Genomic DNA, 454044 nt, shown 5'->3' on the forward strand with positions numbered 1-454044 from the left:
CCGCTGTCCGACTCGCTCGGCGACCGGATCTGGTGGGGTGCCGGCACCCGTGCCACCGCCGAGTGGACCGCCGAGCAGGGCATGAACCTGATGTCCTCGACCCTGCTGACCGAGGACACCGGCGTGCCCTTCGACCAGCTGCAGGCCGAGCAGATCGAGCGCTTCCGCCGGGTCTGGTCGGAGTCCGGCTGGGACCGCGAACCGCGCGTCTCGGTGTCGCGCAGCATCATCCCGATCATCGACGACGAGTCGCGCCACTACTTCGGCGTCCGCGCGCAGGTCGAGGGGCAGGACCAGGTCGGGCACCTCGACGGCGGGCTGGCCCGGTTCGGCCGGTCCTACATCGGTGAGCCCGAACAGCTCGTCGCGGAGCTCGCGGCCGACCAGGCCGTCCGGGCTGCCGACACCGTGCTCGTCACCGTGCCGAACCAGCTCGGTGTGGACTTCAACGCCCGGCTGCTCGCCGCCGTGAAGGACGTGTTCACCGAGGTCGACGCGGAGCCGGTCCCCGCCTGACCCCGGATCGGTCTCGGGCTCGGGCTCAGGCGTTCGGCCAGAGCAGCCGGAACCGCTCGCACACGACCGGCATGTCCGGCGCGAACCCCCGCGGGTTCTCCGAGTGTGCGCGCCAGAACGCCTCGTGCACGGTCCGCCAGTGTTCGAGCGTCCGGTCGCCTTCCCCCTCGGCCCAGGCGTGGTCCGCGTCGACCTGGTCGAACGGAACCACCCGGACCGCCGTCGTCTCGATGACGGCACGGGGCGCACCCGAGCCGTCGGTCACGATGCTCACCTCGTCGGTCGCGGGCAGCGGATCGCCGGTCGCCTCGTAGTCCCAGAGCGACGACGCCGTGCCGACCTTGACCCCGTCGAGCACGAGCTGCAGGAGCGCATCCGCCTGCTCCGGGGTCGCGCCGAAGGACCACGCCTCCGGCACGGCCTCCGGAAGGCTCGGACGCTCGCTGCGTCGCGCGGTCCAGAAGTCGTCGAGCGTCGAGGGCACGCCCCGACCGTAGTGCACCGGTCCGGTCCCCCCTTGTGCTGACACCCGGCTGGGGACTGGGGCGAGGCCGACCGCGCTCCTAGGCTCGGGAGCGTCGATCCACCCCGCACCTCGAGGAGCAACCGTGACGCTGCCGGCCGCAGGCTGGTTCCCGGACCCGCAGGACGCCCGTCGTCTGCGCTGGTGGGACGGTCGCACCTGGGGCGCAGCCACGCGGGTCCCCGCGGCTGCTGCTGACCCGGTCACGCCGATCGTCGTCGCGCCGGTGGGGCCGTCGTTCTCGGTGCAGACCGCGGCGATCCGGACGGACGCGTGGGCATCGGGCACCGCCGGCGACCGTCGGCTCTGCGTGTTCACGGTGCTCGCGGTGCTGCTCGCCGTGGTCTCGGTCGTCGCGAACCCCTGGGGCCTGGCGGGGCTGCTCGCCGTCGCGTGCGGGGTCATCGGCATCGTCCGTCCCGGGGCCGTCGGTGCCTGGGCCGTCGTGGCGCGGAGTGCTTCGGCGAGCGCCCTCGTCGTGGCGGTGACGACGACGGTCATCGCCGCGTCGGCCCAGTTCCACCTGTTCTGAGGGCGGGCTTGCCTACCGGCGCGCCCGCGGGTGTGCCGTCTGGTAGACGTCGCGCAGCATGTCTGCCGTGACCATCGTGTAGATCTGCGTCGTGGCGACACTCGCGTGTCCGAGCAGCTCCTGCACCACGCGCACATCAGCACCGCCCTCGAGCAGGTGCGTCGCGAACGAGTGCCGGAACGTGTGCGGTGACACGTGCGCCTCCAGGTCGGCGGCAGCAGCGGCGGCCTGGATCACGAGCCAGGCGCTCTGCCGCGACAACCGCGCTCCACGGGCACCGAGGAACAGCGCCGGCGTCGACGGCCCGCGCGCCGCGAACACCGGCCGCGCCCGCACCAGGTACGCGTCGATCGCTGCACGGGCGAAGCTGCCGAGCGGCACGATCCGCTGCTTGTTGCCCTTACCGGTGACCTTCACGACCGAGAGCTCACCGTCGGCGTCCGACAGCGTCGTCACGTCGTCCACCGACAGCCCCACCGCCTCGGAGATCCGCGCACCGGTGGCGTAGAGCAGCTCGAGCAGGGCCTTGTCCCGCAGCTGGACGGGGTCGTCGGCGTCGACGGACACCGCCCCGAGCAGCCGTTCCATGTCCTCGACGGGGATCGCCTTCGGCAGCCGCATCGGAGCCTTCGGCGGCCGGACGGCGGTGCCGGGGTCGAGCGGCAGCCAGCCCTCCCCCGCGGCGAAGGCGGTGAACGAGCGCACCGAACTGAGCATCCGCGCGATCGACCGCGGTGCCAGCGGACCTTCCGGTCGGGTGGCCAGGTGTGTCACGAACCCCGAGACGTCCGCCCGTGCCAACCGGGCCACGTCCACCAGCGCCGAGGACCCCCCGGCCCGGTCCGCACCGTCCGACTCGACGACCGGAGCGGCCGCCAACCACGACGTGAACACGGAGAGGTCCCGCCGGTACGCGGACAACGTGTGCTGCGAGAGTCCCCGCTCGATCGCGACGTGCCGCAGGTACGTCTCCGCGGCACGGTCGAGGGGCATCACCTCAGCAGGCTAACGGGCGCGGGGCGAGCCCGGTCAGTGCAACGCCTCGTCCGGCGTGCCCACGCGGAACCCGGTGAACGTCACGGTCAGCCCGGCCCGCGTCGGCCCGGCGCACAGCAGCCCCGCGGACACGACGGCGTCCGGGTCGAGGTACGCGACCCGGACGAGGCGGGGTTCCTCACCCTCGGCCCACGCCCGGATCGTCACGGCGTCGCCATCGCGGCTCGCGCGGACGGTCACCACCCGGTCCGCCCACTCCGGCACGGGCGACACCGACCAGTCCGAGAACCCACGCGTCACCACGGCGCCGAGCTGCGGCGCTCCGTCCGAGAACTCCACGCCGGCCTTGATCCAGGTCTGTTCGTCGACGCGCAGGAACACCCCGGCCTGGTCGAACTGCTCGGTGTAGTCGAGCACGAACGACGCCTCGACCGAGAACGGCCCGTCCGTCGGCTGCAGCAGCGCGTGCTCGGAGTCGTGCACGAACCCGTACGAGGTGGTCCGCCAGGCGTCACTGCCCTCGACCGCGGTGACGCGGAACACGTCGCCGTCGAACTCGGCGACCTCCGGCTCGTGCGTCCAGGTGCCGGAGGTGACCAGGTCGCGCAGACCGTCGGCCGCGGACCCGCTCACTTGCCGCGCTGTTCGATGGCCTCGACGGCGAGCGTCGCGACGACGAGGGCCGAGTTGTTGAGCCGACCGCCCAGGATCCCCTCGAGCAGCTCCGCCCGCGGGACCCAGCGCGTCACGATGTCGGCCTCTTCCGCCTCGCGCTCGAACGCAGACTCGGTCGACCGGACACCGCGCGCCCGGTAGATCTGGATGAACTCGTCGCTGCCGCCCGAGGACGTGTTGTACCGGACCAGGGGCTCCCACGTGTCGGCCTCGAGGTCGGCCTCCTCGCCCAGCTCGCGCTTCGCGGCCGTCAGGTGGTCCTCGCCCTCCATGTCGAGCAGACCGGCGGGCAGCTCCCAGTCGCGCAGCCGCACCGGGTGCCGGTACTGCTGGATGACCAGGACGCGGCCCTCGTCGTCCTCCGCGTACACGGCGACGGCACCGGTGTGGTCGATGTACTCGCGGACCATCGAGTCGCCGTTGTACGCGACGGTGTCGCGGCGCACGTCCCAGACGGCGCCCTCGTACACGACGGTGGATTCGGTGACCTCGAAGGAGGCGGACTCGTCAGCGATCGGTGCGTCTGTCACGTCCCCATCCAAGCACGCGCCCCCCTGACGCCCCCATCGGAATCAGGTTCCGGACACAGCACCGCGTCGTTCCGCGGTTCCGTGTCCGGAACCAGGTGCCGTGAACGCGACCCCGGACGGACTGGAGGCGCGGTGCCAGCTGGCACCGCGCCTCCCGTCCGATCGTGGAGACCGGCGCTTACGCGACCTGCTCCTCGGTCTGCGGGTCGAACAGGCTGGACGCCTCGTGGCGCTCGATCGCGGCCGCGACGAGCCCCGCGAACAGCGGGTGCGCATCGGTCGGACGCGAGCGGAGCTCCGGGTGCGCCTGCGTGGCGATGTAGAACGGGTGCACGTCGCGCGGGAGCTCGACGTACTCCACCAGCGTGCCGTCGGGCGACGTGCCCGAGAAGACGAGGCCGGCGTCCGCGATCTGCTCGCGGTACTTGTTGTTCACCTCGTAGCGGTGACGGTGCCGCTCGGAGGCCTCGGGCGCTCCGTACAGCTCCGCCGCCAGCGAGCGCTCGGTGAACGACGCCGGGTACAGGCCCAGGCGCATCGTGCCACCCAGGTCGCCGCCGGCGATGATGTCGACTTGCTCCGCCATCGTCGCGATGACCGGGGTGGAGGTCTCCGGGTCGAACTCGGTGCTCGACGCGTCGGTCAGACCGACCTCGTGGCGGGCGTACTCGATGACCATGCACTGCAGGCCGAGGCACAGGCCGAGCGTCGGGATGCCCTGCTCACGCGCGAACTTCAGCGCGCCGAGCTTGCCCTCGATGCCGCGTACGCCGAACCCACCGGGGATGCAGATGCCGTCGACGTCGCCGAGCTGCTTCGCCGCGCCCTCGGGCGTGGTGCAGTCGTCGGACACGACCCACTTCAGCGTCACCTTGGCGTCGTGCGCGAAGCCGCCGGCACGGAGCGCCTCCGTGACGGACAGGTAGGCGTCCGGCAGGTCGATGTACTTGCCGACCAGGGCGATCGTGACGGCCTTCTTCGGCTCGTGCACGGCCTTCAGCACCGGGGTCCACGCGGTCCAGTCGACCGGACCGGCGTCGAGCTTGAGCGCCTCGACGATGACCTGGTCGAGGCCCTGGTTGTTCAGCAGCGTCGGCAGGTCGTAGATCGAGGGGACGTCCACGGCGTTCACCACGGCGTCCTCGTCGACGTCGCACATCAGCGCGATCTTGCGCTTGTTCGACTCCGACACCGGACGGTCGCTGCGCAGCACGAGCGCGTCGGGCTGGATGCCGATCGAGCGGAGCGCGGCGACGGAGTGCTGCGTCGGCTTGGTCTTCTGCTCGCCCGAGGCGTTCATGAACGGCACCAGGGAGACGTGCACGAAGAACACGTTGTTGCGGCCGAGCTCGTGCCGCACCTGACGGGCGGACTCGATGAACGGCTGCGACTCGATGTCGCCGACGGTGCCACCGACCTCGGTGATGATGACGTCGGGCTGGGGGTCGTTCTGCGCCTGCTCGCGCATCCGGCGCTTGATCTCGTCGGTGATGTGCGGGATGACCTGCACCGTGTCGCCGAGGTACTCGCCGCGACGCTCCTTGGCGATCACCGTCGAGTACACCTGACCGGTCGTGACGTTCGCGGCCTGCGACAGGTTGATGTCGAGGAAGCGCTCGTAGTGCCCGATGTCGAGGTCCGTCTCCGCACCGTCGTCGGTCACGAAGACCTCGCCGTGCTGGAACGGGTTCATGGTGCCCGGGTCCACGTTGAGGTACGGGTCGAGCTTCTGCATGACGACCTTGAGGCCGCGAGCCGTGAGCAGGTTGCCGAGGCTGGCCGCCGTCAGGCCCTTGCCGAGAGACGAGACGACCCCGCCGGTCACGAAGATCTGCTTCGTCACCTTCGGGGTCGAGTTCGAAGAATTGGTACCGCCGCTGAGAGTGTCCGCCACGGGATTCCATCGTACGTCAGAACTGCCGGGAGGCGCGACCTCGGTTCGCCGTGGGCGTTGCGCGGGTGGGTGGCCGGGTCCTCGGGCCGTGGCCGGGTCGGCGGGCGGCACCCGCCTGCTTGGTCGTCAGGCTCGCTGGCCGGCCACGTCGAGCAGCTCGCGGGCGTGCTCGATGCCGCTGGCGCTGTCACCGAGTCCGGAGAGCAGCCGTGCCATCTCCTGCAGCCGGTCCTCGCCCTCGAGCCGGCGCACGCTCGACGACGTGACGGCCCCGCTGGCGTCCTTCACGACGTTGAGGTGGTTGTTCGCGAAGGCCGCGACCTGGGCCAGGTGCGTGACGACGATGACCTGCGTGCGCTCGGCGAGCTTCGCCAGCCGTCGGCCGATCTCGATCGCCGCCGCCCCGCCGACACCGGCGTCGACCTCGTCGAAGACGAACGTCGGCACCGTGGTACTGCCGGCCATGACGACCTCGATCGCGAGCATCACGCGGGACAGCTCACCGCCGGACGCCCCCTTGCCGATCGGCCGGGGGTCGGTGCCGGAGTGCGGCTGGAGCAGGATGGTGACCTGGTCACGGCCGTGTCGGCGGTACTCGCCGGCGTCGGTGACCTCGACCACCAGGGTCGCACCGCCCATCGCGAGGGTCTTCAGCTCAGCGGTCACGCGCTTCGCCAGGTCGGTCGCCGCCTTGGTGCGCGCCGTCGTGAGCGCGGCGGCGGCGGACTCGAGCGCCTGCTCGTCCTGCTCGACCGACTGCTGCAACGCCGCGATCCGGTCGTCGTCGCCGTCGAGTTCGAGCAGCCGATCGCTCGCGCGCTGTCCGTAGGCGATGACGTCGTCCACCGTCTCGCCGTACTTGCGGGTGAGGCCGGCCAGCAGGGCTCGGCGTTCGTTGATGAGTTCGAGGTCGTGCCCGGCCTCGGGTTCCAGGGAACCGAGGTAGCTCGAGATGCTCGCCGAGGCCTCGGCCGCCTGGATCCCGAGCTCCGTGAGCTGCTCGAGTACCGGCTGCAGGGCACTGTCCGACGACGCGACGCGCTCCACGGCACGGCGTGCGGACTCGACCAGGCCGACGACGTCGGAGACGCCGTCGAGGGACTCGCTGGACAACGCCTCGTGCGCCAGGGCAGCGGACAACCGGAGCTCCTCGAGGTTGCCCAACCGTTCGGCGCGTTCGGCCAGCTCGACGTCCTCGCCGGGCTGCGGGTCGGCGGCCTCGATCTCGTCGGAGGCCGCGCGGATCCGCTCGGCCTCGGCCACCCGGTCGTCCCGGTCGCGGACCAGGACCTCGAGTTCACCGGCGTGCTGCTGCCAGGCGTCGTACGCGGCGACGTACCGGGCGAGGGCCTTCTCGAGCGAGGCTCCCCCGAACCCGTCGAGGGCAGCCCGCTGCGCCGCTGCCGAGGTCAGGCGGATCTGGTCCGACTGCCCGTGCACGGTGACGAGCTGGTCGGCGAGCTCGCCGAGCACCGCCACGGGCGCACTCCGACCGCCCACCGTGGCACGGCTGCGCCCCTCGGCGGAGACCGTGCGGGTGAGGATGAGTTCGCCGTCCTCGACGGTGCCGCCGGCGTCCTCGACGCGTTCGGCGACGGCGTCCTGCTCGGGGACGTGCCAGCGACCTTCGACGACGGCGCTCGACGCACCGCGGCGCACCGAGCCGGCATCGGCCCGCGCACCGAGCAGCAGCCCGAGCGCCGTGACGATCATGGTCTTGCCCGCACCGGTCTCCCCGGTGACGACGGTGAAGCCCGGCCCGAGTTCGAGCGTGGTCTCACCGATGACACCGAGGTCGCGGATCGCGATCTCCTCGATCATCGGTCGTCCTCCGCGCTCATCGGTCGTCCTCGTCGCTCTGGGGGCCGCGCCACCCGGCGACGGGCAGCTGGAACTTCGCGACCAGGCGGTCCGTGAACGGAGCGTCCTTGAGGCGGGCGACCCGCACCGGGTCGGGCGAACGCCGGACCTCGACTCGGGCGCCCGGCGGCAGGTCGTGGGTCCGTCGGCCGTCGCACCACAGGACGCCGACGCCGCTCGTGCGCCGCAGGACCTCGATCGCGAGCGTGCAGTCCGGCCCGACGACGATCGGACGGGCAAACAGGGCGTGGGCGCTCAGCGGCACCATGAGGAGCGCGTCGACATCCGGCCACACGATGGGGCCACCGCCGGAGAACGAGTACGCCGTGGAGCCGGTCGGGGTCGACACGACCACGCCGTCGCAGCCGAAGGACGACAGCGGGCGGCCGTCGACCTCGGTCACGACCTCGAGCATCCGTTCCCGGGAGGCCTTCTCGATCGTGGCCTCGTTCAGCGCCCAGCTCGAGTAGACGATCTGGTTGCCGACGACCACGTCGACCTGCAGGGTGACGCGTTCCTCGACGTTGTACTCGCCGGACAGCGCACGCTCGACCGTCTCGGACAGGCCGTCACGTTCGCTCTCGGCCAGGAACCCGACGTGCCCGAGGTTCACCCCGATCAGCGGAGCGCCGGTGTTCCGCACGAGTTCGGCCGCGCGGAGGATCGTGCCGTCGCCACCGAGCACGATGACGATCTCGAGCTGGTTCGGCTGGACGTCGACGCCGAGGATGTCGACCTTGCCGACCGACGCTTCGGCACGACGGATGTCGGCGTACTCGTCGAAGGGCATGACGGGCGTGAGGCCGGCTGCGTGCAGGAGGTCGCAGACCTCGACCGCAGCGTCGATCGAGTCACGGCGACCCGTGTGGGACACGAGCAGGATGTGCCGTTCGTCACTCATGAAGACCCTTCCGTGAGTTCGGTCGCCCGGACTCTCCATTCTGTCGGATTGCCCCCGACACCGCGCTGGAAGCGGGCCAGGTACTCGTGGTTGCCGTGTGTCCCGACGATCGGGGACGCGGCGAGCCCACTGGTGCCGAGGCCCAGGTCCCACGCCGCCCACAGCACGTTCATGAGCGCGTCGTTCCGGAGCCCGGCGTCGTGCACGATGCCCTCGCGCACGCCGCCACGGCCCACTTCGAACTGGGGCTTCACCAGGAGCACGAACTCGTCCGCGGGGACGGCTTCTGCCAGCGCCGGCAGCACGAGTCGGAGCGAGATGAAGGACAGGTCCCCCACCACCAGGCTCGTCTCGGCGGCGGCACCGTCGAGCGCCAGGTAGTCGTCGCGCGTGAGGTTCCGCGCGTTCGTCCCCTCGACCACGGCGACGCGTTCGTCGAGCGCGATGGTGGGGTGCAGCTGCCCGTGGCCCACGTCGAGCGCGATGACACGGCGCGCGCCGCGTGCGAGCAGCACCTGGGTGAACCCACCGGTGCTCGCGCCCACGTCGAGCACGACCCGACCGGAAGGGCCGACGTCGAACGCGTCGAGTGCACCGACGAGCTTCCGGGCCGCGCGCGAGACCCACTCGTCCGCGGCGTCGACCTCGATGTCCGCGTCGGACGCGATCGGCGTCGACGGCTTCAGGACAGCACGGCCACCCACGAGCACCCGGCCGTCCTGGATCAGCTTGCTGGCGACGGTGCGCGACCGTGCGAGCCCGCGTGCAGCGAGGAGGGCGTCGAGGCGGACCGGGGTCGCGTCGTGCACGGCTCCGTCCGGCTCAGGCACTCGCGGAGCCGCCGCTCTCGAGCCGCGTCCGCAGCTCGTCGTGCAGGGCGGAGAAGGCGTCGGCGCGGTCGGCGAGCGGCAGGGCCTCAGCCTCGGCGGTGCGCGCGGCGAAGGCGTCCTGCTGCTCGGGTTCGGCGGACGGCTGCTCGGGGTTCGGCACGTCCGACACGCTACTCGCCGCCGTACAGCTGCGGGTCCACGTCGAGGCCGTAGATGGCCAACCCGGACTCCCAGATGAGCGCCGAGCCGGCACGGAGCCGATCGATGTCCGTCCCGGCGTCGAGCACCCGGACGACGTGCCCGCGCATCGCCACCGTCGCAGTACCGACGGTCACGTACCGGGTGCCGTCCTCGTCCTCGCGCCGCACCGTCTCCGGGTACGGCTGGGACAGCCCTCGGAGGTCTTCGAGCACGTAGGTGGGACGCGAGCGCTGGTCGGCCGCGAGCACCTGCTTCGCCTGGTCGATGCCGGTGAGCACGAGCACGCTCGGGATCCCGACGTCGTTCGCGCCCTTGATGTCGGTGTCCAACCGGTCCCCGATGAACAGGGTCCGACCACCGCCGAAGCGCTCGACCGCCGTGTCGAAGATCGGCCGCTCGGGCTTGCCGGCGACGACGGGCATCCGGCCGACCGCCTGGTGCACGGCGGACACGAGCGTGCCGTTGCCGGGCGCGATGCCCCGCTCGACCGGGATCGACCAGTCCATGTTCGTGGCCACCCACGGCACGTCCGGGTCGGCCAGGGCGAAGGAGGCCTCGGCCAGTTCCTTCCAACCGAGGTCCGGTGAGAAGCCCTGGATGACCGCGGCCGGGGAGTCCTCGGCACTCGAGGTGACGGTGAACCCGGCTTCCTCGACGATGCTGGACAGCCCGAGCCCGCCGGTGACCAGGACGGTCGCTCCGGCCGGCACCAGGGTCGCGAGCAGCTGGACGCCGGCCTGTGACGAGGTGACGACGTCGCCCTCGGACACCTCGAGCCCGTAGCGCTCGAGGTGCTCGGCGACGTCGATCGGCCGGCGCGATGCGTTGTTCGTGATGTAGCCGACCCGCGCCGTGAGCGATGCCCGGGTCAGGGCTTCGACCGCGTGCGGGATGGCGTTGCGGCCCCGGTAGACGACGCCGTCGAGGTCGGTGAGGACCACGTCGACGCCGTCGGTCAAGGCCGCCGAGTGCTCAGCCGGCTGCGGAGCCGTCGACGTCGCGGGGGTTGTCGTCGTCGATCTCGCCCGGCTCGTCGGCTGCGGAGGTGTCGTCGTCGAGGTCGTCGAGGGCGGGTTCGTCATCGGGGTCGTCGTCGATGTCGTCGGCGGATTCGTCGTCGCCGTCGAGTTCGTCGGTCGCGACGTCGTCGGCTCCGAGGTCATCGGCGTCGTCGTCTCCGGCGTCTCCGTGTTCTTCGACTTCGAGCGTTTCCTCGACCACATCAACTGTCTCCCAAGCGTTGTCGTCCGCGATTTCGGCGAGGGCCGCTGCCGCGCGGTCCACACGGGCCCACCACTCGTCGGCCTCGTCCTGTCGACCGAGCTCCTCGAGCGTGGCCGCGTAAGCACTGTAGAGCGCCGGGGACCACGTGTAGGCGGTGGATGGGTCGAGCTGTGGAATCTCCAGCTCGCCGAGGGCGGCTGTGGGATTCCCGAGGTCGAGACGAGCGCCGGACATGGCGATCGCGAGCTCGACCTGCACCGGGGTCTCGAGGGCCGAGCGCTCGACCGAACGACCGAGCTCGAGTGCCCGCTCCGGACGGCCCAGGCCACGCTCGCAGTCCACCATCATCGGCAGCTGGTCGTTGCGACCCGAGATCCGACGGTAGGTGCGGAGCTCCCGGAGCGCGGTGGCGAAGTCGCCGAGGCGGTACGCGGTGATCGCGGCCGTCTCGCGGACGACACCGACACGACCGGCACGACGAGCAGCACTCAGGGCGTGCTGGTTGGCCGTCTCGGGGTCGTCGTCAACGAAGAGCGCGGCGGCCACGAGGTGACGCGCAACCCAGTCGGCGTTGTCCTTGCTGAGGGTCTTCAACTCCATCCGGGCCGCGGGGTCGAGGTCGCGCGCCTGGATCTCCTCGGGGATCTCCGGGTCGTCGTGGCGCGGACGGATCGACTTGGTGCCGTAGGGGTCGCGGTCCTCCCAGTCGTCGCGCGCGGCCTCACCGAAACGGGCGCCGGCGTGACGGCTGCCGTCACCGAAACGACGACGGTCCTCACCGCCGTCGCGAGCCGGGCGGTCCGACGAACCACCACGGAACGGACGGTCGGACGAACCACCACGGGCCGGACGGTCGGACGAACCACCGCGGTACGGGCGGTCGCCGTCTCGAGCAGGGCGGTCGGAGCCCCCGCGGTACGGGCGGTCCCCGTCACGAGCAGGGCGGTCGGAGCCCCCGCGGTACGGGCGGTCCCCGTCACGAGCGGGACGGTCGGAGCCCCCGCGGTACGGGCGGTCGCCATCGCGACGCGGACGGTCAGAACCGCCCTGGAAGGGTCGGTCCCCGTCACGGCGGGGCCGGTCTGAGGACCCGCCACGGTACGGACGATCACCATCACGCGCCGGGCGGTCGGACGATCCACCGCGGTACGGACGATCGCCATCACGCGCCGGGCGGTCGGACGATCCACCGCGGTACGGACGATCGCCATCACGACGCGGACGGTCTGAACCACCCTGGAACGGGCGGTCACCGTCACGGCGCGGACGGTCAGAACTCCCGGCACGGAACGGACGATCACCGTCACGAGCCGGGCGGTCCGAGCCACCACGGAACGGACGATCGCCATCGCGTCGCGGACGATCGGCACCGCGCGGACCATCGCCACGCGGCGGCCGGCCGGAGTCACCACGGTCGCCCTGCCACGACGGACGGTCGTTCCGGTCGCCGGACCGGAACGGACGATCCCCATCGCGACGCGGAGCGCTGTCCCGGCGGGGTGCACCGTCACGGAACGGACGGTCTCCACCCTGCGGACGATCACGACGGTCGCCTTCGCGGCGCTCGAACTCACGAGGACCGGACGACCAACGACCATCGCTCTGGCCGTCCCGACGCGGAGCGCCGTCGCGACGCGGGAACCGGTCGCCGTCCCGCCGGGGTCGATCTCCGCGGTCCCCGTCGTTCCGCCGCTGATCGTCGTCGTTCGCCACCGTTGCTCCTCATCGCGTGCCCGGTGCAGTGCCTCGGGCGTTCGTCCGCTGTGTCGTTGTGTTGGGTGCCGCGTCGGTCACCCGACGTCGGCCTCCAGTCCATCACGAACCAGAGCCGGCGTCGAGCGAACGGCGGCAGAAACAGAAATGGCCACCGGCCCCGACCGAGAACGAGGGTTTCCCCTGCTAATTCTCGATGGAGGGCCGATGGCCACATCTTTCATACGTTAAGTCCGGCGGCGTCCTACTCTCCCACAAGGTCCCCCTTGCAGTACCATCGGCGCTGAGAGGCTTAGCTTCCGGGTTCGGAATGTGACCGGGCGTTTCCCTCTCGCTATGACCACCGGAACACCTTCGACCATGATCTGGTCTCAAAGCTGTTCCGACTGCTGCCCCCCGTGAAGAGGGCAGAGCGGTGTATTCAGTTTCGATTCCCGATCGTCTGTCGGGAACCACAAAGTGGACGCGAGCCCGTGCAACAAGTGCACGGAAATCAGTGTGTTATCAAGTCTTCGGCTTATTAGTACCGGTCAGCTCCACGGGTCGTTAGTCCCCGCTTCCACATCCGGCCTATCAACCCAGTAGTCTGCTGGGAGCCTCTCACACTCAAGGTGCATGGAAATCTCATCTCGAAGACGGCTTCCCGCTTAGATGCTTTCAGCGGTTATCCGGTCCGAACGTAGCTAATCAGCGGTGCCCTTGGCAGAACAACTGACACACCAGAGGTTCGTCCATCCCGGTCCTCTCGTACTAGGGATAGATCTTCTCAAATTTCCAACGCGCGCAGCGGATAGGGACCGAACTGTCTCACGACGTTCTAAACCCAGCTCGCGTACCGCTTTAATGGGCGAACAGCCCAACCCTTGGGACCTACTCCAGCCCCAGGATGCGACGAGCCGACATCGAGGTGCCAAACCATGCCGTCGATATGGACTCTTGGGCAAGATCAGCCTGTTATCCCCGAGGTACCTTTTATCCGTTGAGCGACAGCGCTTCCACAAGCCACTGCCGGATCACTAGTCCCGACTTTCGTCCCTGCTCGACCTGTCAGTCTCACAGTCAAGCTCCCTTGTGCACTTACACTCGCCACCTGATTGCCAACCAGGTTGAGGGAACCTTTGGGCGCCTCCGTTACTCTTTGGGAGGCAACCGCCCCAGTTAAACTACCCATCAGGCACTGTCCATGAACCCGATCAGGGTCCTACGTTAGACATCCAAAGTGACCAGAGTGGTATTTCAACAATGACTCCACGAACACTAGCGTGCCCGCTTCACAGTCTCCCACCTATCCTACACAAGCCACTCCGAACACCAATACCAAACTGTAGTAAAGGTCACGGGGTCTTTCCGTCCTGCTGCGCGTAACGAGCATCTTTACTCGTAGTGCAATTTCGCCGAGTTCGCGGTTGAGACAGCTGGGAAGTCGTTACGCCATTCGTGCAGGTCGGAACTTACCCGACAAGGAATTTCGCTACCTTAGGATGGTTATAGTTACCACCGCCGTTTACTGGGGCTTAAATTCAGAGCTTCGCCCAAAGGCTAACCCTTCCTCTTAACCTTCCAGCACCGGGCAGGCGTCAGTCCGTATACATCGTCTTGCGACTTCGCACGGACCTGTGTTTTTAGTAAACAGTCGCTTCCCACTGGTCTCTGCGGCCTTCAACGCTCACGGAGTAAATCCGGTCACGTGTCCGGCCCCCCTTCTCCCGAAGTTACGGGGGCATTTTGCCGAGTTCCTTAACCACGATTCTCTCGATCTCCTTGGTATTCTCTACCTGACCACCTGAGTCGGTTTCGGGTACGGGCGGCTGCAACCTCGCGTCGATGCTTTTCTCGGCAGCATAGGATCACTGATTTCCCCTTACGGGTACGCGTCGGATCTCAGGCGTACAGACGACGGATTTGCCTATCGTCAGCCCTACATCCTTACACCAGGTTCACCTTACGGATACCATCGCCTGGCTCAGCTACCTTCCTGCGTCACACCTGTTCATACGCTAACCGCACCAGCATGGGGTCGAGCGTTAGACCGGCCACCATCACCCCGAAGGGATCCGGTTGTACCGGGTTAGGACTCTTAGCACCACTGGATTAGCTTGGGCGGTTGTTCGCCGGTACGGGAATATCAACCCGTTGTCCATCGACTACGCCTGTCGGCCTCGCCTTAGGTCCCGACTTACCCAGGGCGGATTAACCTGGCCCTGGAACCCTTGGTCTTTCGGAGGACGGGTTTCTCACCCGTCTTTCGCTACTCATGCCTGCATTCTCACTCGTGTAGCGTCCACGGCTGGATCACTCCGCCGCTTCACTCGCCACACGACGCTCTCCTACCACTCCGCACGACTGAACCACGAAGGCTTGTCTATAGTGCGAAATCTACAACTTCGGTGGTGTGCTTGAGCCCCGTTACATTGTCGGCGCGGAATCACTTGACCAGTGAGCTATTACGCACTCTTTCAAGGGTGGCTGCTTCTAAGCCAACCTCCTGGTTGTCTGTGCAACTCCACATCCTTTCCCACTTAGCACACGCTTAGGGACCTTAGTTGGTAGTCTGGGTTGTTTCCCTCTCGACGATGAAGCTTATCCCCCACCGTCTCACTGCTGCGCTCTCACTCACCGGCATTCGGAGTTTGGCTGACGTCAGTAACCTGTTGAGGCCCATCGGCCATCCAGTAGCTCTACCTCCGGCGAGAAACACGCAACGCTGCACCTAAATGCATTTCGGAGAGAACCAGCTATCACGAAGTTTGATTGGCCTTTCACCCCTATCCACAGCTCATCCCCTCCATTTTCAACTGAAGTGGGTTCGGTCCTCCACGACGTCTTACCGTCGCTTCAACCTGGCCATGGATAGATCACTTCGCTTCGGGTCTAGAACATGCGACTCAAACGCCCTATTCAGACTCGCTTTCGCTACGGCTGCCCCTCACGGGTTAACCTCGCCACATATCACTAACTCGCAGGCTCATTCTTCAAAAGGCACGCCGTCACCCCTACTAAGGAGGCTCCGACGGTTTGTAAGCAAACGGTTTCAGGTACTATTTCACTCCCCTCCCGGGGTACTTTTCACCTTTCCCTCACGGTACTTGTCCGCTATCGGTCATCTGGGAGTATTTAGGCTTATCAGGTGGTCCTGACAGATTCACACGGGATTTCTCGGGCCCCGTGCTACTTGGGATACACATCCGGCCATAACACCATTTCGTCTACGGGGCTGGCACCCACTACGGCCCGGCTTTCAAACCGGTTCGACTATGATGCGCTGTAACCGTCCCAGTCCGGCAGAACTGAGTGACGTGTCCCACAACCCCGACCATGCAACGCCCGCCGGCTATCACACATGATCGGTTTAGCCTCATCCGCTTTCGCTCGCCACTACTCACGGAATCACATGTTGTTTTCTCTTCCTGTGGGTACTGAGATGTTTCACTTCCCCACGTTCCCTCTACCCGCCCTATATATTCAGGCGGGAGTCACCAGGTCGCAAAACGCCTGGCGGGGTTTCCCCATTCGGAAATCCTCGGATCGAGGCTCGATTATCAGCTCCCCGAGGCTTATCGCAGATTTCTACGTCCTTCATCGGCTCCAGATGCCAAGGCATCCACCGTTTGCTCTTAGAAACTTGACCACAAAGATTAAAATTGCGATCCAACGTCACCAATCAGCAGCCCGAAGGCTGGTCATGGATGACGCGAATCAAAGATGCTCGCGTCCACTGTGTAGTTCTCAACATACGATCGGCACCAGCACTCCCCCACCACAACGGTAGGTTCACCCTGGCCCGACGAAGGACCCGTAGGCCCAACCCCCACCACCACTCACGTGACAGTAGGAAGCCTGGTCCCTCAGGACCCAACAACGTGCACCAGTCAGCAGCTCCACCCCGACCCGTCCCAACCCTGCAAGCAGAGCGTACTGAGGTCGGAAGCATCACTCCCAACTGCACTGTCAATGTTCCACCCATGAGCTACCCGTCGGACACGTTCGGTCCGAAACAGGCGCCTGGACCAGCAACCAACCACCCCTAATGGGCGACCAGCACTGACCAGATGCTCCTTAGAAAGGAGGTGATCCAGCCGCACCTTCCGGTACGGCTACCTTGTTACGACTTAGTCCTAATCACCGATCCCACCTTCGACGGCTCCTTCCACAAGGGTTAGGCCACCGGCTTCGGGTGTTACCGACTTTCATGACTTGACGGGCGGTGTGTACAAGGCCCGGGAACGTATTCACCGCAGCGTTGCTGATCTGCGATTACTAGCGACTCCGACTTCATGAGGTCGAGTTGCAGACCTCAATCCGAACTGAGACCGGCTTTTTGGGATTCGCTCCACCTTACGGTATCGCAGCCCTTTGTACCGGCCATTGTAGCATGCGTGAAGCCCAAGACATAAGGGGCATGATGATTTGACGTCATCCCCACCTTCCTCCGAGTTGACCCCGGCAGTCTCCTATGAGTCCCCGGCATAACCCGCTGGCAACATAGAACGAGGGTTGCGCTCGTTGCGGGACTTAACCCAACATCTCACGACACGAGCTGACGACAACCATGCACCACCTGTACACCGACCACAAGGGGGCGACCATCTCTGGCCGTTTCCGGTGTATGTCAAGCCTTGGTAAGGTTCTTCGCGTTGCATCGAATTAATCCGCATGCTCCGCCGCTTGTGCGGGCCCCCGTCAATTCCTTTGAGTTTTAGCCTTGCGGCCGTACTCCCCAGGCGGGGCGCTTAATGCGTTAGCTACGACACAGAAACCGTGGAAAGGTCCCTACATCTAGCGCCCAACGTTTACGGCATGGACTACCAGGGTATCTAATCCTGTTCGCTCCCCATGCTTTCGCTCCTCAGCGTCAGTTACGGCCCAGAGATCTGCCTTCGCCATCGGTGTTCCTCCTGATATCTGCGCATTCCACCGCTACACCAGGAATTCCAATCTCCCCTACCGCACTCTAGTCTGCCCGTACCCACTGCAAGCCCGAGGTTGAGCCTCGGGATTTCACAGCAGACGCGACAAACCGCCTACGAGCTCTTTACGCCCAATAATTCCGGACAACGCTTGCACCCTACGTATTACCGCGGCTGCTGGCACGTAGTTAGCCGGTGCTTTTTCTGCAGGTACCGTCACTTTCGCTTCTTCCCTACTAAAAGAGGTTTACAACCCGAAGGCCGTCATCCCTCACGCGGCGTTGCTGCATCAGGCTTTCGCCCATTGTGCAATATTCCCCACTGCTGCCTCCCGTAGGAGTCTGGGCCGTGTCTCAGTCCCAGTGTGGCCGGTCACCCTCTCAGGCCGGCTACCCGTCGTCGCCTTGGTGAGCCATTACCTCACCAACAAGCTGATAGGCCGCGAGTCCATCCCCAACCAAAAAATCTTTCCACCACCAGACCATGCGGCCAGTGATCATATCCAGTATTAGACGTCGTTTCCAACGCTTATCCCAGAGTCAGGGGCAGGTTACTCACGTGTTACTCACCCGTTCGCCACTAATCCACCCAGCAAGCTGGGCATCATCGTTCGACTTGCATGTGTTAAGCACGCCGCCAGCGTTCGTCCTGAGCCAGGATCAAACTCTCCGTAAAAAATACAGACCCAACACCCGAAGGCATCAGACCGAGTTGATTCTGACTGTTGACTGTCTACTGACAATCTTCAATCCAAAAGGAATTGCTTCATGACCCAGTCAGCAAGCCGACCAGGCACGAGGTCAATCAATAAATTGGCATTGACAATGTGCACGCTGTTGAGTTCTCAAGGACCAGACGCGCTTGCTCCTCGGCTCGAGTTCGAGCTTCAGCCACAAGGCTTGTGTTCTTGGCTTGCCACCGGTTGTTCGTCGGACCCGGAGGTCCAGTGGCTCATCCCGAGGGGAGAGAACCGGTGGGCTTGTCATCCTAGGCGTCGAAGCGATCCGGCGCAAGGCCCGATCTGAACTTCAGTGGAGGATGGTCCCGCTTGAGGGCCGACGTGCTCTGGGCTTTCGCTCCAGCCGCTCCGCCGCACCTTTGGGGTGACGAGTAAGAACTATACGCAGCCCTGAGCGAGTGCGCCAAGCCAGCCCCCATCCCGGGCGTGTCGCGTTGTGCAACACACGTCGCCCGGACGCAGCGATGCCCGGTTCCACAGGGGAACCGGGCATCGCAGGGGGTCGAGCAACCGGGATCAGGCGAGCGTCACTCCGGCGAGGGTCTTCTTGCCACGACGGAGGACGAGCACTCCCCCGGGCAGGGCGAGTCCGGACAGCGGGGCGGCCGGGTCTTCGGCCCGGACGTTGTTCACGGAGACGCCGCCCTGGTCGATCGCGCGGCGGGCTTCACCGAGGGACTTCACGAGTCCGGTCTCCACGAGTGCCCGTGCGACGTCCGCTCCGGAGTCGAGCGTGACCGACCCCGGCAGCGCGGCGATCGCCGACCGCAGGGTCTCCGGGTCGAGCGCACCGAGGTCACCGTTGCCGAACAGCGCGGCCGCGGCATCGATCGCCGCCTGGGTCGCCGCGACCCCGTGCACGATCGAGGTGACCTCGAAGGCCAGGGTCCGCTGGGCCTCTCGTCGGAAGGGCTCGTCGGCGACGGCCTGCTCGAGTCGTTCGATCTCGGCACGCTTCAGGAACGTGAACTGCCGCAGCCGGGCGATCACGTCGGCGTCCGTCGTGTTGAGCCAGAACTGGTACATGGCGTAGGGCGAGGTCATCTCGGCGTCGAGCCAGATCGCGTTGCCCTCGCTCTTGCCGAACTTCGTGCCGTCGGAGTTCGTGATGAGCGGGGTCCCGAGGGCGTGCACCGTGGCACCTTCGGCACGACGGACGAGCTCCGTGCCCGAGGTCAGGTTGCCCCACTGGTCCGAGCCACCGGTCTGCAGCGTGCACCCGTACTGCCGGAAGAGTTCGCGGTAGTCGAGCCCCTGCAGGATCTGGTAGCTGAACTCGGTGTAGCTGATCCCCGCATCGGAGTTCAGGCGCGCGGCCACCGCGTCCTTCTTGAGCATCGAGTTGACGCGGAAGTACTTGCCGACGTCGCGCAGGAAGTCGATCGCGGACAACGGGGCGGTCCAGTCGAGGTTGTTCACCAGCCGGACGCCGTTGTCGCCGTCCGGACTGAGGAACCGGGACACCTGGGTCTGCAGCCGGGACACCCACTCCGCCACGGTCTCCGGCGTGTTCAGCGTGCGCTCGGCCGTGGGACGCGGATCGCCGATGAGACCGGTCGAACCACCCACCAACGCGAGCGGCTTGTGCCCCGCGAGCTGCAGCCGACGCATGGTCAGGAGCTGCAGCAGGTTGCCGCAGTGCAGCGACGGCGCCGTCGGGTCGAAGCCGCAGTAGTACGTGATCGGCTCACCGTCGAGGGCCTCTTGCAGCGCGGTCTCGTCGGTCGAGACCTGCACCAGACCGCGCCACTGCAGTTCGTCCCACACCGAGTCGAAGGCGGGGTCGTTCTGCTGGCGCGTCAGGACGTCTTGAGCGGTATCACTGGACACCCCGCCATCGTAGCGGCGACGGACGTCCGGCAGGCGCGGCGGCCGGGAGGCCCGTGGCCGGGTTCACGAGTCGAGGGCGCCCTTGTGCCGCCGGTACGTCGAGACCGTGGGGTCACCCGTCAGCCAGAAGCGCCAGGGGTACCGCGCCCCGCCGGCGATGCCGCCGACGCCGGTGCGCGGCCCGCGGGAGATCCGCGGGACCGCAGCGCCCGCGGGCGGACCGGCCAGGGTCTCGGACAGGAGCTCGTCGATCACGTGGGCCGGTCCGGCGGAGGCGAGCCGGGCCTCCAGGCCGGGTGCCAGAGTGAGCACGAACGGGCCGGACCCGTCGAGGAGCGAGGTGCCGTCGTCCTGCCCGAGGACCGCTCCGAGCGCACCACCGAGATTGCCGGGCCCGCGTGCCAGGGCGACGTCCGCGACCTTCGACCCGCGACGCGCTCGCGCGACGTCGAGTCCCTCGACGACCTGCGCACCGCGCAGCAGGGAGCCCGACGAGGTGCCGGCAGGCCCGCTCACGACGTTGACGCAGGTGTGGATGCCGTACGAGCGGTAGGCGTACAGCGTGCCGGGCGGCCCGAAGAGGTGGCGGTTGCGCTCCGTCATCCCCCGGTGACCGTGTGATCCGGGATCGGTGGGGCCGGAGTAGGCCTCGACCTCGGTGATGCGGAGCGCCACGCCGCGCCCAGCGATCGTCGCACCGAGCAGGGCCGGCGCGGCGATCGGGGCGGGCTCGGCGAGCAGCGCGGCGATCCCCTCGGTCATCGCGAGAAGGGCGCGCCCTCGGCCAGGTCGCGGACACGGCGGGTGACGGACGCGAGCTGCTCGGCGACCCGGTCGGGTGCAGTGCCCCCGACGCCGGAGCGCGATGCGACGCTGCCCTCGATGGTCAGGACGGCACGGACGTCGGGCGTGAGGTGCTCGGACACGGACCGGTACTCGTCGTCGGTCGGCTCGTCGAGCTCGATGCCGCGCTCCTCGCAGTACCGGACGAGCGCGCCGGAGACCTCGTGCGCGTCGCGGAACGGGACGCCCTGCCGGACCAGCCACTCGGCGACGTCCGTCGCGAGCGAGAAGCCCTGCGGCGCGAGCTCGGCCATCCGGTCGGTGTCGAAGGTCAGGGTCGCGATCATGCCGGTGAACGCGGGCAACAGGACCTCGAGCGTGGCGACGGAGTCGAAGACCGGCTCCTTGTCCTCCTGCAGGTCGCGGTTGTACGCCAGCGGCAGTCCCTTGAGGGTCGCGAGGAGCCCGGTCAGGTTGCCGATCAGACGCCCCGACTTGCCCCGGGCGAGCTCGGCGATGTCCGGGTTCTTCTTCTGCGGCATGATGCTCGAGCCGGTCGAGAAGGCGTCGTGGAGCCGGACGAAGCCGAACTCCTTCGTGTTCCAGAGGATGACCTCTTCCGACAGGCGCGAGACGTCGATGCCGATCTGCGCGAGGACGAACGCGAACTCGGCGACGACGTCACGGGCGGCAGTGGCGTCGATCGAGTTGTCCGCCGGGCGGTCGAAGCCGAGCTCCGCGGCGATCGCGGCGGGGTCGAGGCCGAGCGAACTCCCTGCCAGCGCACCGGCACCGTACGGGCTGACGCTCGTGCGGCCGGCCCAGTCGCGGAGGCGCTCGAGGTCGCGGACGAGCGGCCAGGCGTGCGCGAGCAGGTGGTGGGCCAGGAGCACGGGCTGCGCGTGCTGCAGGTGCGTGCGCCCCGGCATGATCGCGGCCGGGTGCTCGGTCGCCTGCTGGGTGATCGCGTCGACGAGGTCGATCACGAGCCGGCCGATGCGCCGCCCGTGGTCGAGCATGTGCATGCGGCCGAGGGTTGCGATCTGGTCGTTGCGGCTGCGACCAGCGCGGAGCTTGCCGCCGAGTTCGGGACCGAGGTCGGCGATGAGCAGGCGTTCGAGGGCGCCGTGGACGTCCTCGTCGGAGTCGTCGGGCTGCAGCGTGCCGTCGGCGTGCGCCGCTTCGAGCCGGTCGAGGCCGGCGAGCATCCGTTCGAGCTCGTCGGCGGTCAGGTAGCCCGCGGTGTGCAGCGCTCGGGCGTGGGCACGGGACCCCGCGATGTCGTAGGGCGCGAGCTGCCAGTCGAAGTGCGTCGACTTCGAGAGCGCAGCGAGGGCCGCACTCGGGCCGTCGGCGAAGCGGCCGCCCCAGAGGGCACCGGTGTTGGTGGCGTCGGTCTTCTCGTCGGTCATGTCGTCCTGCGTCGTTTCGTCGGTGCTGGGTCGGGCCGGGGGCTGTTGGTCGGTGCGGGGTTGCTGTCGGTCAGTTCGCCGCGTCGCGGCGGGCGGAGATCTTGCTGGGCAGTGACCAGAGCTCGATGAACCCCCTGGACACGGACTGGTCGAACGCGTCGCCGGTGTCCGACGTCGCCAGGTCGAAGTCGTAGAGGCTCTGCTCCGACCGACGGCCCGTCACGGTGGCACGCCCGCCCTGCAGCCGCAACCGGACGTCGCCGGAGACGTGCTGCTGGGTGTGCTCCACGAACGCGTCGAGACTGCGCTTGAGTCCGCCGAACCACAGGCCGTCGTAGACCAGGTCGGCCCACTCGGACTCGACGCCGCGTTTGAACCGGGCGACGTCGCGCTCGAGGGTGAGGCTCTCGAGCTCCTCGTGCGCGGCGATGAGCGCGATCGCGGCCGGCGCCTCGTAGACCTCGCGCGACTTGATGCCGACCACCCGGTCCTCGACGACGTCGATCCGCCCGACGCCGTGCTTGCCGGCGACCGCGTTGAGCTCCTGCACCATGCGCAGCACGCTGAACCGCTGCCCGTCGAGGGCGACCGGGACACCGCGGTCGAAGGTGATCGTGACCTCGTCGGCCTGCTGCGGGAGCGCCGGGTCCTGCGTGGTCGCGTAGAGGTCGTCTGCGGGGGCGGTCCACGGGTCCTCGAGGAGCCCGGTCTCGACCGCTCGGCCCCACACGTTCTGGTCGACCGACCACGGCTCCCGCTCCGAATGCTGGATCGGCAGCCGGTGCTCCTCCGCGTAGGCGATGGCGCGGTCGCGGGTGAGGGCGAGGTCCCGCACCGGTGCGACGGTCCGCAGGTCCGGTGCGATCGCCGCGACGGCTGCCTCGAAGCGGACCTGGTCGTTGCCCTTGCCGGTGGAGCCGTGCGCGACGCTGTCGGCACCGAGTTGCTTCGCCGTCAGTGCGAGGTGCTTCGCGATGAGCGGGCGGCTCAGTGCCGAGACGAGCGGGTACCGCTTCTGGTAGAGCGCGTTGGCCCGGAGCGCCGGCACGATGTACTCGTCGGCGAACTCGTCCTTGGCGTCGACGACGAGCGACTCGACGGCGCCGCAGTCGAGCGCACGCTGCCGGACCGCCTCGAGGTCCTCGCCGCCCTGGCCGACGTCGACCACGAGCGCGACGACGTCCTTGCCGGTGGCGTCGCGCAGCCAACCGATCCCGACGGAGGTGTCGAGACCGCCGGAGTACGCGAGGACGACGCGGTCAGCCACTGGTGTTCGGTCCGTCGGCTAGTCGTTGGCGAGCAGCCAGGCCAGCAGCGCCTTCTGGGCGTGCAGACGGTTCTCCGCCTCGTCCCAGATGATGCTGCGCGGGCCGTCGATGACGTCGGCGGTCACTTCGAACCCCCGGTCGGCCGGCAGGCAGTGCATGAAGACGGCGTCGTCGGCGGCGTGCGCCATGAGCGCGTCGTCGACGCGGTACCCCGCGAAGGTGTCGAGGCGCGACTGCTTCTCGGACTCCTTGCCCATCGACACCCAGGTGTCGGTGACGACCACGTCGGCACCCGCGACCGCGGCCACCGGGTCGGTCACCACGAGGACGGAGCCGCCCGTCACGGCGGCGCGTTCCTCGGCGTCGGTGACGACCTGCGCCGACGGGGAGAACTCGGCGGGAGCGGCGACGCGGACGTGCATGCCCGCTGTCGCCCCGGCGAGCAGGTACGACTGCGCCATGTTGCTCGCACCGTCGCCGATGAACGCCACGGTCTGCCCGGCGAGGGCGCCGCGGTGCTCACGGATGGTGAGCAGGTCGGCGAGGAGCTGGCAGGGGTGGAAGTCGTCGGAGAGCGCGTTGACGACGGGGACCGTCGTGCCGGCGGCCATCTCCTCGAGCCCGGCCTGACCGTAGGTGCGCCACACGATCGCCGACACCATGCGCTCGAGCACGCGGGCGGTGTCCGACGGGGTCTCCTTGCCGCCGAGCTGGCTGTTCGCCGTCGAGATGATCAGCGGGCTGCCGCCGAGGTCGGAGATGCCGACGTGGAAGGACACCCGGGTGCGGGTCGACGACTTGTCGAAGATCACCGCGACGCTCTGCGGACCGGCCAGCGGCTTCTCCGCCCAGCGGTCGGCCTTCATGCGGTCGGCGATGTCGAGGATCGCGGACTGCTCGGCCTGGCTCAGGTCGTCGTCACGGAGGAAGTGGCGGGTCATGCGGTGGGCTCCTGCGCTGCGGCGACGGCCGCGAGGCTCTGGGCGAGGATCGACAGGAACTCGTCGATCTCGGCGTCGGACACGATGAGCGGCGGCGCGATGCGCAGGCTCGACTCGTTGGGGGCGTTGATGATGAGGCCACGCTCGAGGGCGGCAGCGTTGACGGCCGGACCGATCGGACCGGTCAGACCGACGCCGATGAGCAGGCCGGTGCCACGGACCTCTTCCACCAGCGGGGAACCGATGGCGCGGATGCCGTCACGGATCCGCTCGCCCTTGACCACTGCGCCGGCGACGAGTTCCGCACGCTCGATCTCCTCGAGCACCGCGTTGGCGACGCGGGTGCCGAGCGGGTTGCCGCCGAAGGTCGACCCGTGCTGGCCGGCCGAGAACAGGTCGGACGCCCAGCCGAACGTGACGAGGGCGCCGATGGGGAAGCCACCGGCGATGCCCTTCGCGACGGTGATGGCGTCCGGCGTCACACCGTGGCCCTGGAACGCGAACCAGTTGCCGGTCCGGCCGACACCCGTCTGGATCTCGTCGAGGATCAGCAGTGCGCCGTGCTCCGCGGTCAGTCGGCGTGCCGCCAGCAGGAAGCCCTCGGGCAGGTCGACCACGCCGGCCTCGCCCTTGATGGGTTCGAGGATCAGGGCGGCGACGGAGTCGTCGATCGACGCTTCGAGCGCCTCGATCGAGGTGTCGATGTGCTCGACGCCCGGGATCATCGGCAGGAAGTCCTGCTGCAGCGCGGGCTTGCCGGTGAGCGCGAGCGCGCCCATCGTGCGGCCGTGGAAGCCCTGCTTGAGCGCGAGGATCCGGGTCTTGGTGCCGTCCGCACCCTTGTTGAGGCGAGCGAGCTTGAACGCGGCCTCGTTCGCCTCGGCGCCGGAGTTGCCGAAGTAGACACGGCCCGCGTCGCCCGCGCCGGTGATGCGCTTCAGGCGCTCGGCGAGTTCGAGCTGCGGCGGGGTGGCGAAGTAGTTCGACACGTGCACGAGCTTCGCGGCCTGGTCGGCGATCGCCTCCACCAGGGCGGGGTGCGCGTGGCCGAGCGAGTTCACCGCGATGCCGGCGAGGAAGTCGAGGTACTCGTTGCCGTCGACGTCCCAGACGCGGCAGCCCTGGCCACGCTCGAGCATGATCTTGGGCGGGGTCAGGGATCGCATGAGCGACGCCCCGAACCGGTCGTTCCAGGTCTCGGTCTGCGTCTCGGTGCTCACTGCTGGTGTCCCTTCTCGTCCGTACCCGCCACGTGCTGGCCGGTACTGCTGTCGATCGACGGCGACGCCACGCGACGGCCGATCTCGGCGTGGGTCATCTGGTTCTCGGTTCGTCGGCTCGGGTCCGGGATCACCTCGGTGCCCGCACCCCGCAGGGTGAAGACCTCGAGCAGGATCGAGTGCGGGATCCGGCCGTCGATGATCGTCGCACCGCCGACCCCGCCGACCACGGCGTCGAGGCACGCGGTCATCTTCGGGATCATCCCCGACTCGAGGCTCGGCAGGAGTTCGCGGAGCTCGTCGACGGCGATGAGGTCGACGATCGAGTCACGGTCGGGCCAGTTGCGGTACAGGCCGGGGACGTCGGTGAGCATCATGAGCTTCGAGGCCCGCAGCGCGATCGCCAGGGCACCCGCCGCAGCGTCCGCGTTCACGTTGAGTGCCTGGTCGGGGTGCGCGTCGTCGATCGCGATGCTCGAGACGACCGGGATCCGGCCGGCCTCGATCGCGGCGAGCACACCGGACGGGTCGACGTGGGTGATGTCCCCGACGTGGCCGAGGTCGTACTCCTGCCCGTCGACGACGACGCCCTTCTTCTCGCCGGTGAACAGCGAGCCGCCGTCGCCGAACACGCCGACGGCCAGTCCCTCGCCGTGTTCGTTCACCAAGTCGACGATCTCGCGGTTGACCTCGCCGGCCAGGACGTCGCGGACGACGGTGATCGCCTCGGTCGTCGTGACGCGGTAGCCGCCGCGGAACTCGGACTCGATGCCCTGTTCCTTGAGGGCCGCGGAGATCTGCGGGCCGCCGCCGTGCACGACGACGGGGTGCAGACCGGCGTAGCGCAGGTAGACCATGTCCTCGGCGAAGGCGCGCTTCAGGTCCTCGTTCACCATGGCGTTGCCGCCGAACTTGACCACGACGACCTTGCCCGAGAAGCGCTTCAGCCAGGGCAGCGACTCGATGAGCGTCGCGGCCTTGACCGCGGCGAACTCGTGTTCTTCTTCCTTCGTGAGGGGCGTGCCGGCCCCGTTCGTGTCCGCCGCCATCAGCTGGAGTACGCGCTGTTCTCGTGCACGTAGTCGTGCGTGAGGTCGTTGGTCAGGATCGTGGCCGAGTGCGTGCCGACACCGAGGTCGATGCGCACGTGGGTGTCACGAGGGGTCAGGTCGACGGAGTCGCTCGGCTCGTCGGGTGCGCCCGCGTGGCAGACCCGGACGCCGTTCATGCTGACGTCCACCGCGTACGGGTCGAACTCGGCGTCGGTGGTGCCGATCGCTGCGAGCACCCGGCCCCAGTTCGGGTCGTTGCCGAAGACGGCCGCCTTGAACAGGTTGTTCCGGGCGACGCTCCGACCGACGGTCACGGCGTCGTCCTCCGTCGCGGCGTGCACGACCTCGATCGCGATGTCGTGGCTCGCACCCTCGGCGTCCTGCTGCAGCTGGCGGGCCAGATCGGCGCAGACCGCGGTCAGGGCTTCCTGGAAGTCACCGACCTCTGGCGTCACGCCGCTCGCACCCGACGACAGCAGCACGACGGTGTCGTTCGTGGACATGCAGCCGTCGGAGTCGACCCGGTCGAACGTGATGCGGGTGGCGGCACGGAGCGCCTGGTCGAGCTGGTCCGGCGTCTGCACGGCGTCGGTCGTGATGACGACGAGCATCGTCGCGAGGCCCGGGGCGAGCATCCCGGCGCCCTTGGCCATGCCGCCGACGGTCCAGCCGTCCTCGGTCACGACGGACTGCTTGGCCTTCGTGTCCGTCGTCATGATCGCGGTCGCCGCGTCCGGGCCGCCGTCGCTGCTGAGTGCAGTGCTCGCCAGGTCGACGCCACGGAGCACGTTGTCGCGGAAGGTCTGGTCGCCGACACCGATGAGCCCGGTGGAGCAGACGACGACGTCACCGGCTCCGATCCCGAGGGCGTCGCCCACGGCCTCGGCCGTCAGGTGCGTGGTCTGGAAGCCGAACGGGCCGGTGAAGCAGTTCGCGCCACCGGAGTTCAGGACGACGGCACGGGCGACGCCGTCCCCGACGACCTGGCGGGACCAGATCACGGGGTGCGCCTGGGCTCGGTTGCTGGTGAAGACGGCGGCCACGGCCGCGTCGGGGCCGTCGTTGACGACGAGGGCCACGTCCGGCTTGCCGCTCGTCTTGAGGCCTGCGGTGACACCGGCGGCGCGGAAGCCCGCTGCCGCGGTGACGCCCTGGAGGCCCGGCTCGGTCTGGGTGGTCGTGCCTGCGTCGGTCACGGTGCGACTCCGTCCACGCTGAGGCCCGTGGTCTCGGGGAGACCGAGGGCGATGTTCGCCGACTGGACGGCGGCGCCGGCCGTGCCCTTGGCGAGGTTGTCGAGCGCGGTCACCGCGACGACGCGGCCGGCGGCCTCGTCGACGGCGATGCCGACGAGCGCGGTGTTCGCACCGATCGTGTCCGCGACCCGGGGGAACTCGCCCTCGGGCAGCAGGTGGACGAAGGGCTCGTCGGCGTACGCCTGCTCCCAGGCGAGTCGGACGTCGCGTGCGCTGACGCCGGGCGAGAGCTTCGCGGTGGTGGTCGCCAGGATGCCCCGCGACATCGGGACCAGGACCGGCGTGAACGAGATCGTCACGTCGGCGGCCCCCGCGACCTGCAGGTTCTGCTGGATCTCGGGGACGTGCCGGTGCGAGCCACCGACGGCGTAGGCGCTGGCGGACCCCATGATCTCGGAGGCCAGGTAGGTGGTGGCCAGCTTCTTGCCGGCGCCGCTCGGGCCGACGCTGAGCACCGCGACGAGGTCGTCGGACTCGACGAGGCCGGCCTGGATGCCCGGCTGGATGCCGAGCGTCACCGCGGTGACGTTGCAGCCGGGGACCGCGATGCGCTTCGTGCCGACCAGGGCGGAACGCTGCTTGCCCTGCGACGCGATGTCGTCGACCTCGCGCCATTCGTCGGCCGAACCCGGGGTGGGCGCCGCGAGCAGGAGCTCGGGCAGCCCGTACGTCCATGCACCGAAGTAGTCGCCGCCGTAGAACCGCTCCCACGCCGCCGGGTCCGTCAGCCGGTGGTCCGCGCCGCAGTCGATGACGAGCGCGTCGTCGCCGAGTTCCGCGGTGATCGCTCCCGACTGCCCGTGCGGCAGCGCCAGGAACACCACGTCGTGCCCGCGCAGCGTCTCGGCCGTCGTCTCCGCCAGCGTCAGGTGCGACAGGGAACGGAGGTGCGGCTGCGTCGCGATCAGGGGCTGTCCGGCGTTCGAGAACGCCGTCACCGTCCTGACCTCGAACTCGGGGTGGGCGGAGAGCACGCGCAGGAGCTCACCACCCGCGTAGCCGGAGGCTCCCGCCACGGCGACTGATACGGACATGGGATTCCACCTTTGGTCGGACTGGTCGTCGAGAGAGTCGGAGGCGGCGACCCCGGGCGGTGCTGATCCCGTGTGGGTCAGTCGCGCAGGGTCGCCCCGAATCGCTCGCCGGCACGTCGGACAGCGCCGTCACGGGCCTCGGTGGCCTCGGCAGCGGTCAGCGTGCGGTCCGTGGCACGGAAGCGCAGGGCGAACGTCAGGGACTTCTGTCCCTCGTCCACGCCGGAGCCCCGGTAGTCATCCACGAGCCGAGCATACTCCAACAGGTCTCCGGCGCCAGAGCGCACCGCATCCAGCACGTCACCGGCCGGCACGCCGGCGTCGACGACGAGCGAGAGGTCCTGCGTGGCCGCCGGGTAGGAGACGATCGGCGCGACCGCGACGAGTTCCGGGGCAGCGGCGACGAGCGCGTCGAGGTCGAGCTCGACGACCGCCACCACCCGGGGCAGGACGGCGGCCTCGGCCAGTTCGGGCAGGAGCTCACCGGCGACGCCCACGACCGTGCCGTCGACGAGCAGCGACGCGGCCCGGCCCGGGTGCAGGGACGGATGGGTCGTCTGTGCGACGGTGAGTTCCACACCGACGGCCCAGGCGACCTGGCGGGCAGCGTCGATCGCGTCGGCGATGCCGAACGGTTCCGCCATGGTGCCGGGCTGCTTGACGACCCGGTGGCCGGTGAGCAGCGCGGCGACGTGGAAGGGCTGGGCGGGCAGCGAGGCGTCCAGCGCCTCGAGCGTTGCACGGTCGGGCCGGGCGGCGCCCGCCGGGACCTCGTCGGTGCCGAGCGTCACGCCCGTCACCGGCAGGAACACCCGGGACGTCTCGTAGAGCGCGACGTCGACGAGCCCGCGCGACACGTTGCGACGGGCAGCGTCGACCAGGGCCGGAACGCCGCTCCGGCGCAGGAGGTTCTGCTCGCTGTCCAGGGCGTTCGCGAGCACGACGCTCGGTCCGCCCTGCGGGTCGATCCCCGGGTAGGCGTCCTGCGTGGCCGCCGACACGAACGGTGCCGTGACGACCTCGGTCAGGCCCGCCGCGGCCAGCGCCGAGGCGACCCGACGACGAGCCTGCTGGTGCCGGGTCAGGCCCCGGCCGGGCGGAGCGACCGGCAGCACGCTGGGGATCCGGTCGTAGCCGACGATGCGCGCGACCTCTTCGACGAGGGTGGTGTCGTCGGTCAGGTCGGGACGCCAGGTGGGCGGGGTGACCGCGAGCTGCTCGCCGTCGGCCTCGACCGTGGCGCCGATCGCGCGGAGCGTGTCGATGACCTCGGCGTCGGTGTACTCGACACCGACGAGCTCGGCCGGACGCGAGAGCCGCATCGTCACGGTCGCCCGCGGCTCGGTGTCGACGAGCGTCGACCCGAGGGCGTCAGCGGTGCCGCCGGCGAGCTCGACGAGGAGCTCGACGGCACGGGTCGCCGCGGCCTCGGCCACCTGCGGGTCGACCCCGCGCTCGAAGCGACGGGATGCCTCACTGGGGAGCTTGTGGCGACGAGCGGTGCGGGCGATGGAGACCTGGTCGAACCCGGCTGCCTCGATCAGGACGTCGGTGGTGCTCGCCGAGATCTCGGTGCGGGCTCCGCCCATGACGCCGGCGAGGCCGACGGGACCGTCGTCGTCGGTGATGACGAGGTCTTCGGGGTCGAGCTTCCGAACCGTGCCGTCGAGGGTCTCGAGCGTCTCGCCAGCGGTCGCCCGACGCACGCCGAGGCCGCCCGCGATGGTCTGCAGGTCGTAACCGTGCAGCGGCTGGCCGAGCTCGAACATGACGTAGTTCGTGATGTCGACGGGCAGGGAGATCGAGCGCACCCCGGCCAGCGACAGGCGCGACACCATCCAGGACGGTGTCTTGGCGGCCGGGTCGATCCCGCGCACGACGCGCGTGACGAACGTCGACGCTCCGACTCGACCCCGGATCGGGGCCTGGTCGTCGATCGTGACCCGGAAGCCCTCGGCCGCACGCGGCGCGACGCGGTCGACGGGGTCGTGGAAGCTGGCTCCGGTGGCGTGCGCGTACTCACGGGCGACACCGCGCATGCTGAGCACGTAGCCGCGGTCCGGCGTGACGTTGATCTCGACCGCGGCGTCGTCGAGGCCGAGGAGCGCGATGGCGTCGGCACCGACGGTGGGGTCCATGCCGAGGTCGGCGAAGCGCAGGATGCCGTCGTGCTCGTCGCCCAGCCCGAGCTCGCGGGCCGAGGCGATCATGCCGTCGGACACGTGCCCGTAGGTCTTGCGGGCGGCGATCGGGAACGGCCCCGGCAGGACCGCACCGGGCAGCGTGACGACGACCAGGTCGCCGACGTCGAAGTTGTGCGCGCCGCAGACGATGCCGCGGGGCTCGGCTTCGCCGACGTCCACCTGGCACCAGTTGATGGTCTTGCCGTTCTTCTGCGGCTCGGGGACGCGCTCGAGGACCCGACCGACCACGATGGGACCGGTCAGGTCGAAGGTGTGGACGTCCTCTTCCTCGAAGCCGACCGACACGAGCGCCGCGTGGACGTGCTCGAGGGTGACGTCCTCGGGGAGGTCGACGGACTCACCGAGCCAACGGAGTGGGACGCGCATCAGACCACCGTTCCGAACTGCTGCGAGAAGCGGATGTCGCCCTCGAGGAAGTCACGCATGTCGTTCAGGCCGTTGCGGAACTGCAGAGTCCGCTCGATGCCCATGCCGAACGCGAAGCCCTGGTACTCGTCCGGGTCGATGCCGGCGGCACGCAGGACGTTGGGGTTCACCATGCCGCAGCCACCCCACTCGACCCACCGCGCGCCACCCTTGGCGTTCGGCTGCCAGACGTCCATCTCGGCGCTGGGCTCGGTGAACGGGAAGTAGTTCGGGCGGAGCCGGATCTGCGCCTCGGCGCCGAACATCTGCCGGGCGAAGTGCTCGAGCGTGCCGCGCAGGTGCGCCATCGTCAGGCCCTTGTCGATCGCGATGCCCTCGACCTGGGTGAAGACCGGCAGGTGCGTGGCGTCGAGCTCGTCGGCACGGTAGACGCGACCCGGCGCGATGACGTACAGCGGGAGGTCACGCGACAGGAGCGACCGCACCTGCACCGGCGAGGTGTGGGTGCGCATGACCAGGTGCCGGTCGACGGGCTCGACGAAGATCGTGTCCGCCATGGCCCGGGCCGGGTGGTCCTGGTCGAAGTTCAGGGCGTCGAAGTTGAACCACTCGTGCTCGAGCTCGGGGCCTTCTGCCACTTCCCACCCCATGCCGACGAAGATGTCGGCGACGGCTTCGTTCAGCAGCGAGAGCGGGTGGCGGGAGCCGGTGGCGCGGTGGACCGGCAACGCGGTGACGTCGACGCGCTCGGCTTCGAGCCGTGCGTGTTCCTCGGCCACCGCGAGGACGGATTCCTGCTCGGCGATCGCCGCGTTCACCCGCCCACGGGCCTGCCCGACGAGCTTGCCCGCCGCGGCCTTCTGCTCCGGCGGCACACTGCGCATCGATGCGTTCATCCGCGCCAACGGTGACTGCTCACCGGTGTGCTCGGCCCTGGCCTGCTTCAGTTCGGCGACCGTCGTCGTGGCACGGACGGCGGCGAGGGCCGCGTCCACCGCGTCGGCGACGGCCGATTCGCTGATCTCGAGAGGTTCTGACACGAGACCCAAGCCTACCGGCCGTCGGGATACCACCCACCTGCACCGAGCGGACGGTGGATGACCGACGCCGACGACCGGCCTGGGGAGGGAGGAGCGTCAGCTCCGGAGCGCGAAGGCCGACTCGTACAGGCACACCGACGCAGCGGTGGCGAGGTTCATCGACTCCGCCTGCCCGTAGATCGGCACCTTGACGGCCCGGTCGACGAGCGCCAGGTCGTCGGCGGTGAGTCCGCGGGCCTCGTTGCCGAAGACCCACGCGGTCGGTCCGTCGAGCATCCCCTCGGCGCGGACCACCGGCAGGTCGTCGCCGGAGACGTCCGCTGCGAGCACCGTGTAGCCGAGGGCCTTCGCCCGCTCGATCGTGTCGGCCAGGGTCACGCCGACGGACACCGGGACGTGGAACAGGGACCCGGTCGTCGACCGGACGACCTTCGGGTTGTACGGGTCGACCGAACGTCCGGTCAGCACCACCGCGTCGGCGCCGGCCGCGTCGGCGGCCCGGATGATCGTGCCGGCGTTCCCCGGGTCCCGCACCTCTTCGAGGATCGCGACCAGTCCGGGCAACGCGGCCTGCTCGTCGGACGCATCACGGGCCTCCCGGTCGGCGGCGGCCGCAGCGCGGTCCGGGAAGACGTCCTTCACCGACGTCGGGAACTGCTGGCACACCGCCACCACGCCCTGCGGGGTGACCGTGTCGGCCATCGCGTCGAGCACCTGCTCGGTCACGAACCAGGTGTCCACCGGCGCGTCGTCCAGCCCGTAGCGGGCTGCGGCGGTCGGCGTCACGTAGAGCTCGCGCAGGAGCTCCGGGGCGTACTCCAGGGCTTCGCGGACGGCTTGGGGTCCTTCCAGCAGGAACAGGCCGGTCTCGGCCCGGACGTCCTTCTTGGCCAGGGCCGCAACGGCCTTCACGCGTCCGGCACGGGGGTTCTCGAGGAGATCGCTCACGACCCAAGTCTAGGAACGACGAAACCCCCGCCGTGCGGCGGGGGTTTCGCGAGCAGAAGAACTGACTACGCAGCCTTCGGGGCCGAGGTGTCGGCCGGGAGGGCCTTCTTCGCGGTCTCGACGAGCGCGGTGAAGGTCTCGGGGTTGTTCACCGCGAGGTCGGCGAGGATGCGACGGTCGACCTCGACGCCGGCCAGGTTGAGACCCTGGATGAGGCGGTTGTAGGTCAGGCCGTTCGCACGGGACGCAGCGTTGATGCGCTGGATCCACAGGCGACGGAACTCGCCCTTCTTCGCGTGACGGTCGCGGTACGCGTAGACGAGGGAGTGGGTGACCTGCTCCTTGGCCTTGCGGTACAGGCGCGAACGCTGGCCGCGGTAGCCCTCGGCGCGTTCGAGGATGACGCGGCGCTTCTTGGCGGCGTTGACCGCTCTCTTTACTCGTGCCATTGCACTATTCCTTTACGATCCGGGGGCTCAGTGGCCGAGGAGCTTCTTGACGTTCTTCGCGTCACCCTTGGAGAGGACCTGGTCCTCGTTCAGGCGGGCCTTGCGCTTGGAGCTCTTGACCTCGAGGTTGTGACGCATACCGGCCTGCTGCTTCATGATCTTGCCGGTACCGGTGACCTTGAAGCGCTTCTTCGACCCGGAGTGGGTCTTCTGCTTGGGCATGGTGGTGCCTTTCCGTGGGATGGATGGGGGGCCGCGTCGTTGCGGGTTCGGTCCGGGGACCTATTCGGCCGCGGCGTCCGTGGATTCCGCAGCTGCCTCGGACGTGGAACCGGCCTCGGCCTCGTCCTTGCCCTTCGCGGCGTGCTCGGTGGCACGACGCTCGGCCTTCTGTGCAGCACGCTTGGCGTTCTGCTCGCCCTTGACGTCGGACTTGTTCTTGAGCGGGGCGATGATCATCGTCATGTTGCGACCGTCCTGGGTCGGACGCGACTCGACGACACCGAACTCGGCGATCTCTTCCGCGAACTTCTGGAGGAGACGGACACCCTGCTCCGGACGCGACTGCTCGCGGCCACGGAAGAGGATCATCGCCTTCACCTTGTCGCCGCCGAGGAGGAACCCCTCGGCGCGCTTGCGCTTCGTCTCGTAGTCGTGCACGTCGATCTTCAGGCGGAAACGGACCTCTTTCAGGTCCGTGTTCACCTGGTTGCGACGGGCTTCCTTGGCCTTCTGAGCGGCCTCGTACTTGAACTTGCCGTAGTCCATGATCTTGGCCACGGGCGGCTTCGAGTTCGGCGCGACCTCGACCAGATCCAGTTCGGCTTCCTGCGCGAGACGCAGTGCCATGGCGATCGGGACAACGCCGACCTGCTCACCCTGCGGACCGACGAGTCGGACTTCGGGAACGCGGATTCGGTCGTTGGTACGGGGATCGGTGATGCGGAGCTCCTTCAATCAGGTGGTGGCCGTCCGGGGCGTTTGCCCTGGACGACAGCACGAGAGAGGAGATCTGACGCACGGGATGTCGACCCGTTCGGCAGCCGCCCTGCATCGGATCCGTGGGATCCGACCGACGGGTGCAACACGTGCACTCGCGGAGCGGTGGTGACCCGGTAGCCTGGTGGAACGCGGCCGCGGGTGGGAGAGACTCCTCTTTCGTGACACCGTCCGGGTGTTGTCGAGGATCTTGATCTCAGGAGAACTGATGTCAAGGGAACTGACGGCACACGGACAGCATCTGCCGCGAGCAAGCCTAGCAGAGGAGCACCGTGAGCGACACCCCGATCGACGACACCGGCATCGACGCCGCCAGGGACATCGCGGAGGTGCCGGCGGTCGAACTCATCAACACCGTTGCGGTGCACCTGCTCAGTGCCGCGGCCGTCAAGGTCGGCCTGGCAGACGACCCGCAGGAACAGACCGACCTGGACGAGGCGCGGAAGCTCATCACCGCGCTGGCCGGCCTGGTCACCGCCGCTGCGACCGAGATCGGCGACCACCACGCCCGTCCGCTCCGCGACGGGCTGCGTTCGCTGCAGCTCGCCTTCCGCGAGGCGTCGGCCATCCCGGACCCGATCGGTGCCGGACCGGGCGAGAAGTACACGGGTCCCGTCAACTAGACGACGTCACCCGGAGACGGACGGGAGGCCCGTGGCGGTGTCGCCACGGGCCTCCCGTCCGTTCGTGGGGCGCGCTCAGGACCCGCTGTCGCCGACCAGGCGCGCGACGGCCGCGAGCGGGATCCCGACCCAGTCGGGTCGGTTGCGGGTCTCGTAGACGACCTCGTAGACCGCCTTGTCGAGCTCGAAGGCGTCGAGCAGTGCGCTGTGGGCGGCGAGGTCCGCGCCGGTGCCCCGCTGGTAGCCCTCGAGGAAACGTGCCCGCGCCTCGGCCGCCCAGGCGGCCGCGTCGACCGGTTCGGCGTCGTGCGCCAGCGCACCCGCGACGTAGTCGAACGAGCGGAGCATGCCCGCGACGTCGCGCAGGGTGACGTCCGGCAGCGAGCGTTCGTCGAGGGGGCGGAGGGGTTCACCCTCGAAGTCCAGGAAGACCCAGCCGCGGGGGTCCGGTGCCGACAGGACCTGTCCGAGGTGCAGGTCACCGTGGATGCGCTGCAGGTCCGGCCACGTCGCGTCGGCGGCACGGGCGTAGACCGCGCGGATGGCGTCGGCGTGGTCGGCGACGGCCGGGGCCTCGCGGGCGGCGGTGTCGAGTCGGGCGTGCATCGTGGCGACGGCGGCGTCCCGTCGGGGCGCGTCGGCCGGTTCCGTCGGCAGCGCTCCGGCGAGGGTGCGGTGCACGTCGGCGAGCGCGGTGCCGAGCTGCTCGGCGCGGTCACCGAACGGCGTGCCGGCCTGCGCCTCCTGCAGGGCGACGCGCCAGGCGTCGTCGAGCCCGGGGAGGAACTCCTGGGCGAAGGCGAGGTGCCCCGTCGCCGTGCCGTCCGGGCGTCCGACGTCCGGCCAGTCGGCGCGGAGGGCGCCGTAGACCCGCGGCACGCGCGTGCTGCCCGCCGCTGTGAGGGCGAGCTGCGTGGTCACGTCGGGGTTGTCGCCGTGGTGCAGCACGCGGAAGACCTTGATGATGACGCGGTCGCCGGACTCGGTGTCGCAGATGACCGACGTGTTGGACTGCTCACCCGTCAGGACGCGGGCGGCGGTGACCCGGCCGATCGGGCTGAGGCTGTCCGGTGCCGCGTCGATGCGTGCGGCGAGCGCCGACACCCACGCGAGGTCGGTGGTGGCGTCGACGACCGTGCCGTCGGGGCCGCTGGTGATCGGCGACTGGTAGAGGACGGGGACCGTGGGTGCCTCGTCGAGCACCAGCCGGGTCCCGTCGTCGGTCGAGATCGTCCGGAGGTGTGGCACGGACCCCTTGGAGGCGTACCAGCGGCGGTCGGCGATCCAGGACTCGAGGTCGCGGTCGCTCGGCGTGCTGGTGTCGGGGGCGCTGGTGTCTGCGCTCGTGTCTGCGCGGGTGTCGGGGGCGCTGGGTGCTCCGTCGCTCATGCAGCGGAACCTACGCGCCGGGGCCTGGCGAGGTGCCGAGTCCCCCACAGGACGGGCCGGGGAGCGCTCCGTCCACAGAACCCCGCTGCCCCCGGTCTGACACGGGTGCGCCGGACGACACTTGCGGCATGCCCCGATCCGCTGCTGCTCCTCCCCCCGCCGCTGACGCTGCACCTGCGCTCCCCGACCCCCGCCGGACCTGGCGGATCCTCGACGACCGCAGGCTCCCCGCACTCGAGCCGTTCGCCTCCGACGTCCGCCGTCACGGAGCGGTGACGGTGCGCGAGACGGTGTGGGACTCCGACGACCGGGTGCTCGCCGCCGAGGGTGTCGTGCTCACACGCTTGCCGGACGGCGACTGGACGATCGACCGGGGCGGGCACGGGACCGGCCCGGAACCGCTCGACGGTGCGTCCGACGGTGCGTCCGACGGTCCCCCACGGGACGCCGTCGAGGTGTTCCTGCGTGGTCGTCCACTGCGGACCGTCCTGGTCCGTGACACCACCACGACGCTCGTGACCCTCCGTGGCAGGGACGGCCGGGTGCGGGCCGAGGTCGCCGACGTGCGCGTGGACGACGGCGACCCGGACACCACCGTGCTGCGGTCGTCGCGGTGGTGGGCGCTGACGGACGACGGACGCGACGGTGCCACGGCACGAGCGGCCGAACGAGCGCTGCACGACGCGGCGACCGATCCGGTCGACGTCGCGTCGGTGCCGCTCCCCCGGGGCCCGGAGCCGGTGCCGGAGCGCCGACGCGGCCGAGCGAAGCGCCCCCGGTCGGACACCGCCGCCGGGTTCGTCCTGCGGGTGCTCGATGTCCTGCGGCGTGACCTCGTCGCGGTGGATCCCCGGGTACGGGCCGACGAGCCCGAGGCCGTGCACGACCTGCGGAAGGTGCTGCGCCGCCTGCGGAGTGTGCTCGCGGCGTTCCGCGGCGCGCTCGACCGCCAGGCGACCGAGGACCTCCGTGCCACCCTGGCCGAGACCGGACGGGTCGCCGGGACCGCTCGCGACGCCGAGGTGCTGCACGCCGGCCTGTCCCGGTCGGCGGCAGACGCCCCCGACGGGTACGTGGACACCGAGACCCTGGACCGCATCGGTGCCGAGACCGCGGAACGTCGCAGCGTCACCGCTGCTGAACTCCGGCGAGCGCTGCGCTCCGACGCCTGGTTCCGGACACTCGATACCCTCGACGACCTGCTGCTGCGGGCACCGGCCGGCCCGCACGCGGACGACGACGCGGCCACGTTCGCCACCAGGCGCATCCGGCACGAGCGGGCACGCGTCGGTCGGCTGCTGGGTGATCCGAGCGATGACCTCGACACCCTGCACGAGGTCCGGAAGGCCGCGCGCCGGTTGCGCTACGCCCTGCAGGCGGCCGGTGACGTGCCCGACGTCGGGAAGCGCCGGCTCGGTCGACTGCGACGGGTGCAGGAGACCCTCGGCGAGACGCTCGACGCCGCACACGCCGCCGATGCGTACCGACGGCTGGCAGCCGTGGCAACGCAGCACGGCGAGGACACGTTCGGGTACGGCGTCCTCGCGACGACCGAGCAGGCGGCCAGCACGCAGGGCCTGCACCGATCGCGGAAGCTGCTCGCGCGGCTCTGACCGGGTGCGAGAATCGGGCCGTGCCGCACTACTTCGAGGACCTCGCTGCCGGACAGACCTTCACCACGCCGGGGCGCACCATCACCGAGGCGGACGTGGTGTCGTTCGCCTCGTGGACGAACGACAACAACCAGGTGCACACGGACGTCGAGTTCGCGGGGAAGACCCGGTACGGCCAGCGGATCGTGCACGGGTTGCTCGGCACCTCGCTGTGCCTCGGGCTCATCGCGCGCACGGGCGTCTTCGAGGGATCCGCCGTGGCACTGCTCGGGATCGACCAGTGGCAGTTCACCGAGCCCGTGTTCATCGGCGACACCGTGACCTGCACCGTCGAGGTCCTCGGCACCCGGCTGACGAGTTCGGGGACGACCGGGATCGTCGAACGAGCGGTGGCCCTGCGGAACCAGCACGGCGTGGTCGTCCAGCAGGGACGTATGGACGTCATGGTGCTCACGCGCGACGCCGCGATCGACTGAGCGACCGCTCGACGAGAGGCCCGCGGAACCTCTTCCGCGCAATCCCGACTCGCTCTTTACAACGATGTACCAGCACGGGAGCATGGACGCATGAGCACGCTCGACGGCATCGTGGCCGCACCTGACTCCGCTTCCGCCCCCGGCCTCCCCCTCGCTTCGCGGCAGGACGGCACGTACCCCCGGCCGCAGATGCTCCGCACCGCCTGGGCCGACCTCGACGGCACGTGGTCGTTCCGGAACGACGGCGACGACGACGCCTGGCGCACCGGCTTCACCGACGCCCGGGACATCGTCGTCCCGTTCCCGCCCGAGTCCCCGGCCTCGGGCGTCGACGAGCCCGGGTTCCACCCCGTGGTCTGGTACTCCCGCGCGATCACCCGCTCGGAGCTCGACGCCGCCGGGTTCGGCACCGGCGCGCCCCGGCTCGTGCTGCACTTCGGTGCCGTCGACCACCGCGCCCGCGTCTGGATCGACGGGCAGTTCATCGGCGGGCACGAGGGCGGCCACACCCCGTTCTCCTTCGACGTCACCGAGGCGCTGACCACGGATCCCGACGCCGTGCACACCCTGGTGGTCCGCGCCGAGGACGACCCGCACGACCTGACCCAGCCGCGCGGCAAGCAGGACTGGCACGAGGACCCGCACGCGATCTGGTACCGCCGGACCACGGGGATCTGGCAGACGGTCTGGCTCGAGGCCGTGCCGACCGCCTCGATCGCGTCCCTGCGCTGGACGAACGTCGACCACGCGACCATGCGGCTGACCGTCCGGCTCGACGGTCACCGCACCGGCGGCGAGCGCCTGCGCGTCGAGGCCCGCTGGGACGACCGCGACGAGCACCTCGCCACGGTCGAGACCACCGTCGGCGAGACCGGGGACGAGTTCGACCTGGTCCTGCCGATCGCGCGGCAGACGAACGGGCAGGCCGAGGACGAGCTGCACTGGACGCCGGACACGCCCCGGCTGATCGACGCCACGGTCACGCTGCTGCCGCGCTCCGGCAACGGCAACGGCAACGGCAACGGCACGACGGTGGGTACGGGCGCGCTCGACGCCGTCGCCAGCTACTTCGGGATCCGGACGGTCGGGGTCGATGGGGGCGCGTTCCTGCTCAACGGCCGACGCCATGACGTCCGCAGTGTCCTGAACCAGGGCTACTGGCCCGAGTCGCACATCGCCGCCCCGTCCCGCCAGGCACTCCGCCGCGAGGTCGAACTCATCAAGGAGCTCGGCTTCAACGCGGCCCGCAACCACCAGAAGATCGAGGACCCCCGGTTCCTGTACTGGGCCGACCGGCTCGGACTCCTGGTGTGGGGCGAGGCCCCCGGCGCCTACGCGTTCTCCCCCCGCGCCGTGCAACGTCTGATGCGCGAGTGGATGGACGCCGTCGAGCGTGACGCCTCGCACCCGTCCATCGTCACGTGGGTGCCCGCCAACGAGAGCTGGGGTGTGCAGCACATCGCCACCGACCCGGCCCAGCAGGCCTACGCGCGGGCCCTCGCCGACGTCACGCGGGCGTTGGACCCGACGCGTCCGGTGATCTCCAACGACGGGTGGGAGCACACGAACTCCGACATCGTCACGATCCACGACTACGAGGGCGACGGACCCCGGCTCGCGGCCACCTACGCGGACCAGACCGCACGGACCCGACTCCTCGGTGGCATCGGGCCCGCGGACCGCCGCATCCTCGTCGGCGGCGCCGAGGACCTCGGCCAGCCGGTCATGCTCACCGAGTTCGGCGGCGTGAACTACCAGCCGGGCGTCCAGCGCGAGGACGGCTGGGGCTACACGTCGGCCACTGACGGCGACGACTGGGTCGCCCGCATCACCGCGCTGTACGACGCGATCCGCGCGAGCTCGTTCCTCGCCGGGTCCTGCTACACGCAGCTCACCGACACCATGCAGGAGACGAACGGCCTGCTCAACGCAGACCGCTCCCCGAAGGTCCCGATCGAGCAGATCCGTCGTGCGGTCACGGGGCGCTAGCCGGGAGGCCCGCACTTCGTGAGCAGGAATGGTCGGGTCCGGCAGACGGACTCGACCAGTACTGCTCACGATGCACACGGGTTGCCTCGCGCCGGGCAGGTGGCGGCCCGCGATGCGGGGCGCGGCCTGCGATCTGGGAGGATCGGGCGGGTGACGAGCGTGGCGGAAGCGAGCCGGGCCTCCAGGCGGGGGTTCCGCAGCCTGCTGACCGGACGGCGCAGCGCCTGGACTGCACCGCTGCTGATCTGGGCGGGCTCGCGGGTGGTCAGCACGGTGCTGCTGGCGACCGTGTACCTGCTGGCGACCGCGAACGGCTGGCCGTTCGCCTCGTACCGGCAGGACCCCTCGTTCTTCACGTTCTCGGGCTCGTGGGACGCCTCGTTCTACCGGACCATCGCCGAGCACGGCTACCCCGCGACGCTGCCGGTCGACGACTCCGGGCACGTCCTGCCGAACGCGTGGGCGTTCCTGCCGGTGTTCCCCGCGGTGGTGCGGATCGTGATGACGCTGACCGGCGCCTCGTTCTGGGTGGCCGGGGTCGTGGTGGCGTCGATCGCCGGAGCGGGCGCCTGCGTGCTGCTGTACCGGCTGGTGCTCGCCGTCGGCTGCTCGCGCCGGGCCCGCTGGGCGACGGCCCTGTTCGCGTTCGCGCCGACTGGGTTCCTGCTGCAGGTCGCCTACGCGGAGAGCCTGCTGCTCGTGCTGCTGTTCGGCGCGCTGCTGGCGCTGGTGCGGCGTCGGTACTGGCTGATCGCGCCGCTCGGTGTCGTGGCGGCGTTCACGAAGCCCGGGGTCCTCGCGCTGGCGCTGGCACTGGCCGTGCACCTGGTCGTGCGGTGGGTCGGAGCGCACCGCTCGGGGCGGGCTGCCGAAGTGTTCCCGTGGCGCGACCGGATCGCGATCGTGGTGACCGGCCTGGTCGTCGCGGCTGCCGGACTTGCGTGGCCCGTCATCGCGACGGCCGTGACCGGGCGACCGAACGCGTACCTGGACACCGAGCTGTCGTGGTGGGTGGGGTTCGTCGGGCGGCAGCACTTCGCGCCGCTGACACCATGGTTCACGATGGCGGGGACGTGGCTCGGGCCGCTCGGCATCGTGCTCGTCGTCGTGGTGCTCGCCGGCGCGGTGTGGTTCTTCTCACGCAGGAGCACCAGGGCACTGGGCCCCGACGTGCTCGCGTTCACGGCGTCCTACGGGCTGTACCTGGTGGCGGTGTTCCTGCCGCAGCAGTCGTTGCCGCGGTTGCTCATGCCGATGGCGCCGTTGCTCGGATCGGACGTGTTCGTGGGGACACGGCGGCGGACGGTGGCGTGGCTGGTCGTCGGGGTGTGCCTGCAGCCGGTCGCGATCGTGCTGCTGTGGTTCCTCGGGTACCCGTGAGCGACGCTGTCCGTCGGCGCTGCAAGACACCGGTGTTCGCCGGTTGAACACGCGCAGACCGCGGCGCGACGCGCGAACACCGGTGTCTTGCGGCCGCGACAGCGCTACGCGTCGAACGTGTGGAACCAGGCCGATCCGCCGGGGTGCTGCACCGTGATCATCTCGTCGAGGTCGCGGTAGGGGCCGTCCTGGTTGTGGCTCGCCGACTTGATGCGGATGGTGCCGTCGGGCTCGGTGAAGACCTCGGACACGATGGTGGTGTGGTCCGGTGACCCGTTGGCGTTCCAGTCGAAGAACACGATGTCGCCGACCTGCACCTTGTCGCGCTCGTCCGACGAACGCCGGGTGAGTCCGAACTCGGCCGCGTTGGTCTCGAGCCACGGGTCCATCGTCGGGCAGTAGGTCCACGTCGCACTGTGCTCGGCACCGGCTGACCGGTTGTACCAGTCGGACCGCTGCTCCCACCCGCGGGCGATGAGCGTCTGGCTGACGTAGTTCGCGCAGTCGCCGCCGATCGGGTTCATCGTGCCGTACTCGGCGAGGTTGTAGTCCTTCCAGTACCGCATCGCGTAGGCGAGCTGCCGGTCGACGTCGGTCAGTGCGGCGTAGGCCAGGGTGGTCGAAGCGACCGCGCTGCCTGCAGCGGGCGTCGCGGCGGCGGTCGGGGCGGGTGTGGCCGTCGCGGTGTCCTGGGTGGCGCCGCTCTGCCCGTCGTTCGCGGCGCTGCCGTTGCCGTCAGAGGACTGGTTCGCCGACGCGGTGGGCTCGATCACCGCGGTGAAGAGCGCGACGTCGGCGTCACCGGCCGTGTACATCGCCTGGTGCGGGGCCGTGAAGGTCACCTTCGACGCGGTCGCCGTGACATCGCGTGCCGCGACACCGCCGACGGTGACGCCCTTGACGGCGGCAAGTCCGGTCCCCGTCACGGTGATCGTGACGCCACCGGCGAGCGGGACCTGCGCCGGAGTGACGGCCTTCGCGACGGGCTTCGCCGTCAGGGTGGACGTCGCGTCCGCACCCCCGGAGCTCCCACGCCCGCCGCCCGAGCCCTTGCCCGAGTCGCCGCCTTTGTCGCTGCCGGAGGAGCACGCCGCGACGGCGAGCCCGATCCCGGCGACGCCGGCGAGGGACAGGAGTGCGCGGCGGTTCATCGAGGCAGTCATGACACGACCAGCGTAAGCGACACCTCCGTCGTTCCGACACGGCATGATCGTCTTCGGGGGCGAGCGTCCTCCGTGTCCCAGCGGACTCGTTCGGAAGGAACACACATGCCCGAGAGCCACGACTTCTTCGTCGCCACCGACCCCGAGACCGCCCGTGCCCAGGTGCGTGAGGCGCTGTCACGCGAGGGCTACACCGTCGACGACGCCGAGCAGGGGGCACTCCGTGCGACCCGCGGCAGCCTCGGCCTGACGCTCCTCATCGGCGGCATGGCGAACGACCGCACGTTCCACACCCGCCTGGACGTGCAGATCATGATCGCCCCGGACGGCCGCACGGTCGCCCGACTGCTGCGCGGCTCGGGCAAGTCCGCGATCAAGGGTGGAGCGCTCGGCATCTCGCGCGGCAACCGTGCCTTCGAGCAGGCCGCGAACGCGATCCACACCACCTTCGCGCAGTCCGGCGTGCTGACGGAGAGCATCGCCGGCTGACACCTCGACGGCGGGGACGGGTCCGACGCGACCCACAGACGGACGGGAGGCCCGGTGCCAGCTGGCACCGGGCCTCCCGTCTATCACGACGTCACGACTTCACGGCAGTGCGATCACGTGCAGGAGACGTTGCGGTCGATGCTGCCGGACCCGTAGGGCACCACGACCTGGACCATCGCGATGGTGCCACCGGGCAGCGGGGTGCCGGAGCAGGCCTTCCGCGCCTTGGTGACCGTGCTCTTGCCGAGCGCGATCCAGTTCGACCGGCCGTAGAGCGGGCTGTTCGACTTGACCGTGCCGGCGATGGTCTTCCACTGCGAAGTGGTCGAGTAGAGGCCGATCCGCTTCACGCCGGCCGTCTTGAGCCCGACGATCATGCCCTGCATCGCCGCGCGGTTCTGGGCGGTGTCGCGCTGGTAGGACAGACCCGTCTCGACGTCGATCCACCAGCGGTAGGCGGACGGGTTCGGGACGCCACGGCTCTGGACGTCGTCGTACCCACGGGCGTAGCCGTACATGAACGAGCACGCCAGGGTGACCTGCTTCTTGCCGCCCTTGGTCACGCACTTGCCGAACGGGTTGGTGGGCACCGTGCCCTGGTAGCGGTTCGACGTGGGCCAGACCGACGCCTTGAGGCCCGGGTTGGCGAACAGCGCGTACAGCTGCGTCTTCGGCTGGGCCGAACCCCCGACGGACTTCGCCGACCAGGCGAGCTGTTCGGCGAGACACGGGTTCGTCTGGTTGCCGAGCGAGCCGTTCACGCCGACGATGCCGAACGCCTGGTCGGTCGGCACCTGGCTGCCGCACTGCGGCCAGGAGATGTCGACACCCAGCGGCGTGACCGCTGCGGATGCACCCGACGACGGGCCGGCGACGGCGATGCCGGCGGCCACCACCACCGTGGTCGCGATGGTCGCGACGAGACGACTGATACGGAACATGCTCTCCCCCTGATCGGGCCGAACAGGTCGGCCGCGCCCCACCGGCGCACGGGGAGTCTAGGGCGGTGCGTTGGACAACACACCACCCCTGTCCGTGAACTGTGTCGAACGATCCACCTGACTCTGCCTGTGGAGGACGATCCCCTCGACACGTCCGCCAACGACAGAACGGCCCGGAACCTGTGGGTTGCGGGCCGTTCTCGTGGTTGCTACCTGGTGGAGCTAAGGGGATTCGAACCCCTGACCTTCTCATTGCGAACGAGACGCGCTACCAACTGCGCCATAGCCCCAAGTGCTCGACCACACTAGCACCCTCGTTCGGCCCAGCCGAAATCGCAGGTGGGCCTTCGGGCGTGCCGCGGGTCAGACTGCGCGGCGCCGTCGCATGATCGCGTCGAGGTCGGCCTGCTGGTAGGCGTCGTCGTCGAGGACACCCATGCCGGCCCACTTGCTCGGCGGCCCGGCGGGCTCATCAGCGGGAGCAGGAGCGGCAGGAGCAGCAGGAGCAACGCCGGCCGACGCGGCAGGGGCGGCGGGGGCCCGGAGCCCGAGCCGTTCGGCCAGACGCCCCTGGTCGTGCGCGGACAGCGACGCCGCAGCCTCTTCGAGTTCGGGTCGCATCCGCGACACCCGCGCCAGCGACGGGTCGGACTCCCCGGCGCGGATCGCGGCCGCTTCGGCCTCGGCTTCCGCCTTGGCTGCGGCGACGCGCTCCTTCAGGCGGGCAGCGAGTTCCGCCGACGACTCGGGCGAGACGGCCGGAGCAGCCGGCCGCTCCACGTAGAGGGGCTTCGGAACGTGGTTCGGGGTCCAGGAGCGGTCTGCTGCGGGCTCAGCAGGCTGCTCGGTCGACAGGGGCGGCGCCGGGTCCGTCCAGGCGGTGGACGGCCGGGAGGCGCGGGTCGCGCCCGTCTCGGCGGCCGCGAGACGCTGCTTCCGTGCCGTCGCCACCTGGTGCAGCTGGGCCAGGACCGCTGCGGACCCACCGGCGGCGACGAGTCCGGCGACACCGACGAGCCAGAGCGAGGGTGCCGCGACGAAGACCACGAGGGCGATGACGACGCCGAGCGTGCCGAACAGGGTCGCCCCGAGCCGGGAACGACGCATGCGCATCGCGGTCAGGGCCGGCACGGCGGACGCCCGCTCGAGCACCGGGGCCTGCTCGGCCAGGCGGCGGGTGATCTCACGCTGCCGCGCGGCCTCGTGGGCTCGGACGATGGCGGTGCGCTTGGCCTCTTCGGACCGTGCGACGCGCTGCGCCTGGGCGAGGGACTTCGCGTTCATCTCGATGCGGACCTCGTCCGGCAGCTCGGCGGTCTGCGCGAGGATCCGGAGGGTCTGCTGCAGCCGGATGGCGTTCCGCTCGGTGGCCAGGTACTGGCGGCGGGCGGCCCACGACGGCATCAGGTAGACGAGCCAGAGGACGGCCGCGACGAGCAGGACGATGCCGCCACCCCACGAGCCGATTCCTGCCATGCGAACACGGTAGGGGCGGCGGTTCCCGCGCCGCGTCATTGCCGGACGCGTGTTGCGCGTGTCGGGACGGAATCCGTGGGAGGCGAGCCGCGCCTCCAGGCCCGTCAGACGTGGGACGTCAGATGCGGGGCGTCGTGTCCAGCGGCATCGCCGCCTCGTCGCGTGCGGCGAGCGGCACGGCCCCCACGCCGGGCGGCACCTGCCCCTGCACCCAGCGCTCGAGGACGCCCCCGCGGACCTCTTCGGCCACCAGCGCGAAGCAGAAGTGGTCGCGCCAGTCCCCGTTGATGTGGATGTAGCGGCGACGGAGACCCTCGTACCGGAAGCCGAGCTTCTCGACGACGCGCAGGCTCGGGGCGTTCTCCGGCCGGATGCAGATCTCGATCCGGTGCACGCCGAGCGAGCGGAAGCAGTGGTCGACGGCGAGGGCGACGGAGATCGGCGTCACGTTGTGGCCTGCGGCGTCCTCGACGACCCAGTAGCCGATGGAGGCACTCGCGAGCGAGCCGTAGGAGATGCCGGAGACGTTGAGCTGCCCGACGAAGCGGCCGTCGAGCTCCATCGCGAACGGGAGTCCGAGTCCCGCGCGGGCGTTGGCCTGGAGCGCGCGGATGCTGCCCCGGACGTCGGTGGAGACGTGTCCGGAGGGGTTCGTGGCCTCCCAGGTGCGGAGCCACGAACGGTTCGTCGCGAGTGCCGCGTCGAGGTCGCGGGTGTCGCGGAGCCGGAGGGGCCGGATGGTGACCCGCCCGTGGGACAGGGTCGGGATCGTCGTCATCGCTGGGTTCCTCCGGGGTCCCGCCCCGGTGCGGGACGGGGTGTCCCGCCCGGGTCCGTGATCACCGGACCCGAGCGGGATGGCCGACTATTCGCCCGCGTTGAACTCCTTCAGCCACGACTTGAGGTCGGGGCCGAGGTCATCGCGGTCCGAGGCGAGCTGCACGATCGCCTTGATGTAGTCGAGTTTGTCACCCGTGTCGTACCGGCGTCCACGGAACACGACGCCGTACACGCCGCCGGTCCACTCTTCGGCGCTCGCCATCTTCATGAGCGCGTCGGTCAGCTGGATCTCGCCGCCCTTGCCCGGCTCCTGCTTCTCGAGGACGTCGAAGACCTCGGGACGGATGACGTAGCGGCCGATGATGGCCAGGTTCGAGGGCGCTTCGCCCTGCGGGGGCTTCTCGACGAGGCCGGTGATCTTCACCACGTCGTCGGTGTCGGTCGGCTCGACCGTGGCGATGCCGTACAGGTGCGTCTGCGACTCGGGGACCTCGAGCAGGGCCACGATCGTGGCGTTCTTCTCGCCCTGGACCTCGATCATGCGCTGGAGCAGCGGGTCACGAGCGTCGATGATGTCGTCACCGAGGAGCACGGCGAACGGCTCGCGGCCGACGTGCATCTTCGCGCGGAGCACCGCGTGGCCGAGGCCGAGCGGGTCACCCTGTCGCACGTAGTGCATGTCGGCGAGGTCCGTCGACTGGTTCACCTTCTGCAGCTTCTCGTGGTCGCCCTTCTTGCGGAGGGTCTCCTCGAGCTCCGACACGTGGTCGAAGTGGTTCTCGAGCGCGTTCTTGTTGCGCCCGGTGATCATCAGCACGTCGGTCAGCCCGGCACCGACAGCCTCTTCCACCACGTACTGGATGGCCGGCTTGTCGACGACGGGGAGCATCTCCTTCGGCATCGCCTTGGTCGCGGGGAGGAAGCGGGTACCCAGCCCTGCGGCCGGGATCACCGCCTTCGAAATCTGGAAGCCCATGCTCAGACCGTATCCGATCCCCCTTTCGAGGGCATGTCGTCGCTCCGGGGGACACGGGACCCCGCGTGTTCCCGGCGGGAAGCCGCAACCGCACCCCTCGGTAGACTCCTGCGCATGATCGCCGATCTCGGGAACGAGAAGCGCGCCCTGCGAGCCGAACTCCGGCAGCGGCGGCGCACCCGGACCACGACCGAACGCGACGCGGACACCGAGACCCTGACCGCGACCCTGCAGCGCTTCGTCGAGGAGCGCCAGGTGACGTCCCTCGCCCTGTACCTGTCCGCACCGGACGAGCCGAACGTGCGGCCCTTCCTGAACTGGGCGTTCGGGCAGGGCATCCGCGTGCTGCTGCCGATCACCCGCGAGGACGGGCTGCTCGACTGGGCCGTCGGCGACGGCGAGAGCGAGACCGAGAGCCTGCTCGGCCTGCCCGAGGTCGTCGGCGAGGTCCTGTCCCCGCTCGCGATCAACGACGTCGACGCGATCCTCGCCCCGGCGGCGGCGGTCGGGCACGACGGCGTCCGCATGGGCTGGGGGCGCGGCTACTACGACAAGACCCTCGGGTCAATGGCGAACCGTCCGCCCGTCTATGCTGTGATCTTCGACGCGGAGTACCTCGACGAGGTCCCGCGCGAACCCCACGACGAACCCGTTGACGGCATCATCACGCCGTCGCGCATCATCACGTTCCGGAGCTGACGTGCCCACCTACTCGTACCGTTGCACCGAGTGCGACAACGCGTTCGACATCAAGCAGTCCTTCTCCGACGCCACCCTGACGGAGTGCCCGGTCTGCGGCGGCGTCCTGCGCAAGGTGTTCTCCCCGGTCGGCGTGACCTTCAACGGCGGCGGCTTCTACCGCACCGACTCGCGCCCGGCCCCGAAGTCCGAGGGCTCGTCGAGCGCCCCGGCGAAGTCCGAGCCGAAGAAGTCCGAGCCGGCGAAGAAGGCCGAGTCGAAGCCCAGCGGCTCGAAGCCCGCCGCGTCCTGACGCGGTCTGCGCTCTCCGGATAGGTTGGGGCGCGTCGCCACTCGGCGGCCGTCCTCGACCCGGAAGGAGACCCTCGCATGAAGGGCTTCAAGGAGTTCCTGCTCCGCGGCAACGTCATCGACCTGGCCGTCGCAGTCGTCATCGGTGCGGCGTTCACCGCGATCGTCAGCACGATCGTCACCAGCCTCATCAACCCGCTCATCGGTGCGGTGTTCAACGCGTCGAGCCTCGACCAAGCCTTGAAGGTCAAGATCCCGACGGTCTCCGGTGAAGGCGCAACGCTCTACTTCGGCGCGATCATCGGCGCGGTCATCAACTTCGTCATCGTCGCCGCGGTCGTGTACTTCGCGCTCGTCGTGCCCGTCAACCACCTGAAGAAGGTGGCGTTCGAGCGCGTCAAGAACGACGAGGAGCAGACCCCGCAGGACGTGCCCCCGACCGACGTCGAGGTGCTGCTCGAGATCCGTGACCTGCTCCGCCCGCAGAACGGCGGCGCGACCAGCACGGGCGCGCACATCGCCCCGTCGAACGCTCCCGAGGGTCCCGGCATCGGCGGCTCGACGAAGCTCTAGCCCCGGCGCCGTCGCAAGACACCGGTGTTCCCGCTCTGCACACCCGCAAACCGCGGTGCGCAGCGTGAACACCGGTGTTTTGCGAAGAGGGGCCCGTCAGGCGGCGGGGACCGCGCGGCGCTTCGCGAACATCGCGACGGCGTACTGCGCGCCGGCGAGCACGTGGCCCGCGGTACCGAGGTAGACGAACACCAGGGCCACAACCCGGACCCACGGCGCGTTCTCGTCGACGGTGTGCACCGCGGAGAACAGCAGCACCGGCAGCCCGACGAACAGCAGGGCCGAGCGGATCTTGCCCGTCCACGTGACGTCCAGGTCCGGGTTGCCGTGGAACAGCACGCTCGACAGGACCACGAGCACCAGGTCGACGAGCACGACGACGGCCACCACCCACCAGGGCAGCAGGCCGACGAGCACCAGGGACAGCACGATCGCGATGATCGCCAGGCGGTCGGCGACGGGGTCGATGGCCTTGCCGAGCTTGGATCCCTGGTCGAACTTGCGGGCGATGAAGCCGTCCGCCCAGTCGCTCACGCCGATCACGACGAGGGCGACGAGCGCCCACCCCGGGTGGCCGACGACGACGAGGCCGATGAACACCGGGATCAGCACGAGGCGGAACAGCGTGATCAGGTTCGGCCAGGTCTGCCAGTCGGGGCGCTGCCGCGCGGTGTCAGTCATCACGGGCCAGGCTACCGGTTACCAGTGCGGGGGGACGTCGCGCCGGAGCTGGTCGTCGTTCTCACCGTCGCGGTGCCGCGCCGGTTCCGGTGGCGGCGTCGGGTCGTAGCCCGCCACCGGCTGGGTGGTGACGCGTCTGCGGCGCCGCACCGGGCCTCCCGGCTGGTCCGCCGTCTCGCCTCCGTCAGCGGCGGGACGGACGGGAGGCACGGCTGACGACACGTCGTCGACTCGCGTCCACGTGCCCACCAGCTGGTCCGTCTCCGGCGTCACCGGACCGGCGGGCCGCGAGGCCCGGCGGCTCATCGGCGGGCGGGGATCGGTGGGATCGAGATCTCCTGCGTGGCACCGCGGTCGACCCCGAGCACGGACGCGACGGTGTCGGCGACGCGGTCCGGGTCGGAGAACAGCTGGAACGCGTGCACGCGCACGTAGTGCCAGCCGAGTCGGCGGAGGACCTCGGGGCGCAGGCGCAGGGACTCGCGCAGCGATCCCTTGACGAGCGACGCGTCGGTCTCGATCGTGACGCAGACCCCGCCGTGCGCGGCGACGAGGCCGAGCTTGCCGCGGTGTCCGAGCGCGACCGGGATGCCACGCATCTCGAGGCGCCGGGCCAGGTCGACGAGCAGCGGGTCGGAGTCGTCCGGCACGTACTCGGCGGTGGTGCGGGCACGCACCTCGGCCAGGATCTCGGCGAGGGCGACGGTGCCGTGGCCCATTCGCTCGGCCTCGATGTCCGACGGCTGGAAGCAGGTGACGATGACCATCGAGCGACGCGCGCGGGTCATGGCGACCGCCAGCAGCCGCTCGCCGCCGGGCTTGCCGAGCGGACCGAAGTCGCGCAGCACACGGCCGTGCGGGGTCCGGCCGTAGCCGATGGAGAACACGACGCGGTCGCGGCTCTGCGCCACCGACTGCTCGAGCGTCGCCACGATGAACGGCTCGGCACGGTCGCCGATGACGAACTCGGTCAGGTCCTTGTGGCCCTGGGCGGCGGTCAGCACGGCCTGCTCGACGCGCACGGCGTGCTTCGCCGAGGCGGTGATGACCATGAGCGACTCGGTGGGTCGGGTGCGGGCGTGGTCGATGACGAGGCGGACCACGCGGTCCACCTCGGCGTCGACGCTCTCGACGGCGCCGGACTCGGGGTCGGGCACGGCCTTGCCGTCGCTGACGTAGTCGAGCGCGATCGAGCCGTGGCCGAGGAACGAGCCGGCCCACGGCAGGGACTCGATCTTGCCGCCGTAGAAGCGACGGTTCACGAGCTCGGCCAGGTCCTCGCCGCCGGCGCGGTACGACCGCGACAGGGACAAGGTCGGCAGCAGGGTGGACAGCTTCGCCAGGGCGGAGTCGGCGTGGAACGCGTCGAGCGTGCCCTCGTCGACCTGCAGCGCCCGGTGCTCGGGGTCCACGGCGATGCGGAACGGCGACGGCGTCTGGGTGACCGGGTCGCCGAACACGACGGTCTGGCGGGCACGGCGGACGGCACCGACGGTCTCGGCGATCGTCACGGCACCGGCGTCGACCAGGATCACGGTGTCGAACGGCATCGTGTCGGCGATCTGCGGCACCTCGTACGGGCTGGCGAGCCAGACGGGTGCGATCGACCGGGACAGGTGCGGTGCGGAGTCCTGCAGCAGGCGCGAGGTGATCGCGCCGTCGCGGAGCTGGGTCTTGAGCGCAGTCGCTTCTTCGGGCCAGTCGACGAGACCGACCTTCCAGTTCTCGGCGAGCTGCCACGCCAGGCCCTGGGAGACCCCGGCCGCGTGGGCGTCGTCCACCAGGCGGAAGTCGGCCTCGACCCGGTCGAGCATGTCGGTGTTGGCACCGAGCAGGGCACGGTCGGACTCGAGCATGGTCTCGAGGGCGGACTGCCACCAGGCGAGCTCGAGCTCGGCCGGCACCTGCACGTCCGGCACGTGCCGGTTCGCCAGGTCGGTGATGAGCGGCTCGAGCTGCAGGTCGCGCAGGGTCTGCATGAGCTCGGTGCGCTCCTGCAGGTTGTGCAGGACGTCGGACTCGGCGGCGAGCTCGGCGATGGTCGGGACGAGCTGGTCGACCGGGGTGTTCGCGAGCTGGCGGTCACGCTCGGTGCGGCCCAGCGGCTCGTCGAGGCGCGCGAGGTCCTCGGCGACGTTCGAGAACAGCACCTGGACGTCGGCGATGCCGGTGGGTACCTCGGGGTTCACGCCGGCGGCGACGTAGCGCTGCCAGAGCACCCGCTGCTGCTGGACGCGGGTCAGGGCCTCGTGCAGGTCGGACACGTGCACGCCCGGACGGACGTACTCGCGGGCGAGCTTCTTGAGCCGGCGACGGTTCGTCGACGACATCGGAGCGCCCTCGCCGCGGGGGGCGGTGGCGGCCACGAGCTCGGACACCGAGCGGTCGAAGACCACCGGCAGGAAGCGGTCGAGCGTGTCACGGATCTCGGTGAGCAGGCGCAGGTAGATGCCGAGCTCGTTGATCGTCGTGAACTGGCGCATGTGCGTCGAGCTCACCAGGTCGTGGGCGCGGCGGAGCAGGGTCGGCAGGCCGTCGGCGTCGAGGTCCTTCGCGATGCGGTGCGCACGCTGGGCACCGTCGCTCGAACCGAACTTCGCGCCGTACCAGGGCGAGTCGTCGGGGCCGTAGCGGAACTCACCGAGGTTCGCGGCGCTGACCATCGTCTCGGCGACGCGCGAGCGGCCCTCGACCATCGAGGCGACGGACTGCTTCGACAGGCGCGCGGTGGTCGACGGGGCGACGGGCAGCAGCGACAGGCGCGACAGCTCCACCAGGCAGTCGAGCACCGAGACGCCGAAGTCGGGGTCCTTGCGGGTGAGCGAGCCCCGGTAGTCCTTGAGCACCTTGCGCAGGCGGACCAGGGCGTCGTCGACCTCGCGGAGGTTCGGACGCGCGGCCTTCTCGTTCCGGGCGATGGCACGGACGACGTCACGGCGCAGGGTCGACGGCGTGACCGCGACCCCGGGCAGCTGGACCTCGCCGAAGCGGGCGGCGATGCCCCGCAGGGTGGCGCGGCGCGGGCTCACGACGAGCACGCGCTTGTTCGCGGCGACCAGGCCACCCAGGGCGTTCACGATGGTCTGCGTGCCACCGGTGCCGGGCAGGGTCTTCACGACGATGGAGTTGCCGGCCGTGATCTGCGCGATCACGTTCTCCTGCTCGTCGTCGGCGTCGAGCAGGAGCGTGTCGGTCTCCGGGCTGCGCTCGTCCGACGGGGTCTGCTCGACCGGGTGGTAGGACTGCTCGACCTGCCACTTCGCGCTCGGGTTGCCGGCGAGGGCGTCGAGCACGGGGTGCGACAGGTCGCCGGTGTCCTCGACCATGCCGGTCGCGACCTCGGCGAAGGTGGACACCACGAGGCGTGCGTGCACCGAGAAGCCGGGGATGTGCGCGGTCAGGCCACGCAGGCGGTCGATGACGGGGTTCGGCGTGAACGAGCCGTCCTGCTGCGCGAGGGCCACGAAGGACTGCGCGTCGAGGATGACCCCGAACTGCTCGTGCAGCGCGTCGGCGAGGCCCGGGTTGAGCACCGGTTCGCCGAGCAGGCGCACCTCGAAGTCGCGTCCGTGCCGGCGGATCGCCAGGGGACGCAGGAGCACCGGGCCGCGGAACTGCTCGTCGCCGTGCTTCCAGTCGGCCATGCCGATGCCGAGCTTCACGGCGTCGATGCCGCGCACGGTGGCCAGCTCGGTGCCCTTCGCCTCGACGTGTCCGGCGGCCACGCGGGCGGCACGGAGCGCCACCTCGTCGCGGATCAGGCTGGACAGCAGGGTCGTCTTGCCGGTGATGAACTGCGCGAGACCGCCCGGGTGGGTGGTCGAGAGCTCGATGCGGGCGCGCGGGTGGTCGCTGAAGTGCGTGAGCGGGCTCGTGCCGCCGACACCGGTCAGCTGGGTGCGCCAGCCGTCCCACGTCGGTTCGGCCGCGTTGCCGGCCTGCAACCGCGGGTCGCCGAGGCTGATCGCCTGCGGGCTCGTCATCTGCAGCTCCGGGCGGAGCGTGCGGTCCGGCTCGTCGTCGGTCCGTTCCTGGTCCACGTCCTGCTGCTCGTCTCGATCGTCGTCGGGGCGCGCGCGGGCACCCTCGACGGGGACGTCGTCGTTCACGTCGTCCTCACCGTCGGTCACCCTGTCCGCTCGCCACACATCCGACACTGTAGGCGGAACCGGACGGCCTCTCTGGCAATGAACCGAGGTTTCGGGGTTTCCGCACGGACGTGACCGCCGTCCGGCCCGACGTGCGCCACCGTCCGACCCGACGTGCGGCGCGCCCGATCCGACGGCAGCCCCGTTCGGTGTGGTACCAACGGGGCATGGCCATCGACGACCGCACCGCTCCGTCCGCCCCCACGCCGAACCGGCGTCGATCGGTCCCCGCCGAGATCTCACGGTCGTGGCTGCTGGTCTCCGGCACCGCCACCGACCGGTTCGACAAGTCCCAGCGCTCCCGCGCCGACCAGATCATCCTGGACATCGAGGACGCCGTCGACCCCGCCGCGAAGCCCTCGGCCCGGCAGGGCGTCGCCGCCTGGCTGGCCGGCGGTGGCGAGGCCTGGGTGCGCATCAACGACGTCACGACGGACTTCTGGGCGGACGACGTCGAGGAGCTCCGCGGCCTGCCCGGGCTGCAGGGCGTCATGCTCGCCAAGACCGAGTCCCCCGCCCAGGTCACCGACACCTGGCACCGGCTCGGCGGCCAGACGCCGGTGATCGCCCTGGTCGAGTCGGCCCTGGGCATCGAGGAGTCCGTGTCGATCGCCAAGGCGCAGGGCGCGTTCCGCCTGGCCTTCGGTTCCGGCGACTACCGCCGCGACACCGGGACCAGCGCCGACACGCTCGCGATGGCGTACCCGCGGTCGAAGCTGGTCGTCGCCTCGCGCGTCGGCGACCTGCCGGGCCCGATCGACGGCCCCACGGTCGGCTCGTCGCACCCGATCCTCCGCGAGCAGTCGCAGGTGGCCGTGTCGCTCGGCCTCACCGGCAAGCTCTGCCTGGACACCGAGCAGCTCCCCGTCATCAACGAGGTCATCTCCCCCACGCCGACCGACGTCGCCTGGGCGCAGGACTTCCTCGACGACTTCGAGGCCCGCGGCCGGGTCATCCGCGACGGTTCCGACCTGCCGCGGCTCGGTCGGGCGCAGAAGATCCAGCGGCTCGCACAGGCGTTCGGGGTCGAGGCGCGGTAGGACTGCACGCATGACCTGGTCCAACGTCCCCGGCCCTCCGCCGCAGTCCTCCTCCGGTCCCACGGACGCGCAGCGCGCGGCGTGGGAGCGCGGTGGCACCACGCTGTTCCCGCCGGCGAAGCTCGCCGACCGGATCTCGACGGTGCTGCTCCTGGTGTTCGGTGCCGTCATGACCGCGATCACGGCGGTCGTCGGCATCGTCGCGATCGCCTCGGCCACGGCGGAGTGCGACGCTTCGTCGGGCTGCACGCCCGGCGGGTACTTCGGTGGCGCGGCCATCGCAGTCGGTGGCGCCTTCGTCATCGGGGTCGCCACGATCGTGCTGTCGATCGGCGCGTGGATCCGGCGGAAGCCGTCGTGGTGGATCGCGGCGATCGGCTTCGTGCTCGCGATCGTCGTCATCGTGTGGGGCGGGGTCGTCTTCGCGAACGCCGTCGACAGCGGTTCCGCCTCGTCGTCGGTGTCCGCCAGCGCCTGACCGACACCACGCTTCCGACAGGACACGCGTCGATCGACGCGTGTCCTGTCCGAGAACGCGTGTGCGTTCCGGCCTGGAGGCGCGAAGGCGGGGCCGCCACGCGCCTCCAGTCCGCCTGTCGGTCACGGCCACGGCGTGACCACCTGGGCGTGCGAGCGCACCCCCGGCGCATGCTGGGCCGATGAAGCAACGAGTCATCGGAGACGTGTCCGTCAGTGCCATCGGTCTGGGCGGGATGCCCATGTCGATCGAGGGCCGACCGGACGAACGTCAGTCCATCGCCACGATCCACGCAGCGCTCGAGAACGGTGTCACGCTCATCGACACCGCCGACGCCTACCACCTGGGCGGCCACGACGAGGTGGGGCACAACGAGGAGCTCATCGCGCGGGCCGTCCGGGAGTTCCACGACGACACCTCGGACGTCCTCATCGCGACGAAGGGCGGACACCTGCGCCCCGAGGCCGGCAACTGGGCGCAGAACGGGCACCCGGAGTACCTGAAGGAGGCGGCGAAGGCCTCGGCGAAGCGGCTCGGCGTCGAGCAGATCGGCCTGTACCAGTTCCACCGCCCCGACCCGGCAGTGCCGTACGCCGACTCGATCGGGGCGCTCGCCGAGCTGCTCGACGAGGGCGTCATCCGGATGGCGGGCATCTCGAACGCCGACCCGGACCAGATCCGCACCGCGAACGAGGTGCTCGGCGGACGCCTGGCGTCGGTGCAGAACCAGTACTCGCCGAAGTTCCGGTCGAGCGAGCCGGAACTCGAGCTGTGCGACGAGCTCGGCATCGCGTTCCTGCCGTGGAGCCCCCTCGGTGGCATCGGGAGCGCGGCGGACCTCGGCACGGCGTTCGAGGACTTCGCGTACATCGCCCGCGACCGTGGGGTCACCCCGCAGGTCATCGCCCTGGCGTGGGAGCTGCAGAAGAGCGACGTCGTCGTGCCGATCCCCGGTGCGTCGCGGCCGCAGTCGATCCTGAACTCGATCACGGCGCCGACCGTGCGGCTGCGGCCGGAGGACGTCGCACGCCTCGACGCCTCGCAGCCCGCGGCCGTCTGACGCCCGTTCCCCCGACGGGGGAAGCACGACGCCCCGCCGCTCCTGGTCCAGGAGCGGCGGGGCGTCGTCATGCGTGGCCGGGCGTGTGCCCGCTCAGCTCTTGGCGGGGCAGACCGCCGAGACCTGGTCGAGCGTGGTCTGCACCTCGGACTGGGCCTTCGTGACCTCGGTGGAGTCCTCGGCCGCGCCGGAGCGGATGGCCGAGCTGTAGCCCTTGGCCGCGCCGGAGAAGTCCTCGAACGTGTCGTGCACCTGGTCGTTCGAGACCTTCGTCAACGCCGAGTCGATGCGCTGGACGAACTCGTCGACGAGCGCCGCACGGGCCTTCGGCTCGGCCGGGGCGGAGCTCGAACCCTGCTCCTTGAGGAACGACGCGAGTTCGTTCTCGAGCAGCGAGCAGGCTTCCTGCTTGGTCTGGGCGGGTGCTGCTGCGGCGGTCTTCGAGGCCGACGGGGCGCTGGACGAACCCGAGTCGCCGCTGGAGGAGCCGCCGTCGGACGAACCGCCGTCGCCGCCCGAGCAGCCGGCGAGCAGCGTGAGTGCGAGGCCGGCGGTGGCGAGCGCGGTGAGGGTACGGCGCATCAGGAGTTGCACTCCTTCTGGAACGCGTTGCCGGCGTCCTGCACCTTGGTGCTGGACTTCGTCAGGGCCGAGACGTCGGCCGACTGCGGGTCGTCGGCGATGTCCTCGATGTCGTCGACCAGGTCGCCGTACGCCTCTTCGAAGGCGTCGCCCTTGGCCTTCAGGTCGTCGTCCGACAGGTCGTCGACGCCGTCGGAGATCTTCTCGTCGAGCTCCTTGAGCTTCGTGACGGCGGCATCCGGGTCGGACTGCAGGTTCGCGGCCTCGGACTGGACGCCCTGGGCGGCGGACTTGACGGTCTTCTCGAACTGCGTGCACTGCTCGGCCTTCGACGGCCCGGTCGAGCAACCGGCGAGCAGCGTGAGTGCGAGGCCGGCGGTGGCCAGCGCGATGAGCTTCTTGGGCATGGTGGAGAGTCCCCCTCGATCTGTCCGCACTCCCCCGGATGAGGTGCAGATCCGTCATCGAGCGTACAGGGAACATCCACAGGGAGACCGGCCGGGTTGTGGGCGACCGGCACCCGGCCGGAGGCACGTGGCGCGTACCGTCGAGGGCATGCGAGCCATCACGTTCGACGACGCTTCCATGTCCGTCACCGACCTGCCCGACCCGGAACCCGGCACGGACGAGGTCCTGATCGAGGTCGCCGCGGCCGGCGTCAACAACGCCGACCTGCAGCAGCGCGCGGGGAACTACCCGCCGCCGCCCGGGGCCTCGGAGATCCTCGGGCTCGAGGTCTCCGGCACGGTGCGGGCCGTCGGTGCGGGCGTCGCGACCGTGGCGGTGGGCGACCGGGTGTGCGCACTGCTCTCCGGCGGCGGGTACGCGTCGCTCGTGGTCGCGCCGGTCACCCAGGTGCTGCCGGTCCCCGAGAGCGTCGACCTGGTCGAGGCGGCCGGGCTGCCCGAGGCCGCCTGCACCGTCTATTCCAACATCGGCATGCTCGCCGGGCTCCGGCCGGGGCAGACGCTCCTGGTGCACGGCGGTACGGGCGGCATGGGGTCACACGCGGTGCTGTGGGCGAAGGCCCTCGGTGCGACGGTGATCGCGACGAGCGGCGGCGACCGCAAGGTCGCCGCGTCCCGTGACCTCGGTGCCGACCTGGTGATCGACCACCGCACCGAGGACTTCGTGGAACGCGTCATGGCGTTCACCGACGGTGTCGGCGTCGACGTGGTGCTCGACGTCGTCGGACCGTCCTACCTGGAGCGGAACCTGCAGGCCCTCGCACCGAACGGGCACATCGCGGTCATCGCCTCGGGCAGCGGCCGCACCGCCGAGCTCGACTTCGGGGTGCTGATGCGGAAGCGCGCGACGATCAGCGGCACGACCCTGCGCGCACGGCCACTCGCCGAGAAGGCCGCCATCGTCGAGGCGGTCCGCTACAACGTCTGGCCGCTGGTCGCCGACGGCCGGGTGCGCCCGGTCATCGACTCGGTGCTGCCCCTGGCCGAGGTCGAGGAAGCCCACCGCCGCGTGCGCGACGGCGAGGTGATCGGCAAGGTGCTGCTGACGCCCTAGGCGTGCACGCGGGCGAGGAACTCGACGAGCGCCGGGTGCTGCGGGTGGTCGAGGACGTCGGCGGGGGATCCCTGCTCGACGACCTCGCCGCGGTGCAGGAACACGATCCGGTCGGCGACGTTCCGCGCGAAGTGCATCTCGTGCGTCGTCATCAGGATCGTCGAACCCTGCCGCTTCAGCTCGGTGACCAGGTCGAGCACCTCGCCGACGAGCTGCGGGTCGAGGGCACTCGTGACCTCGTCGAGCAGCAGGAGTTCCGGGTCCGACGCGATCGCCCGGACGATGGCGACGCGCTGCTGCTGACCACCGGACAGGCGGTCGGGGTACGCATCGGCGAACGAAGCGAGACCGATCCGGTCGAGCAGCCGGCGCGCGGTGTCCTCGGCCTGGGCCCGTCCGATGCCGTGCACCTGGCGGGAGGCGAGCGTGACGTTGTCGAGCACGCTCATGTGCGGGAACAGGTTGAACTGCTGGAACACCACACCGATGCGCGCCCGAACGGCGTCGACGGCGACGCGCGGGTCGGCGATGTCCGTGCCCTGCAGCAGGATCTCGCCGTCGTCGATGCCCTCGAGCAGGTTGACCGTCTTGAGCAGCGTCGACTTGCCGGAGCCGGAGGCCCCGATGACGCAGATGACCTGGTGCCGATGGACCGTCAGGTCGATCCCGCGCAGGACCTCGTGCTCGCCGAAGGCCTTGCGCAACCCGCGCAGTTCGAGGACCGCGGCGTCCGTACCGGACGCACCACGGGCCTCCTGGCCGGCCTCGCTCATACGGTCCCTCCGATCTGCTCGCGCCGCTGCTGGCGACGCGCGATCGCGTCCGTGACGCGGATCAGCGGCAGGCTGATCACCACGAACAGCAGCCCGGCGACGAAGTACGGCGTGAAGTTGTAGGTCTCGGCCTGCGCGATCTGGGCGGAGCGGACCGCGTCGACGGCCCCGAGGATCGACACCAGACCGACGTCCTTCTGCATCGACACGAAGTCGTTCATCAGCGCCGGGGTGACCTTGCGGATCGCCTGCGGCAGCACCACGAGCCGCAGGGTCTTGACGTGCGAGAGCCCGAGCGACCGGGCGGCCAGGCGCTGCGAGGGGTGCACGGCCTCCATGCCGGCGCGGAGCACCTCGGCGATGTACGACGAGTAGGTCAGGGTGATCGCGATCGTGCCCCAGACCTCGGCGGGGAGCCGCGGGAACACCCCGAGCCCGGGGATGCCGTAGCCGACCAGGTAGAGCACGATGATGAGCGGCAGGCCACGGAACAGGTCCGTGTAGCCGGTCGCGAGCATCCGCAGCGGGAAGAACACCGGGTTGCGCAGGCCGCGGACGACCGCGAGCAGCGTGCCGAACACGGCGACGCCGATGGCGCTGAAGAACAGGATCCGGACGTTCAGCCAGAGGCCCAGCAGGATGTCCGGGAACGTGTCGACCGCGGTCTCCGGGTCGAAGAACGACTGCTGCACCGCTGCCCAGCCGGGGGTGTTCACGACGCCGAAGTACACGACGGCGAGCACGACCAGGGTGGAGACGACCGACACCACGACCGAGCGACGGCCACGCTGGCGGCGGTAGAGCCGACGCTCGAGCTCGACCTGGCTCGGCGCGGGTGCGGCGACCGGGGTGCCGGCCCCTGCTGGCAGGGTCATCCGGTTACTTCAGGACCGGCGTGCCGGTCTCCGACGACAGCCACTTGGTCTGCAGGTCCCGCAGGGTGCCGTCGTCGTCGAGGGTCTTCAGGGCCTTGTCGACCTTGCTCGTCAGCTCCGAGTCCTTCGGCAGGACGAAGCCGAACTGGTCGCCCTTGCCGTCGTCGGGGAACTGCGCGGACACGGTGCCGTCGTCGACCTGGGCCGAGGCCATGTAGAACGCCGTCGGCAGGTCGGTGACGATCGCGTCGATCTGCCCGGACTTGAGCGCGAGCACGGCGTCGTCGTTGGAGTTGAACACCTGCGGCGTGACACCGAGGACGTCCTTGACGCTCGCGATGCTCGTCGAACCGGTCGCGACGCCGATCGCGTCCTGCTTGAGGGCAGCGATCGTGGTGTCGCCGGCGGCCTTCGACCCGGAGGTCGTCACGACCGCCTGGGTCGTCGTGTAGTAGGCGCTCGACATGTCGACGGCCTTCTTGCGCTTCGCGTCGATCGAGAACTGCTGGACGTTGAGGTCCCAGTCCTTCGGGCCCGGCGCGATGGCACTGTCGAAGGTGCTGCGCTTCCAGACGACGTCGGACTTGCTGTAGCCCATCTCCTTCGCGACCGCGTAGGCCACGGCGGACTCGAAGCCCTTGCCGGACTGCGGCTTGTTGTCCTCGACCCAGGGCGAGTACGCCGGGTCACCGGTGGCGATCGTGAGCTTGCCGTCGGTCACGGTGCCGTCGGCGTTGCTGCTGCCCCCGGCGGAGCAGGCCGACAGGGCGAGGGCGGCGACCGCGGCGGTGGCGACGGCGAGGGTGAAGCGGAGGGGACGGGTCACGGTCGGGCCTTCGTGCGGGGGGTGGGGGCAGGTCGAAGTGTACTTCGCAGTGGGATACCAACGCGAAACGGTGTCGCGGTGCTACTCGGCGGCAGGGTCCCCGTCGTTGGCCATCGTGAAGTCGTCGAACGAGAAGCCCGGCGACACCAGGCAGCTCAGCAGCACCTCGCCGTCGCCCGGGATCGTCCGCTGCCACACCCCGCCGCGCACGAACGCCTGCGCGTCGTTCACCCGGTCGCGTCCGGCGTCCGGGCCGAGCGTGATCGTCGCACCGGGCTCGGGGACGTCACCGTCGCCGCCGAGCTGCAGGTCGACGGTGTCCGGCCCGTGCCACATCCAGATCTCGTCGCTCGTGACCCGGTGCCAGGCGGAGGCCTCGCCCGGGGGGAGCAGGAAGTGGATCAGGGTGGCGGCCGGACGGTCCCCCGCGGGGGTGGTGACCGTCGCCGGCGAGGTCCAGGTGCGGACGTACCAGCCGCCCTCGGGGTGCGGTTCCATGCCGAGGGCGATCGCGCGCTTCGGCACGTCGAGCCACTCGATCAGCTCACCGGTGACGGTTCGGCGTGCGGCCATTCCGGGGTGGGGTGCGGACTCGGTCATCGTTCCTCCTGGTGCGGTGCGGGGATGTCCATGTGCGGGGAAGCCGGCTCGGTGACGACGCCCGCTGCGGCGCGGACGACCCCGCGGATCACGGTGGCGGCCGCCCGCCCGGCGCCGTCCTCGACGAGCTCGGCGAGCGCGTCCGGCACGGTCCGGGCGTCGACGTCGAAGACCGCCAGGTCGGCGCGCGCCCCGACGGCGAGGTGCCCGATGCGGTCCGGTCCGACGGCCAGCCCCATCGCGTGCGCACCACCGAGGGTCGCCGCCGCGAGCAGCCGCTCGTGCAGGTCACGGTGCCCGTAGCCCTGGGCACGAGCGATGCGGTGGAGCGCGGTGACGTCGGCCATCAGGTCGAGGGACGGCGACGACGACAGGGAGTCGGTACCGATCGCGATCGGGCTGCCCTCGCGCAGGTAGTCGGCGACGGGCGGCGGGTCGAGGCCGATGACGGCGTTCGACCGCGGGCACAGTGCGACGGCGGTGCCCCGGGCACGCAGGAGGGCCCGGTCGGCGGCGGTCATGTACACCCCGTGGGCGATGTGGCAGTCCGGCCCGAGCACGCCGAGGCGGTCGACGAACGCGGTCGCGCTGGCACCGAAGCCCAGGGCTCGCAGCGCCCGGAACGACGGCACGTTCGCCAGGTGCCAGTCGTTCCCGTGGCCGACGCCGTCGACCCCGTCGAGCCCGGGGACCGGACCGAGGGCGGTGCGCTCCCCCTCGAATGCCGCTTCACCGAGGTGCAGGTGCAGTCGCAGACCGCGCTGCCGCACGATGTCGGGGAGCTCGAGCAGCGGGGCGACCTCGAGCGAGTACGGCGCGTGCGGGGACAGGCCGGCACCGGGCGTCGTGGGGATCCGGTCGAGTTCGTCGAGCACCTGGTCGCGACCGTGCGACTGCCAAGCGTCGTTCTCCCAGTCCATCACCTCCCAGTACGCGATGCCGCCGAGCCCGGCGTCCTGCAGCGCGGTCGAGGCCTCGATGTCGGTGACGATGTCCGCGATGCTCGTGACGCCGGCCAGGATCGACGCCCGTGCACCGTCCGCGGCTTCGGCCCGCCAGTCGTGCGGTTCGGCGTAGTCGACGTTGAACGCTGCGGCCCAGTCCTCGAATCCGCTGTACTGCCGTTGGCCGACACTGGCCATGCCGGTGTACTGGAGGTGCGAGTGCGCGTTCACGAGTCCGGGCAGGAGCGCGCCACGCCACTGCCGCTCGGTGAAGGTCGCGTCGGACCCGGTGAGCTGGTCGATGACCCACGACCGGTCGCCGACGTGCAGGATCCGGCCGTCCTGCACGGCGACCGCGCCGTCCGCGATCGGTGGCGCCGTCATCGGGACGACGACGCGCGCCGAGTGCACCGTGACCGGGTGCTGTCGGGCGCTCACGCCGGGTCTCCGAAACGGTGCGTCCGGACGTCCGGCTCGCGGTCCGCCGGGTGTTCAGGGGGAAGGCCGGGAGGCCCGACGTACGTTCCGAAGGCGGCGAGCGCCGTGCGGGCGGTCACGTCGTCGACCGCGGGGTCGATCGGCACGACGGCACGCTCCAGTTCGTCGCCGCGTTCCAGGAGCATCCGGACGGCGCCGAGCTGCACGGCGAACGACAGGTCCATGATCTCGACCGGGTTGCCCTCGGCCGCGGTGATGTTGATGCAGCCACCGTCGTCGAGCACGATCGGCCCACCGTCGGACCCGGGGAACACGAACCGCTCGGCCTTCGGGCCCACGTCCTGGCGCCGGGCCCCGGCGGCGAGCGCGCCGTCGACGGCGATCTCCTGGTCGACCCCTCCGGCGACGGCGAGGACCGCACCGTCCGCGCAGGCACGGAGCACCTCGAGGTCGATGGTGTGCGACACCCCGGTGGCGCTCATCACGAGGTCGGCGTCACACACCGCCTCGACGAGCGGGGCCACGGCGTACCCGGCGAACCGCGCCTGCAGGGCGCGGACCGGGTCGGTCTCGGCGACCGTCACCCGGAACCCGAGGGCTGTGAGCACCAGGGCGACCCCTTCGCCGACGTGCCCGAACCCGGCGACGACCGCCGCGCCTCCCGGGATCACCCGGTGTGTGCCGGACGCGAGCCCGTCGACCAGGTCGAGCACCGCGAACACCGTCGACTGCCCGGTGCCGTACCGGTTGTCGAAGAACGTCTTGGTGCGGGCGTCGTTCACCGCGATCACCGGGATGCCGAGCTCGCCACGCGCCGCAAGTACACGCAGGGGTCGCAGGCCGCTCGTGGTCTCCTCGGCGGCTCCGAGCATCGTCGGCAGCAGGTCGGGGCGTTCCTGGTGGGCGAGCCGGATGACGTGCGAGCCGTCGTCGAGCAGGATGTGCGGCGCGGTGTCGAGCATCGCGAGGGCCAGCTGCTTCTGCTCGGGGAGCGTCGCCGTGCTGCTCGCGAAGACCGCCAGGCCGGCGGACCGCAGTGCCTCGGCGACGGCGTCGTCGGTCTCGTCGGCGTGGGCGTAGACGACGACCTCGGCGCCGGCGTCACGGAGGAGCAGGCTCAGCACCGCCGTCTTGGGCTCGAGGAACATCGCGACGCCGATGCGGGTGCCGCGCAGGAGTCCGCCGTCGCGGAGCTCCGCGGCGACCGAGCGGGCGACCGGCATGGAACGTCGTGCCCAGCGCAAGCGGGCGTCCGCTGCGGGGTCGTCTTCGAGGTCGCGGCCGGTGGACACCAGGAAGACGTCGTCGGAGAGCATCGGGACGGCGAGCACGCCGGGGCGGGCCGATGTGACGGGACCGAAGGCGTCCTCTTCGACGGCAGGCAGGTACCGACCGGCGTCGATGACGACCAAGGTGGTGCCGCGTGGGCGGTCGGCGGCCTGCTCGACCGCGGGGGTCGACTCCTCGGGCGTGCCGAGGCACCAGAGCTGGTCGACGAGGTCGGACGGGTGCTGCCGGTGCTGGTGTTGGTGGTTCGGCTGCTCGGCCTCGCGCGCCCCGAGTGCGGTCAGCAGGTGCCGCAGTGCCGCGGCGTCACGGGGGTCACCGCCGACGATGCGGAACCGTCGGGCGGCGACGAGCAGGTTGGTCGCGGCGGCGAAGCGCCGGACGGCCGCCGAGGCCCAGGCCAGCGTCGCGGGATCGGGTGCTGGCGGCATGTGCCAATCGTAGGGCGAGCGGGGCGCGGGTCCGGCGGCGCTCCGGGAATGCCCGGGGGCGCTCCGACGTACTCTCTGCACATGAGCGATGTGACGACTGCCCCCGACCGCGTGACCATGTTCGGTGCCGACTGGTGCCGCGACTGCCGTCGGTCCAAGGCGCTGCTCGACACCCTCGGCGTGGACTACGAGTACGTCGACGTGGAGCAGGACTTGTCCGCGGCCGACCGTGCCGAGGCGATCAGCGGCCGGAAGAACATCCCCGTCGTGGTGCTGCCCAACGGCAAGCACTTCGTCGAGCCGTCGGACGCCGAGCTGCGGGCCGAGCTCGAGGCCTCCGGCGTCGTCTGATCGGCGTTGGCGGTTGCGACTCCACGCGCCCAACGCCACCTCACGGGCACTGTGGCGCGTGAGGTGTCGCTGAGCGCGAGCGGTCGCCGCACCGGCACCTCCGGGCGGACATCGGATGAATCGGGCATCATGAGCGCGTGATCATCGACGCTCACCACCACCTCTGGGATCCCGCCGACCGGCCGTACCCCTGGATGGACGACTCGGTCGCTCCGATCCGCCGCCGGTTCGACGTGGACGACCTCCGCGCCGCCGCCCGGAGCACCGACGTCACCCGGACGATCGTCGTGCAGGCCGTGCACGACCCCGGCGAGACCGCCTGGCTCCTCGAGCAGCCCGAGCCGGTCGCCGGGGTCGTCGGCTGGGTGGACCTGACCGCCCCGGACGTCGTCGACCGGATCGCCGCACTGATCGCGGGGTCCGGCGGGGACCGGCCGGCCAGCACCCGCCTGGTCGGCATCCGCCACCAGGCGCACGACGAACCGGACCCGGACTGGCTCGCCCGGCCCGAGGTCGTCCGCGGAGTCCGTGCGGTGGCCGCCGCCGGCCTGGTGTTCGACGTGCTCGTCCGAGCGCGTGAGCACCGCGCTGCCCTCGCGCTGCTCGACGCCGTGCCCGAGGGATCGTTCGTCCTCGACCACGCCGGCAAACCCGACATCGCGGGCGGGGATCCCGGGTGGGTGAGCCGGATCGACGACTTCGCCGCGCGTCCGAACGTGGCCTGCAAGGTGTCCGGACTGTTCACCGAGGCCGGACCGGAGTGGCGACGGCAGCCCGTCGACCGGTACGTCCGTGCGGTGGTCGAGCGGTTCGGCCCGGAGCGGTCGCTGTTCGGGTCGGACTGGCCCGTCTCGACGCTCGCCACGACCTACGACGACGTGGTGCGGCGGACCACCGACGCGCTGGCCGACCTGACCCCGGACGAACGGCAGTCGGTGCTGAGCGGGACGGCGGAGCGCACGTACCTGCATGGGAGGACCCTCAGCACCCGCGACCTTGTCGGCAACCCGGAGCAGACATAGGATGTCTCTGGTTGCGCCGGTGCAGCCGGAGAGCGAGGAACGATGCAGTTCGCACGACTCGGCCCCGCGGGCGGCGAGATCCCCGTCGCGGTCGACACCGACGGCGAGGTCCTCGACCTCCGCCCGATCACGACCGACATCGGCGGGGCCTTCCTGGCGTCCGACCCGGTCGCCCGCGTCCGGCACGCGCGGAGCGCCGGGGACCTCCGAGCGCTGCCCGACGCCGAGGGTCTCCGCCGCGGAGCACCGGTGGCCCGTCCCGGCAAGGTCGTCTGCATCGGCCTGAACTACCGCGACCACGCCGCCGAGACCGGCGCCGAGATCCCGACCGAGCCGATCGTGTTCATGAAGGACCCGATGACGGTGATCGGCCCGGACGACGAGGTCCTGATCCCCCGCGGCAGCGAGAAGACCGACTGGGAGATCGAACTCGCCGTCGTCATCGGGCAGACCGCCCGCTACTGCGACTCCGACGAGGCCTCGAGCGCCTGCATCGCCGGCTACGCCATCGCCAACGACGTCTCCGAACGGGCATTCCAGCTCGAGCGCGGCGGGCAGTGGGACAAGGGGAAGTCCTGCGAGACGTTCAACCCGCTCGGCCCGTGGCTGGTCACCCCCGACCAGGTCGACCCGGCGGCGCTCGCACTCCGGCTCGCCGTCAACGGCGAGGTGCGGCAGGACGGCACCACCGCCGACATGATCTTCCGACCCGTCGAGATCGTCCGGTACCTGTCGCAGTTCATGGTGCTGTACCCGGGCGACGTCATCAGCACGGGCACACCGGCCGGGGTCGCCCTGGCTGGGCACGCGCCGTACCTGCAGCCCGGCGACGTGGTCGAGCTCACCGCCGACGGGCTCGGCTCGCAGCGCCAGACAGTGGGAGCAGCCTGATGACCGACACCACCGCGACCGGGATGCCCAGCACCCACGCGGGTCTCCGCGCGATCGTCACCGGCGGCGCCTCCGGCATCGGCGCGGCCATCGCGGCCGCACTGCAGGAGCGCGGCGCAGCGGTCGCCGTGCTCGACCTGCAGCCGTCCATCGCCGAGGGACTCGTCTCCGTCACCTGCGACGTGTCGTCCGACGAGTCCGTCCGTGCCGCCGTCGCGTCGGCCGTCGACCAGCTCGGCGGTCTCGACGTGCTCGTGAACAACGCCGGCATCGGCGCCCAGGGGACGGTCGAGGACAACACCGACGACGAGTGGCGCCGCGTGTACGAGGTCAACGTCCTCGGCGCCGTGCGCCTGTCCCGCGCCGCACTCCCCCACCTCCGAGCGTCGGACAGCGCGAGCATCGTCAACACGTGCTCCGTCGCGGCCACCGCCGGGCTGCCCCAGCGGGCGCTCTACTCCGCCACGAAGGGGGCGATCTCCGCACTCACCCGCGCGATGGCCGCCGACCACGTCCGCGAGGGCATCCGCGTCAACGCCGTCAACCCCGGCACCGCGGACACCCCGTGGATCGCGCGACTCCTGTCGTCCGCGGATGACCCGGCCGCCGAACGCGCCGCGCTCGAGGCACGCCAGCCGCACGGACGTCTGGTGCAGGCGGCAGAGGTCGCCGAGGCGGTCGCCTACCTGACGAGCCCGCTCGCCCGGTCGACGACGGGCGTCGAGCTGGCGGTCGACGGCGGGATGCAGGCACTCCGGCTGCGGCCGGCCTGATGGTCGTCCCGCGGCTCAGCCACACCGGCCTGGAGGCCCGTCCCGGGTATCGTCGGGACGTCCCGTCGCGCACGCGGCCGGGTCCACAGGAGGTGGTGACGTGGCGTCGTTGACCGACGATGCGATCGCACGCATCCAGCAGATGATCGTGAGCGGCGAGCTCCAACCCGGCCAGCGCCTCCCGCCCGAGAAGGAACTGAGCGAGTCGCTCGGGCTGTCCCGCAACAGCCTCCGTGAAGCGGTGAAGGCGCTCGAGCTGATCCGCGTGCTCGACGTCCGACGCGGCGACGGCACCTACGTGACGTCGCTCGAACCGGGCGTCCTGCTCGAGGCGGTGTCGTTCGTCGTCGACATGCACCACGACCGGTCGCTCGTCGACCTGCTCGAGGTGCGCCGCATCCTGGAACCGGCGTCCGCCGTCCTGGCGACGGCCCGTGCCACGGAGCAGCAGATCGACGAACTCGCGACCCTGATGCAGTCCGTCGGCGAGGACACCGGCGTCGAGGACCTCGTCGCCCACGACCTGCTGTTCCACTCGACCATCGCGGGCATCGGCGGCAACCAGTACCTGTCCGGGCTGCTCGACGCCCTGTCAAGCAAGACGGTACGGGTGCGGGTGTGGCGCGGGCTGACGCAGAACGGGTCGGTGCAGCGCACGCTCGACGAGCACGCGGCCATCGTCGACGCCATCCGGCGCCGGGATCCGCAGCTCGTGCAGGCCCTCGTCGTGTCGCACGTCGAAGGTGTCGAGCGCTGGTTGCGGCGCTCCCTCGACTGAACCCGACAATCCTCCCAGGAACCTCGGAGTTGTGTCGGTCCTCGGCCCTGACTCCGGCAACCATGCCGCGGCAACCGCACCCACGAGGAGGACACCGTGCTCGGTCTCATCATCAGCTTGATCATCATCGGACTCATCGCCGGCGCTCTCGCCCGGCTCATCATCCCCGGCAAGCAGAACATCGGCATCCTCATGACGATCGTCCTGGGCATCGTCGGCTCGTTCGTCGGCGGGTTCCTCGGCTACCTGATCTTCAACCACGACGGGAACGACGGCTTCTTCCAGCCGGCCGGCATCATCGGCTCGATCATCGGCGCCATCATCGTGCTGTTCATCTACACGCGCGTCGCCGGCCGCGGTTCGCGCCGCTAGGCACCACGCTGCCGGTCCGACCGGCGCACCACCGAAGTCACCCCGAACCACGCAATCGCGTGGTTCGGGGTGACTTTCGTCGTACGTGGCGTCACATCGCGAGCAGGCCCGCTGCACGCAGGTCGTCCCAGAGCGCCTCGGGCACGACGGCGGCGGCCCGGGCGACGTTCGAGCGCACCTGGTCGGCGGACTGCACCCCGAGCGCGATCGCCGCGACCGCCGGGGCCCGACGCGGGAACGCCAGCGCGGCCTCGGGCAGCGTGACCCCGTGGCGCTCGCAGACGTCGGCGATGGAATTCGCCCGCGCGAGCAGCTGCGCGGAGGCCTCGGCGTAGTCGTAGGTCGCACCCGCCGAAGGGCGCTCCTGCCCGAGCAGCCCCGAGTTGTAGACCCCGACCGCCACGACCGCGACGCCCAGTGACGCACACCGGTCGACGAGCGCCGCCGCCGGTTGCTCGAGCAGGGTGTACCGCCCGGCGAGCATGACGACGTCGCAGAGCCCGGTGTCGACGGCCGCCGACAGCGCCTCGACGGAGTTCGACCCGACGCCGACCGCCCGCACGACGCCCTCGTCGCGGAGCTCGGCGAGCGTCGGCAGCGCCTGGGTCAGACCGTCGGTGAGTGAGTACACGTCCGGGTCGTGCAGGTAGGCGACGTCGACGTGGTCGAGCCCGAGGCGGCCGAGCGACTCGTCGAGCGAGCGCCGCACGCCCGACGGCGACGGGTCCCACTGCCGCACGGTGTCGTCCGGCACCGCGAAGCCCCCGGACGCCAGGTCGTCACCGCCACCGCGCCCGCGCCCGGGCACGAGCACCCGCCCGACCTTCGTCGACACGAGGAACTCCGTCCGGGGGCGTCCGGCGAGCGCCGCACCGAGCCGCCGTTCGGACAGGCCCAGGCCGTAGTGCGGGGCGGTGTCGAACCCGCGGACGCCGGCGTCCCACGCGGCGTCGACCGTGGCGCGGGCGTCGGCGTCGGACACCGGACGGAGCAGGTTGCCGATGCCGGCCCCGCCGAACCAGAACGGGCCACGGTCCAGGTCGAGATCGGTCACGGGTCCACCTGGTCCACGTGGTGCACCTGGTCCGCCAGCGACCAGACCCGTGGGACCCCGTCGTCGTCGCCCGAGTAGTCGTCGTCCGCCTCGAGCAGCGGGTTGATCGTTTCCTGCCACTCGGCGTTGACCGGGTCGTCGGCGAGCGCCCGGCGCATCGCCCGGTGGTCCTCGACCTCGATCAGGTGGACCAGGTCGAGCCCGTCCCGCCAGATCGTCCAGTCGTGCACGCCGGCCTCGCGCAGTCGCGCCGCGAGCGCGGGCGGGACCGAGGCGTGCACGGTGTCGTACGCCGCCTCGTTCCCGGCCCGCAGTCGCGTCCGCGTCAGGATCCGCTGCATCAGTCGCGCAGGAACAGCTCGACGACGGGCACGGCGACGTCGGGCCGCACGATCGGCAGCGTCAGGGTGAGCGTGCCGGCGGGCTGACCGCCGAGCCCGGTGTTCTGTGCCCGGGTGCCCGGCGGGATCTCGCGGAAGTGGATCTCCGATGCGTCGTTGAGCAGCTGCGCGTACGCGACCCGGCCGGCGAGGTCGGGCAGGTGCACGTGCTCGAAGGGCCAGGCGAACAGGTGCAGGTACAGGCGGTTGCCGTTCTGCGTGTAGACGGTGTTCCGCGGGGCGACGAACCGCGACGGCCCCGCCCCGTACACCGAGCGGGCGTGCTGGTGCATCCACGTCCCGATGCCGTCGAGTGTCTGCCGCGAGACCCCGTCGAACTCACCGCGACCGGTCGGGCCGATGTTGAGCAGCATGTTCCCGTTGTTCGAGACGCCGTCGACGAGCATGCGGACGAGCAGGTCGACCGGCTTCAGGTTCAGGTTGTCGCGGTCGTAGCCCCACGAGCCGTTCAGCGTCTGGCAGGCCTCCCACGGCACCGGGACGCCGTCGACCTCCATCGGCTTGTCGGGCTGGTACTGCTCGGGGGTGACCAGGTCACCGGGGATGTCGAGCCGGTCGTTCACGATGATGCCGGGCTGCAGTCGCTTGGTCAGCGCCATGAGCTCCTCGGACCCCCACTCGTCCCGGCCCTTGCCGCCCCAGATGTCCTCGTGGTCGTTGTCCCGGTACGAGAAGTCGTAGAACAGGTAGTCGATCTGCCCGTAGTCGGTGAGCAGCTCCTCGACCTGACCGTGGAGGTACTCGCGGTAGCGCGACATGTCGCGGCCCTCGTTGAACGCCTCGATCTCCTCCGGCGAGTCGTCGCGCCGGGGGTGCACGCCGTCGACGGTGAAGTCCGGGTGGTGCCAGTCGATGAGCGAGTGGTAGAAGCCGACCCGCAGCCCCTCGGCACGGACGGCGTCGACGAACTCGCGCACGATGTCACGGCCGAACGGGGTGTTCGTGGACTTGTAGTCGGTCAGGGCGGTGTCCCACAGGCAGAAGCCCTCGTGGTGCTTCGTGGTGAGGACGACGTACTTCATCCCCGCCTGCCGTGCCCGACGTGCCCAGTCCGCGGCGTCGAACAGGTCCGGGTCGAAGTGGTCGAAGTACTTCTGGTAGTCCTCGTCGGTGATCCGTTCGCGGTTCTTCACCCACTCGTGCCGTGCCGGCAGGGCGTACAGCCCCCAGTGGATGAACATGCCGAACCGGTCGTGGGAGAACCACGCGGGGAACCCCGCGGAGTCGGTCGCGGTCTGCGGCTCGGCAGGTGCGGTGATGGTCATGAGGCCAGTGTTCCTTTCAGTGGAGGACGAGAGGGTGACGGTCGGCGGTGTCACCGGCCGCCGAGACCGCTGGTGACGATCCCCTTGACGAGGTGCTTCTGGAGCAGGATCAGCAGGACCACCGTGGGCAGCATCGAGATCACCGACGCCGCCATCACGAGGTTCCACTCGGAGCCCTGCTGCCCGAAGAACTGCTGCAGGCCGAGCGGGATGGTGCCACGGGCCTCGACGTCGTTGACGATGACGAGCGGCCAGAGGAACGAGTTCCAGTACGCGATGAACGAGAACACGGCGAGGACCGCCATCGTCGGCCGGGCCAGCGGGAGCATCACCGAGAAGAACGTCCGGATCGCTCCGGCACCGTCCACCCGGGCGGCGTCGTCGAGCTCCTGCGGCACGGTGAGGAAGAACTGCCGCACCAGGAACGCGCCGAGTGCCGTGAACGCCCACGGGATGATGAGCGCCTGGAACGTGTCGACCCACCCGAAGCCCTGCATCATCACGTACATCGGGATGACGAGGACGTCCTGCGGGATCATCAGCGTCGCCAGGAACAGGACGAACACCGTGTTCCGGCCGCGCCACCGCAGTCGCGAGAACGCGTAGCCGGACAGCACCGCGACGGCGACGTTGATCGCCGTGCCGGCCGCGGCGACGAAGACACCGTTCAGGATGAACCGGGCGAACGGCAGGTACGTGAACGCCTGTGCGTAGTTGCCCCACTCGATGGACGAGCCCCAGAGCGTCGGCGGGGTCGTGAACACGTCGGCCGACGGCTTCAGGCTCGTCGCCACCATGTAGATGAGCGGCGAGACGAACAGCAGGGCCACCAGGCAGAGCAGCACGTAGCCCACCGTGTGGCGCACCCGGCCGGTCTGCCGGTGCGTGCGGGGCAGCGCCCGCGGGTTGATCGTCCGGTTGGACGAGGTCAGCTCACTCATAGTGCACCCACCGCTTCTGTCCGAGGAACTGGATGGCCGTGATGCCGAGGATGATGACGAACAGCACCCACGCCCCGGCCGATGCGAGTCCGAGCTGCTGGGTCTGGAACCCCGTGTTGTAGATGTACTGCACCAGGGTCTCGGTGGCGGTGCCGGGTCCGCCCTTCGTCAGGACGAACGGCTGCACGAACACCTGGAACGAGGTGATCAGGGTCATCATCGTCGCGAAGAAGATCGACGGCGAGATGAGCGGGAACTTGATCCGCCAGAACATCTGCCAGGCGTTCGCCCCGTCGAGCTGCGCAGCCTCGATCTGGTTCTCCGGCACCGAGTCGAGCGCCGCCGAGAAGATCAGCATGTTGTAGCCGAACCCCTGCCAGACGCTCATCGCGACGACGGCGAGCATGGCCCAGTTGTCGTCGGCCAGGAAGTTCGGGGCGTGCACGCCGACGGTCGACTGCAGCGTCGCGTCGATGGCACCGCCCGGCTGGTACAGCATCCGCCAGACGACGACGTTCGCGACGATCGGCGTGATGGTCGGGATGAAGAACAGCACGCGGAAGACGTGCCGGTGGCGGATCTTCGGCGTGAGCCAGGCCGCGAGTCCGAGGGACACGACCAGGTTGAGCGGCACGTAGAGCACGACGAACAGCACGGTGTTCAGCGTCACGGTGCGGAAGATCGGGTCGGAGAACAGCTGCGCGTAGTTCGACAGGCCGGCCCACGAGCGTTCGCCGAGCATCGGCCAGTTCATGAAGCTCACGACGAGCGACGCGAGGATCGGGAACGCCGTGAACACGACGAGGCCGATCGAGTGCGGAGCGGCGAAGGCGGCGCCCCACCAGGAGCGGCGGCCGAGCTCGGCGTCGGCGCCGCTGTCCTTCCGGCGCGGAGCTGCGCCGGTCGCGACCGCGACCGCTGGGGCGGGCAGCGCCGCCTCGGCGGGTGGGTCCTGGATGGTGGTCATGCGACGACCTCCTCGTCGTTCGCGCGGTCCTGGTCAGGGTGGGGATCGGACGGGAGGCCCGTGGCGGGGCCGACCTCCGACTCCGCAGGCTCCGTCGGCGCGGCCCGCGCAACGCTTCGCGTCGCTCGAAGCGGGCCGCGCCCGTCCGTCAGGGGGTGACGCCCGTCACTGCGAGCCGAGCTGGCTCGCGATGGACGACATCGTCTCCTTGCCGGAGGTCTGTCCGTTCACCGCCTGCAGGGCGTACTGCGCGAAGAGCTGGTTGAGCTGGTCGCTCTGCTTGTTGCCGGGCAACGGGGTGGCGTTCTCGAGGCCGGTCTTCAGGGCGTCCTCGACCCCGTCGATGCCGGCGTTGTCGTACCAGGCCTGCTGCGCCGCGGTGCGTGCCGGGAAGGCGCGACCCTGCTCGGCGAGCGAGGTGAGCGTGGCCTCGTTCGTCATCGTGGTGATGGCCTTGAACGCCTGCTCGGGGTACTTGCACTGCTTCGAGATGCCGAAGCCCGACCCGGCGGCGAACGAGCTGGGGCCGTCCGTTCCCGAGGGGATCGTCGTGATGCCGAGGTCGAACTTGACCTTGGCCTTCTGGCTGATGATCGACCAGGGGCCGTCGCTGTACATCGCGACGTCACCGGACACGAACGCGTTGTCGTCGGTGGAACCGTCGGTGCTCGCCTGTGTGGCGTAGCCGTCCTTGACGAGGCCGCCGATCCAGTCGAGCCCCTCGGCGAACTCCGCGTTCGAGGCGTCGAGCGTGCCGTCCTCGTCGATGACCCGACCGCCGTTGTAGCCGAGGATCATCGACTCGAGGGGGATGTCCTCCACGCTCGTGCCCCAGATCGGCGTGCCCGCGGCCTTGAGCTCCTTCGCGGCGTCCTCGAACTCGTCGACCGTCCAGCCCGGCTTCGGCTCGTCGACGCCCGCCTTCTCGAAGATGTCCTTGTTGTAGAACATGACCATGGGGCCGGTGTCGTACGGCAGCCCGTAGAGCTTGCCGTCGACCTTCATGCCGTCGAGCCCGGTCTGGTCGTACTCACCCAGGTCGAGGTCGGCCTGCTTCGCCATGTCGTCGATCGGCACGAGCACGTCCGTGTAGTTCGCGGCGCGGAGCGACTGGATGCTCACGATGCAGGGTGCGGTGCCGGTGGACAGCTGGGTGCGGAGCTTGGTCCAGTAGTCGTTGAAGGGTGAGCCCTGGATCGAGACGTCCACGTCGTCGTCGGTCTTGACCGTGTCGGCGACCTTCTGCCACGCGGCCTTGTCCTCCTTCCCGGCGATCCACATGGCCCAGGTGAGGGAGTCCTTCGACTGGCCGTCGCTGGCGTTGCTGCCAGCGGAACAGCCGGTGAGCACGAGCACGGCAGCTGCTGCTGCCGCCAGCCCGGCGGTGCGTCGTCGTTGCATCGGTGTCTCCACTTCGTCGTGGTGATGGGGTGTGCGGTGGGGTGTTCAGGCGACCCGGACGGCGTCCGGGACCCGATCGGGATCGGACTCGGCCCAGACCGGGCCGTCCGGGAACGCGTGGGTGGTCAGGGTCTCGGCGAGCATCTCGGTGCCGGCGCCGGGCGTGGTCGGCGGCCAGTAGCGGCCGTCGTGGACGTCGACCGGTGTCACGAAGTGCTCGTGCAGGTGGTCGACGAACTCGATGCACCGGGTGTCGAGGTCGCCGGTCAGGGCGACCGCGTCGAACATCGACAGGTGCTGCACCGCCTCGCACAGGCCGACGCCGCCGGCGTGTGGGCACACACGGACGCCGTGCTTGGCGGCGAGGAGCAGGATCGCCAGGTTCTCGTTCACCCCGGCGACCCGGGTGGCGTCGATCTGCAGCACCGACACCGACCCGGCCTGGATCAGCTGCTTCGCGATCACCCGGTTCGCCATGTGCTCCCCCGTCGCGACCGGGATCGGGGCGATGCGCCGGGCGATCTCGGCGTGGGCGAGGATGTCGTCCGGGCTCGTCGGCTCCTCGACCCACGCGACGTCGAAGGGGCGGAGCCGGTCGATCCACGTCACGGCCTCGTCGACGTCCCAGCGCTGGTTCGCGTCGATCGCGATCCGGACGTCCGGGCCGACGGTGGCGCGGGCGATGCCCATCCGTCGGACGTCCTCGTCGACGTCGCCGCCGACCTTCAGCTTGATCTGGGTGAACCCGTCGTCCACGGCTTCCCGGCACAGCCGCGCGAGCTTCTCGTCGTCGTAGCCGAGCCAGCCCGGGGTCGTCGTGTAGGCGCGGTAGCCCTCGCGCTCCAGGCGGGCCCGGCGTTCGGCACGCATCGGTTCGGCGGTGCGGAACAGTTCGAGCGCCTCGGCCGGGGTGATCGCGTCGGTCAGGTACCGGAAGTCCACCAGGTCGACGAGCTCCTCGGGTCGCAGGTCGGCGAGCAGGGCCCACAGCGGCTGCCCCGCACGCTTCGCACGCAGGTCCCACAGGGCGTTCACCACGGCGCCGATCGCCATGTGCATGACGCCCTTCTCCGGGCCGAGCCACCGCAGCTGCGAGTCGTGCACCATCGCGCGCCAGGTACCGCCCATGTCGGCCAGGACCGTCTCGGCATCGGCGCCGACGACGTGCCCACGGAGGGCTGCGATCGCCGACTCCTGCACCTCGTTGCCGCGGCCGATGGTGAAGACGAAGCCGGTGCCGACCAGGCCGTCGAGCGCGTCGGTGGTGAGCTCGACGTAGGCGGCGGAGTAGTCGGGTGCGGGGTTCATGGCGTCGGACCCGTCGTGCTCTCGCGAGGTCGGGAACCGGATGTCGTGCACGTGCAGACCGGTGATGCGGCTCATCTGTGTCTCCTGCCGTCCGGTCTCCGTCGACCGAACGGTGCAATCAAAACATCCGATGTCTCGCGCGTCAAGAGCCTTGTTCTTGCGGTTCTGGCGAAGGTGGTCGCTCAACCGTCCGATGACTGCGCGACCGACGGCGTGGACGCGACCACGGCCTGGAGCGGGTCCGACCCGCACCGCGCCTCCAGGCCGTGGTCGCCCCGCGCCGGGGGCGACGCGGTGGTCACGCTGGTCAGGCGGTGGCGAGCCGCCCCATCTCGGCGACGACCGCGCGCAGCCGCGCCGCGAGCTCGTCGCGGGAGCCGTCCGCCGACCGGTGGGCGGACTCGATCACGGCGGCCATCACGAGGGTGGTCGCGGTCCGCGCGGTGTCCTCGTCGACGCGCTCGGCGGCGACCGCCAGCACGGTCTGCCGCGCGTGCGCCATCCACTGCATCATCGCCGGGACCATCTCGGGGCGGGCTCGGACGAGCTCCTTCATGCGCCGGCGGTCCTGCGGCAGGGTGACCGTGTGCGCGACGAGGTCGCAGAGGTCGGCCACGAGCGCACCCGTGGCACCGAGGAACGCTGCGCGCGCCGTTTCCGGGACCGTCGTCGCCGGCAGTCCGAGGGCCGCCTCGGCCTTCGACGGGAAGTAGTTGAAGAACGTCCGCGGGGAGACCCCGGCGTCCGCGCAGATCTGCTCGACGGTCACCCCGGCGAGCCCGTGGTCGGTGACCAGGGCGAGTGCCGACCGGTGGATGGCGGACCGGGTCTGCTGCTTCTTGCGCTCCCGTAGGCCGCAGTCGCTCGCGACGAGGTCCTCGGTGGTGGTGGGCTGGTGCACGTGCTGCGCTCCGTCCTGTTCTCGGGTCCGTGCGACGCCGGGCCTCCGCGTCGTGTGACGGGGAGGCCCGGCGTGGTTCAGACCTGCGACCGACCGCCCTGGACGGGGATCGAACCGGTGACCGGAGCGGTGGGCGAGCCCATCGTGTCCGCGGCCCGCACGGCCTGCGCCTCGAGGTCGTCGGCGGTGCCGGCGTCGTCCGCCTGCTCCTGCAGGGCCGAGCTCTTGCGGAGCGGCGGCGCCTTGAAGAAGAAGCTCAGGACGAACGCGAGCAGGATCACCGCGAAGCCGACCCAGTAGACGGTCACGGCCGAGGCGTTGAACCCGGACATGAACGGCCGGGTCAGGGCCGAGTCCGCACCGTTGAGGTACGACGTGTCGCTCGTCTCGGCGTTCGAGTCGCTCGAGTCGCTCGCGCCCTTGTCGATCTGCTTCGACAGCTCCGGTGCGAGCTGGTCCACCCAGTAGGTGCGCTGCCCCGAGTCCGACCAGTCGACGACGAGCCGGCCGTCCTGCACGCTGGCGTGCGCCTTGTCGGCGGCGGCGGTGAGCGCCTGCTGCTGCACGGCGTCGGGAGCCCCGGCGGTGGCCTGGACCACCTGGTCGGTGGCGGTGTCGAGGCCGGACTGCACCTGCTGCTGGAGCGGGGTGACGATCGGGTTCCAGATCTGGTCCATGACGCCCTGGTTCGCCTTCGCGCTGGCGATCTCCGGGTCGAGCGCCGCGCTGAGGGCGGGCTTCAGGTTCGACTCGTCCGCTGTGGCGTGCAGGATGTTCGTCGGCATGAGCGAGAACAGGACGGACAGCAGGACGGCGGTACCGAGCGTGCCACCGATCTGGCGGAAGAACGTGGCGGACGAGGTCGCCACACCCATGTCGCGTGGCTCCACCGAGTTCTGCGATGCCAGGGTGATGCTCTGCATGAGCTGGCCGAGTCCGAGACCGATCAGGAACATGCCGATCATCAGGAACCACAGCGGCTTGTCGATCGTCATGAAGGTCAGGACGACGTAGCCGAGCGACACCAGGGCGGTGCCGATGACCGGGAAGATCCGGTAGCGGCCGGTGCGCGCCACGATCTGCCCCGAGGCGATCGAGGCGATCATCAGGCCACCGATCATCGGCAGCGTCGCGAAGCCGGACTCGGTCGGCGTCAGGCCGGTGACGATCTGCAGGTAGAGCGGGATCGTGAGCATCGCGCCGAACATCGCGAAACCGACCAGGAAGCCCAGGATGGTCGCCATCGAGAACGTGCTCGAGCGGAAGAGCTTGAGCGGGATGATCGCGTCGTCCTGCATGCGGGTCTCGATCACCAGGAAGGCGACGAGGCCGAGCGCACCGATGACGTAGCAGGCGATCGCGCTGGCCGAACCCCAGCCCCACGTGCGGCCCTGCTCCGCGACGAGGAGCAGCGGCGCGAGCGTGACGATGACCGAGGTCGCGCCCCACCAGTCGATGCGCGGCTTGGCCTTGGCCTCGCCGAACTTCGGCAGGTGCAGGAACGCGATCACCATGAGGAGCGCGGCGACGCCGATCGGCACGTTGATCAGGAAGACCCAGCGCCACCCGGTGATGCCGACGATCGAGCTCGCACCGGCGAACAGGCCGCCGATGAGCGGGCCGATCACGGACGAGATGCCGAACACGGCGAGGAAGTAGCCCTGGTACTTCGCGCGCTCACGGGGCGCGAGGATGTCGCCCATGATCGCCAGCGGCAGCGACATCAGCGCACCCGCACCGATGCCCTGGAACGCGCGGAAGGCGGCCAGCATGGTCATCGACGTCGACAGGGTCGAGAGCAGCGACCCGAGGATGAAGACGGCGATGCCGAAGATGTAGAGCGGGCGACGGCCGAAGACATCGGAGAGCTTGCCGTAGATCGGCGTGGTGATGGTCGACGCGATCAGGTAGGCCGTCGTGACCCAGGCCTGCTGGTCGAGGCCGTGCAGGTCGTCACCGATCGTGCGGATCGCCGTGCCGACGATGGTCTGGTCGAGCGACGACAGGAACATGCCCGCCATCAGGCCGTAGATGACGAGCAGGATCTGGCGGTGCGACATGATCGGCTTGCCCGGCGTGCTGGCCGGGGAGTCCTGTCGTCCGCGCGACACCTCGACGGGTGCGGTGGCAGTGGACATGCGGAGTTCCTCACAGGGGATGTGGCGTGGTGGTCGTCGGCCTGGTCGGGACCCCGAACGGGTGTCAACCTTGCAGGCTCTGCAACTTTACACCGCAAGCACCTTTGCTGCCAACGCAAAGTTGCCGAGCGCGCACGTTCGTGTACGGGTTCTCAGGTAACGTCGGCGCATGGGGCGAACCACCTGGACCGATGTACCGACGACGCTGCGACAGCAGGTGGAGGGGGTGCTGGGCGGTCCGGTCGTGACCGCCGAGTCCCAGGCGAGCGGGTGGTCTCCCGGCAGCGCCGACCGGGTGACGACCGCGGCCGGACGACGGGCGTTCGTGAAGACCGTGTCGCGCTCGCGCAACGAGGCAGCCCTCGAGCTGCACCGCCGCGAGGCCGCGGTCATGGCCCAGCTGCCGACCACCGTGCAGGCACCGCGGCTGCTCGACGCGCTGCACGCCACGGTCGACGGCGACGACTGGGTCGCGCTCGTGCTCGACGACGTCGCGGGCCAGCACCCGGGCCGGCACCTCGACGGATCGGACACGCCGGCCGTGCTCGACGCACTCCACACGCTGCCGCCCGCGACCGGTGGACTGGCGACGCTCCCCCGCATCGCCGAGGACCTGCGCGGTGAGTTCGGCGCCTGGGACCGGATGCTGGCCGACGACGCGGTCGCCGCCCGCGTCGCCGAGGTCGTCCCCTCGCACGTCCTCGACGCCGGCCCCGCGATCGCCCGCGCGGCATCCGGGGCAGCGGCACTCGTCGACGGCGAACACCTCGTGCACGCCGACTGCCGCGCGGACAACCTGCTCGTCGACGACGCCGGGCTCGTCTGGGTGGTCGACTGGCCCTGGGCGAGCGTGGGCGCGCACTGGCTCGACCCGCTGACCTACCTGCTCGACACGCTCGTCCGCGGCGAGGACGCCGACGTCGAACACCACCTCGCCACGCACCCGGTCTTCGCCGGGGTGTCCGCCACCACGATCGACGCCGTGCTGGCCGGGCTCGCCGGGCTGTTCTTCGAGCACGCCCTGCCTCCGGCGCCGCCGAACATGCCCACGATCCGCGACTTCCAGCGGCGCGAGGGCGTGGCCGCCGCCGAGTGGCTGCTCCGCCGCTGGGCCACCTGACAGCGCGCCCGCCCGAGCGGGGGACGCGTCTGTCCAGGGAGCGCAGCGCACCGGAGCGTACGGTCCACCGCATGACTGATGAGCACCGCACCCCGCGTCCCGAAGACGACGCCGCGCGCCTCGGTCTCGTCGTCGTCGGAGAAGCAGCAGCCCTGCAGTCCGGCGACGAGGCGGCACTGGACGCGAGCGAGCAGAACATCCGCGACACGATCGACGAACTGGTCGACGAGCCCCTGACCCCGCGGCAGGAGGAGGTCGTCGAGCGACTCGCCGCGGCTGGCGGCACCCTGACCGCCGGACTCAGCGGTGCCCTCGCCGCCCAGAGCGGTCGCAGCGTCGACGACGTGCTCGAGGGTGCGGCCCGCAGTGTCGTGTGGCAGCAGCGGCTCGCGGACGAGCGTGAGGACGCCGGCGCACAGCAGCGCGACCCGCAGAACGAGAACGGGCACGACGAGGGCTGATCCCCCGTCGCGCCCGCTGCAGGCACCCGATCGGTTACTCGGTGGGCTCGACCTGCGGCACCGACTGCTCGCGCACGACGGCACGGGCAGCAGCCTGACCCGTCGTGGTGCTCTTCACGATGTCGCTCAGGGTGAACCCGGCCGTGGCACCGAGCAGCGCATCGACCTCGCTGAACTGGCTGACGACGCTCTTCGACAGTGCACCGGCACCGTCGGAGGACACCACGGTGAGCGTGTCGATGTTGCTCATCGGAGCAGCGAGTTCGCGGGCGATGCTCGGCAGTGTCTCGATGGCCTTGACCCGCAGGACGGCCTCGGAGTGCTGTGCGAGCGCGTCGGCCTGCGCCTTGGTCGCATCGGCCTCGGCCTGGCCCTTCGCACGGATCGCGTCGGCGGCGGCTTCACCCTCGGCGCGTGAGGCGTCGGCGGCGAGCTTGCGGGCATCCGCCTCGGCCTTCGCCTCGGCCGCGACGGCCTCGGCGGAGATCCGGCGGGCCTCGGCCTGGGCGCGGGCGGTCTCGACCTGGGCCCCAGCGGCGGCTTCGGCCTCGACGCGGGTCTTGCGCGCCTGGGCCTCGGCGACGGCGGAGACCTCGGACTCGAGCTCGGCACGGCGCAGCTCGGCACGCTTCTGCGCGGTGATCTGCTCCTGCTCGACGACGCCCTGGGACGCACGCGCCTGGGCGAGCGGGCCGGCGGCAGCGGCTTCGGCGGACGCACGGTCGGCGTCGAGCTGCAGCGCGGCACGGCGGATGGCCAAGGTGTTCTCGGCCTCGGCGATCGCCTGGTCGGCGGTGGCGCGGGCTTCTCGCGCTTCGCGGTCGGCCTGGGCCTCGGCGTTCTCGGCCTCGAGTCGCACGCGTGCACGCTCGGCACGACCGAGGTCGCTGATGTACTCGTTGCGGTCCGAGATGCCCTTGATCTCGAACGAGTCGACGTCGAGCCCCTGGCTGTGCAGGGCGTCCTGCGCGACGGTGAGGACCGCGACGGTGAGCTGGTCGCGGTTCCGGATGATCGTCGAGACGTCGGTTGCGCCGATCGAGGCACGGAGCGAGCCGGACAGGACCTCGCGCGCGAAGTCGTCGATCTTCTTCTCCTGGCCGAGGAACCGCTGTGCGGCCGCCCGGATGGACGCGTCGGCCTCGCCCACCTTGACGAGCGCCACGGCCTCGACGTCGATGGTGACGCCGCGGGAGTCCTGCGCGTTGACGTTGATGTCGATCGCACGCGAGCTGAGCGACAGCTTCGCGACCTTCTCGAAGAAGGGGCGGACGAGCACGCCGGCGCCGAGCACGACCTTGATGCCGGACTCGACGGTCTCGGTGCCGTCGGCGTTCTTGACCTTGCGGGAGCGCTTGCCGGTGATGATGAGCGCTTCGTCGGCACCGGCGTTGCGGTACACGACCTTGGCGTAGATCAGCGCGATCACGGCGAGGACGATGATCCCCACGATGATCAGCGGGACGGCTCCGAGCGCGAACAGGACTTCCATGACTCCCCCTCCGGACCAGGCGCCAGCCTGGATTCCGCATCTGTTGTTCCGTTGGCTCCCATCCTAGGAGCGCGCGCGGACAGCCGGAGCGCTCAGGGAAGGGTTGGGGACAACAGGCTGGAGGCGCGGTGCAGGATCACCTGCACCGCGCCTCCAGGCCGGGGTAGCGTCAGCGCCTACGCGCCCGCACGCCACCAGTCATCGAAGGGCGTCGCCGGCACCTGGCGCTTGTGCTCCGTCGCGCGGTAGCGCGACTCGATCGCCTCGGCGACCTCGACCGGCACGTCGTGGCCCTGCAGGTACGCGTCGATCTCGGCGTAGGTGAGTCCGAGGTTCGCCTCGTCGGTCTGTCCGGGCAGCTCGTCGAGCAGGTCGGCGGTGGGCGCCTTCTCGTACAGGCGGGCGGGTGCGCCGAGGTGCTCGAGCAGCTGCCGCCCCTGGCTCTTCGACAGCCCGGTGAGCGGGGTGAGGTCGACGCCGCCGTCGCCGTACTTGGTGAAGAAGCCCGTGACGGCCTCGGCCGCGTGGTCCGTGCCGACCACCAGCAGGCCGCGCTGCCCGGCGATCGCGTACTGGGCGACCATGCGCATGCGCGCCTTGACGTTGCCCTTGACGAAGTCACTCAGCTCGACGCCCGAGGCCGCGGTGTCCTGCATGACCCCGTCGACCCCGTGCTCGATGTTCACGGTGACGCCAGGGTCGGCCGCGATGAACTGCAGGGCGAGCTGGGCGTCGTCCTCGTCGGCCTGCACGCGGTAGGGCATGCGGACGGTCGTGAACTCGGCCGGGTGCCCCTCGGCGCGGAGCGACTCGACCGCGAGCTGGGTCAGGCGGCCGGCCAGGGTGGAGTCCTGCCCGCCGCTGATGGCGAGGAGGTACCCCTTCGCCCCGGTCGTCAGCAGGTAGTCGCGCAGGAACCCGACGCGACGGGCGACCTCCTGCTCCGGGTCGATGGTCGGCTGGACGTTGAGGTCCGCTGCGATGGCGGCTTGGAGTTCACGCACCACCCCAGTATCACGCCGATCCGGCTCCGTGGACCGACGGGTTCCCGAAGACGTCGATCGGATCGACCGGGAGGTCCCGGGGCGGCGGTGACCCGATCACCACCGCCCCGGGGATCCGCGACGACCCGAACGCGTCGCGGACCCGGTGAGACGGACGCCGGTACCCGCCAGCGCCGGTCCTGGTCAGGCGCGACGAACTCGTCGCGCCGGGATCGCGGTGGGTGGTCCGTGGTGTGGCACGGTGCCTCCTCCCCCGACGGGGTCTCCGCCGCTGATCCGCCCCCGGTGGTGAGCCGGGGGATGTGGAGCCCGTCGAACGGGCCGAGGGCGGCTGGTGAGGCCGCTTGCTGTGGAAGGTACCAGGATGCGAGCAGCACTCGACGCCCCCGTTGTGGGGTCACGACTCGGACTGCCTTCGTTGACAGTTCGATGGCTAACAGTTAGAGTCCTGATCATGCAGGCACCAGACTTCACGACACCGCTCCAGCTCATGCGGTGGATCGGATGGGCGCAGCGCAAGGGCGCCGAGGAGTGGGTCCGTGAGCGCGACCTCACCCACGAGCAGTCCTTCGTGCTCGGGTACCTGCAGGAACACCCCGGCGCCATCCAGCGGGACGTCGCCGAGGTCACCCGGACCAGCGCGGCCAGCGTCTCGAGTCTCCTGCAGGGGCTCGAGCGGCGTGGCCTGATCGAACGACGACCGGACGCCACGAACGGGCGGACGAAGACGGTGCACGCCACCCAGGCGGGCATCGACCTCATCGCCGGGTTCACCGACGCGATGGTCGCCCTCGACGACTCCCTGCTCGCACCCCTCGACGAGGACGAACGCGAAACCCTGCGGCGACTGCTGCAGAAGGTGACCGCGGAACTCGCGCCGCCGACCCGCTAGCCGCACCGCCGCACCACGCGCGCCACCGCACCACCCGCGCCACCGCACCGACCCGCTCCACGCACCACGCGCCTCCCGGCCGGATCCGCCGGCGCGCCCTCGCGACGCCGCGACCCCGCGACCCCGCGATCCCGCGATCCCGCGATCCCGCGACCCCACCAGTCGCGCGCTCCCCCCTGCCGTGCCGGCGTCCGTCGGCGCGCCCACCGTCATGCCCGGAAGGGAACCGTCATGTCCACCACCACCACCACCGCTGCGGCGACGAACCGCTGGTACCTCTCCGCTGCCCCGATCGCCCGAGCCCTGGTGCACCTGTGCGTGCCGATGGCCGCCGCGATGGTCGTCAGCGCCCTGTACAACGTCATCAACGCGGGCTTCATCGGCGCCCAGCACGACACGTCCCTGCTCGCCGCGATCACCTTCGGCACGCCGCTGCTCGGCCTCGTGATGGCCGTGGGCGGGGTGTTCGGCGTCGGCGGCAGCGCGTTGATGTCCCGGCTGCTCGGCGCCTCGGAACACGATCCCGACAAGGCGCGGGACATCAAGCACGTCGCCTCGTTCGCCCTGTGGGGAGCCGTCGTGACCGGAGCCGTGCTCGGCGTCGTCGGACTCCTGCTGCTCCGCCCGCTCGTCGCCGTCCTCGGTGCCGACGCGGCAGCGGTCCCCGCCACGAGCGAGTACGTCGCCGTGATGCTCGCGTTCGTCCCCGTCCTCGCCGCGTCCTTCGCGCTCGAGCAGATCGTCCGCTCCGAGGGCGCCGCGCGGCAGGCGATGATCGGCCTGGTCCTGTCCACGGTCGGCAACCTGGTGTTCGACGTCCTGTTCATCCTGGGGCTGCACTGGGGCGTCGGCGGCGCCGCACTCGCGGTGGGCCTGGCCAACGTGGTCTCGATCGCCTACTGGGTGACCTGGCTGCAGCGGAACAGCGAGAACGTCAGCTTCGCGCCGAAGTGGTTCACCCTGCGGGCGGACATCCTGAAGCCCGTGTTCGGCATCGGCGTCGGCGAGCTGCTGCAGTCCGCGTTCCTCATCGTCACGACACTCGTCCTCAACAACCTCGCCGCCGCCTACGGTGACGACCCGCTGGCGGCGATGGGCGTCGCGGTCCGCATCGCCCAGGTGCCGGAGTTCCTGGTGATGGGCGTGACCATCGGCGTGCTGCCGCTGCTCGCCTACGCGTTCGGAGCGGGTGACGCAGCTCGACTGCGCTCCGGCCTGCGCGCTGCGGCCCTGACCGTCGGCGGCATCGTGCTCTTCTTCTCCGGGACCGTGTTCGTGTTCCGCGAGCAGGTCTTCACGATCTTCTCCGGTGACCACTCGGTACTCGCGATCGGCATGACGATCCTGACGGCACAGCTCGTCGCCGCCGTCGTCAACGGGTTCACGGGGCTGCTCACCTCGCTGTTCCAGGCGACCGGGATGGTCATGCCCGCGATGGTGCTGTCGATGGCGCAGGGCGTGCTGTTCATCCCGATCGTGATCGCCGGCAACGTGTGGTTCGGGCTCGCCGGGATCATCTGGGCACTCACCGTCACCGAGGGCATCGTGTTCGTCGCCGCGGTCGTCCTCTGGCTGGCGACGCGGGGCCGCATCGCCCGAGGCCTGGCCGAGGGCAGCGCGGCACGCGCCGACGCCGCGCTGGAGGCCGCTCCCGTGGCGTGAGGCGCGTCGCCCCCGGCGTCACGCACCGCGTGCGGACGGGAGGCCCGGTGCCGGTCCGGCACCGGGCCTCCCGTCCGTCGCGTGGTCGCGTTCCGTGCGCCGCGTGCGCTGCGTGCGTGCGCTTCGTGAGCAGGAATGGTCGGGTGCGCGCGTGCGACACGACAGCTTCTGCTAACGAAGTGCGCGACACGGCGGCGCCGCGCGCGCTACGCGCTGCGGCCGCGCCGCAGCAGCAGCACGACGACCGCACCGGCCACCAGGACGGCTCCGGCGCCGAGGCCGATCCACACGCCCGGCGCGATGCCCGGCGACGAGGACGGAGCACCGTCCGAGGCTCCGGTGGCCGTCGCGGTGGCACTCGACGTGGGAGCGGTGCTCGCCGTCGGGGTCGGGGTGACGCTCGCGCTCGGGGTCGACACGGGCGCTGCGGCCCGGTACTCGAACGCGAGCGTGCCCTCGATCGGGTGGCCGTCCGGCGACACGTACCGCCAGAGCACCGTGTAGCTGCCCTGGTCGAGGTCGACCGCGCGGCGCATGGTCGTTCCGGAGACCGTCACGTCACCCGTGGCGACGTCGGCACCGGAGGCGTCCGTCACCTGGATCCGGAGTCCGGCGTCGAGGCCGGCGAGCGGTGCCTCGGAGAAGGTCAGGTCGACGGACTCGAGCGGTTCGGTGACGACCGCCCCGTCCGCCGGGGTACTGCTGGTCAGGGCCGAGTGGGCCGACGCGGGCTGGACACCGACGAGCGTCAGCAGTCCCGCCGCGACGATCGCCAGTGCCGCCGCCGTGGTTCGAGCTGTGCGCATGCGCAGACTCTACCGACGGTCGAGCGGCAGCCCGCTGGGGGTCAGAGCTGCTCGCCGAGGAAGTCCGCGTAGGTCGGCTCGTAGCGCGCTTCGCTGACGCTGACGAGCTGGTGGCCGGTTCCTTCGAGGCGTTCGGCGACGAGGGCGGCGAGGTCTTCGGGCGAGCGGAGGCCGTGGCGGTGCCAGGCGTTCTGGATGGTGGCGGTCATGGCGACCAGCCCTTCGTCGAGATGATGCGCATCTCGGATCCGTCCGGGTCGACCCGCTGTGCCAGACCTCACAGATCGTGAGGAGCATCGTGACGACGAGTCCCTGATGACTGACCCGGTACCGCAACGATACGGTCGCGCCCGATCGCCGTCGAGGCGGATGCGTTTCGCGGCTGACCGACGCGGCGGACCGGCGAGGCGGGTGCGCTGTAGCGTCGGCGGATGGAGATCCACTTCGTCCACGGCGCGCTCGTCCGCGACGGCGACTGGTGGTGGCAACCCACCGCCGACCTGTTGTTCGACCGCACCGGTGTCCGCAGTCGATCGGTGGCACTGCCGTCCTGCGGCGAGGGCCCGTCCGGCCGCCCCGAAGGCGGTCTCGTCGAGGACGCGGCAGCACTCCGGGCCGCACTCGACCGCAGCGACGGAGCGATCGTCGTCGGGCACTCGTACGGTGGCACGGTCATCGCCGAGGCCGGCCAGCACGATGCTGTCGAGCACCTTGTCTACGCTTCGTCCTACCTGCCCGACGTCGGATCGGCCCAGGCCGGGATCATGTCGGACGAGCCCGACCCGGTGGCGATCGGTGATGCCGGGGACGGAGCCCTGGCACTGGTCGGGTACGACGCCTCGTCGTTCGGCGCTCGGTTCCTGCAGGACGCCGTCCCCGAGGTGCAGCGGGCTGCGTGGGACCGCGTCACCGCACAGTCCGCTGCCGCGTTCGTCCCGCCGACGACCGCCGCGGGCTGGCAGGGCGTCGACTCCACCTACCTGGTCTGCACCGAGGACCGGAGCACCACCGTCGGCCTCCAGCGAGCGCACGCGGCACGGGCGACGCGGAGCGTCGACGTCCCCACCGGGCACCATCCCTTCATCACCCGGCCCGACCTGGTCGTCGAGCAGCTCGAGCTGCTGCTCGGGAACACCGCGGCCTGAGACGTCGCGACGACGGACGGGAGGCCCGGTGCCAGCTGGCACCGGGCCTCCCGTCATCAGGGGGTCGCGCCCAGGGCGCGGGTCCGCTCGATCAGTCGGTGCCGGAGTCGAAGGCCGCGCCCTCGGAGGCGAGGTCCGTCCGACGACCCATCGCGTCCTCGGCGTCGGAGGCGACGATCGCGCCGCCGAGGATCTCCTCGGCCTCGCCCGCCTCGAGCTCGCCGACGAGCTCGGCCGTCGCGCCACCGATGAGGCCGGCGGCGGCGTACTGCTCGAGCCGCGAACGGGAGTCCGCGATGTCGAGGTTGCGCATGGTGAGCTGGCCGATGCGGTCGTCCGGGCCGAAGGCGGCGTCGCCGACGCGCTCCATCGACAGCTTGTCCGGGTGGTACGACAGCGCGGGGCCCGTGGTGTCGAGGATCGTGTAGTCGTCGCCGCGACGCAGGCGCAGCGTGACCTCGCCGGTGACGGCGGAGGCGACCCAGCGCTGCAGCGACTCGCGGAGCATGAGCGACTGCGGGTCGAGCCAGCGGCCCTCGTACATCAGGCGACCGAGGCGGCGACCCTCGTTGTGGTACGAGGCGACCGTGTCCTCGTTGTGGATCGCGTTGAGCAGGCGCTCGTAGGCGATGTGCAGCAGCGCCATGCCCGGAGCCTCGTAGATGCCGCGGCTCTTCGCTTCGATGATGCGGTTCTCGATCTGGTCGGATGCACCCAGGCCGTGGCGGCCACCGATGGCGTTCGCCTCGTAGACCAGGGCCACCGCGTCCGTGTACTCGACGCCGTTGATCGCGACGGGGCGACCGGCTTCGAACCGGACGCTGACGATCTCGGTCGCGACCTCGACGTCGTCACGCCAGGCGGCGACGCCCATGATCGGCTCGACGATGTCCAGGCCGCTCGACAGCTCTTCGAGGCTCTTCGCCTCGTGCGTCGCGCCCCAGATGTTCGCGTCGGTCGAGTACGCCTTCTCGGTGGAGTCGCGGTACGGGAACCCGCGGGCGACGAGCCACTCGCTCATCTCCTTGCGGCCGCCGAGCTCCTCGACGAACTCGGAGTCGAGCCACGGCTTGTAGACGCGCAGACGCGGGTTGGCCATCAGGCCGTAGCGGTAGAACCGCTCGATGTCGTTGCCCTTGTAGGTGGAGCCGTCGCCCCAGATGTCGACGCCGTCTTCCTTCATCGCGCGGACGAGCATCGTGCCCGTCACCGCGCGGCCGAGCGGCGTCGTGTTGAAGTACGTCTTGCCGCCGGATCGGATGTGGAACGCACCGGTCTGCAGGGCGACCAGGCCCTCTTCGACCAGGGCGCTCTTCGCGTCGACCAGTCGGGCGATCTCCGCGCCGTACTCGTGGGCGCGGCTCGGGACGGCGTCGATGTCGGGCTCGTCGTACTGGCCGATGTCGGCCGTGTACGTGCAGGGGATCGCTCCCTTCTCGCGCATCCAGGCAACGGCGCAGGAGGTGTCGAGACCCCCTGAGAACGCGATGCCGACTCGTTCGCCGACGGGGAGACTGCTCAGGACCTTGGACACGGGGTCAATCGTACGGGGCCAGCGGGCTCGACTACCGTCCGGGGCGACGGTTGTGGAGAACTGACCTGCCACAACCCGGAACCGATCCAGGGCGACCGGACAATACAGGGCATGAACCAGATCACGGGGGACCGGTCCGACTGGGCCCTGGGCGTCGCCGGGGACGGCCGTGCGGTCGGTCGGCTCTTCGACCGGCACGCGGCGCGACTGCGTCGTCACGTCCGAGCACTCGTCCCGACGCCGGACGACGCCGACGACGTGGTCGCCGTGGTGTTCCTCGAGGCCTGGAGGAAGCGGGACCACGTCCGTTTCGTCGACGACTCGATGCTGCCGTGGCTCCTCGTCACGGCGACCAACACGGCGCACAACCTGACGCGGTCGTCTCGGCGCCACCGCTCGTTCCTCGGCAGGTTCCCGGTCGACGATCCGGCGCCCGACCCAGCGGACTCCTTCACCGACGCAGAGGCCGTGACCGCGCTCCGTGGTCTCCCGATCGCAGACCAGCGGGTCCTGTCCCTCTGCGTGCTCGAGGGGCTGAGCGAGCGTGAGGCCGCGACCGTCCTCGGCGTCCCGCCCGGCACCGTCAAGTCCCGGCTCCACCGTGCGAAGGCGCGGCTCCACAAGCAGTACTCGGCGACAGCGGAACCCCTCGGAGGCACACTGTGAACCACGACCAGATCTCCCCTCGTCTCGCAGCGATGCGCGACGCACTCGTCGCAAAGGTCGACGCCACCAGCGCCACCGGAGCGTCGCTCCGTCGACGTCGCCGACCGACCCGCGGCACGGTCCTCACGATCGCGGCGGCGTTCCTGGCGGGATCGGCCGTCACGGGCGGGATCACCGCGGCTGCCCTCCCGTCGAACGACCCGGACGCCGCGCTGGAGAGCACCCTTGCGACCTCGACGCGCTACATGGTCGAGGAAGCGAACCACGCCACGATCCTCGGGACTCCGGCCTTCGCGGCCACGCAGGGCGATGGTTCGTTCTCGCTCGGCACCCGCCCCGCGGACGCCGACCGGGTGACGCTCACGTGGAAGTGCCTCGACCCGGGGACCTTCACCGTGGCCATCGACGGGACGACCATCGACGGGCCCACCCGCTGCACCCCGGGCACGACCGGCGGGGTGAGCGGTGAGCATTGGAGCCTGTCCCCAGCGCCCGGTTCCGGACACTCGGCGGCGACCATCAGCGTGACGGGCGGCGGCTCCGCCCGCTACGCCGTCTGGGCCTCGTGGGTCGAGTCCGCGCCGATCGCGGAACCCTCTGCCCAGCAGCGAGCCGAGATCCGGGACGACCGGATCGCCCTCGACGAGTACCGCGCCGCCTTCAACCGGCTCGAGGCCTGCCTGACCCAGGCGGGACACCCGATGGACGACGTCCCGCTCTCGTGGTTCGCGAACGGGTCCTGGACGAGCCGACCGGTGGGCACGGGCCCCTGGTACCTGTACTCCACGCCTGCCGAGGGCCTCGAGGTGTTCGACACCCAGTGCTACCCGCGGGAGTTCGGCCAGGTCGACGCGCTCTGGCAGGCGGAACACCCGATGCCGGAGGACCCGCCGGCCCAGCCTGCTGGCTGATGCACCATGGTGCAGAGACTCATGCGACCGAGGAAGGGAACGAGATGACTGCCGAAGCCCTCGACGTCCGGGCGGAACTCCGCGCGCTGATCGAGCACCGTTCCGTCGCGCCCGACGCGATCGCGCAGATGACCGGGATCTCGGAGTCCACGCTCTCCGCGTACCTGGACGGCCCAGGGATCGAGCACCAGGGGCTGACCGCCCTCGGGACCGGGCTGACTCCCGACGAATCGCAGCGGCTCGCCGTCCTCGCAGCGATGCTGGCCGCAGCTCCGAGCGTGCCCGACGACGACCGTGTCCGGGGCATCCTCGAGGGGCTCACGCAGGTCTCCGGGCTGACGGTCGCGAACATCGCGTCGCTCACCGGGATCGCGGAGTCCGACCTCGACGCGTTCTCGAGCGATCCGACCGGGGTGAGCGATGCCGTGAAGTACACGATCGCGACCCGGACCTCGTTCCTCGTGAACGCCGTCAACCTCGCGACACCGAGGCACTGAGCGGCACCAACGCGCGGCAGGGACTCGAACCACTTCGATGTACTGGTGCCCCGGGACGGCACTGCAGGGACTCGAACCCCTTCGACCTGCTGGTGTGCCCCTGGAGGGACTCGAACCCCCAACCGTTTCCTTAGGACGGAACTGCTCTTCCATTGAGCTACAGAGGCTGGCCCGACCACTCTAGCGGCGGAAGCCCTGCAGGAACGCGTGCAGTTCGTCGACGAACAGGTCGGGCTGCTCGAACGGCGCGAAGTGCCCACCTCGGTCGAGTTCATGGTGGAACACGAGGTTCGTGGTGCGCTCGAGCCACTCGCGCGGCGCCCGCACGATGTCGCCGGGGAAGATCGAGAACCCGGACGGCACCTCGACCCGTCGTTCCAGCTGCTCCGCCGGGATCGCCGCGTTCGCGTGGTACATCCGCATCGCCGACCCGATCGTGGCGGTGGCCCAGTACTCGGTCAGCAGCGCCAGGACCTCGTCGCGCGTGTAGACCGACCACAGGTCCCCGTCACAGTCGCTCCACGCCCGGAGCTTCTCGACGATCCAGGCCGCGAGACCCGCGGGCGAGTCGTTCAGCCCGACGGCCGCGCTCTGCGGCTTCGTCCGGTGCAGCATCGCGTAGGCGCCCTCGGCGGTGCGCCACCGATCGGTCGCGGCGACGAACTCCTGCTCGGCGGCTGACAACGTCGACGCATCCAGCCCCGGCCAGGCGAGCCCGCCGTCGATGCGGTGCACGGCGACGACCCGGTCGGGGTGGTCGAGCGCCAGGTAGCGGGCGACGTGTGTGCCGATGTCGCCGCCGGACACCGCGAACCGCTCGTACCCGAGGTCCGTCATCAGCGTCGCCCACATGCCGGCCACCTGCCGGGCGTCGAGCACCTGGGGCGGCGCATCCGAGAATCCGTAACCGGGCATGTCCGGCACGACGACGTCGTACCCGGCGGCGACGAGCATCGGCAGCACCTTGCGGTACCGCCAGCCGGAGTCCGGCCAGCCGTGCGCGAGCAGGACCGGCAGGGCGTCGGGCTGCGGAGCACGGGCGTGCAGGACGTGGATGCCGATGCCGTCGACGACGACGCGGCGCGAGGGCAGCGCGGCGAGCTCGGCGCGGTGCGCGTCGAAGTCGAACCCGTCGGCCCAGTACTCGACGAGCGGGCGCAGGACGTCGAGGTCCACGCCGAGCGACCAGCCGACCCCAGCGGGTGCGTCCGGCCAACGCGTGGCGCGCAGCCGCGCGCGCAGGTCGTCGATGGTCGCGTCGTCGATGTGCGGTGTCTCGCCCATGCGGCCGACGCTACTCAGCGCCACCGACGCAGATCGGCGAGCGCGGACTGGAGCCGCTCCCCCTGGCGGACCGACTGCATGTCCGCACAGGCCGTGACGAGCCTCCCGGCGGCGTTCACCTGGCGGACACCCGCGCATCCTCTGCCCGCAACGGGGTGCGTCGACGCTGGTCGGACCGCGCCGGTCCCGGCGCGACGGCACGTACCCAGGAGTCCCATGATCTCGCTCGTCTGCCTCGACATGGCAGGAACCACCGTCGACGACGGCGGCGTCGTCCTCGACGCCTTCCGCACCGCGCTCACCGACGTCGGCATCGAGCACGGGAGCGCCGAGCACGACCGCGCCGTGCAGTACGCCGTCGACACCATGGGCCAGTCGAAGATCGCCGTGTTCACCGCGCTGTTCGACGGTGACGGTGTCCGCGCCGAGGCCGCGAACACCGCCTTCGAGCGCGCCTACGCACGAACCCTCGACCGCGGCGTGCGGCCGGTGGACGGCGCCGTCGAGACGCTCGTCGCCCTCCGCGCAGCGGGGCGACGGATCGCGCTGACCACCGGTTTCTCGCCGGCGACGCGCGACGCGGTGCTCGACCTGCTCGGCTGGCGGCCGCTGGTCGACCTCGCACTCTCGCCCGCCGACGCCGGGCGCGGGCGCCCGTACCCGGACATGGTGCTCACCGCCGTGCTCCGGACCGCCACCGACGACGTCCGCGACGTGGCGGTCGTCGGGGACACCGTCGCCGACCTGCTCACGGGACACCGCGGCGGCGCCTCCGTCGTGGCGGGCGTGCGGACCGGGACGCACCAGGACGCCGACTTCGCGACCGTCCAGCACACCCACGTCCTCGACTCGGTCGCCGAGCTGCCGTCGGTGCTCGCCGGGGTCGACGCAGCCGCCAAGGTGTGACGACCACGTGACGACCTCACCGGTGCCGGAGGCCGCCGGGGTCGCACCGTTCGCCGCGTGGCCGGGTGCTCCGCGACTGACGGTCTCCCTCAGCCGAGGACCGCCGGCGCGATGCCGAGGCCGGTCGTCATGCCGATGCCCGTGGTGACCGTCACGACGTCGACCCCGGGGACCGGTCGGTCGATGAGGAACTCCCGCCCCGGGGCCGAGGCGTAGACGCCCTGCCACCGGTCGACGACGGAGACCGGCGCACCGAACAGCCGCTCGGTCTCGGTGACGAGCAGCCGGAAGCCGTCCTCGTCCTGGAACGGCGGCGCGTCGACCCCGCGCTCGTGGGTGTCCCCGACGATGACGCTGCCGTCCGGCGGTGACGTGTACATCTGGTTGAGGTCCCAGCGGATCCCCTCGGGCAGGTCGGCGGTGAGCCGGTCCCGCAGGGCACCCGCTCCGGGCATCGCGGCGAACCCCGAGTAGCGCAGCAGCGACCATCCGGTCAGCAGCGGTGTGGCGAGCGGGAAGGCGAGCGGGATCGTCGCACGCAGCATGTGGAGCCGGCAGCGGACCAGGCCGATCGACTCGGCGAGCTCCGGGAAGAGCTGGTCGAGGTCGTGGTTGGTGCAGACGACGATCCGGGTCCCCTCCACGATGCCGCGACCGGTGCGGACGGCACCGGTGGTGACCTCGAGCACGGGGGTGCGCCAGTGGAAGGTGACCCCCTGCCCGGCGAGCCAGCGCGCGATCGCGGGTGCCGCCTCCCGGGGGTCGACCTGCAGGTCGTGCGCGAGGAGCGCGCCGCCGAGTGCCGTGGCGGGATCGACCGGCACCGCCGCGGCGATCTCGGCCGCGTCGGCCAGCCGCAGGTCCGCGCCGGAGTCGCGGTACTCCTCGAGCACCGCCAGCTCCTCGGGGCGACGGGCGACGACGTGTGCACCGCGTTCGCGCGCCGTGAACCCGGCGAGCTGCGCGAGTGCGAGCCAGCGCCGGCGTGCCTCCTGCGCGTACCCGGCCGCCTCCCCGGTCTGCGGGGTGACGCAGGCGTGGCCGAAGTTCCGGACGCTCGCCCCCACGACCGCGCCCGCACGATCGACCACCGCGACCCGGGCGCCCTGCAGGAGCGCCTCGTAGGCCATGCCGAGCCCGACGATGCCCGCGCCGACCACGACGACGTCGTACCGTTCGGTCAGCGGCTGGTGGTCCGTCTCAGTGTCGAGTGCGGTGTGTGCGAAGCGGGGCATGAAGACCTTTCGGGCGGCGCGGAGTGCCGGTCCGGTGCGGATGCCGCAACTGTCGCAGGTCAGCGGTGGGGCGGGGTTCCGCCCCGGTGCACGTGGCGTGGACGGCGCGTGAACTCGGCGGGCACCTGCCCGGACAGGCGAGGACGCCCGCGGCGGTGCCGGGAGTCGCGGTGCGACCGTCGGACTGGAGGCCCGTGGCGGCGTCGCCACGGGCCTCCAGTCCGTCTCGTGGTGCGCAGACGGCCGCTACGCGGCCACGAGGTACTCGTCCCACTCCGCCTGCGGACGCTCGATGCCGCGCACGACCCACGAAGACCCGTGCGGCACCTTCGGCGGGAACCGGAGGCGCCACCCCATCTCCTGCGGGGTGCGGTCGCCCTTGGTGTTGTTGCAGGCCAGGCAGCAGGCGACGAGGTTCTCCCACGAGTCCTGCCCACCGCGCGACCGCGGCTGCACGTGGTCGATCGTGGTGGCGTGCCGGCCGCAGTAGGCACAGTGGTTGCCGTCGCGACGCAGCACACCGCGACGGGACACCGGCACGAGTCTGGAGTGCGGGATGCGCACGTAGCGGGTGAGGATGATGACGGACGGACGGTCGTAGCTCGACGTCGACCCGGTGACCGGGTGTTCGACGTCGGCGGCGACGATGGCGGCCTTCTGGTTCATGACCAGCACGAGGGCTCGTCGGAACGAGATCACCGCGAGGGGCTCGTAACCGGCGTTGAGGACGAGAGTGCGCATGGGTTCCCTTCCGACGTGCCTGGACGGCTTCCAGGCGCTGCGGGTGCGTCGGACCGACGACGCGAACGGGTGAGGACGACCTGTTCACACCCCTGGAACCACGAAGAGCACCACCCGGATGGGCAGTGCTCTCGTCATGCAGGGGCGTGCTCGTGCACGCAGGCTGTGCTCGACCATATGTCGACGCGCGCGCGCCGACCCATGGTGCGGGTCGTGCGGAACATCGACATGAGGGTCTCCTGTTCGCGCCGGTGCGGACCGGTGCAGCGTCAGGTTAACCCAGAAACCGGCCCGGCACGAGGGTGTGCGGGCCGGTTCTGGAGAAGTTCACACTCCCCCGGGGGCAGTGTTCGCTAGATGCCGAAGCGGACGATGTGGTAGTCGCTGGTCCAGATCGGACGGATCTGCACGGTGCCGCCGGGCTTCGGGGCGTCCATGATCATGCCGTTGCCCATGTAGAAGCCGTCGTGCGCCTCGTTGTTGAAGATGACGACGTCGCCGGGCTGCGCCTCGGACTCGGGGATCGTGGTGCCGGCCTGGTCCTGCAGCGGCACCGAGTGCGCGAGGTTGATGCCGTACTGGGCGTACACGAACATGATGAAGCCGGAGCAGTCGAAGCCCGACGGGTCCGCGCCACCGAAGACGTACGGGGTGCCGATGTACTGCTTGCCCGTGGCGACCACGGCCGGCAGCGAGAACGGGGTGTCGGCGGCGGACGAGCTGGCCGCGTACTCGGCGGCGGTGGGCCCGGTGTACGAGGAGTACTGCTTCGCGGTCGCTGCGCGGGCGGTCTGGGTCTGCTCGGCCTGCTCGGCGGCTTCCTTCGCCGCGGCGGCCTGGTCGGCGGCGGCCTGCTTCGCGGCCTTCTCGGCGTCGAGCGTCGCGGTGGACGTCGCGCCGAAGCCGTCACGGCTCGTGTCGGCGAGCGCCACGGCGTCGGAGACCGACAGTTCCTGGCTCTGCGTGGCCCGCACCTGACGCTGGGCGTCGGCGGCGGCGGTCGAGTTGCTCGAGGTCGTCGCTGCGAAGGCCGGGGCGACCGCGACCGTGCCGAACATGCCGGCGGCCACGGTGAGGACGACCGGCGCGAGGAACTTGCGCTTGCGCGACGAGGAGCTGGCCTTCGCGGTGCTCGCGGCTGCCGCGGCCTGCGCGGCACGACGACCACCGGGCAGCGGGGCGGAGCGCACCGGCACGACCTTGCGGACCGGGCGGCCCTCGGTCTCGCGCACGGCCCGCCGGGTGAGCGGGGCGGTGGTGGCGTTCTCGGTGTTCGTCGGGTTCGCGGGCGTCTGGTCGTCCGCGGCGTTACCGGTCTGCGTCAAGAGGTGTGTCTCCAACGTCTCGTCATCACGCCGCCGTGGGTGTCCGGCGGTGTGCAACCCCATCCGTTCGTCATCGTTTCCGATCGAGGCAGGAGACGGGTTCGAGACGTCCTGCCACGGGTCTCCGGCTCAGGGGCAGCGCGGCGACTCGGACGAGTGTACGGAAGCGTCGTTACCGAGTCGAGACCAAACGCCCCGCAGGTAACGAAACGGTAAAGACTCTCAGGAACGACCAGGAACGGTCAGCCGCGTTCGATGTAGACGTGCTGGGCGACCTCGATCGGCAGCTCGATGCCCGAGTCCTCACCCTCGACGCGGACCGCGACGTAGGCGCCAGCACGCTGCACGCTCGCCACGCGCCCGGGCATGACGCCGGCGGTGCGGAGCTGGTGCAGGAGTTCCGGTTCGAACTGCACGGGCTCGCCCAGGCGTCGGACGACCCCGGTCGTGACGGCGTCGGTGCCCTCGGTCGCGGCGACGATGTTCTGGACGCCGTCGAGGAACCCGGCGGCCGCGGGGCCACCGATCTCGGCCAGCCCCGGGATCGGGTTGCCGTACGGGGATTCCGTCGGGTTGCCGAGCATCTCGAGCAGGCGGACCTCGACCTGCTCGCTCATGACGTGCTCCCACCGGCAGGCCTCGTCGTGCACGAAGGCCCAGTCGAGTCCGATGACGTCGGCCAGCAGGCGTTCGGCCAGACGGTGCTTGCGCATCACGTGCGTGGCGCGGGAACGGCCCTCGTCGGTGAGCTCCAGGTGCCGGTCGCCGGAGACGACGACCAGGCCGTCGCGCTCCATGCGGGCGATGGTCTGCGAGACCGTCGGGCCCGAGTGTCCGAGGCGCTCGGAGATGCGCGCGCGCAGCGGCACGATCGCCTCTTCCTCGAGGTCGAGGATGGTGCGAAGGTACATCTCCGTGGTGTCGACGAGATCGGTCACGGTCCGCCTCTCATGTCTGGGCCCAGCGCCGACCACACTACTTGTTCGCACCGACGAACACCGACCGGCGCCCGGATGCACGTGAGAAAGGGTCATCCGACGCGGTGGACAGGTGGGCCGAACCCTCCCCGTCCGGCCGGTACACGGGCTCGGGCAGGCGGATCGTCGTCGGTAGGATCGGTGCATGGCAGACATCGTCATCCCGGCCGAACTCCTCCCCACCGACGGTCGCTTCGGCTGCGGTCCGTCGAAGATCCGCGGCGCCCAGCTCGAGTCCCTCGTGACGCGCGGCGCCACGATCCTCGGCACCTCGCACCGCCAGAAGCCCGTGAAGGACCTGGTCGGCAGCGTCCGCTCCGGTCTCGCCGACCTGTTCCAGATCCCCGAGGGCTACGAGGTCGTCCTCGGCAACGGCGGCTCGACCGCGTTCTGGGACGCCGCCGCGTTCGGCCTCATCGAGCGCCGTGCCGAGAACCTGTCCTTCGGCGAGTTCGGGTCGAAGTTCGCCAAGGCCGCAGCCGCCCCGTGGCTCGAGGCGCCGCACGTCGTCGAGGCGCCGGGTGGCTCCCTCGCCGCACTCGAGCCGGTGGAGGGCGTGGACGTCTACGCCTACCCGCACAACGAGACCTCGACGGGCGTCATGGCTCCGGTCGTCCGCGCGACCGGTGACGCCGGCGCCCTCACCGTCGTCGACGCGACCAGCGCCGCCGGTGGCGCCCTGTTCGACGTCAGCGCCACCGACGTCTACTACTTCGCCCCGCAGAAGAACTTCGCCTCGGACGGCGGGCTCTGGCTCGCGCTGCTCTCCCCCGCCGCGATCGAGCGGATCGAGCGGATCGCCGCCTCCGACCGGTACATCCCGGAGTTCCTGTCGCTCAAGAACGCCGTCGACAACTCGCGCCTGAACCAGACCCTGAACACGCCGGCGATCTCCACGCTGCTGCTCCTCGACGAGCAGGTGCGGTGGATGAACGAGTCCGGCGGCCTGGCGTGGGCGGACCTCCGCACGAAGACCTCGTCGTCGACGATCTACGACTGGGCCGAGGCCAGTGACTCCGCGACCCCGTTCGTCTCCGACCCCGCCGCTCGGTCGCAGGTCGTCGCCACGATCGACCTCGACGACTCGATCGACGCCAAGGCCGTGGCCGCGACCCTTCGTGCGAACGGCATCGTCGACACCGAGCCGTACCGGAAGCTCGGCCGCAACCAGCTGCGCGTCGCGACGTTCACCGCGATCGACCCGGACGACGTCGCGAAGCTCGTGCGCGCGATCGACTTCACGATCGACGCCCTGCGCTGACGTCGGGGACACCCGCCGGAACGAGGACGGGCCCGGCACCACCCGATCGGTGGCGCCGGGCCCGTTCGTCGGTCCGGGTGAGTCAGGCGCGGTGGAAGCCCGGGTCGGCCTCGCCGGCGTCGAGCTGGTCGACCTCGAGATCGGCGTCGGGCTCGAACGGCTGCACGCGGCGGGCACGGCGGCGACGGGGCGGCTGCGGGGCCTCGTCGCCGGCGGCCGAGGCGGCGGAGGTGTCAGTGTCGCTGTCGCTCACATCGGCGAGCGCATCGACGTCCACGCCCTCGATGTCGTCGTCGTCCGACTCGTCGAGGTCGTCCTCGTCGGCGTCGAACTCGTCGTCATCGTCGTCGTCCGACTCGTCGTCGTCCTCGTCGTCATCCGAGTCGTCGTAGTCGTCGTCCTCGTCCGAGTCCTCGTCCGAGTCCTCGTCGTCGTCCTCATCCGACTCGTCGTCGTAGTCCTCGTCGTCCGAGTCCTCGTCCGACGCGTCCTCGCCCTCGTGCTCCTGCGCGGCCCGGTACTCGGCCAGTCGCTCGGACCACGGCACCCACTCGGGCGCGACGAGCGAGCCGTCGCCGGGCATCAGCTCGACCTCGAGCACGGTGGGTTCGTCGTCGCCGATCTTCGCAACGCTGACGGTCCAGCGCCACCCGGGGTACCCGGGCAGGCGGTTGGCAAACAGGACGGACACGACGCCGTCCCCTTCGTCCACGGTGCCGACGGGTGCGCCGACGGTCGACTCGGGGGTGACCTCGAGCAACGCCTCGCGCGCCAGGTCGGTGTAGTTGATGGACGCTGCGTCGACGGACGCTACGTCGGTGGACGCTGCGTCGGGAGCCGTCTCGGCCCCTGCTGTCTCGGACTCGGTCATGGGGTCACGCCTCCAACTGGTCTGCGACGTGCCGCAGGATGGCGGCGATGCGATCGCCGTTCTTCGGGTAGCGGCCGTGGCGGAGGTCTCCGCTGATCCGGTCGAGTTCCTTCACCAGGTCCTCGACGATCACGGCCATGTCGTCCGCGGAGCGACGGGTCATCCGCGACAGCGACGGCTGGGGCTCGAGCAGCCGCACGGACAACGCCTGCGACCCCTTCTTGCCCTGGACGACGCCGTACTCGAGCCGCGTGCCGGCCTTGACGGTCACGACGCCGTCGGGCAGCGAGGACGCGTGCAGGAACACCTGGTCGCCGTCGTCTCCGGTGATGAAGCCGAAGCCCTTGTCGTCGTCGTAGAACTTGACCTTGCCGGTGGGCATGCGTGGACTCCTCGAGGTCGTGGTACGGCCGTGGTGCGTCGGATATCCTGGGTCGATGGCCAAGCCGACCCGATCAACCGGGAACCCGCAGGACTCCGCAGAACCCCCGGTGACGTTCAATCGTACCGAACGCGCTCTCGCGTTCATGATCGGTGGGATCATCATCCTCGGCCTGCTCTGCTTCGTCGCGATGATCATCATGTGGCTCACCGCCCCCAGCGCCCAGGGTGCGATGCCGTGGCCGGTGGTCATGGCGATCCCGCTCTACGGCTTCCCGATCGCCATGGTGCTGGTCTTCACGCTCCTCGGCATCACCTGGACACGTCGCGCACGAGCGAACCGGACGGCTCGCTGACGTCCGCCCCGGACGCTGGCACCGGACGATGACGACCACCGCCGACCTCGCCACCCGACTCCGGGCGATGCCGGACGATGCGCTCGAGCGCCTCGTCGCGGCGAGGCGACTCCCCACCGCTGCACTCGCCGAGACCGGCCCGCAGCGCATCACCGACTTCTTCGACCTCGCCGAGGCACTCCGCAGCGACGACGCCGTGGACGCCGCCGTCGAGCACCTGCCGCGCGCGACGATCCTCGCACTGCGTGACGGCGGCGCCGTCGACGCGCTCGGCCCCGCGATCGAGCTCGGCCTCGCCGACGAGGACGGCGCAGTCGACGACGCGGTCGCCGCTCGCGTGGCCGCCCACCCCGACCTCACCGCGCTCGACGAGCAGCCTGGAGGCCCGGAGCAGGTCCGCCCCGCTGCTCCCGCTCTCGACGCCGCGGCGCTCGAGCGTGCGCGCACCACCGGCGCGGAGCAGGCGTTCTCGACGATGACCGTGCTCGCCGAACTGCTGCGGGCGGTCGACGCCGGCGCGGTCCGCGAACTCGTCAAGGGCGGGATCGGCATGCCGCTCGCCCGCACCCTCGCCGAGCGCATCGGCACCGACGCCGAACTCGTCGCCGGTCGCCTGGCGCTGCTCGACGGCATCGGGTTCGCCGACCCCGACACCGGGCGGTGGATCGTCACCGACGCCGGGCACGCCTGGTTGCTCGCCGGTTGGCCGGAGCGCTGGGTGTCGCTGGTGGCCGCGTGGTCGGACACGCTCCCGCCCGCCGTGCACCAGGTGCTCGACCTGGCCGACGGGGACCTGCGCGACCTCGTGCCGCTCGGGCGCTGGGCGTACCCGGCGGGGTCCCGCTGGCTCGACGCCCTGCTGCTCGACGTCGCCGGCACCGCGGCGTCGCTCGGCCTGGCGGTCGACGGCATCGTGACGAGCACCGGTCGGGCGCTCCTCGACGGCGACGCCGAGCAGGCCGCCGACGACCTGCCGGGCACCGTCGAGCGGGTCTACCTGCAGCACGACCTCACCGTCATCGCACCGGGGCCGCTCGCGCCGGTGGACGACGACGCCCTGCGCACCGTCGCCGTGCTCGAGGCACCGGGCCTCGCGGCGCGCTACCGCATCTCCGAGGACACCCTGCGCGCGGCGTTCCGGGCCGGACACTCCCGCGACGACCTGCTGTCCTTGCTCGGACGGCTGTCGGCCACCGGGATCCCGCAGCCCCTCGCCTACCTGATCGACCAGGTGGCCGGACGCGACGGCAGCATCGTCGTCGACCGGGGGCCGGGCGGCGTCGGGACCGAGGTCCGCGGCACCGCCGACCAGCTCGACCTCGTCGGGGTGGACGCCGAGCTCCGGCAGCTCGCGTGGGAGCGGCCCGACCTGACGACGCTGACCACGCGCTACCCGCCGCACGTCGTGCACACCGCACTCGAGGACCAGCGCTACCCGGCCGTCCTGACGACCGCAGCCCGCCCCGAGGCGCACCACGGGCCTCCCGGCCGGCGCAGCCCCACCGGACGCTCGCCGGAGCAGTCGGCGCACGCACTCGTCGAACGGCTCCGCCTGACGACGCAGCGCGGCGACGCGGAGCCGGAGCAGGAGTGGCTCGGTCGGCAGATCGACCTGGCCGTGCGCGGACGCACGCCGATCCGTGTGACCGTCCGGATGCCGGACGGCTCGGAGCGGCCGTTCTCGATCGTGCCGACCTCGGTCGCGGCCGGACGCGTCCGCGGGCGGGACACGGCCGTCGACGTCGAGCGCACCCTGCCGCTGTCACTCGTGGTGTCGGTCGAGAGCGACGCCTGAGCCGCGCGGTCACCCGCACGCAGGTGCCGACGGCTAGGCTGGCAGGTCATGAACGGACCGCTGATCGTGCAGAGCGACCGCACCGTGCTCCTCGAGGTCGCGCACCCCGATGCCGAGGACGCACGCCACGAGCTCGCGGCCTTCGCCGAGCTCGAACGCGCTCCCGAGCACGTGCACACCTACCGGATCACCCGCCTCGGACTCTGGAACGCGCGCGCCGCGGGCCACGACGCCGAGGCGATGATCGACACCCTGGAACGCTTCGCGAAGTTCCCCGTGCCGCAGAGCGTCACGGTCGACATCCGCGACACGGTCTCGCGCTACGGACGGCTCGTGATCCGTCGCGAGGAACGACCCGACGCGCCCGTGATCGCGAACTCCCCCACCGAGGAACTCGAGCGGCTGCCGCTCCTGCTCCTCACCGCCGAGGACCCGTCGGTGCTGGCCGAGGTCATCCGGTCGAAGCGCATCAAGCCGCTGCTCGGTGACATGCGGTCCTCGACCGAGGTCGAGCTGCAGCCGTGGGCGCGGGGGCAGATCAAGCAGGAGCTCGTGAAGCTCGGCTGGCCGGCGGAGGACCTGGCGGGCTACACCCCGGGCCAGCCGCACCCGATCGACCTGGACACCGCCGAGTGGCACATGCGGCCGTACCAGGAGCAGGCCGTCGACACGTTCTTCGCCCAGGGCTCCGGCGTCGTCGTGCTGCCCTGTGGCGCGGGCAAGACACTCGTCGGCGCTGGTGCGATGGCGACCGTCAAGGCGACCACGCTCATCCTCGTGACGAACACCGTCTCGGCGCGGCAGTGGCGCACCGAGCTCCTCAAGCGCACGACCCTGACGCCGGAGGACATCGGCGAGTACTCGGGCAGCGTCAAGGAGATCCGGCCGGTCACGATCGCGACCTACCAGATCCTCACCGCCCGCCGGAAGGGCGAGTACACGCACCTGTCGCTCCTCGACGCTCTCGACTGGGGCCTCATCGTCTACGACGAGGTGCACCTGCTGCCCGCACCGGTGTTCAAGCTGACCGCCGATCTGCAGGCCCGCCGACGCCTGGGCCTCACCGCGACGCTCGTGCGCGAGGACGGCCGCGAGGGCGACGTCTTCTCGCTCATCGGGCCGAAGCGGTACGACGCCCCGTGGAAGGAGATCGAGGCGCAGGGGTACATCTCCCCGGCCTCCTGCTACGAGGTCCGCATCGACCTGCCGCACCAGGACCGCCTGGAGTACGCGGCGTCGAGCGACGACGAGCGCTACCGGCTCGCCGCGACGTCCCCGGCCAAGACCCCGGTGGTGCGGGAACTCATCGAGAAGCACCGTGGTGAGCAGATCCTGGTGATCGGGCAGTACATCGACCAGCTCGACGAACTGGCCGCGTCGCTCGACGCCGCGGAGATCACGGGGGCGACCCCGGTCGACGAACGGGAGCGGCTGTACGACGCGTTCCGGTCCGGCGAGGTCGACGTGCTCGTCGTCTCGAAGGTCGCGAACTTCTCGATCGACCTGCCCGACGCGACCGTCGCCATCCAGGTCTCCGGGTCGTTCGGATCCCGGCAGGAAGAAGCGCAGCGGCTCGGCCGGCTCCTCCGCCCGAACAAGGACGGCCTGCCCGCGTCGTTCTACACGCTCGTGGCCCGGGACACCGTCGACCAGGACTTCGCGCAGAACCGGCAGCGGTTCCTGGCGGAGCAGGGGTACTCGTACACGATCCTCGATGCTGACCAGGTCCAGACGCCCGTGGGCTGACGTACGAACCGCTCTCAGGAAACCCCGAGGGAACAGTCAGAAGATAAGACCATGAGCGATGGCCCCAAGATCCTGATCGTCGACGACGAGCCGAACATCCGCGACCTCCTGACGACCTCGTTGCGCTTCGCCGGCTTCGCCGTGCGTGCGGTGGGCAACGGAGCACAGGCGATCTCCGCCGTGCTGGAAGAAGAGCCGGACCTCATCATCCTCGACGTGATGCTGCCCGACATGAACGGCTTCGGTGTCACCAAGCGCCTGCGTTCCTCGGGCTACACCTCGCCGATCCTGTTCCTGACGGCGAAGGACGACACCGAGGACAAGATCACCGGCCTCACCGTCGGCGGCGACGACTACGTCACCAAGCCGTTCTCGCTCGACGAGATCGTTGCCCGCATCAAGGCCATCCTCCGTCGCACCATGAACGACGAGGAAGACGCGATCATCCGCGCCGGCGAGCTCACGATGGACCAGGACACGCACGAGGTCACGATCGGCGACGCGCAGATCGAGCTCTCGCCCACCGAGTTCAAGCTGCTCCGCTACCTGATGCTCAACCCGAACCGCGTGCTGTCGAAGGCGCAGATCCTCGACCACGTGTGGGAGTACGACTTCAACGGTGACGCGGGCATCGTCGAGAGCTACATCTCGTACCTGCGCCGCAAGCTCGACCAGTACTCCGCCGAGCCGATCATCCAGACCAAGCGCGGCTTCGGCTACATGCTGAAGGCGTCCAAGGCTTCGTAGGAGCAGGAGTCCCACGGGGCTCGACTTCACGGCGGTCGTCCGGTTTCACCGGGCGGCCGCTGTCTATCGTTGGGGCAGCATGCACACGCGAATGAACCACTGGTGGGACGGGATCTCCCTGCGCACCAAGATCACCGGGATCACGGTGCTGCTCGTCGCGCTCGGATTGCTCGTCGCCGGACTCGGCACGATGACCGTACTGTCCACCTACCTCATGCAGCAGCTCGACAACACGGTCAAGCAGACGACCGAGCAGCTCGAGGGCCAGAACATCAGCGACGGCGAGCAGTACTGCAAGCTGTCCGTCGTCGTCTCGCAGAGCGCCTACGTCGCCGCGTACGACGCCGACGGTGACCGGATCTGCCAGACGAAGGCGTCGAGTCGACCCGACGTCCGTGAAGCCACCCTGGTCGAGGCCTCGCAGGCGAACCAGCGCATCTCGCTCTACGACAGCCAGCACAACCACGAGTGGCGTGCGCAGATCATCCCGGCATCGCTGCAGAACCAGTCCGACGGCACCACCGAGACCGGCTACGTGCTCATCGCGGTCTCCAGCGCCGGCACCGACGAGACCATCGGCAAGTTCACCGCGATCTTCCTCGGGTTCGGTGCCTCGGTCATCCTGCTCGGCGCCATGCTCACCCGGCTGCTCGTCACCGCGACCTTCGACCCGCTGCGCGACGTCGAGGACACCGCCGCACGGTTCGCCGCGGGTGACTTCAACCAGCGCCTCGAGGCCGACACCCCGAACACCGAGGTCGGCCGACTCAACCGCTCCCTCAACGTCATGCTCGAGCGGATCGACTCCGCGTTCGAGGACCGCGAGCGCACCATCGCCCAGATGCGCCGGTTCGTCGGGGACGCCTCGCACGAGCTCCGCACGCCGCTGGTGTCCCTGCGCGGGTACGCCGAGCTGTACCGGATGGGTGCCCTGCGCAAGGAAGAGGACGTCGCCCAGGCGATGGAGCGCATCGAGAAGGAAGCGCAGCGGATGGGCCTGCTCGTGCAGGACCTGCTGCAGCTCGCCCGCATCGACGAGTCGAAGCCGCTCGAGCTCGGCCCGGTCGACCTCGTCGCCATCGCCCGCGACTCGGCGCTCGACACGATGGCCTCCAACCCCGACCGCGAGATCCAGGTCCTCGTCGAGGACTCCCTCACCGGCGAGAGCGTGCCCCAGGCCGTCCGCCCGTCGGCGTCGTCGTCGTCCATCGGCTCTCCGGACTCCGGCGAAGCACCGCCCGTGTCGCCCACCTCGGCGAACACCACCGGGCCGATCGCGTTCTCGCGCCAGACCATCGCCCGACTCCGGGCGCGTCGCACCCGCGCCATGAACATCGACGCCGGTGCCGCACCGACCGACGAGACCACCCCGCTGCCCACGGTCGTGCTGCCGAAGCGCCCGCCGATCGTGCTGGCGGAAGAGAACAAGATCCGCCAGATCGTCACGAACCTGATGGGCAACGCCATGCGGTTCACGGCGAACGACGACCCGATCGAGATCGGCATCGGCGTGGACGACGAGCGCGGCATGGCACACCTCGACGTGATCGACCACGGTGAGGGCATCCCGCCGCAGCTGCGCGAGAAGATCTTCCAGCGCTTCTGGCGTGCGGACACCTCCCGCGCCCGCGACACCGGCGGTTCGGGCCTCGGGCTCGCCATCGTGTCCGGCATCGTCGCGGCGCACCACGGCTCCGTCGAGGTCTTCGACACCGAGGGCGGCGGCGCCACCTTCCGCGTCTGGCTCCCCCTGCTCCCCCGCGACTTCGCCGCCTGACCCGCGCGCGCCGCTGCTCGAGGTAGCGCTAACTGCCGCCCATCCCGCGCTCTCACGGCGCAACGTGCGACCTGGGTGACGAACGCACGGCGTGTTGTGCGACCGCCGCAAGCAAGCGTCGGACCCTTCGGAGGGACAACCCGCCGACGTCACGACGAGCGCGAGACGAAGGCCTGGCGCAGACGCTCGAACAGCACAGCAGGGCGAGCGGCATCAGCCCGCGTCGCATGCAGGACGAGCCAGCCGTTGACCGCCATACCGTTGTCACGCCGCTGGTCGTACTGGAAGACATCCTGCTCGCGGTGGTGATCGCCGTCGTACTCCAACGCGATCCGACGTTCCGGCCAGGCCATGTCCACGCGTCCGAGGAACCGGCCGTGGTGATCCGACACCTCGACCTGCAGTTCCGGCTCGGGGAAGCCCGCGTCCACCACGGCGAGCCGAAGCCAGGTCTCCATCGGTGACTCGGCACCGACGCGCACCCGCGCGATCGCGGCACGAGCGACCGCGATCCACCGAGATCCGGGCACGATGCTCTTGGCGAGCGTGTCGATCGTGCAGAGTCCGCTCTTGCCCACCAGGAAATCGCCCACCGCGACGAGTTGCTGCACGCTGAGCAGACCGGCGCACTCCCGCCACGCAAGCTCTGGAGTGCTGAGCCGTATCCCCTGCCGCTCGCAGCTGGTAGCTCCGGACCGGCGACGGTGTCCTTTGACCTGTGGACGTCGCATCACCGGGCCGGTTCCGTCGGTCGTGACGTGGACGGGGACTTCGGCACCGTGAGGGAGCGGTGCTCCCCACAGCGCGGCGGCCGTCGTGTGGCTCAGGTACTGGTCCGGACGGAGCACCAGGCCGACTGCCGCGACGATCGACATCGTGGCGTCGGTCGACCGGACGCCATGCACGGGACGGACGAGATCACGTCGACGGAGACGACCCGGATCGACGCCGAACCCGATGGCGTCACGGACCAGGAAGCCGGCGGAGTCGAGCGTCTCAGGGAGCGGACGAGGCTTCGGCATGTCCCGAGTGTCGCGACCCGGCTGCCCGCGCGACCCCCTCGGGAACACATCTGTGGAGAACGACCGGTGCCGGGCCTCCTGTGCGCTTCATGCTGATCGCGCAACATGCCGTCTCCAGCACGCCGTGGTCGCACAAACTGCCGGGACGGCCTCCGCGAAGCGGCAGTTCGTGCGATCTCGGCCCAACCGGCCCGCCCCCGCACACGCGGAAGGGCCCCACACGCGCAGCGTGCGGGGCCCTTCCGTCAGGCGGACTTAGAAGTCCATGCCACCCGTCGGGTCGCCAGCCGGAGCAGCAGGGGTGCGCTCGGGCTTCTCGGCGACGACGACCTCGGTGGTCAGGAACAGACCGGCGATCGACGCAGCGTTCTGCAGCGCCGAACGCGTGACCTTGGCGGGGTCGATGATGCCGGCGGCGATCAGGTCGACGTACTCGCCGGTCGCGGCGTTGAGGCCCCAACCCGACTCGAGCTCGCGGACCTTGGCGGCGACGACACCCGGCTCGAGACCGGCGTTCAGCGCGATCTGCTTGAGCGGCGCGTCGATGGCCACGCGGACGATGTTCGCACCGGTCGCCTCGTCACCCTCGAGCTCGAGGGCCTCGAGTGCGACGGCACCGGCCTGGATGAGGGCGACGCCACCACCGGCGACGATGCCCTCTTCGACGGCAGCCTTCGCGTTGCGGACGGCGTCCTCGATGCGGTGCTTGCGCTCCTTGAGCTCGACCTCGGTCGCGGCACCCGCCTTGATGACGGCGACGCCACCGGCGAGCTTCGCGAGGCGCTCCTGGAGCTTCTCGCGGTCGTAGTCGGAGTCGGTCGCCTCGATCTCGGCACGGATCTGGCGGACACGGCCGGCGATCTGCTCGGCGTCGCCGGCACCCTCGACGATCGTGGTCTCGTCCTTGGTGATGACGACCTTGCGGGCACGACCGAGCAGGTCGAGCGTCGCGTTCTCGAGCTTGAGGCCGACCTCTTCCGAGATGACCTGGCCACCGGTGAGGATCGCGATGTCCTGCAGCATGGCCTTGCGGCGGTCGCCGAAGCCCGGGGCCTTGACGGCGACGGACTTGAAGATGCCGCGGATCTTGTTCACGACGAGCGTGGCCAGGGCCTCGCCGTCGACGTCCTCGGCGATGATCAGGAGCTGCTTACCCGCCTGGATCACCTTGTCGACGACCGGCAGGAGGTCCTTGATGTTCGAGATCTTCGAGTTGACGATCAGGATGTAGGCGTCCTCGAAGACGGCTTCCTGACGCTCGGGGTCGGTGACGAAGTACTGCGACAGGTAGCCCTTGTCGAAGCGCATGCCCTCGGTGAGCTCGAGCTCGGTGCCGAAGGTGTTCGACTCCTCGACGGTGACGACGCCTTCCTTGCCGACCTTGTCGATGGCCTCGGCGATGAGCGCGCCGATGGTCGGGTCAGCGGCCGAGATCGACGCGGTCGCGGCGATCTGGTCCTTGGTCTCGATGTCCTTCGCGTTGGCGAGGAGCTGGTCGGAGACGGCGGCGACGGCCTTCTCGATGCCGCGCTTGAGCGACACGGGGTCGGCACCGGCGGCGACGTTGCGGAGGCCTTCGCGGACGAGCGCCTGGGCGAGGACGGTCGCGGTGGTCGTTCCGTCACCGGCGACGTCGTCGGTCTTCTTGGCGACCTCCTTGACGAGCTCCGCACCGATCTTCTCGTACGGGTCGTCGAGCTCGATCTCCTTGGCGATGGAGACACCGTCGTTCGTGATCGTGGGGGCGCCCCACTTCTTCTCGAGGACGACGTTGCGGCCGCGCGGGCCGAGCGTCACCTTCACGGCGTCGGCCAGCTGGTTCAGGCCGCGCTCGAGGCCACGGCGGGCCTCCTCGTCGAAAGCAATGATCTTAGCCATGTGGTTTTTCGTCCCTCCCGGACGTCGTCTTGGGGGTCGTGCTGGCACTCAGCGTGAGCGAGTGCCAACGCCGATTCTGGCACTCGCGGGGTGTGAGTGCAACACAGTCGGGAGGCTCGTGACGACTTCCCAGGACACGTCGCGTCCGGTGGACCCCGCACCACCGCCGCGGTCGCGCTCCCCGCGCCGGTCACCGTCCCCGCACACGACGAACGCGCCGCCCCTGACGGGACGGCGCGTTCTGGAAGTGGTCGTGCTCAGGCGGGGCGGACGGACTCTGCCTGCGGGCCCTTCGACCCGGTGCCGACGTCGAACACGACGGCCTGGCCCTCCTCGAGGACCTTGTAACCCGACATGTCGATGGCCGAGTAGTGCACGAACACGTCCTGGCCCCCTCCATCCACGGTGATGAAGCCGAAGCCCTTTTCAGCGTTGAACCACTTCACGGTTCCGTTGGCCATGATCTCTTGCTCCCTGGTACTGCAGTGCGGAACGACGTGATCGTCGTCTGCATGGGACTCTGACCGAACCCGTCCGATCAGGCAAGAGGTGTGACGTTGTTTCACGTCGATTCCGTCAGAAATCAACGTGCTCGAAACACGGCCGTCACACAATGCGCGGAAAACGCGGCGCGACGGCCCGCAGAACGACCGATCAGCCGGTGTAGTCCGCGCCGAGGACGACGCTCACGTCGGCGTTCGGGAACGCCGCCGACTGCTGCACGGCCGTGACGCCGAGCTGCTTAGCGATGCCCTGCGCGACCGCCGCCTGCGACGCCTGCTGGTAGTAGACGATCGTCGACGTGGAGCCCGTCGTACCGGCGTCACCGGTGGAGGCGACCTGCCAGCCGGCACCGGTCAGCGCCGCGCTCGCCCGGCTGGCGAGGCCCGTGGTGGTCGTGCCGTTCAGGACGACGACGGTCGTGGTGCCCTGCTGCGCCGGCGTCGCGGCCGCAGCACTGCCCGCCCCCGACCCTGCGGAGCCCGAACCGGCCGACGAGGACGCGGACGGCTTGGACGTCGCCGAGGGCTTCGCGGTGGCGGACGCCGACGTGGAGGCCGAGGGGGAATCCGAGCTGTTGAACGAGTAGCTGCCGTTCAGCAGCGCGAGGACGAGCACGCCGATGCCGACGAGCACACCGGTGGCGAGCGCCGCCCAGGCGAAGGCGATCCAGCCACGGCCGCGACGCTGGGCACCGCGGTGCGCACCGACCCGCGGGCCGTCGGCGACGTCGTCGAACCGGTCTCGGGGGAATCTCGTGCTCATCGTTCCTCTTCACGTCCTTCGGGAGCCGCACCGGGCGCGACGAAGCTGCGCGTCGCCCGGGCGCTGGTGCGCGCGTGACGGAGCCGCTGCAGCCGGCTGACGAGCTGCGGGTCGTACGCGAGTGCCGCGGGCGAGTCGATCACGCGGTTCAGCACCTGGTAGTAGCGCGCCGCCGACATCTCGAACTCGACCCGGATCTCCGCTTCCTTCGTGCGGTCGTGCCGTGCCCGGTCCTGCTCGAACGACAGCACGTGCTTGGCGAGCTCACTGAGCTGGTCAGCACCGATCTGGTCAGCACCGATCTGGTCAGCACTGAGCTCGTCGACGCTGCGTTCGTCGGTGGGGCTGGTCACTGCGGTTCCGATCACGGTCGGGTAACGGGTCTCGCACATCGTAGGGGTGGAGTCGATCCGGACCCTGGCACGGCGCTGGACTGTCGCGAACACCGGTCACAGGTTCGGCGCGCGGAACCAGCGCACACGCCGACCGAACGGGTCGGAGACGGCCACCGCGACCCCGTCGAGCGAGACCGTCGCGAACGAGTCCGGATCCGCCGCGTCGACGTCGTCGGGCAGCGTCGCCGCCACCCCGCGCAGGATCCCGGTGCGTTCGAGGGCGATCCAGTGCACGCCTCGCGCACGGATCCGGTCGACGAACCGCTGCCGGTCCGCGCCCGGCACGTAGACCAGGGTCCCGGTGGTCAGGACGACCGGTTCGACGTCGTCCGGCAGGGCGTCCAGTGCACGGTCGAGGTCGCCGGGCAGCGCGCCCCGGATCCGGACTGGAGGCACGGTGAGCGTCGCGGACGCCGCCGCGCGCATCAGGGCGGTCCGGTCCGACGCCTCGGGCGGGACGGCCTCGACCAGCCGGTCGAACGCACCGGGGACCGACAGGTCGATCGGGTTCGGGTCGAGGGCCACCCGGGCGCCGACCCTGATCGGGACGGTCGCGGGTGTGGGGACGGCCCCGGTTGCGTCCGCGACGAGCCGGACCGAGGGCTCGGCGACCGCCGTGTGCATCCGGAGGACCGCGGCCCCGGAACCGACGCGGTAGTCCAGGGTCACCCGGTCCGGGATCGAGCACAGCCCGGCGGCGGCCCCGGCGTCGACCAGGCCGAGCGGCCGCGCGGACCGTTCGGCGAGCGCGGCGAACAGCGGGACGACCGGTGCGAGCCGTTGCGGGTCGTTGGCCTGCACCGTGGCGGAGGCGAGGGCCGCGACCAGCGCGGGGCGGGCCTCCAGGCCGAGCGCGCGCAGCGCACCCGGGTCCGACGGGTCCGCGCCCAGCTGCCGCGCGACCGCGAAGAACAGTTCCGGCTGCCGCTGCTGCTCGGGGACCTCGGCGAGGAGCGCGACGAGGGAGTCGTCGAGCGACCGTGCCCAGGCCGCGTACGACGGGGAGACCGCCTGGATGCGGTCGGCGTACGCGGCGTACCGGGCGCGGGTGTCCATCAGCGCCCGCGCCGGTGCATGCCGACGTGGCGGATACCGGCCTCGTCGTACGGCTCCCCGAACCGCACGAAGCCGTACCGCTCGTAGAGGGCGGCGACGTACTCCTGGGCATGGAGGACGAACGGGTCGTGTCCGTGTTCGTCGAGGACGGCGGCGACGAGCCGGCCGGCGATCCCCTGCCCGCGGTGTCCGGGATCGGTGGCGACCCGGCCGATCACCCACGCCGGCGGCTCCGAGCCGTCGGGATGGACCTCGTCGAATGCCGGGCGGATGAGCCGCAGGTACCCAACCGCATCGGTGTCCGTGCCGAACCACCAGTGCTCGGTGTCGGGCTCGCGGTCACGGCCGTCGAAGTCCTCGGCGGTGACCCGCTGCTCGAGCGCGAACACGCGGTTGCGCAGGACCACGATGCCGTACAGTTCGTCCGTCGTCAGACGGGTCCAGCGGGCGTGGTGCACGGAATGCTCGGACATCGTGGCGAGTTTAGTGAAGTGGTCGGGAGTGCCCGGAAGAGCCCGGCCGGAAGCAGGAGGAACCAATGGCATACAACGTCGACAAGTCCGACGCCCAGTGGCGCGAGGAGCTCTCCCCGGACCAGTACGCCGTCCTCCGCCAGGCGGGGACCGAACGACCGTGGACCGGTGAACTCCTCGACGAGGAGCGCGCCGGCGTCTACACCTGTGCGGCCTGCAACGCGGAGCTGTTCAAGAGCGGCACGAAGTTCGACTCCGGCTGCGGCTGGCCGTCGTTCTACGAGTCGGTGAACCCGGACGCCGTGCAGCTCATCGAGGACAACTCCCTCGGCATGGCCCGCACCGAGGTCCGGTGCGCGAACTGCGGTTCGCACCTGGGCCACGTGTTCCCGGACGGGTTCGGCACCCCCACGGGTGACCGGTACTGCATGAACTCGATCTCGCTGAACTTCTCGGAGAAGTCGGGCGAGTGAGCCTCGGACGCCCTCACCGGTAAGATGAGCGGCGTCAGCCGGCATGGCGCAATTGGTAGCGCACCGTACTTGTAATACGGGGGTTGCGGGTTCAAGTCCCGCTGCCGGCCCCATATACTGCATGCGCAGGCCGCGACTCGTTCGCCGCCCGCACCGCCTTCAGCCCCGCCTCGAGCGGGGCTGTCGTGCGTCCGGGGCGGCGGTGCCGGTCGACCAGTTTCAGGGCCAGACGCCGGGCTGGTACGCGCACCGTTCGATGTCGTCGACGAGCGCGGCGAGGACACGCGCCTGCCGCGGATCCCGTTCCTCCACCGTCCGCGAGCGCACCCAGACGAACGCCAGGAGATCGGCGACCTGGAGCATGCGTGAGTGGTGACTCGGCGCGAAGTGAACGGTGTCGAGCAACCGTTCGAGCCGGGTCTGCATGTACGTTCCGGGAGTCCCGTAGGCCTGGTACACCGCAAAGCGCTCACGGTGCCGGTCTCGATCCGACCGTTCGTCCGCGATGACGAGCGCGTGCGCATCCATCGCACCGGCCTTCCTGTCGACCCGCTGCAGGAGGTGCTGGAAGGCCACCTGTTCCGGCGAGTGCCGATCACGGAAGCCCCGCGCGTCCTGGTACCGACGCAACTGCCCGGGGCGGCAGCCTCGGAGCAGCACGGTTGCTCCGGAAGTCACGACGGCTTCGACCACGTCGAGGAACACCTTCACGCGCACGCGTGGCGGGACGGCGCTCCAAGCGCCCTTCCCGTGGAAGATCGGATGGGCGTGGATCTCGGCCTGCGCCTCGACGCCGTACTCCTCGAGCGCCGCGACGATCTCGTGCATGCGATGCGTGAGCCAGCGGGTCTGTGCCGCGTCCGCCATCACGGCGCCGAAGCCGTAGAGGTCCGGCTTGAAGGATTCGTCGACGAAGCAGAGCAGCACGGTGGAATACTGCCGTACAGAAGGTGTGGAGGGGGTGCGACGCACTGCCCTTGAGGAAGCGATGCCCCGGGCGAAGTCTCGCCCGGGGCATCGGCACACGGAACGCGGATCAGGGGGCGTTCCGGGCGCTGGACGCGGTAACCAGCCGGTCGTGCGACGAGGATGACACCTCACCGACCCGCGCGTCCACACCCTGACCCCACATCCGCGGAAATCCGCACGATGTGCACGAACGCGCAGGGGTCCTGTCCGCTCAGCGTCCGCCAGCTCGGCACCCGCCGGCTCAGCGCCCGCCGGTGATCTTCCGCTCTCGCTGCGCGACGCCGGCCGTGCCGTAGGGGTAGTCGTCGATGCGGGGCGCGCTGGCGTCGGTCAGCCGGTCGAGCTCGTCGTCGGTGAGCACCAGGTCCGCGGCACCGAGGTTGTCCTCGAGCTGCGACAGGGTGCGGACGCCGAGGATCACGCTCGTGACCGCGGGACGGGTCAGCAGCCAGGCGAGCGCGACCTGCGACTTCGACGCGTCGTGGGCGTCGGCCACCTCGGAGACGGCGTCGAGCACCTCCCACGTGCGCTCGTCACCGTTGCGGGCTTCCCAGGCCTCCATGCCGCGCTGCGGGTTCTCGCCCAGGCGGGTCGCGCCGGTCGGGGCCTCGTCGCGCTGGTACTTGCCGGAGAGCCAGCCGCCGGCCAGGGGCGACCAGGGCAGCAGGCCGATGCCGGCGTCGAGGCAGGCGGGCACGACCTCGTGCTCGATGTCGCGGACGAGCAGGTTGTACTGCGGCTGCAGGGTGACGGGTGGCGCCCAGCCGTGGGCCTTCGCCTCGTAGACGGCCTTGGTGACCTGGTAGCCGAGGTAGTTCGAGAACCCGTAGGAGCCGATCTTGCCGGCGGCCACGGCGTCGTCGAGGAACCGCAGGGTCTCGTCGATGGGGGTCAGGGCGTCCCACGCGTGCATCTGGTACAGGTCGATGTGGTCGACGCCGAGCCGCTCGAGCGAGGCGTCGAGGGCCACGCGCAGGTGTCGTCGGGACAGGCCGAGGTCGTTCGGGCCGTCGCCCTGCGGGAACCGGCCCTTGGTGGCGAGGACGACCTGCGCGGCCTCGGTGGGGTGTGCTGCGAGCCAGCGGCCGATGATCCGCTCGGACTCGTTGCCGGAGTAGACGTCCGCCGTGTCGACGAGCGTGCCACCGGCGGCCACGAAGGCGTCGAGGATGGCGTGTGAGGTGGGTTCGTCGGCTTCGCTGCCGAACGTCATGGTGCCGAGGGTCAGCGTCGACACCGATGTCCCGCTGTTGCCGAGGAGTCTGTAGTCCATGGCGGGGACGGTACGCCCGGTGCCGTCCGACCGAGGGGACCCACGAGTACCCCTCAGCGCGGGGCGGACAGGAACCGCAGCGCTGCTTCGCGGAACGGCCGCGAGGTCGGGGCGTTGAAGTGGTTGCGCCCCGGGATCTCGAAGAAGGTGGCGTCCGGTGCGGCCTCGGCGAGCCGGACCGCGCTGTCGCGGATGCCGTCCTCGCTGCCCGCGGCGATCAGGAGCGGCTGCGCCGGGGCGTTCTCCGGGGTCGGCTCGATGCTGTTCCGCATCCCCTCGACCATGGCCACGAGCGCGCCGAGGTCGTTGCCCTCGACGTTGCCCGCCATCGTCAGGTAGCCGTTGGTGACGCGGTCCTCGATGGGGGTGCCGTCGGCGATGTACGCCTTCGCCTGGTCGACGCGGACGCGACGCATCGGGTCGGCGTCCGGGATCCCGCCGAACACCGCACGTGAGATCCGGCCGGGCAGGCGTTCGGCGGTGTGCCAGCCGACGCGGGCGCCGAGCGAGTACCCGAGGAACGCGACGTCGTCGAGCAGGTACGTGTCGATGACCGTGGTGACGTCGGCGACGAGCAGGTCCATCGAGTAGGCACCGGGGTCGTGCGGCTTCGCGCTCGCGCCGTGCCCGCGCTGGTCGAGCGCCAGGACCCGGTACCCGGCACGGACCAGGTGCCGCGTCCAGCCCGAGGCGTGCCAGTTGAGCACCGCCCCGGAGGCGAAGCCGTGCACCGCGATGACGGCCGGGGCGTCGGGGTCGCCGAAGTCGTAGGTCGCGAGTCGCAGCCCGTCGGGCGACATCACGAACCGGGGGCGGGGCGCTTCGGGGACGAGTGACATGTCCTCTCAAGCGTATCGGGGCAGTGTGGTGGCCATGGACGGCTACGGCGGCGATCAGATCCGGGCGGCGGAACGCCCCCACCTCGACGCGGGGGAACCCCTGATGCAGCGCGCCGCCGACGGGCTCGCGCGCATCGTCGGCGACCTGCTGGACGACCCGGCCGTGCGGCCGGTCGACGGGCCGGGATCCGTCCTCGTGCTCGCCGGCAGCGGCGACAACGGCGGTGACGCCCTGTTCGCGGGCGCGCGCCTGGCAGCGGCCGGGAGGCACGTGGCGGTCCTGCGCGTCGGCTCCCGTGTCCACGAGGCCGGCCTGGCAGCGGCACTGGACGCCGGCGCCCGTCTGCTCGACGGCCCGTCCGGCGCCTCGGGACCGAACGCGGGCGGAGCGGCCGACATCCTGCGGGCCGCCGGCCGGAGCGACGGCGAACGCCTGGCGGACGTCGCGACCGAGGCGGCACTCGAGGCCGACCTGGTGCTCGACGGCATCCTCGGCATCGGGGTGCACGGCGCGAACGCACTGCGGTCCCCCGCGCGGGACGTCGTGGACGCCATCCGTGAGCTCGCCCGCGACCAGCGTGCGCCGTTCGTCGTCGCGGTGGACGTGCCGAGCGGCATCGACGTGGACACCGGCGGCGTCGCGGACGACCACGTCCTGCACGCCGACGTCACCGTCACCTTCGGCGGCGTGAAGGCCGGCCTGTTGACCGGACCCGCCGCCACCCTCGCCGGCCGGATCGAACTCGTCGACGTCGGGATCGGTGCGGACCTGGCGACGATGGAGCCGCTGATCCGCACCTGACCCCTCGAACGTCAGGGCGTCAGTGGTGCTCGTACAGCACGGGCTCCGGCAGACCGTGCTCGGCGCGGACGCTGCGTGCGATGCCCTCGATGGCGACCAGGGCGTCGACCACGAGCTCCGGCGTCACCGGGAACGGCATGTTGTGGATGGTCTCGCCCTCCACCGTCGCGGCCTCGGCCACGGCGCGCAGCACGTCACGGTCGTCGACCGTCAGGCCGATCTCGGTCAGGGTGTTCGGCAGGCCGACCTTCGTGGTGAAGACGACGAAGTCCTCGATCTCCTCGGCCGGGGCGCCCTCGAGCACCAGCTGCGCGATCGTCCCGATGTTCACCTTCTGCCCGTGGGCCAGGCCGTGCGCCTGCGGCGCCGCGGTCAGCCCGTTGTGGATCGCGTGGGCGGCGGCGAGCCCACCGGACTCGAAGCCCAGGCCGGACAGCAGCGTGTTCGCCTCGACGACCTTCTCGAGCGCCGGGGTGACGACCTTGGCCTTGACGGCCTCGATGGCTTGCAGGGCGTTCTCGTGCAGGAGCTTCCACGACAGCTCGGCGAGCGCGACGCCGGTCTGGGTCTGCAGGCCGCCGGCCATGGTGTCGGCGTTGGCGCGCTTCGCGGCACGGGCCTCGACCCAGGTCGCCAGCGCGTCGCCGATGCCCGCGACCAGGAACTGCACCGGCGCGTTGGCGACGAGCCTGGTGTCGATGAGCACCAGGTCCGGGTTGTGCGGGAAGAAGCGGTACTCGATGAACTCGCCCTCGGCGGTGTAGATGACGGCGAGCGCCGAGGTCGGGGCGTCGGTGGACGCAGCCGTCGGCACGCTGGCCCACCGGATGCCGGCGAGGTGCCCAGCGGCCTTCGCAGCGTCGATCGCGGAGCCACCGCCGAGCCCCACGATGACGTCGGCGTCCGTCGCGCGGATCTGCTCGACGAGTTCGTCGACGGCCTCGGGGGTGGCGAAGCGGCCGAACCCGACACGCTCCACGGCCAGGTCGGCGGACCGGAAGCTCTCGGAGACGGCGGTCTCGACGATGCCCCAGACCACGTCGTCGGCGACGATCAGGGGCCGCTTGCCGATCGGGGCGATGAACTCGCCGACGCGGGTGATCGCGTCCTTGCCCTGGACGTAGCGGGCGGGGCTCATCACGGTGCTGATGGGAGTGGCCATTGTGCGGTTCCTTCCGGTTGTCCGACAGGTGTACGACAGGTGTCGGGGTGGCCGACGCCGCCGACGGTACGCGGGGCCGCTGATCGGGAGGTGCTGATCGGTAGGTTCGGGACCATGACGTTCAACGACGACTCGCAACTCCGGGGCGGCAAGGTCAAGCGGCGGGGTCGCACCACGGCGATCGGCGGAGGTGCCGTGGGCGTCGGCGCCATCGTGGTGTTCCTGATCCTGCAGTTCACCGGCTTCGACGTGAGCGGGATCGTCGGCGGCGGCAACGGCCTGACGACGATCCAGCAGGGGGGCGAGTCCGTCGACGCCGCCCCCGAGTGCCGGACCGGGCGCGACGCCAACCTGCGCGTCGAGTGCCGGATGGAGGGCGCGGCCGAGTCGCTCGACGCCTACTGGACGTCCGAGGCGCGGTCGCTCGGCATCTCGTACACGGCACCGGAGTTCTTCCTGTTCCAGGACTCCACCGACACCTCGTGCGGGCAGGCCTCGGCCGCGACCGGCCCGTTCTACTGCCCACCGGACCGTGCGGTCTTCCTGGACACCGCGTTCTACGACGACCTGCAGTCGCAGTACGGCTCGTCCGGCGGTCCGCTCGCGCAGATGTACGTCGTCGCGCACGAGTGGGCGCACCACATCCAGCAGCTGCAGGGGTCGTTCGCGAACACCGACCGCTCCGGCACAGGGGCGTCGTCGGGCAGTGTCCGCGTCGAGCTGCAGGCTGACTGCTACGCCGGGGCCTGGGTCGGCGACGCCGCCACGACGAAGGACGCGAACGGCGAGACCTTCTTCGAACCGATCACCCGCTCCCAGATCACCGACGCCCTGTCGGCGGCGAGCGCCGTGGGCGACGACAGCATCCAGGAGCGCGCGACCGGCCGCGTCGACCCGGACTCGTTCACGCACGGGTCGAGCGAGCAGCGACAGCGCTGGTTCCTGCGGGGCTACCAGCAGGGCGCGACGAGCTGCGACACCCTGAGCATCCCGGGTTCGGCCCTGTAGCCGCACCGTCGAACCACGGGAGGCCCGGTGCCAGCTGGCACCGGGCCTCCCGTCCGTGGGCAGCGCGTCAGCGCTCGTTCAGACGTCAGCGCTCGTCCGAACGTCAGCGCTTGGTCGGCGTGGGCGACGGGGTCGCGCTCGGCGTGGGCGTCGGGGTGGCGTCGGTCGCCCCGGCGGCCGTCACCACGAAGGTGCGGAAGTCGTCGTTCGTGACCGGCGAGGTCAGCTCGTAGCGCTGCCCGTTCACGAGCACGAGCGGCGTGCCGGGGAACTCCTTGAGCGTCGACCCGGGGATCGTGCCGTCGGACACCGCCGTCGTCTGCTCGTCCACCCACTTGGCGTAGTCCTGGTCGGCGATGCAGCTCCGGACGGCGCTGCGTTCCTGCAGCCCCTGCACACCCGTGACGACGTCGGTGAGCTCGGCGTCCGTCAGACCAGGGGTGCCCTCGTCCGGCTGCTTCGCGAAGAGCGCCTGGTTCACCGCGTAGAACTGGTTCGGGGAGTGCTCGGCGACGCAGGCGGCGGCGTTCGCGGCGCGGAGGGAGTACTTCGTGCCCTGCGAGCGGTTCGACAGGACCGCGACCGGGTGGATGTCGACCGTGGCCGCACCGGAGTCGACGAGGTCCTTGATGTAGTCGCCGTTCGCCTGCTCGAACTGGCCGCAGCCCGGGCAGAGGTAGTCGACGTACAGGGTGATCCGGACGGTACCGGCGCCGTCGGTCGCGGCGCTGCTCGGCGACGCGGAAGCCGATCCGGACCCGGACGCCGCGACGGGCTTCAGACCCTGCCCGATGGTGATGCCGCCCTGCGACATGGTCGACGGGCCGGGGCCCGCGGGCTTCACGGAGTCGACCAGCACGAGCGTGACGATCGTCGCGGCGGCGAGGAGCACGACCCCGAGCCCGATCTGCAGGCCGAGCCGGACACCACGCTGGCGTCGCTTCTGCTGGGTCCGGGCACGCTGGGCTCGCTGGCGGGCGGCTTCACGGCGCTCGTTCCGCGCGGCGCGGGCGGCACCCTCGGGGCGGTTGTTCATCGGTGCGTCGTCCTCCTGATCGGTGTCCGCTCGGCGTTCCCCTGCTCGGCGGACGGACCCGGCGATTGTAGTGGGGCGCTCTGGGAAGCCGCCGACCAAGGGGGAAAACACTGGCGCACCCGGGTGAACTCGTGTTGTATGAACCTCGACAGTCGACGGCGACTGTCCGGGGCCCGTACGGGCACACCGCTTCACTCGGATCGTCCGGCACGTACCTGCCGGTGAAGGAAGGACCGAACGCTCATGGCGTCCGTCACCTATGACAAGGCAACCCGTCTCTACCCCGGAGGCAACCGTCCCGCGGTCGACTCCCTCGACCTGGACGTCGCCGACGGCGAGTTCCTCGTCCTCGTCGGCCCCTCGGGCTGCGGCAAGTCCACCTCGCTCCGCATGCTGGCCGGCCTCGAAGAGGTCAACTCCGGTCAGATCCGCATCGGCGACCGCGACGTCACGGACGTCCCGCCGAAGGACCGCGACATCGCGATGGTGTTCCAGAACTACGCGCTGTACCCGCACATGACCGTCGCCGAGAACATGGGCTTCGCGCTCAAGATCGCCGGCGTCGGCAAGGAAGAGCGCGCCACCCGCGTGCAGGAAGCCGCCAAGCTCCTCGACCTCGAGGACTACCTGGGCCGCAAGCCGAAGGCGCTCTCCGGTGGTCAGCGTCAGCGCGTCGCGATGGGCCGTGCGATCGTCCGTCAGCCGCAGGTGTTCCTCATGGACGAGCCGCTGTCGAACCTCGACGCCAAGCTCCGCGTCCAGACCCGCACGCAGATCGCGTCGCTGCAGCGTCGTCTCGGCGTCACCACGGTCTACGTCACGCACGACCAGACCGAGGCCCTCACCATGGGTGACCGCATCGCGGTGCTCAAGGACGGCATCCTGCAGCAGGTCGGCACCCCGCGCGACCTGTACGAGAAGCCGAACAACGTGTTCGTCGCCGGCTTCATCGGTTCGCCGGCCATGAACCTGCTGCCCGCCGACGTCATCGAGGGCGGCATCAAGTTCGGCACGCTTAACCACGCGATCGACCGCGACACCCTGTCGAACGCCCGTGCCGCACAGATCACGGTCGGCATCCGCCCCGAGGACGTCATCGTCTCGCAGTCCGGCGAGGGTCTGCCCGTCACGGTCGACGTCGTCGAGGAGCTCGGCGCCGACGGCTACCTCTACGGCCACGCCGACGTGAACGGCCAGCGCGCCGACATCGTCGCCCGTGTCGACGGTCGTGCACACCCGTCGATCGGTGACACGATCGTCATCACGCCGAAGCAGGGTCACGTCCACGCCTTCGACACCGAGTCGGGCGACCGCCTCGACGACAAGGCCGTCGTCAGCGCGTAACCAGCGCACTCCCCCGAGAGCCCGCGCCCGCCTCACAAGGGCGGACGCGGGCTCTCGGCTGTCCCCGACACCAGAGGAACCACCGTGCCCGACTCGATGTCCATCACCGCCGCCACCGTCGACCCCGGCCTGCTCGACCTGCCGTGGGACCTGCCACTCGCCGACTGGCCCGACGACACGATCGTCGCGCTGCCGAAGGGCATCTCGCGGCACCTCGTGCGGTTCGTGCACCTGAGCGGGTACGTCGCCGCGGTGAAGGAGACCGGCGAAGAGGTCGCCCGGTCCGAGTACGAGATGCTCCGGACCCTGCAGCGCATGGACGTGCCGTGCGTGGACCCGGTCGCGGTCATCACGAACCGCGTCGACGCCGACGGTGAACCACTGCACCCCGTGCTGGTGACCCGCCACCTGCGGTTCTCGCTGCCCTACCGCGCGCTCTACTCGCAGACGCTGCGCCCCGAGACCGCCACTCGTCTGGTCGACGCCCTCGCGCTGCTGCTCGTCCGCCTGCACGTCATCGGCTTCTACTGGGGCGACGTGTCCCTGTCGAACACGCTGTTCCGTCGCGACGCCGGCGCCTTCGCCGCGTACCTGGTCGACGCCGAGACCGGCAAGCTCTACCCCGGCGGGCTGTCGAACGGTCAGCGCGAGAACGACCTCGAGGTCGCCCGGGTGAACATCGCCGGCGAGCTGCTCGACCTCGAGGCCGGCGGGCGACTCGACGAGAACGCCGACCCCGTGGACGTGTCGAACCGCATCGTCGCCCAGTACCGGACGCTCTGGACCGAGCTCACCGGTACCGAGCAGTTCGACATCAAGGAACGCTGGCGCATCAACGACCGCGTCGAGCGCCTGAACGAGCTCGGCTTCGACATCGAAGAACTGTCGATCCACACGACCGAGGGCGGCTCGCAGGTCCGGATCCAGCCGAAGGTCGTCGACGCCGGGCACCACCAGCGCCGACTGCTGCGCCTCACCGGGCTCGACGCCGGCGAGAACCAGGCGCGGCGCCTGCTCAACGACCTCGACTCGTACCGCGCCCGCAACGGCCGTGACGAACTCGACGAGGAGATGGTGGCGCACGAGTGGGTCTCGCGGGTCTTCGAGCCCGTCGTCCGCTCGATCCCCCGTGACCTGCGCGGTCGGCTCGAACCCGCCGAGGTGTTCCACGAGCTGCTCGAGCACCGCTGGTTCATGTCCCAGCAAGAGGAACGTTCCGTCTCCCTGCCCGAGGCCACGACCGCCTACATCAACGACGTGCTCCGGCACCGTCGCGACGAGCGCCTGCTCATCAACCCGCCGACCTCGTCGATCACCGTGCCGATCCCGGTGCTGGACGACGACGACGAGTCCGACGAGTCCGACGACGTCGACGACTGGCGCGCCACGGTCTGACGCGGTCCCCGCTCGGTCACGACACCCCGCCGGGCGGGCGCCGACTGGTCACAAACCGTCGCCTGCGGCGTCGCGCAGCGACGACTCGTGGCCACACGGCGGGCACCAGCCGACATGTCCTGACCGTTCGGGGGTCGGCAACGCGACCGCCTGGAGGCCCGTCCCGCGTCCCGGAGACCGGCGCCGGCCCTCCAGACCGTCACGCCCAGCCCCGCCTACCACCGTGAGCAGGAATGGTCGCCTCCCGCTCGGGGAGGCGACCATTCCTGCTCACGAAGTGCTGTGGCTACGCGGTGCGACGGCGCCGCGCGACCTCCCACAGGGTGACGCTCGCGGCGATGCCGGCGTTCAGGGACTCGGTGGCGCTCGAGATCGGGATCGACACGATGGCGTCGCAGGTCTCGGTGACCAGGCGCGACAGGCCCTTGCCCTCGGAACCGACGACGATCACGATCGGGCGGTCCGCGAGCTCGAGGCCGTCGAGCTCCACGTCACCGTCGCCGTCCAGGCCGAGGACGAACAGGCCCATCGACTTGAGCGACTTCAGGGTCTGCGTGAGGTTCGGGGCCATCGCGACCGGCGTGCGTGCGGCGGCCCCGGCCGAGGTCTTCCAAGCCGACGCCGTCACGCCGACCGAACGACGCTGCGGCACGATGACGCCGTGTCCGCCGAACGCCGCGGTCGAGCGGATGATCGCGCCGAGGTTGCGGGGGTCGGTGATGCCGTCGAGTGCGACGAGCAGCGGGACCTGGTCACGCGAGAAGGCCTGCTCGACGATGTCCTCGGACACGGCGTACTGGTACGCCGGCACCTTCAGGGCGACGCCCTGGTGCACGCTGTCGTGTCCGGTGATGCGGTCGAGCTCGGGACGCATGAGCTCGATGATCGGCACGCCGCGGTGGTTCGCGAGCGCGAGGATCTCCTTCACGCGGTCGTCGACCTCGATGCGCGACGCGATGTAGAGCGTCGACGACGGGGTCTTCGTGCGCAGGGCCTCGAGCACGGAGTTGCGCCCGGTCACCAGCTCGGAGTCGTCGGTCTTGCGCGCCGGCGGACGGCCCGTGCGACCCTGCGGGGTGCTCGAGGAACCGTGCCGGCCCTTGGCCGCCTCGAAGCGGTCCTTCGCGGCCTTGCGCTTGCCGGCCGGGTGGTACGGGCGGTCCTCGGCCTTCGGGGTCGGCTTGCGACCCTCGAGCGCCTGGGCGCCCTGTCCGCCGGAGCCGACCTGCTTGTTGCCCTTGCGACCGGTGCGGACGGCGCCGGGCCGACCCTTCTTGCTTCCCGAGACGTTCTTCATGCGTAGCTCCTGTTCGGCACTGCCGTGTTCAGGCGATGCTCCAGCGTGTTCCGGACGGCGTGTCCTCGATCGTGATGCCCGCGGCGGCGAGGTCGTCGCGCACGCGGTCGGCCGCGGTGAAGTCCCGTGCTGCCCTGGCGTCCGCGCGCTCCTGCACGAGGCGTTCGACGAGGGCGGCGAGCGGGCCTGCCGAGGTGTCGTGGCCGCCGCCCGACCAGTGGGCGGCTCGCGGGTCGATGCCGAGCACCTCCACCATCGCAGCCACCTGATGGTACGCGGTCCCGAGCGTTTCCGCATCGTCGGCGTCCAGGGCGGCGTTGCCGGTGCGCACGGTCTCGTGCAGCACGGCCAGGGCCTGGGGCACGGAGAGGTCGTCGTCCATGGCCGCGGCGAAGGCATCGGGCACGGCCGGGGCGTCGGCGAGGTGGACGCCCTCGAGCCGGGTCTCGGCGCGCTCGAGGAACCCGGCGATGCGGTCGTACGCCGCCTCGGCCTCGGCCAGTGAGCCCTCGTGGTGGTCGATCGACGAGCGGTAGTGGGCGGCACCGAGGAAGTAGCGGACGACGGCGGGACGGGCGGATCCGAGGAAGTCCGCCGCGAAGATCGAGTTGCCGAGCGACTTCGACATCTTCTGGCCCTCGACCGTCACCAGGCCGTTGTGCAGCCAGTACGACGCGAACGGGTCCCCGGCGGCCGTGGACTGCGCGAGCTCGTTCTCGTGGTGCGGGAAGCGCAGGTCGAGCCCGCCGCCGTGGATGTCGAACGCGGGGCCGAGGTACCGACGGGACATCGCCGAGCACTCGATGTGCCAGCCCGGGCGGCCGGCGCCCCACGGGGAGTCCCAGTTGGCGGTCGAGGGCTCGCCGGGCTTCGCACCCTTCCAGAGCGCGAAGTCACGGGCGTCGCGCTTGCCGCGCGGATCGGCGTCGGCGGCCTCGACCATGTCCTCGCGCCGCTGCCGGGTGAGCACCCCGTAGTCGGCCCAGCTGCCGGTGTCGAAGTAGACGTCACCCGAGCCGTCGTCGGCGGCGTAGGCGTGCCCGCGGTCGATGAGGCGCTGGATGATCTCGTGCATCTGCGGCACGCTCGCGGTGGCGCGGGGCTCGTACGTCGGGGGCAGGATGCCGAGGGCGTTGTACGCGGCCGTGAACTCGAGCTCGACCCGGTAGGCGCGGGCGAACCACTCCTCGTCGGTGCCTGCCGCCAGGTCGAGGACCTTGTCGTCGATGTCCGTGACGTTGCGCACCAGGGTCACCCGGTACCCACGGTGGGTGAGCCACCGACGCCAGATGTCGTAGACGAGCGCGGACCGCAGGTGCCCGATGTGCGGCGACGACTGCACCGTCGGACCACAGACGTAGACGCTCACGTGTCCGTCGACCAGGGGCACGAGGTCGACGACGGCTGCGGCGCGGGAGTCGTAGAGGCGAACGGTCACGCCTCAACCCTAATCGGCGCGGGGCCGCGGTTTCAGGAGGGACGCACGAGTGCCGTGGCGATCGCCGCGAGCCCCTCGCCACGGCCGGTGAACCCGAGCCCGTCGGTCGTCGTGCCGGACACGGCGACGGGCGCACCGACGACCGCGGACAGGGCGTCCTGCATCTCGTCGCGGCGGCGGCCGATGCGCGGCCGGTTGCCGATGACCTGCACGGTGACGGACACCGGCACGAGCCCGGCATCGGCGAGCAGCGCGACCGCGCCGCGGACGAACACGTCGCCCGTGGCGCCGGCGTACTGCGGGTCAGCGGTGCCGAAGCGTCCGCCGATGTCGCCGAGGCCCCCGGCGGAGAGCAGGGCGTCGCACACCGCGTGCGCCACAGCGTCACCGTCGCTGTGCCCGGAGAGGCCGGGTTCGCCGGGGAAGTCGAGCAGCCCGACGCGGCAGGGCGAGGCGTCGTCGAAGGCGTGCACGTCGACCCCGAGCCCGAGTCGGACCGCGACGGCGTCCGCCTGGCTGGCACCCGCCGCACCAGCACCAGCACCAGCACCAGCACCAGCTTCGGACCGCGCCCGCACGATGGACTCGGCCCGGCCGAGGTCCCACGGCGTCGTGATCTTGAAGGCGTCGGCGTCACCGGGCACGAACCGGACGGTGCCCCCGACGGCCTGGAACACCCCGGCGTCGTCCGTCTCGGACTGCGACGACACCGCGTAGGCCCGCCGCAGTGCCGCGAGCGGGAAGCCCTGCGGGGTCTGCACCCCGACGAGCGCCGCACGGTCGACGGTCTCGACGACGACGTCACCGTCGACCCGCTTGACCGTGTCCGTGACGGGGAGTGCCGGCACGACGCCCGCACCGTCACCGGCGGCGACGGCGGCGAACACCCGCGAGAACTGTGCCGCGGGCGTGAGGCACCGCGCCGCGTCGTGCACGAGCACCGTGGTGACGGAGTCCGGCAGGACGGCCAGGCCGGCCTCGACCGACCCGTGGCGATCCGCGCCTCCTGGGACGACGGCCGTGTACGCGACAGCCGCTCCCGCGACGGAACCGACCACCTGCCGGCACTCGTCCAGGTGCGACGCGGGTGCGACCACGACGACGATCGTCGGCGACGGCAACGCGAACAGGGGTTCGAGCGCCCGCGCGAGCATCAGCGCACCGGCCACGGGCACGAACGCCTTCGCGGTCCCGATGCCGAGCCGGGTGCCGGAGCCCGCCGCAACGACGACGACCGCCCGGTCCACCCCTTCGGGGAACCGTGCGGTCGTCGTTCGTGCTGTCGTGTTCAGTGCGCTGTCGTCAGGCTCAGGAAGCCAGGACCTCGTCGAGGACGGTCGATGCCTTGTCCTCGTCGGTCTTCTCGGCCAGCGCGAGCTCGGAGATCAGGATCTGCCGGGCCTTGGCCAGCATCCGCTTCTCACCCGCGGAGAGCCCGCGGTCCTGATCGCGCCGCCAGAGGTCGCGGACGACCTCGGACACCTTGATGACGTCACCGGAAGCGAGCTTCTCGAGGTTCGCCTTGTAGCGACGTGACCAGTTGGTGGGCTCTTCCGTGAACGGCGCCCGGAGGACCTCGAACACCTTGTCGAGTCCTTCCTTGCCGATCACGTCGCGGACGCCGACCAGGTCGACGTTGTCCGCCGGGACCTCGATCGTCAGGTCACCCTGCGTCACCCGCAGTTTCAGGTAGACCTTTTCCTCGCCCTTGATGACGCGAGTCTTGACTTCAGAGATGGTTGCCGCCCCGTGATGGGGGTAGACGACGGTCTCGCCGACCTCGAATTGCATGTATCAGGCTCCGTTCCCAGACATCCAGTTTACCACAAGGGCCGTTCCGGTAAGGGGACCCTCAACGCTCACCCCTCCCGGTGATCGCTAGGATGGGCGCGGGGACCGCCCGGTCTCCATCGTGACTTACGGAGGAATCTCTTGCGACCTCGGGTACTCGTGTCCGTCGCCGTTGCGGCAACCATCGCGCTCGGCGCCACCGGGTGCGAGTTCATGTCGCCAGCCCACACCGTCGACATCAAGCAGATCACCGACGGCGTGGACGTCTCGACCGGCAAGGTCGACGTGCGGAACGCCCTCCTGATCTCGGACGACGGTGAGAGCGCCCGCTTCATCGGCACGCTCGTGAACAACGACGACCAGGACGACTACACCGTCTCGATCGAGATCGGCGGCGACACCCAGACCGTCGACGTGCCGGCCAACACCCACGTCGACCTCGCCATGGCCGCGGGTGCGGGCAGCGACGACGAGTCGAGCGTGCAAGAGGGCGACACCACGCAGGGCACCACCGCCGGTGACGCCGAGCCGATCGTGTTCGACAACGCGGACGCCAAGCCCGGTTCGCTCGTGAAGGTCTACTTCAGCTACCCGGACGCCGAGGGCACCTCGGCCAACGTGCCGGTGCTGACGAGCTCGCAGGAGGAGTACCAGACCCTCGCGCCGAGCCCGACCCCGACGCCCACCTCGACGTCCCCGTCCGAGAGCGGCGCACAGTCGACCGGCGAGGCCGTGCCCGGCACGCAGCCGACGGACTCGCAGACGGATTCGTCCGAGGGCGACAACGGCACGAACTGACGCCGACGGGCGCGGCTGACACCGCGCCCGGACCGTTCGCACAGGAGGCCCGGTGCGAGTCCCAGGGACTCGCACCGGGCCTCCTGTCCGTCCGTCTCAGGCCTCGATGCGGTACCCGAGACCGCGGACCGTCACCAGGATCTCGGGGGTCGACGGAACCCGCTCGATCTTCGAGCGGATGCGCTTGATGTGCACGTCGAGGGTCTTGGTGTCACCGAAGTAGTCGGAACCCCACACCCGGTCGATGAGCTGCCCGCGGGTCAGCACACGGCCGGCGTTCCGGAGCAGCAGCTCGAGGAGCTCGAACTCCTTGAGCGGCATCGGGGTCTCGGACCCGTCGACCGACACCGTGTGCCGCTCGACGTCCATCCGGATGCCGCCGACCTGCAGGATGCCGCTGTCCGCCGGGTCGTCCTCGGTCCGGCGACGGAGCACGGCACGGATCCGGGCCAGGAGCTCCCGGGTCGAGTACGGCTTCGTCACGTAGTCGTCGGCGCCGAGCTCGAGCCCGACGACGATGTCCACCTCCGAGTCCTTCGCGGTCAGCATGATGATCGGCGCGTTCGACCGGGTCCGGATCTGCCGGCACACCTCGGTGCCGCTCAGGCCCGGCAGCATGAGGTCGAGGAGCACCAGGTCGGGGTTCTCCGCGTCGAACTTCGACAGCGCGGTGACGCCGTCGGCAGCGACGGAGGTCTCGTACCCCTCGCGCTGCAGCAGGAACTCCAGGGGCTCGCTCAGGGCCGGCTCGTCGTCGACGATGAGGATCTTGGTCACGATGGCTGCTCTTCCAGTTGCTCTTCGAGTGCTGTGGTCAGTTCGGGATCTGCCTCGGGCAGACGGATGGTGAAGGTCGAGCCCTTGCCGGGCTGCGACCAGACGCGCACGTCACCACCGTGGTTGCTGACGACGTGCTTGACGATCGCGAGCCCGAGGCCGGTGCCCCCGGTGGCGCGCGACCGTGCGGGATCGACACGGTAGAACCGTTCGAAGACGCGGTCGAGGTCGGCCTCGGGGATGCCGACGCCCTGGTCGGTGATCGCGATCTCGACGAAGCCCTTCGACGACCGGACGCCCACACCGACGCGGGTGTTGTCCGGCGAGTACTTCACCGCGTTGGCGATGAGGTTCGACACCGCGACCTGCAGCAGCCCCCGGTCGCCCATCACCCGCAGCTTCGACTTCTTGGCACGGATGATCTCGATCGAGCGGGCGCGGGCGACGACCTCGTTCGCGTCGATGGCGGCCTGCACGATCTTGTCGATGCCGGTCTCCTCGCTGTTCTCGAGGGCGTCGACGGACTGCAGCCGGGACAGCTCGATGATGTCCTTCGTCAGCGCTCCGAGCCGCTCGGACTCGGTGATGAGCTGCGCGGCGAACTTCTTCACGTGCACGGGGTCGTCGGCAGCGAGGACGAGGGTCTCGGACAGCAGGCCGATGGCGCCGATCGGTGTCTTCAGCTCGTGCGAGATGTTGGCGACGAAGTCGCGGCGGACCTCGTCGATGCGCCGGCTCTCGGTCAGGTCGTCCGCCGTGAGCAGGACGTACCGGTTGCCGAGCTGGGCGGCACGGAAGCTGAGGTAGCCGATGAGCTCCCCGTGGCGGCCACGCGGCAGCTCGAGGTCCTCCGACCCCATCTCCCCGCTCTTGCGCACCCGATCGATGAGCTCGAGCAGTTCGTGGTGCACCAGGCGTCGGCGCACGACGAGCCCCGCCGTGAGGGCCTGGGGGGATGCCGCGACGACGGTGTTCGACGGGTCGATGACGACCGCCGGGTTGTGCATCGTCGCGATGACCGCTGCGACGCCGTCCGGCAGGGTCCGCTCCGCCACGTCGGCAGCACGTGCCGTCCGCTCGGCGGTGATGATCAGCACCACGACGCCCGCGCCGAAGACCCCGCCGAGGAGCATCGACAGTGGCACGAGCCACGCGTTGTCCATGCCGCCAGTGTAGGGATGGTCATGCGGGGTTCCGGTACCGTTCACCGTCTGCGGAAGGCCAGAACGCGAAGCGTTCAGCCCCGCGTCACCGTTCGTTCACCTGGGCTGACGACACTCGTCCGGTACGCAGAGAGAGGTACTCCCCCATGCGCGAAGTCTTCCAGCAGGAACTCCAGGACGTCCAGGAGCGACTGACCGAGATCGCCGGGCTCGTCGAGTCCGCCATCACCCGAGCCACGCAGGCCTTCAGCGACTCCGACGTCGCCCTCGCCGAAGAGGTGATCGCCGACGACGAGAAGATCGACCTCGCTGCGAACAGCCTCGACGAGATCGCGATCGACATCCTCGCCCGCCAGGCACCGGTGGCCCGCGACCTGCGCGTCGTCGTCACCGCCCTGCGCGTCAGCTCCTCGCTCGAGCGCATGGGCGACATGGCCGAGCACATCGCGCAGCTCGCCCGCCAGCGCTTCCCCGAGAAGGTCGTGCCGAAGGGCCTCCGCAGCACGTTCAAGGAGATGGGCCGGCACGACGTCGCGATGGCGCAGAAGCTCACGCGGCTGCTCGCCACCGAGGACATCGCGCTGTCGGCCGAGATCCGCGACGAGGACGACGCCGTCGACGAACTGCACGCCAGCGTCTTCGACTTCGTGCTCGGCGAGGCCTGGAAGGGCGGTCCGATCGACACCGTCGACGCCACCCTGGCCTCCCGCTACCACGAGCGCTTCGCCGACCACGCGGTCTCGATCGCGAAGAAGGTCGAGTACCTGGCCACCGGCGACTGGACCGGCGCGTCCACCTCGACCGCGGCCGTCTGACCCGACCCGATCGGTCTGACCCGGCCCGATCGGTCTGCGAGGATCGTGACATGGCCCAGGTCGCGATCATCGTCAACGGCATGCCCGGTTCCGGCAAGAGCAGCATCGGCACGGCACTCGCCGAGGTGCTCGGCTGCCCGTTCCTGTCGAAGGACCGCATCAAGGAACCCCTCGCCGACGTCGTCGGCCCGATGATCGCCTCGCGCCCGCTCGGCGGCATCGCGATGGACACGATGTGGTCCATGGCGCGGGCCGTCGAGAACGGGGTCGTCCTCGACGCCGTCTGGCTGCCGTCGCGTGACCGGGACCTCCTGGAGGCCGGACTCGCGTCCGCCGGGTCGCCGCGCGCCGTCGAGGTGTGGTGCGACACGGACCGCGCCACCGCCGAGCAGCGGCTGCGCGACCGGTACGAGCCGGGCACCGTGCCGGTGCGGCACGAGGTGCACGGGGACCTGGCCGACGTGCTGGCCTTCTGGGACGAGCACGGCGACGACGCCCGGCCCGTCGGTCTTCCCGGCGTGCCGGTGATCCGGGTCGACACGACGAAGCCCTACGACGTCGGCGCCCTGGTGCAGGAGATCGCGTCGCACTTCGTCTGACCAGCCACGGCTCGTCGAGCCGACCACACTGCCGAAGCGACAGGTCGTCGACGGGGCGATCCGTTCCTCCTGGCAGAGCGACAGGAGTCGGCGGAACGTTCGCGACCCACTGTCGCTTCCACGAAGCCCCGCACACGCACGAACGCCCCGCCCGGATGCCGGACGGGGCGTTCTGCGTGGGTGCTACTTCTTGGCGCCCTGGGCGGCCACGGCGGCGGCGCCGGCTGCGGCGGCCTCGGGGTCCAGGTAGTACGCGGGCTTCGTCGGCGTGAAGTCGTCGTCGAGCTCGTACACCAGCGGGATGCCCGTCGGGATGTTCAGGCCGGCGATGTCGTCGTCGGAGATGCCGTCGAGGTGCTTCACGAGCGCACGCAGCGAGTTGCCGTGGGCCGTGACCAGCACGGTCTTGCCGGCGGCGAGGTCCTTCGTGATGTCGGACTCCCAGTACGGCAGCAGGCGGTCGATCACGAGCTTGAGCGACTCGGTGCGGGGCAGCTGGTCGCCGAGCTCGGCGTAGCGACGGTCACCGAACTGCGACCACTCGGCGTCGTCGGCGATGGGGGGCGGCGGGACGTCGAACGAACGGCGCCACTCCATGAACTGCTGCTCGCCGTACTCGGCCAGCGTCTGGGCCTTGTCCTTGCCCTGCAGGTCGCCGTAGTGGCGCTCGTTGAGGCGCCAGTCGCGCTTCACCGGCAGCCAGGCCAGGTCGGCCTGCAGCAGCGCGATGTCCGCCGTCTGGATCGCACGGGTCAGGAGCGAGGTGTACAGGACGTCGGGGACGATGCCGGACTCGGCGATGAGGTCGCCGGCGCGCTTCGCCTCCTTCTCGCCCAGCTCGCTGAGCCGGACGTCGACCCAACCGGTGAACAGGTTCTTCTGGTTCCAGTCACTGTTGCCGTGACGGAGCAGGACGAGCGTGGAGGTCATGCCTCCGAGTCTACCGAGCGGTACCGGCCCCGTACCCTTGACGCATGCCCATCGGGAACGTGACGCGCGGGACGACCGGGTACAACCGGCTCCGCCGCGTCGACCGGTGGATCGCGACACTGCCGGTGCTGCGCCGGACGGACGACCCGCTCGTCGCCGACGTCGGCTACGGGGCCTCACCGACCACCACCCTCGAGCTGCGCGACCGGCTGGCGGCCGTCCGACCCGACGTCGAGGTGACCGGCATCGAGATCGAGCCCTCGCGGGTCGCGCTCGCGAACGCAGGCACCCGCGACGGCGTGACGTTCCGCCTGGGTGGCTTCGAGACCCCGACGCCCGGGCAGCGCCGGCCCGCCGTCATCCGGGCGTTCAACGTGCTGCGGCAGTACGACGAGTCCGCGGTGGTCGGGTCGTGGCGGATCATGCAGGACCGGCTGCAGCCCGGCGGTGCGCTCGTCGAGGGGACCTGCAACGAGGTCGGCCGGGTCGCATCGTGGGTGACGCTCGACGACGTCGCACCGCACACCTTCACGGTGTCGCTCCGGCTCGCCGGGCTCGACGTGCCCTCGATCGTCGCCGAGCGCCTGCCGAAGGCGCTGATCCACCGCAACGTGCCCGGCGAACGGGTGCACGCGTTCCTGCGCGACCTCGACCTGTCGTGGGCGGTCGCCGCTCCGCTCGGCACGTACGGCCCCCGGCAGCGGTGGATCGCCACCGTGCGCGGGATGCGTGACCGCGGCTGGCCGGTGCTGCACGGGGTGACACGCTGGCGGCTCGGTGAGCTCAGCGTCCCGTGGTCGGCCGTCGAGCCCGCCTGACGCTGCGACGCAAGACACCGGTGTTCGCGCTCCGAACACCCGCAAACCGCGGTGCGACCGGCGAACACCGGTGTTTTGCGACCGCCAACGGGGAGCTAGGAGCGCTTGACGGCTCCGAGCCGGGGCAGGCGCGGGACGTTCGCCGTCGCACCGGCCTCGGGCGGGACGATGGTCTCCTGCGCCGCGGTCACCACGACGTCGTCGGCCTCGAGCCGCAGGGTCGCGGTGGGGTCGAGGGAGCGCTTCACCACCGCGAGCCCGATCGGACCGAGCTCGTGGTGGATCGCCGACGCCGACAGCCGACCGACCTGCTTGTCGTCGAGCAGCACCGGGGTGCCGGGCGCCGGCAGCACGCCATCGGACCCGTCGAGGTGCAGCAGCACGGCCCGACGCGGCGGGTGCCCGAGGTTGTGGACCTTGGCGACGGTCTCCTGCCCGCGGTAGCAGCCCTTCGACAGGTGCACGGCGGAACGCAGCCAGTCGAGCTCGTGCGGGATCGTCCGCTCGTCGACGTCGGACAGGGTCGGGCGCCAGGCGGCGATCCGCAGCGCCTCGTACGCGAGCAGCCCCGCGACGGGCACGTCGGACGCGGCGATCGCGGTCGCGGTGCCGGGGGTGACCACGGCGATGCGGAGGGTCCAGTCGGAGCCGGGGTGGGCCTCCTGGTCGGCGTAGCCCCATCCGCCCGGCGTGACGGCGCCCCACGGATCGACCCACTCGGCGACGGGCGGTTCCGGCAACTTGACGGACGCGAACGGGGCATCCGCCCCGAACCAGCCGAGGGTGACGAAGTCGTCGGAGCGGTCAGCGACCTCGACCCGGAGCATGAAGCGCATCGAGTCGAGCCACCCGGCGAGCGGCGCAGCGTCAGCTCGCTCGGTGAGCAGCCAGACCGTCGCACCGTCGTCGACGACGCGAGCCGCGTGCTCGACGCGTCCGGCCTGGTCGAGCACGAGCGTCTCGGTGCTGACGCCGGTCGGCAACCCGGTGAGCTGCTGCGAGGTGATCGAGTTGAGCCACGACAACCGGTCCGGTCCGGAGACGGTGACGACACCGAGTCCGAGCTCGACGACGGCACGCCCCCGGGTCAGCAGGCGCTGCTCCCCGATCGGGTTGCCGAAGTGCGCGGCGACGGAGTCGGCCGCGACGAAGCCGTCCCGCGCGGCGAACACCGACATCAGTCGACCTTCGCGAGCTGCCCCGAGGCGTGCGAGGTGAGTTCGCGACCGAGCGCGGCGATGTCCCACGCCCAGAAGAGCTTGCCCTCGACCAGCCCGTACAGGCGGGTCGCGGCGGAGTAGTCCTTCGCGTTCGGCGAGCGCAGCACGGCGTCGGTCGACAGGTCGATCCGGCCCTTCAGCACCCGGCCGACGTAGAGCTCGTTGACGCCCGTCGGGTGGATGATCGCCGCCTCGACGTCGAAGCCGTCCGTGGTGTTGCGGAGTGCCTCGACGCTCTCGACCGTGCTGAAGGGCGTGGGCCCGTCGCCCAGGAGCATCGCGGGGCCGCGGTCGCCCGGCTCGGTCGGACGGTCGATCCGCCAGTAGCCCATCTCGGCGGCGAGCGGGGTGCGGTCGTCGTCGAGCAGCCACGTGGTCGACGAGTAGTTCAGGTACGGCAGGCCGTCGTGGCTGAAGCTGACGCGCTGGCCGAACTCGTAGTTCCGGACCTCGTCGTCGTCACCGACCGGGTACTCGACCACGCCGGTGCCCTCCCACACGCCGACCAGCCACGACAGCGGGACCAGTTCGGGGGCAAGACCCTCGGGCAGCTCGATCAACGCTGGCCCTTGAACAGCTTCACGACGACGACCACCGAGATGAACGCGATCGCGAGCGACGCCAGGCCGAGGAGGCCGACGTAGAAGAGCTCGAGCGCAAGCAGCGAATCCATGCTCGGAGTCTACGCGGCTCGGCTCAACGCGCCAGGAGCACCACCGCGGTGACGAGGACCACGACGAACGCCCCGGACGACGCGATGCTGATCCGTTCGACCAGACCGTCCTTCGTGGCGGTGATGAGCTGCAGCACGAAGCTGACCATCACGCAGGCGACGAAGACGAGCAGCAGCCAGGCGAAGGCGTCGCGCTCGGCCACGGTCAGCACGAGCACGGCCCCGACGACCGCCAGCACCCAGACCGGCAGGACGGACGTCAGCCGCAGGCGACGCTGGTCGGTGGGGTGCACGGGCTCGGTCACGCGCTCCATCATGGCAGGGACGTGCGGAGCGCACGCACCGTGCCGTGCGGGATGACGCGCAATCCGTCCGGCCGGATGAGTCCTTCCCGAGCATCACTAGGATGTCTCCACGACGTCATCCACCTCCGGAGGTCCTGTGGCACAGCTCCTGGTACTCACCTCGACCGCGCCCGGAGACGTCCTGCCGAGCCTGGGCCTCCTGAGCCACCGGATCCGCCACGTGCCGGCCGAGGCCGCACAGCTGGTCAACGCCCCGCAGAGCGACCTGATGTTCGTGGACGCCCGCACCGACCTGGTCAGCGCGAAGGCCCTGTGCAAGATCCTCGCCTCGTCGGGGTCGACCACGCCGATCGTGCTCGTCGTCACCGAGGGCGGGCTGACCGCGGTGAACAGCGACTGGAACGTCGACGACGTCGTGCTCGAGAGCGCGGGCCCGGCCGAGATCGACGCCCGCATCCGGCTGTCGGCCGGTCGTGCGGCGAAGGGCCAGACGAGCTCGAAGATCCAGGCGTCCGGTGTCGTCATCGACGAGGCCAGCTACTCCGCCAAGGTGCGCGGCCGGCCGCTCGACCTGACGTTCAAGGAGTTCGAGCTCCTGCGCTTCTTCGCCACCCACCCGTCACGCGTCTTCACCCGCGAGCAGCTGCTCAGCGAGGTCTGGGGCTACGACTACTTCGGCGGCACCCGCACGGTCGACGTGCACGTCCGACGACTGCGTGCCAAGCTCGGCGACCTCGAGTCGCTCATCGGCACCGTCCGCAACGTCGGGTACCGCTTCAACGTCTACGACGACGAGGCCGAGCGCCTGATGGGGCAGTAGTGCTGCCCGACCTCGGCAGCTTCGTCGCCCCCGGCGAGGCTCCCCCGTTCTCCGACCAGACCCTGGTGGACGTCCGCGCGGGGCGCGCGACCGTCCTGACCGTCGACCACGGGGTCGCGGTGGTCCGTGACGGCGAGCTGGAACTCGTCGTCGCCCAGGAGGCCCGTGGCCAGGGCATCGGCACGGCCCTGGTGACGCAGGCACTCGCGCTGGGCGGCGGGGCCGCTCCGCGGCTCGCGTGGGCGCACGGGGACCACCCGGCAGCGCGAGCGCTGGCCGACCGGTTCGGCTGGCGCGCGGTCCGCACGCTGCTGCAGCTCCGGGCGCCCGTCGCCGACTCCGATGTGGACGTCGCCGCCGACGCTGATGCCGACGTGGCGCTGCCCGACGGCTACTCGCTGTCGGCGTTCCGCCCCGGCACCGACGACGAGACCGACTGGCTCGCGCTGAACGCCGCCGCCTTCGCCCACCACCCCGAGCAGGGGCGGATGACGCTCGACGACCTGCACGCCCGCGAGGCCGACGACTGGTTCTCCGGCGAGGACCTGCTGCTGCTCCGCGACGCCTCTGGGCAGCTCGCGGGCTCGTGCTGGCTCAAGGTCGAGGACGGCATCGGCGAGTTCTACGCCGTCGCCGTGCGGCCCGACCTGCAGGGGCAGCGACTCGGCGGAGTGCTCATGCGTGCGGGCACCGCTCGGCTGCGCGGCCGCGGGCTGACCGCCGCCGCGCTGTACGTCGAGGGGGACAACGAGCCGGCGCTGGCGCTGTACCGGCGCTCGGGGTTCACCCAGCACGCGATCGACGTGCAGTACGCGGCGCCGGAGCAAATCTCAGGTCACTGATACGCTGCGCCCATGATCCAGGGGGACCAGGGCGGATCGCCCATCGAACGACGACGTCCGGACACACGCTCGGGGGCAGGGCGGTGAACTTCAACCCGTCGCCGGTGTTCCTCGCGATGGCCGCGATGGTCGCCATCCCCGCCGTCGTCACCGCACTCGTCCGCCAGAGCGACCGGAAGCGCCCCCCGTCGGCGGTCGTCGGGGACGAGGCGTACGGCGTGCTCTTCACCGTCCGCGCTCGCCGGTGGAACTACCTGCTACTCCGGATCATCGGGATCGTCTTCATCGTGGTCGGCGGGTTCTTCCTGCTGGCCGCACTCGCCCTGCTCGACGACCCCGACGCGATCGGGATGCTCCTCGGCGGTCTCGGCATCGGGCTGTTCGGGCTGCTGTTCGTCTACCTGGGCGTCGGGCAGAAGCGGCGCCGGGTCGAGGCGTACGACTCCCAGCTGGTCGTCACGCCGATGTTCCGTGCCGCCCGGACCGTCGACCCCGCTGCCATCAAGCACATCCGGCCCACGACGAACCGCTTCGGCGGCCTGGACGTCAAGGTGCACGGCCAGCGCGGGGTGATCAGTGTCCTGTCCATCGATGCCGCCTACCCCGAGTTCTGCGCGTGGCTCGAGCAGCGGGCGCCGGCGCAGTGGGGCGCGTTCGTGCAGGTCTTCGCGCGCTGAGCGCAGCACCTCGGTCCGTCGCGGCCGTTCCTGCACAACCGAACGGTTCACCGCCGGTTTCCACAGCGTCCACCGAGGCCCCTCCGGTGGCAGGGGCCGGGTGGCAGGATGTGGGGATGGACACCGAACCGCAGCTCGACGGCGAATCCGTCGCACCCGACCTCGACGACTTCGACGAGGTCGTCGAGATCGAGCACGAGTCGCTGCCGACGGACCGCTACTTCGACCGCGAGCTGAGTTGGCTGCGGTTCAACCAGCGCGTGCTCGAGCTGGGTGAAGACCGCACGCAGCCCCTGCTGGAGCGGGCGAACTTCCTCGCGATCTTCGCGTCCAACCTCGACGAGTTCTTCATGGTCCGCGTCGCCGGCCTGAAGCGCCGCATCGACACCGGCATCGCCGTCCCGACCAACGTCGGCCGTGCCCCCAGCGACGTCCTGCGGGACATCGCGAAGAAGGCCCACGAGCTGCAGGACCGGCACGCCCAGGCCTTCATCGGGTCGCTCAAGCCCGACCTCGACGCCGCGGGCATCCACATCGAGCACTGGTCCGACCTCGACGAAGCCGACCGGCAGCGGATGCGGGAGTACTTCAACGAGCAGATCTTCCCGGTGCTCATGCCCCTGGCCGTCGACCCGGCGCACCCGTTCCCCTACATCTCCGGGCTCTCGCTCAACCTGGCGGTGCGGGTCCGCAACCCGAAGTCGCAGCGCCAGGAGTTCGCGCGTCTCAAGGTGCCGCAGAACTTCTCCCGCTTCATCAAGCTCCCCGACGACAACTCCGGCCGGATGCGCTTCATCCCGCTCGAAGACCTCATCGCGAACCACCTCGACGACCTGTTCCCGGGGATGGAGGTCCTCGAGCACCACGTGTTCCGGGTCACTCGCAACGAGGACGTCGAGATCGAGGAGGACGAGGCCGAGAACCTCATCCAGGCCCTCGAGCGCGAGCTCCTGCGCCGCCGGTTCGGTCCGCCGATCCGCCTCGAGATCACCGAGGACATGGACCCGGTGACCCTCGACCTGCTCGTGCGTGAACTCGACATCACCGAGGAAGAGGTCTTCCGGCTGCCGTCGCCGCTCGACCTCGGCGGACTGTTCGAGATCTCCAAGATCAACCGTCCGGACCTGCACTACCCGAAGCACGTGCCGACCACCCCGGTGCAGTTCCAGCCGGGTGAGCCGAACACGAAGCCGGACCTGTTCCGCGCGATCAAGGCGAACGACGTCCTCGTCCACCACCCCTACGAGTCCTTCGCCACGAGCGTGCAGGCGTTCCTCGAGCAGGCCGCGGCCGATCCGAACGTGCTGGCGATCAAGCAGACCCTGTACCGCACCTCCGGCGACAGCCCCATCGTCGAAGCGCTGATCGACGCTGCGGCCGCTGGCAAGCAGGTCCTCGCCCTGGTCGAGATCAAGGCCCGCTTCGACGAGCAGAACAACATCACCTGGGCCCGGAAGCTCGAGAAGGCCGGCGTGCACGTCGTCTACGGCCTGGTGGGGCTGAAGACGCACTCCAAGCTCGTGCTCGTCATCCGGCAAGAGGGCGGGACGCTCAAGCACTACAGCCACATCGGCACGGGCAACTACAACCCGAAGACCTCGCGCATCTACGAGGACATGGGGCTCTTCACCTCGGACGACACCGTGGGCAAGGACCTCACCCGCCTGTTCAACGAGCTGTCCGGCTACGCCATCGAGAAGAAGTTCAAGCGCCTGCTCGTCGCACCGCTGCACCTGCGGAAGGGACTGCTCAAGCGCATCCAGACCGAGGCCGCCAACGCCCGGGCCGGCAAGCCCTCGGGCATCCGGATCAAGGTCAACTCGATGGTCGACGAGCAGATCATCGACGCGCTCTACCTGGCGAGCCAGGCCGGTGTGCCGATCGACGTCTGGGTGCGCGGCATCTGCTCGCTCAAGCCGGGCATGGAAGGCGTCAGCGACACGATCCGCGTGCGGAGCATCGTCGGGCGCTACCTCGAGCACTCCCGTGCGTTCGCGTTCCACAACGACGGCGACCCCGCGGTGTTCATCGGCAGCGCCGACATGATGCACCGCAACCTCGACCGACGCGTCGAGGCGCTCGTGCGGCTGGTCGCCCCGGACCACATCAACGAGGTGCAGGAGATGTTCGACCTGGCGATGGCCGACACCGCCAGCTCGTGGCACCTGGAGTCCGACGGCGAGTGGACACGGCACTCCACGGACGATGCGGGCCGTCCGCTCGAGGACGTGCAGAATGTGACCATGCGGAAGATCTCGGCCCGGAAGCGCTCGACTCGGTGAGCGGCGGTCCCTCGGGCCCCGTCGTCGCTGCGGGTGCGGTCGTCTGGCGCGAACAGGACGGCACACCCCTCGTGCTGCTCATCCACCGCGACCACCACAAGGACGTCTCCCTGCCCAAGGGCAAGGTGGACCCGGGCGAGGCCGTCCCGACGACCGCCGTGCGCGAGATCGACGAGGAGACCGGGTACCGCGTCCACCTCGGCGCACCGCTCGGCACCGCCGAGTACGTGCTGCCGAACGGCCGCGACAAGGTCGTGCACTACTGGGCGGCCCGGGTCTCGGCCAAGGAGTACGCCCGCGCCGGTGCCTTCGTGCCGAACCACGAGGTCGCGGCGCTCGAGTGGGTCACCATCGACGACGCCCGCAACCGCCTGACGTACGAGCGGGACGTCGCGATCCTCGACCGGTTCGCCGAACGCGCCGCCGCCGGACAGCACCGCACGTTCGCCCTGATCACCCTGCGCCACGCGAAGACGGTGCCCGGCTCGGACTGGGACGGCCCCGACGCCACCCGTCCGCTGCTGCCCGTCGGCCGCTCGCAGGCCAAGGCCGCCGCGGCACCGGTCGCAGCGTTCGGCCCGAAGAAGATCGTGAGCAGCACGGCGGCGCGGTGCCTCGCGACCGTCGAGCCGCTCTCCGCCGCGACGAAGCTCGGGGTCTCGAGCACCGCCGACATCAGCCAGGACGCCCACGACCGCGGCGCCGCCGACGTCAAGGGCGTCGTCCGGCGCCGGCTCGACAAGGGCAAGACCGCGGTCCTCTGCTCGCACGGTCCGGTGCTGCCCGACATCATCGCCCGGATCGCCACCGCGACCGCCGACGACTCCGGCCGCTTCGACCTGCGCCGCGCCGCGATGCTGTCCGTCGGGGACTTCTCCGTCATGCACATCGCCGGGGACACCCTCGTCGCGGTCGAGACGCACCGCAACACGATCCTGGCGTAGCCGGCCACCGCCGGACCGCAGCGCCGGCGGACCACAGCGGCGCCGCACCGCAGCGCCACCGGACCGCAGCGCCACCGGGCCGCAGCGCAGACGCCCGGTACCCGGCCACACGACGGGGCCGCGCCGCGCCCGGGAACCCGATCCGGGCCTCCCGACCGCTCGTCCGCGATCATGCGTGCGCATCTTCCGAACGAGCGCACAGTGCCCCCGATCCTGCTCCCTGCGCGGGAGCGGCGCACGCCGCCCCGACGTGGACAACCCCTCGTTCACCTCCCGTTCACCAGCGGGGGTGATTGCGGTCACCTCGCGTCCCTACAGTCGCTCCCGGGTCGGCACCGGCCCAGGGACCGCAGTGGTCCCACTGCATTCCATTCCCGAAGGGACCCCTGTGAACATCAAGCGAATCGGTTCGATCGCAGCAATCGCGATCGCCGGCGCAGTCGTGCTCTCCTCGTGCGCGGCAAACGAGGACGCGGGCAGCACCGAGTCCTCCTCCACCAGCGGCAGCGACTACTCGAAGCTCTCCGGCACCCTGACCGGCTCGGGCTCGTCCGCACAGCAGACCGCGCAGGCCACCTGGGCCGCCGGTTTCCAGAACGAGGCCTCGGGCGTCACCGTGAACTACACCCCGGACGGCTCGGGCGCTGGTCGCGAGAACTTCATGTCGGGTGCCGCGGACTTCGCCGGCTCCGACGCCGCGCTGAAGGACGAGGAGCTCTCGGGCAAGTTCGAGTCCTGCAAGGCGGACACCAAGGGCATCGACATCCCCGTCTACATCTCCCCGATCGCCATCGCGTACAAGGTCGACGGCGTCAGCGACCTGACGCTCGATGCGAAGACCATCGCGGGCATCTTCTCGGGCAAGATCACCAAGTGGGACGACTCCGAGATCGCCGACCTGAACAAGGACGCGAAGCTGCCGGACGCCGACATCACGGTCGTCCACCGCTCCGACGACTCGGGCACCACGCAGAACTTCTCGGAGTACGTCTCCGCGAACGCCTCGGACGTCTGGACCGAAGAGCCCAGCCAGACCTTCCCGTACTCGGTCGGTGACAGCGCGAAGGGCACCTCGGGTGTCGCCTCCGCGATGGGCAACGCCACCAACGCCATCACCTACATCGACGACTCCGGTGCGGGTGACCTCGACCGCGCGAAGCTGATGGTCGGCGACAAGGCGACCGAGATCTCGGCCGACGGTGCCGCGCAGGTCGTCGCCGACTCGAAGATCGCGACCGGCCGCGAGGACAACGACCTCGCGATCGACATCGACCGCAAGGACACCGCTGACGGTGCCTGGCCGCTGGTCCTCGTCTCCTACGCCATCGCGTGCCAGGAGTACAAGGACGCCGACAAGGCCGAGCTCGTGAAGGGCTACCTCGACTACGTCGTCTCGAGCGCCGCTCAGGACGCCGCTGCCAAGGAGGCCAAGTCGGCCGCCCTCTCCTCCGACCTCGCGTCGAAGGCCAAGGACGCGGTCGCTTCCATCAAGTAAGGCCCCCTGAGCGCCCGGACGCCGGTCCCACCCACTCGACCGGCGTCCGGGCACTCAGCCGTCCAGGACACCACCCGGACGCGCACCCGTCCAGGACCCACCCGGACGCGCACCCGTCCAGGACCCGCCCGGACGCGCACCCATCCGGGCCCACGGCCCGGACGCGCACTACCACCCCAGAACCCGTCGCCTCCCCCGGCGTTCCTCCGACAGGAGTACCCCATGACGACCGCACCGGCCCAGCCAGGGGCCACCGTCACCCCGACCAAGCCGAAGCCCGTCGTCCGTGTCGGCGACCGCGTCTTCTCCGCCGCCTCGGTCATCGCCGGCGGCCTCATCCTCTTCGTGCTCGTGCTCGTCGCCGCGTTCCTCGTCTGGCAGAGCATCCCGGCCTTCTCCGCCAAGGTCGGCGAGCTGCCGGGCAAGGCCACGAACTTCTGGGACTTCGTCGGCCCCCTGGTCTTCGGCACCGTCTGGTCCGCGCTCATCGCACTCGTGATCGCCGTGCCGCTGTCCCTCGGGATCGCCCTCTTCATCTCGCACTTCGCGCCGCGTCGACTCGCGCCGGTCCTCGGCTACGTGATCGACCTGCTGGCCGCGGTGCCGTCGGTCGTCTACGGCCTCTGGGGCATCGCCGTGCTGGCGCCCCTGGTGAAGCCGTTCTACGTGTTCCTGAACGAGTACATCGGCTGGTTCCCGCTGTTCTCCGGCCAGGTGTCCGGCACCGGCCGCACGATCCTGACGGCGTCCATCGTCCTCGCCGTCATGGCGATCCCGATCATGACCGCGGTCATGCGTGAGATCTTCCTGCAGGCCCCGACCCTCAACGAGGAAGCGGCCCTGGCCCTCGGCGCGACCCGCTGGGAGATGATCCGCCTGTCGGTCCTGCCGTTCGCGAAGTCCGGCATCGTCTCCGCGATCATGCTCGGCCTCGGACGTGCACTCGGCGAGACGATGGCGATCGCGCTGGTGCTGTCGGTCTCGACGAACGTCACGTTCCAGATGCTGACGTCGCAGAACCCCTCGACGATCGCAGCGAACATCGCCCTGCAGTTCGCCGAGGCATCCGGCACGGCCCTGAACGCCCTCATCGCGTCGGGTCTGATCCTCTTCGTCATCACCCTGGTCATCAACATGCTCGCGCGGTACATCGTCCGCAGCCGAGTCAGCTGAGAGGTCGCACCCGATGTCCCTCGCGCTCCGTCAGACCGGCACCGCCGGCAACGTCTACGCCAACGGCAAGCTGCACGCCTCCGTCCCGTGGCTGCTCCTCGTCGGCAGCTGGGTCGCCCTCGTCCTGGTCTTCGCCCTGCTCAACGCGGGTGGCGCCGTCAAGGACTTCAACGTCGTCGCCGCGATCTTCCTCGGCACGGTCCTGTTCGACGTCCTCATCGTCGTCATCTCGCGCATCGTCGAGGGTGGCCGCAAGGCGGTCGACCGCCTGGTCACCTCGCTCGTCATCACGGCGTTCGTCATCGCGGTCCTGCCGCTGGTGTCGCTGCTCTGGACGGTCATCGCCAAGGGCGTCGCCCGCTTCGACGCGAACTTCTTCTCGTACTCGATGCGCGGGGTCATCTCCGAGGGCGGCGGCGCGGTCCACGCCCTCATCGGCACGCTCGAGATCACGCTGTTCGCGGCGCTCATCTCGGTGCCGATCGGCCTGCTCACCTCGATCTACCTGGTCGAGTACGGTCGCGGCGCACTGGCGAAGGGCATCACGTTCTTCGTCGACGTCATGACGGGCATCCCGTCGATCGTCGCCGGTCTGTTCGCCTACGCGCTCTTCGCGCTGTTCCTCGGCCCGGGTGCCCGCTTCGGCCTGGTCGGCTCCGTCGCCCTGTCGGTGCTGATGATCCCGATCGTCGTGCGCTCCACCGAAGAGGTGCTGAAGATCGTCCCGATGGAACTCCGCGAGGCCTCGTACGCCCTCGGGGTGCCGAAGTACCTCACGATCCTCAAGGTCGTGCTCCCCACCAGCCTCGCCGGCATCACCACCGGCGTCATGCTCTCGATCGCCCGCGTCATCGGTGAGACCGCCCCGCTGCTCGTCACGGCCGGCTTCACCGCGAGCATGAACTACAACCTGTTCCGTGACCCGATGATGACCCTGCCGGTGTACGCGTACACGCAGTACTCGCAGCAGGGCGCCAACCCGGTGCCGTTCGTCGACCGCGCCTGGACCGCGGCCCTCGTGCTCATCCTGATCGTGATGCTGCTCAACCTGCTCGCCCGGTTCATCACCCGTCTCTTCGCCCCCAAGCTCAGCCGCTGACCCTCCGCCCCCGCGGAACCAGCGACACCACCCACCCAGAAGGATCAACGTGTCCAAGCGCATCGAGGTCGACGGCCTCAACGTCTACTACTCGAAGTTCAAGGCGGTCGAGGGTGTCGACATCACCATCGAGCCCCGCACCGTCACGGCCTTCATCGGCCCGTCGGGCTGCGGCAAGTCCACCTTCCTCCGCACCCTGAACCGCATGCACGAGGTCATCCCCGGCGCATGGGTCGAGGGCTCGGTCAAGATCGACGGCGACGACCTGTACGGGGCCGGCGTCGACCCCGTGCTCGTCCGTCGTCAGGTCGGCATGGTCTTCCAGCGTCCGAACCCGTTCCCCACGATGTCGATCCGCGACAACGTGCTGGCGGGCGTGAAGCTCAACAACAAGCGCGTCTCCCGCTCCGAGGCCGACGACATCGTCGAACGCTCGCTGCAGGGTGCGAACCTGTGGAACGAGGTCAAGGACCGCCTCGACAAGCCCGGCATGGGCCTGTCCGGTGGGCAGCAGCAGCGTCTCTGCATCGCCCGCGCGATCGCGGTCGAGCCGGACGTGCTCCTGATGGACGAGCCCTGCTCGGCCCTCGACCCGATCTCGACCCTCGCCATCGAGGACCTGATCGAGGAGCTCAAGAAGGAGTTCACGATCGTGATCGTGACCCACAACATGCAGCAGGCGTCGCGCGTCAGCGACAAGACGGCGTTCTTCAACATCGCCGGCACCGGCGCCCCCGGCAAGCTCATCGAGTTCGACGACACCGCGACGATGTTCTCGAACCCATCGGTGCAGGCCACCGAGGACTACGTCTCGGGCCGCTTCGGTTGATCGGCATCCGTCCGTCGCGCTGACGGACGGCCTGGAGGCCCGGTGCACGTCCGCCACGGACGCGCACCGGGCCTTCGTGGTTGCGCCGGAGAGCCGTGCGGACGCAGAACGACGAAGCCGCTGTCGTGTGACAGCGGCTTCGTCGTTCTGCGTCGGTGGCAGTCCAGCAAGACCGCCCGAGGCGTCAGGCCGTGGTGGTGGGGACCGCCATGATCGGCGAGGTGGTCGGCTGCTCGGAACCGCCCTCGGGCTCGACCGTCATCCCGATCGTCGCGCCCTCGGACATCGCGCCCTTGAGCACGGCGGAGTGCACACCGTCAGCCGCACCGTCGACCAGGCCGGCCGACTTGATGGTGCCGCCCTGCTCCTCGGAGCCGATGTACCAGAGCTCGTACGTCTTGCCCTTCGGTGCCTGCTCCACACCGTCGAGGATCACCGCGGACTTGCCGAGGTCGTTCGACCACACGACCGTCGCCGAACCGCCGCCCGCGACCTTGGTGGTGGTGCGCTGGAAGTCTGAGGCGGCGTAGATGCGGTCGAGACCGCTCGAGGCCTGGGTGGTGCCCGTGCCGGAGCCGTTCGGGTCGAAGATCGACCCGACGCCGAGTCCGCCGAAGAAGACCGCGGCGACGGCAGCTGCGGCCGTCAGCATGACCGCCGGACGCTGGAACCAGCGGCGGCGAGCCTCCGACGATGCCCGGCCACCGGCGGTGGGGCCGTCGGCGATCGAGGCGACGTGCCTGGCGGGCTCGGGACGGGCCTCCTGGACGGAGGTGGTCTCGGCAACCGGGGTCTGGTCGATCGTCGTGTCGGCGAGGGGCGCGGCCTGGGGGGTCGTCGCGATCCGGGCCAGCAGCGACGCCTTCAGCGACGCGGGGGGCTCGATCGGTGCGACGGCGTAGGCGAGCTGCAGCGCGGTCTCGCGCAGCGAGTCGTTCTCGGCCTGCAGCTCGGGGGACGTCCGGAGGGCGTCCTCGAGGAGCGCGCGCTCGTCGTCGGACAGCGCGTCGAGTGCGTGGGAACCCGTCATCAGTGCGGGGTCGTCGTGGCGTTCGGTCATGAGGTCACCCCCATCTCGTCTCGGAGTCGGATCATCCCGTCACGGAGACGGGTCTTGACGGTGCCGATGGGGACACCGAGGTGTTCGGCCATCTCGCTGTGCGAGTAGCCGCCGTAGTACGCGAGTTGCACGGCCTGCCGCTGGAACTCGGTGAGCTTCGCCAGCGCTCGGCCGACGCGCTCGTGCTCGATGCGGATCTCGACGGACTCGGAGACCTGGTCGAAACCGGCCTCGAGGTCGCGGATGCCGATCTTGGTGTCGCGGTCGTGCGACGACTGCGAGGCACGGACCCGGTCGACCGCTCGGCGGTGGGCCATGGTGAGGACCCAGCTGGCGGCCGTCCCACGCTTCCGGTCGAAGCGGGTGGCCTGCTGCCAGACCTCCAGGAAGACCTCCTGTGTGACCTCTTCCGACTGCGCGCGGTCCCGGAGGAGGCGCGTGATCAGACCGAGGACCCGACCGGAGAGTGCGTCGTAGAGGTCCGCGAAGGCGGCTTGGTCACCGGCGGCGACCCGGGCGAGGAGGTCGTCCGGCGATGCCTGAGCTGGCTCTGACGAGCTCCAGCGTTCGGTGTCGCTATCCACGAGGGCAAGCATTGCAGGTTTCCCTCCTCTCGGTTGCTTTCGTTGACCAGGCGGGTAGCACGAAGCCCCCGCATGGGCGGTCGAGACGAGGGGCCGGCGTGACCCACAGGGAATTGACCGGCGGTGCCGGTCCGGGTCACACCGGGCCTCTCGCTTCGTGACGGGCATTCCGTCCGTCACGCAGATGATTCGGTGCGGTCCCCGCTGTGGATTGGATGGGGGTCGGGATTTCTCGGCGGGATGGGCGCGGCGGGCCTGCACAGGGGTGCGCGCGGGCACTCCCGGGGCCGGTTCTGTCCACCATGAGTGAACAGGGTCGAGTGATCAGCCGACGTCTCGTAGACTTGGTCTCGCCGGGCCGCAGCAAGCCCCGGGCTCCAAAATTCGCCGCTTCGAGCGGCCTCGCGCCGAGAGGCGCTTCTGCGGCCCGGTCTTTTTGTGCCCGGATCCGTTCCGGTCCTCTGCTGCGCGGCCCTGGCCTGGCGCGGCATCGCGCTGCTGCGCGGGCCTGGAGGCCCGGTGCGGGTCCGCCCCGCCGCTCGCTCAGTCCAGGCTGTCGCGGCGCCAGAGCGCCGCAGCCTCGGTCAGGTCGGCCGCCAGCTCCGTCAGGCGGAGCGCCCGCGTCGTGAGTTCGCTCGCGCGCTCGGACGCCACCAGGTCGGACTCGTCCGCCACGGCGGTCGCGCCGGCGGCGGTCAGACGGCAGAACGACGCCCCGCGGTCGAGCGCCACCGCGAGGTCGCCCGTGTACAGGCCGTGCAGGATGCGGTCGGCGAGCGTCAGGATCTCCGCCGGGCCCGTCGGTTCCTCGGCACCCGCGACCGCCTGGTCGATCGTGCCGATCTGCGCCGTGCCCCGCTCGAACAGGTACGCGATCTCCTCCGGGTTCTGCCGGATGACGATGCGCACGAGGTACACCCGCCAGAGCGCCCCCGGCAGGGTGTGTGCCCCGACCCGCGCCCACAGTTCCGCGATGGCGTCGATGCCGTGCACGTCGGTGTAGGTGACGAGCCGCTCGACCACGGCCGGGTCCGGGTCCTCGCGCACCCGGTGCAGCAGGGCGTTCGCGGTCTCGTGCGCGACACGGTTCACGAGCGCCGGGTCCTCACCGCCCTGGATGGCGGCGAACTCGGCGTCGGTGAAGTGGACGGGACGGTGGTGATCGCGAGGCACCGCAGCAGTGTAGGCGCGGCCGGTGACACGCCCGCGTCCCGTTCGCCCAGAACGCAACCGCTGCGCCACGCGTACCGTGTTGCGGCAGGGAGGCGCTCCTCCCTGCACGTGAAGGAGAGGACCATCCATGAACGCCCTGCTCATCATCCTGGCTGTGATCGCAGTCATCCTGCTGTTCGTCGGCGGTTTCGCTGCGAGCCTCAAGTTCCTGTTCTACGTCGGCATCGTGCTGCTGATCATCGCGGTCATCGCGTGGCTGCTGCGGACGCTCACCGGACGCCGGGGCTGACCCGGTCAGACGGTTCCGTCTCAGAGGCCCTCACCCGCTAGCCTTGCGGGTGAGGGCCTCTAGCTCAGTTGGTAGAGCACCGGACTTTTAATCCGAGGGTCGTGGGTTCGAGCCCCACGGGGCCCACCCACTAGCTCCTGTCTAGAATGTCCTCGATGGGCCGACGATCGCAGCGCGAGCGGCCGGGCACCCCCACCGGCCCGGCGACGATGCGCCGACGCCGCCGGAAGCTGGTGCCGGCACTCGCCCTCGGCGCGATGGCACTCGGGGTCTCCGGACTCCTGCTGATCCTGCCGAGCGTCTCGACTGCCTGCCAGCCGGTGTCCTCGTCGACCTCGGCCTCGGCCGTCGCTGCCCCCGGCGTCTCGGCCGATCGCGTCGCCGCGGCGATCGAACCCGGGTCACGCGTCCTGATCGTGGGCGACTCGTACACCTCGGGTCGGGGCTCGGCCAGCGGACTCCGCGGCTGGGCGCAGGACCTCAGCGAGGACCGTGGGTGGACGGCCAAGATCGACGGGTACCCGGGCACGGGCTACGTCGACACCGGTCGGACCGGTTCGTCGCACTACACGTACGGGCCACGCCTCGAGCGGCACGCTGCGTTCGACCCCCAGCTCGTGATCGTGCAGGGAAGCCAGAACGACTGGCTCGTCGACTCGGACACCCTCCGCGCCACGGTGGAGCGGACCCTCCACACGGCGCAGCAGACCTGGCCGGACGCCGTCGTCGTCGCGCTCGGCCCGTCAGCACCGCTGCCGTGGGCGAACTCGACCGTCGGTGTCGCCGCGTCGGTCTCCGCGGGTGCCGCCGCCGCCGGTGTCCCGTACATCGACGCCCTCGCCGGCAGGTGGTTCACGTCGAGCAACAGCCCGGGGTACTCCGCCGTCGACGGCGGCCACCCGAACGACGCCGGCTACCAGTACCTGGCGGACCGCGTCAGCGAGTCCCTCGACGCCCTCGGCGGACCCGTCGGCAGCGCCCGCTGCGTCTGAGGACGCCGTCTGCTCCTGAACGGGGTACAACCCGTCCCCAGCGGGCTCATGGGAGATCCCCTGCCCACCACAGCCCGCCCTCAGCGGATTGTTGGGCTGCCGCCGATAGTGTCGTTCCCGGATCCGATCACCGGATCCTGCAGCACAGCACCACCACGAACGAACGGGGTACACCGTGATCGAGCCCATCGAAGCCACGCAGACCAGCACCACCGGTGACGCGCGCCGCATCGTCGAGCTCGCAGCAGCGACCAACACGACGATGAGCAACGAGCTCCTGCTCGACACGCTCCGCCGCAACGCCCAGGTCACGACCCGCCACATCCGCAAGGACTTCATCGAGGTCGCGACGGCCACCGCCGTGCTCGGCTACGTCTGCCGGCAGCGCAAGGACTTCATCGCGCTCCGTGGCGACGACCCGGCGTGGGCGCACGAGGTCGGCCGGTACGCGACCGAGTCCCTCGCGGTCGAGGCACTCCGGATGCGCCGCGGCTGACGCCCGGCGTCCGACACGAACACAGAAGGCCCCGCCGGACACCCGGCGGGGCCTTCTTCGTGTCAGCGGTGGTGCCGACCGGACTCCTCAGGACCAGACGCGGCGGATCCCCCACGAACCGGTCCAGGTCTCGTCCGGCTCGAGCCAGCGCAGGCCCTCGCCCGAGTTCAGGGCGTTCGCGGGCGCCGTCATCGGTTCGACCGCGACCGCCAGGCCCTTCCCGTCGCCCCGCGGGTACTCGCGCGAGGTGAAGACCTGCACGTAGGGGAACGAGGCGTCCTGCCAGAGCTCGACCCCGTCGCCCTCCGGCCCGTGCATCGTCGTGCGGCGGATCCCGTCGGCGTCGGGGGTGACGTCCGTGTAGGCGGTGTCGAGGTCCGAGTCCCCGGCACGTCGCCCCTGGCGCAGGTCGTACGGCGTGCCCTCGACCGGCACCGAACCGTTCGGGACCTTCTGCTCGTCGACGGTGAAGGCGGTCGCGGCGTCGAGCGTGACGACCAGGTCGTCGGCGGGGGTGTCACCGGCACGCAGGTACGGGTGCGCGCCGACAGCGAAGGGTGCGCGCACGCCCGAACGGTTCGTGACCTCGTGCGTGACACGGATGCCGTCGTCGACGAGTTCGTGCAGCACGCGCGTCTCGAGGGTGAAGGGCCACCCGTGCTGCGGGTGGATCGTCGCTTCCTGCTGGATCGACGTCTCGGTCTGCGAGACCACCCGGTACGGGGCGAACCGGAGCAGTCCGTGCGACGCGTTGCCGTACTTCGGCTCCGAGACGTCGAGCTGCTGCCGCTTGCCGTCGAACTCCCACACACCACCGGCGACGCGGTTCGGCCAGGGCGCCAGGACGATGCCGTTCGCCCCCGGCGGCTGCTCGGTCACGGGGAACGGCTCGGTGATGTCGAAGCCGGCGACGCGGAGTTCGCGGATGCCCGCGGCGACCTCGGTGACCACGGCTTCGACGACCCCGTCGGGTCCGGCGTGGTGGAGGCGGTACTGGCCACCCGTGGGTGCTGCGGTCATGGGGTGTTCTTCCTTCCGGCTGGTTCGGTGTGCTGCTCGCCGTCGGCGACGATCACCTGGGTCCCGGCCGCCCGGATCGTGGCGACCGCGGCGGCGTCGGCCTCGGCGGTGACGACGACGTCGATGTCCTCGAGCGCGCGGACGACCCCGATGTGGGCCCGGCCGAACTTCGACCCGTCCGCGACCACGACCGTACGCCGGGCCGTCGCCGCGAGCATCCGCTTGGCCTCGGTCTCGGGCAGGTTCACGTTCGTCAGGCCGTGGTCGACGTCGAGTCCGGTCCCGCCGAGGAACACGACGTCCGCGGCGATCATCGGCAGGACCGCGCCGTTGAAGGGGGCGACGAGCGAGTGCTGCAGGGGCCGGAGGGTGCCGCCGGTGACGATCACGGTGAAGCGCGGGACCGCACGCTCGAGCGCGAGCGCCGTGGTGAGGGAGTTCGTGACGACCGTGACGCCGGTGAGCTCGGTGCGCGCCACGAGGGCCTCGGCGACGGCGGCCGGCGTGGTGCCGACGTCGAGGACGACGCACTCCCCCGGGCGGACCAGCGCAGCGGCCGCACGGCCGATGGCGGCCTTGGCCACCTGGTGCTCGACGGCGGTCTCCTCGAAGGGGCGCTCGGTGGACCCGGCCCAGAGGCGGACCGCGCCTCCGTGCACCCGCCGGATCCGGGCCTCCTGGTCGAGGACGGCGAGGTCCTGGCGGACCGTCACCTCGCTGGTGCCGAGGGACGCGGCCAACGCGGCCGTCCGGACCATGCCGGGGGCGCCGTCGACGATCGCGACGATGCGGTCCTGCCGGAGGGGCGCGGGCAGCGCGCCGGCGAGGAACGAGAGGTCGGCGTCCGTCATGTGCACAGTTTCGCTTGCTTCCGATGTCTTTCGCAACGCTTCGGATGGGCACTAGGCTGTTCCGGTGATCACCAAGCGCGTGACGAAGCTCGCGGACGGCCGCGACCTCTTCTACTTCGACGACGCCGACTCGACGCTGCCCGCAGAACGCAGCATCGACGAGCGCGTGCTCGACCCGCGGCCCGAGACGGCGCGGATGCGGCAGGACGTCCTGACGGGCGAGTGGGTTTCGATCGCGGCGTCCCGGCAGAACCGGGTGTTCCTGCCGCCGGCCGACCAGGACCCGCTCGCGCCCCAGAGCCCGGCCAACCCGTCCGAGATCCCGAGCCGCTACGACGTCGCCGTGTTCGAGAACCGCTCGCCGTCGTTCGGACCGCTGCTCGAAGCCGACGACGCTCCCGAGTCGCTCGAGTCCCTGAGCGACGTCGGCCTGAACCGCCAGCTCCGCTCGGTCGGCCGGTGCGAGGTCGTGTGCTTCTCGCCCGAGACCTCCGGGTCCTTCGCCTCCATCTCAGAGTCGCGTGCCCGCACCGTCGTCGAAGCCTGGGCCGATCGCACCGCCGCACTCTCCGCGATGCCGGGCATCCAGCAGGTGTTCCCCTTCGAGAACCGGGGCGAGGCGATCGGTGTCACGCTGCACCACCCGCACGGGCAGATCTACTCGTACCCGTACATCACGCCGCGCACCCAGCGCCTGCTCGCGAGCATCGAACGGTTCGGTCCGGACCTGTTCGAGCAGCACCTCGCGAACGAGCGGGGTTCCGAGCGGGTCGTCCTCGCTGGCGAGCACTTCACCGCCTTCGTCCCGTTCGCCGCGCGTTGGCCCATCGAGATCCACATGCTGCCGCACCGCCACGTCCCCGACTTCGCCGGCCTGACCGACGCCGAGAAGGACGAGCTGGCCCACATGCACCTCCGGCTCACGCGTGGGCTCGACGCGCTCTACGGCGATCCGACGCCGTACATCGCCGCGTGGCACCAGGCGCCGGTGCACACCGCCCGCGACACCGTGCGGCTGATGCTGCAGATCACCTCGCCGCGACGTGCGGCGGACAAGTTGAAGTTCCTGGCCGGCAGCGAAGCCGCCATGGGCGCCTGGATCGGGGACCTCGTGCCCGAGAAGGCGGCCGAGTTCATCCGACAGGGAGTCGAGCGCGCATGACGTTCCAGCAGGTCTACGGGTACGAGCCGACGGTGCGGTACTCCGCCCCGGGTCGCGTCAACCTGATCGGTGAGCACACCGACTACAACGACGGCTACGTGCTGCCCTTCGCGATCGACCGTCGCACCACCGCCTCCATCGCGCAGCGCGACGACCGGACGATCCGCGTCGCCTCCGCCTTCGACGCCACGAGCGAGCCGGTGGCGCTGTCCCTCGACGACCTGTCGCCCGAGGCGATGGGCGGCTGGTCGGCGTACGTCTTCGGCATCGCCTGGGCCCTGCGCGAGCAGGCCGGTGCCGATCTGGACGACAAGACCGGGTTCGACGTCTTCATCGAGTCCGACGTGCCGGTCGGTGCGGGCCTGTCGTCCAGTGCGGCGATCGAGTGCGGTGTCGCGCTGGCCTTCAACGACCTGTGGGAACTCGGCCTCGACCGGAAGACCCTGGCGCGCGTCGGGCAGTACTCGGAGAACCACGCCGTCGGTGCCCCCACCGGGATCATGGACCAGTCCGCCTCGCTGCTCGGCGAGCAGGACGCCGTCGTGTTCCTCGACTGCCGCACGCTCGACACCGCCGTCGTCGACCTGGCGCTCGAGGCGAACGGGCTCGAGGTCCTGGTGATCGACACCCGCGTCGAGCACGCCCACGCAACCGGTGGCTACGCGGCTCGTCGGGCCTCGTGCGAGAAGGGTGCCCAGGTGCTCGGCGTCGAGGCACTGCGTGACGTCAGCGTCGAGGACCTGCCTCGTGCGCAGGAGCTCCTGGACGACGAGACCTTCCGCCGGGTCCGGCACATCGTGACCGAGGACCAGCGCGTCCTCGACACCGTCCGCACGCTGCGCGAACAGGGCCCCCGGGCGATCGGTTCGCTGCTCGTCGCGTCGCACGAGTCGATGCGGGACGACTTCGAGATCTCCGTGCCGGAGCTCGACCTGGCCGTCGCGACGGCCGTCGAGCACGGTGCGGTCGGTGCGCGCATGACCGGTGGTGGGTTCGGCGGTGCGGCGATCGCGCTGGTCGACCAGGAGTCGCGCGGGGCGATCACCGCCGCCGTCACCGCCGCCTTCGCCGACGCCGGGTTCCGCGAGCCGAACGTGTTCACGGTGCACGCCGCGCAGGGCGCCCGGCGCGACTGACGGCGCTCCGCCGCTCGACGTTTCGCGCTGAGCGACAGTTCACGCGGCGATCAGCCCGTGGGCTGTCGCTCAGCGCGAAAGAACGGCAGCACCCCGACAGCCCCGCCGCGCCCGCGCCGACTCAGCCGAGGTAGTCCGCGTACCGGACGTACTCCACCACGTTCCCGAGCACGAACGGGTGCGTCCGACCGTGCTCCACGGCCCACTCCACCCACGCGGTCTGCGCCGGCATGAGCAACCACACCAGGGCGGTGGTCCCGAGCACGGCGGCCAGGGTCAGGCCCATCACGGTGTGCTCGTCGAACCGGGCTACACCTCGGCGGGCGATCGCGACGACGAACCCGGCGACCGCGAACCCCACCGTCGCGAGCGTCCATCCGAACCAGGGCTCCGACGTGAACGTGTACTCCTGGCCGGCGTGCACGAAGGTCGTCGCCCAGGTCGACCCCGGAGCCTGGAACAGCACGCAGAGCACCACGATGACGATCAGCCACCGGGCGTCCTTGGTCAGTTGCGACGGCTCGGGCCGGGCTCGCATCACCGGCGTCGTCTGCAGACGTTCATCCCCCATGCCGCGACCGTAGCACCGGCGGAGTGCACTTCGTGAGCAGCAATGGTCGGGTGCGATGACGCCACCCGACCATTGCTGCACACCATCGGCACGCGACCAGCACGCGAGCGTCACGCGAGCGCACGCCGCGCGCGACCGCGCGCTACTTCAGCTGGCGCTCGGCGGCCTCGACGACGTTCTTCATGAGCATCGCGCGGGTCATCGGCCCGACGCCACCGGGGGTGGGCGACAGGAAGCCCGCGACCGACGCGACCGCGGGGTCGACGTCGCCGTGCAGCTTCGCCTTGCCGGTCTCCTCGTTGACCACGCGGGTGATCCCCACGTCAATGACGGCGGCTCCGGGCTGGACCCAGTCCGGCTTGACGAGCCCGGCGACCCCGGCTGCGGCGACGATGATGTCGGCGCGACGGCACTCCGCGGCGACGTCGGCGGTCAGCGAGTGGGTCAGGGTCGCGGTCGCCTCGAGCCGCGTGAGCAGCAGGCCGAGCGGCCGTCCGACGGTCAGCCCCTGCCCGATGATCGTGACGTGTGCGCCGCGGATCGGGATCTCGTACGCGTCGAGCATCGCGACGATGCCCCGCGGAGTGCAGGGCAGCGGTGCGTCGATCGTGCCGGCACCACCGGGCACGGCGAGCACCAGCTCGCCGAGGTTCGTCGGGTGCAGGCCGTCGGCGTCCTTCGACGGGTCCATCAGCTCAAGCATCGGCGTCGGGTCGATGCCCTGCGGCAGCGGGAGCTGCACGATGAACGCGGTGACCCGGGGGTCGTCGTTCATCTGCAGGATCGCGGCCCGGATGTCGGCAGCGGACGCCGTCTCGGGCAGGTCGATGCGGTGCGAGTCGAGCCCGATCGACGCCGAGTCGCGGTGCTTGCCCGCGACGTAGGACATCGAGCCGGGGTTCGAGCCGACCATGATCGTGCCGAGGCCCGGACGGATGCCGTGCTCGTGCAGGCGGTCGATCCGGCCCCGGAGTTCGTCGAGCGTCCGGGCGGCGAGGGCCGTGCCGTCGATGCGGACGGCACTCCCTTCACCGGCCCAGAGCTCGCGCGGGAGCGCCGCGCTGACCGAACCGCTCACGCGTAGAGCGGGAACGCGTCGGTCAGGACCTTCACGCGGGCCGAGAGCGCTGCGACGTCCGGGTTCGGCATGAGGGTCAGCGCGATGATGTCGGCCACCTCGGTGAACTCGGCGTCGCCGAAGCCGCGGGTCGCCAGCGCCGAGGTGCCGATGCGGACACCCGAGGTGACCATCGGCGGGCGCGGGTCGAACGGCACGGAGTTGCGGTTCACGGTGATGCCGACCTCGTGCAGCAGGTCTTCGGCCTGCTTGCCGTCGACCTCGGACGCGCGCAGGTCGACGAGCACCAGGTGCACGTCGGTGCCGCCGGTGAGCACGTCGATGCCCGCGGCCTTGGCGTCGTCGGCGGTCAGACGGGCGGCGAGGGCCTGGGCGCCACGGATCGTGCGCTCCTGACGGTCCTTGAACTCCGGGGTGCCGGCGAGCAAGAACGCGGTGGCCTTCGCGGCGATCACGTGCATGAGCGGGCCGCCCTGCTGGCCCGGGAAGACCGCGGAGTTCAGCTTCTTGAACAGGGTCTCGTCGTTCGACAGGATGATGCCCGAGCGGGGGCCGCCGAGGGTCTTGTGGACCGTCGACGAGACGACGTGGGCGTGCGGGACCGGGGACGGGTGCAGCCCGGCGGCGACGAGGCCGGCGAAGTGCGCCATGTCGACCCAGAGCTTCGCACCGACCTCGTCCGCGATCTCGCGGAACTTCGCGAAGTCGAGCTGGCGCGGGTAGGCGGACCACCCGGCGATCAGGACCTTCGGCTGGTGCTCGATGGCCTTCGCGCGGATGTCGTCGTAGTCGACCTCGAACGTCTCGGGGTCGACGCCGTACGCCACGGCGTTGTAGATGCGGCCGGAGAAGTTGAGCTTCATGCCGTGGGTCAGGTGACCACCGTGCGCGAGCTCGAGGCCGAGGATGGTGTCGCCGGCCGAGGCGATGGCGTGCAGAACGGCCGCGTTCGCGGTCGCGCCGGAGTGCGGCTGCACGTTCGCGTACTCGGCACCGAAGAGCGCCTCGGCACGGTCGATGGCGAGCTGCTCGGCGACGTCGACGTACTCGCAGCCGCCGTAGTAGCGCTTGCCCGGGTAGCCCTCGGCGTACTTGTTGGTGAGCACGGAGCCCTGCGACTCGAGCACGGCACGCGGCACGAAGTTCTCGGACGCGATCATCTCGAGGGTGTCTCGCTGGCGGCCGAGCTCCTGCTGCAGGACGGCGGCGATCTCGGGGTCGACCTCGGTGAGCGGGGCGTTGAACGCGGCGCGGGCGGCGGCCTGCTCGGCCACCTCGGCCGAGTCGGAGACGAACGGGGGCAGATCGGCAATGGACACGGGACTCCTACGGTGTGCGGACGACCAGCTGGTCGCACTCGGACGGTCGGTCGGTGCAGCCCAGGCGTACGGCCGCGCACCGTGTCTTTGTCGCTCCCCGATGGTGACCCATCCAACGCCAGTCGCGACCTGACGATCGTACCGAGCCACCGCACCCTGTGTCACCCTGGATGCATGACGCTGCTCTCGCCCGACGTGGACGAACGGACCACCACGGACGAACGGACCAGTGCGCGGGCGGACACCCCGTGGGTCACGGTGGTGTGGGACGACCCGGTGAACCTGATGTCGTACGTCACCTACGTCTTCCAGCGGCACTTCGGGTTCTCACGCGAGCAGGCCGAGCGGCTCATGCACCAGGTCAACGACGACGGCCGGGCGATCGTGGCGACCGGCCCGCGTGAGTCGATGGAGGCCCACGTGCAGTCCATGCACGGCTACGGGCTGCAGGCGACCGTCGACAAGGCCCCCGAAGCGTGATCCCGTTCGTCCGCCGCGCCGACGGCGTCCACCTCGGCCTGTCCTCCGGCGAGCGCGACCTGCTCGCCTCGCTCACCGAGCAGCTGCAGCAGGTGCTCGGCGGCGACCTGTCCACCGACCCGCTCAGCGAGCGGATGTTCCCGGACGCCTACCCCGGCGACGACGCAGCGAGCGCGGAGTTCCGGAAGTACACGCAGTCCGACCTGCTCACGCAGAAGACGACGAACGCCTCGATCGTGCACGACTGGCTGACGGGCACCCGCGACGGTTCGCTCGACGCCGAGGACGAGCAGGCGTGGCTCCGCACCCTCACCGACCTGCGGCTGACGATCGCCGATCGGCTGGGCATCGAGGACGCCGACGACGAGGAACGCTCGGTCGAGGCCGACGCGGGCGTCGGCCTGCGCGACGTCTACGACTGGCTCGGCTACGTGCAGGAACACCTGGTCGTCACGCTCACGTCGCGCTGACGGCCACGGCCTGGAGGCTCGGATCACCTCCGGTGCGGCGGGTCACCCCAGCAGGTCGTCGCGGTTGGCTCGCGCCCAGTCGGCCAGGCTCCGGGGTGCGGTGCCGGCGATGCGCAGGACGTCGTCGCTCATCACGTCGACGCCGTCGAGGCCGCGGCGGACGACCCGGCCGAACTGCTGCCGGAGCCCCTCGGCCTGCCACGCGGGCACGCCGCTCAGGCGCAGCACACCGGCGTAGACCCGGCTCGGCAGGTGCAGGGCGCGCACGGGTCGGCCGAGCCCGGTGGCGAGCGCGGCGGCGACACCCCGCGCGTCGAGCAGATCCGGCCCGGTGAGCACCGGTTCGGTGCCGTCGTGGCCGTCCTCCGTCAGCACCCGGGCGGCGGTCCGGGCGATGTCCTCGGTGTCGATCCAGCCGATCGCCCCGCGGCCCGTGGTGTGCGGGAACCACCCCCGTCGGATCGCCGGGGCCGAGGGCTGCACGTTCGTCATGAACGACGAGGGGTGCAGGATCGTCCACGCCAGCCCGCTCTCGCGCACCAGCCGGTCGATGTGCCAGGCGGCGCTCGCCCACGACATCGGGGAGTGCTCGGCGGCGTCCCCGCCCGACAGCTGCACGATCCGGCCGATCCCTGCACGCTGCGCCGCACGGACCCCGGTGGTGCCCTGCTCGCGCTGCCGCTGGCTGACCGGCGTCACGAGGAAGAACCGGTCGACCCCGTCGAGCGCCGCGGTGAGCGCGTCCTCGTCGTCCAGGTCGGCCAGACGGCCGTCGATGCCCCGCGCCCGGAGCGCGTCGACCTGTTCGGGCCGTCGGACCACGGCACGCACCGTCACCCCGGCCGCCCGCAGCAGCTCCGCAGTCTTGCCCCCGACGTCCCCGGTCACGCCGGTGACCGCCACGATCTCGCCCATGTCTGCTCCTCGTCCCGCTGACCCGTTCTGGTATCAGTTTCCTGATACCAGAACGTACGCCGGTACGATCGCCCCGTGCCCCAGGAACTCCCAGCCCCGCGCGACGACGTCGACGGCATCGTGGCGTGGACGGTGATCCGGGCCGCACGGACGCTCTCCCGCCGGCTCGCAGCCGAGCTGGCGCCGCTCGGGTTGACGCCCGTGGAGTTCGGGGCGCTCATCCAGCTCGCGACAGCGGGCGAGCTCAGCCAGGCCGACCTGGCGCGGGCGGTCGGCGTCCGACCGCAGAGCATGACGACGCTCGTCGGGGGGCTCTCGACGCGGGGACTCGTGGAGCGGGGCGCCGCACCGGGCCGGGGACGGGCCTCCCGGATGCGGCTGACCGACCAGGGCGAGGCGCTGCTGGCACGCGCCCACCCGATCGTCCGGGCGAGCAACGCGTGGTTCGGCGACGGTGCGGAAGCGATCTCGGCGACCCTGCTCCCGCTGCTCGAGCCGGACGCGGGCGACGACGGGTCCGCCGTTCCCTGAGCGATATCAGAAGGCAAACTTGCAAGGTGGGCTGGTGACGGACTAGCCTCCGGGGCGTGACCGACGCACCGGAGACCGACCCGACCGACCTGGCCGACGCCGTGCTGACGATGCACGGACGCCTGCGGCGGTCGTTGCTGGCCTCGAAGTCGGACGACGTCACGGCGTCGCAGACCGCCGCCCTCGGACGCCTGCTGCGGCACGGGCCGGCCACCATCGCCGACCTGGCGCGAGCCGAGGGTGTCCGACCGCAGTCGATGGGCGCGACCGTCCAGGCCCTCGTCGACCTCGGCCTGGCCGAGCGGCAGGCCGACCCGACGGACGGCCGGCGGTCGATCGTCAGCGCGACGGCGGCCGGTCGGGACGCGCGCCAGACCGCCTGGGCCGCGCGGAACCACGAGCTCGCCGAGCGGCTCGCGACCCTGCCCGAGGCGGACCGTCGAGTCGTCGCGCGGGCGATGGACCTGCTCGGGCCGATCGTCGATCCCTGACCCGCACCCCTCGCCCAGCCCTGCAACCGGAAGAAGCGTCCTCACGTCCACCACCACCACGACCCCCGACACGACCACGGGCAGCGGCTTCGGCCCGAAGCTCCTCATCCCGGTGCTCGTCGGGCCCCTGCTCAACCCGATCAACACCACGATGGTGTCGGTCGCCCTCACCCCGATCTCCCGCGACACGGGCATCGGTGCGGCGCAGGCGATCTGGCTCGTCGCGGCCCTGTACCTGGCGAGTGCGATCGCGCAGCCCACGATGGGCAAGCTCGCCGACCGGTTCGGCCCGAAGAAGGTGTTCCTGACCGGGCTCGTCATCGTCGGGATCGCCGGGGTGGTGCCCGAGGTGCTGACCGGGTTCGGCGGCGCCGTGTTCGCCCGCGTGCTCATCGGCATCGGGACGTCGTCGGCGTACCCGGCGGCACTCACCACCCTCCGGCAGCACTCCGTCCGGATCGGGAAGCCCACGCCGCCGCTCGTGCTCGGGGCGCTGTCGATCACGTCGCTCGTGTCCGCCGCCGCCGGCCCACCGCTCGGCGGGGCGCTCATCGCCGCGTTCGGCTGGCACGCGATCTTCCTGGTGAACGTGCCGCTCGCGGTGTTCGGCATCGTCGTGGCGACGCTCTGGCTGCCGTCCGACCGACTGCGTCCGCGCGACGACGCCGAGTTACCGGTGCTGCAGGCGCTCGACCCGCTCGGCATGGTGCTGATGACCGGGACCGTCTCGGCGCTGCTCGTCTTCCTGCTCGACCTGTCCGCCGGGCTGTGGTGGCTGCTCGCGGTGGCCGTCGTGCTGCTCGTCGCCCTGGTGGCGTGGGAGCTCCGGGCCGTGCGACCGTTCGTCGACGTGCGGCTGCTGGCCCGGAACGGCGCGTTGTCCCGGACGTACGGCCGCCTGTTCCTGACGTACCTGCTCGCCTACACGATGACCTACGGGTTCTCGCAGTGGGTGCAGGACGTCGCGGGCTACCCGAGCGACGTCGCCGGGTACATCCAGCTGCCGGCCGCGATCGTCGCCGGGGTGGCCTCGTTCGTGGTCGCACGGAAGACCGCGATCCGCGGGCCGCTCGTCGTCGCCGCGCTGGTGCCGATCCTGGGCGGTGTGCTCCTGCTCTTCCTGCACACCGGGTCGCCCGTCGTCCTGCTCGCCCTGGCCCCGGCGCTGTTCGGGGTGCCGCAGGCCCTGGCGTCGGTGTCGAACCAGGCGGCGCTGTACCGGCTCGTCCCCGCGGAGTACATCGGCACCGCGGCCGGGCTGTCGCGCACCGCGGTGTACATCGGGGCGATCGCGGCATCCTCGCTCATCGGTGGCGTGTTCGGCCAGGCCCCGACGACGCCGGACCTGCACGTGCTGGCGTGGGTGATCCTCGGCGTCGCGGTGCTCCTGACCGTGCTGACCCTGGCCGACCGCCGCCTGCGGGGCGCCGACGCCCGGCGCGCCACCGCCGCGCCCGCACCCGCGCCCGACGCCGAGTGAGCAGAAGATGACGGGTCGCACCCCCGCACCCGACGTCTTCTGCTCACTCGGCGGCCTCCGGACGTCCTGGAGCACCTCGCCACCCGCGGACCGGTAGCGTCGCGGGCATGGCGAACGGCGGCGGGTTCAGCAGCGACACCAAGGCAGGCGCGATCTGGAACGTGGTGATCTGCGGCATCCTCTGCATCGGCATCCCGATCGCGGCGATCGTCAACGCCGACCGGGGCTCCGCGTACGTCGGCATCGGCATCGCGGCGACGGTCCTGGCCCTGTGCATGGAGGTCTACTTCGTCCGTCGTCTGCTCGCGCGCCGGCGCTGACGCCGGGCGCGCCACCGCTGCCGCGCCCGCCACTGACGGTTCGTGAGCACAAATGGTCGAGTCGCCGCGGCGCACTCGACCGTTCCTGCTCACGAAGCACGTCCCCCGCGGCCGGTACCCTGATCCGGTGACCGACCCGACCCCCACGCACTGGACCCTGACGCTCGTCTGCGACGACCAGCCCGGGATCGTGCACGCCGTCTCCGGAGCGATCGTCGCCGCCCAGGGCAACATCACCGAGTCGCAGCAGTTCTCCAGCGCCGACACGAACACGTTCTTCATGCGCCTGCAGGTGATGGCGCCCGTGGACCGCGCCGCCTTCGAGGCAGCACTCGCCCCCGTCGCCGCCCGCTACGACGCCCGCGTCCAGCTCGACGTCGTCGGTCGTCCGCTTCGCACCCTCGTGCTCGTGTCGAAGGCGGGCCACTGCCTGAACGACCTGCTCTACCGGCAGCGCGGCGGACAGCTGCCGATCGAGGTCCCCCTCGTGCTGTCGAACCACGCGGACCTGTCCGAGCTCGCCGCGTTCTACTCCGTGCCGTTCGAGCACCGCCCGGTCACCGACGCCGAGTCGAAGGAGCAGATGGAGCGGCGTGTGCTGCAGGCGGTGGAGGAGCACGACATCGAGCTCGTGGTCCTCGCCCGTTACATGCAGATCCTGTCGCCCGAACTCTGCGCGGCACTCGAGGGGCGTGCCGTGAACATCCACCACTCGTTCCTGCCCGGCTTCAAGGGCGCGAACCCGTACCGGCAGGCGCACGCCCGCGGGGTGAAGCTCATCGGTGCGACCGCGCACTTCGTGACGAGCGACCTCGACGAGGGCCCGATCATCGAGCAGAACGTCGTCCGCGTCGACCACACCAAGGAACCGGCCGAGCTGGTGTCCATCGGGCAGGACGAAGAGTCCCGCACGCTCACCCAGGCGGTGCGCTGGATCGCGGAGGACCGCGTCCTGCTCGACGGCGCCCGCACCATCATCTTCAAGTAGGCAGCACCATGACCAACGCCCCGCAGTCCCCCGTCGACTGGGAATCGGTCCCCGACCCGGCAGCCGTCCGGCAGCCGCGACGGCGGTTCGAGGCCTGGATGATCCTGCGGATCGCCGTGATGGTGTTCGGCCTGCTGTCCCTGGCCTTCTGGGGCTACTGGTCGTGGCAGCTCCCGCTCCCCGGCTACCTGTTCATGGTCGGGGCTCCGCTGTTCGCCGCGGTCGTCTGGTACTTCTTCCGGTCGCCGCGCTCCCCGATCGAGACCGACATCGTCGGCAAGACCATCGTCGAGGTCGCCCTGGTCGTCGCCGCAGGCGCGACCTGGATCTCCATCGGCCACCCGGTCGTCGGCATCGTCTTCATCGTGATCGCCGCCCTGAGCGGCGTGATCGCGTTCCGCAAGGAGACCGCATGAGCACCACGGGCCTCCAGACCGGCCAGGAGGCCCAGCGCACGCTGGTCCGCGCAGCCCGCGTCGTCGACGCGGCCGGCACCACGGCCGACGGCTGGGTCCTGGTCGTCGGCGACAGGATCCACGCGACCGGCTCCGGCCCCGAGGCCCCCGTGGCCGACCGGGTCGTCGACCTGGGCGACGCGGTCCTGACGCCCGGATTCGTGGACCTGCACGGGCACGGTGGGGCGACCGAGGCGTACGAGGACGACTCGTTCGACCGTTCGCTCGCGATGCACCGTTCGCACGGCACGACCCGCTCCGTCCTGTCGCTCGTCGCGAACCCGGTCCCCGCGCTCGCGGCGTCGCTGGCCCACGTCCGCGCCGTGATGGCGACCGACCCGCTCGTGCTCGGTGTGCACCTGGAGGGACCGTTCCTGTCCCCGCACAACAAGGGCGCCCACAACGAGTCGTTCCTGATCGAGCCGACCCCCGCCGCGGTCGACGCCCTGCTCGAAGCGGGCGAGGGTGTCATCCGCCAGGTCACGATCGCGCCCGAGCTGCCCGGAGCGCTCGACGCCGTCCGCCGCTTCGTCGACGCCGGCGTCACGGTCGCCGTCGGCCACACGGTCGGCACGTACGACCAGGCGCGGGCCGCGTTCGACGCCGGCGCGACGATCCTGACCCACGCCTGCAACGCGATGCCCGGGCTGCACCACCGCGCACCGGGGCCGATCGGCGCCGCCGTGTCGGACGACCGCGTGACGCTCGAACTCATCCTGGACGCCGTGCACGTGCACCCGGTCGTGGCGGACACGCTCTTCCGGGCGACGCCGGGTCGGGTGGCGCTGATCACCGATGCGATGGGTGCCGCCGGCGCTGCGGACGGCTCGTACCGGCTCGGGTCGCTCGACGTCACGGTGACCGACGGCGTCGCACACGTGGCGGGGACGGAGACCATCGCGGGGTCGACGCTGACGCAGGACGTGGCGCTCCGCAACGCGGTCTCGCTCGCCGGGCGGACCCTGCCCGAGGCCGTGGCGGCGCTGACGAGCGTGCCAGCCGGCGCGCTGGGGCTCGGCGACCGTCTGGGTCGGCTGGCGCCGGGGTTCGCCGCCGATCTGGTGGCACTGTCGCCGTCGCTCGAGGTCGAGCGCGTCTGGGGCGGCGGGCGCGAGCTGCGCTGAAGCGCGCACGGCGCAGACGGCTCGCTCGGACACGTCACGGCAGGTCGGTCGGGCGGGGGTTGAGCGGCTCACCGAACCGTGGGGCCCGGCCGGGGACGCAGTGGCCGTCGATGGCCACGTCCGCGTACGAATCGAACGCCTGGAAGAAGATGGCGAACCCGTCTGCCGCTGTCCCACCGAGGTACCCCTTCGGGTAGCTGATGACCGTCCGCTCCGGCGTGAGTTCCGTGTCGTGCTGAACACGCGCACCCTCGTACCCGATCGCCGCGAGGGCCCGTGTGACCCCCTCGGCAACCTGATCCGCTGTACCAGGAAGCGGGAGCCGCCGAGTGCTCGCGTAGGTGTACTGCGCAGCGTCCTCGCCATCACTTCCGCAGAGGTTCCACCCGGGGTCCTCGTCACCCCACCCGTCCTGCCCGACGACCGAGCGCACGGCGGCGAAGATGTCCAGGACGTCCTGGTGCGACTGTTCGACGTTCATCGACGTGTCCTTCTGGATCGGGGAGTCCGGGGAGGCGCCGGTGCACCCGGTCAGGAGTGCGGTGACCACCAGGGCTCCGGCGAGTGCCGCCCACGACCGTTCAGAGCGTCGGGACACCGGTGCCCCCGGTCTGCCAGCCGTACATGAGCCAGTCGTCCTTGGTCTGCTGCCGCATCCGGTCGAAGGGCCCGCCCCGCTCCGGGATCTCGTCCCCGTGTCCCATCGCCGCTCGTGCAGCATTGTGCTGGGCGGTGGTCCCATTGTCGAAGTACGAGTACCGGCCGTCGTCGTCATCGCCGTCGTACGGCCCGTGGCGGGTGACGCCGTGCAGGGTGTCCGACCCACGACCCTCGGTCTCGGAGCTGAACGCGTGCGCGTCCCACGTGGACTCGGTCGGGTCACGCCGACCGGACAGGTTCTGCCCGGTGACGGCCCAGCCGTCTTTCGCGCCCTGGCTGGCGAAGACCTGCCCCTCGGGCACGTGCAGCGCGGACGCGTTCGGTACGGCGTCCGTCACGCCGGCCGAGCCCAGCAGCACCACGTGGTCGGCGTGGGTCTTCGTCAGGGCGATGGTCGCCACGGTCGTGCCGTAGGAGTGCCCCATGACGGTCAGGTCGGCGTCCCGCCCGGCGGCCGCTCGTGCCGCGTGGAACCCGTCGAGGTCGGCGACGAGTCGCTCGGCGCCCGCTCGCGCTCGGTCGTCCGCCAGGACGGTCCGGAAGGACGGGTCGTCGGCCATCGGCGGGTGGTAGCCGATCCAGGACACGACGGCGATGTCACTGCGGCGGATGCCAGCCACACGAGCTTCCTCACGACGCATCCCGCGGGCGATCGCGCTGTAGTCCTGCACCGTGCCGTCCTGGTACGTCGCGGTGTTCATGCCCGGCACGATGACGCTGATGTGCGTGGCACGGTCGAGGTCACCCGCGACGATCTGCGCGAGCGGGGGACGGTCGTCGACGAGTGCCACCAGCGAGACCGGTGTCGTGGCGAGGGTGTCCTGGATGTTCCGGTAGGCGTCGCGCTGCCGTTCCCAGACGAGCAAGTGCTCCCGTGCCGTCGCCGCTTCGGCCGGGTTCCGGGCGGCGTCGTGCCGCTCGCGCCAGTGGCGGACCTGCTTCCGCGCGTGTGCGAGCCGGTCAGCCAACACCGTCGTGTTCGCCCGTGCCCGCGCCCAGGAGGCGACACCGTTCAGGTTGCCGATGACCGCCGGCATCGCCGCGACGAACGCCCGCTGGACCGCGGACGGCACACCGTCGACGCCCGACATCGCCTGCCACCACCCGGCCACGTGCGCAGGGTCGAGTCCGGCGAGCCGCTTGGCGACCCGTGCGTCGTCACCGAGCGCGGCGACGGTCTCCGGGTCGAGGGTGCCGAGCCAGGTGAGGAACTGCCCGTCACTCATCGCGGACACGACCGTCGCGGAGACCAGCTTGCCGAGCACCGACCGGTCCTCGAGCGCGGAGGCCGCCGCTCGGTCGGCTGCGGCTCGGCGGGCGACGAGCTCGTCCCACTGCGCCGTCAGCCGAGCGTCCAGCGCTGCCAACCACTCGCCGCTGCGCTCCAGCTGCTGCAGGAGCGCACGGTCCGACTCGACCGCATCCGGTCCGGACGCCACCACGGTGGCATCGCGGATCGCCCGCTCGTTGGCCGCGATGTCGTCCGCGGTGTTCCGCCGGGTCGTCTGCAGGCTCGCGGCGTCGTCCTGGATCTCCCGCACCTGGCGCGCGTAGGTGGCGAGTGCGGCGGAAGCCGCGTCCAGCCGCGCCGCGACGCGCTGGGCACTCGCCGGCATCGCCGCCGCCGTCACGAGGAACCGCTGTTGCGCCCGCCCTGCCCAGCCGGACGCCGCGTGCTCCGCGGCGACGAGCACGTGCCGGGCGCCGTCACGGACCGCGTCCGAGTGGTCGTCGTGCCGACGGGCGATCCGATGGATGCCGTCCGGGTCGCCCGCGACGGGGTCCGCGCTCACCGGACCCGCCGGGCGAGCTCGGCATCCGCACGCAGGACCGCTTCGGCGGCGGCGGTCACGTACTCGCGCAGCGTGTCCGCGTCGTCACCGAGGGACCGGATCATCGCGTCGTGCGCCCTGGCCGACGCGACGAACGCGGACTCGACCGTCCCCGAGCCGAACGCACCGCCGTCCGAGCCGGACAACGGGCGCTCAGAGCGGAGGTCGGTGACCGCCTGCCCCGCCGCTCGTGCGACCGCCTGCATCGTCGGCAGGTCGACCGTCAAATCCCCCATGGTGCCCCCTCGTGTTCCCCGAGGGGGTCAACATATCACCGCTGAACTACGGTGTGTCAAGCGGTGTTCAGCGGTCGATCGGGCGCCCCCGCTCCCCGCTCGCCCAGCCCGTGTCCGCCGTGTCCCCGACCCGCAGGGACAACGTGCCGCCCCGCGTCACGAAGGACGCCGGCACCCAGGACCGCTCGTGCGTCCACCCGTTCAACCGGGCGCCGTGCACGTACGGCTCGGTCCCCGAGGACCGGATGACGATCCGCTCGCCGCTCGACCGCCGGATGTCGACCGTGCTGAACGTCGGGCTGCCGATGAGCATCTCCGCTCGCCCGGGCGTCTGCGGGAACAGGCCGATCGAGGCGAAGACGTACCAGGCGCTCATCGTGCCGAGGTCGTCGTTGCCCGGCAGGCCGCCTGGGCCGGTCGAGTAGGCGTCGTCCACGACCTGCCGCACGGTCCCCTGCGTCTTCCAGGGCTTGCCGAGCGCGTTGTACATCCACGGCGTGTGGATGTCCGGCTCGTTCGTCGGGTCGAACTTCGTGGCGTCGCCACCGGTCACCGCGAACGCACCGGTGCTGTCGTGGAAGAAGTCGTCGAGCCGAGCGGTCGCGGCGTCGTCACCGCCGAGCGCGCTCGACAGCCCCTGCACGTCCTGCGGCACGAGCCAGGTGTACTGCGCGCTGGTGCCCTGTGCGAACCCGGTGCCGGTCGAGGGCGACCAGTCGGGCGTCCACGATCCGTCGGCCTGACGAGCAGCCTGGTAGCCGACGGCGGCGTTGAAGGTGTTCTTCCAGTAGGACCCACGCTCCGCGAACATCCGGGCGTTCGAGCGCAGCCCGAGGGAACCAGCCCAGTACCCGAGCGCGCTGTCGGAGATCGAGTCCTCGAGGGTCTCGGCCGCACCGCCCCAGCAGGAGCAGTCGTCGTTCGCCGCGTACTGCCGCTCCAGGTACTCGTCGAGTGCGGGCCGCTGCGCCAGGCACTGCCCCGGGCACCCGATGTCGCTCTCGGCGTCCGCGTTCTCGACCGTCGCCTGGTGCTTGAGCGAGGCGTAGGCGGCCCGGACGTCGAAGTTCCGGACGCCCATGGCGTACCAGGTGGCGAGCGTCGCGGCCGAGGGGTCTCCGGTCATCACGTGCGTCGGCGCTCCGAGGTGCAGCCACCGGTCCCACACGCCGCCGTTCTGCTCGGCGAACCGCAGCATCGACTGCGCCATGTCCCCGGCGACGTCCGGCCGCAGCAGCGCGAGCAGCTGGATCTGCGCCCGGTACTGGTCCCACCCGGAGTACGTGCCGTACACGGCCCGGTGTCCGCGGTCCATCCGGTGCACCCGCAGGTCGGGCCCGAGGTAGCGACCGTCGCGGTCGTTCAGCGTGTTCGGCTGCATGAGTGCGTGGTAGACCGACGTGTACAGCTGGGTGGTGCGGTCCGCCGTGCCGCCACCGACGCGCAGGCGCGACAGTTCACGGTTCCAGGAGGCCCGTGTGTCGGCCGCCACGCTGGCGACGGTCGAGCGCTTGGTCACCTCGCCGTCACGGTTGGCGACCGCCCCTGCCGCGCTCACGTACGAGATGCCGATCTTCGCCTGCACCGTCGCTCCGCGACGCGCATCGAACCCGACCCACGCGCCGGAGCCGCGTCCGGCGCGGTCGGCGCCGGTCAGGTAGCCCTCCCCACCGGAGGAGGACGTGCCTCCAGGCTGGACCGTGCCGTCCTTCCAGGTGCCGGTGCTCGCGAACGCCGTGTCGAACGTCGCGGTGAAGTAGAGGCGGTAGTAGCTGCGGCGGTCCGGGTTGGTGGCGCCGCCGCCGTTCGCGCGGCGGCTGCAGAAGCCGCCGGTCAGGACGCTGCCGCTGACCGTGCGGGTGCGGGGGTCGACGCGGGTGGTCGCGGCCTCGCTGCCGTTGATCGAGTTCGACGTGCGGAAGAGCAGGTTCGCGTCCTTGCCGGCCGGGAACGTGAACGCGCCGACGCCGGCACGGGTGGTCACGGCCAGGTCGGTGCGGACGCCGTTGTCGAGCGTGACGCCGTAGCGGCCGGGGCTCGCGGACTCCTGGTCGTGGGAGTACCCGGCGGCGTAGACGGCGTCCTTCGAGTCGGCGGACGGCGAGGTCGTGACCGGGGTCGTGACCGGCATGATCGGCACGTCGCCGGCAGCCCCGGGAGCACACCCGGCACCGTTCAGGTGTGTCAGGCTGAAGCCGCGCAGCCGGTTCACGTCGTACGAGTAGCCGTTCGCGACCGGGGTCGACGTCTGGTCGCCCGCGGTGCCCGTGGGGCTCCACTGCATCATGCCGAACGGCGCGGTGGCCCCGGGCCAGGTGTTGCCGTTGTTGCTCGTGCCGATGAAGGGATCGACGTACCGCGCGGGATCGCTGACGGTGCGCCCGGCCTGCGTCGAGGGCGTGGCCACGGCCGGCGCGGCGACGATCGCCGTGCCCAGCAGTGCGGCGATCGTGGCCACCGCGGCGAGCGGGAGCGGACGGACGAGCGGGCGACGGTGCACGCGAGATCGGTTCACATCGGTGACGCTAGCCCCCTCGGACGGGGGACGCCGCCCGCGTCACCGAGCGCTCTCCCGCTGTTCACGTCGGGTTCGGCGACGGGCCCGGCCTCGCCCGGTCAGACGACGGTGCGGGCGGCGACCTCGTCGACGAAGGTGCGGGCCCGCTGCCGGAACACCGGGTCGGTGGCGGTCCCGCGGACGGGCACGACGTGCAGCCGCCGGTCACCACGTCGCAGCGCCGGCCCGACGAACACCCCCTCGGCGACGTCCGGCGCGGTGGCCGACCAGAGCGTCGAGCGAGCGCCGTCCTCCGCGGTCCGGGCCATGCTGCGGGCGATCATGCCGCCGAGGCGCTGCGCGAGGGTCTCGGCCTGGTCGTTCATCCCCGTCGCCGCGATGCCGGGGTGTGCGATGACCGAGCGGACGTCCGAGCCGGCCGCGCGGAGCCGCTCACCGAGGTCGACCGCGAGCGCCGTCGCCGCCGTCTTCGAGTCGGTGTACACGGCGAGCTGCGAGTAGTCGCTCGGATCGTCGACCCCGCCCGGTGCGGGCACGCGGCGGGTGCGCTGCGACAGGTTCGACCCGACGAGCACGACCCGGGGCGACGGTCCGCCGAGCACCGGGAGCATCGCGTCGGCGAGCACGGCCGGCCCGACGACGTTGGTGGCCCAGGTGCGCTCGATGCCCTCGTCGGTCAACCCGAACGCGCCCAGCGTCGTGCCGGCGTTGTTGACGAGGGCGTCCACGACGATGCCGTCCGCCGCGAGCTGCCGGGCGAACGCCGTGACCGAGGCGACCGACGCGGTGTCGACGACCCGCGCCTCCAGGCCGACGGGCAGGACGCGAGCCGCCTTGTCGGGGTTGCGGACCGCCGCGATGACGCGTGCTCCGGCGGCTGCGAGTCGGGTCGCGACCACCAGCCCGAGTCCGCCGGTCGCGCCGGTGACCACCACGGTCCGGCCGCGCTGGTCGGGCATCGCGGACGGTTCCCACTCGAAGGTGTCCATGGTCGTCTCCTGCTCACTCGTCGTCTGGAATCGGATGATCCATCCGGAACGCTAGCACAAGCGGATAGAGTGTCCGTATGACGATCGCGATGGCCCGACCCGAAGCGCTGCGCTCCGATGCGCAACGCAACCGGACCGCGCTGCTCGACGTCGCCCGGTCGTTCCTCGAGCGGGGCGAGCAGCCGCTCCTCAACGCCGTCGCGCACGAGGCCGGCATGGGTGTCGGGACCGCCTACCGGCACTTCCCGTCGCAGCAGCACCTGCTCGAGGCGCTCGCGATCGACGCGCTCGAGGACATGCTCGACCTCGTCCGTGTCGCCGTCGCGCTGCCCGACGCGGCGGACGCGCTCCGGGGGGTCGTGACGGCTGCGTTCCGGAGCATGGTCGACGACGCGGCCCTCGGCGACCTGCTGACGAACGGCGGGTTCTCGTGCGCCGACACCGCGGCGCTCGCTGGCGACCTGGTCGAGTCCGTCGATGCGCTGCTCGCACGGGCACGGGCCGAGGGGCTCGTGCGTGCCGACGTCGACGCGGACGACCTGCGACGACTGCTGTGCGGGATGCGGGCAGCCGCCGTGGCCGGTGGCTCCCGGGTGCACGACCCCGAGCGCTACGTCGAGGTGCTGCTGGCGGGCCTCCGCCCGGCCTGACCACCACCCTCGCGCCCCGCGTGCCTCGCTGTCAGGATGGGCGCATGAGCGTCATGGTGTCCGTCTTCGATGCGTACCGGTCCCGCACGAGCGAGAAGTACACGGCCTACCCGCCGGACGTGCTCCCCATGTTCGTCGCCGAGATGGACAGCATGCTCGCCGAACCGATCCGCGACGCCCTGGTCACGGCGGTGACGAACGGCGACACCGGGTACGTCGGGCACGGACGGGCCCTGCCCGAGGCGTTCGCCGACTTCGCCGAGAGCCGGTGGGCATGGCGGGTCGACCCCGACCTGGTCCGCACCACCACGGACGTGTCGGTCGCTGCGGTCGAGGTGCTGCGCCGGGTCATCGAGCCGGGCGACCAGGTCGTCATCATGCCGCCCGTGTACCCGCCGTTCTGGGAGTACGTGTCCGAGGCAGGCGGCACCGTCACCGAGGTCCCGCTCCTCGCCCCCGCAGGCCCGGCCGACCCCTTCGACACCACGGCCGGCTGGCGGATGGACCTGGACGGCATCGCGCAGGCGTTCGCCGACGGAGCCCGCACGGTGCTGCTCTGCAACCCGCACAACCCCCTGGGCCTGGTGCACGACCGCGCGTCGCTCGTCGCACTCGCGAAGCTGGCCGCCGAGTGGGGCGCCGTCGTGGTGTCCGACGAGATCCACGCGCCGCTCGTGCACGCCGACGCGGTGTTCACGCCGTTCCTGGAGTCCTGCCCCGAGGCCGCGTCGCTCGGCGTCGCCCTGACGAGTGCGAGCAAGGCCTGGAACCTCGCCGGCACGAAGTGCGCGATGATGATCGGCGCCTCGGAGCGGGCCCGCGCCTGGTTCGACGGACTGCCGACCGAGGTCGTCGAGCGCACCGGCATCCTCGGCTACACGGCGAGCGTGGCGGCCTTCAGCGAGGGTGGGCCGTGGCTGGCGTCGCTGCTCACCGAACTGGCCGCGAACCGGCGCACCCTGGCCGAGCGGATCGGCGACGTGCTGCCCGGCGCCGAGTACCGGCAGCCGCAAGCGTCGTACCTGGCGTGGCTCGACCTGCGGGCGCTGCCGTGGGGAGACGACCCCGCGGCGGAGCTCGTCGACCGGGCGAAGGTGGCGCTCGGCTCCGGCCCGGCGTTCGGACGGGAGGGCCGGGGCTTCGCGCGGCTGAACTTCGGGTGCTCGGCGGAGACCCTCGACGAGGGGCTCAGCCGCCTCGCCGCAGCGGCCAGGGCCTGACCCCGAGCCAGACGCCTACTCGAACCGCTGCCAGGCCGGCTTGTTCGCGTACGTGTAGCGGTAGTAGTCGGCGAGCTGCAGCCCGGCGGCGGCTTCCTCGTCGACGACGACGGTCGCGTGCTCGTGCAGCTGCAGGGCCGAACCGGGCACGAAGGAGCTGAGCGGCCCCTCGATCGCCGCAGCGACGGCGGCCGCCTTCGACGGTCCCTGGGCGACGAGGACGAGCTCGCGGGCCTCGAGGATGGTGCCGAGCCCCTGCGTCATGCAGTGCGTCGGGACCTGCTCGGGCGAGTCGAAGAAGCGCGCGTTGGCGTCCCTGGTCGACGGCGCGAGGGTCTTGATGCGGGTGCGCGAGGCGAATGACGAGGTCGGCTCGTTGAACCCGATGTGGCCGTTGGCCCCGATGCCGAGGATCTGCACGTCGATCCCGCCCGCGGCACGGATCGCGGCGTCGTACTCCTTGGCCGCGAACTCCAGGTCGGCGGCACGGCCGTCCGGCACCCGCACGCGCGAGGCGTCGAAGCCGAGCGGTGCCACGACGTCGCGGGCGATCACGGCCGCGTACGACTCGGGGTGCTCGAGCGGGATGCCGACGTACTCGTCGAGGGCGAACCCACGGGCCTCGGCGAACGAGATCTCGCCCGCCTGCACCCGGCGCTGCAGGTCGGTGTAGATGCCCTGCGGGCTGGATCCGGTGGCGAGACCGATGACGGCGGACGGCTTCTTGGCGACGACGGACGCGATCTTGGCCGCGGCGACGCGACCGACCTCGTCCGGCGTGGGCAGGATGATGATCTCCACACGGCAAGCCTACTGGTCATGACCAGTCTGCGACAGGGGTCGTGTGGGTAGCGTGGACGCATGCCGACCCCCGACTTCGTCCTGTCCCTGCGCGAGAAGATCGGCACGGCGCCGCTCTGGCTGTCGGGCGTGAGCGCCATCGTGACCCGCGGCTCCGGCGCCGATCGCGAACTGCTCGTGGTCCGGCGGGCCGACACGGGCGCGTACACGCCGGTCACCGGGATCGTCGACCCGGGCGAGGAACCCGCCGTCGCCGCCGAACGCGAGGTCCTGGAAGAAGCCGACGTCGTCGCCGTCGCCGAACGCCTGGCCTGGGTGCAGGTGCTGCCCGAGATGACCTACCCGAACGGCGACCGGTCGCAGTACCTCGACCTCGTCTTCGCCTGCCGGTACGTCTCCGGGACGCCGAACCCCGCCGACGGCGAGAACACCGAGGCGTTCTGGGCTCGGCTCGACGCCCTGCCCGACATGTCGGAGAACATGCGAGCACGCGTCGAGGCAGGGCTGGCCGACGAGCGCGAGGCGCGCTTCCAGCGCTGACCCCACCGGTCTGGAGGCGCGGTGCCAGGCCGCCACGGGCCTCCCGTCCGCCGTCGGTGCCGCCCACCCCGCCAAAGCGACAGAAGTCCGCGAAGCATCCGCGCCCATCTGTCGCGTTCGCGGGGGGGGGGGGGGGGAGCTACGCGAGCGGCGCGACCGCCACGGGTGCGCCGAGCAGGCGCACGGCGACGGGGTCGCCGGTGGCCCGGCGGTCACCGACCTCGTGCTGGACGGTCACGACGGTGTCGTCGTCCAAACGGACGGTGGTGCGGCGGATCGATCCGAGGAAGCTCGAGGTGACGACGGTGCCGGTGATGCCCTCCGGGGCGAAGGCGATGTCCTCCGGCCGGACGTAGGCGAGCACCGGCCCGTCCGGAGCCGAGGAGTCGAGGGCCGGCACCCGGAACCCGTACACGAAGACGTCGCCCCCGCGCAGGTCGCCCTGCAGCCGGTTCGACTGCCCGACGAAGTCCGCCGTGAACGCCGACGACGGGGTGCGGTAGAGCTCCTCGGGCGTGCCGACCTGCTCGATGTCGCCCGCCTGCATCACGGCGATCCGGTCGGAGACGGCGAGCGCCTCCTCTTGGTCGTGCGTCACGAACACGGTGGTGATGCCGAGGTCGCTCTGGATGCGGCGGATCTCGTCGCGCAGCGACACCCGGACCTTCGCGTCGAGGGCCGACAGCGGCTCGTCGAGCAGGAGCACCCGGGGGCGGGTGACCAGGGCGCGGGCCAGGGCGACGCGCTGCTGCTGTCCGCCGGAGAGCTGGTGCGGGTACCGCTCGGCGAACTCGCCGAGGCGGACCATGTCGAGGGCCTCGACCACGCGGCTCTTGCGCTCGGCGGCGGGGACCCGGCGCATCTCGAGGCCGAAGGCGACGTTCTGCCGGACCGTCATGTGCGGGAACAGCGAGTACTGCTGGAACACCATGCCGATGTCGCGCTTGTTGACCGGGGTGTCGGCGACGTCCTGGCCGTCGATGCGGATCGAGCCGGCGTCGATGGCCTCGAGGCCCGCGAGCGCGCGGAGCGCCGTCGTCTTGCCGCAACCGGACGGCCCGAGGAGCGAGACGAACTCCCCCGGCTCGACGCGGAGGGACAGTCCCGCGAGTGCACGGTGTACGCCGTAGTGCTTCTCGACGGCGTGGAGTTCGACGACGGCACCGGTGGTGGCGAGGGACGCCGGGGCTGCCGGAGCGGTGACGGTCATGCGGACTCCTCGAGGCGGGGACGACGGGTGGTGCGGGTGCGGCGGACGCGGCCCGTGCGACGGGTCCCGATGCGGCCGATGAGGACGAGCAGCACGAAGCCGAACGCGAGCGCGGCGACCGAGAAGATCGCGGCGACGTACGGGTCGGTCCCCTGCACGAGCACGAGCCCGGTCTGGAACGTGCTGCGGGAGAGGAACGCGGCGAGGGTGTACTCGCCGAGGACCACGGTGATCGTGAGGAAGCACGCGGCGGTGATGCCCCGGCGCAGGTTCGGCAGGAGCACGCGCCAGGTGACGGTCCACCACGAGGCACCGAGCGACCGGGCCGCCTCGGACAGGACGATCAGGTCCGTCGCGGTGATGGCGGCGGCGATCGGGCGGAACGCGAACGGCAGCGTGATGATGCCGATCGCGAACGCCAGCGTCCAGGAGCCGGACCCGAAGACCTGCGAGACGACCTGGTACACGGGGATGAACCCGACGACGAGCACCACGACTGGCACGGTGATCGGCACGATGCAGACGAACTCCAGGACGCTCCGGAGCCTGGGGTAGCGGAGCGCGGTGATGATCTGGGCGGGCAGCAGCACGAGCAGCACGATCCCGACGGTGATCACGGCGATGAGCAGCGACGCCCCGAGCCCGTCGAACACCGGCTGGTAGGTGAACGCGTTGGCCGGGTCACCGATCGCCGCCCAGTGCGCGAAGGTGAGCCCGCCGTCGGTGCCCTGCCGGAAGGTGAACTGCAGCAGGGCGACCAGCGGCACGGCGAACAGGAGCCCGATCACGGTGAGCACGATCGCTGCCGCACCACGGGACGGGGCCGTGCCGAAGCGGCGGACGCGGGACGGGCCTCCGAGCCGAACCGGCTGCGCCGGGCGGACCGGACGGACCGGGGCCGCCGCGCTCATCGCTGCCACCGTGCGGCACGGCGCTGCAGCAGCGAGTACGCGCCCATCACGACCGCCATCACGACGACCATGCCGAACGCGAGCACCCCGGCGACGTTCTGCAGGCCGGCGAGCGTCTCGCTGGTGAGCTGCGTGCGGATCGTCAGCGGCACGATGCCGCCCTGCGAGATGAGGGCCGCGGCGGTGGCGAACGACGAGAAGCCGTTCGCGAAGAGCAGCAGGAGCGACCCCCAGAACGCCGGCGCCAGGACCGGCAACGCGATCCGGCGCCAGTACGTCAGGCGCGAGGCGCCGAGGGTCGCGGCGGCCTCGCCCCACTGGGCCTTGACGCCCTCGAGTGCGGGCATGAACGTGAGGACCATGAGCGGCACCTGGAAGTAGACGTAGGGGATCACGAGCCCGGGCACCGTGTACAGGAAGGCACCGTCCGCGTTGAGGTCGACGTGGAAGACCGTGACCAACCACGTCGTGACGAGGCCCTGCACACCGATCGTGGCGATGAACGCGAACGCGAGCATGACCCCGCCGAACTGTGCGAGGACGCTGGCCGCCGAGTCGATCATCGACCGGACCAGTCCGTCCGGCCGCAGTGCCGAGAGCGCCCAGCAGACGACCGCGCCGAGCACGGCACCGATGACCGCGGAGGCGGCGGACAGGCCGAACGACCCGCCGAACGCCCGAAGCACGGACGGGTCGGCGAAGGCCGCGAGGTTCGCGAACGTGAACGCGCCGGAGCCGTCGACGAAGCCACTGCCGATCGCGATCACGGCGGGGACCGCGAGGAACAGCAGGACGTAGGCGGCGAAGGGCGTCAGCCCCAGCCAGGCGAGGCCGACGCGGCGCCGGACACGGGGTCCGGCGCCGCGTCGGACGGCATCGGTGGACGCTCGTGCGGACGTCGGGCGCACGGGGCTCGTCGCGCTCGTCGCGCTCGTCGCCGGTGCGGCGTCGGTCGCGGCTGCGCCGCTCGCCGCGGGCGCGTCTGCCGATGCGGTGGTCATGCTGCTCAGGACCCCATCGTCGAGGACCACTTGGCCTTGAGCACCTTGGCGGCGTCGGCGACCTGCGCGTCGGTCAGCTCGACGTAGTCCTTCGGTGCGCCACCGGCGGCGTCGAGGGCGTCCTGGTCGACCTTGCCCGACTTCGTCAGCGCGGCGAGGGTGGACGGGAAGGCGCCGGCCTGCAGGTACAGGTTCTGGACCTCGGGGCTGGCGATGTACTCCTCCCACAGGCGGGCGGCCGCGGGGTGCGGGGCGTCCTTGTTGATGGCCTGCGAGTAGTACGAGCCGAGCGCCTGCCCCTTCGGGACGACGGTCTTCCAGTCCTTGTTGCCACTCGCGCCCGCCGCCGGGCCCCAGGCCAGGTTGTTGTACGACCACTGGACGACGACCGGGGTCTCACCCGAGGCGACGGTGGCCTGCGTCGGCAGCACGTTCTGGAAGTTGCCGGCCTGCTTGAGCTTGCCGAAGAAGTCGACGCCCTTGGTGATGTCGTCGGCCGAGCCGCCGTTCTCCAGCGCCGCCAGGTACACCGCGGACGCGGCCTGGTTCGCCTGCGTCGGGTCGCCGCCGATCGAGACCTTGCCCTTGTACTCGGAGCCGAGCAGGTCCGTCATGTCCTTCGGGGCGTCGGAGATCTTCGACGAGTCGTACCCGATCGACATCAGGCCGGTGTAGTCGCGCGTCCAGGCGCCGTCCTCGTCCTTCAGGTTCGTGGGGATGTCGTCCCAGTTCGCGACCTTGTAGTCGGCGAACAGGTCGAGGTTCTCCTGCAGCACGGCGTTGCCGAGGTCGAGCACGTCGGGGGCGGTGGACTGGCCCTTCTGCGACTTGACCGCGGCGACCTCGTCGGCGCTCGAGCCGTTCGGGTTCGCGGAGTTGATCTTGATGCCGTACTTCTTGGTGAAGCCGTCGATGATCTTGCCGTAGTTGGCCCACGTCGGCGGGAGCGTGATGACGTTGAGCTGGCCCTCGGCCTTGGCAGCCTTGACCAGGGCGTCCATGCCGCCGGCGGACTCGGCGCTGGTGGTGGTCTTCCAGTCGGCGTCGCCCTTGCTCGTGCTGGCGGAGCTCGTCGAGGAGCATCCGGCGAGGGTGACGACTGCGGCGGCGGCCAGGGCGATGCCGGCCAGGGTGCGCTTGTGCTGCACGGGTGGGCCTTTCGGGTGGGGGAAGGTGCTGCGGGGACCGGGTGTCCGGGTTCTGCTCGATCGTGGACGCGGCCGGTTTCCGGCCCGTGCTCCGGTGGTGAACGACGGCGGAACAGCGGGTGCGGCTGTACGCTTTGCTCGTTCTGGGCGCAGGGTCGCGCCCACACCAGGCCTGGAGGCACGGATGCGGTTCACGACGACGGTCCTGCAAGCACGGAAGACGGCGACCGGACTCCCCGTCCCGGAGTCCGTCATCGAGGCGCTCGGATCCGGCAAGCGCCCCGCGGTGGTCGTCACGATCGACCGGGGCTACACCTACCGCTCCACCGTCGGGGTCATGGACGAGCAGTTCCTGGTGCCGCTGTCGGCCTCGCACCGTGAGGCCGCCGGGATCGCCGCAGGGGACACCGTCGAGGTCTCGCTCGAGGTCGACACCCTGCCCCGGACGGTCGACCTGCCGGAGGACCTGGCCGCCGCGCTGCAGGAGGCCGGCGTGCGTGCGGCGTTCGACACGCTGTCGAACTCACGGCAGCGGGCGCTCGCCGACCCCGTCACGCAGGCGAAGGCCCCGGAGACCAGGGCCCGGCGGATCGAGAAGGCCGTGGAGTCGCTGCGGGGGTAGGGGTGCGGGGCGGGCGGGGTCGGGCGGCCTGGTGGTTTCGGGCGTACCTGGTCGATTCGGGCGTACCTGGTCGGAAGTTCTCGGCAGGTATGCCCGAAAACGCTAGGTATCGCGGGCGTTCTGGGAAAGAACGGGCGCGCTCAGGCCCCGAGCTCGACCAGGACCCGCGGGATCTCGGTGACGAGTTCGCTCGCCAGGTACCCGAGCGGCCCGACCTGCACCGCGAGTCGGTCACCTGCGGCAGCGTGCACGTAGGACGCCCACGCCACGGCCTGTGCCGGATCGGCGCCGCGGGCGAGCAGGCCGGTGACCGCGCCGGACAGCACGTCGCCACTGCCGCTCGTACCGAGACCGCCGGAGCCGGTGCCCTTGAGCCACGCCCGACCCTGCGGTGTGGCGATGGCGTCGCCGAGGGCCACGACCGCTCCGAAGCGGTTCGCGATCGCCACGGCGTCGGCCACGTCGTCGTCGCTGCACTCCCGCCCGAGCAGGCGTTCGGCCTCGCCGGAGTTCGGCGTCATCACGAGCCGTCCACGCAACGGTTCCAGGCGGTCCCGCACTTCGGCGGCCACCCCGAGGGCGAAGGCGTCGAGCACGACGGTGGTCTGCGGACCGACGACGTCGGCGAGTCCGGCCACGAGGTCACGCGAACCGTCCGGCTCGTCGAGCCCCGGCCCGACCAGCACCGCATCGGCGCTCGAGGCGCTGTCCGCGATGCCCTCGATCGCACCGACGGCGATGTGTCCGTCCTGGTCCTCGTCGAGGGGTTCGACCCCGGACTCGGGCACGACGACCGCGACCTCGTTCGCCACGCTCCGGCCGACCGCCAGCGTGAGGCGACCAGCGCCGACGCGGAGTGCGGCGAGCGCGGAGAGCATCGCGGCGCCGGGGGTCCGAGCGGCGCCGCCGACGATGAGCACCTGCCCGCGGCCGTACTTGCCGGCACCGGGTTCGGGCAGTGGCCAGTCCCGCAGGAAGTTCGGGGTGACGGGTTCAGTGGACATGTTCGTCGTCCTTCCGGCCGGTGTGCTGGGTGACCTCGTCGTCGTCCAGGTGTCCGATGGAGGAGAACTCCTCGAGCACCCACGGCGATCCGGCATCGTCACGACGGAGTCGGGTGAGGGAGGCGTTCGCGACCGCGTGGGTCCGGGCGAACTCCATGAGCGCCGGCTCGTCGAGGTCGAGGCACACCGCGACGGCGAGCATCACCACGGCGTCGTGCGCGGCGATCACCAGGCGCTCGACACCGTCGACCCGCTCGAGGTCACCCAAGAGCGACCGGAGCCGGAGCATCACGTCCGCCCACGACTCCCCGCCCGTCGGCCGGTGGTAGTACTTGCCGAGCCACTGCCGCCGGCGTTCCTCGTCCGGGTACCGGTTGCGGACGCCCTGCAGGGTCAGCAGGTCGAGGACGCCGAGCTCGCGGTCGCGGAGGCGCTCGTCCACCCGCTTCTCGGGTTCGGCGATGCCGGCTGCCTCGAGCGCGATCGCGATCGTCTGCTGCGCGCGGAGGTACGGCGACACCCACAGCGCGACGGGGACGTCGTCGATTCCGCGGTCGGCGAGCTCCTGGCCGAGGGCACGAGACTGATCGGTGCCGAGCGGGCTGAGCGGGACGTCGGCGTCCCGGAACTCGACGTCGATCACGTCGTCGCCCGCGGCTTCGGCCCGAGCCGCCGCGACGTTCGCGACCGATTCGCCGTGACGGACGAGCCAGATCTCCTGCACTGCCATGCCGCCACGCTAGCCAGCGCGTGCTGTGCCGGTTCACCGGCGCCGGACGGTCACTCCGCGCGGCGCCGGACGGTCACCCCGCGCGGCACCGGACGGTCACCCCGCGCGGCACCGAGCGGTCACCCCGTACGGAGCCGAGCGCTCCGGACCGGTCGGACGGCACACGGGAGCCCCGCCGCCCGGAGTCGCAGCGCCAGCGCATCGAGGTCGAACAGGTCTCGCCACTCGAGCCGGATGATCGTCCGCACACCCGGCACGGTGAGCAAGCGACCGTGCCGCCGCTTCTCGTCGAGGAACACCTCGGTCGGACTCCGGCCGCCCAGGTAGCGCTCCTGGGAGTACTTGGCCCGCCCGTCGATCTCGACGATGACCCCGTGGTCCGGGAACCAGAAGTCCACTGCGGACCGACGGCCGTCGACGACGAACTCCTGCTGCAGCACCGGGTCCGGAAGCCCGAGCTCCCGGAACACGACCCGCGCGAGCGACTCGGCCGGTGACCCGGAGCGCCCGTCGGCCAGGTCGAGCACCTGCTGCGCCAGGGCTCGGGCGCGAGCCTTCGGAGGAACCGCTCGTCGGAGGTCGGCGTCGTCGAACCCACGTTGCAGTGCGGCGTCCGCGATGACCACGCCCGCCCGCAGGTCGCCGGTCATCGCCACGTCGACGACGGTCCGGGGGACGGAGGTGACCGCGATCGCACCGACCGTGGCCCGTTCGCCCCGGCCGACGGGTCTCGTGTGCAGGACCAGCTCGGCGCTCCGGCCCCGGTACATCGACTCGGGCACCGTCGCGTGCACCGGGACGTCCCACCCGCCGAGCGCCGGGAGGCCGTGCAGGGCCGCGGCGGAGAGGTGCGATGCCGTCTCCCGCGTGCCGAGACGGCCGAGCCGCGCGAAGACCCGGGTGACGTACCGCTGACGAGGCCCGGCGGCGTCCCACGCGGCACCGTCGACGAAGGCGTTCGGCCCGACCCGGACCAGGCGGCCGACACCCTGGGTCCGGGTTCGGCGGCGCAGGGTGGTGGCGTCGAGGCCTGCCTCGTGCATGGCGGAGGCTCGGAGGATGGGCAGCGACTCGTTCATGCACGTGACGATGCCCGATCAGCCACGCGTGAACGGGCCGGACGCGGGAACTGTGGACGGGCCTCCAGGCCTGAGCGGTTGTGGAGGGGAGACGTTCCTTCCCAGAACGGCCGCGATGCCAAGCGGAATCGGGCATACCTGGCCAGAAGTTCCGACCAGGTACGCCCGATTCGACCAGCTACGCCCGATTCCACCCGGCCCGGCCCACGCCCGCACCCCCACACCCACACGCAACACGGCGCCGGACGGAACGCACCCGTGTCCCGTCCGGCGCCGCGGTCTCTCCCCGACCGAACGCCGGGCCCGCTGCCTCAGGCCCGACGCACGCGCAGCGTCACGATCTCGAACGGACGCAGGGTCAGCACGACGGGCTCCCCGGCCGACCACGAGCGCTCCAGCGGCCGCTCGAGCAGGTCGACCTGCGACACCGACGCAGCGTCGAACCCGAAGGCGACCCCGACGTCCGTCGCCCGGCCCCCGAGCCCCTCGTACAGGCGCACGACGACGTCTCCGGAGCGGTCCTCGGCGAGCTTGACGGCCTCGACGAACACCTGCGGCGACGACACCGTGACGAGCGGCGCGACCTCGGCGGACCCGGGCACGCTCCGCACCGGCAGGTTCAGCCGGTACCCGGAGTCGGCGGCGTCGAGCACCGAGGCCCCGATCCGCAGCACCGTCCGGAACACGTGGTGCCCCTGGTCGGCGTTCGGGTCCGGGAACGTCGGTCCGCGCAGCAGCGACTCCCGCACGAGCGTGGTGATCCCGCCGTCCGGCCGGGTCTCGCGCGTGATGTCGTGGCCGTAGGTCGAGTCGTTCGCCACCGCGACGCCGAACCCGGGCTCCGCGACGTGCACCCAACGGTGCGCCGAGGTCTCGAAGCGGGCGTGGTCCCACGAGGTGTTCTGGTGCGTCGGCCGGTCGATGTGCCCGAACTGGATCTCGCTCGAGGCCGACGACGCGAGCACGTCGATCGGGAACGCGAGCTTCAACAGCTTCTGGTGCTCGTGCCAGTCGACCTCGGTCTCGACGGTCAGCTCCGGTTCGCCCTGTACGGCGGAGTAGCGCGTGGTGAGCGTCGACGATCCGAAGGACCGTTCCACGACGAGCTCGTCGCCTGCGATCGCGACCGACGACGCCGACAGCACCGTGCCGTTGCGCTGGTACGCGCGGTCGATGTCCCAGGCCTCCCACTGGTTCGGGGTGTCCCGGAAGACCGTGTACTCCGCCGCCGCAGCGCCTGGTGCGATCGCGTCGCGTCCGGTGGCGTGGTCGACGAACGAGACGACGTGGCCGGCAGCGTCGATGGTCGCGGTGACGACGCCGGTGTCGAAGACGAAGCGGTCGCCGCTCCGGACGGGAGGCACGGGTCGCGGCGCGTGGACGACCGAACCTGCCAGGGCGGTCACGTCACCTGCCGCGACCGGCGAGGCGTTGAAGCGCACGACCGACGCGGCGTCGTCGGCAGCGGCGCCGCTGACGGCTGCGGTCCCGCCTGCGGCGAGCGCCGTCGTCGCGCTGCCGATCAGCCCCTCGAGCACCTCGGCGACCCGGGCGTACTGCTCCTCGGCGTTCTCGTAAACCCACGCGATCGAGGACCCGGGCAGGATGTCGTGGAACTGCTGCAGCAGGACGGTGTGCCAGGCGTCCTCGAGTTCGGCGTACGGGTACTCGCTGCCGAGCCGGACCGCCGCCGTCGCTGCCCAGAGCTCGGCTTCGCGCAGCAGGTGCTCGGAGCGGCGGTTGCCCTGCTTCGTGCGGATCTGCGACGTGTAGGTGCCGCGGTGGAACTCGAGGTACATCTCCCCCGACCAGACCCCGGGCGTCGGCAGCTCGGCTTCGAGCTGCTCGAACACCTGCGCCGGCGTGCCGAGCGTGACGTGGGGCGACCCGTCGAGGTCGTGCTGGCGGTGTGCGGCGCCGACCATCTCGCGGGTGGGACCGCCACCGCCGTCGCCGAAGCCGTACAGCAGCATCGAGGTGTTCGCGGTGCCGCGTTCCTTGTTGTTCCGTTCGCCGCGGCGCAGGTCGGCGGGCGAGACGTCGGAGTTGTAGGTGTCGGCCGGGGGCAGGTGCGTCAGGACGCGCGAGCCGTCGATGCCCTCCCAGTGGAACGAGGTGTGCGGGATGACGTTCGTCTCGTTCCACGACGGCTTCTGCGTGACGAACCACTTCGACCCGGCGGCGCGGACGATCTGCGGGAGGGCGCCCGAGTAGCCGAACGAATCGGGGAGCCAGGCCTCCGGGGTGTCGATGCCGAACTCCTCCAGGAAGAAGCGCTTGCCGGCGACGAACTGGCGGGCCAGGGCCTCACCGCCGGGCAGGTTGGTGTCCGACTCGACCCACATGCCGCCGACCGGGATCCACCGCCCTTCGGCGACCCGCTGCTTGATGCGGGTCCAGATGGACGGGTACTCGTCGCGGATCCACGCGTACTGCTGCGCGGACGAGCAGGCGAAGGTGAAGTCGGGGTCGCGGTCCATCAGGTCGAGCACGTTCGAGAACGTCCGGGCGCACTTGCGCTTCGTCTCGCGCACGGGCCACAGCCAGGCAGAGTCGATGTGGGCGTGCCCGACGGCGATCGCGCGGTGGGCGGCGGGGCTGGCGGGGACGGCGAGCACGGGCGCCAGGACCTGCCGGGCGTCCGCGGCGGTGCCGGCGACGTCGTCCGGGTCCAGGGCGTCGGCGGCCCGTTCGAGTGCCCGCAGGATGTCGGCGCCGCGGGTGCCGTCGGTGGGGAGCTCGGCCATCAGCCCGCGCAGCACCCAGAGGTCCTGCTGCAGCTCCCACACGGTGTCGTCGCGCTCGACGACCTCGAGAGCCTTCAGGCGGTAGATCGGGTCGTCGCCGGCGGTGGAGCGCGAGCCGAGCGGCGTCGCACCCTGGAACGAGTCGCCGCCGATGTCCGGGTTCGCCCCGGCCTCGATCCAGAGCTCGAAGGACTCCCCCGGGCCGACCTCGAGCGGCACGGTGTCGTTCCGCGGCTCGATCGCCTTGATCGTGGAGCCGTCGGCGCGGAACGCGAGTCCCTCGGCCTGGAACCCGGGCTGCCGCTTGGTGAACCCCAGGTCGACGAGGAGCTCGGCCGTGGTCCCCGGCGCGGTGCCGAAGTCCGCCGGCACGGTGCCGGTCACCCGGAACCAGGTCGTGCCCCACGGGCGTCCGCCCCAGTGCGACCCCACCGTGAACGGTGTGTACGTCTCGCCCACGGCGGCGTCGAACGGCACCGGTTCGCCCGGCACCTCCCACGCCTCGATCGTCACCGGCGCCGAGCGACGGAGGACGGCGGGGTCGACACGGTCGCGCACGAGGCGGGCGATCCGGGCCTCGACGAGCGGTTCGTCCTGGTGCATGTGCTTCCTTTCTGATTGCAAGACACCGGCGTTCGCGAACGGAACCGCGGTTCGCGGGTGTTCGACTCGCGAACACCGGTGTTTTGCGGGGCGTGGACCGGCGGATCAGCCCTTGATGCCGCCGGCGAGGGCGTTGCCGCCGCCGAGGCCTCGGGACACGATCACGTAGAGGGCGATGACGGGCACGGAGTAGACGATCGAGAACGCGGCGAGCTGGCCGTACGCCACCGCCCCGTTCTGCCCGAAGAAGTTGAAGATGCTCACCGCGGCGGGCACCTTCTCGGGCGAGAGCAGCAGGACGAACGGGACGAAGAAGTTCCCCCACGCCTGGATGAACACGAAGATGAACACGACCGCGATGCCCGGACGCATGAGCGGGATCACGATGCGGGTCAGGGTTGTCAGCATCGAGGCGCCGTCGGTCCACGCCGCCTCTTCGAGCGAGATCGGCACCGAGTCCATGAAGTTCTTCGCCATCCAGATCGCCATCGGCAGCGACGTGGCGGCGAGGAAGAAGATGCAGCCCCACACGTTGTCGATCAGGTTGAGCGACACGAACAGTGCGTAGACGGGCACCATCATCGCGGTGATCGGCAGACCGGTGCCGAACAGGATGCTGTACAGGAACGGCTTGTTGACCCGCATCTTGTACCGGGACAGCGGGTACGCGGCCAGCAGCGCGAACACCACGGTGACGACCGCGGTGCCGCCGGAGAGCAGCAGGCTGTTCGCGAGCGGGATGAACGACAGCTCGGGGGTGAGCACCTTCGCGAAGTTGTCGAGCGTGAACTGCGAGGGCAGCTTCACCGACAGCGACGCCTGGGTGTCGAACGAGGCGAGCACGAGCCAGAGCAGCGGCACCGCGAAGCACACCGCGATGACGAGCAGCACGACGTTCGACACCCACCGCATGGTGCGTCCGCGCGGGGACGTCATGTGCATCGACCCCGGTGCGGTCACCGAGCGGGTCGTGGTCTGGTCGAGGGACGGGGCTGTCATGGCCATCAGTCCACCTCCGGCTTGAGGGCCCGGATGTAGATGATCGAGAAGACCGCCCCCACCACGAGCAGGATGGTCGCGATCGCCGTCCCGAAGCCGAGCTGCGAGAACTTGAACGCCTCCTGGTACGCCAGGATCGGCAGGGTCGACGAGTTCGTGCCCGGACCGCCGCCGGTCATCACGAAGATCAGCGTGAAGACCGACAGGGTCTGCAGCGTCGTGAGCATGAGGTTCGTCGAGATGCTCCGGCGGATCACCGGGAGCGTGATGTAGACGAGCCGCTGCCAGCCGGTGGCTCCGTCGACCTCGGCGGACTCGGTGATCTCCTCGGGGACCTCCTGCACGGCGGCCGAGTAGACGAGCATCGAGAACGCGGTGCCGCGCCAGATGTTCGCCAGGATCACGGCGAGCATCGGGTACGTGTAGAGCCAGTTCGCGCCGGTGATCCCGATCGACGCGAGGAACGTGTTGAGCGTCCCCTCGTCGTTGAAGAACGCGTACGCCGCGAACGACGCCACGATCTCGGGCAGGACCCACGCGGCCACCACGAAGGTGCCGACGATCGCCCGGACGGCCTTGTTCGCCGAGCGCATCAGCAGGGCCAGTCCGAGGCCGAGCACGTTCTGTCCCACCACGGCCGAGGCCAGCAGGAAGACGACGGTCAGGATGACGGACTTCGGGAAGTCCGGGTCCTGGAACAGCTCGACGTAGTTCTGGAACCCGACGAACTGCTGGTCGGCCGCGCTGGCGCCGGTCAGGGCCGAGTTGGTGAAGGACCCGTAGAACGACGAGATGACGGGGCCCAGCAGGAAGATGACGAGGAGGACCAGGGCGGGGATGAGCGGAACCGCTCGTCCGACGTTCCGCAGCGGTCGCCGCTTGCGCGGCACGGGTGGATCGGTGCGCTTCGGCGCACCGGGCGCCGACAGCGTCGGCGCGAGGGGGGTGCTGGACACGATGGGTGCCTTCCGGGTGCGGAGGGGTTCCGAAGGTGGGGAAGAGCGGACGGGAGGCGCGGTGCGGGACCGCCCCGCGCCTCCAGTCCGTCAGTGGGTGACGTCCGTCAACCAGCGGAGACGGTGTTCTCCTTGCCGACCACCTGCGTGACGGCCTTGTCGTAGGCGGCAGCCGCGTCCTTCGGCGACTGCTGACCCGTCATGACCGCTTCCATCGCGACCTGGATCGCGTTGGACACCTGCGAGTAGTCACTCGTCGCCGGGCGGAAGTTGGTGTTCTCCACCAGCCCCGAGAAGAACTTGAACGTCGGGTTCGCCGCCGTGTAGGCCGGGTCGTCCGCGACGTCCTTCCGGACGGCGATCTGGCTGTTCTCGGTGTCGTACTTCAGCGAACCGTCCTTGTCGAGGAAGCTCGTGATGAAGTCGAACGCCGCCTGCGGGTTCTTCGACTTCGCGCCGACCGCCAGGGTCCAACCGCCGGACATCGAGTTGTAGCCGGGAGCCTGTCCGTTCTGGGTCGGCATGGGCGCCTGGCCCATCACGTCGTTCCACTCCGGCCACGGCGCGGTGCCGGACTTGAGCCACGTGCCGGACTGCCACGAACCGTCCAGGTCGATCGCGAGCTTGCCCTTCGGCAGCCACGTCTGGGCGATGGTCGTGCCGACGTTCGTGTCGAGCGCCTGCTGCGGTGTCGGGCCGAGGCCGCCCTGGTAGACGTCCTTCACGAACTTGAGCGAGTCCTCGAACTGCTTCGAGCCGGTGACCCACTTCTTGTCCTTGTACAGGGTGTTGCCGGAGCCGTCGGCGCCGTACAGGAGCATCTCGAAGCCCTGCATGGTCGAGGCTTCGCCCTGCGCCTTGCCCGAGTAGATGTTGAACGGGATGACGTCGGGCTGCTTCTCCTTGATGGTCTTCGCCGCCGCGAGCACGTCGTCCCACGTCTTCGGCTTCCACGGGACGTCGAGCCCGGCCTTCTTGAAGATGTCCTTGTTGTACCAGAGGGCTCGGGTGTCGGTGCCCATCGGGACGCCGTAGATCTTGCCGTCGTCACCCTGCCCGGCCTGCTTGGCGTTGTCGAAGAACTGGTCCCACTCGTCCCACTTGTCCGTGTACTTGTCGAGTGGCAGCAGGTAGCCCGCCTCGGCATCGGCCTTGACGAGGAACGTGTCCTCGTACATGACGTCCGGGGCGGTGGCCGGCGCCTTGTTCATGAGCGCGAGCTTCGTGTAGTAGTCGTTGCCCTGCGCCTGGATGGGCACGAGGGTGACCTTCTTGCCGGGGTTGTCCTTCTCGTACTGCTTCTTGACGACCTTCATCTGGGCGTCGAGCTGCTGGAAGGCGCCGAACTTCTGGTACGCGATCTTGATCGTGTCGCTCGAGGCGGACCCCGAGCTCGAGCAGCCAGCCAGACCGACTGCGGCCACGGCCACAGCTGCGAGTCCGGCGATGATGCGGGTGCGTTTCATCGGTGCTCCTTTGCACGGGTGATGTCCGCGGGCACCATCGCCCGCGCGCAGGATTAGTCCACCGTATTGACTTAAACCTGTCAAGGAGTTTCTCGGGCGGATTCGGGCGTACCGGGCGGAATCGGGCGTACCGGGGGGAATCGGGCGTACCGGGTCGGAAGTTTCGACCAGGTACGCCCGATTCAACTTCCCATTGCGTGCGTTCTGGGAAGGAACTTCCGTCAGGAGATCGGGGTCGCGCTCCCCGTCACTGTGATCCCGCCGACCTCGGGCACGTCCACGAGCAGCAGACTCGGACGCCCGACGTGCCGCCCCTGCCGGATCGTGACGCGGTCGCCCGGATGCGCTGCACCGATCTGCCGCAGGTACGCCCCGGTCGACGCCGCTGCCGATCCCGTTGCAGGGTCCTCGGTGATGCGCCCGGCGGGGAACAGGTTGCGCGCCTCGTACTCCCGGTCGCCGGTGCGGTGCAGCACCGTGACCGTCCCCGCCCATCCGGCCTCGCGCTTGAGCTCGGAGAGGGGCCCCGGCGCGAACCGGAACTGGTGGAACAGCTCGCGGTCGTGCAGCACGAGCACCGGGTGCCAGTTGCCGGCGAAGGACTCCAGCACCGGGAACCCCGGAGCGATGTCCGCCGCCGAGAGCCCGAGCAGGTCGAACAGCCGCGCCAGCAGGGCCGGGTCGATGTCCCGTGTCGCCGGCTCGACGCTCGTCATCGCGACCTGCACCGAGCCTTCCGCGCCGACGGTGGTGTCGAGGGTGACCTCGCCGGCCAGGGTCGTGAACACCCGGCGGCCCGGCCCCTCGCGCTCGGCCAGCGCGACGGCCAGTGCGACGGTGGCGTGCCCGCAGAACGGCACCTCGGCGCTCGGCGAGAAGTAGCGGACCCGCGGCCCGGTCGACGTCGCACCCACGACGAATGCGGTCTCGGGGTACCCGACCTTCCGGGCGATCGCGAGCATCTGGTCGTCGGACAGTCCGGCCGCGTCGAGCACGAGCCCGGCGGGGTTGCCACCGCCCGGCTCGGCGGCGAACGCGGTGTACCGGAGGATCTCCTGCTGCATGCCCCGACGCTACTGCGGCGTCACGACCGGGTGCGTGGGCCGATCACCGACGGGTGGCCCGGACTGCTGCGGCGCCGCGGGTGGCTCCGAGGGCAGCGCGAGGAACACGGCGAGCACGATGTAGCCGGCGGGCACGAAGGAGAGCAGGACCCACCACCCGGAGCGGTTCGTGTCGTGGAGCCGCCGCACCGCGATGGCGATCCAGGGCAGCAGCGCCGCGAGTCCGACGACCACGAAGACCCCCAGTGCGATCTGGGCGAAGACCGGCATCGACGTGAGCAGGAACCACCAGACCGGGAACGGGTTGAAGGACTGCATCGCCTGGTCGAGGACGCGCGTCTCGTCCGGGCTCGGCATCGGTGGCGGCGTCATGAAGAGTCCGATGCCGTACACGATGTTGATCGCCGCGGAGATGATCGCCCACCACAGCGCCCACCACCAGAACTCGGCACGAGCGGCACGACCGCGGAACACGACGTACCCCCGCCAGAACCGCGAGAACGAGGCGGGGAAGGTGGCCTGGTGCCAGGGGACCCCGACGGGTGGCTGCTGCGTCTGGTGCACCGGACCTGCTTACCGGGGCGACCTGGGCCCTCCTGAGCACTGCTCGGCAGGCCCGACGTACTGCGGTGCCCGGGTGGGGGTAACCCCCGACCGCTTCCGGGTGCGCACGTGATGTTTCAGCGTCGCCTCCGTCGTGAGACTGGATCCATGAGCACCGACACGCGCCCCACCACCGCCCGCCGCACCCTCCGGATCGCCCTCGCCTCCACCGCCGCGGTGTCCGCCCTGCTGCTGACCGCCGGCTGCAGCGCGATCCAGGACATCGTGCCGAACAAGACCCCGCAGAAGCACTTCGACGCGTACTCCGACGCTCCGCGCTCCGGGGAGTCCGAGGACCTGGCCTTTTTCATGCCGAAGTGGGTGCCGGAGGACGCGAAGGACATCGACGTGCGCCTCCACGTCTCGCAGCCCGGGTACGTCATCGGGTTCGCGTCGAAGGACGGCGTCGACGTGGACGACTGCACCCCGCTCGACGAGTCGTACGGCGGCACGGCGATGACCGCCGACTTCCTGCCCGAGGAGCTCCCGACCAAGGGCCTCGTCACCTGCGGCGACGGCCGCGCGGTCACCGAGATCGACGGCCGCTGGTACGGCTGGACCACGAAGGACGCCATCCCCGGTCAGGACGACACCCAGACCATGCACGGCACCGAGCACTGACCGCAGCCACCCACCGGCCTGGAGGCGCGGGGCGGCCCCGCCCCGCGCCTCCCGTCCGTCGCGCGGTCGCGCCCACCGCGCATGGGTGAGCAGAAGACGTCGGGTCCGCACCGCGAACCCGACGTCTTCTGCACACTCATCGCCCCGACGGGGGGGGCGTGGGGACTACTCCGCGGCGGCCGCAGTCCGACGTCGGCGACGCACGATCAGCACGCCCGCGCCCGCCGCGAGCAGCAGGAACGCCACCAACGCACCGGCACCGAGCCCCGCAGCACCCGTGAACGCGAGCTGCCCATCCACGGTGATCGTGATCGGGGTCCACCCGATCAGGCTCCCGTCAGCAGCCGTCACCGCCAGCCGGTGCGCACCAGCGACGGTGTCCGCCGGGATCGTCACCCGCACCGTCCCGTCAGCAGCGACCACAGCCGTGCCGATCAGGGTCGGCTCCGAGAACAACCACACGTTCACCGTGTCACCGGCCGACGCCGAGCCCACCGTCACCGTGATCGTCTCCCCCGCACGAGCGGTCGCTGGAGCGGACACCCCGCCACGGTTCGCCTCCGTCAACAGCGACTCCGACGGCGCCACCGGAACAACCGGGGCAGCCGAGGGGCCCGGGGTCGGGACCGCGGTGGGCGTCCCACCCGGGGTCGGGGTCGGCGTCGTGCCGCCGTCGCCCGGGGTCGGGGTCGGGGTCGGCTTGGGCTCCGTGCCCGGGTCGGTGTCGCCGCCCTCGCACGGGTACGTCCCCGTGCGGAGCGAGAACCCGTCCGTGTCGTTGTCGTCGGCGTAGAAGGTCGCGCGCTCCCCGTCGGTGCAGACGCCCGAGATCGCGAAGCCCTCGTTGGCGAGCGTGCGGTCGGCGGCCGACGGCGCCTCGTACAGCGTCGAGGCGGCGAAGGCCCCGTCGGTCACCTCGTACAGCGCGGTCCGACCCGAGCAGACCTCGTCGCAGACCACCCAGAGCGCGTCGAGCGTCGGGTCGAACTGCACGTCGGCGACGACGGCGAGCGAGGTCGCGATCGTGGCGACCCGCGCCGAGGACCCGTCGTCCATCAGGGCGTAGGCGTACACGCTCGCGGTGCCCTCGACCCCGACGAAGAACAGGCCCTCGCCGTGTCCGGCGTAGCGCGACGGTGCGTAGGCGGCGCCCGTGCGCTCGTCGGTGAAGCCGTGCGCGGTGAGCCAGGTGTCCGGGATCCAGGTGACGCCCTCGAGCCCGGCGTTCGCGCCGAGCCCGGGGAAGTCGGCGGCGAGGTTCCACTCGTCCGTGGCCCGCAGGGTGGCCTCGGAGCCGTCGGTCGTGGTGTAGCGCAGGACCGACGGGCGGCTCGTGCTCGACACGTCGTTGTTCCGCTCGGTCGACACGTAGACGGCGCCGGGGTCGTCGCTCGTGACGGTCACGCCCTCGGCGTCCGGGGTGCCCGTGCCGTCGGCGTAGCGCAGGTCGGTGCCCGCGGCGTTCGACGGTGCCCAGCCGCCCGCGCCGTCCGAGGTCAGGTGGTAGAGCAGGCCGTCGCCGTTCTGCACGGCCCAGACTTGCCCGTCCCGCGAGGTCCCCGAGGTCGTCCAGTCGAGGCCGCTCAAGTCGCCCGTGAAGGTGTCCTCGTCGTCGAGCACGGTCTCGTCCGGGCCGCCGGGCCAAGCCTCGGCGGTGACGACGCCGGCGAACCGGTTCGCCGCACCCTTCGTGGGTGCTGCCGTCTCGGCGAAGTCGCCGGTGCCGTCGGGGTTGCGGCCGTACGTGGTGGCGGCGTGCGCCGTCCACGAGGTCGAGTCGACGACCGCACCGCGGGCGTCGAAGAGCCGCGCGGAGTCCGCCTTGCCGAGTCCGAAGCCGAACGCCGCCTCGTCGAGGACGGTGAAGCCCCCGGCCGCGACGGTCGTGCCGGCGGGGATCGTGTACGCGTGGTCGTCCTCGCTGTCGCGCAGCACGTACCCGCCCAGGTCGACGGTGGTGCTGCCGGTGTTGGTCAGCTCCACCCAGTCGCCGGGGGTGCCGTCCTGCGACTCGACCTCGTTGATCCGCACGGGTGAGGAGCAGTCGTTCGCAGCCCCCTTGGTCGAGGCCGTGGTGTCCACGAGCGGTCCGACGCCGTCGGCGCAGCGACCGTAGGTGACACCCGCGTGGGTCGTCCAGGCGTACCGGAGCACCAGGTCGCCGGCGGGGTCGTAGAGGCGCGCGGTGTCCGCACCGCCGAGCCCGAAGTCGAAGCCGGGGGCGGTCGCGGACAGCTGGTCGACGACGAAGTACCCGCCGGCGGCGATCGTCGAGCCGCTGGGCAGCACGTACGCGTCGTGCGAACCGTCGGAGTCGAGGAACGCGTACCCGGTCAGGTCGATCGCGGTGCCCGAGGTGTTCTTGAGCTCGACCCAGTCGGTGTCGTCGGCGTTCGACTCGACCTCGTTGACGACGAGGCCGTTCGCCGCGACGGCGCCGACGGCCGGGTCGTCGTCACCGACGACGGCGAGGGCGGGGCTGGCGGTGACGACACCGGCGGCGACGACCAGGGCAGTCGCGACGGCGGCGCCGATGCGGAGTGTTGGCGGGCGCAGGGTGGGCGGGCGCAGGGCGGGAGCGCGCATGCAGGGTCCTTCTCGGGGGAGCGAGCGGGCGGAGACCTGCACGACTGTTCAGCATCCACGCGACCGGCCGGTGGCCGCGGGGTGAACGGGCGGTGTCCCGGGTCGCGCCCGGCGCCCTGGACGCGCGGCGCGCGGACGGGAGGCGCGGGGCGGGCCCGCACCGCACCTCCCGTCCGCCCTGCGGTCGCGCTCACCGCATCCGGTGAACAGAAGACGTCGGGTCCGCACGGCGAACCCGACGTCTTCTGCACACTCGTTGCTCGAGGTGTCAGCGCTCGGTGACCTCCGAGAAGTCCGGCGTCCCGTCGGGCAGCGCGGGCAGGGGCGTGCCGTCGACGTAGCGGGGCCAGGCCAAGGCGCGGGAGGCCGATGGACGGGACGCGTAGCGACGCCCGTCGGACGCGACGACCGTTCCGGGGGCGGGATCGGGGGCGGAGGCAGGAGCGGGAGCAGGTGCGGGAGCAGGCGGCAGTGGCACCTCGGGAGCAGGTGCGGGAGCCGCAGGCGTCGGCGTTGCGCTCCACGCCGGCTGCTGCTCGGGCGCCGGCCACGTCGCCGACGGCAGCGTGGCTCGCGGACGGAACAGGGCGTTGCTGAGGGGCACCACGACGGTCCCGAGCAGGTCGAGGATCACCACCACCCAGACGAGCCGCCAGTAGCCCCGCGCGTAGTCGACGTCCGGCGCGAGCAGCGGGATCGAGAGCAGCAGTGCGAGCAGGGCGATGACGCCGACGGTGGCCTTCGCGACGACCTGCAGGACGGGCGTCGGGTACCGCCGGTGGATCACGAGGAGCAGGTGGACGTGCAGGAGCGCCACCCGGGCGACGCCGACGAGCCAGATCCAGTGCCAGAAGTGCTCCAGGACGAACCAGATGCCGTCACCGGAGACGCCTGTCGGCACGATCCACACCTTGTACAGACCGGCGACGAGCAGGTACATCGACGTGGCGATGCTCGCGAACGCGAAGATCCCGGACCGCCTGGACGAGACATCGGCGTCGTACCAGGACAGCAGCGCGAAGACGACGACCACGACGATCGTCAGGAGCAGCTGCACCGCGACCCGTCCGAAGTCGCCGAGGAGCACCGCGGCGATGCCGACCAGGCCCGCGGCGACGACCGCGCCGATGATCGTCCGGAACACGAGTGGGCGCACCCTCGCCCACCGCGGGTCCATCGTGCCGTCCGTGTCGTTCGCGCTGTCCGTGGTGTCCGTGCTGTCCGTAGTGTCCGTGCTGTCCGTCATGTGTCCCCCGTCGATCCCGCACACCTGGCGGCTGCGTCGGATCGCAGCGTAGCGGGCCGGGGCGGAGTGCTCCGGCCGGGCAGGGCGCCGGGCGACGGCGCCCGTGCCGTCAGCGCCGGATGAGCAGGGTGCTGGCCCGCGGCGAGAGCGCGGCGTCGAGCACCAGGCAGGCGGCACCCACGGCGGCGACGTCTGCACCGCGGTCGCTCTCCACCACCTGCACGGCGTGCTTCGGCACGAGCAGCGGCGACCCGACGATGGCGGTCCGCGCGGCCGGCAGGGCAGCGCTCGCGATGCGTGACCAGAACGGGCCGCCGAACACCACGCGGTCGATGTCGAGCAGGTTCACGATGAGGACGACGGCGTTGCCCATGACCGTGCCGGCATCGGCCGCGAGCGTGACGGCGGTGTCGTCCCCGTCCGCGATGGCCGCGGCGAGCTCGTCCCACGCGGCGTTCACGGCGTCGACGTCGGCGGCGTCGGTGGCGTCGGTGGCATCGGCGGCATCCGTGGCATCGGCGGCGTCTGCACCAGGATCCGCCTCGGCGACCGCGCCGCCGCCCGACAACGCGAGGCCGCGCGACCGCGCCACCCGCACCAGCCGGTCCGGCGCGACGGCTGCACCGACCTCGCCGCGGGTGCCCGAGCCGTCCGGGGTGCCCGCGAGCGACCCCTGGTCGACCATGATGTGCCCGGCGTCGCCCGCGTTCGACCCCACCCCGCGCACGGGTTCGTGGTCGACGACGAGCCCGACGCCGAACCCGGTGCCGAAGTACACGAACGCGAAGTTCCGGGCCGAGGACTCCCCCGCCAGGAACATCTCGCCGACCGCGGCTGCCGTGACGTCCTTCTCGAGCAGGACCGGGTAGCCGGTGGCCTCGGCGAGCGCATCGCGCAGCGGCACGTCCCGCCACCGGGGCAGGAACGGCGGGTCGACCACGATGCCGGCCTCGACGTCGATGGGTCCGGGGCTCGCGATCCCGACGCCGAGCACGCTGTCGACGGCCACCCCGGCGTCGGCGACGAGCCCGTCGACGGCCGAGGCGATGGTGCGCACCACCTCGGACGGGTCGTCGGCGGTGGGGGTCGAGGTGGTGGACGCGGCGACGACGGTGCCGGCGAGGTCGAGCAGCACGTAGGTGACGACGGCCGGGTCGACGTGCACGCCGACCGCGTACCGGCTGCCCGGTTCGAGCCGCAGGATGGTGCGGGGCTTGCCGCGGCCGGACACGACGGTGCCGGACTCGACGATCATGCCGGCCTCGATCAGGAACCGGGTGACGTTCGACACGGTCTGCGCGCTCAGGCCGGTGCGGGCGGCGAGTTCGACGCGGCTCAGGCCGTCGGGCGAGCGGCGGACGGCGTCGAGGACCACGGTGCGGTTGAACCCGCCGATCGACGGGAGGTTCGCTCCGCGTCGATGCTCTGCCATGCCGCGACCATACCGCGACGCCGCTCGGGCACCCGCTCGCGTGGTCCGGTCAGAGCGCCCTGTCCTGGATCAGCCCGCCGGACGTCCGGTCGACGACCGCACCACGAGCGAGACCGGGAGCGTCGCTCCCTGCAGTGCCCCGTCGCCGATCGCCGCGAGCAGCCGCTCCACGGCCACGGTGCCCATCAGGGCGGTCGGTGAGTGCACGGTCGTCATGGGCGTGGGCAGCTGCGCCACGACCGAGATGTTGTTGTAGCCGACGATCGACAGGTCGTCGGGCACGCGGAGGCCGCGTTGCCGTGCGGCGCCCATCACGCCGATCGCCGCGGTGTCGTTGACGGCGAAGATCGCGGTCGGCGGGTCCGACAGCGAGAGCAGCGTGTGCGCGCCGACCACGCCTCCCTCGACCTCGAAGTCGCTGTGGACGACGAGCGCGTCGTCCACGGCGAGGTCCCGCTGCTCGTGCGCCAGGCGGAACCCGGCCACCCGCTCCACGGCGGTGCTGGCGTGGCGCGGACCCGCGATGACGCCGATGCGGCGGTGCCCCAGCGCGAGCAGGTGTTCCGTGGCCATCCGGCCGCCCTCGACGTCGTCACCGACCACGGCGGGCATCCAGTCCCCGGGGTGGCGGTTCGTCGCGATGACCGGCACGGGGAGGTCCATCAGCCGAGGGTTCGGGGACGACAGGTGGAGCGAGCTGACGATGAGGCCGTCGACCTGTCGGGAGAGCAGGAAGTCGACCGCGTCCAGTTGCGCGCCCATGTCGTCCGGGGGCGTCGTGAGCAACAGCTGGTACCCGGCAGAGCGGGCGGCCGACTCGACGGACTGGCAGATCGTCGCGATGACCGTGTCGGCGAGCCGTGGCATCACGACGCCGATGGTGTTCGACCGCCGGGTCCGGAGCGATGCTGCGAGTCGGTTGGGGCGGTACCCGAGCTCGGCCGCCGCCGCGATCACCCGCTGCGCCGAGGCGCTCCACCCCTTGGTCGGCTCCGCCTGTCGGAGCACGCGGGACGCCGTCGAGATGTGCACGCCGGCGAGCGCAGCGATGGCCTGGAGGTTCACGTCACCACGACGATCCTGCTGACCGTGTCCGGCCGGGTCGTCGCTCGTACTGCCCATCCGTCGAGTCTAGGTGACAGATCGTCGTCACACCGTGCGGCGCGAACGTTTGCAGGTGCTTCGCCCGACGACAGCCCGGACGAGCCGAAACACACTGGTTACACGGTTGGACGTCGATCGAAACAGTCGACTGTCAGGATTCCGGTCAATGCAAACGATTGCACGAATTGCAGCAACGACGAGAGACGGTGTCCCATGGTGAAAGAGATCTTCGTGTCCTTCGGCGTCGACATCGACGCGGTCGCAGGCTGGCTCGGCTCCTACGGAGGGGCGGATTCCCCCTCGGACATCCAGCGCGGGATCTTCGCCGGACGGACCGGCGTCCCCCGTCTGCAGAAGGTGTTCGACCGCGCCGACATCGCAGCGACCTGGTTCATCCCCGGCCACTCGCTCGAGACCTTCCCGGACCAGTGCAAGGCCCTGTTCGACGCCGGCCACGAGATCGGTGCGCACGGGTACAGCCACGAGAACCCCGTGGCGATGACCGAAGCGCAGGAGGACGCGGTGATGGAGCGCTCGGTCGAGCTGATCACGCGACTCACGGGTCAGCAGCCGACGGGCTACGTCGCGCCGTGGTGGGAACTGAGCAGCTACACGCCGACGCTCCTGGAGAAGTTCGGGTTCAGCTACGACCACAGTCAGCAGCACAAGGACTTCGTCCCCTACTACTCGATCGTCGGCGACCAGTGGACACCGATCGACTACTCGCAGGACCCGCACACGTGGATGACGCCGCTCGTCCACGGGAGCGAGATCGACCTCGTCGAGATCGCGGCGAACTGGTACGTCGACGACCTGCCCCCGATGATGTTCATCAAGTCGAGCCCGAACAGCCACGGCTTCGTCAACCCGCGCGACGTCGAGCAGATGTGGAAGGACCAGTTCGACTGGGTGTACCGCGAACTCGACTACGCCGTCTTCCCGATCACGATCCACCCCGACGTCTCCGGCCGGCCGCAGGTCCTGCTCATGATCGAGCGGCTCATCGAGTACATCGGGGGCCACGAGGGCGTCCGGTTCGTCACGATGAACGAGATCGCCGACGACTTCCGCGTCCGCTTCCCGTTCGCGCAGCCCGAGCGCCCACGCGAGTACTGATGTGCGGCGGATGTGGCGGCAACGGCGGGCACCGTGACTGGTACGCCGCCGGTGTCGAGGACACCCCCGCGGCGCGCAAGCGGGCACAGCTCCGGCTGGCTGCCTGGGCGACCCGGCTCTTCGCGGACGATCGGATCCGCGTCCACGAGGGCCCGGGCACCGTGCGGCTCGTGATCGTCGGGCCGACCGGCAAGCGCGTCGTGGCCCAGGGCGTCGACGGGGTCCTGGACGCGGTCGAACAGGTCGGCGCCGGGCGCACGGACTGGACGGCCGTCGCCACCCGCGTCCGCAGGGCCGACCCGCGTGACGACACCGACTGGGAACACCGCAGCCTCGCCCGCGCGGTCGATCGACGAAGGGACACCCTGCCGTGACGGACCCCACGCTCCCCCGGATCGTGTACCTCGCCCTCGGCGGGACCATCGCGAGCGCCACCTCGGGCGATCCGCGCGACTGCGGCGCCGTTCCGCGGATCGCAGCCCGCGACTTCCTCGCCGGTGTGCCGGCCATCGCGCAGGTCGCACGGGTCGAGGCCCGCCAGCTCGGCATGGTGCCCTCGCCCTCGCTCGACTTCGACGACGTGCAGCGGGCGCTCGACGCCGCGCGGGACGCCGTCGGCTCCGGAGCCTCGGGCGTCGTGCTGTCGCAGGGCACGGACACCATCGAGGAGACCGCGTACCTGCTCGACCTCGCCTGGGACCGCCCCGAGCCCCTCGTGGTGACCGGAGCGATGCGCCACGCCTCCTCGCCCGGTGCGGACGGCCCGGCGAACCTGTTGGCGGCCGTGTGCGTGGCCGCGGCACCGGCAGCAGTGGGACGTGGCGTCCTCGTCGTGCTCGACGACGAGGTGCACGCCGCTGGGACGGTCCGCAAGACGCACACCTCGTCGACCGGTGCCTTCGCCTCACCGGGTTCCGGTCCGCTCGGACGGGTCACCGAGGGCTCGCCCGTCTTCCACGCTCCGGCGTCCCGAGCGCCCGCGCTCACCACACGCGTCGCACCGCTGCCTCCGGTGGCCCTGCACCGGGTCACCCTCGCCGACGACGGCCGGGTCCTGTCGACCCTGGACGGACTCGGGTACCGCGGCGCGGTCATCGAGGGCTTCGGCGGCGGGCACGTCGCCGAGCGCACGGTCGACGCCGTCCGCGCCCTCGCCGCGCAGATGCCGGTCGTGCTGGCGTCGCGGACCGGCGCCGGTGCGACGCTCACGACGACGTACGGCTTCGCGGGCGGCGAGATCGACCTGCTCGGCGCCGGACTCGTCCCCGCCGGCAACCTCGACGGCCTCAAGGCGCGTCTTCTGCTGGCTGCCCTGCTCGCCCTCGACGCCCCGGACGCCCGCATCCACGCGGCGTTCGCCGCACACGGCCGGGGCTCTCCCCCGACCGGCCACCCCTGACCGCACCCACGCTCCGCCTCCGCCCGTCAGCCCGCGCAGCGACACCGTCGCAGCGCCGCACCGCCGTACCGAGAGGAAGACCATGTCCACCACGACCATCCACGAGCCCGACGACCTCGAGCTCGCCACCGGGACGTTCCCGACGATCGGGCCGAAGGAGACCAAGCGCGGCGCGACCCTGGCGTTCTTCGCCTGGACCCTCGCCGTCTACGACTTCATCATGTTCGGCACGCTCCTCCCCCGCATCGCCGAGGACTTCGGGTGGAACGAACAGACCGCCCTGCTGGCGAACACCCTCGTGAGCGTCGGTGTCTTCGTCGTCGTCGTCCTCGTCGGTCTGTTCGTGGACCGACTCGGCCGGCGCCGCGGCATGATGATCACGATCGGCGGCGCGGCCCTGTCGTCGCTGCTGACGGCGGCGTCGACGGGGGTCGCCTCGCTCGTCGGCTTCCGGGCCCTGAGCGGCTTCGGGATGGCCGAGCAGTCGGTCAACTCCACCTACCTCAACGAGGTCTTCGCGCTCACCGAGCTCGAGGGCGTCAAGAAGCGTCGCGGCTTCTTCTACAGCCTCGTCCAGACCGGGTGGCCGATCGGCGCGCTCCTCGCCGCCGCGTTCATCGCCGGCATCAACGGGCTGTTCGGACAGGAGTCCTGGCGGCTCGCGTTCCTCATCGCCACGGTTCCGGCACTGTTCGTCCTGTTCCTGCGCAAGGGCATCAAGGAGACGCCGCAGCACCGTCTGAACACGTACCTGCGGCAGCTGCGGAAGTCCGGTCGCACCGAGGAAGCCACCGAGGTCGCCGCCCGCTTCGGCATCGCCGACGAGGGGCCGAACCCGCTGCGGGCGATCTTCGGCCGACGGTACGCACGCAACACCGTCGTGCTCTCGATCGCGTGGATCGTGAACTACTTCGGCATCACCACCACGAGCGTGCTCGGGACGACGATGCTCGAGGGCGTCAAGGGTGTCGACGCGAGCATGTCGCTGCTCATCATCGTGCTGTCGAACGTGGTCGGCGCCGCCGGCTACCTGTTCCACGGCTGGCTCGGCGACATCATCGGCCGCAAGACCACGATCGTCGTGGGCTGGGTGCTCGCGGGTGTCTGCTGGACCCTCTTCGTGCTCGGTCCGGACGACTTCGGCTACGTCCTGGTCACGTACATGCTGACGCTGTTCTTCCTGCTCGGACCGTACGCGTCGCTGCTCTTCCTGCAGGCGGAGTGCTTCGACTCGAGCTGCCGCGCCACCGGGTCCGCGTTCGTCACCGCGATGGGCCAGCCCGGCACCATCATCGGCTCGGCTGTGCTGACGGCTCTCGTCGCCGGGAGCATCGGGCTCGGCCCGGCCGCCCTCATCGTCGGTGCGGGCGGCATGGTCCTCTCCGGTCTGATCATGCTCGGGACGAAGCGCGTGGCGGTGATCGACCATTGAGCGCCACGACACCGACCGGCGTGTACTCCGAGTTCTCGGGGAGCGTGGTCGTCATCACCGGCGCCGCGAGCGGGATCGGCGCGGCCCTCGCCGTGCAGCTCGCCGAGTACGGCGCGAACATCGTCATCCCCGTGTTCGCGGGTGACCCGCACGATCCCGCACCCGTCGTCGACGCCGTCGAGGCCGCCGGGGGCAGTGCGCTGACGGTCACCGCGGACGTCCGCAGCACCGAGGACGTCGACGCCGTGTTCCAGGCGGCCGTCGACCGCTGGGGTCGCGTCGACCACGTGGTGGCGGGAGCGGGGGTCCTCCGTCGGCAGCCGCTCGACACCATGACCGACGCGGCGTGGGACGACATCCTGCAGGTGGACCTGCACGGTGTGATGCGCACGCTCCGGGCCGGTGCCCGGCACCTCGACCGGGGCGGGTCGATGGTGGCCGTGTCCTCGATCGCGGGCGGCGTGTACGGCTGGGTCGCACACAGCCACTACGCCGCGTGCAAGGCGGCGGTGATCGGCCTCGCCCGGAGTGCGGCAGCCGAGCTGGCACCGCGCGGGATCCGGGTGAACACCATCGTCCCGGGGCTCATCGAGACGCCGCAGTCCTCGGACGCCCAGAACTCGCTCGGCCCGGCAGGCCTCGCCGCCGCGGGTGCGCGGATCCCGTGGGGTCGTGTCGGCCACGCCGACGAAGCAGCCGCGGCCATCCGGTTCCTGCTCAGCCACGAGGCGCGCTACGTCACCGGGCAGGAACTCGTCGTCGACGGCGGCCTGACCATCCTGATGGCCGACTGATGCCCGACGGGACGGTGTTCGACCTCACCGGGACGACCGCCCTGGTGACGGGTGGCGCGAGCGGCATCGGTCTCGCGATCGTGGAGACCTTCGTCGCCGCCGGAGCGCGGGTCGTCGCCGCGGACCTCGACGCCGACGGCCTGGCGGACCTCGCCGAGCGGCTGGGCGTCCGGACCATCGTGCTCGACGTCACGGACGAGGACGGGGTCGAGGCCGCCGTGGCGTCGGTCGACGAGGAGTCCGGCGGGATCCAGGTCCTGGTGAACGCCGCCGGCGTGCTCACGCAGGCCCCGCTCGAGGAGCTCACCACGGCGGACTGGGCGCGCGTCATGGCGATCGACCTGACCGGGGTCTTCCTGGTGATGCGAGCAGTCGGTCGGCGGATGCTCCGCGACGGGCACGGGCGCATCATCAACCTCGCCTCCCAGCTGGCGATCAAGGGCGGCTCCGAGGTCGCGCACTACGCGGCCGCGAAGGCCGGCGTCATCGCGCTGACGAAGAGCGCCGCGATCGAGTGGAGCGGACGGGGCGTGCTCGTCAACGCGATCGCACCCGGCCCGATCGTGTCCCCGATGACGGACCGGATGACGGCGCAGTGGCGGGCGGACAAGGCCGCGGAGCTCCCGATCGGACGTTTCGGGGTCCCCGCCGAGGTCGCTCCGACCGCGCTGCTGCTCGCGTCGTCGCCAGCGGGTGACCTGTACACCGGGCAGACGCTCGGCCCGAACTCGGGTGACGTCATGCCGTGAGCACCACACGCCGGTCGGCCGCCCGGTTCCGCCGCGGCAACGGTGCGGTCTCGGTCTGCCGTCGTCACTGGCTTCCGCAGGGCCTGCACCGTTAGCCTGGCCGCATGTCCGACCTGCGCCTGGAAGAACTCTCCGCGAAGACCGCTGCCGCGGCCAACTCCCTGACGCTCAAGCCGGGCCAGGAACAGTTCGTGCAGCCGACCACCTACGGGGTCGCCGAGTCCGACGTCAAGCCGAGCTCCGCGTGGACCCGTGTCGTCCTCGACGACGACGAGGTCCTCGGCCTGATCATCGGTTCGTTCGACGCCGACAACGCGCAGGAAGAGCTGCGCAGCTGCATCTGGCGCGTCAACGTGGCGGCGAGCGCGCAGGGCCGGGGCGTCGGTCGCTTCGCCGTGCACGGTCTGGCGGACGAAGCACGCAGCCGTGGGTTCGAGCGGCTGACGGTCGTGTACGAGCCGGGCGGCGACGACAGCCCCGAGGCGTTCTTCCGCGCCGTGGGCTTCGAGGTCGTTCGTGAGACCCAGTACGGCGACCACTTCGCGGTCCTGACGCTCTAGCGTTCCCCGACGACGTACGCTCCGACGACGTGCCCCCCGACGCCGTACCGTCCGACGATGCCGCCGTCGTCGACTTCGGGGCCGCCGTCGCCGAGGTCGTGCGGATGATCCCGCCGGGTCACGTCATGACGTACGGCGACGTCGCCGCAGCCCTCGGGTCGCGGGCGTCGCGTGCCGTCGGCAAGGTGATGGCGCACGAGGGCGCCGACCTGCCGTGGTGGCGCGTGGTGCGCGCGGGTGGGCACCCGCCGCTGCACCACGAGGCCCGGGCGCTCGAGCACTACCGCGTCGAGGGGACGCCGCTCGTGCAGGGGACGACGGCCTGGAGGCTCGACATGCGTCGTGCGCGCTGGTCACCCGCCACGGACGCGGACGACCCGTTCTGATCCCCCGGCCGCGCAGGTCGGCCCGCCAGGGTGCACCGTCAGGGTCCACCGTCAGCGGTCGAAACGCGCACCCTTCGGGTTCGCGGGCAGCAGGCACAGCACGTACACGATCAGTGAGCCGAGGCCCGGCAGCACGTGCAGGAACTGCCAGAAGCCGGACAGGTTGGCGTCGTGCAGTCGTCGGGCGCCGAGGGCGAGGGACCCGATGAGCGTCGCGAGCACCCACAGCATGAACAGGTACGAGCCGACGGGGTTCTCGAGCACCGGGGTGTCCGGCGTGAACACCTGCGGCACGAGCTGCAGCACGAGCCCGATCGCGAACGACGTCAGCCACCACCACCAGAACTCGGCGCGCGATGCCCGTCCGGTGAACACGGTGTACTTCCGCCAGAACCGTCGGACGGCCTCGGTGAAGGGGGCACCGTAGAAGGGGTCGTGCAGGGCGACGCCGCCGGGCTGCACCACGCTGTCGTTGCTCATGGAGCAAGCCAACCACGTGGTGCAGCCCGTTCGGGGCCTAGACGAGCGAGTCGCGCCAGGCCGCGTGCAGCTGGGCGAACCGCCCGGTGCCGGCGATGAGGTCGGCGGGGGTGCCGTCCTCGACGATCCGGCCGTGCTCCATCACGAGCACCCGGTGGGCGATCGCGACGGTGGACAGCCGGTGCGCGATGATCACCGCGGTGCGGTCGGCGAGCAGCGTCTCCAGGCCCTCCTGCACGAGTCGCTCCGAGGGGATGTCGAGCGACGCCGTGGCCTCGTCGAGGATGAGCACCTTCGGGTCCGCGATGAAGGCCCGCGCGAACGAGAGCAGCTGCCGCTGACCCGCCGAGACACGGCCGCCGCGCTTGTTCACGTCGGTGTCGTACCCGTCGGGCAGCGCCATGATGAACTCGTGCGCGCCGACGGCCTTGGCCGACGCCTCGATCTCCTCACGCGACGCACCGGGCTTGCCGAGCGCGATGTTGTCCGCGACGGTGCCGGAGAACAGGTAAGCCTCCTGCGTGACCATGACGATCGCGCGACGCATGTCCTTCGTGTCGAGGTCGCGCAGGTCCACACCGTCGAGCTTGACCGAGCCCTGGGTCGGGTCGTAGAAGCGCGCCATGAGCTTGGCGAGCGTCGACTTGCCGGCACCGGTGGACCCGACGAGGGCGATGGTCTGCCCCGACGGGATGTGCAGGTCGAACTCCGGCAGCACGACCTTGCCCTTGTTGTAGGCGAAGACGACGTCGTCGAAGTCCATCTTCCCGGTGGCGTCCGCCAGGCGGGTGGGCTTCGCGGGGTCCGGCACGCTCGGCCGTTCCTCGAGGACACCGGAGATCTTCTCCATCGCCGCCGAGGCCGACTGGTACCCGTTGTAGAACATAGCGAGTTCCTGCGCCGGGTCGAAGAAGCGCTTGGCGTACAGCGCGACCGCGAGCAGCGCACCGACCTCGAGCGTCCCGCCGACGATCCGGAAACCACCGACGATGACGACCGCGGCGAGCGTGGCGTTGCCGATGAGCACGAGCACCGGGTCGAAGGTCCCGAACAGGTTGAACACCTTCGTGTTCGCCACCCGGTAGTCCTCGACGTAGCCGCCGTACTCGTCACGGTTGCGGGACTCCTTGCGGAACGCCTGCACCGCGCGGATGCCCGTCATCGTCTCGACGAAGTGCACGATGACGCGCGCCGAGGTGACACGGGTGGAGCGGAACAGCGTCTGCGAGTTCGTCTGGAACCAGCGGATCAGGAACCAGAGCGGCACGAGCGACACCGCGAGCACGAGCCCGGACGTCGGGTCGAGCAGCACCAGGGCCACGGCGGTGAACGCCATGTACAGCACGCCCTGGATGAGCTGGTTCAGCCCGGAGTCGAGCAGCTCCCGGATCGAGTCGAGGTCACTCGTCTGGCGCGAGATGATCCGGCCGGACGTGTAGGTCTCGTGGAACTCGAGCGAGAGCCGCTGCGTGTGCAGGAACACCCGCTTGCGCAGGTCGAACAGGATCGCCTGGCTGATCCGTGCCGCGAGCACCGTGTACCAGGCGGTGAGCACCGCACCGAGGACGGCCACGACGATGTACGTCGCGACGACCCCGAACGCCGGCACCCAGTCGTTCTGGTCCATCACCGCGGGCAGGGCGTTGTCGATGCCCCACGCGATGAGCGCCGGGCCCGCGACGGTGCCGGCGGTCGAGACCACGACCACGATCCCGAGCAGCACGAGCCGGAGCTTCAGCGGTGCGGCGAGGGACCCGAGCAGGGCGAGGGACCGGCGCCGCAGGCGCTTGCTCTCGGCCTTCGTGAAGTCCTCACGCTCCTCGCCGCGCACGCCCATGGTGGTGATCGAGGCGGTGACGGGGGCGGCAGCCTGCTCGTCCGGAGCTTCCTGCGGGACGGACGCCGCGCCTCCCGGCAGGTTCTGGTCGGTCTGCTGGCTCATGCCATCGCCTCCTGTCGTGCGGTCGCGTCGTCGTCGTCGAGCGACGAGATGACGTAGCGGTAGTGCTCGTTGGTGGCCATGAGGTCGTGGTGGGTCCCGACGGCCGTGACGACGCCGTTCTCCATCAGGGCGACCCGGTCGGCCAGCGTCACCGTCGACGGACGGTGCGCCACGATGAGCGACGTGGTGTCGGCGAGCACGCGTCGAAGGCCGGCCTCGACCCGCGCCTCGGTGTCGACGTCGAGCGCCGACAGCGGGTCGTCGAGCACCAGCACCGACGGCCGTGCGGCGATCGCGCGGGCGAGCGCCAGGCGCTGGCGCTGCCCACCGGACAGCGACAGCCCCTCTTCGCCGACCCGGGTGTCGACGCCGTCGGGCAGGTCGTCCACGAAGGACGCCTGCGCGATGTCGAGCGCCTCGCGCATGAGCGCTTCGGCCTCGGCACCCTGCACGTCCGGTCGACCGAGCAGCACGTTCTCACGCACGGTCGACGAGAACAGGGTGGCGTCCTCGAAGGCGACGCCGACGTGCCGGCGCAGCTCTTCGCGGGTGAGGTCGCGGATGTCGACCCCGTCGATCGTCACCGAACCGCCGGTCACGTCGTACAGACGCGGCACGAGCGAGAGCAGCGTCGTCTTGCCGCAGCCGGTGAGCCCGACGAGCGCCATGGTCTCGCCCGGCTGCAGCTGCAGTTCGACGCCGTTGATCAGGTCCGGGTACTGCGGTGCGGAGTCCTGGTACCGGAAGTGCACGCCGTTGAACGACAGCGCACCGTGCGGCTCCGCGATCGTCTTCGGGTGCTCCGGGTCCGTGATGGTGTTCTCGGAGTCCATGACCTCGAAGAAGCGGTCGACCGCCGTGCGGGTGTCGAACGTCATCGAGAGCAGGAAGCCGATCGACTCGATCGGGAACCGCAGCACCGTCGCCGTCGCGAAGAACGCGAACAGCTGCCCGACGCTGAGCTGCCCCTGCGACGCGAGCCAGATGCCGGCGAGCAGGCACAGCGCGAACGCGACGTCCGGCACGAGCAGCAGCCACAGCCAGATGCCCGCGATGGCCTTCGCCTTCTTGATCTCGGTGCCGCGCAGGGCCTCGGCCTGCTCGCTGAACTCCTCGAGCTTCGCGCCGCCGCGACCGAACGCCTTGAGCACGCGGATGCCGTGCACCGACTGCTCGACGCTCGTGGCGAGGTCACCGACCTGGTCCTGGCTGCGGCGTGCGACGGCGGAGTACCGGCGCTCGAACAGCAGGCCGTTGATCCACAGCGGGATCGACGCGATCAAGAAGATCAGTCCGAGGATCCACCCGAAGGTGAACAGCACGACGAAGCCGACGACGATCGTCACGATGTTCACGACGAGCAGGACGACCCCGAAGGCCAGCCAGCGCCGGATCAGCGACAGGTCCGACACGGAGCGGGACAGCAGCTGCCCGGACTCCCAGCGGTCGTGGAACGCGACCGGCAGGTCCTGCAGCTTCGCGTAGAGCGAGTTGCGCATGCTGGTCTCGATGCGGGTCGAGGGGCGCATCACCAGCCGGCGGCGCGAGGCGATGAAGAACGCCTCGAGCACACCGAGGGCGAGCACCCCGAGCCCGGCGGGCCAGATCTGTGCCGAGTCGCGCGACGACAGCGGACCGTCGACGAGCCACTGCAGCACGTAGGGGATTGCGAGCGCCACCAGGGAGGCTCCCATCGCTGCGGCCATGCCGCCGATGAGGCGCCCCTGGTAGGGCTTCACGTAGGGGTAGATCCGCGCGATCGCGCGGAAGGTGGACGGGCGCGCCGTGGTGGGCGACTTGGACATGCGTTGCGTCCTCATGCGTCTGCCGGGTCCCCGGGTCGCGCTGCGCGGTGCTTGCTCGCTGCTTGCTTGCTTGCTGCTTGCTTGCTGCTTGCTTGCTGCTTGCTTGCTGCTTGCTTGCTCGCGTCGCGCGGCTTCGGCCTGGAGGCTCGGTGTGGCGTTGCGTGGTGATCATCGGCCGGGCGCGTGGTCGCGTCTCCGCCGTCACTCGCGTGACGTCGGTCGGGCCGGAGGCACCGAGGGACAGTCGTCCCCCGGGTTCAGGCGGGTGGTTCGCGGACGCCGGTGGTGCTGCGCCGCGGGGCCGTGGGAACGGCCCGACTAGACGGCGGCCGCGGCGCGGGGCCGCGGTGCGATCAGGGATCGCCGTGCGGGAGTGGTCCCCACGACGGACACGAGACCTGCACGGGCGGCCGTCGCCACGGTTCCGGTCATGTTGTCCATCGTCACTCCAGTCGTCGTCTTCGTCACCGTTGTGTCCGCGGTGCCGCCGGTCCCGAGGGATCGTCGGCTGCCTGCCGCGGAGCCTTACAGACTATTCACAGTGACTCACGGCGCGCAATGGTTCGCCACCGATTGTTCACATCAGTGGAAGAAGTGGCGCTCGCTCGTGAAGTACATCGTGACGCCGGCGGCCTTCGCCGCGGCGATGACCTCGTCGTCGCGGACGCTGCCACCGGGCTGCGCCACCGCACGGACACCGGCGTCGAGCAGCACCTGCAGGCCGTCGGCGAACGGGAAGAACGCGTCCGACGCCGCGACGCTGCCGGTCGCACGGTCACCGGCACGGTTCACCGCGAGGTGGCAGGAGTCGACCCGGTTGACCTGGCCCATGCCGACACCGACGCTCGCGCCCTGGTTCGCCAGCAGGATGGCGTTCGACTTCACCGAACGGCTCGCACGCCACGCGAAGGCCAGGTCGGCGAGGGTCTGCTCGTCGGCGGGCTCGCCGGCGACGAGGGTCCAGGTGGCCTGGTCGAAGCCCGTGAAGCGGTCGGCGTCCTGCACCAGGAAGCCGCCGGAGATCTGCTTGACCTCGCGGTCGGCGAGCGCGAAGTCGGCCGGCAGCGTGAGCAGGCGGATGTTCTTCTTGCGCGACAGGATCTCGAGCGCCTCGGGGTCGAACCCGGGGGCGACGACGACCTCGGTGAAGATGTCCTTCACGGTCTCGGCCATGGCCACGGTGACCGGGCGGTTCGCGGCGATGACCCCACCGAACGCCGAGAGCGGGTCGCAGGCGTGCGCAGCGGCGTGGGCCGAGGCGATCGGGTCGGCGGACTCGGCCGGGGCGATCGCGATGCCGCACGGGTTCGCGTGCTTGATGATCGCGACGGCGGGCTCGTCGAAGTCGAAGGCCGCACGGACCGCTGCGTCGGCGTCGACGTAGTTGTTGTACGACATCTCCTTGCCGTGCAGCTGCGTCGCCTGCGCGATACCGGTGCCGTCCGACGTCGTGTAGAGCGCCGCGGCCTGGTGGGCGTTCTCGCCGTAGCGCAGGGTCGCCGACAGCTCGGCCTCGACCGTCAGGTGCTCGTCGAACGCACCGGGGGTCCGGATGTCGCCGGCGGTCGTCGGGGCTGCAGCGGCCGTGACGACGTCGCTCGCGAAGTAGGACGCCACCGCGGTGTCGTAGGCGGCGGTGTGCGCGAAGGCCTGGGCGGCGAGGCGCTTCCGGAGCTCGAGCGTGGTGCCGCCGGCACGGACGGCCTCGACGACCTCGGGGTAGGACGCCGGGGAGACGACGATCGCCACGTTCGGGTGGTTCTTCGCCGAGGCACGGACCATCGCGGGGCCGCCGATGTCGACGTTCTCGACCACGGTCGCGGTGTCGGCACCCGACGCCACGGTCTCGACGAACGGGTAGAGGTTCACGACGACGAGCTCGAACGGCGCGATGTCGAGGTCGGCGAGCTGCTGCTCGTGCGACTCGAGCCGCAGGTCGGCGAGCAGGCCGGCGTGCACCGACGGGTGCAGCGTCTTCACGCGGCCGTCGAGGGACTCGGGGAACCCGGTGACGCTCGCGACGTCGGTGACGGCGTAGCCCGCGTCACGGATGGTCTGCGCGGTGGAGCCGGTCGACACGATCTCCACCCCGGAGTCGGCCAGGGCGCCGGCGAGCTCGAGCAGGCCGGACTTGTCGCTCACCGAGACGAGTGCACGGCGGACCGGGACCACGTCACGGTCGCGGTCGCGGTAGAGGCTGGGGTCGGCTGCGTGCACGCTCATGCGCTCGGGGTGCCCTTCAGGTCGGTGGTGCCGTTGGCGATGTCGAGGACGGTCTGGATGAGCAGGCGGCGCTCGACCGGCTTGATGCGGTCGTGCAGCGTCGACTCGGTGTCCCCCGGCAGCACCGGGATGCGCTCCTGCGCGAGGATCGGACCCGTGTCGACGCCGTCGTCGACCGCGATGACGCTCGCACCGGTCTCGGTGACCCCGGCGGCCAGGGCGTCCCGCACGCCGTGGGCGCCGGGGAACTCGGGCAGGTACGCCGGGTGGGTGTTGATGATCCCCGGGGCGAACTCGGACACCACGGCCGGGGGCAGCAGGCGCATCAGGCCGGAGAGGACGAGCAGGTCGGGCGACCACGGGCGGATCTGCTCCGCCAGGGCCTGGCCCCACTCGGCGCGGGAGTCGTAGCGGGTGAACGGCACCGTGAAGGTCGGGATCGAGAACTCCTCGCCCAGGCCGAGACCCTCGGCGTCACGGTCGGCACCGATGGCGACGACACGGGCGGGGTACTCGGCGTCGAAGGTCGCTTCGAGCAGGGCTCGGAGGTTCGACCCGGTACCGGAGATCAGGACGACCAGTTCGAGCACGGCACCAACCCTACCGGCAGGCACGCACGCGACGGGCGCTGTTACCGGTCGTCCTTCGGCTGCCGCCACCAGGGCAGCTCGTCCTCGGGGATCTGGTCGGTGACGTCCCACTTCGCCGGGCGGGACGGCTCCGCCGGCTTCGAGGCGGGCGCTCGGGTGTCGGGCGCGACGTCCACGCGGTCCGCCTCGGCCGTCTCGTCGACGTCATCGCGGCCGGCCACGAACTCCTCGGTGCTCCACGGGAACGCGGGCTGGGCGTCGGTCGGCACCGGGGTGGGTGCGGGGGCTGCGGGCTGCTCGGGGCTGGGTCGATACGGCTCGGCGTCGGAGCCGGTCACGCGGTCGCGGAGTGCACCGGCTCGTCCCCGGACCCCTTCGGCCGCGCCGGCCAGGCGGTCGCGGAGGCCACCCAGGGCTGCTCGTCCGGCACTGCGGCGCTCCGGGTCGGGCTCGGCGGCCAGACGGTCGGCGGCCACCGCGTCGGTCTTCGCCCAGTCGGGGAGCTCGACGTCGTGGTCGGTGTCGCCGGCACGCGGTGCGACGGGCGCGGGTGCGGAGGCGGGTCGTGCGGGCGCGGAGGCGGGCCGTGCGGGTGCGGAGGCGGGCTCACTGCTGACCGGCTCGGTCACGTGTTCGGTCGTCGCGCGGGGCCGTGCAGCGGTCGACCCGTCGTGGGACTCCTCGACCACGAAGCGGTGCACGTCGGTGGTGCGCCCGGCGCCGGCCTGGTCGAGCGCGGCGAGCAGGGACCCCTCGCCGACGTCGACCCCGGCGCGCGCCGTGTCGTGGGCATCCTCGGGTTCGTCGGCCTCGGTCCAGCGCTCTCGCGTCCATCCGCGGTCCGGCAGCCGGACCAGGTCACTGCCCGCGGCGAGGGCGATGATCGCCGGCAGGCCGATCTCGAGTGCGGCGAACCCGCCGACCGCGAGGGCGTGCGGACCGACGTCGGCAAGGCGCCCGGGGCCGAACGAACCGGAGGACACCCAGGCGATGAGCCCCGTGAGCACCCCGGCCACGAGTCCTGCGACGACACCGCCGAGCGCACGGTGCAGCGCGGAGTCGGCGGCGCCCAGGGCCCGCACCAACCGCGGCCGCATCGAGCCGCCGATCGCGAACCCGGCGATGACCGGCACGAGGATCCAGACGAGCCCGAAGGTGTGACCAGAGGTCGGCAGCGCGCCGAAGACCGGCAGCCCGGGGATCGGGCCCAGGGTCGTGGCGATCGGGGACACGCTCGACCCGGTGCCGATGGCGAACCCGGGGCCGATCAGCCACGAGGTCGCCCACCCGACGAAGTCCGGCAGGAAGGCGAGCTGTCCGACGGTGAGTGCGACGCCGCCGATGACCCCGGCGTGCGACTGCTCGTACAGGGTGATGACCTCGGCGAACGAGGTGAAGAGGAGCAGGCCGACGAGCACCGCGGCAACCCCGACGACCACGGCGGTCGCGGCGGTCCCGGCGCGCAGGCCGAACCCGGCGACGGTCCGCCAGACGGCGGGGATGCGGTCGACCAGGTCGATGACCCGCTGGGTGCCGGCGTCGGCGGGCAGGTCACGGCGACGACGGCAGACCTCGGAAGCGGCGAGTGCAGGGATCCCGAACCAGAGCGCCGGCAGCACCACGGCCTGCCAGAGCGTGGGGCGGGTGGCAGCCGAGGTCGACGACAGTGCGACGGCCAGACCGAGGAGCGCGACGACGGCGGTCCCGACCAGCAGCCCGGTGGTGCGGTGCTCGGTCTCCGCGAACCGACGTCCGGCGCGGGCGCCGAGCCAGGCCGTCACGACCGCGAACCCGAGGGCCGCCAGGGTCACGTGGATGGGGTCGGCTGCGCCGCTGACCCCGGTGCTCTTGGCGAGTGCTGATCCGAGCAGGAACGAGACGTCGACGCCGTGCCCGACGAGCCAGACGCTGCCGGTGGCCTTCCAGAACACGTCCCAGTCGACCTGCAGGCCGTACTCGAACCCCCAGAGCAGCGTCAGGGGCACGAGGGCGATCCCGATGCCGACGCCGACCGTCACGACCGCCTCGATCGCGGCGAGCAGAGCGGTTCCCAGGCGGTTCATCGCAGCGAGGATACGTGCCCCTCGCGCGGCCGCCCCGGAGCCGCGCGGCTGCCGACGCAAAACACCGGTGTTCGCAGGACGAACACGCGCAGGACGCGGTTCAACCGACGAACACCGGTGTTTTGCGGAACGGGCTGGCCGCTAGCGAGCGGCGACGACCTCGCGCAGCAGCGCGGCGGTCTCGGACGGCGTCTTGCCGACCTTGACGCCGGCGGCCTCGAGCGCCTGCTTCTTCGCCTCGGCGGTCCCGGCCGAACCGGACACGATCGCGCCGGCGTGGCCCATCGTCTTCCCCTCGGGAGCGGTGAAGCCCGCGACGTAGCCGACGACGGGCTTCGTGACGTGCGCCTTGATGAACTCGGCCGCACGCTCTTCGGCGTCGCCACCGATCTCACCGATCATCACGATGGCCTCGGTCTCGGGGTCGGCCTCGAACGCGGCGAGCGCGTCGATGTGCGTGGTGCCGATGACCGGGTCGCCGCCGATGCCGATGGCGGTCGAGAAGCCCAGGTCTCGGAGCTCGTACATCATCTGGTAGGTCAGGGTGCCGGACTTCGAGACGAGCCCGATCGGGCCCTTCCCGGTGATCGTCGCCGGGGTGATGCCGACGAGGGACTCCCCCGGGGTGATGATGCCGGGGCAGTTCGGCCCGATGATCCGGGTCGTGCCGCCCTTCGCCTTGGCGTGCGCCCAGAACTCGGCCGAGTCCTGCACGGGGATGCCCTCGGTGATGACGACGACGAGCGGGATCTCGGCGTCGATGGCTTCCATGACCGCGTCCTTCGCGAACGCCGGCGGGACGAAGACGATCGAGACGTCGGCGCCGGTGGTGTCGATGGCCTCGCGCACCGAGCCGAAGACCGGCAGCGACACGTCGCCGTGGGTGACGGTGGTGCCGGCCTTGCGGGCGTTCACGCCGCCGACGACGTTCGTGCCGGCCTTGAGCATCAGGGCGGTGTGCTTCGTGCCCTCGCCACCGGTGATGCCCTGGACGATGACCTTGGAGTCCTTGTTGAGGAAGATCGACATGGTCAGTCCCTTCAGGCCGCTGCGGCGGCGAGTTCGGCGGCCTTCTCGGCCGCATCGTCCATGGTCGCGGCGACGGTGACGAGCGGGTGCGCTGCCTCCGCCAGGATCCGGCGACCCTCTTCCACGTTGTTGCCGTCGAGGCGCACGACGAGCGGCTTGGTGGCCGCGTCGCCGAGGATGCCGAGCGCGGCGACGATGCCGTTCGCGACGGCGTCGCAGGCGGTGATGCCGCCGAAGACGTTCACGAAGACGCTCTTCACCTGCGGGTCGCCGAGGATGACGTCGAGGCCGTTGGCCATGACCTCGGCCGAGGCGCCGCCGCCGATGTCGAGGAAGTTGGCGGGCTTCACGCCGCCGTGGCGCTCACCGGCGTAGGCGACGACGTCGAGCGTCGACATGACGAGCCCCGCGCCGTTGCCGATGACGCCGACCTGGCCGTCGAGCTTGACGTAGTTCAGCCCGTGGGCCTTCGCCTTGGCCTCGAGCGGGTCCTCGCTGGCGGTGTCCTCGAGGTCCTTGTGGCCCTCGTGGCGGAAGTCGGCGTTCTCGTCGAGCGAGACCTTGCCGTCGAGTGCGAGGATCTGGCCGTCGCCGGTGCGGACGAGGGGGTTCACCTCGACGAGGGTCGCGTCCTCGCCCTTGTAGACGTCGTAGAGCTTGACGAAGACGTCGGCGACGGCGTCCTGCAGCTCCGATGGGAAGTTCGCCTGCCGAGCGATCTCGAGCGCGGCGGCCTTGTCGATGCCCGTCAGCGGGTCGACCTCGACCCGGGCGAGCGCCTCGGGCTTCTCGACGGCGAGCTGCTCGATCTCCATGCCGCCCTCGACGCTGGTGAGCGAGAGGTAGGAGCGGTTGGCCCGGTCGAGCAGCACGGAGAAGTAGAACTCCTCGGCGATGTCCGCACCCTGGGCGACCATGACGCGCTGGACGGTGTGGCCCTTGATGTCGAGGCCGAGGATGGCCTGCGCGTGCTCGAACGCCTCGTCCGGGGTCTTCGCGACCTTCACGCCGCCGGCCTTGCCGCGACCGCCGACCTTCACCTGCGCCTTGACGACCACGACGCCACCGATCTTCTCGGCCGCCGCCTTCGCCTGCTCGGGGGTGTCGGCGATGATCCCCTGCAACACGGGGACGCCGTAGGACTCGAAGAGGTCCCTGGCCTGATACTCGAAAAGATCCACGCTGTTCTTCTTCCCGCACGGTTCGTGCGATCGGCATCGGTTTCCCGGTCGCGCACTCCACATCGAGGGTCGCTCGATGTCGAGACAACGGCCGCCACGCAGCCTAGCGCTGCTCGGTGGACGGCCGGTGCACGGATGCCAGGCCCCGGTCCGCCCCGACGCGCATGAGCCGCTGCGCGCACCGCTGGGACCGGCCCGAGCTGGCGCTCGGCACTGTGGATCGGTGCAACCCGAACTCCGTACCCGCGCCACCGAGGTCTTCGGCTGGAAGCTCCGCCCCGACCAGGAGTCCGTCATCGACGCGGTGCTCGAGGGCCGCGACGCCCTGGCGGTCATGCCCACCGGATCGGGCAAGTCCGCGATCTACCAGGTCGCCGGCCTCGGACTGGACGGCCTCGTCGTGGTCGTCTCCCCGCTCGTGGCGCTGCAGGAGGACCAGGTGGTCGGGCTCGAGCACCATCCCGACGCCCCCCGAGCCGTCGCCCTGAACGCCACGAAGAAGGCACGGGACGTCGCCGACGCGTGGGACGCCGTCGCCGCGGGCGAGGTCGGCTACGTGTTCCTGGCCCCCGAGCAGCTGGTGAAGGACGACGTGCTCGAGCGACTCCGCGACGCCGGGGTCGCGCTGGTCGCCGTCGACGAGGCGCACTGCATCTCGTCGTGGGGTCATGACTTCCGACCGGACTACCTGGCGCTCGGCGAGGTCGCGGAGCGCCTGGGCCGACCGCCGGTGCTCGCCCTGACCGCGACGGGCTCCGCTCCGGTCCGGGACGACATCGTCGAGCGGCTCGGCATGCGCGACCCGTTCGTGCTCGCCTCGGGGTTCGACCGTCCCGGTATCCGGCTCGAGGTAGTGCGGCACGCCGAGGACGCCGAGAAGCGCCAGGCCGTGGTCGACCAGGTCGCCGAGCTCGACGGGCCGACCGTCGTCTACGTCGCCACCCGCGCGGCGACGACGGAGTACGCCGACGCCCTCGCCGCCCGCGGTCGTCGTGCGCAGCCGTACCACGCCGGCATGCGGGTGGCGGAGCGCGAGGCCGTGCACACCGGGTTCCTGGACGGCGACGTCGACGTGGTGGTCGCGACGAGTGCCTTCGGCATGGGCATCGACAAGCCCGACGTCCGGTACGTCGTGCACGCCGACGTCCCCGAGTCGATCGACGCCTACTACCAGGAGATCGGGCGGGCCGGGCGGGATGCCGAACCGGCCGGCGCCACCCTGCACTACCGCGCCGAGGACTTCGGCCTGCGCACGTTCTTCGCGTCCGGCTCGCCGCGGCCCGCCTCGGTCCGGGCCGTGTTCGACGCCGTCCCGGCGACCGGCTCGATCGCCCGCTCCGCACTGGTGGAGGCCGCCGGCCTGTCGGCCCGCACCGCCGGTCGAGCACTCAACGCCCTGCTCGACGCCGGTGCCCTGCGCGACGACGTGGACGGTGTCTCCCGGGTGCCCGACGGCCCGCAGGACGCCGACCGTGCGGCACGTGCGACAGCCGACCGTGCCGCTGAACGGGAACGGGTCGAGGAGTCCCGCATCGCGATGATGCGCCAGCTCGCCGAGACGACCGGGTGCCGCCGGCAGTTCCTGCTCGGCTACTTCGGCGACGAGCTGCCGGAGCCGTGCGGCAACTGCGACACCTGCTCGTCCGGCACCGCGCGCGACGCCTCTGCCCACGTCGCCGACGGCGCGAACGACGCCGCGTGGCCGCCGGACGCCCGCGTCGAGCACGCCGAGTGGGGCACGGGCGTGGTGATGAGCACGGAAGAGGACCGCATCACGGTGTTCTTCGAGTCCGCCGGCTACCGCACCCTCGCACTCGCCGACGTCGAGGAACGCGACCTGCTCGAACGCGTCTGACAGCGGCCCGGCCGGCCCGGGCGGGGAAGGCGCGGTCGCTCGACCACCCGTCGGCGACCGCGCTCCACTCCCCCGAGCATCGGCGATGCTGCCGTGGCGGTGTGACCGGAAGGTGACGCCCGGGTGAACACGACACGAAACCGGACAGCCGCCAAGCGCCGGCGGGTAGGCAGGAAGCCCGCAACGGAAAGGAACCACCATGAGCGACCCCGGCATCAGCCCCGTCGACGACTTCGAGTCCCAGCAGCGTCGCGACGACGACATCGACCGTGAGCACGTCGGCCCGTACGAGGTGGACGAGGCCGAGGAGTCCCTCGAGACGGTGACGAACGACGCGGTCGCCGGCGAGACGGTGGAGCCGCAGCCCGGTGACGGATCCGACGACGGTCCGACCGGTGGCTCCCCGCGCGAGGGCTCGCCCGACCTGTGGGAGCACGAGAACGAGCAGGACGAGGACCGCGCCGACCTCGGCAACGACCTCGGCACGAAGCCGCTCTGAGCGCTGACCTGATCAGGCTCCCCCGGAACACGGCTCGGTAGCATCGGGCCGTGTTCCGACGAGTCCGCTCCAGCGTCCGCAGCATGCCCTCGGCAGCGCGGCTGCTGGCGGTCGCGGCGATGCTGCTGGTCGCCGCCGCGGCACACCTCGCCGCCCGCTCGGAGCCCGGTGGCCGCTGGGTCCCGCTCCTCGTCGTCGGTGTCGTCGGTGCGGTCGTCACCGGATCACCGACCCGCCTCTGGCCGCTCCCCGCGATCTGGCTCGTCGCGACGCTCCTCGCCCTGACCGGTGATGCACCCGTCGACACCTCGTCCGCACTGGTCGCCCTGGTCGTCGGCGCGGTCGCACTCCTGGCGGCGATCGCCGTGGATCTGCGCCCCGTCCTGCGGGCGCGACGCCGACGGGGTGCGGCGTGACCACCCCACGGCCTGGAGGCGCGACGCACGACCCGCACCGTGCCTCCCGTCCGCATGCTGGGCGCGTCCACGACCGTCACCTGCGTCGGTTCCTCGCCGACAGCACCCCCGTGGCCGCGGGCGGCCGCGCCATCCTGCTGCAGATCGCCGACCCGGTCGTCGCGGCCGGTGTCCGACGGCACTCGGACTTCGCCCGGCGACCCCAGCAGCGGCTCGCGCACACCCTGATGTTCGTCTACGCCGTCGTCATCGGCACCGAGACCGACTCGGCGACCGCGGCCGGCTTCGTCAACCGTGCGCACCGGCCCGTCGCCGGCGCCGACGACGTCGACCGGCAGCTCTGGGTGGCCGCGACCCTGTTCGACTCCGCCCGTCGGGCGCACGACCTGTTCGGCACACGCGTCTCCGCGGCCCGCGCCGAGCAGGTCCTCGCCGCCTACGCCCCGATCGCGACCGCGCTGCGGGTGCCGCCGGAGCGTTGGCCGACCTCGGTGGCGGCGTTCGACCGGTACTGGCAGCAGACGCTCGACGGACTCGAGGTCACCGACGACGCCCGCGGGGTCGTCCGTGACCTGCTGCACCCGCGGTTCGCGCCGCTGTGGGTGCGGGCGGCGATGCCCCTCGTCCGCATCGTGACCGTGGGGATGCTGCCGGAACGGGTGCGCACGGCGTACGGCTTCGCGTGGGGGCCGCGGGAGGAACGGCGCTTCCGGCGCACCGTCCGGGTGGCGGCCGGGGTGCGCGCGCTGGTGCCGGGGGCCCTGCTGCGGCTGCCGGGGCCGCTGCTGCTGCGGGCGATGCGGCGGACCGCGAGGCGACACGCCACGGTACGGTAGCGGGCATGTCGGTCGACCACTTCGCCATCACGGTCCCGCGGTCCTGGTTCGAGCTCCCGGTCGAACCGGAACGCCGCGACGACCGGATCAGCGCCCTCGTACAGGAACGCATCGAGGACCACCGGGAACTGTGGGACCACCGCACCGAGATCGTCCGGGTGCTCCGCCGGTTCGCCCGCTCGGCGTGGGACAGCGGCGCGCGGTACTGCGCCGCGTTCGCCGAGCCGAGCGAGGACGGCATCGTCTCCGGTGCGCTCACCGTGACGGTCCTGCCCGCGCCCGAGGCCGGCGGCGACCCGCTCGCCGCGCTCACCGACCACGTCGCAGCACTCGGCGGTGACGACGACGGCATGCACGTCGACGTGCACGAGGTCCCCCGCGTCGGCCGGGTGCCGCGCGTCTGGGGTGTCTCGACGGTGCAGGCACCGGACGGCCGCGGGTCGTTCGACGTCGTGCTCATGCAGACGTTCGTGCCCGCCGGCGACCAGGTTGCCCTGGTCAGCGTCTCGTCGCCCGCGACCGACCTGGCCGAGCCCCTGTACGAACTGTTCGAGACCGTGACCGACACCTTCGAGCTCATCGACTCCGCCGCGGTCGGCAGCGAGGCGTCCTGATGCGCCTCTGGCCGTTCCGGAAGAAGCGCAAGGTCGTCGAACCCGTCGTCGAGCGGGTCGGCGAGCGTGACCTGGCACAGATGGCACAGCGTGGCGAGCTCGCCCGGTCGGTCACCACGCCACCGCCGGCTCCGCGTGCGAGTGCCGACCGGGTCCGGGCGACCGTGGCGCAGCTGCCCGGCCGACCGCTCGGGTCGTCCGGCGGCACCACCGCCCGTCGTGACGCCGCCCCCGCCCGCCAGGCAGCGGCTGCCGTGCTCGTCCTCGACGGTGCCCAGCGGGTGACCGTGTCGGGTGGAGGGCTGATCGGCCGTGACCCCGCGAGCGCCCACCCGGACGGCGGTCACGCCCACATGATCGCTCTGGAGGACCCGGAGCGGCTGCTCAGCCGCACCCACCTGGAGTTCGGGTTCGGTGCCGAGGGCTCCCTCTGGGTGCTCGACACCGCTTCGGCGAACGGCGTCGAGCTGCAGCGCCCGGGGTTCCCCGCGGCGATGCTCGTGCCGTCGCAGCGCACGACCGTGCAGCCCGGCGACACCGTGGTGTTCGGCGGGCACACGCTCCGCGCGGAACCCGCCGTCGGACTCGTCAGCGAGACGCCGCTGGGCTGAGCAGGCCCCGGACCGGGCCGGCTCCCGGGTGCGCAGGCTCCGGGCTGCGCCCCCGCGGCTGGCGCCCCCGCGGCCGGCGCCCCGCAGCCGGCGCCCCGCGGCCGGCGCTAGTCGCCCGCCGGCACCTGCACGAGTCGGAGCGCCTGGTCGGCGTCGTTCAGCAGCGCCCGACCCGCGACGCGGTCCTGGGTGACCAGGCTCTTCGACAGCTTCGTGCCGATCAGGTCGCCGTCGACGGTGCTGAGCGGCGCGAGGAGCATGCCCCGACGGGCCTTCTTCGCGTCGACCTGCCAGCCGCGGAACCCGCTCGCCACGCCCTCGACGTCACCGGCCAGGACGAGCCCGACCGAACGACCCCGGTCGGAGTCCATGATCGCCCGGAACACCGGTTCGGCCGGCGACTCCTTCAGGGCCTCGGCGTCGTCGACCAGCACGAGCGTGAAGCCGTCCGAGCCGGTGTCGATCGCGGCGGACAGCCCCTCGGCCCCGATGGCGCCGTCGGTCACGACCGTGACGCGAGGGGCTCCGTCGAGTGCTCGGAGCGGGGACTCCCGCGGTGTCACCGCGACGACCGACCCACCCGCCGACAGCACGTGGCGGGCCATCGCGACGAGCGCGGTGCTCTTGCCCGAGCGGGGGCTGCCGCCGACGATGAAGACCGGGGTGTCCTGCACGAAGTCGTGCGTGAACAGCCGGAGCTCGTCGCCGCCGACACCGAGTGCGACCCGACCGACCGACGCCTCGGCCGACGGCAGGTACCGCACGGCGTCCGCGAAGGTGATGGAGCGCGGGAGCACGTCGATCCGGAACGGCTTCGGGGCGTCGGCCGGCACGTGCGCACGGACCTCGTCGCCGATGCCCCGCAGCGCGGCGGCCTGGTCGCGGCCCCCGAGGCCGCCGGGCAACACGGCGACCTGGGTCTCCGTCGCCGTGGCGTTGCGGAACCCGCGCCCGGGTGGGATCGACTCCGGCAGCTTCTTGCCGTTGATGCCCTCGTAGTTGTAGTCACCACGGTCGGCCAGGGCGAGCAGCAGCTTCCGCTCCACCTGGCTCGACATCCGGCCGGACGTCAGGGTGCGGTCGCCGGAGACGACCAGGTGCACGCCGACGCCGACGCCCTCGCGCAGCAGAGTCTGGACGGCGTCGTGCAGCGCACCGTTCTCGGCGTCCGCCAGGGTCGCCATGAAGCTCTCCCACTGGTCGAGGAACACGACGATGTGCGGCATCGGCACGGTGCCCGCGTCGGTCCGCTGTTCCGCGATCGACGAGTACCCGCCGGCGGCGAAGGCGGCCTGGCGCTCCTGCACCGTGCGGAGCAGGATGCCGAGCAGTCGCGAGACCCGGTCGGGTTCGTGCCGCTGCACCACGGCACCGCAGTGCGGCAGCGCCCCGAGGGCCAGCAGCGCGCCGTTGCCGCAGTCGATCCCGTACATGTGGACGTCGCCGACGCCGAGCCGCAGGGCCATCGCCCCAGCCAGGGTGCGGAGCGTCTGGCTGCGACCCGAGCGCGGCGAGCCGATGACGAACAGGTGACCGTCCGCGTCGAGGTCGAACACCGCCGGGCGCTGCCGCTGGTCACCCGGGTGGTCCTCGACGCCCCAGGCGACCGCCAGGGGTGCCAGGTCGCCGGTGCCGGTCGCCTCGACGTCGTCGAGCCCGACGACCTCGCCGAGCGGCGGCAACCAGGGCTTCCGCTGCTCGGGGGTGCCGAGGGCGCGGGTGGCGTCGTCGATCGACGCGACGAGGACGCTCAGGTCGGTGACCTCCACGTCGCTGGCCGCGGCCTCGACGGCAGCCGGGCGGGGGGCTGGATCGCTGTACGAGGCGAAGGTGAGCTCGCGGACCAGGGCGGGGCGGGCCTCCTGGTCGTCCGAGCCGGGCCGGCGCCCACCCACACGACCGGACTGGAACGGCAGCAGCGAGGCAGCGCCGAGCCGCACGTAGGCGCGTCCCGGGGTCGACTTCGCGATCCGCGCGGCGTCGTTCGCGCCGATGACGTCCTGGCTCTCCGACTGGTCGGTGACGCGCAGCGCGATCCGGAGGTTCGTGTTCGCGCGGATCTCGGGCGACACGACACCGCCCGGTCGCTGCGTGGCGAGGATCAGGTGGATGCCGAGCGAACGACCGCGCTGGGCGATGTTCACCAGGCCCTTGACGAAGTCGGGCAGCTCGCGGGCGAGCGAGGCGAACTCGTCGATGACGATGAGCAGCCGCGGCAGGCTCGGGATCGTGTCCCCGTTCGCCGCGCGCTTGGCCTGCAGGTCCTGGTAGTCCTCCAGGTCCTTCGCACCGACCTCGGCCAGAGCGTGCTCGCGGGTGCGCAGCTCGGCGCCGAGCGACTCGAGCGCGCGCTCGACCTGGTGCGTGTCGAGGTCGGTGACCATGCCGACCGTGTGCGGCAGGTCGACGCAGTCCTTGAAGGCCGCACCGCCCTTGTAGTCGACGAGCACGAAGTTCATCTCGTCCGGCCGGTTCGCCACGGCGAGGGACGCCACGATCGTCTGCAGCAGCTCGGACTTGCCGGAACCGGTGGTCCCGGCGACCAGGCCGTGCGGGCCGTCGTTCCGCAGGTCGATCGCGAACGGCCCGTCGATCGACGCCCCCACCACGGCGGTGGTGCTGCGGCCGCCGAGCAGCCAGCGTGCCTGCACGGCCTCGGACGTGGGCGGTTCGAGCTGGAGCACGTCGAGCAGCCGGGCGGACGACGGGATGGCGCCGTCCTGCACGTCCGGGCTGGCGTCGACGATCGGGGACAGCGACCGGGCGACCCACTCGAGCCAGTCCTGGTCGACCAGGTCCGGGCGTGCGTCGTCGATGCGCTCGCTGCGCTGCTGGGTGACCCGCACCCGGTCGTCGCGGACGACCACCACGGCGTCGCACTCCTCGGGCAGGAGCCGCTCGTCCAGGTCGAGGCAGATGCTGAACACCCCGACCGACGGCCCCTCCTTGAGCACCTGCACGAGCGAGGGCATCGCGCGGAGCCGGCGCGCGCCGTCCATCACGACGACGATCTCGTCGGCCGGCGGGGTCTTCTTGCCGATCCCGGCTTCCTTGCGGGCGTCGATGATCGCCGCGAGCTCGGCGATCGCCCGCGCGGTCGACGCGGCGTTCGAGGCGATGCTCGTCATCGGCTGGTCCGCACCGTCGCGGCGGACGTGCGGCAGCCAGGACATCCACTCCCACAGCGACGTGCGTGTGGTGTCGGTGAGCAGCGTGAAGGTGACGTCCTTCGGGCTCTGCAGTGTCGCGAGCTGCGCGACCACCCAGTTCGCGAGTCGTCGGGCGTCGTCGTCCGGGCCGGCGATGCCGATCACGCCGCGCTCGGCCAGGCGGATGCGCACCGGCACGTCCGTCGCGTCCCACGCGACGGTCCGCTTGTGGGACAGCTGCTCCGGGTCCTCGATGGTGACCTCGGAGCGCTGCGTCGCCGTGCCGACGCGGACCAGCAGGTGGTCAGGATCCGTCCGGCGTCGCTCCCACAGGCGCGGCAGGGGCGTGACCGCCGTCTCGTAGACGGCGGCGGGGTCCGGCGCGCTCGCGATCCAGCGTGCACGTTCGGACTGGAGGCTCTCGGTCGCGTCCGCCTCGATCCGCGCCTTGGTGTCCTCGTACTCCACGACGCGTTGCCGGTACGTCTTCTTGCCCTGCCGGCGGCCCTGGAGGCCCGTGATGATCATCAGGATCGGCGACAGCAGGGCGATGAGCAGGTAGATCCAGCGACCGGTGGTCGACACGAACATGACCGCCATGCCCATCGGCGCCAGCGCCATCAGGATGGGGAGCGCCCGGGCCGGGGGCTCGGTCGGCGGCGGGGGCAGCTGGTAGCGGGTGTGCTCGTCCGGCGGCAGGATGCGCGGCGGCCGGTTGTACTCGAGCGACATGCCGTCGTCCGCCAGGGACAGGTGGGCGCCGCGGTTCGGGGCGCGGCCGAAGCCGAGCAGGACCCCGCCGACCGCGAGCTGTGCGGTCTCGGGCCAGTCGGTCTCCTCGGTGACCGGCTCGCCGTCCAGCAGCGCCCCGGAGTAGCCGTTCGCCGGGCGCACCTTCGCGCCGTCGGCCGTCACCGTGACGAGCAGGGCGATCTCCGGCACCGTGTCGGACCCCGACGCCTCGGCCTCGACCTCGTCCGTGGTGCTCACCGGTACCCGCACGTGCGCGGACGGCGACGTACCGATGGTCACCGTGCCGGTGCTGACCCGCACGATCGTCCCCGCGTGCAGCCCGGACACGATCCGGACCTCGGCGTCGGTCAGCGGGCGGAGCGGCGGCGGCGGCACCTGTTCGAGGCTCCGGCGCACCACCACGCCCTCGCGGACGCCCGACTCGGCGACCGACGCCGAGAGGTCGAGCGGCTGTTCCCCGACGAAGTACACGGGGGTCCGGCCGGAGGCGACGACGTCCGTGGCGATGAGGCGCTCGGCCTCGGCCACCAGCTCGCGCACCGCCCGGGAGTCGTCGCCGTCCACGTAGACGTTCGCGGTCTGGCCGCTCTCGCGGTCGACCATCGTGAACGTGAAGGTCATGGCATTCCCCCGTAGCGTTGACTTCGTGTCGCAGGACGATGGTAGTGTCCCCTGCAACACGCCCCGTTGGGGGGACAAACGAAACTCCGGGGAAAGGGAGTCACACCGTGGCGAACATCAACGTCTCGTACGCAGACCTCGAGGCAGCAGCCTCCGACCTCAAGGCGGGCCAGGCAGACATCGAAGACCGTCTGTCGGCACTGCAGCGCAAGATCCAGCAGCTCATCTCGGACGGCTACGTCACCGACAAGTCGTCGGTCGCGTTCGGCGAGTCCTACGACGAGTTCAACCGTGGCGTGACCCAGACGGTCCAGGGGCTCGAAGGCCTCTCCACGTTCCTCTCCAAGGCCTCGCAGACCCTGTCCGAGACGGACGAGTCGCTGGCCTCCGGCCTCAAGGGCTGACACCGTCGTCGACCCCGTGCCCCGCGATCGCGTGGGGCACGGGGTCGTCGCGGTTCCTGTGGCGCCGTCCTGACGGCGCCGGTTCGTGATCGGGGAGGGATTGTTCCGTGGCAGGCAAACTGCTGGTTGACCTGATGGGGCTCGGGGAGCTCCAGAACGACCTGACGACCGTGCACAGCACGCTCGAGCAGGCCCACAAGCGTGTCGACGCGTCCGACGACGAGATCGGTTCGGGGACGGTGCAGAACGCTCTGCACGACTTCGACCACCGCTGGGGCGACAAGCGAGACAAGATCAGCGAGTCGACGAAGGCGTTGGCGGACATGCTGAGCTCGTCCATCGAGACCTACACCGAGACCGACGAGCAGCTGGCACAGGCCCTGCAGGTCAACGACGAGAACGGCGGCGGCGGACCCGCTGTCTCGAGGGCGCAGTAGTCGTGGGGCGGCCGTCGGGGTGGGACGTTGTCGATCAGGGTGATGATCCGGTCAAGGGTGATCCGTCGACGTTGCGGATGATGGCGCGGGAGTACCAGCGCATCTCCGACGCGGCCGATGACGCCTCGACCAGGCTGAAGTCGGTGAAGGGCTCCGGGTGGCTGACCGACTGGGAGGGTGAGGCCGCGGATGTGTTCGTCGACGCGATCGAGGACACCCCGTCGGACCTGACGAAGCTCGTCGATTCGTACGAACTCGCCGCGACGGCGTTGTCGGGGTGGGCTGACACGGTCGATGACACCCAGTACCGGGCTGATGGTGCGTTGGCAGACGCGAAGGACGCCACCGGGGACCTCGCCGCGGCGCAGGACCGGTTGGCGGATGCGCAGTCGACGTTGTCGCACTACGAGTCGGCGTCGAAGGACCTGTCGAAGGTCGCGGACAAGTACCCGGCGGGTTCCGACGTGCCGGACGGGGTGGATGTTCCCTCGCCGGCGCAGTTGCGGGCAGCGTCCGACAACGCTTCCGTCGCGCAGGGGTCCGTGTCGTCGGCGCAGGGCGACATCTCGGCGGCGCAGTCGCGGATCGATGCGGCGAAGCGGCTCGTGGCGGATGCGAAGGGTGATTGGCAGGACGCGGAGCAGCGGACGGCGACGAAGATCGGTGAAGCTGCGGACGCGGGCCTCGGGAAGCAGTCCACGTGGGACAAGATCTTCGGGTCAGAACAATGGGAGGCCGTCGTCTCCATCGCGAAGGTCGTCGTTGCTGTCGGCGGCATCATCGTCATGATCGTCGGCGGGCCGCTCGCATGGATCGTGCTCGGTGCAGCGCTGCTCGTGCTCGCCGACACCCTGTACAAGATGAGCAAGGGCACCGCCGACGGGTGGGACCTCGCCTTCGCGCTGCTCGACTGCATCCCGGGGATGAAGGGGATCACCACCGCGAGCCGATTGCTGTCCGCCGCAGGCGACGCGCGCAAGGCGTTTTCGCTCGCTCGTTCGACCGGGACGCTCGGGCCCCTGGCGGGCCGGACACTCAGCGGTGCTCGTCGCTACGGCAAGATGGCCATCAAAGAGGTCCCGCTCGCAGTGAAGCAGTTCGCGTCGAACCCCGCGCGACGAATCGAGCGCATGGCGTTGCAGGTTCGCTACTTGACCCCTGCGAACATGGTGCGCAGTACGGTCGACGCTGCGAAGGGATTCGCAAACGGCTACACGGTGGGGGGCCAAGGTACGGGCATCACCGGCAGGCTCCTCGAGGGGCTCCAGAAGTCCGACTCGGCGTTCGCACGAACGGTGAATTCCGGCTACAACGCCCATGTGTCGGAGATCGCCCGCACCGATCCTGCGCGAGCGAGTCAACTGTGGCAGGGTGGCGGCGGCTACTACGGCGTCGACGACATGACGAACGTCGTGGCCGGCTCAAAGGGTGTCGACGGGTTTGCCTCGACTCCGGACTTCGACGGGTCCGGTGCGTCCTATGCGGTACCGAACAGTCCGGTCGTCGACTCCGCGACATTCCACGAATCCGCCCAGGTAGGAGCGAGCACCGGCTACGCGACCCCTTATCGCGAGTTCGTCTCGGAGACCCACATCGGCCCGGGCTCGACCTACGCAATCGGCCATGCAGGAGCCAACCCACAGTTCGGCGGCGGGGGCGGCATGCAGATGTTCAGCTCGGACATGATCGGGCACAACCCGTCTCCGTTCCCGGCACACGGCGGATCAGCACACGCCTGGTCCCCTATGGACAGTTCGGTACGAACCGTCGGAGAATCGGTTGCAATGCGCAATCTCCTCCATGTCCCATGGCGCGCCTACGCGTACACCGCCCCGCTGGCCTCGAGTGATTGAGTCGACCAGTCCGGCGAGCCTGCCGACCTTCATCAGTGTCGGCCCGGTGGCCAATAGGCGGTTCGACGACGACGGACGCCTCGTGATCGAGCGGGATGGGGTCGAGGACGGCAGTTGGAACGGCACGTCCATGGAGCAGTACGTCGCGCCCGCTGCCGCGCTCGCCTTGATCCTCGACGTCCTCGACCCCGAGGTCGACGAGCGAACCGGAATTGAGCATCGTTTTATCCTCAATTCGCGTGAGGACGAGCGCGGTGACATGCGCGGCGGCCGCTCCCCGATCTCACGGTGGGCATACGGTGCCCTCGTCGACTACCCGCTCGACACGCAGCTCCTCGCGGAACGCGCGAGTCTCGTTCACACCCGCCGATCTGGCCACCCTGCCTTCGACAACGAGTACTTCCGCTACCCGACCACCGGACGGTTCGTCGAGCAGCTCGGGCCCGGAGCAACTTGGTACCGAAACGGTAGGCGCGACTACTTCGACCAGGTGCTCTCGTTCGCCAGCGATCCCCAAGCAGATCGGCTCGTCAAGAAGTATCGCCGGCTCTGGGAGCGAGCTGAAATGCGCTGGTCACGTCTGGGAACCGAGGAGCAACGACGGCGAGAAGGCCCGTGGACCTGAGCGACCCGGCCGAGCTCACGCTCTGGCGACGTGCGGTCGACCTCGACCTGTGGATGTTGGCGACCGAGGACGGCGCGCCGGCGGTCATCGCCCCGGGTGACGGGTCCTCCACCACTGTCGCGCTCGCGTTCCTCGCCCTCGATCAGGCTCAGGCAGCCGCCCCGGACGACGCGGTACTCCTCCACACGACGTTGTGGTCGGCGCTCCGTGCGACTCCGTCCGACGTGGGCGTCCTGCTCCAGCCGGGTCAGGCCGACGAGGAGGTCCTGCTTCCCGATGACATAGACCGGATCATCGGTGGACCGCGGGATCGCGCGCCGATGCTCTCACCTCGCGACCTGGCGATCACGTCGATGATCCCGGCAGCAATCGTGGACAACACCCTGATCCCGAAGCCGGACGGCTTGCCCGTGGGTGTGCTCCTCGACCAGTCCAGACGCTCCACTGACGGATTGGCCCTGGCCGCAGGGCCGTCGATGCAGATCGAACTCGACACATTTACAGCAGCGGCACTCGTCCGTGCAGCGAGTCCGTTCCCGATGGGATTCGACATAGTCGTCGGTGCCCCGAAGCCGGAGCAGTACCCGGCGCTGACCGACTTCCGCGCGCAGTACGACGGGGTGCCGATCAGCACGGTCGGTGTCATCGTCGAGCGGGTGTCCGAGCGGATCGTTGTCCTCGCCGACACCGACGACCCCGATGAACTCGGACGCATTCGGGTCCGGGCCGCATCGCTCGTGCCACTGCCCGTCTTCGTGACCGACCGCAGGTCCTCACCGGAACGGGTGTGGGTGCTCGGGCGTACCGACAGCCCCTTGTCATGACGCTGACCGGGCAAGCAACTTCGGGTCGGACGACAGTCAAGGCCGTGCCGATGGCACGTGTGGCAGAGGTCGCCGATGACGAGTTCGTGGCTTTGCCCGGAGGGCTGAGCCGTGGCGGAACCCAGCCTGACCAATACATCGACGATGGTGGTCCGCTCTCCGCAGGTGCCGATGTCTCGCTCCGCCCAGCACCGGTCGCTGCCGTGGGTTTCACCGAAGCACTCACTGACCACCTGGGTTGGACAGCAACCGCCACTCGCGCACGTGGCACGGCGCTGATGCCAGGTCGATGAGGACGGGGCTCACGAGGGCGGGCAGGTCCCTGCTGCCGACATCGAGGTCTTGGCGGGTGCGGCCGGAGCCGGAACCCGATGGTCGTCTGCGCACGATGACGTCCCCGGATCCGCTCTGGCCGGAGTACGGCCGTCTGCTCACCTTCATGAACTGGCTCGAGGACCGCTCCTTCACGATCGCCGAGCATCGAGGGCCATTCCGTCAACGAGGCAACGAACTCCTCGTTGACAGACGATTCACCGCCGTCGGAAGGCCGTGTTCCATCGCTGACCTCGAGAAGGAGTGGTCCTTCTCCGAAGGTATTGAACTCGTCGAACGAGGCGGCCCTGGGACGCCGATCGCTCGACTTCGAGACGGAGTACGAGAGGGTGACTACCGGTACTCGGTTGATCTGCGGATGGCGGTCAACGGAGACACGCTCGTGAACGACGACCGAGACACAGCCTTTCGCGCACTGATCCGTCTCGGTCCTGCGCTCGCTGCCACCCCCGCATGGAACGGTCGCGACGTCCCAGCCGAGCACCCCGCCGAGGCGGGATGGGGACGCCTGCCCTACATCGTGCGATCAATCCAACGGGAGGGCGGTCGGCTCTCGACTCGCGCTCTGAACCAGCGCTTCTCGAAGGCGGTGGAACACTCCGGGACCATCCTCATGCGGGGCCGCTCCACTCTGGAAGACCTCCGACTTCCCGACGGCATGGCGGCGGAACGTCTCGACGACGGAACGACACTGGTCCGGGACTTCCCCGGTGGGTTCGCGAGTGAGCGGGCGCGTTTTGCACTCGTCGTCCTGCCGGATGCCTGATGCCCTTGCGCAGCGCCTCAGCGCCACGAACATGCTCGTAGGGTGGTGAGCGTGCGCATCGCTGCTGTCCCCGTGCCCGATGACCTGCACCTGGCGATCGACGACAACGGCCGGCCCGCCACGATGCCGTACGACCGTGGCGTCGTCGTCGAGTTCGCGTACTCCATCGCCGGGGACCGCCCGCCGGCTGTCGGCACCGGCTCACGGCGGGTGAGTCGTCAGTCGCTGATCGAGGACGAGCGCAGCGGTCGCGCGATCGTGTTCGTCGACGTGGCCGCCGATCACTGGGAGGGATTGCCGGTCGCCGAACGCCCCCGAGCGCGGCGGGGTCTCCTGCCGATCCAGTCGCGAGCAGCACACGCCAGGCGGATGTCAGCATCCAGCGGCATCTGGGCCGAAGTGGTCCTCGGAGTGTCCGTCCCGAACACCGCATGGGAACTGTTCACCTTCAACGCCACCGGGCCGCGACTGCACCTGGTGATCGCCCCGGATCCCGCCCGGCGTCGCATGGAGATCCTCCGGGCACTCGGAGACCGACCGCACCCGGAGATCACCATCGTCGATTCCGTTGACGCCGTTCCACGTGCCTGGCGGAATGCCGCCCGCGCACTCCTCCACGGGCAGCACGATGGCTGAAGCTGCGGCTGCGGCTGCGCCTCGTCACGGCTGTGACACGCGCCCCTGGCACCTGAACATCGACAGATCCGATGTCGCCGAAGCGGTCCGCTCGCGGATCGGTCTGCTCAGCGATCGAGCCGTGTTGCCCGAGGAGGCCGGGGACCATCGCCCGCCCAGTCCGGCCGCCCATCAATCGGACTCAGCGGGCACCCTCCTCGCGATCGGACCAGGCGTCACGGCGCCCACCGCACTCCAGTTCAACCGAGTGGTGATCGACCGATGACGATGGCGAGCGCGGATTGGACGGCGATCGAGCCGGGGTGTTCGGTCTGCACCGCTGCAGTTGCGCGGCACGGCAGGGTCGAGACGTCGATCGGCGTCAGCCACCAGCAGCGGACCTCGTACTTCCGCTGCGTCGCCTGCGACACCTACTGGGGACAGGACGAGCGCTCGCTCCGCGTCGTCGGGGAAGCCGACGTGCCGCTCGACCTGACGAGCGACTGGCGCGACGGCGACGGCAACCTCCGAGCAGCACCGCTTCCGCCGTACCGCCCGTTCGCGCGGCACGCCGATCTCCCGACGGAGATCACCACGACGGCCTTCGGTGACCAGGAGCACCCGCCTGCCGTCATCGACATCCCGTTCGCCCACGAACTCCTCAACTCGGTCCCCGCTGGTCCCCTCGCCGAGCGCGTTGCCGTCTGCCGACAGCTCGCGCGGTTGGCGGAAGCCGTCTCGCCGTCTCTGGGCCCGGCAGAACGAGCGTGGACCTTCCGCCGCGTCGAGTACACCGACTCGCTCGGGCACCGTCACGTCGGCTACGGCTTGGAGCTCGACCGGGTTGCGACGTTCGACGAGATCGCATCCCGCGTCAGGTTCCCCGGGTTCGGACCGGGCGTCTTCTCGGCGACTCCGCGGAACGCCACGGTGTCCGAGTCGGGAACCCTGATGACCATCGGTCCGGGAGGCGCGATCGCCCACCCGGGCGTCCCGTTCTTCAATGCGCTGCGGCTCGGTGCGTGACATGACGACCTACGAACGAACCGCTCACCGGAACGGCACGAGCGCGCCGGCGACCGTGATCGTCGAGATGGACCTGACGAACCCCGACCATCAGGTGCGCTACACCGTGACCGTGTTGCTGCTGGGCGCAGAGCACACGGCCACGGCGTACGACGCCTTCGAGGCACTGAGCCTGGTGCGCGAGGCGCTCGACGACGAGGGCTGGCTCCTGGGCGTGCAGGGGGCACGCGTCGACGTGTGGCCGAGTGGGATGGCGCGACAGCAGGGCGGTGGCATGCGGGCGTACCGACTCCGCCGCGGTCGTCGGCCTCGGTTCAAGGACCTCGTCGATGTGTTCGCCCCGGCCGACGAACACCTCGGCACCGTGCAGGCGCAACGCGCGTTCGTCGAAGCGAAGTTCCCCGACGCCTGACCGGGTGCCGGCGACGACCGTCCGTGACTCCCTGAACACCGAGCCCCCGCGCACGGTTGGGTGGGTACATGTCCTCTGCCCCGCTCTCCGGTGACGACTCCCTGCACCTGCCCGAGTTCGACAACCCGCCAGCGTCTCCGCTCGACCTCGCTCGCGAGTGGCTGTCCGCAGCGAAGGACCGACAGGTCTCCGAGCCGCTCTCGATGACCCTCGCCACGGCCGGTGCCGACGGCCGCGTGTCCGCTCGCACCGTCGACGTGAAGCGCATCGAGGCGGGCGGACTGGTCTTCGGCACGTCGGAGGACAGCCCGAAGGGCCGGCAGCTCGCCGAGAACCCGCACGCAGCCCTGCAGGCGTACTGGCGCGAGACGATGCAGCAGCTCCGGTTCGAAGGCCACGTCGTCCGGCTGTCGGACGCCGAGTCCGACGCCCTGTTCGCGGACCGCTCCCCGAAGTCACGCGCCGCGACGGCCATCGCCGACCAGTCCGCCGTGCTCGAGCCCCGCACCCTGCAGGACCTGATCGACGACGCGAACGAGCTGCTCGACGACTCCGGCGACGACGTCCCGCGACCTGCACGATGGGTTGCCTGGCGGCTCGAGCCCGACATCGTGGAGTTCTGGCACGGTAGCCGTGACCGGATGCACCGACGACTGCAGTACGCACTCGCCGAGGGCGCCTGGACGGCCACACGCCTCCAGCCGTAGTCGGCGCGGCTTCGGTTGGTGCGAGATTGACCACTCCGTGCGCGCTCGTTGCGCTGCACGGAGTGATCAGCCTCGCACCGAGCGCCACTGCCCCGGCCGCCGAGCCCGCGCTTCCTACCGCCCGATCGGGTTCACCATCGCCCCCGCCCGGATGAGCGACGCCGACTGGTCCGCCAGGTCCACCATCGACAGCGTGTTCCGCAGCTGCAACCGGTTCAGGCACGAGTGCTCGAACGTCGGCACCCGCAGGTCCAGGGGACGACGGCGGTCCGGGTGCGCGGCGGCGTGGGCGTCGATGCACTCCCCCACGACCTGCCAGAAGCGGGACTCCGGCAGCACCCCGTCGTCGTCGAGGATCGCGGCGACGAACCGCAGCACCCCGTCGAACACGTCGGTGAACACCGCGAGCGCGGCCTCGTCATCGGACACCGGGTGCACGATCCGGTCGATGTCGGCGGGTACGGGGCGGTCGTCGTGCCGACCGAGCACCGCGGCCTCCTCGCCGATGTCCTTCATCACGGCGCGGACCACGACGCCGTCGCGCACGACGAGCACCAGGTTCTCGCCGTGCGGCATGAACACCAGGTCGTGCACGGTCAGACAGTGCACGACGGGCAGCAGGTAGGCGTCGAGCCAGCGCCGGACCCAGACGTCGGCGGGCAGACCGGATGCCTCGATCAGCGCCGAGACCACAGCGTTCCCCGAGGCGTCCCGGTGCAGCAGCGCCGCCATCGTCAGCAGTCGCTCGCCGTCCGCCACCCGCGGCAGCGGGCTCTCCCGCCACAGGGCCGCGAGCATCTTGCGCTGCGGCGAGGACACGTCGACCCGGTGGTAGGCGTCGCCCGTGTAGCCGATGGCAGCGTGTTCCCGGAGGACCGAGAACCCGGCGGCGGCGAGCGTGGGGTCGGCGGAGACGATCGACTCGACCCAGTCGTTCACGGCCGGGGTGTTCCGCATGTAGGCGGGCGACATCCCCCGCAGGAACCCCATGTTCTGCACGGCGAGCGCCGTCTTCACGTACGAGCGTGCGGGGTCGGTGCGGTTGAACGCGGTGCGGATGGACTGCTGCGGCTGGTGCTCGTCGGGTCCCTCGCCCAGGTCGACCAGGTCCTGTCGGCCCAGGTCGGGCGCGAAGGTCACGGCGATCCGGTGCTGCCACTGCCACGGGTGCACGGGCAGCCACACGTAGTCGTCGGGGTCGAGCCCGCGGCGCTCCAACGTGGCACGGAACCCGGTCACGACCGCCGCCGACAGCTCCGACTCCCAGTGCGCCTGTTCGTTCCGGTCCGCGGCGAGCGCCAGGTGCGTGTGCTCGCGTCGGGCGGCGAGCCACCGGTACCGGAACCGGCCGCCGGACTCGGGCGCGAACGCCCGGTACTCGTCGAGCCCGAACCCGATCCGGCCGTTGGCGGCGACGAACGCCGGGTGCCCCTCGGTCATCGCCGCCTCGACGTCCTGGAACGACGCGACGACGTCCTCGACGGAACCGGCCGAACCGGCCGAACCGGTCGCACCGGACGAAACGAACGCCCCGCCCGACCCGGCCCTGCCCCGCCCCCGTGCCAGCTGCCCGGCCGACGGTCCGCCCCGCCGGTGCTTCGCCGCGGCACTCGCCAGCGTCGACGCGATCTCCTCCAGGTACGTGCCGAGCAACTCGTCGGGGATCCCGAGCACCTCGTGCAGTTCGAGCACGAGCTCCTGCGCGCTGAGCGGCGCCGACACCCCCGCACGGGTCCGCGTCAGCGAGGCCTCGTCCATCGACCAGTGCTCGAGCACGTGCTGCCGCGCCCGGAACCGGTAGGTCGACTCCCCCGCCTCGAGCCGCCAGCCGTCCCCGTCGGGCACGGGAGCGATCAGCCGTTCGTGGGTGAACTCCGCGATCGACTTCGCGACGAGGTGCCGTTCGGCGGGCTCCAGGTGATCGGGCCGCAGGTGCGCGGCCGGCCCGTCGTCGTCGGGGACGCCGATGCGATCGGTGTCGAGCACCGACAGCAGGGCCCGCTTGCCGTCGACGTCCACCTGTCGCAGGGCGCGGAATCCGACCTCGGCGTTCTTCGCCTGCACGGCGGTGTTCCGCACGTCCGGTTCGACGACGACCCGGCGCGCGCCGAGGGCGTCCCGGCAGTGCTCGACGACGGCGCGCATCACCGCGCTGGTCAGGCCGTGGACACGACGGTCCGCGGGCGCCGGCGCGACGAGCAGGTGCATGCCGACGTCGCCGGGTTCGGCCGCCCACACGTCGGTGAGCAGGACGGCGGAGGGGTCGTAGGTCTCCGCCAGGAAGCACGGTTCGCCGTTCCGGCGGCCGAGCCACGCTGCCTGCGCGGGGTCCGCCTGCACGCCGGCCAGGTAGGTGCGCACGGCGTCCACGTCGAGGTCGCCCATCTCCCAGCACGACGACGCCGGGTGGGCGAGCCACGACTGCACGACGGCGGCGTCGCGTTCCGGGTCCACGGGTTCGACGGTCAGGAGGCCCGGCTCGGCTCCCCCAGGCGCGGTCGCGTCCGGCTCCGTGGTGGTCACGGTCGTGCTCATGCGGAGACCTCCGCGCGCTCGGTCGCGGGCCGGGCCGGCGCGCGCTCCGCGGCGCCGGGGTGGGCGGTGGACGGCGCTGCTGTTGACGGCCCCGAGGCGGGCAGGCCGAACTCCTGGAAGGCGATCCGGGCCTCCAGGCCGTACACGGGGCGACCCGTGACGGACCGGATGATCGACGCGTTCCTCCACGCACCCATGCCGAGGTCGGGCGCGGTCAGGCCGTGCGTGTGCTCCTCGGCGTTCTGCACCCAGATGCGTCCGCCCAGGGTGTCGACGTGGTGATCGCGGGCGACCGCCAGGCGACCGCGGGAGTCGCGGGCGACGAGGTGCTCGACCGGGTCGAGGAACCGCGGGACCCGCGGCGTGTACCCGGTGGCCAGCACCAGCTGCTCGACCTCGTGCTCGTACGTCTGGTCGAGCTGCTCGTGGCGGAGCGTCAGCCGGTACGTGCCACGGTCGGCGAGCCAGGCGGCGTCCACGACGCTCGTCTCGGTCCGGAGCGTCGTCGGGACGGGGCCGCGCGCACTGATCCGGTAGAGCTGGTCGTACAGGTCGTCGACCAGGTCCGCGCTGATGCCCTTGTACAGGCCACGCTGTTCCCGCCCCAGGCGATCGCGGACGGCTTCGGGCAGCCCGTGGAAGTGGTCCGTGTACTCCGGGCTCGTCATCTCGAGGGTGAGCTTGGTGTCCTCCATCGGGAAGAACCGGGGCGAACGTGTGATCCAGTCGAGGCGGTAGCCGTCCTGCCGGATGTCCTCGAGCAGTTCGCGGTAGACCTCGGCGGCGGACTGCCCGCTGCCGACGACCGCGATGGACCCGGCGTCGCGCAGGGCGTCGCGGTTCGGCAGGAACTCGGCGGAGTGCACGGCCGGCCCGCCGATCCCACGCAGCGGGGCGGGGACGGACGGCTCGGTGCCGATCCCCACGACGACGTGGTGTGCGCGGTACGTCTCGGGACCCTGATCGGTCTCGGCGTGCACCGTGAACGTGTCGGTGACCGGGTCGTACTCGACGGTGGTCACCCGGCGGCCCCACCGCAGGGTGTCGAGCCGGTCGGCGGCCCAGCGGCAGTAGGCGTCGTACTCGCTGCGCAGGGGGTGGAAGTCCTCGCGGATGTAGAACGGGTACAGGCGCCCGGTCTCCTTCAGCCAGGCGAGGAACGAGAACGGCGAGGTCGGGTCGGCCATCGTCACCAGGTCGGCGAGGAACGGCACCTGGATCGTGGCGTCGTCGAGCATCATGCCGTGGTGCCAGGCGAAGCCGTCGGCGTCGTCGAGGAACACCGCGTCGAGGTCGGCGATCGGGTCCGTCAGGCAGGCGAGGCCGAGGTTGAACGGGCCGATGCCGATGCCGACGACGTCGTGCACGGCGGGATCGGCGGTGGCGCGGGTGCGGTCGGCGGCGGTGCGGTCGGCGGTCATCGGGTCGCTCCTTCCGGGGCGGTGGTGGTGGCGCGCACCCGGGCGGCCGTCGCGACGACGTGCTCGAGCGACGCGCGCATCTGGTTAGGCGTGGTCTCGGGGTTGAGCAGCGTGAGCTTGTTGCACGGCCGGCCGTCGATGACCGTCTTGGCGATGAGCACCCGGCCCTCGGCGAGCAGGGCCGAGCGGATCGGGGCGACCAGCGCGTCGGCGGCCTCGTCGGTCATGCCGGCGGGCTGCCAGCGGAACAGCACCGTGCTGAGCTGCGTCGGCGCGACGAGCACCAGGTCCGGGTGCTCCTCGACGATCCGGTGGGTGGCCGCGGCGAGGTCGATGACGGCGTCGAACGCGGTACCGATCGCGTCGGCACCGGTCGCCCGCAGCGTGGCCCAGAGCTTCAGGGCGTCGAACCGGCGGGTGGTCTGCAGCGACTTGTCGACCTGGTTCGGCTCGGCGGCGTCCTCCGGGTTCAGGTAGTCGGCGTACCAGGCGGTGCGGCGCAGGTCTTCCGGGCGCTGGACGAGCAGGGCGCTCGACGACACCGGCTGGAAGAACGACTTGTGCAGGTCGGCGGTCACGCTCCGGGCCCGTTCGACGCCGTCGAGCAGGTGCCGGCGGGTCGGGGACACGAGCAGACCGCAGCCGTACGCGGCGTCGACGTGCAGCCACACTCCCTCCAGATCACAGACGTCCGCGATCGGCTCGAGCGGGTCGATGACCCCGCGGTCGGTGGTGCCGGCGGTGGCGACGACGGCCATCGGCGTCTGCCCGGCTGCGCGGGCGGCGGCGATCGCCTCGGCGAGGGCAGCGGGCACCATCCGGCCGGCGTGGTCGGTGGCGACGGCGACCACGGCCTCGAGCCCGAGCAGCCGCGCCGACTTCGCGATGCTGAAGTGGGTCTCCGCGGTCGTGAACACGGTGCCGCTGCTGCCGAGGGCCTCGCGCGCCAGCAGCAGGGCCTGCAGGTTCGACTGCGAGCCGCCCGAGGTGAAGATGCCGTCCCCCGCGGCGAACCCGATCCGACCGGCGAGCCAGGCGACGACGTGCCGCTCGATCTCGGTGCCGATGCGGGACTGGTCCCAGGTGTCAACCGACGGGTTCACGGCGGCCAGGACCGATTCGGCGGCGACCGCGGGCAGCGCGACCGGGCAGTTCAGGTGCGCGAGGTACGCCGGGTCGTGGAACCAGACGGCCTCGCGGACGAACAGCTCGTCGAGTTCGGCGAGCGCGCGGTCCGTCCCGAGGGGTTCGGCGTCGAGGTCGACGTCCTGCACCCGGGCCCGGAGGACCTCGGGAGCGGTGTCGGTCGTCGGACGGTCGGCGGCGGCGAAGCGGTCGGCCAGACGGTCCACCGTGGACGTCACGGCGGAGCGGTAGCGCTCGGCGGTGGCGGTGGTCAGGAGTTCGATGGGAGGTGTCACGTTAGGTAAGGCTAACCTCACTAACCGTCATCGTGCCACCCGAACGAGGGGCGCGCCGAACGGCCGGGCGTGTCAGACGCACGTCTGCCGGGCAGCCCGAGCCCCCACCCACCGCGCGGGTCAGGCGTCCGCCGCCGGACGTCAGGCGTTCATGAACTCGCTCGGCTGCAGGGCCCGGCCGACGATGCGCACGTCGCCGATCGACCCGACGAACACGTTGTCGAGCTTGTCGCCGTAGCGGTACCCACCGAGCAGCCACGGCTTGCCGATCGTGCTGAGACCGCGGTTCGGGGTGGACGGGTTGCGCACGACCGGGCACCCGTCGACGTAGAGCACGGTGTGCGTCCCATCGTTCACCACGGCCACGTGCCACCAGGCGCCGAGCGGCAACTCGTGCCCCCAGTTCGTCAGTGATCCGTCCTGGCTCGCCGGGTACACGCACCACTGCAGTTCGCGGTCCCCCGACAGGCTCAGCGTCACCGCGGGCTCGTCCCGGTCGCCGTCGGCTCCGGTCGCCTTCCCCACCTGGCCGGCGCTCGAGTACTGCGACAGCAGGGCGCTGAACCCGTTCGCACTCGGGTCGAACGTGGTCAGCAGCACGAAGAACGCCTCGACCGTGTAGCCCCGGGGGAAGTGGGTCCGGTTGAGCGGTGCCGTGTCGACGGTCTGCAGGTGGTCGCCGCCGGTCTTGCCGCCCTGCAGCGCGAGGCTGCCGGCGCCCGGCTGGTCCGGGTGGTGCGCCGCCGTCCAGCGCAGCGCCCCTGCGACGGCGCCGGTCCGGCGGGCGACCACCAGGTCGTTGCCCTTGCCGCTCTGGTCGCGCACCCGCGTCGTCGGCGCGAGCGCCGCCCCGTCCGGGTTGCCGTCGAACCGCCAGTACGCCAGCGTCCCCGGCACCAGCATGCGTGCCGCCGGCCGGGAGGCCCGTGGTGCGACCGGCGCGAACCCCGCGAAGCGCGCGTCGAAGTCCACGGCCATGGTGAAGCGGTCGACGTCGCCGCTGAGGTTGACCTCCTGGGCTGCGAGCTCGTTCGCGTCGCCGAGTCCGCCGGCGAGCAGGAAGGGCGACAGCGTCTCGACGTCGATGACGTTCCGCTCGAGGTCGACGTGGTACAGCCGGATCATGGCCGCGCCGCCGTAGTAGCGGTTCTGGTAGTTGGTCAGGTGGAGTGCGACGTCGTGCCCCACGGCGTTCTTCACCGTCGTGCGGCCCGGACCCCAGTAGTGCCCGTTGAGCGTCAGGAACACCTGGTCGTGCTTCGAGATGAAGGAGTCCCAGAGCTGCTGGCCGTAGGGGTCGAACGCCGCTCCACCGCTGGCGTCCGAGTCGACGAGGGCGTGCGTCGTGAGGATGACCGGAGCGTGCGGCCGGGCCGCGAGCACGGAGCTGGCCCAGGCGAGCCCGCTCGCGCTCGTCCGCCAGTCGAGTGCCAGGACGACCCACTCTCGGCCGGCCGCGGTGAACCGGTGGGCGGTGTTGTAGCCGTCGGGGCTCGAACCGATCCAGCCCGGGGCCTTCCGGAACCGCTGCGGACCGAACACGTCGAGGTACGGGGTGCGGCCGCGCTGGTCGTCGGTCGAGGAGTCGACGTCGTGGTTGCCGGCGAGCACGCTGTAGGGCGCCCCGGCTCGGTCGAGCACGTCGAAGACCGCACCGGATGCGCGCATCTCGGACGCCGCACCGTTCTGGGTCAGGTCGCCGAGGTGGACGAGGAACACCGTGTTGTGCCGGGCCTGCTCGCGGACGACGTACTCGAGCGAGGCGCGCATCGGTGCCTGGTCGACCGCGGCGCCGTCGAACATGTACTGCGTGTCCGGCATCACCGCGACGGTGAAGCGTGGCGAGGTCGTGTCCGGGCGCCACCGTCCGGTGTGGCCGCGCACCACGGCTGCCTGCGCGGCCGCGGCCGATCCGCCGAGCGCTGCCGGAGCCGCAGCGGGTGCCGCGGTCAGCGCATCGGCGACGGCCGGGGCGCTGCCGAAGCCGTTCGACGCCACGAGTCCGGCGGCACCGGCGAGCCCGGATCCGACCAGGAAGCCCCGGCGGGAGACCGGGATGCGCTTGCTGCGGTCTCCGGCGTGGTCGTGGGCGTCGTCGCGGTCGTCAGGGCTGTTCTGCACAGCACCGCACCGTACGGATCGCGGGGGAACGCCCCGGGTCCGTTCCGTGAACTCCAGACCGGCCGCGGCTGCCGGTTCGGTGTGGACCGGTGAGGGCTCCTACAGCTTCTCGATCGGGGCGATCTTGATGAGGAGCTTCTTGCGGCCCGCGGAGTCGAACGCGATCTCGGCGATGCGCTTGGCGCCCTGCCCCGTCACCGCGGACACCGTTCCCTCGCCGAAGTCGACGTGCTTGATGCGGTCGCCGGCGACGAGTTCCATGTCGCCGTTGTCGCGCACCTGCCCGGACACCCGGTTCGCCCACTCGGTCTTCGGACGGGTCTTCGAGGCAGCCGCTGCGCGGTCGTACGAGCCGCCGCCCCAGCCACCACCACCGCGGTAGCCGCCGCCACCACCACCGCCGCCGAAGCCGCCGTCACGCTTGGCGTTCAGGGCGCGGGGCTGCGTGCCACCGCGGCTGTTCGCCATGCCCGGGGACTGCTTCCACTCGATGAGCCCCTCGGGGATCTCCTGCAGGAAGCGCGAGGGCATCGCCACGTTCACGTCGCCGAACTGGGCACGGGTCATCGCGAGGGACAGGAACAGGACCTTCTTGGCGCGGGTGATGCCCACGTAGAACAGCCGGCGCTCTTCCGACGGACCGCCGGGCTCGTTGGCGGACATCCGGTGCGGGAGCAGGTCCTCCTCGACGCCGGTCAGGAACACCGCGTCGTACTCCAGGCCCTTCGCGGTGTGCAGCGTCATCAGCGACACCGTGCCCGACGAGTCGTCGAGCTCGTCCGCCGCGGCGACCAGCGAGACCTCGGTCAGGAAGTCCGACAGCGTGCCCTCGGGGTTGTTCTTCTGGAACTCACGCGTCACGGCCACGAGCTCGTCGATGTTGTCGGCACGGGCGGCGTCCTGCGCGTCGGGCGACTTCCGCAGGTTGTCGAGCAGCCCGGAGCCGTCGAGCAGCTGCGTCAGGGTGTCGACCACCGGCTGCGTCGGGGCCTTCTCGGACACGGCGTCGAGCAGTGCCGCGAACTCCGTGATGGCGTTCCGCACCTTCGGCCCGAACCCGAGCTCGCCCGCGTGTCGCAGGGCGTCACGCATGGTGGTCTCGTGCTCGTCGGCGTAGCGCTGGAGCGTGGTCTCGGTGACCGAGCCGATGCCGCGCTTGGGCACGTTGAGGATGCGGCGCAGCGCCATCGGGTCGGCCGGGTTGGCGACCGTGATCAGGTACGCCATGGCGTCCTTGATCTCGGCACGCTCGTAGAACTTCGTGCCGCCGAGCACCCGGTACGGGATCGCCGCACGGATGAAGATCTCCTCCAGCGCACGGGTCTGCGAGTTGGTCCGGTAGAACACCGCCATGTCGCGGTAGTCCATGCCGTCTTCACGCAGGCGCTGGATCTCGTCGGCGACGAACTGCGCCTCGTCGTGGCCGGTGTACCCGGTGAAGCCGACGATCTTCTCGCCGGCGCCGACGTCGGTGAACAGGCTCTTCGCCTGGCGGTCGAAGTTGTTCGCGATGACGGCGTTCGCCGCGTCGAGGATGTTCTGCGTCGAGCGGTAGTTCTGCTCGAGCAGGATCGTCTTGGAGTTCGGGAAGTCCCGCTCGAACTCGACGATGTTGCGGATGTCCGCCCCGCGGAAGGCGTAGATGGACTGGTCGGAGTCACCGACCACCGTCAGGGACGCGGGGGCGATCGACCCGTCGGTCTCCCGCATCCGGGCGACGTGCTGGCCGGAGTCCTCGAGCTTGTCGACCTGTTCGACCGGAACCGGGCGGGTGAGCTCACGGATCAGGGCGTACTGGGCGTGGTTCGTGTCCTGGTACTCGTCGACCAGGATGTACCGGAAGCGGCGCTGGTACAGGGCGGCGACGTCGGGGAAGGCCCGGAACAGGAACACCGTCTGCCCGATGAGGTCGTCGAAGTCGAACGCGTTCGCCCGGCGGAGTTCGTTCGTGTAGCGCCGGAACACCTCGGTGAACATGACCTCTTGCGGGTCGTTCACGTTGATGTTGCGCGCGTAGGTGTCGATGTCCTGCAGCTCGTTCTTGAGCTTCGAGATCTTCGACGCCGCGGCGCCGACGGTCAGCCCGAGGGAGTCGGCCTCGAGCTCCTTGATGATCCGCTTCAGCAGCGCCTTGGAGTCGGCGGAGTCGTAGATCGTGAACGACTGCGGGAACCCGAACCGCTCGGCTTCGCGCCGCAGGATGCGCACGCACGCCGAGTGGAACGTGGAGATCCACATCCCCTCGGCCTCGCCACCGACCAGGGCCCGGACGCGCTCGCGCATCTCGGCGGCGGCCTTGTTCGTGAACGTGATCGCCAGGATCTGCGACGGCCAGGCTTCGCGGTTGGCGAGCAGCAGCGCGATGCGGCGGGTGAGCACGCTCGTCTTGCCGGAACCGGCGCCGGCAACGATCAGCAGGGACTCGCCGCGGTACTCGACGGCTTCCTTCTGCTGGGGGTTCAGACCCGCGGTGAACGGGTCTTCGTACGCGCGGGCACCGGCGCCCGGCTCGGGCGTCGATTCGAAGGGGTCGAGCACGATCGTCATGTTCGGGACATTCTAGGCGAGACCCCCGACAGCGACCTCGTGCGGCAGGATGGCGCCGTGGCGATCACACCGGACCGACCTGACGTCTTCGTGCTCCCTGCGACGTCGGCCGCGGTCCCCACCACGCAGGACGTCCTCTGCATCCTGCCTCCGGACGGGCGTGACGACCCCGCCGCGATCATCCAGAGCCACCGTCGGGCCCGTGCTCAGCGGTCTCGACAGGACACGGCGGGGTGCCTGGTCCCGCTGTCGGTCGGCCTGGTCACCGCTGGGCTGTGCCTGGCTGTACTCGGGGCCCTCGCTGCGTCGACGTTCCCGAGGAGTGCCCGGCTCCTCGTCGCCGTCGTGGTGTTCCTCGTCGTCTCGTCCGCCGTCGCGATCCTCGTCGATCGACGGCGGCGCCGACAGCCACCGGTGCAGCCCCTCCCGGTGACACCGATCGACCCTCGGGTCGCCCGTCTCGCAGCCGGGGACCTGCCCGCGGCCGAGGTCATCCGCGCCTCGGCAGTCCTGCAGTCGCTCGACCGTGCTCGCGCCGACCTCCGGAAGGGCGAACACGACGCCGACCTGACGGACGCGCAACGGACGGTCTCGCCCGGCGACCGGAGCTCGTGGTTCTACCGGCCCGAGGACCTGGCCGGGCTCCGCGCCGCTGCCACGTCCGCACGCGATGACGCCGCCGAGGCCCTCCGGTCAGCCGGCATCCCGCTCGAGGCGCTCGAGGACTGACCGGGCACGCACCGCCAGGTCGGGGTGGTCGGCGAACACCCCGTCGAGTCCGGTGCGGATCACGGACGTGAACCACCGCTCCCAGTCGCCGAACGCCGCGACGTCGCCACCACGACGCAGCGGCGACGGCAGGAACCGGTTCTCCGGCCGGAGGGTCCACGTGTACACCGCGAGCCCCACGGCGTGGGCGCGGTCGACGATCGCGCTGCGCACCGGCGTCGGGTCGTCGAGTGCGACGCTGTCGACACCGGCCATCAGGGTGCCGAGGTCGACGCTGATGCCGTGGAACTCGGTCGCGAACGACGCGAGCGCGTCCTCGGAACGCTCGGCGGCGTAGGTGGGGGCGAGCGACCCGTGGGACGCGACCTCGTCCGCGGCGCTGCCACGGGCCTCCTGGAGGTACACGAGCCGACCACCGGCCCCCCGTTCGCGCAGGTCGCGCAGCACGCCCTTCTCGAAGCTCTCCACCGTGAGCCGCTCGTCCTGCCGCCACCCGGCCTCGCCGAGCGCGGCGTCGACGAGTGCACCCATCGGGAACCCGGCACGGTCGAAGTATGCGGCGTGCTTCACCTCGGCGACGAGCCCGACCGGGCGGGGAGCCGCGTCGAGGATCGCGAGCAGGTCGACGAGCCGCAGGATCGGCTGCGCACCGTCGTGCGCGGCGGATCCCGGGCGCAGCACCGGCAGGCGCTCGCGGGTGCGGAGCGTCTGCAGCTCGGCCCACGTGAAGTCCTCGGTGAACCAGCCGGTCAGGGTCTGGCCGTCGACGGTCTTCGTCGTGCGCAGGTGCCGGAACTCGGGGTGGTCGGCGATGTCCGTGGTGCCCGAGACCTCGTTCTCGTGCCGGAGCACCAGCACACCGTCCTTCGTGGGCACCAGGTCCGGTTCGATCGCGTCGGCGCCGAGTTCGATCGCGAGCTCGTACGCGCTCCGCGAGTGCTCGGGACGGTAGCCGGACGCACCGCGGTGGGCGATCACGAGGGTCATGGCGCGACCCTACTGGCCGCGGGTGACCAGCGGGCGCCTGTGTCGCGGGACACACGCGTCGCTCCGAGGCCTGTCGTTCCCAGCGACGACGCCGACCATCGCCGCATGACCGTCCGTTCGCTCTCCACCGCCGTCGAGGCCCGGATCGACCGGGCCGCACGCCGTCTGCTCGACGCCGGGCACCAGCCGCACCGGCCCGTCCGGGTGTTCGTCACCGAGTTCCTGGTGTTCGGCGCGAAGCAGGCCTGGGCGTGCGCGTTCGGGGCGCTGCTGCTCGCGACCATGGCGGTGGTGCACCTGACCGTGCCCGCGGCGATGCGGAACGACGTCCTGACGATCGCGGCCGTGCTGCTGCAGGTCGGGATGCTCGTGTTCGGGCTCGAGACCGTGCGGGAGCTCCGGGTCGTCCTGCTGTTCCACGTCGTCGGGACCGCGATGGAGGTGTTCAAGACCCACATGGGCTCGTGGACCTACGAGTCGAGTGGGCTGTTCGTCGTCGCCGGGGTGCCGCTGTTCTCGGGGTTCATGTACGGCGCCGTCGGGTCGTACATGGTGCGGGTCTACCGGCTGTTCGACCTGCGGTTCGACCGGTACCCGCGGCAGTGGCTGCTGGCGGTCGTGGCGGGCGGGATCTACCTGAACTTCTTCGGCCACCACTTCGTCGCCGACGCCCGGTTCGTGCTGCTCGCGCTCGTGCTGCTGCTCTTCGCCCGCACGACCATGCACGTGCGGATCCACCGGGCGACGCTGCGGATGCCCGTCCTCGTGGCGATGGCCCTCGTCGCGGTGTTCATCTGGGCGGCGGAGAACGTCGCGACCTGGGCCGGGGCGTGGAGCTACCCGGCGCAGCTCGCGGTGTGGCAGCCGGTGGCGCCGACGAAGATCGTGGCGTGGTTCCTGCTCATGACGATCTCGGTCGCGCTCGTCACGTGGCTCTACCCGGCGCTGCCGTCGGGACGGGCGCGCTCGACGGGCTCGACGGGCTCGACGGGCTCGGCTGGCTCGGCTGGCTCGACGGCGGACTCTCGACGTCCTCGGGGCGCGCGTGCAGCGGGCGACCCTAGGCTTCCCTCGACGGAGCCCGCTGGGCCCGCGTCCGCTCGCCGCGAATCCTCAGCCTTCCGCGACCGAGCGCCCCTAGGCTGAGAGGACTCGAATCTCCTAGGAAGAGGACACCATGGCCTTCAAGCCCGGTTTCGACCAGTCCCCCGCCTTCAACGCACAGGGGGCAAACACCTGGGGCGGGCGCGGTGCTGGTCAGCAGCAGGCCGGCTGGGGACAGACCCCGCAGCAGGCCCAGGGCGGCATGACCCCCGAGCAGCTGCAGTACATGTACGACCGTCCGACTGCGTCCCCGGTGGACACCGACCGCATGTCGTACGAAGACACCATCGTCAAGACGCTGCTCGCGTTCGGCGTGCTCGTCGTCGGCGCGGTGGCCGGTTGGAACCTGCCGCCGGTCGTCTGGATCGTCGGCGCGCTCGTCGGGTTCGTCCTGGCGCTCGTCAACACCTTCAAGAAGAAGCCGTCGCCGGGTCTGATCCTGACGTACGCGTTCTTCGAGGGGCTGTTCGTCGGCGGTATCTCGAACTACTTCCAGACGGCGTTCCCCAAGGCCGACGGCATCGTCGCGCAGGCGGTGTTCGGCACGCTCGGTGTGTTCTTCGTCACCCTGCTCCTGTTCCGCTCGGGCAAGGTCCGCGCGACCCCGAAGGCCACGCGCTTCTTCCTGATCGCGATGGTCGGGTACATGGCGTTCTCCCTGGTGAACCTGGTCCTGATGTGGACCGGCGTGACGCAGAGCGCGTTCGGCCTGATGGGCGTGACGCTCTTCGGCATCCCGCTCGGTGTGCTCATCGGCATCTTCGTGGTCGTCATGGCGGCGTACTCGCTGATCCTCGACTTCGACCAGATCAAGACCGGTGTCGAGCGCGGGGCACCCCGCATCTACGCCTGGACCGCGGCGTTCGGCCTGATCGTGACGCTCGTCTGGCTGTACCTCGAGATCCTGCGCATCCTCGCCATCATCGCGAGCAGCTCGCGCAACTAGTACCACCGCACACACGAAGGGCCCCGGCGCTGCCGGGGCCCTTCGTCGTTCCCGGGCCGGTGGACGCGCGAGCGCCAGCGGCCCCAGTGGTCACAACACCCCGCCGAACGCCCGCCGAGTGGTCACGAAGTGTCGCCCGGGCCGGGGCCAGCCGACAGTTCGTGACCCCTCGGCGTCGGGCCCGCGGGGTGTCGTGACCACTCGACGGCCCCGGCAGCGCCCACGCCCCCGACTCCAGCCGCCCGAGGTCGCACAACACGCCGCACGCGCAGCGCCCGGGTCGCGCGGACTGCCGTCACACGTCCCGGCAGACGGCAGTTCGTGCGACCCCGCCACCGCCACCGCCCCCGCCCCCGGACGCACGAAGGCCCGGCACGCGTGACGCGTACCGGGCCTTCGTGGCTCAGGGGAGCCCTACTCCCACTCGATCGTCCCCGGCGGCTTCGACGTGACGTCGAGCACGACCCGGTTGACGTCGGGCACCTCGTTCGTGATGCGGTTCGAGATCTTCGCGAGGGTGTCGTACGGCAGACGCGTCCAGTCGGCGGTCATGGCGTCCTCCGACGAGACCGGACGGAGCACGATCGGGTGTCCGTAGGTCCGGCCGTCGCCCTGCACGCCCACGGAGCGAACGTCGGCGAGCAGTACGACCGGGCACTGCCAGATCTCCTGGTCGAGGCCGGCCGCGGTGAGCTCTTCGCGGGCGATCTTGTCGGCCGCGCGGAGCAGTTCGAGCCGCTCCTTCGTGACCTCGCCGACGATGCGGATGCCCAGGCCCGGGCCGGGGAACGGCTGGCGACCGACGATGACCTCGGGCAGCCCGAGCTCGCGGCCGACCGCACGGACCTCGTCCTTGAACAGGGTGCGCAGCGGCTCGACGAGCTCGAACGTCATGTCCTCGGGCAGGCCGCCGACGTTGTGGTGCGACTTGATGTTCGCGGTACCCGCTCCTCCGCCGGACTCGACGACGTCGGGGTAGAGCGTGCCCTGCACGAGGAACTTGACCTCGGCATCGGAGTCGGAAGCCTTGGCCTCGAGCACGAGTGCCTCGGCCGCGCCCTCGAACGTGCGGATGAACTCGCGCCCGATGATCTTGCGCTTCTGCTCGGGGTCGCTCACGCCGGCGAGGGCGTCGAGGAACTGCTGCTCGGCGTCGATCGTGATGAGCCGGACACCGGTGGAGGCGACGTAGTCCTCTTCCACCTGCTTCCGCTCGTCGGCACGCAGGAGCCCGTGGTCGACGAAGACGCAGGTCAGCTGGTCGCCGACGGCCTTGTGCACCAGGGCTGCGGCGACGGCGGAGTCCACACCACCGGAGAGCCCGGCGATGACCCGCGCGGAACCGACCTGCTCGCGGATGCGGGCGACCTGCTCCTCGATTACGTTGCTGGAGTTCCAATCGCCGGGCAGGCCCGCGGCACGGTGCAGGAAGTTCTCGAGCACGGCCTGGCCGTACACGGAGTGCTTGACCTCGGGGTGCCACTGCACGCCGTAGAGCTTGCGCTCGTCGGACGCGAACGCCGCGACGGGCGTCGACGCGCTCGAGGCGAGCACCTCGAATCCGGCCGGTGCCTTGGCCACGGAGTCGCCGTGTGACATCCACGTCACCTGGTCCGCCGGCTGGTCGCCGAGCAGGGTGCTGGTGCCGGGGGCGAGGGTCACGTCGGTGGCGCCGTACTCGCGCAGACCGGTGTTCGCGACCTCGCCACCGAGGGCGGTCGCCATGGCCTGGAAGCCGTAGCAGATGCCGAGCACGGGGACGCCGAGGTCGAGGATGTCACCGTCGAGGGACGGCGCGCCTTCTTCGTACACGGACGACGGACCACCGGACAGCACGATGGCTGCCGGGTCCTTGGCGCGGACCTCGTCCGCGGTGATGGAGTGCGGCACGATCTCGCTGTAGACGTTCGCTTCACGGACCCGACGCGCGATGAGCTGCGCGTACTGGGCCCCGAAGTCGACGACGAGGACGGGACGCTGTTCGGTCTCGCTCACCGAGCGGCCTCCTTCTCACGCTGCTGGGCAGCGATCAGCTCGTGGTAGGTGTCCATGGCCCGCTGCTGCATGCGGTGTTCGACCACGAAGGACATGAACGGGATGATGCCCCCGAGGGCGATGAGCAGGAAGCGCGACGGCCTCCAGCGCATGATGCTCCACAGACGGAAGTCCGTGAAGAGGTAGAGCACGTACAGCCAGCCGTGGGCGATGAGGATCGCGATCGACAGGTTGAACGTGCCCGGGGTCTCGCCCGCCGTGCCGTTGGGCACGAAGAACGGACCGTTGCCGAGCTGCATCTCGAGCTGCAGCGGCGTGTACTTGATGATGACCTCGACCACCAGGGCGAGCAGCAGCACACCGGTGATGTACGCCGAGACGCGGTACCACTTCACCGCCCCCGGGATCTTGGGGATGTCACGGGTTCGGACGGTCAGGGCCATGCCGGCAATCCTACCGTCGGAGCGCGTCGGCTTCGGTGGCGAGGGCTGCCTCGCGCTCCTCTTCCTGCTCGCGCTCCCAGGCGTCCTTCACGAACCGGTACCAGAGGAACACGGCGAAGCCGGCGAAGACGACCCACTCGATCGCGTAGAACAGGTTGAGCCAGTCGAACTGGACCTCGCGCGACGGTGCACGGTCGGCGATGGTGCCGAGGTCGGCGGCCTTCGCGGTGGTGCCGTCGGCGACCACGTACCCGAGGTACATGCGGTCGTCGAAGGCCTGCCAGGTGTTCACGAACCGGGCGGGGGCGACTGCGGAGTACTCGCCCTTCTTGTAGGCGTCCTGGTCGGGCGACTCCGCCGGGTAGTAGCGCCCCTGGATCGTGAGCGTCTGGCCGTCCGCCAGGCGCTCGCCTCCGGCGACGGCGGCCGACCGCTGGTCGGACCACCCGATGACGACCGGGAGGCTCGCCCCACCATCCGAGTCCACCAGGTGACCGACGGTCTGGTACTTCCCACCCCCGGTGCGGCCGGTCAGGACGGTGGTGTCGTCGGCGACGAAGGTCCCGGTGACGGTGACCTTCTGCCCGGCGAGACTCTCGCTGACGGGGCGCTCGGGGGTCGTGACCGCCTCGAGCGTGCGGCGGGTCTCGGTGGTTGCCGGCAGGGGCTTGCCGTTGGCGATCGACCGCTCCAGCTGCCACTTGCCCAGCCCGGCGAACACCGCCGCCAGCACGAGCGCCAGCAACAGCAGCGCGATCCACCTCGGTCGTCGGGCAACGGCCCACATCTGTATCAGTACTCCGGATCGCGCTGTCGGACCGGGCGCTCGGGGCGCTCGGCGGGGATCTCGACCGGCGACGTCACGGGGGCGGACGTCGGGTCGGACCCCTCATTGTCTCGCTCGTCCCTGCCAGCCGCCTCGACGAGCGCGAACTCCTCGGCGAACTGGCGGTCCCGCTCGGCCTTCCGCGCCGCGGCGGTGGCGTCCGCCTCGGCCTCGGCCGCTTCGGCGCTCTCGGCAGCGGCTGCGGCGGCGACGGCACGTCGGCCGCCCAGGCGTCCGCGCAGGCGGATGAGCCGGCCCGGACGCACCACGAGGCGGCCGATCCGGTCCGAGTTCACCGCGAGCAGCGGCCCGAGGACGGCCATGCAGAGGACGTAGAGGCCCGCGAAGGCGGTGATCCGCGCCTCCAGCCCGGCGGCAGCCGACAGGGTCGCGAGGATCAGCGCGAACTCGCCACGGTTCACCAGGATGACGGCGGTGTTGATGCCCTGCTGGACGTTGAAGCCGTTCATCCGCGCGACGATCTGGCCGGCGACCGCGTTGAGCACGACCGTCATGCCGATGGCACCGAGGACGGGCCAGAGCACCTCGCCGAAGGTCGACAGGTCGAGGCCGAGCCCGAAGTTGACGAAGAAGAACGCGGCGAAGACGTCGCGCATCGGCAGGGCGAGCTGTTCGATGCGGTCGCGGTACCGGGTCGCTCCGCAGAGCAGGCCGATGACGAAGGCACCGATGGCGTCGGTCACGCCGAGCAGGTCGCCGATGCCGCCGAACATGACCGCGAGTCCGAAGAACAGCACCGTGAACAGCTCGTCGTCACGGGTGGCGAAGATCTTCGACACCCACTTGCCCGCGAAGCGCGCGAGCGTGAACATCACGATGAGGAACCCGAACGCGAGTGCCAACTTGCCGACGACGGCCCAGACGTTGGTGTCGCCGGACAGCACGACGGAGACGATCGCCAGGTAGACGGCGATGAAGACGTCCTCGATCACGGTGACGCCGAGGATCATCGGGGTCTCGTCGTTCGCCAGGCGCCGGAGCTCGATGAGGAGCTTCGTCACGATGGCGCTCGAGGACGTCGCCGTCATGCCGGCGATGATCAGGGCTTCGCGGGTGCCCCAGCCGAGCGAGAACCCGAAGGCGAACCCGACGCCCATGTTGATGACGACGTAGGTGCCGCCGGACACCAGGAGCTTGCCGGCGTTGCCGTAGAACTCCTCTTGGTCGAACTCGAGCCCGAGGTTGAACAGCAGCAGGATGAGCCCGAACGTCGCGATGAGCTCGATCGTGTGGGACTCGACGCTCAGCCCGAACCACGGCGTGTTCGGACTCGCGACGAGTCCGACCACCATGTAGATCGGGATGGCCGGCAGACCGATGGTCTTGCCGAGCCGTCCCAGGACGTAGGCGATGACGAAGAGCACACCGATGGTGAGCAGCTCACCACCCAGGTGCATGCGCTAGCTCTTCCGCGGGGCCTCGGCCGAGGCGGCCGCAAGCTCTCCGCTGCGGTAGAAGGAGAACGCCTTGGCGACCTTCTCGGGGGATCCGGCGACGACGATCGTGTCTCCGGGGAAGACGACGAAGTCCGACGAGGGCGCCGGGTTGGCGCTGTCGCCACGGACCACGGCGACGACGGTCAGGCCGATGAACCCCGAGTCGTGCAGGTCACCGAGGGGCTTGCCCGCGATGGCGTCGTCGTAGTCGACGGAGAACCAGTCGATGGACAGCCCGGGGATCTCGTCGAGCTTGTCGAGGCCCTCGGTGATCCGGGTGCCGCCGAGGAGTTCGGCGAGCGTGTGCGCTTCGTCTTCGCTGAGACGCAGCGAGACCTTCTCGGACTTGTCCGCGCCGTCGGAGACGTCGGCGAACGAGATGAGGTCGGAGTGCCCCGACCGGTGCGTGATGACACCGCACTTGCCACCGTCGTCGGTGTAGAAGCTGTGCAGCACGCCGACTCCGGGGAGTTTGACGCGATGGACGTCGACCATGATGGCTCCCTCTTCGAGTACCCCCATGCTAACCACCCGGTGACCCCGCGCATTCCTCCCGCTACTGTTCTGTGGATGGGGAGAACACGGATCCTCGTGGCCGTCGTCGGGGTGCTGGTCGTGACGCTGTACGCGGCCTTGCTCGCGGTGCAGCAACTCGTGCTGGATCCGCTCGCGGCGGTGCCGGGCACCTCGCTGGACGCGATCCACGCGCACCTCGAGGGGCAGGGGTTCGACGTCCGCGGTGACGTCGTCGCCGTCCTCGTCACCGCGGCGATCGGTGTCGCGCTGGCGCTCGTGGTCGCGACGGTGACGCTCTGGCGGCGCGTGGAACCGCACTTCGTCGTCGCCTGGATGCTCGGGATCATCGCGGCGGGTGCGGTCCCGTTCTTCGTCGCCGGCTTCCAACTCGGCATGGACGTCGCCGACGGCTACGGGGTCAGCGGCGGCGCCCACACCGCCTGGGCCGGCGTCCTGTACGCCACGAGCCTGATCGCGTTGGTCGCGATCCCGGTGGTGATCGTGTTCGGCGAGCGGCGACGCGCCCTCCGGGCCACGTCGGGACCGCAGGTCGCCTGACGGACGCAGGTCGCGCCTCCAGTCCGTTCGTCAGCCTGGAGGCGCGACACCCGTATCGACGCCGGTCGCGTCCGACCCGGGGTCGGTCCTACTCCGGCTCGCTCGTCTTCTCGCCGACGACCTGCTCGTCGGACGCCTTCGCGCCCTCGGCGCCGTCCGAGCGACCGCCGCCCACGACCACGTCGTCCTCGTCGAAACCGAACGCGATGTCCGGGGCCTCGAGCCGCACGCGGTCCGCGCTCTCGTCGTCGGGCTGCAGCTGCGACTCCCGTTCGGCGGCGACGCGCTTCAGGTAGTTCGCGACCTCGTGCTCGGTCGTCTCCTGGTCCCAGCCGAGCACGTCCGCCATGAGCTTCGCGGCGACGGGCGCCGCTGACTCGCCGCGGTCCCAGGCCTCGATGGAGATGCGGGTTCGGCGGGCGAGGACGTCCTCCAGGTGCAGGGCGCCCTCGTGCGAGGCGGCGTAGACGACCTCGGCGCCGATGTAGTCGTCGGCTCCCGGCAGCGGTTCGGCGAGCGCGGGGTCCTGCTCGACGAGCTGCAGCACCTCGGTTGCGAGGGTGCCGTACCGGTTGAGCAGGTGCTCGATGCGGACCTTGTGCACGTTGAAGCTCCGTGCGGTGCGGGCGCGTCGGTTCCACGCGGCCGGGTAGCCCTCGGCGCCGAGGAGCGGGATGTCCTCGGTCGTCGACTCCGGGATCCTGCCGTCCATGGCCGCGACGGCCTCGTCGATGGCGTCCTTGCCCATCACACGGTACGTCGTCCACTTGCCGCCGGCGACCACGACGAGCCCGGGCACGGTGTGCGCGACGACGTGCTCGCGGCTGAGCTGCGAGGTCTGGTCGGACTCCCCCGCCAGCAGCGGGCGGAGGCCGGCGTAGACGCCCTCGACGTCCTCGCGGGTCAACGGGACGGCGAGCACCTTGTTGACGTGCTCGAGGATGTAGTCGATGTCCGCCGCGGTTGCTGCCGGGTGCGCCTTGTCGAGGTACCAGTCGGTGTCGGTCGTGCCGACGAGCCAGTGCCGGCCCCACGGGATGACGAAGAGCACGCTCTTCTCGGTGCGCAAGATCATGCCCGTGTTCGACTGGAACCGGTCACGGGGGATGACGAGGTGGACGCCCTTCGACGCCCGCACCTTGAACTGGCCGCGGGTGCCGATCATCGCCTGGGTGTCGTCGGTCCAGACACCGGTGGCGTTGACGACCTGCTTCGCGCGGATCTCGAACCGTTCGCCGGTCTGGATGTCGTGGGCCTGCGCACCGACCACGCGCTCCCCGACCTTGATGAACCCCTCGATGCGGACGCGACTCGCTGCCTCGGCGCCGTACGAGGCCGCGGTGCGCACGAGCGACGCGACGTAGCGGGCATCGTCGACCTGGGCGTCGTAGTACGTCATGCCGCCGACGAAGGCGTCCTTCTTGAGCCCGGGCATGTTCCTGAGCACCTGCTTCCGGCTGAGGTGCCGGTGGTGCGGGACGCCGGGCGGACGGCCGCCGGACCAGCTGAACACGTCGTACATCGCCATGCCGATCCCGATGTAGAAGCGCTCCCAGACCCGGTGGTTGAGCGGGTAGAGGAAGCGCACGGGCTTCACCAGGTGCGGAGCGATGCGCTGCAGCAGCAGGCCGCGTTCGATGAGCGCCTCGCGGACGAGTGCGAAGTTGAGCTGCTCGAGGTAGCGGATGCCGCCGTGCACGAGCTTGGACGAGCGGCTCGAGGTCCCCGAGCCCCAGTCGCGGGCCTCGACGATGCCGACGCTCAGGCCGCGGGTCACGGCATCGAGCGCACTGCCCGCACCGACGATCCCGCCGCCGACGACCAGGACGTCGAGCTCCTTGGTCTTCAGCGTCTCGATCGCGGCCGCACGTTCGTCCGGGCCGAGCTTCGCCGCGGGGTCGAACCCCACGCCGGGCGCGACGTCACGCGGACGTCCGGCCGTGCTGGTCTGCTTCGTCGTGCTGGACTTGGCCATCGTCGCCTCCGGGTCACGGTCGGCGCCGTGGCGTCACCCGGGATCGTGCCCGGGTGCCACCGTCACTGGTGGTACGGCGCCACGACCACTTCTACTCGCTGGAACTCCTTGGCGTCGGAGTATCCCGTCGTCGCCATCGAGCGGCGCAGGGCACCGACCAGGTTGGCGCGGCCGTCGTGGGTCGGCGTCGGACCGTTCAGGACGTTCTCGAGCGGGGCGATCGTGCCCACCTCGACCCGGCGGCCGCGGGGCAGCTCGGGGTGGTGCGCCTCGGCACCCCAGTGGTAGCCACCACCCGGAGCCTCGGTCGCGCGGGCCAGTGCGGTGCCGAGCATGACGGCGTCGGCACCAACGGCGATGGCCTTGACGATGTCGCCCGCGGTGTCGAGCCCGCCGTCGGCGATGACGTGCACGTAGCGGCCGCCCGACTCGTCGAGGTAGTCACGACGGGCACCGGCGACGTCCGCGACGGCGGTCGCCATCGGGGCGTGGATGCCGAGCGCGGCGCGGGTGGTCGACGCTGCGCCGCCACCGAAGCCGACGAGCACACCGGCGGCACCGGTGCGCATGAGGTGCAGCGCCGACGTGTAGGTCGAGGCACCGCCCACGATCACCGGGACGTCGAGCTCGTAGATGAACTTCTTGAGGTTGAGGGGTTCCTCGGTCTGGGAGACGTGCTCCGCCGAGACCGTGGTGCCGCGGATGACGAACAGGTCGACACCGGCGTCGACGACCGTCTTCGAGAACTCCTGGGTGCGCTGCGGGCTGAGCGAGCCGGCAACCGGCACCCCGGCTGCGCGGATCTCGGCCAGGCGTGCGGTGATCAGCTCGGCCTTGATCGGCTCGGAGTAGATCTCCTGCATGCGCTTCGTGACGTTGCCGTCGGTGAGCGACTTGATCTCGTCGTAGTACGGGGTCGGGTCCTCGTAGCGGGTCCACAGACCTTCGAGGTCGAGCACACCGAGGATGCCGAGCTTGCCCATCTGGATGACCGTCGCCGGCGAGGACACGGAGTCCATCGGCGCCGACAGGATCGGCGACGCGAACGTGAACGCGTCGATCGACCACTGCACGCTGACGTCGCGCGGGTCACGCGTCCGCCTGGAGGGGACCACCGCGATGTCGTCGAACGCGTACGCCCGACGTCCGCGCTTGCCTGCACCGATCTCGACTTCGCTCACTCGGACAGCCTACCGGGCGGGCTCTTCGGCGTGCACGGGCCGGACGGTGCGGGCGGAGACGTCACGGCGGAGCCGTCAGTGCGGACGCCGCGGGGCCCGTCGGCGCTTCCGGAGCGCCCGCAGCACGAAGCCGAGCAGGAGCGCGAGCACCACGAGGACGACGAGCAGCACGGCCGCGACCTTGACGAGCAGCGCCGCCCCGACGAAGAGCGCGATGAACACGAGCCAGACGAGGGCGTCGAGCACGAGGGGTCCGGAGGTGCGCACCCGCGGAACGATACCGACCCGCGCGGGGCGAGCCGCGCCTCCTGGCCGGGTGCGACGGGTGACGCCGTCGTCAGCCGAAGACGCCGTCGTCAGCGCAGGACACCGCCACGCCGTCGAGACGCCGCCGAATTCCGAGGCGTCTCGACGGGACCGCGGCGTCGACGGAACACGACGGCGTCATGCGACCACAGCCATGCAACCAGGGGCGAGCCGCGCCTCCTGGCCGGGTACAGGAGCGGGGCCGTGCGGCGCGAAGCGACCACGCACGGCCCCACCCGTCACGGATACCACCCCCACAGCGGTACCCGTAGCCGACGACAGCGCTAGCGCTGTGCGTCGACGTCCTTGGCGAGCGTCCCCAGGTAGAGCTCGATGACCTTGGGGTCGTCAGCGAGTTCCTTCCCGGTGCCCGAGTACGCGTTCTTCCCCTGGTCGAGCACGTACCCACGATCGCAGATCTGCAGACAGCGTCGCGCGTTCTGCTCCACCATGATGATCGACACACCGGCCTTGTTGATCCGGCGGGTCCGCAGGAACGTCTCGTCCTGGCGCACGGGGGACAGTCCGGCGCTCGGCTCGTCGAGCAGCAGCACCTTCGGGTCCATCATCAGCGCACGGGCCATCGCGACGGACTGCCGCTCACCACCCGAGAGCGATCCGGCCCGCTGGTTGCGCCGCTGCGCGAGGACCGGGAACAGGTCGTAGATGACCTCGAGCCGCTCGGCGAACTTCCGGGGCCGCAGGTACAGCCCCATCTGCAGGTTCTCCTCGATGGACAGCGAGGGGAACACGTTGTTCGTCTGCGGCACGAAGCCGACACCGGCCTGCACGAGCTTGTTCGCCTTGAGGTTCGTGATGTCGTCCCCCTGCAGGGTCACCGAACCTTCGCGGATGGACACGAGCCCGAACAGCGCCTTCAGGAGCGTCGACTTGCCCGCACCGTTCGGCCCGATGATGCCGATGAGCTCGCCCGGGTAGCAGTCCAGGTCGCAGCCGTTCAGGATGTTCACGCCCGGCAGGTAGCCGGCGACGAGGTTCTTCGCGCTGAGCACCGGCTCGCGTTCCAGCGTGGCCGCCGGGGACGGACTGGAGGCACTGCTCGCGTTCGTGGGGTCCGTTGCGTCCGTCATCGGGTCGTCTCCTCTGCTGCGTCCTCTTCGGCGACTTCCTCCGCCAGTTCCTCGAAGGTCTCCTCGGTGAGGAGCGAGTCGTCGCCCAGGTCGGTGTCGTGGTGCGCACCGAGGTAGGCGTCGATCACGGCCTGGTCGTCCATCACCGTGTCCGCCGGCCCCTCGGCCACGACCTTGCCCTCGGCCATCACGACCACCCAGTCCGAGATGTGCCGGACCATGTGCATGTCGTGCTCGACGAACAGCACGGTCATGCCGTCGTCGCGCAGGGACTGGATGTGCCCGAGGAGCGACTGGGTGAGCGCGGGGTTCACACCGGCCATCGGCTCGTCGAGCATGATCATCGTCGGGTCGGACATCAGCGCCCGGGCCATCTCGAGCAGCTTCCGCTGCCCGCCGGACAACGAACCGGCGTAGTCGTCGGCCTTGGTGTCGAGCTTGAACCGGGCGAGCAGGTCCTCGGCCTTGGCCGTGATCTCGCGCTCGCGCTTCGCCCACACCGGCTTGACCAGGGCGGCGAAGAAGTTCTCGCCGGGCTGGTCGCGGGCACCGAGGAGCATGTTCTGCATCACGGTGAGCCGGGACAGCGCCTTGGTCAGCTGGAAGGTGCGGACCATGCCCTTGTTCGCGATGTGCGTCGCGCTCGTCTTCTGCAGTGTGGCGCCGTTGAACTGCGTCTTCGCTCCGGGGCTCGGCTTGTCGAACCCGGTGAGCAGGTTGAAGAACGTGGTCTTGCCGGCGCCGTTCGGGCCGATGAGAGCCGTGATGGAGCCGCGCTGGACCTCGAGGTGGTCGACGTCCACGGCGGTCATGCCCCCGAAGCGGCGGGTGACGTCGTCGACGGTGAGGATCGGGTCGGCCTTGGGGTGGCCGTAGGTCTCAGACACTGAACGTCAGCTCCTTCTTGTTGCCGAGCAACCCCTGTGGACGGAACACGATGAGCAGCATGAGCGCGACGCCGACGAGCACGTACGAGAACTGCTCGGCCTGCTGCGCGTTCATGATCGAGTCGGGGATGAAGTCGCCGGCCAGCGTGCGGATGAAGAGCCGGACGACGAAGAAGAGCACGGCTCCGAGCACCGGTCCGAACACCGTCGCCGCACCACCGAGGATGAGCGCCGTCCAGATGAAGAACGTCATCGAGCGGCCCATGGCGTCCGGTTGCACCGAACTCGGCAGCACGTAAATGATGCCCGCGATCGCACCGAGCGCCCCACCGAACACGAGCGCCTGCATCTTGTACGAGTAGACGTTCTTGCCGAGCGAGCGGACGGCGTCCTCGTCCTCGCGGATGGCCTTCACCACGCGGCCCCACGGGCTGCGCATGAGCAGGAAGAGCACCAGGGTGAACAGGGCGACCATGGCCCACGCCGCGATGCGGATCCACCAGCCGTTGACGCCGTTGTTCGCGTACGTGAACCACAGGATCGTGGTGGTGCCGTCGGGCAGCGGGCTGAGGGCGGTGAACGGGTCGCGGTAGCTCGACCCGGTGATGCCGTTCGAGCCACCCGTGGTCGAGGTGAGCAGGCTCGAGCGGCCCACCATGCGGATGATCTCGGCGCCGGAGATCGTGACGATCGCCAGGTAGTCGCCGCGCAACCGCAGGGTCGGGATGCCGAGGATGATCGCGAACACGATCGCGACGAGCAGGGCGATGAGGACCGCCATCACGAACGGCAGTCCGTTGGTGATCGAGATCGCGAAGCCGTAGGCGCCGAGCAGCAGGAACGCCGCCTGGCCCATGTTCACGAGGCCGGTGAGCCCGAAGTGCACGTTCAGGCCGATCGCGGCCAGCGCGAACGCCGCCGTGGTCGGGGCGAGTGCCTCCTGGGTGAGCGAGGACAGCAGGTTGAGGATGTAGTCCATGCGCGTGCTCCCTTAGCCGATCCGCTCGGCGCGGCCGAAGATGCCCTGCGGCCGGAACAGCAGGATGAGGATGAGGATGACGAGGGCGGTGGCGTACTTGAAGTCACCGGGGAGCACCAGGTTCGTGAGCTCCACGACGACGCCGATGATCATCGAGCCGACCAGGGCGCCGTACGCGGTGCCGAGGCCACCGAGCGTGACCGAGGCGAACATGAGCAGGAGCAGCTGGAGCCCGGTCTGCCAGTTCACGCCGTTCAGGACGAGTCCGAGCATCACACCGGAGAGTCCCGCGAGGCCGGCGGCGAGCGTCCACACGAAGCGGATCACCCGGTCGACGTCGATGCCGGAGGCCGCGGCGAGCGCCGGGTTGTCCGACACGGCGCGGGTCGCCCGGCCGAAGCGCGTCTTCGCCAGGAAGAGCCCGGTCGCGACGAGGACCACGAGCGCGATGCCCATGGCGACGTACGACTGCACCGTCAGGGTGACGCCGGCGAACCGCACGGTCTCCGGGTTGCCCTGCTGGATGCGGACCGTCGAGGCTCCGAAGAAGTACTGGAACGCGTACTGGGCGGCGATCGACAGACCGATCGTCACGATCATGAGCTGCGTCAGGCTGATGCGCCGTCGCCGGAGCGGCCGCCAGATCGCGGCGTCCTGCAGGTACCCGGTCGCGGCGCACAACAGCGTGACGACGATGCCGGTGACCCAGATGTTCCAGCCGAGCTGGTTGGCGAACACGTACGCCAGCAGACCGCCGAGGGTGACCTGCTCACCGTGCGAGAAGCTCGACAGCCCGGTCGTGCCGTAGATGAGCGAGAGCCCGATCGACGCCAGTGCGATGAGCAGCCCGAGCCGGAGCCCGGAGGCGAACTGCTGCCAGGCCCGCTGGATGCTCACGCCCGACGAGTCCGTCGAGGTCGTGGCGCCCTTCTGGTCGGACAGCTGGAAGATCTGCCCCACGTTGGCGTTCAGGGTGGCCTGCACCTTGCGCTCGGCGTCGGCGGCGTTCGTCAGGTACTGGCCCTTCGGCAGGGTGCCCTGGTCGACGCTCACGGTGTACTCGCCGGCCGTGTCGACGCTGACGGACCAGCGGCCGTCGTCGTTCGTCGTGGCCGTCTGGTCGAAGCCGCTCGGGCCGGTCACGTCGACGTCGACGCCCTCGGCCGGTTCACGCTCGGAGTCGGTGATCGTGCCCTGGATGCACCCGTTGTCGGGGCTGACGGTGCACGCCTGGCTGGTGGCCGGTGCCGAGGTGGCACTGAAGGCCGGCAGGGTGACCGCCCAGTCGATCAGGAAGGTCGCCAGGAACGCGGCGACGAGCACGGCCGCGAGGACCGGTCGTCGTCGTGCGTGGCGGAGGCGGAACAGGCGCGGCTGCGCCCGTCCCGGAGGAGTGATGGATCCCACGGAAGAGCCTCTCGTTCGGATGACGAGGAACCTATGGGGATTTTGTGACACCCGTGTTTCCAACACGTTCCCTGTGTGATTCGTACCCGAACTGTGACGTTGTGGAGGAACGCTCCGAGGCGGGCGCGATCCGTGCCTCCAGGCGGAATGCGGCGACAGCCGCTCGCGTTACCATGTCCTATCCGGAACCCGTCGTCGTGTTCCCGGTGTCTCGACACTTCACTCGCCCACGAAGGGGACCCATGGACCAGCCGGATCCGTTCGGATTCATCGGACTCACGTACGACGACGTCATGCTGCTGCCCGGGCACACCGACGTCATCCCGAGCGAGGCGTCCACGGCGTCCCGGCTCACCAAGCGGATCTCCGTCAACGTCCCGCTGCTCTCCGCCGCGATGGACACCGTCACCGAAGCCCGCATGGCCATCGCCATGGCGCGCCAGGGCGGCATCGGGATCCTGCACCGCAACCTGTCCATCGAGGACCAGGCTGCCTACGTCGACAAGGTCAAGCGCTCCGAGTCGGGCATGATCACCAACCCGGTGACCACCACCCCGGACGCCACCGTGGCCGAGGTCGACGCGCTCTGCGGCCAGTTCCGCGTCTCCGGTCTGCCGGTCGTCGAGCAGGACGGCACCCTCGTGGGCATCATCACGAACCGCGACATGCGCTTCGTGGCCACGTTCGAGCAGGCCACCACGTACGTGCGCGACGTCATGACGAAGGCCCCGCTGATCACCGCGATGGAGGGCATCGACCCCGAAGAGGCGATCGCCATCTTCGCGCAGCACAAGATCGAGAAGCTGCCGCTGGTCGACGCCGAGGGCAAGCTCCGCGGCCTCATCACCGTCAAGGACTTCGACAAGAGTGAGCAGTACCCGGACGCCACGAAGGACGACGAGGGCCGGCTCCGCGTCGGTGCCGCGATCGGCTTCTTCGGCGACGCGTGGCAGCGTGCCGAGGCCCTGCGTGACGCCGGCGTCGACGTGCTCGTCGTCGACACCGCCAACGGTGAGAGCGAAGGCGTGCTCGACATGGTCCGCCGCCTCAAGGCCGACCCGACGTTCGACGCGATCGACGTCATCGGCGGCAACGTCGCCACCCGCGCGGGCGCCCAGGCGCTCATCGACGCCGGCGTGGACGCCGTCAAGGTCGGTGTCGGCCCGGGCTCCATCTGCACCACGCGCGTCGTCGCCGGTGTCGGTGTGCCGCAGGTGACCGCCGTGTACGAGGCCTCCCTCGCCGCACGCGAAGCCGGTGTGCCGATCATCGCCGACGGTGGCCTGCAGTACTCGGGCGACATCGCGAAGGCCCTGGTGGCCGGTGCCGACACCGTCATGCTCGGCTCGCTGCTCGCCGGCACCGACGAGTCCCCCGGTGACCTGGTGTTCGTGGGTGGCAAGCAGTTCAAGGCGTACCGCGGCATGGGGTCCCTCGGGGCCCTGCAGACCCGCGGCAAGAAGACCTCGTACTCGAAGGACCGCTACTTCCAGGCGGACGTGCCGAACGACGACAAGCTCATCCCCGAGGGCATCGAGGGCCAGGTGCCCTACCGCGGCTCGGTCGGCAACGTCGTCTACCAGCTCACCGGTGGGCTGCGGCAGTCGATGTTCTACGTCGGCGGTCGCACGATCCCCGAGCTGAAGGCCCGTGGCAAGTTCGTCCGCATCACGGCGGCGGGGCTCAAGGAGTCCCACCCACACGACGTCCAGATGGTCGTCGAGGCGCCGAACTACCGCAGCTAGCAGCATTGCTCGACCAGACGCCCCCGCTCCGGACGGAGCGGGGGCGTCTGGCGTTCGTGCGCGGACGCGTCAGGCCGAACGCCAGTCGTTCGACGTGATGTGCGAGCCGCCGTGCGGGCCCATCTGCAGCATCCCGCCGTCCACCGGCAGGGACACCCCGGTGATGTACGACGACGCACGCGAGGCCAGGAACGCCACGGCTGCCGCGATCTCCCACGCGTTGCCCGGACGGCCGAGCGGCACACCGGGGCGGTCGATGGTGTGCGGGTCCTCGTCCTCGGCGCCGGTCATCCGGGTGGCGATCTCGCCGGGGGCCACGGCGTTCACGGTGATGCCGTGTTCGGCGAGCTCGATCGCCATGGTCTTCAGCAGTCCGCCGAGCCCGTGCTTCGCGGCGTCGTAGGCGCTCGAGCCGTAGCGGGGCTGGTGCTCGTGCACGCTCGTGATGCCGATGATCCGGCCGCCGGTGCCGGCCTGCACCATGTGCTTCGCAGCGGCCTGCATCGTGACGAAGGCCCCGTCGAGGTCGGTCGACACCGTGTGGCGCCACTGGTCGAGGGTCATCTCGAGGAACGGGGCGTTGTCGCCGGTGCCGGCGTCGGCCACGAAGACGTCGACGCCACCCAGCTGCGAGACGAGGCGGTCGACGACGGCGGCCGCCCCGGCGAGGTCGGAGACGTCGATCTGCTCGACGAAGGCACGACGGCCGGTCTTCCGGACCTCCTCCGCGGTCTCCTCGGCACGGTCGGGTTCGGACAGGTAGGTGATGCCGATGTCCATGCCGGCTTCGGCGAGCGCGACGGCGGTCGCACGGCCGATCCCGGATTCGGAACCGGTGACGATGGCTGTGGTGGGCTGGAAGTCGCTCATGCGGCGGAACGTACGCCGGGCCTCCCGGGCGCCCTGCCGGACCATCCGCCTGGCGCAGGTCGGGTCGCCACGCCCGCACCGTCACTCCTCCGCCGATCCCTGTCCCTGCGCACAGGAACGTCACGGCTCGGTAACGAAACACCTTTGCGTACCGCCCCGTCACACGGGCGAAACACATGGACCCTACGTTTCTCGGCATCCAGTGGAGGCGTCGCATTCACCCGAAGCGGCACAGCCTCCGCGCAGAGAAAGGGCTCCACGGATGATCAGAACCACCCGTGCCACCGCGGCACTGGCGTTGGCGGGCGCAGCAGCCGTCCTCCTCGCCGCGTGTTCCACCACCGGCAGTGCTTCCCCCTCGAGCTCGGCGTCGAGCGATGCGAAGAAGGATCCCGCCGCCAGCTGCAAGGCCCCGGACACCCCCGGTACGGACGCGCTGAAGATCGGCACGATCCTGCCCCTGACCGGTTCGCTGGCCTACCTCAACCCGCCGGCGGAGTCCGGTGTCGGCCTGGCCGTCAAGGACATCAACGCCGCGGGCGGCGTCCTCGACAAGGACGTCACGATCGACCCGGCGACCGACTCCGGCGACAGCAACGACATGACCGTGTCGAGCTCCGCCGCGACGAAGCTCGTCAACGCGAAGGTGCCGGTCGCGATCGGCGCCGAGTCCTCGTCCGTGACGCTGAACGTCATCGACCAGCTGACGAGCAACTGCATCGTCGAGATCTCGCCCGCGAACACCGCGACCGACCTCTCCGGCTACTCGTCGTACTACTACCGGACCGCACCGCCGGACTCGGTGCAGGGTTCCGCGCTCGGCCAGCTCGTGACCGGTGACGGCAACGCGAAGGTCGCCTTCCTGGTCTTCAACGACACGTACGGCACCGGCCTCCGCAACTCGGTGCAGGCTGCGGTCGAGGCGTCGGGTGGCCAGGTCGTCTACGGCGGCAAGGGTGAGGGCCAGGAGTTCCCGCCCGGCCAGACCACGTTCTCGTCCGAGGTGACCGCGGCCCTGGCCGCGAAGCCCGACGCGATCGTCGTCCTCGCCTTCGACGAGACGAAGTCGATCATCCCGGAGCTCGTCTCGCAGGGCAACGAGGCGAAGATCTACATGTCCGACGGCAACACGGCGGACTACTCGAAGGACTTCGACAAGGGCACCCTGACCGGCGCCCAGGGCACCATCCCCGGTGCCTCGCCGAAGGACGACTTCAAGAAGCAGCTCGCCGCGTTCTACAAGGACTCGTCGGGCAAGACGCTCGCCGACTACTCGTACGCGGCGGAGTCCTACGACGCCACCGTCCTCGCCGCCCTCGCCGCGGTGAAGGGCAAGGGCACCGACTCCGGCACGATCCAGGCCAACATGGCTGCGGTGTCGGGTGCTGACGGCGGCACCGAGTGCGCCACGTTCAAGGAGTGCAAGACGCTCCTGGACGACGGCAAGGACATCCACTACACCGGCCCGTCCGGCATCGGTCCGTTCGACGAGAACAACGACCCGTCGGCCGCCTACATCGGCATCTACAAGTTCGACGGCGACAACAAGCCCGTCTACCAGAGCGCCATCCAGGGTGCGGTGAAGAAGTAGGGCGCAGCCCAGCACCGCTCGCGAAAGCGACAGGCCCCCACGGAACTTCCGTGGGGGCCTGTCGCTTTCACGTCGGTGACCGGGATGCGCGGCAGGGCAGGGTCCGTCGCCGCAGCAGGACGGACCGACGGGCGGCCTGGAGGCCCGTGGTGCGTCCGTCAGACCGGCTCGGCCTGGGTGGGTGCGAGCGCCCGGCGACGGGACGCCCGCGCCGCGGCGAACGAATCCGCCGTCAGCACCACGAGCGCGAGCCACACGATGCCGAAGCCGAACCAGCGTCCGGCCGACATCTCCTCGTGCTGCACGAGCACCCCGACGAGCAGCTGCATCACGGGCGCCAGGTACTGGGTCAGCCCGAGCGTCGACAGGCTCACCCGGCGTGCCGACGACGCGAAGAGCAGCAGCGGCACCGCGGTCGCCGGCCCGGTCAGCACCGTGATCACCGCGTGCCCCCAGCCCTCGCTCGTGAACGTCACACCGCCACCGAGCCCGGTCACACCGAGCACCACCAGCGCCACGACCGCGATCGGCAGCAGCCACACGGTCTCGATCGTCAGGCCGCTCAGGGCGTCCACGGTGCCGCCGACCCGCTTCTTCACCAGGCCGTACAGTCCGAACGAGAACGCCAGGGCCAGCGAGATCCACGGCATCTGCCCGTAGCCGATCGCGATGACGACGACCGCCACGACGCTCAGCCCGACGGCTGCCCACTGCGCCGGACGCAGGCGTTCGCGCAGGACCACGACGCCGAGCGCGATCGTGACGAGCGGGTTGATGAAGTAGCCGAGCGCGGCCTCGACGGTGTGGCCGGTGGTCGTCGCGAGGACGTAGACGGTCCAGTTGACCAGGATCAGGACGGCGGCGAGCCCCATGACGAGCATCACGCGGCGCTGGGCCATCAGGGTCCGGGTGCGGAGCCACGACCGGGTCACCGCGATCGCCACCGCGCAGAACACCAGGCCGAAGACGATCCGCCACGACACGATCTCGAACGCCGCCGCGGGGGCCATGGCCGCGAAGAGCAGGGGCATCAGTCCCCAGAGCCCGTACGCCACGATCGCCTGCACCACGCCGACGGATGCCTCGCTGCGGACGGGTCGCGCCGGACTCGGTTCACTCACGGAACCATCCTAGGAACGACCGCCGACGTGTGGGACGCGCACCGGGCCTCCAGGCGGGGTGCGCGGGCTGATCAGGACCGGCGCACCCGGGTGACCGGCCCCGGACGCACGAACGCCCCGTCGGCCCGAAGGCCGGACGGGGCGTCCGCGGTGAGTACTCGACTCAGTGAACGATGACCGCGAGGACATCGCGGGCCGACAGGACCAGCAGGTCCTCGCCCGAGTACTTGACCTCGGTTCCGCCGTACTTGGAGTAGATGACCTTGTCACCCACGGCGACGTCGAGCGGGACGCGGTTGCCGTTGTCGTCGATCCGACCCGGACCCACGGCGACGACCTCGCCCTCCTGGGGCTTCTCCTTCGCGGTGTCGGGGATGACCAGACCGGAAGCGGTGGTCTGCTCCGCCTCGACCTGGCGGATGACGATGCGATCCTCGAGCGGCTTGATGCTGACGGCCACGGTGACCTCTTCTTTCTCGGTACGGACTCGGTACAGATGAAAACCGGGTTGGCACTTCGCACAGGAGAGTGCCAACGCCAACTCTAGGGGGCCTCTGGCACTCGGTCAATCCGAGTGCCAGCACATCCGGAGAACACGCAGCACCTGCGAGGATCGACGCATGGACGCCGCCGAGCTCACCGCACTGCTGACCCCCGACGGGATGGCCCTGCTCGACCGTACCCCGGGCGTCTCCGACGGCGGCGAGATCGTCCGCGTGGTGTCCCGGCTGCGCGCCGAGGGCCACGATCCCCGACTGGTCGCCGCGGTGCTGACCCAGGCGAAGCTGCGACTGAAGGCCCGTGGCAAGTTCGGCGACTTCGCCTCCCGCATGCTCTTCACCGAGGCCGGGCTCGAGCAGGCCACCCGGCTGCAGGTCGCGGCCCAGCACGCCGGACGCTTCGCCGCGGCCGGGCTGACCCGTGTCGCGGACCTCGGCTGCGGCATCGGCGGGGACGCCATGGCGATGGCGGCACTCGACCTCGACGTCACCGCCGTCGACCGCGACGAGGTGACCGCGGCCGTCGCGACCCACAACCTGGCGGTCTGGCCGAACGCGCGGGTGGAACTCGGTGATGCCGCGTCCTTCGACCTGTCCTCGGTGGACGGCGTGTGGATGGACCCCGCACGACGCACCTCCGGCCACTCGGACACCCGCCGGCTCGCCGACCCGGACGACTGGTCCCCCTCGCTCGACACCGTGTTCGCCGCGGCGACGACGACGCCGACCGGTGTGAAGCTCGGACCGGGCATCGACCGCGACCTGATCCCGGACACCGCCGAGGCGCAGTGGACCTCCGTCGACCGTGAGGTCGTGGAACTCGCCCTGTGGTTCGGCCCCCTCGCCCGCCCCGGGATCCGCCGCGCTGCCACCGTCATCGGCGCGCACGGCATCGCCGAGATGACCGGAGCGGCCGACGCCGACGACGTCGAGGTCGGACCGCTCGGTGCCTACCTGTACGAGCCCGACGGCGCCGTGATCCGCGCACGGCTGATCGGCGACCTGGCACGGGGCCTCGACGGGCACATGCTGTCCGAGGGCATCGCCTACGTCACGTCCGACCGCGCCGTCACGACCCCCTTCGCGCAGGGCTTCCGGGTGCTCGACACGATGCCGCTCGACGTCAAGCGACTGGCCGCACGGCTCGCCGCCGACGGCATCGGCACCGTCGAGATCAAGAAGCGCGGCGTCGACGTCGACCCGGCGCAGTTCCGCAAACGGCTGCGGTTGCGCGGATCGGGTCGCGTCACACTCGTGCTCACCCGCCTGGAGGGACGCCACACGGCGATCCTGTGCGAGCGGCTCACCGACACGGTCGGCTGACGGCCGGGGGCCGCGTGCGGTGCTGCGCGCGCGTCGGCGTCGGCGCCGGCGTCAGTTGACGAAGGCGCCGGAGTTCGAGCTGTAGTCGGAGTAGTCCGACGCGTTCGCGATCGAGATCCACACCAGGGCGACGATCAGGATGAACAGGCCCGTCAGGATCCAGCCACCGATGATGCCGGCGAGTGCGAGGCCGCGGCCACCCTCGCCGGTCTGCTTGATCTTGCCGAGGGCGATGTGGCCCATGATCGCGCCGGCCGGGCTCGTCAGGATGATGATCGGCCAGATGATGATGCCGCCGAACGCGAAGACGATCGACAGGATCGACAGGACGTTCGTCTTCGGGCGCTGCGCGTAGGGCTGGTACGTGTACGGGTTCGACGCGTAGGGCTGCTGCTGCGGCTGCGCGTACGGGTTCTGCTGCTGGCCGTACGGGTTCTGCGGGGCGCCGTAGGCATTCTGCTGCTGCGGAGCCGCGTACGGGTTCTGCTGCTGCGGGGCCGCGTACGGGTTCGACGAGGCCTGCGGTGCCGCGTACGGATGCTGCTGCTGCCCGTACGGGTTCGACTGCTGCTGCGGCTGCTGCTGCTGCCCGTACGGGTTCTGCGGCTGCTGCGGAGCACCGTACGGGTTCTGCTGCTGCGGGGCCGCGTACGGGTCCTGCTGCTGGCCGTACGGGTTCTGGGGCGCTTCCGGGGCCGACGGCGCCTGCGGTGCGTCAGGAGCCTGTGGGGCGTCCGGGGCGGGCGTGCCGTCGGGCTGTCCGTTCGCCGGGCCGTTCGGCGTCTCGCCCGGCTTCGGCCACTCGTTCTGATCGGACACCGTCCACCCCTCTCGGGCGTCCGGTCTCTCCGACGCCCGTGTGAATCCTCCCACAGGCTCCCGAAGAAGGACCGGGGCCGAACTGGTCAGACCTGGTCAGACCTGGACGGTCGTCACCGGCAGGGTCGAGTCCGCCGCGATGCCGAGGTCGCTCGGCGCGTGCCCCTCGGCCACGAGTCGGGCGCCGACGGCGGCGATCATCGCGCCGTTGTCCGTGCACAGGTCGAACGGCGGGATCCGGAGCCGCACGCCCGCGGCCGCGCAGCGCTCCTCGGCGACCTGTCGCAGTCGGGCGTTCGCGACGACCCCGCCACCGAGCAGCAGCCGGTCGACACCGGTGTCGCGGGACGCGTTCAGGGCCTTGGTCAGCAGGACGTCGACGACGGCCTCGCGGAAGCTCGCGGCGACGTCGGCCACCGGCACCTCGCGGCCCTCGTCGCGGCAGCGCTCGACCCACCGTGCGACGGCGGTCTTGAGCCCCGAGAACGAGAAGTCGTACCGGTGCGCGGCCATGTCCTTCGGCAGCGTCAGTCCCCGGGGGAACCGGATCGCCGTCGGGTCGCCGTCGGCCGCGGCTCGGTCGATCTGCGGGCCGCCGGGGTAGGGCAGTCCGAGCAGCCGCGCGACCTTGTCGAACGCCTCGCCCGCCGCGTCGTCGATCGTCTCGCCGAGCAGTTCGACGTCGCCGACCAGGTCCCGCACCAGCAGCAGTGACGTGTGGCCACCGGAGACCAGCAGCGCGATCGTCGGCAGCTCGATCTCACTGCCGTCCTCGCGCAGCACGTCGGCGCCGACGTGCCCGACCAGGTGGTTCACGCCGTACAGGGGCTTGCCGGTGGCCACGGCGAGCGCCTTCGCCGCGCCCACCCCGACCATGAGCGCCCCCGCCAGGCCCGGCCCGGCGGTCACTGCGACGGCGTCGAGTTCGTCGAGGGTGACGCCGGCACGCTCGAGCGCCTCGTGCAGCGTCGGGGTCATCGCCTCCAGGTGGGCCCGTGCGGCGACCTCGGGCACGACCCCGCCGTAGCGCGCGTGCTCGTCCATGCTCGAGGCGATCACGTTCGCCAGCAGGGTGCTCCCCCGCACGATGCCGACGCCCGTCTCGTCGCAGCTGGTCTCGATGCCGAGCACCAGTGGTTCAGTCGCGCTCACCGAGGGCCTCCTGTCCGATGGGTCCGACGCCGGACGACCGCTCGGCGTCCGGGCCGGGCAGTTCCGCCCGCATCACCCACGCGTCGACGCCGTCCGGTTGGTAGTAGCGCGGCCGGGTCGCGATGTGCTCGAACCCGAACGCCGTGTACATCGCCTGCGCGACGGGGTTGTCGGCGCGCACCTCGAGGAACACCTCGCGCACACCGCGGCGCCGCGCCTCGTCGAGCAGCTCCGTGAACAGGACCCGCCCGAGCCCCTTGCCGCGCTGGTCCGCGGCGACGGCGATGGTCTGCACGTCGGCGACCGGGTTGCCCGCGAGCGACGAGAGCCCGGCGTACCCGACGACCAGCGGCGCGGACGTGTCGTCGGCCGTCTCGATCACGACGTAGTACCCGTGCGGTGAGTACAGCTCGCCGGACATCTGCGACGCCGACCAGGCGTCCGTCGGGAACGAGACGTGCTCGAGCCACATGATGTCGTCGAGGTCCTGCGGGTGTGCCCGCCGCAGGCGGAGCCCGTCCGGCAGGGTCACTGCTTCACCCGCTTGGGCGCACCCGGCACCGTGACGTCGGGGTCGCGCAGGTACAGGGGCGTGTCCTGGTCGAACGCCGCACCGGACGCGAGCCGGTCCGCGGCGAGCGAGCCGAGCCTCCAGGCCGGGATGGACGCGACCGTCACGCGGTCCCAGCCCACCGCTGCGGGCCGGGAGGCGCGGATCGCGTCGTCGAGATCGGCGGGCTTGGCGAGTCCGGGGCCGGCCACGCGGACGCCGTCGGCGTCGTAGGCGCTCCAGTAGACCTCGCGGCGGCGGGCGTCCGTGAGGACGACGAACGGACCGGCGGCGCCCGAATCGCGCTGGTCGAGGGCGACGGCGTCGTGGCTGACGAGGGGCAGGACGGGGACGCCGCGGGCTGCGGCGAAGGTGCGGGCGGCGGCGATGCCGACGCGCAGGCCGGTGAAGGGGCCCGGGCCCATGCCGGCGACGATGCCGGTGACGTCGGCGCCGGTGATGCCGGCCTCGGCGAGGGCCTCGGCGAGGAACGGGCCAATCACCTCGGCGTGCCGGCGGCTGTCCTCGGTGTCGCGGGTCGCGAGGGCCTGGCCGGTGGCCGGGTCGACGACGGCGACGGAGGTCCCGGCGGAGGTGTCGATCGCGAGCAGCACCCGTCCATCGTAGGCGGGGCGGGGCAAGGGGTCAGTCCTCGTCGAGGCTGCCAGCGACCGCGTTCCAGATCTCGTCGGCACGCCAGCGCTCGCGACCGCCTCTGCCCGCTCGCCCGAGTGACCGGAGCCAGCCGTACTCCTCGGCTCGACGGAGCAACGCGGATGCCGTCGGCTGTGACACGGCGAGCGCCCTCCGGACCGACGCCACCGTGAGGACGGGGTTCTTGAAGATCACGTCGACGAGCCCGGGGAGCGCCGAACGCTCCGTCCGCGCAGCGAGGCGGTATCGCTCGCGGATCTCCACGAGCTTGCGGATCCGCTCGGCGCTGTCATTCGCTCGGACGGTCACCGCCTCGGCGAAGAACTGGATCCACTCGTTGACCTCTCCGCGCTCCCGAACGGCCTGCAAGCGCTCGTAGTACTCGGTTCGGTGTTGTTCGAAGTACCCCGAGATGTGCAAGATCGGCGCGGGCAGGATGCCGTCTGCGATCAGCGAGAACCCGATCAGGAGGCGCCCGATCCGACCATTGCCGTCGAGGAACGGGTGGATCGTCTCGAACTGGTAGTGCATCAGGGCGCACTTCACCGTGACCGACATCGACTCCAGTGGTGCGTTGACGAAACGCTCCCAGTCGTCAAGGGTCTCGGGAAGGTGGTCCTGGTGCGGCGGGATGAACCGGGCAGTCTCCGGTCGAGCGTTCGGAGATCCGATCCACACTGGTGAGCGACGAAGCTCACCGGGCGACTTCTCGTCCCCACGGACCTCCCGCATCAGGGTCTCGTGGAGCGAACAGATGAACCGTTGGGTGATGGGGAGATCTGCGAGGAGCGCCACTCCCTCGCGGGCGGCCCGGAGGTAGTTGTCCACCTCGCGGAGATCCTCGTCGAGGATCTCGTCGTCGTTCTCGACGCTGAGCACATCGCTCAGCGACGCCTGCGTGCCCTCGATCCGCGAGCTCGCGAGGGCTTCCTGCGCCATGGACGGGCCGAGCAGCAGTTCCGGCTCCTGTACGAGCTGCCCGAGTCCGGCCAACCGACCGATCGCGATGTCCGCGCGGGACACTGCGGCGTTCGTCATCGGCTCGAGGACAAGCTCACGTGGTAGCGGCGCGGGCAAGAAGTAGGCGTGCGGCCACTCGGACAACGGACGCGTCGTGAGCGTGCCGAAACGATCTGAACGGAAGTCTTCTCGGCGCATCTCCTCATCATAAGCAAAGTGCCCTCTGCCCTATAACTTCAGGTCGAACTTCCAAGCACCTGCACGTCGGGACGCGGGGACGTTCGATCCGTCATGCAAGTCAGGGGGCCGCGGCTAGTCGAAACGGACCGTGCTGGTGGGCGACGTCGCGCCCGTACCCGTCGCGGCCTCGTCCGCTGCTCCTCGAAGGTGCCGCAGCCGGGACCGCACACCGCCGTCCTGGCGACGCAGGACGATCGCAACGTCCGCCACGGACATCCCCGCGGCCGTCATTGCCTCGAGCCCGGTGTCCTCCTGCTGCGTCCACGGCGCGTAGGCGGCGGGCCGGTCGAGCCGAGCAGCGTCGACCTGCGGGTTGCCGGTCGGTGCAGCCCGGACCACCAGCGGGGACGACGGGTCGTCCGCTCCGGACGTCGTGGCGACGGCCGGCACCGGCGCCGACGCTGACCGCGGGCCGGTCGCCCGGACCTCCAGGCAGACGACGGCGGTCACCGGATGGCGTGCCACGACCGCTCCTGCGGGCGACCGGAACACCAACTCGGTGTCGTCACGGTCCACCGTGCCGACCTCCACGTCGCTGAAGCCGCCGGTGTCGAGGACGATGCGCATGGTTCCCCCGTTCGCGCTGACCAGATCTGCTGCGAGGCTACCGGTCGCCGGCCGGGGCACGGTCGACGACCGCCCGACGGACACCCTCCACCGCCGCGGCGACCGCGCGCTCGCGGGCCTCGGCGTCCTCGGTCTCGGAGTCGTGCACGAACACGGTGGCGCCCCGCCGGGCACCGCAGAAGTCGACAATGCCGTGCTCGACCTGCGTCCGGAGCGCCTCGGCGTACCCGTGCCGTTCGTACACGCCGGCGTCGTCGCCCGCGATCGGCACCAGGTGGACAGTGAGCCGTTCGAGCGCCCGACGGATGCCGCCGTCCGGGTCGACGTCGAACGCCCAGCCGTTCACGAACACGCGGTCGATCCACCCCTTGAGCACCGCGGGCACGGACCACCACCAGACCGGGAACACGAGGACGAGGTCGGTGGCGCGGTCGATGCGCTGCTGCTCGGCGACGACGTCGGCCAGCGCGTCCGTGCCGGTCCGGTAGGTCTGCCGGTCGGCGAGGGTGAAGCGCGGGTCGAACCCCTCGGCCGCCAGGTCGGCGGTCTCCACCGTCCCCGCGGGCAGGGCCTCCCGCAGGCGAGCCGCGAGGTGGTGGGTGAGGGAGTCGGGGTCCGGGTGGGCGGTCACGATGAGCGTCGGCACACCGCATCCTCCCGGAGCCGGCTGGGTGGTACCGGGACACCCGCTGTCGCCCGGCCGCGCCGGCTCACACCGCGGTCAGGTCGAGGGACCAGGCGACCTCGCGCGCGAGCTGCCCGGTCCGCCGGAACGACCGAACCTGGTGGGTGGCGGCCAGGGCGGCCGCCAGGTCGTCGCGGTCGGCGAGGGTGAACCCGAGCGACTGCCAGAACGGACCGGAGCGCCGCGAGAACAGCCACGCCCGTCGCGCGCCCGTGACCGCGGCGTGGTCGACGGCGAAGCGCGCGAGCCGGGTGCCGTGGCCGAGCCCCCGGAGCTGCGGCGCGACCGCCACGCTGCGGACGAGCACGTGGACGCCGTCGGCGCTCGTCTCGTACCCGGTGCTGCCGACCACGCGGCCGTCCTCGGCACGGTCGACCCACAGCCGGACGGTCGGCTCGAGACCGGCACGGTCGTGGCCAGCACGGTCGAGCCCGGCGACGGTCAGGTCGGCACCGACGAGGAAGGTGCGGAGGTCGTCGACCGCACCGGTGTCCACGCGCTGCAGGGTCAGAGGTCGACGCCCGTCCAGCGCGGCCCCGTCGCGGTGACGACGACCCGGCGCGGCTCGTCGGGCACGTCGTCCGGATCGAGGTCGTCGTCGACACCGTGGTCGGCCGCGTCGGCGCCGGTGGCCCGGGTGATCTCGACGTCGAGCACGCTGTCGCTGATGCCGTCGACCATGCCGCGACCCCACTCGACGACGACGATGGCGGCGTCCCAGTCGAGGTCGAGGTCGTCCAGCTCGACCGGGTCGGACAGACGGTAGGCGTCGACGTGCACCAGGTCGGGGCCGGCGGTCGTCGGGTGCGTCCGGGCGAGGACGAAGGTCGGGCTGGACACCTGGCCGCGCGCGCCGAGTGCGGTGCCGAGCCCGCGCGTCAGGGTCGTCTTGCCGGCACCGAGCGGCCCGGTCAGCACGACGAGGTCCCCCGCGCGCAGCACCGCGGCCAACCGGGCCCCGAGCTCCCCCATCGCCTCGGTGCCGTCGACGGTGGTGTCGAGCAGGACGTGCGGCAACTCGGTCACGGCCGCTCGCCCCGCAGGTACTCCCCGACCCGTCCCTCGATGTCGTGGCCCTCGTAGAACCGGGGCACACGGCTGCCGATCCGGCAGACGATCTCCTCGCCGATGGTCTCGAGCGCCGCGCCCCACTCGAGCACGGTCATCTCGTCGTGCTCGCCGGTGCCGAAGAGCACGACGGTGTCGCCGGTCTGCACGTCGTCCTCGCCGACGTCCACCAGGAACTGGTCCATCGCGACGCGGCCGGCGATCGGGTAGCGCTTGCCGCGGATCGCGACCTCGATGCGGCCCTGCGCCAGACGCGGGACCCCGTCGGCGTACCCGACGGGCACGAGCGCCAGGGTCGTCTCGGTCGCCGTGCGGTACGTGTAGTCGTAGGAGACGCCGGTGTCGACGGGGACGCGCTTCGTCTTCGCGACCGACGCGGTCAGGGTCATCACCGGCTCGAGTCCGAGGTCGGCCGCCGAGACGCCGTCGGCTCCGGGGATGCCGAACAGGTTCGCGCCCATCCGGACCATGTCCTTGCGGAACTCCTTGCGCTCCAGCCCCGCGAGCGACGCGGCGACGTGCTCCATCGGGACGTCGAGCCCCAGGTCCTCGGCGATCTCGATCGCGGCGTCGAACACGGCGACCGCGGCGCTGTCCTCGTGGTCGGACGCCTCGGCCAGGTGCGTGTACGCGGCGACGACCTCGATGCGGCCGTTCCGCTGGGCGTCCCGGGCGAGCTCGACGAGCGCCGGCCAGTCCGCCGGGGTCGCGCCGTCGCGGTGCAGGCCGGAGTCGACGCCGAGGTGCACCCGGGCCGGTCGCTGGTCGACGGCGTCGACGATGCGCTGCAGCTCGGCGACGTTCGAGACGCCGAGGTCGACGGCCGAGTCGATGGCGTCACGGAAGTCCAGGTCGGGGTCGTGCTGCCAGGTGAACAGGTGGACGTCCTCGCCGACGCCGATCGAGCGCAGGCGCAGGGCCGCGGGCACCGTCAGCACACCGATCCAGCGGATGCCGGCGTCGACGGCGGCGAGCGCGATCGGCTCGAGGCCGTGCCCGTACGCGTCGGCCTTCATGATCGCCATCACGGCGACCGGGTCCATCCACTCGCGGACACGGTCGAGGTTGGCCCGGTAGGCGTCGAGGTCGATGCGCGCCTGACGCAGCGGTGCGGAGCTCACGTCGTCCTCCGTTCCACGCTGCGGCCGATCCGGGCGACCACCTCGTAGTTGATCGTGCCGATGGCGTCGGCCCAGTCCTCGACGGCGGGGTCGCCGTTCGCGGGGTCGCCCCACAGCACGGCCTCGTCACCGACCTGCACGTCGGCATCGCCGATGTCGACGTGCATGGCGTTCATCGCGACACGTCCGACCACCGGGAACGTCCGGTCGCCGATCCGCACCGAGACCCGGTTGCCGAAGTCCCGGTCGAAGCCGTCCGCGTAGCCGAGGCCGATCACGGCGAGACGGGTGTCCGTCTCGGCGCGCCAGGTGTAGCCGTAGGACACACCGTCGCCCGCGGCGACCGGCACGGTGCGGAGCACGGCGGCGGTGACCCGCATCGCGGGGCGCAGCCCCAGGTCAGCAGAGGTGCGACCGTCGAAGGGGCTCAGCCCGTACAGGGCGAGCCCGACGCGGGACAGGTCGTGGCGGGTCTCCGGCACGGCGATGCTCGCGGCACTCGCGGCGAGGTGCACCACGTCCGGCACTATGCCGTTCGCGGCGAGGCCGTCCAGCGCCCGCTGCAGTGCGGCGTCCTGGTCGAGGTCGTCGGTGCGCGACGCGTTCGACAGGTGGGACATGAGCCCCTCGACCCGGGTGCGGTTGCCGCCGCGGGCCAGGGCGCCGGCGGTCGCGAAGAGCTCCGCCCACTCGGACTCGACCGCACCGTTGCGGCTCAGGCCGGTGTCGACGCACAGGTGCACGGCGCGGACGTCGGAGTCGGCTGCTGCGGAGAGCTGCTCGACGCTCGACACCGCGGGCGTGACGTCGAACTGCGCGGCGCGACGGAAGTCCTCGTCGGGGGCGTGCAGCCACGCGAGGATCCGGACCCCCTCGTCGATGCCGCCCTGACGGAGCGCGACGGCCTCGTCGATGTCGGCGACCCCGAGCCACTCGGCACCGGCGTCCACGAAGGCCTGCGCGGCGTCGAGGGCGCCGTGGCCGTAGGCGTTCGCCTTGACCACCGCGATGACCCCGGCCGGTGCGACCCGGTCGGCGATCGTCGCGTAGTTCTCGATCAGGGCTCCGCGATCGACGGTGATGCCGGTGAACGCACTCACCGGACCGTTCCTTCCAGGACCACGTCTGTTCCTTCCAGGACCACGAACGCGGTCGCGATCCCTCCATCATGCGAGAGCGACAGGTGCACGCTCGTCACGCCACGCGCGTCCGCCACCTGCCGGGCGCCCTGGTGCAGGGTGAGCGACGGGTTCCGCTGGTCGTCGGACACGACCTCGAGGTCCTGCCAGCTGAGCCCGGCACTCGACCCGAAGGCCTTGATCAGGGCTTCCTTCGCCGCGAACCGCGCAGCGAGGGACGCGATCGGCCGGGGTTCGCCGTCACGGACCTGCTCGGACGGCGTGAACAGCCGCGCCCGCATCGCCGGTGTGCGCTCCAGCACCCGTTCGAACCGCTCCAGGTCGACCACGTCGACCCCGATCCCGATGATCACCGTCGCGACTACTCGACGGTGACCGACTTCGCGAGGTTGCGTGGCTGGTCGACGTCGAGGCCCTTGGCCGCGGCGAGCTCCATGCCGAACATGTGCAGCGGTGCCACGGCGAGCAGCGGCTCGAACAGCGGGGTCGCCAGCGGGATCCGCAGGACCTCGTCAGCGAACGGCAGCACCGCTGCGTCGCCCTCTTCGGCGATCGCGATCACCCGGGCACCGCGGGCGCGGATCTCCTGGATGTTCGAGACGACCTTCGGGTGCAGCGATCGGGGGTCGCGCGGCGAGGGCACGATGACGAAGACGATCTGGCCCGGCTCGATCAGGGCGATCGGGCCGTGCTTGAGCTCACCGGCCGCGAAGCCCTCGGCGTGGATGTACGCGAGCTCCTTGAGCTTGAGGGCGCCCTCGAGTGCGATCGGGTAGCCGACGTGGCGGCCGAGGAACAGCACGCTCCGGGTGTCCGCCATCCAACGGGCCAGGTCCTTGATGCCGGCGGCGTCCTCGATGGTCTGCTGCAGCTTCGGCGCGAGCCCCTCGAGCTCGGCGACCTGCTCGGCGATCTGCTCGGCGGTGAGCGTGCCGCGCAGCGTCGCCAGGTGCAGCCCGAGCAGGTAGAGCGCGACGCCCTGGGCGATGAAGGCCTTGGTCGACGCGACGGCGACCTCGGGCCCGGCGTGCGTGTAGATCACGGCGTCGGACTCACGCGGGATCGTGGCGCCCTGGGTGTTGCAGATCGACAGGACCTGCGCGCCCTGCTCGCGGGCGTACTTGACGGCCATGAGCGTGTCCATGGTCTCGCCGGACTGGCTGATCGAGACGACCAGGGTGCGCTCGTTCAGCACCGGGTCGCGGTAGCGGAACTCGTGCGCGAGCTCGACCTCGACCGGGATGCGGGCCCACTGCTCGATGGCGTACTTGCCGAGGATGCCGGCGTAGGCGGCGGTGCCGCAGGCGATCACGATGACGCGGTCGACGGTCGCCAGGCGCTCGGCGATCGGGTCGAGGTCGGTCAGCGTGACGGCGCCGTCGTGGACGCGACCGAGGATCGTCTTCGCGACGGCCTCGGGCTCCTCGCTGATCTCCTTCGCCATGAACGAGCTCCAGCCACCCTTGTCGGCGGCGGAGGCGTCCCAGTTGACCTCGAACTCGCTCGGCGTGGCCGGAGTGCCGTCGAAGTGGATGACGTCCACGCCGTCGGGGCGGATCGTGGCGATCTCGTCCTGCCCGATCGACAGCGCGCGCTGCGTGTGGGCGACGAAGGCGGCGACGTCCGAGCCCATGAAGTTCTCACCGTCGCCGAGCCCGACCACCAGGGGCGAGTTGCGACGGGCACCGACGACGACGCCGGGCTGGTCGGCGTGCACGACGAGGAGCGTGAAGGCCCCTTCGAGCCGCTGCACGGCCTGCTGCATGGCGGCGGTCAGGTCACCGGTCTCGCGGAAGGCCCGTCCGACCAGGTGCGCGGCGACCTCGGAGTCGGTCTCGCTGCGGAACTCGATGCCCTCGGCCTGCAGTTCGGCGCGGAGCTCGGAGAAGTTCTCGATGATGCCGTTGTGGATGAGGGCGAGCTTGTCGCCGTCGGCCAGGTGCGGGTGGGCGTTGCCGTCGGTCGGGCCACCGTGGGTCGCCCAGCGGGTGTGCCCGATGCCCGTCGTGCCGTCCGGGATCGGCGACGACTCGAGCTCGTCGACCAGGGCCTGGAGCTTGCCGGCCTTCTTGGCCGACACGAGGTCTCCGGCTGGGTCGACGACGGCGATGCCCGCCGAGTCGTAGCCGCGGTACTCGAGGCGACGGAGGCCACCGAGGAGGACGTCCTGGCTGCTGTTGCTGCCGACGTAGCCGACGATTCCACACATGGAACCGATCCTACGGTCTGCCTGGACGCCCACCCTGCGAAGTCCCGGGGGTGGGGATAACGTTTCGGCCATGGGACGCTTCGACGACATCGCCATCACCACGCTGCACGGCGAGGACACCACGTTCGGCGCCTACGCCGACAAGGCCGTACTGGTCGTGAACGTCGCCTCCCGGTGCGGCCTCGCCCCGCAGTACGAGCAGCTCGAGGCCCTGCAGAAGCAGTACGGCCCCCGAGGGTTCACGGTGCTGGGCTTCCCGAGCAACCAGTTCCTGCAGGAGCTCGGCTCGTCCGAGGCGATCGACGAGTACTGCTCCACCACGTGGGGTGTCACGTTCCCGATGTCCGAGAAGGTCAAGGTCAACGGCAAGAGCGCCCACCCGCTCTACCAGGCCCTCAAGGAGACCCCGGACGCCGACGGCAAGGCCGGCCGGGTCGCCTGGAACTTCGAGAAGTTCCTCGTCGCCCCCGACGGCTCCGTCACGCGCTTCCGCCCCACCACGAAGCCGGACGCCCCCGAGGTCGTCGCCGCCATCGAGGCGGCCCTGCCCGCCTGACGCGTCGTGTCCTGCGGACGCGCACCGAGCACTGGACGGGAGGCCCGGGGCACGTGAGCCGACCGGCTCACGTGCCCCGGGCCTCCCGTCTGTACGCTCGATCCCATGCCGTTCTCGGAGACCGCCGTCGCGCACCCGACCCCGTTCGTGGAGATCCCGCGTGACGAGTGGTCCCAGCTCGCCCCGAAGGAGCACCTGTCGCTCACCGAGACCGAGATCGTGCAGCTGCGCGGTCTCGGCGACCGGTTGGACATGCAGGAGGTGCAGGAGGTCTACCTGCCCCTGTCCCGCCTGCTCACGCTCTACGCCGCCGGCGCGCGGAACCTGCACGCCGAGACGAGCCGGTTCCTCGGGGAGCGCGCCGGACGCACGCCGTTCGTCATCGGCGTCGCGGGCTCCGTCGCGGTCGGCAAGTCCACCGTCGCCCGTCTGCTGCGCGAGCTGACGAAGCGCTGGCCGGACACCCCTCGGGTCGAGCTCGTGACGACCGACGGCTTCCTGTACCCGAACGCCGAGCTCGAGCGCCGCGGGATCATGGACCGCAAGGGCTTCCCGGAGTCGTACGACCGCCGCTCCCTGCTGCGCTTCGTGAGCCAGGTGAAGAGCGGGGCGACCGAGGTCCGCGCGCCGTACTACTCGCACCTGGTCTACGACATCGTGCCCGATGCCGAGATCGTCGTCCGGCAGCCCGACGTGCTCATCGTCGAGGGCCTCAACGTGCTGGCACCGCCGGTGCACGGGCGGCTCGCGCTGTCCGACCTGTTCGACTTCACGATCTACGTGGACGCGAAGACGAAGGACATCGAGTCCTGGTACGTCGACCGGTTCCTCGCCCTGCAGGAAGAGGCGTTCTCGAGCCCCGACTCGTTCTTCCACCGGTTCGCCTCGCTCTCGCGTGAGGACGCGGTCCGCACGGCGACCGAGGTCTGGCGGGCGATCAACGAGCCGAACCTGATCGAGAACGTGCTGCCCACGCGCTCCCGCGCCACGCTGGTGCTGAAGAAGGGCGCGAACCACAAGGTGAACTCGGTCCTGCTCCGCAAGATCTGAGCTGGGGGGCAGCGCAGCCAGCAGGGCAGCGCAAAACACCGGTGTTCGCGAGCTGAACCGCGTTCTGCGCGTGTTCAACCGGCGAACACCGGTGTCTTGCGGAGGGGACCCTACGCGGCGTCGAGCGCCAGGCGGTCCTGCACGACGGCGGCGAGCTCCTCGGCGATGCGCTGGGCATCGTCCTGCGAAGCGGCCTCGACCATGACGCGAACGACCGGCTCGGTGCCCGACGGACGGAGCAGCACACGACCGCTGTCCCCGAGCGCCTCACTGGCGGCGGCGATGGCGTCCTGCACGCCCTGGTCGGCGAGCCCGTGACGATCGACGCCCCGGACGTTGAGCAGCACCTGCGGGAACACCGTCATGCACGAGGCGAGCTCCTGCAAGGTCTTGCCCGTGCGCGCCATCTCGGCGACCAGGTGCAGCCCGGTCAGGATGCCGTCACCCGTGGTGGCGAACTCGTTGAAGATGATGTGGCCGGACTGCTCGCCACCGATGGAGTAGTCGCCCTCGGTCATCTTCTCGAGCACGTAGCGGTCGCCCACGCCGGCCTCGATCACGGTGATGCCCGCGTCGGCCATGGCGCGCTTCAGCCCGAGGTTCGACATGACCGTCGCGACGAGGGTGTCGTCCTTCAGTCGTCCGCGCTCCTGCAGGGACAGCGCGAGGATCGCCATGATCTGGTCACCGTCGATCGCGTTGCCCGCGGCGTCGACCGCCAGGCAGCGGTCCGCGTCCCCGTCGTGCGCGATGCCGACGTCGGCACCGTGCTCGAGCACCGCGCGGGCGAGGTTGTCGATGTGGGTCGAACCGACGCCGTCGTTGATGTTCCAGCCGTCGGGGTCGGCACCGATGAGCGTCACGCGGGCACCCGCGTTGACGAAGACCTCGGGCGAGACGCCGGCGGCGGCACCGTTCGCGCAGTCGAGCACGACGTGGATGCCGTCGAGCCGGTGCGGCAGCGTGCCGAGCAGGTGCACCACGTAGCGGTCCTCGGCGTCGGCGAACCGCGAGATGCGCCCGACGTCGATGCCGGTGGGGGTGGGTGCGGAGTGGTCGTGCATGGCCGCTTCGATGCGGTCCTCGACCTCGTCCGGCAGCTTGCGGCCACCCGTGGCGAAGAACTTGATCCCGTTGTCGGGAGCGGGGTTGTGCGATGCGGAGATCATCACGCCGAAGTCGGCGTCGATGTCCGCGACGAGGAACGCCGCGGCGGGGGTGGGGATGACCCCGGCGTCGAGCACGTCGACGCCGGCCGAGGCGAGCCCGGCCGCGACGGCGGCACCGAGGAACTCGCCGGAGACGCGCGGGTCACGCGCGAGGACCGCGCGCGGGCGCGGTCGGCCCGACGCCCGGCGGGCGTCGGCATGGTGTCCGTGTGTGAGGACGGCCGCGCTCGCCTGGGCAAGACCCAGTGCGAGCGCGGCCGTCAGCTCGCCGTTGGCGAGACCACGAACCCCGTCGGTACCGAACAGACGCGGCATTGCGATCTTCAGCCGGTGACGACTAGCGCTTCGAGAACTGCGAAGCCTTGCGGGCCTTCTTGAGACCGGCCTTCTTGCGCTCGATGACGCGGGCGTCACGGGTGAGGAAGCCGGCCTTCTTGAGGGTCGCGCGGTTGTTCTCGCGGTCGATCTCGTTCAGGGTGCGGGCGATGGCGAGGCGGAGCGCGCCGGCCTGACCCGAGGGGCCGCCACCGGTGATGCGGGCGACGACGTCGTACGAGCCGAGGAGCTCGAGCACCTTGAAGGGGTCGTTGATGAGCTGCTGGTGCAGCTTGTTCGGGAAGTAGTCCTCGAGCGTGCGGCCGTTCACGACGAACGTGCCGGAGCCCGGGACGAGCCGGACGCGCGCGATGGCCTCCTTGCGGCGCCCGACGGCACCGCCGGAGACGTTGAGGATCTGACGGGGAGCGGCCTCGGCAGCGGCGGGTGCGCTCTCCGTGGTGAAGCTCTCCGGGGTCTGGTCGAGGGAATCAGCGATCTGAGCCATGAGTTTTCTGTGTCCTTGAAGTCGTCGTGGCCGGAACTACTGTGCGACCTGGTCGAAGATGTACGGCTTGGGCTGCTGCGCGGCGTGCGGGTGCTCCGCGCCGGCGTAGACCTTCAGCTTCTTGAGCTGCTCGCGGCCGAGGGTGTTCTTCGGCAGCATGCCGCGGATCGCCTTCTCGACGGCGCGGGTGGGGTGCTTCTCGAGCATCTCCGGGTAGGAGGTCGCCGTCAGGCCGCCCGGGTAACCCGAGTGACGGTAGTAGACCTTCTTCGCGAGCTTCGAACCGGTCAGGGCGACCTTGTCGGCGTTCACGATGATGACGAAGTCACCCATGTCCATGTGCTGGGCGAAGGTGGCCTTGTGCTTGCCGCGCAGGAGCGCCGCGGCGTGGGTGGCGAGACGGCCGAGGACGACGTCGGTGGCGTCGATGACGATCCAGTCGTGCTGGACGTCTGCCGGCTTCGGTGAGAACGTGCGAGTCACAGGAGTGCTGCTTTCGTGTCGAGGTGAGGAGTCCGTGAATCCCACTCCGGTCGGGAGTTCCACGGGCAGAAGCACGGGGAACACCTCGGTTGGAGGGCTCATCTGACTGTCCGCGCGCGGGGCGCACAGACCAAGGTGAGAGCCTAGCCGACGCGGGGTACGTCGGTCAAACGCGGCCGACTGCCGGCCTGGAGGCGCGTGGCGGCCCCGCCCCGCGCCTCCCGTCCGTCGCGCGATCGCGCCCACCGCGCATGGGTGAGCAGAAGACGTCGGGTCCGCACCGCGAACCCGACGTCTTCTGCACACTCATCGCCCCGACGTGGGGCGTGGGGGCTACTCCGCGGCGGCCGCGGTCCTGCGGCGACGCACGATCAGCACGCCCGCACCCGCCGCGAGCAGCAGGAACGCCAGCAGCGCACCGGCACCGAGCCCGGAAGCACCCGTGAACGCGAGCTGCCCATCCACGGTGATCGTGATCGGGGTCCACCCGATCAAGCTCCCGTCAGCAGCGGTCACCGCCAGACGATGCGCACCAGCCACCGTGTCCGCCGGGATCGTCACCCGCACCGTCCCGTCAGCAGCGACCACAGCCGTCCCGATCAGCGTCGGCTCCGAGAACAGCCACACGTTCACCGTGGCTCCGGCCGAAGCTGAGCCAACCGTCACCGTGATCGTCTCCCCCGCACGAGCGGTCGCCGGAGCCGACACACCACCACGGTTCCCCTCCGTCAACAACGACTCCGACGGCGCCACCGGAGCAACCGGCGGGGTGATCCCGTCGACCGGCGGCACCGGCGTCGGGGTCGGCGTCGGCGTCGGGTTCGGCACCGGGGTCGGGGTTGGGGTCGGCACCGGAGTCGGGTCCGTGCCCGGGTCGGTGTCCGCGGTGTCCAGGTCGAACCCGACCAGGATCGGGTCGTGGTCGCTCGCCCGGTGCACGTCGTCGGTGTACAGGTTCGTCGCGTTGTAGTTGTAACGGCTGTACTCCAGGCCCACCGACTCGACCGAGTTGATGTTCCAGATGTCCACGCCCGTGACCGTCTCGAGCGCGGCCTTCGACGCGAACACGTGGTCGAGCGAGCCGCTCAGGCCGGAGAACACGTACGAGTACTCGGTGCTGTCGAGCGCCGGGCCGAGGTCGGTGTAGCCGGCCTCGTCGAGGACCACCACCGGGTCCTCCTTGCTGTAGGCGTTGAAGTCGCCGAGCATGAACACCTTGTCGGTGCCGTACTGCTCCTGCATGTCGGTGGAGAAGGTCACGAGGGCCTTCGCCTGCTCGACGCGGTCGGCGTTCGAGGCCCCCTGCCCGTCGCCCTGGTCGGCGTTCTCGCCGGTGCCGGAGCCCTTGGACTTGAAGTGGTTCGCGATCACCAGGAAGTCGTCGTCCGCGGTGCCGCCGACCGGGCGGAACGCGTCCGCGACGGGCTGGCGGGCGTTCGTGAACGCGTCGTCGAGCAGGATCGTCGACTCGCCGACGGGCTCGACGCGGTCCTTCTTGTAGATGAGGGCGAGGCGGATGACGTCCTCGCTCGCGGGCACGACGGCCGGGGACTTCGCGTAGGCCCAGGTGTCCTGGCCGGTGGCGGCGTTGAGCGCGTCGACCAGGGTGGCCACGGCGGCGTCACGGTCCTGACCGAAGCGGACGGAGTTCTCGATCTCCTCGAGCGAGACGACGTCGGCGTCCAGGCCGTTGATGGCCTTCACGATCTTGACCTGCTGGCGCAGGAAGTCCTCCTGCTCGGCGGCACCGCGGGCGTCGCAGCCCGAGTTCACCGTGACGGGGTCACCGGCACGGTCCGTGTAGTACTTGCAGCCGGTGAGCTCGTCGCCCGTGGTCGGGAAGTAGTTGAGCACGTTGAAGCCGGCGAGCTTCAGGTCGCCACCGACGTCCTGCGGCGCCGGCTGGCGCACCTTCGAGAACGACGCCGGCAGGTCGGCGGCCGGGGTCGCACCCGTGATCGGCGCGGTCGGCTGGAACTTCCACCCGTTGTTGCGGTAGTCGAGGACGACCGGTTCGGTGAAGGTGGCGGCGGCCCCGACGGTGACCGGGCCCTGGGTGAGCCACGACACCGGGATGCCCTGGTTCGCCTCGGTCAGGAAGTTGGTGCTCGCACCGTCGTCGAGCGTGACCTTGCGCGCGGCGTTGTCGGCCTCGACGGCCTTCGCCTCGGCGCTGCCCGGTCGGCCGACCTCCGTCGGCTGGACCAGGCGCTTCGTGCCGCTGGCGAGCACGACCTCGCCGTACTGGTTCGTCGTGTAGTTGTCGGCGACGGTGTACGCGCCCTGGGGAGCGACGAGCATGCTCTCGAGCGACTCGCGCTGGGCGTCGGACGACGGGAACGCGACCGCTGCGGGCTGTGGTGCCGCGACGGTGTCGTCCAGCTGCTGCAGCGACGAGGCCCCGGACACCGTGAGCTCGGTCAGGCCGAAGTACTCGGACACGGCACCGGTGACCCGCACGTGGTCGCCCTCGTGCACCAGGCCGGCGGTGGCGGACGAGAAGACGAACACCGCGTCGGACGCGGTGTGGGCGCCGAGGTCGATCGCACCGCCGGTGCCGGGGGTCTGGATCGTGTAGCCGTTGAAGCCGCCGGTGCTGTAGACCGCGGTGACGACGCCGTCGGTCGTGACGTTCTTACCGGCGTACGGCGAGGTGTCCGTGGTGCCCTGCAGCTGGGCGATGGTCACCGTCTCGGCGGGGGTGCCGGGCGAGGGGGTCCCGCCGTCACCCGGGTCGGTCGGGTCCGTGGGCTCGGTCGGTGCCGTCGTCTCGCCCGCGGCGTTCCGCGGGGTGAGCGTCGTCGTCACGGAGAAGTCCGCACCGTTGACGTCGGTGTCCGTGGTGCCCTGACGGACCAGACCGTTCGGGACGGAGTTGTCCCCGGTCACGGTGCGCACGGCCGACTCGAACGTGTTCGAGGCGCCGTAGCCGAGCAGGTCGACCACGCCGTCAGTGCCGGTGGTGACGGGTCCGGCGGCGAGCGCCAGGGGTGCGGTGGTGTCGGACAGCACGAGCGTGCCCGTGGTGCCCGAGGGGTTGAGCGTCGCGGTGTCGTCGGCGGCGGGCAGGTCCTCGCCGGCCGGGGTGGCCCCGCCGTTGCCCGCCATCGACACCAGGAAGGTGCCCTTCGCCGGCACGGTGCCCTGGAGTGCACTGGCCGAGAACGTGCCGGTGCCCGTTGCGGAGCGGTACTGGAGCGACCACCCGTCGAGCGACACGGCGGCGTCGGTCGGGTTGCCGATCTCGACGAACTTCTCGTTGTAGAACGCGCCCTTGCTCCCCGCCTTCAGGTAGGCCTCCTCGATGACGAGGTCGGTCCCCTCGGGGTTCGCGGTCGCTGCGGTGACGGTGACGAGTGGAGCCGCGAGGAGCGTCGCGGCCGCCGTGGCGCACAGCAGAGTGCGCCCGAGGGTGTTGGCCATGCCCGCACGCTACCGACCTGCGGGGTCGTTCAGGTTGCGTCGAGGTAAATGATTGCGTTCGGCAACATCAGCCGATCGCGCGGCATCAGCCGATCGGTAGCCAGGTCCCGCCCACGCGTCGGACGGCCGGTCCGTGTCCCGGCAGCACGAGCGCCGGGAACGGCAGCGCCCGTGCCGACTCGAGCGCGCGGTCCTGGTCGGCGGTGAAGAAGGGTGTGATCATCCGCGGCCGCGGGGCCCACGACCCCGGCTGGGTGTCGTGCCGACTGACGACCGCGTCGCCCGTGACGATCGCGTCCGCCGCGGGCAGCAGGTACGCGGTCGAGCCGTCGGTGTGGCCGACGGCCGGGAACGGTGCGATCGCCCGACCCGCGAAGTCCGCACCGGTGAACGCGCGAGCGGACGGCACCGTCGTCGGTCGCAGGGCGTCGGATCGGATCGCCCGTGCCAGCCAGGCGAGCACGCGCGGGCTGGCGAGCCGGCCGCCGATCTCCGCCGGGGTGACCTGCTGCCGTTCCGGTCCGCGCACGTTGGCGAGCTCGTCGGCGTGGGCGAGCACCTCGACGCCGGGGTGGCGCTCGAGGATCCCGGGGATGCCGCCGACGTGGTCGACGTGTCCGTGCGTGACGTAGACGCGACGCAGGTCAGCGGGGTCGTGTCCGGCGGCGCGCACGGTGTCGAGCACGAGGTCGGTGTCGGCCGGGTAGCCGGCGTCGATCAGCGCGACGCCGTCCTCCTCCGCCAGCACCACCCAGTTGGACACGGGGCCCTCGACGAAGACGACTCCGGGGGCGACGGACACGACGGAACGGGGTTCGCGCGAGCTCATCCCTCGACGGTACCGTCCGCCGACCGTCGGGCCCGGGTCTGCACCGCCCGCTCCGCGAGCTCCGCGTCTGCCGGGTAGCCCACCTCGGTCAGCGTCAGTCCCTTCGCCGGCGCCGTCTTGAAGGCGCTCGTGCGCTCCTCGGCGACGCGCAGTTCCTCGAGGCGGTCCGGGCCGAAGCGGCCCTCGCCGACGGCGATGGTCGCGCCGACCATGGCCCGCACCATCGAGTGGCAGAAGGCGTCGGCCTGGAGGCGCGCCACCAGCACGCCGTCCGGCTCGCGGTCCCAGCGGAACTGCTGCAACGTCCGGATGGTCGTCGCCCCCTCGCGCGGCTTGCAGAACGTCGCGAAGTCGTGCAGCCCGAGCAGCGTCAGCGCACCGCGCTCCATCGCTGCCGGGTCGAGCCTCGCCGCGTGCCAGACCGTGTACCCGCGCCGACGTGGATCGCGGGGGGCGTCGGCGTCCGCGATCCGGTACTCGTACCGGCGCCAGAGCGGGGAGAACCGGGCGTCGAACCCGTCGGGTGCCACCGAGGCACCGGTGACGACGACGTCCCCCTCGGGTGCCGCGATGCCGTTGACCCGCTTGAGCAGCCCGTCGAGCGGTGACCGGCCCGTCCCGCGCTTGGCGGTGAGCGCTGCCCACTGTTCTGCAGACAGGTCCAGGTGCGCGACCTGCCCGGTGGCGTGCACCCCGGCGTCGGTGCGTCCGGCGACGGTGAGCAACGGCGGTTCGCCCCAGCGGGTGAACACGGTGGCGAGTGCGGCCTCGAGGGCGCCCTGGACGGTCCGGAGCCCGGGCTGCCGGGCCCACCCGGAGAACGCCGCCCCGTCGTAGGCGATGTCCAGCCGCAGCCGCACGTCGCCCGTGCCGTCGGGGTCCTGGAAGCCGACCGTCTCGTCCACGTGACCACCGTAGCGGGGGTGATCCGTGCCTCCCGGCCCGCGATTCGCCTGCCGGACGGCGGCCGCTCGCCCGCTCAGCCGCGCGGACGGCCGAACGCCGACGGACCGGTCCGGGTGTCGAGGTCGTCGGTGGCGCGTCGCTCGGACTCGACGATCCCGCGCAGGGCGACGAGCGCGGCCGAGGTGACCGCGACGTGCGAGGGGTTCTCGCGCGAGGCGTCGAGCGCGCTCTCGAGTCGTGCGATGGCCTCTTCGGCCTGGTCCTCCGGGGAGTCGCCGCGGATCGTGCTGGCGATCTTCCGCAGTGCCTCGGCGATCGGGGTGGCGAACGCCGGGTCCGGACGCCCGACGCCCTCGGACACCGGGCCGGAGCGTGCCACGAGCTCGGTGAGGTCGGTCGTGTACCAGGCGACCCGCTCCAGTGCGCGGAAGCGTCCGCCGTCCTTCTGGAGCCGCGCTCGCGACCCGCGCAGTGCACCACGGGGGTTGAGTCGACGGCTCTCGTGCGCGATCGCCACCCGTGACCGGACGTCCGCGATCGCACGGTCCAGGCGGTCCTGCTGGTGGTCCCACGCCTTCTCGTCGCGCTTGCCCTCCTCGAGCACGGCTGCCAGCCCGTCGAGGTGGTCCGCCAGCACGCCGTTCACCGCGTCGATGCGGTGTTCGGCGTCCCAGAAGTGCAGCGGCGGGAACACCAGGAAGTTGACCAGCAGCCCGATCACGACGCCCACGGCCATCTGCACGAGGTACCCGAGCGAGTACCCCTCGGCGTTGGCGCCGCCGACGAGCAGGACGAAGAGCGCCGCGGTGGACACCCACGAGCTGCCCTCGCCCAGCACGCGGAACCCGCCGACCAGCACCCCGACGCCGACCGCGAGCGCGATCGCGAGGAAGCCGGGATCGCCGACCCACATCGTGAACGCGGCGATGAGGATGCCGAGGGCGATCCCGACCAGGGTCTGCACACCGCTCCGGATGCCCGCGAACACCGTCGTCTGCATCGCGACGACGGCGCCGAGTGGCGCGTAGTACGGGTACTCGGCCGCGACGCCCGGGATGTGCCGCGCCACGAACCAGGCGATCACCGCGGCGGCGGCGGCCTTGCCGGCGTGCAGCAGGCGCGGCTGTGTGCCCGAGGTCCGGCTCCACCGCCAGACCCGGGTCCCCAGACCCGCAACGTGCTGGAACGCCATGACTTCCTTCCGTCGCACCCGGCCCGTGACGGTACGCCGAGCAGTCGGTGTGCACGACCAGCCTCGGACGCGAGGAAGCCCCCGCGACCTGGGTCGCGGGGGCTTCCTCGTGGTGGTGCAGCGCCCCGGAGGGCACCGGACTACTTGGTGTCGGCGTCGTCCGACTTCTCGGCGGCGTCGGCCTCGACCTCGGCAGCAGCCTCGGTCTCGGACTCGGTCTCGACCGGGGCGGACTCCTCGGTGGTCTCGGTCTCTTCGACCGGGGCCTCCTCGGTGGTCTCGTCGGCGGCGGGCTCGTCGACCGGGGCGGCAGCAGCGGCCGGAGCCGAGTTGCGCTTGACCGGAGCGGGCGTGCTCGAGACGGGCTCGAGGACGAGCTCGATCGACGCCAGCGGGGCGTTGTCGCCCTTGCGGAAGCCGAGCTTCGTGATGCGGGTGTAACCGCCCTGGCGGTCCTCGACCTGGGGAGCGATCTCGGTGAACAGCGTGTGCACGACGGACTTGTCGCGCAGGATGCTGATCACACGACGACGCGCGTGCAGGTCGCCGCGCTTCGCGAACGTGATGAGACGCTCGGCGACCGGACGGAGGCGCTTGGCCTTCGTCTCGGTGGTCGTGATGCGACCGTGCGTGAAGAGGGCGTTGGCGAGGTTGCTCAGGAGCAGGCGCTCGTGGGCGGGACCGCCACCGAGGCGGGGGCCCTTGGTGGGCTTCGGCATGTCAGTTCTCCAGTGGTGAAAGTGGTGCGCGCGGTGTCAGCGCGCTTGCGCGTGAGCGCGAGGTCAGTTGTTGGACTCGTCCTCGTCGTACCCGCTGTAGAAGTGGGCGCCGTCGAATCCGGGGACGGTGTCCTTGAGGGACAGGCCGAGCTCGGTGAGCTTGTCCTTGACCTCGTCCACCGACTTCTGACCGAAGTTGCGGATGTTCATGAGCTGCGTCTCCGACAGGGCGACGAGCTCGGACACCGTGTTGATGCCCTCCCGCTTCAGGCAGTTGTAGCTGCGGACCGACAGGTCGAGGTCCTCGATCGGGGTCTGCAGTTCGTTCGAGAGCACGGCGTCGACCGGCGCGGGGCCGATCTCGATGCCCTCGGCCGCCGTGTTGAGCTCGCGAGCGAGCCCGAACAGCTCGACCAGCGTGCGACCAGCCGACGCGATGGCGTCGCGCGGCGTGATGGCCGGCTTCGCTTCGACGTCGACGACCAGGCGGTCGAAGTCCGTGCGCTCACCGGCACGCGTCGCCTCGACGCGGTAGGTGACCTTCAGGACGGGCGAGTAGATCGAGTCGATCGGGATCTGACCGGCTTCGCTGAACTCGGAACGGTTCTGCGTCGCCGAGACGTAGCCACGGCCACGCTCGATCGTGAGCTCGAGCTCGAAGCGCGCGGTGTCGTTCAGGGTCGCGATGACGAGTTCCGGGTTGTGGATCTCGACGCCGGCCGGAGCGGAGATGTCCGCCGCGGTGACCTGACCGGCACCCTGCTTGCGCAGGTACGCCGTGATGGGCTCGTCGTGCTCGCTGGAGACGACCAGGCTCTTGATGTTGAGGATGATCTCGGTGACGTCTTCCTTGACACCGGGAACGGTGCTGAACTCGTGGAGGACGCCGTCGATGCGGATGCTGGTGACAGCCGCGCCGGGGATCGAGGAGAGGAGCGTGCGGCGCAGCGAGTTGCCGAGGGTGTAACCGAAGCCCGGCTCGAGCGGCTCGATGACGAAGCGCGAGCGGTGCTCGGAGATCGGCTCCTCGGTCAGGGTGGGGCGCTGTGCAATGAGCACTGTGGGATTCCTTTCGGCGAAGTGTCCGCTATATGACACTTGGCGGTACGACGGGGCCGCATGGGCCCCGACGGGTCTGTTGAGTTGTGATCACGCGCACACACGTGCGCGATCGAACGACCAGGAATGGCCGCGGGCCCTGCCCGCCCTCGCCGGAACGGATCCGGTCAGGGGACGAGCAGGGCGCGGCCGGTTGCTCCTCGCGTCAGACGCGACGGCGCTTGGGCGGGCGGCACCCGTTGTGCGCCTGCGGCGTGACGTCGTTGATCGAGCCGACCTCGAGGCCAGCGGCCTGGAGGGAGCGGATCGCGGTCTCGCGACCCGAACCCGGGCCCTTCACGAAGACGTCGACCTTCTTGACGCCGTGCTCCTGCGCCTGACGCGCAGCGGACTCGGCAGCGAGCTGCGCCGCGAACGGCGTCGACTTGCGCGAACCCTTGAAGCCCACGGCACCCGAGGACGCCCAGCTGAGGACGGCACCCGACGGGTCGGTGATGCTGACGATCGTGTTGTTGAACGTGCTCTTGATGTGAGCCTGGCCCACAGCGACGTTCTTCTTCTCCTTGCGGCGCGGCTTGCGCGCGGCAGTCTTGGGGGTAGCCATCGGGGTCTCCTATCGAGCCTTCTTCTTGCCTGCCACGGTGCGCTTCGGTCCCTTGCGGGTACGAGCGTTGGTCTTGGTGCGCTGACCGCGCACCGGGAGACCACGACGGTGGCGAAGACCCTCGTAGCTGCCGATCTCGACCTTGCGGCGGATGTCGGCGGCGACCTCACGGCGGAGGTCACCCTCGACCTTGAAGTTGCCCTCGATGAAGTCACGGAGGGCGACGAGCTGGTCGTCGGTCAGGTCCTTGACGCGGATGTCACCGGAGATACCGGTCTCCGTCAGTGCCTGGACGGCGCGGGTACGGCCGACGCCGTAGATGTACGTGAGTGCGATCTCCACGCGCTTCTCGCGCGGGATGTCGACGCCTGCTAGACGTGCCATGTGATGGCTGCTCCTGTTGTCGATGGAGGTGTGGCGCAGTACCGGTGCTCGGGCCTCCGCCCCGAGGTGTCCCCCGGTCGTCGTGCGACCGGGTTCTGGTACTGCGTTGTCGATCTTCAGTTGTGGGTCGTGCTCGAGCAGCCTGGTGTCCGATGGACACCGTCGGCGCCGGTCACGCGCCCGGGACTAGCCCTGGCGCTGCTTGTGACGCGGGTTGCTCTTGCAGATCACCATGACGCGGCCCTTGCGGCGAATCACACGGCAGTGTTCGCAGATGGGCTTGACGCTGGGGTTGACCTTCATGGTTCTTTCCTCGTGCTCGCTGGCTTCGTGCTCGGCAGGATTGCCGTGCCGTTCCTTTCCAGCTCGCGGATCACTTGTAGCGGTAGACGATCCGGCCGCGGGTCAGGTCGTACGGGCTCAGCTCCACGATCACGCGGTCCTCGGGGAGGATGCGGATGTAGTGCTGGCGCATCTTCCCGGAGATGTGCGCGAGGACCTTGTGTCCGTTCGTCAGCTCAACGCGGAACATCGCGTTGGGCAGAGCTTCGAGCACCGAGCCTTCGATCTCGATGACGCCGTCTTTCTTGGCCATAGCCTCACTGTCGCTTGGTTGTGGAACAGGTGTGATCCCCGAACCGGTCTGCGGGTCGGTCGCCACACCCGAGAGGGCATGACACACCAAAGATCGATCTTATGTGGTAAACCCGCAATTGCCAAGTGGGGACGCGGAACACCCCACGTCTGGGGCTTCCGGGGCCGTGCCTGAGCGTTGCACAGTGGTTTGACGGCGCGCTCCGGGCGCACACATGCGCGCGAACCGTAGTTTTGCTCCGCAGCCACGTCCGTCGCACCAGCAGATCGCGCCGGACCACCGAACGGAGAACACGTGCCCGACGCCACCCGACGCCCCTTCGCCAGCCACGGCAAGCAGGCCCGTCGCCGGGGTTGGGGCACGCTCGTCACCGTCGTCGCGTCCGCCGTCGCCGTCCTGCTCGTCAGCGGCACGAGCGTCGCCGCGATCGCCGGGGCACAGCTCGCCACCGCGCCGCAGACCGTCGCGCTGAGCACCGACGACCAGAGCACCGCGAAGACCGCCGACATCTCGGCGATCAAGGGCGGAGCGAACATCCTGCTCATCGGGAGCGACACCCGGGTCGGCCAGTTCGACTCCGACGAGGACGTCGAGGGCGCCCGCAACGACGTCACGATGCTCATCCACATCTCGGCGGACCACCAGCAGCTCACCGCGGTCAGCTTCCCCCGTGACCTGATGGTCCCCATCCCGGCCTGCACGAACCCCGCGACCGGCACGACCTACCCGGCGTCCACCTCGGCGATGTTCAACACCGCGCTCGGCAACGGCGGTGTCTCCTGCGTCGTGGACACGGTCGAGAACCTGACCGGCCTGAGCATCCCCTACGCCGGGCTCATCACCTTCGACGGCGTGATCGAGATGTCGAACGCCCTCGGCGGCGTGGACGTCTGCGTCGCCGAGCCGATCGACGACACGTTCACCGGCCTGCACCTCACGACGGGCTCGCACTCCCTCGAGGGTTCGGACGCCCTGGCCTTCCTGCGCACCCGCCACGGGGTCGGCGACGGCAGCGACCTCGCCCGCATCAGCTCGCAGCAGGTGTTCCTGTCGGCGCTCCTCCGCAAGGTCACCTCGGACGGCACGCTCTCGAACCCGATCACGCTCTACAAGCTGGCCGGCGCGGCCCTGTCCAACATGACGCTGTCCGACGGCCTGGCCCAGACCGGCACCCTCGTCAAGCTCGCGGCGGCCCTGCGCGGGATGAGCACGGCCAACATGCTCTTCGTGCAGTACCCGGTGGCCGACGACCCCGCCGACAACGCCCGCGTGATCGTCGACCAGGAGACGGCCCACACCCTGAACGTGGCGCTGCAGAACGACGTCCGGTCGTCGCTGAGCGACTCGAGCACCGGTCGCGCCTCCGAGGAGTCGCCGTCGAGCGGCGGGACGTCGAGCAGCACCGGGTCGTCCGGCTCCTCGGGGTCGTCCGGCACCTCGGGTTCGTCCGGGACCTCGTCCGCCGGCACACCGTCGGCGACGCCGAGCGCGACCGCAACGCGGACACCGACCGCGTCGGCGACGCCGCTGCCCTCGTCGATCACCGGGCAGAGCGCCTCCGAGGAGACCTGCTCCGTCGGCAACTGACGCCACGGCGCGTGCGCCCGGCGGTGGTCGGGTGGGTCCACGCGACGTCGTCGAGGCGGCGGACGCCAGCCGGGCCTCCTGGCCGTCGCATCGTGCGGAGACACCCAGCGTGGGCACCGCGTGCGGACTGGAGGCCCGTCCTACGGGATCGGGACGGGCGTCACACCCAGCGGGGCCAGGCCCCGAGCGCCGCCGTCGGCGGCCGTGAGCACCCAGATGCCGGCCGCGTGCACCGCGACGCTGTGCTCCCAGTGCGCGGCGTCGGAGCCGTCGAGTGTCCGGACCGTCCACTCGTCGTCGTCCGTCGAGCTGTCGATGGCGCCGGCCGTGACCATCGGCTCGATGGCGACCACCAGCCCCGGCTTGACGGCAGGTCCGGCACCACGGACGCGGTAGTTGAAGACCGGCGGTTCCTCGTGCATCGACCGGCCGATGCCGTGGCCGGTGTAGTCCTCGACGATGCCCCACGCGCCGGTCTCGTCGATCGCGTCCTCCACGGCGGAGCCGACCTCGTGCAGGTTCTTCGCGTGGGCGAGCGCGGCGATGCCGTGCCAGAGCGACCGCTCGGTCGTGTCGCAGAGCGTCTGACGGGCTGCGGTGACCGCAGCGTCGCCGCCGGGCACGACGGTCGTGAACGCGCTGTCGCCGTTCCAGCCGTCGACCTCGGCACCGGCGTCCACCGACACGATGTCGCCGGGCGCGAGCACGCGCTCACCGGGGATCCCGTGCACGATCTCGTCGTTCACCGACACGCACAGCGTGTGGCGGTAGCCGGGCACGAGCTGGAAGTTCGGGACTCCCCCGCCGTCACGGATGGTGCGCTCGGCGATCGCATCGAGTTCACCGGTGGTGATCCCCGGACGGATCGCTGCACGGACTGCGTCGAGCGCCTCGGCGGTCAGCAGGCCCGGCCGGACCATCGCCCGGAGCTCGTCCGGGGTCTTGTAGATCGAGGGCTTCTTGAACCGCACCACGCTGGTCAGACGGTCGCGGAGAGCCCGCGGCCCGCCAGTGCCGTCTGGATGCGGTCGCCGACCTCGTCGATGGCGCCGAGGCCGTCGACGTCGACGACGAGGCCACGCTCGCCGTACGCCGCCACGATGGGCGCCGTCTGCTCGGAGTAGACCTGCTGGCGACGACGGATCGTCTCCTCGTTGTCGTCGCTGCGGCCCTGGTCCTCGGCGCGCTTGAGCAGGCGACCGACGAGCTCGTCCTGGTCGGCGACGAGCTGCACGACGGCGTCGATCCCGGTGCCCTGCTCAGCGAGCAGTGCGTCGAGGTACTCGACCTGACCGACCGTGCGCGGGTAGCCGTCCAGCAGGAAGCCGTGCTCGGCATCGGGCTCCTGCAGGCGGGACTTCACGAGCTCGTTCGTCAGGGAGTCCGGCACGTAGTCGCCGGCGTCCATGATCGCCTTCGCCTGCACACCGAGGGGCGTGCCCTCTGCCACGTTCTTGCGGAAGATGTCCCCGGTCGAGATCGCGGGGATCCCGAAGGAGTCGGCGATGCGGCCGGCCTGGGTGCCCTTCCCGGCTCCGGGAGGTCCGACGATGATGAGACGTGCGCTCAACGGAGAAGCCCTTCGTAGTGACGCTGCTGCAGCTGCGAGTCGATCTGCTTCACGGTCTCGAGACCGACACCCACGATGATGAGGATGCTCGCGCCACCGAACGGGAAGTTCTGGTTCGCACCGAACAGCGCCAGTGCTGCCAGCGGGATGAGCGCGATGAGACCGAGGTAGAGCGAGCCGGGCAGCGTCACCCGGGTGAGGACGTAGTCGAGGTACTCGGCGGTCGGACGACCGGCACGGATGCCGGGGATGAACCCGCCGTACTTCTTCATGTTGTCGGCGACCTCTTCGGGGTTGAAGGTGATCGCCACGTAGAAGTACGTGAACCCGACGATGAGCAGGAAGTACAGGACCATGTAGAACCAGTTGTCACCCGAGGTCAGGTTGTTCTGGATCCAGGTCACCCACGCGGCCGGCTCGGAGCCGTCCGAGGGCTGGTTGAACTGCGCGATCAGGGCCGGCAGGTACAGCAGCGACGAGGCGAAGATGACGGGCACGACGCCGGCCATGTTCACCTTGATCGGGATGTAGGTGTTGTTGCCGCCGTACGTCCGCCGCCCGACCATGCGCTTGGCGTACTGCACGGGGATCCGCCGCTGTGACTGCTCGACGAACACGACGGCCATCATGATCACGAGTCCGACCAGGATCACGAACAGGAAGAGCTCGAACGACTGCGACTGCTCGATCGCCCAGAGCGCCGACGGGAACTGCGCCGCGATCGACGTGAAGATCAGGAGCGACATGCCGTTGCCGATGCCGCGCTCGGTGACGAGCTCGCCCATCCACATGATGAGGCCGGTACCGGCGGTCAGCGTGACGACCATCAGCATGATGGCGTACCAGCTGTCGTTCGAGATGATCGACGTGCAGGACGCGGAGGCGTTGGTGCCGAACAGGGCGCCGGAGCGGGCGACCGTGATCAGGGTCGTGGACTGCAGGACACCGAGCGCGATCGTGAGGTAGCGCGTGTACTGCGTCAGCTTCGCCTGGCCCGACTGGCCCTCCTTGTAGAGGGTGTCGAAGTGCGGGATGACCACACGCAGGAGCTGCACGATGATCGACGACGTGATGTACGGCATGATGCCGAGCGCGAAGACCGAGAGCTTCAGCAGCGCGCCGCCGGAGAAGAGGTTGATGAGGTCGTAGAGACCGCCGGAGGACGACGCGCTGGCGAGACAGCTCTGCACGGCGGCGTAGTCGACGAACGGTGCCGGGATGTACGACCCGAGACGGAACAGCGCGATGATCGCGAGGGTGAAGCCGATCTTCTTGCGAAGATCAGGGGTGCGCATGATGCGCGCGACCGCTCTGAACACGATGACTCCGAACTTGTGGGACCGGGGCCGTCGATCGCGGCCGGACCGGTTTCGGTCGGCAGGGCCGACCCGGCTGGCGGATGCCGGCCACTGTCAAGGAAACCGTAACGGCGGCCCGTGCGCAAACGCACGGGCCGCCGACGGGGGTTACTGGGAGACGGTGCCGCCAGCAGCCACGATCTTCTCGGCGGCGGACGCCGAGACCTTGTCGACCGTGACCGTGATCTTCACGGTGATGTCACCCTGACCGAGAACCTTGACCTTCTCGTTCTTGCGGACGGCGCCCTTGGCGACCAGGCCCGCAACGGTGACGTCGCCACCATCGGGGTAGAGCTCCGAGATCTTGTCCAGGTTCACGACCTGGTACTCGACCCGGAACGGGTTCTTGAACCCGCGGAGCTTCGGGGTGCGCATGTGCAGCGGCATCTGCCCACCCTCGAAGCCGACCCGGACCTGGTAACGGGCCTTCGTGCCCTTGGTACCACGCCCAGCGGTCTTGCCCTTCGAGCCCTCACCGCGACCAACACGGGTGCGGTCCTTCTTGGCGCCCTCCGCAGGACGGAGGTGGTGCAGCTTCAGCACCTGCACGCGCTCGTTCTTCTCGTCGCTCATGCGTCGACCTCCTCGACCTTCACGAGGTGCGCCACCGTCGCGATGTACCCGCGGTTCTGGGAGTTGTCCTCACGCTCGACCGAACGGCCGATGCGCTTGAGGCCCAGGCTGCGCAGGGTGTCGCGCTGGTACTGCTTCTCGCTGATAACGGACTTGATCTGCGTGATCTTCAGCATCGCCATCACGCACCTGCCTTCTCGGTCGCGGCACGCAGGGCTGCGGCCTCGGCCTGGAGCAGACGGGCCGGGACGACCCGCTCGACGTCGAGGCCACGACGGCTCGCGACGGCGCGGGGCTCCTCGAGCTGCTTCAGGGCCTCGACGGTCGCGTGCACGATGTTGATGGTGTTCGACGAGCCGAGCGACTTGCTCAGGACGTCGTGGATGCCGGCGCACTCGAGCACGGCGCGGACCGGACCACCGGCGATGACACCGGTACCGGGGCCGGCCGGACGCAGGAGGACGACGCCAGCGGCGGCTTCACCCTGCACCGGGTGCGGGATCGTGTTGCCGACGCGGGGGACGCGGAAGAAGTTCTTCTTCGCCTCTTCGACACCCTTGGAGATCGCCGTGGGGACCTCCTTGGCCTTGCCGTAGCCGACGCCCACGAGGCCGTTGCCGTCACCGACGACGACGAGCGCCGTGAAGCTGAAGCGACGACCACCCTTGACGACCTTCGAGACGCGGTTGATGGTCACCACGCGCTCGAGGAACTGGCTGTCGCCACCGCGGTTGTTGCGGTCGCGGCCCTGCTGACGGTCACGACCGCCACCACGACGGCCACGGTTGTCAGCGGAGTCGCGGTTGTTCGACGCGGAGCCCGCGGCGGTCTCGACCGGACGCTCGGCGACGGCAGGTGCCTCCGCCTCCTTGCCGGTCTTGGCGCCCTCGGTGGTCGCCTCGGCGGTTGCGTCGGTGGCCGTGGCCCCCGTGCTCGCCTCGGTGGTCTCCGTGGTCTCGACAGCCTCGGTCTCCGTGGCCTCGACGGCCTCGGTCTTGGCGTCTTCGTTGGTGTTCGCGTTGTCGCTCACAGGTTCAGCCCTCCTTCACGGGCACCATCGGCGATCGCGGCGACGCGACCGGCGTACTTGCTGCCACCGCGGTCGAAGACCACGGCCTCGACGCCAGCCGACTTCGCGCGCTCGGCGAGGAGCTCACCGACGCGACGGGCCTTGGCGGTCTTGTCGCCGTCGAACGAGCGGAGGTCTGCCTCCATCGTCGAGGCGCTTGCGAGGGTGTGACCCTTCGAGTCGTCGATGACCTGCACGAACACGTGACGCGACGAGCGGGTGACGGCGAGACGGGGACGAGCCTCGGTGCCGGTGATCTTCTTGCGGAGACGGTTGTGACGACGCGCCTTGGCGGCCGCCTTGCTCTTGCCTCGTGTCTTGAGGAGTCCCATGATCACTTACCTGACTTTCCGGCCTTGCGGCGCACGTTCTCGCCGGCGTAACGGACACCCTTGCCCTTGTAGGGCTCGGGCTTCCGGAGCTTCCGGATGTTCGCGGCGACCTCGCCGACAGCCTGCTTGTCGATACCGGCGACGGTGACCTTGTTGTTGCCCTCCACCGCGAAGCTGATGCCCGCCGGCGGCTCGACCGTGATCGAGTGGGAGTACCCGAGGGCGAACTCGAGGTTCGAGCCCTTGGCCGCGACACGGTAACCCGTACCGACGACCTCGAGACCCTTGGTGTAGCCCTGGGTCACGCCGATGATGTTGTTGGCGATGAGGGTCCGGGTCAGTCCGTGGAGCGAACGCGACTCGCGCTCGTCGTCCGGACGGGTGACGAGGACCTGGTTCTCCTCGACCTTGGCCTGGATGGGCTCCGCGATGACGAGCGCGAGCTCGCCCTTCGGGCCCTTGACCGCCACGTTCTGACCGTCAACGGAGACGGTGACGCCGGCGGGGATGTCGATGGGGAGACGTCCGATTCGTGACATTGTCGATCACCACACGTAGGCGAGGACTTCCCCACCCACGCCCTTCTGCTCGGCTTCGCGGTCGGTCAGGAGGCCGGAGGAGGTCGAGAGGATCGCCACGCCGAGGCCACCGAGGACCTGGGGGATCTCCGTCGACTTCGCGTAGACCCGGAGGCCCGGCTTCGAGACGCGCTTGATGCCGGCGATCGAACGCTCGCGCTCGGGGCCGTACTTCAGGTCGATGGTGAGGGTCTGCCCGACTCGGGCGTCCTCCACCTTCCACTCGCTGATGTAGCCCTCACGCTTGAGGATGTCGGCGATGTTCTTCTTGAGCTTGGAGCTCGGGAGCGCGACTGCGTCGTGGTGCGCGGAGTTCGCGTTCCGCAATCTGGTCAGCATGTCTGCGACCGGATCGGTCATCGTCATGATGTTCGTCCATTTCTCGCCTGGTTTCGACACCCGTTCCACGAATGCCGACCTGAGCGATCGAGTGATCCCGGGGCGGTTCCCCGAGATCGGTGTGTTCGTGCGTGCGGGCCGGAGGACGTGAATCCTCCGGCCCGCACCGCCCGAAGTAGTTTAGACCGTCTGCTCGTTGGAGCGGAACGGGAAGCCGAGCTGGCGGAGCAGCGCGCGTCCCTCGTCGTCCGTCTTCGCGGTGGTCACGACAGTGATGTCGAAGCCGCGGACACGGTCGATGCGGTCCTGGTCGATCTCGTGGAACACGGACTGCTCCGTGAGACCGAACGTGTAGTTGCCGTTGCCGTCGAACTGCTTGTCGCTGAGACCGCGGAAGTCGCGGATGCGGGGCAGTGCGAGCGTCACCAGGCGGTCCAGGAACTCCCACGCGCGGTCACCACGGAGGGTGACGTGCGCGCCGATGGCCTGACCCTCGCGCAGCTTGAACTGTGCGATGGACTTGCGGGCGATGTTGACCTGGGGCTTCTGACCCGTGATCGCCGTGAGGTCCTTGATGGCCCCCTCGATGATCTTGGAGTCACGAGCGGCCTCGCCGACACCGGTGTTCACGACGACCTTGACCAGGCCGGGGACCTGGTTGACGTTCGCGTAACCGAACTGCTCGGTGAGGGCCGTCTTGATCTCGGCCAGGTACTTCTGCTTGAGGCGCGGCTGGATCTTGCCAGCGGGCGCAGCAGTCGTGTCAGTCATCAGAGCTTCTCACCAGACTTCTTCGCGTAGCGGACACGGACGGTCTTCTTGACGCCGTCCTTCTCCACCTCTTCGGTGCGGAAGCCGACACGCGTCGGCTTCTTCGTCTTCGGGTCGACAAGTGCGACGTTCGAGACGTGGATCGAGGCTTCGTGCTGCTCGATGCCACCGGTCTTCGAACCACGCTGCGTCTGACCGACGCGGACGTGCTTCGTGACGAAGTTCACGCCCTCGACGACGACGCGGTTCTTGTCCTTGAGGACCTCGATGACCTTGCCCTGCTTGCCACGGTCGCCGCCACGCTCCTGCGTCGCGCCCGTGATGACCTGGACGAGGTCACCCTTCTTGATGTTCGCCATGGCTTACAGCACCTCCGGCGCGAGCGAGATGATCTTCATGAACTTCTTGTCACGGAGCTCGCGACCGACCGGACCGAAGATGCGCGTACCGCGCGGGTCGCCGTCGGCCTTGAGGATCACTGCCGCGTTCTCGTCGAACTTGATGTAGGAGCCGTCCTGACGACGGGTCTCCTTCTTGGTGCGAACGATGACCGCCTTGACGACGTCACCCTTCTTCACGTTGCCGCCGGGGATGGCGTCCTTCACCGTGGCGACGATGACGTCACCGAGGCCGGCGTAGCGACGACCCGAGCCACCGAGCACGCGGATGGTCAAGATCTCCTTGGCACCCGTGTTGTCGGCGACCTTCAGGCGGGATTCCTGCTGAATCACTGCTGTCTCCTATTCCGAAGCAGGCCGAGGCCTACTTGGCCTTCTCGAGGATCTCGACCAGGCGCCAGCGCTTGGACGCGCTGAGGGGACGGGTCTCGCTGATCACGACGAGGTCGCCGACACCAGCGGTGCCGAGCTCGTCGTGGGCCTTCACCTTGGACGTACGACGGATGATCTTGCCGTAGAGCGCGTGCTTCACGCGGTCCTCGACCTCGACCACGATGGTCTTGTCCATCTTGTCGCTCGTCACGTAGCCGCGACGCGTCTTGCGGTAGCCGCGAGTGAGGGCGGCGGAGTTCTTCTCTTCGTTCGCCATTACTTCTCCTCGGCGGTCTCGGCCTCGGTCGACTCGGCCGGCTTGTCAGCCTTCTTCGTCGTCTTCTTGGCCTTGGGGGCGGTCTCGACGGGCGCGGGAGTGGCACGGATGCCGAGCTCGCGCTCGCGGAGGACGGTGTAGATGCGGGCGATGTCGCGCTTGACGGCACGGAGACGACCGTGGCTCTCCAGCTGGCCGGTGGCCGACTGGAAGCGGAGGTTGAAGAGTTCCTCCTTGGCCTTCTTCAGCTCGTCAGCGAGACGCTCGTTCTCGAACGTGTCGAGCTCCGTCGGACGGAGCTCCTTGGAACCGATCGCCATTATGCGTCGCCCTCCTCGCGCTTGATGATGCGTGCCTTGAGGGGCAGCTTGTGGATTGCACGAGTCAACGCCTCACGGGCGATCTCCTCGCTGACGCCGGAGAGCTCGAAGAGCACCCGGCCCGGCTTCACGTTCGCGACCCACCACTCGGGCGAACCCTTACCGGAACCCATGCGGGTCTCGGCGGGCTTCTTGGTCAGCGGACGGTCCGGGTAGATGTTGATCCAGACCTTGCCACCACGCTTGATGTGACGCGTCATGGCGATACGAGCGGACTCGATCTGACGGTTGGTCACGTACGCCGGGGTGAGGGCCTGGATGCCGTAGTCGCCGAAGCTGACCTTGGTACCACCGGTGGCCTGACCCGAACGCTTCGGGTGGTGCTGCTTGCGGTGCTTGACTCGACGGGGAATAAGCATGGTTACGCCTCAACTCCTGCGCCGGCCGGCGCGTCCTGCGGGGCCTGCTGCGGACGACGGTCACCGCGGTCGCCGCCACGACGGTCGCCGCCACGGTCGCCACGCTCACCGCGCGGGCCGCCACGACGCTCCGGGCGCGACGAACGCTGGTTCGCCTGCTCGCGAGCGAGCTCCTTGTTCGTGATGTCGCCCTTGTAGATCCAGACCTTCACGCCGATGCGGCCGAACGTGGTCCGGGCCTCGTAGAAGCCGTAGTCGATGTTCGCGCGGAGGGTGTGCAGCGGCACACGGCCTTCGCGGTAGAACTCCGAACGCGACATCTCGGCGCCGCCGAGACGACCCGACACCTGGATGCGGACACCCTTGGCGCCGGCGCGCTGTGCACCCTGCAGGCCCTTGCGCATGGCGCGACGGAACGCGACACGAGCGGAGAGCTGCTCGGCGATGCCCTGCGCGACGAGCTGGGCCTCGGTCTCGGGGTTCTTGACCTCGAGGATGTTCAGCTGGATCTGCTTCTTGGTGAGCTTCTCGAGCTCACCGCGAACGCGCTCCGCCTCGGCGCCGCGGCGGCCGATGACGATGCCCGGACGCGCCGTGTGGATGTCCACGCGGACACGGTCACGGGTGCGCTCGAGCTCGATGCGTGCGACGCCGGCGCGGTCGAGGGTCTTCTTCAGGTACTCGCGCACCTTGATGTCCTCGGCCACGTAGTCGGCGTAGCGCTGACCGGCCTTCTTGCTGTCGGTGAACCAGTGCGAGACGTGGTCCGTCGTGATCCCGAGACGGAAGCCGTACGGGTTGACCTTCTGGCCCATTACTTGCTCGCCTTCTTGCTCGTCGCGGCAACCTCGGCCTCGTCGGGCGTCGCGAGGACGACCGTGATGTGGCTGGTGCGCTTGTTGATGCGGAAGGCGCGGCCCTGGGCGCGCGGCTGGAACCGCTTCAGGGTCGTGCCCTCGTCGACGAAGACGCGGCTCACGTAGAGGTCGCGCTCGTCGAGGAAGCTGTTCGTCGAGTCCGCCTTGACCCGTGCGTTCGCGATCGCCGAAGCGACCAGCTTGTACACGGGCTCCGAAGCGCCCTGGGGGGCGAACTTCAGGATGGCGAGGGCCTCGTGGGCCTGCTTGCCGCGGATCAGCTCGATGACGCGACGGGCCTTCTGAGGCGTGACGCGGATGTGTCGCACGCGTGCGATCGACTCCACCATTTCGTTCCTCCTCTGCGTCGCCGCCTCAGCGGCGACGGCCCTTCTTGTCGTCCTTCACGTGACCACGGAAGGTGCGGGTCGGCGCGAACTCGCCGAGCTTGTGACCGACCATCGACTCGGTGACGAACACCGGGATGTGCTTGCGGCCGTCGTGGACGGCGATGGTGTGCCCGAGCATGTTCGGGACGATCATCGACCGACGCGACCACGTACGGATCACGTTCTTGGTGTTGGCCTCGTTCTGCGTGACGACCTTGCGGAGCAGGTGCTCGTCGACGAAGGGGCCCTTCTTCAGACTGCGTGGCATCTTCTGAACTCCTACTTGCGCTTCTTGCCGGCGTTACGGCGACGGACGATGAGCTTGTCGCTCGGCTTGTTCGGCTTGCGCGTACGGCCCTCGGACTGGCCCCAGGGGCTGACCGGGTGACGACCACCGGACGTCTTGCCCTCACCACCACCGTGCGGGTGGTCGACCGGGTTCATGGCGACACCACGGACGGTCGGGCGGACGCCCTTCCAGCGCATGCGGCCGGCCTTGCCCCAGTTGATGTTCGACTGCTCGGCGTTGCCGACCTCGCCGATCGTGGCGCGGCAGCGTGCGTCGACGTTGCGGACCTCGCCCGACGGCAGACGGAGCTGCGCGTAGGGGCCGTCCTTGGCGACGAGACGCACCGAGGCGCCGGCGGAGCGAGCCATCTTGGCGCCGCCACCGGGGCGGAGCTCGATGGCGTGCACGACGGTACCCACGGGGATGTTGCGCAGCGGCAGGTTGTTGCCGGGCTTGATGTCGGCGCCGGGGCCCTGCTCGATGACGTCGCCCTGCTTCAGCTTGTTCGGCGCGATGATGTACCGCTTCGTGCCGTCCACGTAGTGCAGGAGCGCGATGCGCGCAGTGCGGTTGGGGTCGTACTCGATGTGCGCGACCTTGGCGTCGACGCCGTCCTTGTCGGAGCGACGGAAGTCGATCACGCGGTACTGGCGCTTGTGGCCACCACCGATGTGACGCGTGGTGATACGGCCGGAGCTGTTGCGACCACCGGTCTTCGGCAGCGGACGAAGCAGTGACTTCTCCGGAGTCGAACGGGTGATCTCAGCGAAGTCGGCGACCGACGAGCCGCGACGACCGGGGGTCGTCGGCTTGTAGTTACGAATAGCCATGATTTATCCCTCTGGTCCTCAGCCGACAGCCGTGAAGATGTCGATCGAACCGGACTTGAGCGTCACGATGGCGCGCTTGGTGTCCTTGCGCTTGCCGAGACCGAACTTGGTGCGACGGGTCTTGCCCGGGCGGTTCAGCGTGTTGATGCTCGCGACCTTGACGTCGAAGATCTTCTCGATGGCGAGCTTGATCTCGGTCTTGTTCGAGCGGGGGTCCACGATGAACGTGTACTTGCCCTGGTCGATGAGCGCGTAGCTCTTCTCCGAGACGACCGGCGAGATGATGACGTCGCGCGGGTCCTTGTTGAAGCCGCTCATGCGGTGATCTCCTTCGCGGTCTTCGACGCGATGAAGGCGTCGAGGGCGCTCTTGCTGAAGACGACGGCGTCCGAACGCAGCACGTCGTAGGCGTTGAGCTGGCCGTACGAGAGCGCGTGGACGTTCGACAGGTTGCGGATCGACTTGAGCGTCAGCTCGTCGTCCGTCTCGAGCACGACGAGCACGTTCTTGACGGGCGCGACCTTCTCGAGGAGCGTGCGGGCGGTCTTGGTCGACGGCAGTTCAGCCGCGACGAAGCCCTCCACAGCGGAGATGCGGCCACCGCGGGCGCGGTCCGAGAGCGAGCCGAGCAGAGCAGCGGCGATCATCTTCTTCGGGGTGCGCTGCGAGTAGTCGCGCGGGGTCGGTCCGTGGACGACGCCACCGCCGGTGTGCTCCGGAGCACGGACGGAACCCTGACGGGCGCGGCCGGTGCCCTTCTGCTTGAACGGCTTGCGACCGGCACCGCGGACTTCGCCACGGTTCTTGGTCTTGTGGGTGCCCTGACGCGCGGCTGCGAGCTGCGCGGTGACGACCTGGTGGATCAGCGGGACGTTGGTCTCGACGTCGAAGAGAGCTGCGGGGAGCTCGACGGTGCCGGACTTGGCACCCGATGCGTCGAGGACGTCGATCGTGGTTGCGGTCGTGGTGGCCATGATCACTTACCCTTCACGGCGGTGCGGACGAAGACGGAGCGGCCACGAGCACCGGGGACGGCGCCCTTGACGAGCAGCAGACCCTTCTCGGCGTCGACGGCGTGCACCGTGAGGTTGAGGACGGTCACGCGGTCGCCACCCATACGACCAGCCATGCGCATGCCCTTGAAGACGCGCGACGGGGTCGAGGAAGCACCGATCGAGCCGGGCTTGCGGTGATTGCGGTGCGCACCGTGCGAGGCGCCGACGCCGTGGAAGCCGTGGCGCTTCATGACACCGGCGAAGCCCTTGCCCTTGGAGGTACCGACGACGTCGACCTTCTGGCCCGCCGTGAACGTGCCGTCCACGGTGAGCTCCTGGCCGAGCGTGTACTCAGCGGAGTCGTTGGTACGGATCTCGGTGAGGGTGCGACGCGGGGTCACGCCAGCGGCCTCGAAGTGGCCAGCGGCCGGCTTGTTGACCTTGCGCGGGTCGATGGCACCGGCGGCGATCTGGATCGCCTCGTAGCCGTCGCGCTCCGCGTTGCGGATCTGGGTGACCACGTTCGGGCCGACCTCGATCACGGTGACGGGGATGAACTTGTTGTTCTCGTCCCACACCTGGGTCATCCCGAGCTTCTTGCCGAGGAGGCCCTTGACGGTCTTGGTTGAGTTCGCCATTGGTCAGCCCCCCTTACAGCTTGATCTCGATGTTGACGTCTGCCGGCAGGTCGAGTCGCATGAGCGAGTCAACGGCCTTCGGCGTCGGGTCGACGATGTCGATGACCCGCTTGTGCGTGCGCTTCTCGAAGTGCTCGCGCGAGTCCTTGTACTTGTGAGGGGAACGGATCACTGCGATCACGTTCTTCTCGGTGGGGAGCGGCACCGGGCCGACCACGGTTGCACCGGCACGGGTCACCGTGTCGACGATCTTCCGGGCCGACGTGTCGATGACCTCGTGGTCATACGACTTGAGCCGGATGCGGATCTTCTGTCCCGCCATGTGTCTCTTGTCCTCTCTGCGCCGCGCACCCTCTGGCCGCCTGACGCCGCTCGGTTCCGCATTCCTGCGGACCGTGCTGTTTTCCTGAACCAACCGGCCGCATCCACTGGGGATGACCGCTGTTCACCTGTCAACCTCGCGGGCGACCGTGGCCGTCCAGCGTGGGCAATCGACTGCCTCGTGCTCCGGGCGCAGCAGTGGTATACCGCGTCCGTCACCCTTCGGGGAGTCGTGTTCTGCTGCCTGCGGCCCAACCCAGCCCTGCTGAACAAGGGGGTTGTGCACTGCCAGAGCAGTGATCCTGTGGGCGTACACCCACGGGGAATTCGGAACCGGACAAGTCTCGCATAGCCCCGGCCCACGTGCAACCCGGGCGTGTCGCGAATTACCGGGCGTGTCCCGCCGGCTCGCTTGCCCGGATCCACGCGGATCGGACGGCCTGGAGGCCCGGCTCGGCCCCGCAACGCGACGCACCCTCCGGACGGGGTCCGGAGGGTGCGTCGACACGGGTCAGGAGACCGTCACTCGGCGGTCACCGGGGGCACGAACCACGGCGGGAAGACGGCCACTCGCGGAGCGTGTCCACCGTGGTCGGCGAGCACGGCGCGGACGGTCTGCCGGGCCTTGTCGTTCGGCACGCCGATGACCGCGACCGACGTGAACGGAACGCTCGGTCCGGCGAGCAGCTCGAGGCCGTGCATCTCCGGGTCCGTGAAGTCGGTGCGACGGATCAGGTTCGTGCCGGCGTCGGGACCGACGGCGAACCGGACGTCGTCGGCGTCGGCGTCCTGGTCGGCGACGATCACCGAGGCACCGAACGCGGAGACGGGCACGACGAGCACGACGTAGTCGATCGCCCGGGTGCGGCGGGCGGCGTCCGACCAGCGCTCGCCCTCGGCACCGGTACGGAGCTCGTCCCAGCGGGTGGCGTCGGGCGACAGCGTGAACGGCACGTGGCCGGCGATCGAGGAGCCGTCGGGCGCCTCGGCCTCGGCGCGGGCGGCGCGGGTGTCGGCGGAACTGACGTCCACGACCGGCTCGGCCTGGTCGGACGCCAGGATCGCGCCGGCGCCGACGATGCCGTCGAGGTTGTCGATGTGGGTGACGTGGTGGGCGCGGAGCGCTGCGAACTCACGTGCTTCGGGCAGGTCGGCGGACGACGAACGGAGCGACGTCGGCGACCGGAGCGACGTCCCGGGCCCGGAGGCCGGCGGGTCGACGCGCAGGTTGGTGGTGATGCGGGTCCGGCGGGGAGCCGGGGTGGCTGGGATCTCCGACGCCTCGCGCTGCCGGGGTGCGCAGATGTCGCAGAGCTCGGTGGGGAATCCGTGGATGCACTCGTCGGTCACGACTGTTGTGGGTCCTTCCGTGCCGTGTGGGGGTGGTCCGGCACGTCGACCAACGCTACGTCATCCGGACGGCCCCCGGGTCATTGTCGGTAGAGCAGTGCCCGGACCTCGGCCTCGGCGGACGCCAGGCGGTTCGGATCGATGGTCTCGCCGTGGTCGTACGCGTCGAGCAACCGGGGGTCGATGTAGCTCTGTCGGCACACCGTCGGGGTGTTGCCGAGTTCGTCGCTGGCGGCCTTCACGGCGTGCGAGACGGCCTTCTTCCGCTTGGACTGGGACGACTGCGGTCCGGTCTTCGCCAGGTCGACCGCGGCCGCGACCGTCCCGTGCAGCGTCCGGAAGTCCTTCGCGGTGAACTCGTCGCCCGCGCGTTCCTTGACGTACGCGTTGATGTCCTCGGCGGAGAGCGGCTCCCACTCCGCACCGCGACGCTCGCGGAACGAGAGCAACCGCGCGTTGGGCCCGCGACGCTTCATGCCGGCGATGACCCGCGCCAGGTCGTGGTCGTGGATCGACGACGACCACTCCTGCCCGCTCTTGCCGGGGAAGTCGAGCTCGATGTCGTCGCCCGACACGTGGGCGTGCGCGCACAGCAGCGTGGACAGCCCCCGACTGCCGTGCTCGGTGGCGTACCGCTCGGACCCGACCCGGAGGGACCCCTGGTCGAGCATGCGGAACGCTGCGGCCAGCGCACGGCGGCGGTCCGGCTCGGGGCGACGGAGGTCCTGCGTGACACCGCGGCGGGCGACCGGCAACGACTCCGCCAGTGCCAGCGCACGGTCGTACTTGATCCGGTCCATCCGTTCGCGCCAGGACGGGTGGTACATGTACTGGCGGCGCCCCGCACCGTCCGTACCCGTGGCCAGGATGTGGCCGTTCGCGTACGGGGAGATCCAGACGTCGTCCCACGCCGGCGGGATCACGAACTCCTCGAGTCGACGGCGCTCGTCCGGATCGGTCACGGTGTTGCCGTCGGGGTCGCGGAACGAGAAACCGCGTCCGGAACGGACGCGGTGGTAGCCGCGACCGGACGTCGCGGATCTGCGGAGGCGGGTCACGCGGTCGAGCCAACTCCGTGTCGCCTGTGACGGGTCACGGGGCGGACAGGAGGCCCGTGGCGGGCGCTGCCACGGGCCTCCTGTCCGGCGCCCTGTACGGCCCGCCAGTGGCCGCGTACGACGAAGCGGGGCCGGGCCCGAAGGCCCGACCCCGCTGTCGCAAGGAACCGGAGTTACTTGATGATCTTCTCGACCGTACCGGCACCGACCGTACGACCACCCTCACGGATGGCGAAACGGAGGCCCTCTTCCATGGCGATCGGCTGGATCAGCTCGACCGTCATGGCGACGGTGTCACCGGGCATGACCATCTCGGTGCCCTCGGGCAGCGTGATGACGCCGGTGACGTCCGTGGTGCGGAAGTAGAACTGCGGGCGGTAGTTCGCGTAGAACGGGTTGTGACGCCCACCCTCGTCCTTGGTCAGGATGTACGCGTTCGCCTGGAACTCGGTGTGCGGCGTGACCGAACCCGGCTTCACGACGACCTGGCCGCGCTCCACGTCCTCGCGCTTGAGGCCACGGATGAGCAGACCGGTGTTGTCACCGGCGACCGCCTGGTCGAGCAGCTTGCGGAACATCTCGATGCCCGTGACCGTGGTCTTCTGCGTCGCGCGGATGCCGACGATCTCGACCTCGGCGTTCAGGTTGAGCGTGCCACGCTCGACGCGACCGGTGACGACCGTGCCACGACCGGTGATCGTGAAGACGTCCTCGATCGGCATCAGGAACGGCTGGTCGGTGGCGCGCACCGGGTCCGGCACGTGCTCGTCGACCTGGGCCATGAGGTCCTGGACCGACTTGACCCACTTCTCGTCGCCCTCGAGCGCCTTGAGCGCCGAGACCTGCACGACGGGGGCGTCCTCGTCGAACTGCTGCGAGCCGAGGAGCTCGCGGACCTCGAGCTCGACGAGCTCCAGGATCTCCTCGTCGTCCACCATGTCGGACTTGTTCAGTGCGACGACGATGTAGGGGACGCCGACCTGGCGGGCGAGCAGGACGTGCTCGCGCGTCTGGGGCATCGGGCCGTCGGTGGCGGCGACCACGAGGATCGCGCCGTCCATCTGTGCCGCACCCGTGATCATGTTCTTCACGTAGTCGGCGTGACCGGGGGCGTCGACGTGCGCGTAGTGACGCTTCTCGGTCTGGTACTCGACGTGCGAGATGTTGATCGTGATGCCGCGCTGGCGCTCCTCGGGAGCGTTGTCGATCTGCGCGAAGTCGCGGGCCTCGTTGAGGTCCGGGTACTGGTCGTGCAGAACCTTGGTGATCGCCGCCGTGAGCGTGGTCTTGCCGTGGTCGACGTGACCGATGGTTCCGATGTTGACGTGCGGCTTGGTGCGCTCGAACTTGGCCTTGGCCACTGTGGGTCCTCCTCAGGACTCGGAAGCGTCACCCCCGGCCGGCCCTGGATGGGCTCGGGACCGTTGGTGCGCGGTGTGTGTCTGTACTTTACTTGGTGGCGAGGGGCCCGTCGCCGGGCGCCCCCGCCTGTGGAGAAGCGCTGAGCGCTACTCCCCCGCGTTCTTCGCGATGATCTCCTCGGCGACCTTGGCCGGGACCTGGCTGTAGGTCTCGAAGGTCATCGAGTAGACCGCACGACCAGAGGTCTTCGACCGCAGGTCGCCGACGTAGCCGAACATCTCGGACAGCGGCACGCTCGCGCGGACCACCTTGACGCCCGAGGCGTCCTCCATCGAGGCGATCTGGCCACGACGGGAGTTCAGGTCACCGATGACGTCGCCCATGTACTCCTCAGGAGTACGGACCTCGACGGCCATGATCGGCTCGAGGATCGCCGGACCGGCCTTGCGAGCCGCTTCCTTGTAGGCGATCGAACCGGCGATCTTGAACGCCATCTCGGACGAGTCGACGTCGTGCGCCGCGCCGTCCTTGAGGATGGCCTTCACGCCGACCGTCGGGTAGCCCGCGAGGATGCCGACCTGCATGGCGTCCTGGATACCGGCGTCGACCGACGGGATGTACTCGCGCGGGACACGGCCACCGGAGGTCGCGTTGACGAACTCGTAGACCTTCTCGCTCGTGACCTCCATCGGCTCGAGCGCGATCTGCACCTTCGCGAACTGGCCGGAACCACCGGTCTGCTTCTTGTGGGTGTAGTCGTAGCGCTCGACGATCTTGGTGAGCGTCTCGCGGTAGGCCACCTGGGGCTTGCCGACGCTCGCCTCGACGTGGAACTCACGCTTCATGCGGTCGACGAGGATGTCGAGGTGGAGCTCGCCCATGCCCTTGATCGTCGTCTGACCGGTCTCGGCGTTGAGCTCGACGCGGAACGTCGGGTCCTCTTCAGCGAGCTTCTGGATGGCCGTGGAGAGCTTCTCCTGGTCGGCCTTCGTGTTCGGCTCGATGGCGACCTCGATGACCGGCTCCGGGAACGTCATCGACTCGAGGACGACCTGGTTGGTCGGGTCGCACAGGGTGTCACCGGTGGTGGTGTCCTTGAGGCCGATGACCGCGTAGATGTGGCCAGCGGTCACGTTGGCGACCGGGTTCTCCTTGTTGGAGTGCATCTGGAAGATCTTGCCGATGCGCTCCTTCTTGCCCTTGGTCGAGTTGATGACCTGGGCACCGGACTCGATCGAGCCGGAGTAGACGCGCACGTAGGTCAGACGACCGAAGAACGGGTGCACCGCGACCTTGAACGCGAGGGCCGAGAACGGCTCCGACGCGTCGGGCTTGCGGATGATCTCCTTCTCCTCGTCCTTGACGTCGTGGCCGATCATCGGCGGCACGTCGAGCGGGGACGGGAGGTAGTCGATGACGGCGTCGAGCATCGGCTGGACACCACGGTTCTTGAACGCGGAACCGCAGAGGACCGGGTAGAGCGTGCTGCTCACCGTGAGGGCACGGATGGCTGCCTTGATCTCGGCGACCGAGAAGTCGGTGTCGCCCTCGAGGTAGCGCTCCATGAGGACGTCGTCCGCCTCGGCCACGCGCTCGATGAGCTTCTCGCGGTACTCGGCGGCGCGGTCCTGCAGGTCGGCCGGGATCTCTTCGATCTCGTACTTCGCGCCCATCGCGACGTCACCCTTGGCGTCGCCGCGCCAGGTGAGTGCACGCATCTGGACGAGGTCGACGACGCCTTCGAACGAGCTCTCGGAGCCGATCGGCAGCTGGAGCACGAGGGGCTCCGCGCCGAGGCGGTTCACGATGGTGTCGACGGTGTAGTAGAAGTCGGCGCCCAGCTTGTCCATCTTGTTGACGAAGCAGATACGCGGGACGTCGTACTTGTCGGCCTGACGCCAGACGGTCTCGGACTGGGGCTCGACGCCCTCCTTGCCGTCGAAGACGGCGACCGCACCGTCGAGGACGCGGAGCGAGCGCTCCACCTCGACCGTGAAGTCCACGTGACCGGGGGTGTCGATGATGTTGATCTGGTTGTTGTCCCAGAAGCAGGTCGTCGCGGCCGACGTGATCGTGATGCCGCGCTCCTGCTCCTGCGCCATCCAGTCCATCGTGGCAGCGCCGTCGTGGACCTCACCGATCTTGTGCGTGATGCCCGTGTAGAACAGGATGCGCTCGGTCGTCGTGGTCTTGCCGGCATCGATGTGCGCCATGATGCCGATGTTGCGGACCTTGTTCAGGTCGGTGAGCACGTCCTGTGCCACAGGGTTCCTCCGGAAGAGTTGTAGGAGAGGTTGGCGGCCGTCCGGGCGCCGGGGTTCCTGACCACCGGCACCCGGACGGTGCCGGGACTACCAGCGGTAGTGGGCGAAGGCCTTGTTCGACTCGGCCATCTTGTGCGTGTCCTCGCGGCGCTTGACCGCGGCACCGAGACCGTTCGACGCGTCGAGGATCTCGTTCATGAGACGCTCGGTCATCGTCTTCTCGCGACGGGCCTTGGCGTACGAGGTGAGCCAACGGAGCGCGAGGGTGTTCGCGCGGTGCGGCTTGACCTCGACCGGGACCTGGTAGGTCGAGCCACCGACGCGGCGGCTACGGACCTCGAGGGTCGGACGGACGTTGTCGAGCGCCTTCTTCAGCGTCACGACGGCGTCCTGCTGGTTCTTGGCGGAAACGCCCTCGAGTGCACCGTAGACGATGCGCTCGGCGAGGCCCTTCTTGCCGTCGAGCAGGATCTTGTTGACGAGCTGGCTGACGATCGGCGCACCGTAGACCGGGTCGGCGACGACGGGACGCTTGGGGGCGGGACCCTTACGAGGCATCTAACTCAACCCTTCTTCGCGCCGTAGCGGCTACGAGCCTGCTTACGGTTCTTGACTGCCTGGGTGTCCAGGGCGCCACGGATGATCTTGTACCGCACACCCGGGAGGTCCTTCACACGACCGCCGCGGACGAGCACCATCGAGTGCTCCTGGAGGTTGTGGCCCTCACCGGGGATGTAGGCCGTGACCTCGGTGCCGTTCGAGAGCTTGACACGAGCGACCTTGCGCAGTGCCGAGTTCGGCTTCTTGGGGGTGGTGGTGTAGACGCGGGTGCACACACCACGCTGCTGGGGGTTCGCCTTCAGGGCGGGCGCCTTGGTCTTGGTGACCTTCGGCGTGCGACCCTTGCGAACCAGCTGCTGAATAGTAGGCAACTGTTCTCCTGGTTCTTCGCTCGTGCTCTCTGGCCGGCGCGTTCCGCCGGCTTCCTCGTCCCACGCTGAGCACCGCCGGACGGCGGGTGTTCGAGTGGGGGACGGAGTGGTCCGGCTGGGCGATCCCGCTCGCCGGACTTTTCGGGCGCGCCCGAGGGCGCACACCCGGTAGAGACTACCCGCGTAACGGGACGAAATCAATCCGGGTCACCCCGGGAACCGACACCGTCATGAGCCGGTGTCGGACGACCCGTTGCCCACCGCCGAGCGGAACGTGGCGCCGTCGCTCGAGAAGCCCGTGACGTACCCGCTCGCGTTCACGTTGAGCGGCCCCGCGGAGGCCGTTCCGGTGCCGGCAGCCCCCGAGATGTCGGCCGTGTACTTCGCCCGGCCGGGTGCCGTCGTCGTGATCAACCAGCCGTTCGTCGTCCAGCTGCCGACCCGGACCGTCGGCCGCGTCTCGAGCGTCCACTTCTGGTTCGAGTACGTGTACGCCGGGTTCTGCCCGTACGCGTAGAAGCTGCACCCGGCGGGGGCGGCGTCGGTGGAGGCGATGCAGCCGTCCACCCAGTCGTCCACCGCCCGTTTGGCGGCCTGCTGCCCGGCGGTGGTCAGGGTCGTGGTCATCTGCACCGGGGTCGAGGTCGACCGACCGAACCCGCTGACGCTCGCCGATCCCCCACGGGCCGTGGTCCACTTGCCGCCGTCGAAGGCGACGTCGTACGTGCCTGGCAGCGCGCGGAGGCTCACCGTGCCGTCCTTCGCGGTCTCCACGTTCCGGCCGGCGACGGTGACCGCCGCACCGGACGGCCCCCGCACGGCGACGGCGACCGACCCGAGCTCGGGGGCCTGCAGCTCCCAGATCGGGAACACACCCCAGTCCGTCCCGGTCTTGTCCAGCGTGAAGGTCGCAGCGACGTCCTGCCCGCCCTGGCGCAGGTACGCGCGGACCGTCGCGGTGTCGCCGTCCGTCCGCGTCGCGGCGACGCGGTAGCCGGTGACCTTGTCCGATGCCTTCGCGTAGGCGGCTTCGCCGAGGAGCACGTCGGTCTTCTCGCGTTCGATGCCCGCGTCGTCGAGGGCGTCGGCCACGCGTCCGGCCGTCAGGTCGTCGAGGAACGCCCGCACCGGGCGGTCCGCCGAGTGCGAGGAGGAACCGACCGAGTACCCGACGACACCGGCCACGAGCAGCAGGACGACCGCCGTGCCGCCCGAGATGATGCCGATGAGCTGACCGCGGCGGAGCTTCCGGCGAGGACGCTGCGGCACCGGTCCGGGCATCCCGGGGAATCCGGGGGCTCCTGCGCCGGGACCCGGACCGAACCCCTGGGCCGTTGCCCCGGACGTTCCGTCGGTTCCACGGATCGAGGCCACCGGCGGGACGGCACCCCAGCCGCCCTGCTGGTCCGGATCCTGCGCGTGCTGGTCGCTCATCGTTCCCCCGTTGCGTGTGCGTCGTGCCCTGCGAACACTACCGTCCGGCGGGTTCCTCGCCCGCGTTCGTCCGGTCGGGCCCGGAGCGCTCGTCAGGCCCGTCCAGACGCGCCGTCCCGGCCGCGCCCGAGCCGCCATCGGTCCGTGCCTGGTGGCGAGCCATCGTGATCCCGCCGAGCACCGACAGGAGCGCCACCACGACGGACCCGACCACGAACGGCCCGAGGGCGTACCCCGCGGGGAAGACGAGGAGCTCCGTCGCGTCCGAGCGGACGAGCGCGTAGCCCACGGCTCCGACGCCGAGCATGACCAGGTAGACCGTCGCCGCGGCCACCAGCGCGGTGACCCCGGGGTTGCCGTCGCGCACGCCGGCCGCGGTCGCGAGGAAGACCACCACCGCGCCACCGACCACCATCGCGGGCCCGAGGTACGGGGTGGCGTCGGGCTGCGAGATGACCTCGACGTCGGCGAGCAGGGCTTCGAAGCCCGTGACGGCGATCACGAGCGCGATGAAGAGGACGGACGTCATCGTCGCGATCAACCACCGGGACATGCGCCGATCGTATCGTCGACCGGCTGGTCAGCGAGCGGGTTCGGCGTGGTCCGTGTCGTCCGCGTGCTCGCGACGGTCCGCCAGGTCGGACTGCTCCTGCGCTGCGGCGACCAGGGCGAGCGCGATCGTCGCCGTGATGATCGGGACGGTCTCCGTCATGGGGGCGGGCGCGGGCGCGGAATCCGGCATCGTCGCGGCCGTCTCGTCCGTCTCGTCCGTCTCGTCCGTCGGGACGTCGGACTGGAGGCCCGTGGCGGCGTCCGCCTCGGCGCTGCCCTCCGGCTCGTGGTCACGCAGCGCCGGGCCGATGACCGGCAGGACCCCGGTGGTCGCGGCCGGTTCAGCGTGCAGGACCGGCGGCTCGGTGGACACGGATCCGTCGCGCTTCGTCGCGCGGCGCGCTCGGCCCATCTTCACCAGGACGACGACGGCGACGATCGCCCAGATCCCGTTGACGATGGTCGAGGGGACGGCGTGGTGCGCGGCGACGTTGATGGCCACTGCGAGCCCGCCGACGAGGTTGAACAGCTGGTAGAGCGGGCCGTTCGGGATCTTGCCGGTGGAGAACAAGATGTAACCAGCTAGAACGGTTACTGCACCGAACCAACCCAGGAATTCCACGATTCCGACCAACACGCGCGACTCCGGGCACGACGAGGAACGGCCGGTTCGAGCCGACCGTTCGAGCGGGGATGAGCAGCCGCGATCACGGCGTCTGGTGCATCGTAATCACAACGACGGCTGTCGCGGAAGTGGGTTCGGCGTGGCGCGGCCGACCCCAGTCCGCGGGGGTCGGGTCAGCCTTTCGTGGCGGTGTCCGAGTCGGCGGTCAGGACGTACACGTAGCCACCGAACGTCCACGTCGTCGCAGCCGCCGCGGCCGGGTCGGTCGAGTCCTGCGAGATGGAGGACGACACCGTGGTGACCAGGAAGAGTCGAGCGCCGTCCTGCATGCCCCCGACGAAGGACAGGGCCTGGTCGAACGACCCGTCGACCGACACGGAGACGGGGATGGCCGAGAAGTTCGCGGCCGAGATCGCCGGGTCGGTCACGGGCACCGTCGCGGCGCCGGTGGATGCCGCGGTCGGCTCAGGCGTCGCCTCGTCCGTCGCCTCATCCGTCGCCTCGTCCGTCGCGGAGGCCGACGAGTCCTCGGTGCCCGCGGCAGTCGAGGCTGCGACGGGGGCGGTGTACGCCACAGCGTCGGACGTCGTGATCGCGGACACCTTCACGCCCGCCCGGGCTGCCACGCCGTCGACTGCGCCGTAGAAGGAGGACATGTTCGCACTCGACGGCACCGAGGTGGTGAGCTCCGCGAGTTCCGCCTTCATCGCCGGCAGGGACTTCGCGCGGTCCTTGAGCCGGGCGAGTTCCGCCGCCGTCGTCCGGTTCGTCGCGTCCACCGACACCTGGTCGGTACGGTCACTCGCGGCCTGTGCGAGATGTGGCTGCACGCCGAGGAAGAACCCGGCGAGTGCCACCACGACCATCGCCACGACGGCGAGGAGCATGTTGAGTCGGTTGCGGGTCATCTCACTCGCCCTTGTCCTGGTACTTGCCGTCGAAGGCGGCCTGGTCGACGTGGATCGTCATGTTCACCGTGTACGTGCCCGTCGTCGGGTCGAGCGTGACCGAGTTCGCGGTCGCGTCGACGAAGCCTTTGAGTCCCTTGACGGCATCGAGCCACGACGGAACGGACGGCAGCGTCGGGCTCTGCGCGTCGATGGTCAGGGTCGCGACACGCTGCCCCTGGAGCGGGGTGTCGGCCTGCGCGTAGGTCTCCAGCGGCGTGGCCGAGTCGATCGCGACGCCGGTGATCTCGACTCCCGCCGGGAGCGATGCCTTCAGCGAAGCGAGGTACGGCTGCCAGGCGATCTCCGTGGCCCCGCCGACCGACTGCGCGGCTTCACGCAGCGCGGTACCGGCCTCCGTGTCCCGGACCTCGCGGTAGTTCGCCTGCTGCTGCAGGAGTGACAGGGTCTCGTCCTGCGCGTGGGTCAGGTCGTCGTGGGCCTGGCTGGACAGGAGGCTGGCTCCGGCGGTCGCGATCCCGACCACGATCGCCACGAGGACCACGCCCGCCCACATCCGACGGACGACACGGCTGCTGCGTCGGTCGGCGAGGACCTCGGTGGGCAGGAGGTCGACGCTGGGGCGGCCCCCGACGACGATCTCGCTGGGGGTGGTCCGACGCTGACGCCTGACGCGCTCCGCGGTCTCGGCGGCGACTCGCAGGGCGGGGTCGGGCGCCACTCCTCGGCGGCGACTCCGTCCAGAGCGCGAGGGCTTCGACTTGGTCGACTGGCTCATGCTGCCTTCCCTCCCGCGGCGAGTCCCCATGCCACGGCGATCGATGCGCCGTGCGCGTGCAGGTCCTCGACCCGGATGGACTTCGCGAGCGCGACGTTGGCGAACGGCGCCCCGAACCGGACGGGCGTCCGGGTGAACTCCGAGAGCGCTGCGGCGAAACCGGGGAGCGCAGCTGCAGCGCCGCAGAGCAGGATCTCGCCCACGGGCTCGGCAGGGTGGGTGTTGACGAAGTAGTTGACGGTGTTGCGGAGACTCGAGAGCAGTTCGCCCATCGTCTCGCGGACCGCCGCGACCGCGAGCGCGTCGTCGCCGGTCCGCGCCTGCTCCGGATCCATGCCCAGGTGGCGCTTGACGGCTTCCGCCGCTCCCTCGTCGATCGTCAGCCGGCCGGCGAGGAGCCGCGTGATGTCATCGCCGCCGGTCGGCACGATACGGACGAACTTCGGGACGCCGTCGGTGACGATGACGACGGTCGTCGTGTTGCCGCCGCACTCGACGATGGCCACGGTGCCCGATCGGTTCGCCGGCGCGAGGACACGTGCCAGGGCGAACGGGATGAGGTCGACACCGACCGGCTTGAGCCCGGCGTTCTGGACCGCGCGGACGTTGGCGAGCACGGCGTCCTTCACCGCGGCGACGAGGAGACCGCTCACGGTGGGGCCGTTCTCCCCCGTCTCCTCGCTGGTCGGGTAGAAGTCGAGGATGGCGTCGCCCACGGGCACCGGGAGCATGTCCTGCACCTGGAAGGGCAACGATTCACGGATCTGCGCGATGGGGGCCTTCGGGACCGTCAGGTCGCGCGACAGCACGCGCTGGTTGCCCATGCCGAGCACGACGTCCTTCGAGCGGAAGCGCCCGAGCGACCAGAGCTGTCGGAGCGCACCCGCGACGGTGTTCGGCTCGAGCACCTCCCCCTGCTTCGTCGCGCCCGGGGGCACGGGAACCTCGGCGAACCGCAGGATCGTCGGTCTCGGCTTGTCGGCGTCCTGGACCTCGACAGCACGGATCGCGGCGGCGCCGATGTCGACGCCCACGATGCTCTTCGACATGGGTGGTCCTTCCGTGACCGTCTTCGGGTCGGTCTGGTGGGTCAGCGCGCGACGAGGCGTCAGGCGAGTCCGAGGAGGCGCAGGTAGCCGTCCCATGCGGGGGCACCGACGGCGATGCCGAGCCAGGCACCCGCGAGCATCCAGGGGCCGAACGGGATCCCGCTGCGACGGCCCGCCCGGCGCACGACCAGGAGGACGACTGCGAAGGTACCTCCGAGCAGGAACGCCGCGAAAGAACCCACTGCGAGGGGTCCCCATCCGAGGTACGCCAGCACGAGGCCGAGCACGCCGGCGAGCTTCACGTCACCGAGCCCCATCCCGCCGGGCACCGCCAGCGCGAGCACGAGGTAGACGCCGCCGAGGACGACCAGGCCGATGAGCCCCCGGAGCGCGGCGCCCCAGTCGCCGGACACCGCCGACGCCGCCAGCAGGAGCACGGGCAGCACGATGTAGGCCGGCAGCACGATCCGGTTCGGCAACGTGTGGGTGTCGAGGTCGATGAGCGTCAACGAGATGCTGATCGCCATCAGGTACAGGAGTGCGACGAGCAGGATCGCAGCGTGGATCGTTCCGGGGACGCCGTCCGGCGCCGCCAGCGGCGACCACGGTACGAGGACCGAGAGCAGCGTCACCGCGACGAACAGGAGGCCCGTGGCGGCTTCGACGAGCGGGTACCGGGCCGAGATGGGCGCGCCGCAGTCGCGGCACCGGGCGCGCAGGACGAGCCAGGAGATCACGGGCACGTTGTCGCGACCTCGGATCGCGTGACCGCATCGGGGGCAGGAGCTGGCCGGCGCGACGACGGACATGCCCGCGGGCACGCGGTACACGACGACGTTCAGGAACGACCCGATCGCGAGACCGAGCACGCCGACCAGCGCGGCGACGAGGGGCGCCACCGAGGCCAAGGACGCCACGGTCACTTCCCCGTCGGAGTGCCGTCGGCGCGGAAGGCCGTGGCCGACTCGGTCTCGGTCGTCACGCCGTACGTGGTCGAGACCGGCTGCAGGAACTTGGGCGGGGCCGAGGACTTGAGTCTGCTGTCGTACGAGTACGCCTTCGCGTACCCCGTCAGCAGGCCGTTGCCGTACGAGGTGCGGACCGAGCCGCGGAACTGCTGGGCGATCGATCCGTAGATCGTGAGGATGCCGAGGTTCGACCCGTACTGGCTGTTCTGGACGTTGAACGTGCCGAGGTTGCTGGCGATGGCTGCGTCGATCTCGATGTTCTTGGTCGGCGCCGTGTTCGTCGAGTAGGAGCTGCTGCCCGTGTTGCACACCGTGTTCGACCAGCCGGAGTAGCTCGAGCACGACACGGGGTTGTAGACGGAGACCGCCTTCTGCCCGACGAGCCCGAGCATGTCGTCGGAGGTCCGGCCGTTCTGGTAGACGATGTTTCCGGTCACGTACAGGAAGTTCTCCGCGGCGAGGGTCATCTGTCCGCCGAAGGATCCGGACACGAAGGCATCACCGCTGCGGCACCCGTAGTACCCGGCATCCCCGCGCGTTCCGGTGAACTCGCCGTTGAGCGGGTACCCCAGGCCGTTGCCGTAGTCCGAACTCGTCGAGGTCCCCGACTTGACCGTCTGCTGGCAGTAGACCGGCGAACCCGCGTTCACGGTCCCGTTGACCGTGCCGGACGGTGTGGCGCTGGACGCCCAGTAGTTCGGGTCACCGACCGTCGACGGCACGCTCTGCACGTAGACCAGGTTCGCGGGCAGCGTGGGGACGACGGCACCGGTTCCCCGGAGAGCAGCGACTGAGCCGCACAGGGCGTCGTTCCCCGGGCCCGGTGCGATGGCGCTGCCGTTGGCGTTGCCCTTGACCTGTGTGGAGATGGTCCACGGTGAGACCACGCGCATCTTGCCCCCGGCGAGGAACGTGATGGACGTCGGACCGGTGTACAGGCACCCGGGCTTCGCCACCTTCTCGGGGATGTCGGTCCGTGCCTCCTGCTTCATGTTCGCGTTGGTGCTCGGCATGGGGAGCGTCCCGACGTTCTTGATCCTCCCGCTGATGAACTTCGTGGACGAGCGGCAGGCGGAGTCGATGGTCGTCGCCTTGCTCGTGTAGAAGAAGTCGTCGGGCCCCGTGTCCTGCACGCTCGAGTTGAACGTCGCTCCGCAGGCGGTGATGACGTCGTTCGACCGGACCGGCCCGTCGAGGACGTCACCGTTGGCGAACGTGACGGCTTCACAGCTGCTGCTGGAGCTCCAGTCGTCGTCGTTGCGGTGGTTCGAGACGCAGCCGGCGTTCGTCAGGCTCGGGTCCTGGGACTCGTAGTTCGTGAAGTACAGGTAGTTGACGAAGCCGTCGCCGCGGAGGTCCACGACGATGGTCCTCGTCGTGGCACCGGCCTTCCCCGTCACGCGCAGGCGGACCTTGCCGGTCGTCGAGTAGTCGGAGTTGTCGACCTCGTACCGGTAGGACTGGTCGGTGCTCCCGACCACGTTCGCCCACGAGCCGTCCTTCGCGGTGCCGAAGGCCTTGTTCGCCGGATCTGCCGTGTACGTGCTCGTCGACGAGAACGCGGTGCGCACGCCGTACTTGACGTAGGCGTTGTCGGCTGCCAGGCGGCCCTGGTAGTCGGAGAGACCCGCGTACGCGGCCGCGATCGCCTTGTTGTAGTTCGTGTCGGTCGTCGCTTTCGTCGCACCGCTCGTCGCGGTGGCGACGACGAGGGACAGCACGATCATGAGCACCGCACCGATCCCGATGACGGCCGCGAGGGCGACCCCGCGTTCGTCGTCTCGGGCACGCAGGCCTCGGAGGATCCGGATGAGCATCATGACTCCGTGGCTGCGCCGTAGTCGAGGTTGCGCAGGTTGATGGTGGCCTGGAACGTGCTGTCGTTGACGGTCACGCCGCCCGTCGACCCCACGGTCAGCGCCACGCGGACGGACCGGATCGTGTCGTAGGTGGCGTTCGCCGGCGCGGACACGGGACCGTTGTCCGCGTTGACGTACGAGAAGAGCGTGCCTGCCCGGACCACGTCGGCGAGCCACAGCGTCCGGGTGGCACCGGTGAACGTGCAGTACCCGCCGGCCGGGCAGTCGCCCCGCTGCAGCTGCATGCGCAGCCGGTTCGACACGACGTCGACCGTCACCTTGGTGAGCCCGGCCCGTGCACTCGACAGGTCGACACCCGAGTAGAACTGCACGCTCCTGCCAGTGGCGCTCACGAACGCCGGCGCACTGACCGTCTTGCTCACCTGCCACCGCGAGGCCTCACGCAGGTACCGGCTGAGCTGCGTCATCGACGTGGTGCCCTGTCGGGTGCTGTCGTTGACCGAGGACACCGTGCGCTGCGCCTTCGAGATCGACACGAAGAAGCTCCCGACCAGGGTGAGCAGCAGCGACGTCACGAGCATGGCGACGAGGAGCTCCACGAGCGTGATCCCGCGTTGGTCGACTCGCAGACGACGGAGGAGCGCGCGCATCAGCTGGCCGGCCTCGGGTCGACGAGGACGACGCCACCGGTGACGGCACCGTTGCTGACCATCGCGGTGTTGGTGGCGGTGAGCGCGAGCGGCGTCGTCGCCGCGCCCGCAGTGCCGCCCGTGAACAGCTTCCAGGTTCCCCACGGCAGGGCGATCGTCATGCTGTCGGACGTCGGCTTCGGGAAGCTCAGGGTCATCCCCTTCGCGCAGCCGGGATCGCCGTTCACGGCTGTGGTGGTCTTCGCGGTGATGAAGAGCGCCTTGTCCGGCTTGGCGAGCGTGATCGCGCCCATGCTGATCGGGATCGGCCCGGTCGCGTCCTTGAACTCCGTCGCCGTCCCCTTCTTGCCGGCCTTGTTGGCGGTCGTCCAGGCGCCTGGTTCCGGGCCGAGGCAGGTCGCTGCGGCGTCGGACGACACGTCAGCGGAGTACAACCCGGCCACCGCCTGGTACCCCGAGGGGAACGGGAACAGGGCCGCGCTCGTCGGGGCGGGGTCCAACACGGTCGTGCCCGACGTCCCGTTGGTGATCGACAAGGGCAGGTTCGTCGGCAGGATCGCGGACGAGGCCGGCGAGGTCACGTACTTGAACGAGTAGGTCGTCACCTTGTCGAAGGTGAAGGCGGCGGCACCGGAGCTCCCGACCGACACCGTCACCGACTGCGACGACGGACTCGGCTGTTGGGTCGAGTCGATGTACCCGGTGCGGGCGACCGACACCTTGTAGGTCCCCGGCGCGACGCCGGCCACGTAGGTGCAGCCCTCCGCGTCCGTCGCCGGGAACGTGACCCCGGCGGGGCCACCGCTCACGGTCGGCACGATCCCGGAGACGCCGATCCCGTTCGCGTTCGTCACGCCGACGAGGATCGAGCCCGTGGTGTCCGAGTTGATGTTCGTGAGTGGAGCGATGGCGCTCGACATCTCGACCTGCTGGGTCCCGGACGCTGCAGCGCTGGTCTTCCACCGCACCGTGACCGTCACGGCCTTGTACGACAGGCTGCCGTCGCCCGTGCCGCAGGCGGTGGCCGCGCCGGACGACCGGGTCCACGACACCTTCCGGGTCAGGTCGAAGACCTGATTGCCGACCTGCTTGGTCGCGGTGCCGCTCTTCACGTTGAAGATGCTCGGGGTGTCCCGGAGGTCGTCGATGTCCTCCATCGCGATCGTCGATGCGACCTCGCGCGCACGGGTGTCCTTCGACAGCACCAGTGAAGCAGCGATGCCGGCGGCGATCCCGGCGGCGATCAGGGCGAAGATCGTCATCGCGACCATCACCTCGATGATCGTGAAGCCGTCCTCGTTGTCCCGTGCGGAACGCAGTCGCTCGGCGATGCGCGAGATCATGGCGTCCCTTCTTGCTGCAGTGGTCGTTCCGATGCTCGTGTGGACGCCGGCCTCGACGAGGCGGCGCCCACACAGTTCACAGCGAGTGTCAGCAGGTACCGGCCTTCACGCCGTCGGTCTCGTTGGCAACGAAGGTCTTGTTGGTCGAGCTCGTGCCCTGGATGCAGAAACCGTCGGTGGTCTTCTTGTACGTGATGGCGGTGGTGTTCGAGCTCTTGGTCGCCCCGGCGTTCTTGTAGTCCGTGGTGGTCAGGTCGGCAGTGTCCGGGAAGGCGCCGGTGCCGGACGTCGCGATGCTCACCACGGCGGTCTTCGCGTTGGTGACGTCGGACTTGACTGCCGAGTCCTTCGCGTTGTTCTGCACGCCGATGTACACCGGGATGGCGATCGCGGCGAGGATGCCGATGATGATGACGACGACGAGGAGCTCGATGAGCGTGAAGCCCTTCTCGCCGTCCTTCAGGAGACCCTTGCGGCGAGCGTCGAGCTTGCCCATGAGAGCGAAGTACATGGTTGTTTCCATTCTGCGGGGAATGTCGGGGAAATGATTTCGGGGCTTGCTCGGCCGCCGCAGATCAGCGTATTGGGGGCACATCGAGCGGCCAATCCCGAGAACGGGGGCCATGCTGGGCACAAAACACCCCCAGTGCGGGGGAGGGGCGATATGGACAATGCCCCCGCATGGGGGTGGAATGACTAGGAAGCGTTCTGCACGACGTTGGTGATCTGGAAGATCGGCATGTAGAGCGCGATGATCATCCCGCCCACCACAACGCCAAGGAACGCGATGAGCAGCGGCTCGATCAGCGAGGTGAGGGCGTCGGTGGTCGCCTCGACCTCGGCGTCGTAGAACACCGCGATCTTCTCGAGCATGATCTCGAGGGAACCGGCGTCTTCACCGACCGCGACCATCTGCGTGACCATTGCCGGGAAAACCGATTGTGCGGCGAGCGGCACCGCGATTGATTCACCTTTCCGCACCGCCTCTGCGACATTGTCGAGCGCGCGCTTCACGACGAAGTTGTTCGACACTTCCCCGACGATCCGCAATGCCTGCAGAATGGGAACACCGGCGCCGATCATGTTCGAGAAGTTGCGAGCGAACCGAGCAATGACGATCTTCTTCTGCAACGGGCCGAAGACCGGCAGTTTCAGGGTGATCGGATCGATGAACGCTCGGACGCGTTCGGTGTTCTTGTTCGCTCGCCACCAGAGCCACGCCAGCACGACGACGATCGCGAGCGGGATCGCGACGTACCGCATGGCGTGTGACAGCGTCACGAGGATCTGCGTCGGCAGCGGGAGCGTGCCGCCGAGCGACGAGAACATGTCCTGGAAGATCGGGACGATGAAGATGAGCATGATGGCGACCGCCACCAGTGACATCACGAGCACGACCACCGGGTAGGTCATCGCCGACTTGATCGTCGAGCGGAGCTTGTGCTCCTTCTCGAAGTTCGTCGCGATGGAGTCCATGGCCTGGTCGAGGAACCCGCCGGTCTCCCCCGCACGGATCATGTTGATCATGATCGGCGGGAAGTCGACCGGGTACTTCGCGACGGCGTCGGAGAACGAGACACCGCGCTCGACGTCGTCGCGGACCTTGCCGAGGATGTCCTTGAGCTTCTTGTTCTCGGTCTGGTCGGACAGGATCGTCAGGGTCCGCAGGAGCGAGAGCCCCGAGGTGAGCATCGTCGAGGCCTGTCGCGACATGATCGCGAGGTCCTTGAGGCCGACGCCCTTCTCGAACCCGGGGATCTTGATCTCGGTCTGGAGCCCGGTGCCGGCCTTCGCCTCGGTGATGGCGATCGGTGAGACGCCCATGCCCCTGAGGCGCTGGACGACGGCCCCTTCGGACGCGGCGTCGAGGCGGCCCTTGACGAGCTTCCCGGCGCCGTCGCGCCCGCGGTAGTCGAACGCGAGTGACATCAGTAGCCTCCGGAGAACTTGTCGCCGAAGTCGATGCCGCTGGCGGCGATCGCAGCGGCCGAGGAGTCGGACGGGGACTCGACGCGCTGGACGAGCCGGTCGAAGCCCTCTTCGTCGTGCACCTTCTCCATCGCGGCCTTGCGCGAGATCGTGCCGACGTTGACCAGTTCGGCGAGGTCCTGGTCCATGGTGTGCATGCCGAGGTCACGGCCGGCCTGCATGGCGGAGGTGATCTGGTACGTCTTGCCCTCGCGGATGAGGTTGCCGATGGCCGGGGTGATCGTCATGATCTCGGTGGCGACGACCCGGCCGACGCCGTTGGCCTTCGGGACGAGGGTCTGGCAGACGACACCCTGCAGGGTGGCCGCGAGCTGGGTGCGGATCTGCCCCTGCTGGTGCGGCGGGAAGACGTCGATGACGCGGTCGATCGTGCCGGGTGCGCTCTGCGTGTGCAGGGTGGCGAACACCAGGTGACCGGTCTCGGCGGCGGTCAGCGCGACGGAGATGGTCTCGAGGTCGCGGAGCTCACCGATCAGGATGACGTCGGGGTCCTGCCGCAGCACGTGCTTGAGCGCCGAGGCGAAGGAGTGGGTGTCGGCGCCGACCTCGCGCTGGTTGATGATCGACCGCTTGTGGTCGTGCATGAACTCGATCGGGTCCTCGACCGTGACGATGTGGTCGGCACGGCTCTCGTTGACCAGGTCGATGAGCGCCGCGAGGGTGGTCGACTTGCCCGACCCGGTCGGGCCGGTGACGAGGACCAGGCCACGGGGCAGGCCGGCGAAGTCACCGACGTGCGCGGGGATGCCGAGCTGCTTGAGCGTCTTGATCCTGGTGGGGATGATGCGGAACGCGGCGCCCCAGTTGCCGCGCTGCTGGTAGTAGTTCACGCGGAAGCGGTACTCCGGCGACAGCGAGTACGCGAAGTCGAGCTCCTGGTCGTGGTCGAACTGCCCGGCCTGTTCGACGGACAGCAGCGTCTTGAGTGCCGCGATGACCTTGCCGCGCGACCACGCGCCTCCGGGCACGGCCGGCCGGAGCGAGCCGTCGACGCGGACGGTGGGCGGGGCGTCGGCCGTGACGTGCAGGTCGGAGGCCCCTTGGTAGACGACCTGCGCGAGTGCGGTGATGAGGTCGGGGTCGGCGACCTCTCGTGCGTGCCGGGCGAAGTCGATGTCACCGGCCGACGCCGCGGCGAGGGCCGGGGTCGGAGCAGGCTCAGCCGGTGTGGCGTGGTGCGCGCCGCTGTAGGCGATGGCCGGCAGCTGCTGGGTCGCCGGCTCGGCGTACCCGTAGGTGGCGGTCGACGACGGCACCGCGGCGGGCGGCGTCGCCGGAGCGGTGGCGGACTGCGCCACGGGCGCAGCGACCGGACCACCCACGGGGCCGGCAACCGGGCTCGCCACGGCCGTGCCGGTGGGCGCGGGCCACACCGCCGAGTCGTCCGTCAGGTCGTAGACCTGCTCGGGCGGGGTAGCGGCTGCCGCGGCCAGACGCGCGGCACGGCGAGAGCCGACCTCGGCGCCCGGGGTGCCGGGGTGCCATCCGGCGACGGGCTCGTCGCCGGGCATGGTGATGTCGTACACGGAGTCGGTCATCTGCTCGTCCTGTTCCCCGGTCACGCGACGACGCGCAGGATCTCGTCGACGCTCGTCATGCCGAGCTTGACCTTCTCGAAGCCGTCCTGGCGGAGCGTGAGCATGCCCTGTTGCTGGGCGACGCGACTGATCTCCGCGCTCGAGGCACGACCGACGGCGAGCCGCTCGATCTCCTCGGTCACGGTCATGACCTCGTGCAGGGCGATGCGGCCGCGGTAACCGGTGTTCGAGCAGACGGCGCAGCCGACCGGGGCGAAGAACGCGGGCATCTCGTCGCCGGGGGCCAGGAACCCGAGCGCCCGGAGCTGCTCGATCTCGTACACGGCGGGCGCCTTGCACCGGTCGCACAGCCGACGGGCGAGTCGCTGGGCGACGACGGAGTCGAGGGCGGACCCGACCAGGAACGGCTCGATGTCCATCTCGGTCAGACGGGTCACGGCCGACGGGGCGTCGTTGGTGTGCAGGGTCGAGAGCACGAGGTGCCCGGTCAGCGACGCCTCGATCGCGATCTGGGCGGTCTCGTGGTCGCGGATCTCACCGAGCAGCACGACGTCGGGGTCGGAGCGGAGGATCGAGCGGAGCGCGGAGGCGAACGTCAGGCCGGCCTTCGGGTTGACCTGCACCTGGTTGATGCCGGCCATCCGGTACTCGACCGGGTCCTCCACCGTGATGACGTTGATCTCGGGCTTCGCCACGGCGTTGAGGGTCGTGTACAGCGTCGTCGACTTGCCCGAACCGGTGGGACCGGTGACCAGGATCATGCCGTACGGCTTCGAGTAGGACCGCTGGTACGCCTGGAAGTTCTGCTCGAGGAGGTTGAGGTCCTTGAGGGTCAGCGAGGTGTTCGTGTTGTCGAGGATCCGCATGACGACCTTCTCGCCCCACACGGTGGGCAGCGTCGCGACACGGAGGTCGATCTGCCGGCCGCCGTGCCGCACGGACATGCGGCCGTCCTGCGGCTTGCGACGCTCGGCGATGTCGATGTCGCTCATGATCTTCAGGCGGCTGATCACGCCGTTCTGGATGTTCTTCGGCGCCGGCGCCATCTCGTGCAGCACGCCGTCGATGCGGTACCGGATCCGGACCTCGTGCTCGCCGGGCTCGATGTGGATGTCGGACGCGTGGTCCTGGATGGCCTGCGACACGAGCAGGTTCACGAACCGGACGATCGGGACGTCGTCGAGGGCGCCGTCGGCGATGTCGATCTGCGCCTTCGAGGTCGTCGATGCTTCTTCTTCCAGCGACGACGTCAGGTCGTTCAGCTCGTCGTCGGCACGCAGGTACCGGTCGAGGGCAGCGACGAGGTCACGCTCCTCGACCTGCAGCGGCTTGATCGCGCGACCAGACGCCGTCCGGGCGTCGTCGATGGCGAGCACGTTCGTGGGGTTCACCATCGCGAGGATGAGCAGGTCGCCCTCGAACCCGACGCCGAGCACACCGTGACGACGGCACAGGGCCGCCGGCAGGATCGACACCGCGGTGCCGTCGACGGGGTAGTCGCTCAGCGGGACGGTGCGTGAGTTGTTCGACGCGGCCCGGGCGGTGATGAACTGGGCCTCGCTCACGACGCCCTGGTCGACCAGGCCACGGATGGCGCGCTCGTCGAGGTCCTCGTCACCCGTCATCGCATCGAGGTGCTCGATGGGCAGGGCGCCGTTCAGGATGAGGATCTCGGACAGGGTCGCCATGAGTCCCGTGCCTCCTTGGACTCGCGCACGGCGAGACGTCGTCGGGTGATGCGCCACCAGGGATGTGGCGCCCGACCACGCTACTTCTGGGGCCCTCGCCGACCGCAGTCCCAGAAAGAGGGGGCGGAGGGGGTCCGGCTGCACCCAGAACTGGGGTCCACGACCGGTTCGGCCCCGGTCCGGGGGACGCCTGGGCCGGTTCGCGGTGGCCGTCGGAGGGTGCATGTCCGCCAGCCTCCCGGACCCCGCACGGCTGCCGGAGTCCTGGCGAGCGGTCCGTGGAGAACGTCGGTGTCACACGGGGGTGTGGAGGAACGAGGCCGTCGTCCGACGCGGGCCGGACAGCGCGGCGCCGCGGAATCCCTCTCGACGCGCGCCCCCACCCGGGCACATGATGAGACATGGACATCACGAGCGTGACCGTGGGGTTGCCCGTCAGCGACATCGAGGCGTCCTGCCTCTGGTACGGCGCGGTCTTCGAGCGCACCGAGCCGGACCTCGAGCCCGAGGACGGCGTCGCCGAGTACGAGGTCGGCGGCATCTGGATCCAGCTCTACGTCGACGAGCAGGCCGAGGAGAACCCGGTCAGCGTCCGCTTCGGCGTCGACGACGTCGCCGCGCAGCACGCACGAATCGGCGCGCTCGGCATCGACATCGGCCCCGTCGAGTGCGTCGACGGTGCGGTCGACTGGTTCGACGTCCGCGACCCCGACGGCAACGTGCTGAGCCTGTTCTCGCTGGTCGACGAGACCGGACGCGGTTCCGGCCGCGACAACGGCGCGGGCCGCGCGCTCTAGCCGCGACCCCACGGCGGACGGGAGGCCCGTGGCGGCCCCGCACCGCGCCTCCAGGCCGTCACGTGGTGACGACACGACGAAGGCCCCGCCTCCTTGCGGAGACGGGGCCTTCGTGGGATCACATCAGGCTCAGTTGTACGTGCCCGGCGTGAAGTCGTCCGACGAGAAGCTGTCGAAGTCGACGAAGCTCAGGTCGGCGTCCGAGAACGACGAGTCGTCAGCGAAGATGCGGTTGGGGTACCGCTCCGCCTTCGCCTCTTCGGTCGCGTTCACGTCCACGTCACGGTACCGGCTGAGGCCCGTCCCGGCGGGGATGAGCTTACCGATGATGACGTTCTCCTTGAGGCCGACGAGGTGGTCCTGCTTGCCCTCCATGGCCGCCTGCGTGAGCACGCGGGTGGTCTCCTGGAAGGAAGCGGCGGACAGCCACGACTCGGTCGCGAGGGACGCCTTCGTGATGCCCATGACCTCCTGGCGAGCCGAGGCGGTCTTGCGACCCTCCTGCAGCGCCGCACGGTTCAGCGCGTTGTAGCGCGACCGGTCGACGAGCTCACCCGGCAGCAGGTCGGTGTCGCCGTGGTCGACGACGGTGACCTTGCGGAGCATCTGGCGGACGATGACCTCGATGTGCTTGTCGTGGATCGGCACACCCTGCGAGCCGTAGACGTCCTGCACACCGTTGACCAGGTGCTTCTGGACCTCTCGGACACCCTTGACCCGGAGGACTTCCTTCGGGTCGACGGTGCCGGCGATGAACTGCTCGCCGAGCTCGACGTGCTGGTTGTCCTCGATGAGGAGCGTCGCACGCTTGAGCACCGGGTAGATGAACGGCTCGTCGCCGTTGTCCGGCGTGAGGATGATCCGACGACCCTTGTCCGTGTCCTCGACCACGACGCGGCCGGGGGCCTCGGCGATCGGGGACGCGCCCTTGGGGGTACGCGCCTCGAAGAGCTCCGTGACACGCGGCAGACCCTGGGTGATGTCGTCGGCCGAGGCCGAACCACCCGTGTGGAAGGTACGCATCGTCAGCTGGGTACCGGGCTCACCGATGGACTGCGCGGCGATGATGCCGACTGCCTCACCGATGTCGACCAGGTTGCCGGTGGCGAGCGAACGGCCGTAGCACTTCGCGCAGACACCGACGGCCGACTCGCAGGTCAGGACCGAGCGCACCTTGATGCTCTCGACACCGGCTGCCAGCAACTTCTCGAGGAGCACGTCACCGACGTCCTCGCGAGCCTCTGCCACGACCGTGCCCTGCGCGTCCACGGCCTCGGTGGCCAGGGTGCGGGAGTACACGGTGTTCTCGACGCGCGGGTCGCGGACGAGCTTGCCGTCGGCGTCCACGGTCGCGATCGGCAGCTCGAGGCCACGCGTCGTGCCGCAGTCGTCCTCGCGGATGATGACGTCCTGCGAGACGTCCACGAGACGACGGGTGAGGTACCCGGAGTCCGCGGTACGGAGCGCGGTGTCGGCAAGACCCTTACGAGCACCGTGGGTGGCGATGAAGTACTCCGCCACGGTCAGGCCCTCGCGGTACGAGTTGATGATCGGGCGGGCGATGATCTCGCCCTTCGGGTTGTTCACCAGACCACGCATACCGGCGATGTTGCGGACCTGGAGCCAGTTACCACGAGCACCGGACGACACCATGCGGTTGATGGTGTTGTCGACCGGGAAGTTGTCGCGCATCTCCTGCGCGATCTCGTTCGTGGCCTCGGTCCAGATCTTGATCAGGTCGGCGCGACGCTCGGAGTCGGTGATCAGACCCTTGTCGAACTCGCCCTGCACCTTGGCGGCCTGGATCTCGTAGCCCGCGATGATCTCCTTCTTGCGAGGAGGCGTCACGACGTCCGACAGGGCGACGGTCACACCGGAGCGGGTGCCCCAGTAGAAGCCGGCGTCCTTGATCCGGTCCAGCGCAGCGGCCGTCTCGGTCTTGGAGTAGCGCTCTGCGAGGTCGTTGACGATCGCGGAGAGCACGCCCTTGTCGGTGACCTTCTGGACGAACGGGTAGTTCGCCGGCAGGGTCTCGTTGAAGAGCGCACGGCCCAGGGTCGTCTCGAGCAGCACGGTGTCGCCCTGCTCGTAGCCCTCGGGAGCTTCACCCTCGGCGAAGTGGACACCCGTCATGCGGATCTTCGCCATCGCGTTGAGGTGCAGCGTGTGCTGGTCGTTGGCCAGGATCGCCTCGGCGACCGAGGAGAACGCACGGCCCTCACCGACGGCGCCCTCGCGGACGGTCGTCAGGTGGTGCAGACCGATGATCATGTCCTGTGCGGGCAGGGTCACCGGACGGCCGTCGGACGGCTTCAGGATGTTGTTCGAGGCGAGCATCAGGATGCGGGCCTCGGCCTGGGCCTCGACCGACAGCGGCAGGTGCACGGCCATCTGGTCACCGTCGAAGTCCGCGTTGAACGCAGCACACACGAGCGGGTGGAGCTGGATGGCCTTGCCCTCGACGAGCTGCGGCTCGAACGCCTGGATGCCCAGACGGTGCAGCGTCGGCGCACGGTTCAGCAGGACGGGGCGCTCGCGGATGATCTCCTCGAGCACGTCCCACACCTGCGGACGCGAACGCTCGACCATGCGCTTGGCCGACTTGATGTTCTGCGCGTGCGACAGGTCGATGAGGCGCTTGATCACGAACGGCTTGAAGAGCTCGAGCGCCATCTGCTTGGGCAGACCGCACTGGTGCAGCTTCAGCTGCGGGCCGACGATGATGACCGAACGGCCCGAGTAGTCGACGCGCTTGCCGAGCAGGTTCTGGCGGAAACGACCCTGCTTGCCCTTGAGCATGTCGCTCAGGGACTTCAGGGCGCGGTTGCCGGTACCCGTGACCGGACGACCACGACGACCGTTGTCGAACAGCGCGTCAACGGCTTCCTGCAGCATGCGCTTCTCGTTGTTCACGATGATCTCGGGGGCACCGAGGTCGAGCAGGCGGCGGAGACGGTTGTTGCGGTTGATCACACGACGGTAGAGGTCGTTGAGGTCCGACGTGGCGAAACGGCCACCGTCGAGCTGCACCATCGGGCGCAGCTCCGGCGGGATGACCGGCACGACGCCGAGCACCATCGCGGCCGGCGAGTTGCCGGTGGCGAGGAAGGAGCTGACGACGCGCAGACGCTTGATCGCGCGGATCTTCTTCTGGCCCTTGCCCTCGGCGATCTGCAGACGCAGTGCCTCGGCCTCGGCGGCCAGGTCGAACGCCTCGAGCCGGAGCTTGATCGCCTCGGCGCCCATGTAGGCGTCGAAGTAGATCCCGAACCGGTCCTGGAGCTCGTGGAAGACGGCGTCCTCGGGCTTGAGGTCGCCCACCTTGAGGTTGCGGAAGTCCTCCCACACACGCTCGAGACGGGTGATGTCCTCGTCGAACGACTTGCGGACCTGGGACATCTCCTTCTCGGCGGTGTCCTTGGTGCGGCGCTTGACGTCGGCCTTCGCACCCTCTTCCTCAAGGGCTGCGAGGTCGTCCTCGAGCTTCTTGAGGCGGTCAGCGATGATCGAGTCGCGCTGGCCCTCGAGGGTCTTGATCTCGAGACGCATCTCGTTCTCGAGACCCGGCATGTCCGCGTGACGGCCCTCTTCATCGATGTCGATGATCATGTACGCCGCGAAGTAGATGACCTTCTCGAGGTCCTTCGGCGCCATGTCGAGGAGGTACCCGAGGCGCGACGGGACGCCCTTGAAGTACCAGATGTGCGTGACGGGGGCAGCGAGCTCGATGTGGCCCATGCGCTCACGACGGACCGAGGACTTGGTGACCTCGACGCCGCAGCGCTCGCAGACGATGCCCTTGAACCGGACACGCTTGTACTTGCCACAGGCGCACTCCCAGTCGCGGGAAGGACCGAAGATCTGCTCGCCGAACAGACCGTCCTTCTCGGGCTTCAGGGTGCGGTAGTTGATGGTCTCCGGCTTCTTGACCTCGCCGTACGACCACTGACGGATGTCCTCGGCGGTCGCGAGGCCGATCCGAATGGCGTCAAAGGAAGTTGCTTCGAGCAATGTTCTTCTCTCTTGCTGATTCAGGCTTCGATGTACGGGCGGGATCAGATGTCGTCGACGGAGGACGACTCGAACCGCGAGGAGATGTTGATGCCCAGCTCCTCCGCAGCGCGGAAGACCTCGTCATCGTTGTCGCGCAGGCTGACCGCCTGGCCGTCGGCCGAGAGGACCTCGACGTTCAGGCAGAGCGACTGCATCTCCTTCATGAGGACCTTGAAGGACTCGGGGATGCCGGGTTCCTGGATGTTCTCGCCCTTGACGATCGCCTCGTAGACCTTCACGCGGCCGAGGATGTCGTCGGACTTGATCGTCAGGAGCTCCTGGAGGGCGTAGGCGGCACCGTACGCTTCGAGCGCCCACACCTCCATCTCACCGAATCGCTGTCCACCGAACTGCGCCTTACCACCCAGCGGCTGCTGCGTGATCATCGAGTACGGACCGGTCGAACGCGCGTGGATCTTGTCGTCGACCAGGTGGTGCAGCTTGAGGATGTACATGTAGCCGACCGAGACGGGCTCCGGGAACGGCTCGCCGGAGCGGCCGTCGAAGAGCTGCGCCTTGCCGGACGAGCCGATCAGGCGCTCGCCGTCGCGGTTCGGGAGGGTCGAGTCGAGGAGGCCCTCGATCTCGCGCTCGTACGCACCGTCGAACACCGGGGTGGCGACCTTGGTGCCGGGCTCGGCGCTGTGCGCTGCCTCCGGCAGGTTCTCGGCCCAGTCCTGGATGCCCTCGACGTTCCAGCCCTGCTTGGCGAGCCACCCGAGGTGGATCTCGAGCACCTGGCCGAAGTTCATGCGGCCGGGGACGCCGAGCGGGTTGAGGACGATGTCGACGGGGGTGCCGTCGGCGAGGAACGGCATGTCCTCGACCGGGAGGATGGTCGAGATGACGCCCTTGTTGCCGTGACGACCGGCGAGCTTGTCACCCGCGGTGATCTTGCGCTTCTGGGCGATGTAGACGACCACGCGCTGGTTGACACCAGAGCCGAGTTCGTCGTCACCGTCCTGCGAGTCGAACACCTTGACGCCGATGATCGTGCCCTCTTCACCGTGGGGCACCTTGAGCGAGGTGTCGCGGACTTCGCGCGACTTCTCGTTGAAGATGGCACGGAGCAGACGCTCCTCGGCGCTCAGCTCGGTCTCGCCCTTCGGCGTGACCTTGCCGACGAGGATGTCGCCGGGGCGGACCTCGGCACCGATGCGGATGATGCCGCGCTCGTCGAGGTCGGCCAGCAGGTCCGGGCTGACGTTGGGGAGGTCACGGGTGATCTCCTCCTTGCCGAGCTTGGTGTCGCGGGCGTCGACCTCGTACTCCTCGATGTGGATCGAGGAGAGCGTGTCGTCCTTGATGAGGTTCTGCGACAGGATCATCGCGTCCTCGTAGTTGTAGCCCTCCCACGGCATGAACGCGACGAGGAGGTTCTTGCCGAGCGCGAGCTCGCCGTTCTCCGTCGCGGGACCGTCGGCGATGACCTCGCCCTGCTCCACGCGCTCGCCTGCGGAGACGATGACGCGGTGGTTGTAGCTCGTGCCCTGGTTGGAGCGGTCGAACTTGCGCAGGTAGTAGGTCTGCGTGCCGCCCTCGTCGAGCTGCAGGGTGACGGCGTCGGCCGAGACCTCGGAGACGACACCGGCCTTGTCGGCGGTGACGACGTCGCCGGCGTCGATGGCCGTGTAGCCCTCCATACCGGTACCGACGAGCGGCGACTCGGAACGGAGCAGCGGGACGGCCTGACGCTGCATGTTCGCACCCATGAGGGCGCGGTTCGCGTCGTCGTGCTCGAGGAACGGGATGAGCGACGTCGCGACCGACACCATCTGGCGCGGGGAGACGTCCATGTAGTCGACCTCGTCCTTGGCGACGAGTTCGACCTCGCCACCCTTCTTGCGGACGAGCACCTTGTCGTCGGCGAAGTGGAAGTCGTTCGTCAGCGGGGCGTTGGCCTGCGCGACGACGAAGTCGTCCTCTTCCGAAGCGGTGAGGTAGTCGATGGTCTTCGTGACCTCGCCGTTGACGACGCGACGGTACGGGGTCTCGATGAAGCCGAAGGAGTTGATCCGACCGAAGGAAGCGAGCGAACCGATCAGGCCGATGTTCGGGCCTTCCGGGGTCTCGATCGGGCACATGCGGCCGTAGTGCGACGGGTGGACGTCACGGACCTCGACGCCGGCACGCTCACGGGACAGACCACCCGGGCCGAGGGCCGAGAGACGACGCTTGTGCGTCAGGCCCGCGAGCGGGTTGTTCTGGTCCATGAACTGCGACAGCTGGGACGTTCCGAAGAACTCCTTGATCGCGGCGACGACCGGACGCACGTTGATGAGCGTCTGGGGGGTGATCGCCTCGATGTCCTGCGTGGTCATGCGCTCGCGGACGACGCGCTCCATGCGGGACAGACCCGTGCGGACCTGGTTCTGGATGAGCTCGCCGACGGCGCGGATGCGACGGTTGCCGAAGTGGTCGATGTCGTCCACGTCGAGGCGCAGCTGCACCGGCTCGCCGTCACGGACGCCGTCGATCGTGGTGCGCTCAGCGTGCAGCGACACCAGGTACTTGATCGTCGCGACGATGTCCTTGACGGTGAGCACCGAGTCGGACAGCGGGGCGTCCATGCCGAGCTTGCGGTTGACCTTGTAGCGGCCGACCTTCGCCAGGTCGTAGCGCTTCGGGTTGAAGTAGAAGTTGTCGAGGAGCGCACGCGCGGCCTCGGCAGCGACCTGCTCGCCGGGACGGAGCTTGCGGTAGATGTCCTTGAGCGCCTCTTCCTTCGTGAGGACGGCGTCCTTCTCGAGGGTCGACTCGATCGACGCGAAGCCCTGGAACTCGTCCATGATCTCTTCGCTCGTCAGGCCGAGGGCCTTGAGGAAGACGGTCACGGACTGCTTGCGCTTGCGGTCGATGCGCACGCCCACCTGGTCGCGCTTGTCGATCTCGAACTCGAGCCAGGCACCACGCGACGGGATGATCCGCGCCGAGTAGATGTCCTTGTCGGAGGTCTTCTCCTGCTGGCGCTCGAAGTACACGCCGGGCGAACGGACGAGCTGCGACACGACGACGCGCTCGGTGCCGTTGATGATGAACGTGCCGCGTTCGGTCATGAGCGGGAAGTCGCCCATGAAGACCGTCTGCGTCTTGATCTCACCCGTCATGTGGTTCATGAACTCGGCGTTGACGTACAGCGGAGCGGCGTAGGTCTTGCCGCGCTCCTTGCAGTCGTCGATCGAGTACTTCGGGTCTTCGAGCTCCGGCGCGGTGAACGAGAGCTGCATGGTCTCGCCGAGGTCCTCGATCGGGGAGATCTCCTCGAAGATCTCCTCGAGCCCCGAGTGCAGCGCGAGGTCGGTACGACCCTGCTCCTGCCCTTCGGCGAGGCGGGCCTTCCAGACGTCGTTGCCGACGAGCCAGTCGAAGCTCTCCGTCTGGAGTGCGAGCAGATCAGGAACCGTGAGGGTGTCCGTGATCTTGGCGAACGAGAGTCGCGAGTGGTTGCGACCGTTCTTGGGGTTGGTGGATGCGTTGGGCGCAGCAGCCAAGGGTGTGACCTCCGGTAGGCCCCGTCGGGCCGACACTGACGAGCAGTGTGTAGGTGAGTGGATTGATCGCTCGGCGAACCCTGAGATGCAAGCCCTGCGACCACGCCGACGCGTGCCTTGACGCGGAACGTCGGTGCACGTGTGGGATGATCTCCGTGAGCGGTACCCGCCGCCATATACGGGTCCGGCTGCACCAGGGCGAGATGAGTTTCTGTCTCAGAACTCTGCGTCGACCGCAATATGACGACACGGATGCCAGGGAGCGCGAACTGTCATCATAGTTCGCTCCGTGGCGCGCTGTCCAGTCCCGGCTTGACCGGATTCGGCAGTGGCGTGTATAAGCCGCCACACGCCGCTTCCATTCCCCTGCTCAGCCGGGTCCCTGCTCAACCCAGCCGCTCGCGCTCGACGCGATCCGCGCCTCCCGGCCCGCCCGGCAGTCCGGCCAGCGCACGGAACGCGTCCTCCGGGCGACGTGTGCGGACGAACGTGACCCGGCCCCGGTCGTCCGTGAACTCGATCCCGAGCCCCGGCGTCAGGATGAGCGCACGCTCGCCGCGACGGATCCGCAGGCCGACACCGCCGTAGGTGGCCGCGTCCGCCTCGACCAGGCGCACGTCGGTGATCCGCCGGCGCGGGATGCGCCGCGGCGGGAGCGGACGGAAGTGCAGGGTCACGTGCCGCTCGGTGACGGTGAACCCGGCACGCGCGAGCAGGAGCAGCGACCCGAGGGCGACGGCGAGCAGGGCCGGCACCAGCAGGGCGACCTCCGGCGCGTCCCCGGGCCAGCCGAGCACGGCGGCGGACAGGCCGGCACCGCCGAGGAGCAGCGCCGTGCCGACGACCCGCATCCAGGTGGGTGCCGTCTCGCGGTCGGCGTGGAACGGCAGGGCGGCGCGGGACGGATGGGCTGCACGGGACGGCCGGGAGGCCCGGATCACCCGGGTGGGTCGGGTCCCGGACCGGTGGGTGTCCGGTGTGGTGAGGCGTGCGGTGGGCACGCTCATGGTGTCGGCGGTCATGACGGAGGTCTCCTGCGGCGGATCAGCAGTGGTGCACTCGTCATCGGGTGCGGTGCGTTCGACGGCCAGCGCGCGCGGGTGGCCGGAGGGGTGGCGCGCAGCAGCACGCCGACGGCGCGCACGCTCGAGCGGTGGGGGCGCTCACGGGCACGTCGTGGTCACGGTGTCCGGGCGGACGCGTGGAGTGTGGGGCACACACGCATCGACGCTCTGGCGTCGTGACGACAGACGTCAACGGTACGCAACGAGTCTTGGCGTCCGCTGGTCGTCCATGTGTACGCATTCACGTGTCCGCAGTGCGTCGCCCGGGGACGACGGGGTGCTGCGGGTGGTCAGCGCAGGACGCGGGCGACGGCCTCGGCCCGGGTCCGGACCCCGAGCTTCGCGAACACCTGGTTCACGTACGACTTCACGGTGGGCACCGTCAGGAACAGCTCGGCGGCGATCTGCGGGTTCGTCCGGCCGTCCGCGATCCGCTCGAGGACGTCCACTTCGCGCGGGGTGAGGTCCGGGAACCGAGCACCGAGCGACGGACCGGGATCGGGTGACGCAGGCGCAGCGGAACCAGCAGCGACACCGGCACCTGCACCACCGGCGAGGCGCGCCACCAGCCGCGCCCCCACGGTCGCGTCGAAGGTCGACTGCCCGGCGGCCACCGCCCGCACCGCGGTCGCGATCTCCGCCCGTCCGGCGTCCTTCGTCAGGTAGCCGCGAGCTCCCGCCCGCAGCGCGGTGACGATGGAGTCGTCGTCGGCGTAGGTCGTCAGCACCAGGACCGCGACCCCGGGGTGCTCGGCGACGATCCGCGCGGTGGCCGTCGGCCCGTCGACCCCCGGCATCCGCAGGTCCATCAGGACGACGTCGGGCACGTGCCGGTCGACGGCGGCGATCGCCTCGGCACCGTCGGCCGCCTGCCCGACGACCTGCAGGTCGGGCACGAGCGACAGCACCGTCACCAGGCCGTCGCGGACGATGGCCTGGTCGTCGACCACGAGCACCCGGATGGTCACGAGCGGTCGTCCTCGGCGGCGACCGTAGCGTCCGCGTCGCGCGTGCCGTCGACGGGCAGGTGCATGGCGACGACGAACTCGTCGTCGGAACGCTCGGCCTCCACCGTGGCCTCGCTGCCGAGTTCCGCGAACCGCTCGCGCATCCCGAGCACCCCCTGCCCGCCGCTCGGCAGCGGGTTGGCCACGACGACGTCCACGGCGTCGCCGTCCCGGATCACGGACAGGGACACGGGGCGGCCGGGAGCGTGCCTGCGGGCGTTGCTGAGGGCCTCCCGGACGACCTGGACCACGGCGGCACGGTGGGCGTCGTCGAGGACCGCGAGGGTCGCGTCACCCTGCACGACGGCCTCGCCGCCGAACGAGCGGTGCGCGTCGAGCAGGGCCGTCAGGCCCGACGCGTGGTCGGCGGACGGACTGGAGGCACGGGTCGGCTCCGGCCGGCCGGGCTGCGGTTCGTCGCGGAGCGCGTGTACCGCACGCCGTGCCTCGGCCAGGCCGTCCGCGGCCAGCGCGCGTGCCTCGCCGGCTCGGCGGGTGGCCTCGTCGACGCGACCGGCCTCGAGCAGGGCCTCGACCGCGTCGAGCTGCAGCACCAGACCGCCGAGCGAGTGGGCGAGGACGTCGTGGATGTCCCGGGACGCTCGCGACCGGTCGGCGAGGAGCCGTGCGCGCTGCTGCTGCCGCTCGGTCTCGCGAGCCTGCGCCGTCGTGATCCGGACCTGCCGACGACTGAAGCCGACGAGCACGCCGAGCAGCAGCCCGCCGCTCACGCCGAGGACGAACTGCACCGACGTCTGCGCGAGCGTCGCGGTGACGGCCACCACCACGACGGCGGCGAGCGCGGCGACCGCGGCCGTCCAGACCGGCAGACGCAGGTCCGCGCCGAGGATGACGAGCCCGACGATCACCGGGACCACCAGCAGCGAGTCGGTCGGCACCACGGCGAGCGATCCGGCGGCGATCATCACGCCGGCTGCGGCGACGAGGACGCGGGGCGTGCGTGCCGCTTCGCGGACGGCCCAGGCGGCGAGCGCCACGGCCCCGACGGCCCAGACCCACGCGGGGTGGTGGAGCAGGAGGCCGTTCCGCACGAACCAGAAGGCGACCACGGCGATCCCGACGGCGTTGAGTCCCCAGGAGAGCACCGAGGCGGACCGGACCCCGGCGGGGTCGGTCCGGTCCGGGTCGGTCGGCAGGCTCACCGCACCATCATGCCGCGGCGGGCGGCCTCCGACCGGTCGCCGCCGCGGGGGATGCGCTGGTCGACGACCAGGGCACGGGCTGCACGGTTCAGGGCGAGCACGAGCAGGATCGTGCCGGTCGAGGTGAGCAGGTGCGCACCGAGGTGGCCGCCGACGACGTCGAGCCCGACGCGGGCGGCGATCAGGACGATCCAGAGCGCGGCGCCGAGCCACCCGGTGCGGGACTGCAGGATGCGGCCCTTGGCGTCCGGCGTCGTGACGGTGCGGAACCGGGTCATGGCCCCCATCGCGAGGCCGACGCCGACGGTGAGCAGGGCCTCGAGGCCGAGGAACACGACGTCGGTGGTGGTGACGGTCGCCGTGGTCTGTGCGAGGACGACCACGCCGACGATCGCCATCACGAGCGGTCCCCGCCAGATGCGCGCCGGGTCGAGGGACCGCCAGGTCGCCTGCCGGTACGCCAGGAGGCCGACGAGGGCGAGGCCGATGAGCACGTTCGCGAGGAGCTGGACCGACATGGTGAGCCTTTCGAGGTGGTCCGGCGGAGTGTTCCGACCGGTGACATCAGCCTCGTTCCGGGCGCTCCGCGGGCACACCAACCAGGGGTGGGGACGCGGGTGGTGATCGCGGTGGTGTTCCATTGACGGCATGGCTGATGCGTTCGACGGGTTCCGGATCGGTGCGGGGTACTCGGTGGTGGAGCCGGACCGGCACCGACCGGGGTCCTTCACCCTGGTGGTGGACGGCACCCCGCAGTCACACGTGGACCTCGAGGACCCGACCCACCTGGCATTCGAGTACATCCGGCGGATCGGGCACGCGATCGACCTGCTGCCGGACGGCCCGATCACGGCACTGCACCTGGGCGCCGGCGCCCTCACCCTGCCCCGCTACGTCGCGGTGACCCGTCCGGGTTCGCGGCAGCAGGTGATCGAGCTCGAGCGCGACCTGGTCGAGCACGTGCGCGAGGCCCTGCCGTTCCCCCGCGGCGCCTCGATCCGGGTGCGGTACGGCGACGCCCGGGAGGTCCTCGGCAAGCTGCCCGCCGGACTCCGCGGCACGGTGGACCTGGCGGTGGTGGACGTCTTCGGCGGTTCGCAGATCCCCGCCCACGTGACGAGCGTCGAGTTCTACCGTGAGGTCGCCGCGTTCCTGTCGCCGACGGGCATCGTCGCGGTGAACGTGGCCGACGGTGCCGGGTTGGCCTTCGCCCGCGGGCAGGCGTCGACGCTGCAGTCGGTGCTGCCGTCGGTCGCCGCGGTCGCGGACACCGGCATGCTCAAGGGCCGGCGGTTCGGGAACATCGTGCTGCTCGGGTCGCCGACCGACCTGCCGGTGGCGGACATGCCGAGGCGGTACTCGTCCGACCCGATGCCGGCGAAGGTCGTGCACGGTGCGGAGCTCAGGGCGTTCATCGCCGGGGCGCCGATCGTCACCGACCAGACGGCGGTCGCGTCGCCGGAGCCGAACCGGAGCGTGTTCGGGAGCTGATGCCCGCCCAGAGCCTCGCCGGGGACGGACTTCGGACACTCGGCGGGTCCGGCTGTCAGGATGGTCTGAACGACCGCGCAGGTGCGCGACCGAGCGATGGGAACCCTGATGACGAACGACGACCGGAACGACCAGGACCGGACGGGCGACGGCCAGGCGCCGCGCTGGGGCGACGCCCCGCAGCAGCAGCCCGACGCCGAGGCCCCGCGGTACGGCGAGCGGGTGGACCCGGCGCCGACCTCGACCCCGCAGTACGGCGAGCAGTACGGGCAGGGCCAGCAGCAGTACGGGCAGCAGTCCGGGCAGGGCCAGCAGCAGTACGGCCAGCCGAACGGCGAGCAGCAGTACGGCCAGCCGTCGAGCACGCCGAGCTGGAACGACCAGCAGCGCCACGACCAGCACCACGACCAGCAGCCGTACGCCGCCGCGCCCGCGCACGCCGGTGCCCCGGCCTGGCAGAGCCACGACGAGCCGAAGCCCAAGAAGAAGACCCTCGGTGTCGTGGCGTTCTTCCTCGGACTCGCCGCGCTCGTCATCGGCGTCATCGGCGGGTACGTGATGGGGTCGGCGCTCGCCAACAGCGACGCGATCAACAACCTCGTACCGAGCAGCGGTGCCACCCCGGACCAGCAGGAGCTGCAGCGGCAGCTCATGAACGACCCGGCCGTCATCTCGCAGATCGGTGTCGGTGCGGTGATCGCCGGCGTCGCCGCGATCCTCGGGCTCTGGGCGCTCGTGCAGGGCATCATCGCCGCCGTGACCAAGCGTGGTCGCGGCTGGGGCATCTTCGCGATCATCCTGGCCGTCGTGGCCACGATCGCGACGCTGGTCACCTACGTCGGCGTGGCCGCTGCCGCCGCGGTGGCCGCCAACTCCTGATCGACCACTCGGAACGGCCCGTCGTGCTCCGGCACGGCGGGCCGTTCGTCGTCCCGGGCGGCACGCGCGGACGGCCGCACCGGCGCAACCTGAGCGCGTCGCACCGACCGCTCCCGGGAGACCGCGGCTACCCTCGAACCGATGTCCCTCCCGCCCGACGACCGCCAGCAGCCCGACCTGTCCGACCGTTCCCGTGAACCGCGCCACGCGGCTCCCGTGACGGCCGGAGTCAGCCCGGGCAGCACCTTCGCGCCCATCAGCCTGCGACCCGCGGTCGACGTCGACGCCGTGCACCAGCGCCTCCGTGACCTCGGCCAGAGCCGCAGCACCGACGCCCTCGCCGAACGGGCCGAACTCCTCCGCCTGCTCGGTCGACTGGACGAGTCGCTCGTCATCGCGGAAGAGGTGTTCCGCCTCGCCATGTTCACCGGGGAGCGCCAGGACAAGGTCGCCGCGCGGATCCGTCGTGCGCACGTCCTGCACGACCTCGGGCGGCACGACCGCGCCGCCACCGAGGCCGCCATGGCCCGCGACACCGCCGCCACCGAGGAGTGGCCCGAACTCGAGGGCGCCGCAGCCGAGATCGAGGGCTGGTCGCTGTTCGAGAACGACCGCTTCGACGAGGCCCGCGCAGCACTGTCGCGGGCGTACCAGGCCTTCCGACAGGCCGGCGCGCCGTCCGAGCGCACCGACGCGTTGCGCACCGCGGTCGAAGCCGCCATGCGGGCCTCGATCACGAACCCGGCGGAACCGTCCGACAAGCCACGGACCGCCCGCGAGGTCGCCGCCCGCCGTGCCGAGGACGAGGAACCCACCACCCGCGTCGCCGAGCCGGTGAAGCAGGTCCCGCCGATCCGCCGCCGCGTGCTCGGTGCGCCCGACGCCGCACGGACCGAGGCCGACGACATCTGGGGCCGGATCGCGGCCCGGGCAGCGAAGAAGGGCCAGGCCGACCCGCGCGCCGAGCAGTGACCGCGCTCGAGACCGTCCGGCTCCGCGCCGAAGCGCTCATCGCCGAACACCTCGGTGCCGGCACGTGGGCGTTCGGCTTCGACCACGCCAAGACCCGCGCCGGGCAGTGCGACTTCGCGCGGAAGCGGATCACGGTGAGCCGTCACCTGGCCGCCCGGTTCTCCGACGACGACGTCGAGCAGGTCCTGCTGCACGAGGTCGCGCACGCACTCGCCGGCGCCCGGGCGGCACACGGACCGAAGTGGAAGCGCACGGCCGCGGCGATCGGGTACACCGGCTCCCGGCTGCACGACGGGCCGATCGCCAGCGAGCTCGCCCCCTGGATCGGCACCTGCCCCGCGGGGCACGAGCACTTCCGGTACCGCACGCCCACCCGTCCCCTGGCCTGCGCCCGCTGTTCCCGGCGCTTCGATGCCCGGAACGTCATCACCTGGCGGCGCCGGACCGCTGACGACGACGCGGCCACGATGGCGTCGACTACCGCATGAGGGTCCCGACGCACGGAGGCGCGCCGGTAACCCGTTAGCCTGGGCGGATGCACACGGGGCAGCACATCCGCACGGACGCCGGTTCCTCCTGGTTCTTCGACGCCGGACGGATCGCGCTCGACTTCGCGCACACGGGTGGCTTCGCCGACGACCCCACCGGACGCCGACCGCGGTCGCAGCTCGGGGAGCTGCTCGCGAGCCCGGCCGACCTGGACGAGTGGCTCAGCGAGCACACCGAGCCGATCGACGTCGGTGCCAGCGCCCGCGAGCTGCAGGACGCCCGGGCCCTGCGTGCCGCGATCGCCCGGCTCGCCGTGGCCGCCGCCCCCGCGCCGGCGAGCACCGCCGCGGAACGCACCGCCGTGGCGGCGGGCCTGCGTGCCGGGGCCGGCCGCACGCGCCCCGCGCCCGACGACATCGACACCGTCAACCTGTTCGCCGCCCTGCCGGACGTGCCCCCGAGCCTCCCGGGTGGCCGACGCCGCGCCGGAGCCAACCGGGTCCGCCTGGCGCAGGCCCTGTCGAGCGTCGCGCGCGACGCCGTCGCGCTCTTCACCGAGGTCGGCTTCGACGACGTCGAGGCCGACGGCCGGCCGACCCGGCTGAGCCGGTGCTCGGCCGAGGACTGCGGCCTGGTGTTCTACGACTCGTCGCGCGGTGGGACCCGTCGCTGGTGCTCGATGCAGCGGTGCGGCAACCGGGCGAAGGTCCGGGCACACCGCGCCCGCCGCGCCGCGGGGTGACCACGAGCTGAGCACGAGCGGTCAGGACACCCCGCTCACCTCCGCCGAGCGGTCACCAACTGTCGCCCGACGGCGTCGCAACCGACCGATCGCGACCACCCGACACACGCACGCGCGAACGGCGACCGGCGAACACTCCGACACGACGAAGAAAAAGATTCGGCGCACCGAATTCTCTGGCAGGATCGGTGCATGACCGACACTGCCAGCCCCCGGCTCGACGAGCACCCATCCGGTGCCCCGCGCCGCCGCGCAGCCGGGCTCACCCTGCTCGGACCGGCCTTCGTCGCGGCCATCGCGTACGTCGACCCGGGCAACGTCGCCGCCAACCTGACCGCCGGAGCCGAGTACGGGTACCTGCTGCTCTGGGTGCTCGTGGCCGCGAACGCCAGCGCCGTGGTGGTGCAGTACCTGTCCGCCAAGCTCGGGGTGGTGACGGGCAAGTCGCTGCCCGAGCACCTCGGCCTGCGGATGCGGCGCACCCCGCGCCTGCTGTTCTGGGGTCAGGCCGAGATCGTCGCCGCCGCGACCGACATCGCCGAGGTCATCGGCGGCGCGCTGGCGCTCTACCTGCTCTTCGGCCTGCCGCTCGTGGTCGGCGGGATCATCACCGGGCTCGTCTCGATGCTCCTGCTGACCCTGCACAGCCGCCGGGGCACGCGACTGTTCGAGACCGTGGTGACGGCGATGCTCGCGATCCTGACCGTGGGCTTCTGTGCCGGGCTGCTGTTCGCCCGGGTGTCTCCGGCCGACCTGGTCGCCGGGCTCGTGCCGCGGTTCGAGGGCTCCGGGTCGGTGCTGCTGGCGGCCTCGATGCTCGGCGCGACCGTGATGCCGCACGCGGTGTACCTGCACTCGGCGCTCGCCCGGGACCGCCACGGGGACGTCCCCGCCGGGCCGGAGCGTCGCCGGGTGCTCGTCGCGACCCGGTGGGACGTCGGGCTCGCGCTGATCGTCGCGGGTGGGGTGAACATCGCGATGCTCGTCCTCGCCGCGGCCACCCTGCCGGGCGTCGAGGGCACCGACTCCATCCCCGGTGCGCAGCGCGCCATCGCCGAGAACGTCGGCCCGGTCGTCGGGGTGCTCTTCGCCGTGGGCCTGCTCGCGTCCGGCCTGGCCTCGACCTCAGTGGGCTGCATGGCCGGCGCGGAGATCATGCAGGGCCTGCTGCACGTGCGGATCCCGCTCGTGGCCCGGCGCGCGATCACCCTGGTGCCGGCGATCGTGCTGCTCGCGCTGAACATCGACGCGACGATGCTGCTCGTCGTCAGCCAGGTGGTGCTGAGCTTCGGGATCGCCTTCGCGATCGTGCCCCTGGTGGTCTACACGTCGCGACGGAGCGTGATGGGGACCGACGTGAACGCCGCGACCACCCGCGTGGTGGCGTGGGTGATCGCGGCGGTCATCGTGGCGCTCAACGTCGCGCTGGTCGTGCTCACCCTGACCGGCTGAGTCGCAGCCGGTCAGGGTGACGGGCGGTCGTCACTCGACGACCTGGACGTCCTTCCAGAACGCGACGTAGCCCGAGTAGTCCTTGCCGACGCGGTCGAACGACGACGGGATCGGCGTCGGGTACGACCATGCGCGGTCCTGCAGCGCCTGTCCGTCGACGTTCACCGTGAAGTACTGGGTGTCGCCCTTCCACGGGCAGTGGTACTGAGTGGGGCTCTCGGTGAAGAGCTCGGTCTTCACGCTCGACGGCGGGAAGTACCAGTTGCCCTCGATCTTGATGAGGTCCTCTTCGGGGGCCTCCGCGATCACCGTGTCGCCGACGACTGCCTTCATGGCGTTGCTCCTTCGCTCGCTGGTTCCGTGACGGGGCGAACGCTACGCGCGCTCCCCCGATTCCCGCAGGACGGGCAGGTCCGGCCCCGCGGCGAGCGCCGCGTGCACGTCGTCACGACTCAGGACGGCGGCTCCCTCGGACGCGCTGACCAGGTGCTTCACGGCACGGCACAGCCCCGTGTACGCCGCGCAGGCCGCAGCGGCTTCGGGTGAGGTGTGGTCGATGCCGACGTCGGTGAGCGCGTCGACGACGGCTCCGGCGGCGAGCAGGTCCTCGACGGCGAAGTCGGGTGCGTCGGCGACGTCGACGGACTCCCCCGCCGCCGCGGCCGCGTCGTCGAGGGCTGCGGTGTGGTGCAGCCCGGCGGCCACGATCGCGACGACGCACCGGTCGCCGCGTGCGGCCTGGAGGCTCGTCACCCGTTCCGCGACCGCCGCCGCGTTGCCGAGGTGGCCGAGCACGACCTCCGGCCCCTGCGGCAGCTGGGCGGTCACGTTCCGCAGCGCGCGCCGCTGTGCTGCGGCGTCGGGGGTCGGCGGCAGGGCGTCGACCCAGACGAGCAGGTGGGTGCCGTGGGCGATCCGTGCCGCACCTCCGGGACCCCACGCGAACCGGACCTGGTACTTCTCCTGGGTGCGTTCTGCCACGTCCGTCACGATAGCCGCCCGGGCGATGCTGTCCTTCTCCACAGGGTCGCCGTCCGACCGGGTTCCACCAGGGTCGCCAACCCTAGGATGCATGGTCATGGAGATCGCCCCCGTACCCACCCTGACCGGCGACCGTGTGACGCTCGAGCCCCTCGGGCAGGAGCACGCGGAAGACCTGCGGGCGGCGGTCGCGGACGGCGATCTGTGGCGCACCTGGTACACCTCGGTGCCCGCCCCGGCACAGGTCGAGGCCGAGATCGACCGGCGGCTCGCCGAGCACGAGGCCGGACGCATGGTGCCCTTCGCCGTGCGGGACCGCCCGACCGGACGGGTGGTGGGTGCGACGACCTTCATGAACATCGACCCGGGCAACCGCCACGTCGAGATCGGCAGCACGTTCCTGGCCCGGTCCGCGCAGCGCTCGGGGATCAACACCGAGTCGAAGCTGCTCATGCTGTCGCACGCGTTCGAGGCCTGGCAGTGCATCGCGGTCGAGTTCCGCACCCACTGGCACAACCTGCAGTCCCGGGCGGCCATCGCGGGCCTCGGCGCCAAGCAGGACGGCGTGCTCCGGAACCACGCGATCGGCCGTGACGGCACGCTGCGCGACACCGTGGTGTTCTCGGTGATCGCGTCGGAGTGGCCGGCCGTGCGGCTCTCGCTGGCCGAGCGGCTCCGGCGGCACGACCGCGCCGAGGGGTCCCGCCGCCGGTCGGCCCGGCACGCCTGAGTCGTCCCCGCTGCGTCGTCTCGCACCGCCACGACGCACCGTCCAGCCCGCGGGCGTAGCGTCACCGCCATGCACGTCGGCCTCCGGATCGTCCTCGATGCGCCGGTCGACGCCGTGCGCGATGCCCTGCTGTCCCCCTCCGTGATGGTGGCGGTGACGAAGCCGTTCCTGGCGTACCGCTCGCGTGACCCCCAGGGGTTCCCGGAGCGCTGGGAGCCGGGGCACCCGCACCCGATCACCGCGGACGCCTTCGGGCTGGTGCCGAGCGGTGACACGCACGTCGACCTCGACCTGTACGAGGTCCAGGGAGTCCCCGTGCAGCGCGACAACGGCGGCGGCACGTCCGGGTTGTTCGGGCGGATGACGATGTCGCACCGGATGGCCGTCGTCCCCGCACCGGGTGGCCGGACCCTGCTGCTCGACCGCCTGACCTACCGGATGCGACCGGCCGTCCTCGGGCTCGCCCTGTGGCCCGGCATGTGGGTCATCTGGCAGTGGCGGGCGTTCCGGATGCGCGCCCTCGCGCCCACCTGGCGGACCGACGGCGAGTGACGTGACGCGGGTCGGGCCTCCCGTCCACCGCGGAGCGGGCGTAGCCTCGACCACGTGAGCCAGACGCGCCCCCAGGAGCCGACGACCGACGACCGCGTGCGCAGCACGCTGGCGACGACGGATTGGCGGCGGATGACGTTCGACCTGTACCGCCGTGTCCGCGCCACCCCCGACCCCCAGACGGCGCACGCGCTCTGGCGCGAGACCCGTGACGCGATGTTCGCGGAGCACCCGGCGTCGCCCCTGCTCGACGAGGACGCTCGCGACTTCGAATCGCTGCCGGTGCCGGACTACGACCCGGCGTGGCGGTTCCAGGTCCGCATCGAGGCCACGGAGCCCGCCGAGTTCGACTTCGAGACCGGCACCGACGGTGTCGTCCACTTCGACCGGCTCGGCCTCGTGCGGGTCCCCGGTGTCGGCACGCTCGACGTCTGGAAGCACGGTGGCTACGCGGGCGGGGTGTTCGTCCCCGTCAAGGACGCCAGCGCCGGCAAGGCCCGCGGCACCTACGGCGGCGGGCGCTACCTGCTCGACACCATCAAGGGCTCGGACCTGGGCGGGGACGACCTCGGGTCGCTCGTGCTCGACTTCAACTTCGCCTACAACCCGTCGTGCGCGTACGACCCGGCGTGGGCGTGCCCGCTCGCGCCTCCGGGCAACACCGTGCCGGTCCCGATCCCCGTCGGCGAGCAGTACGACTTCTAGGGTGGAACGCATGACAGGACTCGTCGCCCTCGACGTCGGTGGCCGCGTGCCGCCGTTCGAGCAGGTCCGATCGCAGATCGCCGCACAGATCACCGCCGGGTACCTGGTGGACGGCGAACGGCTGCCGAGCGTGCGCGGGCTGGCGGACGAGCTCGGGCTCGCCGCGGGCACCGTCGCGAAGGCCTACCAGCTGCTCGAGGAGGCCGGGCTCGTGCACACCGCACGGGGCGCCGGTACCCGGGTGGTGCGGCCGGCAGCGGTGCCGGACGCCGTGGCCGAGGCCGCTCGTGCCCTGGCCGCCGCGGCGCGCTCGGCGGGGCTGTCGGCGGACCAGGCTGCGACCGCGTTGCGCGAGGCCTGGCCGGCGTAGCGGGCGCGGGTGGCTGCGCTGGCGGGGGTGGCGCTGGCGAGTCTGGCGGGGCTGGCGCTGGCGGGGCTGGCGGGGCTGGTCGTTCCGGGCGTACCTGGTCGTTCCGGGCGTACCCGGTCCGAAGTTCTGACCCGGTACGCCCGATCCGACCAGGCATCGCAGGCGTTCTGGGAAGGAACGTCCCGAGCGCTCAGCAGTGCTCGTACACGTACGCGTCGTCCTTCGGGGTCACCAGGTCTCGGTCGCGCAGGATCGTCATGGCCGGACGGCTCTTCAGCCCGCAGACCGAACCCCACGAGCGCTCGAGGGTGTCCGAGTACTCCACGTCGATGACCCGCTTGCCGTAGGCCTTCGTGTACGCGGCGCACTCCCGGTACTGCACGCACTCCTCGGCGACGACGAAGTCGAACCCGGTCTGCTTCCGGCCGGACGCCCCGAGCTGCGGCGTGTTCTTCTGCCCGACGGCCAGGCCGTGCCGGTGCCCCTTGGCGACGAGCGACTTCGCGAGCGCCAGGTTGCCGGCACGGGTGAGCCGCTTGCCGCTCCGGGTCCACGAGTCGAGGTTGTCGAACTCCACCGCGTCGAACCCGCGGTCACCGCAGCGGGCGACGGTCTTCGCGAGCACCTTCGTGATCAGGGCACGCTTGGCCGCGGTCCGGGTGTCGAGGAGCATCTCGTCCGGCCACCCCGGGTCCGAGACCGGCTTGCCCGCGCGGTCGCGGAGGATCGCCGACGGGTACGACTTCTTCCACGTGCGGGCGGCCTCGGGCTGCGTCTGGAACCCGTTGACGTAGCAGATGTTGTACTTGCCCTTCGCGGGGCGGTCGGTGCTGTCGCGCTCGACGATCGTCACGCCGGAGGGCGGGGTGTACCCGCCGCCGAGCTGGTAGTCCACGCGGCCCGAGGTCGGCAGGTTGCGGTAGCTCGCGGCCGCGCTGGTCGTGGCGGCCTCGGCGCAGCCGGCCGTGCCGAGGACGGCCACCAGGGCCATCGCGGTGGTCAACAGGACGGATCGCATGCGCACCCCGGAATCCTCGCACGCGCAGGGCGAACGACCCCGCCCTCGCTGTTCCGGGGATGTGCACGCTATGCTGGTCGTACTCGAGGCGCCGATCGCCTCGTGCGTCGTACGGACGCCCCGAACTCCCGACCACCTGTCTCCGGACTCTGGTCGATGATCGAGCACCTCACGAAGGTGCCCAGGCTTCTCTGCTGCGGCGACTGCGCCAGCCACATCCGTTGGCGCGCATCCCGCCCGCGCGCTGCCTCAGAGCGCGCCCACAGCCGGACTGCTCCGGCTCGAAAGGTCACCATGACCACCGAAGACATCCGTTTCTCCGACCTCGGCGTCCCCGCGCCGATGGTCTCCGTCCTCGCCGACCAGGGCAAGGACATGGCGTTCCCCATCCAGGCGGACACCCTCCCGGACTCCCTGCAGGGCAAGGACGTCCTCGGCCGCGGCCGCACCGGCTCGGGCAAGACCATCGCGTTCGCGATCCCGCTCGTCGCCCGCCTCGCCGCCAGCGGCCGCAAGCGCCGCGCCGGCCGCCCCCGCGCCCTGGTGCTCGCACCGACGCGTGAGCTCGCGACGCAGATCGACGTCGCCCTCGCCCCGCTCGCCAAGGCCATGGGCCTCAACACCACGACCATCTTCGGTGGCGTCGGTCAGGGTCGTCAGGTCGACGCCCTGCGCGGCGGCGTCGACGTCGTGGTCGCCTGCCCGGGTCGCCTCGCCGACCTCATGCAGCAGGGTCACGTGAACCTGGGCGACATCGAGGTCACCGTCCTCGACGAGGCCGACCACATGGCCGACATGGGCTTCCTGCCCGGCGTGACCAAAATCATGCAGGCGACGCCGGAGAACGGGCAGCGACTGCTGTTCTCCGCCACGCTCGACAACGGCGTGGACAAGCTCGTCAAGAAGTTCCTGCACAACCCGGTGATGCACTCCGTCGACGAGGCGAACAGCCCCGTCGAGGCGATGACCCACCACCTGTTCGAGGTCGCCGACGCCGACGCGAAGAAGCACCTCGTGAGCGCCCTCGCCTCGGGCAACGGTCGCCGCATCCTCTTCATGCGCACGAAGCACCACGCCAAGCGCCTCGCCAAGCAGCTCAGCAGCCAGGGGATCCCGGCCGTCGACCTGCAGGGCAACCTGTCGCAGGGTGCCCGTGAGCGCAACCTCGCGAAGTTCTCCTCCGGTGAGGCCCTCGTGCTCGTCGCCACCGACGTCGCCGCCCGCGGTGTGCACGTCGACAACGTCGAGCTCGTCGTGCACGTCGACCCGCCCACCGAGCACAAGGCGTACCTGCACCGCTCGGGCCGCACGGCGCGCGCCGGTTCGTCCGGTGACGTCGTCACCGTGACGATGCCCGCCGAGCGTCGCGACGTCGCGCAGATGATGCGTGCAGCCGCGATCAAGGTCACGCCGCAGCACGTCTCGGCGACCTCCCCGGCCGTCACCGCGCTCGTCGGCGAGGTCGCTCCGATCCGCCACGTGGCCGAGGAGCAGCCCACCCAGCAGCGTCAGCCCAAGCAGCGCTCGGCCGAGTCCGCCGGTGACGGCGGCGGTCGTCGCCGTGGTCGCGGCGGTCGGTCAGGAGGCGCGGCGCAGCCCGCGCGTTCCGGCTCGGCTGGCGAGTCCGCCGGTTCGGCCGGGGGCCGTCAGGGCCGTCCGGCCCGTGGCGCACGGACCGAGGGCGCCGGGCGCTCCGGTGCCGCGGCCGCCGGTTCGACCGGTGGTCGCCGCAGCGGCGGCAACCGTCGCTCGGGCAGCAGCGACGTCGTGCGCGGCGGCTCGTCGGCCGTCTGGTCGTCCGAGGGCGGCTACGCCGCGGGTCGGTCCGGCAACGAGTCGGGCGGCAACCGTCGTGGTGGCTCGCGCCGCGCCTCCCGTCCGGCCGGCGCTGCCGACCGCCACTGACCTGCGCGCTCTGACCCGCTCGGCCTGAGCGCGTCGATGCCCGCAAGACACCGGTGTCCACGTTTCGAACCCCCGCATCCCGGGGTGTGATCCGTGAACACCGGTGTTTTGCGTGAGTGTGCTGGCGAACCTTGGCGGGGGCTGGGGGTGGGGTACCCCGGCGGGCGTACGGTCTGCTTCACCGGATGCCGCGCAAGCGGCTGACGGGGAACACGTCCGCTTCTGGAAGGAGTGCCTATGGCTGGCATCGATGACATCAAGAACGCCGCTGAGAAGGCGGCAGGCAAGGTCAAGGAAGCCGCCGGCAACGCGACCGGTAACGACCGCTTGAAGGCCGAAGGCCAGACCGACCAGGGCAAGGCCTCGGCGAAGCAGGGCGTCACTGACGTCAAGGACGCCGCGCACGGCGTCGCCGACAGCTTCAAGGACGACAAGCACTGAAGCCGGTTCGCAACCGCGCTGCGAAGCCCCCGGATCCGATCGGATCCGGGGGCTTCGTCGTGCGCGGGCTAGTGCAGGGCGCCGACCGATGCCAGGCCGGCGCGGAGCAGTGCGCCACGGCCGCCTTCCATCTCGTCGGCGACTGCGTCGGACGCGGCTTCCATCGGGGTCATCCACGTGAGCTCGAGGGCGTCCTGCCGGGGCTCGCACGTCCCAGTGACGGGGACGACGTACGCCAGCGAGATCGCGTGCTGCCGCTCGTCGGTGTACACCGAGGCGCCGGGCAGCGGGAAGTACTCGGCCACGGTGAACGGCGTCGGGCTCGAGGGCAGCTGCGGGAACGCCATCGGCCCGAGGTCCTTCTCGAGGTGGCGGAAGAGCGCGGTGCGGATCGACTCGCCGAACATCACACGACCGGACACCAGGGTGCGGGCGATCGAACCGCTCGGGGAGACACGCAGCAGCACGCCGACCTCGGTCACGACGCCGAGGCCGTCGGTGCGGACGGGGACCGCCTCGACGTAGCAGATCGGCAGACGACGGCGGACGTTCGCGAGCTCCTCGTCGGACAGCCAGCCGGAGTCGGGATCGGGAGTGCGCAGCGAGGACATGCTCCGTGTCTACCAGGGACGGCGGCGAGTTCGGCGGAAGGCGCGGGAGTTGGGGATGGTTAGCGTTGTCCACATGATCGATGCGGACCTGGTGCAGTGGACCCGGAGTACCTCGGACCGGCGGGGCACGCCCCTGATCGTGGCGATGCACGGGGTCGGGTCGAACGAGCACGACCTGCTCGGCCTCGCCCACGCGCTGCCGCCCGCGTGGACGGTCGCGTCGCTCCGGGCACCGATGCCGTGGGGGCCCGGCTTCAGCTGGTACCCGCTCGGCACGCCCGGCTCCCCTGCGCCCGAGGCGGTGGACGCCGCGACCGCCGAGGTGCTCGACTGGATCGACTCCGTCGCCGCCGATCACCCGCGGATCGGGCTGCTCGGGTTCTCGCAGGGCGGCTCGATGGCGCTCCAGCTCCTACGTGCCCGGCCCGCGGCGTTCGCGTTCGCGGTGTCGCTGTCGGGCTTCGTCGTGCCGGGCGTCACGGACTCCCGCGACGAAGCCGTGTCGGCCGTGCGGCCGCGGGTGTTCCTGGGGCACGGTGACCTCGACCCGGTGATCCCGCCCGAGGCCACCGCCCGGACGCAGGCGTGGGCCTCAGCGCACACCGACGTGACCGACCGCACCTACGCGGGCCTGCCGCACGCCGTGTCGACGGCGGAGCTGGCGGACGTGGCCGCCTTCGTCGGCGCGGTGTAGGCGCACGACGACGGACAGGAGGCCCGGTGCCAGCTGGCACCGGGCCTCCAGTCCGTCACGGGTGACGTCCGTCAGTCGGCGAGGATCTGGAGCAGGTCCTTGCGGAGCTGGTCCACCTTGGCCGTGGCGGCCTTGGCCTGTTCCTCGGTCGCGGTGCTGCGGTACATCTGCAGGACGCCCATGGTCTTCCGGAGCGCCTCGAAGAACTCGCGCTGGGCGTCCGGGATGCCGGGGGCCCCGTCGAGTGCCGCAGCGATCTCGTCGGCCTTGGCCTCGGTCTCGGCCTTGCCGGCGTCGGTGAGCTCGAAGAGCGTCTTGCGACCGTCGCCCGACGAGACCACGAGGTCTTCGTCGACGAGCTGCTGGAGCGTCGGGTAGACCGAGCCGGGGCTCGGCTTCCAGGCACCGCCGGTGCGCTCGGCGATGGTCTTGATCACGGCGTACCCGTTCTGCGGGCCCTCGGCCAGCAGACCGAGGATCGCGAGACGGACGTCACCGCGGCGACGGCGTTCCCGGCCGAAGCCGGGTCCGCCGAAACCGGGGCCGAAGCCCATGCCCGGGCCGAAGCCGGGGCCGAACCCGCGGCCACCGAAGCCGCGGCCGCCGTGGTCGTGGTCACCGCGGTCACGGCCGGGGAAGCCGGCGGCGTGGTGCTGCCGCGCGCCGCCGAAGCGGGGGCCGCGCGGGCCGAACCCGCGCTGGTCGCGGGGGGACGTGTTGCTGTTGTCGTCATACGAGGGGCGCATGAGGAGTCCTTTCGTCGTGCTGAGTCGGCTCGCGATCGGTCTGACCTGATCGTCTTCGTCGTATCGCGATGTGTTTACGATAGATCGGTAACTATCGCTCTGTCAAGGGGTACGTGCGCTCGGCCTGCTGTCGGTGGTGGCGGGCAGGATGGGACGGACCATGACGGACGTCTTCGAGCGCTTCTCCCCCGCGACCACCGAGTGGTTCCGCGGCGCCTTCGATGCACCGACACCGGCGCAGGCCGGGGCGTGGGACGCCATCTCGACCGGGCAGCACGCACTCGTGATCGCCCCGACCGGCTCCGGCAAGACCCTGGCGTCGTTCCTGTGGTCGATCGACCGGCTCATCAGCGCGACGGACCGCCCACCGGCGAAGCAGCGCACGCGCGTGCTCTACGTCTCGCCGCTCAAGGCCCTGGGCGTCGACGTCGAGCGCAACCTGCGGAGCCCGCTCGTCGGCATCACCCAGACCGCACGCCGCCTCGGCACCGAACCGCCGGACGTCACGGTCGGGGTGCGCAGCGGTGACACCCCGTCGTCCGACCGGCAGAAGCTCCTGCGCCAGCCGCCGGACATCCTCATCACCACGCCCGAGTCGCTCTACCTGATGCTCACCTCGCAGGCGCGCGAGACCCTGGTGAACGTCGACACGGTCATCGTGGACGAGGTCCACGCGGTCGCCTCGACCAAGCGCGGCGCACACCTGGCCGTGTCGCTCGAGCGCCTCGACGACCTGCTCGACAAGCCCGTGCAGCGCATCGGGCTGTCCGCGACCGTCCGCCCACCGGAAGAGGTCGCCCGGTTCCTCGGCGGCCGTGCACCGGTGACGATCATCGCGCCGCCCGCGCAGAAGACCTTCGACCTGCGGGTCGTCGTGCCCGTCGACGACATGACCGAGCTCGGGGCGCCGCCGGTGGGTGCGGACGCGTCCGAGTCGCCGACGAACGGGTCGATCTGGCCGCACGTCGAAGAACGTGTCGTCGACCTGATCGAGGAACACCGCTCGACCATCGTGTTCGCGAACTCGCGGCGGCTGGCCGAACGACTCACGGCTCGGCTCAACGAGATCCACGAGGAACGCGTGCTCGCCGCCGCCGGTGACGGCGTGCTGGTGCCGGCGGGTGCGTCCCCGGACGACGACGGCCTGCCCGTGGCGCAGGGCCGACCGCAGTCACCGGCCCGCACCTCGGCGCACGCCGTCGCACCCCAGGGGGCCAAGCGCCCGCCGGCGCAGCTGATCGGCGGGTCCGGGCAGACCGGCGGCGGGGGCTCGGACGCCTCCGTCCCGGTGCTCGCCCGCGCACACCACGGCTCGGTGTCGAAGGACCAGCGCGCGATCATCGAGGACGACCTGAAGTCCGGTCGGCTGCGGTGCGTCGTCGCGACGAGTTCACTCGAGCTCGGCATCGACATGGGCGAGGTCGACCTGGTCGTCCAGGTCGAAGCGCCGCCCTCCGTCGCGAGCGGCCTGCAGCGCGTCGGTCGTGCCGGCCACCAGGTGGGCGAGATCTCCCGAGGCGTGCTGTTCCCGAAGCACCGGGCCGACCTGGTCAACAGCGCGGTCACGGTCGAGCGCATGGTCACGGGCCAGATCGAGTCGATCTCGGTGCCGGCGAACCCGCTCGACGTCCTGGCGCAGCACACCGTGGCGGCCGGGGCGATCGACACCCTCGACGTCGAGCACTGGTTCGAGCTCGTGCGGCGGAGCGCCCCGTTCAGCGGCCTGCCCCGATCGGCGTTCGAGGCGACGCTCGACCTGGTCACGGGCCGGTACCCGAGCGACGAGTTCGCCGAACTCCGGCCACGGCTGGTCTGGGACCGCGTGCACGGCACCCTGACCGGGCGCCCCGGTGCGCAGCGGCTCGCGGTGACGAGCGGCGGGACGATCCCCGACCGCGGCATGTTCGGCGTCTTCATGGTCGGCGAGAAGGCGTCCCGCGTCGGCGAGCTCGACGAGGAGATGGTCTACGAGTCGCGCGTGGGCGACGTCTTCGCCCTCGGTGCGACGAGCTGGCGGATCGAGGAGATCACCCACGACCGCGTCGTCGTGAGCCCGGCGTTCGGGCAGCCCGGACGCGTGCCGTTCTGGAAGGGCGACGGCATCGGCCGGCCCGCCGAACTCGGCCGTGCAACCGGTGCGTTCGTGCGCGAGGTCGAGGGCGCGTCGGACGACGACGCCCGCGCCCGCGTCGCCGCCGGCGGACTGGATGAGCGCGCGATCACCAACCTGCTGACCTTCCTGCGCGACCAGCGCGCTGCCACCGGCCACGTGCCGAACGACACCACGCTCGTCATCGAGCGGTTCCGCGACGAGCTCGGGGACTGGCGGCTCATCCTGCACTCGCCCTACGGCATGCAGGTGCACGCCCCGTGGGCCCTGGCGGTCGCCGCACGGCTGCGCGAACGGCACGGCATCGACGGTGACGCGATGGCGGCCGACGACGGCATCGTCGTCCGCATCCCGGAGACCGACGCCGAGCCGCCGGGTGCCGACCTGTTCGTGTTCGAGCGCGACGACCTCGAGGCCCTGGTCACCGACGAGGTCGGCGGCTCGGCACTGTTCGCCGCGCGGTTCCGTGAGTGTGCGGCGCGCGCCCTGCTGCTGCCCCGTCGGAACCCCGGGCAGCGGTCGCCGCTCTGGCAGCAGCGGCAGCGGGCCTCGCAGCTGCTCGAGGTCGCGCAGAAGTACCCGACGTTCCCGATCGTGCTCGAGACCGTGCGCGAGGTGCTGCAGGACGTCTACGACGTGCCCGCCCTGCTCGGGATCGCCGACGACATCGCCGGACGCCGGATCCGCCTGGTCGAGACGGAGACCGAGCAGCCGTCGCCGTTCGCCCGCTCGATCCTGTTCGGGTACGTCGCGGCCTTCATGTACGAGGGGGACACCCCGCTCGCCGAACGCCGGGCAGCGGCCCTGTCGCTCGACTCGACCCTGCTCGGCGAGCTGCTCGGCCGTGCGGAGCTGCGCGAGCTGCTCGACCCGGCGGTCATCACCTCGGTGGAGCGCGACCTGCAGCGGCTCTCGCCGGACCGTCGTGCCCGTGACGCCGAGGGACTCGTGGACGTGCTGCGGCTCGTCGGCGCGCTCGACCTCGACGAAGCGGTCGACCGGAGCTGGCTCGCCGACACCGCCGACCGTCCAGCGGCCGCCGCCGAACTGCGCAGCACGCTCCAGGTGTTGGAGCGGGACCGCCGGGTGCTCTCGTTCTCGCACGCCGGGGCGACGCGCTGGGCCGTGATCGAGGACGCCGCCCGTCTGCGGGACGCCCTCGGGGTCCCGCTGCCGATCGGTGTGCCCACGGCGTTCATCGAGCCCGTGGCCGATCCCCTCGGTGACCTGATCGGCCGCTACGCCCGGTCGCACGGGCCGTTCTCCGCGCAGGAGGCCGCCGGTCGCCTCGGGCTGGGCATCGCCGTCGTGCAGGACACCCTGCGCCGACTCGTCGCCGACCGCCGGGTGGTGGAGGGCGAGTTCAGACCCGACCGTCAGGGTGCCGAGTGGTGTGACGCCGAGGTCCTGCGACGGATCCGCACGAAGTCCCTCGCAGCGCTGCGGCACGAGGTCGAACCGGTCTCGCCGGACACCCTCGCCCGGTTCCTGCCCGCGTGGCAGCACGTGCAGACCCCGGGGACCCGCGGCGGGCTCCGCGGCGTCGACGGCGTCCTGCAGGTGATCGACCAGCTCGCCGGGGTCGCCCTGCCCGCCAGCGCTTGGGAGACCCTGGTACTGCCGTCCCGTGTCACCGACTACTCGACGAGCATGCTCGACGAACTCACCGCCACCGGCGAGGTCCTGTGGTCCGGCGGGGGCACCCTGCCGGGCAACGACGGCTGGGTGCGCCTGCACCTGGCCGACACCGCGGCGACGACGCTCGCCGAGCCCTCCGGGGACGAGACGACCGAGCTGCAGCGGGACGTGCTCGGCGCCCTGGCCGGCGGTGGCGCGTACTTCTTCCGGCAGCTCGGCCAGGCCGTGGGCAGCAGTGACGACCAGGCGCTCACCACCGCGCTCTGGGACCTGGTCTGGGCCGGGCAGATCACGAACGACACGTTCGCCCCGCTGCGCTCGATGCTCGGCGGCAAGGCGAAGAGCTCGAGCGCTCCGCGTGCTCGGGCCTACCGCGGCCGTCGGCGTCCGACGATGCCGACGCAGTCCGGGCCGCCGTCCGTCGGGGGTCGCTGGTCGCTCCTGCCGCTGGCCGAGTCCGACTCGACCGTGCGGGCCGCGGCGACCGCCGAACAGCTGCTCGAACGCTACGGCGTCGTCACCCGCGGTGCCGTGCAGGTCGAAGGTGTCCGCGGCGGCTTCGCCGGGGTGTACCGGGTGCTCTCGCGCTTCGAGGAGTCCGGCCGGGCCCGTCGCGGGTACTTCGTCGAGGGGCTCGGTGCGGCGCAGTTCGCCACCGGCCCGACCGTCGACCGGCTGCGCACCTACGCCCGCGAACTCGGCGACGACGAGCGGGACGACCCGGACCGGAAGCGCGAGGCGCTCACACTCGCCGCGACCGACCCGGCGAACCCGTTCGGGGCCTCGCTGCCGTGGCCGACGGGCGACGCCGACCCCGTTCTCGTGGTCGACGACGGCGGAGCCGCCCCGCCTGAGACCGCGGTCGGCAGCGGCGCGAAGACCGCTCGGGGCCACCGGCCCGGGCGCAAGGCGGGTGCCCTCGTCACGACCGTCGACGGCAAGCTCACCGTGTACGTGGAGCGCGGTGGCAAGTCGGTGCTGACCTTCACCGACGACGCCGCCGACCTCGCTGCCGCGGCGGCCTCGATCGCCGGCATCGTCCGGACCGGACTGCGGAAGCTCTCGGTGGAGCGGGTCGACGGGGACTTCGTGCTGGAGACGCCGCTCGGCGGCGCGCTCCGGGCCGCGGGGTTCACGGCGACCCCGCAGGGGCTGCGGCTCCGTGTGTGAGGCGAGCCGCGCCTCCCGGCAGTGCAGCGACCACGTGCCGGAGGTGACCCGTGCCATCCGGACTGCGCGCGCGCACCCGTCGGAGGTGACCCGTGCCTGAAGGCGACACCGTCTACCGGGCTGCCCGCCGCCTGCACACCGCGCTGGCGGGCAAGGTCCTGACGAAGAGCGACTTCCGGGTCCCCGCGTTCGCGACGCTCGACCTGGTCGGCCGCACCGTCGACGAGGTCGTCCCCCGCGGCAAGCACCTGCTGCACCGCATCGGCGACCTGACCGTGCACTCGCACCTGAAGATGGAGGGCCGGTGGGACGTCTACGCGCCCGGTGACCGCTGGCGACGCCCTGCGCACCAGGCCCGGGCGATCCTGGACGCCGAGGGGGTCTCCACCGTCGGCTTCGCCCTCGGAGTGCTCGAGGTCGTGCCGCGCGACCAGGAGTCCGAGGTCGTCGGACACCTGGGGCCGGACCTGCTCGGCCCCGACTGGGACGCCGACCTCGCGCTCGCCAACCTGACCGAGGACCCCGAACGCCCGGTCGGGCTGGCACTGCTCGACCAGCGGGTGCTGGCCGGGCTCGGCAACGTGTACCGGAACGAACTCTGCTTCCTGCGCGGGGTGCTGCCGACGCGTCCGGTCGGGCAGGTACCGGACCCGGCGCGGACGATCACGCTCGCGAGCCGACTGATCCTGACGAACCGCGACCGCAGCGCCCGCGTCACGACCGGCGTCGACCGCCCCGGGCGACGGTTCTGGGTCTACGGCCGTGCCGGCAAGCCGTGTCTGCGCTGCGGGACACCGATCCGGCACGGCGAACTCGGCGACTCGGAACTCACCCTGCGCGACACGTACTGGTGTCCGCGCTGTCAGACCTGACGCGCGGAGTGCAGTCGCGCGGGGTGCAGTCGCGACGAGGCGGTCGCACGGACGGCGTCGGTGACCCGTTCGAGCAGGGGTGACGCCAGGTTCCAGCGCTGCCACCACAGCGCCACGTCGGCGTGCCGACCCGGGGCCAGCTCGACCAGGACACCGCGGTCGATCGCCTCGAGGCACTGCGCCTCGGGCAGCAGCCCCCACCCGAACCCGAGCGTGACCGCACGGGCGAAGTCGGCAGAGGTCGGGACGAAGTGACGCGGTCCGCCGGGAGCGTGGCCCAGGACCTGCCGCAGGTACCCCTGCTGCAGGTCGTCGTCGCGGTCGTAGTCGACGAGCGGGACCTCGTCGAGCCGCCGGAGCATCCGCCGCTCGGTGCCGGTGTCGCCGAGGTAGCGGGCGACGAACGCCGGGGACGCCACCGCCCGGTACCGGTCGATGCCGAGCGGCACCGACGAGCAGCCCTGCACCGGGTCTGCCTCGGCCGTCACGGCGCCCATCACCGTGCCGGCGCGGAGCAGCTCGGCGGTGCGGTCCTGGTCCTCGCGGTGCAGGTCGAAGACCACCTCGGTGTCGGCCCGGACGAGGGCAAGGGCGTCGAGGAACCAGGTGCCGAGCGAGTCGGCGTTCACGGCCAGCGGGATCGACGGCACCACCGACGATCCACCGCCGAGCGCTCGGGAGGTCTCCTCGTCGAGCAGCCGGACCTGCCGTGCGTGCCGGAGCACGACTGCGCCGTCCGCGGTCGGGCGCACCGGGGTGGTGCGCTGGAGCAGGACCCGGCCGACCTGCTGCTCCATCGACTTGATCCGCTGCGAGACCGCCGACGGGGTGATCGCCAGCGCACGGGCCGCCGCGTCGAGCGTGCCGTGGTCGACGGCGGCGAGCAGCGTCTCGAGGTGCTCGCGCTGGAACCGGGTCATGCAGCTGAGCTTACGGTGGTGCAGGAACGTGAGCTGTACTACACCGGCACCCGGCCCTAGCGTCGGACCGTGACCACGCTCCTGCCCCTGCTCTCCGGCCTCGGCACCGGACTCGCACTGATCGTCGCGATCGGTGTGCAGAACACGTACCTGCTCCGGCTCGCGGTCAGCGCAGGACTCCGGGTGGTGGCCGCGGCGGTCGTGGTGTGCGCGGTCTCGGATGCGCTGCTCATCGTCGCCGGGGTGCTCGGGGTCGGCGCCGTGGTCGAGCGGTTCCCCGTGGCGCTCCTGGTGATCCGGTTCATCGGTGCCGCGTTCCTGCTCACGTACGGGGTGCTCGCGGCGCGGCGTGCGCTGCGGCCCTCGGGGGACGCGATGCGGGTCGCTGACGCGGCGGCCGACGACGGTGTGGTGGGCGCCAGCGCGGACGCAGGCGCGGGGGTGGACGCGGCGGTGGACGCGACCACCGGCACGACGGTGGCGGCGGGGCGGACGCGTACCGCGCCTCCCGGCCAGGTGGTGACCATGCGGACGGCCGTGCTGACAATGCTCGTCTTCACGTGGGCGAACCCGCACGTCTACCTGGACACGCTGGTGTTCCTCGGGTCGGTGGCGAACCAGCAGGGTGCGGACGACCGGTGGCTCTGGACGATCGGTGCCGTCGCGGCGAGTTGCCTGTGGTTCGGCGCCCTCGGGTTCGGCGGACGCCTGCTGCGGCCGCTGTTCGAGAAGCCGCTGACCTGGCGGGTGTTCGACGGCCTGGTCGCCGTCGTGATGCTCGCGTTCGGTGTGCTGCTGCTCGTCGGCGCGTAGTGGCGGTGGCGGCGGCGCGGGCGGGCGGGCGGTGGATGCAAAACACCGGTGTCCACACGTCGCGCCGCGGTCTGCGGGTGTGCAACGTGCGAACACCGGTGTTCTGCGGGCCAGGCCGACCCGCGGAGCGCCCTACTGCATGCGCTGGCCGACGCGGCTGTGCCGACGGCTGTAGCCGAAGTAGATGACGAAGCCGATGACCAGCCAGATGACGAACCGGAGCCAGGTCTCGACCTCGAGGTTCAGCATCAGCCAGAAGCACAGCACCGCCGAGATGATCGGCAGCACGGGCGACCACGGCACCCGGAAGGCCCGCGGGGCGTCGGGGCGCGAACGACGCAGCACGACGATGCCGATCGACACCAGGACGAACGCGGACAGCGTGCCGATGTTGATCATGCCCTCGAGCTTGTCGACCGCGGTGAACCCGGCCAGCAGCGCCACGACGACACCGGCGACGACCTGCACGCGCACCGGCGTCTGCGTCTTCGGGTTGGTCTTCGAGAACCAGCGGGGCAGCAGGCCGTCGCGGCTCATCGAGAAGACGATGCGGGACAGCCCGAGCAGCAGCACCATGACGACGGTGGTCAGCCCGATCAGGGAGCCGATTGCGATGATGCCGGCGGCCCACGGCAGCCCGACGATGTTGAACGCCGACGCCAGGGACGGTGTGTCCTCCTCGGCCAGGCGCTGGTACGAGACCATGCCGGTGATGACGATGCTGACGCCGACGTAGAGCAGGGTCACGATGCCGAGGCCGATGAAGATGCCGCGGGGCAGCGTCTTCTGCGGGTTCTCGGTCTCCTCGGCACTGGTGGCGACGACGTCGAACCCGATGAAGGCGAAGAACACCAGGGACGCCGCGGCGAGCAGGCCGAAGACGCCGTACTGGGCGGGCTCCGCACCGGTGAACCAGGACACGAGTGACTGCGTCCAGACGCTGCCCTCGGCACCCTTGGCGGGCTCGGCCGGCGGGATGAACGGGGTGAAGTTCGCGGCCTTGACGAAGAACGCGCCGGCGACGATGACGAACACGACGATGGCGACCTTGATGACCGTGATGACCGCCGACACCCGCGACGACAGGCGGGTGCCGAAGGCGAGGAGCACCGTGAAGATCCCGACGATGAGCACCGGCCCCCAGGTGAACGGGATCGGACCGAGCTGGATCGTGCTGGGCAGGTCGACGCCGAACACCTTGAACGCTTCGCTGAGGTAGATGCCCCAGTACTTCGCGATCACGGCGCTGGCCGTGAGGGTCTCGAGGATGAGGTCCCAGCCCACGATCCAGGCGAGCAGCTCACCCATCGTGGCGTAGGTGAACGTGTACGCGGAGCCGGCGACGGGGATCGTCGACGCGAACTCGGCGTAGCACATGATCGCCAGGCCGCAGGTGACGGCGGCGAGCAGGAAGGAGATGATGACGCCGGGCCCGGCGAAGTTCGCGGCGGCGTTCGCGCCGACCGAGAAGATGCCGGCGCCGACGGCGACCGCGATCCCCATCGCGGCGATGTCGAACGTCTTCAGGGAGCGTTTCAGGGACCTGCCCTGCTCCTCGGAGTCGGCCAGGGAGGCCTCGATCGACTTGATGCGGAGCTTCGTTGCCATGGGGTGGATCCCGTCATCGGCTGGCGGCGGACCTCGGAAGGGTACTGGTGTACCACTGTGTCACGCAAAGCGTCCGGCCGGACGGTGGGCCGGTCCGGTGACTGCCGGGAGGCGCGGTGGCGGTCCGGCGCGTACCGCTCGGCCGGCCGATGGGTGCGTCCAGAGCCGCGGCCGCGTCAGCGGGGCGCGGTTGCGGCCGCGGCCGCGTCAGCGGGATGCGGTTGTGCTCGCGTCAGCGGCCCGCGCGCCAGTCCGCCAGGAACCGGGCTCCGGCCTCGTCGTGGATCACGCCGTCGGGCGCGGTGAGCACCGGGTACGGCGTGGCCGGCACCCCGTCGGCGGGACGGACGTCGACGTGCGCAACCTCGTGGCCGTGGGCGTGCAGCCAGTCCGCCATGGCGTAGTCGCTGCGGGAGTCTCCCACGGTGCGCCAGGTGACCGGGAGCTCGCCGTCCTGCCCGAGGAGCTCGAGCGAGCGCTCGGCCCCCAGGTCCTTGCCGCTGCGGTCGGACTCGACGTCGGTCGAGATGATCGTCGGGTCGATGCGCCACTGCACGGCGCCGTCGGCGTCGGGTCGGACGTCGTCGAGGCGGCGGACACCGAGCCCGCGACGCTCGAGTGCGGCCATGGCCTTCGCGTCGAAGTCCGGCTGGCGGGCCAGGTAGGTGGCGTTCGGCACCTCGACGCGCTGCTCGATCGACACCATGGCGCGCTTCGTCTCGTCGAAGAACACCAGGTCGGCGTACTCGTCGCGGACCAGCTCGCGCATCTCGTCGGCGTAGTCCCGCGGCAGCGCGAGGTCCTCGGCGACCGTCAGTTCGCCCATGCCGCCGTCGTACTGCGGACCGATCGAGCACCACACGGCGCCCTTCTCGCAGACCGCGTGGACGCGGCCACCCTCGGCGAGGCCCCCGGCGAGCAGCGGGCCGACGACCTCGGAGCGGATGAAGGCGTCGCTGCGGCCGGTGTTGAAGACGATCGGGATGCCCTCGGCGGCGAGCGCGACGAGGTCCGCGACGATGCTCGGGATCGCGATGGTGCGGGAGACCGGGCTGGCGATGGGCCCGTCGACGTCGAGCAGGAGACCGAGGCGGGGTGCGTTCACCCGCCCATCCTCTCGCAGTCAGCTGCTGGGCGAGACGATCCGGCTCCGGACGCGGTCGATCAGGGCTCCGAGGGCTGCCGGGGCGGGGACGTGTCCCTGCCCGGGCACCTCGGTGTACTCCGAGCCCGGGACGGCGTCGACCACAGCGCGGGCCGCACGACGCATCCACTCGAGTCCGTCGCCACCGGCACCGACGAGCACCGGCACACCCACGGCGGCAGCGACTCGCTCGGGCACGGCGAGGCCGTTCAGCACCCGGACCTCGCGGCTCAGCACGTGGGCGTCGACGACCAGGGAGCGCCAGAGCGACCCCTTGAGCCGCAGGGCCGTGATCTGGCCCATCGGGACCCCGAGCACCTGGGTCAGGAACCCGCGGACGGCCTGGGCCCGGCGGCCAGCGCCGACGTGTTCGTCGAGCAGGTCGGCGAACACGACGTCGTCGGCGTGCGGGTCGACGGAGGCGCGGTACGGCGGTTCCCACAGGACGGCGCCGTCGACGGGCAGTCCGGTGGCGAGCCCGTGCAGGACGACACCGGCGCCGACGCAGATGCCGACGGCGGTGGTCGGTGCGCCGATGCTCTCGACGACGGCCCGCAGGTCGTCGACCTCGCGCTCGATGGCCCACGTCGCGGAGTCACCGCTGGCACCACGGCCACGGCGGTCGTAGGTCACCACGCGGTGGGTCGAGCCGAGCTCGGCGACCACGCGGTCGAGGTACGGGGTCCCCCGGTGGTCGAAGGCACCGCCCACGACGACGACCGCCGGCCCGTCCCCTGCCTCGGAGACGGCGATGGTGGTGCCGTCGGAGGAGACGACCGTTCGGTCGACTGGAGGGAGCATGGGGTCCTTTGCGAGCTGTCGACGGCGATGCGTCGGGCCTCGGAGGGGACCGTGCGGATTACCGGTCCTCCGAGTGTCGCAGGCGTGGGAGTCCGTGTCTCCCCCCGCTTCCAGGGGCAGAACCCCGCCGCTCGACACCGTGGTGGTCGCGGTGTCATGCTGTTTGAGTACACCTGTACTCAAACGAACACCGGTACTGCAACGGGGAACCATGACACTCATCGCCATCGTCGCCTGCGAGATCGCCTTCTGGGTCGCGATCCTCGGCGGCCTGACCACCCGGTACCTGCTGCGACGGCCGCGCACGGGTGCGGCGATGCTCGTCGCGGCACCCGTGATCGACCTCGTGCTGCTCGCGGTCGTCACGGTCGACCTGCTCGGTGGCGGAACCGCGTCGTGGCACCACGGACTCGCGGCGATCTACATCGGCTTCTCGGTCGCGTACGGGCATCGGATGATCGCGTGGGCGGACGTCCGGTTCACGCACCGGTTCGCCGGGGGTCCCGCGCCGGAGCGTCTGAGTGGACGGCGGTACACGGCCCGGTGCTGGGGCGACGTGCTGCGGACCGGGCTCGCCGTGCTGATCGCCGGCGGGATCATCGGTGCGCTCGTCCTCGTCGTCGGCGACCCGGAGCGCACGGACGAGCTGCAGGGCACGGTCGCACTGCTCGGGGTGATCCTGGGCATCGAACTGCTGTGGGCGATCAGTTACACGATCTGGCCGCGCCGAGTCACCACCGCAGCCGCGGACCCGGCCGGAGCATCGAGCCAGCCGTAGGCTGACCCGGTGCCCCGCCGTGTCGACCTCGAGGAACGGGGATCCCTGGTGGCTGCGGCCTGCCTGCGGATCCTGGAGCGGGACGGCCTCAGCGCGCTGTCCGTGCGGAACGTCGCGGACGAGGCCGGCATCGCCCCGGCGTCACTCCGCCGCGTGTTCCCGACACAGCACGCCCTGCGCGAGCACTGCCTGACGATCATCGAGGAACGGGTCACCGTTCGGCTCGCCGCCCTGCGTTCGACGGGTCGTGCGCTCGCACTGGACGTCCTCGCCCAGGTGCTGCCGCTCGACGCCGAGCGCACGACCGAGATCCTGGCGCAGGTGCAGCTCGGCGTGCTCGCGCGCACCGACGACCACCTGGCCGCGAGTGCCCGACGCCTGAACGACGGGGTCCGCCGGGTGTGCACCCGGGCGCTGGAGATCCTGCGTGAGGACGGCGGCTTCGGCGACGGTCGCGACCTGACCGACGAGGTCGACCGGCTGCACGCGCTGATCGACGGGCTGGCGGTCGAGCACACGTGGGATCCGGCGGCACGTGCGCCCGAGCGGGTCCTGGCGCTCGTCGAACTGCACGTGGACAGCCTGCGCGGCGCGATCGCCTGACGGCTGACGGCTGCCGGCTGCCGGCTGCCGGCTCATCGGTCCCGGTAGACCTCGCGCCGGTGCCCGGCATCGACGACCACCACGATGAGCTTGCCGTCGTCGATCCGGTAGATCAGCCGGTAGTCCCCCGAGTGGACCCGCCACCCGGGCCGGTTCACGAGCTTGCGTGCGGCGGGTGGCCGGGGGTGCTCGGCGAGGATCGCGAGGAGCCCCTCGATCCGCCGTCGCCCGTCGAGCGGGAGCTTGCGGATGACGCGTTGCGCGGCCGGGATGACCTCGACCGAGTACGTCACCCGAGACCGAGTTCGCGCTTGAGGTCGTCCCACTTGACGTTCTCGCCACCGATGCGGGCACTCTCCGCAACGGCTTCGTCGTAGGCGACCAGGTCGTCCAGGTCCTCCGCCGCCTCGAGCAACCGGTCGAGGACGGCCGCGTCGACCACTGCGGCGACGCGCTTGTTGCGCCGGGTCAGGTAGACGGGTTCGTGCCGGGCGTCGTCGATGATCGACGCCAGGCGGCCACGGGCTTCGGAGATCGACACTTCGCTCACCTGTACATTCTAGAGCGTTTTGTACAAGTCAGACGAGTGCCGTGGTGCCGACCGACTCCCGTTCGAGCAGTGATCGCTTGACGTCGAGGCCCCACGCGAAGCCGCCGAGCGTTCCGTCCGAGCGCAGCACCCGGTGGCACGGGACGAAGAGCGCCGGGGCGTTCCGGGCACACACGCTCGCTGCCGCCCGCACGGCGTCGGGCCGGCCCATCGCCGCCGCGAACCCGGTGTAGGTCAGGGTGCCGCCGGCGGGGATCCGGCGGAGCTGGCGCCACCCCTCGGTGAAGAGCTCGGTGCCGAACTGGCGCACGGGCACCTGCATGGCGTGCTCGACCTCGCCCGAGTAGAAGGCGTCGACCGCGTCGGCCGAGGCGACCACGCCGTCGAGCACCCGGTCGGGGCGGTGGCGGTCGGCCAGACGGGCGAGGATCCGCTCGACGGAGTCGGTCCACCCGGACGCGAGGACCCTGCCCTCGGCGTCTTCGAGCACGGTGAACGCCCCGTCGGGGGTGTCCAGGGTCTGGATGGTTGCGTCGGTCATCGGTCGTCCTTCCGGGGGTCCTCGGGGGCACGGGCTGCACGGGCGCCGGCGGTCGCGGTCATCGCGCGGTCGATGATCGGTCGCCAGCAGTGCATCGTGAGGTAGCTCCGCCAGGGGGCCACCTGCTCCGACCATAGGGAGAGCTCGCGCGCCGTTCCGGGCAGCCCGAGTTCCTGTGCACCGTTCCGCACGGCGAGGTCGCTGTGGAGGAAGATGTCCGGGTGGTGCCGGACCCGCAGCGCGACGTAGTCGGCGGTCCACGGCCCGATGCCCTTCACCGCGAGGAGTCCGTCGCGCAGGTCACCGAGGGACTGCCCACCGTCCACCACCAGGGACCCGTCGGCGAGCGCCGCAGCCACCCGCAGGATCGTGTCGACGCGGGCGGCGGGGCCGCGCAGCACCTCGTGCCCGCGTTCGGCGATCACCGCCGCGGACGGGAACAGCAGCCCGCCGGGCCGGATGGCGTCCGGCACCGTCGCTCCGAGTGCGGCCACGAGCCGGGTCTGCGCGGTGCGCGCCGCGGCCACCGAGACCTGCTGCCCGATCAGGGTGCGGAACACGATCTCGTGCGCGTCCACCGCGCCGGGGAGCCGGAGGCCGGGCACCCGTCCGACGGGGCCGGCGAGCTCGGGCACGGCTCCGACAACGGCGTCGACGGCGACCGGGTCGGCGTCGAGGTCGAACAGCGCACGCACCCGCGCCACGAGCGCGGGCAGGTCGGAGAGGTCGGTGACCCGCACGCGCAGGTCGATCCCGGTGCCCCGCCCGGCCGCGTCGGGGACGGCTGCCGATGCGCTGAACCAGCCCGGGCCTCCAGGCAGGTCGACCAGCCGCCCGTACGACGTGACCCGACCGGTGGGGTCGGTGTCCGCCTGCTCCGTGCCCGGCAGGGCGTGCAGCGCGTGCCAGTCGAGCAGGCCCTGCGCGTCGAAGGGTGCCCGGGCCGGCAGGTGCACGTGCAGTGCCCCGTCGCCGCCGTCCGTGGCACCGTCGCCTCGCCCGGACCGGCGTGCGCGGAGTTCGGTCGGGGTGACGGCGAAGACCTCGCGCACGGTGTCGTTGAACTGCCGGACGCTGGCGAAGCCTGCGGCGAACGCGACGTCGGCGACGGGCAGGTCGGACGAGGTGAGCAGGGTCCGCGCGGTCTGCGCCCGGTGCGCCCGGCTGAGCGCCTTCGGCCCGGCGCCCAGCTCGGCCGTCATGATGCGGTTGAGCTGCCGCTCCGAGTACCCCACACGCGCGGCGAGCCCGGGGACGCCGTCGCGCTCGACGACACCGTCGAGGACGAGTCGCATCGCCCGGCCGGCGACGTCCTCGCGCAGGTCCCACTCGGGGCTGCCGGGGGTCGCCTCGGGCAGGCAGCGCTTGCAGGCGCGGAAGCCGGCCAGGTGCGCTGCGGCGCTCGTGCGGTAGAAGGTGACGCCGGAGACCCTCGGCGTGCGGGCCGGGCAGCTGGGCCGGCAGTAGATGCCGGTGGAGTGCACGGCGGTGACGAACTGGCCGTCGAAGCGCGCGTCGCGGGAGGCGACGGCGCGGTGCCGCTCGGCGTGCAGCGCGTCAGGCTGCGCGTCGGTGTCCGGGGTGGTCATGGACTCAGCCTGACATGCGCCGCCGACGTCGACTGGCGGGAATCGGACGGAGCAGCGCACGGCCGGGAGGCCCGGCTAGCGTTGACCGGGTGACTTCCGCAGACGACGTGGCCGGTCTCGACGACCTGCCGTTCCGGACCGAGGTCGAGGTCGCGCTGCTGCTCGTCTCGCCGCGGCACCGGTACGAGGGACGCCCGGCCGACGGCGCGCTGCCGGTGGGCGCGGACGATCCGGACGAGTCACGCGACCGGATCGAACTGCGGGCCGGACTGGGCATCGTCGGTGACCGGTACTTCGCGGCCCGGGCGCACGTGCACGCCTCGGTCACGGTGATCGGCCTGGAGGGGCTGGAAGCCGTCGGCCACGCAATCGGTGCCACGGTCGACCCCGCTGCGACCCGACGGAACGTGTTCCTGCGGGGCGCCGACGTCGAGGCACTGCGGGGCGAGCCGTTCTCGCTGGAGAGCGTGCTTCCCGGTGGCAACAGCAGCGGCGCCCTCGGTCGTGCCGTCCGGTTCCGTGGCTACCGCGCGGCGAACCCCTGCGCCTGGATGGACCACGAGGTGGCACCCGGGGCGTTCCGGGCGATGCGCGGCCGGGGCGGCGTGCGGTGCGACCCAGAGTCCGACGGTGTGCTCACCCTCGGTCCGGCGGTGCTCCGCACGGCCCGCCCCGTGGCGCTCGGCTGACGCGGTCGCCGGGCGGGGCGACCGCCCTGCGGCACAGTGCTCAGGCGGTGAGGGCGCTCTCGATCGCGTCGACGAACGCCGGCAGGTCGTCCGGGGTGCGGGAGGTGATGAAGCCGCCGTCGATCTGGACCTCCTGGTCGACCCACTCGGCACCGGCATTCCGCAGGTCGGTCTGCAGCGACGGGAACGACGTGACGGTCTTGCCCGACAGCACGCCCGCCTCGACGAGGGTCCACGGGCCGTGGCAGATCGCCGCGACCGGCTTGCTCGCCTCGGCGAAGGCCTGCACGAGCGTCGCTGCGCGGGACTCCTGGCGCAGCGTGTCGGCGTTGATCGTGCCGCCGGGGATCACGAGGGCGTCGAAGTCCTTCGCGTCGACACCGGCGATGGTGGTGTCCGGCTCGAGCGTCTGCCCCGGGTCCTTGTCGCCGACCAGCGTCTGGATCGTGCCGGTCTCCTTCGCCGCCACGGTCACCGAGGCACCGCGCTCACGCAGCTGCTCGGTGGGGACGACGATCTCGTCCTGCTCCACGCCGTAGTTCGTCGTGATGACGAGGACCTTCTTGCCGTCGAGGGTTGCCATGATCCGCTCCTTCCGCGGCCCGGTCGTTCCGGCCGCACACCCGAGGGTCGTCGGGGTCGGCTGGGCAGGCCTCCAGGGGCGGCTCGGGGGTCCACTTGGGCGGTCGCGACCCCCCGCTCACGTCCGCCAGGTGATCGCGAAGTGTCGGCTGGCGGCGGCGCAGCCGACGGTTCCTGACAACTCGGCGCAGGCCGGGCGGGGTGTCCTGACCGGCCGCCGAGGCGCCGTGGACGCGCCCACAGTCGGTCTGGAGGCATGGTGCGGGCCCGCCACGGGCCTCCAGGCCGCCGTCCCGCCGGTCGCAACACCCCGCTCACGTCCGCCGGGTGGTCACGAAGTGTCGCCTGGCGGCGGCGCAGCCGACGGTTCCTGACCACTCGGCGCAGGCCGGGCGGGGTGTCCTGACCGACGGCAGACCGCGGGCAGGCAGGAGGGGCGCCGCGCTCAGCCGCGGATGCGGAAGGCGTCGCCGTCGCGCTCGACGGTCAGGCCGTCGTACCCGTGGACCCGGTGCAGGCCGGCCGTCACCGGGTGCTCGAGCGGACCGACGACGACCGTGGTCGCGCCGGAGGCGATGGCGGACTCCAGCCCGGCCGGGGCGTCCTCGAACGCCACGCAGTCGGTCGGGTCGACGCCGAGCAGGGCAGCCCCGCGCAGGTAGCCGTCGGGGTGGGGCTTGCCGTGCTCGACGTCCTCCGAGGGCACGAAGGCCTCGGGCACGGCGAACCCGGCGGCAGCCATCCGGCCCGCGGCGAGGTCACGCGGGGCACTCGTCACGAGGGCCACCGGGACGCCGAGTTCGACGAGTCGCTGCACGAAGGCGACGGCGCCGGGGATCTCGAGGATGCCCTCGGTGCTCGCGGTCTCCTCGGCGACGAGCTCGGCCGCGATCCGCTGCTGCTCGGCCAGGGGCAGATCGGGCAGGAAGCGCCGCAGGGTGTCGATCGCCTGCCGCCCGTGCGAGAACGCGAGGATCTCGTCGGGGTCGATGCCGTTCGCGTGGCCGAACCGGGTCCAGGTCGCCTCGACCACCGCGGTCGAGTCGACGAGCGTCCCGTCCATGTCGAAGAGGACCCCGGACGCCACGATGTCGATCACGCGCCCGACCCTAGCCCACGGGGGTCAGCGCGCCCCGGCACCAGCGCGGACGGGTCAGCGCGCCCGGACGTACCGGGTGAGCAGCACGCCGCCGGCGCCGAGCAACACGTGCGCCGGTCGCATCCGCCGGAGTTCCGGCGAGGACCCCCGGGCGATGCGCGGCCCCTCCCCGCCCTCGAGCGACGGGTCGAGCGTCAGGGTCAGCTCGTCGACGGCGTCCGCGGCGATGAGCGCCCCGAGGAACGACGGCCCGCCCTCGCAGTGGATCATCCCGAGGCCACGGTCGGCCAACAGGCCTCGGATCCGCCCGGCCTCCACCGAGTCCGGCTCGTCGTCCGCGCTGCAGGGCACGACGTCGGCGACCTCGGCGAGCGCCTGCGCCTTCGACGACGCAGCCGCCGTCGCCGACGTCAGGACGATCGGGCGCACCGGCGCCTCGGTGAACACCCGAGACCCCGGGTCGAGCGACAGCGAGCCGGTGACGATCGCGAACACGGGGTGGTCCGGCTTGCCGTGCGCCCGACGCCAGGCGACGTCGGCGTCGTGCAGGACCATCGGCCCGTAGCCCTCGTCGCGGACGGTGCCGGCGGCGACGAGCACGACGTCGGCCACCCGCCGGAGCAGGTCGAAGACCCGCAGGTCGTCGTCACCGCCGAGCGACCCGGACACCCCGGCAGCCGAGGCCGAACCGTCCAGCGTCGCGACGAAGTTCACGCGGAGCCAGGGGGCCCCGGCGTCGGCGGTGTAGAGGTCGAGCAGGTCGTCGTCGGACAGGTCCGCGATCGACGGGGGCAGGACGTTCACGTGTTGTGCCTCGATTCCACGGGGGTGCGCCATCCGAGTGTGGCCTCGACCATGCGCATCGCGTCGACGCTCTCGGCGACGTCGTGCATCCGGACGATCCGGGCGCCGAGCATCGCGCTCACGGTCGCGACGGCGAGCGATCCGGAGAGCCGTTCCCCGCGGGGGCGGCCGAGCGACTCCCCGACGAAGTCCTTGTTCGACACCGCGGCGAGGACCGGGTAGCCGAGCGCGACGACCTCGGGCAGCCGACGGGTGAGCTCGAGGGTGTGCACGGTGTTCTTGTGCAGGTCGTGGCCCGGGTCGACGATGATCCGCGACTCGGGGATGCCCGCGGCGAGCGCCCGGTCGACCCGTTCGCGCAGGAACGCGACGACCTCGCCCGCGATGTCGCCGTACTGCGGGGGTGCGGGCAGCGGACGACGGGGTTCGGCGAGCGAGTGCGTGATGACGACGGTGGCCTCGGAGTCGGCGACCACGGCGGCCATCCGGGGGTCGGACAGGCCGGTGGTGTCGTTGACGACGGTCGCTCCGGCTGCGATCGCCGCTGCAGCGACCTCCGGGCGGAAGGTGTCGACGCTGATGACGACGTCGGACTGCTGGGCGAGCTGCTCGACGACGGGGACGACGCGGTCGATCTCGTCGGAGGCGGGCAGTTCCGGACCGGGGGCGAACTTCACGCCACCGATGTCGACCCAGTCGGCACCCTGCTCGGCGGCGCGGACCGAGGCGGCGACGGCCCGGTCGAGCTCGAAGGTGGCGCCGCGGTCGTGGAACGAGTCGGGGGTGCGGTTCACGATCGCCATCACGGCGATGCGGTGGTCGAAGTCGATGGTGCGGCGGCCGAACGTCCGGACCGGGTGGCGCAGGTCCGGCACGACCCAGCCGGGGCCGGCCGTGCCGTCGGGGAGGCCCGTCATGCGTCCGCCCCGGCACGCTCGTCGTGCCCGGCCTCGGTCCCACGCCCGGCACCGATGAGCGCGATCGCCTCGGCTCGTCCCGCGGCGTCGGCGAGCGAACCGTTCGCCGCCACCGTCACCGTCGTCGAACCGGTCTGGCGCTCCCCACGCGTCGTGACGCACTGGTGCTGCGCGTCGAGGACCACGAGGACGCCCTCGGCGCCGAGCCCCTCGGCGATGGTCGCGGCGACCTGTTCGCCGAGCCGCTCCTGCAGCTGCGGACGGGAGGCCACCGCGTCGAGCACCCGCGCCAGCGTGCCGAGCCCGATGAGGCGGTCGCCCGGCGCGTACGCCAGGTGCGCGACCCCGAGGAACGGCAGCAGGTGGTGCTCGCAGACGGAGCGGAACTTCACGTCGCGCACGATCACGAGCCGACCGCGTTCGCCGTCCTCGGCGTGCACGGTGCCGTCCCGGGCGATGGCGACCGCGTCGGTGCCGATCCCGGAGAAGAACTCGGCGTACGAGTCGGCGACCCGGGCGGGGGTGCGGGTGAGTTCCGGGCGGTCGGGATCCTCGCCGATGGCGAGCAGCAGCTCGCGGACGGCGGCCTCGACACGGGCGCGGTCCATGGGTGACGTCACCCGCTCATCCAACACCAGCCATGGCCGGAGAACGCGGGCAGACGCCCAGCGCGAGGTGCGCGATCCGCGTGGAACGGGCCTCCCGGCTGTCACAACCTGTGAGACCGGTGTGACACGCCCGAAACCCAGCGTCCTTTAAACTCTCGTGGTGAGCGCCCCGCAGACCGACACCACGCCCCGGAACCGCTTCGCGACCGGCCTCGATCGATTCTTCTCCATCACGCAACGCGGATCGTCGATCCCCCGCGAGGTCCGCGGTGGCCTCGTCTCGTTCGTGACGATGGCGTACATCGTCATCCTGAACCCCCTCATCCTCGGCGGGTTCAGCGCCGACCAGGCCGCCAAGGACGTCAGCGGCGGATGGCTCGAGAACGCTCAGGTGGCCGCGGCGACCGGCCTCGTCGCCGGCGTCATGACCATCGCGATGGGCATCATCGCGAACCTGCCGTTCGGCATCGCCGCGGGGCTCGGGATCAACTCGTTCCTCGCCGTCAGTGTCGTGCACCAGGTCACCTGGGCCGAGGCGATGGGCCTGGTCGTCATCAACGGCGTGATCATCGTGATCCTCGCGCTGACCGGCATCCGGACGATGATCTTCACCGCCGTCCCGGCACAGCTCAAGGCCGCGATCACCGTCGGCATCGGCCTGTTCATCGCGTTCATCGGGCTCGTCGACTCCGGCTTCGTGCGGTCCTCCGGGCTCGCGTCGCCGCCGCTGCAGCTCGGCGAGGACGGCTCCGTCGGCGCCCTGCCGACCATCGTGTTCCTCATCGGCCTGATCATCATCGGCACGCTCATGGCCCGCCGGGTCAAGGGTGCGCTGCTCATCGGCATCGTCGCGACCACGATCATCGCGATCATCCTGCAGGCGATCTTCCAGGTGCCGACCTCGGTCGAATCGAAGACCGGTTGGAACCTCAACGCCCCCGGCCTGCCGAGCGCACTGTTCGCCGTGCCGGACCTGTCGCTCGTCGGCCACGCCGACGTCTTCGGCGCCTTCACCCGCATCGGCCCGCTCGCCGCGTCGATGCTCGTCTTCACCCTCGTCTTCACGAACTTCTTCGACGCCATGGGCACCATGACCGGTCTGGCCAAGGCCGCCGGTGTCGCGAAGCCGGACGGCACGTTCCCCCGCCTGAAGTCGGCGCTCGTCGTCGAGGGCGTCGGCGCGATCGCCGGTGGTGGCGCGTCGGTGTCGTCGAACACGGTCTTCATCGACTCGGCCTCCGGCATCGGCGAGGGCGCCCGCACGGGCATGGCCTCGGTCGTCACCGGCCTGCTGTTCCTGGCGTCGATGTTCCTCACGCCGCTCACCCAGGTCGTCCCGCTCGAGGTCGCAGCCGCCGGGCTCGTCGTCGTCGGTGCGCTCATGGTCGCGCAGGTCGCGGACATCTCGTGGTCGGACTTCGGCTCGGCCCTGCCGGCGTTCCTGACGATCGTCGTCATGCCGCTGACCTACTCGATCGCGAACGGCATCGGCGCCGGCTTCATCAGCTGGGTGCTCATCAAGCTGCTGTCCGGCCGTGGCCGTGAGGTCTCGTGGCTGCTCTACGTCGTCGCCGCGGGCTTCCTGCTGTACTTCGCGCGGGGGCCGCTGGAGGCGCTGCTCGGCGTCGGCTGAGGCGTTCCTGCTGGGCCTTGCTGGTCGGGCTGGGCCTGCGCAAGACGCCGTCGTGTCATCGAGACGCCGCCGAATCCGGCGGCGTCTCGACGTTTCCGGGGCGTCTTCCGCAGGACGCCGGCGTCTTCCGCAGGCCTGGAGGCCCGTGGTCAGTCCGGCAGGTCGCTCGGCGTCGCCTCGTGGTGGCGCTGGTCCTGGGTGCGACGGTCTTCCTTCATGCCCGCCTCGAACAGGTGGCGGCGGCCCTGCACGAGCTCGTCGCGCGCAGTGCGCTCGAGCTCCTTGGCGAGCGCGTAGTAGCCGTCGTCGTAGTCCTCGACGATCTGGAACGTCCAGCGGCCCGCGATGACGTTGCGGCCCACGAGTTCGGTGTCGATGCGCTCGGCGAGTTCGGTGTGCCCGGCCTTCCGCAGCTGCTCGACCGCCTCACCGAGGTTCAGGTCAGCGGTGCCGGTCAGGCGGTGGAACCCGTAGAGCAGGCCACGGGCGTGCTCGATGACCTCGACCGCGGCGGACAGGCTGCCGAGTGCCTCGACCGTGGCCTCGGACACCCCCTCGGGAACCTGGTGCTGCGTGTCGGGGCCCTGTGCGTCGTTCGTCATGGGTCCCGTCTACACGACGACTGCCGAGGCCGAGCGCAGTCACTTCGTCTGGTTGGGGTGGTGGGTGTGCACGTCGGTGATGCACACCACCCGGTCATCCACGTCGACCGTGAACCAGATCCGGGCGCCGCGCTTCAGCTCGAACTGACGACGCGTCCACTCCCGGCCAGAGTGTCGAACCACACCGAGTTCCCCGCGCAGGGCGTGGCAGGACAGGTCCTCGGTCAACGGATCCGTGGTCAGCCGATCCCACGCGGCAGCGACTGCGTTCCGCTGCACCGCCACCACGTCGCGCCACCCCTGTTCCGCGCCACGTGTCCCCGAAGACGATCGTGTACTCCGTCGAACGGATCGGCCGGGGGACCCCGCCGCGCCGGCCCGCCACCGCGTCAGGGCTTCTGGACGCGGATCGGCTCGGCGAGGATCTCCGGCTCTCCGGTGTCCCAGCCCGCGGCGATCGCCTCGGCACTGTTGCGCCACGCCTGCATCTCGAGCAGGAGTCTGCGCGGCTGCCGGAGCGAGAACGAGCCACGGGCGACGTCGACGATCTCCCGGGCGAAGCGCTGCTGGTCTGCGGCGCTGAGGAGCTTGATCCACGGGTACGGGATCGCCAGCCGATCGTGGAGTGGCAGTTGCTCGTTGAGCGTCACCGCGGCGATGAGCTGCGCCGCGATGTCGAGCACTGCGTCGTCGTCGTCGGATCGTTCCTTCGTGGTGAGGACGAGGGGCTTCCCGTCGCGACGGGTGACCTCGAGCGGGGCTTCCTCGGCGGCAGCGAACACCTGCTTGGCGTGGCGGGAGAGGTCAGAGGACTGCACCGACCGTCGGGATCGGGGCGGAGCGACGAGCGTCATGGATCGAGCCTATTCAGAACGTGTTCTGAATGCAACGGTCAGTTGCGACGTCAGAGGTCGACACCTACCATTCGAACACACGTTCGAACGAGGAGACCCGATGATGATCACCGACACGGCCGCCACGGTGTGGTGGGTCGAGGGCACGCCGACCCGGCTGGTGTGGGCCGGACGGCGCTGGCGGGTGAGCGACACCCCCACCCGGCTGACCGTGACGCGCGCCGAGCTGCCCACCGCGATCACCCATGCGCCCGAGCGCACCGTGGGCTGGCGGTTCCAGGCGACCAGCGACGACGACGGCGAGGCCCTGGTGGTCGACATCGTGCCGCAGGGTGCCGGTTGGGGCGTGGCCCGGACGTGGACGTGAGCGGCCCGGACCGCTACCGTCCGGACATGGACAGGTGGGTGGCGCTGCTGCGCGGGGTCAACGTGAACGGCATCGCGATCCGGAGCGCTGAGCTCGCGGAACTCTTCCGAGGGCTCGGGTTCGACGACGTCCGCACCGTGCTCGCCTCGGGCAACGTCGTGTTCTCCGCCGACGTGCCCGCCGAGCAGCTCAAGACGTCGATCGAGCAGGGGCTGCGCGACCGGTTCGGGTACGACGCCTGGATCGTGCTCGTCCGGCACGACGCCCTCGCGGCCGTGGTCGACGGGTTCCCCTTCGCGCGTGCCGACGAACGGCACGACTACGTCGTGTTCGGGTCCGACGACGATGCGCTCGACGCCTTGGTCGCGGACCTCGAACACGACGACTCGGTCGAGCAGGTCGCCCGCGGCGACGGGGTCGTCTACTGGTCGTGTCCGAAGGGCTCGAGCACCGACACCGTGTTCGCCAAGCGGGCCGCCGCCGCACGCTTCAAGCGCACGACGACGACCCGCAACACGAACACCCTCCGGAAGCTCCTGTGACGATCGGCACGCTGCACCACGTCGAGCTCCGCACCGCCGACCTCGACACCGCCGCCGGGTCCTGGGGCTGGCTGCTCGGCGAACTCGGCTACGAGCCGTTCCAACGCTGGGAGCACGGCCGGAGCTGGCGGCTCGGCCCGTTGTACGTCGTCCTCGAATCGGCACCGCTGGGCGGCGATCACGACCGCCGCCGACCGGGGCTCAGCCACCTGGCGTTCCACGCCGGTACTGCCGAGACGGTGGAGCGACTCTGGGCCGAGGCTCCCGGTCACGGCTGGGCACGCCTGTACGAGGACCGGCACCCGTTCGCCGGTGGTCCGGAGCACCACGCGGCCTTCTTCGAGGACGCCGAGCGGTTCAAGGTCGAGCTCGTCGCCAGCTGACGGTGCCGCCGGGGCCGGGGCGGCTCAGGCCTGCGGCGGCTGCCCGTTGCTCGCCATCGTGCCGCCGTCCACCGGCAGGACCGCACCCGTGATGAACGAGGCCGCGTCGCTGGCCAGGAACAGGATCGCCTCGGCGACCTCGGCAGAGCGACCCCCGCGGCCGAGGGCGATGCGCTCGGTGAACTTCGACTGCAGGGCCTCGTCCTCCGCCTGCTCCTGGGTGAGGTCGGTCCAGATGAGTCCCGGAGCGACGGCGTTCACGCGCACGCCGAACTGCCCGTTGTCGAGGGCAGCCGCCTTGGTGAAGTTCGTCACGCCGCCCTTCGCCGCGTTGTAGGGGCTCATCCGCCAGTCGGCGTCCTCACCGGAGACCGACGACGTGTTGATGATCGACCCCTTCGTCTCGCGCAGGAACGGCAGGGCCGCCCGGGTGCCGTAGAACACACCGGACAGGTCGGTCTCGATGACCCGGCGCCACTCGGCCGTGCTGATGTCGGTGATGTCGCCCGAGCTGAAGGTCCCGGCGTTGTTCACCAGGACGTCGAGCCGGTCGAAGCGGTCGATCGCCGCCGAGACGACGGTCTCCCAGTCCTCCGGGCTCGCCACGTCGGCGTGCAGGGCGACGACCCGGTGCGTCGGCAGGGAGTCACCCACCGCGCGGACCTTCTCCTCGACGCTGTCGGTCAGCACGACCGACGCACCCTCGTCGATGAACGCCCGCGCCGTCGCCTCACCGATGCCGGACCCTGCGCCCGTGACGATCGCGACCTTGCCCTCGAACCGGTTGCCCATGATGTCTCCTCTCGTTGCACGAACCGTGCCCGGGGAGACGCCATCGACCCGAGGGGCACGGCAGACCACGGTGCCCCGGACCGACTGGACGCGTTCGGAGGCGCCGGCAACGTCCCGGGAACACAGGTCGCCCCGGCTCCGCGAGGCGGAACCGGGGCGACGTGCGACTGCGGCGCAGGGCAGTGCAGTGCAGTGCAGCGCAGGAACTGGCGTCAGCCGGTCGAGTCGTCGAGGTCGAAGTCGCGCTCCAGGGAGATCGTCGGGATCGACGCGGTGATGACCGAGCCGTCCGCACGCAGCGTGCCCTGGATGTCGCTCGTGGTCGGGGCGTGCCCGGACATCCGCGGCCCGTGGTGCGGCAGCGGCACCACGGTGGGCTCCCCCGCCTCGACGTCCCACTGCTGGTTGTGCACCCACACCGTGAAGCCCGAACCGGTCTCGACCGTGAGCGTCATGGCTTCCTGCTCGAGGTCGACCCGGACCCGCGATCCGCGCACCGTCAGACGGTAGGACAGACGGTCCCAGTGCTTCGGCAACCGCGGGTTGAAGCTCATCCGCCCGCCGTGGTCGCGCATGCCACCGAAGCCGTTGACGAGGGCACCCCAGATGCCACCGGTCGACGCGATGTGCACGCCGTCCGAGGTGTTGCCGTGCAGGTCCGCCAGGTCGACGTAGAGCGCGGTCTGGAAGTACTGGTCGGCGAGGTCGTGGTACCCGACCTCGGCCGCCATGATCGACTGCACGACCGCGGACAGCGTCGAGTCACCGGTGGTGAGTGCGTCGTAGTAGTCGAAGTCGCGACGCTTCTCGGCCGCGGTGAACTCGTGCCCCTGCAGGAACAGCGCGAGCACGACGTCGGCCTGCTTCAGCACCTGGAACCGGTAGATCACCAGCGGGTGGTAGTGGAGCAGCAGCGGGCGCTTGGACTCGGGGGTGTTCTCGAGGTCCCAGAGTTCCTTGTCGAGGAACTGGGCGTCCTGCGGGTGGATGCCGCGGTGCGGGTCGAAGGGGATCTCCATCGACTCGGCGGCGTGCTCCCACTCGACGAGCTCGTCCGGCTGCAGACCGGTCCGGCGCACCATGCGGTCGTACTCTTCGGCGTCGTCGGCGGCGAGCTCGCGGCAGGCGTTGACGGCGAACCACAGGTTCGCCCGCGCCATGACGTTCGTGTACAGGTTGTCGTCGACGACGGTCGTGTACTCGTCCGGCCCGGTGACGCCGTCGATGTGGAACTTCTTGTCGCCGTTGGACCGCCAGAACCCGAGGTCGGCCCAGAGCCGGGCGGTCTCCACGAGCACGTCGATGGCGCCGCGCTTCAGGAACTCGCGGTCCCCCGAGGCCCGCACGTACTGCATGAGCGCATGCGAGATGTCGGCGTCGATGTGGTATTGCGCGGTGCCGGCGGCGTAGTACGCGCTGGACTCTTCACCGTTGATCGTCCGCCACGGGAACAGGGCGCCGCGCTGGTTCAGCTCGCGGGCCCGAGCCCGCGCCGCGTCGAGCATGTTGTAGCGGAAGCGCAGGGCGTTCCGCGCGACGATCGGCGCCGTGTACGACAGGAACGGCAGGACGTAGATCTCCATGTCCCAGAAGTAGTGGCCGCCGTAGCCGGAGCCGGTGACGCCCTTCGCGGCGATGCCGTGGCCGTCGGTGCGGGCGGTGGCCTGCGCGAGCTGGAAGAGGTTCCAGCGGACGGCCTGCTGGATCGCGGGCTGACCGGCGATCTCGACGTCGCTGCGGGCCCAGTAGTCGTCGAGCCAGTCGCGCTGCTTCGCGAAGGTCTCGTCGACGTTCTCGGCGTGCGCGCGGTCGAGCGTGCGGTCGCACCGGTCGGCGAGCTCGCGCACGGGCACCCCGCGGGAGGTGTGGTAGACCACGTGCTTCACGAGCCGGATGGGCTGCCCGGCGCGGGCCTGCACCCGGTAGACGTGCTTCGCCAGGTCGTCCTCGATCGACGACGACTCGTCCCAGCTGTTCTCGGTCTCGATGTGGTGCTCGACGCCGACGCAGATCGTCATGCCGGAGCTGGACGCCTGGTACCCGAGGACCGAACGGCCGCCGGTGCTGCGCTTGAGCTTCGGCACGAGCACCCGCTCGGTGAACGACTCGGCCTTGCGGGGGTCGAAGGCGTTCGCCGCGGCCCGCATGCCGGCGTGGTACTCGTCCTGCACGTCCTGGCGGTTGAGGATCTGACTGGACAGCAGGATCGAGGCGTCCGCGTCGAGCACGGTGACCTCGTAGTCGATGACGGCGAGGTGCCGGTCGGTGAACGACACGAGTCGACGTGCCCGGATGAGCACCCGCTTGCCAGACGGCGTCGACCACTCGGTCTCGCGGAACAGGTAGCCGCCGCGGAACTCCAGCCGACGGGTGTGCCGGAGGATGTCGGCCTCGGCCAGCACGAGCGGCTCGTCGTCGACGTAGAGGCGGATGACCTTGGCGTCCGGCGCGTTGATGATCGTCTGCCCGGTCTTCGCGAAGCCGAAGGCGTCTTCCGCGTGCCGGATCGGCCAGGTCTCGTGGAACCCGTTGATGTACGTGCCGTACTGCACACCGCCACGGCCTTCGTCGAGGTTCCCGCGCAGGCCGAGGTACCCGTTGCCGACGGCGAAGTTCGTCTCGGCGACGCCCTGCTCGTCGGGGGTGTACTCGGTCTCGACGAGGGCCCACTCGTCGATCGGGTAGCGGACGCGGTCGAGGGGGTCCGAGGTGATGGGGTTCATGCTGCTCCGTGGGAAGGGAGGGAGATGGGTACGTCGGTGCGGCCGGCAGCCAGGGAGCGTCCGGCCCGGTGGCCTACGTCGTGCTGGTGGCCGGTGCGGGCAGCTGGTCGATGAGTTCGTCGAGGTCGGACACGACGACGTCGGCACCGTGCTCGCGCAGGGCGTCCGCCCCGGCGCCGCGGTCGACACCGACGACGAGACCGAACGATCCGTTGCGGCCGGCTTCGACCCCGCTGGTGGCGTCCTCGACCACGACGCACTCGGCGGCGGTGAGCCCGAACCGGGTCGCTGCGTCGAGGTAGGTGTCGGGAGCGGGCTTGCCGGTCAGGCCGTCCTGGCGCGCGACGAGCCCGTCGACGACGACCGTGAACCGGTCGAGGATGCCCGCCGTCCGGAGCACCGACGTGGCGTTCGCCGAGCTCGAGACGACCGCGACGGACATACCTGCGGCGATCGCGGCGGTCAGGAACCGGAGCGACCCCGGGTAGGGCTCGACGCCGTGCTCGTCGAGCTCGGCGGTGAACTCCGCGTTCTTCCGGTTGCCGAGCCCGCACACCGTGTCGGTGTCGGGTGCGTCGTCCGGGGTGCCCTGCGGCAGGTCGATGCCGCGCGACTCGAGCAGCGAGCGCACGCCGTCGTAGCGGGGCTTGCCGTCGATGGAGGTGAAGTAGTCCTGCTCGGTGTACGGCGCGACCCCGTGTGCTTCGAGGTACGGCGTGAAGAGTCGGCTCCACGCGCGCATGTGCACGTCGGCGGTCGGGGTGAGCACGCCGTCGAGGTCGAACAGGAGCGCGCGCTGGTCACTGAGTCGCGCGGGCGTGCGCTGGTCCTGCGTCGTCATCTGCGGTCCTCCGGGGACTGGTGGTGGACGAATGGCTCGCGACGAGTCTAGGACCGCTCCAGTCCGGACGTTCCGACGCGCCGCACCCTGTGGAGCGAGTTCACCGGCCGCTCCGCTGTGCAGGGAGGACCCCCGCCACGGCGCACCTGTGAGGCCTCTGAGACACGCCCCGGCACGCTGACCCGGACGAAAGGCACCACCATGACCAGCGACACCACGGCCGCACCCCACGACGGCACGCAGTCGAAGCTCCGCCAGGCGATCACCGGCCCGCTGCTGTTCCTCTTCATCCTCGGCGACGTGCTCGGTGCCGGCATCTACGCCCTGATGGGGACGCTGGCGAAGGACGTCGGCGGTGCGCTCTGGGCACCGCTGGTGCTCGCGCTCCTGCTGGCCCTGCTCACCGCGGGCTCCTACGCCGAACTCGTGACGAAGTACCCGAAGGCCGGCGGTGCCGCGGTCTTCGCCGAACGCGCCTACAAGGCGCCGATCGTCTCGTTCCTGGTCGGGTTCAGCATGCTCGCCGCCGGCGTCACGAGCGCCGCCGGTCTGTCGCTCGCCTTCGCCGGCGACTACCTCGGCACGTTCGTCGACCTGCCGCCCGTGCCCACCGCGATCGTCTTCCTCGCCCTGATCGCCTGCCTGAACGCCCGCGGCATCTCCGACTCGCTCAAGAGCAACGTCGTGATGACGATCATCGAGGTCTCCGGCCTGGTCATCGTGATCGTCGTCGTGGCCGTGATGCTCGGCGGTGGCGGCGGTGACGTCTCCCGGATCGGCGCGTTCCCGTCCGAGGCGAACCCGGCCCTGGCGACCCTGAGCGCCGCGATCGTCGCCTACTACTCGTTCGTCGGCTTCGAGACGTCCGCCAACATCGCGGAGGAGGTCCGCGACCCCCGCCGCGTCTACCCGAAGGCCCTGTTCGGCGCCCTCGCCACGGCCGGCGTCGTCTACGTCCTCGTCGCCCTCGCCAGCGCGATCGCCCTGCCCGCTTCGGAGCTGTCCGAGTCCAGCGGCCCGCTGCTCGCGGTCGTCTCCGCCACGGGTGTCCCGATCCCGGACTGGGTCTTCAGCCTCATCGCCCTGGTCGCCGTCGCGAACGGCGCGCTGCTCACGATGATCATGTCGAGCCGCGTGACCTACGGCATGGCCGAGCAGCGGCTCCTGCCCGCCCTGCTCGCGAAGGTCCTGCCGAACCGGAAGACCCCGTGGACCGCCATCGTCGCCACCACGATCGTCGCGATGCTCCTGACCCTGGTGGGCGACGTGGGCGTGCTGGCCGAGACCGTCGTGCTCCTGCTGCTCTTCGTGTTCATCAGCACGAACGTCGCCGTCCTGGTGCTCCGCCGCGACCACGTCGAGCACGACCACTTCAAGGTCTGGACGTTCGTCCCGGTGCTCGGGGTGCTGTCGTGCATCCTGCTGCTGACGCAGCAGAGCGGTCAGGTCTGGCTCTACGCCGCGATCCTGCTCGCCGTCGGCGTGGTCCTGTACTTCGTCGCCCGGTTCACCGGGCGCCGTTCCGGACGCGACCACGAGGCGGGCGTGATCCACTGACGTCACGCACCACGGGCCTCCAGGCAGACCGTCTGGAGGCCCGTGGTGCGTCCGCCGGTCCGCCCGCGTGATCAGCGCAGGTCGCGCACCCAGGCCTCGATCGCGTCCGCGATCTGCTGGCGGGCATCAGCACGGCTGATGGTCGCCGTGCGGTCGCCCGGCTGGTCGCCGTAGGCACCGAAGTCGGCGTGGTTCGACCCCTGGATCTCGGTCATGGTGGCGGTCGACGGCAGCTTGTCCCGCGCGGCGTCGACCTTGGCCGGCGTCGACAAGCCGTCACGCGAACCGGAGACGCTCAGCACGTCGATGTAGGAGCGGCTGATGTCGTTCGCGCAGTAGCTGCCGAGCAGCAGCAGGCCGTCGGCGTCCTGGGCGAGCTGGCACGCGCGGACCCCGCCGAGGGAGTGCCCGCCGACCCCCCAGCGTGTGACCGAGGGCGCGTGGGCCTCGAACGTGGCGAGCGGCCGGGTGTCGAAGAACGCGAGGTTCAGCGTCGGCTTCGTGATGACCACCGTCGTGCCGTTGGCGACCACCTGCCGGAACGTGGCCATGTAGGCGTACGGATCGACCTTCGCGCCGGGGATGAAGACGATCCCGACCCCGTCGGCCTGGCCGGTCGGGGTCATCACCACCGAGTCACCGGCGTCCCGGACCGCGATCCGGTCGTCGCGCCAGACCTGCAGGGCGGCGCTGCGGGTGCCCTGCATCACGATGTGCGCCCAGACGAGGAACACCACCGCGATCAGGACGACGACGGCGACGATCCAGGTGGTCCAGCGCAGCGCTCGGTTCATGTGGCCACCGTACGGCGCATCCGGACCTCGGTCCGACCGTCCGGCAATGGATCGCCGGGTTCGTCGCGGGCGCTGAAGCCGACTCGCTCGTAGGCGCAGCGGGCGACGGCGTTGTCGGGCAGCACCGAGAGTTCGAGTTCGGTGGCTCCGGAGGTCGCCGCCCACACGGCGATCGCGTCGATGAGGGCGCGGGCAACACCGCGGCCGCGCGCTGCCGGGTCGACCCACATCGAGATGAGCTCGGCGGGGCCGTCGGGGCCGGTGGGTGGGATCCCGCTGGCCATCCCGACGACCGTGCCGGGAACCTCGGCAGCGGTGTCGACTGCGAGCAGGTCGAGCGCTCCCGGGATCGACAGGCGGGTGCGCCACCGGTGTTCGGGTGCGTTCGCCCAGTCCTGCAGCGTCGAGCCGAAGGCGTACGGGGCATCGGCGAGCGCGCGGAGGCGCACTGGTCGCCAGGCTTCCCAGTCGTCGGCGGTCGCGCGGCGCAGTTCGATCCCCACGGCCCGACGCTACCGCGGGGCGGGGTGTGACCGCAGGGGCGGGAGCCAGTGAGCAGAAGACGTCGGGTGCGGTGGTCGCACTCGACGTCTTCTGCTCACTCGTTGACCGTCGCCCGAGGAGGGCGACTGGGACGCGCTACTTGATGGCGGCGCGGATCTCGGCGGCTGCTGCGCCGACGTCCGAGGCGCTGTAGATCGCGCTGCCGGCGACGGCGATGCGGGCACCGGCCTCCTGCACCGAGGCGACCGAGGACGCGTTCACGCCGCCCGCGATCGAGAACGGGACGCCCGAGTCCTTGCCGGCGTCGAGCAGGGTCGAGAACGTGAAGCCCTCTTCCGCCTGCTCGTCGAGCCCGGCGTGGACCTCGACGAACTCGGCGCCGAGCGCGACGACCTCGCGGGCTCGGGCGGCCTTGTCGGAGACGCCGATCAGGTCGACGACGATGCCCTTGCCGTGCTTCTTCGCGGCCTTGACGGCGCCGACGATCGTCGAGTCGCCAGCGACACCGAGGACGGTGACCAGGTCGGCACCGGCCGAGAAGGCGATGTCGGCCTCGAGCTCACCGGCGTCCATGGTCTTGAGGTCGGCGAACACGATCTTGTCGGGGTGTGCTTCCTTGATCGCGGTGACGGCGGACAGGCCGGCGCTCTTGATCAGGGGCGTGCCGAGCTCGAGGACGTCGACGTGCGGCGCGGCCGCGGCGGCGAGCTCGAGGGCGGCTTCGGTGGTCAGGGTGTCCATGGCGAACTGGAGCTGCATGGGTGTGCCTTTCATTCGAGGTTGGCGTGACGGGGCCAGAGGTCGTCGGCGGACTGCCCGCCTCGGGTCCACAGGGCGTGGAACACGGCGTCGCCCACCAGGGCGACCGCCTGTTCGAAGAGACCCCCGGCGTACTGGGCCGAGGCGGTGCCGGAGCGGTCGGTCTTCGTCGCGGCGGGCAGCACGATCGTGACGTCCGCCAGCTCGGAGAGCGGGGAGTCGTCGGTGGTCGAGAGCGCCACGACGGATGCGCCGACCTCGTGCGCGGTGCGCGCGGCCTGCACGATGCCGGTGGTCGTACCGGAGCCGCTCGCGACGAGGAGCAGGTCACCCTGACGGATCGCCGGGGTGGTGACCTCGCCGACGACGTGGGCGTCGAGCCCGAGGTGCATGAGGCGCATCGCGGTCATGCGGAGGGCGAGGCCGGAGCGACCGGCGCCGTGGACGAACACCCGGTCGGCGCCCTCGATCAGGTCGAGTGCGCGCTGGGCCGGGGCGTCGTCGAGGCGGGCCGCCAGGTCGCCGACCTCGCGGACGACCAGGTCGAGCGCTGCGGAGACGGTGGTTGCTGCCATGCCCTCGATCCTTCCCTTGCGCGCCTCGGCACGCCGCTACCCGCCCCGGCAGGGACCCCATCCCATCGGGTGGGCCCGTCCGCTCGGGTGGGACGGGTACCGTCGCGTCCATGGACGCATCGGTCGACACCCTGGAGGCCCAGGGCGGCTCCGCCATCCGGCTCGCGGCCGCCGAGCACGCCCGCACGGTCGCCGAGCAGGCGGACCGGCACGCGCTGACCCTCGAGTCCGTCCTCGCCGTGCTCCGGTCGTCGCGGGTCACCGACGCGGCTGCCCGGGCGGAGGCCGTCGAGATCGCCTCGGCCGCCCTCGTCGACCTGCGCACCGTGACCGATCAGCAGCGGAGCACCCTGCTCGAACCGGTCACCGGCGCGTTCTCGCGGTTGCGCGCCGACCTGCGACCGCTCGTGCGCTTCGGGGACCTCGACGTGCAGTTCGTCGAACCGCCGGCCACCGGTCGTGCGTTGCCGGGCGACGTCGCCCACGCGGCCCGGGCGATCGTGCGGACCGCGGTGCTCGCCCTGGTCGACGACGGTGCGGCGAAGCGGGTGCGCATCCAGTGGGACTGCGACGGCCGGAACCTGCTCATGCAGCTCCGCGACGACGGCTCCGGCACGCTCGACGTGCAGGACGACGCCATGCGGCCGATCGCGGAGCGGGTCGTCACGCTCGACGGGCGGGTGCAGGTCGCGAGCACGCCGGGGTGGGGATCGGTGCTCGACATCTCACTGCCGCTCGACCCGCGGCCGACCGAGGTGGACGCGGTCGACGACGGCGACCTGACCCCGCGGGAGCGCGACGTCCTGCGGCTCGTGGCGACCGGTGTCGGCAACCGGGAGATCGCCGAGGGACTCGGCATCAGCGTCAACACCGTGAAGTACCACGTGGCGAACCTGCTCCGGAAGCACGGTGCCCGGACCCGGGCGGAGCTCGCGGCGTTCAGCTCCCGGGCGTGAAGCGACGGGACCGCGACGAGGCATCCCGACGAGACCGCGACAACGGGTACCGACGGTCGAGCGCGGGCTCGACGACGGTCGCCATCAGGAACTGCGAGAGCAGCCGCCCACCCGCCCAGTAGATGGGGATGACGAAGATCGCGGCCCCCGGCCAGATGCGCGAACCGATCAGTGCCAGGGTGCCGAGCGTCACGACGATGCCGACGCCGGAGTACAGGTACTGCCAGCCGCGCGAAGCCGCGTCGCGCTGCGCCTGCTCCCGCTCGGCGCGCTCGTCGAGACCGCGCACCCCGGGGTCGAGCGACGCCGGCTCCTCGGTGGCGAACAGGTCGCGCACGGGGACCTCAAGGGCCGTGGCCACCGCGGACAGCGACTCGAGGCTCGCGTCGTTGCCGCTCTCCATCCGTTGCACCGTCCGCACGGCGATGCCGCTCGTCTCGGCCAGTCGTTCCTGGGTCCAGCCCCGCAGTCGTCGGAGTTCACCGATCCGCATCTCGTTCATGTCCTGAACAGTAGGGAACCGCGGAACGGCGCACCACGACAGGGACCCGCCACCGACACGACAGTTCCCCGACAGCGACCCGCCAGGGTGTCCGCGGCGGCGGTACCCCTACGCTCCGGGGGCGAAGCGGTACCCCATGCCGGACTCCGTCACCAGGTAGCGCGGGTGCGCGGGGTCGGGCTCGAGCTTCCGCCGCAGCTGGGCCATGTACAGCCGCAGGTACCCGGAGTCGTTGCCGTGCGTCGGCCCCCAGACCTCGGTCAACAGCATCTCGCGGGTCATCAGGCGGTCGGGGTTCGTGACCAGGACCTCGAGCAGGCGCCACTCGGTGGGCGTCAGGCGGATCGCGGGGCCCTCGGCCGGGGTGACCTGCTTCGCGACGAGGTCCACGAGCAGCGGTCCGATCGCGATCGTCGGGGTCTCCTCCGACGCCACCACCCGGCGCCGTCCGAGTGCTCGCAGCCGGGCGAGGAGCTCGTCCATCTGGAACGGCTTCGTCACGTAGTCGTCGGCACCGGCGTCGAGCGCGTCGACCTTGTCGGACGAGTCGGTCCGGCCGGAGAGCACGAGTACCGGCACCTGCGACCAGGCCCGGACGCCCTCGAGCACCCCGATCCCGTCGAGCCGGGGCATGCCGAGGTCGAGCAGCACCAGGTCGGGGCGCTCGGTGATGACGGCGTCGATCGCCTCGCGCCCGTCCCGAGCCGTGACGACGTCGTACCCGCGCGCCGAGAGCGTCACCGACAGCGCGCGGACGAGCTGCGCGTCGTCGTCAGCGATCAGGACCTTCATCGGATCTCCACTCCCACGTGCCCGGCGATCGGCAGCCGCACCACGACGGTGAGCCCACCGCCCGGGGTGTCGTCGACCTCGATCGTGCCGCCCATGCCCTCGGTGAACCCGCGCGCCAGGGCCAGCCCGAGCCCGAGGCCGGTCTCGTTGTCGGTGTCACCGAGCCGCTGGAACGGCTGGAACACCTCGTCGCGGCGGTCCTCGGGGATGCCGGGGCCGTGGTCGGCGACGCGGAGTTCGACCCCGCCGGCGAACGCGCTCGCGGCAACGCGGACGTGGGTGCCGTCCGGGGCGTACCGGGCGGCGTTGGCGAGCAGGTTCACGACGACGCGCTGCAGCAGGACCGGGTCGGCGAGCACCGGCGGCAGGTCCGCGGGCAGGTCGAGGTCGACGTCGTCGGGCCCGAGCTCCAGCTCGTCGAGTGCGGGGGCGACCACCGTCTCGAGCGCGATCGCCGCCGGGGTGACCGCGAGGACTCCGGCCTGCACGCGACTGACGTCCAACAGGTCTGCCAACAGCACCGCCAGCTGACCGAGGCTCTCGTCGGCGGTCGCGAGCAGCGCCTCCCGGTCGGCCCGTGACAGGTCGATGTCGGGCGCACGCAGCGTCTGCACGGCGGCGGAGGCCGCGGCGATGGGTCGGCGAACGTCGTGGCCGACGGCCGCGAGCAGCGCGCTCCGGACCCGGTCGGCGGCGGCGATGCGCTCGGCGCCGACGGCGGTGCGCGTCAGCTCCCGGTGCTCGACGGCGGCGTCGAGCTGCTGCTCGACGACCCGCAGCAACCGGCGCTGGGTCGGGTCGTCGGGCGCACCGGCGAACTCGAGGACGGCACCGGACGCCAGCGTCGTCGACGCGTCCGGCGTCGCACCGAACTCGCCGGAGGTCGCCGGCACCTCGTCACCCTGGCGGATCCGGACCCCGACGAAGCCGAAGGCTTCACGGGTGCGGTCGAGCAGTGCCTGCAGGGCGTCGTCGCCGCGGAGCACGCTGCCGGCGATGCCCATCAGGAGCCCGGACTCGGCCGAGGCCCGACGGGCGGCACGTGAACGGCGAGCGGACCGGTCGACCACGAAGCTGACCAGCACCGCACTGATCACGTACATGACCAGGGCGAACAGGTGCCACGGCTGCTGGACGGTGACCATGTAGAGGGGTTGCACGAAGAAGTAGTCGAGGCTCAGTCCGGACAGCACGGCCGTGAACACCGCCGGCCACATCCCACCCACGAGCGCCACGACCAGGACGAGCAGCTGGTACGCCAGCACGTCCACCGTGATGGCGTCCGGATCGCTGCCGATCGACAGCACCCACGTGAGCAGCGGCCCGACCAGGACCGACAGGACGAACGCGGCGATCACCCGGCCGCGCGACAGGCTGCCGCCGAGCTTGGGCAGGGTGATCCCGCCGCCGGCGCGCTCGTGCGTGACGACGTGCACGTCGATGTCGCCGGACTCGCGGATCACGGTGTTGCCGATCCCCGGACCGGTCATCGCGGCAGCGAGCCGGCTGCGGCGGCTGACCCCGATCACGATCTGGGTGGCGTCGATCGACCGCGCGAACCGCACCAGCGTGCTCGGCACGTCGTCACCGACGACCTGGTGGTACGTCCCACCGAGCTGCTCGAGCAGGGTCCGCTGCTTGCCGAGCGCGCCGGGGTGCCGGACGCGCAGGCCGTCGTTCGTCGTCACGTGGACGGCGGCGAGCTCGCCGCCAGCACTGCGGGCGGCGATCCGGGCGCCGCGGCGCAGCAGGGTCTCGCCCTCGGGGCCGCCGGTCAGGGCGACGAGCACGCGCTCCCGGGTCTCCCACCGGTGCTCGATGCCGTGCTCGGCGCGGTAGGCCTTGAGCGCGTCGTCGACCTCGTCGGCCAGCCAGAGCAGGGCGATCTCGCGCAGCGCGGTGAGGTTGCCGAGGCGGAAGTAGTTCGACAGCGCGGCGTCGATCCGGGCCGCCGGGTACACGAGCCCGTCGGAGAGCCGTTCGCGCAGCGCTGCCGGGGCCAGGTCGACGACCTCGATCTGGTCGGCCGCGCGCACCACGGCGTCGGGGACGGTCTCGCGCTGCACGGTGCCGGTGATCTCGCGGACCACGTCGCCGAGGGACTGCATGTGCTGCACGTTGACGGTCGAGATGACGTCGATGCCGGCGTCCCGCAGTGCCTCCACGTCCTGCCAGCGCTTCTCGTTCGGGCTCCCCGGGGCGTTCGTGTGGGCGAGCTCGTCGACCAGCGCGACCTCGGGTGCCCGGGCGATGACGGCGTCGAGGTCGAGGTCGTCGAGGTCGACGCCCCGGTGCGAGACGGTGCGGCGGGGCACGACCTCGAGCCCGTTCACCAGTGCCGCGGTGGCGGCGCGCTCGTGCGTCTCGACGACGGCGACGACCACGTCGCGACCCTCGTCGAGCAGCCGACGCCCCTCTTCGAGCATCGTGTAGGTCTTGCCGACACCGGGCGCCGCACCGAGCAGGACCCGCAGCTTCCCGCGCTTCACGTGCTCATCCTCTCGCGTCCGCTGTTGCGGGGCAGCCGGTCGACTGATATTCTCCTCGTAACCGTTCCCACCAAGGCTCGAGCCTCGGCTTCCTCAAATCGGGTGGGACTGCACCGCCCCGTGTCGCTTGTTGGCGCGGGGCACTCTTTTCTTTCGCTCACGTTCGTTTCCCACGCTGGATCCCGCCGCCGACCTTCCGCTCCCCCGCGGACCTGGTCGCTCGACTCGAGGGACTGCCGAAGCGCACGCCGGTGCACTCCCTCGAACTGCTCGCACACCTCGCCGAGACCGTCGGCCCGTGCGACCGTCACGCCGATGCCGTTCGACGGTTGATCGACGAGCACGACGATCTGACCGACGGCATCGGCGGACGGCCGAGCTGGGCGGCGAGGTGACCGCACGGTCAGGACAGCTTCGCCAGGGCCAGGTTCAGCGACAACACGTTCACGACGGGCTCACCGAGGAACCCGAGCTGCCGCGACTCGGTGTGCGACGCCACGAGCTGCCGCACGGTGGCGACGGACAACCCCCGCGCCGAGGCCACACGAGCCACCTGCTGGGACGCGTAGGCCGGGCTAATGTCCGGGTCGAGCCCCGAACCGGATGCGGTCACGGCGTCGGCGGGCACCTGCGCGGCGGGGACCCCGTCGGCCTTCGCCAGCGCCGCACGACGCTCCTCGACGGCCTTGAGCAGGTCGGCGTTGTTCGGCCCGAGGTTCGAGCCGGAGGACGCCCCCGCGTCGTAGCCGTCCCCGGCGGCGGACGGCCGGGACTGGAACCAGCGGTCGGCCTGCTTGCCCGTGAACGACTGCCCGATCAACGAGGAACCGACGACCTTGCCGGACGAGTCCGTGACCATCGAACCGTTGGCCTGGTCGTGGAACGCCGCCTGGCCGACGCCCCAGACGGCGAGCGGGTAGCCGACGCCCAGGACGACGGTGGCGACGAGGGTGAGGCGGATGGCCACACCGGCGGAACGGAAGGTGGAACGTGCAGATGCCATGACTAGAACCCCGGGATGAGACCGACCACGAGGTCGATCAGTTTGATGCCGATGAAGGGGACGACCACGCCGCCCAGCCCGTAGACGAGCAGGTTGCGGCCGAGGATCGACGACGCTGCGGCCGCGCGGTACTTGACGCCACGCAGGGACAGCGGGATGAGCGCCACGATGACGAGCGCGTTGAAGATGACCGCCGACAGGATCGCGGACGACGGGCTGTGCAGCCCCATGATGTTGAGCGCCGCGAGCCCGGGGAACGCCGCCTGGAACATCGCCGGGATGATCGCGAAGTACTTCGCGACGTCGTTGGCGATGGAGAAGGTGGTCAGGGCACCGCGGGTGATGAGCAGCTGCTTGCCGATGCGGACGACGTCGATGAGCTTGGTCGGGTCGGAGTCGAGGTCGACCATGTTGCCCGCCTCCTTCGCCGCCGTCGTGCCGGTGTTCATCGCGACGCCGACGTCCGCCTGGGCCAGGGCCGGGGCGTCGTTGGTGCCGTCACCGGTCATGGCGACGAGGTTGCCGCCCTCCTGCTCGCGCTTGATGTAGGCGAGCTTGTCCTCCGGGGTGGCCTCGGCGAGGAAGTCGTCGACGCCGGCCTCGTGGGCGATGGCGGCCGCGGTGCGGGGGTTGTCGCCGGTGATCATCACCGTGCGGATGCCCATCGACCGGAGCTCGGCGAACCGCGACGCCATTCCGTCCTTGACGACGTCCTTCAGGTGCACGACGCCGAGCAGGGCGACCGCGCCGTCGGAGGAGCGGCGGCCGACGACGAGCGGGGTGCCGCCCTGGTCGGAGATCTCCGCGACGGTCGCGTCGATGGCCGACACCACACCGGCTTCGGTGGTGTCCGCCCAGGCGAGCACTGCCGCAGCGGCGCCCTTCCGGATCTGCGACCCGTCGGGCAGGTCGAGACCGGACATGCGCGTCTGCGCCGTGAACGGCACCTCGACAGCGCCGTCCGGCAGTGCCGGCGCCACCCCTGCGTCAGCAGCGAGCGACACGATCGAGCGGCCTTCCGGTGTCCCGTCGGCGGCGCTCGACAGCGCGGCTGCCGCCATGAGCGAAGCCTCGCTCACGCCCGGCACCGGCACCACGCGGGATGCCCGACGGTTGCCGTAGGTGATCGTGCCGGTCTTGTCGAGCAGCAGCGTCGTGATGTCACCGGCGGCCTCGACCGCGCGGCCCGACATCGCCAGCACGTTGTGCTGCACGAGCCGGTCCATGCCGGCGATGCCGATCGCGGAGAGCAGGGCTCCGATGGTGGTCGGGATGAGGCAGACGAGCAGGGCGATGAGCACCGGCACGCTGACCGTCGCACCGACGAGTCCCGCGATGGGCTGCATCGTCAGGCAGACGATCACGAAGACGATCGACAACGAGGCGAGCAGGATGTTCAGCGCGATCTCGTTCGGCGTCTTCTGCCGTGCCGCACCCTCGACCAGGCGGATCATCCGGTCGATGAAGGTCTCGCCCGGCGTCGAGGTGATGCGCACCACGATCCGGTCCGACAGCACCCGGGTGCCGCCGGTGACGGCACTGCGGTCACCGCCGGACTCGCGGATGACCGGTGCGGACTCGCCGGTGACGGCGGACTCGTCGACCGACGCGATGCCGTCGATGACGTCGCCGTCGCCAGGGATGACCTCGCCGGCGACGACCACGACCACGTCGCCCTTCGCCAGGTCGACGGACGCGACCTCCTCGGTCTCGTTGCCGGTCGCGGCCGCGTCGGTCGTCGCGTACCCGAGCACCCGACGGGCGCTCGTGGTCGAGCGGGTCTTCCGCAGGGTGTCGGCCTGCGCCTTGCCACGGCCCTCGGCCACCGACTCCGCCAGGTTGGCGAAGACGACGGTGAGCCAGAGCCAGACGGCGATGGCGATCGTGAACGCGGACGGCTCGACGACGGCAGCCGCCGTCGTCAGCGCCGCGCCGACCTCGACGATGAACATGACGGGGTTCCGCCACATGAGTCGCGGATCGAGTTTCCGCAGGGCGCCCGGGAGGCCCGCCACCAGTTGGCGGGGTCCGAATGCGGACGAGCGGGTGGCCGGTTCCACTGCGGTGCGCGGTTCCGACTCCGTGGTCACGGGGGTGGTCATGACAGTCCTTCTGCGAGCGGACCCAGTGCGAGCACCGGGAAGTAGGTGAGTGCGGTGACGATGACGGCGACGCCGCCGAGCAGCCCGATGAACAGCGGGCGGTGGGTGGGCAGCGTGCCGGCGGTCTCCGGCACCCGGTCCTGCGCGGCGAGGGACCCGGCGAGCGCCAGGACGAACACCATCGGCACGAAGCGGCCGAGCAGCATCACGACGCCGAGCGAGGAGTTCATCCACGTGGTGTTCGCGGTGAGCCCGCCGAAGGCCGAGCCGTTGTTGTTCGCACCCGACGTGAAGGCGTAGAGCAGCTCGGTCAGCCCGTGGTTGCCGGGGTTGAAGATCGACGTCCCGAGCACCTGTTCGCGGACCCCGGGGATCACGAGCGAGAGCCCGGTGGCCAGGAGCACGAGCGTCGGCGTGACGAGGATGTACAGCGCCGCGAAGGTCATCTCCTTGGCGCGGATCTTCTTGCCGAGGTACTCCGGGGTGCGACCGACGAGCAGGCCGCCGATGAACACCGTGATGACGGCGAGCACGAGCATGCCGTACAGGCCGGATCCGACGCCGCCGGGGGTGACCTCGCCGAGCATCATGTTGACGAGCGCCATCATCCCGCCGATCGGGGTGTAGCTGTCGTGCATCGCGTTGACCGCACCGGTGGACGTCGAGGTGGTCGCGGTCGAGAAGAGCGTCGAACCGAGGATGCCGAAGCGGCTCTCCTTGCCCTCCATCGCGGCCCCGGCAGCGTGTGTGGCGACACCGCCGCCGCCGAGTTCGGCGATCGACATGACCGACAGCGACACGAGGAAGATCGCGCCCATCACGGCGAGGATCGCGTACCCCTGGCGGTCGTCGCCGACCAGCCGCCCGAACGTGCGCGGGAGCGAGAACGGGATGACGAGCATCAGGAAGATCTCGACGAGGTTCGTCCACGCCTGCGGGTTCTCGAACGGGTGCGCCGAGTTCGCGTTGAAGTAGCCGCCACCGTTCGTGCCGAGTTCCTTGATCGCCTCCTGCGAGGCGACGAACCCGTCGGGGATGTGCTGCGTGCCACCGATGAGCGTGGTGACGTCGGTGCCGCTCCCCCACGACTGGACGACCCCGCCGGCGACGAGGACGATCGCGAAGACGAACGCCCCGGGCAGCAGCAGTCGGCCGAGCCCGCGGACGATGTCCACCCACACGTTGCCGAGCGTGCCCGACTTGCGACGGGCGAACCCGCGCACCAGGGCCACGGCAACCGCCAGGCCGACGGCTGCGGACAGGAAGTTCTGCACCGCGAGGCCGGCCATCTGCACCGTGTAGCCGAGGGTGACCTCGGGCGAGTACGACTGCCAGTTCGTGTTCGACACGAACGACGCCGCGGTGTTGAACGCGAGCGAGGGTCCGACGCCGGGCAGCCCGAGGTCGCCGGGCAGGACGACCTGGATGCGCTGCAGCAGGTAGACGAGCAGGAGCCCGGCGACGCTGAAGAGCAGCACGCCGCGCAGGTACACGGGCCACGACTGCTCGGCGTCCGGGTCGACCCCGATCAGCCGGTAGACCCCGCGCTCGACCCGGTTGTGGCGGACGGGCGTGAAGACCTTCGCCATCCAGTCGCCGAGCGGGCGGTACGCGACGACGAGCAGCAGGACGAGGGTGGCGACCTGGGCGATGCCCGCCCAGACGTCCGCGGCGCCCACTAGAAGCGCTCCGGACGCACGAGCGCCCAGACGAGGTACACGACTGCGGCGATGCCGAGGACGGCGGCCGCGATGGTGATGCCGATCACAGCCGTTCCACCCCCTTGGCGATCAGTGCCACCACGCCGAACACGGCGAGGACACCGGCGACGACGAACACGTCGAACACGAGGGACTCCAGAAGATCTGCGGTGTCCGCGCCGGGTGACGCGGACCGGCACCACGAGTGGTGCCGAACCGATGCTGCGTCCTGCGCCGGGCCTCCAGGCCGCTCCTAACGGATCCCTGACGCCGCCCTGGCGGACGCATGCACGCTCCTAACGCCTGTGGAGAGCGCTCGATCCCGTGACGCGGATCCTGGTAGGGTTTCGGTATCACGATCGGCCCGCTCGCCTCACGGCTCGGGCCGATTTTCTTGTCTCGGGGGGCGCATGGAGTACGTGAAGCCGTGGCTCTCGATCGGTGAGCAGATCGAGAAGCTGGCTTCCAAGGGAGTCTGCATCGGTGTTCGGGGTGTCGCGAGCTCGGTGCTGCGCGAAGTCGGCTACTACCGCCTCACCGGGTACCTCTACCCCTTCCGTGAATCCTCGTTCGAGATCGACGACGGCGGCCGTCGGCACATCGAGGTCCAGGACCGGTACCGAGCAGGGACGGAACTCGCCGCAGCAGAAGCACTCATTGCCTTCGATCGGAGTCTCCGGCTCCTGGTGATCGAAGGTGTCGAGCGGATCGAGGTGGCCGTTCGGACCCAGGTCGGCCACGTCCTCGGAGAGCACGCCCCCTTCGCTCACGAAGACGGATCACTCTTCACCGATGCCTTCACCGCACACCGGGCCGATGCGTCCTATGGCTCCAGCCCGCACACTGCTTGGCTGCAGCGCGTCCGCGAACGGCAGGATTCCTCGGATGAGTCGTTCGTTGCCCACTTCCGCGCCAAGTACGACGACCGGATGCCCATCTGGGCACTCACCGAAATCCTCGAGCTGGGACACCTCGCTCGGCTGTACGGCGGTCTCCGGAACGACGTCGCCACCCGGATCGCCGGAGAGTTCGGCGTCCCGACCAAGAAGACGATGCTGAGCTGGCTCGCCTCGGTCAACTACGTCCGGAACGTCGCAGCGCACCATGCGCGTCTGTTCAACCGGAAGTTGGTCGTGGTCCCGAAACGCCCGAGTTCCGGTGCGGTACCGCTCCTCGCACATCTCTCGGGAACCGATGCGCCGAAGCAGTTCGGTGTCTACAACACCTTGGCGGTTATGGCCTACCTGCTCAGGTCGATCCCGTCCGACGACGACTGGGCCGAGCGCGTGGCCGCTCTCCTCGGGGCCTTCCCGAGCAACGAGCACCTCGATCTCTCGTCGATGGGTGTCGGCGCCGGTTGGCTGGACCACGCGATCTGGAGAGGTCGCCACTGATCACGCTGGGCCACGCGTGCCGGCCGCGCGCAACCGGTCAGCGAGGCCTACCACGGCCTCGACGAGCTCGTCCGGACTCGCGACGACGAAGTCGACCGCAAGTCCTGACACCACTCCCGCGAGCCCGTCCCACGACCACGATCCGAGGGTGACGCGGGCCCGGTCGTCCTCGAGCTGCTCGACCACGGCGTCCTCGGGCAGGTACGGCGCGATCCGCCGCGCATCGTCCGCCGTCGTGGTCACCGAACCGGTGCACGGCCAGACGTCGTCGACCGCCGACCCTTTGAACCGCGCGGACACGAACGCGGCCGCATCGCCTCCGGGGATCGGACGTGGTGTGAAGGGGACGCGGGTGCGCATCCGGGGCGTGATCCGGTCGATGCGGTGCGTGCGCCAGTCGTCGCGATCGGCATCCCAGTCGAGCAGGTACCAGCGGCCGTTCCGGGCGACGACGGCGTGCGGTTCCACCCGGTGCGGGGTCTCATCGTCGCCGTACCCGAAGCGGAACACCTCCTGCAGGTGGACGGCCTCGCTCACCGCCACCAGGACCTCCGGGTCGGTGGTGGTCCGGCTCGTCGCGGGCACGGCCTGCACCGCGTCGACCCGGGACCGCAGCCGCGCGGGCATCACCTGCCGGACGGTCGCCAAGGCGCGGGCCGCCGACTCGGCGACGTCCGCCCCCGATGCCGGTGCCACGGCGAGCGCCAGGGCGATCGCCACAGCCTGGTCATCGTCGAAGAGCAGCGGGGGCAGGTCGGAGCCGGCCTCCAGCCGGTAGCCGCCGGCCGGGCCACGGAGTGCCTCCACCCGGTACCCGAGCCCGCGGAGCCGATCGACGTCGCGGCGGACGGTGCGCGGACTGACGTCGAGCCGCCCGGCGAGCTCGTCGCCCGGCCAGTCGCGGTGCACCTGGAGCAGGGAGAGCAGCGCGAGCATCCGTGCGGAGGGTCCGGCCATGGCGTCCATCTTCGTCCGAGAAGCGGACACGATCTGACCGCATTGCCCGTCATCCTCGTCCCATGAGCATCGAAACGACAACCCACCTCAACTTCGACGGCGACGCCCGCGCGGCGCTCGACTTCTACGCATCGGTCTTCGGCGGCGAGGTCACCGCCGCCACCTACGGCCAGATGGGCGCCCTGGACGACCCGGCCTGGGCGGACCGCATCGTCTTCGGTCAGGTCGCCACGGCCGCCGGCTTCCGCGTCATGGCCTTCGACGTCTGGCCCGGGCAGCCCTACGACCAGGGAACCAACGCCTTCTACGTGTTCGTGCACGGCGACGACACGGCCGAGATCGAGCGGTACTGGGCGGCGCTGTCCGAGGGTGCCGAGGTCCGGCAGCCCCTGGAACCCTCGGCCTGGGCACCGTTGGCCGGGCAGCTGCGCGACCGCTTCGGCGTGGTCTGGCAGCTCGACGTCGCCCCCGCTGGTGACTGATCCGTCCTGAGGGCCGCGGTCAGCGCGTCGGCGTCCACGTCGACACGGTGACCGCGGCCGTCACCGTCGCCGGCTCGAACACGGTGTCCGCCGCGACGTGGTGGTGGCTCGGCCCCATGTGCACCACGTCGTGGACGTCCTCCGCCGACAGCTCCATGGGCCACGTCAGGTCCTCGGAGGACCGCAGCGCGAACGACGGCGTCAGGGAGTCGTGCAGCCGGCGCTCCTTCTCCGGGTCCACGCTGATCGTCGCCTCGGCGAGTTCCGCCAGGTGGCCGGCCCGCGGGGTCACCACCGCGAGCACGCCGTCGGCGTGCAGGACGCGGGCGTACTCGGTCTGGTTGCGGGGTGCGAAGACGTCGAGCAGGACGGCGGCAGCGCCGTCGACGACCGGGAGGCGCTCGGTCACGTCCCCGACGACGGCCCCCGCGCGCTCGTGGGCGCGTGCCGCACGCCGGATCGCGACGGCCGACAAGTCCAACGCGACCCCGAGCCTCCCGTCCGCCGCGCGCAGCGCATGCGCCAGGTAGGTCCCCGGGCCGGAACCGACGTCGAGCACGATGCCGGGCGCGGTGGCGTCCGCGACGATCGCGGCGAGCGCCCGCTCGACCGGCGCGTAGTGGCCGCGCCCCAGGAACCGCAGCCGCGCGTCCACCATCTCCGGGGTGTCCGCGGTGAGTGCGCGCCGCTTCGCGGGCAGGAGCGTCAGGTGGCCCTGCTTCGCCTCGTCGAACCGGTGACCGTTGGGGCAGCCGACCTGGCCGCCGTCGACGCGGCCGAGGGGCTCGGCGCACACGGGGCAGGCGAGCATCGGCAGCAGGTCGTCACGCACCGGCCCAGCGTACGGGCCTCGGTACCCTGACCGGATGTCGCTGCAGCAGCTCTTCGGCCTCGACGGCCGCACCGCACTCGTGACGGGAGGCAGCTCCGGCATCGGCCGAGCGATCGCCACCGCACTCGCCGACGCGGGTGCCCACGTCCTCGTCGCCGCCCGGACGCCCGCGACCATCGACGCCACCGTCGCCGGCATCCGCCACGCGGGCCGCTCGGCTGACGGCATCGTCGCGGACCTGTCCTCCCGCGCTGGCGCACACGCACTCGCGGACGCCGCCGGGGACGTCGACGTGCTGGTGAACTCCGCCGGGATCAACCTGCGGCCGCCGATGCCCGAACTCGACGAGGCGACCTGGGACGCCACGATGGCCGTCAACCTCGACGCGCCGTTCGTGCTCGGGCAGCGGCTCGCACCCGGCATGGCGGCCCGTGGGTACGGACGGATCGTGTCGATCAGTTCGCAGCAGGCCCACCGCCCCTTCGCCGCCAGCGGCGCGTACGGGGTCTCCAAGGCTGGTCTGGAGGCGTTGGCCCGGTCCCAGGCAGAGGCCTGGTCCGCGCAGGGGGTCACCTCCAACGTCCTCGTCCCCGGTTTCGTGCGCACCCCGCTCAACGAGCGACTCGGGTCCGACCCGGCGACGGTGGCGGCCCTCGCCGCGCGGACGCTGGTCGGCCGGAACGGGCTGGCGTCGGACTTCGCCGCGGCGGCGGTGTTCCTCGCTGGACCCGGGTCGGCCTACGTCACCGGGCAGTCCATCGCGGTGGACGGCGGGTTCTCCGTCCACTGACCCCGAGGTGCGCCGACGGCAGTGTGCTGCGCGGCAGTACGGTCGGGTCATGGCAGTCATCGAGCAGGCAACGCTCCGCCCCTCCAAGGCCGAGGCGCTCGCCGCCTGGCTCCCCGACCAGGCGTGGAGCGGCGTCATCGCGGGATCGCCGCTCCAGGTCGTCGGGCAGTTCCGGTTCGACGACCCCGCTGGCGAGGTCGGCGTCGAGGTGCTCCTCGTCCGCACCGACGACGGCCGGGTCCTGCAGGCGCCACTGACCTACCGGGATGCACCACTGCCCGGTGCCGACGCGTTCCTGGTCACCGAGATGGACCACTCCGTGCTCGGGCGACGGTGGGTGTACGACGCCGTGGGCGATCCGGTCCACGCTGATGTCCTGCGCCGGGCGATCGTCACCGGCGGGCACGAAGCGGAGCTCGAGTTGGCCAACGGTGCCGGACAGCGGCCGAAGGACGCCTGGGCCAGCGGGAGTGGCTCCGATCCCGACTCCCCCACGGTCACCTCGGTGCGAGCGACCACCGCGGACGCCCTGACGTCGATCGCGACTGACCACGGCACGATCGTCATCGCTCGGGTCGTCGGTACGGCTCTGCCCGAGGGCGAGACGCTCACCGGGACGTGGACGGACGGCTCCGAGGTGCTCGCCGTCCTGCTGCCCGAAGGCGCCTGAGGTACTGGCAGGGCCTGCCTGTGCCGGGGACCGGCTGGCAGGATCGACGGCGTGAAGACACTGGAGTTGCCACAGACAGACCTCACCGCCTCCGACGTCGTCGTCGGACTGATGCGGATCAACGACATGAGCGACGAGGACATCCGTTCGCTCTACAGCGCCTCGCGCGATGCGGGCGTGAACATGTTCGACCACGCCGCGGTCTACGGCGAGTGGCACGGCTGCGAGGAGCGGTTCGGCGCCGCCGTCACGCTGACACCCGCGGAACGCGCCGAGATCGTGCTGCAGACCAAGGTCGGCATCCGGCCGACGCCGAAGGGCGCGTACTTCGACTTCTCGTACGAGCACATCCTCGAGTCCGTGCACGAGTCGCTCGTGGCACTGCAGACCGAGTACGTCGACGTCCTGCTGCTGCACCGCCCCGACGCCCTGGTCGAGCCGGAAGAGGTCGCGAAGGCCTTCGACGAGCTGCACGCCGCCGGCAAGGTGCACCACTTCGGCGTCTCGAACCACACCCCCGGCCAGGTCGACCTGCTCAAGAAGCACGTCCGCCAGCCGCTCGCGTTCAACCAGGTGCAGCTGAGCATCACCCACGCCAACGTCATCTCGCAGGGCCTGACCGCGAACATGGGCGGCCTCGAGCAGTCGGTCGACCGCGACAACGACATCCTCAACTACTCGCGCATCAACGACATCACGCTGCAGGCCTGGTCGCCGTTCCAGAAGGGCTTCTTCGACGGCGTCTTCCTGGGCGACCGTGAGCAGTACGCCGAGCTGAACGACGTGCTCGAGGAGGTCGCCGCCGCACACGGTGTCACCCCGACCGGCATCGCGGTCGCGTGGATCACCCGCCACCCCGCGCACTTCCAGGTCGTCCTCGGCACCACGAACCCGCAGCGTGTGCGGGACTCAGCCGCCGGCTCGGACGTCGAGCTGTCGCGCGAGGAGTGGTACCGGATCTTCACCGCGGCCGGACACACCGTTCCCTGAACCGGCACCACCCCGTGGGGTCGGGCAGGGTGGGGTCGTGCTCCACGACCTCGCCCTGCCCGTCCGCCTGACCACACGCTCCGGCGAGGTGACGCTGCGGAACGCCACGGAAGCGGACCTCGACGCACTCATGACGCTGTTGTCCGACGACCCGATCAGCGCCGCGCGTGGAGACGTCGCCGCGCCGGAGGACCGCCCGCAGTACGCCGAGGCACTCCGGTCGATCGTGGACGACCCGGCGAACGCGCTGCTCGTCGCCGAGGACGCCGACGGGCGGCTCGTCGGGACGCTGCAACTCACCCGGATCCCCGGGATGGCTCGTCGTGGTGCCACCCGGCTGCTCGTCGAGGCGGTGCGGGTCAGCAGTGCGCTGCGCTCCGGCGGCATCGGGAGTGCGCTGATGCGCTGGGTGACCGACGTCGCGGCGCCGGCCCTCGGGACCCCGCTCGTGCAGCTCACCTCGGACGCTGCACGGACCGATGCGCACCGGTTCTACGAGCGTCTCGGCTTCACCGGCTCGCACGTCGGGTTCAAGTACCGGGTCCCCGACCCTTCCGCGCGCTGACGTTCTTTCCCAGAACGCGTGCGATGCAAGGTGCTTTCGGGCGTACCTGGTGAAAAGTTCCGAACAGGTATGCCCGATTCGACCAGGTACGCCCGATTCGACCAGGCGCGCTAGTCGTCGGAGGCGGAACCAGCAGACCTCGGCGTCGGCACGTTCACGTCGACCGGGGACACCCCGGCGGGGTCGGCGGAGGCACCACCCACGACGTCGAACGAGATCCCCAGCATCGCCGGGTCCTCGTCGAGTTCGAGCCCGTCCTGACGGACCTGGTCCTCCGGGATTGCACGGCCACCGGACGGGTCCCACGAGTTCGCGATCGACATGCGCACGAGCATGCCCGAGCCGCTTGGCAATCGCCCAAGAAAGCCCGGAGGACCCCCGGAACGGTCAGAGGTCGTCCGGGTGGAGCCGCTCACCGGCGTGCGGACGCCGGAACACCGGGCCGCCGCCGGCCTCGTCCTCGTCGTGGTGGCTGACGGGGGAGACGCTCGGGTCGGCGGAGTCGTCGCCGCGGTCCTCCTCCATCTCGAGTTCGGACTCGTCACTACCGTCCACGGGGATGGATCGGCCCTGCTGTTCGGGATCGAACGGTGCGCTCATCGACATGGGGCGAGCATGCTCCCGCTCGGTGAACGCCGGGTCAACGCTGTCCGTCGGCCGCGATGAGCTCGAGCTGCGTCAGCGTCAGGTCGGTGCCGGCGGTGAACGTGAACGACGAACCGCCGCCGAGGATGCGGAACACCCGGGTCTGGCCGGCCCACGAGAACTCGGCACCGTCGACCGCGGTGACGGCGTCGTCGAGGCCGACCTGCCACGAGCAGGACCCCGGCGATGCCACCGTCACGGTGTACAACGAGGCGGCGGGGCACGACACGTCGAAGGACACGGACTCCCCCGCGGCGAGCGCCGTGACGGTGCGACCGGTGTCGTCGGTGAGCGCCGAGGCTCCGACGGGCAGGACGTCCACCGGGGCGTTCCGGTACCCGTGCACGTCGGAGGCCGAGACGGGGCGGGTGTCCGACGCCCAGCCCTGCGGCTCGTCGGATAGGGTGAACTCGATCCGCGACGCGGCCACGACCACGCTGTGCGGGATGGTGACCGAGGTCCAGGGCGCGCCGTCGACCGTCACCGACGCGACGTACGCGCCTGCGGAGCCCGCGGCGATCTCGATGACGGTGGGCGATCCTCCCGGCTGTCGCAGCACCGTCCTGCGGACCGACGGCGGCACGAGCACGTAGGTACCGGTCGACGGGGCCAGCGGGTACAGGCCGATGGTCGCGAAGACGTACCAGGCGCTCATCTCACCGTTGTCCTCGTCGCCGGGGTAGCCCTGGCCGAGGTCCGACCCGACGAACAGCCGCTCGAGCGACTCGCGGACGATGCGGTGCGCGTCGTCGTGGCGCCCGGTGAACATCGGGAAGAAGGGGATGTGGTGCGCCGGCTGGTTCGACAGCCCGAGCATGCCCATCCGGACGTCGCGGGCCTCGGTCATCTCGTGGATCGGGAACCCGTACGAGCCGGACCGCGCCAGGGCGCCGGTCTCGGGTGTCGCGAAGAACGCGTCGAGAGCGGCATCGAACCGCTCCGGCCCGCCGTGCAGGTCGACGACGCCGGCGCCGTCGTGCGGCGCCGTGAACGCGGTGCCCCACGCGTTCGTCTCCGTGTAGTCGTCGCCCCAGTCGCGCGGGTCGAACTCGGTGCCGACCCGCCACGAGCCGTCCGGGTCGCGGCCGATGAAGAACCCGCGCTCGGAGTCGAAGACGTGCCGGTACTGCAGGGAACGGCGGGCGAACCACTCGGCCTCGGCCTCGTAACGGGACAGGTCGGCGGGCGTCCGCGCCCGTGACGCGAGCAGGCCCGCCATGACGGCCAGACCCCAGTCGTTGATGGCCGCGTCCAGGGTCCACGACATCCCCTCGTGGGTCGCCGTGTCGACGTGGCCGCGGAAGGCGCCCGGGAGGCTCCCCTTGCGTCCGACGCGCTCGTCACGCGGCGGGACGGTCGCGTTCCGCACCGCGCTCCGGTACGCCTCGGCCAGGTCGAAGCCACGCAAGCCCTTCACCGCGAGGTCGGCGAAGACGGTGTCGCTCGTGGTTCCGGTCATGCAGTCCTCGGCGCCGGGGGCACTCCAGCGGGGCGTCCACCCGCCGTCGTGGTGGTGCTCGACGAAGCCCTGCGCGAGCTCGCCAGCGGTCTCGGGGGTCAGGAGTCCGAGGAGCGGCCAGGCCGTGCGGTAGGTGTCCCAGAAGCCGTTCGTGGTGGTGAACGGACCTTCGACGATCTCCGGCCCGGGCTCGTCGCGGATCGGGTCCGCCAGCACGTCGCCGTACGGGGAGCGGTGCCGCGGGGTGCCGGTCAGTGCGGTCTCTCCGGCGCGGTTCGGGTAGAGGAACAGCCGGTACAGGCCGGAGTACAGGCTCGTCAGCTGGTCGGGGGTCGCGCCGTCGAAGGACAGCGTCGCGAGCTTCTCGGTCCACAGCTCCTCGGCACGGGAGCACATGGCGTCGAACGAGCCGGCGTCCTCGAGGTTCGCGCGGGCGTCCTCGATCGAGACGGTCGAGATGCCGAGCAGGACGTCGACCGGGCCGTCCGTGGCCCCAGCATGCCCCACGGACAGCCAGCCGCGCAGCTCGTGCTCGCCGATAGACGTGTGGTCTGCGGTGACGCCCGCGACCCGCAGGTGCACGTGGTGCGGCGGGGTGCCGGGGCGGTCGTCCAGGAGAGCCTCGACCACGGCGGTGCCGTCGGTGATCGTCACGGAGACGTCGGACACCCGGCCGTGGTGGTCGAGCACGACGCTGTGGGTGCCGGTGAACCGGAACCCGAGGGCGAACTCCCCCGCGGTCAGCTCGGCCGTCACACCGTGCTCGAGGGCGACCCGGTAGCGGTGCGGGCCGTCCTGCTCGTCCTCGTGGTCGAACCCGAGCGCGCGGGCGGACCGGTCGACATCGGGGGTGTCGAGTGGCGAGGGCATCACCTGGAACACCCCGCGGTCGCCCATCCACGGCGACGGGATGTGACTCGTCGCGAAGGCCTGGATCGCCGGGCGGAGTCGCCCCTGGTCGTCGAGCCGGTCGTGCTCCTGGTACGCGTACGGCCAGCGGTTGCTCGAGGCGTCCGTCATCGGCAGGCCGAACACGCCTCCGTGCGGGACGCCGACGAGCGGAGCGTTGTTGCCGCGGGAGAACCGGGAGGACGCCTGGGTGCCACGGGTCGTCCGGACGTGGCCGAGCGGGGTCGTCGGGGTCGGACGCGCGGGACCGATCCGGACGGCGTCGAGCCAGCCGCGCAGTGCGGGACGCTCGCCGTCGGTCGCCGCAGCCGGTGCGTCGGAGCCGAGCCGGGCCTCCAGGCGGTCGATGACCAGCCCCGCGAACGGCGTGAGGTCGACCGCGCGACGGTTCCACTGGTCCACCCACTGCTTGCGGGCCGCGTCCTGCGCGTCCGGGGTGGCCGCGTCGCCGTACTGGTCACGGACCGCGGCGTGGTCACGCAGCCGCGAGCCGTCGGTGAAGACGACGTCGACGGCGAAGGCCGTGGCGTCCCAGAGGTGCGGCAGGTCTGCTTCGGTCGGTTCCGACGCCCCGTCGGGCAGGGTCCGCTCGGGGAACCAGACCCAGGAGAGCTCGTCGCCGGTGGCGATGGTGCGTCCGGTGAAGCCGGGGACGATCGCCTCGGCCACGGACGCTCCCGCTGGTCGTTCGACGAGCCAGGCCTCTGCCGAACCGAAGCCGACACCGTTCCGAGCGGCCACGGCCGTCGTCGGGCCACCGCTCCGTTGCAGTTCTCGCACGGAACGAGCCTATTTGCTCCAGGGACTGGACGAAAACCCCGGCGTGTCAGTGCTCGTCGTCAGTGCTCGTCGTCAGTGCTCGTCGTCAGTGCTCGTCGTCAGTGCTGGTCGTCAGTCCTTGTTGTGTCCCGGTGCGCTGCCGGACTTGCCGGGGGCGGTGTCCGACGTGGTGTCGACCGCGCCGGTGTCGGCCGCGCCCGTGTCAGCCGCGCCCGCGCCGTCCTGCGGCTCCTGCACCGGGTTCGATGCCGGAGTGCTCGGCTCCGGGCCGACGGGCGGGTCCTGCGTGGGCTGCTCCGGCTCGGTCGGTTCGCTCGGCTGCTCGCTCGGTTCCTCGGCGGGCTGCGACGGCTGCTGCTGCTCCTGCGAGGGCTGCTGCTCGGCGGGTTCGCTCGGCTGCTGTTCCTCGCCCGGGTCCTCGGACGGCTGCTGCTCGGTCGGCGCGGTCGACGTGGTGTCCGTCGGGGTCGGAGTGCCGTCGTCGTCGCCGTTCAGGGCGAACACCGCGACCCCGATGCCGATGAGCACCAGGACGATCACGATGATCGCGGCGATGAGCGGTCCGCGCTTCTTCTTCTCCGGCTGGTCGTCCGGCCGGTCGGCCCGGACCGGGCGGGGCGTGACCGGCGGCGGGGTCGGCCCGCTCGGGCCCGATGCGCCGCGGCCGTTCGCCTGGGCGCCGAGGACGGTCGTCGAGACGTCGTCGGCGGCGTTCGGACGCTGGGTGTCGAGGACGCGGGTGGCGTCGTCGCCCGGGCGCGCGCCGCCGTTCGGCAGTTCGCTCGCCGGCATCGCCTGCGTCCGGTCGTCGGCGTTCGCCGCTGCGGCGGCACCGGCGCCGACCGCGGCACCAGCCGCACCGGCGGCCGCGGACGTCACCGCACCGGGCGTGCCGGGCAGCAGCTGCGTGGCGTTCGTCGGCTCGTCGCGGCCCAGCGCTCGCAGGCGCTCGGCCGCCTCGGCAGCCGTCGGTCGCTCCGCCGGGTCCTGCGCGGTCATCACGTGCAGCAGGGTGCGCCAGGCCGTGGGCAGCTGCCGGTCGATCTCGGGCGAACGGGTGAGCCGGGCGGTGGCCGACTCGACCGCGCTGCCCGGGAACGGCTGGCGGCCGGTCATGCACTCGAGCAGCACGAGCCCGAGGGAGTAGACGTCGGCCTTGCCGGTGATCTCCTTCGCCAGGACCTGCTCCGGGGCCAGGTACGCCGCCGTCCCCATCACGGTCCCCGTCCCCGTCACGCGTGAGGCGTCACGGAGCAGGGCGATCCCGAAGTCGGCGAGCTTGACGTGCCGGCCGTCGCTCTCGAGCAGGACGTTCGCGGGCTTCACGTCACGGTGGACGATCCCCTGCGCGTGCACGGCGGCCAGGCCGTCGGCGACCTGCGCACCCAGGCGGGCAGCGGTCGCGGGGTCGAGCGGACCCTCGCGCAGACGGGTCGCCAGGTCACTGCCCGGCACGAGTTCCATGACGAGGTACGAGTCACCGTCGACGTCGTCGAGAGCGGCGTCGTAGAGCGTGACGAGCTCGGGCGCGCGCAGCGTCGCGAGCGTCTGGATCTCCGCCTCGGCGCGGGCGCGCTCACCGCGGTCGACGGGGCCGATGCGGAACACCTTGACCGCGACCTCGCGACCGAGTTGCTCGTCGACCGCCCGGTACACGGACGCCATGCCACCGTGTCCGAGCGTGCCCGTGACGCGGTACCTGCCGCCGAAGACCCGTTCTTCCATGCCCGGCAACCTACCGGTCGCGGCTGACGGCGCTCTGCCGTTCGGGGCGCCCGGCGCGGTGCCTGGCGACTTCGTGAGCAGAAGATGTCGGGTGCGGGCGAGCAACCCGACGTCTTCTGCTCACGAAGTGATGCGGTCGACGTCCGGCGCGAGCTCGGCACCGTGGTGGAGCGCCGTCAGGTACAACCGGTGCGCCGTGATCACGAGGGCGAGCCACGCGAGTCCGAGCGCCCACGCCGCCAGGACGTCGGTCAGCCAGTGGTGCCCGAGGAACACCCGCGACGCCCCCACCGACAGCACGAACAGGGTGCCCACGACGATCGTCCACACCCGGGTGACGACGCGCGACTGCCGCAGGAGCAGGAGGTACACGATGGTGCCCACGATCACCGTGGAGTTGAGCGTGTGCCCCGACGGGAACGACGGCGACGTCTCGTACGGCGGCACCGCGTCGGACAGCGGTGGACGGGCACGGCCGATGAGGTCCTTGCCCGCGATCGTCATGAGCAACGAACCACCGCTCGCTGCGACCAGGAGCACCAGTGGCGTCCACGCACGGCGCTGGATCGTGAAGCCGACCAGGAACCCGAGCGCGACGATCGGCATCCCGATCGTGCCCGCGATGTCGGTCCACCAGGTGACGAGCGTGTCCGCCGTGGGTGATCGGAGTGTGAGCGCCCAGTCGAGGACGGGTCGGTCGAGCACCGCGACGTCGTCGGCTTCCCGCACGGCGTCGTAGACCTCGGAGGCGATCCACGTGGCGAGGACGGCGACGCCGAGACCCACGGCGAGGGTCAGCAGCAGGACGGGCATGGCACCGAAGCGCTTGCCGAGCGCGGTCCACGCACCGGCGACGCTGCGGCCGGCACGGGAGCGCCAACGGGTCAGGTCGACTTCGCCGACGGTGCGGTCGGCGGCGTCCCCGCGTTCGGTGTGCATCCGTCCACCCTGCCCGAAGCCGCCGGGAGCCGTCCCGGCCGAACGCTTCGCGGTGGGCAACTGAAATGCTACGTTGCAGACATCATGAGAGGGAGGTTCGACATGCGAGCAACGAAATGGCGAGGGATCACCGTCGCGGGCGGGGTACTCCTTGCAACCGTCGCCAGTGTCGGCATCACGGCACCAGCGACCGCGTCGACTGCGAGTGCCGTCGAGGCCTACGGGCTCGACGGCATCACCGTGCAAGGGCTCCCGAAGTTCACGAACCATGCGGCGCTCCTCGACTACGTCGCGACGAACTCGGTCAGCACTCGGCTCGACGCGGAGACCGGCAGGATCATCTCGGTCGCACCTGTTCCTCCCGCTGAGCGACAGGCGAAGGTGTCCGTACGGAACACCTGCAAGTCCGGAGATGCGTACTGGGCTGCCGCCGCGACGCCGTACACGAACAACTGCTTCTACGGCTCCGCCGGGACCTACACGTTCCCGAGCGGAGGCACGTTCTCGCGGAAGTTCTACATGGGGAGTCACACGGCTCGCGGGGGCTGGAAGTACGGCGGCAAGCAGCACCGCACTCCGAAGCAGGGGCCCGGATCGGTCGCGACGCTCGACACCGCGACACAGATCAACCGCGGCCAGCTCTACTGACCGTGCCCGCTCGGGTGCCCCGTGCCGTCCTCGAGCACGCGGCACCCGACCAGGCGCTGCGGCGACAGCCCGACTAGTCCTTCGCCTCCGAGTACGCCCCCACCACCCCGACCGACAGCGGGAACGTCACCGGGAAGTCCTGGAACAACAACCGTCCGGCATCGACCGCAGCCTCCCGGATCTGCTGCGCCACCCACTCCGCGTGCTCCGCCGGGGCGTGCACCACGATCTCGTCGTGCACGAAGAACACCAGGTGCGGCCCGTCCGTCACGGCTCCGGGGAAGCGCGCGATCAGCCGCGAGCGCAGGGACCCCATCCACGCGAGCGCCCACTCGGCCGCGGTCCCCTGCACCACGAAGTTCCGGGTGAACCGCCCCCAGCTCCGCGCGCGCGACTCGACCGCACGCTGCATCGCCGGGGTCCCCTCGACCGTGTAGGCCTGGTTCCGGGCCTCGAACCACGAGTCCTCGGGCACCGGTGACGTCCGCCCGAGCAGCGTCGTCACGGGTTCGCCGCGCTCCCCCGCACGGGCCGCCCGTTCCACCATGTCGAGCGCCTGCGGGAACGCCCGGACCAGGCGTGGCACGAGCCGACCGCCCTCGCCCTGGGTCGCCCCGTACATCGCACCGAGCATCGCCACCTTCGCCTGCTGCCGGGTCTCGACCGCCCCCGAGGCCACCACGCCGTCGTACAGGTCGCGCCCGTCACCGGCCGCGGCCATCGCCCGGTCGCCGGACATCGCGGCGAGCACACGTGGCTCCAGCTGCGCGGCGTCCGCGACGACGAGCTTCCACCCGGGGTCGGCGATGACGGCCCCGCGGATGCCCTTCGGCAACTGCATCGCTCCCCCGCCGTCGGCCGCCCAACGCCCGGTGACGACACCACCGACGACGTACTTCGGGTGGAACCGTCCGTCGCGGATCCAGTCGTCGAGCCAGGTCCAGCCGTTGGCGGTGAGCAGTCGCGCCAGGCGCTTGTACTCGAGCAGCGGCTCGATGACGGGGTGCTCGATCTCCTGCAGCTCCCACTTCCGCGTGCTCGTGACCATCAGGCCGGCCCGGCGCAGCGACTTCAGGACGTCGGCGGGTGAGTCCGGGTTGAGACCGGGGTCGTCGAGGCGCTCGCGCACGACGGCGGCGATCTCCTCGAGGCGTCGCGGCCGCACCCCGTAGGGCACGCGCGGCCCGAGGGCGTCCTCGAGCAGCCGCTCGTGCACGTCGGCACGCCACGGCAGCCCCGCGTGCAGCATCTCGGCCGCCACGAGCGCACCGGCCGACTCCGCGGTGAGCAGCAGGCGGAGCGCGCCGGGAGCGCTCGACCCCGCCACCGCGGCGAGCTGCGCCCGGAACTCCGCCACCGGGTCGATCTCGTCGTCGGGCGCGGCGGCGGTGAACAGGGCGTCGTCGAAGAGCTGGGCCTGCGTCGGCCGGACCACGCGGGCTTCCACGACCGGGGCGTCCAGGGCATCTGCCGGGGCAGCGGCGAGCGCGGACCCCCGTGCCGCGAGCGCGGCCCGCAGGACACGACGACCGAGGCGCAGGTCGACGCAGCGACCGACCCGCCCGCCGGCAGCGAGCACGGCCGGGTACCAGCGCGCGGTGTCGTCCCACACCCATCGCACGCCCGGTGCGTCGTGGTCCGCGACGAAGGCCGGGAGGCCCGGCTCGTCCAGGCGGATCGGCTCGCCCCCGGCGGTCCCCGCGTCGGTCAGGGGCGTCGCGAGGACGCCGCCGTCGACGCGGCGGAGGACGAGGTGCACGACACGATCATGCCGTGCCCCACCGACCCCGGCGGGCCAGGGCCGGAACGGGTGTCACTCGCCGGGTCGGACCGCCGCGGTGTCGGCGACGTCGATGCGGACGTCGCCGTCCTCGGCACGGGAGACCTCGACCCGCGGATCGGCGTCGTGCTCGTCGGATCCGGACATGCGGCGGAACGTGTCCTGTCGGCGTTCCTCGAACGTCATGTCGACGCCGTCGTCGAGGTGGTCGTGGTCGGGCTTCGTCATGCCGTGCACGGTACGCGGCCGCGGCTGCGGGCGGTCACGCGACCGGTGCCGTGCCGGTCTGCTCGGTCCAGTGCCCACCCCTCGCCCACCGGTCGAGCACGGCCGCGCGCAACCGACCGGACGGCGCCGCGGACCGCGCGGTCGCCAGCGGCACCCCGAAGACGAACTTCGCGACGCTGGCGTCCCCCTCGGTCGCGTCGCGCTCCCCCGGCGGGACGAGACGGAAGCGCCGGGCGAAGCGCACGAGGTTGGCATCGGGGCCGAGCGCGGCGGGCAACCCCGGATCGAGCATCCAGGAGCGGCACTGCCACCGATCGGCAGCGAGCTGCGGTGCGAGGCCGCGCAGGACCTCGGGTGCGCGGGCGAACGAGCGGTCGCAGGCCACCGGGTCGAGCGGCCCGGTCTCCGGCACGTGCACACCCCAGGCCGGCGTGCCGTCCGCCAGGTGGTCACCGAGTTCGAACTGGAGGCGCCCCACGGCCACCACACGCCCGGTCACCACGGCGACGAGCCACTCCACCCCGGTGCCGTGCAGCCCGTAGCGCGCGAGCTTGCGCTCGACGTCGGCGACGGAGGCCTCGGCGAGCGCGCGCGGGAGGCTCCGCTCCGCGAGCGCGTCGGCGCTGTCCGGCACCGCGGCGCGGAGCGCCGCCACCAGCAGCGCGTCCCGCTCCGCGGGCCCGGCGTCGGCGACGGTGGCGACCAGTGCAGCCGCCACCGTCGCGGAGTCGTCCGGTGACCCCACGGCGGCGGCGAGGACCGCGACGGACGCGGGGCGGGCCTCCAGGCCGGGGGTCGCGGTGGTCACTTCAGACCGGACGACGCGAGCCCGTCCATCACCCGACGCTGCAGCACGACGAACATGATGAGCACCGGCGCCATCGCCATCAGGCTGGCGGCCATCAGCACCGGGTAGTCGATCGTGCGGTCACTCGACAGCGTCGCGAGGCCGGCTGCGAGCGGCATGTCCTCGGCGCGGGTGGAGACCACGAGCGGCCAGAGCAGCTCGTTCCACGACCACAGCACGGTCGTGATCGCGAGCACGCTGATCGAGGGACGGGCCAGGGGCAGCATGATCCGCCAGAACGTCTGGAACGGGTTCGCGCCGTCCATCCGCGCTGCCTCTTCGAGCTCGGGCGGCATGTTCAGGAACGCGGTCCGCATCAGGAACGTGCCGAAGGCGCTGAACAGCCCGGGTGCGACGATCCCCATCAGGGTGTCGAGCCAGCCGAGCCCCTGCACGATCTGGTACTGCGAGATCAGGTAGACCTGCGAGGGCACGAGCAGGATCGACAGCACGATCGCGAGCAGTGCCGCCCGGCCGCGGAACCGCATCCGGGCGAAGGCGTACCCGGCGAGCGTGCACAGGACGATCTGCGCGAGCGTGCGGATGATCGTGACGTACACGGACGTGCCGAGCTGGCTGAGGAACGGCAGGCGTTCGAAGACCTGCGCGTAGTTCTGCCACTGCAGCTCCCCCGGCCAGAAGACCGGCGTGACGGACTGCACCTGCGCGTTCGTGGAGAGCGACATGATGATCTGCCACAGGAACGGGAAGGCCATCGCGAACCCGCCGATGCCGAGCACGACGTGGATCCACCAGTGGCTGCCGCCGCGACGGCCGGGTCGGCGTGCGGCCCGAGGCGGTGTGACGGTGGCGGTCATCCCTGCACCCACTTCCGTTGGACGCGGAACTGCACGAGCGTGACGATGCCGATGAGCAGGAAGATCACCATCGCGATCGCGGCCGCGAAGCCCTTGTCGTTGTCGATGAACCCGGCGCTGTAGAAGTAGAAGACGAGCGACATCGTCTTCGGGATCACCGGGTTGGTGCTGCCGAGGATCGCGTACAGCAGGTCGAACAGCTGGAAGCTCGAGATCGTCGTGACGATCACCACGAAGAAGATGCTCGGGCTGAGCAACGGCACGGTCACCGACCGGAACTGCCGCCACCGGCTCGCGCCGTCGAGCTCCGCGGCCTCGTAGAGCTCCGGCGGGATGTCCTTGAGCCCGGCGCCGAGGATGATCATCGAGAACCCGAGGGACGACCAGAGGCCGACCAGGCTCACCGCGATCAGCGCGAAGCCGGGGGTCGAGATCCAGTACGGGCCGTCGATGCCGAAGTTCCCGAGGAACCAGTTCACGATGCCGTAGTCGCCGTTGTACATGATGCGCCAGACCAGGGCGATCGCCGCGGGCATGGCGACGTACGGCAGGAAGAAGAGCACCCGGTAGAACTGGGCGAACCGCAGCCCCGGCGTGTTCAGCAGACTGGCGAGCCACACCGCGATCGGGATCCCGGCGAGAACGATCACGGTGTAGATCACCGTGTTGAGCAGCGACTGGTAGAGCTGCGGGTCACCGACGAGTCGGACGTAGTTGGCGACGCCGGTGAACGTGGCACCGCCGAAGACGCCCCAGCTGGTGAACGAGTACCAGAACGTCTGGATGATCGGCCAGATGTAGAAGGTGCCGACGCCGACGAGCAACGGGAGCACGAAGAGCCACGGCCACCAGCCGTCGGTCCGTCGTGGCGCTCGGCCGCCGTCGGTGCGCGGCGCGGGGGCGCCCCGCCCGGACGAACGTGTCGTCCGGGCGGGGGTGGCTGCGGCCGGGGGCCGCTCGGTGTTGATCGTCACGCGCGGGTCCTACTTTTCCTTGGCGAGGGCGGCGTCCATCTTCTGTGCGAGGTCCTCTGCCACCTGGTCGACGGGCTTCGACCCGTCGAAGGCGCTCGGCAGCAGGGTGGTCTCGAGGGTGTTCCAGGCGGCGGTGTTCTTCGACACCGGCAGCGGCTTCGCGTAGTCCACCGCGTCGAGGAACACCTGCAGGTCGGCGTCGGGCATCGTCTTCGTGAAGGCGCTCTGCGTGCCCTCGTACGCCGGGATGACCGCGCCCATGTCGCCCTGCTGCTGCTGGGCCGTCTTGCCAGCGAGGTAGACCTGCAGCGCCTGGGCGGCTGCCTTGTCCTTGCTCGCCTCGGACACGACGTTCGAGACCCCGTGGATGACGGTCGCCTGCTCCTTGCCCTTGGGCAGCGGGTAGGCGACGACGTCCTTCTCGAGCTCGGTGCCGGTCAGCGCGGAGCGGAACCAGCTGCCACCCTGGTACATCGCGAGCTTGCCCGAGGTGAACCACTGGTCGGCCGTGGTGTCGGTGAGCTGCTTGATCGAGGGCGATGCCCCCGAGTCGATCAGGTCGGTCCAGAACTGCAGGCCGTCCTCGGAGGCCTTCGTGGCGTACTCGGACTCGGTGCCGTCCGCGTTCACGACGGATCCCCCGGCCTGCAGGATCGTGTTGTAGTACGTCGTCTGGCCGTCCATGCCGCCGGCTGCCCCGTAGGCGCCCTTCGCCTTCAGCTTCTCGGACAGCTCGGCGCCGGTCTGCTGGAAGTCGTCCCACGTCCAGTCCTTGGACGGCAGGTCCATGCCGGCCTGCTCGAACAGCGACTTGTTGACCCAGACGCCGATGGTGTCGAAGTCCTTCGGCACGCCGTACTGGGTGTCGTCGTACGTGTACAGGTCGTTGAGTGCGCTCGAGTACTTCGACGCGTCGATGTCACCCGACTCGACCTCGCCGGTGATCGGCGCGAGCTTGCCGTTGGCCGCGTACAGCTGGAAGTTCGGGCCGTTCATCCAGAACAGGTCGGGCAGGGTGTTGCTCGAGCCCTGGGTCTGCAGCTTCGTCCAGTAGTTGGCGAACGGCGTGACGTCGACGCTCACCTTGATGTCCGGGTACTCCTCGTTGAAGCCCTTCAGGTTGGCCTTGATGGCCTTGACCTGGTTCTCGTCCCAGACGGCGTAGGTCAGGGACGCCTTGGTGTCCTTCGGCGCGGCCTCGTAGTCGCCGCCGGAGCCGGACGCTCCGGACGACGAGGAGCAGCCGGCCAGGAGCGCTGCCGCGCCGAGTGCGGCGACGGCGCCGAGGAGGACGCGGCGCACGCCGGTTCCTCGGGTGGGGATGTGTGCGGTCATCGGGGTGTCCTTTCGCACGGCCGTCAGGAGCCGACGGTCTGGGCGGGATGCGGGGTGGAGGGGGTGGAGTGCGGGGCGTTCGACGTGAAGTGCGCGATGGTCTCGGCCGGCAGGGGCGGGACGTCGATGGGGACGGACCCGTTGCGGAGCGAGCGCGTGGCCAGCGCGCCCGAGGCGACCGCGGCACGGGCCGCGATCGGGGACAGCTCCGACGGTTCGCCGAACGCGACGGACCGCAGGAACTCGGTCATGGTGAGCAGGTCGGCGTCGGCGTGCCCGTCCTCGACGCCGTCGATCGGGTACTCGCGGTCCCCCGCGGTGTCCCAGCCCCGGCGGTGCGTCCAGACCTTCACGACGCCACCACCGGTGTCGCCGATGTTCTCGAGGCGTCCCTCGGTGCCGATGACGGTGTAGTTCCGCCAGTAGTCCGGGGTGAAGTGGCACTGCTCGTAGCTGGCCTGCACCCCGTTGTCGAGCGTCATCATCACCATCGAGACGTCCTCGACGTCGACGACGGGGTTCAGCCCGGTCTGGGCGAGCGGCGGCCAGTTGTCGTGGGAGAACCAGTCCCCCATGAGCTCGCCGCTGCGGTCGCGCCGGTCGGTGACGTCGCCGTAGACCGACAGCGAGCCCATCCCGACGACCCGGGCGGTGTCGCCCCCGCCGAGCGCGTGGATGACGTCGAGGTCGTGGCTCGCCTTCTGCAGGAGCAGGGAGTTCACCTTGCTGCGGTCGGCGTGCCAGTCCTTGAAGTAGTAGTCACCGCCGTTGCCGACGAAGTGCCGGCACCAGACGGCCTTGACCTGACCGATCTCGCCGCGGTCGACGATCTCGCGCATCAGGCGGACGACGGCGGCGTGCCGGAAGTTGTGCCCGACGTACAGCGACGTCCCGGTCTCCGCCGCGGTGTTCAGGACGGCGTCGGCGTCCTCGACCGTGATGGCCAGCGGCTTCTCGAGGTAGACGGCGATGCCCGCGCGGAGGAGGTCGATCGCGATCTCGGCGTGGGTCCAGTCCGGCGTGGTGACGATGGCCGCGTCGACGTGACCGGTGAGGTCACGGTGGTGTTCCACCACCAGGGCGTCCGGGTACTCGTCGTGCCCGCGGTGCCGGCCGGCCGCGGTCACGTCCGCGACGGCCACGACCCGGGCCTGCAGCGACGGGTCGTCCGCGGTCGCCTCGGCCACGTGGCGGGCGATGGCGGACCGCTGGCCCATCCCGATCACCGCGACGCGGAGTCCTGCGTTGTCAGCGCCCATGCTCATCGCTCCCTTGCGTGAATGTGACGCCCATGATGCCGAATCGATCATGAATGCACAATAGGCGCTCACGGATCGCTCACGCATCCGTGCCGGAGAGGGTTTTACACGATCGAAACGTCCGGACCGCTCCGGGGTGGCCGCAGAGGGCGCTCAGTCGGCGACGACGAGCTCCACGCCGGCGCTGGCGAGGTCAGCAGCGAACGAGGCCGGCACCGGCTGGTCGGTGACCAGGACGTCGATGCGGTCGAGCGGGCAGATCCGGGCGAAGGTCGAGCGTTCGATCTTGGTCGAGTCGGCGACCACGACGACCCGTCGTCCGACCGAGGCGAAGTGGCGGCTGACCTCGGCCTCGCCCTCGTGCATGGTCGTCGCGCCGTACTGGCCGGTGAGGCCGTCGACGCCGAGCACCACGAGGTCGAGGGCGAACTCGTCGAGGGTGTCCCGGACGAGCGGCCCGACGAGCTCGTAGGACTGCCGCCGCGCCACACCACCGGTGACCACGATCTTCACGTTGGCGCGGACGGACAGCTCGTACCCGACGTTCAGGGCGTTCGTCACGATCGTGATGCCGAACTCGCCGTCGGCGCGGATGAACCGCTCGCTCTTGCCGAGTTCACGCGCGACCTCGGTCGTGGTCGTCCCGCCGTTGAGGCCGACGGTCTCCCCCGGCTGCACCAACCGGGCGGCCGCGCGGGCGATCGCCGTCTTGGCCTCGGCCTGCCGGGCGATCTTGTACTGCAGCGGGAGCTCGTACCCGGCCCCGAGTGCTGCCGCGCCCCCGTGGGTGCGCGTGACGAGCCGCTGGTCGGCGAGGGTCGCGAGGTCACGGCGGGCCGTCGCGGCGGAGATCCCGAGCAGCTCCCCGATCTCGGCGATCGACACGTTGCCGCGTTCGCTCACCAGTTCGAGCAGGGCGTTCAGCCGCTGTTGGGGGGTCATGACGGTCATCCTACGGCGTCGCCACCGTCGCCCGGTGATCGGAAATGACGTTTTCCCCTTCCCTTGCGCACGATCGATCGCTACGCTTCCTGATCATCGATCACCCGGATCGATCCGGACCCGGAAGGCTCCCATGACCGACACCTTCGTGAGCGCTGAACTGGCCTCGCAACCGGAGACCTGGCGTGCAGCCGCCGCGCTCCTGCCGACCTTCGCCGACGCGCTCCCCCAGCCGGGCGAACGCGTGGCCGTGATCGGCTGCGGCACGAGCTGGTTCATCGCCATGAGCTACGCCGTCGCCCGTGAGCAGGCGGGCCTCGGTGTGACCGATGCCTTCGCCGGATCCGAGTACCCCGCGTCCCGCGAGTACGACCGCGTGCTCATGATCAGCCGCTCGGGCACGACGACCGAGATCGTCGACCTGCTGCAGGCCCTGCCGTCGCAGCGGACCGTCCTGATCACGGCCGTCGCCGACAGCCCTGCCGCGGCCGTCGCCGACCAGGTGGTCGCCCTGCCCTTCGCCGACGAGCGCTCGGTCGTCCAGACCCGCTTCGCCACCACGACGCTCGCACTGCTGCGGGCGTCCATCGGTGACGACGTCGACGCGCTCGCAGCCCAGGCCGAGACCGCGCTGACGGTGCCGATCGACGACCTGCTCGACGCCGAGCAGGTCTCGTTCGTCGGTCGTGGGGCCGCAGTCGGCCTGACGTTCGAAGCCGCGCTCAAGACGCGTGAGGCCGCGCAGTTCTGGGCCGAGTCCTACCCGGCGATGGACTACCGGCACGGTCCCATCGCGATCGCCCAGCCCGGCCGGCTCGTCTGGTCGCTCGGCACGGCACCCGAGGGCCTGGCCGACGAGGTCGCCGCCACCGGTGCCCGCTTCGTCCAGCACGACCTCGACCCGATCGCCGGACTCGTCGTGGTGCACCGGTTCGCCGTCGCCCTGGCCGAGGGACGTGGGCTCGACCCGGACAACCCCCGGTCGCTCACCCGGTCGGTCATCCTCACCTGATGGGTGGCGCAGGCGCGGTGCTCGGGGTCGACGTCGGCGGCACGGGCATCAAGACCCGGCTGACGACCGCCGACGGACTCGTCCTCGACGAGACCCGGGTACCGACGCCGCGCGACGACCCGGGCGCCGAGCGCCTCGCCGCCGTCGTCGCCGAACTGGCCGCACAGGCCACGCGACGGGCGCAGCTCGGAGCCATCGGGCTGGTGACCCCGGGCGTCGTCGACGAGACCCGCGGCACCGTGGACCTGTCCGTCAACCTCGGGTGGCGTGACGTCCCGGTGCGTGACCTCGTCCGTGCCGAACTCCTGCGGCAGGGGATCGACGTGCCGCTCGCCTTCGGCCACGACGTCCGCGCCGGCGCCCTGGCCGAGGTCCGGGCCGGTGACCCGGCGCTCTCGCGGGGGTCGGTCTCGTTCGTGCCGGTCGGCACCGGGCTCGCGAGCGCCCTGGTGGTCGACGGCGTCGTCGTGTCCGGCGGTGGCTGGGCGGGGGAGATCGGGCAGGTCCGCATCCAGGCCGGTCCGCACGCGGGCCACCGCGTCGAGGAGATCGCGTCCGCCGGGGGAGTCGCACGTCGTTCCGGCGCGCCGTCCGCTCACGCCGCCATGCTCCTGGTCCGCCAGGGCGACCCCGCAGCCCGTGCAGTCTGGGACGACTGCGTCGCGGTCCTGGCCGACGCACTCGCCTGGACCACCGCGGTTGCCGGGGCCCACACCATCATCGTCGGCGGGGGACTCGCCGAGTCGGGCCCGCTGCTGCTCGACCCGCTGCGCGACGCCGTCACGGAGCGTCTGCAGGGCGTCCGTGTCCCCGTCATCGTGCCCGCGCGGCACGGCGACGCAGCCGGCGCCATCGGAGCGGGGCTCCTCGCACGCACGCTGCTCGAGGCCGAGACCGGGGTCCTGCTGTGACCACACTCGTCCGGGCCCATCGCATCGTCACGGCCCAGGCAGACCTGCACGACGGCTGGCTCGTCATCGGTGACGACGACACCGTGCTGGCAACCGGTACCGGGTCCCCGATGCGCACGGACACCGCCGTCACCGTCGACGGTGTGGTCGTGCCCGGGTTCGTCGACCTGCACGCCCACGGGGCGCTCGGGCACGACTTCGCCGGGTGCTCCGCCGAGGACGCCCGTGCCGCCGCTGGGCACCACCGGTCACGGGGCACGACCACCCTGGTCGGGTCCATCGCCACGGGCGAGCGCGCGGACACCGTGGCGGCCCTCACCCGGCTCCGGCCGCTCGTCGCGGACGGCACGCTCGCCGGGCTGCACCTGGAGGGGCCGTGGCTCGCGCCCGCCCGTCGCGGGGCGCACCGCGTGGACCTGCTTCACGCCCCGGACCCCACTGAGGTCGACGCCTACTGCGACGCCGCCGGTGGCGCCCTGCGGATCGTCACGCTCGCGCCGGAGCTCCCGGGTGCACTCGACGCCGTCGCCCGCTTCATCGAAGCCGGGGTCGTCGTCGCCATCGGGCACACCGACGCCACCGCCGAGCAGACCCGCCGCGCGGTCGACGCCGGAGCCTCGCTCGTCACCCACCTGTTCAACGGGATGCCCCCGCTGCACCACCGCGCACCCGGGCCGGTCGGGGTCGCGCTCTCCGACGACCGGGTGCTGCTCGAGTGCATCGTCGACGGCCACCACCTCGACCCGGTCGCCGTCGACATCGTCCAGCGCAGCGCTCCGGGCCGGATGGTCCTGGTCTCCGACGCCATGGCGGCGACGGGCTGGCCCGACGGGGCGTACACGGTGGCCGGATCGGCGGTGACCGTCCGCGACGGGCTCGCCGTGCTCGCCGACGGTTCGTCGCTGGCGGGCAGCACGATCACGGTCGCCGACGCCGTCCGCCGCCTGCTCGACGCGGGGATCGACCTGCCCGAGATCGTCGCGGCGTCCGCGGGGCGTGCGGCACGCCTGCTCGGGGCCCCGGCACCGCTCAGCGTGGGCGCCCCCGCCGACCTGGTCGTGCTCGACCCGGAGCGCGGCAGCGTCCGAACCCTGCCGACGGCGGTGGTCGCGTGATCCTCGTCGTCACCCCGAACCCGGCCGTCGACGTGACCTACCGGGTCGCCGAACAGCGCATCGGCGAGACCCAGCGCGTGCTCGAGGTCCAGCGGCGCCCCGGCGGCAAGGGCCTGAACGTCGGACGGGTCCTCGCCGCCACCGGTGTCCCGACCCACGCCGTGCTGCCCCTCGGCGGCGACGGCGGGCACTGGATCGCCCATGCCCTCGACGACCTCGGGCTCGCCCACACCGACATCGCCGTCCGTGGCGAGACCCGCACGACCGTCACGGTGGTGGACGACCTCGCGCACCCGACGATGTTCGGCGAGCCCGGGCCCGTGCTCAGCCCCGACGAGTGGGACACCGTCACCAGCGCGGTCGAGCAACTGCTCGACGACGGCGTCGCCGGCGGCACCCGCGGTGCCGCCGATGCCTCGCCCGCCGCTGCCCTGGTCGTGTCGGGCTCCCTGCCCCGCGACACCGACCCCACGGTCGTCGCCCGATGGGTCACCGCCGCCCGCCGCCGCGGTGTGCTCTCCGTGGTCGACTGCTCGGGCACCGCGCTGCTGGCTGCCGCGTCGGCCGGCGCGACGGTCTGCAAGCCCAACCGCGAGGAACTGCTCGAGGCCACCGGCACCGACGACGAGCGATCTGGAGCACTCCGGCTCCTCGGACTCGGCGCGACGGTCGTCGTGGTCTCTCGCGGCTCCGACGGCATCGCCGCCCACACTGCCGAGCACGTGCTCGAGGTGCCGGCGGTCCCCGGGGTCTCGGGCAACCCGACCGGCGCCGGGGACGCAGCCACCGCCGGGCTCGTCGGTGTCCTGGTCGAGGTGCTCGTCGGTGCTGGTCTCCCCGGGCCTGACGGCAGCGTCCCGGCCCCGGACGACGCCACCCTGCTCCGAGCCCTGCGGTCCGCCGCCGCACACGGGGCCGCCGCCGTCCTCCAGCCGGTGGCCGGCGTGGTCGACTCCGCAGACGTCGACCGCTTCCTGTCTACCCCGCCCGCTCCCGCCCACGACCGAACGAGGACCCCCGCATGATCACCGACCTCGCCCTCACCGGCCTGCTCGACACCGCCCGCACGGCACGCCGCGGGGTCGGTGCGTTCAACGTGGTGCTGCTCGAGCACGCCGAGGCGATCGTCTCCGGCGCCGAGCTGGCCGGGCTGCCGGTGATCCTGCAGATCAGCGAGAACTGCGTCCGGTACCACGGCGGCCTCGCACCGATCACGACCGCGACCCAGGCGGTCGCACGTGCCGCCGACGTCGAGGTCCTCGTGCACCTCGACCACATCGAGGACCCCGAGCTGGTGGCGGCCGGCGTCGACCTGGGCGTCGACTCGGTCATGTACGACGGTTCGCACCTGGACTTCGCCGCCAACGTGGCAGCGACCCGCGAACTCGCTGCCCGTTGTCACGCCGCGGGCGTCGCGATCGAGGCCGAGCTCGGCGAGGTCGGCGGCAAGGACGGCGTGCACGCCCCGGGCGTCCGCACCGATCCGACCGACGCCGCCGCGTTCGTCGCCGACACCGGGGTCGATGCCCTGGCGGTCGCGGTGGGGACCTCGCACGCGATGCAGACCCGCGAGGCGTCGGTGGACCGTGACCTGGTCGAGCGCCTCCGTGCCGCGGTGCCGGTGCCGCTCGTGCTGCACGGGTCCTCGGGCCTGTCCGACGACGAACTCCGTGGCGCCGTGCACGCGGGGATGACGAAGATCAACATCTCGACGCACCTGAACGGCCTGTTCACCCGTGCGCTCCGTACCGTGCTCGACGAGCGGCCGGACGTCGTCGACCCGCGCAAGTACGTGTCGGCGGGCCGGGACGCCATCGCCACCGAGACGGCACGGCTGCTGACGCTCCTGCACGCCTGACGCGCGAGCGGGCGCAAACGGGCGCGAGCTGGCGCTCAGCAGAGCGGGACGTTCACCGCGAGCCCGCCCATCGCGGTCTCCTTGTACTTCGACGACATGTCCGCCCCGGTCTGCCGCATCGTCTCGACGACCTGGTCGAGCGACACGTGGTGCACCCCGTCGCCACGCAGGGCCATCCGGGCGGCGTTGATCGCCTTGTTCGCCGCGATCGCGTTCCGCTCGATGCACGGGATCTGCACCAGGCCGCCGATCGGGTCGCAGGTCAGCCCGAGGTTGTGCTCCATCGCGATCTCGGCGGCGTTCTCGACCTGCTCCGGCGTGCCCCCGAGGACCTCGGCGAGCCCTGCAGCCGCCATCGACGCCGCCGAACCGACCTCGCCCTGACAGCCGACCTCGGCACCGGAGATCGACGCCCGTTCCTTGTAGATCGACCCGATCGCCCCGGCGGTGAGCAGGAACCGCACGACGGCGTCGTCCCGTTCGGCGGCGGGGGCGTCGGCGACCGTGGGCACGTAGGTGAGCGCGTAGTACAGGACCGCGGGGATGATGCCGGCTGCGCCGTTCGTCGGGGCGGTGACGACGCGGCCTCCGGTGGCGTTCTCCTCGTTGACCGCCATGGCGACGAGGTTCACCCACTCCATCGCGAACAGCGGGTCGTGGTCGGGGTCCTCGCGGGTGAGCTGCTCGTACCAGGTGGCGGCGCGACGGCGGACGTCGAGTCCCCCGGGCAGGCACCCGCCCCGGCGGACGGATCGGTCGACGCACGACTCCATCACGCCGTGGATGCCGAGCAGTCCGGACCGGATCTCGGCGTCCGTCCGGGTGACGGCCTCGTTCGCCAGGGCGACGCCGCTGATCGGCAGGCCGGAACCGGCACACGCGGCGAGCAGCTCGGCGCCGCTCGAGAACGGGTACGGCACGGCGTCGTCGACCGGGATCGCGGCACCGGCGACGGCAGCGGATGCGTCGGCCGCGGGCTCCGCCGCCTCGTCCCTTGCGATGAACCCACCACCGATCGAGTAGTAGGTCTCGTCCGCCAGATCGGCACCGGCGGCGTCACGGGCGCGCAGCCGCATGGCGTTCGGGTGCCGGGGCAGCATCGTCAAGGGGTGCAGGACGATGTCGGCGAGGCGGAACGGCACGCTCGCACCGCCGTCGAGCCGCAGGACAGCGTCGCGCTCCACGGCGTCGAGCGCGAGGACCATGGCATCGGGGTCGACGGTCTCCGGGTGCGACCCCATGAGCCCGGCGACGACGGCACCGAGGGTGCCGTGACCCTGCCCGGTCGACGCGAGGGACCCGTACAGGTCGACCACCACGGACGCGATGGGCAGGCCACGGACGAGGGTGGCGAACTCGGCACCGGCCCGCATCGGGCCGACGGTGTGCGAGCTCGAGGGGCCGACACCGACGCTGAACAGATCGAAGACGGAGACCGGCACGCCGCCACACTAACCCGTCCGGACGGACCGGTGTTCAGCGCCGCCGACCACCCTCGGGCGGCATCACGAACCACAGCACGACGTACGCGATCCACAGCGGCCCGGGGAAGAAGCTCAGGATGACCCAGACCACCCGGACCAGGGTGCGGGACAGGTTGAAGCGATCGGCGAGACCGGCGCAGACGCCGGCCAGCAGACGACCGTTGCGGGGACGGGAGAGTGTGCTCATACCGACGACGCTACGCAACGCCGCCGGTCGAGCGCATCCGGGACGCACCCCGAGCGTGGTGGGGGAAACCCCCGGACCGGCCCTGAGCGGCCCCGGGATCAGGGGATGAGGACGATCTTGCCGCGGGTGTGGCCCTGCTCGAGCTCCTCGAAGGCGTCCTGCACGCGGTCGAGCGGGTAGGTCGCGGCGATCGGCACCTCGATGGCGCCGTTCGCGACCTCCAGTGCGAGCGCGCCGAGGATCTCCGGGTCGGCGGTGTCCGCGCTGCCCGAGGCCTTCGCCCCGACCTCGGCGGCCTCGTCGAACGCGATGATCGTCTCGATGCGGTCGACCGGCACCCCGAGGGCGATGCCGAGCCGGACGTACTCGGCGCCGTGGGTGTCGATCACGGCGTCGATGCCGTTCGTCGCGAGTTCGGTGATGCGCTCCTGCAGCCCGTCGCCGTACGCGACCGGCCGTGCACGCTTGGAGCGGAGCCACTCGTGGTTCGCCTCGGAGGCGACGGCGATGACGTCGATGCCCTCGTTCGCGAGCAGCTGGGTGACGAAGCCGCCGACCCCGCCGGCGGCGCCGGACACCACGACGGTCTCGCCCGGACGCGGGTCGACCGCACGGACGGCTGCGGCTGCGGTGGTCGCGATGACGTCGAGGCCCCCCGCCACGGTCCAGTCGAGCAGGCGTGGCTTCTGGACGACCTGGACGGCCGGCACGGACACGTACTCGGCCTGGCTGGCGCGGTCCCACGACCAGCCGATGACCTCTTCGCCCTCGTCGACGCCGTCCACCTCGGCCCCGACGGCCACCACGATGCCGGCGAAGTCGGTGCCCTGCCCGGACGGCAGGTCGCCACCGAACGCACCCTGGCGGATGGCGGACTCACCGGGGTTGATGCCCGCGGCGCGGACGCGGACGAGCACCCGCCCGGGCGTCACCTCGGGAACGGGCACCTCGGCGACGTGCAGGACCGATCGGTCACCCCACTCGTCGAAGCGGACAGCGCGCATGGTCTCCGGGATCTCAGTCATCGGCACCGACGCTACCCCGGCGCGCGGCCCCCGGTCTGCGTGGACCGCTCCATCCCTGCGAGGACGCGAAAGGGAGAGGGTGCGAGACTGGGGGCATGCCCATCCTGAACAAGGACATGCAGGTCTGCATGTCGCTGGCCGCGCGACCGAGCAACATCGGCACCCGGTTCCACAACTTCCTGTACGACGAGCTCGGCCTCAACTTCCTGTACAAGGCGTTCACCACGACCGACCTGCCCGGCGCCGTCGCCGGCATCCGCGCGCTCGGGATCCGCGGTTGCTCGGTCTCGATGCCCTTCAAGGAGGCGATCATCCCGCTGGTCGACCACATCGAGGACTCCGCCGCCGCGATCCAGTCGGTCAACACGGTCGTGAACGACGACGGCGTGCTCACCGCGTCGAACACCGACTACGAGGCGATCGCCGCCCTGCTCGGGTCGCACCAGGTCGACCCGGCTTCGCGGGTGCTCCTCCGCGGCTCGGGCGGCATGGCCAAGGCCGTCACGGCGGCGTTCCGCGGCGCCGGCTTCGACCGGTTGACGGTCGTCGCCCGCAACGAGCAGACCGGCCCGGCCCTGGCGTCGCAGTACGGCTACGAGTGGGTCGCCGACGAGCGCGAGGCGGGGGAGACCGACCTGGTCGTCAACGTCACCCCGCTCGGCATGCGCGGCGACCAGCAGGACGCACTCGCCTTCGCGCCGGAACGGATCGAGGCGGCGCACACCGTCTTCGACGTGGTCGCGTTCCCGTCGGAGACCCCGCTCGTGCGGGCGGGGCGCGACGCCGGCAAGCACGTCATCACCGGCGCCGAGGTCATCGCCCTGCAGGCGGCCCGTCAGTTCGAGCGGTACACGGGCGTCGCCCTGACCGACGACCAGGTGGCGCGGGCCAGCGAGTTCTCGCGCGCCGAGTAGTCGACGAACCCACAGGGCGGACGGGAGGCCGTGGCGGCGCCGCCACGGGCCTCCCGTCCGTCTCGTGGGACGTCTCAGGCGTTCGCCGCGCGCCCGACGGCCACCCACTCAAGGCGGCGGAGCGTCTCGCGATTGCGGACCCAGATGAGCGGCTGCATGAGGAAGTCGGGCACGTACGAACCCGGCCCGGCCACCGCGTTCTCGGTGATCGTGACCTTGCAGCCGTGCCGGTGCGGTTCGACCGTCAGCTCGACGCGGGCCTCGCCGATGGGCCAGCCCTTCGGCTGGATGACCATGCGGTGCGGCGGCTCCCACACCAGCGACGTCGTGACGTCGTTGATGACGATCGGCCACGCGCCGAACGAGTGGTGCAGGCGGGTGCCGACCTGCGGCCAGCCGGACTCCTCCTTGCGCATGCGCGAGGCCCCGACCACCCAGGTCGTGTAGAGCCACCCGTCGCCGAGCACGTCGAAGACGGCTTCGGGACGGCAGTGCAGGATGCGGACGTTCTTCGCCATGGTGATCAGCCTTCCGGGGTGAGGTCGACGTCCTCCGGCAGGCCGAAGGTGTGCCGGAGTGCGCTCTTCGCCGCGTGCCACCCGGCCATGCCGTGCACGCCGGGGCCGGGCGCGGAGGACTCGGAGCACAGGTACATGCCGCCGCCCATCCGCCACGGGTCGCTGGACAGGACGGGGCGCTTGACGAGCTGCCAGAAGCTCGCGGCACCGGCGGCGATGTCGCCACCGACGTAGTTCGGGTTGTACTCGCCCATCTGCACGGCGGTGCGGGAGCTCGACGACAGGATCGTGTCGCGGAACCCCGGCGCGAACCGCTCGATCTGGCGGGTGACGGCCTCGGTCGGGTCGACGTCCGACCCCGCGGGGACGTGCGCGTAGGCCCAGAAGACGTGCTTGCCCTTCGGGGCGCGGGTCGGGTCCACCACGGTCGGCTCCGCGCCGAGCACGTACGGGCGCTCGGCGTGCTGCCCGTGCGCCACCGCCCGTTCGGCGGCCGCGATCTCCTGGCGGGTCCCGCCGATGTGCACGGTCCCGGCCTTCCGCAGCGACTCGTTGGTCCACGGCACCGGGTCGGACAGCGCGAAGTCGACCTTCGCCGCCGCGTTGCCGAACCGGAAGCGTCGCAGTGCACCGCGCTTCGGGGTCGGGATCTGCTTGCCCGCGATCCGGAGCATGCCCGGCACGCTCGTGTCGAACAGCACCGCCTTCGCCGGGGTGAGGTCACCGAGCGACCGGACCTCCTGCCCGGTGACGATGCGGCCGCCGTGCGCCACGAGGTCGGCGGCGAGCGCGTCGACGATCGCCTGGCTGCCGCCGATCGGTACCGGCCAGCCGCGGGCGTGCGCGTACGAGCCGAGCGACAGGGCCGCCGCCGCGGTGGACAGGGACGGCAGGTGCTGGATCGAGTGCGCCGCGACGCCGGACACCATCGCCGGGGCGGCCTCGCCGCGGAAGCGCAGGTTCCACGCGGCGGTGCCCTGCTCGAGCGCCCGCAGACCGAAGCGCAGGACGGTCAGGGGGTGCCGCGGCACGTGCAGCAGCGCGTCGGTCGCGAAGTCGGCGACCTGGTCGGCGTTCTCCGCCAGCGGGGCCATCAGCTGCTTGAAGGCCGGCCCGTCCACCCCGAGCTCGGCGGCGGTGCGGTCGAGGTCCTGGTAGGCGATGCCGGCGCGGCCGCCGTCGAGCGGGTGGCCGTACTGCACCTCGGGCAGGCGGAGCTCGATGCGCTCCTCCATCCGGAACAGCCGGAAGAACTCGGACTGCAGGGCCATCGGGTGCACGGCGGAGCAGACGTCGTGCAGGAAGCCGGGCAAGGTGAGCTCGGCCGTCCGGGCGCCGCCGCCGATCGTGTCGTTCCGTTCGACGACCTCGACCGACAGTCCGGCGCGTGCGAGCGTCACCGCTGCCGCGAGCCCGTTCGGTCCCGCTCCGACGACCACCGCATCAACCATGCACCGAGCCTAGGGACTCGTGACTGCGTGTGGTGTCGGTCAGATCACCGAGGCGCCTGTCGACACCGCCACCCGCTTCCGAGCCAGGACGTCGTCGATGCGGTGCGCACCGGCGATGAACGCTGCTGCGTCGGGGTCGATCGCTCCGGCGATCGCGACGATGTCGTCGCGGATGGCCGCCAACGGCGCGTTGTGGATGGGTTCGTGGTGGGCGAGCCGGTTCCGGAATCTCCGCACGGCATCGAGTCGTCGGTGCAGCTGCTTGCGTCGGACCGTCCCCAGGCCGGGGAACGCGTGCACGAGCCGCGGCTGCCAGAGCGTCGTCTCGTAGCTCCAGATCGGGTCTCGGGGGATCCCCGCATCGGTGAGGCCGACCCAGAAGCCGAAGCTCGTCGCGGCGACCACCTGATCCGGTTCGGGATCGGTGAAGCCCCGTCGCCGCAGGGTTCGAGTTGCGTCGTCGACCGCTCGGCGTTCGCGGTCCAGCAGGTGGACAGCGGAGTCGTTCCACCAGTCGTCACGACGGCCCCGGCGGAGTTCGTCGTGGAGAGCATTCCGGACGAACACTTCGAGGCAACCGACGGGACCCCAGAACGCCGACGCGATCTCTGAGTTCCAGGCGTAGAGCCGGCCGGCGAGGTCGGTACGGCCGTCGTAGCGGGCCGTGTACCGGTCGAAGCGCGCTGCGCTGAGCAGCCTCGGGAGCGCCTGCAGCGCGGCTGGATCGATCATCGCGCCCCTCGTCGCACCCCTCTGAGACAGCAATCGCCCCAGGAGTCCGGCGAGCCGAATGGTCCTGGGGCGTTACTCGATGAGCGTATCGAAGATGCCCCGGTATATCAAGTACCGGTCAGGTGCGCGAGGTGTCGGGATCAGCCGGGTCCGACTCGTCCTGGTCACCGTCGGCGTCGTCGGGCTCGTCGGCGTCGACCGGGGTCGATCCGACGGGGTGCTCAGCGAGCAACTCGGCGAAGTCCTCGTCGAGCATCTGCTGCAACCGGTCGTCACGGCCGATCTCGTAGTCGTCCGCCGGGCGCTGCGCCCAACCGAGGCGTCCGACGACGGTGGTGCCGATGTCGTCCCAGGCGCGGGCCCGCGCGGCGAGCACGATGCCGTCGACGAAGTGCTGGTCGTCGCGCCGCTTGTCGAGCATGGTGGCGAGCTGCTCGTACGTGGCCTCGCGCATCCGGAGCTTCAGGTCGTCGCCCCGCCGGTAGTCGTGCTGGTGGCGGGAACGGCCCTTCTGCTTGCTCGAGGTGGAGCGGATCTCCCGCATGCGTGCGGCGTCGCCCCGCTGTTCCTCGGCCATGCGGTGGAGTTCCTCGCGCGTGGCCTCGGCGATGAGCGCGTGGTCGAAGTACCCCTGGTCACGCAGGGCGTTCGTGATGATGCGGTTGGCCACCGCGATGGTGACGGCGGCCTTCGCGATGAGGAAGCCCTCGTCGACCGCGCGCTTCAGTTCGACCTGGCTGATGGGTCGATCGCGCACGTCGTGGTTGCGTCGTCCGAACAAGGCCATGCTCCGACGATACCGGCGACCGGTGTCGGTCGGCCTGCACGAGGGAGTCGTTCGTCAGAGCAGCAGGCCGTACACCGCGACGTCGACACGCTCGGGCCCGAGGGGCAGCGCCCCGCGCAGGGTGCCCTCGTGCACGAAGCCGAGCCGCTCTGCGAGCCCCCGGCTCCGCGCGTTGTCGACCGCCGTCCGGATCTCCATCCGTGCGCACCCGCGCGCCCGGGCGACCCCGATCAGCACGGTGGCGGCCCGCCGGACGACACCACGGCCCTCCTGTCCGGCGTCCACCCAGTAGCCGAGCGATGCCTGGCCCAGGTACGGGTCGAACGTCAGCGAGGCCACCCCGACGATGCGGTCGTCCGCGCGGATGACGCAGGGCAGCGCGCGGTCCATCGCGAACTGGCCGAGCAGCCGCTCGGTGTGCAGGGCGATGGCCTCGCGGGTCTGGGGGTCCCAGGCCCAGGGCTCGGCGGCCCGCAGACGATCGGTGTTGGCGTGCGCGAGTGCGAGCACCTGGTCGACCGTCGTCAGGTCGCGCAGCGTCAGCGTGTAGCCGTCACCGAGGTCGCGTCCGAACGTCGTCACCGCCCCGACACTAGGCAGCCCTAGCCCTGCCTGTCACTCGTACCGGAGCGCCTCGATCGGGTTCTGCCGTGCGGCTCGTCGTGCCGGCAGGGTGCCCGCCAGGAACGCGATGAACATCACGACGAGGATGATCGTGGCGACCGACCCCGGCGCGAACTGCATGATCTGCAGCCCCGGCAGGTCCTTGAGGAGCGTGCCCGCCAGGACGTTCGAGATCCCGGTGCCGAGCAGGATCGCGACCCCGGCGCCGATGGCACTGCCGAGGAACCCGATGAACACCGCCTCGAGCGAGAACAACGTGTAGACCTTGCCGCCGCCCATGCCCATCGCCTTCATCAGGCCGATCTCGCGGGTGCGCTCCTGCACGCTCATGAGCAGCGTGTTGATGATGCCGAAGCCCGCGGCGACGAGCGCGATCACGGCGAAGGCGTTCAGGACCCCGACGATGCCGCTGATGACGGTCTGGAACTGGCCGAGCTGGTCCTGGATGGTCTGGCCGAGGAACCCGTCGTCGGCCAGGGACTTCTTGACCGTGGTGACGGAGGCGTCGGCGTCGAGCGTCGCGGTGGCGCTGGCGTACGACGTCGCGATCGAGTCGGGCTTGCCGATCTCCTGCGCGGCCTGCATGGCGTCGGTCAGTGCGGCGTTCGCCCCGGCACCGCTGCCGAACAGCGACTCGTTCTGCACCCCGACGACGGTGGCGGTGAGCGTGTGCTCCTTGCCCTGGTAGTCGTCGACGGCGATCGTGAGCTCCTTGCCGACGGCGGCCGAGGCGCTGCCGAGACCCATGTTCTTCAGGTAGTCGGTCGGCAGCATCACCTGGTTGGCGTCGGTCTCGTCGTCGAGCTGCTTGCCGCTCGCCAGGTCGGCGTCGAGCTCGCCGGCGTTGGCGGTGAGCGACACGACGTACTTGCCCTGGTCGCCGTACTCGGCGTACTTCGGTGCGAGGGCGATCGCGGGGCGGAGGCTCTTGATGCCGTCCGTCTTCTCGATCGCGTCGACGTCGGACTGCGACAGGTACGAGAACGACGCGGGGCCGCGGTCGACGCTCTGACCGGACGCGTCGGGGTCGTACTTCGCGGGGCCGCTGTCGGTCGAGGTGCTGTCGACCGCCTTCGTGATGGTCAGCGAACCGGTGTCGCCGATCGAGGAGACCTGGCTGTCGATGTAGTTGCTGACGCCCGTGCCGATGGCCGAGGTGAGCGTGATCGTGAAGGCGCCGATGAAGATCGCGATGACGGTCAGGGTCGTGCGCAGCTTCGAGCGGAAGGTGTTCGAGACCGCGGTGCGCAGGAGGTCGAGGAAGTTCATGCGGAGTGCCTTCCGTGCGTGGCAGACGCGTCGACCGCGTCGTCGGGTCCGCCGACGATCAGGCCGTCGCGGACGTTCACGCTGCGGTCGCAGCGCGCGGCGAGCTCTTCGTCGTGCGTGACCACGACGAGCGTGATCCCCCGCTCGCGCTGCAGCCCGAACAGCATGTCCTCGACCACCTGTCCGGTGTTCGTGTCGAGGTTGCCGGTCGGCTCGTCGGCGAAGATCACGCTCGGCTCACCGACCAGCGCCCGGGCGATGACCACGCGTTGCTTCTGGCCGCCGGACAGGTCGTTGGCGTCGTTCTTCGCCTTGTCGGCCAGCCCGAGCGCATCGAGCGCCGCCATGCCCCGGCGCTTCCGCTCGGCTCCGGAGACACCGGCGATCTTGAGCGGGAGCACGACGTTGTCGAGCACCGAGGTCTTCGGCGTCAGGAAGAACTGCTGGAACACGAACCCGAAGGTGCTGTTCCGGGTGCGGTTGACCTGCCGCGCACCGAGCGTCGCCGCGTCGGTGCCGTCGAGCAGCACCTGTCCGGCCGACGGCTTGTCGAGCAGTGCGAGCAGGTGCATCAGCGTCGACTTGCCGGAGCCGGACTTGCCGACGATCGCCAGGCTCTCGCCCTGGTGCACCGCCAGCGACACCCCCTTGAGCGCGTCGAACCGCGTCGCGCCGCGGCCGTAGGTCCTGGCGAGGTCACGGGCCTCGAGCACGGGAGTGGTCATGGGTTCACCGTAGTGTCCGATGCACGACTGCAAGTTTGCGTTTGCTGTAGATCATGTGACGTTCCGGTTACAGTCGGGCCATGCCCGACTCCGCGACGCCGTCAGAACTCGGTCTCCGTGACCGCAAGCGCATCGAGACCCGCAACCGCATCGCCGAGGCGGCTCGGTCCCTGGCCCTCGAGCAGGGCGTCGACGGCACCACGATCGAGCAGATCGCCGCGCGGGCCGACGTCTCCCCGCGGACGTTCTTCAACTACTTCGAGAGCAAGGAGGACGCGGTCCTCGGGCACACCGAGCTCGACCTCGAACCCGCAACCCTCGAGGCGCACCTGGCGGCCGTCGCGGGGGAGCCGGCGGCGCAGGCCGTCGTGGACCTGGCGTTCCTGGTGTTCGGGTCGTCGTTCGGCGACGAGCACGAGCGGCTCGAGCGCAAGGCCGTCATCGTGCGGTTCCCGCAGCTGATGCGTCGGCAGGTCACGCGGATGACCACGGTCGCCGAGGCGATGACCGGCGCGGTGCGCACGATCCTCGAGCGCGACCCGGCCTGGGGGCCGGAGGCGGCGACCCCGCAGGCGGCGGAGATGCTGCTCGGCATGTGCATGACGGGGCTCCGCAGTGCCGCTCGGCACGAGGGTTCCGACCCGGAACAGGTACGGGCGGCGGTGGTCGCGTCGATCCGCGACACGGCTGCGCGCATCGCCGCGGCCTGAGACGCGACCACGAACGGACGGGAGGCACGGTGCCAGCTGGCACCGCGCCTCCCGTCCGTCGGTGGCACGTCGAGAACGGTCAGGGCTTCGTGATGAAGCCCTCCTTCACCATCCAGTCGAAGGCGACGTCCGCCGGCTCACGCCCCTCGACGTCGACCTGACGGTTCAGCTCCTGCAGCACGGCGTCCGTGAGCTTCGGTGAGATCTGGTCGTAGATCCCCTCGAGCTGCGGGTACTCCTTGAGTGTCTTCGAGTCGATGACGGGCGCGACGTTGTACGCCGGGAAGAACCCCTTGTCGTCCTCGAGCACCGTCAGCCCGAGCGACTTGATGCGGCCGTCGGTGGTGAAGACCTCACCGAAGTTGCACTTGCCCCGGTCGGTGGCCGTGTAGACCGTGCCGGTGTCGAGGATGCTGACGTTGCTGCTCGGCACACCGTTCGACCCCGAACCGCCGAGCTCCAAGCCGTACTTCTTGAGCATCGGCTTGAAGCCGTCGGCACGGGAGTTGAACTCCGACTCAACACAGAACGTGCGCTGGTCGACCGGCAGCTTGGTGATGTCGGAGAGCGTCTTGACGTCCCCGAGCTCCTTGACGGCCTCGTTGCGAACGGCGAAGGCATACGTGTTGTTCATCGGTGCCGGCTTGAGCCAGGTCAGTCCGTTGCCGGCGTCCTCCTTCTTGACCGCCGTCCACTGCTCGGTCTTGTCCGGGATCCCCTTCGTGTGACCCATGAAGGTCAGCCAAGCGGTACCGGTGTACTCGTACGTGAAGTCGGCCGCGTGCGAGGTCATCAGCTCACGGACCGCGACGCTGCCGGGCACGTTCGTCTCGTCGGTGACGTCGAACCCGGCGGCCTTGGCGGCGAGCACGGCGATCTTGCCGAGCACGAGCTGCTCGGTGAAGTTCTTCGACGTCACGGTGATGTGGGCGCCGGCCGGCAGGTCGTCGATGCGCTGGATGGAGCCGGCGCCGGCCTCGGGCACGAACGACGTCGCGGGCTGCAGGCCGCACCCGGTCAGGACGAGGGCGGTGGCACCGGCGACGAACGCGGCGGCTCCGACCCGGGTGCGGGTGCGGCGGGTGCTGCGTGTGCGGCGGGTCATCGGAGTCCCTTCGGTCGTGCGACCGTCTCGACCACGCGGCCGAGCCAGTCGATGGAGAGGGCGAGCAGGGCGACGAGCAGGGCCCCGGCGACCAGGAGCTTCGGCAGGAACAGCGTCACGCCCGTGGTGATGAGCAGACCGAGTCCGCCCGCACCGACGAAGGTGGCCAGGCTCGCCGTGCCGACGAGCAGCACGAGCGCGGTCCGGATGCCCGAGAGCATCACGGGCACCGCGAGCGGCAGTTCGACGCGCATCAGCACGCTGAAGGCGCTCATGCCCATGCCGCGACCGGCCTCGACCAGTCGGGCGTCGACGCTCTGCACGCCGATCATGGTGTTCCGGAGCACCGGCAGGATCGCGTAGAGCACGAGCGCGACGACTACGGACCGCGAGTTCAGACCGAGCCAGGCGGCGAGCAGCACGATGAGGCCGACGGCCGGGGCCGCCTGCCCGAAGTTCGCGACGGCGAGCACGTACGGGCTCGCCCGGCGCAGCGGCCCGCGGGTCAGCACGACGCCCAGCGGGATGCCGATCACGAGCACCAGGACCGTCGACTGCAGGGTCAGCACGAGGTGCTGGCCGGTCAGGGCCAGGATGTCCGCCGGGTTGAGCGTCGTGCGCTCCGTCGGGGTCAGGTCCGCCGTCGCGAGCCACACCGCGAAGCCGGCCAGGACGACCAGGATCGCGATCGGCTGGAACAGCAGGCCCTTCCACGAGGTGGGTGCACCGGTGGCGGGGCCGGCGACGGCGACCGTGCTCACAGGTCTTCTCCGGTGGGCATGGCCGACACCGGTGACGACGGCATGGTCTCGATCGGGTTCGTGTTCGTGCCGACCGGCGTGTAGGCCTGGTCGCCTGCGGCGGTCGCGCGGGAGCGGGTGATCGCCTCCATCACGGTCTCGACGGTGATGACCCCGCGGAACGCGTCACGACGACCGGTGACGAGTGCGGCGCCGGCGCTCGAGACGAGCATGGTGTCGAGCGCGTCGTTGAGGGTCGCGGCCTCGCCCACGACGGGCAGGCCGGGCTCGACGCCGTCGGGGATGCGGTCGAGGCGCTCGAGCTGGCGGCGCGACGGCCACCCGATCGGGCGCTGGCGGTGGTCGACGACGACGGCGTGCTGGTGCCCGCCGGCCTCGTTCATCCGCTGCAGCACGGCCTTGACCTCTTCGCCGGGCGAGCAGGTCACGGCCGACTCGACCTCGACGTCGCGCACGCGGTTCAGCGTGAGCTGCTTCAGGCCCGCGCCGGAGCCGATGAAGTTCTCGACGAACTCGTTCGCCGGCTCGGCCAGGATCCGTTCCGGGGTGTCGTACTGCACGATGTGCGCACCCTCGGTGAAGATGACGATCCAGTCGCCCAGCTTCACGGCTTCGTCGAAGTCGTGCGTGACGATGACGATCGTCTTGTGCAGTTCCTCCTGGATGCGCAGCAGCTCGTCCTGCAGGCGCTGGCGGGTGATCGGGTCGACGGCGCCGAACGGCTCGTCCATGAGCAGGACGGGCGGATCCGCCGCGAGCGCCCGGGCCACGCCGACGCGCTGCTGCTGGCCGCCGGAGAGTTCGCGGGGGAACCGGTCGCGGTAGGTGTCGGGATCGAGCGAGACCAGGTCGAGCAGCTCGTCGACACGCGCCGCGATCTTCTCCTTCGACCAGCCGAGCATCTTCGGCACGATCGCGATGTTCGCCGCGACCGTCATGTGCGGGAAGAGCCCGCCGGCCTGGATCACGTAGCCCATGCGGCGGCGGAGCTCGTCACCGTCGATGCCCGTGACGTCGTCGTCGCCGACGACGATCCGGCCCTGCGTGGGCTCGATCAGGCGGTTGATCATCTTGAGGGTCGTCGTCTTGCCGCAGCCGGACGGGCCGACGAGCATGACGATCTTGCCGGCCGGGATCTCGAGCGTGATGCCGTCGACGGCGGGCTTCGACTGCCCGGGGTACCGCTTGGTGACCTCGTCGAGCAGGATGCTGCGCCCGGTGACGTCCCCGTCGAGCGCGGTGGTGGTGGCGGAGTCAGTGCTGGACACGGATACCTCTCGAGATGGTCAGGCGGCCGAGGCCGATGAGGAGCAGGTCGAGGACCAGGGCGAGCAGGACGACGCCGACCACCCCGACCACGACGGAGAACAGGGCGTTGGCGCCGCCGAGGCGGGACAGCCCGGAGAAGATGAAGCCGCCGAGCCCGGGGCCGAGCGCGTACGCGGCGATGGCGGCGATGCCCATCACCATCTGAGCGGCCACCCGGACACCGCTCAGGATGATCGGCCACGCCATCGGCAGCTCGACCTGCAGCAGGGTGCGGAACCGGCTCATGCCGATGCCACGAGCCGACTCGACGACGGCAGGCGGGATCTCGGCGAGACCGACGACCGCGTTGCGCAGGATCGGCAGCGCGGCGAAGAAGACGACCGTCACGACCGACGGCAGGACGCCGAAGCCGAGCGGGACGATGAGCAGGCCGATGACGGCGAACGACGGCAGGGTGAGGCCGATGGCCGACACCCCGTTCGCGAACGCGGTCAGGCGCGGGCTGCGGTAGACGAGTGTGGCGAGCACCACGGCGATGACCGTGGCGAGGACGACGCACTGGACGACCAGTGAGAAGTGCTGCCACGATGCGAACCAGATCTGGTTCCATCGCTCCACGACGTACTGGAACACGGGTGGGCGCTCCCCTTCCGGTCGGCTGAACTGCCCACAGTTCGGGGCACGAGCTCGGCCAAAGCTATGCAACAGCCGGACCGGTTGTACAACGCAACCCCGCCTGTACGACGGTTTCCCTTGCGGTTGCGAGGAGGATAACCCCAGGTCAGGAGTGGTTCACAGTGCCGAGCCTGGGAGAACGGTAACGATCGGTCTGCCTGCTCGGCTATGCGCCGAGGCCGCGCAACCCCGCTCGCTCCGCGATGTCGACGAGCTGCTCGCGCCACCGGACCCATTCGTCCGGGGACTTGTCGGCCAGGTTGCCGTCACCGTCGCCGGCCAGGCCGTCGAGCATCTCGCGCACGATGTCGGCGTGACCCGCGTGCCGGGCGGTCTCGTACGCCATGTGCACCAGGATCCGGTGCAGCGTGACGTCCCGGCGCCCCTCCGGCCACCACGGCACGGTTCCGGTGGCGGTGAGGTCGAGCGCCTCGATCGTGGCGTCGGCGTGGGCGGCACTCCGGTGGTGGAAGGCCACGATGTCGGCCATGGTCTCGTCGAGCGAGGCGTACATGTCCTCGCCGTCCTCCGACTCGAGCCAGGCGGGCTGGTCCGGTAACGGCCGCCCGAACACCTCGCCGAAGTAGCCGGCCTGGACCCCGGCGACGTGCTTCACGAGCCCGAGGACGTTCGTGCCCGTCGGCGTCACCGGCCAGCGTGCCTGGCGCTCGGCCAGCCCGTCGAGCTTGGCCAGCAGGGCCGCGCGGTGCTTCTGCAGGTACCGGTGCAGCGTCCGCTTCACCGCAGCGTCGGCGGCAGCGGCGTCCGCGCCCGCGCCGGCCGCGGCCGCGGCCGCCGCACCGTCGGGGTTCCGCGCTGCCCCTTCGTCCGACAGCAGGGCGTTGCCGCTCGCCGCCAGGGTGCTGGTGCTCGCAGGGTGCACCTCGGGGACCGCTTCGACGTCGCTCATGCCCCCGATCGTGCCACCCGGAGCTCCTGCAGGCGCGTCGACTCCTGCACGGCGACCCGTTCGGCCGTCAGCAGCAGGCCGGCGACCTCGGTGCCGGTGCGTGCCGGGGCGTCGTTCCAGCTCGTCAGGTCCCGTACCCGCCCCATCCGGATGTCCGGCGCGGGGCACCACAGCACGGGCTCGCCCTCGTCGCGGGCGAGGGCGTGCCACACGACGTCGAGCGCGTGCTGCACCCGGGGAGCGTGCACCGCGTGCGGGCCGCCGGCGGCGGACACGACCGCGCCGACCAGGCAGGCACCGACGAGCGGCCGGCCCTGCACGTCCATCGCGGCGGCGCTGGAGGCCTTGCGCTCGCGGCCGTGCTCGTCGAGGTAGGCGAACCAGGCGTGCTGGACCCATCCGCGTTCGACGACGGCGCGGGCGTCGGAGAGCAGGTGGACGAGTTCCCCGAGTTCGCGCACCCGGTCGTCGACCCGTCGCGCGCGGGCGGCGGCGCGGCGGTCCGAGATCCGGTCGAGCAGGCCGCGGAGACCGCGTCGCTCGGGTCGGACGGGGGAGGGGGAGGCGTCGGTGGCGACGTCGTGCTGGACGCGGAGCTCGAGGGTCATGGCGGCCCCTCCGATCGGCTGTGCACGGATGGTGCGGTCACGATAGCCCCGTGGGGACTCAGTCGTCCAGCACCGCGTCGATGCTCCGTCGCGCGACGCTCCGGAAGGCGCGTTCGTCGGCGGTCGCCAGCGCGGACGCGAGCGCGACCACCCACCCCCGTGCGCGCAGCCAGGTGGCATCCGAGGCCGCGACGCGCGCCCGGAACGCGGAACGCCCCGGCCGGTCCAGCGTCAGCCAGGCGGTCGCGAGGTCGACGGCGGGGTCGCCCGCGGTGACGTCCCCGAAGTCGATCACGGCCGACAGGCGGTCGACACCGTCCGACGAGTCGACGAGCAGGTTGAAGGGGTGCAGGTCGCCGTGCACCCAGACGGGAGGCCCGGGGTGCGCGGGCACGCCCACTGCGGTCCGCCACAGCGTGGCCAGCTCTCCGGCCCGGTGCACGCCGTGCTCGTCGAGTCGCGTCAGCACGGCGTCACTCCGCGACACGAGCGGCACCGCACGGAACGGGTTCACCGGGGCGTGGTCCGGGGCCGGGACGTGCAGGAGCCCGACGAACGCGGCGAGCGCCTCGGCGACGGGGACCCCGGCCGCCCGTTCACCGATCGCCGTGCCGGACAGCCACGGCACGATGCTCCACGACCACGGGTAGCCGAGGGCGGGGCGTCCGGTGCGCACCGGGGCAGGCACCGGGACGACCGATCCGACCCGGGCGGCGATGTCCGGCAACCAGCGCTGTTCGTGTTCGACGAGCCGTGCGGCCAGCTCCCGACGGGGGACCCGGACGGCCAGGTCGTCGCCCAGGCGCAGCACGACGTTGTCCCAGCCGTTCGCGACGACCTCGAGCGGGAGGCCCGCCAGGTCGGGGTGCTGGTCGCGCAGCAGGGACCGGACGAGCGGGACGTCGACGTCGACCTCGGCAGCGGGTGTGGGCACCGCGTCAGGCTAGTGGGCCGCCGGACACATGCCCGCGAACTGGGGCCGGTGGCGCGACACCCTTCTCGGTAGTCTCAGAGGTGAGGTGACGTGGGTGTTTCCCTGGGGGGACCCGCGTCACTCCGGAGCGATGAGTGCGACGAGCCGCGGGATCTCCGGACGCAGCCGTTCGGTGACGAACGCGTCCAGCAGGACCGTCCAGAGTTCCCGCAGGCCCGCGAACAGGTCGGCCCGGCGGGTCATCACGTCCGAGACGGTCTGCACGCCGGTGTAGGCACGGACGACGACCCGGCCGACCAGGTCCGGGTCCCACCGCTGGTCGATCTCGCCCACCTCGACGGCCTGCCGCGCGAACCCGGCGACCACCGTGGTCCAGTCGGTGTACGGGTCCTGCCGCGCGACGTCGCTCGCGGCCACGTCGGTCGACAGCCGCACCCCGGCGCTCACGACGACCTCGGACGTCATCTGGACCGCGAGCCCCTGGCACAGCCACATGATCGACTCGAGCGGGGTGGTGCCCCGGGCCACCGCGGCCTCGCCGTAGCGGCGCGAGATCGCGTGCTGCTCGGCGACGACGGCCCCGGCCATGTCGGCCTTCGACGTGAAGTGGAAGTACAGCGCACCCTTGGTCATCCCGATGCGTTCGGCGATGCCGTCCATCGAGGCACCGACGTACCCGCGTTCGTCGAACTCCGCGGCCGCGCCCTCGATGATCGCCGTGCGGGTCGCGAGCGACCGCTGCTGCCGGGTCGGTCGGTCCTGCGCCATGGGGTCCGATCGTAGTCAGCGCACGCTGCCGCCGGGGTCCACTGGCCGCATTCGGCAGGCGTTCGGCCGGGTGCCCTACGGTCGGTCGCCATGGACGGATGGCGGAACCCTTCGCGCTGGGCACGGACGGGTCGGTGGCTGCTGCTGCCGATCGCGGTGCTGGACTGGGTCGCGCTCGCGCCGCAGACCATCGTGGTGCTCGCGTTCCTGATCGCCGTCGTCGGGCTCGCCGGCATGGGTGCGGCCCTCGTGGTGCACATGCTCCGTCGGTCCCGTGGGGCGATGGCCGGCCTCGGCGTGGTGCTGCTGCTCGGCGGCCTCGTCGTGTTCGGCCTCGACCCGTTCCCGGGCTCGTTCCCGCTCATCCAGTCGTGGTGGCCGGAGTCGATCACGCAGCCGCAGCACGTCGGCAGCGCGTACTGGCAGCTCGCCGGACTGGGCATCGAGCTGGCGGGCTTCGCCCTGCTCGCGACCCTGCTCGTGGTCTCACTGACCGGGACCCCGCGCCCGCGGCCGGACCGCTTCCGCTCCTGACGCGCGCGGCACGATCAGGTGGCGCCGCACGACCGGGTGGCGCGACACGCACGCTCAGTGCCGGGTGAGCACCACCAGCGTGACGTCGACCACGGCGTCCGTGGGGACGGCCGTACGCACCCGTTCGACCACGGTGGCCCCGTCCGGAGCCGAGCGCACCAGCGCGGCGAGGTCGTCCAGGTGCCGGAGCCCGTCCAGCGACAGGACGCCCTGGGTGCAGATCGCCAGCCGGTCACCGGGTTCCAGGTCGAGCGCTCCGGGCGACCGTGGGATCGATGCCGGCTGCAGTCCGAGCGGCAGGTCGAGCGGGTGCAGGACGCGAGCCGGACCGTCGGCGGGGACGAGCACGGCGAGGCCGTGGCCGGCGTCGCCGAAGTCGACGTGACCCGACGTCGGGTCGAGCCGCAGGTGGAAGAGCGAGCCGACGGCGTCCGCAGCCGACAGGTCGGCGGTGACCTGCGCCTCCAGGCCGACGATCGCGTCCGACATGTCGGTGCCGGTCCGTGCCGCCACGGCACCGCGGACCGCCGCGGCGAGCAGGCCCGACGCCGGGCCGGCCGCGCTCACCCGGCCGACGGTGACGTGCAGGGCAGAGTCCGGTGCGACGCGCCAGTCGGCGACGTCACCCCCGCCGTCGTCGTGCTGGGCCACCAGGACGTCGAGGTCGTACCCCGGCACCGCGACCGGGTCCGGCACCAGGCCGTCGAGCACCCGACGGACCCGCCCGCGGTCGATGGCGACGCCGAGCTCGCGCTCCGCCCACCGGGCCAGGTCGCCCAGCAGGGCGACGTCGTCCGGTGAGAACGTGCGCGGAACAGCGTCCATCAAGCACAGCGTGCCCACCCGGGTGCCGTCGACCATGGTCAACGGTGCGCCCGCGTAGAACCGGATGCCGTGCTCCGCCACCGCCGCGGTGTGGGCGAACCGGGCGTCGAGGGACGCGTCCGGGATCACCATCGGTTCGCGGGTGAGCACCGTCGACGCGCAGAACTGCTCGCTGGCGGGGACACTCGATCCCTGGTGCCAGCCGAAGGTCGACTGCGTGGTGACGAGGTCGTGGTGGACGAGGTTGAGGAAGGTCAACGGGACGTCGAACGCCTCGTGGGCCATGCGGGTGATGCGGTCGAAGCGCTCCTCGGGTCCTGATCCCAAGATGGCGAGCGCCTCGATCGCCGCGGTGCGCTTGTCCGCACCGTCGAGATGGTTGGTCACCCGGCCTGTCTACCCCCATCGTCCGACAGGAACCAGTCCCGTGGGTGGGGGTCAGCCGTCAACTCGCGGCGCTCGGACACCGGGGCGGCCCAGGCGGCGGCGTTCGACAGCACGCGCTGGATGTCCGGGTGGTGGTAGACGGGGTACTCCTGGTCGCCGGGCGAGAAGTAGAAGACCTTGCCGAGCCCCCGGCGGTACGCGACACCGGAGCGGAAGACCTCGCCGCCCGCGAAGGTCGACAGGAACACCTCTTCGTCGGGGCGCGGGATGTCGAAGTACTCGCCGTACATCTCCTGCCGGTCGATGACGATCGGGTGCGGCACCCCGGCGGCGATCGGGTGCTCGGGCGCAACCGTCCAGACGAGTTCGCGCTCGCCGTCGTTCCGCCACTTCAGCGAGCAGGTCGTGCCCATCAGGCGCTTGAACGGCTTGGAGTAGTGGCCGGAGTGCAGCACGACCAGGCCCATGCCGGCGTGCACGGCGTCGACGACCAGGTCGACGACGGCGTCGCTCACCTCGTCGTGGGCGGCGTGGCCCCACCAGAACAGCACGTCCGTGGTGGCCAGTCGTTCGGCGGTGATGCCGTGGTCGGGTTCCTGCAGGGTGGCGGTGGAGACGTCGGCCCCGGGCTGCAGCTGCCGGAGCGCCTGAGCGATCACGGCGTGCATGCCGTCGGGGTAGTGCCCGATGACCGTCGCGTCACCGCGGGTCTCGTGCACGTTCTCGTTCCAGACGACGATGTTCAGGGGACGGTTCTCGGTCGACGGCGACATGCAGGCAACGCTACCCGTGCTCGGTTCGCGCATCCGCTGGCGTTTGCTGATCGTCTTGCCCGCCTTGCGATCACGATCGGGGGCGTTCTGCTGTCTGTCAACCGGATCCGCCACGATTGACGGCATGACTCCGCGCTCCCTGTTCCGCGCCGCCGCGGTCGCCGAACTCGTGACCTGGACCCTGCTCATCCTCGGGATGGTGCTCAAGTACGGCCTGGACGCCGGCGACTGGGGCGTCCGCATCGGCGGTGGGGTGCACGGCTTCGTGTTCCTGGCGTACCTGGTGGTCACGACGGTCGTGGCGGTGAACCAGCGGTGGTCGTTCGGGGCGCTCGTGCTCGGCTGGGCCAGTGCCGTCGTGCCGTACGCCACGGTGCCGTTCGAGGTCGCGGTCGCCCGCCGCGGCATGCTCGAGGGCTCCTGGCGCCGCTCGCCGGACGCCCACTCGGGCTTCTGGGACCGCCTGCTGTTCTTCGTGGTGCGTCGGCCCGCCGTGGCCGCGGGCATCGGGGTCGTGGCCGTCGCCCTGGTGTTCACCGGGCTGCTCGCCGCCGGCCCGCCCGTGCCGTCCCGCGGCTGACGCGACGAGCGCCCACGCGTCTGATCAACGAGTGAGCAGAAGACGTCGGATTCGCAAGCGGGACCCGACGTCTTCTGCTCACTCGACGCGGCTGTGGTCGCGACCACGGACGGACGGGAGGCCCGGTGCCAGCTGGCACCGGGCCTCCCGTCCGTCGGCTGGTCGCTGCTAGAGCGCTGCCAGCGCCGCGTTCAACGTGGCGGACGGGCGCATGACCGCGCTCGTCTTGGCGTCGTCGGGGCGGTAGTAGCCGCCGATGTCGGCCGGGTGGCCCTGCACCGAGACGAGCTCGTCGACGATGGTGTGCTCCTGCTCACCGAGCTTCGCCGCGAGGTCCGCGAACGACGCCGCGAGCTCGGTGTCCTGGGTCTGCGCCGCGAGCTCTTCGGCCCAGTACTTCGCCAGGTAGAAGTGGCTGCCGCGGTTGTCGATCGAGCCGAGCTTCCGACCCGGGGACTTGTCCTGCTCCAGGAACGTCCCGGTGGCACGGTCGAGGGTCTCGCCCAGGATCTTCGCCCGCTCGTTGCCCGTCACACCGGCGAGGTGCTCGAGGCTGACCGCCAGTGCGAGGAACTCGCCCAGGCTGTCCCAGCGCAGGTAGTTCTGCTGCACGAGCTGCTGCACGTGCTTCGGGGCGGAACCACCGGCACCGGTCTCGAACAGGCCGCCACCGCCCAGCAGCGGGACGACGGAGAGCATCTTCGCCGAGGTGCCGAGCTCCATGATCGGGAACAGGTCGGTCAGGTAGTCGCGCAGGACGTTGCCGGTGACCGAGATGGTGTCCTCGCCGCGGCGGATGCGCTCGAGCGAGAAGCGCATGGCGTCCTCGGGCGCGAGGATCTCGATCTGCAGGCCCTCGGTGTCGTGCTCGCCGAGGTACTGGCGAACGAGCCCGATGAGGTTCGCGTCGTGCGCGCGGGTCTCGTCGAGCCAGAACACGGCCGGCGTCGCGGAGGCACGGGCGCGGGTGACGGCGAGCTTCACCCAGTCGCGGATGGCGACGTCCTTGGTCTGGCAGGCGCGCCAGATGTCGCCGGGCTCGACGTCGTGCTCGATGACGACGTCGCCCGAGGCGGTCGTGACGCGGACCACACCGGCGCCGGGCAGCTCGAAGGTCTTGTCGTGCGAGCCGTACTCCTCGGCCTTCTGCGCCATCAGGCCGACGTTGGGCACGGAGCCCATCGTCGACGGGTCGAAGGCGCCGTGGGCGCGGCAGTCGTCGAGCACGGCTTGGTAGATGCCGGCGTAGCTCGAGTCGGGGATGACGGCGAGGGTGTCGTGCTCGTCGCCGTCCGGGCCCCACATGTGGCCCGAGGTGCGGATCATCGCCGGCATCGAGGCGTCGACGATGACGTCGCTCGGCACGTGCAGGTTCGTGATGCCCTTGTCCGAGTCGACCATGGCGAGCTCGGGGCCGTCGGCGATGCCCTGCTTGAAGGCACGCTCGATCTCGGCGCCGTTCGGCAGCGCAGCGAGGCCGGCGAGGATCGAGCCGAGGCCGTCGTTCGGGGTCAGGCCCGCGGCGGCGAGGTCGGCGCCGTAGCGCTCGAACACCGACGGGAAGAACGCCTTGATGACGTGCCCGAAGATGATCGGGTCCGAGATCTTCATCATCGTGGCCTTGAGGTGCACGGAGAACAGGACGTCCTCGGCGGCGGCGCGCTCGATCTGCTTGCGCAGGAACGACTCGAGTGCGGCCACGTGCAGCACGGTGCCGTCCACGACCTCGCCCTGCAGGACGGGGATCGACTGCTTGAGGACCTGCTCGCTGCCGTCCTCGGCCACGAAGGTGATCGTCAGGACGTCGTCGGCGGGGGCGATCCAGGACTTCTCGTTCGACCGGAAGTCGTCGACGCCCATGGTGGTGACGTTCGTCTTCGAGTCACGCGACCAGGCGCCCATGCGGTGCGGGTGCTTGCGGGCGTAGTTCTTGACGGACAGAGGTGCGCGGCGGTCGGAGTTGCCCTCGCGCAGCACCGGGTTGACGGCGCTGCCCTGGACGCGGCCGTAGCGGGCGCGGACGTCGCGCTGCTCGTCGGTCGTGGCCTCGTCCGGGTAGTCGGGCAGGTCGTAGCCCTGCGCCTGCAGTTCCTTGATCGCGACCTTGAGCTGGGGGATCGACGCCGAGATGTTCGGCAGCTTGATGATGTTCGCCTCGGGGGTCTTCGCCAGGTCGCCGAGTTCGGCGAGGGCGTCGTCCAGGCGCTGCTCGTCGGTGAGCCGCTCCGGGAACTGGGCGATGATCCGGCCGGCGAGCGAGATGTCGCGGGTCTCGACGTCGACACCCGCGGTGCCGGCGAAGGCCTGGATGACCGGGAGGAAGGAGTGGGTGGCGAGGAACGGCGCCTCGTCCGTGAGGGTGTAGATGATCTTGGCCATGCTGGCGGGTACTCCCTTGTTCGACCGTCGGTACGTCCACGGTACTCGTGGCGCAGGATGTCTCGACATCAAGATACATGGCCTCCGCTTCCGCGCGGCAGATGCTCGGCCGACACCCTGGAGGCGCACTGTCGACACATAGGAACGGTGCGTGGACTGGTCTTCCGCGGCACCAGAGCGAGGGAGAGCGCGCATGACCACCACACGGCAGACCCCGGACGACTTCGGCTGGACCGCGGAGGACCTGCGGTCCGCCTTCGCCTCGGACGGCAGCGGGCCCTACCGGTACGCGCCGGACGGCTCCGGCCCGTTCTCGTACGACCCCGACGGCTCCGGTCCGTGGCTCGTCGGCCCCGAACCCCGACGGAGCACGAAGCGCTTCGCACCGCGTCAGCGTGGCAGCCGGTCGCGGTTGCGGCGGATCGGGACGGCCTGCACCGCCGGAGCGCTGGCGCTCGTGCTCGCCGTCGGCAGTGTCTCCGTCGTCGCGCACGCCGCTCCTCCACACCCGTCGGTGCAGGCGAGCGCCGCGCAGGGCCCCGAACCCGACGGAGCCTGAGCCTCAGTCGCCGATCGAGACGCGGAACACCCGGACGCCGGCGGCACGGAGCCCGGCGAGCCCGAGCCGCATGCGCAGGGGCCGGAAGGGCCGACGGAACCCGGACGACGCCGACGCGGCATCGATCTGGTGCAGGACCTCGGACGTCAGGGTGCGCTCGAGCTTCGGCGCCAGGCGAGTCACCCCGGACACCGTGACGACGATGCGGACGGCGTGCGGCGCGAGCATCGGCGCGATGAGCTCGGCGGCCGCCTGCGCCCGGTGGAACGCGGGGTCGTCACCGGGGCGACGGATCGCGATGACGGCCAACGCCGCGTCCCACGTCTCCTCGGGGTCCGGCAGGTCGTCGACTCCGACGACCCGCATCCGCGCGGCGTCGATCCCGGCGCGCACGGCCGCGGCCCGGAGCACGGGGAGGAGTTCCTGGGTACCGGCCAGCACGACGTCGGCCGACGCCAGGTCGACCGTTCCGTACCGCTCACGCGGCGATCGGGCCATGGTGCGGGTCCTTCCGTCGCTTTCCCCTGACCGTACCGATGCGGAGGGCCCGGGGGACGCTTCCGCCCGTGGTGATCAGGCGCCTCCCAGCGCACTCGGTAACGAAAAGATCACGAAAGGGCCTGTACAAAGCGACAGAGTCGTGCAGAATGGTGGGCGGCCATGACGACTGCACCCGAACTCGACCAGCACCCGGAGACCCCGGTGGTGCACCTGTCCCGTCGCGCCGCCCTCGAGGCCGAGCGCGCAGCAGCCCGCGGACCGCAGCGTCGCAGCAAGACGGCGCCGGTCGCGAAGACCGCCAAGCCCGAGAAGCCGGCCAAGGCAGCGAAGGTCGCCAAGCCGGCGAAGGCCGCGAAGCCGGCCAAGGCACCGAAGGCCGCGAAGGTCGCCAAGCCCGTGCAGGCCGTCGTCCTCGCGACCGCGTCCTCGGCCACCGAGCCGGCCGGCCGCCGTTCCGCAACCGCACGCGCCACCACCGAGCGCGTCGACGACCGCATCCAGCGCGTCGTCCGTCGCCCCGCACCCAAGGTGACCCGCGTCGCCAGCGCACCCCGGGCCTCCCGGTCGGCCCGCGCCGGACGCATCACGCTCACCAGCGCCGCGGCCGCCATCGCGATGTTCGCCGCCTCGGCGATGCCCGCCCACGCGAGCGCCGGCACCTCGATGGCCACCTCGACCATCGCACCGATCGTGCGCACCCAGGACTACGCCGTGACCCAGGCGGTCACGGCCGCCGGGTTCGACCGCGACGGGTTCACCGTCGGCGGCGGCTCGACCGTCACCACGAAGACCGCTGGTTCCGCCGACACCGCGGCGACCGCGGGTGGCGCCGTCTCGTTCGGCGGCGCGGTCCGCTCGCCGTTCCCCGGCCCGGTGCAGATGAGCTCCGGCTTCGGGTACCGCTCGGCACCGTGCGGCGCGTGCTCGTCGCTGCACCAGGGCCTCGACTTCACCCCGGGCATGGGTACGCCGATCGGCGCCGTCGCCGCGGGCAAGGTCCGGGTCTCGGGCACCTACTTCTCGTACGGCAACGCGGTCATCATCGACCACGTGGTCGACGGCCGTCAGGTCTCCACGCTCTACGGCCACATGATCCCCGGCTCCTCGCCGCTCAAGGTCGGCGACACCGTCGCGGCCGGGCAGTTCATCGGGCTCGTCGGGTCCTCCGGCGTCTCGACCGGTGCGCACCTGCACCTCGAGGTCCTGATGGACGGCGTCACGCCGATCGACCCGAAGGCGTGGCTCGAAGCCCGCATCGGTCGCTCGCTCACGCTGTAGCGACCGCGCCCCGCACCGACCGCTCCCCGTTGCGACGCGGGATCCACAGCCGCTGTCGAGCGGCGGCACGGTGATGTCCCAGTCGGCCTGTGCAGACTCACAGGCATGGACGATCCCCACAGACCGCCCGCCCGCCGTCGATCCGAGGCGGCTGCCCACTGATGGGCGCCGACACCTGGATCGCCTTCGGGCTCGTCATCCTCTTCGTGCTCGTCGGCGGGGTCTTCGCGGCCGCCGAGATCGCACTCGTCTCGCTCCGCGAATCCCAGCTGCAGCAGCTCGAACGCCGCGGCCCCCGCGGGATGCGGGTCGCCGAGCTCGGCCGTGACCCCAACCGGTTCCTGTCTGCCGTGCAGATCGGCGTGACCGTCGCCGGGTTCTTCTCCGCCGCGTACGGTGCGTCCTCGATCGCACCCGACGTCGCACCGCTGTTCCAGGGGCTCGGCCTCGAGCAGGGCACGGCCGATGCCGTCGCGCTGGTGCTGATGACCCTCGTCATCGCGTACCTGTCGCTCGTGTTCGGCGAGCTCGTGCCGAAGCGCCTCGCCCTGCAGCGTGCCGAGGGCTTCTCGATGGCCGTCGCCCCGACCCTGGAGCGCTTCGCGGTGCTCATGCGGCCGGTGATCTGGCTGCTCTCGAAGTCCACCGACACCGTCGTGCGACTGCTCGGCGGCGACCCGAACGCCCGCAGCGAGTCGATGAGCACCGAGGAACTCCGCGGCCTGGTCGACGAGCACACCGGCGTCGACGAGCAGGGACGCCGGATCGCCCGCAGCGCCCTGGACGCCGGTGACCGCATCCTGCGCGAGTCGATGCGCCCCTGGTACGACGTCTCGACGCTGGATGCCGGTCTCTCCGTCGCCGAGGCCACCGACCAGGCCATCGCGGCCGGGCACACCCGGTACCTCGTGACCTCCGGCGGGCGTGACGAGGTCCAGGGCTTCGTGCACCTCCGTGACCTGCTGCGTCCGGTCGATCCTTCGGCACCGGTCGCCACGCTCGTCCGGCCGGTGCTCGCCCTGCCCGAGACGAAGTCGCTGTCGAGTGCGATCGCGGACATGCGCACCGACGGCCACCAGATCGCCCTGGTGGTCGACGAGTACGGCGGCAGCGCGGGCATGGTCACGCTCGAGGCGCTACTCGAGGACCTCGTCGGCCGCATCCGCGACGAGTGGGACTCCACCGAGCACGACGAGTCGGTGCTGGCGCACGACGGCGTCGACGGTGCCACGGTGCTCGAGGACCTGGCTGCGGACGGCGGTCCCGTCCTGCCGGACGGCGACTACGAGACCGTGGGTGGGCTCGTGCAGGTGCAGCTGGACCGCGTGCCCGAGGTCGGTGACGTCGTCCTGGCCGGCGGACACCGCCTCGAGGTGACCGCCATGGACGGTCACCGCGTCGCGCGGGTGCGCATCGGACCCGACACCGCGCCCTGACCGCTGGACAGAGCGGGGGGAAGCCCGTGGCGCAGGCGGTCGCAACACCCCGCGGGACGCCGGCGAGCGGTCACAGGCCGTCGTCTACGGCGCCACCAGCCGACAGGTCGCGACCACCCGGCGGGCGGCACGCGACGTGTCGCGACCGGTCGGGCACGGCCGGTCACGCAACGGAACGCGACCAGACGGCGTACGGGAGGCGCGTGGCGGGGCCGCCCCGCGCCTCCCGTCCGCTCCGGGCGGTCGCAACACCCCGCCAGACGGCGACGAGCGGTCACAGGCCGTCGCCTGCGGCGCCACCAGCCGACAGGTTGCGACGGGACGGCGCACGGCACGCGACGTGTCGTGACCAGTCAGCGACGGCCGGCGGCCCCGCCGCGCCCTGACCGGCTGACGGGTACCGCCCGTGCCTGCCGGACGCACGGCCCGGGCACGTACGCTCGTCGCATGGGTATCGACGTGCGCAACGAGATCCGCGACTTCCTGTCCTCCAGGCGGGCGCGGCTCACCCCCGAGCAGGTCGGCATGCCGTCGTTCGGCGGCGGGGTCCGACGCGTGCCCGGGCTGCGTCGGCACGAGGTCGCCATGCTCGCCGGCGTCAGCGTCGACTACTACACGCGACTCGAGCGCGGCTCGCTCAAGGGCGTCTCGGACAGCGTGCTCGAGGGCCTGGCGAGCGCCCTGCAGCTCGACGAGGACGAGCGTGCGCACCTGTGGGACCTCACGCGCCTGGCGAACTCCGGCGCGAAGGTCATGCACCGGAACGTGCCGACCCGCGTGCGCCCCGGCGTGCAGCGGCTGCTCGACGCCATCACCGGCGCACCGGCCTGGGTGCGGAACGAGCGCGGGGACGTCGTCGCGACGAACGAGCTCGGCCGCGCGCTCTACGCTCCGCTCTTCGCCGGCCCCGGACGCCCGGTGAACACCGCTCGCTTCACCTTCCTCGACCCGGCCGCCCGCGACTTCTTCCCGGACTGGGCGCAGACCGCGAAGGACGCCGTGGCCGTGCTCCGGACCGCCGCGGTGTCGAACCCCTGCGAGCCGGGGCTCATCACGCTCGTCGGTGAGCTCTCCACCCGGAGCGAGGAGTTCCGCGGCTGGTGGGCTGCCCACGACGTCCGGATGCAGCGCACCGGCAAGAAGCGCATCGACCACCCGATCGTGGGGGAGCTGCGGCTGTCCTACGAGGCGCTCGACCTGGTCGCCGACCCCGGCCTGACGCTGTTCTCGTACTCGGCCGAACCGGGCAGCGAGTCCGAGCGGTCGCTCGCGCTGCTCGGCAGCTGGGCCGCGACGGAGCGGGCCGAGCAGTACGCGGCCATGCGCGAGTCGGAGTCCGAGTCCGAGTCGGTCGACTGACCCGGCCCCCGCGGGTTCGTAGGGTGGGGACGTGACGAGGACCACGGACGGCTCGGCCGGCGCTGCGGACCACCGGCAGCACCGCCGGCCCGAACCCGCGTTCGCCCGTGCGGTCGCGAAGGCCCTCGGCGACGCCCGGACCGTGCTCGACGTCCGTGCCGGTGCCGGTGCCGGTGCCGCCGGGTCCTACGCGCCGACCGACCGCGATGTGACCGCCGTGGAGCCCGCCGGAGACCTGCCCTTCGCCGACGACACCTTCGACGCCGCGATGACGAGCTTCTCGCTGCACGAGTGGGACGACCTCGAACGCGGGCTCGCCGAGGTGCGTCGGGTGACCCGGGGCCCCATCGTGGTGCTGACGTTCGACCCCGACCGCATCGAGCGCTCCTGGCTCGCCGAGTACGCGCCCGAGGTGCTGGCGGCCGAGGCCCGTCGCCACCCGGCACTGCCGCGGATCGCCGACGCACTGGGCGACGACACCGTGACGAGCACCCCGTTGCCGATCCCGTTCACGTGCGTCGACGGGTTCGCCGAGGCGTACTACGCGCGCCCCGAGCGTCTGCTCGACCCCGGCGTGCGCCAGGCGGACCCGGCATGGGGACTGGTCGACGAGTTCACCGTCCGGCGGTCGGTGGCAGCGCTCCGGACCGCGCTGGAATCGGGGGAGTGGGACCGGCGGCACGGGTCGTTGCGGATCCGCCCGACGTACGAGGGCTCGGTCGTCCTGGTCACGGCGACGCCGAACCGACCGTGGGCGGACCGGGCCGGGGTTGACACCCGGTCGTAGGCTGGTCGGGTGAGCTTCCAGGAGGTGGTCGGCGCCCGTAGCGCCGACATCAGGGCGTGAGGCCCTCGGTCGTGCCCTCGGGTGCGGCCGCCCTCGTCGAACCCTGACCTCCTCCGCCCGGTGCGGTGTGCGTCCGCACGCCCCGGGCCCGCACG

Annotated in this window: 448 protein-coding genes, 4 tRNA genes, 3 rRNA genes, 1 pseudogene and 1 riboswitch (1 of these 457 only partly in view); of the genes and pseudogenes, 157 read left to right on the forward strand and 299 right to left on the reverse strand. The window is 70.7% G+C overall.

The window, feature by feature from the left end; all coding sequences use genetic code 11:
• On the forward strand, positions 1–516 hold the 3' end of the coding sequence (locus DEJ11_RS15275) for an LLM class flavin-dependent oxidoreductase (RefSeq protein WP_375342386.1). The gene continues 516 nt to the left of window position 1, outside the view; the window shows 516 of its 1032 coding nt (coding positions 517–1032); the start codon falls outside the window, past its left edge; the stop codon is at positions 514–516.
• 25 nt (positions 517–541) lie between these two features.
• Here the strand turns inward: DEJ11_RS15275 and DEJ11_RS15280 are convergent, their stop codons facing one another.
• Positions 542–1000, reverse strand: a complete 459-nt coding sequence (locus DEJ11_RS15280) for an ASCH domain-containing protein (protein WP_220038337.1) — start codon at positions 998–1000, stop codon at positions 542–544.
• 124 nt (positions 1001–1124) lie between these two features.
• On the opposite strand from DEJ11_RS15280, the gene DEJ11_RS15285 reads away from it, so the two are divergent.
• Positions 1125–1571: a DUF2510 domain-containing protein gene (locus DEJ11_RS15285; RefSeq protein ID WP_111104431.1), complete on the forward strand. Its 447-nt coding sequence runs from the start codon at positions 1125–1127 to the stop codon at positions 1569–1571.
• Positions 1572–1583: 12 nt separating this feature from the next.
• Here the strand turns inward: DEJ11_RS15285 and DEJ11_RS15290 are convergent, their stop codons facing one another.
• From DEJ11_RS15290 to infC, 28 genes are all read right to left on the reverse strand, one after another.
• Positions 1584–2564, reverse strand: a complete 981-nt coding sequence (locus tag DEJ11_RS15290; protein WP_111104432.1) for a site-specific tyrosine recombinase XerD — start codon at positions 2562–2564, stop codon at positions 1584–1586.
• Between the two features lie 36 nt (positions 2565–2600).
• Positions 2601–3200 carry a DUF1349 domain-containing protein gene (locus tag DEJ11_RS15295; RefSeq protein ID WP_111104433.1) on the reverse strand — a complete coding sequence of 200 codons (600 nt, stop codon included), beginning with the start codon at positions 3198–3200 and terminating at the stop codon, positions 2601–2603.
• A complete protein-coding gene (locus DEJ11_RS15300) occupies positions 3197–3772 on the reverse strand; it encodes an NUDIX domain-containing protein (protein ID WP_071245128.1) in 576 nt (191 codons plus the stop codon). The genes DEJ11_RS15295 and DEJ11_RS15300 overlap by 4 nt, the downstream gene beginning before the upstream one ends.
• Before the next feature lie 178 nt (positions 3773–3950).
• On the reverse strand, positions 3951–5666 hold the full coding sequence (gene pyrG, locus DEJ11_RS15305) for a CTP synthase (protein WP_111104434.1): 1716 nt from the start codon (positions 5664–5666) through the stop codon (positions 3951–3953).
• Positions 5667–5792: 126 nt separating this feature from the next.
• Positions 5793–7487, reverse strand: coding sequence for a DNA repair protein RecN (gene recN / locus DEJ11_RS15310; protein ID WP_111104435.1), 1695 nt, complete (start codon positions 7485–7487; stop codon positions 5793–5795).
• A 16-nt stretch (positions 7488–7503) separates the two neighbouring features.
• Positions 7504–8427 (reverse strand): NAD kinase, encoded by a 924-nt coding sequence (locus DEJ11_RS15315; protein ID WP_071245131.1) that lies wholly within the window; start codon positions 8425–8427, stop codon positions 7504–7506.
• Positions 8424–9257 carry a TlyA family RNA methyltransferase gene (locus tag DEJ11_RS15320; protein WP_111104436.1) on the reverse strand — a complete coding sequence of 278 codons (834 nt, stop codon included), beginning with the start codon at positions 9255–9257 and terminating at the stop codon, positions 8424–8426. Before DEJ11_RS15320 ends, DEJ11_RS15315 begins: the two co-directional genes overlap by 4 nt.
• A complete protein-coding gene (locus DEJ11_RS15325; RefSeq protein WP_181422652.1) occupies positions 9250–9417 on the reverse strand; it encodes a hypothetical protein in 168 nt (55 codons plus the stop codon). Before DEJ11_RS15325 ends, DEJ11_RS15320 begins: the two co-directional genes overlap by 8 nt.
• A 10-nt stretch (positions 9418–9427) precedes the next feature.
• Positions 9428–10417 (reverse strand): HAD-IIA family hydrolase, encoded by a 990-nt coding sequence (locus DEJ11_RS15330; RefSeq protein ID WP_111104437.1) that lies wholly within the window; start codon positions 10415–10417, stop codon positions 9428–9430.
• A gap of 13 nt (positions 10418–10430) precedes the next feature.
• The gene (locus DEJ11_RS15335; RefSeq protein WP_111104439.1) at positions 10431–11282 is read right to left on the reverse strand and encodes a tetratricopeptide repeat protein; all 852 of its coding nucleotides are present in this window, start codon (positions 11280–11282) and stop codon (positions 10431–10433) included.
• A 1344-nt stretch (positions 11283–12626) separates the two neighbouring features.
• Positions 12627–12743, reverse strand: a 5S ribosomal RNA gene (gene rrf / locus DEJ11_RS15340).
• Positions 12744–12895: 152 nt separating this feature from the next.
• A 23S ribosomal RNA gene (locus DEJ11_RS15345) occupies positions 12896–16023 on the reverse strand.
• 432 nt (positions 16024–16455) lie between these two features.
• Positions 16456–17977: ribosomal RNA gene (locus DEJ11_RS15350) — 16S ribosomal RNA — on the reverse strand.
• The 16S, 23S and 5S rRNA genes sit together here, the layout of an rRNA operon.
• Before the next feature lie 580 nt (positions 17978–18557).
• The gene (gene tyrS, locus DEJ11_RS15355; RefSeq protein WP_111105209.1) at positions 18558–19871 is read right to left on the reverse strand and encodes a tyrosine--tRNA ligase; all 1314 of its coding nucleotides are present in this window, start codon (positions 19869–19871) and stop codon (positions 18558–18560) included.
• Between the two features lie 63 nt (positions 19872–19934).
• The gene (locus tag DEJ11_RS15360; protein ID WP_071405136.1) at positions 19935–20633 is read right to left on the reverse strand and encodes a DNA-3-methyladenine glycosylase; all 699 of its coding nucleotides are present in this window, start codon (positions 20631–20633) and stop codon (positions 19935–19937) included.
• The gene (gene argH / locus DEJ11_RS15365; protein ID WP_111105208.1) at positions 20630–22066 is read right to left on the reverse strand and encodes an argininosuccinate lyase; all 1437 of its coding nucleotides are present in this window, start codon (positions 22064–22066) and stop codon (positions 20630–20632) included. Before argH ends, DEJ11_RS15360 begins: the two co-directional genes overlap by 4 nt.
• 70 nt (positions 22067–22136) lie before the next feature.
• Positions 22137–23333, reverse strand: a complete 1197-nt coding sequence (locus tag DEJ11_RS15370; protein WP_111047954.1) for an argininosuccinate synthase — start codon at positions 23331–23333, stop codon at positions 22137–22139.
• An 18-nt stretch (positions 23334–23351) separates the two neighbouring features.
• A complete protein-coding gene (argF, locus tag DEJ11_RS15375) occupies positions 23352–24275 on the reverse strand; it encodes an ornithine carbamoyltransferase (RefSeq protein ID WP_071405139.1) in 924 nt (307 codons plus the stop codon).
• A complete protein-coding gene (locus DEJ11_RS15380) occupies positions 24272–25495 on the reverse strand; it encodes an acetylornithine transaminase (protein ID WP_110865443.1) in 1224 nt (407 codons plus the stop codon). The genes argF and DEJ11_RS15380 overlap by 4 nt, the downstream gene beginning before the upstream one ends.
• Entirely contained in the window at positions 25492–26544 is a 1053-nt protein-coding gene (gene argB / locus DEJ11_RS15385) for an acetylglutamate kinase (RefSeq protein ID WP_071405141.1), read from the reverse strand. Before argB ends, DEJ11_RS15380 begins: the two co-directional genes overlap by 4 nt.
• Complete coding sequence (gene argJ, locus DEJ11_RS15390) at positions 26544–27743, reverse strand: bifunctional glutamate N-acetyltransferase/amino-acid acetyltransferase ArgJ (protein ID WP_071405142.1); 1200 nt, start codon at positions 27741–27743, stop codon at positions 26544–26546. The genes argB and argJ overlap by 1 nt, the downstream gene beginning before the upstream one ends.
• Positions 27740–28837 (reverse strand): N-acetyl-gamma-glutamyl-phosphate reductase, encoded by a 1098-nt coding sequence (locus DEJ11_RS15395; RefSeq protein ID WP_111025015.1) that lies wholly within the window; start codon positions 28835–28837, stop codon positions 27740–27742. The genes argJ and DEJ11_RS15395 overlap by 4 nt, the downstream gene beginning before the upstream one ends.
• 77 nt (positions 28838–28914) lie before the next feature.
• On the reverse strand, positions 28915–31407 hold the full coding sequence (pheT, locus tag DEJ11_RS15400; RefSeq protein ID WP_111105207.1) for a phenylalanine--tRNA ligase subunit beta: 2493 nt from the start codon (positions 31405–31407) through the stop codon (positions 28915–28917).
• A complete protein-coding gene (pheS, locus tag DEJ11_RS15405) occupies positions 31407–32447 on the reverse strand; it encodes a phenylalanine--tRNA ligase subunit alpha (RefSeq protein ID WP_071405145.1) in 1041 nt (346 codons plus the stop codon). Before pheS ends, pheT begins: the two co-directional genes overlap by 1 nt.
• 96 nt (positions 32448–32543) lie before the next feature.
• Positions 32544–33395 (reverse strand): TrmH family RNA methyltransferase, encoded by an 852-nt coding sequence (locus DEJ11_RS15410; protein ID WP_071405146.1) that lies wholly within the window; start codon positions 33393–33395, stop codon positions 32544–32546.
• A gap of 65 nt (positions 33396–33460) precedes the next feature.
• The gene (gene rplT, locus DEJ11_RS15415) at positions 33461–33844 is read right to left on the reverse strand and encodes a 50S ribosomal protein L20 (protein ID WP_017887975.1); all 384 of its coding nucleotides are present in this window, start codon (positions 33842–33844) and stop codon (positions 33461–33463) included.
• A gap of 27 nt (positions 33845–33871) precedes the next feature.
• Positions 33872–34066 carry a 50S ribosomal protein L35 gene (gene rpmI, locus DEJ11_RS15420; RefSeq protein WP_017887976.1) on the reverse strand — a complete coding sequence of 65 codons (195 nt, stop codon included), beginning with the start codon at positions 34064–34066 and terminating at the stop codon, positions 33872–33874.
• Positions 34067–34126: 60 nt separating this feature from the next.
• Positions 34127–34801 carry a translation initiation factor IF-3 gene (infC, locus tag DEJ11_RS15425; RefSeq protein WP_081827403.1) on the reverse strand — a complete coding sequence of 225 codons (675 nt, stop codon included), beginning with the start codon at positions 34799–34801 and terminating at the stop codon, positions 34127–34129.
• A 314-nt stretch (positions 34802–35115) separates the two neighbouring features.
• Between infC and DEJ11_RS15430 the strand changes: the two genes are divergently transcribed.
• Positions 35116–35466 carry a DUF1844 domain-containing protein gene (locus DEJ11_RS15430; RefSeq protein ID WP_027466553.1) on the forward strand — a complete coding sequence of 117 codons (351 nt, stop codon included), beginning with the start codon at positions 35116–35118 and terminating at the stop codon, positions 35464–35466.
• Positions 35467–35541: 75 nt separating this feature from the next.
• Here the strand turns inward: DEJ11_RS15430 and DEJ11_RS15435 are convergent, their stop codons facing one another.
• A complete protein-coding gene (locus tag DEJ11_RS15435; RefSeq protein WP_258375569.1) occupies positions 35542–36855 on the reverse strand; it encodes a phosphotransferase in 1314 nt (437 codons plus the stop codon).
• 128 nt (positions 36856–36983) lie between these two features.
• Between DEJ11_RS15435 and DEJ11_RS15440 the strand changes: the two genes are divergently transcribed.
• From DEJ11_RS15440 to DEJ11_RS15455, 4 genes are all read left to right on the forward strand, one after another.
• Entirely contained in the window at positions 36984–38468 is a 1485-nt protein-coding gene (locus DEJ11_RS15440; RefSeq protein WP_111105206.1) for a CYTH and CHAD domain-containing protein, read from the forward strand.
• A 20-nt stretch (positions 38469–38488) separates the two neighbouring features.
• Positions 38489–38944 (forward strand): MaoC/PaaZ C-terminal domain-containing protein, encoded by a 456-nt coding sequence (locus DEJ11_RS15445; RefSeq protein WP_111105205.1) that lies wholly within the window; start codon positions 38489–38491, stop codon positions 38942–38944.
• 90 nt (positions 38945–39034) lie between these two features.
• Entirely contained in the window at positions 39035–40933 is a 1899-nt protein-coding gene (locus DEJ11_RS15450) for a glycoside hydrolase family 2 protein (protein WP_181440909.1), read from the forward strand.
• Between the two features lie 150 nt (positions 40934–41083).
• Positions 41084–42313 (forward strand): putative hexosyltransferase, encoded by a 1230-nt coding sequence (locus DEJ11_RS15455; RefSeq protein ID WP_181440908.1) that lies wholly within the window; start codon positions 41084–41086, stop codon positions 42311–42313.
• 104 nt (positions 42314–42417) lie between these two features.
• Here DEJ11_RS15455 and DEJ11_RS15460 read toward each other — a convergent pair whose 3' ends face one another.
• A complete protein-coding gene (locus tag DEJ11_RS15460) occupies positions 42418–43476 on the reverse strand; it encodes an amidase domain-containing protein (protein ID WP_181440907.1) in 1059 nt (352 codons plus the stop codon).
• 105 nt (positions 43477–43581) lie between these two features.
• Here DEJ11_RS15460 and DEJ11_RS15465 point away from each other — a divergent pair, with 105 nt between their 5' ends.
• Positions 43582–43965: a response regulator gene (locus DEJ11_RS15465; protein WP_071405149.1), complete on the forward strand. Its 384-nt coding sequence runs from the start codon at positions 43582–43584 to the stop codon at positions 43963–43965.
• 113 nt (positions 43966–44078) lie between these two features.
• On the opposite strand, the gene DEJ11_RS15470 is transcribed toward DEJ11_RS15465, so the two are convergent.
• The 5 genes from DEJ11_RS15470 to galU all read right to left on the reverse strand — a co-directional run bounded on the left by DEJ11_RS15470 (position 44079) and on the right by galU (position 48138).
• The gene (locus DEJ11_RS15470; RefSeq protein ID WP_111105203.1) at positions 44079–44906 is read right to left on the reverse strand and encodes a glycoside hydrolase family 25 domain-containing protein; all 828 of its coding nucleotides are present in this window, start codon (positions 44904–44906) and stop codon (positions 44079–44081) included.
• Positions 44907–45120: 214 nt separating this feature from the next.
• Positions 45121–45196 (reverse strand) — tRNA-Ala (locus tag DEJ11_RS15475).
• Between the two features lie 73 nt (positions 45197–45269).
• Positions 45270–46382, reverse strand: coding sequence for a hypothetical protein (locus DEJ11_RS15480; RefSeq protein WP_111105202.1), 1113 nt, complete (start codon positions 46380–46382; stop codon positions 45270–45272).
• A gap of 118 nt (positions 46383–46500) precedes the next feature.
• Entirely contained in the window at positions 46501–47160 is a 660-nt protein-coding gene (locus DEJ11_RS15485; protein ID WP_110865431.1) for a GNAT family N-acetyltransferase, read from the reverse strand.
• Between the two features lie 87 nt (positions 47161–47247).
• Complete coding sequence (gene galU / locus DEJ11_RS15490; RefSeq protein WP_027466560.1) at positions 47248–48138, reverse strand: UTP--glucose-1-phosphate uridylyltransferase GalU; 891 nt, start codon at positions 48136–48138, stop codon at positions 47248–47250.
• Between the two features lie 114 nt (positions 48139–48252).
• Between galU and DEJ11_RS15495 the strand changes: the two genes are divergently transcribed.
• The 3 genes from DEJ11_RS15495 to mscL all read left to right on the forward strand — a co-directional run bounded on the left by DEJ11_RS15495 (position 48253) and on the right by mscL (position 49701).
• On the forward strand, positions 48253–48837 hold the full coding sequence (locus DEJ11_RS15495; RefSeq protein ID WP_111024332.1) for a 5-formyltetrahydrofolate cyclo-ligase: 585 nt from the start codon (positions 48253–48255) through the stop codon (positions 48835–48837).
• A 1-nt stretch (position 48838) separates the two neighbouring features.
• Positions 48839–49129, forward strand: a complete 291-nt coding sequence (locus DEJ11_RS15500; RefSeq protein WP_111030707.1) for an FmdB family zinc ribbon protein — start codon at positions 48839–48841, stop codon at positions 49127–49129.
• A 77-nt stretch (positions 49130–49206) separates the two neighbouring features.
• A complete protein-coding gene (gene mscL, locus DEJ11_RS15505) occupies positions 49207–49701 on the forward strand; it encodes a large conductance mechanosensitive channel protein MscL (RefSeq protein WP_111105201.1) in 495 nt (164 codons plus the stop codon).
• Positions 49702–49797: 96 nt separating this feature from the next.
• Here mscL and DEJ11_RS15510 read toward each other — a convergent pair whose 3' ends face one another.
• Both DEJ11_RS15510 and DEJ11_RS15515 read right to left on the reverse strand, forming a co-directional pair.
• Positions 49798–50382 carry a CDP-alcohol phosphatidyltransferase family protein gene (locus DEJ11_RS15510; RefSeq protein ID WP_111105200.1) on the reverse strand — a complete coding sequence of 195 codons (585 nt, stop codon included), beginning with the start codon at positions 50380–50382 and terminating at the stop codon, positions 49798–49800.
• A gap of 302 nt (positions 50383–50684) precedes the next feature.
• On the reverse strand, positions 50685–54512 hold the full coding sequence (locus tag DEJ11_RS15515) for an ATP-binding protein (RefSeq protein WP_111038986.1): 3828 nt from the start codon (positions 54510–54512) through the stop codon (positions 50685–50687).
• A gap of 185 nt (positions 54513–54697) precedes the next feature.
• Here DEJ11_RS15515 and DEJ11_RS15520 point away from each other — a divergent pair, with 185 nt between their 5' ends.
• From DEJ11_RS15520 to DEJ11_RS15530, 3 genes are all read left to right on the forward strand, one after another.
• Positions 54698–55570 (forward strand): HpcH/HpaI aldolase/citrate lyase family protein, encoded by an 873-nt coding sequence (locus tag DEJ11_RS15520; protein WP_017887994.1) that lies wholly within the window; start codon positions 54698–54700, stop codon positions 55568–55570.
• 10 nt (positions 55571–55580) lie between these two features.
• Positions 55581–56048, forward strand: coding sequence for a DUF6264 family protein (locus tag DEJ11_RS15525; protein ID WP_111030703.1), 468 nt, complete (start codon positions 55581–55583; stop codon positions 56046–56048).
• 181 nt (positions 56049–56229) lie between these two features.
• A complete protein-coding gene (locus DEJ11_RS15530) occupies positions 56230–57108 on the forward strand; it encodes an aldo/keto reductase (protein ID WP_071244093.1) in 879 nt (292 codons plus the stop codon).
• A gap of 93 nt (positions 57109–57201) precedes the next feature.
• Here the strand turns inward: DEJ11_RS15530 and DEJ11_RS15535 are convergent, their stop codons facing one another.
• Complete coding sequence (locus DEJ11_RS15535) at positions 57202–57690, reverse strand: hypothetical protein (RefSeq protein WP_111038989.1); 489 nt, start codon at positions 57688–57690, stop codon at positions 57202–57204.
• On the reverse strand, positions 57690–58097 hold the full coding sequence (locus tag DEJ11_RS15540) for a hypothetical protein (RefSeq protein WP_071404030.1): 408 nt from the start codon (positions 58095–58097) through the stop codon (positions 57690–57692). Before DEJ11_RS15540 ends, DEJ11_RS15535 begins: the two co-directional genes overlap by 1 nt.
• 148 nt (positions 58098–58245) lie before the next feature.
• Here DEJ11_RS15540 and DEJ11_RS15545 point away from each other — a divergent pair, with 148 nt between their 5' ends.
• Complete coding sequence (locus DEJ11_RS15545; protein ID WP_111105199.1) at positions 58246–59211, forward strand: NAD(P)H-quinone oxidoreductase; 966 nt, start codon at positions 58246–58248, stop codon at positions 59209–59211.
• On the opposite strand, the gene DEJ11_RS15550 is transcribed toward DEJ11_RS15545, so the two are convergent.
• The 6 genes from DEJ11_RS15550 to DEJ11_RS15575 form a co-directional block, all read right to left on the reverse strand.
• Positions 59208–59984 carry an amino acid ABC transporter ATP-binding protein gene (locus tag DEJ11_RS15550; RefSeq protein ID WP_111030700.1) on the reverse strand — a complete coding sequence of 259 codons (777 nt, stop codon included), beginning with the start codon at positions 59982–59984 and terminating at the stop codon, positions 59208–59210. The genes DEJ11_RS15545 and DEJ11_RS15550 overlap by 4 nt on opposite strands.
• Positions 59981–60859, reverse strand: a complete 879-nt coding sequence (locus DEJ11_RS15555; protein WP_111105198.1) for an amino acid ABC transporter permease — start codon at positions 60857–60859, stop codon at positions 59981–59983. The genes DEJ11_RS15550 and DEJ11_RS15555 overlap by 4 nt, the downstream gene beginning before the upstream one ends.
• 4 nt (positions 60860–60863) lie before the next feature.
• Positions 60864–61685, reverse strand: a complete 822-nt coding sequence (locus DEJ11_RS15560; RefSeq protein WP_111105210.1) for an ABC transporter substrate-binding protein — start codon at positions 61683–61685, stop codon at positions 60864–60866.
• An 81-nt stretch (positions 61686–61766) separates the two neighbouring features.
• Positions 61767–62285, reverse strand: a complete 519-nt coding sequence (locus tag DEJ11_RS15565) for a cupin domain-containing protein (RefSeq protein WP_258375251.1) — start codon at positions 62283–62285, stop codon at positions 61767–61769.
• On the reverse strand, positions 62282–63667 hold the full coding sequence (locus DEJ11_RS15570) for an amidohydrolase family protein (protein ID WP_258367011.1): 1386 nt from the start codon (positions 63665–63667) through the stop codon (positions 62282–62284). Before DEJ11_RS15570 ends, DEJ11_RS15565 begins: the two co-directional genes overlap by 4 nt.
• Positions 63664–65385, reverse strand: a complete 1722-nt coding sequence (locus DEJ11_RS15575) for an adenosylhomocysteinase (RefSeq protein WP_111102451.1) — start codon at positions 65383–65385, stop codon at positions 63664–63666. The genes DEJ11_RS15570 and DEJ11_RS15575 overlap by 4 nt, the downstream gene beginning before the upstream one ends.
• 81 nt (positions 65386–65466) lie before the next feature.
• Here DEJ11_RS15575 and DEJ11_RS15580 point away from each other — a divergent pair, with 81 nt between their 5' ends.
• The 6 genes from DEJ11_RS15580 to DEJ11_RS15605 all read left to right on the forward strand — a co-directional run bounded on the left by DEJ11_RS15580 (position 65467) and on the right by DEJ11_RS15605 (position 69572).
• A complete protein-coding gene (locus DEJ11_RS15580; protein WP_111102452.1) occupies positions 65467–65736 on the forward strand; it encodes a glutaredoxin family protein in 270 nt (89 codons plus the stop codon).
• A 137-nt stretch (positions 65737–65873) separates the two neighbouring features.
• Complete coding sequence (locus DEJ11_RS15585; RefSeq protein WP_111102453.1) at positions 65874–66758, forward strand: amidohydrolase family protein; 885 nt, start codon at positions 65874–65876, stop codon at positions 66756–66758.
• 42 nt (positions 66759–66800) lie between these two features.
• Positions 66801–67649 carry a fumarylacetoacetate hydrolase family protein gene (locus DEJ11_RS15590; RefSeq protein WP_111102454.1) on the forward strand — a complete coding sequence of 283 codons (849 nt, stop codon included), beginning with the start codon at positions 66801–66803 and terminating at the stop codon, positions 67647–67649.
• Entirely contained in the window at positions 67649–68422 is a 774-nt protein-coding gene (locus DEJ11_RS15595) for an SDR family NAD(P)-dependent oxidoreductase (protein WP_258375253.1), read from the forward strand. Before DEJ11_RS15590 ends, DEJ11_RS15595 begins: the two co-directional genes overlap by 1 nt.
• A 100-nt stretch (positions 68423–68522) precedes the next feature.
• Positions 68523–69200, forward strand: coding sequence for a FadR/GntR family transcriptional regulator (locus tag DEJ11_RS15600; protein ID WP_110862381.1), 678 nt, complete (start codon positions 68523–68525; stop codon positions 69198–69200).
• A 96-nt stretch (positions 69201–69296) separates the two neighbouring features.
• Positions 69297–69572 (forward strand): GlsB/YeaQ/YmgE family stress response membrane protein, encoded by a 276-nt coding sequence (locus tag DEJ11_RS15605; RefSeq protein ID WP_110865416.1) that lies wholly within the window; start codon positions 69297–69299, stop codon positions 69570–69572.
• Positions 69573–69663: 91 nt separating this feature from the next.
• Here DEJ11_RS15605 and DEJ11_RS15610 read toward each other — a convergent pair whose 3' ends face one another.
• The 9 genes from DEJ11_RS15610 to DEJ11_RS15650 form a co-directional block, all read right to left on the reverse strand.
• A complete protein-coding gene (locus DEJ11_RS15610; RefSeq protein ID WP_111102455.1) occupies positions 69664–70626 on the reverse strand; it encodes an aldo/keto reductase in 963 nt (320 codons plus the stop codon).
• The gene (locus DEJ11_RS15615) at positions 70623–70967 is read right to left on the reverse strand and encodes an L-rhamnose mutarotase (protein ID WP_111032370.1); all 345 of its coding nucleotides are present in this window, start codon (positions 70965–70967) and stop codon (positions 70623–70625) included. Before DEJ11_RS15615 ends, DEJ11_RS15610 begins: the two co-directional genes overlap by 4 nt.
• Positions 70967–72292 carry an alpha-L-fucosidase gene (locus DEJ11_RS15620; RefSeq protein WP_111030695.1) on the reverse strand — a complete coding sequence of 442 codons (1326 nt, stop codon included), beginning with the start codon at positions 72290–72292 and terminating at the stop codon, positions 70967–70969. The genes DEJ11_RS15615 and DEJ11_RS15620 overlap by 1 nt, the downstream gene beginning before the upstream one ends.
• 50 nt (positions 72293–72342) lie before the next feature.
• Complete coding sequence (locus tag DEJ11_RS15625) at positions 72343–73233, reverse strand: carbohydrate ABC transporter permease (RefSeq protein ID WP_111030694.1); 891 nt, start codon at positions 73231–73233, stop codon at positions 72343–72345.
• Complete coding sequence (locus DEJ11_RS15630) at positions 73226–74200, reverse strand: carbohydrate ABC transporter permease (protein ID WP_111030693.1); 975 nt, start codon at positions 74198–74200, stop codon at positions 73226–73228. The genes DEJ11_RS15625 and DEJ11_RS15630 overlap by 8 nt, the downstream gene beginning before the upstream one ends.
• Before the next feature lie 165 nt (positions 74201–74365).
• Positions 74366–75601 carry an ABC transporter substrate-binding protein gene (locus tag DEJ11_RS15635; protein WP_258372457.1) on the reverse strand — a complete coding sequence of 412 codons (1236 nt, stop codon included), beginning with the start codon at positions 75599–75601 and terminating at the stop codon, positions 74366–74368.
• 45 nt (positions 75602–75646) lie between these two features.
• A complete protein-coding gene (locus DEJ11_RS15640) occupies positions 75647–76984 on the reverse strand; it encodes an enolase C-terminal domain-like protein (RefSeq protein WP_111102457.1) in 1338 nt (445 codons plus the stop codon).
• 232 nt (positions 76985–77216) lie between these two features.
• A complete protein-coding gene (locus DEJ11_RS15645; protein WP_111030690.1) occupies positions 77217–77810 on the reverse strand; it encodes a TetR/AcrR family transcriptional regulator in 594 nt (197 codons plus the stop codon).
• A gap of 77 nt (positions 77811–77887) precedes the next feature.
• On the reverse strand, positions 77888–79948 hold the full coding sequence (locus DEJ11_RS15650; RefSeq protein WP_111030689.1) for an MDR family MFS transporter: 2061 nt from the start codon (positions 79946–79948) through the stop codon (positions 77888–77890).
• A 169-nt stretch (positions 79949–80117) separates the two neighbouring features.
• Between DEJ11_RS15650 and DEJ11_RS15655 the strand changes: the two genes are divergently transcribed.
• Both DEJ11_RS15655 and DEJ11_RS15660 read left to right on the forward strand, forming a co-directional pair.
• Positions 80118–81068 carry a phosphotransferase family protein gene (locus tag DEJ11_RS15655; RefSeq protein WP_111092782.1) on the forward strand — a complete coding sequence of 317 codons (951 nt, stop codon included), beginning with the start codon at positions 80118–80120 and terminating at the stop codon, positions 81066–81068.
• Positions 81069–81139: 71 nt separating this feature from the next.
• Positions 81140–81529 carry a hypothetical protein gene (locus DEJ11_RS15660; protein WP_071244081.1) on the forward strand — a complete coding sequence of 130 codons (390 nt, stop codon included), beginning with the start codon at positions 81140–81142 and terminating at the stop codon, positions 81527–81529.
• 34 nt (positions 81530–81563) lie between these two features.
• On the opposite strand, the gene DEJ11_RS15665 is transcribed toward DEJ11_RS15660, so the two are convergent.
• Together DEJ11_RS15665 and nadE are read right to left on the reverse strand one after the other, a co-directional pair.
• A complete protein-coding gene (locus DEJ11_RS15665) occupies positions 81564–83021 on the reverse strand; it encodes an SPFH domain-containing protein (RefSeq protein WP_111032363.1) in 1458 nt (485 codons plus the stop codon).
• A gap of 176 nt (positions 83022–83197) precedes the next feature.
• Complete coding sequence (gene nadE / locus DEJ11_RS15670; RefSeq protein ID WP_110863289.1) at positions 83198–84025, reverse strand: NAD(+) synthase; 828 nt, start codon at positions 84023–84025, stop codon at positions 83198–83200.
• A 454-nt stretch (positions 84026–84479) separates the two neighbouring features.
• Between nadE and DEJ11_RS15675 the strand changes: the two genes are divergently transcribed.
• Both DEJ11_RS15675 and DEJ11_RS15680 read left to right on the forward strand, forming a co-directional pair.
• Positions 84480–84917 (forward strand): MarR family winged helix-turn-helix transcriptional regulator, encoded by a 438-nt coding sequence (locus tag DEJ11_RS15675; RefSeq protein WP_111102458.1) that lies wholly within the window; start codon positions 84480–84482, stop codon positions 84915–84917.
• Positions 84918–85148: 231 nt separating this feature from the next.
• Entirely contained in the window at positions 85149–86579 is a 1431-nt protein-coding gene (locus tag DEJ11_RS15680) for an MATE family efflux transporter (RefSeq protein WP_111102459.1), read from the forward strand.
• A gap of 206 nt (positions 86580–86785) precedes the next feature.
• On the opposite strand, the gene DEJ11_RS15685 is transcribed toward DEJ11_RS15680, so the two are convergent.
• Together DEJ11_RS15685 and DEJ11_RS15690 are read right to left on the reverse strand one after the other, a co-directional pair.
• Positions 86786–87385 (reverse strand): copper resistance CopC family protein, encoded by a 600-nt coding sequence (locus DEJ11_RS15685; protein WP_111102460.1) that lies wholly within the window; start codon positions 87383–87385, stop codon positions 86786–86788.
• 41 nt (positions 87386–87426) lie between these two features.
• The gene (locus DEJ11_RS15690; protein ID WP_155896891.1) at positions 87427–87594 is read right to left on the reverse strand and encodes a hypothetical protein; all 168 of its coding nucleotides are present in this window, start codon (positions 87592–87594) and stop codon (positions 87427–87429) included.
• Between the two features lie 222 nt (positions 87595–87816).
• Between DEJ11_RS15690 and DEJ11_RS15695 the strand changes: the two genes are divergently transcribed.
• Positions 87817–88530 carry an alpha/beta hydrolase gene (locus DEJ11_RS15695; RefSeq protein ID WP_111102462.1) on the forward strand — a complete coding sequence of 238 codons (714 nt, stop codon included), beginning with the start codon at positions 87817–87819 and terminating at the stop codon, positions 88528–88530.
• Between the two features lie 91 nt (positions 88531–88621).
• Here DEJ11_RS15695 and argG read toward each other — a convergent pair whose 3' ends face one another.
• Positions 88622–90064, reverse strand: coding sequence for an argininosuccinate synthase (argG, locus tag DEJ11_RS15700; protein ID WP_042540079.1), 1443 nt, complete (start codon positions 90062–90064; stop codon positions 88622–88624).
• 111 nt (positions 90065–90175) lie between these two features.
• Between argG and DEJ11_RS15705 the strand changes: the two genes are divergently transcribed.
• From DEJ11_RS15705 to DEJ11_RS15715, 3 genes are read left to right on the forward strand one after another with little or no spacing between them, the layout of a single operon-like run.
• A complete protein-coding gene (locus DEJ11_RS15705) occupies positions 90176–90730 on the forward strand; it encodes an RNA polymerase sigma factor (protein WP_111032360.1) in 555 nt (184 codons plus the stop codon).
• Positions 90727–91641, forward strand: a complete 915-nt coding sequence (locus DEJ11_RS15710) for a hypothetical protein (protein ID WP_146249990.1) — start codon at positions 90727–90729, stop codon at positions 91639–91641. Before DEJ11_RS15705 ends, DEJ11_RS15710 begins: the two co-directional genes overlap by 4 nt.
• A gap of 44 nt (positions 91642–91685) precedes the next feature.
• Positions 91686–92138: an HTH domain-containing protein gene (locus DEJ11_RS15715; protein ID WP_111102464.1), complete on the forward strand. Its 453-nt coding sequence runs from the start codon at positions 91686–91688 to the stop codon at positions 92136–92138.
• A 95-nt stretch (positions 92139–92233) separates the two neighbouring features.
• Here DEJ11_RS15715 and DEJ11_RS15720 read toward each other — a convergent pair.
• Together DEJ11_RS15720 and DEJ11_RS15725 are read right to left on the reverse strand one after the other, a co-directional pair.
• Positions 92234–92305: transfer RNA gene (locus tag DEJ11_RS15720), tRNA-Arg, on the reverse strand.
• 13 nt (positions 92306–92318) lie between these two features.
• Positions 92319–93422, reverse strand: a complete 1104-nt coding sequence (locus tag DEJ11_RS15725) for an epoxide hydrolase family protein (RefSeq protein ID WP_111102465.1) — start codon at positions 93420–93422, stop codon at positions 92319–92321.
• A 216-nt stretch (positions 93423–93638) separates the two neighbouring features.
• Here DEJ11_RS15725 and DEJ11_RS15730 point away from each other — a divergent pair, with 216 nt between their 5' ends.
• Positions 93639–94328: an HAD family hydrolase gene (locus DEJ11_RS15730; protein ID WP_111102467.1), complete on the forward strand. Its 690-nt coding sequence runs from the start codon at positions 93639–93641 to the stop codon at positions 94326–94328.
• Between the two features lie 89 nt (positions 94329–94417).
• On the opposite strand, the gene DEJ11_RS15735 is transcribed toward DEJ11_RS15730, so the two are convergent.
• From DEJ11_RS15735 to DEJ11_RS15750, 4 genes are all read right to left on the reverse strand, one after another.
• Complete coding sequence (locus DEJ11_RS15735) at positions 94418–95563, reverse strand: TIGR03364 family FAD-dependent oxidoreductase (RefSeq protein WP_111102468.1); 1146 nt, start codon at positions 95561–95563, stop codon at positions 94418–94420.
• Between the two features lie 246 nt (positions 95564–95809).
• Positions 95810–96304: an HNH endonuclease gene (locus tag DEJ11_RS15740; RefSeq protein WP_027466591.1), complete on the reverse strand. Its 495-nt coding sequence runs from the start codon at positions 96302–96304 to the stop codon at positions 95810–95812.
• 353 nt (positions 96305–96657) lie between these two features.
• The gene (locus DEJ11_RS15745) at positions 96658–97629 is read right to left on the reverse strand and encodes a C40 family peptidase (RefSeq protein ID WP_111102469.1); all 972 of its coding nucleotides are present in this window, start codon (positions 97627–97629) and stop codon (positions 96658–96660) included.
• Positions 97630–97871: 242 nt separating this feature from the next.
• Complete coding sequence (locus DEJ11_RS15750; RefSeq protein WP_071404062.1) at positions 97872–98567, reverse strand: iron-dependent transcriptional repressor DtxR; 696 nt, start codon at positions 98565–98567, stop codon at positions 97872–97874.
• A 184-nt stretch (positions 98568–98751) separates the two neighbouring features.
• On the opposite strand from DEJ11_RS15750, the gene serC reads away from it, so the two are divergent.
• The gene (gene serC, locus DEJ11_RS15755; RefSeq protein WP_071404063.1) at positions 98752–99867 is read left to right on the forward strand and encodes a phosphoserine transaminase; all 1116 of its coding nucleotides are present in this window, start codon (positions 98752–98754) and stop codon (positions 99865–99867) included.
• A gap of 82 nt (positions 99868–99949) precedes the next feature.
• Here the strand turns inward: serC and DEJ11_RS15760 are convergent, their stop codons facing one another.
• Entirely contained in the window at positions 99950–100738 is a 789-nt protein-coding gene (locus DEJ11_RS15760) for a DUF3027 domain-containing protein (RefSeq protein WP_110863078.1), read from the reverse strand.
• A 4-nt stretch (positions 100739–100742) separates the two neighbouring features.
• Positions 100743–101120, reverse strand: a complete 378-nt coding sequence (locus tag DEJ11_RS15765; protein WP_017888041.1) for a cold-shock protein — start codon at positions 101118–101120, stop codon at positions 100743–100745.
• A gap of 55 nt (positions 101121–101175) precedes the next feature.
• Here DEJ11_RS15765 and DEJ11_RS15770 point away from each other — a divergent pair, with 55 nt between their 5' ends.
• From DEJ11_RS15770 to DEJ11_RS15790, 5 genes are all read left to right on the forward strand, one after another.
• Positions 101176–101475: a hypothetical protein gene (locus DEJ11_RS15770; RefSeq protein ID WP_128780559.1), complete on the forward strand. Its 300-nt coding sequence runs from the start codon at positions 101176–101178 to the stop codon at positions 101473–101475.
• A gap of 28 nt (positions 101476–101503) precedes the next feature.
• Positions 101504–103270, forward strand: coding sequence for a helicase-associated domain-containing protein (locus DEJ11_RS15775; RefSeq protein WP_146249991.1), 1767 nt, complete (start codon positions 101504–101506; stop codon positions 103268–103270).
• A 48-nt stretch (positions 103271–103318) separates the two neighbouring features.
• A complete protein-coding gene (locus DEJ11_RS15780) occupies positions 103319–105016 on the forward strand; it encodes a DNA repair helicase XPB (protein ID WP_027466594.1) in 1698 nt (565 codons plus the stop codon).
• A gap of 51 nt (positions 105017–105067) precedes the next feature.
• Positions 105068–105763, forward strand: a complete 696-nt coding sequence (locus tag DEJ11_RS15785) for a response regulator transcription factor (RefSeq protein ID WP_017888045.1) — start codon at positions 105068–105070, stop codon at positions 105761–105763.
• 79 nt (positions 105764–105842) lie between these two features.
• Positions 105843–107540 carry a sensor histidine kinase gene (locus DEJ11_RS15790; RefSeq protein WP_110863081.1) on the forward strand — a complete coding sequence of 566 codons (1698 nt, stop codon included), beginning with the start codon at positions 105843–105845 and terminating at the stop codon, positions 107538–107540.
• Positions 107541–107689: 149 nt separating this feature from the next.
• Here the strand turns inward: DEJ11_RS15790 and DEJ11_RS15795 are convergent, their stop codons facing one another.
• The 7 genes from DEJ11_RS15795 to DEJ11_RS15825 form a co-directional block, all read right to left on the reverse strand.
• A complete protein-coding gene (locus DEJ11_RS15795; RefSeq protein WP_111102472.1) occupies positions 107690–108562 on the reverse strand; it encodes an endonuclease domain-containing protein in 873 nt (290 codons plus the stop codon).
• A 255-nt stretch (positions 108563–108817) separates the two neighbouring features.
• A complete protein-coding gene (gene groL, locus DEJ11_RS15800; protein ID WP_017888048.1) occupies positions 108818–110440 on the reverse strand; it encodes a chaperonin GroEL in 1623 nt (540 codons plus the stop codon).
• A 257-nt stretch (positions 110441–110697) separates the two neighbouring features.
• On the reverse strand, positions 110698–110901 hold the full coding sequence (locus DEJ11_RS15805) for a cold-shock protein (RefSeq protein ID WP_017888049.1): 204 nt from the start codon (positions 110899–110901) through the stop codon (positions 110698–110700).
• Between the two features lie 193 nt (positions 110902–111094).
• Entirely contained in the window at positions 111095–111706 is a 612-nt protein-coding gene (locus DEJ11_RS15810; RefSeq protein ID WP_017888050.1) for a LytR C-terminal domain-containing protein, read from the reverse strand.
• Positions 111703–112059: a DUF3263 domain-containing protein gene (locus tag DEJ11_RS15815; RefSeq protein WP_258375255.1), complete on the reverse strand. Its 357-nt coding sequence runs from the start codon at positions 112057–112059 to the stop codon at positions 111703–111705. Before DEJ11_RS15815 ends, DEJ11_RS15810 begins: the two co-directional genes overlap by 4 nt.
• A gap of 96 nt (positions 112060–112155) precedes the next feature.
• A complete protein-coding gene (locus DEJ11_RS15820; RefSeq protein WP_111102474.1) occupies positions 112156–113157 on the reverse strand; it encodes a DUF2332 family protein in 1002 nt (333 codons plus the stop codon).
• Entirely contained in the window at positions 113157–113630 is a 474-nt protein-coding gene (locus tag DEJ11_RS15825; RefSeq protein ID WP_181440761.1) for a GNAT family N-acetyltransferase, read from the reverse strand. The genes DEJ11_RS15820 and DEJ11_RS15825 overlap by 1 nt, the downstream gene beginning before the upstream one ends.
• A gap of 65 nt (positions 113631–113695) precedes the next feature.
• Between DEJ11_RS15825 and msrB the strand changes: the two genes are divergently transcribed.
• Complete coding sequence (msrB, locus tag DEJ11_RS15830; RefSeq protein WP_027466599.1) at positions 113696–114103, forward strand: peptide-methionine (R)-S-oxide reductase MsrB; 408 nt, start codon at positions 113696–113698, stop codon at positions 114101–114103.
• Positions 114104–114140: 37 nt separating this feature from the next.
• Positions 114141–114216: transfer RNA gene (locus DEJ11_RS15835), tRNA-Thr, on the forward strand.
• Positions 114217–114322: 106 nt separating this feature from the next.
• On the opposite strand, the gene DEJ11_RS15840 is transcribed toward DEJ11_RS15835, so the two are convergent.
• The 3 genes from DEJ11_RS15840 to DEJ11_RS15850 form a co-directional block, all read right to left on the reverse strand.
• Entirely contained in the window at positions 114323–115075 is a 753-nt protein-coding gene (locus DEJ11_RS15840; protein ID WP_284176635.1) for a DUF3800 domain-containing protein, read from the reverse strand.
• Between the two features lie 238 nt (positions 115076–115313).
• A complete protein-coding gene (locus DEJ11_RS15845) occupies positions 115314–116345 on the reverse strand; it encodes an aldo/keto reductase (protein WP_111102478.1) in 1032 nt (343 codons plus the stop codon).
• A 53-nt stretch (positions 116346–116398) separates the two neighbouring features.
• Positions 116399–117184 carry an alpha/beta fold hydrolase gene (locus DEJ11_RS15850; RefSeq protein WP_071244025.1) on the reverse strand — a complete coding sequence of 262 codons (786 nt, stop codon included), beginning with the start codon at positions 117182–117184 and terminating at the stop codon, positions 116399–116401.
• A gap of 34 nt (positions 117185–117218) precedes the next feature.
• Between DEJ11_RS15850 and DEJ11_RS15855 the strand changes: the two genes are divergently transcribed.
• Entirely contained in the window at positions 117219–117986 is a 768-nt protein-coding gene (locus tag DEJ11_RS15855; protein ID WP_111089155.1) for an NAD(P)H-hydrate epimerase, read from the forward strand.
• Positions 117987–118005: 19 nt separating this feature from the next.
• Here DEJ11_RS15855 and DEJ11_RS15860 read toward each other — a convergent pair whose 3' ends face one another.
• Positions 118006–119148 (reverse strand): glycerol dehydrogenase, encoded by a 1143-nt coding sequence (locus DEJ11_RS15860; RefSeq protein WP_111047010.1) that lies wholly within the window; start codon positions 119146–119148, stop codon positions 118006–118008.
• A 114-nt stretch (positions 119149–119262) separates the two neighbouring features.
• On the opposite strand from DEJ11_RS15860, the gene ypfJ reads away from it, so the two are divergent.
• On the forward strand, positions 119263–120156 hold the full coding sequence (gene ypfJ, locus DEJ11_RS15865; protein WP_111102479.1) for a KPN_02809 family neutral zinc metallopeptidase: 894 nt from the start codon (positions 119263–119265) through the stop codon (positions 120154–120156).
• 103 nt (positions 120157–120259) lie between these two features.
• On the opposite strand, the gene DEJ11_RS15870 is transcribed toward ypfJ, so the two are convergent.
• Complete coding sequence (locus DEJ11_RS15870; protein ID WP_111095636.1) at positions 120260–121192, reverse strand: DsbA family protein; 933 nt, start codon at positions 121190–121192, stop codon at positions 120260–120262.
• Between the two features lie 243 nt (positions 121193–121435).
• Between DEJ11_RS15870 and DEJ11_RS15875 the strand changes: the two genes are divergently transcribed.
• Together DEJ11_RS15875 and DEJ11_RS15880 are read left to right on the forward strand one after the other, a co-directional pair.
• Positions 121436–122536 (forward strand): ABC transporter ATP-binding protein, encoded by a 1101-nt coding sequence (locus tag DEJ11_RS15875; protein WP_071244017.1) that lies wholly within the window; start codon positions 121436–121438, stop codon positions 122534–122536.
• 84 nt (positions 122537–122620) lie between these two features.
• Positions 122621–123931, forward strand: a complete 1311-nt coding sequence (locus DEJ11_RS15880; protein WP_111102480.1) for a DUF4032 domain-containing protein — start codon at positions 122621–122623, stop codon at positions 123929–123931.
• Positions 123932–124217: 286 nt separating this feature from the next.
• On the opposite strand, the gene rlmB is transcribed toward DEJ11_RS15880, so the two are convergent.
• From rlmB to DEJ11_RS15900, 4 genes are read right to left on the reverse strand one after another with little or no spacing between them, the layout of a single operon-like run.
• Positions 124218–125228 carry a 23S rRNA (guanosine(2251)-2'-O)-methyltransferase RlmB gene (gene rlmB, locus DEJ11_RS15885; RefSeq protein WP_027466607.1) on the reverse strand — a complete coding sequence of 337 codons (1011 nt, stop codon included), beginning with the start codon at positions 125226–125228 and terminating at the stop codon, positions 124218–124220.
• A 28-nt stretch (positions 125229–125256) separates the two neighbouring features.
• On the reverse strand, positions 125257–126666 hold the full coding sequence (gene cysS, locus DEJ11_RS15890) for a cysteine--tRNA ligase (RefSeq protein ID WP_111102482.1): 1410 nt from the start codon (positions 126664–126666) through the stop codon (positions 125257–125259).
• A 32-nt stretch (positions 126667–126698) separates the two neighbouring features.
• On the reverse strand, positions 126699–127958 hold the full coding sequence (gene ispD, locus DEJ11_RS15895) for a 2-C-methyl-D-erythritol 4-phosphate cytidylyltransferase (protein WP_502866919.1): 1260 nt from the start codon (positions 127956–127958) through the stop codon (positions 126699–126701).
• Positions 127959–127974: 16 nt separating this feature from the next.
• Complete coding sequence (locus DEJ11_RS15900) at positions 127975–128457, reverse strand: CarD family transcriptional regulator (protein ID WP_017888066.1); 483 nt, start codon at positions 128455–128457, stop codon at positions 127975–127977.
• Between the two features lie 141 nt (positions 128458–128598).
• Here DEJ11_RS15900 and DEJ11_RS15905 point away from each other — a divergent pair, with 141 nt between their 5' ends.
• Entirely contained in the window at positions 128599–129255 is a 657-nt protein-coding gene (locus DEJ11_RS15905) for a hypothetical protein (RefSeq protein ID WP_128780543.1), read from the forward strand.
• 96 nt (positions 129256–129351) lie between these two features.
• On the opposite strand, the gene DEJ11_RS15910 is transcribed toward DEJ11_RS15905, so the two are convergent.
• Both DEJ11_RS15910 and DEJ11_RS15915 read right to left on the reverse strand, forming a co-directional pair.
• The gene (locus DEJ11_RS15910; RefSeq protein WP_027466611.1) at positions 129352–130032 is read right to left on the reverse strand and encodes a response regulator; all 681 of its coding nucleotides are present in this window, start codon (positions 130030–130032) and stop codon (positions 129352–129354) included.
• Complete coding sequence (locus DEJ11_RS15915; RefSeq protein ID WP_071404724.1) at positions 130029–131195, reverse strand: sensor histidine kinase; 1167 nt, start codon at positions 131193–131195, stop codon at positions 130029–130031. The genes DEJ11_RS15910 and DEJ11_RS15915 overlap by 4 nt, the downstream gene beginning before the upstream one ends.
• Before the next feature lie 146 nt (positions 131196–131341).
• Here DEJ11_RS15915 and phoU point away from each other — a divergent pair, with 146 nt between their 5' ends.
• Together phoU and DEJ11_RS15925 are read left to right on the forward strand one after the other, a co-directional pair.
• Entirely contained in the window at positions 131342–132010 is a 669-nt protein-coding gene (phoU, locus tag DEJ11_RS15920) for a phosphate signaling complex protein PhoU (protein ID WP_027466613.1), read from the forward strand.
• A 50-nt stretch (positions 132011–132060) separates the two neighbouring features.
• Positions 132061–132609, forward strand: coding sequence for a P-loop nucleotide/nucleoside kinase family protein (locus DEJ11_RS15925; protein WP_035809234.1), 549 nt, complete (start codon positions 132061–132063; stop codon positions 132607–132609).
• A 183-nt stretch (positions 132610–132792) separates the two neighbouring features.
• Here DEJ11_RS15925 and DEJ11_RS15930 read toward each other — a convergent pair whose 3' ends face one another.
• On the reverse strand, positions 132793–133539 hold the full coding sequence (locus DEJ11_RS15930; RefSeq protein ID WP_071244006.1) for a phosphoglyceromutase: 747 nt from the start codon (positions 133537–133539) through the stop codon (positions 132793–132795).
• A 44-nt stretch (positions 133540–133583) separates the two neighbouring features.
• On the opposite strand from DEJ11_RS15930, the gene DEJ11_RS15935 reads away from it, so the two are divergent.
• Positions 133584–134357, forward strand: a complete 774-nt coding sequence (locus DEJ11_RS15935; RefSeq protein WP_111032326.1) for a class I SAM-dependent methyltransferase — start codon at positions 133584–133586, stop codon at positions 134355–134357.
• Positions 134358–134452: 95 nt separating this feature from the next.
• On the opposite strand, the gene ygfZ is transcribed toward DEJ11_RS15935, so the two are convergent.
• The 3 genes from ygfZ to DEJ11_RS15950 form a co-directional block, all read right to left on the reverse strand.
• Positions 134453–135535 (reverse strand): CAF17-like 4Fe-4S cluster assembly/insertion protein YgfZ, encoded by a 1083-nt coding sequence (gene ygfZ, locus DEJ11_RS15940; RefSeq protein ID WP_111102484.1) that lies wholly within the window; start codon positions 135533–135535, stop codon positions 134453–134455.
• Positions 135535–136137 carry a heme-binding beta-barrel domain-containing protein gene (locus DEJ11_RS15945; RefSeq protein ID WP_111102485.1) on the reverse strand — a complete coding sequence of 201 codons (603 nt, stop codon included), beginning with the start codon at positions 136135–136137 and terminating at the stop codon, positions 135535–135537. Before DEJ11_RS15945 ends, ygfZ begins: the two co-directional genes overlap by 1 nt.
• A 136-nt stretch (positions 136138–136273) precedes the next feature.
• Positions 136274–136555, reverse strand: coding sequence for a hypothetical protein (locus tag DEJ11_RS15950; RefSeq protein WP_128780538.1), 282 nt, complete (start codon positions 136553–136555; stop codon positions 136274–136276).
• Between the two features lie 136 nt (positions 136556–136691).
• Here DEJ11_RS15950 and DEJ11_RS15955 point away from each other — a divergent pair, with 136 nt between their 5' ends.
• The 9 genes from DEJ11_RS15955 to pstB all read left to right on the forward strand — a co-directional run bounded on the left by DEJ11_RS15955 (position 136692) and on the right by pstB (position 146716).
• Complete coding sequence (locus DEJ11_RS15955) at positions 136692–137375, forward strand: response regulator transcription factor (RefSeq protein ID WP_017888078.1); 684 nt, start codon at positions 136692–136694, stop codon at positions 137373–137375.
• On the forward strand, positions 137375–138217 hold the full coding sequence (gene mshD, locus DEJ11_RS15960) for a mycothiol synthase (protein ID WP_111102487.1): 843 nt from the start codon (positions 137375–137377) through the stop codon (positions 138215–138217). The genes DEJ11_RS15955 and mshD overlap by 1 nt, the downstream gene beginning before the upstream one ends.
• Before the next feature lie 83 nt (positions 138218–138300).
• Complete coding sequence (locus tag DEJ11_RS15965; protein WP_111047019.1) at positions 138301–138894, forward strand: hypothetical protein; 594 nt, start codon at positions 138301–138303, stop codon at positions 138892–138894.
• 116 nt (positions 138895–139010) lie between these two features.
• A complete protein-coding gene (locus DEJ11_RS15970) occupies positions 139011–141176 on the forward strand; it encodes an RNA degradosome polyphosphate kinase (protein WP_071404719.1) in 2166 nt (721 codons plus the stop codon).
• Positions 141173–142120 carry an NUDIX hydrolase gene (locus DEJ11_RS15975; RefSeq protein WP_111102489.1) on the forward strand — a complete coding sequence of 316 codons (948 nt, stop codon included), beginning with the start codon at positions 141173–141175 and terminating at the stop codon, positions 142118–142120. The genes DEJ11_RS15970 and DEJ11_RS15975 overlap by 4 nt, the downstream gene beginning before the upstream one ends.
• Positions 142121–142508: 388 nt before the next feature.
• Positions 142509–143615 carry a phosphate ABC transporter substrate-binding protein PstS gene (gene pstS, locus DEJ11_RS15980; protein WP_071404717.1) on the forward strand — a complete coding sequence of 369 codons (1107 nt, stop codon included), beginning with the start codon at positions 142509–142511 and terminating at the stop codon, positions 143613–143615.
• A gap of 222 nt (positions 143616–143837) precedes the next feature.
• On the forward strand, positions 143838–144788 hold the full coding sequence (pstC, locus tag DEJ11_RS15985) for a phosphate ABC transporter permease subunit PstC (protein WP_071404716.1): 951 nt from the start codon (positions 143838–143840) through the stop codon (positions 144786–144788).
• 13 nt (positions 144789–144801) lie between these two features.
• Positions 144802–145887 carry a phosphate ABC transporter permease PstA gene (gene pstA / locus DEJ11_RS15990; RefSeq protein WP_111024123.1) on the forward strand — a complete coding sequence of 362 codons (1086 nt, stop codon included), beginning with the start codon at positions 144802–144804 and terminating at the stop codon, positions 145885–145887.
• 49 nt (positions 145888–145936) lie between these two features.
• The gene (gene pstB, locus DEJ11_RS15995; RefSeq protein WP_027466631.1) at positions 145937–146716 is read left to right on the forward strand and encodes a phosphate ABC transporter ATP-binding protein PstB; all 780 of its coding nucleotides are present in this window, start codon (positions 145937–145939) and stop codon (positions 146714–146716) included.
• A gap of 184 nt (positions 146717–146900) precedes the next feature.
• Here the strand turns inward: pstB and DEJ11_RS16000 are convergent, their stop codons facing one another.
• From DEJ11_RS16000 to DEJ11_RS16010, 3 genes are all read right to left on the reverse strand, one after another.
• Positions 146901–147776, reverse strand: a complete 876-nt coding sequence (locus DEJ11_RS16000) for an anti-sigma factor (RefSeq protein ID WP_111102491.1) — start codon at positions 147774–147776, stop codon at positions 146901–146903.
• Positions 147773–148372: an ECF RNA polymerase sigma factor SigK gene (sigK, locus tag DEJ11_RS16005; protein ID WP_027466633.1), complete on the reverse strand. Its 600-nt coding sequence runs from the start codon at positions 148370–148372 to the stop codon at positions 147773–147775. The genes DEJ11_RS16000 and sigK overlap by 4 nt, the downstream gene beginning before the upstream one ends.
• Before the next feature lie 531 nt (positions 148373–148903).
• Positions 148904–149533 (reverse strand): hypothetical protein, encoded by a 630-nt coding sequence (locus DEJ11_RS16010; RefSeq protein ID WP_027466634.1) that lies wholly within the window; start codon positions 149531–149533, stop codon positions 148904–148906.
• 127 nt (positions 149534–149660) lie between these two features.
• On the opposite strand from DEJ11_RS16010, the gene DEJ11_RS16015 reads away from it, so the two are divergent.
• From DEJ11_RS16015 to DEJ11_RS16030, 4 genes are all read left to right on the forward strand, one after another.
• Positions 149661–149822, forward strand: coding sequence for a hypothetical protein (locus DEJ11_RS16015; protein WP_181440763.1), 162 nt, complete (start codon positions 149661–149663; stop codon positions 149820–149822).
• 53 nt (positions 149823–149875) lie between these two features.
• A tRNA-Lys gene (locus DEJ11_RS16020) sits at positions 149876–149948 on the forward strand.
• 29 nt (positions 149949–149977) lie between these two features.
• Entirely contained in the window at positions 149978–150814 is an 837-nt protein-coding gene (locus tag DEJ11_RS16025) for an SGNH/GDSL hydrolase family protein (protein WP_181440764.1), read from the forward strand.
• Between the two features lie 175 nt (positions 150815–150989).
• Entirely contained in the window at positions 150990–151310 is a 321-nt protein-coding gene (locus tag DEJ11_RS16030; RefSeq protein ID WP_027466636.1) for a hypothetical protein, read from the forward strand.
• Between the two features lie 87 nt (positions 151311–151397).
• Here DEJ11_RS16030 and DEJ11_RS16035 read toward each other — a convergent pair whose 3' ends face one another.
• Together DEJ11_RS16035 and DEJ11_RS16040 are read right to left on the reverse strand one after the other, a co-directional pair.
• Positions 151398–152330, reverse strand: a complete 933-nt coding sequence (locus DEJ11_RS16035; RefSeq protein ID WP_111029050.1) for an aldose 1-epimerase family protein — start codon at positions 152328–152330, stop codon at positions 151398–151400.
• The gene (locus tag DEJ11_RS16040) at positions 152327–153181 is read right to left on the reverse strand and encodes a DeoR/GlpR family DNA-binding transcription regulator (RefSeq protein WP_111102495.1); all 855 of its coding nucleotides are present in this window, start codon (positions 153179–153181) and stop codon (positions 152327–152329) included. The genes DEJ11_RS16035 and DEJ11_RS16040 overlap by 4 nt, the downstream gene beginning before the upstream one ends.
• 64 nt (positions 153182–153245) lie before the next feature.
• Here DEJ11_RS16040 and galT point away from each other — a divergent pair, with 64 nt between their 5' ends.
• The gene (gene galT / locus DEJ11_RS16045; protein ID WP_027466639.1) at positions 153246–154343 is read left to right on the forward strand and encodes a galactose-1-phosphate uridylyltransferase; all 1098 of its coding nucleotides are present in this window, start codon (positions 153246–153248) and stop codon (positions 154341–154343) included.
• On the forward strand, positions 154340–155479 hold the full coding sequence (gene galK / locus DEJ11_RS16050; RefSeq protein WP_111102497.1) for a galactokinase: 1140 nt from the start codon (positions 154340–154342) through the stop codon (positions 155477–155479). Before galT ends, galK begins: the two co-directional genes overlap by 4 nt.
• A 121-nt stretch (positions 155480–155600) precedes the next feature.
• Here galK and DEJ11_RS16055 read toward each other — a convergent pair whose 3' ends face one another.
• The 3 genes from DEJ11_RS16055 to glyA all read right to left on the reverse strand — a co-directional run bounded on the left by DEJ11_RS16055 (position 155601) and on the right by glyA (position 158402).
• Positions 155601–156050, reverse strand: coding sequence for a hypothetical protein (locus DEJ11_RS16055; RefSeq protein WP_111102499.1), 450 nt, complete (start codon positions 156048–156050; stop codon positions 155601–155603).
• A 142-nt stretch (positions 156051–156192) separates the two neighbouring features.
• Positions 156193–157128, reverse strand: coding sequence for a tetrahydrofolate dehydrogenase/cyclohydrolase catalytic domain-containing protein (locus DEJ11_RS16060; RefSeq protein ID WP_111054099.1), 936 nt, complete (start codon positions 157126–157128; stop codon positions 156193–156195).
• Positions 157125–158402: a serine hydroxymethyltransferase gene (gene glyA, locus DEJ11_RS16065; protein WP_111102654.1), complete on the reverse strand. Its 1278-nt coding sequence runs from the start codon at positions 158400–158402 to the stop codon at positions 157125–157127. The genes DEJ11_RS16060 and glyA overlap by 4 nt, the downstream gene beginning before the upstream one ends.
• Before the next feature lie 96 nt (positions 158403–158498).
• Positions 158499–158583, reverse strand: a riboswitch (ZMP/ZTP riboswitch).
• A gap of 38 nt (positions 158584–158621) precedes the next feature.
• Here glyA and clpS point away from each other — a divergent pair.
• Positions 158622–158927 (forward strand): ATP-dependent Clp protease adapter ClpS, encoded by a 306-nt coding sequence (clpS, locus tag DEJ11_RS16070; RefSeq protein WP_071404706.1) that lies wholly within the window; start codon positions 158622–158624, stop codon positions 158925–158927.
• Positions 158924–159397: a DUF2017 family protein gene (locus DEJ11_RS16075; protein WP_111102501.1), complete on the forward strand. Its 474-nt coding sequence runs from the start codon at positions 158924–158926 to the stop codon at positions 159395–159397. The genes clpS and DEJ11_RS16075 overlap by 4 nt, the downstream gene beginning before the upstream one ends.
• 42 nt (positions 159398–159439) lie before the next feature.
• On the opposite strand, the gene DEJ11_RS16080 is transcribed toward DEJ11_RS16075, so the two are convergent.
• Positions 159440–160312, reverse strand: coding sequence for an NAD(P)H-binding protein (locus DEJ11_RS16080; protein ID WP_111102503.1), 873 nt, complete (start codon positions 160310–160312; stop codon positions 159440–159442).
• A 75-nt stretch (positions 160313–160387) separates the two neighbouring features.
• On the opposite strand from DEJ11_RS16080, the gene DEJ11_RS16085 reads away from it, so the two are divergent.
• From DEJ11_RS16085 to nagA (DEJ11_RS16115), 7 genes are all read left to right on the forward strand, one after another.
• Entirely contained in the window at positions 160388–160843 is a 456-nt protein-coding gene (locus tag DEJ11_RS16085; RefSeq protein ID WP_111102505.1) for a MarR family winged helix-turn-helix transcriptional regulator, read from the forward strand.
• Between the two features lie 56 nt (positions 160844–160899).
• On the forward strand, positions 160900–161334 hold the full coding sequence (locus DEJ11_RS16090) for a MarR family winged helix-turn-helix transcriptional regulator (protein ID WP_027466646.1): 435 nt from the start codon (positions 160900–160902) through the stop codon (positions 161332–161334).
• Between the two features lie 112 nt (positions 161335–161446).
• Positions 161447–162814, forward strand: coding sequence for an MFS transporter (locus tag DEJ11_RS16095; RefSeq protein ID WP_111102507.1), 1368 nt, complete (start codon positions 161447–161449; stop codon positions 162812–162814).
• A 107-nt stretch (positions 162815–162921) separates the two neighbouring features.
• On the forward strand, positions 162922–163134 hold the full coding sequence (locus DEJ11_RS16100; protein WP_111029042.1) for a hypothetical protein: 213 nt from the start codon (positions 162922–162924) through the stop codon (positions 163132–163134).
• Positions 163135–163261: 127 nt separating this feature from the next.
• Positions 163262–164122: a formyltetrahydrofolate deformylase gene (purU, locus tag DEJ11_RS16105; RefSeq protein WP_110861849.1), complete on the forward strand. Its 861-nt coding sequence runs from the start codon at positions 163262–163264 to the stop codon at positions 164120–164122.
• 8 nt (positions 164123–164130) lie between these two features.
• Positions 164131–164538, forward strand: coding sequence for a YrdB family protein (locus DEJ11_RS16110; RefSeq protein WP_084740750.1), 408 nt, complete (start codon positions 164131–164133; stop codon positions 164536–164538).
• Positions 164535–165701 (forward strand): N-acetylglucosamine-6-phosphate deacetylase, encoded by a 1167-nt coding sequence (gene nagA, locus DEJ11_RS16115; protein ID WP_111102509.1) that lies wholly within the window; start codon positions 164535–164537, stop codon positions 165699–165701. Before DEJ11_RS16110 ends, nagA (DEJ11_RS16115) begins: the two co-directional genes overlap by 4 nt.
• Positions 165702–165735: 34 nt before the next feature.
• Here nagA (DEJ11_RS16115) and DEJ11_RS16120 read toward each other — a convergent pair whose 3' ends face one another.
• From DEJ11_RS16120 to DEJ11_RS16140, 5 genes are all read right to left on the reverse strand, one after another.
• Positions 165736–166299: a hypothetical protein gene (locus tag DEJ11_RS16120; RefSeq protein WP_258375258.1), complete on the reverse strand. Its 564-nt coding sequence runs from the start codon at positions 166297–166299 to the stop codon at positions 165736–165738.
• A complete protein-coding gene (locus DEJ11_RS16125; protein WP_111102513.1) occupies positions 166283–168154 on the reverse strand; it encodes an alpha/beta hydrolase in 1872 nt (623 codons plus the stop codon). Before DEJ11_RS16125 ends, DEJ11_RS16120 begins: the two co-directional genes overlap by 17 nt.
• The gene (locus DEJ11_RS16130; RefSeq protein WP_146249993.1) at positions 168151–168429 is read right to left on the reverse strand and encodes a hypothetical protein; all 279 of its coding nucleotides are present in this window, start codon (positions 168427–168429) and stop codon (positions 168151–168153) included. Before DEJ11_RS16130 ends, DEJ11_RS16125 begins: the two co-directional genes overlap by 4 nt.
• A gap of 67 nt (positions 168430–168496) precedes the next feature.
• Positions 168497–170944: a GH92 family glycosyl hydrolase gene (locus DEJ11_RS16135; protein WP_258375259.1), complete on the reverse strand. Its 2448-nt coding sequence runs from the start codon at positions 170942–170944 to the stop codon at positions 168497–168499.
• Positions 170945–171045: 101 nt separating this feature from the next.
• Positions 171046–171936 (reverse strand): SDR family NAD(P)-dependent oxidoreductase, encoded by an 891-nt coding sequence (locus DEJ11_RS16140; RefSeq protein ID WP_111102519.1) that lies wholly within the window; start codon positions 171934–171936, stop codon positions 171046–171048.
• A 77-nt stretch (positions 171937–172013) separates the two neighbouring features.
• On the opposite strand from DEJ11_RS16140, the gene DEJ11_RS16145 reads away from it, so the two are divergent.
• Positions 172014–172586: a TetR/AcrR family transcriptional regulator gene (locus DEJ11_RS16145; RefSeq protein ID WP_111102521.1), complete on the forward strand. Its 573-nt coding sequence runs from the start codon at positions 172014–172016 to the stop codon at positions 172584–172586.
• Positions 172587–172630: 44 nt separating this feature from the next.
• Positions 172631–173806 carry a MalY/PatB family protein gene (locus tag DEJ11_RS16150; RefSeq protein WP_111102523.1) on the forward strand — a complete coding sequence of 392 codons (1176 nt, stop codon included), beginning with the start codon at positions 172631–172633 and terminating at the stop codon, positions 173804–173806.
• 15 nt (positions 173807–173821) lie between these two features.
• Here DEJ11_RS16150 and nagB read toward each other — a convergent pair whose 3' ends face one another.
• Positions 173822–174607, reverse strand: a complete 786-nt coding sequence (gene nagB, locus DEJ11_RS16155; protein WP_110895274.1) for a glucosamine-6-phosphate deaminase — start codon at positions 174605–174607, stop codon at positions 173822–173824.
• A 60-nt stretch (positions 174608–174667) separates the two neighbouring features.
• Between nagB and DEJ11_RS16160 the strand changes: the two genes are divergently transcribed.
• Entirely contained in the window at positions 174668–175147 is a 480-nt protein-coding gene (locus tag DEJ11_RS16160; protein WP_017888122.1) for an NUDIX hydrolase, read from the forward strand.
• A gap of 139 nt (positions 175148–175286) precedes the next feature.
• Here the strand turns inward: DEJ11_RS16160 and DEJ11_RS16165 are convergent, their stop codons facing one another.
• From DEJ11_RS16165 to DEJ11_RS16180, 4 genes are read right to left on the reverse strand one after another with little or no spacing between them, the layout of a single operon-like run.
• Positions 175287–176357 carry an ABC transporter ATP-binding protein gene (locus DEJ11_RS16165; RefSeq protein WP_111102525.1) on the reverse strand — a complete coding sequence of 357 codons (1071 nt, stop codon included), beginning with the start codon at positions 176355–176357 and terminating at the stop codon, positions 175287–175289.
• Positions 176354–177268 carry an ABC transporter permease gene (locus DEJ11_RS16170; RefSeq protein ID WP_111029032.1) on the reverse strand — a complete coding sequence of 305 codons (915 nt, stop codon included), beginning with the start codon at positions 177266–177268 and terminating at the stop codon, positions 176354–176356. The genes DEJ11_RS16165 and DEJ11_RS16170 overlap by 4 nt, the downstream gene beginning before the upstream one ends.
• On the reverse strand, positions 177265–178269 hold the full coding sequence (locus DEJ11_RS16175) for an ABC transporter permease (protein WP_258375260.1): 1005 nt from the start codon (positions 178267–178269) through the stop codon (positions 177265–177267). The genes DEJ11_RS16170 and DEJ11_RS16175 overlap by 4 nt, the downstream gene beginning before the upstream one ends.
• Before the next feature lie 5 nt (positions 178270–178274).
• On the reverse strand, positions 178275–179417 hold the full coding sequence (locus DEJ11_RS16180) for an ABC transporter substrate-binding protein (RefSeq protein ID WP_111029030.1): 1143 nt from the start codon (positions 179415–179417) through the stop codon (positions 178275–178277).
• A gap of 184 nt (positions 179418–179601) precedes the next feature.
• On the opposite strand from DEJ11_RS16180, the gene DEJ11_RS16185 reads away from it, so the two are divergent.
• Positions 179602–180039, forward strand: a complete 438-nt coding sequence (locus tag DEJ11_RS16185; protein WP_111102529.1) for a YdeI/OmpD-associated family protein — start codon at positions 179602–179604, stop codon at positions 180037–180039.
• A gap of 140 nt (positions 180040–180179) precedes the next feature.
• On the opposite strand, the gene DEJ11_RS16190 is transcribed toward DEJ11_RS16185, so the two are convergent.
• The 9 genes from DEJ11_RS16190 to DEJ11_RS16230 form a co-directional block, all read right to left on the reverse strand.
• Positions 180180–181043, reverse strand: a complete 864-nt coding sequence (locus DEJ11_RS16190) for an NAD(P)H-hydrate dehydratase (RefSeq protein ID WP_111047984.1) — start codon at positions 181041–181043, stop codon at positions 180180–180182.
• Positions 181033–181773 (reverse strand): histidine phosphatase family protein, encoded by a 741-nt coding sequence (locus DEJ11_RS16195; RefSeq protein WP_111102531.1) that lies wholly within the window; start codon positions 181771–181773, stop codon positions 181033–181035. The genes DEJ11_RS16190 and DEJ11_RS16195 overlap by 11 nt, the downstream gene beginning before the upstream one ends.
• Positions 181774–181892: 119 nt before the next feature.
• Positions 181893–182852 (reverse strand): putative endonuclease domain-containing protein, encoded by a 960-nt coding sequence (locus DEJ11_RS16200; protein WP_111102533.1) that lies wholly within the window; start codon positions 182850–182852, stop codon positions 181893–181895.
• Positions 182853–183163: 311 nt separating this feature from the next.
• On the reverse strand, positions 183164–186202 hold the full coding sequence (locus DEJ11_RS16205; protein WP_111102535.1) for an alpha-mannosidase: 3039 nt from the start codon (positions 186200–186202) through the stop codon (positions 183164–183166).
• A gap of 105 nt (positions 186203–186307) precedes the next feature.
• Positions 186308–187201: a carbohydrate ABC transporter permease gene (locus DEJ11_RS16210; RefSeq protein ID WP_371830315.1), complete on the reverse strand. Its 894-nt coding sequence runs from the start codon at positions 187199–187201 to the stop codon at positions 186308–186310.
• Between the two features lie 5 nt (positions 187202–187206).
• The gene (locus DEJ11_RS16215; RefSeq protein WP_027466664.1) at positions 187207–188157 is read right to left on the reverse strand and encodes a carbohydrate ABC transporter permease; all 951 of its coding nucleotides are present in this window, start codon (positions 188155–188157) and stop codon (positions 187207–187209) included.
• 107 nt (positions 188158–188264) lie between these two features.
• Positions 188265–189623, reverse strand: a complete 1359-nt coding sequence (locus DEJ11_RS16220) for an extracellular solute-binding protein (RefSeq protein WP_071404684.1) — start codon at positions 189621–189623, stop codon at positions 188265–188267.
• Between the two features lie 221 nt (positions 189624–189844).
• Positions 189845–190687, reverse strand: coding sequence for a PhzF family phenazine biosynthesis protein (locus DEJ11_RS16225; protein ID WP_111102537.1), 843 nt, complete (start codon positions 190685–190687; stop codon positions 189845–189847).
• 9 nt (positions 190688–190696) lie between these two features.
• The gene (locus DEJ11_RS16230; protein ID WP_111102538.1) at positions 190697–191251 is read right to left on the reverse strand and encodes a DUF805 domain-containing protein; all 555 of its coding nucleotides are present in this window, start codon (positions 191249–191251) and stop codon (positions 190697–190699) included.
• 147 nt (positions 191252–191398) lie between these two features.
• On the opposite strand from DEJ11_RS16230, the gene DEJ11_RS16235 reads away from it, so the two are divergent.
• Positions 191399–191911 carry a hypothetical protein gene (locus DEJ11_RS16235; protein ID WP_071245384.1) on the forward strand — a complete coding sequence of 171 codons (513 nt, stop codon included), beginning with the start codon at positions 191399–191401 and terminating at the stop codon, positions 191909–191911.
• A gap of 165 nt (positions 191912–192076) precedes the next feature.
• On the opposite strand, the gene DEJ11_RS16240 is transcribed toward DEJ11_RS16235, so the two are convergent.
• The 4 genes from DEJ11_RS16240 to DEJ11_RS16255 all read right to left on the reverse strand — a co-directional run bounded on the left by DEJ11_RS16240 (position 192077) and on the right by DEJ11_RS16255 (position 198297).
• Complete coding sequence (locus DEJ11_RS16240) at positions 192077–194497, reverse strand: lamin tail domain-containing protein (RefSeq protein WP_111102540.1); 2421 nt, start codon at positions 194495–194497, stop codon at positions 192077–192079.
• 268 nt (positions 194498–194765) lie between these two features.
• Positions 194766–195743 (reverse strand): hypothetical protein, encoded by a 978-nt coding sequence (locus DEJ11_RS16245; RefSeq protein ID WP_146249994.1) that lies wholly within the window; start codon positions 195741–195743, stop codon positions 194766–194768.
• A gap of 109 nt (positions 195744–195852) precedes the next feature.
• Positions 195853–197175 (reverse strand): ROK family transcriptional regulator, encoded by a 1323-nt coding sequence (locus DEJ11_RS16250; RefSeq protein ID WP_111102544.1) that lies wholly within the window; start codon positions 197173–197175, stop codon positions 195853–195855.
• A 69-nt stretch (positions 197176–197244) separates the two neighbouring features.
• Positions 197245–198297, reverse strand: a complete 1053-nt coding sequence (locus tag DEJ11_RS16255) for a LacI family DNA-binding transcriptional regulator (protein WP_220038307.1) — start codon at positions 198295–198297, stop codon at positions 197245–197247.
• Between the two features lie 195 nt (positions 198298–198492).
• On the opposite strand from DEJ11_RS16255, the gene DEJ11_RS16260 reads away from it, so the two are divergent.
• The 8 genes from DEJ11_RS16260 to DEJ11_RS16295 all read left to right on the forward strand — a co-directional run bounded on the left by DEJ11_RS16260 (position 198493) and on the right by DEJ11_RS16295 (position 204715).
• Complete coding sequence (locus DEJ11_RS16260) at positions 198493–199395, forward strand: polysaccharide deacetylase family protein (protein WP_111024790.1); 903 nt, start codon at positions 198493–198495, stop codon at positions 199393–199395.
• On the forward strand, positions 199395–199769 hold the full coding sequence (locus tag DEJ11_RS16265; protein WP_111102546.1) for a hypothetical protein: 375 nt from the start codon (positions 199395–199397) through the stop codon (positions 199767–199769). The genes DEJ11_RS16260 and DEJ11_RS16265 overlap by 1 nt, the downstream gene beginning before the upstream one ends.
• Positions 199766–200794, forward strand: coding sequence for an asparaginase (locus DEJ11_RS16270; protein ID WP_111102548.1), 1029 nt, complete (start codon positions 199766–199768; stop codon positions 200792–200794). Before DEJ11_RS16265 ends, DEJ11_RS16270 begins: the two co-directional genes overlap by 4 nt.
• Positions 200795–200876: 82 nt before the next feature.
• Entirely contained in the window at positions 200877–202226 is a 1350-nt protein-coding gene (locus tag DEJ11_RS16275; protein WP_111102550.1) for an MFS transporter, read from the forward strand.
• The gene (locus tag DEJ11_RS16280; RefSeq protein ID WP_217499762.1) at positions 202223–203020 is read left to right on the forward strand and encodes an SDR family NAD(P)-dependent oxidoreductase; all 798 of its coding nucleotides are present in this window, start codon (positions 202223–202225) and stop codon (positions 203018–203020) included. Before DEJ11_RS16275 ends, DEJ11_RS16280 begins: the two co-directional genes overlap by 4 nt.
• A complete protein-coding gene (locus tag DEJ11_RS16285) occupies positions 203020–203769 on the forward strand; it encodes an SDR family NAD(P)-dependent oxidoreductase (protein ID WP_111102552.1) in 750 nt (249 codons plus the stop codon). The genes DEJ11_RS16280 and DEJ11_RS16285 overlap by 1 nt, the downstream gene beginning before the upstream one ends.
• Before the next feature lie 104 nt (positions 203770–203873).
• Positions 203874–204329, forward strand: a complete 456-nt coding sequence (locus DEJ11_RS16290) for a GNAT family N-acetyltransferase (RefSeq protein WP_027466669.1) — start codon at positions 203874–203876, stop codon at positions 204327–204329.
• 29 nt (positions 204330–204358) lie between these two features.
• Complete coding sequence (locus tag DEJ11_RS16295) at positions 204359–204715, forward strand: MGMT family protein (RefSeq protein WP_111102555.1); 357 nt, start codon at positions 204359–204361, stop codon at positions 204713–204715.
• Positions 204716–204766: 51 nt separating this feature from the next.
• Here DEJ11_RS16295 and DEJ11_RS16300 read toward each other — a convergent pair whose 3' ends face one another.
• The 8 genes from DEJ11_RS16300 to sucC form a co-directional block, all read right to left on the reverse strand.
• The gene (locus tag DEJ11_RS16300; RefSeq protein ID WP_110863162.1) at positions 204767–205195 is read right to left on the reverse strand and encodes a DUF805 domain-containing protein; all 429 of its coding nucleotides are present in this window, start codon (positions 205193–205195) and stop codon (positions 204767–204769) included.
• Between the two features lie 37 nt (positions 205196–205232).
• Positions 205233–207032 (reverse strand): ABC transporter ATP-binding protein, encoded by a 1800-nt coding sequence (locus DEJ11_RS16305; protein WP_111102660.1) that lies wholly within the window; start codon positions 207030–207032, stop codon positions 205233–205235.
• A gap of 101 nt (positions 207033–207133) precedes the next feature.
• Positions 207134–208942 (reverse strand): ABC transporter ATP-binding protein, encoded by a 1809-nt coding sequence (locus DEJ11_RS16310; RefSeq protein WP_027466673.1) that lies wholly within the window; start codon positions 208940–208942, stop codon positions 207134–207136.
• A 582-nt stretch (positions 208943–209524) separates the two neighbouring features.
• The gene (gene purH, locus DEJ11_RS16315) at positions 209525–211165 is read right to left on the reverse strand and encodes a bifunctional phosphoribosylaminoimidazolecarboxamide formyltransferase/IMP cyclohydrolase (protein WP_111102557.1); all 1641 of its coding nucleotides are present in this window, start codon (positions 211163–211165) and stop codon (positions 209525–209527) included.
• Positions 211162–211755 carry a phosphoribosylglycinamide formyltransferase gene (gene purN, locus DEJ11_RS16320; RefSeq protein WP_111102559.1) on the reverse strand — a complete coding sequence of 198 codons (594 nt, stop codon included), beginning with the start codon at positions 211753–211755 and terminating at the stop codon, positions 211162–211164. The genes purH and purN overlap by 4 nt, the downstream gene beginning before the upstream one ends.
• Before the next feature lie 41 nt (positions 211756–211796).
• Positions 211797–213818, reverse strand: coding sequence for a cell division protein PerM (locus DEJ11_RS16325; protein WP_111102561.1), 2022 nt, complete (start codon positions 213816–213818; stop codon positions 211797–211799).
• Between the two features lie 141 nt (positions 213819–213959).
• The gene (gene sucD, locus DEJ11_RS16330) at positions 213960–214847 is read right to left on the reverse strand and encodes a succinate--CoA ligase subunit alpha (RefSeq protein ID WP_071404667.1); all 888 of its coding nucleotides are present in this window, start codon (positions 214845–214847) and stop codon (positions 213960–213962) included.
• 11 nt (positions 214848–214858) lie between these two features.
• Entirely contained in the window at positions 214859–216028 is a 1170-nt protein-coding gene (gene sucC, locus DEJ11_RS16335) for an ADP-forming succinate--CoA ligase subunit beta (RefSeq protein WP_111024796.1), read from the reverse strand.
• Positions 216029–216251: 223 nt separating this feature from the next.
• Here sucC and DEJ11_RS16340 point away from each other — a divergent pair, with 223 nt between their 5' ends.
• From DEJ11_RS16340 to DEJ11_RS16365, 6 genes are all read left to right on the forward strand, one after another.
• The gene (locus DEJ11_RS16340; protein WP_111102563.1) at positions 216252–217883 is read left to right on the forward strand and encodes a RecQ family ATP-dependent DNA helicase; all 1632 of its coding nucleotides are present in this window, start codon (positions 216252–216254) and stop codon (positions 217881–217883) included.
• Positions 217884–218082: 199 nt separating this feature from the next.
• Complete coding sequence (locus DEJ11_RS16345; protein ID WP_035809242.1) at positions 218083–218382, forward strand: hypothetical protein; 300 nt, start codon at positions 218083–218085, stop codon at positions 218380–218382.
• Between the two features lie 50 nt (positions 218383–218432).
• A complete protein-coding gene (locus tag DEJ11_RS16350; protein ID WP_146249995.1) occupies positions 218433–218798 on the forward strand; it encodes a hypothetical protein in 366 nt (121 codons plus the stop codon).
• Entirely contained in the window at positions 218795–219634 is an 840-nt protein-coding gene (locus DEJ11_RS16355) for an oxygenase MpaB family protein (RefSeq protein WP_111102568.1), read from the forward strand. The genes DEJ11_RS16350 and DEJ11_RS16355 overlap by 4 nt, the downstream gene beginning before the upstream one ends.
• Positions 219635–219639: 5 nt before the next feature.
• Positions 219640–220248: a hypothetical protein gene (locus DEJ11_RS16360; RefSeq protein ID WP_071404663.1), complete on the forward strand. Its 609-nt coding sequence runs from the start codon at positions 219640–219642 to the stop codon at positions 220246–220248.
• Positions 220248–220859 carry an FHA domain-containing protein gene (locus DEJ11_RS16365; protein ID WP_111054131.1) on the forward strand — a complete coding sequence of 204 codons (612 nt, stop codon included), beginning with the start codon at positions 220248–220250 and terminating at the stop codon, positions 220857–220859. The genes DEJ11_RS16360 and DEJ11_RS16365 overlap by 1 nt, the downstream gene beginning before the upstream one ends.
• Before the next feature lie 107 nt (positions 220860–220966).
• Here the strand turns inward: DEJ11_RS16365 and DEJ11_RS16370 are convergent, their stop codons facing one another.
• The gene (locus DEJ11_RS16370) at positions 220967–225382 is read right to left on the reverse strand and encodes an FtsK/SpoIIIE domain-containing protein (protein ID WP_111054132.1); all 4416 of its coding nucleotides are present in this window, start codon (positions 225380–225382) and stop codon (positions 220967–220969) included.
• 107 nt (positions 225383–225489) lie between these two features.
• On the opposite strand from DEJ11_RS16370, the gene DEJ11_RS16375 reads away from it, so the two are divergent.
• The 10 genes from DEJ11_RS16375 to DEJ11_RS16420 all read left to right on the forward strand — a co-directional run bounded on the left by DEJ11_RS16375 (position 225490) and on the right by DEJ11_RS16420 (position 233384).
• A complete protein-coding gene (locus tag DEJ11_RS16375; protein WP_071404660.1) occupies positions 225490–225786 on the forward strand; it encodes a WXG100 family type VII secretion target in 297 nt (98 codons plus the stop codon).
• A 107-nt stretch (positions 225787–225893) separates the two neighbouring features.
• Complete coding sequence (locus DEJ11_RS16380; RefSeq protein ID WP_146245895.1) at positions 225894–226223, forward strand: DUF6507 family protein; 330 nt, start codon at positions 225894–225896, stop codon at positions 226221–226223.
• Between the two features lie 2 nt (positions 226224–226225).
• Positions 226226–228076 (forward strand): WXG100 family type VII secretion target, encoded by a 1851-nt coding sequence (locus DEJ11_RS16385; protein ID WP_146249996.1) that lies wholly within the window; start codon positions 226226–226228, stop codon positions 228074–228076.
• Entirely contained in the window at positions 228069–228701 is a 633-nt protein-coding gene (locus DEJ11_RS16390; protein WP_146249997.1) for a hypothetical protein, read from the forward strand. The genes DEJ11_RS16385 and DEJ11_RS16390 overlap by 8 nt, the downstream gene beginning before the upstream one ends.
• The gene (locus DEJ11_RS16395; RefSeq protein WP_111102574.1) at positions 228692–229525 is read left to right on the forward strand and encodes a hypothetical protein; all 834 of its coding nucleotides are present in this window, start codon (positions 228692–228694) and stop codon (positions 229523–229525) included. The genes DEJ11_RS16390 and DEJ11_RS16395 overlap by 10 nt, the downstream gene beginning before the upstream one ends.
• 439 nt (positions 229526–229964) lie before the next feature.
• A complete protein-coding gene (locus DEJ11_RS16400; protein WP_146249998.1) occupies positions 229965–230624 on the forward strand; it encodes a hypothetical protein in 660 nt (219 codons plus the stop codon).
• Between the two features lie 51 nt (positions 230625–230675).
• Positions 230676–231260: a hypothetical protein gene (locus DEJ11_RS16405; protein ID WP_146249999.1), complete on the forward strand. Its 585-nt coding sequence runs from the start codon at positions 230676–230678 to the stop codon at positions 231258–231260.
• 261 nt (positions 231261–231521) lie between these two features.
• Positions 231522–232265, forward strand: coding sequence for a hypothetical protein (locus DEJ11_RS16410; RefSeq protein WP_111102578.1), 744 nt, complete (start codon positions 231522–231524; stop codon positions 232263–232265).
• Between the two features lies 1 nt (position 232266).
• Entirely contained in the window at positions 232267–232677 is a 411-nt protein-coding gene (locus DEJ11_RS16415; RefSeq protein ID WP_071414712.1) for a hypothetical protein, read from the forward strand.
• Positions 232678–232745: 68 nt separating this feature from the next.
• Positions 232746–233384, forward strand: a complete 639-nt coding sequence (locus tag DEJ11_RS16420; RefSeq protein ID WP_111102580.1) for a pyridoxine/pyridoxamine 5'-phosphate oxidase — start codon at positions 232746–232748, stop codon at positions 233382–233384.
• A 114-nt stretch (positions 233385–233498) separates the two neighbouring features.
• Here DEJ11_RS16420 and DEJ11_RS16425 read toward each other — a convergent pair whose 3' ends face one another.
• The 5 genes from DEJ11_RS16425 to DEJ11_RS16445 all read right to left on the reverse strand — a co-directional run bounded on the left by DEJ11_RS16425 (position 233499) and on the right by DEJ11_RS16445 (position 243429).
• Complete coding sequence (locus tag DEJ11_RS16425; RefSeq protein WP_111102582.1) at positions 233499–235919, reverse strand: GNAT family N-acetyltransferase; 2421 nt, start codon at positions 235917–235919, stop codon at positions 233499–233501.
• On the reverse strand, positions 235916–237340 hold the full coding sequence (locus DEJ11_RS16430) for a lysine N(6)-hydroxylase/L-ornithine N(5)-oxygenase family protein (protein ID WP_111102584.1): 1425 nt from the start codon (positions 237338–237340) through the stop codon (positions 235916–235918). The genes DEJ11_RS16425 and DEJ11_RS16430 overlap by 4 nt, the downstream gene beginning before the upstream one ends.
• Positions 237337–238761, reverse strand: a complete 1425-nt coding sequence (locus tag DEJ11_RS16435) for a pyridoxal phosphate-dependent decarboxylase family protein (protein ID WP_111102586.1) — start codon at positions 238759–238761, stop codon at positions 237337–237339. Before DEJ11_RS16435 ends, DEJ11_RS16430 begins: the two co-directional genes overlap by 4 nt.
• A 141-nt stretch (positions 238762–238902) precedes the next feature.
• On the reverse strand, positions 238903–240882 hold the full coding sequence (locus tag DEJ11_RS16440) for a LamG-like jellyroll fold domain-containing protein (RefSeq protein WP_111102588.1): 1980 nt from the start codon (positions 240880–240882) through the stop codon (positions 238903–238905).
• Positions 240883–240981: 99 nt separating this feature from the next.
• Positions 240982–243429 carry an ATP-dependent helicase gene (locus DEJ11_RS16445; protein WP_111028996.1) on the reverse strand — a complete coding sequence of 816 codons (2448 nt, stop codon included), beginning with the start codon at positions 243427–243429 and terminating at the stop codon, positions 240982–240984.
• Positions 243430–243486: 57 nt separating this feature from the next.
• On the opposite strand from DEJ11_RS16445, the gene DEJ11_RS16450 reads away from it, so the two are divergent.
• Positions 243487–244158: a hypothetical protein gene (locus DEJ11_RS16450; RefSeq protein WP_111102590.1), complete on the forward strand. Its 672-nt coding sequence runs from the start codon at positions 243487–243489 to the stop codon at positions 244156–244158.
• On the opposite strand, the gene DEJ11_RS16455 is transcribed toward DEJ11_RS16450, so the two are convergent.
• The gene (locus tag DEJ11_RS16455; protein WP_111102592.1) at positions 244123–245145 is read right to left on the reverse strand and encodes a glycerophosphodiester phosphodiesterase family protein; all 1023 of its coding nucleotides are present in this window, start codon (positions 245143–245145) and stop codon (positions 244123–244125) included. The two genes, DEJ11_RS16450 and DEJ11_RS16455, sit on opposite strands and share 36 nt — an antisense overlap.
• A gap of 105 nt (positions 245146–245250) precedes the next feature.
• Between DEJ11_RS16455 and DEJ11_RS16460 the strand changes: the two genes are divergently transcribed.
• Both DEJ11_RS16460 and DEJ11_RS16465 read left to right on the forward strand, forming a co-directional pair.
• Entirely contained in the window at positions 245251–246291 is a 1041-nt protein-coding gene (locus DEJ11_RS16460) for a DUF817 domain-containing protein (protein ID WP_111102594.1), read from the forward strand.
• A gap of 31 nt (positions 246292–246322) precedes the next feature.
• Positions 246323–247195, forward strand: a complete 873-nt coding sequence (locus DEJ11_RS16465; RefSeq protein ID WP_111038510.1) for a Bax inhibitor-1/YccA family protein — start codon at positions 246323–246325, stop codon at positions 247193–247195.
• A gap of 414 nt (positions 247196–247609) precedes the next feature.
• Here the strand turns inward: DEJ11_RS16465 and guaA are convergent, their stop codons facing one another.
• Genes guaA through DEJ11_RS16490 form a run of 5 tightly spaced genes read right to left on the reverse strand, consistent with a single transcriptional unit; the run spans position 247610 to position 252411 of the window.
• Positions 247610–249190: a glutamine-hydrolyzing GMP synthase gene (gene guaA, locus DEJ11_RS16470; protein ID WP_111028991.1), complete on the reverse strand. Its 1581-nt coding sequence runs from the start codon at positions 249188–249190 to the stop codon at positions 247610–247612.
• Positions 249187–249633, reverse strand: a complete 447-nt coding sequence (locus DEJ11_RS16475) for a DUF3817 domain-containing protein (RefSeq protein ID WP_017885467.1) — start codon at positions 249631–249633, stop codon at positions 249187–249189. The genes guaA and DEJ11_RS16475 overlap by 4 nt, the downstream gene beginning before the upstream one ends.
• Positions 249634–249643: 10 nt before the next feature.
• The gene (locus DEJ11_RS16480) at positions 249644–250378 is read right to left on the reverse strand and encodes an SURF1 family cytochrome oxidase biogenesis protein (protein WP_181242997.1); all 735 of its coding nucleotides are present in this window, start codon (positions 250376–250378) and stop codon (positions 249644–249646) included.
• Positions 250379–250425: 47 nt separating this feature from the next.
• Complete coding sequence (locus DEJ11_RS16485) at positions 250426–251877, reverse strand: cation:proton antiporter (RefSeq protein ID WP_111028990.1); 1452 nt, start codon at positions 251875–251877, stop codon at positions 250426–250428.
• 3 nt (positions 251878–251880) lie between these two features.
• Entirely contained in the window at positions 251881–252411 is a 531-nt protein-coding gene (locus DEJ11_RS16490; RefSeq protein ID WP_017885470.1) for a cation:proton antiporter regulatory subunit, read from the reverse strand.
• Positions 252412–252486: 75 nt separating this feature from the next.
• Between DEJ11_RS16490 and DEJ11_RS16495 the strand changes: the two genes are divergently transcribed.
• The gene (locus tag DEJ11_RS16495; protein WP_146250000.1) at positions 252487–252990 is read left to right on the forward strand and encodes a hypothetical protein; all 504 of its coding nucleotides are present in this window, start codon (positions 252487–252489) and stop codon (positions 252988–252990) included.
• 88 nt (positions 252991–253078) lie between these two features.
• Here DEJ11_RS16495 and DEJ11_RS16500 read toward each other — a convergent pair whose 3' ends face one another.
• From DEJ11_RS16500 to DEJ11_RS16530, 7 genes are all read right to left on the reverse strand, one after another.
• Positions 253079–254965, reverse strand: coding sequence for a glycerol-3-phosphate dehydrogenase/oxidase (locus tag DEJ11_RS16500; protein ID WP_071245430.1), 1887 nt, complete (start codon positions 254963–254965; stop codon positions 253079–253081).
• 62 nt (positions 254966–255027) lie between these two features.
• The gene (locus DEJ11_RS16505) at positions 255028–256146 is read right to left on the reverse strand and encodes a GuaB3 family IMP dehydrogenase-related protein (protein ID WP_027466694.1); all 1119 of its coding nucleotides are present in this window, start codon (positions 256144–256146) and stop codon (positions 255028–255030) included.
• Between the two features lie 75 nt (positions 256147–256221).
• Positions 256222–256413, reverse strand: coding sequence for a hypothetical protein (locus tag DEJ11_RS16510; protein ID WP_111102598.1), 192 nt, complete (start codon positions 256411–256413; stop codon positions 256222–256224).
• Positions 256414–256736: 323 nt separating this feature from the next.
• On the reverse strand, positions 256737–257543 hold the full coding sequence (locus DEJ11_RS16515) for an ABC transporter ATP-binding protein (protein WP_027466696.1): 807 nt from the start codon (positions 257541–257543) through the stop codon (positions 256737–256739).
• On the reverse strand, positions 257540–258430 hold the full coding sequence (locus DEJ11_RS16520; protein WP_027466697.1) for an ABC transporter ATP-binding protein: 891 nt from the start codon (positions 258428–258430) through the stop codon (positions 257540–257542). The genes DEJ11_RS16515 and DEJ11_RS16520 overlap by 4 nt, the downstream gene beginning before the upstream one ends.
• A complete protein-coding gene (locus DEJ11_RS16525) occupies positions 258423–259409 on the reverse strand; it encodes a branched-chain amino acid ABC transporter permease (RefSeq protein ID WP_027466698.1) in 987 nt (328 codons plus the stop codon). The genes DEJ11_RS16520 and DEJ11_RS16525 overlap by 8 nt, the downstream gene beginning before the upstream one ends.
• 12 nt (positions 259410–259421) lie before the next feature.
• A complete protein-coding gene (locus DEJ11_RS16530; protein WP_258371318.1) occupies positions 259422–260816 on the reverse strand; it encodes a branched-chain amino acid ABC transporter permease in 1395 nt (464 codons plus the stop codon).
• A gap of 242 nt (positions 260817–261058) precedes the next feature.
• On the opposite strand from DEJ11_RS16530, the gene guaB reads away from it, so the two are divergent.
• Complete coding sequence (gene guaB / locus DEJ11_RS16535; RefSeq protein ID WP_111038504.1) at positions 261059–262561, forward strand: IMP dehydrogenase; 1503 nt, start codon at positions 261059–261061, stop codon at positions 262559–262561.
• A 69-nt stretch (positions 262562–262630) separates the two neighbouring features.
• Here guaB and DEJ11_RS16540 read toward each other — a convergent pair whose 3' ends face one another.
• Entirely contained in the window at positions 262631–263431 is an 801-nt protein-coding gene (locus tag DEJ11_RS16540; protein ID WP_111038526.1) for an SDR family oxidoreductase, read from the reverse strand.
• A gap of 262 nt (positions 263432–263693) precedes the next feature.
• On the opposite strand from DEJ11_RS16540, the gene DEJ11_RS16545 reads away from it, so the two are divergent.
• Positions 263694–265022 carry an ABC transporter substrate-binding protein gene (locus DEJ11_RS16545; protein ID WP_071404636.1) on the forward strand — a complete coding sequence of 443 codons (1329 nt, stop codon included), beginning with the start codon at positions 263694–263696 and terminating at the stop codon, positions 265020–265022.
• A gap of 158 nt (positions 265023–265180) precedes the next feature.
• Here the strand turns inward: DEJ11_RS16545 and rarD are convergent, their stop codons facing one another.
• Together rarD and groES are read right to left on the reverse strand one after the other, a co-directional pair.
• Positions 265181–266143 (reverse strand): EamA family transporter RarD, encoded by a 963-nt coding sequence (rarD, locus tag DEJ11_RS16550; RefSeq protein WP_071406138.1) that lies wholly within the window; start codon positions 266141–266143, stop codon positions 265181–265183.
• A gap of 163 nt (positions 266144–266306) precedes the next feature.
• A complete protein-coding gene (groES, locus tag DEJ11_RS16555) occupies positions 266307–266603 on the reverse strand; it encodes a co-chaperone GroES (protein WP_017885484.1) in 297 nt (98 codons plus the stop codon).
• 160 nt (positions 266604–266763) lie between these two features.
• On the opposite strand from groES, the gene DEJ11_RS16560 reads away from it, so the two are divergent.
• A complete protein-coding gene (locus DEJ11_RS16560; protein ID WP_111102600.1) occupies positions 266764–267966 on the forward strand; it encodes a class I SAM-dependent methyltransferase in 1203 nt (400 codons plus the stop codon).
• 51 nt (positions 267967–268017) lie between these two features.
• On the opposite strand, the gene DEJ11_RS16565 is transcribed toward DEJ11_RS16560, so the two are convergent.
• The 13 genes from DEJ11_RS16565 to glmS all read right to left on the reverse strand — a co-directional run bounded on the left by DEJ11_RS16565 (position 268018) and on the right by glmS (position 279130).
• Positions 268018–268785 (reverse strand): DUF4190 domain-containing protein, encoded by a 768-nt coding sequence (locus DEJ11_RS16565; protein ID WP_111102602.1) that lies wholly within the window; start codon positions 268783–268785, stop codon positions 268018–268020.
• A gap of 96 nt (positions 268786–268881) precedes the next feature.
• Entirely contained in the window at positions 268882–269937 is a 1056-nt protein-coding gene (gene tsaD, locus DEJ11_RS16570; RefSeq protein ID WP_111102604.1) for a tRNA (adenosine(37)-N6)-threonylcarbamoyltransferase complex transferase subunit TsaD, read from the reverse strand.
• Positions 269924–270469, reverse strand: coding sequence for a ribosomal protein S18-alanine N-acetyltransferase (gene rimI / locus DEJ11_RS16575; protein ID WP_111023299.1), 546 nt, complete (start codon positions 270467–270469; stop codon positions 269924–269926). The genes tsaD and rimI overlap by 14 nt, the downstream gene beginning before the upstream one ends.
• Complete coding sequence (gene tsaB / locus DEJ11_RS16580; protein ID WP_111102606.1) at positions 270466–271101, reverse strand: tRNA (adenosine(37)-N6)-threonylcarbamoyltransferase complex dimerization subunit type 1 TsaB; 636 nt, start codon at positions 271099–271101, stop codon at positions 270466–270468. Before tsaB ends, rimI begins: the two co-directional genes overlap by 4 nt.
• A 31-nt stretch (positions 271102–271132) precedes the next feature.
• Positions 271133–272299 (reverse strand): Fic family protein, encoded by a 1167-nt coding sequence (locus tag DEJ11_RS16585; protein WP_071406144.1) that lies wholly within the window; start codon positions 272297–272299, stop codon positions 271133–271135.
• Between the two features lie 114 nt (positions 272300–272413).
• Complete coding sequence (locus tag DEJ11_RS16590) at positions 272414–272908, reverse strand: hypothetical protein (protein WP_111053736.1); 495 nt, start codon at positions 272906–272908, stop codon at positions 272414–272416.
• Between the two features lie 37 nt (positions 272909–272945).
• Positions 272946–273554, reverse strand: a complete 609-nt coding sequence (locus DEJ11_RS16595) for an NAD(P)H-dependent oxidoreductase (RefSeq protein WP_111102608.1) — start codon at positions 273552–273554, stop codon at positions 272946–272948.
• Between the two features lie 64 nt (positions 273555–273618).
• Positions 273619–274089, reverse strand: coding sequence for a GNAT family N-acetyltransferase (locus DEJ11_RS16600; protein WP_111032258.1), 471 nt, complete (start codon positions 274087–274089; stop codon positions 273619–273621).
• Positions 274090–274100: 11 nt separating this feature from the next.
• Entirely contained in the window at positions 274101–274619 is a 519-nt protein-coding gene (gene tsaE, locus DEJ11_RS16605) for a tRNA (adenosine(37)-N6)-threonylcarbamoyltransferase complex ATPase subunit type 1 TsaE (protein ID WP_181438344.1), read from the reverse strand.
• The gene (gene alr, locus DEJ11_RS16610; protein WP_173032762.1) at positions 274616–275782 is read right to left on the reverse strand and encodes an alanine racemase; all 1167 of its coding nucleotides are present in this window, start codon (positions 275780–275782) and stop codon (positions 274616–274618) included. The genes tsaE and alr (DEJ11_RS16610) overlap by 4 nt, the downstream gene beginning before the upstream one ends.
• Complete coding sequence (gene alr, locus DEJ11_RS16615) at positions 275779–276882, reverse strand: alanine racemase (protein ID WP_071406148.1); 1104 nt, start codon at positions 276880–276882, stop codon at positions 275779–275781. Before alr (DEJ11_RS16615) ends, alr (DEJ11_RS16610) begins: the two co-directional genes overlap by 4 nt.
• Positions 276879–277274 carry a holo-ACP synthase gene (locus tag DEJ11_RS16620; RefSeq protein WP_111038494.1) on the reverse strand — a complete coding sequence of 132 codons (396 nt, stop codon included), beginning with the start codon at positions 277272–277274 and terminating at the stop codon, positions 276879–276881. The genes alr (DEJ11_RS16615) and DEJ11_RS16620 overlap by 4 nt, the downstream gene beginning before the upstream one ends.
• An 8-nt stretch (positions 277275–277282) precedes the next feature.
• Positions 277283–279130, reverse strand: coding sequence for a glutamine--fructose-6-phosphate transaminase (isomerizing) (glmS, locus tag DEJ11_RS16625; protein ID WP_111102610.1), 1848 nt, complete (start codon positions 279128–279130; stop codon positions 277283–277285).
• 70 nt (positions 279131–279200) lie between these two features.
• Between glmS and DEJ11_RS16630 the strand changes: the two genes are divergently transcribed.
• The gene (locus DEJ11_RS16630) at positions 279201–279686 is read left to right on the forward strand and encodes a glutathione peroxidase (protein ID WP_111023295.1); all 486 of its coding nucleotides are present in this window, start codon (positions 279201–279203) and stop codon (positions 279684–279686) included.
• A gap of 105 nt (positions 279687–279791) precedes the next feature.
• On the forward strand, positions 279792–280736 hold the full coding sequence (coaA, locus tag DEJ11_RS16635) for a type I pantothenate kinase (RefSeq protein WP_027466714.1): 945 nt from the start codon (positions 279792–279794) through the stop codon (positions 280734–280736).
• 110 nt (positions 280737–280846) lie between these two features.
• Here coaA and glmM read toward each other — a convergent pair whose 3' ends face one another.
• The 13 genes from glmM to infA all read right to left on the reverse strand — a co-directional run bounded on the left by glmM (position 280847) and on the right by infA (position 292922).
• Positions 280847–282220: a phosphoglucosamine mutase gene (glmM, locus tag DEJ11_RS16640; protein ID WP_071406153.1), complete on the reverse strand. Its 1374-nt coding sequence runs from the start codon at positions 282218–282220 to the stop codon at positions 280847–280849.
• Positions 282221–282242: 22 nt separating this feature from the next.
• Positions 282243–282728: a 30S ribosomal protein S9 gene (gene rpsI / locus DEJ11_RS16645; RefSeq protein WP_027466716.1), complete on the reverse strand. Its 486-nt coding sequence runs from the start codon at positions 282726–282728 to the stop codon at positions 282243–282245.
• A gap of 36 nt (positions 282729–282764) precedes the next feature.
• Positions 282765–283211 carry a 50S ribosomal protein L13 gene (gene rplM, locus DEJ11_RS16650; RefSeq protein WP_027466717.1) on the reverse strand — a complete coding sequence of 149 codons (447 nt, stop codon included), beginning with the start codon at positions 283209–283211 and terminating at the stop codon, positions 282765–282767.
• 333 nt (positions 283212–283544) lie between these two features.
• Positions 283545–286634, reverse strand: a complete 3090-nt coding sequence (locus tag DEJ11_RS16655) for an ExeM/NucH family extracellular endonuclease (protein WP_111102612.1) — start codon at positions 286632–286634, stop codon at positions 283545–283547.
• An 85-nt stretch (positions 286635–286719) separates the two neighbouring features.
• Positions 286720–287463, reverse strand: a complete 744-nt coding sequence (locus tag DEJ11_RS16660) for an MBL fold metallo-hydrolase (RefSeq protein WP_111102614.1) — start codon at positions 287461–287463, stop codon at positions 286720–286722.
• Positions 287460–288368, reverse strand: a complete 909-nt coding sequence (truA, locus tag DEJ11_RS16665; RefSeq protein WP_111102616.1) for a tRNA pseudouridine(38-40) synthase TruA — start codon at positions 288366–288368, stop codon at positions 287460–287462. Before truA ends, DEJ11_RS16660 begins: the two co-directional genes overlap by 4 nt.
• Before the next feature lie 74 nt (positions 288369–288442).
• Positions 288443–289579: an FUSC family protein gene (locus DEJ11_RS16670; protein ID WP_146244986.1), complete on the reverse strand. Its 1137-nt coding sequence runs from the start codon at positions 289577–289579 to the stop codon at positions 288443–288445.
• A 122-nt stretch (positions 289580–289701) separates the two neighbouring features.
• Complete coding sequence (gene rplQ / locus DEJ11_RS16675) at positions 289702–290280, reverse strand: 50S ribosomal protein L17 (protein ID WP_071245471.1); 579 nt, start codon at positions 290278–290280, stop codon at positions 289702–289704.
• Positions 290281–290343: 63 nt separating this feature from the next.
• Complete coding sequence (locus tag DEJ11_RS16680) at positions 290344–291339, reverse strand: DNA-directed RNA polymerase subunit alpha (protein ID WP_017885506.1); 996 nt, start codon at positions 291337–291339, stop codon at positions 290344–290346.
• Positions 291340–291544: 205 nt separating this feature from the next.
• Entirely contained in the window at positions 291545–291943 is a 399-nt protein-coding gene (gene rpsK / locus DEJ11_RS16685) for a 30S ribosomal protein S11 (protein ID WP_017885507.1), read from the reverse strand.
• Between the two features lie 9 nt (positions 291944–291952).
• Positions 291953–292327 carry a 30S ribosomal protein S13 gene (rpsM, locus tag DEJ11_RS16690; protein ID WP_017885508.1) on the reverse strand — a complete coding sequence of 125 codons (375 nt, stop codon included), beginning with the start codon at positions 292325–292327 and terminating at the stop codon, positions 291953–291955.
• A 186-nt stretch (positions 292328–292513) separates the two neighbouring features.
• Entirely contained in the window at positions 292514–292630 is a 117-nt protein-coding gene (gene rpmJ / locus DEJ11_RS16695) for a 50S ribosomal protein L36 (RefSeq protein WP_022903266.1), read from the reverse strand.
• Between the two features lie 70 nt (positions 292631–292700).
• A complete protein-coding gene (gene infA / locus DEJ11_RS16700) occupies positions 292701–292922 on the reverse strand; it encodes a translation initiation factor IF-1 (protein ID WP_017885509.1) in 222 nt (73 codons plus the stop codon).
• A gap of 294 nt (positions 292923–293216) precedes the next feature.
• Here infA and DEJ11_RS16705 point away from each other — a divergent pair, with 294 nt between their 5' ends.
• Positions 293217–294509 carry an LCP family protein gene (locus tag DEJ11_RS16705; protein ID WP_111028974.1) on the forward strand — a complete coding sequence of 431 codons (1293 nt, stop codon included), beginning with the start codon at positions 293217–293219 and terminating at the stop codon, positions 294507–294509.
• Between the two features lie 140 nt (positions 294510–294649).
• On the opposite strand, the gene map is transcribed toward DEJ11_RS16705, so the two are convergent.
• The 43 genes from map to DEJ11_RS16920 all read right to left on the reverse strand — a co-directional run bounded on the left by map (position 294650) and on the right by DEJ11_RS16920 (position 329512).
• On the reverse strand, positions 294650–295429 hold the full coding sequence (gene map, locus DEJ11_RS16710) for a type I methionyl aminopeptidase (protein ID WP_245164871.1): 780 nt from the start codon (positions 295427–295429) through the stop codon (positions 294650–294652).
• Between the two features lie 59 nt (positions 295430–295488).
• Positions 295489–296079 (reverse strand): adenylate kinase, encoded by a 591-nt coding sequence (locus DEJ11_RS16715; RefSeq protein ID WP_111102618.1) that lies wholly within the window; start codon positions 296077–296079, stop codon positions 295489–295491.
• Entirely contained in the window at positions 296076–297398 is a 1323-nt protein-coding gene (gene secY, locus DEJ11_RS16720) for a preprotein translocase subunit SecY (RefSeq protein WP_027466722.1), read from the reverse strand. The genes DEJ11_RS16715 and secY overlap by 4 nt, the downstream gene beginning before the upstream one ends.
• Before the next feature lie 147 nt (positions 297399–297545).
• On the reverse strand, positions 297546–298010 hold the full coding sequence (gene rplO / locus DEJ11_RS16725; RefSeq protein ID WP_027466723.1) for a 50S ribosomal protein L15: 465 nt from the start codon (positions 298008–298010) through the stop codon (positions 297546–297548).
• Complete coding sequence (rpmD, locus tag DEJ11_RS16730; protein WP_017885515.1) at positions 298007–298192, reverse strand: 50S ribosomal protein L30; 186 nt, start codon at positions 298190–298192, stop codon at positions 298007–298009. Before rpmD ends, rplO begins: the two co-directional genes overlap by 4 nt.
• On the reverse strand, positions 298192–299040 hold the full coding sequence (gene rpsE, locus DEJ11_RS16735) for a 30S ribosomal protein S5 (protein ID WP_111102620.1): 849 nt from the start codon (positions 299038–299040) through the stop codon (positions 298192–298194). The genes rpmD and rpsE overlap by 1 nt, the downstream gene beginning before the upstream one ends.
• Positions 299037–299411 carry a 50S ribosomal protein L18 gene (rplR, locus tag DEJ11_RS16740; RefSeq protein ID WP_027466725.1) on the reverse strand — a complete coding sequence of 125 codons (375 nt, stop codon included), beginning with the start codon at positions 299409–299411 and terminating at the stop codon, positions 299037–299039. Before rplR ends, rpsE begins: the two co-directional genes overlap by 4 nt.
• 2 nt (positions 299412–299413) lie before the next feature.
• A complete protein-coding gene (gene rplF, locus DEJ11_RS16745; RefSeq protein ID WP_017885518.1) occupies positions 299414–299950 on the reverse strand; it encodes a 50S ribosomal protein L6 in 537 nt (178 codons plus the stop codon).
• Positions 299951–299956: 6 nt separating this feature from the next.
• A complete protein-coding gene (gene rpsH, locus DEJ11_RS16750; protein ID WP_017885519.1) occupies positions 299957–300355 on the reverse strand; it encodes a 30S ribosomal protein S8 in 399 nt (132 codons plus the stop codon).
• Positions 300356–300508: 153 nt separating this feature from the next.
• Positions 300509–301099, reverse strand: a complete 591-nt coding sequence (rplE, locus tag DEJ11_RS16755) for a 50S ribosomal protein L5 (RefSeq protein WP_042537502.1) — start codon at positions 301097–301099, stop codon at positions 300509–300511.
• A complete protein-coding gene (rplX, locus tag DEJ11_RS16760) occupies positions 301099–301458 on the reverse strand; it encodes a 50S ribosomal protein L24 (RefSeq protein ID WP_017885522.1) in 360 nt (119 codons plus the stop codon). Before rplX ends, rplE begins: the two co-directional genes overlap by 1 nt.
• Before the next feature lie 3 nt (positions 301459–301461).
• Positions 301462–301830: a 50S ribosomal protein L14 gene (rplN, locus tag DEJ11_RS16765; protein ID WP_017885523.1), complete on the reverse strand. Its 369-nt coding sequence runs from the start codon at positions 301828–301830 to the stop codon at positions 301462–301464.
• Between the two features lie 31 nt (positions 301831–301861).
• Complete coding sequence (rpsQ, locus tag DEJ11_RS16770; RefSeq protein ID WP_017885524.1) at positions 301862–302146, reverse strand: 30S ribosomal protein S17; 285 nt, start codon at positions 302144–302146, stop codon at positions 301862–301864.
• Entirely contained in the window at positions 302146–302466 is a 321-nt protein-coding gene (rpmC, locus tag DEJ11_RS16775; protein WP_017885525.1) for a 50S ribosomal protein L29, read from the reverse strand. The genes rpsQ and rpmC overlap by 1 nt, the downstream gene beginning before the upstream one ends.
• Positions 302466–302885 carry a 50S ribosomal protein L16 gene (gene rplP, locus DEJ11_RS16780; protein WP_017885526.1) on the reverse strand — a complete coding sequence of 140 codons (420 nt, stop codon included), beginning with the start codon at positions 302883–302885 and terminating at the stop codon, positions 302466–302468. Before rplP ends, rpmC begins: the two co-directional genes overlap by 1 nt.
• A gap of 2 nt (positions 302886–302887) precedes the next feature.
• Complete coding sequence (gene rpsC, locus DEJ11_RS16785) at positions 302888–303700, reverse strand: 30S ribosomal protein S3 (protein ID WP_017885527.1); 813 nt, start codon at positions 303698–303700, stop codon at positions 302888–302890.
• Complete coding sequence (rplV, locus tag DEJ11_RS16790; protein ID WP_035809257.1) at positions 303700–304092, reverse strand: 50S ribosomal protein L22; 393 nt, start codon at positions 304090–304092, stop codon at positions 303700–303702. The genes rpsC and rplV overlap by 1 nt, the downstream gene beginning before the upstream one ends.
• Positions 304093–304117: 25 nt before the next feature.
• Positions 304118–304399, reverse strand: a complete 282-nt coding sequence (gene rpsS / locus DEJ11_RS16795; RefSeq protein ID WP_017885529.1) for a 30S ribosomal protein S19 — start codon at positions 304397–304399, stop codon at positions 304118–304120.
• Positions 304400–304410: 11 nt separating this feature from the next.
• Positions 304411–305250, reverse strand: coding sequence for a 50S ribosomal protein L2 (rplB, locus tag DEJ11_RS16800; RefSeq protein ID WP_027466728.1), 840 nt, complete (start codon positions 305248–305250; stop codon positions 304411–304413).
• 18 nt (positions 305251–305268) lie between these two features.
• Positions 305269–305568, reverse strand: a complete 300-nt coding sequence (rplW, locus tag DEJ11_RS16805) for a 50S ribosomal protein L23 (RefSeq protein WP_027466729.1) — start codon at positions 305566–305568, stop codon at positions 305269–305271.
• Positions 305565–306224, reverse strand: coding sequence for a 50S ribosomal protein L4 (rplD, locus tag DEJ11_RS16810; RefSeq protein WP_027466730.1), 660 nt, complete (start codon positions 306222–306224; stop codon positions 305565–305567). The genes rplW and rplD overlap by 4 nt, the downstream gene beginning before the upstream one ends.
• Positions 306225–306226: 2 nt before the next feature.
• Positions 306227–306883: a 50S ribosomal protein L3 gene (rplC, locus tag DEJ11_RS16815; RefSeq protein ID WP_027466731.1), complete on the reverse strand. Its 657-nt coding sequence runs from the start codon at positions 306881–306883 to the stop codon at positions 306227–306229.
• 13 nt (positions 306884–306896) lie between these two features.
• A complete protein-coding gene (gene rpsJ / locus DEJ11_RS16820; protein WP_017885534.1) occupies positions 306897–307205 on the reverse strand; it encodes a 30S ribosomal protein S10 in 309 nt (102 codons plus the stop codon).
• Between the two features lie 521 nt (positions 307206–307726).
• Entirely contained in the window at positions 307727–308554 is an 828-nt protein-coding gene (locus tag DEJ11_RS16825) for a DarT ssDNA thymidine ADP-ribosyltransferase family protein (protein ID WP_084741336.1), read from the reverse strand.
• A gap of 80 nt (positions 308555–308634) precedes the next feature.
• Positions 308635–309612: a DNA topoisomerase IB gene (locus DEJ11_RS16830; protein ID WP_111102622.1), complete on the reverse strand. Its 978-nt coding sequence runs from the start codon at positions 309610–309612 to the stop codon at positions 308635–308637.
• A 173-nt stretch (positions 309613–309785) separates the two neighbouring features.
• Positions 309786–310973 (reverse strand): elongation factor Tu, encoded by a 1188-nt coding sequence (tuf, locus tag DEJ11_RS16835; protein WP_027466734.1) that lies wholly within the window; start codon positions 310971–310973, stop codon positions 309786–309788.
• Between the two features lie 147 nt (positions 310974–311120).
• Complete coding sequence (fusA, locus tag DEJ11_RS16840; protein WP_027466735.1) at positions 311121–313238, reverse strand: elongation factor G; 2118 nt, start codon at positions 313236–313238, stop codon at positions 311121–311123.
• A gap of 87 nt (positions 313239–313325) precedes the next feature.
• The gene (gene rpsG, locus DEJ11_RS16845) at positions 313326–313796 is read right to left on the reverse strand and encodes a 30S ribosomal protein S7 (protein ID WP_017885539.1); all 471 of its coding nucleotides are present in this window, start codon (positions 313794–313796) and stop codon (positions 313326–313328) included.
• A 5-nt stretch (positions 313797–313801) separates the two neighbouring features.
• A complete protein-coding gene (gene rpsL, locus DEJ11_RS16850) occupies positions 313802–314170 on the reverse strand; it encodes a 30S ribosomal protein S12 (protein ID WP_017885540.1) in 369 nt (122 codons plus the stop codon).
• A 228-nt stretch (positions 314171–314398) separates the two neighbouring features.
• A complete protein-coding gene (locus tag DEJ11_RS16855; RefSeq protein ID WP_111102624.1) occupies positions 314399–315604 on the reverse strand; it encodes a hypothetical protein in 1206 nt (401 codons plus the stop codon).
• A gap of 37 nt (positions 315605–315641) precedes the next feature.
• Complete coding sequence (locus tag DEJ11_RS16860) at positions 315642–316157, reverse strand: DUF6121 family protein (RefSeq protein ID WP_111102626.1); 516 nt, start codon at positions 316155–316157, stop codon at positions 315642–315644.
• A 27-nt stretch (positions 316158–316184) separates the two neighbouring features.
• Complete coding sequence (locus DEJ11_RS16865; RefSeq protein WP_502866902.1) at positions 316185–316793, reverse strand: CBU_0592 family membrane protein; 609 nt, start codon at positions 316791–316793, stop codon at positions 316185–316187.
• A gap of 161 nt (positions 316794–316954) precedes the next feature.
• The gene (locus tag DEJ11_RS16870; RefSeq protein ID WP_111102631.1) at positions 316955–317689 is read right to left on the reverse strand and encodes a hypothetical protein; all 735 of its coding nucleotides are present in this window, start codon (positions 317687–317689) and stop codon (positions 316955–316957) included.
• A 1-nt stretch (position 317690) separates the two neighbouring features.
• The gene (locus DEJ11_RS16875) at positions 317691–318467 is read right to left on the reverse strand and encodes a PilN family protein (RefSeq protein WP_146250001.1); all 777 of its coding nucleotides are present in this window, start codon (positions 318465–318467) and stop codon (positions 317691–317693) included.
• Complete coding sequence (gene pilM / locus DEJ11_RS16880) at positions 318464–319516, reverse strand: type IV pilus assembly protein PilM (RefSeq protein WP_111102635.1); 1053 nt, start codon at positions 319514–319516, stop codon at positions 318464–318466. The genes DEJ11_RS16875 and pilM overlap by 4 nt, the downstream gene beginning before the upstream one ends.
• Positions 319517–319575: 59 nt before the next feature.
• Complete coding sequence (locus DEJ11_RS16885) at positions 319576–320439, reverse strand: prepilin peptidase (protein WP_502866903.1); 864 nt, start codon at positions 320437–320439, stop codon at positions 319576–319578.
• Positions 320436–322304: a hypothetical protein gene (locus tag DEJ11_RS16890; RefSeq protein ID WP_146250002.1), complete on the reverse strand. Its 1869-nt coding sequence runs from the start codon at positions 322302–322304 to the stop codon at positions 320436–320438. The genes DEJ11_RS16885 and DEJ11_RS16890 overlap by 4 nt, the downstream gene beginning before the upstream one ends.
• A complete protein-coding gene (locus tag DEJ11_RS16895) occupies positions 322301–322954 on the reverse strand; it encodes a PilW family protein (RefSeq protein WP_111102639.1) in 654 nt (217 codons plus the stop codon). Before DEJ11_RS16895 ends, DEJ11_RS16890 begins: the two co-directional genes overlap by 4 nt.
• Positions 322954–324297, reverse strand: a complete 1344-nt coding sequence (locus DEJ11_RS16900; RefSeq protein ID WP_111038481.1) for a prepilin-type N-terminal cleavage/methylation domain-containing protein — start codon at positions 324295–324297, stop codon at positions 322954–322956. Before DEJ11_RS16900 ends, DEJ11_RS16895 begins: the two co-directional genes overlap by 1 nt.
• 88 nt (positions 324298–324385) lie before the next feature.
• Positions 324386–324808, reverse strand: a complete 423-nt coding sequence (locus DEJ11_RS16905; RefSeq protein WP_276542140.1) for a type II secretion system protein — start codon at positions 324806–324808, stop codon at positions 324386–324388.
• Between the two features lie 185 nt (positions 324809–324993).
• Positions 324994–326226: a type II secretion system F family protein gene (locus tag DEJ11_RS16910; RefSeq protein WP_111023277.1), complete on the reverse strand. Its 1233-nt coding sequence runs from the start codon at positions 326224–326226 to the stop codon at positions 324994–324996.
• Entirely contained in the window at positions 326226–327824 is a 1599-nt protein-coding gene (locus DEJ11_RS16915; RefSeq protein ID WP_284176636.1) for a type IV pilus twitching motility protein PilT, read from the reverse strand. Before DEJ11_RS16915 ends, DEJ11_RS16910 begins: the two co-directional genes overlap by 1 nt.
• A gap of 20 nt (positions 327825–327844) precedes the next feature.
• Positions 327845–329512, reverse strand: a complete 1668-nt coding sequence (locus DEJ11_RS16920) for a GspE/PulE family protein (protein ID WP_111023276.1) — start codon at positions 329510–329512, stop codon at positions 327845–327847.
• A gap of 401 nt (positions 329513–329913) precedes the next feature.
• On the opposite strand from DEJ11_RS16920, the gene DEJ11_RS16925 reads away from it, so the two are divergent.
• Positions 329914–330309, forward strand: coding sequence for a VOC family protein (locus tag DEJ11_RS16925; RefSeq protein WP_071245506.1), 396 nt, complete (start codon positions 329914–329916; stop codon positions 330307–330309).
• A 129-nt stretch (positions 330310–330438) separates the two neighbouring features.
• On the opposite strand, the gene rpoC is transcribed toward DEJ11_RS16925, so the two are convergent.
• From rpoC to DEJ11_RS16955, 6 genes are all read right to left on the reverse strand, one after another.
• On the reverse strand, positions 330439–334320 hold the full coding sequence (gene rpoC, locus DEJ11_RS16930) for a DNA-directed RNA polymerase subunit beta' (RefSeq protein WP_110863230.1): 3882 nt from the start codon (positions 334318–334320) through the stop codon (positions 330439–330441).
• 44 nt (positions 334321–334364) lie between these two features.
• Positions 334365–337853 carry a DNA-directed RNA polymerase subunit beta gene (gene rpoB / locus DEJ11_RS16935; protein WP_071406174.1) on the reverse strand — a complete coding sequence of 1163 codons (3489 nt, stop codon included), beginning with the start codon at positions 337851–337853 and terminating at the stop codon, positions 334365–334367.
• A 386-nt stretch (positions 337854–338239) separates the two neighbouring features.
• The gene (locus DEJ11_RS16940) at positions 338240–338875 is read right to left on the reverse strand and encodes a hypothetical protein (RefSeq protein ID WP_111102641.1); all 636 of its coding nucleotides are present in this window, start codon (positions 338873–338875) and stop codon (positions 338240–338242) included.
• Positions 338876–339207: 332 nt separating this feature from the next.
• Complete coding sequence (locus tag DEJ11_RS16945) at positions 339208–339885, reverse strand: response regulator transcription factor (RefSeq protein ID WP_111102643.1); 678 nt, start codon at positions 339883–339885, stop codon at positions 339208–339210.
• Positions 339882–341087, reverse strand: coding sequence for a sensor histidine kinase (locus DEJ11_RS16950; protein ID WP_111102644.1), 1206 nt, complete (start codon positions 341085–341087; stop codon positions 339882–339884). Before DEJ11_RS16950 ends, DEJ11_RS16945 begins: the two co-directional genes overlap by 4 nt.
• Positions 341084–341605, reverse strand: coding sequence for a hypothetical protein (locus DEJ11_RS16955; RefSeq protein ID WP_111102645.1), 522 nt, complete (start codon positions 341603–341605; stop codon positions 341084–341086). The genes DEJ11_RS16950 and DEJ11_RS16955 overlap by 4 nt, the downstream gene beginning before the upstream one ends.
• A gap of 130 nt (positions 341606–341735) precedes the next feature.
• On the opposite strand from DEJ11_RS16955, the gene DEJ11_RS16960 reads away from it, so the two are divergent.
• The 6 genes from DEJ11_RS16960 (at position 341736) to DEJ11_RS16985 (ending at position 347112) form a co-directional block, all read left to right on the forward strand.
• Entirely contained in the window at positions 341736–342578 is an 843-nt protein-coding gene (locus tag DEJ11_RS16960) for a spermidine synthase (RefSeq protein WP_111102646.1), read from the forward strand.
• 108 nt (positions 342579–342686) lie between these two features.
• A complete protein-coding gene (locus tag DEJ11_RS16965; RefSeq protein WP_146250003.1) occupies positions 342687–343457 on the forward strand; it encodes a YhjD/YihY/BrkB family envelope integrity protein in 771 nt (256 codons plus the stop codon).
• 141 nt (positions 343458–343598) lie between these two features.
• On the forward strand, positions 343599–344429 hold the full coding sequence (locus DEJ11_RS16970) for a hypothetical protein (protein WP_071406181.1): 831 nt from the start codon (positions 343599–343601) through the stop codon (positions 344427–344429).
• Complete coding sequence (locus DEJ11_RS16975) at positions 344426–344917, forward strand: SprT-like domain-containing protein (protein WP_071406182.1); 492 nt, start codon at positions 344426–344428, stop codon at positions 344915–344917. The genes DEJ11_RS16970 and DEJ11_RS16975 overlap by 4 nt, the downstream gene beginning before the upstream one ends.
• 47 nt (positions 344918–344964) lie before the next feature.
• Positions 344965–345660, forward strand: coding sequence for a CGNR zinc finger domain-containing protein (locus DEJ11_RS16980; RefSeq protein WP_111102649.1), 696 nt, complete (start codon positions 344965–344967; stop codon positions 345658–345660).
• Between the two features lie 192 nt (positions 345661–345852).
• A complete protein-coding gene (locus DEJ11_RS16985) occupies positions 345853–347112 on the forward strand; it encodes an Nramp family divalent metal transporter (RefSeq protein WP_111038472.1) in 1260 nt (419 codons plus the stop codon).
• 30 nt (positions 347113–347142) lie between these two features.
• On the opposite strand, the pseudogene DEJ11_RS16990 reads toward DEJ11_RS16985, so the two are convergent.
• Positions 347143–347451 (reverse strand): annotated as a pseudogene (locus DEJ11_RS16990) (DUF427 domain-containing protein); the annotation flags it as partial.
• 36 nt (positions 347452–347487) lie between these two features.
• On the reverse strand, positions 347488–348093 hold the full coding sequence (locus DEJ11_RS16995; protein WP_258375264.1) for a hypothetical protein: 606 nt from the start codon (positions 348091–348093) through the stop codon (positions 347488–347490).
• A gap of 91 nt (positions 348094–348184) precedes the next feature.
• On the opposite strand from DEJ11_RS16995, the gene DEJ11_RS17000 reads away from it, so the two are divergent.
• The 4 genes from DEJ11_RS17000 (at position 348185) to DEJ11_RS17015 (ending at position 350450) form a co-directional block, all read left to right on the forward strand.
• The gene (locus DEJ11_RS17000) at positions 348185–348823 is read left to right on the forward strand and encodes a GNAT family N-acetyltransferase (RefSeq protein WP_071406184.1); all 639 of its coding nucleotides are present in this window, start codon (positions 348185–348187) and stop codon (positions 348821–348823) included.
• Between the two features lie 69 nt (positions 348824–348892).
• The gene (locus DEJ11_RS17005; RefSeq protein WP_111102650.1) at positions 348893–349375 is read left to right on the forward strand and encodes a hypothetical protein; all 483 of its coding nucleotides are present in this window, start codon (positions 348893–348895) and stop codon (positions 349373–349375) included.
• Between the two features lie 132 nt (positions 349376–349507).
• Positions 349508–350080, forward strand: coding sequence for a DUF1684 domain-containing protein (locus tag DEJ11_RS17010; protein WP_051597091.1), 573 nt, complete (start codon positions 349508–349510; stop codon positions 350078–350080).
• A gap of 10 nt (positions 350081–350090) precedes the next feature.
• Complete coding sequence (locus DEJ11_RS17015; protein ID WP_035809483.1) at positions 350091–350450, forward strand: GntR family transcriptional regulator; 360 nt, start codon at positions 350091–350093, stop codon at positions 350448–350450.
• Positions 350451–350640: 190 nt separating this feature from the next.
• Here the strand turns inward: DEJ11_RS17015 and DEJ11_RS17020 are convergent, their stop codons facing one another.
• Complete coding sequence (locus DEJ11_RS17020; RefSeq protein WP_253183785.1) at positions 350641–351468, reverse strand: endo alpha-1,4 polygalactosaminidase; 828 nt, start codon at positions 351466–351468, stop codon at positions 350641–350643.
• Between the two features lie 294 nt (positions 351469–351762).
• On the opposite strand from DEJ11_RS17020, the gene DEJ11_RS17025 reads away from it, so the two are divergent.
• Positions 351763–353373 (forward strand): DEAD/DEAH box helicase, encoded by a 1611-nt coding sequence (locus tag DEJ11_RS17025; RefSeq protein WP_111092205.1) that lies wholly within the window; start codon positions 351763–351765, stop codon positions 353371–353373.
• Positions 353374–353610: 237 nt separating this feature from the next.
• Positions 353611–353814, forward strand: coding sequence for a CsbD family protein (locus DEJ11_RS17030; protein ID WP_027466762.1), 204 nt, complete (start codon positions 353611–353613; stop codon positions 353812–353814).
• Positions 353815–353882: 68 nt separating this feature from the next.
• Here DEJ11_RS17030 and DEJ11_RS17035 read toward each other — a convergent pair whose 3' ends face one another.
• Positions 353883–354425 carry an NUDIX hydrolase family protein gene (locus DEJ11_RS17035; RefSeq protein WP_071406188.1) on the reverse strand — a complete coding sequence of 181 codons (543 nt, stop codon included), beginning with the start codon at positions 354423–354425 and terminating at the stop codon, positions 353883–353885.
• A gap of 73 nt (positions 354426–354498) precedes the next feature.
• On the opposite strand from DEJ11_RS17035, the gene DEJ11_RS17040 reads away from it, so the two are divergent.
• Positions 354499–355119, forward strand: coding sequence for an alpha/beta hydrolase (locus DEJ11_RS17040; protein ID WP_111105282.1), 621 nt, complete (start codon positions 354499–354501; stop codon positions 355117–355119).
• Positions 355120–355190: 71 nt separating this feature from the next.
• On the opposite strand, the gene DEJ11_RS17045 is transcribed toward DEJ11_RS17040, so the two are convergent.
• Positions 355191–355865: a PadR family transcriptional regulator gene (locus DEJ11_RS17045; protein WP_111105283.1), complete on the reverse strand. Its 675-nt coding sequence runs from the start codon at positions 355863–355865 to the stop codon at positions 355191–355193.
• 160 nt (positions 355866–356025) lie between these two features.
• Here DEJ11_RS17045 and DEJ11_RS17050 point away from each other — a divergent pair, with 160 nt between their 5' ends.
• Together DEJ11_RS17050 and DEJ11_RS17055 are read left to right on the forward strand one after the other, a co-directional pair.
• Positions 356026–360783 carry an Lhr family ATP-dependent helicase gene (locus tag DEJ11_RS17050; RefSeq protein WP_111105284.1) on the forward strand — a complete coding sequence of 1586 codons (4758 nt, stop codon included), beginning with the start codon at positions 356026–356028 and terminating at the stop codon, positions 360781–360783.
• A gap of 92 nt (positions 360784–360875) precedes the next feature.
• The gene (locus tag DEJ11_RS17055; RefSeq protein WP_111105285.1) at positions 360876–361655 is read left to right on the forward strand and encodes an Fpg/Nei family DNA glycosylase; all 780 of its coding nucleotides are present in this window, start codon (positions 360876–360878) and stop codon (positions 361653–361655) included.
• Here DEJ11_RS17055 and DEJ11_RS17060 read toward each other — a convergent pair.
• Complete coding sequence (locus tag DEJ11_RS17060) at positions 361646–362575, reverse strand: LysR family transcriptional regulator ArgP (protein WP_111105286.1); 930 nt, start codon at positions 362573–362575, stop codon at positions 361646–361648. The two genes, DEJ11_RS17055 and DEJ11_RS17060, sit on opposite strands and share 10 nt — an antisense overlap.
• Positions 362576–362644: 69 nt before the next feature.
• Here DEJ11_RS17060 and DEJ11_RS17065 point away from each other — a divergent pair, with 69 nt between their 5' ends.
• Positions 362645–363388 (forward strand): LysE/ArgO family amino acid transporter, encoded by a 744-nt coding sequence (locus tag DEJ11_RS17065; protein ID WP_111105287.1) that lies wholly within the window; start codon positions 362645–362647, stop codon positions 363386–363388.
• A 132-nt stretch (positions 363389–363520) separates the two neighbouring features.
• On the opposite strand, the gene DEJ11_RS17070 is transcribed toward DEJ11_RS17065, so the two are convergent.
• From DEJ11_RS17070 to DEJ11_RS17080, 3 genes are all read right to left on the reverse strand, one after another.
• On the reverse strand, positions 363521–364996 hold the full coding sequence (locus tag DEJ11_RS17070) for an APC family permease (RefSeq protein ID WP_111104785.1): 1476 nt from the start codon (positions 364994–364996) through the stop codon (positions 363521–363523).
• Between the two features lie 232 nt (positions 364997–365228).
• On the reverse strand, positions 365229–366101 hold the full coding sequence (locus DEJ11_RS17075; protein WP_111092200.1) for an HAD family hydrolase: 873 nt from the start codon (positions 366099–366101) through the stop codon (positions 365229–365231).
• A gap of 18 nt (positions 366102–366119) precedes the next feature.
• Complete coding sequence (locus tag DEJ11_RS17080) at positions 366120–366941, reverse strand: alpha/beta fold hydrolase (protein ID WP_111104788.1); 822 nt, start codon at positions 366939–366941, stop codon at positions 366120–366122.
• Positions 366942–367152: 211 nt separating this feature from the next.
• Between DEJ11_RS17080 and DEJ11_RS17085 the strand changes: the two genes are divergently transcribed.
• Together DEJ11_RS17085 and DEJ11_RS17090 are read left to right on the forward strand one after the other, a co-directional pair.
• Complete coding sequence (locus DEJ11_RS17085; protein ID WP_111104791.1) at positions 367153–367719, forward strand: hypothetical protein; 567 nt, start codon at positions 367153–367155, stop codon at positions 367717–367719.
• A gap of 9 nt (positions 367720–367728) precedes the next feature.
• The gene (locus tag DEJ11_RS17090; protein WP_111092198.1) at positions 367729–368322 is read left to right on the forward strand and encodes a TetR/AcrR family transcriptional regulator; all 594 of its coding nucleotides are present in this window, start codon (positions 367729–367731) and stop codon (positions 368320–368322) included.
• Positions 368323–368354: 32 nt separating this feature from the next.
• Here DEJ11_RS17090 and DEJ11_RS17095 read toward each other — a convergent pair whose 3' ends face one another.
• Genes DEJ11_RS17095 through DEJ11_RS17110 form a run of 4 tightly spaced genes read right to left on the reverse strand, consistent with a single transcriptional unit; the run spans position 368355 to position 371002 of the window.
• The gene (locus tag DEJ11_RS17095; protein WP_111104794.1) at positions 368355–368615 is read right to left on the reverse strand and encodes a type II toxin-antitoxin system RelE family toxin; all 261 of its coding nucleotides are present in this window, start codon (positions 368613–368615) and stop codon (positions 368355–368357) included.
• On the reverse strand, positions 368612–368872 hold the full coding sequence (locus tag DEJ11_RS17100) for a type II toxin-antitoxin system Phd/YefM family antitoxin (RefSeq protein WP_027466775.1): 261 nt from the start codon (positions 368870–368872) through the stop codon (positions 368612–368614). Before DEJ11_RS17100 ends, DEJ11_RS17095 begins: the two co-directional genes overlap by 4 nt.
• A 28-nt stretch (positions 368873–368900) precedes the next feature.
• Positions 368901–369413, reverse strand: coding sequence for a methylated-DNA--[protein]-cysteine S-methyltransferase (locus tag DEJ11_RS17105; protein WP_111028941.1), 513 nt, complete (start codon positions 369411–369413; stop codon positions 368901–368903).
• Positions 369410–371002, reverse strand: coding sequence for an Ada metal-binding domain-containing protein (locus tag DEJ11_RS17110; protein ID WP_111104797.1), 1593 nt, complete (start codon positions 371000–371002; stop codon positions 369410–369412). Before DEJ11_RS17110 ends, DEJ11_RS17105 begins: the two co-directional genes overlap by 4 nt.
• 89 nt (positions 371003–371091) lie before the next feature.
• On the opposite strand from DEJ11_RS17110, the gene DEJ11_RS17115 reads away from it, so the two are divergent.
• Positions 371092–371691, forward strand: a complete 600-nt coding sequence (locus tag DEJ11_RS17115) for a molybdenum cofactor biosysynthesis protein (RefSeq protein WP_258375521.1) — start codon at positions 371092–371094, stop codon at positions 371689–371691.
• 40 nt (positions 371692–371731) lie between these two features.
• Here DEJ11_RS17115 and DEJ11_RS17120 read toward each other — a convergent pair whose 3' ends face one another.
• The 5 genes from DEJ11_RS17120 to folE form a co-directional block, all read right to left on the reverse strand.
• Positions 371732–372274: a type 1 glutamine amidotransferase domain-containing protein gene (locus tag DEJ11_RS17120; protein WP_111104803.1), complete on the reverse strand. Its 543-nt coding sequence runs from the start codon at positions 372272–372274 to the stop codon at positions 371732–371734.
• Between the two features lie 444 nt (positions 372275–372718).
• Positions 372719–373372, reverse strand: coding sequence for an HAD-IA family hydrolase (locus DEJ11_RS17125; RefSeq protein WP_111028938.1), 654 nt, complete (start codon positions 373370–373372; stop codon positions 372719–372721).
• A 54-nt stretch (positions 373373–373426) separates the two neighbouring features.
• On the reverse strand, positions 373427–374176 hold the full coding sequence (locus tag DEJ11_RS17130; protein WP_258375522.1) for a pyrimidine reductase family protein: 750 nt from the start codon (positions 374174–374176) through the stop codon (positions 373427–373429).
• Entirely contained in the window at positions 374173–375093 is a 921-nt protein-coding gene (gene folP, locus DEJ11_RS17135; protein WP_071406203.1) for a dihydropteroate synthase, read from the reverse strand. Before folP ends, DEJ11_RS17130 begins: the two co-directional genes overlap by 4 nt.
• Complete coding sequence (gene folE, locus DEJ11_RS17140; protein WP_111104809.1) at positions 375090–375701, reverse strand: GTP cyclohydrolase I; 612 nt, start codon at positions 375699–375701, stop codon at positions 375090–375092. The genes folP and folE overlap by 4 nt, the downstream gene beginning before the upstream one ends.
• A gap of 157 nt (positions 375702–375858) precedes the next feature.
• Between folE and DEJ11_RS17145 the strand changes: the two genes are divergently transcribed.
• Entirely contained in the window at positions 375859–377334 is a 1476-nt protein-coding gene (locus DEJ11_RS17145) for an NCS2 family permease (RefSeq protein WP_110863257.1), read from the forward strand.
• Positions 377335–377483: 149 nt separating this feature from the next.
• Here the strand turns inward: DEJ11_RS17145 and DEJ11_RS17150 are convergent, their stop codons facing one another.
• From DEJ11_RS17150 to DEJ11_RS17160, 3 genes are all read right to left on the reverse strand, one after another.
• Entirely contained in the window at positions 377484–377936 is a 453-nt protein-coding gene (locus tag DEJ11_RS17150) for a hypothetical protein (protein WP_111104811.1), read from the reverse strand.
• Between the two features lie 39 nt (positions 377937–377975).
• Positions 377976–378224, reverse strand: a complete 249-nt coding sequence (locus DEJ11_RS17155) for a hypothetical protein (RefSeq protein WP_220038343.1) — start codon at positions 378222–378224, stop codon at positions 377976–377978.
• Between the two features lie 101 nt (positions 378225–378325).
• Complete coding sequence (locus DEJ11_RS17160) at positions 378326–378790, reverse strand: prevent-host-death protein (RefSeq protein WP_111104814.1); 465 nt, start codon at positions 378788–378790, stop codon at positions 378326–378328.
• 100 nt (positions 378791–378890) lie between these two features.
• Between DEJ11_RS17160 and DEJ11_RS17165 the strand changes: the two genes are divergently transcribed.
• The 3 genes from DEJ11_RS17165 to DEJ11_RS17175 are packed head-to-tail and all read left to right on the forward strand — an operon-like array spanning position 378891 to position 380082.
• Positions 378891–379157 carry a hypothetical protein gene (locus tag DEJ11_RS17165; protein ID WP_071406208.1) on the forward strand — a complete coding sequence of 89 codons (267 nt, stop codon included), beginning with the start codon at positions 378891–378893 and terminating at the stop codon, positions 379155–379157.
• A gap of 26 nt (positions 379158–379183) precedes the next feature.
• Positions 379184–379699 carry a DUF1697 domain-containing protein gene (locus DEJ11_RS17170; protein ID WP_111104897.1) on the forward strand — a complete coding sequence of 172 codons (516 nt, stop codon included), beginning with the start codon at positions 379184–379186 and terminating at the stop codon, positions 379697–379699.
• On the forward strand, positions 379696–380082 hold the full coding sequence (locus DEJ11_RS17175; RefSeq protein WP_111104816.1) for a VOC family protein: 387 nt from the start codon (positions 379696–379698) through the stop codon (positions 380080–380082). The genes DEJ11_RS17170 and DEJ11_RS17175 overlap by 4 nt, the downstream gene beginning before the upstream one ends.
• Before the next feature lie 24 nt (positions 380083–380106).
• Here the strand turns inward: DEJ11_RS17175 and budC are convergent, their stop codons facing one another.
• The 3 genes from budC to DEJ11_RS17190 all read right to left on the reverse strand — a co-directional run bounded on the left by budC (position 380107) and on the right by DEJ11_RS17190 (position 384438).
• On the reverse strand, positions 380107–380874 hold the full coding sequence (gene budC, locus DEJ11_RS17180; RefSeq protein WP_111104819.1) for a meso-2,3-butanediol dehydrogenase: 768 nt from the start codon (positions 380872–380874) through the stop codon (positions 380107–380109).
• Between the two features lie 212 nt (positions 380875–381086).
• Positions 381087–383597, reverse strand: coding sequence for a glycoside hydrolase family 65 protein (locus tag DEJ11_RS17185; RefSeq protein ID WP_111104821.1), 2511 nt, complete (start codon positions 383595–383597; stop codon positions 381087–381089).
• 73 nt (positions 383598–383670) lie between these two features.
• Positions 383671–384438 carry an HAD family hydrolase gene (locus DEJ11_RS17190; RefSeq protein WP_111104824.1) on the reverse strand — a complete coding sequence of 256 codons (768 nt, stop codon included), beginning with the start codon at positions 384436–384438 and terminating at the stop codon, positions 383671–383673.
• A gap of 201 nt (positions 384439–384639) precedes the next feature.
• Here DEJ11_RS17190 and DEJ11_RS17195 point away from each other — a divergent pair, with 201 nt between their 5' ends.
• Positions 384640–385995: an APC family permease gene (locus tag DEJ11_RS17195; RefSeq protein WP_111104827.1), complete on the forward strand. Its 1356-nt coding sequence runs from the start codon at positions 384640–384642 to the stop codon at positions 385993–385995.
• A gap of 71 nt (positions 385996–386066) precedes the next feature.
• On the opposite strand, the gene DEJ11_RS17200 is transcribed toward DEJ11_RS17195, so the two are convergent.
• From DEJ11_RS17200 to hxlB, 4 genes are all read right to left on the reverse strand, one after another.
• Positions 386067–386789 (reverse strand): alpha/beta hydrolase, encoded by a 723-nt coding sequence (locus DEJ11_RS17200; RefSeq protein ID WP_111028931.1) that lies wholly within the window; start codon positions 386787–386789, stop codon positions 386067–386069.
• Positions 386786–387292 carry a GNAT family N-acetyltransferase gene (locus DEJ11_RS17205; RefSeq protein ID WP_111104830.1) on the reverse strand — a complete coding sequence of 169 codons (507 nt, stop codon included), beginning with the start codon at positions 387290–387292 and terminating at the stop codon, positions 386786–386788. Before DEJ11_RS17205 ends, DEJ11_RS17200 begins: the two co-directional genes overlap by 4 nt.
• Positions 387293–387428: 136 nt before the next feature.
• Complete coding sequence (gene hxlA, locus DEJ11_RS17210) at positions 387429–388052, reverse strand: 3-hexulose-6-phosphate synthase (protein WP_071406215.1); 624 nt, start codon at positions 388050–388052, stop codon at positions 387429–387431.
• Positions 388053–388063: 11 nt separating this feature from the next.
• Entirely contained in the window at positions 388064–388627 is a 564-nt protein-coding gene (gene hxlB, locus DEJ11_RS17215) for a 6-phospho-3-hexuloisomerase (protein WP_056072118.1), read from the reverse strand.
• Positions 388628–388737: 110 nt separating this feature from the next.
• Here hxlB and DEJ11_RS17220 point away from each other — a divergent pair, with 110 nt between their 5' ends.
• On the forward strand, positions 388738–389583 hold the full coding sequence (locus tag DEJ11_RS17220) for a helix-turn-helix transcriptional regulator (RefSeq protein WP_111104833.1): 846 nt from the start codon (positions 388738–388740) through the stop codon (positions 389581–389583).
• On the opposite strand, the gene DEJ11_RS17225 is transcribed toward DEJ11_RS17220, so the two are convergent.
• From DEJ11_RS17225 to DEJ11_RS17235, 3 genes are all read right to left on the reverse strand, one after another.
• Complete coding sequence (locus tag DEJ11_RS17225) at positions 389567–390085, reverse strand: helix-turn-helix domain-containing protein (RefSeq protein ID WP_027466794.1); 519 nt, start codon at positions 390083–390085, stop codon at positions 389567–389569. The two genes, DEJ11_RS17220 and DEJ11_RS17225, sit on opposite strands and share 17 nt — an antisense overlap.
• A gap of 108 nt (positions 390086–390193) precedes the next feature.
• Entirely contained in the window at positions 390194–390877 is a 684-nt protein-coding gene (locus tag DEJ11_RS17230; protein ID WP_027466795.1) for a response regulator, read from the reverse strand.
• On the reverse strand, positions 390874–393366 hold the full coding sequence (locus DEJ11_RS17235; protein WP_111104836.1) for an ATP-binding protein: 2493 nt from the start codon (positions 393364–393366) through the stop codon (positions 390874–390876). Before DEJ11_RS17235 ends, DEJ11_RS17230 begins: the two co-directional genes overlap by 4 nt.
• Positions 393367–393617: 251 nt before the next feature.
• Between DEJ11_RS17235 and DEJ11_RS17240 the strand changes: the two genes are divergently transcribed.
• Positions 393618–393761, forward strand: a complete 144-nt coding sequence (locus DEJ11_RS17240; RefSeq protein ID WP_181440887.1) for a hypothetical protein — start codon at positions 393618–393620, stop codon at positions 393759–393761.
• 8 nt (positions 393762–393769) lie between these two features.
• On the opposite strand, the gene kdpC is transcribed toward DEJ11_RS17240, so the two are convergent.
• From kdpC to DEJ11_RS17260, 4 genes are read right to left on the reverse strand one after another with little or no spacing between them, the layout of a single operon-like run.
• Positions 393770–394369 (reverse strand): K(+)-transporting ATPase subunit C, encoded by a 600-nt coding sequence (gene kdpC, locus DEJ11_RS17245; RefSeq protein ID WP_111104839.1) that lies wholly within the window; start codon positions 394367–394369, stop codon positions 393770–393772.
• Positions 394370–394371: 2 nt separating this feature from the next.
• Positions 394372–396471, reverse strand: coding sequence for a potassium-transporting ATPase subunit KdpB (kdpB, locus tag DEJ11_RS17250; RefSeq protein WP_111104842.1), 2100 nt, complete (start codon positions 396469–396471; stop codon positions 394372–394374).
• Positions 396468–398150, reverse strand: coding sequence for a potassium-transporting ATPase subunit KdpA (gene kdpA / locus DEJ11_RS17255; RefSeq protein WP_111045866.1), 1683 nt, complete (start codon positions 398148–398150; stop codon positions 396468–396470). The genes kdpB and kdpA overlap by 4 nt, the downstream gene beginning before the upstream one ends.
• On the reverse strand, positions 398150–398239 hold the full coding sequence (locus DEJ11_RS17260; protein WP_017887940.1) for a potassium-transporting ATPase subunit F: 90 nt from the start codon (positions 398237–398239) through the stop codon (positions 398150–398152). The genes kdpA and DEJ11_RS17260 overlap by 1 nt, the downstream gene beginning before the upstream one ends.
• Positions 398240–398581: 342 nt before the next feature.
• On the opposite strand from DEJ11_RS17260, the gene DEJ11_RS17265 reads away from it, so the two are divergent.
• Positions 398582–399565, forward strand: coding sequence for an Abi family protein (locus DEJ11_RS17265; RefSeq protein ID WP_111104844.1), 984 nt, complete (start codon positions 398582–398584; stop codon positions 399563–399565).
• Here DEJ11_RS17265 and DEJ11_RS17270 read toward each other — a convergent pair whose 3' ends face one another.
• On the reverse strand, positions 399566–400522 hold the full coding sequence (locus DEJ11_RS17270; RefSeq protein ID WP_111104900.1) for a helix-turn-helix transcriptional regulator: 957 nt from the start codon (positions 400520–400522) through the stop codon (positions 399566–399568).
• Between the two features lie 62 nt (positions 400523–400584).
• Here DEJ11_RS17270 and DEJ11_RS17275 point away from each other — a divergent pair, with 62 nt between their 5' ends.
• Complete coding sequence (locus tag DEJ11_RS17275; protein ID WP_111104847.1) at positions 400585–401004, forward strand: VOC family protein; 420 nt, start codon at positions 400585–400587, stop codon at positions 401002–401004.
• A gap of 19 nt (positions 401005–401023) precedes the next feature.
• Here DEJ11_RS17275 and DEJ11_RS17280 read toward each other — a convergent pair whose 3' ends face one another.
• Positions 401024–401836, reverse strand: a complete 813-nt coding sequence (locus tag DEJ11_RS17280; RefSeq protein WP_111104850.1) for a putative RNA methyltransferase — start codon at positions 401834–401836, stop codon at positions 401024–401026.
• A gap of 34 nt (positions 401837–401870) precedes the next feature.
• On the opposite strand from DEJ11_RS17280, the gene DEJ11_RS17285 reads away from it, so the two are divergent.
• From DEJ11_RS17285 to DEJ11_RS17300, 4 genes are read left to right on the forward strand one after another with little or no spacing between them, the layout of a single operon-like run.
• Positions 401871–402626 (forward strand): SDR family NAD(P)-dependent oxidoreductase, encoded by a 756-nt coding sequence (locus tag DEJ11_RS17285; RefSeq protein ID WP_111104853.1) that lies wholly within the window; start codon positions 401871–401873, stop codon positions 402624–402626.
• A gap of 49 nt (positions 402627–402675) precedes the next feature.
• Complete coding sequence (locus DEJ11_RS17290) at positions 402676–403296, forward strand: CG0192-related protein (protein WP_111104856.1); 621 nt, start codon at positions 402676–402678, stop codon at positions 403294–403296.
• Between the two features lie 51 nt (positions 403297–403347).
• Positions 403348–404286, forward strand: a complete 939-nt coding sequence (locus DEJ11_RS17295; RefSeq protein ID WP_111104859.1) for an aldo/keto reductase — start codon at positions 403348–403350, stop codon at positions 404284–404286.
• Positions 404287–404323: 37 nt separating this feature from the next.
• Positions 404324–404851 carry a GNAT family N-acetyltransferase gene (locus DEJ11_RS17300; protein WP_111104862.1) on the forward strand — a complete coding sequence of 176 codons (528 nt, stop codon included), beginning with the start codon at positions 404324–404326 and terminating at the stop codon, positions 404849–404851.
• Positions 404852–404961: 110 nt separating this feature from the next.
• Here DEJ11_RS17300 and DEJ11_RS17305 read toward each other — a convergent pair whose 3' ends face one another.
• The 5 genes from DEJ11_RS17305 to DEJ11_RS17325 all read right to left on the reverse strand — a co-directional run bounded on the left by DEJ11_RS17305 (position 404962) and on the right by DEJ11_RS17325 (position 411308).
• Positions 404962–405174: a hypothetical protein gene (locus DEJ11_RS17305; protein ID WP_139179591.1), complete on the reverse strand. Its 213-nt coding sequence runs from the start codon at positions 405172–405174 to the stop codon at positions 404962–404964.
• A 64-nt stretch (positions 405175–405238) separates the two neighbouring features.
• Positions 405239–405457 carry a hypothetical protein gene (locus DEJ11_RS17310; RefSeq protein WP_111104864.1) on the reverse strand — a complete coding sequence of 73 codons (219 nt, stop codon included), beginning with the start codon at positions 405455–405457 and terminating at the stop codon, positions 405239–405241.
• A gap of 34 nt (positions 405458–405491) precedes the next feature.
• Positions 405492–408644, reverse strand: a complete 3153-nt coding sequence (locus DEJ11_RS17315) for a GH92 family glycosyl hydrolase (protein ID WP_258375525.1) — start codon at positions 408642–408644, stop codon at positions 405492–405494.
• Positions 408645–408755: 111 nt separating this feature from the next.
• On the reverse strand, positions 408756–410369 hold the full coding sequence (locus DEJ11_RS17320) for a serine/threonine-protein kinase (RefSeq protein WP_111104869.1): 1614 nt from the start codon (positions 410367–410369) through the stop codon (positions 408756–408758).
• Positions 410370–410489: 120 nt separating this feature from the next.
• Positions 410490–411308 (reverse strand): phosphatase PAP2 family protein, encoded by an 819-nt coding sequence (locus DEJ11_RS17325; protein WP_111092255.1) that lies wholly within the window; start codon positions 411306–411308, stop codon positions 410490–410492.
• A 102-nt stretch (positions 411309–411410) separates the two neighbouring features.
• Between DEJ11_RS17325 and DEJ11_RS17330 the strand changes: the two genes are divergently transcribed.
• Positions 411411–411956 carry a hypothetical protein gene (locus DEJ11_RS17330; protein ID WP_111104872.1) on the forward strand — a complete coding sequence of 182 codons (546 nt, stop codon included), beginning with the start codon at positions 411411–411413 and terminating at the stop codon, positions 411954–411956.
• Between the two features lie 73 nt (positions 411957–412029).
• On the opposite strand, the gene DEJ11_RS17335 is transcribed toward DEJ11_RS17330, so the two are convergent.
• The 8 genes from DEJ11_RS17335 to DEJ11_RS17370 all read right to left on the reverse strand — a co-directional run bounded on the left by DEJ11_RS17335 (position 412030) and on the right by DEJ11_RS17370 (position 420139).
• On the reverse strand, positions 412030–413715 hold the full coding sequence (locus tag DEJ11_RS17335) for a bifunctional 3'-5' exonuclease/DNA polymerase (RefSeq protein WP_111104875.1): 1686 nt from the start codon (positions 413713–413715) through the stop codon (positions 412030–412032).
• Positions 413716–413769: 54 nt separating this feature from the next.
• Positions 413770–413964 carry a hypothetical protein gene (locus tag DEJ11_RS17340; protein WP_017887924.1) on the reverse strand — a complete coding sequence of 65 codons (195 nt, stop codon included), beginning with the start codon at positions 413962–413964 and terminating at the stop codon, positions 413770–413772.
• A 34-nt stretch (positions 413965–413998) separates the two neighbouring features.
• On the reverse strand, positions 413999–414772 hold the full coding sequence (locus DEJ11_RS17345; protein WP_111104877.1) for a hypothetical protein: 774 nt from the start codon (positions 414770–414772) through the stop codon (positions 413999–414001).
• Positions 414769–415629: a carbohydrate ABC transporter permease gene (locus DEJ11_RS17350; protein WP_246566096.1), complete on the reverse strand. Its 861-nt coding sequence runs from the start codon at positions 415627–415629 to the stop codon at positions 414769–414771. The genes DEJ11_RS17345 and DEJ11_RS17350 overlap by 4 nt, the downstream gene beginning before the upstream one ends.
• Complete coding sequence (locus DEJ11_RS17355; protein ID WP_111104880.1) at positions 415626–416603, reverse strand: carbohydrate ABC transporter permease; 978 nt, start codon at positions 416601–416603, stop codon at positions 415626–415628. Before DEJ11_RS17355 ends, DEJ11_RS17350 begins: the two co-directional genes overlap by 4 nt.
• A gap of 9 nt (positions 416604–416612) precedes the next feature.
• Entirely contained in the window at positions 416613–417938 is a 1326-nt protein-coding gene (locus DEJ11_RS17360) for an ABC transporter substrate-binding protein (RefSeq protein ID WP_111104882.1), read from the reverse strand.
• 23 nt (positions 417939–417961) lie between these two features.
• Positions 417962–419203, reverse strand: coding sequence for a Gfo/Idh/MocA family protein (locus DEJ11_RS17365; RefSeq protein ID WP_111104885.1), 1242 nt, complete (start codon positions 419201–419203; stop codon positions 417962–417964).
• A gap of 147 nt (positions 419204–419350) precedes the next feature.
• Positions 419351–420139, reverse strand: a complete 789-nt coding sequence (locus DEJ11_RS17370; RefSeq protein WP_027466817.1) for a DeoR/GlpR family DNA-binding transcription regulator — start codon at positions 420137–420139, stop codon at positions 419351–419353.
• Positions 420140–420272: 133 nt separating this feature from the next.
• Here DEJ11_RS17370 and DEJ11_RS17375 point away from each other — a divergent pair, with 133 nt between their 5' ends.
• The 5 genes from DEJ11_RS17375 to DEJ11_RS17395 are packed head-to-tail and all read left to right on the forward strand — an operon-like array spanning position 420273 to position 425035.
• The gene (locus DEJ11_RS17375) at positions 420273–421151 is read left to right on the forward strand and encodes an SIS domain-containing protein (protein WP_071406232.1); all 879 of its coding nucleotides are present in this window, start codon (positions 420273–420275) and stop codon (positions 421149–421151) included.
• Positions 421151–422062 (forward strand): ROK family protein, encoded by a 912-nt coding sequence (locus DEJ11_RS17380; protein WP_111104888.1) that lies wholly within the window; start codon positions 421151–421153, stop codon positions 422060–422062. The genes DEJ11_RS17375 and DEJ11_RS17380 overlap by 1 nt, the downstream gene beginning before the upstream one ends.
• Positions 422059–423177, forward strand: coding sequence for an N-acetylglucosamine-6-phosphate deacetylase (nagA, locus tag DEJ11_RS17385; RefSeq protein ID WP_111104891.1), 1119 nt, complete (start codon positions 422059–422061; stop codon positions 423175–423177). The genes DEJ11_RS17380 and nagA (DEJ11_RS17385) overlap by 4 nt, the downstream gene beginning before the upstream one ends.
• The gene (locus DEJ11_RS17390) at positions 423174–424202 is read left to right on the forward strand and encodes a 1-phosphofructokinase family hexose kinase (RefSeq protein WP_284176637.1); all 1029 of its coding nucleotides are present in this window, start codon (positions 423174–423176) and stop codon (positions 424200–424202) included. Before nagA (DEJ11_RS17385) ends, DEJ11_RS17390 begins: the two co-directional genes overlap by 4 nt.
• Positions 424199–425035, forward strand: coding sequence for a class II fructose-bisphosphate aldolase (locus DEJ11_RS17395; RefSeq protein WP_111056516.1), 837 nt, complete (start codon positions 424199–424201; stop codon positions 425033–425035). The genes DEJ11_RS17390 and DEJ11_RS17395 overlap by 4 nt, the downstream gene beginning before the upstream one ends.
• A 35-nt stretch (positions 425036–425070) precedes the next feature.
• Here DEJ11_RS17395 and DEJ11_RS17400 read toward each other — a convergent pair whose 3' ends face one another.
• The 3 genes from DEJ11_RS17400 to DEJ11_RS17410 all read right to left on the reverse strand — a co-directional run bounded on the left by DEJ11_RS17400 (position 425071) and on the right by DEJ11_RS17410 (position 427731).
• The gene (locus DEJ11_RS17400) at positions 425071–426477 is read right to left on the reverse strand and encodes an L-serine ammonia-lyase (protein WP_111102667.1); all 1407 of its coding nucleotides are present in this window, start codon (positions 426475–426477) and stop codon (positions 425071–425073) included.
• Between the two features lie 34 nt (positions 426478–426511).
• Positions 426512–426706, reverse strand: a complete 195-nt coding sequence (locus DEJ11_RS17405) for a PspC domain-containing protein (protein ID WP_027466823.1) — start codon at positions 426704–426706, stop codon at positions 426512–426514.
• 98 nt (positions 426707–426804) lie between these two features.
• Positions 426805–427731: an NADP-dependent oxidoreductase gene (locus tag DEJ11_RS17410; protein WP_071406237.1), complete on the reverse strand. Its 927-nt coding sequence runs from the start codon at positions 427729–427731 to the stop codon at positions 426805–426807.
• Between the two features lie 95 nt (positions 427732–427826).
• On the opposite strand from DEJ11_RS17410, the gene DEJ11_RS17415 reads away from it, so the two are divergent.
• Positions 427827–428645, forward strand: coding sequence for a shikimate 5-dehydrogenase (locus DEJ11_RS17415; RefSeq protein WP_111094068.1), 819 nt, complete (start codon positions 427827–427829; stop codon positions 428643–428645).
• A gap of 74 nt (positions 428646–428719) precedes the next feature.
• Here the strand turns inward: DEJ11_RS17415 and DEJ11_RS17420 are convergent, their stop codons facing one another.
• The 7 genes from DEJ11_RS17420 to DEJ11_RS17450 form a co-directional block, all read right to left on the reverse strand.
• Positions 428720–429163, reverse strand: a complete 444-nt coding sequence (locus DEJ11_RS17420; protein ID WP_111102669.1) for an SRPBCC family protein — start codon at positions 429161–429163, stop codon at positions 428720–428722.
• A gap of 5 nt (positions 429164–429168) precedes the next feature.
• A complete protein-coding gene (locus tag DEJ11_RS17425; protein WP_111102670.1) occupies positions 429169–430614 on the reverse strand; it encodes a phytoene desaturase family protein in 1446 nt (481 codons plus the stop codon).
• Between the two features lie 39 nt (positions 430615–430653).
• Positions 430654–431346, reverse strand: coding sequence for a hypothetical protein (locus DEJ11_RS17430; protein ID WP_111102671.1), 693 nt, complete (start codon positions 431344–431346; stop codon positions 430654–430656).
• Between the two features lie 118 nt (positions 431347–431464).
• Positions 431465–432133: a hypothetical protein gene (locus tag DEJ11_RS17435; RefSeq protein ID WP_111028900.1), complete on the reverse strand. Its 669-nt coding sequence runs from the start codon at positions 432131–432133 to the stop codon at positions 431465–431467.
• A 54-nt stretch (positions 432134–432187) separates the two neighbouring features.
• On the reverse strand, positions 432188–432715 hold the full coding sequence (locus DEJ11_RS17440) for a GNAT family N-acetyltransferase (RefSeq protein WP_181440766.1): 528 nt from the start codon (positions 432713–432715) through the stop codon (positions 432188–432190).
• 33 nt (positions 432716–432748) lie between these two features.
• On the reverse strand, positions 432749–434026 hold the full coding sequence (locus DEJ11_RS17445; RefSeq protein WP_071406243.1) for an ABC transporter permease: 1278 nt from the start codon (positions 434024–434026) through the stop codon (positions 432749–432751).
• Positions 434023–434751 carry an ABC transporter ATP-binding protein gene (locus DEJ11_RS17450; protein ID WP_031260145.1) on the reverse strand — a complete coding sequence of 243 codons (729 nt, stop codon included), beginning with the start codon at positions 434749–434751 and terminating at the stop codon, positions 434023–434025. The genes DEJ11_RS17445 and DEJ11_RS17450 overlap by 4 nt, the downstream gene beginning before the upstream one ends.
• Before the next feature lie 80 nt (positions 434752–434831).
• Here DEJ11_RS17450 and DEJ11_RS17455 point away from each other — a divergent pair, with 80 nt between their 5' ends.
• A complete protein-coding gene (locus tag DEJ11_RS17455) occupies positions 434832–435461 on the forward strand; it encodes a TetR/AcrR family transcriptional regulator (protein ID WP_071406244.1) in 630 nt (209 codons plus the stop codon).
• A 79-nt stretch (positions 435462–435540) separates the two neighbouring features.
• Here DEJ11_RS17455 and DEJ11_RS17460 read toward each other — a convergent pair whose 3' ends face one another.
• From DEJ11_RS17460 to DEJ11_RS17495, 8 genes are all read right to left on the reverse strand, one after another.
• Complete coding sequence (locus DEJ11_RS17460) at positions 435541–436566, reverse strand: glycine betaine ABC transporter substrate-binding protein (protein ID WP_027466832.1); 1026 nt, start codon at positions 436564–436566, stop codon at positions 435541–435543.
• Positions 436563–437327, reverse strand: a complete 765-nt coding sequence (locus DEJ11_RS17465; RefSeq protein ID WP_111102674.1) for an ABC transporter permease — start codon at positions 437325–437327, stop codon at positions 436563–436565. Before DEJ11_RS17465 ends, DEJ11_RS17460 begins: the two co-directional genes overlap by 4 nt.
• The gene (locus tag DEJ11_RS17470) at positions 437324–438595 is read right to left on the reverse strand and encodes an ABC transporter ATP-binding protein (protein WP_111102675.1); all 1272 of its coding nucleotides are present in this window, start codon (positions 438593–438595) and stop codon (positions 437324–437326) included. Before DEJ11_RS17470 ends, DEJ11_RS17465 begins: the two co-directional genes overlap by 4 nt.
• Entirely contained in the window at positions 438582–439229 is a 648-nt protein-coding gene (locus DEJ11_RS17475) for an ABC transporter permease (protein WP_071245638.1), read from the reverse strand. Before DEJ11_RS17475 ends, DEJ11_RS17470 begins: the two co-directional genes overlap by 14 nt.
• A gap of 208 nt (positions 439230–439437) precedes the next feature.
• Entirely contained in the window at positions 439438–440181 is a 744-nt protein-coding gene (locus DEJ11_RS17480) for a DinB family protein (RefSeq protein ID WP_111102676.1), read from the reverse strand.
• On the reverse strand, positions 440178–440789 hold the full coding sequence (locus DEJ11_RS17485) for a DUF6197 family protein (RefSeq protein WP_111102677.1): 612 nt from the start codon (positions 440787–440789) through the stop codon (positions 440178–440180). The genes DEJ11_RS17480 and DEJ11_RS17485 overlap by 4 nt, the downstream gene beginning before the upstream one ends.
• Positions 440790–440847: 58 nt before the next feature.
• Positions 440848–441723: an aminoglycoside phosphotransferase family protein gene (locus DEJ11_RS17490; protein WP_111102678.1), complete on the reverse strand. Its 876-nt coding sequence runs from the start codon at positions 441721–441723 to the stop codon at positions 440848–440850.
• Between the two features lie 117 nt (positions 441724–441840).
• Positions 441841–442491 (reverse strand): ScbR family autoregulator-binding transcription factor, encoded by a 651-nt coding sequence (locus DEJ11_RS17495; protein ID WP_111102680.1) that lies wholly within the window; start codon positions 442489–442491, stop codon positions 441841–441843.
• Between the two features lie 90 nt (positions 442492–442581).
• Here DEJ11_RS17495 and DEJ11_RS17500 point away from each other — a divergent pair, with 90 nt between their 5' ends.
• Complete coding sequence (locus DEJ11_RS17500) at positions 442582–443025, forward strand: disulfide bond formation protein B (RefSeq protein ID WP_111102681.1); 444 nt, start codon at positions 442582–442584, stop codon at positions 443023–443025.
• 54 nt (positions 443026–443079) lie between these two features.
• Here the strand turns inward: DEJ11_RS17500 and DEJ11_RS17505 are convergent, their stop codons facing one another.
• Together DEJ11_RS17505 and DEJ11_RS17510 are read right to left on the reverse strand one after the other, a co-directional pair.
• On the reverse strand, positions 443080–444237 hold the full coding sequence (locus DEJ11_RS17505) for a GAF domain-containing protein (protein WP_111102682.1): 1158 nt from the start codon (positions 444235–444237) through the stop codon (positions 443080–443082).
• Positions 444234–445010: a ThuA domain-containing protein gene (locus tag DEJ11_RS17510; protein ID WP_246552689.1), complete on the reverse strand. Its 777-nt coding sequence runs from the start codon at positions 445008–445010 to the stop codon at positions 444234–444236. Before DEJ11_RS17510 ends, DEJ11_RS17505 begins: the two co-directional genes overlap by 4 nt.
• A gap of 124 nt (positions 445011–445134) precedes the next feature.
• Here DEJ11_RS17510 and DEJ11_RS17515 point away from each other — a divergent pair, with 124 nt between their 5' ends.
• A complete protein-coding gene (locus tag DEJ11_RS17515; protein ID WP_035809287.1) occupies positions 445135–445590 on the forward strand; it encodes a DUF3817 domain-containing protein in 456 nt (151 codons plus the stop codon).
• A 168-nt stretch (positions 445591–445758) separates the two neighbouring features.
• Here DEJ11_RS17515 and DEJ11_RS17520 read toward each other — a convergent pair whose 3' ends face one another.
• On the reverse strand, positions 445759–447969 hold the full coding sequence (locus DEJ11_RS17520; protein ID WP_111102683.1) for an NADP-dependent isocitrate dehydrogenase: 2211 nt from the start codon (positions 447967–447969) through the stop codon (positions 445759–445761).
• A gap of 193 nt (positions 447970–448162) precedes the next feature.
• On the opposite strand from DEJ11_RS17520, the gene DEJ11_RS17525 reads away from it, so the two are divergent.
• Positions 448163–448528 carry a hypothetical protein gene (locus tag DEJ11_RS17525; RefSeq protein ID WP_111102685.1) on the forward strand — a complete coding sequence of 122 codons (366 nt, stop codon included), beginning with the start codon at positions 448163–448165 and terminating at the stop codon, positions 448526–448528.
• 3 nt (positions 448529–448531) lie between these two features.
• Here DEJ11_RS17525 and DEJ11_RS17530 read toward each other — a convergent pair whose 3' ends face one another.
• Complete coding sequence (locus DEJ11_RS17530; protein ID WP_111102686.1) at positions 448532–449026, reverse strand: hypothetical protein; 495 nt, start codon at positions 449024–449026, stop codon at positions 448532–448534.
• A gap of 162 nt (positions 449027–449188) precedes the next feature.
• Between DEJ11_RS17530 and DEJ11_RS17535 the strand changes: the two genes are divergently transcribed.
• From DEJ11_RS17535 to DEJ11_RS17550, 4 genes are all read left to right on the forward strand, one after another.
• Complete coding sequence (locus DEJ11_RS17535; RefSeq protein WP_111102687.1) at positions 449189–450307, forward strand: M23 family metallopeptidase; 1119 nt, start codon at positions 449189–449191, stop codon at positions 450305–450307.
• Positions 450308–450468: 161 nt separating this feature from the next.
• The gene (locus tag DEJ11_RS17540) at positions 450469–451743 is read left to right on the forward strand and encodes a hemolysin family protein (RefSeq protein ID WP_111102688.1); all 1275 of its coding nucleotides are present in this window, start codon (positions 450469–450471) and stop codon (positions 451741–451743) included.
• Positions 451744–452190: 447 nt separating this feature from the next.
• The gene (locus DEJ11_RS17545) at positions 452191–453102 is read left to right on the forward strand and encodes a helix-turn-helix transcriptional regulator (protein WP_111045772.1); all 912 of its coding nucleotides are present in this window, start codon (positions 452191–452193) and stop codon (positions 453100–453102) included.
• Positions 453103–453133: 31 nt separating this feature from the next.
• Positions 453134–453889 (forward strand): class I SAM-dependent methyltransferase, encoded by a 756-nt coding sequence (locus tag DEJ11_RS17550; protein WP_111102690.1) that lies wholly within the window; start codon positions 453134–453136, stop codon positions 453887–453889.
• Positions 453890–454044 lie beyond the last annotated feature (155 nt).

This window comes from Curtobacterium sp. MCLR17_058 (assembly GCF_003234705.2).
Lineage (GTDB): Bacteria > Actinomycetota > Actinomycetes > Actinomycetales > Microbacteriaceae > Curtobacterium > Curtobacterium flaccumfaciens.

Bases quoted from the DNA above. Each gene is read 5' to 3' on its own strand.
- ypfJ (WP_111102479.1), top strand. From the start codon at position 119,263: ATGACGTTCAACGACGACTCGCAACTCCGGGGCGGCAAGGTCAAGCGG.
- DEJ11_RS16955 (WP_111102645.1), bottom strand. From the start codon at position 341,605: ATGTCGGTCCAGCTCCTCGCGAACGTGCTCATCGGCCTCGCCCTCGTC.
- DEJ11_RS17085 (WP_111104791.1), top strand. From the start codon at position 367,153: ATGACACTCATCGCCATCGTCGCCTGCGAGATCGCCTTCTGGGTCGCG.
- DEJ11_RS16275 (WP_111102550.1), top strand. From the start codon at position 200,877: ATGTCCACCACGACCATCCACGAGCCCGACGACCTCGAGCTCGCCACC.
- DEJ11_RS16305 (WP_111102660.1), bottom strand. From the start codon at position 207,032: ATGGGCGTGCGCGGCGAGGAGCGTGAGGACTTCACGAAGGCCGAGAGC.
- DEJ11_RS16080 (WP_111102503.1), bottom strand. From the start codon at position 160,312: ATGGGCGAGATCGTGGCGGTCACCGGCGTGACCGGGGACGTCGGGGGC.
- DEJ11_RS17310 (WP_111104864.1), bottom strand. From the start codon at position 405,457: ATGTCGATGAGCGCACCGTTCGATCCCGAACAGCAGGGCCGATCCATC.
- DEJ11_RS15935 (WP_111032326.1), top strand. From the start codon at position 133,584: ATGCCCATCGGGAACGTGACGCGCGGGACGACCGGGTACAACCGGCTC.
- DEJ11_RS15620 (WP_111030695.1), bottom strand. From the start codon at position 72,292: ATGACCATCACCGCACCTGCCGAGCCGCAGACCGCGACCGACTCCGCG.
- DEJ11_RS16360 (WP_071404663.1), top strand. From the start codon at position 219,640: ATGTCGGTCGACCACTTCGCCATCACGGTCCCGCGGTCCTGGTTCGAG.
- pilM (WP_111102635.1), bottom strand. From the start codon at position 319,516: ATGTCGAAGAGCATCGTGGGCGTCGACATCGGCGCCGCCGCGATCCGT.
- DEJ11_RS15785 (WP_017888045.1), top strand. From the start codon at position 105,068: ATGAGCGATGGCCCCAAGATCCTGATCGTCGACGACGAGCCGAACATC.
- rpsS (WP_017885529.1), bottom strand. From the start codon at position 304,399: ATGCCACGCAGTCTGAAGAAGGGCCCCTTCGTCGACGAGCACCTGCTC.
- guaB (WP_111038504.1), top strand. From the start codon at position 261,059: ATGGACCAGCCGGATCCGTTCGGATTCATCGGACTCACGTACGACGAC.
- budC (WP_111104819.1), bottom strand. From the start codon at position 380,874: ATGGGCAACCGGTTCGAGGGCAAGGTCGCGATCGTCACGGGCGCAGGG.
- DEJ11_RS16965 (WP_146250003.1), top strand. From the start codon at position 342,687: ATGACGAACGACGACCGGAACGACCAGGACCGGACGGGCGACGGCCAG.
- purH (WP_111102557.1), bottom strand. From the start codon at position 211,165: ATGAGCGTGCACGCAGCCGACCCCAGCCTCTACCGCGACCGCGACCGT.
- DEJ11_RS17190 (WP_111104824.1), bottom strand. From the start codon at position 384,438: ATGACGACGCAGGACCAGCGCACGCCCGCGCGACTCAGTGACCAGCGC.
- DEJ11_RS16585 (WP_071406144.1), bottom strand. From the start codon at position 272,299: ATGCGCCGAGAAGACTTCCGTTCAGATCGTTTCGGCACGCTCACGACG.
- rplT (WP_017887975.1), bottom strand. From the start codon at position 33,844: ATGGCACGAGTAAAGAGAGCGGTCAACGCCGCCAAGAAGCGCCGCGTC.
- DEJ11_RS15640 (WP_111102457.1), bottom strand. From the start codon at position 76,984: ATGAGCCGCATCACCGGTCTGCACGTGCACGACATCCGGTTCCCGACC.
- DEJ11_RS16110 (WP_084740750.1), top strand. From the start codon at position 164,131: ATGACCAACGCCCCGCAGTCCCCCGTCGACTGGGAATCGGTCCCCGAC.
- recN (WP_111104435.1), bottom strand. From the start codon at position 7,487: ATGATCGAGGAGATCGCGATCCGCGACCTCGGTGTCATCGGTGAGACC.
- DEJ11_RS15440 (WP_111105206.1), top strand. From the start codon at position 36,984: ATGCCCCGATCCGCTGCTGCTCCTCCCCCCGCCGCTGACGCTGCACCT.
- DEJ11_RS16590 (WP_111053736.1), bottom strand. From the start codon at position 272,908: ATGCGCATCGTCCTCGACACCGGCGGCTTCAGCGACGTGGAGGTCGGC.
- DEJ11_RS15630 (WP_111030693.1), bottom strand. From the start codon at position 74,200: ATGACCACCATCCAGGACCCACCCGCCGAGGCGGCGCTGCCCGCCCCA.
- DEJ11_RS15915 (WP_071404724.1), bottom strand. From the start codon at position 131,195: ATGGACAACGCGTGGCTCGTGCCACTGTCGATGCTCCTCGGCGGGGTC.
- DEJ11_RS16445 (WP_111028996.1), bottom strand. From the start codon at position 243,429: ATGACGATCGTGCTCGACCCCTTCGAATCGACGCCCGAGCCGGGCGCC.
- DEJ11_RS17305 (WP_139179591.1), bottom strand. From the start codon at position 405,174: ATGTCGATCGCGAACTCGTGGGACCCGTCCGGTGGCCGTGCAATCCCG.
- DEJ11_RS16160 (WP_017888122.1), top strand. From the start codon at position 174,668: ATGCCGACCCCCGACTTCGTCCTGTCCCTGCGCGAGAAGATCGGCACG.
- DEJ11_RS15930 (WP_071244006.1), bottom strand. From the start codon at position 133,539: ATGACCTCCACGCTCGTCCTGCTCCGTCACGGCAACAGTGACTGGAAC.
- DEJ11_RS15635 (WP_258372457.1), bottom strand. From the start codon at position 75,601: ATGCAACGACGACGCACCGCCGGGCTGGCGGCAGCAGCAGCTGCCGTG.
- rplE (WP_042537502.1), bottom strand. From the start codon at position 301,099: ATGACTGACACGACTGCTGCGCCCGCTGGCAAGATCCAGCCGCGCCTC.
- DEJ11_RS15540 (WP_071404030.1), bottom strand. From the start codon at position 58,097: ATGCCCAAGAAGCTCATCGCGCTGGCCACCGCCGGCCTCGCACTCACG.
- DEJ11_RS17200 (WP_111028931.1), bottom strand. From the start codon at position 386,789: ATGAACCGAGCGCTGCGCTGGACCACCTGGATCGTCGCCGTCGTCGTC.
- DEJ11_RS16200 (WP_111102533.1), bottom strand. From the start codon at position 182,852: ATGAACGAGTCGCTGCCCATCCTCCGAGCCTCCGCCATGCACGAGGCA.
- DEJ11_RS17395 (WP_111056516.1), top strand. From the start codon at position 424,199: ATGATCACCGACCTCGCCCTCACCGGCCTGCTCGACACCGCCCGCACG.
- DEJ11_RS15565 (WP_258375251.1), bottom strand. From the start codon at position 62,285: ATGACCGAGTCCGCACCCCACCCCGGAATGGCCGCACGCCGAACCGTC.
- DEJ11_RS15790 (WP_110863081.1), top strand. From the start codon at position 105,843: ATGCACACGCGAATGAACCACTGGTGGGACGGGATCTCCCTGCGCACC.
- DEJ11_RS16870 (WP_111102631.1), bottom strand. From the start codon at position 317,689: ATGACCCGCAACCGACTCAACATGCTCCTCGCCGTCGTGGCGATGGTC.
- DEJ11_RS17285 (WP_111104853.1), top strand. From the start codon at position 401,871: ATGTCGCTGCAGCAGCTCTTCGGCCTCGACGGCCGCACCGCACTCGTG.
- DEJ11_RS15845 (WP_111102478.1), bottom strand. From the start codon at position 116,345: ATGGACTACAGACTCCTCGGCAACAGCGGGACATCGGTGTCGACGCTG.
- DEJ11_RS16240 (WP_111102540.1), bottom strand. From the start codon at position 194,497: ATGCGCGCTCCCGCCCTGCGCCCGCCCACCCTGCGCCCGCCAACACTC.
- rpsC (WP_017885527.1), bottom strand. From the start codon at position 303,700: ATGGGCCAGAAGGTCAACCCGTACGGCTTCCGTCTCGGGATCACGACG.
- rplC (WP_027466731.1), bottom strand. From the start codon at position 306,883: ATGGCGAACTCAACCAAGACCGTCAAGGGCCTCCTCGGCAAGAAGCTC.
- DEJ11_RS17460 (WP_027466832.1), bottom strand. From the start codon at position 436,566: ATGACCCGCCGCACACGCAGCACCCGCCGCACCCGCACCCGGGTCGGA.
- DEJ11_RS16410 (WP_111102578.1), top strand. From the start codon at position 231,522: ATGACGATGGCGAGCGCGGATTGGACGGCGATCGAGCCGGGGTGTTCG.
- DEJ11_RS16365 (WP_111054131.1), top strand. From the start codon at position 220,248: ATGCGCCTCTGGCCGTTCCGGAAGAAGCGCAAGGTCGTCGAACCCGTC.
- DEJ11_RS16430 (WP_111102584.1), bottom strand. From the start codon at position 237,340: ATGACCGCCGACCGCACCGCCGCCGACCGCACCCGCGCCACCGCCGAT.
- DEJ11_RS15875 (WP_071244017.1), top strand. From the start codon at position 121,436: ATGGCGTCCGTCACCTATGACAAGGCAACCCGTCTCTACCCCGGAGGC.
- DEJ11_RS15660 (WP_071244081.1), top strand. From the start codon at position 81,140: ATGACTGATGAGCACCGCACCCCGCGTCCCGAAGACGACGCCGCGCGC.
- DEJ11_RS17000 (WP_071406184.1), top strand. From the start codon at position 348,185: ATGGTCATGGAGATCGCCCCCGTACCCACCCTGACCGGCGACCGTGTG.
- DEJ11_RS15760 (WP_110863078.1), bottom strand. From the start codon at position 100,738: ATGACCGAGTCCGAGACAGCAGGGGCCGAGACGGCTCCCGACGCAGCG.
- rplV (WP_035809257.1), bottom strand. From the start codon at position 304,092: ATGGTGGAGTCGATCGCACGCGTGCGACACATCCGCGTCACGCCTCAG.
- rplD (WP_027466730.1), bottom strand. From the start codon at position 306,224: ATGGCCACCACGACCGCAACCACGATCGACGTCCTCGACGCATCGGGT.
- DEJ11_RS16145 (WP_111102521.1), top strand. From the start codon at position 172,014: ATGACGATCGCGATGGCCCGACCCGAAGCGCTGCGCTCCGATGCGCAA.
- DEJ11_RS15740 (WP_027466591.1), bottom strand. From the start codon at position 96,304: ATGCGCACTCTCGTCCTCAACGCCGGTTACGAGCCCCTCGCGGTGATC.
- DEJ11_RS16980 (WP_111102649.1), top strand. From the start codon at position 344,965: ATGCACACGGGGCAGCACATCCGCACGGACGCCGGTTCCTCCTGGTTC.
- DEJ11_RS15530 (WP_071244093.1), top strand. From the start codon at position 56,230: ATGAAGCAACGAGTCATCGGAGACGTGTCCGTCAGTGCCATCGGTCTG.
- pheT (WP_111105207.1), bottom strand. From the start codon at position 31,407: ATGCGCGTCCCACTCCGTTGGCTCGGTGAGTCCGTCGACCTCCCCGAG.
- DEJ11_RS15775 (WP_146249991.1), top strand. From the start codon at position 101,504: ATGACGACCACCGCCGACCTCGCCACCCGACTCCGGGCGATGCCGGAC.
- DEJ11_RS16370 (WP_111054132.1), bottom strand. From the start codon at position 225,382: ATGACCTTCACGTTCACGATGGTCGACCGCGAGAGCGGCCAGACCGCG.
- DEJ11_RS17360 (WP_111104882.1), bottom strand. From the start codon at position 417,938: ATGACCGCACACATCCCCACCCGAGGAACCGGCGTGCGCCGCGTCCTC.
- DEJ11_RS16130 (WP_146249993.1), bottom strand. From the start codon at position 168,429: ATGGGGGATTTGACGGTCGACCTGCCGACGATGCAGGCGGTCGCACGA.
- rpsM (WP_017885508.1), bottom strand. From the start codon at position 292,327: ATGGCACGTCTAGCAGGCGTCGACATCCCGCGCGAGAAGCGCGTGGAG.
- DEJ11_RS15900 (WP_017888066.1), bottom strand. From the start codon at position 128,457: ATGCAATTCGAGGTCGGCGAGACCGTCGTCTACCCCCATCACGGGGCG.
- DEJ11_RS15555 (WP_111105198.1), bottom strand. From the start codon at position 60,859: ATGACCCTGCCAGCAGGGGCCGGCACCCCGGTCGCCGCACCCGCGCCG.
- DEJ11_RS16460 (WP_111102594.1), top strand. From the start codon at position 245,251: ATGACCGTCCGTTCGCTCTCCACCGCCGTCGAGGCCCGGATCGACCGG.
- DEJ11_RS15665 (WP_111032363.1), bottom strand. From the start codon at position 83,021: ATGGAAGTCCTGTTCGCGCTCGGAGCCGTCCCGCTGATCATCGTGGGG.
- DEJ11_RS17015 (WP_035809483.1), top strand. From the start codon at position 350,091: ATGACAGGACTCGTCGCCCTCGACGTCGGTGGCCGCGTGCCGCCGTTC.
- DEJ11_RS17020 (WP_253183785.1), bottom strand. From the start codon at position 351,468: ATGCGATCCGTCCTGTTGACCACCGCGATGGCCCTGGTGGCCGTCCTC.
- DEJ11_RS17165 (WP_071406208.1), top strand. From the start codon at position 378,891: ATGATGATCACCGACACGGCCGCCACGGTGTGGTGGGTCGAGGGCACG.
- DEJ11_RS17520 (WP_111102683.1), bottom strand. From the start codon at position 447,969: ATGGCCAAGATCATCTACACCCTCACGGACGAGGCGCCGTTCCTCGCC.
- DEJ11_RS16890 (WP_146250002.1), bottom strand. From the start codon at position 322,304: ATGATGCTCATCCGGATCCTCCGAGGCCTGCGTGCCCGAGACGACGAA.
- DEJ11_RS15495 (WP_111024332.1), top strand. From the start codon at position 48,253: ATGATCGCCGATCTCGGGAACGAGAAGCGCGCCCTGCGAGCCGAACTC.
- DEJ11_RS16495 (WP_146250000.1), top strand. From the start codon at position 252,487: ATGGGGAGAACACGGATCCTCGTGGCCGTCGTCGGGGTGCTGGTCGTG.
- rplB (WP_027466728.1), bottom strand. From the start codon at position 305,250: ATGGCTATTCGTAACTACAAGCCGACGACCCCCGGTCGTCGCGGCTCG.
- DEJ11_RS17495 (WP_111102680.1), bottom strand. From the start codon at position 442,491: ATGGCGCAGGACCGACCGACCCGGCAGCAGCGGTCGCTCGCGACCCGC.
- DEJ11_RS17370 (WP_027466817.1), bottom strand. From the start codon at position 420,139: ATGACCCCCCAACAGCGGCTGAACGCCCTGCTCGAACTGGTGAGCGAA.
- DEJ11_RS16055 (WP_111102499.1), bottom strand. From the start codon at position 156,050: ATGGGGGATGAACGTCTGCAGACGACGCCGGTGATGCGAGCCCGGCCC.
- DEJ11_RS16310 (WP_027466673.1), bottom strand. From the start codon at position 208,942: ATGTCCAAGTCGCCCACCACGGCGCGCCCGTCCACCTTCCGCGCGATC.
- DEJ11_RS17025 (WP_111092205.1), top strand. From the start codon at position 351,763: ATGACCACCGAAGACATCCGTTTCTCCGACCTCGGCGTCCCCGCGCCG.
- DEJ11_RS16920 (WP_111023276.1), bottom strand. From the start codon at position 329,512: ATGGCGACCCTGTCCGAGATCCTCATCCTGAACGGCGCCCTGCCCATC.
- glmM (WP_071406153.1), bottom strand. From the start codon at position 282,220: ATGCCGCGTCTGTTCGGTACCGACGGGGTTCGTGGTCTCGCCAACGGC.
- phoU (WP_027466613.1), top strand. From the start codon at position 131,342: ATGCGCGAAGTCTTCCAGCAGGAACTCCAGGACGTCCAGGAGCGACTG.
- DEJ11_RS15650 (WP_111030689.1), bottom strand. From the start codon at position 79,948: ATGTCCACTGCCACCGCACCCGTCGAGGTGTCGCGCGGACGACAGGAC.
- DEJ11_RS17220 (WP_111104833.1), top strand. From the start codon at position 388,738: ATGGACGCATCGGTCGACACCCTGGAGGCCCAGGGCGGCTCCGCCATC.
- msrB (WP_027466599.1), top strand. From the start codon at position 113,696: ATGGCATACAACGTCGACAAGTCCGACGCCCAGTGGCGCGAGGAGCTC.
- hxlB (WP_056072118.1), bottom strand. From the start codon at position 388,627: ATGGCAGCAACCACCGTCTCCGCAGCGCTCGACCTGGTCGTCCGCGAG.
- DEJ11_RS17500 (WP_111102681.1), top strand. From the start codon at position 442,582: ATGGACGGATGGCGGAACCCTTCGCGCTGGGCACGGACGGGTCGGTGG.
- DEJ11_RS17450 (WP_031260145.1), bottom strand. From the start codon at position 434,751: ATGACCACTCCCGTGCTCGAGGCCCGTGACCTCGCCAGGACCTACGGC.
- DEJ11_RS16500 (WP_071245430.1), bottom strand. From the start codon at position 254,965: ATGGCCAAGTCCAGCACGACGAAGCAGACCAGCACGGCCGGACGTCCG.
- DEJ11_RS17170 (WP_111104897.1), top strand. From the start codon at position 379,184: ATGGACAGGTGGGTGGCGCTGCTGCGCGGGGTCAACGTGAACGGCATC.
- map (WP_245164871.1), bottom strand. From the start codon at position 295,429: ATGGTCCGGCCGGGCCTGCTGACCGCCGAGGCGCTCGACGCAGTCCGT.
- DEJ11_RS15860 (WP_111047010.1), bottom strand. From the start codon at position 119,148: ATGGCCACTCCCATCAGCACCGTGATGAGCCCCGCCCGCTACGTCCAG.
- DEJ11_RS16425 (WP_111102582.1), bottom strand. From the start codon at position 235,919: ATGAGCACGACCGTGACCACCACGGAGCCGGACGCGACCGCGCCTGGG.
- DEJ11_RS15460 (WP_181440907.1), bottom strand. From the start codon at position 43,476: ATGACTGCCTCGATGAACCGCCGCGCACTCCTGTCCCTCGCCGGCGTC.
- DEJ11_RS16915 (WP_284176636.1), bottom strand. From the start codon at position 327,824: ATGACCGACTCCGTGTACGACATCACCATGCCCGGCGACGAGCCCGTC.
- rplW (WP_027466729.1), bottom strand. From the start codon at position 305,568: ATGAGCGGCTTCAACAAGGACCCGCGCGACGTCATCATCTCGCCGGTC.
- DEJ11_RS17445 (WP_071406243.1), bottom strand. From the start codon at position 434,026: ATGAACTTCCTCGACCTCCTGCGCACCGCGGTCTCGAACACCTTCCGC.
- DEJ11_RS17320 (WP_111104869.1), bottom strand. From the start codon at position 410,369: ATGGAAGAACGGGTCTTCGGCGGCAGGTACCGCGTCACGGGCACGCTC.
- DEJ11_RS16855 (WP_111102624.1), bottom strand. From the start codon at position 315,604: ATGAGCGACCAGCACGCGCAGGATCCGGACCAGCAGGGCGGCTGGGGT.
- DEJ11_RS17375 (WP_071406232.1), top strand. From the start codon at position 420,273: ATGACCGACACCTTCGTGAGCGCTGAACTGGCCTCGCAACCGGAGACC.
- DEJ11_RS17340 (WP_017887924.1), bottom strand. From the start codon at position 413,964: ATGACGAAGCCCGACCACGACCACCTCGACGACGGCGTCGACATGACG.
- DEJ11_RS17035 (WP_071406188.1), bottom strand. From the start codon at position 354,425: ATGTCCTCGCTGCGCACTCCCGATCCCGACTCCGGCTGGCTGTCCGAC.
- DEJ11_RS16465 (WP_111038510.1), top strand. From the start codon at position 246,323: ATGGCCTTCAAGCCCGGTTTCGACCAGTCCCCCGCCTTCAACGCACAG.
- sigK (WP_027466633.1), bottom strand. From the start codon at position 148,372: ATGCTTGCCCTCGTGGATAGCGACACCGAACGCTGGAGCTCGTCAGAG.
- DEJ11_RS16325 (WP_111102561.1), bottom strand. From the start codon at position 213,818: ATGAACCGCCTGGGAACCGCTCTGCTCGCCGCGATCGAGGCGGTCGTG.
- DEJ11_RS15870 (WP_111095636.1), bottom strand. From the start codon at position 121,192: ATGAACAACCGCCCCGAGGGTGCCGCCCGCGCCGCGCGGAACGAGCGC.
- DEJ11_RS15590 (WP_111102454.1), top strand. From the start codon at position 66,801: ATGCAGTTCGCACGACTCGGCCCCGCGGGCGGCGAGATCCCCGTCGCG.
- DEJ11_RS16260 (WP_111024790.1), top strand. From the start codon at position 198,493: ATGGTGAAAGAGATCTTCGTGTCCTTCGGCGTCGACATCGACGCGGTC.
- DEJ11_RS17455 (WP_071406244.1), top strand. From the start codon at position 434,832: ATGCCCGACTCCGCGACGCCGTCAGAACTCGGTCTCCGTGACCGCAAG.
- DEJ11_RS17230 (WP_027466795.1), bottom strand. From the start codon at position 390,877: ATGAAGGTCCTGATCGCTGACGACGACGCGCAGCTCGTCCGCGCGCTG.
- DEJ11_RS15685 (WP_111102460.1), bottom strand. From the start codon at position 87,385: ATGCGCACAGCTCGAACCACGGCGGCGGCACTGGCGATCGTCGCGGCG.
- DEJ11_RS16265 (WP_111102546.1), top strand. From the start codon at position 199,395: ATGTGCGGCGGATGTGGCGGCAACGGCGGGCACCGTGACTGGTACGCC.
- DEJ11_RS16235 (WP_071245384.1), top strand. From the start codon at position 191,399: ATGAGCACCGACACGCGCCCCACCACCGCCCGCCGCACCCTCCGGATC.
- DEJ11_RS16540 (WP_111038526.1), bottom strand. From the start codon at position 263,431: ATGAGCGACTTCCAGCCCACCACAGCCATCGTCACCGGTTCCGAATCC.
- pstC (WP_071404716.1), top strand. From the start codon at position 143,838: ATGACGACCGCACCGGCCCAGCCAGGGGCCACCGTCACCCCGACCAAG.
- DEJ11_RS16400 (WP_146249998.1), top strand. From the start codon at position 229,965: ATGAACTGGCTCGAGGACCGCTCCTTCACGATCGCCGAGCATCGAGGG.
- DEJ11_RS17275 (WP_111104847.1), top strand. From the start codon at position 400,585: ATGAGCATCGAAACGACAACCCACCTCAACTTCGACGGCGACGCCCGC.
- DEJ11_RS17325 (WP_111092255.1), bottom strand. From the start codon at position 411,308: ATGCACACCGAACGCGGGGACGCCGCCGACCGCACCGTCGGCGAAGTC.
- DEJ11_RS15725 (WP_111102465.1), bottom strand. From the start codon at position 93,422: ATGGGCGAGACACCGCACATCGACGACGCGACCATCGACGACCTGCGC.
- DEJ11_RS16255 (WP_220038307.1), bottom strand. From the start codon at position 198,297: ATGGGCAGTACGAGCGACGACCCGGCCGGACACGGTCAGCAGGATCGT.
- rplX (WP_017885522.1), bottom strand. From the start codon at position 301,458: ATGGCGAACATCAAGAAGGGTGACCTCGTCCAGGTCATCACGGGCGCG.
- DEJ11_RS17040 (WP_111105282.1), top strand. From the start codon at position 354,499: ATGATCGATGCGGACCTGGTGCAGTGGACCCGGAGTACCTCGGACCGG.
- DEJ11_RS16210 (WP_371830315.1), bottom strand. From the start codon at position 187,201: ATGACAGCCCCGTCCCTCGACCAGACCACGACCCGCTCGGTGACCGCA.
- DEJ11_RS16560 (WP_111102600.1), top strand. From the start codon at position 266,764: ATGGACGCCGCCGAGCTCACCGCACTGCTGACCCCCGACGGGATGGCC.
- folP (WP_071406203.1), bottom strand. From the start codon at position 375,093: ATGACGGGCCTCCCCGACGGCACGGCCGGCCCCGGCTGGGTCGTGCCG.
- rpsG (WP_017885539.1), bottom strand. From the start codon at position 313,796: ATGCCTCGTAAGGGTCCCGCCCCCAAGCGTCCCGTCGTCGCCGACCCG.
- DEJ11_RS17120 (WP_111104803.1), bottom strand. From the start codon at position 372,274: ATGGCAACCCTCGACGGCAAGAAGGTCCTCGTCATCACGACGAACTAC.
- hxlA (WP_071406215.1), bottom strand. From the start codon at position 388,052: ATGCAGCTCCAGTTCGCCATGGACACCCTGACCACCGAAGCCGCCCTC.
- DEJ11_RS17430 (WP_111102671.1), bottom strand. From the start codon at position 431,346: ATGATCGATCCAGCCGCGCTGCAGGCGCTCCCGAGGCTGCTCAGCGCA.
- argH (WP_111105208.1), bottom strand. From the start codon at position 22,066: ATGACCGACGAGAAGACCGACGCCACCAACACCGGTGCCCTCTGGGGC.
- pstA (WP_111024123.1), top strand. From the start codon at position 144,802: ATGTCCCTCGCGCTCCGTCAGACCGGCACCGCCGGCAACGTCTACGCC.
- DEJ11_RS17410 (WP_071406237.1), bottom strand. From the start codon at position 427,731: ATGACTGAGATCCCGGAGACCATGCGCGCTGTCCGCTTCGACGAGTGG.
- rpsH (WP_017885519.1), bottom strand. From the start codon at position 300,355: ATGACGATGACCGATCCGGTCGCAGACATGCTGACCAGATTGCGGAAC.
- DEJ11_RS17530 (WP_111102686.1), bottom strand. From the start codon at position 449,026: ATGGCCCGATCGCCGCGTGAGCGGTACGGAACGGTCGACCTGGCGTCG.
- kdpC (WP_111104839.1), bottom strand. From the start codon at position 394,369: ATGGCATCTGCACGTTCCACCTTCCGTTCCGCCGGTGTGGCCATCCGC.
- DEJ11_RS17350 (WP_246566096.1), bottom strand. From the start codon at position 415,629: ATGACCGCCACCGTCACACCGCCTCGGGCCGCACGCCGACCCGGCCGT.
- glmS (WP_111102610.1), bottom strand. From the start codon at position 279,130: ATGTGTGGAATCGTCGGCTACGTCGGCAGCAACAGCAGCCAGGACGTC.
- rpsK (WP_017885507.1), bottom strand. From the start codon at position 291,943: ATGGCTACCCCCAAGACTGCCGCGCGCAAGCCGCGCCGCAAGGAGAAG.
- DEJ11_RS16185 (WP_111102529.1), top strand. From the start codon at position 179,602: ATGCGGTTCACGACGACGGTCCTGCAAGCACGGAAGACGGCGACCGGA.
- DEJ11_RS17195 (WP_111104827.1), top strand. From the start codon at position 384,640: ATGACCAGCGACACCACGGCCGCACCCCACGACGGCACGCAGTCGAAG.
- rplO (WP_027466723.1), bottom strand. From the start codon at position 298,010: ATGAGCGACGAGAAGAACGAGCGCGTGCAGGTGCTGAAGCTGCACCAC.
- rlmB (WP_027466607.1), bottom strand. From the start codon at position 125,228: ATGAAGAACGTCTCGGGAAGCAAGAAGGGTCGGCCCGGCGCCGTCCGC.
- DEJ11_RS15855 (WP_111089155.1), top strand. From the start codon at position 117,219: ATGGACGGCTACGGCGGCGATCAGATCCGGGCGGCGGAACGCCCCCAC.
- DEJ11_RS17080 (WP_111104788.1), bottom strand. From the start codon at position 366,941: ATGCTCCCTCCAGTCGACCGAACGGTCGTCTCCTCCGACGGCACCACC.
- DEJ11_RS15470 (WP_111105203.1), bottom strand. From the start codon at position 44,906: ATGTTCCGTATCAGTCGTCTCGTCGCGACCATCGCGACCACGGTGGTG.
- rpmD (WP_017885515.1), bottom strand. From the start codon at position 298,192: ATGGCGATGCTGAAGATCACGCAGATCAAGTCCGTTATCAGCGAGAAG.
- DEJ11_RS16630 (WP_111023295.1), top strand. From the start codon at position 279,201: ATGGGACGCTTCGACGACATCGCCATCACCACGCTGCACGGCGAGGAC.
- argF (WP_071405139.1), bottom strand. From the start codon at position 24,275: ATGACCCGCCACTTCCTCCGTGACGACGACCTGAGCCAGGCCGAGCAG.
- infA (WP_017885509.1), bottom strand. From the start codon at position 292,922: ATGGCCAAGAAAGACGGCGTCATCGAGATCGAAGGCTCGGTGCTCGAA.
- DEJ11_RS15510 (WP_111105200.1), bottom strand. From the start codon at position 50,382: ATGACTGACACCGCGCGGCAGCGCCCCGACTGGCAGACCTGGCCGAAC.
- DEJ11_RS15925 (WP_035809234.1), top strand. From the start codon at position 132,061: ATGGCCCAGGTCGCGATCATCGTCAACGGCATGCCCGGTTCCGGCAAG.
- folE (WP_111104809.1), bottom strand. From the start codon at position 375,701: ATGGACCGCGCCCGTGTCGAGGCCGCCGTCCGCGAGCTGCTGCTCGCC.
- DEJ11_RS17420 (WP_111102669.1), bottom strand. From the start codon at position 429,163: ATGGCGAAGAACGTCCGCATCCTGCACTGCCGTCCCGAAGCCGTCTTC.
- DEJ11_RS16175 (WP_258375260.1), bottom strand. From the start codon at position 178,269: ATGACCACCGCATCGGCAGACGCGCCCGCGGCGAGCGGCGCAGCCGCG.
- DEJ11_RS15535 (WP_111038989.1), bottom strand. From the start codon at position 57,690: ATGCGCCGTACCCTCACCGCGCTCGCCACCGCCGGCCTCGCACTCACG.
- galU (WP_027466560.1), bottom strand. From the start codon at position 48,138: ATGGGCTTCCAGATTTCGAAGGCGGTGATCCCGGCCGCAGGGCTGGGT.
- DEJ11_RS16225 (WP_111102537.1), bottom strand. From the start codon at position 190,687: ATGCAGCAGGAGATCCTCCGGTACACCGCGTTCGCCGCCGAGCCGGGC.
- DEJ11_RS16525 (WP_027466698.1), bottom strand. From the start codon at position 259,409: ATGGACTACATCCTCAACCTGCTGTCCTCGCTCACCCAGGAGGCACTC.
- DEJ11_RS17480 (WP_111102676.1), bottom strand. From the start codon at position 440,181: ATGAGCGACGTCGAAGCGGTCCCCGAGGTGCACCCTGCGAGCACCAGC.
- sucD (WP_071404667.1), bottom strand. From the start codon at position 214,847: ATGTCGATCTTCCTCAACAAGGACTCCAAGGTCATCGTCCAGGGCATC.
- DEJ11_RS15315 (WP_071245131.1), bottom strand. From the start codon at position 8,427: ATGAGTGACGAACGGCACATCCTGCTCGTGTCCCACACGGGTCGCCGT.
- DEJ11_RS16000 (WP_111102491.1), bottom strand. From the start codon at position 147,776: ATGACCGAACGCCACGACGACCCCGCACTGATGACGGGTTCCCACGCA.
- DEJ11_RS16285 (WP_111102552.1), top strand. From the start codon at position 203,020: ATGCCCGACGGGACGGTGTTCGACCTCACCGGGACGACCGCCCTGGTG.
- DEJ11_RS15675 (WP_111102458.1), top strand. From the start codon at position 84,480: ATGCAGGCACCAGACTTCACGACACCGCTCCAGCTCATGCGGTGGATC.
- DEJ11_RS15550 (WP_111030700.1), bottom strand. From the start codon at position 59,984: ATGAGCGAGGCCGGCCAGGAGGCCCGTGGTGCGTCCGGTACGGACGCC.
- rpsI (WP_027466716.1), bottom strand. From the start codon at position 282,728: ATGGCTCAGATCGCTGATTCCCTCGACCAGACCCCGGAGAGCTTCACC.
- DEJ11_RS15690 (WP_155896891.1), bottom strand. From the start codon at position 87,594: ATGACCGCCACCATCCAGAACGCCTGGCACCGCCACGGCCTCCGCTCG.
- DEJ11_RS16905 (WP_276542140.1), bottom strand. From the start codon at position 324,808: ATGTACTTCGCTCTCATGGGCAAGCTCGACGCTCGCCGCAAGGGTCTC.
- DEJ11_RS15485 (WP_110865431.1), bottom strand. From the start codon at position 47,160: ATGACGACGATCCCGACCCTGTCCCACGGGCGGGTCACCATCCGGCCC.
- DEJ11_RS17330 (WP_111104872.1), top strand. From the start codon at position 411,411: ATGCGAGCAACGAAATGGCGAGGGATCACCGTCGCGGGCGGGGTACTC.
- DEJ11_RS16545 (WP_071404636.1), top strand. From the start codon at position 263,694: ATGATCAGAACCACCCGTGCCACCGCGGCACTGGCGTTGGCGGGCGCA.
- DEJ11_RS16420 (WP_111102580.1), top strand. From the start codon at position 232,746: ATGTCCTCTGCCCCGCTCTCCGGTGACGACTCCCTGCACCTGCCCGAG.
- DEJ11_RS16015 (WP_181440763.1), top strand. From the start codon at position 149,661: ATGAACGCCCTGCTCATCATCCTGGCTGTGATCGCAGTCATCCTGCTG.
- DEJ11_RS17415 (WP_111094068.1), top strand. From the start codon at position 427,827: ATGCCCATCCTGAACAAGGACATGCAGGTCTGCATGTCGCTGGCCGCG.
- coaA (WP_027466714.1), top strand. From the start codon at position 279,792: ATGCCGTTCTCGGAGACCGCCGTCGCGCACCCGACCCCGTTCGTGGAG.
- DEJ11_RS15335 (WP_111104439.1), bottom strand. From the start codon at position 11,282: ATGGAGTTGAAGACCCTCAGCAAGGACAACGCCGACTGGGTTGCGCGT.
- DEJ11_RS16170 (WP_111029032.1), bottom strand. From the start codon at position 177,268: ATGAGCGCGGCGGCCCCGGTCCGTCCGGTCCGCCCGGCGCAGCCGGTT.
- rplQ (WP_071245471.1), bottom strand. From the start codon at position 290,280: ATGCCGAAGCCCACCAAGGGCCCCCGCCTCGGTGGCGGTCCCGCCCAC.
- DEJ11_RS15705 (WP_111032360.1), top strand. From the start codon at position 90,176: ATGAACCAGATCACGGGGGACCGGTCCGACTGGGCCCTGGGCGTCGCC.
- DEJ11_RS17060 (WP_111105286.1), bottom strand. From the start codon at position 362,575: ATGACCCGGTTCCAGCGCGAGCACCTCGAGACGCTGCTCGCCGCCGTC.
- DEJ11_RS17150 (WP_111104811.1), bottom strand. From the start codon at position 377,936: ATGACGAACGACGCACAGGGCCCCGACACGCAGCACCAGGTTCCCGAG.
- DEJ11_RS16970 (WP_071406181.1), top strand. From the start codon at position 343,599: ATGTCCCTCCCGCCCGACGACCGCCAGCAGCCCGACCTGTCCGACCGT.
- DEJ11_RS15525 (WP_111030703.1), top strand. From the start codon at position 55,581: ATGACCTGGTCCAACGTCCCCGGCCCTCCGCCGCAGTCCTCCTCCGGT.
- rpmI (WP_017887976.1), bottom strand. From the start codon at position 34,066: ATGCCCAAGCAGAAGACCCACTCCGGGTCGAAGAAGCGCTTCAAGGTC.
- rpsJ (WP_017885534.1), bottom strand. From the start codon at position 307,205: ATGGCGGGACAGAAGATCCGCATCCGGCTCAAGTCGTATGACCACGAG.
- DEJ11_RS16245 (WP_146249994.1), bottom strand. From the start codon at position 195,743: ATGACGGACAGCACGGACACTACGGACAGCACGGACACCACGGACAGC.
- DEJ11_RS15805 (WP_017888049.1), bottom strand. From the start codon at position 110,901: ATGGCCAACGGAACCGTGAAGTGGTTCAACGCTGAAAAGGGCTTCGGC.
- DEJ11_RS15520 (WP_017887994.1), top strand. From the start codon at position 54,698: ATGGCCATCGACGACCGCACCGCTCCGTCCGCCCCCACGCCGAACCGG.
- DEJ11_RS17425 (WP_111102670.1), bottom strand. From the start codon at position 430,614: ATGGTTGATGCGGTGGTCGTCGGAGCGGGACCGAACGGGCTCGCGGCA.
- DEJ11_RS17485 (WP_111102677.1), bottom strand. From the start codon at position 440,789: ATGACCCTCGAGCTCCGCGTCCAGCACGACGTCGCCACCGACGCCTCC.
- mscL (WP_111105201.1), top strand. From the start codon at position 49,207: ATGAAGGGCTTCAAGGAGTTCCTGCTCCGCGGCAACGTCATCGACCTG.
- galK (WP_111102497.1), top strand. From the start codon at position 154,340: ATGACGTTCCAGCAGGTCTACGGGTACGAGCCGACGGTGCGGTACTCC.
- DEJ11_RS17225 (WP_027466794.1), bottom strand. From the start codon at position 390,085: ATGAACGAGATGCGGATCGGTGAACTCCGACGACTGCGGGGCTGGACC.
- DEJ11_RS16100 (WP_111029042.1), top strand. From the start codon at position 162,922: ATGGCGAACGGCGGCGGGTTCAGCAGCGACACCAAGGCAGGCGCGATC.
- DEJ11_RS16900 (WP_111038481.1), bottom strand. From the start codon at position 324,297: ATGATCTCGCGCATCGCCGAGCGACTGCGTTCCGCACGGGACAACGAG.
- DEJ11_RS16040 (WP_111102495.1), bottom strand. From the start codon at position 153,181: ATGACGGACGCCGACCTCTCGTTCCTCGCCGGCGCGCTGCCCGCGCCC.
- DEJ11_RS16515 (WP_027466696.1), bottom strand. From the start codon at position 257,543: ATGACGGACGCAACGGACCCCACGAACGCGAGCAGTGCCTCCAGTCCG.
- DEJ11_RS17510 (WP_246552689.1), bottom strand. From the start codon at position 445,010: ATGTCGCCGTCGACCGAGAACCGTCCCCTGAACATCGTCGTCTGGAAC.
- DEJ11_RS17545 (WP_111045772.1), top strand. From the start codon at position 452,191: ATGGGTATCGACGTGCGCAACGAGATCCGCGACTTCCTGTCCTCCAGG.
- DEJ11_RS16455 (WP_111102592.1), bottom strand. From the start codon at position 245,145: ATGACCCTCGTGATCGCCCACCGCGGTGCGTCCGGCTACCGTCCCGAG.
- DEJ11_RS15825 (WP_181440761.1), bottom strand. From the start codon at position 113,630: ATGTCCGAGCATTCCGTGCACCACGCCCGCTGGACCCGTCTGACGACG.
- DEJ11_RS17005 (WP_111102650.1), top strand. From the start codon at position 348,893: ATGCACGTCGGCCTCCGGATCGTCCTCGATGCGCCGGTCGACGCCGTG.
- DEJ11_RS16415 (WP_071414712.1), top strand. From the start codon at position 232,267: ATGACGACCTACGAACGAACCGCTCACCGGAACGGCACGAGCGCGCCG.
- DEJ11_RS17270 (WP_111104900.1), bottom strand. From the start codon at position 400,522: ATGGCCGGACCCTCCGCACGGATGCTCGCGCTGCTCTCCCTGCTCCAG.
- DEJ11_RS17160 (WP_111104814.1), bottom strand. From the start codon at position 378,790: ATGACGCTCGTCGCTCCGCCCCGATCCCGACGGTCGGTGCAGTCCTCT.
- DEJ11_RS16345 (WP_035809242.1), top strand. From the start codon at position 218,083: ATGAGCGACCCCGGCATCAGCCCCGTCGACGACTTCGAGTCCCAGCAG.
- DEJ11_RS16985 (WP_111038472.1), top strand. From the start codon at position 345,853: ATGACCGACACTGCCAGCCCCCGGCTCGACGAGCACCCATCCGGTGCC.
- DEJ11_RS15810 (WP_017888050.1), bottom strand. From the start codon at position 111,706: ATGAGCACGAGATTCCCCCGAGACCGGTTCGACGACGTCGCCGACGGC.
- DEJ11_RS16860 (WP_111102626.1), bottom strand. From the start codon at position 316,157: ATGTCCCGGTGGTTGATCGCGACGATGACGTCCGTCCTCTTCATCGCG.
- DEJ11_RS15820 (WP_111102474.1), bottom strand. From the start codon at position 113,157: ATGGACACCCGCGCCCGGTACGCCGCGTACGCCGACCGCATCCAGGCG.
- groL (WP_017888048.1), bottom strand. From the start codon at position 110,440: ATGGCTAAGATCATTGCTTTCGACGAGGAGGCCCGCCGTGGCCTCGAG.
- DEJ11_RS17070 (WP_111104785.1), bottom strand. From the start codon at position 364,996: ATGGCAACGAAGCTCCGCATCAAGTCGATCGAGGCCTCCCTGGCCGAC.
- DEJ11_RS15970 (WP_071404719.1), top strand. From the start codon at position 139,011: ATGGACACCGAACCGCAGCTCGACGGCGAATCCGTCGCACCCGACCTC.
- DEJ11_RS15850 (WP_071244025.1), bottom strand. From the start codon at position 117,184: ATGTCACTCGTCCCCGAAGCGCCCCGCCCCCGGTTCGTGATGTCGCCC.
- DEJ11_RS15395 (WP_111025015.1), bottom strand. From the start codon at position 28,837: ATGTCCGTATCAGTCGCCGTGGCGGGAGCCTCCGGCTACGCGGGTGGT.
- serC (WP_071404063.1), top strand. From the start codon at position 98,752: ATGGCAGACATCGTCATCCCGGCCGAACTCCTCCCCACCGACGGTCGC.
- DEJ11_RS15655 (WP_111092782.1), top strand. From the start codon at position 80,118: ATGGGGCGAACCACCTGGACCGATGTACCGACGACGCTGCGACAGCAG.
- DEJ11_RS15795 (WP_111102472.1), bottom strand. From the start codon at position 108,562: ATGCCGAAGCCTCGTCCGCTCCCTGAGACGCTCGACTCCGCCGGCTTC.
- DEJ11_RS16655 (WP_111102612.1), bottom strand. From the start codon at position 286,634: ATGGCCAACACCCTCGGGCGCACTCTGCTGTGCGCCACGGCGGCCGCG.
- DEJ11_RS16220 (WP_071404684.1), bottom strand. From the start codon at position 189,623: ATGAAACGCACCCGCATCATCGCCGGACTCGCAGCTGTGGCCGTGGCC.
- DEJ11_RS15715 (WP_111102464.1), top strand. From the start codon at position 91,686: ATGACTGCCGAAGCCCTCGACGTCCGGGCGGAACTCCGCGCGCTGATC.
- DEJ11_RS17535 (WP_111102687.1), top strand. From the start codon at position 449,189: ATGACGACTGCACCCGAACTCGACCAGCACCCGGAGACCCCGGTGGTG.
- DEJ11_RS15770 (WP_128780559.1), top strand. From the start codon at position 101,176: ATGGCCAAGCCGACCCGATCAACCGGGAACCCGCAGGACTCCGCAGAA.
- DEJ11_RS16025 (WP_181440764.1), top strand. From the start codon at position 149,978: ATGGGCCGACGATCGCAGCGCGAGCGGCCGGGCACCCCCACCGGCCCG.
- DEJ11_RS16895 (WP_111102639.1), bottom strand. From the start codon at position 322,954: ATGCGCGCGCTCCTCCGTCGTCTGCGAGTCGACCAACGCGGGATCACG.
- DEJ11_RS16960 (WP_111102646.1), top strand. From the start codon at position 341,736: ATGGCTGATGCGTTCGACGGGTTCCGGATCGGTGCGGGGTACTCGGTG.
- DEJ11_RS15290 (WP_111104432.1), bottom strand. From the start codon at position 2,564: ATGCCCCTCGACCGTGCCGCGGAGACGTACCTGCGGCACGTCGCGATC.
- rpmC (WP_017885525.1), bottom strand. From the start codon at position 302,466: ATGGCGATCGGTTCCAAGGAGCTCCGTCCGACGGAGCTCGACACGTTC.
- DEJ11_RS15450 (WP_181440909.1), top strand. From the start codon at position 39,035: ATGAGCACGCTCGACGGCATCGTGGCCGCACCTGACTCCGCTTCCGCC.
- DEJ11_RS16910 (WP_111023277.1), bottom strand. From the start codon at position 326,226: ATGTCACTCGCGTTCGACTACCGCGGGCGCGACGGCGCCGGGAAGCTC.
- ygfZ (WP_111102484.1), bottom strand. From the start codon at position 135,535: ATGTCGGTGTTCGCCGCGCGGGACGGCTTCGTCGCGGCCGACTCCGTC.
- DEJ11_RS17435 (WP_111028900.1), bottom strand. From the start codon at position 432,133: ATGGCCTTGTTCGGACGACGCAACCACGACGTGCGCGATCGACCCATC.
- DEJ11_RS17525 (WP_111102685.1), top strand. From the start codon at position 448,163: ATGACCACCACACGGCAGACCCCGGACGACTTCGGCTGGACCGCGGAG.
- DEJ11_RS17045 (WP_111105283.1), bottom strand. From the start codon at position 355,865: ATGCGCCCCTCGTATGACGACAACAGCAACACGTCCCCCCGCGACCAG.
- DEJ11_RS15435 (WP_258375569.1), bottom strand. From the start codon at position 36,855: ATGAGCGACGGAGCACCCAGCGCCCCCGACACCCGCGCAGACACGAGC.
- nagA (WP_111102509.1), top strand. From the start codon at position 164,535: ATGAGCACCACGGGCCTCCAGACCGGCCAGGAGGCCCAGCGCACGCTG.
- DEJ11_RS15615 (WP_111032370.1), bottom strand. From the start codon at position 70,967: ATGCAGCGGATCCTGACGCGGACGCGACTGCGGGCCGGGAACGAGGCG.
- DEJ11_RS15695 (WP_111102462.1), top strand. From the start codon at position 87,817: ATGGAGATCCACTTCGTCCACGGCGCGCTCGTCCGCGACGGCGACTGG.
- rpsQ (WP_017885524.1), bottom strand. From the start codon at position 302,146: ATGGCGAACGAAGAGAAGAACTCCGCCGCCCTCACTCGCGGCTACCGC.
- DEJ11_RS16150 (WP_111102523.1), top strand. From the start codon at position 172,631: ATGAGCGTCATGGTGTCCGTCTTCGATGCGTACCGGTCCCGCACGAGC.
- rpmJ (WP_022903266.1), bottom strand. From the start codon at position 292,630: ATGAAGGTCAACCCCAGCGTCAAGCCCATCTGCGAACACTGCCGTGTG.
- DEJ11_RS17515 (WP_035809287.1), top strand. From the start codon at position 445,135: ATGACTCCGCGCTCCCTGTTCCGCGCCGCCGCGGTCGCCGAACTCGTG.
- DEJ11_RS15625 (WP_111030694.1), bottom strand. From the start codon at position 73,233: ATGAGTGAGCTGACCTCGTCCAACCGGACGATCAACCCGCGGGCGCTG.
- DEJ11_RS16205 (WP_111102535.1), bottom strand. From the start codon at position 186,202: ATGCACCAGGACGAACCGCTCGTCGAGGCCCGGATCGCCCGCCTCGTG.
- DEJ11_RS17380 (WP_111104888.1), top strand. From the start codon at position 421,151: ATGGGTGGCGCAGGCGCGGTGCTCGGGGTCGACGTCGGCGGCACGGGC.
- DEJ11_RS16940 (WP_111102641.1), bottom strand. From the start codon at position 338,875: ATGACCGCCGACACCATGAGCGTGCCCACCGCACGCCTCACCACACCG.
- DEJ11_RS15765 (WP_017888041.1), bottom strand. From the start codon at position 101,120: ATGCCCACCGGCAAGGTCAAGTTCTACGACGACGACAAGGGCTTCGGC.
- DEJ11_RS16490 (WP_017885470.1), bottom strand. From the start codon at position 252,411: ATGGTCGACGTCCATCGCGTCAAACTCCCCGGAGTCGGCGTGCTGCAC.
- DEJ11_RS17010 (WP_051597091.1), top strand. From the start codon at position 349,508: ATGACGTTCGACCTGTACCGCCGTGTCCGCGCCACCCCCGACCCCCAG.
- DEJ11_RS16140 (WP_111102519.1), bottom strand. From the start codon at position 171,936: ATGGACACCTTCGAGTGGGAACCGTCCGCGATGCCCGACCAGCGCGGC.
- rplF (WP_017885518.1), bottom strand. From the start codon at position 299,950: ATGTCACGAATCGGACGTCTCCCCATCGACATCCCCGCCGGCGTCACC.
- DEJ11_RS17110 (WP_111104797.1), bottom strand. From the start codon at position 371,002: ATGACCACCCCGGACACCGACGCGCAGCCTGACGCGCTGCACGCCGAG.
- DEJ11_RS15480 (WP_111105202.1), bottom strand. From the start codon at position 46,382: ATGGCAGGAATCGGCTCGTGGGGTGGCGGCATCGTCCTGCTCGTCGCG.
- DEJ11_RS15580 (WP_111102452.1), top strand. From the start codon at position 65,467: ATGAGCGATGTGACGACTGCCCCCGACCGCGTGACCATGTTCGGTGCC.
- kdpB (WP_111104842.1), bottom strand. From the start codon at position 396,471: ATGACCACCCCCGTGACCACGGAGTCGGAACCGCGCACCGCAGTGGAA.
- DEJ11_RS15680 (WP_111102459.1), top strand. From the start codon at position 85,149: ATGTCCACCACCACCACCACCGCTGCGGCGACGAACCGCTGGTACCTC.
- DEJ11_RS15730 (WP_111102467.1), top strand. From the start codon at position 93,639: ATGATCTCGCTCGTCTGCCTCGACATGGCAGGAACCACCGTCGACGAC.
- DEJ11_RS17265 (WP_111104844.1), top strand. From the start codon at position 398,582: ATGGAGTACGTGAAGCCGTGGCTCTCGATCGGTGAGCAGATCGAGAAG.
- DEJ11_RS16475 (WP_017885467.1), bottom strand. From the start codon at position 249,633: ATGGCCCTGACCGTCCGAACCCGTGACATCCCCAAGATCCCGGGGGCG.
- DEJ11_RS17050 (WP_111105284.1), top strand. From the start codon at position 356,026: ATGACGGACGTCTTCGAGCGCTTCTCCCCCGCGACCACCGAGTGGTTC.
- DEJ11_RS15575 (WP_111102451.1), bottom strand. From the start codon at position 65,385: ATGCCGCCAGCACCCGATCCCGCGACGCTGGCCTGGGCCTCGGCGGCC.
- DEJ11_RS16035 (WP_111029050.1), bottom strand. From the start codon at position 152,330: ATGACCGCAGCACCCACGGGTGGCCAGTACCGCCTCCACCACGCCGGA.
- DEJ11_RS16300 (WP_110863162.1), bottom strand. From the start codon at position 205,195: ATGAGCAACGACAGCGTGGTGCAGCCCGGCGGCGTCGCCCTGCACGAC.
- DEJ11_RS16485 (WP_111028990.1), bottom strand. From the start codon at position 251,877: ATGCACCTGGGTGGTGAGCTGCTCACCATCGGTGTGCTCTTCGTCATC.
- DEJ11_RS16165 (WP_111102525.1), bottom strand. From the start codon at position 176,357: ATGACCGTCACCGCTCCGGCAGCCCCGGCGTCCCTCGCCACCACCGGT.
- DEJ11_RS15465 (WP_071405149.1), top strand. From the start codon at position 43,582: ATGCCCGAGAGCCACGACTTCTTCGTCGCCACCGACCCCGAGACCGCC.
- DEJ11_RS17185 (WP_111104821.1), bottom strand. From the start codon at position 383,597: ATGAACCCCATCACCTCGGACCCCCTCGACCGCGTCCGCTACCCGATC.
- DEJ11_RS16290 (WP_027466669.1), top strand. From the start codon at position 203,874: ATGTCCGACCTGCGCCTGGAAGAACTCTCCGCGAAGACCGCTGCCGCG.
- DEJ11_RS17105 (WP_111028941.1), bottom strand. From the start codon at position 369,413: ATGACCGACGCAACCATCCAGACCCTGGACACCCCCGACGGGGCGTTC.
- DEJ11_RS15545 (WP_111105199.1), top strand. From the start codon at position 58,246: ATGCGAGCCATCACGTTCGACGACGCTTCCATGTCCGTCACCGACCTG.
- DEJ11_RS16875 (WP_146250001.1), bottom strand. From the start codon at position 318,467: ATGAGCCAGTCGACCAAGTCGAAGCCCTCGCGCTCTGGACGGAGTCGC.
- DEJ11_RS16195 (WP_111102531.1), bottom strand. From the start codon at position 181,773: ATGGCAGTGCAGGAGATCTGGCTCGTCCGTCACGGCGAATCGGTCGCG.
- argB (WP_071405141.1), bottom strand. From the start codon at position 26,544: ATGGCGGCGGACACGAACGGGGCCGGCACGCCCCTCACGAAGGAAGAA.
- DEJ11_RS15595 (WP_258375253.1), top strand. From the start codon at position 67,649: ATGACCGACACCACCGCGACCGGGATGCCCAGCACCCACGCGGGTCTC.
- rplR (WP_027466725.1), bottom strand. From the start codon at position 299,411: ATGGGACTCCTCAAGACACGAGGCAAGAGCAAGGCGGCCGCCAAGGCG.
- rplP (WP_017885526.1), bottom strand. From the start codon at position 302,885: ATGCTTATTCCCCGTCGAGTCAAGCACCGCAAGCAGCACCACCCGAAG.
- DEJ11_RS15735 (WP_111102468.1), bottom strand. From the start codon at position 95,563: ATGCCCCGCTTCGCACACACCGCACTCGACACTGAGACGGACCACCAG.
- DEJ11_RS17030 (WP_027466762.1), top strand. From the start codon at position 353,611: ATGGCTGGCATCGATGACATCAAGAACGCCGCTGAGAAGGCGGCAGGC.
- DEJ11_RS17365 (WP_111104885.1), bottom strand. From the start codon at position 419,203: ATGAGCATGGGCGCTGACAACGCAGGACTCCGCGTCGCGGTGATCGGG.
- DEJ11_RS15360 (WP_071405136.1), bottom strand. From the start codon at position 20,633: ATGACCGAGGGGATCGCCGCGCTGCTCGCCGAGCCCGCCCCGATCGCC.
- DEJ11_RS16660 (WP_111102614.1), bottom strand. From the start codon at position 287,463: ATGAGCTCGCGCGAACCCCGTTCCGTCGTGTCCGTCGCCCCCGGAGTC.
- DEJ11_RS16925 (WP_071245506.1), top strand. From the start codon at position 329,914: ATGGACATCACGAGCGTGACCGTGGGGTTGCCCGTCAGCGACATCGAG.
- DEJ11_RS17405 (WP_027466823.1), bottom strand. From the start codon at position 426,706: ATGAGCACACTCTCCCGTCCCCGCAACGGTCGTCTGCTGGCCGGCGTC.
- DEJ11_RS15780 (WP_027466594.1), top strand. From the start codon at position 103,319: ATGAACGGACCGCTGATCGTGCAGAGCGACCGCACCGTGCTCCTCGAG.
- clpS (WP_071404706.1), top strand. From the start codon at position 158,622: ATGACGCTGCTCTCGCCCGACGTGGACGAACGGACCACCACGGACGAA.
- DEJ11_RS17290 (WP_111104856.1), top strand. From the start codon at position 402,676: ATGGCAGTCATCGAGCAGGCAACGCTCCGCCCCTCCAAGGCCGAGGCG.
- DEJ11_RS16190 (WP_111047984.1), bottom strand. From the start codon at position 181,043: ATGTCCACTGAACCCGTCACCCCGAACTTCCTGCGGGACTGGCCACTG.
- DEJ11_RS16250 (WP_111102544.1), bottom strand. From the start codon at position 197,175: ATGGCAGAGCATCGACGCGGAGCGAACCTCCCGTCGATCGGCGGGTTC.
- DEJ11_RS17540 (WP_111102688.1), top strand. From the start codon at position 450,469: ATGGGCGCCGACACCTGGATCGCCTTCGGGCTCGTCATCCTCTTCGTG.